Below are 330,537 nucleotides of genomic sequence, written 5' to 3' on the forward strand. Positions count from 1 at the left end.
GATAGTAGTTGGGGGATCGCCCCCTGCGAGGATAGGACGTTGCCACGCGATTATTCCGGCATAGCTCAGTTGGTAGAGCACCTGACTGTTAATCAGGTTGTCGACGGTTCGAGCCCGCCTGCCGGAGTCGGGTTAACCTGGTTAACCAATTGATATGCCGGCTTAGCTCAGCTGGTAGAGCATCGGTATCGTAAACCGAGGGTCGGGGATTCGAATTCCTCAGCCGGCATCAAAACTGTCATTAGTCGTTTAGACTGATGGCTTTTTTTGTGTTTCCATTTTAAATGGCCTTTTTGAAAGCGAATTCGCCGCCACGTCGCAACCGATAAATTGGTATAGGTCGATGTAAAATAATTGGTATAGAACTTAAAACACCGACATGTAGCTGATTAAGATAATAAATTAAATATTGATTTATTTCATAAACCTATTGTGGTCTACTCTTGAAAGTGATATTCTTAACATATCGAGAAGAGATAACTAAAGGGAGCGGACATCATGAAAAACGTCTTATTATTATCAGGGAACGAAAATTCAAGTCACTTATTTTTAGGGGAAGCTAAGCGGACCGCTGAAACTCGGCAAGTTCCTTTGAACTTTAAGGCAAGCGTGATGGCTGATCTGACGCCAGAACTGTTAGCGGAACAGGACTTGGTCTTGTTGGCCCCACAAACCGCTAGTGACGCTGATGCCGCAGCTATGAACACCCAAGTCCCAACGGTCGATATTCCGAATGATATCTACGGTTGGTTAAACGGCCAAGCACTGGTCAAGTTTGCTTGCCAAGAATTGGGGTTAGGCGTCGTGGGTGCCCGTTAAATTTAACGCACGAACTGTGAGGAGATCTGTCGATTTGGCAGGTCTCTTTTTTGGCTACTTAGAAGGCCACTGGGGGCGATTGACTGCTTTTGGACGTCCGACTAGGGGAACCGGTTGTCCTCGCATAATTAGGGCAATTTTGGCGAATTTTATACATAAAAATACTAATATTCGGGGACGGGGCAAAATGAATAAAAAATAAGAAGATTGCATGAGATGGCTAATACTTTCATCATTATTTTTCCGCGGCCTGACGGGGTATGGCGGCTTTTTTATTAGGAAAACCGTTGCGTAACGGGCCTTCATGCAGTATAATTACTACTATGTTTTATTAGAGGTCTATGAGACATCGTGACCATCGGGTTTTGTGATGGGTCCTGCGAAAAATAAAATTATTCATTTTCAAGATTGCAATGGAGGTATTATCGTTTTGAATAACAAACCAGAAACAACCAGCCAAGACCGAACGTTCTTCGGTCAACCGCGTGGGTTATCGACACTGTTCTTCACGGAAATGTGGGAACGGTTCAGTTACTACGGGATGCGGGCCATCCTGATCTACTACATGTACTACTCCGTGACCAAGGGTGGGTTAGGCTTTAGCCAAGCCACTGCGGCTTCTGTGATGTCCATTTACGGATCCATGGTTTACCTGTCTTCCGTTTTAGGGGGATACATGAGTGACCGTGTCTGGGGGAGTCGGAAGACCGTCTTCATCGGTGGGGTTTTGATCATGTTTGGGCACATTGCGTTGTCCGTTCCTGCCGGATCCATGGCACTGTTTATCTCGATTCTGCTGATCGTCTTAGGGACTGGGCTGTTGAAGCCGAACGTTTCTGAAATGGTTGGGGGCCTCTACGATGCAGGGGATACGCGTCGTGATGCCGGGTTTACCATCTTCGTCTTCGGGATCAACTTAGGTTCCTTAGTCGCACCAATCTTAGTAGGTTGGTTAGGGTTAAGCTACAACTTCCACTTAGGGTTCTCCTTAGCCGCTATCGGGATGTTCTTAGGACTGGTTCAATACTGGATTGGTGGAAAGAAGTACCTGAGCAAGGATAGCCTGTACCCAACTGACCCGCTCGAACCCGGTGACATGAAGAAGTTAACCGTTCGCGGGACGATTGGTTTAGTGGCCTTTGGGTTGATCGTCTTACTGATGTACTTATTGGGTTCATTGAACTTAAACAACTTCGTGCTGTTACTGTCGATCATCGCGATTGCTGCACCAGTGGTTTACTTCGTGATCTTCTTAACCAGCAAAAAAGTGACGACCGTGGAACGCAAACACGTGTGGGCTTACTTGGGCCTGTTCATCGCGGCCATGATCTTCTGGGCCATCGAAGAACAAGGGTCTTCCGTCTTAGCGTTGTTCGCCGCTAACCAAACGAACAACCACTTCTTGGGCTTACACATTTTGCCAGCTTGGTACCAAATGTTAAACCCACTGTTCATCTTAATTTACACGCCATTCTTCGCCGCACTGTGGAACCGTTGGGGCAAGAAGCAACCTAGTTCACCTGCCAAGTTTGCGACTGGGATGCTGTTTGCCGGGGCTTCTTACCTGATCATGGTGATTCCTGTGGTCATGTTTGGGACCGACACCAAGGTTAGTCCCCTCTGGCTGGTTGGTAGCTGGGCCGTAGTTGAAATTGCCGAACTGCTGATCTCGCCAATCGGGTTATCCGTGACGACCAAGTTAGCGCCAAAGGCCTTCCAATCACAAATGATGAGTATGTGGTTCCTGGCCGATGCCGCTGGGCAAGCCGTTAACGCGCAAATCGTTAAGTTATACACACCAGAAAACGAAGCAGCTTACTTCATGGGCGTGGCCATCGTGGCAATCGTCGCTGGGGTCATCATGTTCGCTCTGGTTAAACCAATTAAGAATTTAATGGCCGGTATCAAATAAATTTGTTTCTGGCGAAAAAGTGCTACTCTGTTATCGGAGTGGTACTTTTTTATTTTAAGGAGGCGCAACATGGTACGAGTCGCTTTGATCAGTGATCTTCATTTGGACGTGAATCAACAGGACGTGGCGACGGTGGTGCGCCAACAGGCTGCGTATCTCACGCAGCAACGGGTGGGGGTCTACCTGATTGCGGGTGATATTACCAATTATTTCGACCAGTCACTGGCCTTCGTCACGCAATTACAGCAGGCCATTGCCCCGGCGCAGGTCCGCTTCATTGCGGGCAATCATGACATGTTACATGATGTCACGTACGCGGGCCTAGAATCGCCGCTAGCGCCCGTTTACCTGCATCGTGGGTATTTAGACGTCGCGGGCACTAACTGGCGTATTATCGGCAATAATGGCTGGTATGACTACCGATTTGCCGACAACCTGGTGAATCGTGACTTTGCCGTCTGGAAACGGGCCTACTGGGTCGACAGCACCATCGCCCAGCCGATGAGTGATCCCGCGCGTTTGGCCGTGAGTCTAGACCAGCTGACGACGCAACTAACGGCGGCCCAAGCGGCACACAAACGGGTGCTGGTGATGACCCACTTTGTACCTCGGCGCGATTACATCCGCTATACGGACGATGACCGCTTCTGGAACATGGCCAACGCCCTGATGGGCAGTCCGCAGACCGGCGCCTTACTGGAAAAATATTCAGTTCCCGTAGTTTTATTCGGTCACAGTCATCACCGCTTTGCGCCCGCTACCTTTGGTCACACCACGTACCTCAATCAGGCGCTGGGGTATCACAATCGCCGCATTAACGAGTGGTCGCAGCCGGATTATTTCACGGAATGGCAGCGGCGTTTAAAAATTTTGGACTTAAAATAAAAAAAATCTGCAAAAAAGTCTTGACGGTTTATGCAGAATTTTGTATGATAGTGAAGTTGATTCGTTACGAAGATTCATCTTTTGGTGGGGTAGCGAAGTCTGGCTAAACGCGGCGGACTGTAAATCCGCTCCTTCGGGTTCGGTGGTTCGAATCCACTCCCCACCATTTTTATTATTGGGCTATAGCCAAGTGGTAAGGCAACGGGTTTTGATCCCGTGATGCGCTGGTTCGAACCCAGCTAGCCCAACTAAAAAACCGATCACGGTGTGTGGTCGGTTTTTTTATGCGCATTTTTCTCGCAATCCCGGGGTCGGCCGATAAGTGAGGGACAAAGCCTGGTAGGGATTGAGTGACGACGGTGCTAAAGTATATTACCCTAGAAATGATTGCTGGTATTTTCAATTAATCCCGACTGACAATTGCCCCGGGGGGTGGTAGGATAACCTTGAGAGTAAAGTGGCCGGTAGCTGGGGGCTAGCGGGGGATAAACAAGGAGGCGCAGATCATGCGCAAGCAAACGCAACACCGATTAAAGCCAACGTCAGGCAAGTGGTTCTACGCCAGCGTGACCCTGGGACTCGGCGCGGGGGCCTTATTGGTCACACAGCCGGTCTATGCCGACACGCGCGTTGGTGACAACGATACGGATCCCCAAACAGAAATGGTCGCGGATACCACTGCAGCGACGACCCCTGTTGCCAGTGTGACGCCGAGTGCAGTCAGCACCACCACGCCGACCACCGCAGCGGCAACGCCGACCAAGCCAACCGCGACAGACAAGCCAACGGTAACAACCAAGCCAACCACGAAAGCCACCACCACGGTGACCACGGCCGTCCAGCCGGATAAGCTGGCGGTGGGCGTTTCACACCAGACCCATCAGGCCAGTGTGACGCCGACCTACGCGCTGCGACACCAGTTCTTGCGGCGCCAGGTCCAACCGACCGCAGCTGAGCCGGCGCCCGTCAGTGATACGCCGGCGTCGGCGACTGGCACCACCGAGACCACTACGCCGACCGCGGACGTCCCCGTGACGGCGGCGGATACTGCCGCACTGACCGTCACCAGCGCGCTGACCTATCAGCTAAATGCTGGTGGGGATGGCTACATCGTCACGGGCCGCCAACCAGCGACCACGACCACTGACATCACGATCCCCGATACGTATTTGGGCAAGCCCGTGACGGTGATTGGGGCGGGGGCCTTTGCTGGCGATGGGCTGACATCGGTTACGCTGGGCAACAATCTCCAGTGGATCGAACAGGATGCCTTTGCCAATAACAAATTGAAAACGGTTAAAATGACGGACGGCATCTGGTCGGTTGGCGACGATGCCTTTAGCAATAACGTCTTGACCAGTGTGGACCTGAATCACGTGTCGGACATCAATATCGGCGCCTTTGCCCACAACGCCATCACCAGTCTCGTGATTCCGGACACGGTCAAAGCGATTGCCGCTGACGCCTTTGCAGACAACGCCATCAGTCAGCTGACTCTGGGGCCCAACGTCGTCTCAATCGGGACGGCGGCGTTTGCCCACAATCAGATTGCGGGACCACTGACCTTGCCGGCTAACTTAAAGGCGCTGGGCGACAACGCCTTTAACACCAACCAGTTGACGGCGGTTCACGGCTTGGACCAACTGACGGTGCTCAATACCGGCGTCTTTGCCAACAACCGGCTGAGTGGGACGTTGACCTTGCCAGCCAGCATCACTAGCGTAGGGGACCTGGCCTTTGCGAACAACCAGCTGACTGGGCTGACCCTAGATGACGCCCTGACGTCGATTGGGACGGACGCGTTTGCTGACAACCGGATAGAAAATTCACTGACCTTACCGACTAACCTGACCGAGCTGGGGGACGGCGCGTTTGCGACCAACCAGCTGACTAGCGTGACTCTGAACGATAAGATCACGCGCGTGGGGATCCGTACCTTTGCCGACAATCAACTGACGGGGACGCTGAATTTGCCGGATAGCATTGTCAATGTCGGGACGGACGCCTTTGCCAACAACCAGCTGACCGGCTTGACTGGTGGGGCGAACGTTAAGACGATTGAAGCGCGGGCCTTTTATAATAATAAATTGACCGGGGTGCTAAATCTGGCGGATACGGTGACCAGCATTGGGGCCTACGCGTTTGCCAACAATTTCTTGGATAAGCTGACTGGCGGGGCCGGGCTGATTACCATCAACGACCATGCCTTTCAAAACAATCAGTTACAAGGAACGCTGACATTGAGCAATCCGCTGACCGACGTGGGGGCCTACGCCTTTGAAAATAACCAGTTGACCGGACTGGAACTGCAAAACAACGTTAACAGTCTGGCAGACTATTCCTTCGCGGATAATGACCTGAAAAAGATTACGGCGACTGGTAAAATCGGGACGATTGGCGACTACGCCTTTGCGGGCCAGAAAAATCTGGATAATGTGGGCACCACGGCGCGGATCGTTAACGTTGATGGGGATGGTGTGATGACCATTCATCACGTGCAAGCGGCCATCGAGGCCCAGCTTGGTATCGACATTGACCAGCTACAATTTAAGCTAACCGACTCGCAACAAGGCGCCACTTATGACAGCAACTCGGATACGCTGAAATTGCCGGCCAAGGTCACTGACGCGACGGTGACGGTCAGCCTGGTGACGGGCGGCACGGATACGGGGCGTTATAGCGTGAATAACCTGGAGTTTGTGCTGAAGCGGTATGTTAAGGCCGATGTGGCGATTCCTAGTAATTTGCGGGATGAAGATCTGGATGAGCTGATCAGAGAGAAGGCCGATAAAGTAGCAAGTAAAGGTCTTGTTGGTGATACTGAAACTGTAAAGGTTCCTCAAGTTGGTGGCTATACCGCGGACCGGCAAACCATTCCGGTTTTGGTCAATGCGGACGGCACGATCACCGCTCTGGAAAAGGTCAACTATACTGCAGATCTTGGTCCAGGTGGCGGTGGCCATGACGAACCCGGCACTGGCACGGACCCGGCGACTGATCCTAGTACGCCAACGGATCCTGGGAGTGAGTCGCCGACTGATACACCGACGACACCAGACACCCCAGTGACGCCGGATACGCCGGAAGTACCAGAAATACCAGAAGCGCCGACCACGCCAGCGACCACCACTACCGGCGCCGACGATACGATTCCCCAACCCGCGACGATTAAGCCGGACCTCATCGATCTGCACCACGCCGCGCTGATTACCGCCAAGGACCGGGCGCGCCTGGCGACATCTCAGCGTCAGGGTCAACCGGCGACAGCGACCCATGGTAAATGGGTTAGCGGTTACCGGGCGTCGTCTGGACGGGTGACACCGGCTAGGGTGACCCACATGGCGGCCGCCGCTGACACGGCAACGACTGGCGACACTCCGGCTGAGTCGATTGCCAGTCAATCGCAGACCCAGTCCAACCAAGCGACATCACCCACGGCGAGCCGCTTGCCACAGACCAACGAACGCCGGTCAGTTTGGCGATGGCTGGGCGTGAGTTTGCTAGTTGTTTTGAGTTGGGTTGGCCTGACTAGAAAACAGCGACATGAATAGATAATGCTGACGAGTGACGTCCGGAATTTGGCGGATGGCGCTCGTTTTTTGTCGGCTTGAAAAAAGTTTTCCTTACCACAGATTAGCGAACCTGTCCCCTAAATACCCCCGGTCCAAGACGATTGTGGTCAATCTAAGTCGGTTGAGGGCAACTAATCTAGCGATAAACAGTGTCAGAACCGTGGTCAATTTGAATAGCTGATAGCGGTAATCGTTCACCTCTTTGGCAATTAACCGGGCCTGACGAATTGCCGGGGGCGTGCTATCATATTAGTTATATTGTATCGAATCATCATAAATGTGAAAGGATGCGTCAGGGTCATGCGGAGTAGTCAGTTAGAACAACAAACACGGTGGGGAGGACCTCAGCGTAAATGGTTTTACGCGGGACTCACCGTGGTGGCATTAGGGAGCGGCCTAGTGCTCAGTGACCCAAGTGCGCAAGCCGCTGCGACACCGGTAGCGGGGGAAGTCACTGGCGCAGATCAGTCGTCCACGGCCGATGGTCAGGAGTCGGTTGCGGGTAGTGAAGGTAACGCGAACGACGCGGTAGAGGATACCAGCGAGGATACTGGAGACGATATTGAAGGCGGTACCGATGACGATGTTGAGGACAACCAGCCGGATGTTGACGCTGGGACCGATGATCAGTCACAGGATTCCGGCACAGATACCGGTGAATCGGATAAGGATGCCGAAAATCCAGTGTCGCCGAAGTCACTGGTGGCTGAGGATGAGTCCTTGGCTGACGATACCGCCAACGCCAGTCAGCCACAGGAGCCGACAGATGAGGCGCCCAACACTGACGCCGAACATCAGCCGGCGGACACACCAACGACCGATGTTCAGTCCCAAACCGATACCCCAGCGACAACGACAGCATCCGATTTTAGCTATACAAAAAATGACGACGGTTCATGGACGGTGACCGGATTTTCCGACACCTTTAACAGCGGCGCCACAGCCATTGTGATTCCGGATTCCTATCAAGGCCAGGCAGTCTCGACGGTCGGGGATGGCGCCTTTAGTGGCAAGAAGTTGACGGCGGCTGGATTGGCCAAATTGACACAGGTCACGATGGGGCAAAATGTGCATCTGATTGGGGCAGACGCTTTTGCGGACAATGCCCTCACGACCGTCAAATTTTCTGGTACTTGGCTGTATATTCATGACGAGGCCTTTGCGGACAATCAACTGGCTGACATCGATCTCAACGGTGTGGTGCAAATCTGGCAGGCCGCTTTTCGCGACAACCCGTTGACCACACTGACGCTACCGGATTCAGTCGAAATGATCGGGGCGTCAGCCTTTGCCAATTGTGGCCTGACAGACCTGCAGTTAGATGATCAGCTGATTTCAATCGATACGGCGGCCTTTGCGGGTAATCAGATTCAGGGGAGCCTGACGCTTCCAGATAGTCTGACGGCTATCGGGGATCAAGCCTTTAGGGGCAATCAATTGACGGACTTATCCTTAGGCAAAAATGTGACGACGATCGGAACGGCAGCGTTTGCTGATAATCAGCTACAAGGCGCAGTGGTCGTGCCAGACAGTGTGACTAAGATTGGCGACAATGCCTTTAGTGGCAATCACCTGACGGATCTAACGTTGGGACAAGGTGTGCAGACCATCGGCAAGCAAGCCTTTCAAGGCAATCCGCTAACAGGTGCGCTGGCGATTCCAGCTAGTGTGCAAGACGTTGGGGATGAAGCCTTTGATGGTGCGCATTTGACGGGATTGACGTTTGCGAAAGATGCTCGGCTCAACCGGATTGGGGTTCAGGCTTTTGAAAATAATCAGCTGACGACACTGGTGTTACCCGATAGCATCACCAACATTGAAACGGGGGCGTTTAGCCAGAATCAATTGACGGGCGAGCTGAAATTGCCGGCGAGTCTGACGAACCTGGGTGACTTTGCTTTCGTGAACAATTGGCTTCAGCGGCTGATCGTCAATGACCGGCTGGAAAAGATTGGGACAGCCACCTTTGCCAATAATAAGCTTGCCGGGGATTTGATTTTGCCGGCGCGTCTGACGAACCTGGGTGACTGGGCTTTCGTGAACAATGGTCTTCAGCGGCTGATCGTCAATGACCGGCTGGAAAAAATTGGGACAGCCACCTTTGCCAATAATAAGCTTGCCGGGGATTTGATTTTGCCAGTGACGTTGACGAATGTGGGGGATAACGCTTTTACGAACAATCAGTTAACGTCTGTGACTTTGGATGACCAGTTAGCAACGATTGGGGATGCGGCATTCCTTAAAAATCAACTCACAGGTAAGCTGATTTTGCCTGCTAGTCTAACGAGCTTAGGTGCATCTGCATTTAAATACAATCAGCTGACGGGCGTGCAGATAGGTGACGGCCTCACGGAAATTAATAACGGGACTTTTGAATACAATCAATTACTAATGCTGACGTTGCCGGAAAAAATTGAGAATGTTGGTGTGTCAGCGTTCGCCCACAACCGGTTAATTATGATTAATATCGGGAATGATTCTATTCACTTGAATGATGATGCTTTTGCCTACAACCGGCTGGAAAGCTTAGATGCTGCGGGAAAGTCCTGGTCAAATGGCGAAAACGCGTTCAGTCATCAGGAGTTTTTGCAGATTGCTATCGAACCAAAAAATCGGCAAAAAACGACTGTGAAAGACGTCCGTGCGACCTTGATCGGGACATTGGGCATTAACGACGATGCCTTGCGAGAACTGAGCTTCACCTACAATGATGGTAAAAATAGTGTGCAGCTACATTACGACGAAGACAGCGACACGCTTACGTTGCCTGCCAACTGGCCAACTGACAAGTCAACAACCTTATCCGTCGTCTTCACGTCGGGTGGTCAGTACACCGGCCAGATTGGGTTTGAAAACCTGGAGATTGTGGTGCCAGCGCTAGGCGCAGCCGATTCAGGCAAGACGCCGACCGCGGAAACGGATCCGCTCCCCGATGAAATGACGCCGGGGAACACCCCTTCAACGCCAGGCGATAACAGCACGACTACGCCAACCACTGATTCGTCAGTTATGGATGGCGGTTCAACGGCCGTAATCCCGCAACCCAGCGCGTGGACGCCCGAGCAACACGCAACGGGGCGGGTGGCCAACCGGGTCGTGGATCAACTGACCTGGCAACGCAATGCCGACCCAAACGCCACCCCGCAGTTGCGCCAACGTGATCGCTGGACTTGGTCAGCGGTTACGTCCACGGTGAGCCAAACGCCAGCGGTGGATGCGGAGACCGTGTTGACGACTGGGTCACAACCGGTCCGCCATCGCACGACATCCAGCCGCACAGGTCACCGCAACGCCAATGTGGCCGACTCAACGCTGCCACAAACCAACGACGCCACCACCCCCTGGCAGGCATTCGGCCTGACCTTGCTCGCTGGTCTCGGTTGGCTAGGGCGGGGCTTACGCCAGCGTCACTAACAGAAGGTTGAACCTAAAATTAACGCGCTGATTGCTGCAATGACAGTGTTCTGACACCTAAATTTGGTGAAACCAGGCCCCTGCGTCAGCCAGGGTTCCGCCTGCTCTGGGGAACACCTCCAGCCCAAAGAACGGGCTTCCGGTTCGCTTGAGAGCCTGGCAAAACCAGCCAGGCTCTCAAGTCGTCCCGCGCTGTAGGCTGAGACAAAACCTCAGCCAACACCGCCGACACAGCTGACTCCACCCTGGCTGCCTCCGGCAAGGTTGACGGTTATCAGTAACACTGTGTTGATTATAGACTAGTCGTCAATGTGGCTACTATTTGGGGTTAAGACGACTGTTACTGGCAAGCACTACCGTAGCCGAGAGTTCGCCAAATATGGGTTCAGCCGCTTAACAAGAGTGTGACGACAGGCGGTTAACTGGCGAGCATTAACGGTGCTAGGCGGATAATCCCGGGTTTGGATTATTTGCCTAGCAGTGTTAAGCGGAACCAGTTGCCTGTTGGCGCACGTTTCGGCCATGAAGCCACTTTGAGACGTGAGCTTCGGCTCAAAGCGAGGCGTCGAGACCGTCTTTTGGCTCGGCCCGTCCGCCCCAGCGTTCCAACCCATATTTGGCGAACGGTAGGCGGCCAGTTTTCATTGTGAGGCTGAAAACGACTATTTTTAACACCATGAGTCGCATGATAACAATTGTTTTATCTGATTTTCGTCTTTCAACCTTCAGTTACCAAAATTAACCGCTAAGACAGACTGGCCCTGGTTGCCGGTCTGTTTTTTAATCGGCGCAGCCTTTTCCCGAAAACAACCCGGGAAATCCTCCCGAAAAAATTGACAATCCCCCGGAACTTCGCTAAAGTCAAATTAATAATTGCTCCAGACCATTTGTGAATTTGTCCAAGAAAGTGGGGGTCTTATCATGGCAACGATTGTGCAACCGGAAGACCTGTTTGCCTTGCGACCACTGGCGCAACCCGTCAGTGACGGCCAACGGGTGTATTACGTGGAGAGTCAACTAGACCAGCAGAAAAATGCTAGTCAAGCGGCGATTTATAGCGTGCAACTGGCTGACGGCAGTGACCGGCGACGGTGGAGTCCGGCCGGCGTGACCGTGAGTGAGCTGGCGTTGAGTCCCAGTCACCGCTATTTGGCCTTTACCGGCGCCGTGGCGGACCATGCGCAGCTGTTCATGGTGCCGCTGAGTGGTGGGGCGCCCGAGCAGATCACGCGCGGGGATGCCGACATCAGCCAGCTGGTCTGGGAAGCCAACGCGGACGTCCTGTACTTTCAGACTACGACCGGCGCGCCCAAACCCACTGAGCTGCCCAGCGTACGGGTGGTCGACAAATTACAATACAAACAAAACGGGCGGGGACTCCTGCCTCAAGGGTTAACCTATCAATGTATTCGCTACCAGTGTGCCAGTCGCGACCAGTCCGTGGTGCTAGAGCGGCCCCAGGCGTTTACCGTAACAGCGGCGACGGCAGACGGCTTGTTGTTTGATGCTAAACGGCTGCCGGACGATGAACACGATTTTAGTTTTGGCGAATACTGGCACCCCTTCGATGGGACCGCCGAACGCCTGTTGAACGCTGATTTGACGGCGGGTTCCTTTGGCCAGGGCCAGTTGGCGGCGGACGGACAGCGTGTCGTGATGTGGGGCCAAGATAACCACATCCCCAACGTGTCGCAGGCCCACGCCTGGCTGAGCGACCTGAACACGGCCGCATTGACGGATCTGACCGCGCCACGAGACGTCGAGGTCGGCGACATGCTGGCGGTCGACAGCCAACAGCGCCAGTCCGGTCAATTTGTGGCCTGGCTGGACGACCAGACCGTGGTGACGTTGGAAAATGCCCACGGCCGCCTCAGCCTGGTCAGTCAGCGCTTAGGGGAGACTCAACCGCACGTGTTATTGGGCGGCGACCGGGCCATCACCGATTTCAGCGTGGTCGATGCCAACATCATCGTCTTCACTGAGACCACCATGACCAGTGTGAGCCGGTTAAAGGCCCTTAACGTGGCCACAGGCGCCGAGTGGGGACTGGTGAACCCCAACGCCACCTATGAGGCTAGACACGCGCTGGTGGCCGGCCAACGCTTCACATTCAAGGGTGCGGCCGACTGGGAGATCGAAGGGTGGTATTTCCCACCAGTCACCCCGACACCGCGTCATCCGGCGGTACTGTACGTGCACGGCGGGCCGCAAGTCGACTTCGGCTACGGCTTTTACCACGAGCTACAGTTCCTGGCCGGTCAGGGCTACGGCGTCATCGCCATCAATCCGCGCGGCGGCAACAGTTACGGCCAGGAGTTTGAAACGGCCGTGATTGGCCATTACGGCGAGGGGGACTTTGAGGACCTGATGCTAGGCGTTGACGCGGCGCTCAAACTCGACGACACCATCGACCCGGCACAACTCTGCGTCACCGGCGGTTCTTACGGCGGCTTCATGACCAACTGGATCGAAACGCACACGGACCGGTTCGCGGCCGCCGTGACCCAACGCTCGATTGCCAACTGGATCAGCTTTTACGGCACCAGCGACATTGGCTATTTCTTCACACCGTGGGAGTTGAAACAAGACATGCGTGACATCAACCAGCTGTGGCATTTTTCCCCGTTGGCCTACGTGCGCCACGCCAAGACACCAATCTTAGTCTTGCATGGCGAAGAGGACCTGCGCTGTCCCACGACGCAGGGCGAAGAATTCTTCGTGGGCTTAAAAGAAGCGGGCGTAGACACGCAACTCGTGTTGTTCCCGCAATCGAACCACGAGCTGTCACGTTCCGGACTGCCTAATTTACGCATTGAACGGTTAAACCGCATCAACCAGTGGTTCAAAGACCACTTACCTAAGGAGGACGCAAAATGAAGATTGGATTTATTGGCGTCGGTGGCATGGCGCAGGCCATCATCGGCGGTCTGTTACAGGCCCAGACATTTGCCCCGGCGGATATCGTGGTGCACAGCCACCGCCAGGAAAGTTACGGGCCGTACGCGGCCAAATGGGGATTGACCCCCGTGGCTAACAACGCCGCCGTGGTGACGGCTAGCGACTTAGTGGTCTTGGCCGTGACGCCCAACGTGGCCCTCGACGTCTTACAGGAAGTTGAACCACAGCTGGCCAACGGTGACAAGACGTTGATCTCCATCGTGGCCGGCTTAAGCCTGGAACAGCTGGCCAACGTGGCGGGCGAAAACGTGCCTATCTTGCGGACGCTGCCCAACGTTAACGTGGAAGTCGGCGCGGGGATGACCGCCGTGGCCGCCAACGATCAACTGACGGGCGACCGGCTCACCGCCGCACTGCGGGTCTTCAACACGATTGGCTCGACGACCACGCTGGCCGAGGACCAATTTGGCGTCTTCAGCGCGCTGGCAGGTAGTTCACCGGCCTACATCGACTTCTTCATCGACAGTCTCAGCCGCGCCGGCGTCAAGCACGGCCTCAGCAAAGACCAGGCGACGCAAATCGCGGCCCAGGCCACGTTGGGCTCCGCTAAAATGGTCCTGGCCAGCGACAAGATTCCGTTTGCCTTGATCGACCAAGTGGCCTCGCCCGGTGGGAGCACCGTGGCCGGCCTGTTGGCCATGGAAGAGGCCGGCTTCATGACAGCCGTGGTCAAAGGCATCGACGCCACCATCAAGCGCGACGCCGGTGGCCCGGCCTAACGCTGCTGGGGTTTGCTAAACCAGTCGCCTGCGGCCGCCAGGAGCTCCGCCTGCTATGGTGCTGGCTGGCCGCCTGCCGTTGCGCGAAATTCAGGTTGGAACGCTGGGGGAGGACGGTCCGAGCCAAAGTGCGGTCTCGGCCCTTGCTTTGAGCCGAAGCCCACGTCTCAAAGTCACCAATTTGCCAGCAAAGATCGCTGACAAATTCCCTGGCTGAACCTGGATTTCGCTCCACTCTCGGCTACTGAAGTGGTTACCAGAGCCATGTGGTATCGACGACCATTGCGACATAGCCGCGCGCAACTGGTGACGTCGTGGCGATTGCCTGCCTTGGGGTGTCTTGTTTAGTCAAATAGCACAGGTTGGGGTGGTCATTATTGTGGGTCAAAACGGTTATTGACCCACGTTTTGACCATGAGGCCACTTTGAGACACGCACTTCGGCTCGTGCCGCCCAATATTTCGCGCAACGGCAGGCGGATGCTTGGTTCCAGTTGCGCGAAAAAAACTGCTAATTTGCCGGTCGCGTGAGTTGCCTTTTTGGTCTATACCGATTATAATAACAGTGTTGACTGAAGGTTATAATTGATGAGGAGGAGAAAAAGCAATGAGCATTGTTTTAAAGCACGCGAAGATTTACACCGGTGACGAGGTCATTGCCGATGGGTTCATCCGTTTCGACCGGGAAATCGAAGCGGTGGGCCCCGTGGCGGACTTTCGGCCCTTACCTGCCGATGAGATCCACGTGGTGACTGGCAAGACGATTGTGCCCGGATTTATTGACGTGCATAGCCATGGGGGCTATGGATATGATAGTATGGATGGGGACCCTGACCAAATTGATAAGATGGTTAACCTCATGTCGTTGGAAGGTATCACGTCGATCTTCCCGACCACGATGACCCAATCCAATGCGGCCATCGACCATGCCATGCAAGGGATTGCGGTGGCTGCCGAACGGAACCCGTTGATTCAAGGGGTTCATTTGGAAGGGCCCTTCATTGCCGCCATCTTCAAGGGGGCGCAGCCTGAAAAGTACATCAAGGATCCAGACGTCGACCTGTTGGACCGTTGGAACCAGTTGTCCGGCAATCGGGTCAAATTGATCACCTACGCGCCAGAAGACGCGGGGGCCGAAAAGTTTGAAGCCTACTGCTTAGCCAATGGCATCGTGCCGTCTGTCGGCCATTCCAATGCCACGCGAGAACAACTGCTGGAGAGCCGTGCCACCCACGTGACCCATTTGTACAACGCGCAACGGGGCTTGCGGCACCGCGAACCCGGGGTCACCGGTCACGCCATGCTGGAAGACAACTTGTATTGTGAATTGATTTGCGATGGTTTCCACATCGTGCCGGACATGATTAAGCTGGCCTACGAACAAAAGGGCCAACACCGGCTAGAACTGGTCACTGACTCCATGCGTGCCAAGGGGATGCCTGAAGGCGTGAGTGAATTGGGTGGCCAAAAGGTCATCGTCAAGGACCGCCAAGCCCGTCTGGAAAGCGGCAACTTAGCCGGGTCCGTCTTACGGTTCGACGAGGCCTTCCGCAACGTCATTGCCTTTACCGGTTGTGACGTCAACGACGCCGTGCAAATGAGTGCCGTGAACCAAGCCGAGGAATTTGGCCTGACCCAAAAGGGCAAGCTGCTTCCGGGACGCGACGCCGATTTAAACTTGTTAACACGTGATCTCCACGTGGACACGACCTTTAGTTTGGGTCGCAACATGCAGGAGCTCATCAAATAAACCAATTGTAGATATCTTGAGAAGGGACGTTGGGTGCTGTGAGTTCACCGATTTATATTCAAATTCATAATGACATTAAACGTGCAATTGAAGCCGGAAAATGGGCGGTTGGCGATCGAATTCCGTCTGAACGAGAGTTGTCTCGTGATTTTGATGTGAGTCGGATGACGCTCCGCCAAGCCATTCAAACGCTGGTTGATGAAGGAATTTTGGAACGGCAAGTGGGTTCTGGGACCTACGTGGCCAACCAAAAGGTCCAGGAAAAAATGTCCGGGGTCACCAGTTTCACCGACCTCATGTTGACGCAGGGCAAGCAACCGACCAGCAAGACCATTTCGTATCACGTGATGAATCCATCCTTGAGTGAAGCTGAAAAGCTCAAGCTCAAGGAAGACGACCAAGTGTTGCGGATGGAACGGATTCGCTACGGCGATGACGTCCCGATTTGTTTTGAGGTGGCCACCGTGCCCGAAAAGCTGGTGGATGGCCTGAACAAAAAGGAAGTCACCAGTTCGCTGTACCGCGCGCTGGAAGATAAGAAGCAACTGAACCCCGGCAAGGCCCAACAAACGGTTTCGGCCATGTCGGCGTCCGAGCGCATCGCGGAATACCTGAACATCAAGCGCGGTGACGCCATTTTGCGCCTACGTCAGGTGACGTACCTGCAAGACGGAACACCGTTTGAATATGTGCGGACCCAATATGTTGGGGAACGCTTTGAATTTTATTTGGAAAAGTAAATACGAGGAGCTGGACGGTGGTTCGGCTCCTTTTTTGGCAGATGTGCCTGGCAAAACCTGCTTGATACCGGCAACCCAGTCGTTGGAGAGCGACTACGGCCTAAATCCTGCAGGTTGAAAGACGAAAATCAGCTGGAAATACTGTTATCATGCATAACGTCAAAAATAGTCGTTTTCAGCTTCACAACAGGAACTGGCCGCCTACCGTTCGCCAAATATGGGTTGGAACGCTGGGGCGGACGGGCCGAGCCAAAGGACGGTCTCGGCACCTCGCTTTGAGCCGCAGCCCACGTCTCAAAGACGCCAGTTCCCTAAGCGGCTAAAACCACCGCTAAGGGAACTCCCACGGCTGAACCCATATTAGGCGAACTCTCGGCTAAAGTAGTGCTTGCCAGTGACAGTCGTCTTAACTCCAGATAGTAGCTGCATTAATGATAGGTTTGTCATTATTAACACGGTGTTGCCGATAGACGATAACTTGCCGGAGACAGCCAGGCTCTCAAGTGAATCGAAAGACCGCTTCTCGGGTTGGAGATGTTCTCCAGAGCAGGCGGAGTCCCAGCTGACGCAGATTTCTGAGTTCACCAATTTTAAGTGTCAGAACACCGCTACTGCAGCAATCAAGGTGTTAATTTTAGGTTCAACCTTTAACTAAAGCAAAAAGACCAGCGCCAAGCAGCGCTAGCCTAGGTGACACGATGATGTTATGCGAGCAAAAATGTTGCGGGTACCACGACCGTAGCCGATAGTTCGCTAGAGATGAGTTCAGCTGTGGGAGTTGCCTTAGCGGCGTGGGTCATGGCGCTTAGGCAACTGGCAACTTGAAGACGTGGGTTATCAGCTTCAAGTTGAGGGGCGAGACCGCCTTTTGGCTCGACCCGGCGCCCTCAGCGTTCCAACTCATATTCGGCGAGCTGTAGGCGACCAGCTTTCGCTATGATGCCATTAACGATGCTGGCGTTTGGCCTGTTGGCGCACGAGGTGCAGGTAGTGCGGGATGACCGCGATACGCTTCAAGCGTTTGGGCTCCTTGACCGTCCGGTAGAACCACTCCAAATGGTGGTCTTGCCAGAACTTGGGCGCCCGGACGACGGCACCGGCGAGAACGTCAAAGCTGCCGCCGACGCCCATCCACAACCCTTTGGTGACGTGGCGGTGCTGGTGAATGAACTGTTCTTGCTTGGGAAAACCCAGCGCGGCGAACACCATGTCGGGTTGTTGGGCTTCAATGTCGGCCACGATGGGCGCCGCGTCTTGGAAGTAGCCGTCGCGAATGCCAGCAATCACCAGGCCGGGGTAGTCCCGCGCCAGAATCGGCTTCAGTTGGGCGATGACGGCCGGCTTGGCCCCTAAGAAGTACGCGGAGCGGTGATGGTCACTGCCCCAGGCAAGTAGGGCCTGCAGGGTGTCGAACCCGGTGATCCGTTCGGGCAGCGGCTGTTTCAAAATTTTGGCCCCGTCCAGGATACCGACGCCATCTGGTGTGATGAAGTCGGCGCTAAGCAACAGGTCGCGGTAGTCGGCGTGCTCGTGGGCGTACATGGCGATCTCCGGATTGGCGGTCACCACGAAGGTATTTTGCCGGTCACTGATGCGCTGTTGTAAGACGGGTAGGAGGGCCGCCGCCGTGGTCTTGACGAAGGGTAAGTCAAGCACGGTGACGGTCGGAAATGTGGTTTGCATAAGGGGACTCCTCTCAAGGATTGGTACGAGAACGAATTAAGCCCCCGGTACCGCACTAAATTGTATGACGCTCTGTTTGTTTCATGCTAAAATAAGACTATTGAAATTAAATTTAAATCATTAAATCCGGCTCAAAAACCAGCTAAGGGAGTAGCTCATTATGACGAATTTGTATCCTGACGACAGTATGACTCTGCACACGGATGCCTACCAGATCAATATGATTCAAACTTACTACGAACAAGGAATCGCTGATAAACACGCGGTCTTCGAAGTCTTTTTCCGTGAGATGCCGTTTAAAAACGGTTACGCGGTCTTCGCTGGTCTGGAACACATTGTCCATTATATCCAAAACCTGCATTTTTCCCAAACGGATATTGATTACTTACGAGAAGCTGAAGATTATTCCGAAGACTTCTTGAATTACCTAAAGAATTTCCAATTCCGGGGCTCGATTCGCTCGGCTGTGGAAGGCGAATTGGTTTACGCCCACGAACCGCTGTTACAGGTGGAAGGGCCGTTGGCGGATTGCCAATTGGTCGAAACGGCTATCTTGAACATCATCAACTATCAAACGCTGATTGCCACCAAGGCTGCACGGATTCGTTCCGTGGCCGGGGATGACGCGTTGATGGAATTTGGCACGCGGCGGGCACAAGAATTTGACGCCGCCATCTGGGGCACTCGGGCCGCCTTTATCGGGGGCTTTGACGCGACCTCTAACGTGCGGGCCGGCAAGATCTTTGGGATTCCCATCAGCGGGACCCACGCCCACGCCCTGGTCCAAACGTACGGCAACGACTACGATGCCTTCATGGCCTACGCCAAGACGCACCGCGACTGCGTCTTCTTAGTCGACACCTACGATACGTTGCGTAGTGGGGTGCCGAACGCCATCAAGGTGGCCAAGGAACTCGGCGACCAGATCAATTTCCAAGGCGTGCGGATCGACTCCGGAGATATGGCGTACCTGTCCAAACGGGTGCGGCAAAAGCTGGACGAAGCGGGCTTCCCGAACGCCAAAATTTACGCCTCTAATGACCTGGACGAAAAGACGATTCAAAGTCTCAAGATGCAAGACGCCAAGATCGACGTCTGGGGGGTCGGCACCAAGCTGATCACGGCCTTTGACCAGCCAGCCTTGGGCGCCGTTTACAAGATGGTGGCCATTGCCGACGACCACGGCCAGATGAAGGGCACCATCAAGCTGTCCAACAACGCCGAAAAGGTGACGACGCCGGGCAAGAAGCAAGTTTGGCGCATCACCAAGAAGGCGGACGGCAAGACGGAAGGCGATTACGTGGCGTTGATCGATGAAGATCCGCGTAACGAAGAATCGCTGTTCATGTTCCATCCCAACTACACCTACATCAACAAGACGGTCAACGACTTCAACGCACGGCCGATTTTGCAAAACATTTTCGACCGCGGCGAACTGGTCTACAAGCTGCCGACGCTGTCTGCGGTGCGGGACCGGTGTCGGGGTGCCTTGGCGAACCTGTGGCCAGAGTACAAACGGGACTTGAACCCGCAAAAGTATCCGGTGGATCTGTCCAAAGACTGCTGGGACCACAAGATGGCCATCATCAAGGATATTCACACGTACGTGCAGACGATGCCTGAATAGCAGCGTTTCACGTCTGATGGCGAAGATTTGGTTGTTGGCAATAGTATAGCGGTAACTGGTCGTCTACCGTCCGTCAAATATAGGTTGGAACGCGGTGGGCGGAGCGGCCGAGCCAAGGTGCGGTCTCGGCCTCGCTTTGAGCCGAAGACCGCGTCTCAAAGACGCCAGTTCTCTAAGCGGCATAAACCGCGCCACTAAGAGAACTCCCACGGCTGAACCTATATTTGACGGACTCTCGGCTACAAGTGTGAGTGCCAGTAGTAAGCGGCTTAGCCCGTGGTGGTGCTAATTTGCTAGTCCGAGAATCAAGTCTATTCTCAACTTTTAGGTATCAATTCTAAATGGCTGAAACGTGGGCCCAAGAGTGGTCGGGTGGTCCATGCTTACATGTCAACAAGGGGGCAGCATGATGCGTACGATGCAAAAAGAAATTATTGAAGCGTTGAAGGTCCAACCGTCGATCGACCCGGCAACTGAGGTGCGACGGAGTGTGGATTTTTTAAAGGATTATTTGAAGCACTATGACTTCATGAAGACGCTGGTCTTAGGCATTTCCGGCGGTCAAGATTCGACGTTGGCCGGGTTATTGTGTGAACAAGCCGTCACGGAATTGCGCCAGGAGACCGGTGATCAGGACTACCGGTTTATCGCGGTGCGCTTGCCGTATGGCGAACAGGCCGATGAGGACGACGCCATGATGGCGATTGATTTCATGAATGCCGATGAGGTTGAACGGGTCAACATTCAACCAGCCACGGATGCCATGTTGGCGGCCGTCACGGCTAACCACGAAACCATCAGTGACTTTAACAAGGGCAACATCAAGGCGCGGCAACGCATGATCGCGCAGTACGCCATCGCGGGGGCCCGTCACGGTGCCGTGGTGGGCACGGATCACGCCGCGGAAGCCGTCACCGGATTTTATACCAAATTCGGGGATGGGGCTGCGGATATTTGCCCCATTTGGCGACTGGATAAGCGTCAAGGCGCCGCTATGTTGCGGTACTTGGGCGCGCCAGAGCACCTGTACCAAAAGGTGCCGACGGCCGATCTGGAAGAAGACCGGCCAGCTTTGCCCGATGAGGCAGCGCTGGGCGTTCGTTACCAGGATATCGATGACTACCTGGAAGGCAAGGACATCGATACTGCGGCGGCGGAACGCATTGAAAGTTGGTACCACAAGACCGCGCACAAGCGGCATTTGCCAGTCAACGTCTACGACACGTTCTGGCGCAATTAAGTTACGGAGGCGGAAACGATGGCAAGAAACAGTTTACAAAAGAACAATATGAACGGCTACATCCAGGTCTTATCAGGCGTGTTGAAGACGACTGAAGAGGGCGCGGAAACGATGAACGCCGACTTTGAAAAGATGCGCGGCGCCATTGACAATGACACGGTCAGTGACCTGTCACAAGTCGACTTGCAAAAGGTCGCCGACAATTTCCAACGCGGCACGGACCGCTATGAGGATAACTTGAACAAGCTCCAACAGGCCAACGTGCCAGTTCGGGTTCTGGGCAAGCACAAGTCACTGGTCGCGGCCTACCGGACCTACACGCAGGCGTGCCAAGCCATGACGGACAGCATCGACGTTGAGCACCAAGCCGTCGATCAAGCCGCCTTTGACGAAGCCGAAAGGACGCAAGAAAATGCGATGGAAAAGGTCACGGCCGCCACGCAACGGATCATGACCAGCCCAATGTAATGAACCGCGGGGCAGCAGGCGTTTAGCTGGCGAGCAGTCAGGCTGTTACTGAATAAGTCCCAGCTAGGCTGGTTTGGTGACCGGCTTGAACGAAACCGGCTGCCGGCTGTGTCACGCTGCGGCTATCACGGGGCGGAAACCGTATCGTTGGTCCACTTGTGGCGGGCAGAACTTTCTGGCAACGCTGCAGGAGCTAGTTGTCTTACCGTTGCGCGAAAGTCTGCTGGTATGGGACGGCCAGAATCTCCGAGTCCAATGGATACCGCTATCGTGCCGGAGGAGGCCAGGGGTGGAACCAGCTGTGTCGACGGTGTTGGCTGAGGTTTTGTCTCAGCCTACAGCGTGGGGCGACTTGGGAGACTGGCGGGCTTAGCCAGGCTTTCAAGCGAACCGGAAGCCCGTGCCTGGGCTGGAGGTGTCCCCCATAGCAGGTGGAACCCCTGGCAGCCGCAGGCAACTGGTACGGCGCAACGGCAGGCGGCCAGCGATACACCATTGCCAACAATTGTTTTCACCAGGAGTCACTAAGCCAAACAATAACGGGGTCGCTTCACAACTTGTGGGGTGACCTTTTTGTCTGGGCGCTGACGGGCGAAGCGACCCGCCGGCATGGTATAATGCAGGTATATCGAAAAAAGTAACGGAGGGGTTGCATGGCAACGAAACAAACAGAAACGGCACTCAGTGAGCTGGCTAAGCCGGTGCAACAACAGTTAAGTCAGTACCGGGTGCAACAGATTCAGGCCGTGTTGTCCCTACTAGACGAAGGCAACACGGTGCCGTTCATTGCGCGGTACCGTAAGGAGCGGACGGGGTCACTAGACGAAGTCGCCATCCGCGACATCGAGGATGAGGCGCGGCGGCTGATGAAGCTGAACCAACGGCGCCAAGAGGTCTTGAAGATTATTGACGAACAGGGAAAATTGACCCCGGCGTTGCGGCAAAATTTTGCGCGGGCGACCGTCATCCAGCAGGTCGAGGACCTGTATTTACCGTACAAACAAAAGCGCCGTACCAAGGCAACTGTGGCACGAGAAGCGGGCTTGACCCCGTTGACGGAGTGGCTCTTGACCTTTCCGGCGAGCGGTTTAGACGCGAAGGCCCAACAGTTTGTTGATCCGGCCAAGGACTTACCGGACCTTCCGGCAGTTTGGGCGGGGGTTCACGAGATCTTGGCGGAAACCTTCAGCGAACAGGCGGCCTTTCGGGAATGGATTCGCCAGTTCACTTGGCAACACGGGGAGTTGACCAGCAAGCTGAAACGCGGGGCGGCCGACGACGATGAGCAACAGGTCTACGCGACCTACTACGATTTCAGCCAGCCGTTGAAGCAACTGCCACCGTACCGGGTACTGGCCATCAACCGGGGCGAGCGCGAGAAAATTTTGACGGTCGGCATCAGCGTTGACCCAGCGTCTATTTTGCAATATGGGCATTTCCGCCTGGTCGGCCAGCATCAGGGACCGGCCGTGGCCAAGGTGACGGCAGCCTTTGCGGATGCGTACAAACGCTTCTTGGGGCCCGCCATCGAACGGGAGTTGCGGCGCCAATTGACCGAAAAAGCCGACGACCACGCCATTCAGGTGTTCGGCAATAACCTGTATCACCTGTTGATGCAGGCCCCGTTGAAGGGTAAGGTCGTCATGGGCTTTGACCCAGCGTACCGGACCGGCTGCAAGTTGGCCATCATGGACCCCAACGGCCGCTTCTTGGCTAAGCAGGTCATCTATCCGCACAAGCCAGCCAATGCCAAGGACCGCGCCGCCGCGGGGCCAGCATTCAAGCAATTATTGGAAAAGTATCACGTCGAAATGATCGCCATTGGCAACGGGACCGCTAGCCGGGAATCCGAAGAATTTGTCAGCACGATCTTGAAGACGCTGGACCATCCGGTGTACTACGTGCTGGTCAATGAGGCTGGGGCGTCGGTCTATTCCGCCAGTGCCAATGCCCGCGCGGAATTTGCGGACTTCCACGTCGAGGAACGGTCGGCCGTTAGCATCGGGCGCCGGCTCCAAGACCCGTTGGCCGAGCTAATCAAGATCGACCCGAAGGCTGTGGGCGTGGGTCAGTACCAACACGACGTCCCCGAAAAGGCGTTGGATGCGCAATTGGACCGGGTCGTGGAAACGGCGGTCAATCAGGTCGGCGTCAACGTCAACACGGCCAGTCCGGAGCTGTTGACGCACATTTCTGGGTTGACGGCCACGACGGCGAAAAATATCGTGGCTTACCGCAACGAAAACGGGGCGTTTGCTGCCCGGCAAGAGTTGAAAAAGGTGCCACGCCTGGGACCCAAGGCCTACCAACAGGCCGTGGGCTTCCTGCGGATCATTGGTGGGCGCGAGCCGCTGGACAACACGGATATTCATCCAGAAAGTTATGCGGCGGCCCATCAGTTGTTGACGCAACTGGCGCCGGATGGGCAGATTGGGACGCCCAAGCTTCAGCAACAGTTGGCGCAGTTGAATCAGGCCAAGTGGGCCGACCAGCTGGGTGTGGGCGTGGCAACGTTAAGCGACATCATTGCCGGGCTGAGCAAGCCGGGGCGTGATTTGCGTGACAGCATGCCGGCACCGTTGTTGCGCCAAGACGTGTTGACCATGGCTGATTTGAAGCCGGGGATGGAGCTGCAAGGGACCGTCCGCAACGTGGTTGATTTTGGCGCCTTCGTGGACATCGGCGTGAAGCAAGACGGCCTGGTCCACATTTCGCAACTGGCCGACCACTACGTCAGTGACCCCAGCACGGTCGTTACGATTGGCGACGTCGTCACGGTCTGGGTCTTAAGCGTCGACGAGAATCGTCACCGAATCCAATTAACGATGCGAGCTGAACAACATGACTAATCAAGAATTACAGCGGCTGGTCGAGCGCATTTCCCTGGAGAGTTTTGGCAAACCGTTCCGCCACCACGCGATGTTCAATGCCCGCTTGCGAACGACGGGTGGCCGTTACCGGTTGGGCGATCACAACTTGGAGATCAATCCGAAAATGATTACGGAACACGACCGCGGCGTGTTGGTGGGCGTCATCAAGCATGAACTGTGCCACTATCATTTGAATCTGGCCGGACAATCGGGCCAGCACCGCACGGCGGCCTTTAAGCAGCTGTTGCGGCAGGTGGGCGGCTTACGCTTTGCCCCGGCGCCACCGAACGCGCGACCACGGCCGCGGCAATGGCAGTTGTACGTTTGCACGCGCTGCCAGCAGAAATACTACCGGGCACGACGCATCGACGTCACCAAGATGGTCTGCGGTCGGTGTCACGGGCATTTACAATGGCAAAAAACGGTGGTCGCCGTGACGCGGCCGCAAGCTTAGGAGGGTGATAGAATGGGTAAAACAATTATTCGGGTTCCCGCCACGGCGGCGAACTTAGGCCCCGGCATTGATTCGATTGGGGCGGCATTACACTTGTACTTAACGGTCATCATTGAGGAAAAAACGGAACAGTGGCGGGTCAACCACGCGCTGGGGACGGAGATTCCTCGCGATGAGCACAACCTGATGGTCCAAACGGCCCTGCAGGTCAACCCTGAGTTGCCAGCGCACCAGCTGACGGTCATGTCGGATATTCCGGTATCTCGCGGCCTGGGGAGTTCGACCAGCGCCATCATTGCCGGCATCAAGATTGCCAACGAATTGGGCAACATGGACATGACCATCCCCGAGCAGCTGAACTGGGCGGTCAAGTTAGGCGGCGCTGTGGACAACGTGGCCCCCGCCTTGATGGGGCAGGCCGCCGTTGCTACCACCGATGGCGACACGGCCAAGGCCATCAAGTTGCCGCTGCCAGATCTGCGGGTCTTGGTCTTCATCCCCGGGCAAAAGTTACTGGCCCGTAAGAGTCGTGAGGCCTTGCCGAAGGATTTGCCACTGGCAACGGCGGTCCACGCCAGCAGCGTGGCCAACGTGTTGGTGGCCGCGCTGTTGACCAAAGATTGGGAGTTGGCCTCCCAGATGATCGAACGGGACGAATTCCACGAGCAAGCCCGTTCCCAGCTGGTCCCTGAATTGAATCAAATTCGCGATGCGGCCCACGAACTGGGCATCGTCGGTACGTATCTGAGTGGGGCCGGTCCAACCGTGGTCACCTTTGGCACGGCGGCGCAGTTGACCTTATTGCGAGCCAAGTTGGAAAAGCGCGACTTGGCCGGCAGTCTGCGCATCATCGACCTCGATCCGGACGGCGCGACCGTCCTCACCGATGCATAAAGAAAACTTTTTTGAATTAACTTGCAAAAAATATTGTCAGGTGCGAAATCATTTGGTATACTATTTCTTGTGAGTTAATGCGGCCATGGCGGAATTGGCAGACGCGCAAGATTAAGGATCTTGTCCGGGTAATCCGGGTGGAAGTTCGAATCTTCTTGGCCGCATCAGAGGTTTACAGAAAGTCTTGACCATTTTGGTTGAGGCTTTTTTGTTTAATTGGAAGATTTTAATTGATTACTGGAAACGGATATTCTAGTAGAAGAAATTCGCTGTATGAAAAAGCACATAATAAAATTAATAAGTTGTATAATTACGGCGAAGAATTGAGACAGGAGGGACGACTTCATGATTAGACTTTGGCTGCAATCTGACGATGGGGATGTTGTAAATTATCTGTACCAGGCTGAGGATGGAAAAAAAGGCCAAGTACTGTATAGCCGGTTACATCATGGCTTGAAATTTTTAGACGACATTATTGATGACTACCCGAAAAATTATCGTGGACATTTGAATAAAAAACTTTACGACATGGCAAAATTTGATACTTTCCCCGATTATGAAGTCATTCCTTTCTTTTAGGAGTCACTTATAACGTTAGACGGTTGTGTCGCCAGACACGTAAGCGACAAGCCACCGAATTTATTCGAATGGTAATTGATACAAAAATGGTGTCGATGGATTCTGCCATCAACACCATTTTTTCATGGACTCTGTGGGTGAACTAAGCCTGGTGCTCAACGTGCTTGGCTTTGTGATTGGCGCTGAGGTGCCAGCCGAAGAAACCGACACCGATAATTAACGCCAGCCATGCCCAGATCATCAGGTCCGAGTAGAAGCCAACGTCGGATAACCCAATCAGCCAAGCAATGAGCATCATCACGAGTGTGGCGATATCACCGCCCATTTTCTCCGCTTTCCGAGTTGCTAAGTAAACAATACCGGAAGCTAAGTATAGGATGGCGACAAACATGCCAGCGGTTCCTGACACGTGTTTGCCACCTGCAAGTGCGTCCCCGACGCCGACCGCCATTGATTGAAAGAAGATGAAGACGGCCAAGACAATCATGATGATACCAGAAACTAATTTTGTTGTTTTCACAACAACAACCCCCTAATGAATAAACAGCTTTTAATGACTTCAGTATTTGGTCAGCGCATGGTGGCGATGACTGTCAACTGAGGCATGTCTTCTTAGGCTGATTATTGGCTGCTACTGATTGTTGGGGTCACAGTCGGCTTATTTGATGCCCAATTCGTGCTGCCGTTGGATTTCGCCAGATGATTTCATGGAATTGGGAGTGGATGCGAGGGCCGCCTTTTCCGACATGCCGTGGTCAATCTTGTAGGCGACGGGTGACATCCCATACTTATTGATGAACCCGGTCAACGTATCGGGATCCGTGTTCACGGATGACTGCGCGTGGCTGCTGGACTGTGGGGCCCGCGACGACTGCGTGTAAGTGTTGCTGTGCGAAGCGGCAGTCGTGTGTCGGTGCCGCGGCGTCTGCTTGGGTGCTGCTGGCGTCACCGTACGCGCGGTTCGGTGATCCGTCGAGGAAGTCTTCGTCGCCGCCGACTGAGCTTTAGTCGCTGAATGGGATTGGGCGGCTTGGTGTTGGTGATGCTGGGCCGGTTTCTGCGATGAGTTTTTGCGCTTCTTGGCAACCAGACTGCTAGTCGCTTTCGAGCTGGCTGAAGATGCCGTGTTTTTGTGATGACCGCAAGCGCTCAGCGTGGTTAACGCCAGTGAAATAGCAATGAGTGTCGTGATACAAGTCTTTTTCAAGTTAACTCCTCCGAATGTAAACGTGTCTTCATAATTTCCCCTGACTACTAGAATACCGCAAAGGGTGGGGACTTGTACATCCCCTGCAGGGCAGAATCGTGAGCTGACGGGGGATGATGAAGGCCGGTTCCCACATCCATTGCCTCCCAAACATGACAAACAGATAACATTTTCGCCACGCAATCGTTTTCATCGAAAATGGGGCTTCAAAAAACCTTAAGAGAAGCGTAAGATTGGAAATTAAATTGACAACTTGTTAAATTGCCAAACAAATTTGGTGACAAGCGCGCGTCAACGCGTTATAGTAGTTGTCTTGTGTCATTTTGATTGACCAAAAATTCTGAAGGAGGTCGGCGCATGAGCGACTTAACCAAGGGTAATTCCCTCAAACTTATTTTCTTTTTCACGATTCCATTATTGATTGGCAACTTGTTCCAGCAATTATATAACGTCTCTGATACCGTGGTCGTGGGGCAAACCCTTGGCGTGAAGGCGCTGGCGGCCGTTGGTGCGACCGGTTCCATTAATTTCTTAATTATTGGCTTCGCCCAAGGCTTGACGGCCGGGCTGGCCATCATTACTGCTACCCGATTCGGGGCGCGAGACTACAAGGGCGTGCGGCGGTCCTTTGCCGCGAGCATCATCATTTCTATTTTAATGACGATTGTGTTGACGGTCTTATCCTTGACCTTCGTCGACCCAATCTTGAAATTGATGCAAACACCGGCGTCGATCTTTGCCAATGCGCGGATCTTCATCAGTACCATCTTTGCTGGGATCTTTGCGTCCATGGCCTTTAACCTGTTGTCCAACATCATTCGGGCACTCGGGGATTCCCGGACGCCACTGATTTTCCTGGTGATTGGGACCGTCGTGAACGTAATTTTAGAATTATTATTCATTTTAGTCTTCCACATGGGCGTGGCTGGTGCCGGTTGGGCAACCGTGATTTCTCAAGTCGTGGCTTCCTTGCTGTGCGTGGGCTACATTGCCCGCTCCATTCCCTTGCTGCACATCTCCCGCGAAGACTTCAAATTTGGCTTTGACGAGTTGTGGCAACATTTCTCCACGGGGATGCCAATGGGCTTTCAACTGTCCATCATCGCGATTGGGACGATGGTCATGCAGGCCGCTTTGAACTCCCTGGGCACGGATTCGGTGGCCGCTTCGACGGCGGCCTCCAAGGTCGATCAACTGTGTTCACTGCCGATGTCTTCATTTGGGGTGACCATGGCGACGTTTGCGGCCCAAAACTTTGGGGCTGGCAAGTACGGCCGGATCATGGAAGGCGTTAAGAAGACGCTGTGGTTGTCCGGAAGCTTTGCCGTCTTTGCCGGTGGCTTGGTGATCCTCTTCGGTAAGCCTATCGTCACGCTGATCATTGGGACCGCCGACGAGCACGTCATTCAGTTGTCGCAGACCTACTTCAACATCATCGGCAGCACCTACCTTTTGTTAAGTGTCCTGTTTATCATTCGGAACACGCTTCAAGGCCTGGGCCGACGGGTATTGCCGACCTTGGCAGGGGTCGGTGAGTTGACCATGCGGGTCTTTGCGGCCTTGTTCATGGTCGAAGCCTTGGGTTATGCCGGAGCCGTTTCAGCCGAACCGTTGGCCTGGTTGGGCTCCTGTGCCATCCTGGTGCCATCCTGGATTCGGGCCGTCAAGCAATTACGGAACTTACAGCGTGCCGAAGAAGTGGCCGCTGGTGAAGATCCCGAAGCACTGGCGTCAGTTCCCGAAGAAATGGCGACGATTAAATCGGTTTCAGCGTCTCCAAAATTAGAGTCCGCTACAAAAGCATGATAAACTAGGGTGTGGTCAGCGATGGCCGCACCTTTTTTCTTGGAAATTGTTAAAAAACTAAGGAGACCAGCTTAAATGAAAAACTTTATTTTTGATATTGATGGGACCCTCTTAGACACCGAAGCCATGTACATGAAGTCCCTCCAAGCGGTCTTGCATGACCGCGGCATTGACCGGGAATACGCCGAATTGGCGAAAACGTTTGGGATTCCCAGTCGTGATGCCTTGATTCGCTTGAAGTTGGCCGACGTGGATGACATCTTGGCCGAATGGGGGCCACGGACGCAGGACTATCGCGGTACCGTGGCGGTCTATGCTGGGGTCAAGCAGGCCCTGGCCGACTTACGGGCAGCCGGCGCCGGCTTAGCCATCATGACGTCTAAGCAACGCTACGAATACGATCGGGACGTGGTCAGTGCGGGGCTCGACAGTTACTTTAGTCAAGCCGTCGTGGCCGAAGACATTGCCCACGGCAAGCCTGCACCAGATGGCATCTTACTGGCGATGCAACGTTTGGGCGCGACCCCCGAAAACACGGTTTACGTGGGGGATACGGTCTACGATGCGGACGCTTCCGCTGCGGCGCACGTGACCTTTGGTTTCGCAGCCTGGAATGGCCGGACGCCGACGGATTTCAAGCCGGACGTCAGCTTCATCACGCCCGCCGCCATGCTGGACTTATTGTAGGCGGTTGGCTTTTACGGGGAGCTAGCTGGAAACGGTTTTTTATGCTATATTAAATGCAGACGCAATTTAGAGTTTTAAAATTAGCGGAATTGATGAAGGGGTGGCAGAATGCTCGCCATAATCGTCACGAGCCACGGTGATTTTGCCCGTGGAATCTTACAGAGCGCCGAAATGATTTTCGGTAAAACAGCCAAAGTGATGGCTGTGACCTTAGCAGCCGATGAAAGTGTCGAGGACCTGGCGAACCATTACCAAGCGGCCATCGACGACATGCAACCCGTCGACGAGTTGTTGTTTTTAGTCGACCTGTGGGGCGGTTCACCATTTAACGCCGCCAGCCGGGTCGTGGCCCAACACCCCGACCGGTACGGCCTAGTGGCGGGGCTGAATCTGCCGATGCTGATCGAGGCCTTGTCGATTCAAAACCAAGCCTTGACCGACGTGATTCCTCACTTGGAACGCGCCGCTCAGGGCGGGATTCGGCACCTGGATTTGCACACGGATACGGGAGATGATGACTTACTATGACGATGACAATTAAATTGGCCCGGGTCGACAACCGGTTGTTGCACGGCCAGATTGCCACGGTGTGGACGAAAACGGTCCAACCCAATCGCATCTTAGTCGTCTCGGACGCCGTGGCCCAAGACCAGTTACGCAAGGTCTTGATCACGCAAGCGGCGCCGGCCGAGGCCAAGGCCAATGTGATTACGTTAGCCAAGATGGCGCAGATTTATCAAGATGCCCGTTTCGATGGGTTTCAACCGATTATCTTAACGGAAACGGTCGCCGAAATGGCCGATTTGGCCGCCCAGGGCGTTGATTTAGCCGCTACGGGCGTCAACATTGGCAACCTGGCGTACACCGCCGGCAAGGTCATGCTCACGCCGAGCGTGGCCGCCGATGCCGCCGACGTGGCCGCTGCCCAGCGACTCGAGGCAGCGGGCGTCGCCGTTTACACGCAGACGGTGCCCACGGATCGCAAACAGGCGTTTTTAAAGTTAGCAGCTAAAAAGGGTTTGTCGTAACACCTCACTCGGTGGTCACCCCCACCTGAGCGGGGTGTTTTTGCGGTGAGATCTATTGATGGAAAGGAAGTCAACAACGGATGAGCATCTGGGGAATTTTACTGATCGCCTTTTTGGCGGGAATTGAGGGGGTCGTCGATGAGTGGGAATTTCACCAACCCATCGTCGCTTGTACCTTGGTCGGCCTAGCGACGGGCAACCTCGTGAGTGGTATCGCCCTGGGCGCCTCCCTCCAACTCGTGACGTTAGGGTGGATGAATATCGGGGCGGCGGTGGCGCCTGACCCGGCGTTAGCGGCCGTTGTGGCAGCCTGGTGGGTCAGTGGCCCGGCGCACTTGCCGGTGGCAGCTGGCGTGATTTTAGCCATCCCGTTGGCGTTGATCGGCCAGGGTCTGACGCGCGGGCTACGGCATCTAATCATTCCGTTAGTGGCCCAAGCCGACGTGGCGGCCGCGGCGGGCAATCTACATAAAATCGAGTGGTTACACCGGGGCAGCGTGGTCCTGCAGGGATTGCGGGTCATGATTCCCACAGCGCTCTTGATGGCGTTACCGGCGGCGTGGATCCGCTTGAGCTTTCACGTGTTACCGGCAACGATTCGCGGGGGCCTGCACGTGGCGGCCGGCTTATTGGTCATCGTCAGCTTTGCCATCGTCATCAACATGATGGCGACGCGCCAACTGTGGCCGTTTTTCTGCATTGGCTTTGCGCTGGGGACCGACAGTCATCTCAGCCTGGTGGCGCTGGGATTGATTGGCGTGGCTCTGGCCATTTTGTACCTGCGCTTGCAGGCACCGCATGAGTCACAATCAGGCAATGGGCCCACGCCGCCAGCGGCCGAAGATGACCTGGACCGGGAATTAGATGATCTTTAGGAGGATGCGTTGATGACAGAGAAAAATGAGACACCACGACAATTGACGCTGACCGATCAGCTGTGGGTCTTCGGCCGGTCGGGGTGGGAGCAGGCCGCCTGGAATTATCCGCGGTTACAAAATCTAGGCTTCTGTTACCTGATGATTCCGGCGATTCGCCGACTGTACCCGGACAAAACGGAAGCGGGACAGGCGGCCGCCCGGCATTTGGAGCTGTTCAATACCATGCCGTACATGCAGTCCCTGATCACCGGGGTCACTTTGTCGCTAGAAGAGGACCGCGCCAACGGCAAACCCGTCTCCGCAGCCGACATCAGTGCCGTCAAGATCGGCATGATGGGTTCGCTGGCGGGCGTGGCCGACCCCATTTGGTGGGGGACTTGGCGGCCGATTCTGAGCGCGTTTGCCGCTAGCTTGGCGTTGAGCGGTTTTGGCATCGTCGGGCCACTGGTCTTCTTTATCGGTTGGAACTTGGCGCGACTGGCCTTTCGCTGGGGCGCGCAACGGTGGGGCTACCGCCAGGGACTAAAGGTGGTGACGGCGCTCAGCAGTGGCGTCTTGCAAAAGCTGACCTTGGGTGCCTCGATTGTGGGGATGTTCGTGATGGGAGCCATCATTCCGCGGTGGACGCGGGTCAAATTAGCCCCCATCGTGGCCACTAACCACCACGCTGTTTTGTCGCTGCAATCGCTGATGGATCAACTGTTGCCGGGACTGATCCCCTTACTCCTGACGCTGGGGTGCGTCTGGTTACTGCGGCGCCACGTCAAACCGCTGTGGCTGTTGTTGGGGCTCTTTATCCTGGGCTTAGCTGGCTACAGTCTGGGTATCTTGCGTTAGGGACGGTGTTATGAAACCTAAAATTGGCGAGACCATACGCCTGCGTCAGGCTAGGGTGGGGCCTGTTCTAGAGTGTGACGACAGGCGGTTAACTGGCGAGCATTAACGGTGCTAGGCGGATAATCCCGGTCTTGGATTATTTGCCTAGCAGTGTTAAGCGGAACCAGTTGCCTGTTGGCGCACGTTTCGGCTGTGTGGCGGATATAGACGTGTTTCTCGACCCGTCCGCCCCAGCGTTCCAACCCATATTTGGCGAACGGTAGGCGGCCAGTTCGCATTGTGAGGCTGAAATCGACTATTTTTGACGTCATGAATTGCATGATAACAGTAGTTCCAGCTGATTTCCGGCTTTCAACTTTCAGTTTATAATAAAAAACGCTTGTCCCACCGCCATTGAGCGGGAGACAAGCGTTTTTTGCTAGTTGGTCACTTGTTTGTGTGATACTGTTTGTACGTCTTAGCGAGGGGTGCTAGCCAAACGTCACCTGGTCACGACCGTTGCGCTTCGAGAAATACAGGTTTTGATCCGCGCGCCGGTAGACGTCCAGTTGGCCCTGGTCGGCCGTTTGTAGTTGGGTGACGCCCACGGAAATGCTGACGTGGATGTGTTGGCCGTTGTGCTGGAAATCAGCCGCCCGGATGCCGTCCGCAATAGCTTGGACGTGGGCCCTGGCTTGGTCTGTGGTGTAATCCTGGAAGAGAATCGTAAATTCCTCGCCCCCGGTGCGGTAGAGATGGAGGTGCGGGTCGATTTCTTGTAAGTGCTGGCTGATCAGCGCCGCCGTGTGGCTGAGCACATAGTCGCCGGTCAAGTGGCCATAGGTGTCGTTGACGTGTTTGAAATGGTCGATGTCAAACAGCATCAGCGTTAACGGGTGGCCGGTAATTTTACTACGTTGAAACAGTTCATTGAAGTCATTTTTAAAGGAAAAATAGTTTTTCACCTTCGTCAGTTCGTCGTAGTTGGTGGTGTAGGTCAGTTGCGCCAAGGTGGCCGCGCCGCTCATCAACGAGTCCACGTAAATGTACATGATCGTTAGAATGAAGAAGCTGAAGAGAATTTCCCACAACACTAATGGCGTGGAGAGGCTCAGGCGTTTGCCAATCACGCCCCACAAGATCATTGAACCGACCAGCGAGGCTAGCGTGTAGTCCAGGTAGTCCACCCAGCTATGGTGCCGGTGTTCGCGGACGATGCTCATCACGTAGAACAGGCCGACCAGCACGATGGCGTAGAGCCAAGATAGGAAGTAGGTGAAGGTGCCGTTGATGCCCATGAACAGGAACACGGCGGCCACCAGCTCCCAGAGCCGAATGTTCAGCTTGAGGAAATAACTGACGAAGACGATCGCAAATATTTGAAAATTAATAAAGACCCAGCTGTGGGCTGTGCCGTTGACCGCCAGCTGGACGCCCACGTTGAGGAGCACCATGTAGATGACGCCCACGTTGGTGCGGATTTTCACGGCATCGGGGTGCTTGCCCCGTTTTTTATAGAAGCGAATAATTTGGTTGGTTAAAAACCAATAGAGGGTCAATACGCCCAGCAGAAAAAACAAGCTGGTAACTGCAGGGGTGACAAACCATTGAGACCAGGTCATTGCTAAACGCCTTCCCATCTAGGTATCGGGTGATACCTTCTTTAAATACATGTTAACGCTATGCATCTATGATTACATTAAAATATAACAGTTAGGCCAATCTGGCTAAAAAAACTGGGCGCTACCTCGCTAAGAAACTAGCAAGGACGTCCAGTATGGTTAAACTAAACTTGGTTTACCGTATAAATAGCCTTGATGTAACGTGATGCCGTATTGCTTGGCCAAGGCCTGATCGTCAGCGTTTTCGACGCCTTCTAAAATCAAGCGGAGCCGATATTCGCGCGCAATCTGCGCCCAAAAGGCCAGACTAGCGGGAATCAGATCCCCCTCGCCGCTCATCCGCAGGTTTTGCATGGCGAATTTGATCTCATCGACGAATGGCAACAGGTCCCGCACGTTTTGGTAGGTGTTGGAACCAGTACCGACATCGTCGAGGACCAGGCCGATGCCGTATTGATGGACGGCCAGGCTGAACTGCTTCATTTCCTCCAGCGTGGGCGCCTCCGTTAGCTCGATGGTCAATGCGGCGGGGGCGATGCGCTTTTTGAGCGTGATGATTGTTCCCAACGTTAGGGGATGCCGTAATTGTTGATTATTGAGATTAAACGCGAGTACCTGATTATTCACGGCGGTCTTCAATGACGCGGCCGTCTCCTCAAGCAACTTCGCCTGATCGGCTACGGAAATATCCGTGAAGTGGCGGGGGAGGATCCAATTATCGTCTTCCTGCTTGCGCAACAGAACTTCGTAGCCAAAGACGCGGTGGTCATCTTGATTGATTTGTGGTTGAACAAAGAAACGATACATAACCGATCCACTCCTTTTGCCTCTCTACTCGTAAGTTTAAGTTCATTTTACCGCAATTCTAAAAAAGTACAACGCCATATATCGTTCAGTGTGATAACGGCGTAGCCCGGAAAACGGTTCGGGGCGCTGGTTATCACCGAATAAGTGGGTTGAAAAATAAGTTAATTCAGTTGCCCATCGTCCGTGCGGACCACGAATTCTTTCGTGATTATCACGACCAGCCAGGACGGACAAAATGAGCGCATCCCGGAAAGTGTGAGTTGGTTAACAATTGATAAGTCAGGGGTCGCGGTTAACTTTAAGCCCGAGTAGCTTCGCCAACTTTACTGTATCTGCCAGAAAAAAGCAAGTAAAGTTTTCAACTGGCAGGGGAGAGTGGGCAAACAGTTGCCTGTTGGCGCACGTTTCGGCCATGAGGCCACTTTGAGACGTGAATTTCGGCTCAAAGCGAGGCGTCGAGACCGCTCTTGGACTCGACCCGTCCCCAGCGTTCCAACCCATATTTGGCGAACGATAGGCGGCCAGCTTCTACTGTGAAACGGTCAACAACTAACCCTAACGCCAGGAGTCGCATGACAACAATAGTGCCAACTGATGTCGAAAAAAAGCGCCACCCACGATTTCGTGAGTGACGCCGAGTTCAATGTTTGTTTAATACCCGTAGCCGCTGTTACCAGTGGTGGTGTCGGTTGTGTAACCGGTATCCGTGGTGCTGGTGTCGGCATCCGTGGTGAATTTCTTGGTGTTGGCCAAGTCCAGCGTCTTGCGAATGTGATTAGAGACGCGTTTTAGTTCGGTCGTGGTTGGCACCTGGTAGGAGAGGCCGTCGATCATGGCGTCTTGTCCCTGGAGCGTTTCGGACTTGATGTGGTGAGAAGCGTCGCCGTACTTGGCGCGAATCTGCATCAGGTCATCGAAGGTCAGATCGGTCTTCAGGTTACCGTTCAACGACTTCAGAATCGTTTGGTAACGGGTGATGGACGACAGGCCGGCTGCCTTGACGACCAACTTCTGTAAGACTTCTCGTTGGCGTTTTTGCCGACCGTAGTCACCCAGCGGATCTTCGTGACGCATCCGGGAATAGTCGAGGGCTTGCTTGCCGTTTAAGTGGGTCTTTTTGCCCTTGACGACGTTGGCCGCACCGTATTGGAACGTCAGCGTAGGCTTCACGTCGACGCCGCCAACCGCGTTGACCATCTTTTCGAGGCCTCCCATGTTCACGATGGCGTAGAAGTCAATCGGCACGTCTAGCAAATTCTCCACCGTCTTGACCGCGGTCTTGGGTCCGCCAATCGTGTAGGCGGCGTTGATCTTTTGAATCGAGGCGTTGACCCCGGAACCGACCGTGACCCGTGTATCCCGAGGAATACTGGTCAGGTAGGCCGTTTCGCGCGTGGGATTGATGGTCGCAACCATCATGGTATCGGTCCGACCGACATCGGAGCGGCCGAGCGCCCCGGTATCCGTGCCCATCAACAGAATCGAGAAGGGCTTGTTGGACTTCAAGACGGCCGCCACATTACGACTCTTAGCGGCATTAGAGGCCTCGTAGGTTTGACTAAAGGTCTTCTTGGCTGAGTTCCACGCTTGATACCCATAAGCCAAGCCACCGCCCAATAAAACCAGTAGCGCGATGATGATGGTCCACATGACCGGCCGGTGGGGGTGGACCTTAGGCGTCTTGAAGTGGGAGTTACGGTCAGCGCGGCGATCGTAGACCTGTTCGAAATCCTCAGGTGTATGTTGCCGTTTTGGTTCATTATCATTTGGCATAATTATTTCCTCATCCTCATTAAAATCTTGACCACTTTTCGCATTGGGGCCGCACCACGACTTGCTCGCGGGGCCCCAGTGATACAGATTGGTTAATTCCCCTGGAATCTCTATCTGTAGACTCAATTAATTCATTAGACCATAAAAATGGCCATTCGTAAATGTTTCCCCCGGACAATTTGGCGCAATTGTCGGGCTGTCTAGACCGAATAAACGCGGTTTTCACAAGTTGTCAAGGTAAGTAAAAGTGGCTAACACCGCTGTTTGTAACCGGTTGCGGAGATGGGGGCTGGTAGGAACGTGCTATAATAAGAAGCGTTGCTTAAGAAAAACTAATTTTTGGTAATGTTTCGTGGGGAGGTCGGCAGATGGCTGTCTTTATTCGAAGTGTTTCGGGTGTCTTAATCATTTTAGTCATGATTGGTCTCGGCTACGTGTTATCGCGGCGGGGCTGGTTTGACGACCAGGCACCTAAGTTAATTGCGCGCCTCGTGACGCAGATTGCGCTGCCGGCCTATATGATCAGTACCATCACCGCGAAGTTCTCAGCGGAGACGTTGAAACGGACGTTGCCGGATCTCCGGTTCCCGGTGATCTCGATGCTGATCATGTTTGGTCTATCAATTGTGGCCTTTCATGCGTTTCGCATCAAGCCGGGGCACCGCGGGCTGTTTGAGTCGATGTTTCTGAACTCGAACACCGTCTTCGTGGGCTTGCCGGTCAACGAGGCGCTGTTTGGCCCGAAGAGTTTGCCGTTCGTGCTGGTCTACTACATGGCCAACACGACCTTTTTCTGGACGCTGGGCGTGTACTTGATTCAGCGCGACGGCCAGGGAAATGCCAAGTTTGACCTGAAGCAAACGCTCCAAAAAATCTTCTCCCCGCCACTGTTGGGCTTCATCGTGGGGGTCATCTTGGTCTTACTCGACATTCAATTGCCGGGGTGGATCATGCAAGACTTCCAATATATTGGTGGTTTGACGATTCCGCTGTCGATGATTTTTATCGGGACGGCCATTGCCGGGGCGGGATTGCAAAATATCCACGTGGACCGCGACAGCCTCGGCATCTTGCTGGGACGCTTTATCGTGGCGCCCGTGTTGATGGGGCTATTAGTGTTGCCCACCAGTATGCCAATATTAATGAAACAAGTCTTTATTTTACAAGCAGCGATGCCCGTTATGACCAACGCACCCGTCGTGGCCAAATTGTACCGCGCCGATGCGGATTACGCGGCCATCATGGTAACCGAAACGACCCTCCTAAGTTTAGTGGTGATTCCGATCCTGATGGTCATCGTCCAGCACGTTGCCTGATTGATTTGAAAGTACCCTTAAGGAGGAACAATTTTTCGTTTTGAGAAAAACACTGTTGTACATCGCATTTTCGACATTAATGTTTAGTTCTATGGAAATCGCTTTGAAGTCCGCGGGCAACGCCTTTAATCCCATTCAGTTGAATCTGATTCGCTTCTTCATTGGGGGATTGATTCTCTTGCCAATTGCCTTGCGGGCCTTACATAAGCAAAGTCACCGGTTGACCGGGCGCGATTGGGCGCTGTTTGCGTTGACCGGGCTGGTCTGTGTCATCGTCAGCATGACTTTGTATCAGTTGGCCATCAGCGTGGACGAGGCCTCCACGGTGGCCGTGCTGTTCAGCTGCAACCCCGTCTTTGCGCTGATCTTCTCGTATCTGATCTTGCACGAACGGCTGGGTCGCGCTAACTTGATCGCCGTAATAGTGTCGATCGTTGGGTTAGTGGTTATCGTTAATCCCGCACATTTGACCAATCCCGTCGGCTTAGCGCTGGCGATTGGGTCCGCGTTAACGTTTGGTCTGTACAGTATCGTCTCGCGGTGGGGATCCGTGCGGCACCATTTCAACGGCATCATCATGACTTGCTTTACCTTCTTGGCGGGGTCAGCCGAGTTGTTGGTCATCATGTTGCTGACGCACGTGCCAGCCGTAGCCGGTGGGTTGCGCCAGGTCAGCTGGACGCGTCAATTTGCGGCCATGCCGATTTTGCAAAACGTTAGCCTCCAGTACTTCTGGATCCTGTTCTTCATTGGGGTCTGCGTGACTGGTGGGGGGTTCGCCTTTTACTTCCTGGCCATGGAACGTTCCGACGTGTCGACGGCCTCATTGGTCTTCTTCATTAAGCCCGGACTGGCGCCCATCATGGCGGCCCTGTTGATTCACGAAAAGATCTTGACCAACACCATCGTCGGGATCGTCATCATCTTAATTGGGTCGGTCATCACCTTTATGGGGAACCGGGTCAAGGCGCGCGAATCTGCATTGGCAGAAGAAGACGCCAGCGAGTTCCAAGAAGCAGACGATGCGGTGGCTGCGCACAAGTTAGCCGCGCATTCGGAATCTTCTGTGGATTAAACTTAAGTGATTTAAAAAGTACGCCACCAACGTCGGTCGCGTACTTTTTTATTACTACCAGAAAAATAAGTGAAAACTGACACAAATCACCGGGTTCCGGCCAAAACCTATGGTATGATGGTCAGTGAGAATTGATAAGAGAGAAAGGGAGCATGATCAATGGCAACGCTGGTCATTTTACGGCACGGCGAGAGTGTCGCGAACCGAGATAACATTTTTACCGGGTGGAGTGATGTGCCCCTGACGGCAAAGGGACGGCAACAAGCGGCGGCCGCTGGGCAGTTGGTCGCGGCCACGGGCCTGCAATTCGGAGCTCTGCACACGTCGATGCTCCAGCGAGCCATCGTGACGTCCAACATTGTCTTAGCGGCCATCGACCAACTGTACATTCCGGAATACAAGTCCTGGCGGCTCAACGAACGCCACTACGGCGCACTGCGGGGGCAGAACAAGGCAGCGGTCAAGGCACGCGTGGGGGAAAAGCAGATCAAGATTTGGCGGCGGAGCTTTAAGACCGTGCCGCCACTGTTGGACCACGTCAGCCAGGACCGGCGCTATGACCAGTTCGGGCCGCACGTCGAACCGCGGGGGGAAAGCTTGGAAATGGCCTACCACCGGCTGTTACCCTACTGGACCGACCAGATTGCCCCGCGGTTACTGGACGGGCACAATCAGCTGGTCGTCGCCCATGGCAGCACGTTGCGGGCGTTGATCAAGTACCTGGACCATGTGGCGGATGCGGATATTAGTCAGGTGGAAGTTGCCAACGGTGAACCAATTCGTTACGATTTTGATGACCGGCTAAACGTCTTGCGCAAGCAAATCCTGTGAGTTTTTAAAGTAAATAATAAGTTCCCCTAGCCGACGAAGACTTTTATTGTCTTTGGTCGGCTTTTTCGTATAATCAGAAATGAAAGACTGACGATTGCGGGGGCAAGCTAGCCAGTCGAATGAGTAGTGTAAGGGGTTAACCAGTTAGCTAATTGGGGGAGAGAAAAGTGAATACACGAAATTTGCGCCATTGGGCGGTATTGTTCGTCATCATTCTGGGGATTGGTGGCGTCATCTGGGGGATGCATGAAATCGACCAGCAGGACCAAAAAGAGGTGGCGACCAGCAATCATCAACACGCCAAGCAAACGCACGCCACGATTGCCAAGGACGCCGCTGCCAGTAAGCAGCAGCGCGACCCGGCCAAGACGGCCTTTGATCGGACCAATCGGGGCCAAGCCACACCGAAATTTAGCAAACGCTTCACGCGAGAGCTGAAGGCCAAGAAGTTTGTCGGTACGGCGCTAGTCGTGAAAAATGACCAGGTCGTCTACCAACGTGCTTTTGGTCAGGCCAACGCCAAGAAGCACCGCAAGAACAAGGTCACGTCGCAATTCTTGATCAACTCTGTACAAAAGTCGATGACGGGGATGTTGCTGATGAAGGCGGTCCAGGCCGGGCAATTACAGCTCACGGACCGACTGAACCAGTACTATCCGGGCATTGCTCACAGCAGTGAGGTCACGATTCGCCAAATGCTGAACATGACGGCCGGCATTACCGGCGAGCTAAAGCCAGGGCGGACCCTGACGGAAAATGAGGCTTACCAGTACGTCAGTCAAAATGCCCGGATCGACACCAGCAAGATTGGTAAATTCGACTACCAGCAGATCTGCTTTACGTTGCTGGCGGGCATTTTACATCAAGTCACGCACAAGTCGTATTATGATTTATTTTATCAACAATTGGTCACGCCACTGAACCTGAATCACACCGGCTTTGCCCAGTTGCGGTCGACTACCAAGGGCATGACAACCGGGTATGCCGGGATGATGCCGGGCGACTACAGTGAACCACACAAGCCATCGGCGGCCAGCATGGCGATTCAAATCGCCACCGGGAACGCGACGATGAGCGCGGGGGATGTCTTCCGCGCCGAACGTGCCATCGTTCAGGGATCGTTGCTGTCGACGCCAGCGGGGGCCCAGGTGCTCCACGAGGCGGGGAACACCACGCTGCACTACACCGGTGGGATGTATCACCTCGACCAGCTGGGCTACTACGGTCACGGCATGGGTGACGATTACGAGAGCACCTTCGTCATCAGCAAGAACGGCCGGACCGGCGTCGTGCTCCTGTCCAACAACTTCGTGAAAAAGACAATGTATCCGGCCTGGTCCACGGAAGGCCTGGGCATCCAAACGTTCAAGCAGATCGACCGAGCGAAGGCGTTGCGGTAGGCGTCAGCAACTGAAGGTTGCACCTAATTGCCGTAATGGTAGTTAAGATTGGTGAAACCAGACGCCTGCGTCAGGCTAGGGTGGGGCCTGCTATGGGGAACGCCTCCAGCCTACACCGCCGACCCAGATGGGGCCATCCCTGGCTGCCTCCGGCAAGGTGGCGATTATCAGTAACACTGTGGTAATCAAAAACTAGTCGTCAATGTAGCTACCACCTGGGGTTAAAGCGACTATTATTGAGATGCGCTACCGTAGCCGGGAGTTCGTCAAATATGGGTTCAGCTGTGGGAGTTGCCTTAGCGGCGCGGTTCATGCCGCTTAGGCAACTGGCGTCTTTGAGACGTGTTTCTCGGCTCAAAGCGAGGTGTCGAGACCGCCCTTTGGCTCGACCCGTCCGCCCTAGCGTTTCCAACCCATATTTGGCGAACGGTAGGCGGCCAGTTCGCATTATGTGACTGTAAACGACGACTTTTGACGTCATGAGTACAATGCAATTAACCTTTATCAATTAGCCACCAATGGCTCGTTACGGCGAGTGGATTGGTGGTTTTTGTCTGGTTGGATACTGGCGATGGCGAGCGCCAATTCTTGGGCAAACGGTAGACGAATCGTGGCCGGTTTTCACCAGGCCGCGGCAACGAAGACCATTGACTGACGGTTGGTATTTTGCCGGGAGTCTCGTATAATCTAAAGGGTAAGTTTGACAAGACAGGGGCTTTGACAAAATGAAAGAAACACGAAGACAACAACACGCCGCGCAATCCCATCCTCACTGGGGGCGCTGGCTGCTACTGGTGATCTTGCTGGGATTGGCCGGCTACGGGGCCGTGCAGTGGTACCACGTGGAGCAGCGGCGCCAGTTAACGGTAACACCGACGACCGTGAAGCAGACGCACCGGCTGATCCAACGCAATGCGCAGGTGAGTCGACAACAGCGGCATCACCAGACAACGGCACTGGACCGGACCGCTGGCAGCGCCAACCCGACGTTTACGGCCAATTTGACCCAGCAGCTGACGGCCAAGAAATTTTCCGGGACCGCCTTGGTGGTGAAAGACGACCAAGTGATTTATCAGAAATCCTTTGGGTGGGCCAACAAAGCAAAGAAGCGACGCAATACGCCGAAAACACAGTACCTCATCAACTCGCTGCAAAAGTCGATGACGGGCCTGCTGGTCATGCGGGCCATCGAGCAGGGCAAGCTCAAGATGACGGACACGCTGCACCAATTTTATCCGCAGGTCAAGCACGGCGACCGGGTCACGATTCGCCAGATGCTCAACATGGAAGGTGGCTTGCTGGGGGACATGAAGCCGGACAAGGACCTGGGTGAACACCAAGTCTACCGGTACGCGGTCAAACACGTCAGCGTCGACACGTCGCAGCTGAATCACTTTAACTATCAACCGATTTGCTACGTCATGTTGGCGGCCATTTTAAATCAGGTGACGAACCAATCGTACTACCACCAGTTTTACCAACAAATCGTGACGCCGTTAAACCTCAATGCCACCAGCTTCGTGCAGTTGCGCGCGCAAAATGCCGCCTTGTCGGTCGGCTATAATGGCCAAACACCGGGGAGCTACACGGATCCGGAAACGCCAGCGGCCAAGGATGTTAGCTCGCGGCTGGGGACGGGCAACGCTACCATGAGTCCTAGCAACGTGTTCAAGACGGTCCAGGCCATCGTCCAGGGCAAGCGGTTTAGCCACGCTTCGAGTGCCGAAAAGCTGTTAGAACCCGGCGTCGCCACGCCGAAGTATACCGGGGGAATGTACCATTTTGCGGACCAAGGCTACTACGGTCACGGGGTCGGCAACTTCTATGAGGATACCTTCTTGGTCAGCACCGATGGCCGGACCGGCGTCATCTTCATGTCGAACAATTTTTACAAGAAGACCATGTGGCCAACCTGGTCGACCGAAGACATTGCCAAGGCGACGTTTAAACAGGTGGTCACCGCGTCGACGATTTCGTAGGGAGGTGAGTCCATGTTGGATATTCGCATTGATCACAGCCTGACGGGGCTGTATCAGATCAGCCTGGCCCTGATGGTGATCCTAGCGGTGATTGTCGTGCCGCTGGTCCAAAAACATTGGCACCGCCGCTTCCCGATACTAGAGAGCATGTGGTGGCAATTGGCGCCAATCCTGGCGTTTTCAGCCGTACAAATCGCCTACGTCACCTTCAATCTGTTCTTGGGTGGACTGTTCTTGTTGATCGACTTGATGCTGATCTTGGATGGGTATCAGCGGCAGCAGGCGCGGTTGCACCGGCATCACCATAAAAATGAGTAAGCAAAAAGGTACCGGAACCTCTCAAGGATTCCGATACCTTTTCATTTACACAAAATTTTCGTTAAGCCAAAGCACCCATTGGATCCCAAGGGGCTAAGACCGTTGGTTCTTCTGTTTCTTGGATGTGCTTCAGGTCGTCAGGCAGGAATTGCTTGTTGACGACGACTTGGTAGCAATATTCGTCCATCCAGGCGTCGCTCATGACGAAGTAGCCCTTGGTACCGACCTTTTCACCCCATGAGTTTTCAACCTTCCACTTGGTTGGTTGACCGTCGACCAAATCCACACCAGTCAAGACCATGGCGTGAGTCATCAAGCTTTCCCCGTAGTCCAGGCGTTCAGCCTTGGTCGTGGAGAAGTCGATGTTGAAGAGGGCATCCTTGTCGTAGTACTTGGTGTCCATAATGCCCTTTTGGCGTTCGGAAGATTGACCGACATCACAGCCGAACCAAACGGATTGACCGGCCTGCAACTGCTTGATGGCCAATTGTTTGAAGTCTTTCATCGAAACGTTCAAGTGCTTGACTTGACGGCCATTGACCACGTTACCCAGCATTTCAACCGTGTAGGTGTGGTTGTATGGCTTGTCAGCGGTTGGGGCGTTGATGATGGAGACGTAATCGTTTAAGTCCCAATCCACATACTTGTCGAAGAATGACTTTGGCGTCAAGCCCTTGTCGATGTGGTAGTTCTTGTCATCGTCGCGGTATTCGAAGTCAAATTTGTCGACTGGTTGGCCCAAGGAGAAGCTCAGTAAGCGGTAAACTTCACCCAGCATCTTGTCCTTGGCAGCGGCGATATCAGCGTCACTGGCCTTGTCAGCGACCAACTTCCGCAGAGTTATAGCGTCCTTGCGCAGCTTTAAGTTCAGCGTGCTGTTCAGTTCGCTAGACTTGGAGCTGTTGTAGGTTTCGGGCATGACCGACTTGGGCACGATCCCGTATTTTTGAATGATGGCACACAGCATGTCCCATTGCCCACCGTCTTGTTGCGGGGTCGCCATTAAGAAGGCCACCTTGCGGCTAGACGTTGGTTGGTCAGCAGTGGCCAACACATTTTCGTAGAAGTAGTTGGCTTTTTCAAATTTGTCCCAGAAGTTCGTGTAGTTCTGCGATAATTCGAAATCGCTCAAATGAAACAGGTCGGCTAAGTGATGACGCATCGTGTTCAATGCGGCAAACATCCAGCAACGGCCACTTTGCTTTTGGTTGGCAACTTTCCCAGTGTCCAAATCAATGGAGAACACGGGAGTCATGTCGGTTTCAGAAGCGTAATCGGCAGAGGTTGCTAAGATACCTTGGTGGCTGACAGCACGTTCCAAAACCTTTGCGGTGGGGTCAGCAGCTAAAGCTTGTTGATAACGGGCGGTTTGATCCGCCGTGATTTCTTTACTCAATGACGTCACTCTCCTATCTTATTCTCTCATTGTACTCCAATCTTCTCATTTTTTGTATAGGGAAACGAAAAGTTGGCGCAAGTTTCGGCCATGAGGCCACTTTGAGACCGTCTTTGGGCGCGCCCCGTTCCAACCTATATTTGGCGAACGGTAGGCGGCCGGTTCGCATTGTGAGGCTGAAAACGATTATTTTTGATGCCATGAGGCGCACGATAACAATGGTTCCAGCTGATTTTTGTCTTTCAACTTTCAATTAAGAAAAAGAGATTGTCGGCCAATTGGTTAACAATCTCTCTCATTAGATTAGTCGTAGTTCAAGTGTTTGTCTTGATCCAAGGCGTTGATTGCCGCAATTTCTTCGGCGGTCAGGTTGAAGCCGGAAATTTCAAAGTTTTCCCGTACCCGCGCTGGCTTGGAAGACTTGGGGAAGACCACGAAGCCGGTGTCGACTTGCCACCGTAAGACGATTTGGGCCGGGGACTTGCCATACTTGTCGGCCAGTTTGGTGATGACCGGGTCTTCGAGGATCAGATGGCCGTGGCCAATTGGGGAGTAGCCTTCATTGACGATGCCGTTGTCCGTGTCGAATTTGCCCAGTTCAGCTTGCACCTTGTACGGGTGGCGTTCGATCTGGTTGACCATGGGCTTAACGGTCGCCATGGCAAAGACCTGTTTCAGTTGGTCTTGGGAGAAGTTGGAGACCCCAATAGCGCGAACTTTCTTTTGCTTATACAGGGTTTCTAGGGCGCGCCAGGTGTCTAACGTCAGGTCAAAGTTCTCTTCGTTGGGCCAGTGAATCAGGTAGAGGTCCAGGTAGTCCAATTGCAGGTCGTTCAACGTCTGATCGAAAGCGGCCAGCGTCTTGTCGTAGCCTTGATCGGCGTTCCAGACCTTGGACGTGATAAACAAGTCGGACCGGTCGACGCCGGAAGCCTTGATGGCCGCGCCCACGGCAGGTTCATTGCCGTAAATGTGGGCACAATCTAAATGCCGATAACCCGCGTCCAACGCCGTCTTGATGGCGGCCGGAACGTCCTTACTGTCGATTAAGTAGGTGCCGAATCCTAACATGGGGATGGTGACGCCGTTACTTAACTGTGTCGTTTCCATGAAATTACCTCGCTCATTTAAGATTTTTAAAATCACTTATATTCATATGATACACTACTGTGCGAATGGTTTCATGGTTGACGCTTAGTTACGGGGTAAGCCGGGTGACAGGGGAGGTGCTGACTGTCGCAGACAGTGGCTTGTTCAGGTTTATTGACCGCGTAGTGGGAGCTGAACACAAAAAAGCGAGCTTGGGACAAAACCTCCCACTCTCGCCAGAAATCAGTTTAATTTAATTTAATCGCGAGCGTTCAAGACTTCCGGACCGTCTTGGCGGCCGACGATGACCGTGTTGACCGTGTCTAAGAACAGACCGTGTTCCACGACGCCAACGATACCATTTAAGGTGTTGGCGAGTTCGTGGGGGTGGTCGATGCGACCCAGATGCAGGTCGATGATGTAGTTCTTGGAGTCAGTCAGCACATGGCTACCGTCTTCTTTCATGCGGAAGCTAGGGTTGAAGCCCATCTTGTCCAGCTTTTCCAGGACGTGGCTGGAGCCAAAGGGAATGACTTCCAAAGGCAACGGGAACTTGCCCAGGTGGTGGACCATTTTACTTTCGTCGACGATCCACATGTTCTTGGTGGAGTTGATGGCGACGATCTTTTCCCAGAGGTGAGCAGCCCCGCCACCCTTGATGCCTTGGAAGTTGTCGTCGATTTCATCGGCACCGTCAATGGTCAAATCAAGGTGGTCGACTTCATCCAATTGCTTGATGGTGATGCCCAGTGATTCGGCTTGCTTGGCAGAACGGTCGGACGTGGCGACCCCGACAATGTTCAAGCCTTCGTTTTTCACGCGTTCGCCCAAAGCGTCGATCATGTAGCGAACGGTCGACCCAGTTCCAATTCCTAAAATCATGCCGTCTTGAACGTACTTAACGGCTTCTTGACCCACTAAAGCTTTCAATGCGTTTTGATCCATGTGAACTACTCCTCTTCTGTGTGTAGGTGTAAGGCGACTGGTTTGACCGCCGCGTCACCGGTGACGGGTAACTGATGATCCGCCAAGAGTGCTTGGTCGGCGGGATGCTGGCTGAAGTATCGCTTGGCGTACGGATCGAGCAATTTAACCGTGACCTGCGCGGCAGTTGCCAGTTCGGTAAAACGTTTTATCAGCTGGTCAGCTAACGTGGTGGCAGACTGTGAGGGCCGGACGAAGATTTGTTCCAACACCCAGCTAGTGTCGCTCAACCGCAAATAATGCAGGCGCGCCAACAGCTGTTCATCTTGCACCACTTGTAATTGGCCAGGCTGTTCCGTAATCGTCATGGGTGAACTCCTTTCATGACCAGTCTCGCCTTTAATTCTGGTCTATCGGCGGGGGATTGTCAACTCCTTTTGCCCAGAAAAAATGTGGCTGGCGAACATACTTTTGCTGGTAATCTGCGGGCAGGTTGCTTATGCTTAGAGAGGTTAATGTAAACGGCGGCTGTGGCGACCTAGGCCAATCGGGTATTTGCCTGCTTGTCGAGTAGGGACCTGGCGGCAAATCGTTTTGGCCACCGGCGCAGCTTAACGACCGGCTCACCAGTAAATTTAGGGATTGCGTCTGGGCAGATTCATGGTAAAATGAAACACTCACGGTTGTCGCCTAGACCAGTCGGTAGGTGGCCAACCATTTGAATGCGTCACTAGCCGTTCGCTTTAACAAATAACAGTGTAAAATATTATCGAGGGAGTGCTTGTCATGCAACGCGGATTTGAAATTGTCAGTAAATATGCCAACCAGGGGATCAAGCTGCCGTACCGAACCACGAAACAGGCCGCTGGCTACGACTTTGAGTGTGCGGCGGATTTCACGTTGCCTTCCATTTGGCACCATGACTTGTTGCACGCTTTCAAGCGGTTGCGGCACCAAGATGAGCTGACCACCGAAGAGCTGTTGGCGGGGCAAAGTGACCTCAAGCCTTGGTTGGTTCCCACGGGGATCAAGGCCTACATGCAGCCGGGCGAGGTGTTGATTCTGGCCAACCGTTCCAGCAATCCGTTGAAGCACAGCTTGATTTTACCCAATGGTATTGGCGTGATCGACGCGGATTACTACAACAACGAAAAGAATGAGGGTGAAATTTTCGTTCAATTAATTAACGTGGGGCTAAAAGATCAGGTCATTAAAAAAGGTCAGCGCATCGCCCAAGGGCTGTTCATGCCTTATCTGCTGGCGGATGACGAGCAGGCACCACAACAGCAACGGACCGGCGGCTTTGGCTCCTCGGACCGTAACTAAAACTTTAGAAATAGACCTGACAGACTAGTGGGGGATTGCCCGCTAGATATGCTAAAATAAAGGTATTCAGACTAAGAAAAAGGGGGATCTTCGTGGCTAAACCAAGAACAACTTATGTTTGTCAAAATTGTGATTACAGTTCACCGCGCTATCTGGGACGTTGCCCAAATTGTGGCGAGTGGAACACCATGGTGGAAGAAGTTGTGACACCAACTGCTGCTAAGGCCAAGCCGCAATCGACGCGGACCGCAATTGGTAGCGAACAGTCCCGCCCCCAATTGATGAAAGACATTAAACATTCAACGGAGACACGGACCAAGACCCAGATGGAAGAGTTGAACCGGGTCTTGGGTGGCGGTATCGTGGCCGGTTCCTTGATTTTAATCGGTGGGGATCCCGGCATTGGAAAATCCACGTTGCTGTTACAGGTATCTGGTCAGTTGAGCGAAACGGGGGGCAAGGTCCTCTACGTTTCCGGGGAAGAAAGTGCGTCACAGATTAAGATGCGCGCGGACCGGTTGGTCGTTAACAGCGACAATTTGTACCTGTATCCGGAAACGGACATGGCCAGTATCCGGGCCAACATCGAGCAGATGCAGCCGGACTACGTGGTCATTGACTCTGTGCAGACCATGCAGGCCCCGGGAATTGAGTCGGCCATTGGGTCGGTCTCGCAGATTCGCGCCGTGACCGGTGAATTGATGCAGATTGCCAAGACCAACGGCATCACCATCTTCGTGGTCGGTCACGTGACCAAGGGTGGCGCGATTGCCGGACCCAAGATCTTGGAACACATGGTGGATACCGTGCTGTACTTTGAAGGCGATTTGCACCACACCTACCGAATTTTACGGGCGGTCAAGAACCGCTTCGGCTCGACCAATGAGCTGGGCATCTTTGAAATGCGCGAGGGCGGCCTCTATGAAGTCGCCAATCCGTCGGAAATTTTCTTGGAAGAACGGCTCAAGGACGCGACCGGTTCGGCCATCGTCGTGTCGATGGAAGGCACGCGGCCCATCTTGGTCGAAGTCCAGGCGTTGATCACGCCGTCGGTCTTCGGTAACGCGCAACGTACCTCCAGTGGCCTGGACCGCAACCGGGTCTCGCTACTGATGGCGGTGTTGGAGAAACGGGCCAATCTGATGCTCCAAAACCAGGATGCTTTCTTGAAGGCGGCCGGGGGTGTCAAGCTAGATGAACCCGCCATTGACCTGGCCATTGCGCTGGCGATTGCCTCCAGTTACCGGGATACTGCGACCGCGCCGACTGATTGCTTCGTTGGAGAAGTTGGCTTGACCGGGGAAATTCGGCGGGTCAATCGGGTCGAATCCCGGGTCGCCGAGGCCAAGAAACTCGGTTTTAAACGGATCTTTGTTCCTAAGAATAATCTGCAGGGATGGACCGCACCAGACGGCATCGAAGTCGTTGGCGTGTCTACGTTACGGCAGACGTTAAAATTAGCCCTCGGCGTGTAGCGTCAGGGACCTTGAAGGGAGGTGAACAAATATGCGTAAAAAAACGGTTGTTTTAATTATCTTCGCCATCTTAGGTGGAGTCATGGGAGCGGCGTACTTCTCCCGACTCTGGCTATTGATGGGAATGACCAACCGCTTGATTAACAACGTCTTCGTGAATATTTTGCTTGGAGCCATTATTTTCCTCATTCTCGGATTACTCTTCGCGGGCGTGATTTTGCGGTTGATCAATCGGATTGAGACTTACCTGAACAAGCAAAACCCCATGACCATTATCTTTGGGAGTTTACTCACCATCGTGGGGCTGGCGTTAGCATTATTGATTTCACAATTTCTGTTTCACGTGCCGTCCTTCTTCATTGGCACGGTGATTCCGTGGATCTTGATGCTTCTGTTTGGCTACTTTGGCTTCCGTATTGGGGCCCGCTTGAGCAAGATTCGGTTAGAAGAGTGGCGCAAGCTGTTCCAACCGCGGGGCAAAAAGGCCGAAGAAGAGGCTGACAAGAAGGTCTTGGACAAGGAGACCGAACCGAATTTCCACCATTATAAGATTTTGGATACCAACATCTTAATCGACGGACGGATTTACGATTTGGCCAAGACGGGCTTTCTGGAAGGCACGCTGCTGGTACCCAACTTTGTCCTGTACGAGTTGCAGTACATTGCGGATTCCAGCGACTCCATCAAACGGGTCCGAGGACGGCGCGGGCTGGACATCTTGAACAAGTTACAAAATGAACACATCATGCCCATCGAGATGTACGAAGGCGACTTCGAAGACATCCCTGAGGTCGATAGTAAATTGATTGCCTTGGCCAAGCAAAACGGCGGGGTCATCGTGACCAATGACTACAACTTGAACAAGGTCATCCAGTTCCAAAACGTCCAGGTCTTAAACATCAACTCCTTAGCCAACGCCCTGAAGCCACGGGTCATTCCGGGAGAAAATCTCCACGTAATGGTCGTGAAAAACGGGACGGAACGGCAACAAGGGGTGGCCTACCTCGACGACGGCACCATGGTCGTGGTCGAAGACGGTCGTTACTTCATCAACAAGCAATTGGATGTGGTCGTCACCAGCGCCATTCAAACGGATGCTGGCCGCATGATCTTCGCCAAGCCGCTGCATTCGACGAAGAACATCGAAGACCAAAAGAAAGCGAACAAGGGCAACGCCACGACGGGGAAGAATTCGAAGTCGTCGCGTTAACGCCTAAGAGAGTGGGCCAAGAGGCGATTAGCTAGCTGCCTGTTGGCACACGTTTCAGCTATTTAAAGTTAACACGCAAGAGTCTGGACCAAGTGTCGTCCAGGCTCTTTTTATTAACGGAAGGTTGAAGGACGAAAATCAGCTGGAACTATTGTTATCATGCGACTCATGGCGTTAAGATTGCTCGTTGACAGCTTCACAGCGGGAACTGACCGCCTACCGTTCGCCAAATATGGGTTGGAACGCTGGGGCGGATCGAGCCAAAGAGCGGTCTCGACGCCTCGTTTTGAGCCGAAGGTCGCATTTCAAAGGCGCCAGTTGTCTAGGCGGCCAGCACAAGCCCGTATTGCCGCCAGAAAGTCCCCCAAAAACAAATTTTTCCGGCGGATTAAGAGTGAGTCCTTTCTTTTTCCGCTTGAGCATTGTAAAATTAAGACATTCTGTCATAATTGACTATTGATTATGAATAAAACTTTTAGAAAGAGGCGCAAACGTTTTGGCGAAAAATTCAATTCGGGTTCGGTACGCACCGAGCCCAACCGGTCATTTACACATTGGTAATGCCCGGACAGCCATTTTTAACTATTTATTTGCCCGTCACAACAAGGGTAAGTTCATCATTCGGATCGAGGATACGGATACGAAACGGAACATTGCTGACGGTGAACGGAGCCAATTAGAAAACTTAAAGTGGCTTGGTTTGGATTGGGACGAAGGTCCTGACGTCGGTGGCGACTACGGTCCTTACCGTCAGTCTGAACGCCGTGACATTTACACCCCACTGATCCAACAACTGTTGGACGAAGGCAAGGCTTACGAATCTTACCGGACAGAAGAAGAACTGCAAGCCGACCGGGAAGCGCAAAAAGCCCGCAAAGAAATGCCACACTACGAATACGAATACGCTGGGATGACCGAAGATGAAAAGGCTGCGGCCATCGCTGACGCCAAGGCTAAAGGCTTAAAGCCAGTGATTCGGTTCCGCGTTCCAAAGGATGAAGTCTTTGAATGGGACGACATGGTCAAGGGCCACGTTTCTTTCAACTCCGATACCATCGGGGGGGACTTCGTCATTGCCAAGCGCGATGGCATGCCAACCTACAACTTTGCCGTGGTTGTTGACGACCACAAGATGGCCATCAGTCACGTCTTCCGGGGCGATGACCACGTGGCCAACACGCCTAAGCAATTGATGATCTACCAAGCATTCGGCTGGGAAGCCCCTAAGTTTGGGCACATGAGCTTGATCATCAGCAAGGATACCGGTAAGAAGTTATCCAAGCGTGACGAATCCGTCTTACAATTCATCGAACAATACCGCGAATTGGGTTACCTGCCAGAAGCTATGTTCAACTTCATTCTGTTGTTGGGCTGGTCACCAGTGGGTGAAGACGAAATCTTTAACCGTAAGCAATTCATCAAGATGTATGATGAAACGCGGTTGAGTTCTTCACCAGCCACCTTTGACAGTGATAAGCTGGAATGGTTGAACAACCGTTACGTCAAGGATGCCGATGACAGTACGATCATGGACCTGGCCTTGAAGCAATTGATCAAGGCCGGCAACATCCCGGCTAACCCAGACAACCAAACGATTGAATGGGCACGCCAACTGATCAACCTGTACAAGCGGCAAATGAGCTACATGGCGCAAATCAACGACATGGCCTCAGTCTTCTTTGAAGAACCCGACCAAGTCAGCGGGGAAGTCTTTGATGAAATCAATAACGAAACGGCACCCGTCGTTTTGAAGGAATTCGCTGCGCAGATCGAAAAGCTCGACCTCTTTGACTCCGTGGAAATCTTCCACGTGATCAAGGCTGTTCAAGCCAAGACGGGCATCAAGGGTCGGCAATTATGGATGCCGATTCGAATTGCGGTGACCCACGAAATGCACGGGCCAGAATTACCAGAATCCATTGAATTAGTGGGACGGGAGACCGCCTTACAACACATTCACCAGACCTTAGCCCAATTAGAAGGCTAACGATTTGGTAAAGAAGCCGGATGAGGGCCAATTGGCGCTTCATTCGGCTTCTTTGTTGTCGCCGGAATATGCTACAATGGACCTAACTCATTTAGTCGGGTGGCCTGGTCGGTGTTGGTTAGGGCCCAGGCTGAATTTAACTAATGAAGCGAAAGGAGCTTCGGCATGCTCAAAGTTTTTAATACCATGACTCGCCAAAAAGAAACATTCGAACCCATTACTCCGGGAGTGGTCAACATGTACGTGTGTGGCCCGACCGTTTACAATTACATTCATATTGGGAATGCGCGTAGTGCCATTGCCTTTGACACTATTCGCCGGTACTTTGAATACCGAGGCTACCAGGTGAAATACGTGTCTAATTTCACCGACGTCGATGATAAAATGATTAACGAAGCTCGCAAGGAAGGCATTACGGTGCCGGAATTAGGGGACAAGTTTATTGCGGCTTTCAAGGAAGATACGGCGGCGCTAAACATTGAACCCGCCACGGTCAATCCGCGGGCGACGGACCACATCCCTGAAATCGTGGCCTTTGTCCAGGACCTGATCGATAAGGGCTATGCCTATCCGGTCGATGGGGACGTGTACTACCGCGCCCACAAGTTTGCCCACTATGGGGAATTGGCCCATTTGAACCTGGATGATTTGGAAGAGGGCGCTTCGCAGCACACCAACGATGAGGAGACGGCGCGTAAGGAAGATCCCGTTGACTTCGCCCTGTGGAAGGGTGCCAAGCCGGGGGAAATCTCCTGGCCTTCCCCGTGGGGTGCCGGACGACCGGGCTGGCACATTGAGTGCTCGGTCATGTCGACGCACTATCTGGGCGACACCTTTGACATCCACGGCGGTGGCGAAGACCTGATCTTCCCACACCACCAAAACGAAATTGCCCAAAGTGAGGCCAAGACCGGCAAGCCATTTGTCCACTACTGGCTGCACAACGGCTTCGTCACGGTGGGGGATGATGATGAGAAGATGAGCAAGTCGCTGGGGAACTTCGTGACGGTCCACGACATTTTGAAGACCGTCAATCCCCAAACGCTGCGCTTCTTCATGGCCACGACGCAGTATCGCCGGCCGATTCAATACACCCAGCAAAACCTGGACACTGCGGAACGTAACTTGGAACGCCTACAGACGGCCTATGACAACATGGGCTACCGGCTCAAGGATGCCGAAGCCGGCAATGATCCCAAGGTGGAACAAGAAACACGGCAAATCGTGGCCGACTACATCGACGCCATGGATGACGACTTTAATGTGCAAAATGGGGTCGCGGAAGTCTTCGAACTCTCCCGGCTCGGCAACGTTTACGCGGAACGGCCCGTGGTCTTTGCCGGTACGTTGAAATTCATGCGGCAAACGCTGGCGGAATTGTTGAGCGTCTTTGGTGTGAAGCTGACGGCCGCCGCTGAATTAGATGACGACCGGATTCAAGGCCTGATCGACGAACGGTTGGCTGCACGTAAGGCCCGCAACTTTGAACGCAGTGATGAGATTCGGGAGCAATTGAAGAATCAAGGAATTATTTTGGAAGACACGCCCCAAGGGACGCGTTGGCGAAAGGGAAATTAATGACAACTGAAGTAGATTATCAACAATTAAACGGGGTGGCACTGGCCTACATGGGGGATGCCGCTTACGAGGTCATCATTCGGCGGCACCTGATTGCGGCTGGTTTAGCCAAGCCCAATCATTTGCAAAAGAAGGCGACCCATTACGTCTCGGCCAAAGCCCAAGCGGCGTTGATCGACCTGATGGAACAGGACAAGATTTTGAGTGAGGACGAATGGACCATGTTCAAGCGCGGGCGCAATGCCAAGAGCTACACCCACGCCAAGAACACGGACGTCGTGACCTACCGCATCTCCACCGGTTTTGAAGCCTTGATGGGCTATCTGGCGTTGAGCGGACAGCAAGACCGGGTGGATGAACTCGGCCAGTGGTGCATTGAACAAGTAGAAGCGGGGCGGACTGAATAATGACAGAAAATCAAGCAAACACGGAAACCAGCAGCGACTTTGTGATTGGCCGGCACCCAGCCGTCGCCGCTCTGCGCAGCCAACAGACCATCAACAAGGTCTTCTTGCAAAGCGGGCTCAAGGCTGAGGCCATCGACGAGATTCGCCAGTTGGCCAAGAAGCGCCATTTGGTCATCTCCGAGGTGCCTAAGCAAAAATTAGACCTCTTGACGGACCACCAAAATCACCAAGGCGTCGCACTGGGCGTGGCGGCCTTTGCCTATGCCACGATCGATGACCTCTTCGCCAACGCCGACAAGGCCGGCGAAGCACCGTTCTTCTTGATCCTGGACGGCGTCGAAGATCCCCACAACCTGGGCTCCATCTTACGGACGGCCGATGCCAGTGGTGTGCACGGGATCATTATCCCCAAGCGCCGAGCGGTCGGCTTGACGTCCGTGGTGGCCAAGACCTCGACTGGGGCCATTGAACGGGTACCCGTTGCGCGGGTCACCAACCTGGTCAACACGGTCAAGGAACTGAAGGACCGCGGCTTGTGGGTCTTCGGGACCGACATGGCCGGGACCGATTACCGCGACTGGAACGCCAAGGGCGCCAGTGCGCTCATCATCGGCAATGAAGGCAAGGGCATTTCCCGACTCTTGAAGGAAACGGTCGATGAGATGTTGACGATCCCGATGGTCGGCCAAGTCCAAAGCTTAAACGCCAGTGTGGCCGCGGGCCTGTTGATGTATCAAGGGTTTAGCTCACGGCATCCCGTGCAACACTGAGCTAACGGCATGAGCGAGGGAGCAAGTCAATGAAAGAGGACATTTTAATTGTTGATGCCTATAACATGATTGGCAACTGGCCCAAACTCAACCGGCTCAAGTTAACGGACCGGTTACCCGAGGCCCGCGACGAGTTGCTGAACATGCTGGCCAATTATAAGAAATTACGTGATGCCAAGATCACCGTGGTCTTTGACGCGATGTACGTGCCGGGCATCTCCAAGAGTTACAAGCAGTTCGACTTGGAGGTCGTCTGGACCAATCGTGACGAGACGGCGGATAGTTATATTGAAAAATTAGCGAAGAAACGGCAGACGCGCTTCACCCAAGTGACAGTAGCCACCAGTGACCAAGCCGAGCAGTGGACCATCTTTTCGGAAGGGGCCTTGCGGATTCCGGCGAGCGAACTCCTGAGAGATATCGAGCGCGCCCAAAACGAGGTGAAGCAAACGGCCCGTGAATTCGCGGATCGCGGTATCGTCCGCAAGTCGCCATGGAACGACCAACAGCTCTACAAGCTGGAAAAGTTGCGCGACCAAATGATGGCGCAACCGGAAAAGGCGGCCAAGCGGTCTAAGGCAAAGAAAAAGCGTGGGCCCAAGGGTGATTAGCCGGCGAGCGGTGTTAAGCGAAACTGGCTGCCCGTTGGCGCACGTTTTGGTTATTTAAGGGTAACGTCTGAAAGTCTGGGAAGCTCCCAGGCTTTTTTGCATACACTGGGGTGGCCTTGCCGTCCGTCCAATATGGGCTGGAATGTTACCTAGCCAGTTGTCTACGGTTATCAGGGTTTTCTCCCTACCTGTCACATTGGGTGCCTGGCAGGGGATGCAAAATGGCCAAGCAAGCACATGAGTCGTTAAAGTGGTGATCCCTATCACCGGAGACGCAGCTGGTTCCAGATAGCTGTCACTTGCAAGTCATTGCAAGGCGGCTGCCATCGCCGCAGATTTTACTGGGGGTCAAGTTGGAAATGTTTAAACTAGTGGTTATTGGCAACCACCACCGTAGCCGAGAGTTCGCTAGAGATGAGTTCAGCTGTGGGAGTTCCCTTAGCGGTGTGGGTTTCGGCGCTTAGGGAACTGGCGTCTTTGAGACGGTTTTTTCGGCTCAAAGCGAGGCGGCGAGACCGTCCTTTGGCTCACCCCGTCCGCCCTCAGCGTTCCAACTCATCTCTAGCGAACGGTAAGGCGACCAGCTAAATTCAACGTTGCCAGAACCAACCAGTTTATAACAAAATAAATTTCCGGTTAAACGAGCGTTCGCTATGGCAGGGCGCGGGTCTCCCGTAGACTGAAAGGACTACGAAAAGGGAGGCGTTACCCGTGTTTGATATGTCCGATGACGACCTGATTGACTTGCTCCGCCGCGACCTGGATTCCCCCGCATTGCTGATCTTATTTGAGCGTTACCACCCCGTGCTCCAGCGACTACAAAAACAGTACTTTATCCCCGGCTTCGATCAGGAAGACTGGGACCAAGAGGCTCTGTTGGTGCTCTGCAGCACGGTGCAACGCTTCAAAGGCGACCTGTCACGCAGCTTTGGGGCATTTTACCGACTGCGGTTGCGTCACCGAGTCTTTGACTTGATTCGCCAAAGCCAGGCCTTAAAGCGGCGGTTAGCGCGGGAATCGTTGTCCCTGGAGGCCGAGGCGGCTTACTTTGCGGACACGCTACCGGATCAGCGGTGGCTCTTGCGCGAGCAGTTAGAGGCCAAGGAGGCCGTGTATCAGGTCTTGCCGCGGCTATCGGCGGTCGAACACAGCGTCTTTCACGGCATTTTGACCGGGCAATCGTTGCACGCCATCAGTCAGGAACAAAATTTGACCGTCCCGCAAGTTCAGGCCGCGTCGCACCGCAGCCAGGCCAAGTTGCGGGAACTGCTCGCGGAATGATTGACGGCGGGGGCAAACGATGGTAAGCTACTACAGTATGAGTAACGCTAGGTTTTAATAGAAGGTGGTGGCAAAATGGCTCAACGAAAGATTGCTTTAGCTTGTTCAGTTTGTGGGTCGCGGAATTACACCATCACCGCGAGTGCGACCCGCACGAAGCGACTAGAGGTTATGAAGTTCTGTAAATACTGTGGGAAACACACCTTACATCGTGAGACCCGTTAATTTTGACAACAATGACAAACACTAATTTTAGGGAGGCAACACCATGCGTTTAATCCGTTTCTTCAAATCGGTCGGTGCCGAAATGAAACAAGTTTCTTGGCCCGGCGTTAAGCAGACCCGGCATGATACCGGTACTGTAATTGGCATCTCAGTTTTGTTCGCAATCTTCTTTGCGGTCGTTGACTGGGTCGTTCAATATGGCTTAAAGTTCCTCGCCTAGTGGAATTGTCGGTAGTCAAATCACGTAAAATATGCTATATTAGTTGGTAACAGGGAACTTCGTGTACGCGGAGTTTTTTTATTTTGCTCGAAAAGTCAATGATATTAAAAGGAGTGCACCAAACATGGTTGAGTCAGCTGAAAAGCAATGGTACGTTCTTCACACCTACGCAGGGTACGAGAACAAGGTTATGGCAAACTTGGAATCCCGGGCCGAATCAATGGGGATGCAAGACAACATCTTCCGCGTGGTTGTGCCGGAAGAAGAGGAACACGAAGTTAAGAACGGTAAGGACAAGGTCACGATGGAAAAGACCTTCCCGGGCTACGTCTTAGTGGAAATGGTCATGAGTGACCAAGCTTGGTACATCGTGCGGAACACGCCAGGTGTGACTGGGTTCTTGGGGTCCCATGGGCAAGGGAGTAAGCCAACGCCACTGTTGCCAGATGAAGTCGAACGGATCTTGCGGCGCGTGGGGATTTCTGCGCGGCACGCCGATCTGGACGTGGCCCCTGGCGATTCTGTCACCATCGTGGACGGCGCCTTCAGTGGCTTAGTCGGTAAGATTACCGAAGTTGACAACGAAAAGATGAAGTTGAAGGTCAACATCGACATGTTCGGCCGGGAAACCAGCACGGAACTGAACTTCGACCAAGTCGACCCCATTCTGAAATAATGCTGCGACTGGTCACGGACCAGTTTCGCCAATGTTTTCAGAAAATAACTTGTTGCGGTTAGTAAAATGTGGTATGATTCTCAGGTATGCGTGACGCATATGCACAAAGTGGGAGGGGCAAACTAACAGCCCCACTTACCACACACGGACTCAAGGAGGTATTGTCTCGTGGCTAAAAAAGTAGCTAATGTCGTTAAATTACAAATTCCTGCGGGTAAAGCAACCCCAGCTCCCCCAGTTGGACCAGCTTTAGGTCAAGCAGGTATCAACATCATGGGCTTCACTAAGGAATTCAACGCTCGTACCGCTGACCAAGCTGGTATGATCATTCCTGTTGTGATCAGTGTCTATGAAGATCGTTCCTTTGATTTCATCACCAAGACTCCGCCAGCAGCAACGCTGTTGAAGAAGGCTGCTGGTGTTGAAAGTGGTTCCGGCGAACCTAACACGAAGAAGGTTGCTACTGTAACCAAGGATCAAGTTAAGCAAATCGCTGAAACTAAAATGCAAGATCTAAACGCAGCTGACGTTGAAGCAGCTATGCGCATGATTGAAGGTACTGCCCGGAGCATGGGCTTCACGGTCGAAGGTTAAGCTCAGTTTTCGGATAGTCGGACACTTCACGAAAATGAAATGTGTCAAGTGGGAGGTTTATCCGTTACAACCACATTTGCAAGGAGGAATACACAAAAATGGCTCACAAACGAGGTAAGAATTATCAAAACGCTGCCAAGATGGTCGAGGCTGACAAGGTCTACGCCATGGGCGAAGCTGTTGATTTAGTTAAGAAGATGGATTTCGCTAAGTTCGATGCAACTGTTGAAGTTGCTTTCAAGCTTAACGTTGATACGAAGCAAGCGGACCAACAACTCCGTGGCGCATTAGTATTGCCAAATGGTACCGGTAAGGAAACCACGGTAATCGTATTCGCTAAGGGTGATCAAGCTAAGGCTGCTCAAGCTGCCGGTGCTGACGTTGTTGGCGACCAAGACTTAGTTGAACGTATCCAAGACGGCTGGTTAGACTTTGACGTTGCCATTGCAACGCCAGACATGATGGCCCAAGTTGGTCGTTTAGGTCGGGTCTTAGGTCCTAAGGGCTTAATGCCTAACCCTAAGACGGGTACGGTGACGATGAACGTCGAAAAGGCCGTTTCCGATGCTAAGAATGGTCAAGTTACCTACCGGACTGACCGTGACGGTAACGTCGCTGTTCCTTTTGGTAAGGTTTCCTTTGATGCTGACAAGCTTGCCGGCAACTTGAAGACCATTGCCGAAACGATTGTTCGTATTCGCCCAGCCGCTGTGCGTGGGACTTACGTACAACACGTTTCTATTGCTTCAACGTTTGGCCCTAGTGTCAACGTTGACTTGGCTTCTTTATTAGCCTAAGTTAAAGCAAAACTAAAAAAATCCCTAGCAATGCATTGACAGCAATGTTGAAGTATTGTATGCTATTGAGGTTGTATTTAATAGATCTACCTAAGACTCAGGTGGCCTAATGGTCTTAATTTCCTGCCGAGGCAGAAGTTTACTTAAACTTTTGACTCCTTATGTCTTGGTGGCATAGGGATTTTTTTATCCCACCAAACTACTCCGGGAGGTGAACAATTTGAGTGAACAAGCTATTGCAATTAAAGCTAAAAAGGTTGATGAAGTTGTTGAAAAGTTCAACAACGCCACCAGTGCTATCGTAGTTGACTACCGTGGTTTAACCGTTGAACAAGTAACGGACTTACGGAAGCAATTGCGTGAAGCCGGCGTTCAAATGAGCGTCATCAAGAACAAGATTTTGGTTCGGGCTGCAGAAAAGGCTGGCTACGAAGGTTTAAACGAACTCTTCGCTGGTCCTACTGCCGTTGCTTTCTCTGACGAGGATCCAATCGCCCCAGCTAAGGTTTTGAAGAAGTTTGCAGATAGTGTTGACGCCCTTGAAATCAAGGGTGGTTACATCGAAGACAAGATTATGTCTATCGACGAAATCAACACCTACGCAACGTTGCCTAGCCGTGAAGACCTGCTCTCTATGCTGGCTAATGTCTTACAAGCACCAGTACGGAACGTGGCTTACGCTGTTAAGGCGATTGCTGACAAGGGTGACGAAGGCGACGCAGCCTAAGTCCCTGATTGAAACATAAATATAAAACCCAATTATTGGAGGAAAATAACATGGCTTTTGATAAAGATGCTATCATCGCTTCTCTTAAAGAAGCATCCATTACTGACCTTAACGACTTAGTTAAGGGTATCGAAGACGAATTCGGCGTATCCGCTGCTGCCCCAGTTGCTGCAGCCGGTGCTGCTGGTGGCGACGCTGCTGCCAAGGATTCATTCGACGTTGAATTAACTGAATCTGGTGACGCCAAGGTTAAGGCTATCAAGGCTGTCCGTGAAATCACTGGTTTAGGTTTGAAGGACGCTAAGGGTCTTGTTGACAACGTACCATCTGTCATCAAGGAAGGCGTTTCTGAAGACGAAGCTAACGACATCAAGGAAAAGCTTGAAGCCGTTGGTGGTACTGTTACGCTTAAGTAATTACGTACTCAAAAACGAACCGTTGCCTGTTGTGGGTGACGGTTTTTTTGTGTCCAAAATTAAGGAAAAACGCGCTGATTGCGCCAGCCAGAACCGCCAGTGGGGAACACCACGGAATGGCTGCTGGTAATTTTATATGGATGATTTACTTACTTTTAGTTATCAAATGATTAATTAGTTTTCATTGTAATCAGTTAACCCACGTGTTATAGTTGACCTTGTCACTAAATCTAGGAGGTCACGAAGATGACAGTAAAAATTGGCGTAATTCTCGGTACGACGCGGACGAACTCACTGGGCGCCCGGGTTTTTCAGTATTTACAACGGCATTTAGCAACGCCTGAGGTGACGTATACGTGGATCGACTTACAAGATTATCCGTTACCACTGTACGACCACGCTGAGACGCCCTTGTCGGAACCCATTCAGCACTTGGCGGCACCGGAGAAACGGTGGTTAGATGTGCTGGCCGCTCAGGATGGCTACCTCATCTTGAGTCCCGAATACGACCATGCCATTCCCGGCAGTCTCAAGAACGCGTTGGACTTCGTGGGCCCTGAGGTTGCCGCTAAGCCGGTGCAAATCGTGACCTATTCCAAGTACAGCGATGGTGGCATGCTTGCGGCAGCCTCATTTGTCGGCATCTTGCAAATGCTGAAGATGCTGGTCTTGCCGACGCCTGTTTTGCTGTGGAATGCCGAACCGAACTTTACGGCTGACGGTGACCTGGTACCCGACGCGGCCAACAGTGACCACTTTGCCCAGCGTCTGACCGAAGCCGCTGATGAACTGCGGCACTACGCGCAGATTACCAAGGATCACCCGTATGGTGGGTTGGCTGACTAATTTGTTATTGAAGCTGAAAAAGAGTGGGCCAACAGGCGGTTAACTGCCTAGCAGTGTTAATGCTCGCCAGTTGCCTGTTGGCGCACGTTTCGGCCATGAGGCCACTTTGAGACCGACCCGTCTTGCGTTCCAATCCATATTTGGCGAACGGTAGGCGGCCAGTTCACATTGTGAGGCTGAAAACAACGATTTTTAACGCCATGAGTCGCCTGGTAACAATAGTTCCAGTTGATTTTTGGCTTTAGATCTTCAGATTGAAGCTTTAAAATTCGCGTAAGGCCGCCGAAAATGGTGGGCGGCCTTGCGCCTTTTTGGTATGCTGGAAATAACCTGAGCTGTTAAGTAGACAAATTAACCGGGGTGTTCAACGGGGTTAAGATTGTCCTTTGGCAGTCAGCTTGCGATAATGAAGAACTACGGGGAGGGGTCAATCATTATGGGGAAAAGATTGTGGGGGCGGATACAGAAACACCTAACGTTAATTAAAGGGATTTTCATCTTTTCGATTTTGATTTTTGTGATTCAAATGGTTGGGCGCATTGCCCATGAGGTCAGTGGCGAACAGCTCCAGGCGGAACTGGCGTCCTTGGATACTGCGACATTTATGTTATTGCTGGTGTGTGGGTTCGTGGCCGTCTTGCCGATGCTGATCTACGATTTTTCTATTGTGCAATTTTTGCCGGGCAAGTTTTCGCGCGGCTACGTCATTCGCAGTGGGTGGACCACCAACACCTTCACCAATCTGGCGGGGATGGGCGGTCTATTGGGGGCCAGTCTGCGCGCCAACTTCTATGCCGAGTCGGCGACGAAAAAGCAGGTGGTCTACGCCATCTCCAAGATTGCGCTCTTCTTACTGGCCGGCTTATCTTTGTCGTGCTGGGTCGCGTTGGTCTTTTTATTTGGCTTCGACATCGGCGCACCGTTCCGGGGATATTGGTTTTGGCTATTAGGCGGCGGTCTGTATTTCCCCGTCATCTTCATCTTTACCCGGATTAGCGACAGCGAGTTTTTCCAGGACCTCACGTGGCGACGGGAAGGGATCTTGATCTTGGGGTCCAGCCTGGAGTGGGGGAGCTGCGCGCTGTTCTTTCTCCTGATTGGCTGGGCGTTGCGCTTGCCGATTCCGTTGGCGGCGGTCTTCCCAATGTTTGTGGTCGCTTCCGTTGCTGGGGTCGTTTCGATGATTCCCGGGGGCTTGGGTTCCTTTGATGTCTTCATGATCATCGGCCTGGGCTTCTTAGGGGTCAGTCGGGCCGACGCCACGGGCTGGTTGTTGCTGTACCGGTTGTTCTACTACCTCCTGCCGTTTGGCGTGGGGGTGGGGTTCTTCATCCACGACGTTGGTCGGCGGATGAATCGCTTCTTAAATGGCCTTCCGGTGGCGGCACTGCGGCGAGCGGCGCATTTATTCGTGACCATCTTCTTGTACTTTTCTGGCGTGATGATGCTGCTTTTTGCCACGATTCCCGATGTGGTCTTGGCCAACCGCTTTTATTTGCGGCTGGTGCCTTACATGTTTTATTTCCTGAGTCAAATTACCAACATTGTCATGGCCTTCCTGTTGATCGGGCTGGCTCGTGGGGTGGGCGCCCGGGTGAAACGGGCGTATTGGCCGACGCTGGTGGTGCTAGTCGTGGCCATTGGCGTGACGCTGTGGCGCGAAAATTTCCCGGTTGGCCTGGCCATCTTATTGGGCCTGGTACTGGCCTGCCTGCTCTTTGCCCGACCGGAACTCTACCGGACAGGCTTCCATTACTCGTGGGGTGGCCTGCTGGTCGACGGCCTGATCTACGTGGGGACCTTCGTGTTGTACACCATCCTGGGCCTTTCTAGCTTTCCCAGTGGGCACCACCGGCCATTCTTGCCGAGCGCCTGGCTACTACCATCGACGCAGGTCTGGTTGACCGGCCTGGGCAGCCTGTTAGCCGCGCTATTGATTTTGATTGGCATTTACCGATACTTGTCCGCGTCGAAGCCGGCTTGGCTCCACGCGCCTTACGATGCGCCACGGATGCGGGCCATTATTACCAAATTTGGCGGCAACGAGGTCAGTCATCTGGCGTTCTTGCAGGACAAACGCGCGTATTTTTACCAGGCCGATGGGGCCGACCAACTCTTCTTGTTGTTCCGGCAAAAGGCCGACAAGCTGCTGGTCATGGGCGAACCAATCGGCAATCAGGACTACCTCGCACCGGCGCTGCAGGCCTTCATGCACGATGCCAATCAGGCCGGCTTGCGTCCCGTATTTTATGAAATCAGTGAATCGCTGACGCTGCGGCTGCACGAAATGGGCTTTGACTTCATCAAGGTGGGTGAAGAGGGGCACGTCGACCTGGCGACCTTCAGCCTCGTTGGCAAGGCGCACCGCGGGGAACGGGCGTTGATCAACAAGTTTAAACGCGAGGGCTATCAATTTGCCCTGATCCAACCACCCCTGAGCGATGCGCAATTCCAAGAGCTGCAGGCTATTTCGGATTCCTGGCTCCATGACGAAACGGAAAAGGGGTTCTCGATGGGCTTCTTTGACCGTGATTACCTGAACGAGGCCCCCATCGCCGTCATGCAGGACGCAACGGGGAAGGTCGTTGCCTTTGCCAACCTGATGCCGACGGGAGACCACCGCATGACGTCGATTGACTTGATGCGGGCTAGTCGAGATGCCCCGTCTGGCATCATGGACGGCCTGTTCGTTTATTTGTTTGAGACCTGCCGGGAAACCGGCTACCTGAGCTTTAACCTGGGGATGGCGCCGCTGGCCAATGTTGGTGTGTCGACGTTTAGCTTCATTGAAGAACGGGTCGCCCACTTGATCTACGAGTACGGCTCGAACTTCTACAGTTTCCAAGGGCTGCGGGCGTACAAGGAAAAATACGTCACCGATTGGGAGCCCAAATACTTGGCCTATCGTCGGCGTCAGTCACTGATTTTCAGCATGTTACAGCTGATGTCGGTCATCAACCGCTGGTCACCGGTCGGCAGCAAGCTAGCCCCCAAGTGGTTCGGCCACTGGATGTCTGATGAGGTGCAGTGGCAAAATCGGGAGTAAATCACAAGAGTGCGCCAACAGGCGGTTAATCGGCGAGCATTAAGGCGGGTAACCGAATAATCTCGGTCTTAGATTATTTGGTTACCCGTTTTAAGCGGAACCGATTGCCTGTTGGCGCACGTTTCGGCTATCTAAGATTGGAGCCAGTAATTCCACCGTAGCGAAAATAGCGGCCGACACCAGCTGAGTCATTAAAATAGCGCGTCGATCAGCAGCCTTCTGCCAGTCGACGCGCTATTTTTCTAAAAGGTAAAAGCAAGATTGAGGCGTTGATTTTCAAACTGACAGTGCCTTGTCCACTGGAATTGGAGAAACCAGGCAGGAACTACCTCCAGCCTGAGAAGCGGTCTTCTGGTTCGCTGACGCCACCCTGGCTAACTCCGGCAAGTTGACGTCTATCAGTAATATTGTGTTAATGATAGACCTACCGCCCATGTCGCTACTACCTGGGGTTAAGACAACTGTTACTGGCGAACGGTAGGCGGACCGCGAGCCGTTACGTAGCTGAAACGTGCGCTAAAAGGCAGCCGGTTCCGCTTAAACCTGATAACCAAACAATCCAAAATCAGGGTTATTCGGTTATCAGCCTTAATGCTCGCCTTTTAGCCCACTCTTTTAGTTCGTGTACTTGAACGGCAGCTGGTGGTGAAAATTGGCGAAGCCGGTGAAAATCTCGTCAATCGTGGTGGCATCGATGAAGAGGTTCATGTTTTCCTGGGGCGCAAAGCCGGCGTCACAGCTCTTTTGCATCATGGTGACCAATGGATCGTAGTAGTGGTCGATGTTGAACAGGGCGATGGGCTTTTGGTGGACGTTGATTTGACTCCAGGAAAGCATAGTCGTGAACTCCTCGAAGGTGCCAAACCCACCGGGCAACACGATAAAGGCGTCGGCCTGGCGGAGCATTTCGTCCTTACGTTCGTCCATGGTGCTGGTCTCTAGAAGCGTGGTGATGTCGGTCTTGGCCAGACCCAGCTCGCTCAAAAAGGTGGGGATGATGCCAATGACCTGGCCGCCGGCTTGCATGGTGGCAGTCGCCACGGCACCCATCAGCCCCTCTTTACCGCCGCCATAGACCAGTGGATGGTGGTTAGCGGCTAGATATTGGCCCAAGGCGTTGGTTTGGGCGAGAAATTGTGGATCGTACCCGTGGTTGGAACCACAGAAAACACAGACATTTTTAATCGTTGGCAAGAAAAAGACCTCCAATAAGTGAGTTAAAATCGGTTGCGTGGGAAAAAGAATCAATCATGGTTTGATTGGGCCCCTTAGTTAGCTGGTTCCCCTAACTAGGTAGGGTTAATTGTTACCGACCTGAGAGGTGCGTATGCTGGGAAGCATGTAGTAGGCTAACAGCGGGGAGGATGACACGCATGAAGTTTAAGAAAATCGTCGTGGCCGGGGGTGGCTCGCGCGGAAGTCAGATTGCTTATCAAATTGCCTATCGGGGATTTCAGGTCGTCATTGAAGACGTTGATGCGACGGCGATTGCGGCGACTAAACGGCGGCTGGCCCAGTTGAATCTGGACTACGCCCATCAGTTCAACGCAACGCCGGCGGTCATCTTCGACACCAACGCGCGCATTGATTTTGCGACGGACCTGGAAACGGCGGTGGAGGACGCTGATTTGATTATCGAGGCGCTCCCCGAGGTGGCGGCGACCAAGAATATCTTTTATACGGAACTGGCCCAGGTGGCCCCCGAACAGGCCATCATCGCGACTAATTCGGCGACCATGTTACCCAGCCGATTTGCGGCCATCACGGGGCGCCCGGCGAAGTTTCTCGCCATGCATTTCGCAGACCACCTGTGTACCCACGGCTTAGCCGAAGTGATGGGCCATGCTGGCACCGATGCGGCAGTCTTTCGCCACGCGTGTCACTTCGTGCGGCAGATTGGTTTGGTGCCAATTGCCATTCATCGTGAAACGCCGGGGTACGTGCTGACGTCGTTGCTCCTGCCCTTCGTGAACACGGCGCTGACGCTGTGGCTCCACGACGTTGCCGACCCGCAAACCATCGACCGGGCCTGGATGATTGCCACTCAGTCACCGATGGGCCCGTTTGGCATGCTCGATGAGATTGGCCTGCGCCAGGTCTATCACCTGTTGTTGGCGGCCGGCCGTGAGCCGGGGAAGGGCGACCTGGTCGATGTGGCTCACAAGCTCAAGCGCGAGCTCCTAGACCATGATAAATTCGGCGAAGAAAATCGCCAAGGCTTCTACACGTATCCGGCCCCGGCCTTTACGACAGCCAAGTTTCTGACGGCGGGGTAAGCCCCAGCGACGGCGATTACCCTGAATCTTACACCAATACTTGAGAATTTCAAGTGAACGGTGGCCGTAAATTTAATTGGTGTGTTGATTGCCGGAACAGCAGTGTTTTGACACCTAGGATTGGCGAAACCAGGTGCCTGCGTCAGGCTAGGGTAGGGCCTGCTCTGGGGAACACCTCCAGCCTGAGGGGCGGTCTTCCGGCTCGCTTGAAAGCCTGGAAAAATCCGCCAGTCTCTCAAGTCGTCCCGTGCTGTAGGCTGAGACAAAAACTCAGCCAACACCGCCGACCCAGCTGGCGCCATCCTGGCTGACTCCGGCAAGTTGACGGCTATCAGTAACACTGTGTTAATGATAGACTAGTCGTCAACGCAGCTGCTATCTGGGGTTAAGGCAACTGTTACTGACAAGCACTACCGTAGCCGAGAGTTTGCCAAATATGGGTTCAGCCGTGGGAGTTTCCTTAGCGGCGTGGTTCTTGCCGCTTAGGAAACTGGCGTCTTTGAGACGTGGTTTTCGGCTCAAAGCGAGGCGTCGAGACCGTCCTTCGGCTCGACCCGTCCGCCCCAGCGTTCCAACCCATATTTGGCGAACGGTAGGCGGCCAGTTCCCATTATGACGCGGTCAGCAACTAATCCTAACATCACGAGTCAGAACGACAAAAGGGCCTGGGAGCAAAAATCTTCCCAGGTCCTTTCGTATTCATTTAAAATGACTGACGCGGTTACTTGCTAGGGTCGTCCGGATCGGCGGGTTCACCGATGTTGTAGTCGTCGCTGCTCATAGCTTCGACGTTCCCCAGCAGATAGCCGTTACCGACCTGCGAGAAGAAGTCATGGTTGGCTGTTGAGGTGGAGATGCCGTTCATAACCACGGGGTCGACGTCCTCGGCCGTGTCGGGGAAGAGGGGATCTTGCCCCAGGTTCATCAGGGCCTTGTTGGCGTTGTAACGAATAAACGTCAAGACCTTGTCTGACCAGCCGATTTGGTCATAGAGGGTGTGGGTGTATTTTTCTTCGTTGTCGTACAACTGGTAAAGAAAATCATACATCCAGTCCTTCATGGCCTGCTGCTCGTTGTCGGTCAGTTCCTTCATGCCCAGTTGGAACTTGTAGCCGATGTAGGTGCCGTGGACGGATTCGTCCCGTAAGATCAGCTTAATGATTTCGGCCACGTTGTTGAGCTTGTTGTGCCCCAGGTAATACAGCGGCGTAAAGAAGCCGGAGTAGAACAGGAAGGTTTCCAAGAAGACACTGGAAATTTTCTTCTTCAGGGGATGCTCATCATCGTGGTAGAGGTCGTAGATGCGCTTGGTCTTATTTTGCAGAAATTCTTCGGAATCACTCCATTGGAAGATCTCGTCGATTTCATCCGGCGTATTTAACGTGGAGAAAATCGTGGAGTAACTCTTAGCGTGAACGGATTCCATGAATTGAATGTTGTTTAGGACCGCCGTTTCGTGCGGGGTCCGGACATCGCGGCGTAACGCTGCCATCCCGTCTTGAGACTGCAGGGTATCCAGTAAGGTCAGCCCACCAAAGACGTGCCCCACGACCCACTGGTGGTCGGTGTCTAACGTCCGCCAGTCATCCAAGTCGTTGGAAACGGGAATCCGGGTGTCCAACCAAAATTGTTCGGTCAGCTTTTCCCAGGTCGCTTTGTCGATCTCGTCTGAGACCTGATTCCAATTGATTGCGTTATAATTTTCAGTTCGTGCCAATGACAACCGCTCCTTTTTTATTGACTGGTGACCGCTAAATGACGCAGCTTTCACACTGGTTGGCGCCGACTTCGTTGTTGTCGTCGGTGAAGGTCCGCACGTAGTACAGTGACTTGATGCCCTTGCGATAAGCGTAGTTGCGCAGAATGCTCAGGTCCCGCGTCGTCATTTTATCGGTCCGGCCATCTTTCCATTCATACAGGCCAGCGGGAATCGTCGAGCGCATGAACAGTGTCAGGCTCATCCCCTGGTCGACGTGCTTTTGGGCCGCGGCGTAAACGTCGATGACCCGGCGCATGTCGGTATCATAAGCGGATTTGTAATACGGCATGGTGTCGTTGTCCAGGTAAGGCGCAGGGTAGTAGATTTTCCCAATCGTCTTTTCTTGGCGCTCCTCAATCCGGTTGATGATGGGGTGTAGGCTCGCCGTGGTGTCGTTGATGTAGGAAATGGACCCGTTCGGCGCAACGGCCATCCGGTTTTGGTGGTACAGGCCATCGCGCATGACGTCGGCCTTCAAGGCAGCCCAGTCCTCCGGAGAAGGTAGCCAGATGTTGGCAAAGAGGCCCTGGACCTTTTCGCTAGTTGGCCGCCAGTCAGTTTCGGTGTAGCGGTCGAAGTAGGTCCCGGAAGCATAGGTGCTCTTCTCAAAGTTGTGGAACGTTTCGTGGCGTTCCTTGGCGATTTGATTGGAGGCCTTGAGCGTCCAGTAGTTCAGTAACATGAAGTAAACGCTGGTAAAGGCAATGCTGTCCTTGGAGCCGTACATCATGTGGTTCTTGGCAAAGTAGCTGTGTAAGCCCATGGCGCCCAGGCCAATCGTGTGGGCTAGCTGGTTGCCCTTTTGAATCGATGGGACCACGTCGATGTCGGAATGGTCGGTCACAAAGGTCAGTGCCCGGACCATGGTCTCAACGGAGTGGCCGAAGTCGGGGGCTGCCATCAGGTTGACGATGTTGGTGGACCCCAGGTTGCAGGAAATATCAGTTCCCTTTTGAATGTATTCTTGTTGGTTGTTCACGGTCGATGGCGTTTGGACCTGCATGATTTCGGAGCACAGGTTACTCATGACGATGCGCCCATCAATGGGGTTTTCGCGGTTGGCCGTATCAATGTTGACGATGTAAGGGTAACCGGATTCTTGTTGGAGCTTGCCAATGTCCGTTTCTAGGTCACGGGCCTTGAGTTTCTTCTTACGGATGTCCGGGTTGGCGACCATGTTGTCGTATTCCTTCGTGATGTCGACGTAGGCAAATGGCTTGCCGTAGATGCGTTCCACGTCGTAGGGACTGAATAGGTACATGTCCGCGTCGGCGGCACACAGCTCGTAGAACTTGTCGGGCACCGTGATCCCAAGAGACAGCGTCTTCAGCCGAATCTTTTCGTCGGCGTTTTCCTTCTTGGCACTCAAAAAGGCGACGATGTCGGGATGGAAGACGCTGAGGTAGACCACGCCGGCCCCTTGCCGTTGGCCCAATTGGTTGGAATAAGAAAAGCTGTCTTCCAGCAACTTCATGACGGGGACGACCCCAGAAGCGGCGCCCTCGATGTGTTTGATGGGGTCACCGGCGCCCCGCAAATTGGATAGGCTGATGCCGACCCCGCCACCGATACGGGAGAGTTGGAGCGCAGAGTTGATGGTCCGGCCAATCGTATTCATGTCATCGGTCGACTGGATCAGAAAACAAGAGACCAGTTCGCCCCGCCGCGAACGGCCGGCATTAAGGAAGCTGGGCGTCGCCGGTTGGTAACGCTGGTGGATAATTTCGTCAGCCAGGTCATGGGCCAGTTGTTGGTCACCGTCCGCAAAATCTAGGGCGTTCATGGCGACCCGGTCGATGAAGTTTTCCAAATAGTAGTCGTTGTCGTCGGTCTTCAGGGCATATTGCGCATAAAATTTGTACGCTGCCATGAAGGATTTAAAATGAAAATTTTGGGCCCGTAAGTAGGCGTAAAGGTCCTCGATAAAGGCCATTGGGTAGGCGTCGATAACATGTTTTTCGACGTAGTTGTTGGCAATCAAGTAGTCAAAGCGTTCCTGTAACGACGCAAAGGTCTTGGTGTTGGGGATGACATTTTCCTTGAGGAAAGCCTGCAAAGCCTCCTGGTCCTTGTTCAACGGAATCTGACCGTTCACGGGGATGTTGATCTCGTTATTTAAATCATAATACGTGACGTCGGTTAGGTCTTTTAAACTCATACTAGTCAACTCTTTCTAGGTTAGAATGCGCAAGTGTCAAATAAAAATGGCGCCACCGTGTAAACCACGACATCGCCAAAAACGAATGGGAACCAACTCAAAAAGAGCTTAGCCCGCAATTTGCGTTAATTGATCCGGCCGGAAGCCATAAAAGGCAGGGTGACCGGAAGCCTCAACGACGGGAACAGCTTGGAACCCTTGCTCCTTGAGGTATGTCACATATTCGGGATTCTGGTTAATATTGCGTTCTTCAAATTCCACGTTGTGTTCACTCAGAAAACGCTTCGTCATCTTGCATTGCATACAGTTGTTCTTGGAATAAACCGTTACTTTCATTGTTGCCACTTCCTCATCAAATTCAATCTCGATGAGTACAGTTTACACCAGTCAGCGAAAATTACAATGAAAAAAGACACCATATTTGGTAGTTGATACATACAATAACTACCAAATATGGTGTCTCAGCGAATAATCTTTTTTTATTAGCCACCACGAGGTATCTACGGTAAAATAAGAGATAAAGGTGGCGGAGAAATTGACTAATCACTATTATACACAAAATCCAGACGTTTTACACGAGGAACATCATTGGCCGTTTACCCTCTTAGGCAACGAATTGTTGTTTACCACCGACAACGGTGTTTTTTCCAAAAACAGGGTGGACTATGGCTCACGCGCATTGCTCAACGCGTTTAACGCGGATAAGACCCCAGCGGGCCCGTGGTTGGACCTGGGTACCGGATACGGCCCAATCGGCCTGGCACTAGCTAAGAAGTGGCCTGAACGGCAGGTCACGATGGTCGACGTCAATGAATTGGCGCTAAGTTTGGCGCGGCAAAATGCGGCGGCCAATCAAATCGACAACGTCGACATCAAGACTTCCGACGTCTATGCCAACGTCACGGAGCGTTACGCGGCTATCGTTACGAACCCACCAGTTCGGGCCGGTAAACAGGTCGTGACGGCTATGTTGACGGGGGCTAAGGAGCACTTGCTCCCGGGCGGCACGTTGACGGTGGTCCTGCAAAAGAAGCAGGGGGCGCCGTCCGCAGAAAAGACCATGCAAGCCACGTTTGGTAACTGTACCAACATTAAAAAGGACAAGGGCTATTACATTTTAGAGAGTACGCTCGCCTAACGAACAGGAAAGGAAGGGGTCTGGATGCGAGATCAGCACTATACGGGGCGGCAACGCCACTATATGGAAGAGGCCCTCTTCGAAGCAGACCAGGCGGCCCTGATTGGCGAGGTCCCCATCGGCGCGGTCATCGTCCACGACAACCAAATCGTGGGGCGGGGGCACAACCTGCGGGAACACGGCAACGATGCCACCATGCACGCGGAGATTCGGGCAATCGAAGAAGCCTGCGGGACACTGAAGAGCTGGCGGCTGGAAGAGTGTCAACTGTACGTGACGATTGAGCCGTGCCTGATGTGTAGCGGCGCCATCATCAATTCGCGGATCCCGGAAGTCTTTTATGGGGCGCGTGACCCCAAGGCTGGTGCGGTCGACAGCCTCTACGAAACGTTGACGGACAGCCGGTTGAACCACACGGTCACGGTCCACGAGGGGCTCTTGGCCAAGGACGCCGGTGAACGGATGGTCCGCTTCTTCAAGGCGGCGCGCGTGCGGCAAAAGGCCCGTAAGAAGGCCAAACGCGCCGCGGCGCAAGCACAAACTGAGAAGACGCTAGACAACCAGAAAAAAGCATGATACACTAGTACTTGCCGTTAAGGCCTTGAAGCAAGGGTGGGCTTACGAATCGTGTCAGGTCCGGAAGGAAGCAGCACTAAGTTCGTTTCGCTTTGTGCTTCAAGTTTATGAGATATTAACAACTCCTAGTCGTTGGACTGGGAGTTTTTTGTTGAGAGTGGGTCAAAAGGCGATTAGCCGGCGAGCATTAAGGCTGATAACCGAATAATCCTGGGCTTGGATTGTTTGGGTATCAGGTTTTAGCGGCACCGGCTGCCTGTTGGCGTACGCTTCAGCTATGTGAAGGTGAAGGAACGAGCTTGGGAGGTTTTGTCCAGGCTCGTTTTTATGGTGATGTGGCTAAGACAGATGTCTGCCTGACTCCGGCGAGATAAATGGCATTGGGGAATGAGAGATTTCGTGATTAACTTTATTAACGGCATAAATGAGCTAACGTAGAAGTAATCAATCGACGTGACAATTATGACAGCGTTTAGTCATTCGCTGTGGGCCGTTGACAGTTTTGATTATTTATATGGAAGAAACGATGATGTTTTTCTTGGGAATTATAACCACTGGAGGCTGATTGATCGGTGTCCGGTCGTTGCTGGCAGCCGCAGGCAACTGGCTTGGCTAGTATTAGTAAGTAATGGATGACGTCAAGATTTGGCCTTAACTAAGCGTGATGGTCTCCCGTCACGTGTTAGCCGGGAGTGGAGCGAAACTAGGCTCAGCCGGGGAATTTGCCAGTGGTCTTTGCTGGCAAATTGGTGACTTTGAGACAGCGAACTTCTGGCTCAAAGCAAGCACCGAGACCGGGCTTTGGCTCGGGGCGGTCCTCCCCCCCCAGCGTTCCGGCCTAGCTTTCGCGCAACGGGAGGCGGCTAGTTTATTCACACCGGATTAATTTTGCGTAAATCTGCTAGTCAATCCGTGACAGCGACCACTGAAAAAGGCTATAATATTAATCAGCGAATTTAACTTAGGAACAGACGAGGGCGCAGGAATTGCTTCACGAACTGCGCCGCAAAAATGTAAACGAAAGGAACGGATTGCATGGCTTATCAAGCACTTTACCGGGTTTGGCGGCCCCAACGGTTTGAGGATATGATTGGGCAAGAAGTCATTACCCGGACCTTGAAGAACGCCATTACGACGAATCAGATCAGCCACGCCTATCTTTTTGCGGGACCCCGGGGAACCGGGAAGACCTCGGCAGCCAAGATTTTTGCCAAGGCCATCAACTGTCATCACCAAACGGACGGTGAGCCCTGCAATGAATGTGAGACCTGTAAAGCCATTACGGCCGGGACCTTGAACGATGTCATTGAAATCGATGCCGCTTCCAACAACGGGGTCGAAGAGATTCGGGACATCCGCGACAAGGTCAAGTACGCGCCCACGGTGGCCGATTACAAGGTCTACATCATTGATGAAGTGCACATGCTGTCGACTGGTGCGTTCAACGCCTTGCTGAAGACGCTGGAAGAGCCCCCGGCCAACGTGATCTTTATTCTGGCGACCACGGAGCCGCACAAGATTCCCGCCACGATTATTTCGCGGACGCAACGGTTTGATTTCAAACGCATCGCGGCTAGTGACAGCTACAACCGGATGATCTACATCTTGGATCAAAAGGGTGTGACCTACGATGAGCAGGCCGTCAAGGTGATTGCCAAGGCGGCCGAAGGGGGTATGCGGGATGCGTTGAGTATCCTCGACCAGGCGTTGTCGTTTGGCGACAATGAAATTACCCTCGACAACGCGTTGCTGGTGACCGGGAGCGTGACACACGAGCTGCTGGCCACCTACGTGCAACAGGTGCTGGGTGGCGACACCAAGGCGGCGCTAGCGACCCTGCAATCCGTGCTGGAAGCCGGTAAGGACGCCGAACGGTTTACCGAAGACCTGATCAGCTATGCGCGTGACCTGTTGCTCTATCAACAGGCACCACAGCTAGTTGAAGAAGCCGAAATGGGCAGTGTCAGCGACGACTTTCAACAGTTGGCCAAGCAGACGCCCGCCCAAACGATGTACGCGATGATCAACGAATTAAACGCCATCCAGCAACAGATGCGTTTCACCACGCACCCGGACGTTTATTTGGAAATCTTGACCATCAAGTTGGCTGAAATCGGCCGGCAAAAGGGCGCCACGCCAACGGCTGCACCAGCGGCACCGAACGCCGCGGCCGCGACGCCGAGTGCACCGGCGGCCAGCTCGTCGGCGTTGACGGCCTTGCAACACGAGGTCGATCAACTCAAGTCGACGGTTAAGCAACTAGAACAAGCGCCAGTGGCGGCCAAGCCAGCCGCAAAGCCGCGGGTCACGAAAAAGGCGCCGGCTAAGGAAGTCAATTTGGCCAAGATCTATCCGGTTTTGGGCGCGGCGACGCGCGAGAAGCTCAACCAACTCCAGGAAGTCTGGCCCGACGTGTTGAATAGCCTGTCGATCACGCAACGCGCGGTCATGAAGGTGTCGCAACCGGTCGCCGCGGCCGACTCCGGGGTAATCGTGGCGTTTGACTACGCTTTCTTGTATCAACGCGCGACGTCCGATCACGAGCTGACGGATGCGCTTGAAAACGGCCTGGACCGGATGATTGGCACGGCGTTACCCGTCGTGTTTGTGCCCAAGGAGGACTGGCCCGTGATCCGGAAGAATTATTTGACGGCGCACAAGGATGAGCTGCAGAATAATCATGCCGGGGATGCGGAACAGCCCGCCAAACCAGCGGCCAATCCGGTCGTGACGAAGGCCGAAGAATTATTTGGTAAAGATATTGTGGATGTTAAAGACGATTAAACCTTGAAAGGATGACGAACAATGCGGAACATGGGAAATATGGGTAGTATGATGAAACAAATGCGGCAAATGCAAAAGAAGATGGCGGAAGACCAAGCGAACTTGAACGCGCAAACCTTCACCGGTGTCTCACCAGATAGCATGGTCCAAGCCACGTTTACTGGGGAACGGAAGATGACCGACCTGACGATCAAGCCAGAAGCCATCGACCCCGATGATCCTGACATGTTGGCCGACTTGGTCTTAGCCGCGGTCAACGATGCGTTGGACCAAGTTGAAACGGCAACGAAGCAGTCCTTAGGGAAGTACACGCAAGGCATGAACATTCCGGGGATGTAATTTAGAAAGGACGTTGGGACCATGCAGTATCCAGAACCCATTGCGCAGCTGATCGACAGCTACATGAAGCTGCCCGGTATTGGGCAAAAGTCAGCGACGCGGCTGGCCTTCTTCACGATTGATATGCAAGAAGATGACGTTAAGGCATTTTCCAAGGCGCTGGTCTCAGCTAAAAAGGACCTACATTTTTGCTCGATCTGTGGCAACATCACGGAGAGTGACCCGTGCACCATTTGTACCGATAAGACGCGTGACCAAACGCACGTGTTGGTGGTCGAACAGGCCAAGGACATCATGGTCATGGAAAAGATGAAGGAATACCACGGCCTGTACCACGTCTTGCACGGGGTCATGTCGCCGATTGAAGGCAAGGGGCCCGAGGACTTAAACATCACCAGCCTCATCAACCGGCTCCAGAGCAATCCGGCGATTAAGGAAGTCATCATTGCCACCAACGCCACGCCGGAAGGGGAAGCCACGGCCATGTACCTGTCACGGCTGATCAAGCCGGCGGGCATCAAGGTGACGCGCTTGGCTCACGGCCTGTCCGTCGGCAGCGACATTGAGTACGCCGATGAGATGACCCTGTTCAAGGCGGTTGAAGGCCGGACAGAAATGTAAGGAGGGACTTTGCATGTTTGGAAAAAAGAAACGCCAACTCCCTCGCTTAAAGGCGGCCTACGATGAACAGCTCTTGTTGACCATCGACGACGCCAAAGATCGCTGGGATCACGCCAAGCAAACGGAAGAAGCCATTGCGGACGCCGACAATCAAATGACGGCTAATACGGCGCTGGCTCGGCAGACCTACCTGTTCTTGTACCGCGAAGCACGGCGGCGCCAGGTAAAGGGCAAGCACATTTCCGCGGCGGTGTTCCGCGATTAGCTAAATACCAAGGAGGGGCGGACTGGAAGTGGTTTCTGGTGCGCCTTTTGCTTGTGGTCACGCACTTGGTGACCTGCTTGACAAAACGGGCGGGAAACCGGCGCGGCGATAGACATCAATTCTGAATTCAAGTACAATATAACTATCAAACTAAAGATTGATAGGCAAAAATCAGCTAATGATGTGGTTGAGAGTGATGGGCCCTAATTTCAAAACGGAAGCTGTCCGCCTACCGTTCACCAAATACGAGTTGGAACGCGGTGAGCGGACTGGACCGAACCGAGTCTGAGAAACGGTCTCGGCCTCGCTTTGAGCAGGTAACCCACAGCTGAACCCATATTTGACGAACTCTTGGCTACAAGATTGATGGTCAGTAATAATGGGGTTAACCTTTGATGGCAACCCATTTGGCACCTGACTGGTGGTGACGTAGGCTCCTGGTTTCGCTAACTTTAGCGGATAGAATACTGTCTTTCCGGGAAGCAGTACGTTAATTTTGCTTTCAATCTTTAGTATCAAACAAAAATGGGGTCGAGTATGTTGTCAGGAACGTTTATTAGTTTTGAAGGACCCGACGGCGCCGGGAAAACCAGCGCGTTGCAGGCCATTACCGCGGAGATTGCGCCCGCTTTAGGCGACCGGTTGACGATCACCAGAGAACCTGGCGGCAATCCGATTTCTGAGAGTATCCGGTCGATCATTTTGGACCGCGCCAATACGGCGATGGATTACCGTACGGAAGCGCTCCTGTACGCGGCAGCGCGCCGGCAGCACTTGGCCCAGACGATTCTTCCCGCTTTAGCGGCGGACAAATTGGTCCTGTGTGACCGCTATGTCGACAGCTCGGTGGCCTACCAAGGTGCTGGCCGAGAAATCGGGGAAGCAGCGGTCGCTAAAATGAATGAATTTGCGACGGACGGGCTGTTGCCGGAACTGACGATTTATTTTGACGTGCCGGCTGAGGTCGGCTTGCGGCGGATTCAAGCGCACCGTGACCCCACCAAAGTCGATCGGCTGGATGTTGAACAGACGGCCTTTCACGACCGGGTGCGGGCGGCTTATTTGAAACTCCAGGCCGCACACCCCGACCGCATCAAATTAATCGACGCCACCCAGGACCCGGCCACCGTGGTCGCGCAGTCGTTGGCGTTGATCAAACAGACCGCACCCGCTTACTTTTAACACCGGCATAAAGGGAGGAAACCCAGTATGAAATTATTAATCGCCATTGTTCAGGATAAAGACGCGAATCGCTTGAGTAATCAATTTATCGACCACGATATTCGCGCAACCCGCTTGTCGACGACCGGGGGCTTTTTAAAGTCCGGGAACACCACGTTTATGATTGGTCTCGAAGACGAACGGGTCGACGAGGTCTTGAACATGATCAAGGAAGCTAGCCACACCCGGCAGCAGTTCATGACGCCGCCCGTTAATTTGGATGCCCAATTGGACAGCACGTCGGCTTACCCGGTCGAGGTGCAAGTCGGCGGCGCCACGGTGTTCGTGATGCCCGTGGAGCAGTTTCATCAGTTTTAGGGGGTCAAGATGAGCGAAGAATCCGTGGTGGCCACGGCCCAACGGCTGCAGCCGCAACTCGTGAGCCACTTTATGCAGTTAATTCAATCGAACCACTTGGCGCACGCGTACCTGTTTAATGGCGCGGATGGGACCGGGCGGCAGGAAGTCGCGCGGACCGTCGCCATGCGCTTATTTTGCCAAAACGTGACCGACGATGGCTTGCCCTGTGGGCAGTGTCCGGAATGCCGGCGTATCATGGCGGGCGACCATCCCGACGTGGTCAGCGTCGTTCCCGATGGCCAACGGATCAAGGTCGACCAGGTCCGCTACCTCAAGGCGGAGTTCACCAAGAGTGCGGTCGAAGGCAACCAGAAGATTTTTATCGTAGACCAGGTCGACCGGATGACGACCGGTGCGGCCAACAGTCTGTTGAAATTCATCGAGGAGCCCGTGGGCAACACGGTGGCGCTGTTACTGACGGCCAACAAGAATCTCATCTTGCCGACCATCTTGTCGCGGACCCAGATCGTTGACTTCATTAAGGTGGCGCCGCAAGCTCTAACTACGGCGTTGGCCAAAGCGGGCATCGTGCCCAGCCAACGCTACTTATTGACGACGTTGACAGAGAGTGTCAGTGCCGCGCAGGAATTAGTGGCCGACGACTGGCTAGCCAACGCGCAAACGGCGGTCGGCCAATGGTTTACGGCCTGCTGTGACCGCGACGAACGGGCCTTTGTCCGGGTTCAAACGGAACTGGTGCCGTTGGGCAGCAATCGGGACCGCCAAGGCGTGGTCTTGGACATGGTCGTTCAGGTCTGGCACGACGCCTTGCGTCAACAGGCCAATGCTATCGACCCGACCGACTTGGCTTACCCGCAAGTGGCATCAGTCAGTCAACGCGTCGCCCACCAGTTATCGATTGACCGGTTGGTGACGATCATGACCGAAACCTTGGCGACCCGCGGGCAATTGGCGGGAAACCTGAATTTTCAAGCAATCTTAGAAGCCTTAACGTTACAGATTCTGGCGCAGATGCGCTAAGACTAGTTCGCATGGGAGGGGTGGCAACTTTGGATAAGGAAGAAGTTTACGATCAGTTCAAGAGTCTTGAGGGGCAGCTACAACAGATGTTGGCCCAATTTTCCGACCTGCAAACGCAGATGACGCAGGTGTTCGAACAAAACGCTGAATTGGAAATCGAGAATCAACATCTGCGCGAGTTGGTCCGGGAATTACAAAAGACGTTGCCGGAAGACCCGGAGACCCCCCAAGGCCTCTCGAAGTCCCGGCAGATTCTGGAAAAACTTTACGAGGAAGGCTTTCACGTGTGTCGGGAATTTTACGGCACCCGCCGCAAGCAAGACGAAGAGTGTGCCTTTTGCCTGGAAGTTATTTATCGCGATCAGTAGGAGGCAACTTAATGGAACGAACACGCAGTTTTAAAACCGAGGCGCAGGGGCACCTATACCTGGTTCCCACGCCCATCGGCAATTTGGATGACATGACTTTTCGGGCGGTGAAGACCCTTCAGGCCGTGGATTTGATTGCTGCCGAGGATACGCGTAACACGCAGAAATTATTAAATCATTTTGATATTACCACCAAGCAGATCAGCTTTCATGAACACAACACTCAGGAACGGATTCCCCAGTTGGTGGCCAAACTCCAACAGGGACTAGACATTGCCCAGGTCAGTGACGCGGGGATGCCGTCCATTTCGGATCCCGGTCACGAATTGGTCAACGCCTGCATCGCGGCCCACATTCCGGTGGCACCGCTCCCTGGGGCCAATGCCGGATTGACGGCGTTGATTGCGTCGGGATTGGCGCCGCAGCCGTTTTATTTCTACGGCTTCTTGGACCGGAAACCTAAGGACCAGCGTGCCGAAATTGAGGGCTTGGCCCAACGGCCGGAGACCTTGATCTTTTACGAGGCCCCGCACCGTTTAAAGAAGACGCTGCAAAACCTGGCCACGGGGTTCGGCGATGACCGGCCCGCCGTTTTGTGTCGGGAACTGACGAAACGCTACGAAGAATTCTTGCGCGGCACGTTAGCGGAGCTGGCCGACTGGGCCGCCACCGATACCGTCCGCGGCGAATTCGTGGTCTTAGTCGGTGGTAATCCCGCTCCGACCACGACGGCGACCACGGCCGTTGACCTCAGCGAACCCGTTGAAGTACAGGTCGACCGCTTGATTGCGGCGGGGGAGAAACCCAACGCGGCCATCAAGGAAGTCGCCAATTTGCGCGGCGTCAAGAAACAAGCAATTTATAATACTTATCATCATTTAGACAAGGAGTGACCCAGGTGGCTGCTAATGAATTTTCCGAACCACACCGGGTCGTCTACTACGAAGCGGACGACACCGGCCATTTAACGCTCGCCATGCTGATCAACCTGTTCGTTTTGGTCTCCGAGGACCAAAATGCGGCGTTGGGGTTGACCACTGAATTTGTCCAATCTCATGGCGTTGGCTGGGTCGTGACCCAGTACCACCTGCAGATCAGCACGCTGCCGAAGACCGGCGATCAGGTCCAACTGAAGACCCGGGCCACGTCTTACAACAAATACTTCGCCTATCGCGAGTACTGGTTGCTCGATGAAGCGGGTAAGCAATTGGCTTATGGCGAGGGCATTTGGGTCACCATGAGCTACGCCACCCGAAAAATTGCGACGATTCCTGCCGAGGTCATGGCGCCTTACCAATCCACGCAGTCCGTACGGCTACCGCGGCTGCCACGGCCGGACCGCCTGACGGAGACGGCCGACCTGCCGACCAAGCCATACACGGTCCGTTACTTTGATATCGACGGCAACGGTCACGTGAACAACGCCCACTACTTCGACTGGATGCTCGACGTGTTGCCTGCGGACTTCTTGCGGGACCATCAGCCCGCCGACGTGCGCATCCGGTTTGAAAATGAAGTGACCTACGGCGAACCGGTCACCAGTAGCTACGAACAAGCCACCGACCCGTTGACCTCGCAACACCTGGTCCAACGTGATGACGTGGTGGCGGCCAAGGCGACCATTCAGTGGCAGGCCCGGACGTAGTTTTCAACAGATTAAGCAGGTAAGGTGTCGCCAGTGGCCTTTTGTGGTAGTATATTAAACTGATAAAGACAGTAAACGGCTACCACGACCGGGACCACCAACACGATGAGTCCGACCTGGCGACCTAAAATGAAAGGGAACGCAAGCAAATATGAAGATTTTAGCAATTGATACATCGAATCGCCCCTTAAGCGTGGCCGTCTTGGACGACGACACGGTCCTGGCGGCCATCACGGTCACCGTTCACCAAAAGCACGCGGAATACCTCTTGCCCGAGATTGAGCGCCTATTGGCGATGGCCGACCTGAAGCCCACCGATTTGGACCGGGTCGTGGTCGCGGCGGGTCCTGGCTCATACACTGGCATTCGGATCGCCGTCACCACGGCCAAGACCTTGGCGGCGACCTTAGACATCGACCTGGTCGCCGTTTCCAGTCTCGAAGCGTTAGCGGCCAACGTCCCGGTCGAGGGGGCCTTAGTGGCACCGCTATTTGATGCCCGTAACCAAAACGTGTTCGCCGGGTTGTACCGCATCTCCGGTGGCGTGCCCACGCCCGTGATTGCGGACGCGCACACCAACATCACCGATTTCTTAAAGGCAGTCACGGAATACGCTGAACCGGTCTGGTTCTTGGGGGATGCCAATCACTTTGCGGACCTGATCAACACCACCGTTTCAGCCGCCACGCCGCGCATCAGCCCCTGGTTGAACCTGCCCCAAGTGGCGACGATTGGGCTGCTGGGCCAGCAGTTGGACCCCGTGGCCGACGTGGACCGGTTCGTCCCCAATTATTTACGTCTGACCCAAGCCGAGGCCGAATGGCAGGCTAAGAACCCAAACAAGAAGGATACCGAATCATATGTTGAAAAAATTTAAAATCTGGTATAAAAATATCTTTGGCAGCCGCCGTGAACTGGTGCGTGAAGAGGCGATGGACGTGAAAAACCACCGGGTCGATATCCGGGAGGTCACGTACTTTGTAGCCAAGGCCCTGTTCACCGACATCCCGGAAATGATCGAGATCGAGCGGGCGGTCTATGCCGGCAAGGCCCCGTGGGATTCGACGGCCTTTGCCAATGAATTGCGCCGCGAAAAGGACCGGCTGTACCTGGTTATTCGCAAGGAAGACAAGCTCCTGGCCTTTATCGGCAGTACGTTTGACGAACGGACCCGCGACGCGCACATCACCAACATCGCGGTCGTTCCGGAGTACCAAAACCGTGGCCTGGGCCGCTTCCTGCTGGAAACCATGATCAAAAAAGCCCGGAAGTTGAATTACAAGTCAGTTAGTCTAGAGGTGCGGGTCTCCAATCAAAATGCCCAGAAGCTCTACCGCGACTTGGACTTTGAACAAACGGGGATCAAGCGGGGGTACTACTTCGGTGACCATGAAGACGCTGCGGACATGACGCTGTATTTGGCTGAAGATTCGGCTGCGGATGACGAGTAGGCGCTTCGCCGCTCGTTTTTTTCGTGACCTGACAGCTAAATGGCGCTAACCAGTGCCTGCGGCTGCCAGGGGTTCTGCCTGCTATGAATCTGGTAACTGTCCGCCTACTGCGGCATACCAGATGCGTCGGTACGCTGTGGGCGGACGCGCCGAGCCTGAAAGACGGTCTCGGCACTCGCTTTGAGCCGAAGTCCGCGTCTCAAAGACGCCATTCTCCTAAGCGACCCCGCCACTAAGGAGAGTCCCACGGCTGAACGCAGCTGGTGCGCCGCTCACGGCCACGGTTGTGCTGGTTCAGCAGCATCGCCCGTCAGCCCGTGACCGCGGTGACGATTGGCAACCAGGCACGTTGTCGGCCAACTGTCCGTCAATACGAATTGTGCTGTGTAAGTAAGCATGCAGAAAGTTAAGCGGGGGAGCGTCACAAGAAAATACTAGATTGGGGTAAACGTGTTGTTTTGCAGACCACCAATCTCAGCCGAGAGTGGAGCGAAAGCCAGGCTCAGCCGGGGAATTTGGCAGCGATTTTGGCTGACAAATTGGTGACTTTGAGACGTGTTTTTCGGCTCAAAGCAAGGGACGAGACCGGTCTTTGGCTCGGCCCGTCCTTCCCCAGCGTTCCAGCCTGGAATTTCGCGCAACGGTAGGCGACAAATACGGACATTATCATTGAGAAAAACAAAAACAAGGATCAAGAATTTTAAAGGGAGTGAGTCCAACGGAAAAGCGAAATTTAATTTTAGCGTTTGAGTCAAGTTGTGACGAGACGAGTGTCGCGGTCATTGAGGACGGGCATAAGATCTTGTCCAACATTGTCGCGACCCAAATCAAGAGTCACCAGCGGTTTGGCGGCGTTGTGCCCGAAGTGGCCAGTCGGCACCATATCGAAGAAGTGACGTTGTGCATCAAGGATGCCTTGGATGAGGCGCAGGTGACCTACGACGACTTGGATGCCGTGGCGGTCACCTATGGTCCGGGGCTGGTCGGCGCATTGTTGATTGGGGTCACGGCCGCTAAGACGGTGGCCTTTGCCCACAACCTGCCGCTGATTCCCGTGAACCACATGGCGGGGCACATTTACGCGGCCCGTTACGTGGAACCCATTGAATTTCCGGCAATGGCTTTGCTGGTGTCCGGGGGGCACACGGAACTGGTGTACATGCCAGCCGAAAATGAATTTGAAATTATTGGCGAGACCCGCGACGATGCCGCTGGGGAGGCCTACGACAAGGTCGGCCGGGTCATGGGGGTCAACTATCCTGCCGGCAAGACTGTCGACGAATGGGCCCACCAAGGCCACGACACGTTCAATTTCCCGCGGGCCATGGAGAAAGATGATAACTTTGACTTTAGCTTTAGCGGGTTGAAGAGCGCCTTCATCAACACGACCCACCATGCGGACCAAATTGGCGAGACGTTGAATAAACAGGACCTCGCTGCCAGTTTCCAACAGGCCGTGGTCGACGTATTGGCCGAAAAGACGCAGCGCGCATTGGCCGACTACCCAGTCAAGCAGTTGATCTTGGCCGGTGGGGTCGCCGCCAACCGTGGCCTGCGCGAACGTTTGGAACACGACCTGGCCAGCAACCCCGTTACCCATCTAGTCAAGGCACCATTGAATTTGTGTGGCGATAATGCCGCCATGATTGGCGCCTTTGCTTACGTGGCTTACCAACACGGCGTCTTTGCGGATGCGACGTTGAACGCAGACCCGAGTTTAGAGTTTGATTGGGTGGCGGATCCGGTTAAATAAAATAAAAAGATGGTTTCATCCCGAGTTGAGATGAAGCCATCTTTTTTTGGCCATTTTAGGGGTCACCCACCAACGTGATGCGCTGGCGAGTTTGCTGTTCCAGGATATTCAAGGTGGTGTAGCCGATTGAACGATACGGCGTTGATAGATTAACGATTTAATAACTGATTTGTGATAAGACGAAATTGTCGGTTCTAAAAACCTCACCAGCGGCCGCACTGACCTTTTGGTGCGCATCACTGGCAAGCAAGCGCTCGAAACTAGCCTGGTCGGCGACGTCGATTACCATGCTGACGGTGTCGGCACTACCTGCCCAGCCCAACGAGCGGCCAACCGTCAGGGATTGAATTTCTGGGACCGTGTCTTTCATGGCGCGCATATCTTGAATGGCTTGTTCGACGCGGGCAGCTGACACACCGGGTTTAATCGTGGCGATAAAAATGTGTTTGATCATGATTTGATTCCTCCAAGTTCATGGGTAGTGGTTAAGCATTGCCATTAGTTTAAACGAAAAACCATTAAGTTGAAAATGCTTAATTTCTTAGATTAGTTATTCGTATTTTGTATATCTATGCTAAAATATGGCTAAATAACCCATGAAGGACGTGAAGATAAATGGATATTCGGGTGCTCAATTACTTTTTAATTACGGCGCGTGAAGAAAATGTGACGCGGGCGGCGGCCTTACTTCATATGACCCAACCGACCTTGTCGCGACAGTTAAAGGGGTTGGAGGCTGAGCTGCAAGTCGACTTGTTTCGCCGGAGTAATCATAGTATTTATCTAACGCGAGAGGGCTTGCTCTTTCGTCGGCGGGCCCAGGATATGGTGAATATTTTAGAACGGGCGCGAGACGAGCTACAAGAAAAGCAAGAACTTGCGGGGACGATTGCCATTGGCTGTAGTGAACTTCATAGTATGGCGGAAGTCGCGAAATTAATTGATGCGTTTCAAGAGCAGCATCCCCAAGTCAAATTTAACTTGAGAAGCGGTAATAATGACGACATTAAAGGTTGGATTGAGCAGGGCGTTTTAGACTTGGGGTTACTCATCGAACCGGTTGAGATTGGTAAATATGACTTTGTTCGTCTGGAGAGCCAGGAGGAGTGGGGAATCTTAGCGCATCAGGACTCAAAATTTGCGAGCTATGATGCCATTCGCCCGGGCGATCTGGTTGGTACTCGCGTTATTACGATTGCCGATCGGGTGGTTCAAAATGAACTCGTCAGCTGGTCGGGAGATTACGCAGTCAAGATGCAGAATAAGGCCCGTTACAATCTGCTTTATAGTGCGGCGATGCTGGCGCAACAAAACCACGGGGTCGTGATTTGTTTAAAGCTCAATCAGACCTTCGACCACTTAACTTTTGTGCCATTAGAGCCGGCGCTAAGATTAGATTCAGTATTAGCCTGGCGAGGTCAGCAGCCACATTCGGCGGCGACAAAAGCATTTATTGAGTTTATCCGCCAAGAAGAAAACTAAGGGTTACTGGGGAGTGGGACAGGCGTGTAAGTGCTGCTGAACTCAGAGCCCAGCTCAAAAAGGGGACCATCCAAGAATGATGCAATTTCTTGGGTGGCCCCTTTTTAGATATTTAAAATATGTATTTCTAAATGAACAAAATAAGCATTTAACATATCTGAAAAATCGCGATACACTACAGTCATCGATTAGCAAGGGCATCACCACTGATGAGTTTGCTAAGCGAGAGAATTTTGAGCAATTAGCTGTTCAGGAGAAGGCGGTGAGATTAGTGAACCGAGATGATGTTCAGGCCAAGTATCATTTTCCCAGTCAACTTTTGTCGGATTATGAATCCTGGCGAGTGAAGCAGTTTGCAGGTCAGTTAGCACCGGCCTATACGCCGACTGATATTGAAGCGTTGCGGTTGATGCTTCGGCTGCAACAAATTGGATTTTCATCACATGACATTGAAGATTTTTTGGCGCTTAATCTGCGGAAACAGGGCCCGCCTGCCGAGTTAATTGCGATGCTAACGCAGCATCGGCAAGAACGGTTAGCCGCGATTCACCACTACGAGCGACAGATTGCTGGGATTGACTATTTAAGATTTCAACTGACCGAAAATCACTAAAGGAGATTATTAAAATGGAATTTACTACTTTAAATAATGGAATCAAAATGCCTAAGTTAGGCTTGGGCGTCTTTCGGGTAACGGATTTGGCCGAAGCCGAAGAGGCGGTTTATCAAGCCATCAAGTTGGGCTACCGATTGATTGATACGGCTGCCGCGTATGGTAATGAACAAGCGGTTGGGCGTGCCATCAAGCGTAGTGGGGTTGACCGGTCGGAACTCTTCGTGACATCAAAGCTGTGGCTGACCGACAACTCTTATGAGGGGGCCCAACGAGGTCTCGAACGGTCTTTGACGAATTTGGGATTGGATTACTTAGATTTGTATTTAATCCATCAACCGGTAAGTGATTATTATGGTGCTTGGCGCTACCTGAGTGAAGCCTATCGTGCCGGCAAGGTTCGGGCCATTGGGGTCGACAATTTCACCCAACAAAAATTGGTTGATCTCATTAATTTCACGGACGTTAAGCCGGCCGTGAACATGATTGAAGCCAACGTCTTTAACCAACGTGAGGCGGACCAACAAGCCATGATCGATTATGATGTTCAAATGGAAGCCTGGGCACCGTTCTCTTCGGGGAATCATCAGGTATTTGAGCTGCCAGAATTAAAGGAAATTGCGCAAGCTCACGGTAAATCGACGGCCCAAGTGATTCTTCGCTGGTTGATGCAACGCGACATCGTTGCCATTCCCAAGAGCGTCCACGTTAACCGGCTGAAGGAAAATCTGGCTATCTTTGATTTCGAGTTACGCGACGATGAAATGGCTAAAATCGCGACATTGAATACGGGCAACGGGTTCAACATGCCGGAAGATGCCAAAGGCTTTCAAGCCATGTTAGACATGTCAAAGCAATTTTCAGTAGAATAGGAGCGAATTATTATGGATATGACTTCAACTTATACATTAAACAATGGATACAAGGTCCCAGTAGTCGGCTTCGGTACGATTATTCCGGACGGCCAAGAGACCGTGACGGCAGTTAAACAGGCGATTAAAAATGGGTATCGGCTGATCGATACGGCTGAAATCTACGGCAATGAAGTGAGTGTGGGTCAGGGGATTCGTGAGGCAATGGCCGAAAACAACCTCCAACGGGAAGATATTTTGGTTAGTACGAAAGCCTGGCACAGTCATCGGGGCTATCAACAGACGTTACAAGCATTCAATGCGTCGTTGGACAAGTTAGGGTTGGACTATGTGGATATTTACCTCATTCACTGGCCGGCTAATGCCAAATGGCATGACGATTGGCGCGAACTAAACGCTGATACTTGGCGTGCCTTGGAAGAGCTGTATCGTGCTGGTAAGATCAAAGCCATTGGCGTTTCTAACTTTTTGGCGCATCATCTGAAGGCACTGGTCGAGGATAGTGAGATTAAGCCTATGCTGAATCAAATTGAATATCACCCTGGCTTTGCCCAGACGGCAGCGGCTGAGTATGCCCAGTCCCAAGACATTCAGGTCGAAGCCTGGAGTCCCTTCGGTGGACCAGACAGCAACGTCTTACAAGACGCGACGGTTAACGAGATCGCCCAAAAATATGGCAAGCAACCCTCACAAGTGATTTTGCGGTGGCTGATTCAAAAGAACATTATCCCTTTGACCAAATCGACCAGTGATGCGCATATGCAGGCGAACTTGGATGATTTCGATTTTGCGTTGACGTCGGCGGAGATGCAAGCCATCGACGAAGCCCCGTACAGTGGCGGATTCCAATTCGATCCGGACACGGCCAGATCATAAGGGTTCAGGCCAGCAGAAACCAGAGTCACAGTGGTACAGTAAACCTAAAACTGGATGTTAGGAGATTAGTTGAATGGATGTCTATCAAGCTTTAAATGAACGTCACGCAACACGGTGGTTTACGGATCAACAAATTCCCAAGGCCACGCTGGAGAAGATTATTTCTGCGGCAGAGGAGGTCCCATCTTGGGTAAACTCACAGCCTTACCGGGTCCACGTGGTCACGGGTGAGACGCTGCAAAGTATTCGCCAGGAGCACCAACACCTGGGGGATGTCGGCGAACAGGGTCATGCCGATCTCCCCGTAATGGCGCGGTCGGCTTGGTCCGCGCAAGCGCAGGCCAATATGCAGGCGTGGTCCGACGGGATTGCCCAGTCAGTTGGCCCCGATTGGCAGAAGATTATGGGGGATGCTGCGGGTAAACTCTACAATGCCCAGGCTATCGTTTACCTGACATTACCTGAAGGCTACTCAGAGTGGTCCCTATACGACTTGGGGGCATTTGGTCTGGCACTGATGTTAGCGGCTAAGGATGCCGGGATCGATTCCATGCCCGCCTATCAATTTGTCAGTTTTCCAGAGGAAGTTCGGCACAATATTCAGCTGGAAAATGACGAGAAGCTCATCATGGGGATTGGATTCGGGTATCGTGATGCGCAGGCAGCGGTTAACCGGATTACGTCTACGCGATTACCAATTGATCAGATGACGACATTTCATGACTAACTGTCTGAACGCATTAGCATTTTCACCCCATGAACAATCGGTTCCAGTTAAATAAACCAGTATATCAAGACCGGTCGGCAGTGACTTATTTGCCGCCGGTCTTTTGCTGTATACTGACCAAAAAGGAGTGAGCAGTATGGGTAGACTAGAAAATAAAGTTGCAGTCGTCACGGGTGGTTCCTCTGGCATTGGCCTGGCCGCGATTCAAAAAATGGTGGCTGAAGGGGCCGTTGCCATTTCGGCCGACGTCAGTGCACCAAACGATGCTAGCGTGGCCTTCATTGAAACCGACGTGACCGATGAACAGTCGCTGCAAGGCATGGTGGACCAAGTGGTCAGTCAATACGGGCATTTGGACATTTTAGTTGCCAATGCCGGCGTAACCGAAAAGAAGGCCGGCGTCGCGGATATCGACGTGGCCAATTGGAACAAAGTCATCGCCATTGATTTGACCGGGGTCATGCTGACCAACAAGGTTGCCGTCGCCCAGATGGTCAAGCAGGGTAGTGGAAGCGTCATCAACATGAGCTCGATTCTGGGCGTGGTCGGTGCGGCCAAGTCCCAAGCCTATTCCGCAGCCAAGGCCGGCGTGGCCAACTATACCAAATCCCAAGCCGTGACCTACGCGGCCCAGGGCATTCGCTTTAACGCGATTGCTCCCGGCTATGTTGCAACGCCGCTTTTGAAAACGCTTCCGCCAGAAGTGACCGGGCCGATGGTCAGCAAGATGCCGATTGGCCGGTTAGCCCAGCCAGAAGAAATCGCCAACGTCATCGCGTTTGTGGCCAGCGACGAGGCCTCCTTTGTCACCGGAGCCACGATCAACGTTGACGGCGGGTACACGGCACTTTAAGCTAGTTTAAATCCTGAGCTGAAGGGTGAAAGTAGGATTAGTTGTTGAGCGTTCCACAGCAGGAGCTGGCCGCCTACCGTTCGCCAAATATGGGTTGGAACGCTGGGGCGGACGGGTCGAGCCAAAGAACGGTCTCGACGCCTCGCTTTGAGCCGAAGAACACGTCTCAAAGTGGCTTCATGGCCGAAACGTGCGCCAACAGGCAACTGGTTCCGCTTAACACTGCTAGGCAAATAATTCAGGACCAGGATTAACTGCCTAGCACCGTTAATGCTCGCCAGTTAATCGCCTGTCGTCGCACTCTTGTTAAGCGGCTGAACCCATATTTGGCGCACTCTCGGCTACGGGAGTGCGTGCCAATAACAGCCGTCTTAACCCCAGATAGTAGCTGTATTGACAACTCGTCTTTCATTAACACAGTGTTACTGACAATCGCTACTTTGCCGGAGGCAGCCAGGGTGGAGCCAGCTGTGTCGGCGGTGTTACCTGGCGTTGTTTGCCAGGTTACAGCGCGGGACGACTTGAGAGACTGGCGGGTTTTGCCAGGCTTTCAAGCGAGCCGGAAGACCGCCCCTCAGGCTGGAGGCGTTCCCCATAGCAGGTGGAACCCTGGCTGACGCAGGTGCCTGGTTTCACCAATTTTAGGTGTCAGAACACCGTCATTACGGCAATCAGCGCGTTAAGTTTACTTTCAACCGTCAGTTTTAAACACAAAATCCCCCTGAGTCGGCAATCTAGCCGTTAACTCAGGGGGATTTAATTTTGGTTTCGTGATGCTTAACTGCACGCTTGTTTAATCAAAGTCTTCCAGTGCCAGACTCTTTTCGGTCCATTCCTCTTCAGTCGTGTCCAACTCGGTGGTGACGGCCGTCAGTTGTTCTTGGAGGTCGGCCAGTTTGTCGGCGTCGTTGAAGTTCTCGGGGGAACTCATGGCGGTCTCGACTGTGGTCTTCTGCGTTTCCAGCTCGCCCAGCTTGGTTTCTAGGGCGTCGACCTGGCGACTCAGCTTCCGCTTGGCCTTGGCCTGTTCCTTTTGTTGCTGATAGTCGACCTGCGTTTGCTTGGGCGTATCCACGGTCGGGTGGGCGGCCTCGGCTTCGGCGGCTTCCTTAGCCGCGTAGGCGTCCTGTTCGGCTTTCTTTTCGACATAATAATCGTAATTGCCGAGGTAGCGGGTCGTTCCGGTCGGGGCCAGCTCAACGACTTGGGTGGCCACTTGGTTGATGAAGTATCGGTCATGGGAAACGAACAGGATCGTGCCGTCAAATTCATTCAACGCGTTTTCCAGAACCTCACGACTATCGATGTCCAAGTGGTTCGTGGGTTCGTCTAGCATTAAGAAATTGTCATGGCGCAAGGCCAGCTTGGTTAACAGTAATCGGGCCCGTTCGCCCCCACTGAGGCTATGGACGGTCTTGTCCACGTCGGCTCCGGTAAACAGGAAGCTACCGAGAATCGAGCGAATATCGCCCTCAGGCGTCGTGGGGTGGTCGTCCCACAATTCGTGAAGCACGGTCTTTTTCTCGTGCAGTGTGGCTTGGTCCTGGTCGTAGTACCCCGTGTCGACGCCGGTCCCAAAGATGATTTGGCCCTGAATGGCGGGGATCCGGCCGAGAATCGTTTTCAACAGGGTGGACTTCCCAATCCCGTTGGGGCCAACAATGGCCACGGCCTGGTGTTTCTTGATGTCCAAATTGACGGGTGCGCAGAGGACCTGGTCGTCATACCCGACCGCGCCGTTGACCACGTCGAGCACGACGTTACCGCTTTGCCGGTGAGGCTTAAAGGTGAAGCGGGCGACCTTTTCATCGCCTTCAGGTTTGGCGATGCGGTCCATCTTTTCTAGCTGCTTCCGTCGGGCCTGGGCCCGTTTGGTGGTTGAAGCCCGGACGATGTTTTTGTTCACGAAGTCTTCCAGCTTGCTGATCTCGGTCTGTTGCTTGTCGTATTCCTTCCATTCCCGCTTGAGCCGTTCGGCCTTGGCATCGATGTAGTGCGAATAGTTGCCGGGGTAGTGATCCAATCCGCCGTGAGCCATGTCGTAAACGTCATTGACTACGTGGTCCAGGAAGTAGCGGTCATGGGAAACGACTAGAATGGCGCCAGAATAGCCCTGTAAATAGCCTTCCAACCAGGTGAGCGTTTCGACGTCCAAGTGGTTGGTTGGTTCATCGAGAATCAACAGGTCGGGCTTTTCCAGCAACAGTTTGGCCAAGGCCAGTTGGGTGCGTTGCCCACCGGAAAGTTCGTTGATGGGCTTGTCGTAGTATTCTTCGCCAAATTCAAAACCGTGGAGCACGCCACGAATTTCGGCCTGGTAGCCGTAGCCGTTGTGGTCGCTAAAGTCTTGTTGGAGCTGATCGTAGGTCGCACTGATCTGTTGGAACTGTTCGGTATCCGCAATCACGGCGGGATCACTCATCTGCTGTTCCAGTTCGTGGATGCGTTTTTCGGTGGCGCGGACCTCAGCGAAGACGTCGAGCATTTCGTTCCAGACGGTCTTGGACGAGGCCAGTCCGGCGTTTTGGGCTTGGTAGCCCATGGTCAGCCCCCGTTTGGTCGTAATCTGACCGACGTCCGGGGTGGTTTCGCCGGCAATCATTTTCAGTAGGGTGGACTTCCCAGCACCGTTGCGGCCAACTAGCGCCACGCGGCCATGCTCGGGGACGTCCATGGTTACATTTTCAAATAAGACGGTCGCCCCGAAACGCCGGGTAACCTGTTGGACTTGCAAAAGAATCACGGTATGACCTCCTTGATGGGGTATTCATTATTTTTAGGGTAATTGAGATATCTTGAAAATCTTTGGTTTACGCGGCAGTTTGGGTGCCTTTCAGTCAAAACCTCAGTAGGTCTATTTTAGCATATTCTGCAATTAGACCGAAATTCCTAAAGAATTGTGAAAAAGTATTGCAATTTCTTTCACAAGGCGGGCGGTTATGCTATAATTTGTAAGAAAGTAAATTTCACAATCAGATTGTCATTTAGAGAAATGGTTATTGCCAGACTGGCAGTGACCAGCAAGATTGATTAGGAGGTCTCGTTTTTGACAGAACAAAAGATTCCCCGCGCCACAGCTAAGCGGCTCCCCATTTACTACCGCTACTTGAATATCCTGTTGGACGCGGACAAGACGCGTGTTTCCTCGACTGAATTATCTGAGGCGGTCAAAGTTGACTCTGCCACCATTCGCCGAGACTTTTCGTACTTCGGTGCCCTGGGTAAGCGGGGGTACGGCTACGATGTTGAAAGTTTAATTAAATTCTTCAAGAAGATTCTGAACCAAGATCGGCTGACCAACGTGGCCTTAATCGGGGTCGGAAATTTGGGTCATGCCCTGTTGAACTTTAACTTCCACCAGGATGGCAACGTCCGGATCAGCGCCGCTTTTGACGTGAACGCCGACATTGCCAACACGATTCAAAGCGGTGTGCCAATTTATCCGATGACGGAATTGCGGACACAGCTGGAAGAACAACAGATTCAGGTCGCTATCTTAACGGTGCCGTCCGACGTCGCCCAATCCGTCACGGATGATGCCGTCGCCGGTGGGGTGAAGGGAATTTTGAACTTCACGCCATTGCGGGTCACGGTACCCAAGGACGTCCGGGTCCAAAACGTGGACTTGACCAACGAATTACAAACGTTGATTTACTTCTTGGAACACTACAACAGCAAAGAATAGAACGGGGTCGTAATCTTTTGGGGGATTACGACTTTTTGTTTACGCTTTGTGAAAACGCCACCAGAAAAGTCAGTTCGAGGACCGCTAAATGTCCTTCACAAATCAGACTTGTGAAAGTTCAGCTATAAACAACGGGCTAAACGGATTGGTGAGCAAGGAATCACTGGCCGCTTGCCGTTTAAAAAGAGTGTGACGACAGTTGCCTGTTGGCGCACTCTCGGCTACGGTAGTGCGTGCTAGTAACAGTTGCTTTAATCCCAGGTAGTAGCTACATTGACAACTAGTCTTTCATTAACACAGTGTTACTGATAACCGTCAACCTTGCCGGAGGCAGCCAGGGCGGAGCCGGCTGTGTCGGCGGTGTTACCTGGCGTTATTTGCCAGGTTACAGCGCGGGACGACTTGAGAGACTGGTGGTCTTGCCAGGCTTTCAAGCGAACCGGAAGACCGCTCCTCAGGCTGAAGGTGTTCCCCATAGCAGGCGGAACCCTGGCTGACGCAGGCGCCTGGTTTGACCAATTTTAGATATCGGAACACCGTCATTACGACAATCAGCACGTTAATTTCAGTTTCAACCTTCAGCCAGGTGATTACCAACCCGTCAGCCAGTCCAGCCGGATATTAGAAAAATCATAGAATGAAGGATTTCGCTTAGAGCCGCAAGGGCTAGGCGAACCGGGCCGTTAGCACTCTTCAAATTGTTTGCCAAATTCCTTGATTTTTAGAACGAAAAACCATATATTAGATATTGTGATTAGCACTTATGTTAGTCAAGTGCTAACAGTGCTAAAAAGTAAGTTTATTGGAGGGATTCAAGTGTTAAAACCATTAGGAGACCGCGTCATTTTAGATCAACCACAAGAAGAAGAAACGACGGTTGGCGGCATTGTTTTAGCAAGTAATGCGCAGGAAAAGCCTTCAACGGCTAACGTTGTTGCTGTAAGTGATGGCCGTGTGTTAGACAATGGCGATAAGGTAGCCCCAGCTGTTAAGGTTGGCGACAAGGTATTGTTCGACAAGTACGCCGGTACGGAAGTTAAGTACAACGACAAGACTTACCTTGTTTTACACGAAAAGGATTTAGTCGCTGTCGTTGATTAATTTCTTTCCCACTAATACGAGAGATTATTTAAAAAATTTAGTATGAGGTGAATGTAGAAAATGGCTAAAGAACTGAAATTCTCTGAAGATGCACGCAGCAAAATGCTGGCCGGTGTTGACAAGTTAGCTGACACGGTTAAGACCACCTTAGGGCCTAAGGGTCGTAACGTTGTCTTGGAACAAAGCTACGGCAACCCAACCATCACGAACGATGGGGTCACGATTGCCAAGGCCATCGAACTCGATGACCATTTCGAAAACATGGGTGCCAAGTTGGTTTCCGAAGTTGCTTCTAAAACCAACGACATCGCTGGTGACGGGACCACGACCGCTACGGTATTGACCCAAGCCATCGTTAACGAAGGTATGAAGAACGTGACGGCCGGTGCCAACCCTGTTGGTATCCGTCGCGGGATCGAAAAGGCAACTGACGCCGCTGTTAAGGCGCTGCACAAGATGTCTATCGACGTTAAGACTAAGGACGATATCGCCCAAATCGCTTCCATTTCATCCGCTAGCAAGGAAACGGGTAAGTTAATTGCTGACGCCATGGAAAAGGTTGGTAACGATGGGGTCATCACTATTGAAGAATCTCGTGGGGTTGATACCAGCTTAGACGTTGTTGAAGGGATGCAATTCGATCGTGGGTACATGTCTCAATACATGGTTACCGACAACGATAAGATGGAAGCTAACCTCGATAACCCTTACATCTTGATCACTGACAAGAAGATCAGCAACATCCAAGACATCTTGCCATTGCTGCAATCCGTTGTTGAACAAAGCCGTTCACTGTTGATCATCGCGGATGACATCACCGGTGAAGCCTTACCTACCTTGGTCTTGAACAAGATGCGTGGGACCTTCAACGTGGTTGCTGTCAAGGCGCCTGGCTTTGGTGACCGTCGTAAGGCCCAATTGGCTGATATCGCAACCTTAACGGGTGGGACTGTGATTACCGATGACTTAGGCTTGAACTTGAAGGACACGACCATTGATCAATTAGGTCAAGCCCAAAAGGTCAACGTGACTAAGGATGACACCACCATCGTTGAAGGTGCTGGTGCTAAGGACCAAATCGCTGCTCGGGTTGCTGAAATCAAGGGTCAGATTGAAGAAACGACTTCTGACTTTGACCGCGACAAGCTGAAGGAACGTTTGGCTAAGTTATCCGGTGGGGTTGCCGTCGTTCGTGTCGGTGCCGCTACGGAAACTGAATTGAAGGAACGTAAATACCGGATTGAAGATGCCTTGAACGCGACCCGTGCCGCCGTTGAAGAAGGCTTCGTTGCTGGTGGTGGGACTGCCTTGATCAACGTCATTGGTGACGTAGCCAAGGTTGACGCTGAAGGCGACGAACAGACCGGTGTGAACATCGTGCTGCGTGCTTTGGAAGAACCAGTTCGCCAAATCGCACAAAACGCTGGTGTTGAAGGCTCCGTTGTCGTTGAACACTTGAAGAGCGAAAAGCCAGGTATTGGCTACAACGCCGCAGACGACAAGTACGAAGACATGGTTAAGGCCGGCATCACTGACCCAACCAAGGTTACTCGTTCTGCACTTCAAAACGCTGCTTCTGTTTCTGCTTTGCTGTTGACGACTGAAGCTGTTGTCGCTGAAAAGCCAGAAGACAACCCAGCACCTGCAGCCCCAGCTGCTAACCCAGGTATGGGCGGCATGATGTAAGCTGCATTTAATTAAAAATGATTGACGAGAAGTCTGAACTTGCGGGTTCAGGCTTCTTTTTTGTTGGCAGCTGAAAAAAGAGTGTGCCAACAGGCGGTTAACTGCCTAGCAGTCTTAAGTGGAACCAGGTGCCTGTCGGCGCACGTTTCGGCTATGAGGCCACTTTGAGACCGCCCTTTGGCCTCGGCCCATTCCCGCGTTCTACCCCATATTTAGCGAACGGCAGGCGGTCCAGTTCGCAGTGTGCGGCTGTAAGCGACTATTTTTAACGCCATGAGTCGCAGGATAACAAGCGTTTTAGCTGATGTTCGCCGTTCACCCTTTAGTTGGTAGAAAGTTCAGCTTTAGCTTGAATGTGGGGCGACTTAGCGTTAGAATCAAGCATTGTCGCTGAAATAGGGGAAGGGTCTCAGAAATTTCAGTTGCTAAGAGGCACCACTAGCTGAAACGCCTCGGCTAGGTCTGCATCTATACGATGACGTTCCAACTCATCTCTAGTGAACGGTAAGGCGGCCAGTACCCCCTACGTAACAACCAAAGACCGGCTGAAATTCAACCCAACAGGGTAGCAACAAAATTTGGCAAAAAGAAAGTCTTTATTTCTGCCAGACTTTGCCGGATAATGGATAAGTTCGCTAAACAATTCTACGGTTGCGAACTGCTAGAATTGTGGTAATGTGGAGCTAGTTGTAGTAGACTTACTGCACATTCAGATTTGACTGAAACAAGCTATTATTTAACGGGCCTGGTCCCGTTTTCATTATTTGTGGAGATAAGGAGTAAATAGTCATGTGGCGTTATTTAAAGCGGGTTTTAATTGGGAAACCCCTCAAGACCATGGACGAGGGCGGTCAGTCGCTAACCAAGTTTAAAGCGTTAGCCTTGTTGTCATCTGATGCGTTATCCTCCGTGGCTTATGGTACTGAGCAAATTACGACAGTCCTGATTACCTTATCAGCAGCCGCGTTGATGTATCAATTGTGGGTTGCGGCTTTGGTCTTGGTTCTGTTATTTGCGATCACGCTTTCATACCAGCAAATCATTCACGCCTATCCTTCCGGGGGTGGGGCGTATGTGGTTGCTAGCACCAACTGGGGCCAATCGGCCGGGTTAGTCGCTGGGGGCTCACTGCTGGTTGATTATATGCTGACCGTGGCGGTTTCAACGACTTCCGGGACCGAGGCGATTACCTCGGCGATTCCGGCGCTGTATCCGTATTCCGTGTTGGTGTCAGTTTTAATTGTCATTGGCATTATGCTGCTAAACTTACGGGGGATGCGCGAATCGGCGGCATTTCTGACGGTGCCGGTCTACCTATTCATTGTCATGATCATCGTGATGATTGGCGTGGGCCTGTACAACATCATGAGCGGAAACATTACGTATCACGCCTCCGCTTCGTTGGGTGCACCGGTTCAAGGCATGACCCTGTTGCTGTTCTTCCGGGCCTTCTCGTCCGGGTCATCCTCACTGACTGGGGTCGAAGCCATCAGTAATGCGGTGCCAAACTTCAAGGAACCCAAGCGTCACAACGCGGCCGCGACCTTGGCTATCATGGCCGGTATCCTGGCGATCTTCTTCGCTGGGATTACCTATCTGAGTTACTACATGGGGATTCGGCCCCAGAGTAACCAAACGGTCCTGTCACAAATCGGGGTCGGTGTATTTGGTCACGGGGTGTTCTACTACTTATTACAATTGTCAACGGCTTTGATTTTGGCCGTGGCTGCCAACACCGGGTTTTCGGCCTTTCCCATCTTGGCTTACAACCTGGCCAAGGATAAATTCCTCCCGCACGCTTACCTGGACCGGGGTGACCGGTTAGGGTACTCCAACGGGATTATTTCCTTGGCGGTCGGCGCCATCGTGCTGATCTTCATTTTCCACGGGCAAACGACCTTACTGATTCCACTGTATGCGGTGGGGGTGTTCGTGCCGTTTACGCTGTCCCAATCCGGGATGATTATTCACTGGTTCCGGACGCGTGAAGGCTGGTGGATCGGCAAATCGTTGATCAACTTACTAGGGGCCTTGATTTCGCTGGTGCTGGTGGTCTTCTTACTGCTGTTGCACTTTGCCAACGTCTGGCCTTACCTGATCATCATGCCGCTGATTTTGCTGCTGTTCTACCGCATCAATGGCCATTACCACAACGTTGCCAAGCAACTGCGGGTCGCGGAAAAAGAACGGGCCGACATTCACGAGTATGATGGGGCGACCGTCATCGTGTTGGTCAGCAACATCACCCGGGTGACGTCCGGAGCCATCAACTACGCCCGGTCAATCGGCGATTACGTCATCGCGATGCACGTGTCCTTCGATGAGAATCCGGAGAAGGAACACAAGACGGCACAGGAATTCAAGGAAGAGTTCCCGGACATCCGGTTCGTGGATATCCACTCGTCTTACCGCTCCATCGCCACGCCAACGCTGCGATTCTGCGATGTGATTGCCAAACGCGCGGCGGAACGTAACTTTACGACGACCGTCCTGGTCCCACAATTCGTTCCTCGGCACCCTTGGCAAAACGTCTTGCATAACCAAACAGCGTTGCGCTTACGGACCGTCTTGAATTCACGGGAAAACATTATTGTTTCCACTTATAACTATCACTTGAAGAAATAACTGAACTGAGGCGACTTTCCTGTGGGGAGAGCCGCCTTTTTTACGATTAATTTGAAGAGAGATTTTCCCGGGTGAAGCACTATCAGCCGTTAGCATCAGAGCCAATAAAATTCGTCATATTTCAACGCCTGTCAGCCAGTTTATGCCTCACGGGTGTACTTGCCTGTGACCGTGGGTAAGTGGCCGCTGTGACGTGTAGACGGGCAAATAACGGGGTGGTGCTGGGCATTGTTGCTTGGCGTCTGCTTGCCGGATTAATTGGGGATAGTGCCCAGTGGTCTGGAAGGAAAAAACGTTTGGTTTAGAATACACCAAGCGTTAGGAAAGCAGTTCAGTCAGTTGTACGTCACGAACAGCTGTGCAATCAATCATCAGGCTTGGAATACCTTCAGATTGGCAATTAAACGTCAACATTTCGGGAGTGTAAAGACCCGAGTTCATTTGGCTGTCGTTGATTAGTAACGTCGTATCAGCTAAGGGTAGTTAATTGAATCGATACCTAGGGTTAAGTCAGTTGTACGGGTACACACTTTTGTAGCCGGGAGTTCGCCAAATATGGGTTCAGCCGTGGGAGTTCCCTTAGCGGCACGGGTCCACGGCGCTTAGGGAACTGGCGTCTTTGAGACGCGGGCTCTCGGCTCAAAGCGAGGCCGAGACCGTCTTTCAGGCTCGGTCCGCCCACCGCGTTCCAACCCATATTTGGCGGACGGTAGGCGGGCAGGACTTACTCTGAGGCTGTAACCCACCGGTCTCATGATCCGGATGAACTTGGTTGTACAAAAAAACACCGAACCCAGAACGGATTCGGTGTTTTCGTTAATATCAGTTTTAGATCAAGCCCATCATAGATGCGAATGGTGGTACAACGATATCAACAACGATTGAGATAACAACAACGGCGATAGAAGCCATGGACCCTTGGATAGAACCAAGTTGTAAGGCCTTAGCTGAACCAACCGTGTGTCCCGCAGTACCTAAACCAAGACCGGCACCGATTGGGTCGCTGTTCACACGGAAGAACTTAACGAGCCAGTCACCCAAGGCGTAAATGATAACGGCGTTGAGGATGCAGGCCATCGCAGTAACGGCTGAGTTACCACCGATAGCAGTCGCAATTGGCATCGCGATAGCAGTCGTGGCAGCTTGTGGCATCATGGAAGCAATACCAACGTTGTCCAAGCCGATAAGCTTTGAAACGTAGTAGATAACGAACAAGGAAATGATTAACCCAACGATCAGGGAAAGTACAATTTCCAACCAGAACTTCTTAACAACGTCATTCCGACGGTACAGTGGAATAGCGAAGGCAATCGTAGCTGGGTTTAAGAACCAGAAGATAATGTTACCACCAGGTAAGTAGGCTGACTTGTAGAAAGTAGCCGTATCTGTACCGAATGCCTTAGCAAACAGGAACAGAATGAAGATCCCTAAGACCATCCCAACGAACAGAGGTTGGAATAAGAAGAAACCTTTACCGATCTTGAATAACCATTGACCGAATAAGTAAACAATTAATGATAGAAAAATACCAAATAAGGCGTTACCGGCAGAAGCACCAGCGGCGTTAGTCCCTAACGCATCACCGAGCCATTTGCCCCAAACTGCCATATGGGCGGTTCCAGTTAATGTAATCATAAATTTTCATCCTTTTCTAGTGAAAGTAGTAGCAGTCGACGAAATTATTCTTCGACGTTAACGTCACGATGGAAGACGTTCTTCCGAAGCCAGATGAATCCGGCAGTCGTGTAAGCCACAACAACCAGCAGGACAATCGTTGCAATTAAGATAACGACAACCAGTTGAACCCCTTGGGCCTTTAAGATGTCCAGGCTAGCAGCCAATTGGATACCTGAAGGCACGAACAAGAACGCGATCAAGCTGATCATGAAGTCCCCAAATTTTTCAACGTTGCGTAACTTAACGATGTGGGTAGCCAATAGGATGTAAAGGATTACCAAACCGATAACTGGCGTTGGAACTGGGAATGTTGCTGGGAACAACGGGGAAATTAGGCTGGAAACAAACAGGATTGCGGCGAAGATCCCCATTTGAATTAAGATGGGTGAAGCTTGTTCTTCTTTAGCCGTTTCTGTCTTTGTTGCTTTATCATTAGCAGCCAATAGAAAAATCTCCTTTCGAAATACAAACCAAAAGTGACGGACGACTGGAAAGGTTTCACAAGGAAATAGGATAAATAGCTTGGACACAAATGAAATGTGAAACCTTTCTCAATGGCACAAATCTATTATATGGCTTTTCACCGATTTGCACAAGATAAATCTGTGAATTTTAGGCTTTTGTCTGTATACTTGTGCACGAAATCACCCGAATGGATAGAAAGGAAACGCTTACACAAACTTTATGAATTATTTTTTTATTCACAAGTCAGATCACCGATTGCTTGTGAATTGCCAGTACGGATTACACAAAGGTTGTTTTTCGCTTACGACGTGGAAATCGCGGTTGTGTTTAATTTCAGAGATTTGTATAATTAGCAAAAGAGCTGAATGAAAGAAAGAGGACACTTTAATGAAATTTGAGATTATTGTTAGCTTATTTGCTACCATGATTATCTCCGCGGTCCTAACCCCGTTTGTACGCCGCTTTGCGTTTCAAATTGGTGCGGTGGATAAACCTAATCAGCGCCGGGTCAATAAAGTTCCCATGCCGACGCTGGGTGGCCTAGCGATTTTTATTGCGTTTACGTTTTCGACGATGTTCTTGTTGCGCGACCAGATGCCGACGCAACAGCTGTGGGGGCTATTCGGTGGTGAATGCATCATCGTGGCTGAGGGCATGATCGATGACGTCTTTGAATTAAAACCCCGCCAAAAGGTGCTGGGGCAATTGCTGGCCGCCTTAGAAGTGTACTTTGTGGCTGGCGTCCGGATGCGCTACTTGACGTTGCCCTTCGTGGGGATGTGGCATTTCGGCTGGTTGTCGCTGCCTATCACGCTGCTGTGGATCGTGGCCATCATCAATGCCATCAACCTGATCGACGGCCTGGATGGCTTAGCGACGGGGGTCTCCATCATTGCGCTGACCACGACCGGGATCACTGGATTATTCTTCTTAAACGTGGCCAATACCTGGGTCGCCATCATGATTTTCGCATTAGTCGCTGCCATGGTGGGCTTCTTACCCTATAACTTTTTCCCGGCCCGGATTTATTTAGGGGATACTGGGGCCCAATTTATTGGGTTTATGATTGCCTGTTTCTCCCTTTATGGGCTGAAAAACGTTACCTTCATTTCCGTCATCATCCCAGTCATCATCTTAGGGGTGCCCATCACGGACACGGTCTACGCCATGATTCGGCGGATCTTAAATCGCCAACCTATCTCACACGCGGACAAGCACCACTTGCATCACCGCTTGATGCAGTTGGGATTGACGCACCGGCAAACGGTTTTGGTCATCTACGGGATTGCGTTGATCTTCTCGTTCATTTCCTTACTGTACCCGCTGTCAACCATTTGGGGCTCGGTCCTGTTGACGATTGCCATCTTGATTGGCCTGGAGCTATTCGTCGAGGCCATCGGGTTGGTCGGGTCTAACCGGCAACCGTTACTCCATTGGATCAATCATATTGTCCAAAAGTTGACATCAAAAAATTCTGATTAACGGCTGCGTCCACAGGGATGACGCACGAAAAACGCTCGTCAGGTTGCTGAGGCAATCTGGCGGGCGTTTTTTTCGTTTGGTTAGGGTGGTGATCGTGCTGGTTCATGCAAGTGACGTGGACCAGGTGCTGTTGATCAGCGCTACCGTGGCCAGAGGCGACTAGTTTTGACAAAGAAGCCGCTAGTTCAAGTATTGGTTGAAGAAGCTGTCCAGCTTGGCGAACGGAATCAGATCATGGTTGACGCCACCGTCGTACAGGTCCGTGTGCACGGCACCGGGGATGGTCAGGAATTCCTTGTTGTCCGTGTAGTTGGAATTAGTCGTCATTTGCTTGAAGGCGGCCAGTTCGCATCGTGAGGCTGTAAACGACTATTCTTGACGTCACGAGGCACATAATAACAGTAGTTCCAGCTGATTTCCGACTTTCGACCTTCAGTTTAGAAGAAAACCCAAAAAGGAGCCTGGGAAAAACTTCCCAGGCTCCTTCCGCTTTACCTTTACATAGCTGAAACGTGCGCCAAAAGGCAGCCGGTTCCGCTTAAACCTGATAACCAAACAGTCCAAGCCCGAGATTATTCGGTTATCAGGTTTAATGCTCGCCAGCTAATCGCCTTTTGGCCCACTCTCGACTTTCGACTAGGGGCAGACCAGCTCAGTCGTCAGAGCGACTGCTGGCGTTGATTTCGACTGGAACCTCGTTATAGGCGATGTCGCCGAGCGTGAGGGTCAGTCGGTCGCTGAGTAGATTGGTAATCGCCGTTTGAGTGGCGGTCACGTCGGCCAGGTCAACGGCAATTGTGACGGCGACCTGATCGGTATAGCTGGTGTCCAAGATGGCCACGCTGTTTTCCGTCAGGTAGTGGTTGAGTCGGTCAAAGTTGGGGTAGTCCACGGTCAACGTCATGGCTTGTTGACGGACCAATTTGACCACGCCGACAGCCTCGATGGCCGTTGAGGTACTGTTGCTGTAGGCGCGGATCAAGCCGCCGGCGCCCAGCTTAACGCCCCCGAAATACCGGGTGACAACCGCGATGACGTTGTGGAGATGGTTGCGCTGAAGCACCGTCAAAATTGGGACGCCCGCGGTTCCGGACGGTTCGCCGTTGTCGCTTTCGCGTTGGATCTCATCGTGTTCGCCAATCAAGTAAGCCCAACAATGGTGGGTCGCCTTGGGTTCACGCGCGGTGACGGCAGCGATGAAGGCCTTGGCTTCGTCTTCGGACGTCACGCGGCCGAGGTCCCCAATGAAGCGGGATTTTTTAATTTCCAGTTCATGATTGCCGCTGGCACGGATGGTTAAGTAATCAGTTTCCATTTAAAAACACCTTTCCAAAAAAATATCGGCCCGCGATTACGGAGTTAATCTATAGACACCCTTGGAGGAGGAACTTTGGATGACAAATAATGAAGCGTTTTTTGGTCGACAGTTGCCCTTGCGCACGGCACCAACGCCTGAGTTGACGGGCACGCCCGCGCTTAAAGCGTTGGGGTCGCGGCTTCAGTGCCAACGCTGCGGACACTGGTTAGGGCCGGACGACCAGTTGGCCAATCAGGCGTGGTACTGCCGGCAATGTCTACAGTTGGGACGATTGACTTCTCAAGATAAATTATACACTATTCCCGAACCAAATCAGTTGCCGAAGTTGGCCAATGGGGGACTGACCTGGACCGGAGAGTTGAGTGCCCAGCAACGGGTCGCCGCGCAGTCGGTACTGGCCCGCGTCCAATCGCAGACCAATCACCTGTTGTGGGCGGTCACGGGTGCCGGCAAAACGGAAATCGTCTATCCGGCGTTGGCCTGGGCGTTAAGTCAGGGATGGCGGGTCGCTTGGACCTCGCCCCGCGTCGATGTGTGTTTGGAACTGGCGCCACGGTTGCAGGCAGCCTTTGCAAATGTGCCCCAGACGGTTTTGTACGGCGACCAACCGCAGCCGTATCGCTACTGTCCGTTGACGGTCTGCACGACCCACCAACTGTTGCGGTTCAAGGCGGCCTTTGATCTGATCGTAGTCGACGAGGTCGATGCCTTTCCGCTGGCCACCAGCCCCATGCTCAAACGGGCCATCGACCACGCCCAGAAGCCATCGGGATGTCATTTATACTTGACGGCGACTCCCGGAGAGCGCCTGCAACGCCGCGTGGCCCGCAAGGAATTGGCGGTGACCTACGTGCCATTGCGCTACCACGGTCATTTACTGCCGCAGATCGACTTACAAATTGCCTGGCGGTGGCGCGAACAGTTGCGACGTCGCAAATTGCCTGCCCGGTTGATTCATCAGTTGCGCGGCTATTTACGGGCTGGCCAACGATTCCTCCTGTTCGTGCCCCACGTGGCGGACCTGACGGTGGTCGATCAGGCCCTACACCTGGCCGGAATTACCGGCGGGGTGACGGTCCACGCTGCCGACGAAGCGCGTCAAGAAAAGGTTCAGGCGATGCGTGACCAAAAGGTGGCCTTCTTGGTGACGACCACGATTTTGGAGCGAGGCGTGACCTTTCCCAACGTGGCGGTCGTCATCTTGGGTGGGGATGATCCGGTATTTTCCACGGCGGCGTTGGTCCAGATTGCTGGCCGGGTCGGGCGGAGTGCCCAATTTCCCACGGGTGACGTGACCTGTTACTGTCACAGCTATGCGCGGCGGGTGCGGTTGGCCCGGGGAATGATTGCCCGCTTGAACTTGCAGGGGCGGCGTCAGGGAGGGCGGCCATGAACGCCTGTGTCTGGTGCGGTCGCCGTCTGGGTGGCGTGGTGACGGTCAGCCAGCTTTGGCGGTGGGGCCCGCTGATCAAGTCGGCCGTCTGTGCCGCGTGTCAAACGCGGTTGACGCCTATTTCTATCCTGCATTGCCCGCAGTGTGGCCGTCAGCAAACGGACGAGACAATTTGTCGGGACTGCCAGCGCTGGACGGGGCCACCGCTAGTCAATCACGCGTTATACGTCTACGATGCTGCCATGAAGGCCTATATGCAGCAGTACAAGTTCCAGGGCGATTTTGCGCTGCGGCGGGTGTTGCAGGAACCCTTGCGCTTGGCGTTGGCCCGGGAGACCTACGACGTGTTGGTGCCGATTCCGGTGGATCAGGCGACCTGGCAACAGCGCGGCTTCAATCAGGTCACCGGGTGGCTGCAGACCCAGCCCTTTCAGCAGGCCTTACTAGTGCGTGCCAGCCACAAGGACCAGCCGCAGTCGGCCAAGGATCGTGCGGCGCGATTGCAAACGGCCCAGCCGTTTATCCTAGCGCCGCATGCGGCTGACGTTTTGATGGGCCAGCGGGTATTGCTGTTAGATGACGTGTATACCACGGGACGAACGTTGCGCCATGCCGCTGCGCAAATTTATTTGGGCGGCGCGAAAGCGGTTACCAGCTTGACGTTAGCGCGTTAAGTGCCCCGAAAAAATAATTAGATTAATTGTTTCTGGTAGGGCTTTCTATTATAATAAATGTAAGCAAAGCATATTAGAAGAGTGGTCCTTCTAATGCTGAGCAAGCCAAGGAATCTCTTGGCTGAAGGGAGAGAAGTTTTATGCTCACATTTAATATTCGTGGTGAAAACATCGAAGTTACTGACGCAATACGGGATTACGTTGAAAAGCGTATCAGCAAGTTGGAGAAATATTTCGACAACAATGTTGAGGCAATTGCGCATGTCAACCTGAAGGTCTACCAAAACAAGACAGCGAAGGTTGAAGTAACAATCCCACTCCCATACTTGACATTACGGGCAGAGGAAACCTCTCCGGACTTATATGCAAGTGTTGACTTGGTTACGGACAAGCTGGAACGTCAAATTCGCAAGTACAAGACCAAGGTCAACCGTAAGTCACGGGAGAAGGGATACAAGAATCTCGACTTCTCACCAGATACTGACAGTGACAATACAGCTGACAGTAGCGATTTGGAAGTTGTCCGCACCAAGCGCGTTTCATTGAAGCCAATGGATAATGAAGAAGCCGTTCTCCAAATGGACATGTTAGGCCATGACTTCTTTATCTATGAAGATGCCGAAACCAATGGGATCAGCATCGTCTACCGTCGCAATGACGGTCGGTACGGCTTGATTGAGGCCGATGATCAAGATTAAGTAAGTTTAATTGACGAAGCGCCGCGTGTCTGCGGTGCTTTTTTTGTGGCCTGTGGTAGGCTACAAGTAAGTGACACTCAGATTTAATCTGGGTGCAATCCGGGCGCCATTTGCGTTTGGTATCCTAGATAAACGGAGCGTTTGACGTGATTTTGGGGTGAAAAGCCGAAATGGATTAAACGTTAAACTAATTTTGTTAACCCCATTTGTCGTTGCTATAACGCCAAAGAAACCGCTTCACTGTGCGGCGGCTGTGGAGATTTGTTTCATCTTGGCCGGGATAGTGGTAAAATGTAGGTTGATTTATTGCAAATAAATGGGTAACTTTAAATAGACTTACTAAATGTACTGAAGGGAATTCTCACATGGCAAATATTTTGAAACGATGGGTCGAAAGTGATCGCCGGACTTTACGACGCCTCAGTAAATTAGCGGACCAAGTTGGCGCATACGCTGACGAGTACGCAGCACTTTCAGACGATGATTTGAAAGCGAAAACGCCTGAATTTAAGAAGCGTTATCAAGACGGCGAAACGTTGGACGATTTACTGCCTGAGGCTTTCGCGGCTATCCGTGAAGGTGCCAAGCGGGTCCTCGGTCTCTATCCTTTCCACGTGCAGATCATGGGGGGAATTGTGCTTCATGAAGGGAACATTTCCGAAATGAAGACCGGTGAAGGGAAGACCTTGACCGCCACGATGCCCGTGTACCTGAATGCCTTAGCGGGTAAAGGGGTTCACGTGGTTACGGTTAACGAATACCTGTCTGCACGGGACGCAACTGAAATGGGTGAACTGTACACCTGGATGGGCTTAACGGTTGGTTTGAACTCCGCTGAAAAGTCCCCAGAAGAAAAGCGGGAAGCCTACAATGCCGACATCACCTATTCAACCAACGGGGAAATCGGGTTCGATTACCTCCGGGATAACATGGTGGTGTACAAAGAAGACATGGTGCAACGGCCATTGAACTACGCAATCGTCGATGAAGTTGACTCCATCTTAATTGATGAAGCCCGGACCCCCTTGATCATTTCTGGTCAATCCGAAGGGACGAGTGCTTTGTATCAACGGGTGGACCGGTTTGCGAAGACCTTGCACGAAAAGGAAGACTTTAAGATCGACTTGGAATCCAAGACGGTGGCGTTGACCGACACCGGGATCGAAAAGGCGGAAAAGTACTTTAACTTGAAGAACCTGTATGATACGGACAACACGGCCTTGACCCACCACATGGACCAAGCGCTGCGGGCCAACTTTATCATGCTCCGTGATAAGGACTACGTGGTCCAAGATGGCGAAGTCTTAATCGTTGATTCCTTTACTGGGCGGGTCATGGACGGTCGTCGATACTCCGACGGGCTGCACCAGGCCATTGAAGCCAAGGAAGGCGTCGAGATTCAAGAAGAAACCAAGACCATGGCGAACATTACCTACCAAAACTTGTTCCGGATGTACAAGAAGCTCGCCGGGATGACCGGGACGGCCAAGACCGAAGCGGAAGAATTCCGGGAAATCTACAACATGGAAGTCATCACCGTGCCGACCAACAAGCCGGTCGTGCGGGTCGATCAACCTGACCTGTTGTACCCAACCTTGGAATCGAAGTTCAACGCCGTGGTCAACGAGATCAAGACGCTGCACGCTAAAGGTCAACCAATGTTGATTGGGACCGTGGCCGTGGAAACGTCCGAATACCTGTCACAACGGTTGGACCAAGAAAACATCCCGCACGTGGTCTTGAACGCCAAGAACCATGCCAAGGAAGCCGACATCATTCAAAACGCCGGTCAAAAGGGTGCCGTTACCATCGCCACCAACATGGCCGGGCGGGGGACTGATATTAAATTAGGACCTGGCGTGGTTGAAATTGGTGGGTTGGCCGTTATCGGGACTGAACGTCACGAATCACGGCGGATCGATAACCAGCTTCGTGGCCGTTCCGGTCGTCAAGGGGACCCTGGTATGACGCAATTCTACCTGTCCCTGGAAGATGATTTGATGCGGCGATTCGGTTCCGACCGGGTCAAGGCCTTCTTGGAACGGATGAACGTGGATGGCGAAGATGCCGTTATCCGGAGTCGTATGATCACCAAGCAAGTGGAATCCGCCCAAAAGCGGGTTGAAGGGAACAACTACGATTCCCGGAAGAACGTCTTGCAATACGATGATGTGATGCGGCAACAACGGGACGTCATTTATGGCGAACGGAACCAAGTCATCAACCAAGACAAGTCACTGAAGTGGGTCTTAATGCCAATGATCAAACGGACCGTCGACCGCGTGGTTAACTTACACACGCAAGGCGACCAATCCGATTGGGATTTGGATACCTTACTGGACTTCGGGATTTCCGCAATGGTTTCCCCAGACAAGATTAGTTTGGATGACCTGAAGGGCAAGACCGCAGATGAAATCAAGGCCTTCTTCATGGGCTTAGCCGAAGACGTTTACGCCGAAAAGCAAAAGCAACTCTACGATCCAGCACAAATGCTTGAATTCGAAAAGGTTGTCCTCTTGCGTTGCGTGGACTCTCATTGGACCGACCACATTGATGCCATGGACCAATTACGGCAATCAATCGGGTTACGGGGTTATGGTCAGTTGAACCCGTTGGTTGAATACCAACAAGACGGGTTCCGGATGTTCGGTGAAATGATCTCCGACATCGACTACGACGCCACGCGCCTGTTCATGAAGTCTGAAATTCGACAAAATATTACCCGATAAACGGGAACGGACGAGGCGAAAGAGATTCTTTCGCCTCGTTTTTGGTAAAAAGAGTGGGACCCAAGGCGGTTAGTCGGCGAGCATTAAGGCTGCTAAGCGGATAATCCCGGTCTTGGATTATTTGCTTAGCAGTTTTAAGCGGAACCGACTGCCTTGGGTCGCACGTTTTGGCCATGTCGCCCGAGTGACTAGACAGTGGCCATTGCGATTCGTCTCGCTGGACAGTCACCCGACATCGTGATGATAATAAGGTGTGGCTGGCCACGAGAATCAAGTTACTAGTCAAGAAGAACCGCTGGCTGAATTGAACCAATAGCAAACAAATCACTTAAAAAGGAGCCAACAAACATGGAATTAAGCGATGCAAAACGCGAAATTACTGCCATGAAAGAACAACTCACCGGCTTTAGGGGGTCACTTTGACTTTGATGCCTTAAACGAAAGCATCAGTGTCAATGAAGGCCAAATGGCCCAACCTGGCTTTTGGGACGACGCGCAAGCCGCCCAGAAACTGATCGATGAGACCAATGACATGAAGAAAAAGGTGGAGGAATACCAGAAGCTGTCTGATCAAGTGGACGACCTGGAAGTCGCCTTGGAATTGTTGCAGGATGAACCAGATGCCGACATGCAAGCCGAGTTTGAAACGGACTTTGCGGCGGCCAAGAAGGCTCTGCAGCAGTACAGCTTGAACATGTTGCTCAACCAGAAATACGACCGCAACAACGCCATTTTGGAAATCCATCCCGGGGCCGGGGGAACCGAATCCCAGGACTGGGGCGAAATGCTGATGCGGATGTACACGCGTTGGGCGGAACAACATCAGTTCAAGGTGACCGTGCTGGATTACCAAGCGGGGGATGTGGCTGGGTTGAGTAGCGCCACGCTCCTGATTGCCGGGCACAACGCCTATGGGTATTTGCGTTCCGAAAAGGGTGTTCACCGGCTGGTACGGATTTCGCCATTTGATTCGGCCGGGCGCCGGCACACATCCTTCGCGTCGGTCGACGTGTTGCCTGAGCTGGACGATTCCGTGGACGTGGAGATCAATCCGGCCGACTTGAAGGTCGACGTTTACCGGGCTTCCGGAGCCGGGGGCCAGCACGTCAACAAGACGTCATCGGCCGTCCGGATCACCCACTTGCCCACGGGTATCGTGACGCAGAGTCAGGCGCAACGTTCACAGCTGCAAAACCGCCAGACGGCGCTGGGCATGTTACGGGCCAAGTTGTACGAGCGCGAGGAAGAAAAGAAAGCCGCCGAAAAGGCCAAACTTGAAGGCGACCAGATGGACATCGGCTGGGGGTCGCAGATTCGCTCCTACGTTTTCCATCCGTACACCATGGTCAAGGATCACCGGACCAATTACGAAACGGGAAACGGGCAAGCCGTGATGGACGGCGACCTCGATCCGTTCATCGACGCTTATCTGCAGTGGCAGTTGAGCCAGAAGAATCCGGATTAAGGCAGGTCGAAATAACTTCTACCGCCAATTGATGATTAAAATAATGATTAGATGGGTAACGCGAATGTCGTGTTACCCATTTTTGTTTCATGATATACTGGGGACAGCTATCTTTTCAGGAAAGGTGTCGATTTCATGCGGACATTTATTGCTTGTAGCACTTACCTGCTGCAGCCGCTGGTTTGGCTGGCGATTTTACGCGTTTGGCTGACCAGTCGCGCGCGGATCAAGTCCGAGCGTCATGATTTTGGAAGTGCCGTTTTTAGCGATCACTTCGAGTTGCGTCATCTGTTGACCCAGGGCGTCTTGCTGGGGTTGGGGTTATCGGTGGTCAATCTGGCCGTGGGCTTTAGCCTGCCGCTGTTGTGGATCATCATTTACGAGGGCTTGGCCATCCTGACGTTGGTCTTATTGCCCACGACGATCTTGCCGCTGACGTTGATTGTGGTCACCACGGTGCTGACCGTCTTTGGGGGCACTTACATAACGGCCAAGCCGGACTTATCAGCGTTGGGCCTCAACTGGTCGTCGGTTTCCGGGGCCAATTATTTGTGGTTGGCCGTGGTCTTCTTCCTTTTGTTAGGGCATTGGGTGGCCCATTACGGTGGCCGCTTTGCCAGCCCAAAGATCTACGCCAAGCAACGGGGCAAACGCATCGCGGGGTACCCGTGGCGCGAATTTTTGGTCTTGCCCATGGTGACGTTGGTTCCCGGCGACTGGTTGACCAGTCAGTGGGCCTTTTGGCCGGTCTTTCACATTCAAGGCAAGAGCTTTGCCATTTTGGTGATCCCGCTGATTCTAGGGTTACGGCTGACGGTCTTTCGTCAAGCCCCGCACGCGGTCTATCGCAAGCTAGCCCGGCAGTTCGTCTGGTTAGCCGTGGTCGCGGCGGTCTTTTGTGGGTGGACGGCATTTCGCCCGACCGATGCGCCTTACCTATTAATCATTCTGTTAGTTGGTTATGCGGTTATCCTATGGCGAGCTAAACGCTATGACGAACGGCAACAATTCTGGTATTCTCAGGTCGACGATGGTGTCCGCGTATTAGCGATTCGCCCGCGAACGCCCGCTGTCAAAATGGATTTGGCGGCTGGCGACATCATTTTGGAATGCAACCATCGTCCCGTAAATAGTGAAACGAGTTTTTATGAGGCCCTCCTTGCCAATCCGGCGTATTGTCATTTGCGCGTTCAGGACATGAATGGTGAGTTAAAGATGACGGAAACAGCGATTTATTCTGGGGCACCGCACGAAATCGGCATCGTTTTATTCAGAGATCAGGAGGGGTAAACCTATGAGTCGAGTCCTAGTCGTCGATGACGAGCCCGCAATTGTGACGTTGTTGCAGTACAACTTGGAACAAGCAGATTTTCAAGTGGTGACCGCAATCGACGGTGAGCAGGCGTTAAATTTAGCGTTACACGAAAAGTTTGATGTTATTTTGTTGGATTTAATGTTGCCTAAATTGGATGGGGTGGAGGTCACCAAACGCCTTCGCCAAGAAAAGATTCAGACGCCCATCATCATGGTGACGGCCAAGACCGGCGAGTTCGACAAGGTCTTTGGCCTGGAACTCGGCGCGGATGATTACATCACCAAGCCGTTTAGCCCGCGCGAAGTGATTGCCCGCATCAAGGCGGTCATGCGGCGCTATCACGAGGATCAACCACAAGGACAGACCCCGGGGAAGGTCGACCACCGCTTGAAGGTCGGGGACCTGACCATTGACCAGGACAAATTCCAGGTCAAGCGCGGTGACCAGCCCATCGAGTTGACCCCCAAGGAATTTGAATTACTGTTGTTTTTTGCCAAACGTCCCGGCAAGGTGTGGAGTCGTGAACAGCTGCTGGAAGGCGTCTGGGGCTTTGACTACAGTGGCCAAACGCGCATGGTCGACATTCACGTGTCGCATTTGCGCGAAAAAATCGAGTTGGACCCCAAGCATCCCGTGCTATTGAAGACGGTGCGGGGCTTTGGCTACACCTTTGAGGCCCAGTCATGATGCGCCAACTGCTGGTGGCCTTTGTTGGGCTGGGGATGGTGAATACGCTGCTGGTCTGGCTGGTGCGGGCGCCTCACGTGGCGTTGGCGACGCTGGTCGCGTGGTCCGTGGCCCTGCTGGAAACGGTGGTGCTGAGCTACGTATATCGCTGGTTAGAACAGCGAATCACGATTTTGACCAAGAAGGTGGAAGGCATTCGCCACGAAGAGACGCCAGCCCACGTGCTGTTGTCGCCCCACGACCCGTTTCAGCAATTGGCCCTGCAGATCAATTACCTGCAGACGCAACAGCGCAAGGCCCGCCGCGAGATGGCCAGTCAAAATCAGGAGTTCGCGACGTTACTGGACTACCTGCCGATTGGCGTGATGGTGATCGACCGCTACCGCAAAGTCGAGCTGGCCAATCCGGCGATGGAGCAGTTCTTACAACGCCAGATTTCTCCGCGGCGGCACCCGTTCACCCAAGACGTGCAACAGTTCGAGCTGGCCAGTCTGATCAACGCGGCGCTCAATGATCGCCAGACGCAGCACAAGACGCTGAAGTTGCCCGGGGTGGACAAGGAGCGGACGGTCGATGCGCGCGCCATTTACACCGCCACGTCGCAGGACTATTTTCAGGTGCTGGTCCTGCTCTACGACGTCACGGAGGTGTACGCCGTGGAACAGATGCAGATGGACTTCGTGTCCAATGCATCGCACGAACTGAAGACGCCGGTCACCGCCATTTCTGGCTTTGCCAAGACGTTGTTAGCGGGAGCCAAGGATGACCCGGAGAAATCAGTGGAGTTCTTGAAGATCATTGACCAACAAAGTGAGCGCCTGGTGGAACTGATCAACGACGTGTTGACCATCTCGCACATTGAGTCGGGCAACGCCGTGGAGGTGGCTGAGGTGCCAGTCGGCCAGATGGTCGCCAGCCAGGTCTCCTTACTGTCGCCATTAGCCGCGGTCAATGCCGTGACACTGATCAATCAGGTACCGGCCGAATTGGTGGCCGTGACGGACCAGCACAAGTTCGACCAAATCTTGAAAAATGTGTTGAGTAACGCCATTAAATACAATCGGCCGCAGGGCACGGTCACGTTGACCAGCCAGGAGACGCCTAAAGCCTGGTCGCTCACGATTGCGGATACGGGAATCGGCATCGCGCCCCAGGACCAACTTCGGGTGTTCGAGCGCTTCTACCGTACGGACGTGTCGCATTCTAACCAGTTGGTCAGCGGCAGCGGCCTGGGGCTAGCCATCGTGCGTGAACTGGTCCAGTCGTTGAACGGTAAGATCGACCTGCAAAGCACGCCCGACGTCGGCACCCAGGTCACTATGACTTTTCCGGTGGCTTAGGCCCGGCGGCTAAAATTAAAAAACTCATCAGGACGCAGCCAGGGGATGGTTGCGCCCTTTTGGGTCCAGTAAGGTAGCTGAGGGTTGAACCTGAAATTAACGCGCTGATTACCGTAATGACGGTGTTCTAACACCTGAAATTGGCAAAACCAGGCGCCTACGTTAGCCAGGGTTCCGGCAAGGTTGCTATCAGTAATACCGTGTAAAAGTCTATTCACTTAAAAATCATGGTCACCCAGCATGATTTCAACAAAAATTTACCCAGTACGGGATATATTTACACAACCTTTACAATACGTCTACATGACATTTACATTAGTTCGGTATACTAAATTTTGAAATGGTTGGGCCAGAGACGCGCAACCGATTTAGGAGGGTACGGTATGTCGAAAAAACGCTGGGTGCAGGGCCTAGTCTTGGTGGTACTGGTCGCATTGGGAGTCTTTGCTTACCAGACACGGCAAGTCAGCCACGCGGGTGAATCCATTACCGCAGTTGGTTCAACGGCGCTACAACCCCTGGTGGAAGCCGCGGGTGAACAGTATACGAGCGAACACCTGGGAACGTTTATCAACGTTCAAGGCGGTGGGACTGGTACTGGGTTGAGCCAAATTCAAGAAGGGGCCGTGCAGATCGGGGATTCCGACCTATTCGCCGCCGAACAAAAGGGCATCCGGGCCGCCGAGTTAGTCGATCATCGGGTGGCCGTCGTGGGGATTACGCCCATCATCAATAAGCGTGTGGGCATCAAGAATTTGTCAACGCACCAATTGATTCAAGTCTTCACGGGTCAGGTGACTAACTGGAAACAGATTGGTGGCGCTGACCTACCGATTGTTTTGATCAACCGGGCGCAAGGTAGTGGGACCCGGGCGACCTTTGAGCAATTTGGCCTAATGAAGCACCGCTCCAAGACGGCCCAAGAACAGGATTCGTCTGGGATGGTGCGCTCCATCGTGGCGACTACCCCCGGTGCCATCAGCTATGTGGCGTTTTCTTACGTGGACAAGACCGTGCAGGATGTTTCCTTAAATCACGTGGCGCCCACGGAAGACAATGTGATCACGAACAAGTGGCCGATTTGGTCTTACGAGCATCTGTACACGAAGGGCCAGCCTACGGGCTTAACCAAGGCCTTTATCGCCTACGTCCAGTCTCCCGCAATTCAAAAGACATTGGTACGCCAACTGGGATATTTATCCCCGGATCAAATGTTGGTTGAACGCAATGCCGCGGGACACATTACCAAGACGGGAGGCGCCTAAGATGAAGAGTACCCAACAATTAGAACGACAATTAAAGCGGCGCTCCAAGGCCGCCAAACTAGAAATCTGGGGCCGCATGGTTAGCCTCACGGCGCTACTGTTGATTGTGGCGGTCGTGGTGGGCATCATCGGTTTCGTGGCCTCTAAGGGGATTGCGACCTTCACCAGCAACCACGTGAACCTCTGGGACTTCCTGTCCGGTAAGAAATGGAATCCGGGCATTACCGATGCCCACGGCAAGCCGGAAGTCGGCGCTTTGCCGATGATCGTCGGGTCCTTTCTGATTACGATTTTATCCGCGCTGGTGGCGACACCATTTGCCATCGGGACGGCTGTCTTCATGAATGAAATCTCGCCGAACAAGGGCGCCAAGATCTTACAGCCGGTGACGGAACTGCTGGTGGGGATTCCCTCCGTGGTTTACGGGTTCATCGGGTTATCCGTCGTGGTCCCAACTACGCGGGCGCTCTTTGGTGGTAGTGGGTTTGGGATCCTGTCCGGGACCTGCGTACTGTTCGTCATGATCTTACCGACCGTGACTTCCATGAGCGCCGATGCCTTGCGGGCCGTTCCGCGCTACTACCGCGAGGCCTCACTAGCCCTGGGTGCCACGCAATGGCAGACCATTTACAAGGTCGTCTTACGGGCCGCCACACCGGGCTTGATGACGGCGGTGGTCTTCGGGATGGCCCGAGCCTTCGGTGAAGCCTTAGCCGTACAAATGGTGATTGGGAACGCCGCGTTGATGCCAAACAGCCTGGTATCACCGTCATCCACGTTGACGTCAGTACTGACTACCGGGATCGGTAACACGGTCATGGGGTCATTGCAAAACAATGCGCTTTGGTCCTTAGCCCTGGTACTGTTACTGATGTCGTTAGTCTTTAACTTAATTATCCGTTTGATTGGTCGAAAGGGGCGTTTGCAATAATGAATTCAAAAACGCAAAACAAGGTGGCCATCGGTGGCCTATACGGAATCGCCGGTTTCGTGGTCCTCATCTTGCTGGCCCTGCTCGGCTTCATTTTAGTGAGCGGTGTGCCGCAATTGAGCTGGCATTTTCTGACCGCCCCCGGCAAGGCCTTCTTAAAGGGCGGCGGGGTCGGCGTGCAACTGTTCAACTCCTTTTACCTGTTGATCTTAGCCATGCTGATCTCGTTTCCGATTGCCCTGGGTGCCGCGATTTATCTGTATGAATACGCCAAGGACAACTGGTTGACGACCACGATTCGCACGGCCATTGAAATCTTGAGTTCGCTGCCATCCGTGGTGGTGGGGCTCTTCGGCTTCCTGTTCTTCGTGGTCAAGCTACACCTGGGGTTCTCGATTCTGTCCGGGGCCTTTGCCCTGACGTTCTTCAACTTACCCCTGTTGACGCGGAGCATTGAAGATTCGCTGCGAACCGTCAGCGACGTGCAACGTGAAGGGGGCCTGGCCCTCGGGTTATCACGGTGGGAGACCGTGTCGCGGGTGATTTTACCCGCCGCGGTGCCAAGCATCTTGACCGGGGTCATCCTCAGTGCCGGACGGGTCTTTGGGGAAGCGGCCGCGTTGATCTATACGGCTGGCCAAAGCGCACCGGCATTGAACTTTGCCGATTGGAATCCGTTTAACATTTCCAGTCCGTTAAACCCGATGCGACCGGCCGAAACATTGGCGGTCCACATTTGGAAGATTAATTCGGAAGGCATCATGCCCGACGCCAAGGCCATTTCGTCCGGGTCGTCCGCGGTGCTAGTGATTGCCATCTTGCTGTTTAACTTTGCCGCCCGCTACTTGGGCAAGCGCTTGTACAAACGCCTCACGTCGGCGTAAAGGAGGTTCGCCCATGTTTGTCAATAACGATGTGATGAATGCCACCACCAAAGAGGAACGGCACGTCATCCAATTAAACGATCCTGAGCATCCGGTGATTTTGTCAACGGAAGGCCTCCACGTGTATTACGGTAAGAAGGAAGCCCTGTTTGAGGGGGACCTGCAATTTGCCAGTAACCAGATTACCGCGCTGATTGGGCCGTCCGGGTCCGGTAAGTCGACCTATTTGCGCTCGCTGAACCGGATGAACGACCGCATCGCCACGGTGACGGGGAAAATCATGTATCGTGGCGTGGACATCAACCAGCCCGATATCGACGTCTACGAGATGCGTCGGCGGGTGGGGATGGTGTTTCAACGGCCCAATCCCTTTGCCAAATCCATCTACGATAACATTGCCTTTGCCCTGCGGTTACGCGGGGTGACGGACCGACATCAGTTGGATGAAATCGTGGAGACGTCGTTGAAGCAAGCCGCACTTTGGGATCAGGTCAAAGACGACCTGAACAAGAGTGCGCTGGCGTTGTCTGGTGGTCAGGCGCAACGGCTGTGCATTGCCAGAGCCATTGCCATCAAGCCCGACATTTTGTTGTTAGACGAGCCGGCCAGTGCCCTTGACCCCGTGTCGACGGGCCAACTGGAAGACACGTTGTTGTCACTCAAGGCGCATTACACCATTATCATTGTCACCCACAACATGCAACAGGCCGCACGGATCAGTGAATATACGGCGTTTTTCAATCAGGGGCGGGTGTTGGAATACGACACCACGAGCCATATCTTTACCAATCCGTCGGTTCAGGTGACCAGTGATTATGTTTCGGGGAACTTCGGTTAAGAGGAGGAAGAATAATGAAAGAAGAAATTTTGACGACGCAGGACTTGCATTTGTACTACGGCGACAAGGAAGCGCTGAAAGGCATCAATTTAAATTTCGATGAAAAAGGCATTACCGCGTTAATTGGCCCATCCGGTTGTGGGAAGTCGACTTACTTGCGGACGTTGAACCGCATGAACGACCTGATTCCTAACGTGACCATCACCGGGACCATCAAGTTCAAAGGCAATGACCTGTACGCGCCTAATGCGGATACCGTGCAAATTCGTAAGGAAATCGGCATGGTCTTTCAACAACCGAATCCGTTTCCGTTTTCCATCTATGACAACGTAATCTACGGCCTGCGCATCGCCGGGGAAAAGGACAAGGAAAAGTTGGATGCCGTCGTGGAGAAATCCTTGCGGCAAGCAGCCGTGTGGGACGAAGTGAAGGATCACTTACACGAAAGCGCCTTGGCCCTGTCCGGGGGGCAACAGCAACGGGTCTGCATCGCGCGGGTCCTGGCCGTTTCGCCAGAAATTATTCTGTTGGACGAACCAACCAGTGCCCTGGATCCCGTCTCCAGTAGCCAAATTGAAGCAACCCTCTTGAATTTACGCCACGATTATACGATTATTATTGTGACCCACAACCTCCAGCAGGCGTCGCGGATTGCGGACCGGACCGCGTTCTTTATGAACGGGGAGCTGATCGAGGTGGATCAAACCAAGAACATTTTTATGAACCCAGCTAACAAGCAAACTGAAGATTACATTAGCGGTCGCTTTGGGTAAGGAGGAAGGATATGCGCAGATTATTTGATGATGAGCTTGCGGATTTAGACGCAGACTTCACGGAAATGGGGATGGTGGTCAGTGAGACCATCGAGCAGGCGGTCAACGCGTTTACCAATCGCGATGCCGTTGCTGCTCAACACCTGATCGATCACGACCACGACATCAACGAGCGCGAAATTGCGCTGGAAAAAAAGACGTTTGAAATGATTGCGTTGTACCAGCCCGTGACGACGGATCTGCGAGAAATCGTGACGATTCTCAAGGCCGTTTCCGAATTGGAACGCGCCGGCGACCACGCACGTAACATCGCGCACGCCGCGATTAAGTTTGGGACGAAACAAAAGATTCCCGTGCTGGAGCAGCTCATGAATCAAATGGGACAGATGACCACGCAAATGGTCAAGGACGTGTTGACCGCTTACGTCAATAAAGACGAGCACCAAGCCCGTCAATTGGCCGACGTTGACCGCCAGCTGGACCGCTTGAATCACCAGGTCAGGGCGGCCAGTTACGCGCAGATGCGTGAAGACCCCGCCTTTGAAACGGGCGCATCGATCTATCTGAACGTGGCGCAAGACCTGAGTCGCATCGGGGATTACGTGACTAACGTGTGTGAATGGGTCGTCTACCTGAAGTCCGGGCAGATCATTGAGTTGAACACGGCGAGCCAAGATGAAGCGAGCGAATAGCGCTGGCAAAATTGCACCTGAAGTTTAATCTAAACTGAAGATTTACCCGAACGGCCACTGAAGACTTGCTTTCAGTGGCCGCTTTGGGTATTCTTGCCCTAGCGAGTGTCTTTAGGGACTGGCCACCTTGCCGTTCGCCCGAGATGTGGCTAGATTGGTGGTTGCGCAGTTATTGAATGGAGACGACCATAATGCCCATTGAGAAGATTGGATGGCACATCCTACTAATGTGACGTGTGCAGTACCGCCTGACGTGGTGGGATAAGCTAATCGCTGCGGTATTTATCCCCGTAACGGTAGGCGGCCGGTATGAACCATGTTACTTGGAAATGCCAATCTACCGTGTAATTGTGGTGGTCCACCACAAGACGCGATGGGCAATGACCGCACTGCTGACGAGTGGGTACACGCAATCCTGCCGGAGGAGGTCAGGGGTGGAGCCAGCTGTGTCGACGGTGTTGGCTGAGGTTTTGTCTCAGCCTACAGCGTGGGGCGACTTTGGAGACTGGCGATTTTAGCCAGGCTTCAAAGCGAACCGGAAGCCCGTTTCTCAGGCTGGAGGTGTCCCCCATAGCAGGTGGAACCCCTGACAGCCGCAGGCAACTGGTTTCGCTAGCCCATCCCCATTTACCAGATTTCATCGCTCAAACCGGGGTGATTACTGGATTTACCCCCGGGGTTTCCGATATGATAGAAGCACTTAAAAACTTAAAAAAGGAGTTGTCCGCCTATGGCAGAGAAAAAACGTTTCGTCCGTTCCCGTACAAACCGCTTAGTCGGTGGGGTATTGGGCGGCATTGCTGAATACTTTAATTGGAACGCCAACTTATTACGGCTGATCTACGTGCTGGTTTCGTTAGCGATTCCGACGCACGGAGTCTTGGGCTTACTGGTGTACGTGGTGGTCATGACCTTCATGCCACTGGATGATTCACGGCCGACCACGCCGAACTTTCGCGATCTGTTTCGCGGGGGCTCCGCGGCGCCCAAGGAACCAGAGCGCAAGGTGATTCATGACGTCACCGAACAAGATGTCCATGAAAACCACAAGGATGGTGAGTAACATGCGGTTTTGGCCGAGAATTTTTGTCAATGCGTTCATCTTTTTGGCGTTAGCCGGCTTTTTCCAGAGTTCGCTAGCGGGCGGGTTTCAAAATAGTTTCTACGTCTCCAGCGTCTGGATCGCCTTGCTGGCCAGCTTCGTGCTGGCACTGCTAAATGCGGTGGTCAAGCCCATCTTGTTTGTGTTGTCGTTGCCAATCACGATTCTCACGTTGGGGTTGTTCAGCGTGGTGCTCAACGCCATCATGCTGGAGCTGACCTCGTGGTTTGTCGGCAGTAATTTTGCCTTCAGCTCGTTTGGCACGACCTTGATCATCGCCATTATCATGTCGCTGTGCAACGCGATTATTAGCGACCACTTTGCCCGGGACTAAAACCGGTTGAATTTGGTGGGAGTTCCCGCGGGAAAGTGCTAAAATTAGAGTAGTTTACTATGCAGTAAGGAGGAGCGCCCATGACAGAAAGTGTCACGGTGGCCGAGCTCGTCAAAGCCAACCGCTTAGATGTGTATTCCGGCGAAGAAAATCTGAATCGGCAGATCACAACCAGTGATATTTCCCGACCCGGTTTGGAATTAACCGGTTATTTTAACTATTATCCAGCAAAACGGGTTCAACTGCTGGGAATTACCGAAACGTCCTTTGCGAAGGGCATGAGTCATAAAAAGTTACTCGACGTGATGCGGAAGATGTGTCAACCGGAGACCCCGGCATTTGTAATTTCGACGCAACTCGATCCGCCAGAAGAATTGAAACAATCCGCTGACGAGGCCGGCATCCCCATCTTAGGAACCAAGCTAACGACCTCGCGGGTGCTCAGTAACATGACCAACTTCTTGGAAGGCAAGCTCGCGGAACGTCAGTCCGTTCATGGTGTCTTGGTTGACATCTACGGGGTCGGGGTCATGATTACCGGCGATTCCGGGGTCGGCAAGAGTGAAACGGCCCTGGAACTGGTCAAGCGGGGTCATCGACTGATTGCCGATGACCGGGTCGAAGTCTATCAACAAGACGAACAAACCCTGGTCGGCGCGGCGCCAGCCATCTTGAGTCACCTCTTGGAGATTCGCGGTATCGGAATCATCGACGTCATGAACCTGTTTGGGGCCGGTGCTGTCCGCAGCGAAACGGACATCGACTTGATCGTGCACCTGGAATTGTGGAAGGACGACAATCATTTTGATCGCCTGGGCAACAACGATGAGACGCAGCGGTTCTTTGACGTGGTCGTGCCCAAGATCAGCATTCCCGTTAAGACTGGGCGTAACCTGGCCATCATCATCGAAGCCGCGGCCATGAACTTCCGGGCTCGCTCGATGGGGTATGATGCCACCAAGGTCTTTGACGAAAACTTAAAGCGCTTAATCAAGCAAAACGGTAATAAATCATAAGGGAGATGGGCGTTATTTTTTCACCGATTGTAGCGGCACTCAACCCCATCGCCATTCACCTGGGCCCGATTGCGGTCCACTGGTACGGGGTCATCATTGCCACGGGGGTCATCATTGCGGTGACCCTGGCCGTGCGCGAAGGGAATCGACGCGGCATCGAATCCGATGACATTTACGATATGATCTTGTGGGCCTTACCCGCGGCTCTGATTGCGGCGCGCGCCTATTACGTCATCTTTCAGTGGTCGTATTATCAGCATCATCCGGGCGAGATCATTGCCATTTGGGATGGCGGCATTGCCATCTACGGCTCATTGATTGGGGCCGGGCTGGTCGTCTACTTCTTTTGTCGGTCACGGTTCATTCCGGTTTGGCTGATGCTCGACGTGGCCGCCCCGACCGTCATCTTGGGCCAGGCCATTGGCCGATGGGGCAATTTCATGAACCAAGAAGCCTTTGGCCGCATTACCAGCCTGGCCTTTTTGCAGGGCTTGCATTTGCCGCGCTGGGTCATCGACCAGATGTTTATCAACGGGGCTTACCGCCAGCCGACCTTCTTATTCGAGTCGACCTGGAGCCTGATGGGCTTCGTGGTGTTGATGAGCCTGCGGCATTACCCGGGGCTGTTCAAGCAAGGCGAGGTCTTCTTGGCCTACGTCATGTGGTATTCGTTCGGTCGCTTTTTCATTGAGGGGATGCGGACGGACAGCCTGATGCTGTTTAGCTTCATTCGGGTGTCCCAGCTGTTGTCCGTCATTTTGTTTGTCGGGGCGTTGATCATTTGGATCAGTCGGCGGCGGTCCGTTACGCCACCTATCGCCTACTTAGATGGCAATCCGTTCCAAGCAAAAACTAATCTTTCTAAATAAGGAGAATCCATTACTATGTCAGAGAAAATTGCAGTACTCGGTGCCGGTTCATGGGGATCAATCTTAGCGAGCGTTTTGGACGAAAATGGTCATGACGTCCGCCTGTGGTCTTACAATCCCAAGCAGGTTGAGGAATTAAATACGCAGCACACGAACACGCATTACATCAAAGACTTTACGTTTTCTCCGTCGTTAGTGGCTTACTCCGATTTGGCGAGTGCCCTCGACAACGTGGATGCGATTCTGTTCGTGGTGCCAACCAAGGCCATTCGTTCCGTGGCTGCGCAAGTTGCGACCATTTTAAAGGAAAAGAACTTGCAGCCAGAATTGATCCATGCCAGCAAGGGAATCGAGCAGAAGACCTACAAGCGCTTATCGCAAGTCTTGGAAGAAGAGATTCCGGCCGAAAATCGCAAGGCCGTCACGGTCGTTTCGGGACCGAGTCATGCCGAAGATGTGGCTCGCAAGGATATCACCTTGGTCACGGCGGCTAGCCTGAGTCCGGATGCGGCGAAATACGCCCAAAAAATATTCATGACGTCTTACTTCCGGGTCTACACCAACCCCGACATCATTGGGGTGGAAATCGGGGCCGCGCTAAAGAACATCATTGCGCTGGGGGCCGGGGCCTTACATGGTCTAGGCTACGGTGACAATGCCAAGGCAGCCTTGATGACCCGGGGCCTGGCAGAAATTTCACGGTTAGGGACCTCGTTTGGGGCGGATCCCATGACCTTTATCGGGCTGTCCGGGGTCGGCGACATCATCGTAACCGCAACCAGTGCCAATTCACGGAACTGGCGCGCCGGTGACGAACTGGGCCGCGGCGAGAAGCTCGATGACGTGATCAACCACATGGGGATGGTGATCGAAGGGCTGGCCACGACCAAGGCGGCCTACGAGCTCTCCCGTGAACGCGGCGTTTCCATGCCGATCACGGAAGCTATTTACCAAGTGATTTATGAGGGCAAAGACATTCGCACCGCCATTTCTGAACTGATGCAACGCGAAGGTCGCTCCGAGTTTTAAAATTTTTTTGGGGATACGAGGAAGGATAGGTTACTTATGAGAAAAGTTAGAAAAGCTGTGATTCCAGCTGCGGGCTTGGGTACCCGTTTCTTACCAGCCACCAAGGCTTTGGCCAAGGAAATGCTGCCCATTGTGGACAAACCGACGATTCAATTTATCGTGGAAGAAGCGCGCAAATCGGGTATCGAAGACATCGTGATCGTGGACGGTAAATCCAAGCGTTCCATCGAAGACCACTTTGATTCCAACCCCGAACTGGAAGCCAACCTGGAAGCTAAGCACAAGGACGAACTCTTGCGGCAGGTCCAAGAGACCACGGGCATGAACCTCTACTTCATCCGGCAACCGTATCCCCGCGGCTTGGGCGACGCGGTCTTGACGGCTAAGGCCTTCATCGGCGACGAACCCTTCGTGGTGATGTTAGGCGATGACATGACCGACAGTAAGGTACCGTTGACCAAGCAACTGATGGACCGTTACGAACAAACGGGGGCTTCCACGCTGGCCGTGATGCGAGTTCCCCACAAGGACACCGCCAAGTACGGGGTCATCAATCCTTCCGAGGAGACGGCACCAGGCCTGTACAACGTTACCAACTTTGTGGAAAAGCCACAACCAGACGAGGCGCCTAGTGATCTGGCTATCATCGGTCGTTACCTGTTTACCCCAGAGATCTTTGAGGCTTTGGAAAACACCCCAGTTGGGCTGGGCAACGAATTGCAGCTGACTGATGCCATTGACAATTTGAACAAGACACAACGGGTCTTTGCCCACGAATACACCGGTAAGCGGTTTGACGTCGGCAATAAGTTCGGCTGGATTCAGACCAACATTGAATACGGACTGAACCATCCGGAAACCAAAGACCAACTGCGCGCCTACATTAAAGAACTGGGCGCTAAACTCAGCAAGGCCGATGAAAAGGCGTCCCAAGCAAAATAGGTGACAAACTTACTTTTTAATAGTAAAGTGGACGATATCATCAAGGCATGAGTGGAAGGGAGCGTTACGCTTGAAAAATTATGATGTCATCGTGATTGGTGCTGGCCCCGGCGGAATGACGGGAGCACTGTACGCCTCACGGGCAAACTTATCCGTATTAATGTTAGACCGCGGAATCTACGGGGGCCAAATGAACAACACGGCTGCCGTGGAAAACTATCCAGGCTTTAAGTCCGTCCTCGGACCAGACTTGGCCAAGGACATGTACGAAGGCGCGACCCAATTTGGCGCTGAATTCGCCTATGGGAGTGTCGAAGCCATCGAAGACCACGGTGATCACAAGGTTGTGAAGACCGACGACGGAGATTACGCTGCGAAGGCTGTCATCATCGGCACCGGGTCCGAGTACAAGAAGCTCGGCGTTCCTGGCGAAGATAAATTTGGTGGCCGGGGCGTGTCCTACTGCGCGGTCTGCGACGGTGCGTTCTTCAAGAACCGGGAAGTCGCCGTCGTTGGTGGCGGGGACTCTGCGGTTGAAGAAAGTCTCTACCTGGCGGGATTAGCTTCCAAGGTCACGGTCTTCGTGCGGCGCGATCAATTGCGGGCCCAAAAGATTTTACAGGACCGGGCATTTGCGAACGACAAGATCGAATTCGTGTGGAACACCAACGTGACAGAAATCTTGGGTGACGACATGAAGGTCACCGGCGTGGCCATCAAGAACAACCAAACCGGCGAGACCGGTGAAAAGGCCGTGAGTGGGGTCTTCATTTACGTGGGGAACCTGCCAATGACGGACGCCTTCAAGGATCTGGGCATCACTGACGATGCCGGTTGGATCAAGACGGACGAACACATGCGCACGGCGGTTGCTGGAATCTTTGCCATCGGTGATGTGCGGCAAAAGGATTTGCGGCAGATTACGACGGCGGTCGGCGACGGTGGTATCGCGGGTCAACAAGCCTTCAACTACATCGAAGACTTAAAGGCTGCGGCCGCAAAATAATTGAGTTTGAACGAATGGCAATTGCTGGTTTCCGGTGATTGCCATTTTTTTGCGCCCGGATTGTGTAAACCAGTGCCTGCGGCTGCCAGAGGTTCCGCCTGCTATGGGGGACACCTCCAGCCTGAGGAGCGGGCTTCCGGTTCGCTTAGAAGCCTGGCACAACCCGCCAGTCTCCCAAGTCGCCCCACGCTGTAGGCTGAGACAAAACCTCAGCCAACACCGTCGACACAGCTGGCTCCACCTCTGGCCTCCTCCGGCAGGTTAGTCGTTCTCACGTAGATAGCGTTGGGCGTACAAATGGTGGAGAGATTGCGTTACCAGTAACAATATTGAGATTGTCGTTAACAGTTGTACGTTGTAGATTGTGCTCATACTTGCTTTGACGTTAAATCGGGGAATTCAGCGACATCCGTTCGCTATCATCTCCAACGGATGTATGTGACACTGATAGATTGATAAGAGCCGTGTACAACTAGTCCTAATGATAGATTGGCACACCATTCTGGCTGGGATAATCGCGTTCCAATGCCATGCTGCTGATAGTGACAAGTATGCCAGAGGCAGTTAGGGGTGGAGCCAGCTGTGTCGACCCAGTTAGCCGGTGTTTTTTACCGGGTTACTGGGTAGGGCGACTTGAGAGACTCGTGGGTTTGGCGAGGCTTTCAAGCGAACCCCCAGATCGCCTCTCAGGCTGGGGGTGTCCCTCAGAGCAGGCGGAACCCCTAACTGCCGCAGGCAACAGTTTTCCGTTATCTCCAGGCAACGGGTTCACGTTATCTCAAAGTCAAGAATGCAAGGTAGAATAGATGAACTCGACCGTAGAAAAGTGGTAAGCTGAAAGCAATCAATTAACCACGATCCAGAAACTAAAGGAGCTGACGTGAACCATGGGAATGAACCAATTTTTACAAAGCTTGAGTGATTTGGAAACGATCGACCGGGCGCCCGGCTACTTTAAATTCGAACAACACTCCGTTGCCGCTCACTCGTTTAAGGTGGCGGAAGTCGCGCAGTTCTTGGGGGATGTCGAGGAACAGGCCGGCCATGAGGTCAACTGGCGTTTGCTTTACGAAAAGGCGTTGAATCATGACTACACGGAGCGCTTCATCGGCGACATCAAGACACCGGTCAAGTACGCGACGCCGCAACTCCGCCAGATGTTGGCCGATGTGGAAACGTCTTTGACGGCCAACTTTATTAAAAATGAAATTCCGGAACAGTTCCAGGCCGCCTACACCCGGCGTTTGGGTGAGGGCAAGGACGACACCTTGGAAGGGCAGATTTTATCTGTTGCCGATAAGGTCGATTTGTTGTACGAATCCTTTGGTGAGATTCAAAAAGGCAATCCGGAACCCGTGTTTACCGAAATTTACCGGGAAAGTCTGAGTACGATTTTGAAATTCAAACAAATGGCCTGCGTGCAATACTTCCTGTCGGCCGTTCTGCCGGAAATGTTGTCGGCGGACTTTAGTGACCGGCAGAAACTGGCCGAATTGACCGATCAGTTATTGGAGGATAAGCAAAAGTGAAATTAGCAGAAGTGTGGAACCAACAGTTGACGGGAGCCACGGTGCGGCCCTTAACGCACGCGGATGATGACCTGATTTACCAATTTCAAGCGGACCATCCCGAGTACTTTGCCCATTTTCAGGACCACCCGGTGACGCGCCAAGAAGCCATTCAAGACGTGACGGACGTGCCGCTGAACGCCCAGCCGGAGCAAAAGGCTTACCTAGGCATCTTTCGCGATGACCAACTGGTGGTCCTGGTGGATCTCATCATTGACTACCCGTTGCCCAGCCTGGTGTGGTTAGGCATGTGGTTGCCGGCCAAGACGCTGGCCCCCGCTGATTCGGCCGCCTTTTATGCCAGTCTGGTCGCCACGTTGAAGGAAGCCCAGGCCGTGCAACTGCAGCTGAGCGTCTTCATGGGGGATCGCCAGATGCAACAATTTTGGCAAGACCAAGGCTTGACGGCGATGCAGACCACGGCTGTCGTGCGCGGCGAACGGGTCGCCAACGTGACGATTTACCAAGATAAATTTTAAGTAGGTCGTCAAACTGGCGAAAGTATGTTCGGTATGGTAGAATATTTGAGCGTGATGAGTTTGGATTTACGTCCAGACTCTTTTTGCGATTGACGCTGATTGCGTGTCAGCGTCCTAAAATTTAAGCGTATAAATGATACGGTAGGGAGGTTACCATGCATGATTGATCGACAAACGGACCGCAAGTTTGATCTGGTTTCTAAATACAAGCCGACCGGCGACCAGCCACAAGCCATCAAGCAGTTGACCGATGGCATTGAAAGCGGCGAGAAGGCCCAGATCTTGTTGGGGGCGACCGGGACCGGGAAGACGTTCACCATTTCGAACGTGATTAAAAATGTGAATAAACCCACGTTGGTCCTGTCCCACAACAAGACGTTGGCGGGACAACTTTACGGGGAGTTCAAACAGTTCTTCCCCAACAATGCGGTGGAATACTTTGTGAGTTACTATGATTACTATCAGCCGGAAGCCTACGTGCCTTCGAGTGATACCTACATCGAAAAGGATTCATCCATTAACGATGAGATCGATAAGCTGCGGCACTCCGCGACCAGTTCCTTGCTGGAACGTAACGACGTCATCGTCGTGGCCTCCGTGTCCTCTATCTTTGGGTTAGGGGACCCTACCGAATACAAGAACCACGTGGTCTCACTGCGGGTGGGCCAAGAAATTGAGCGCGACGCCTTATTGCGCAAATTGGTCAACATCCAATTCGAACGCAACGACTACGACTTCCAGCGGGGCCGGTTCCGGGTTCACGGCGATGTCGTTGAGATCTTCCCAGCTTCTCGGGACGAACGGGCCTTACGTATTGAATTTTTCGGCGACGAGATCGACCGGATTCGCGAAGTCGATGCGTTGACCGGCGAAATCGTGGGTGACCGCGAACACGTGGCCATTTTCCCAGCGACCCACTTTATGACCAACGAGGACACCATGGCGAAGGCCACGGCGGGCATCGAAGGCGAATTAAAGGACCGGGTCGCCGAATTAGAGAATAGCGGCAAGTTATTGGAGGCCCAACGCCTCAAGCAACGGACCACTTATGATCTGGAAATGATGCGAGAAATGGGCTACACCAGCGGCATTGAAAACTACTCACGGTGGATGGATGGCCGTAAAGCCGGCGAACCCCCATACACGCTGCTGGATTTCTTCCCCAAGGATTTCCTGTTAGTCGTCGATGAGTCTCACGTGACGATGCCTCAGGTTCGGGGGATGTACAACGGGGACCGAGCGCGTAAGCAGCAATTGATCGACTACGGTTTCCGGCTGCCGAGCGCGTTGGATAACCGGCCATTGAAGCTAGATGAAGTTGAAAAACACATCAACCAAGTCGTTTACATGTCGGCCACGCCGGGACCCTACGAAGAGGCCCAGACAGATCACGTCGTCCAACAGATCATTCGGCCGACCGGCTTGTTGGATCCCACCATTGAAGTGCGGCCCATCATGGGACAAATGGATGATCTGGTCGGTGAGATCAACGCCCGCGTCGAGAAGAACGAGCGGACCTTTGTCACGACTTTGACCAAGAAGATGGCCGAAGACTTGACGGACTACCTCAAGGACTTGGGCATCAAGGTCGCCTACTTGCATTCGGATATCAAGACGCTGGAACGAACGGAGATCATGCGCGACTTGCGGTTAGGCAAGTACGACGTCTTGGTCGGCATCAACCTGTTGCGGGAAGGCATCGATATTCCCGAAGTGTCGCTGATCGCTATTTTGGATGCCGACAAGGAAGGGTTCTTGCGTAACGAACGGTCCTTGATTCAAACGATTGGCCGGGCGGCGCGGAACTCACATGGGCACGTCATCATGTACGCCGATACCGTGACGGAATCCATGCAAGCGGCGATAGATGAAACGGCCCGGCGGCGGAAGGTCCAAATCGCCTACAATAAGGAACATGGCATTACGCCAACCACCATCATCAAGCCAATTCGCGACCTGATTGCCGTCACCAAGAAGAACGACGACACCGATGAGAAGGATGACTTCGTGGCGAGTGACTTTGAGGACATGGACAAGCCAGACCAAGAAAAGCTGATTGCGCGGTTGGAAGACGAAATGCGTGCCGCAGCCAAGAAGCTAGACTTTGAGCAGGCCGCTTCGTTGCGTGATACGATTATGGATATGAAGACCGAGATCGGTGATTAGGGAAGTAAGGAGATTTCAATTTGGCAAATGATAAAATCGTGATTCACGGGGCCCGCGCCCATAACTTAAAAGATATTGACGTGACGATTCCCAAGAACAAACTGGTCGTTATCAGTGGCCTGTCGGGTTCAGGGAAGAGCTCACTGGCCTTTGACACGCTGTATGCGGAAGGCCAGCGCCGTTACGTGGAAAGCCTGTCGTCATACGCCCGCCAGTTTCTGGGGCAAATGGACAAACCGGATGTCGATTCCATCGATGGGTTGAGTCCGGCCATTTCCATTGATCAGAAGACCACTTCCAAGAACCCGCGGTCGACCGTGGGGACGGTCACGGAGATCAACGACTACCTGCGACTCTTGTGGGCGCGGGTGGGGACCCCCATCTGTCCCAATGATGGCACGAAGATCACCAGTCAAAGCGTGGAACAGATGGTTGACCAGGTACTTGCACTGCCCGAACGGACCAAGATGCAGATCTTGTCGCCCATCGTGCGGGCCAAGAAGGGCCAACACAAGAAGATTTTTGAAAAGATCCAACGCGAAGGCTTCGTCCGGGTCCGCGTCGATGGCAAAATCATGGACATCAGCGAAGTTCCCGAACTTAACAAGAACCAAAACCACGACATCGCTATTGTGATCGATCGGGTCGTGGTCAAAAAGGGGATTCGCTCTCGGCTCTTTGACTCCTTTGAAGCCGCTTTGCGGTTGAGTGGCGGGTACGCCATTGCTGACTTGATCGACGGCGAACCGATGATTTTCTCCGAACACTATGCTTGCCCTGTCTGTGGGTTCACGGTGGGGGAATTGGAACCGCGGCTGTTCTCCTTTAACGCGCCCTTTGGTGCCTGCCCGGATTGTGACGGGTTAGGGGTGAAGTTGGAAGTCGACTTGGATCTGGTCGTGCCTGACAAGACCAAGACGCTGCGTGAGGGGGCCTTAGCGCCCTGGAACCCAATCAGCTCGCAATACTACCCAGCCTTGCTGGAACAGGCCTGTGCCGCCTTTAACGTCGATATGGACACGCCGTTTGAGCAGCTGTCCAAGTCCGACCAAGCACTGGTCCTTTATGGCTCTCAAGGCAAGGAATTCCATTTCCACTATGAAAATGACTTTGGCGGCGTACGCGACGTGGACGTTGAATTTGAAGGTGTCATCCCCAACGTCAACCGCCGTTACCACGAAACTAACAGTGACTTCACGCGCGACGTCATGCGTAAGTACATGACCGAGTTGACCTGTCAGACCTGCCACGGTTTCCGGTTGAACCGCCAAGCCTTGAGTGTCAAGATCAACCACCAGCATATTGGGGAAGTCTCCGATTTGCCGGTGGAAAAGGAATTGGCCTTCTTCCAAAATCTGAGCTTTGGCGAACAAGATGCCGTCATTGCCCAACCGATTTTAAAGGAAATTCGCGACCGGTTGACGTTCTTACGCAACGTGGGGTTGGATTACCTGACGCTGAGTCGTTCGGCGCGGACCCTGTCCGGTGGGGAAGCCCAACGGATTCGGTTGGCCACGCAAATTGGCTCCAACTTGTCCGGCGTGCTGTACATTTTGGATGAACCCTCGATTGGGCTGCATCAGCGGGACAACGACCGGTTGATCGCCTCTTTGAAGCAAATGCGCGATCTGGGCAACACCCTGATCGTCGTGGAACATGATGAGGACACCATGCGGGCCGCCGATTACATTGTCGATATCGGCCCGGGTGCCGGGGAAAACGGGGGTCACGTGATGGCCGCCGGGACACCTAAGCAGGTCATGCGGTCCCGTAAGTCGTTGACCGGGCAGTACCTGTCCGGAAAGAAGTACATTCCCGTGCCGCTTGAACGGCGGACCGGCAACGGAAAGGCCATTCGCATCACCGGTGCGGCCGAAAACAACTTAAAGGACATCACGGTCGATTTCCCACTAGGCGAATTCGTCGTGGTCACCGGGGTCTCTGGTTCCGGGAAGTCCACGCTGGTCAACACGATTTTGAAACGGGCGTTGGCGCAGAAGTTGAATCACAATTCGGAAAAACCCGGGAAATACAAGTCCATCGCCGGCGTCAAGAACATCGAACGACTGGTCGACATCGATCAAAGTCCGATTGGACGGACACCACGAAGCAACCCCGCGACTTATACCGGTGTCTTTGATGATGTGCGGACCTTGTTTGCGCAGACCAACGACGCGAAGTTGCGCGGCTACCAAAAGGGCCGGTTCAGCTTCAACACCAAGGGTGGCCGGTGTGAAGCCTGCCACGGTGACGGGATCTTGAAAATCGAAATGAACTTCTTGCCAGACGTCTACGTGCCGTGTGAAGTTTGCCACGGGACGCGGTACAATTCCGAAACGCTGGAAGTGGAATACAAGGGCAAGAACATCTCGGACGTGTTGAACATGACCGTGAGTGAGGCCCTGAAGTTCTTCGAGGCCATTCCCAAGATCACCCGCAAGCTCCAGACGATTCAAGACGTCGGCTTGGGCTACGTCAAGTTGGGGCAACCCGCCACGACCTTGTCCGGTGGGGAAGCGCAACGGATGAAGTTGGCTTCCGAATTGCACAAGCAACAAAACGGGAAGAACTTCTACATCCTGGACGAACCAACGACCGGGTTGCATACGGATGATATCAAACGCCTGTTGACAGTGCTGCACCGGTTGGTCGATAAGGGCAACACGGTGTTGGTCATCGAACACAACTTGGACGTCATCAAGACGGCGGACCACCTGATCGACTTAGGTCCTGAAGGTGGGGAAGCCGGCGGAAACGTGGTCGCCACGGGTACGCCAGAGGAACTGGCGGAGGTCGCCGAGAGTTACACCGGCCAATACCTGAAGCCAATCTTGGCCCGCGATACCGCGCGGACCAAGGAAGACCAGGCTACGACTGAGGCCAAACCAGCCCAAACCAAGTAAACTAATTGTAAATTTAGCGGCGAATGCCTACCTGCGGGTGAGGTTCGCCGCTTTTTTGTGGGCGAATCGAATTGGTAATTAAAAGTGGCTAAGCCAATTACCGGTGTCAGCAAGGGAGCCCACAGCGAACCGACGCATTTGGGTAGAGTCTAGTCATAAAAATGACCCAGAACGGTGGTAGCGTTGGCCGGACACGGTTTAATGGTCCTGTAATTGAGCCCCGAACTTGTCGCGGGGCTGAAAAACCAGTACAATGGTTGAAAACCAGTCAGCACATGGCTGGTGTTGTGAGGAGATTTTGCCAATGTTTAATATGAATCGTGCCCGTTGGGGATTTGACTGGGGCGAGTTCATTCTCGGCATCCTGTTTATCGTTGCCGCGGTTGGACTGCTGCGCTCCCCGAAAATTGGCCTAACTGGGTTAGCCATTATTTTTGCGTTCATGGCCCTCTTGAGTGGGTTGACCACGATTGCCGGGTATAAGAAATTGCATGATGCGACGGGGATCCGAGCGAACTTTGCACTGGTCTTTGGGATTTTAGATATCCTGATTGCCGTCGTGTTCTTCTTTGACATGAACAGTGCCATTGTCACTCTGGGTTATTTGTTCGCGCTGTGGTTCATCTTTGATTCCATAGAACGACTGCTAGTTGCCAGTCATTTACGCGACTTTGGTGGGCTGTGGTTCTGGCTGTCCGTCATCTTGGACGTCGTCAGCTTGGTCATCGGAATTATGCTCTTCATCCATCCGGTGGCAGCCGCGCTATCCCTGAACGTCTTGATTGCGTTCTTCTTTATCGTTTTTGGCGTCAACGCCATTTGGATTGCGATTGCGCGCAGTCGGTCATAATTAAGAAATTTGTAGCAGCTGTGGCTCATGTCATGGCTGTTTTTTTGTTGGGAAAATTGTAGGTGCCTCTCTGGAACCATCTTTTAGAAGGAGTAGCGAATATTGATACTTTTCTATTTCGTGAAATTGGAAAATAAATAATTGTAAGTGTCTGGCGTAAACTGGGGCTATTAGCGATAAAAATCTTAGTAAATAGTCATTTCCTTATGCTGAAAATTTATTAAATAATATTAACGTTTTACCAATTGACCATCATCCTTTGGTTTAGTATGCTGGTAATACGCATGTAACGTTCTTCAGTTACGTCAAGGGGAAGCTTGCCGACTAGTCAGTTCGTTAAATAAGCACGATGAACGTGCGTCTGAGGAGAAAGATGATGAAGAGAAGGTATCTGATGATCGTATCTTTGCTAGTCCTGACGATTGTGATGGTGGGGTGCGGGGCGACGGCGGAAAACCAGAAAGTAGTCGGACCAGCTAGGTCTTATGAGGCCAAGGTCGCTGCCATCAACCGGCAGGCTAAGGCCATTAAACAGGCGCATTCCGTTCCCGAACAAGTTGCGGCCTTAAAGAAGCTTGAGCATGCGGCCGCCGACTACTACCGGCGTAAGCAAAAGTCCCAGCAAGTGACGCTGGTCTATCAAAACACGGTGAAAGACATCAAGCAGCTAATTCAAACGGAGAATTTGCAGCGGCTAAAACGCCAAAGCCCTGCCAAATTGGATCAAGAAACCTCAACCGATTTAGCCAGAAAAAATACCGCACTCAAAGACCTTAAGGCTGAACTGGTCTCCCAAGAGGGGGTAGTTTATACCGCACCGGCCTTAAAACGGCTCATTGTTCGGATCGATAAGCAGCTTCTAAAGAATCAAGCTCAGGCCAAGGCCCATGGTGAGGGGCAACGAAAGTCGGTAGTAGGTAAATCTGCGAAAACAGCCACTGGCGTGCAGACGATGAACCTTCACCAAATCAAGGCGGGTGATTACACTTCGCTGATGGGTTCCTGGAAAGAAGTGGGGGAAGGTTTTAATGCGTCGGATGGCAAGGGGCCGCGGTGGTCTAAGCCATCAGGAAGAAAGTTAACTGTTTCAAAGACATCATTGCGTGATGGGTCAATTGCCCTTCGTACGGCCAGAAATGGTCGGACGACACTTACCGAAGACGATACTTCCGGAAAGACTGTTGAGAAACCGGGTAAGATTATATTTCAAGAGGGTGATGATCTTATCCGGGGTGATGTGCTCGAACTGAGTGGGAATGTAGGGGTAAATTGCTGGTCGATAGACTTTTTACCTAAAGGCTCATCTATCAAGGATTGGCCAGCTAATATTAGCCCTAGTAAGGAACATATTGAGATGGGCCATCCGCATTTTTGGGAAGTTTTTGAACGGGAGTAATTAGAAAAGTGAGCTACAGCAAGGCGATGATCGAGGCCTGCTTCATTGACCACAGAAAGTGTTGCCCAGAAAGTTAATTTGCCGGGTAAATTAGTTGCGTCATACCGGGACCGGTATATACTGAATGGCATAACGTTCTAGAAGCGGATCATGGAAGGAGCTTAGTCATGAAAGTTGTGATTGTAGGGGGCGTCGCGGGCGGCATGTCTGCGGCCACGCGGTTACGCCGGCTAGACGAAACGGCTGAGATCATCGTGTTGGAGCAAGGGCCCTATGTGTCGTTTGCCAACTGCGGGTTACCATACTATTTGAGCGGTGAAATTCAGGACCGCGCTGATTTGATTGTTCAGACACCGGCCAAACTCAAGCAACGGTTCAATATCGACGTGCGGGTCAATCAACGGGTCACTGCGGTGGTGCCCGACCAGCATCAACTCAGTGTCCAGGTCGCCGGGCAAACGGTTACGGAGAGCTACGACAAGCTCATCTTAGCACCCGGAGCCGTGCCGGTGGTCCCGGATCTTCCCGGACTGGCAACGGCGCCCAACGTGAGCGTCTTGCGCAACATTCCGGATTTGGACCGCTTGATGGCGAAATTAAGCACGACGGGGGCCCGGACCGTGACACTGGTCGGCGGTGGCTTCATCAGCCTAGAAATGGCGGAGGCCTTGCGCCGGCGGGGGTTAACCGTCACAATCGTGGAACAGGCAAGCCACGTCTTGCCGCCACTGGATGAAGAAATGGCGGCGGGCATCCAACACACCTTGACGCAACAGGGGGTGCGGGTCATCACAGGGCAGGCTGTGGCTAGCGTCCGCGATAATGGTCGAACGTTAGTCTTAGCCGACGAGACGCAAGTTCAAACGGACCAAATCGTCTTAGCCGTGGGTGTCCGGCCAGCGACAGACTTTTTGGCAACCAGCGGCATTCACCTGGGCTTGCGCGGTGGCATTGAAGTGGATGAGACGTATCAAACCAGCGCGCCGGACGTCTATGCCGTGGGGGATGCCATCGTGGTTCGTAATCAGGTCAGTGGACAACCAGCGCTGATTTCCCTGGCCTCACCCGCCAATCGGCAAGGGCGACAAGTCGCCGATAATCTCATTGGCTTGCCGCATCACAACCGCGGCAGTGTGGGGACCGCCATTGTGCGCGTCTTTGATACGGCGGCTACCATGACGGGGTTAAATGAGGCCGCCTTACAGGCCCAACAGCTGCCCTATAAGGCGGCCCATTACCGCGGCAGTGACCACGCCGATTACTTTCCAGGGGCGCAATCCTTGCTGCTAAAACTGCTGTTTAACCCGCAATCCGGGGAGCTTTACGGTGCCCAGGCGGTGGGGCACGGCGTCGACAAACGCATCGACGTGTTGGCGACCGCCATCAAGGGTCACCTGACCGTCGCAGATTTGCCAGAATTGGAATTGAGTTATGCGCCGCCATTTGGTTCAGCCAAGGATCCCGTGAATTTGGTGGGGGAGATGGCGCAAAACATCATGGATGGGCTCTCTGACAACCGCCAGTGGCACGAATTGAAAGCCGCTGAAGTGGCGGGACGGCAACTCTTAGATGTGCGCAATCCCACGGAATTAGCAGCTGGCCGGTTTCCCATGGCCATCAACATCCCGCTGGACCAGTTACGCGACCGGCTCAGTGAACTCGATCCCCAGCAACCGTACATCGTCAGCTGTCAAAGTGGGCACCGGAGCTACGTGGCCGAACGCATCTTAAAGCAACACGGCTTCGATGTGGTCAACCTGGATGGCGGTTTTGCCCTGTACCAAACGGTCCGTCCGGATGAGGTGCTGGATGACTAGGGCAATCTAATGGCGCGGTAGAGTAACAGAAGTTGCGGATCAAGGCTGTTCTTTGACTTGGATTGGCGCTCATAAAAATTGGGTGCGCCGGGGCCAGCAGCAATCTGGGGTGTTGAGAAATGCCCCGTCATAGGTACCAACGAAATTCGCTGATCATTGGTGAGCGCTTGACGGCAATCTTTAGGATTTCTTAACAAATTGCCGGTGTCCGTTCACCGTCAACCCCACTGCCATCCGGTAACGCCGAAGGTCTAGAAGCCTCAGTGAGCAAATTTAACGGTCAAACCGACCAAAATTGACTAAATTTAAGAGAATTGTTAGGAAAAGAAACACCCGGTGTGTTATACTGCTTAAAGATTGTTTTCGAAAGGAGCAGAGGAGAGCCATGACTGAAGATATTCGGCTGGTGATCATTACCGGGATGAGTGGTGCCGGTAAGACGGTCGCCATGCAAAGTTTTGAAGATTTAGGCTACTTTTGTATTGATAATATGCCGCCTTCGCTGCTGCCAAAATTTTGGGACCTGGTCCGCGAGTCCGGTAAGCTGACCAAGATCGCCCTCGTGATTGACCTGCGTTCGCGGGCCTTTTACGATGAAATCGTGCGGATGCTGAATGACGTGGCGGTCCACGGTACCATGAATGCTCAGGTACTGTTCTTGGATGCCTCTGACGAAGAATTGGTGTCACGGTACAAAGAGACGCGGCGTTCCCATCCGCTGGCCCGCAACGGTCGGGTGATGGAAGGGATTCAACGGGAACGGAAATTGCTGTCACCGATTCGTCAAGCGGCGCAATTGGTGATCGATACCACCAATCTCAGTCCGCGGAAGTTGCGAGAAGAGATTTTCCACAACTACGAAACGGAAACGACAAATTCCTTTCATATCGAGGTCATGTCCTTTGGGTTTAAGTACGGTCTGCCCATCGATGCCGACATCGTGATGGACGTGCGGTTCTTACCGAACCCGTACTACTTGCCAGAGTTGCGGGAACAAACCGGTTTGGACCAACCCGTCTACGATTACGTGATGAAGCAACCGCAGACCGAAGAGTTCTACCAACAATTTTTAGGCCTGCTACAGACCATCGTGCCTGGCTACAAAAAAGAGGGCAAGTCGAGTCTGACGATTGCCATCGGCTGTACCGGCGGTCAACACCGTTCGGTCGCGCTCACGCAACGCCTCGGCAAGGCCCTGGGGGACAGTTATCCGGTCCACGTGACCCATCGTGACATCAACAAGCGAAAGGAGTCTGCCAATCGATCATGAGAGAGCTAAATAATAGCCGCCGCCCGAAAATCGTGGTCATTGGCGGTGGCACCGGACTCCCGGTCATCTTACGTAACTTGCGCGACCAAGACGTCGATATTACGGCGGTGGTCACGGTTGCTGATGACGGGGGCTCTTCCGGCATCATTCGGCATTACGTTAACGTGGTGCCGCCTGGTGATATTCGCAACGTCATGGTGGCGCTGGCGGAAGTCCCAGACATTTATAAAGACTTGTTCCAGTACCGGTTTGAAACGACGGATGATTTCTTTGCGGGTCACGCGATTGGCAATCTGATCATTGCCGCCTTGTCGGAAATGAAGGGCGGTATTTTTGATGCGGTTCAAGAGTTGTCGCAGCTGATGCGGGTCAACGGCCACATTTATCCGGCGGCCGATGAACCGTTGGAGTTGCACGCGCAATTTGCGGATGGCAGTACCCTGAGTGGCGAGTCGGAAATCACGGCCGCCCACAAGCTGATCAAACGGGTGTGGGTCGAAACCAGTGACCATCACCAGCAGCCACAAGCCGTTCAACCGGTGATCGACGCCATCATGAACGCCGACCAAATCGTCTTGGGACCGGGGAGCTTATTTACCAGCATCCTGCCCAATCTGATGATTGAAAGCGTCGGCAAAGCGGTCAAGGAGACGACGGCGGAGGTCGTGTACATCTGCAATATCATGACGCAAAAGGGTGAAACGGAAAACTTCACCGACGCTGATCACGTGCGCGTGTTGAATCAGCACTTAAACACGAACTTTATTGATACGGTCTTGGTCAACACGCGCAAGGTGCCCGACCAATACATTGATTACCAACGCTGGGACGAAATGTCTCAACCGGTGCGACATGACTTTCAGGGACTCCGAAATCAGGGGTGCCGGGTCATTTCGACCGACTTTTTACAATTACGTGATAACGGGGCGTTCCACAACGGGCAAGAGGTCGTGCATGAACTCTTGAACCTGATTGGGCAGCCACGTTATCGGATGAAACGGAGGCCTTAACGGTGTCATATGCCAGTGAAGTCAAAAAAGAATTAACCACCCTGGAAGTTCATCGGGATAATGCCAAGGCGGAATTGGTTGCCTTGATTCGGATGAACGGCGCCTTAGGGTTGGCCAATCATCACTTCGTCTTGAACGTGCAGACGGAAAATCCGGCAATTGCCCGGCGGATGTACCAGTTGCTCAAGCAATTCTACGATTTGGAAAGTGAATTGTTGGTGCGGCGCAAGATGAAACTCAAGAAAAATAACCTGTACATTGTGCGGGTCAAGACTGGTGTGACGGAAGTCTTATCCGACCTGGGCATCTTTGACGGGATGCAGCTGTTGGAATCTGTCCCGGCTGAGATCTTAAACGATGACATGCGGGTTCGTTCCTATTTGCGGGGGGCCTTTTTGGCCGGCGGGTCCGTCAACAATCCCGAAACCAGCCGCTACCACTTGGAAATTTACTCCCTATACGAGGAGCATAACCAGATGATTGCGGAAATGATGAATCGCTACGACCTAAACGCCCGGACCATCGTGCGCCGGAGTGGCTACATCACGTACTTGAAGGGGGCAGAAAAGATTGCCGACTTCTTGTCCTTGATTGGCGCTACCACGGCCATGTTGCGGTTCGAAGACGTCCGCATCATGCGCGACATGCGTAACTCAGTCAACCGGCTGGTGAACTGTGAAAACGCCAACCTGGATAAGGTTGCCAACGCTTCAACGCGACAAATCGATAACATTCAGTTTATCGCGGCCACGGTCGGCTTAGGCCAACTGCCAACCAAGTTGCGCGAGGTCGCCGAAGCCCGGATGGCGCACCAAGAAGTGAGCCTAAAGGAATTGGGCGATCTGGTTCCCGGTGGTCCCATTTCCAAGTCCGGTATCAATCACCGTTTACGGAAAATCAATGACTACGCTAAACAGCTTCGTGAAGAAGCCACGGCGTAAAGCAAAAACGACGCTCAGCTATTGGTGCTGGGCGCCGTTTTTTTAAGGCGAGATGACCAGATAGGGATTCATTGCGCGTGCGGGTGAACCAGCAGTATGGCTACCCCCAGCTTTAAACAAAAAATAACACCAACCCAAGCTGGGCTGGTGCTATTTTTAATGCGAGGCTTACTTCTTTTGTTCGCTACTGTTGGTCATGATGTGGTCGATCAAACCATAATCAACGGCTTCTTGCGCACTCAAGTAGTTGTCCCGTTCAGTGTCTTGGTTCAGACGTTCAACGGGTTGACCTGAGTTTTCAGCCAAAATCTTGTTGATCAATTCACGCGTCTTCAAGATTTCACGCGCGGCAATTTCAATTTCAGTTTGTTGCCCTTGGGCACCACCGGATGGTTGGTGAATCATGACTTGGGCGTGTGGCAATGCAAAACGCTTGCCCTTAGTCCCGGATGAAGCCAAGACACTGGCCATGGAAGCTGCCATCCCTAACGTAATCGTTTGTACGTCGGATTGGATGAAGTTCATGGTATCGTAAATGGCCAAGCCGGAAGAAACCACACCACCTGGTGAGTTGATGTACAGCGAAATGTCCTTAGTGGAGTCTTGAGCGTCCAAGAAGAGCAGTTGCGCAATGATGGCGTTTGCCATGTCATCTTCGATTGGGCCAGATAACATAATAATCCGGTCTTTTAAGAGTCGTGAATAGATATCATAGGCCCGTTCGCCACGGGATGATTGTTCAATAACTGTTGGTACTAAATTCATGACTAGATAGCCTCCCTTATTAACTATTGAATGGCTAGCGTTTCGCTAACATGTTGTTAGTGTACCGCTATGGTCAAAGTAGGTCAAACAATATGACTTACCATTTAGACCAGAACCGATTAACTAAAACCATCATAACAGAGTTTGGCCAAACGTCACGTATTCTGTCAGTCGACTGGGGGGAGTGCTGAGTCAGTGAACGCTGTGAGCAGGGGGAAGCGTTTTTTAATAAGGGACTGGCCCGGCCACCGCGTGCCACGCCCCGAGTGGGCGAACGGCAGGCGGCCAACGCCAATCCGGTGATTGGATACGTTTCATCCGGTCAGAAGGGACGCTCACCCAACTTAATCGACCGCTTACGCCAGTTAGCTGACCAGTCACGTCATCGATATTTATTTTTGGCGGTGGGTATGGTTTACTTAAAACAACGAAAGGGGGTGGCGATTTGAAAGTCCACGTGGTAATTGATGAAACGGCGGTCGAGCCGGACGTGACCATTCGTGCGGCAGCCAATACGGACGTGAGCCAGTTGGTGGCGGCACTAGAGGCGGCGACCACGGCGGCAAAACGCTTAACGTTGCGCCAGCGTGGGCAAAGCTTTCAGGTGGTGGTCGGTGACATTTTATTTCTAGAGGCGGCGGATCATCAGGTCATGGTCCACACGGCCGACGACGTTTACGTGACGCGGCAACCCTTGTACGAACTGGCCGACGCGTTGCCCACGACCTTCCAACGGGCTTCCAAATCCGCCATCCTCAATCGTGACCAGATCCTATCGCTGACCAAGTCCGTCACGGGGAATTTGGTCAAATTTCAGAAATCACACAAACAACTTTACGTGTCGCGGCGCTACTATAAGGCGCTTAAAGAGGCACTAGAACGAGAGGGGTAAGTCTTATGTATCGAAATTGGTTTTGGGGTGTCTTCCTGGTTTTGGCGGCCGGTATTTTAATTACCAGCCAACTGGGCATCTTCACCTACCACATTGGTTTTTGGACGTTGTTGTTGGCGATGTTCTTGGTGGCGGCCTTCGTGGAAAGTCTGATTCACCTGGCCACAGGCGGGATGGTCTTCTCACTGGCCTTTCTGGCGATTATCTTCGCTAAGCCGCTGGGAATCGCTGCTTTGGCACCGTGGACGATTCTGGGGGCCGCGGTCCTGCTGACGGCGGGGCTGTCGCTGATCATTAAGCCGCGGTGGCGCTGGCACCATCACGGCCCACGGGTCATTGTCAACGGCCAGGACTGGCATCAGCATAAGTGGCACGACCACGACTGGGAAGAAGAGGACGTGCAAGACTTAGATGAGTCCGAAATTTTGGTCGACGTCAACATGAGTAGCAGCATTCGCTACCTACAGTCGCTGGATTTCAAACGCGCCGTGATCAAAGTCAACATGGGCAATGCCAAGGTCTACTTTGACAACGTTACGGTCAATCCGGACGGGGCCGACATCGTGATCGATGATTCCTTCGGTGGAACGGAACTGTTTATTCCCAAGCATTGGAACGTGCACCACAACATCAACACTGGCTTTGGTGCCATCGAAGAAAAGGGGACCGCTAAGCCCGACCCAACGGCGCCCCGGGTCTCGATTCACGGTAATGTGTCCTTTGGCGGGGTCACGCTGATTTACGTTTAATCAGGAAGAAATTTGCAACGACCCCTTGAATTTATATTCAGCATCAGGTATAGTAATTAGGTGCTCAAAAATACTGATGCTGATAGGCGCCCGTAGTGTAATGGATCGCACGTAAGATTCCGGTTCTTGAAATGGGGGTTCGATTCCCTCCGGGCGCATCAGATGGTCGTAACCGTTCGTGGTTGCGGCTTTTTTCGTCCAAAAAATGCGTTCACCAGGTTCGGGAACGCATGCGTTTAGTGATTAGATTGTGAGCGGGTCCGGCCAGACAGTGATCGTCATCTAGGCTGAACTGGTTGTTATTGAGATAGTATGGCGACCCGTTGTTAAGCAAAACTAAGCCTTGAGCCGATCCCAGCGGTTACGCAGGGGACGGGCAATCAGCGGTGCCACCAGCACATCCAAGATCAGTTCGGGAATCCCGTTGGTCAGCAGCGAAATCATCAAGACGTAGCCCAGCGTTTGATTGCCCTTGGCGCCAAACGCGGTAGCCACGGCTGGCGTCTGGTAGAAGAAAAAGACCAAGCCGAGGACTAACAAGGTGTTGACCAACGCGGCACAACCCGCGGCGACTTGCATGGCCCGGCGCTGGGACCACTGGCGGTGACGACCCCAGGTGTATAGCCCACCAGCTACCAGCCCCATGAGTAAGCGTGGCAGGATGGAAATCAACGGGTTGGTAAAGATCAGCGGGGCGACCGGACTAGACGGCCAGGTGAAGGCCCGAACGAAGGTGATCAGCCCCCAAAAGCCACCAATCACCATGCCATCCTTGGGGCCCAAGGCGGTCCCAGCCACGATGACCGTTAGACCAATTAGGGTCATGCTGAAGGGCCCGAGGGGGATGTAGCCGAGAAACGGAATGATATTTTGCAATAAAATAATCGCCATTAATAATGCGTCAACGACCAGGCGAAAAGTCTTGTGTCGCGTCATTGCGAAAACCTCCAGGAAAAGTTAATGCCGTCATTATAGCATGAATTCCGGGAGAAAAATGCCAAACTACCTTGTATTTTTATTCAAAATCAGTTATAGTAGTCAAGGTGTTGTTCATAACAATTTTTATGCGCCCGTAGTGTAATGGATCGCACGTAAGATTCCGGTTCTTGAAATGGGGGTTCGATTCCCTCCGGGCGCATCAAATAAAAGCAAAAAAGTCGTCGTCCACGGGTTACCGTGTGACGGCGATTTTTTTGCACCTGGGACAACTCCCGGATCGTTCGTATCACTTGTACCTAGCTGAAGCGTGCGCCAAAAGGTAGCCTTAATACTTGCTGTCTAATCGCCTGTCCCACTCGCGATTTTTTGCGCGCCACACTGGATTGCTCCCCAGTGGCCACGCAATCCGGTGTGGCCAGCGGTCAAAATTTTTGCGTTTCTTCTATTGTAAGGGCTTACATAAATTAACGGTCTGAATTACTTGCTAAAGGGCGAGCATGGGCTTATACTATTAATCGTAAAAGGTTGGCTCTGGTTGGCCTTAAATTTTTTGACCAGGGTGGGCGTTTATCAGCCACCATAGGTCGATTATCGTCCCACTAGGAGGTAAGCAGGATGCATGAAGATTGGCAGTGGGTAGATGCGATTATGCCCCAGATGGTCGGAAAACTGACCAGCCGCTTCCGTGTTCTGCAGGGCGTTGCCCGCCTCCAGCCCGTGGGTCGGCGGACGCTAGCGACGAAGCTGGCGTGTTCCGAGCGCACGGTGCGGACGACCACGGATGCCTTGGCAGACTTGGGCTTTATCCAAATGTCTGTCCGGGGGATGCAGATCACGGCCGCTGGTCAACGGGTCCTGCGCGGCCTAACGCCAGTCATGAATGACTTAGCCGGCCGGCAGCAGCAGGAACGTGAACTGGCACAACGCTTGGGCATTGCCCACTGTACGATTGTGCCGGGGGACAGTACCGCAGCAAACGGTTCGCTCGATGGTTTGGCCCAGGCGGCCGGGCAGGTCTTGATGGACCAGATGCCTGGTGGTCATAGCACGGTCGCCGTCATGGGCGGTCACACGCTAGCCACGGTAGCGGACGCCTTGACGCCTGCCTTGGCTGCAAACCGGGACCTGTTATTCGTTCCGGCGCGTGGTGGGGTCGGTGAGTCGCCGGCCATTCAGGCCAACACGGTGGCGGCCACCATGGCCGAACACACCAACAGCGCGTTTCGGCAGTTGTACGTGCCGGAGCAGCTGAACAGTGCCACCTACAAATCGTTATTTGCGGAACCAGCGATCCACGAAGTGTTACAACTGATTGCGCAAAGCAACGTGGTCATTCACGGTATCGGTCAGGCCTTTGTCATGGCCGAGCGGCGCCACATGGATCCGCACGTGATTGCCGATTTATCGGCAGCACACGCCGTGGGTGAGGCCTTTGGTTATTTCTACGATGACCAGGGCCACGTCGTCAGCAAGTTCCCCCGTATTGGGTTGGAAATTGGCGACTTAGCCGCTAAACAATTAGTCATCGCCGTTGCTGGCGGTGCCGAGAAGGGGGCTGCGATTGCGGCTTACATGCGTTTAGCGCCAGCACAGACTTGGTTAATTACCGATGAAGGTGCTGCTGACTTTGTTTTAAAAAAGTGATACAATGAACATGTATTGCTTTTTAAAAAAATTATCTTTGTTTGCTTCCTGAAGGAGGAAATCACAGTATGACTGTAAAGATTGGTATTAATGGTTTCGGACGTATCGGCCGTTTGGCTTTCAAGCGGATTCACGAACTCCACTCAAGTGACATCGAAGTTGTTGCCATCAACGATTTGACGACACCTTCAATGTTAGCTTACCTGTTGAAGTATGACTCAACTCATGGCCGTTTCCCTGGCGAAGTTTCCGCTACGGACAAGGGCATCGTGGTTGACGGTAAGGAATACCCTGTTTACGCTGAACCAAAGGCTCAAGACATTCCTTGGGTTAAGAACGACGGTGTTGACTTCGTCCTCGAATGTACCGGTTTCTACACTTCCGAAGAAAAGGCTCACGCCCACATCGATGCTGGTGTTAAGCGGGTATTAGTATCTGCTCCAGCCGGTGCCGTTACGACGGTTGTTCCTGGCGTTAACTTGGATGTCTTAAGCAAGGACGATGTCATCGTTTCTGCTGGTTCTTGCACCACGAACTGCTTGGCACCAATGGCTTACTTCATGAACAAGGAATTCGGTATCAAGGCTGGTACGATGACCACGATTCATGCCTTCACTGCTACCCAACAAATCTTGGATGGCCCTCGCGGCAAGAAGATGCGGAACAACCGTACTGCCAGTGTTAACACGATTCCTCACTCAACTGGTGCCGCTAAGGCTATCGGTTTGGTTATCCCTGACTTGAAGGGTAAGTTACAAGGCCATGCACAACGTGTACCTTTGACTGACGGTTCTTTGACTGAATTAGTCACTGTTCTGGACAAGAAGGTTACTGCTGACGAAATCAACGACGCTATGAAGAAGCACACTGAAGGTAACGAAGCCTTCGGTTACAACGCCGATGAAATCGTTTCTTCAGACATCGTCGATGACGATCACGGTTCTGTCTTTGACCCAACCCAAACTGAAGTTACGACTAACGGTGACACCCAACTTGTCAAGACTGTTGCTTGGTACGACAACGAATGGGGCTTCACTTGCAACATGGTTCGGACGTTATTGCACTTCGCAACTCTCTAATCCGACAGTTGTAACAGCTTTTAAATAGACTCACGAACGCGGCGGAGGGAGGAATTTCTTCGCTGCGTTTTTTGTAAAAATTTGCATAAGTCCTTTGAAATTCAAAGGTAAGTGCTGTATATTGTGAAAGTAATCTTTTAATAGATATTACTCAAGGAGGATTTCAGAATTGGCTAAATTAACAGTTTCTGATTTAGACTTAAAGGGCAAAAAAGTCCTGATGCGGGTCGACTTTAACGTCCCAATCAAAGACGGTGTGATTGGTAACGATAACCGTATCGTTGCGGCATTACCAACGATCAAGTACGTAATCGAACATGGTGGCAAGGCCATCCTCTTATCTCACTTAGGTCGGATCAAGAAGGAAGACGACAAGCCGGGCCTGTCCATGCGTCCAGTCGCAGAACGTCTGTCCAACTTGTTAAACAAGCCAGTTACGTTCGTCCCAACGACGGAAGGCAAGCAGCTTGAAGACGCCATTGACGGTTTGAATGACGGCGATGTTTTGGTTATGGAAAACACCCGTTACGAAGATGTCAAAGACGGCGAATACGTTAAGCGTGAATCCGGTAACGACCCTGAATTGGGCAAGTACTGGGCTTCATTGGGTGACGTCTTCGTTAACGATGCCTTTGGGACGGCTCACCGTTCTCACGCATCTAACGCCGGGATCGCTGCCAACATGGCCCAAACGGCTGCTGGCTTCTTGATGGAAAAGGAAATCAAGTTTATCGGTGGTGCCGTTGACAACCCTGAACACCCATTCGTTGCCATCTTGGGTGGTGCCAAGGTTTCCGACAAGATCGGTGTGATCGACAACCTGTTAGCCAAGGCTGACAAGATCCTTATCGGTGGTGGGATGACTTACACGTTCTACGCTGCTAAGGGCATCAAGATTGGGAACTCCCTGGTTGAAAAAGACAAGATTGACTTAGCTAAGGAAATCTTGGACAAGGCCGGCGACAAGTTAGTCTTGCCAGTGGACTCCGTTGTTGCTGAAAAGTTTGACAACGATGCACCTCACAAGACGGTCGAAGGCGACGTGCCGGATGGCTACATGGCCTTAGATATCGGGCCAAAGTCCATTGCCGAATTTGAAGACGTTTTGAAGTCTGCTAAGACGGTTGTTTGGAACGGCCCAATGGGTGTCTTTGAAATGAGCAACTACGCCGAAGGAACCTTGGAAATCGGTAAGTTCTTAGGGACTTTGACCGAAGCCAAGACGATTGTCGGTGGTGGTGACTCAACTGCCGCTGTGCAACAATTAGGTGTGGCTGACAAGTTGTCCCACATTTCTACTGGTGGTGGCGCTTCTCTGGAATACCTCGAAGGGAAGACCTTACCAGGAATTGCCGCAATTTCTGATAAGTAAATTTGTAAAGGGCTGTGGTGGTTGTCATCACAGCTTTTTATGGTCAAGTTTATCGATCGGTAAGGGTTTTCGCTGGCTTATCTAGCGGGAATTCGGTAAGATGATGAACGTAGTCAATTTATTTTTAGAAAGGGTGGATTAGGTTGCGGATACCACTCATTGCTGGGAACTGGAAAATGAACAAAACGGTAACGGAAGCGCGCAGTTTCGTGGAAGCTGTGCAGGGGAAATTACCGGCTGCGGACGTCGTGGAAACGGCGATTGCCGCACCAGCGTTATTTTTACAGACCATGTTAGATGCCAACCGGGAAAATATTCTGCGGATTGGCGCTGAGGCTTGTTACTACGAAGACGAGGGTGCCTATACGGGAGAAACCAGCCCCAAGGCCCTGCACGCGATGGGAATTCCTTACACCATCGTGGGCCACTCCGAACGGCGCCGTTACTTCAACGAGACCGACGATGTCATTAACCGAAAAGTCCAAGCGGTTTTTCGCAATGGCATGACGCCCATCGTTTGTTGTGACGAAACCATGGGGCGGCGCGAGTCCGGTGAGAAGATTCACTGGGTCGTCAATCAAGTTACAGCGGCCCTCAAGGGTGTCAGTTCTGCTGACGCTGCCAAGGTCGTCATTGCTTATGAACCAAGCTGGGCGATTGGCAGTGGGACCTCTGCTTCGACGGACCAAGCCGAAGAAGGGTGTTACCTGATCCGCCAGACGTTGGCTGACATCTATTCGGATGAATTAGCCAACGGCGTGCGAATTTTGTATGGTGGCAGTGTGAAACCCGACAACATTGTCGGCCTGATGGCCAAGGATAATGTTGACGGCGTCCTCGCTGGCGGGTCCAGTTTAGATGAAAACTCTTTCATTAAGCTGGCGAACTATCAAAATTTGTAATTCGGGCAAAATATAATTGAAAGTTCAATGGTAAACTTATAGAATGAAACATGGGATTGTTGTTTGTTCCCGTGAAGCCAAACACTCATAAGGAGAGAATACAAAAAATGTCTATTATTTCTGATATTTACGCACGCGAAGTCTTAGATTCTCGTGGTAACCCAACTGTCGAAGTTGAACTTTACACTGAAGCCGGGGCAATGGGCCGGGGAATCGTTCCTTCTGGTGCCTCAACCGGTGAACACGAAGCCGTTGAACTTCGTGATGGCGACAAGAGTCGTTTCATGGGTAAGGGTGTTACTAAGGCTGTTGACAACGTAAACAACATCATCGCCAAGGAAATCGTTGGCTACGATGTTACCGACCAACGTGCCATTGACCAAGCCATGATCGACTTGGACGGTACGCCAAACAAGGGTAAGTTAGGTGCTAACGCCATCTTGGGTGTTTCCTTAGCTGCTGCCCGGGCCGCTGCTGACGAATTGGGCCAACCTTTGTACAACTACTTAGGCGGGTTCAATGGTCACGTCCTTCCTACGCCAATGATGAACGTCATCAACGGTGGGAAGCACGCCAACAACAAGGTTGATTTCCAAGAATTCATGATCATGCCTGTTGGTGCCAAGACCGTCAAGGAAGCTATCCGGATGGGTTCAGAAACGTTCCACAACTTGAAGAACTTGTTGAACGAAAAGGGCTACTCCACTGCCGTTGGTGATGAAGGTGGGTTTGCACCTGACTTGAAGAACAACGAAGAACCATTCGAAATCTTAGTTGAAGCCATCAAGAACGCCGGCTACGTACCTGGTAAGGACGTTGCTATCGCCTTTGACTGTGCCTCATCAGAATTCTACAACGCTGACACCAAGAAGTACGAACTTAAGGGTGACGGCAAGGAATACACTGCTGAAGAATTTGTTAGCTTGCTGGAAAGCATCGTTGACAAGTACCCAGTTGTTTCCATCGAAGATCCTCTGGATGAAAACGAATGGGAAGACTGGCAAATGGCTACTGAACGCTTGGGCAAGAAGGTTCAAATCGTTGGTGACGACTTGTTCGTTACGAACACGGACTACTTGGCTAAGGGGATCAAGATGGGCGTTGCCAACTCTATCTTAATCAAGTTGAACCAAATCGGGACTTTGACTGAAACTGTTGAAGCCGTTGAAATGGCTAAGCAAGCTGGTTACACGGCCGTTATCTCTCACCGTTCTGGTGAAACTGAAGACACGACGATCGCTGACTTGGTTGTGGCCTTAAACGCTGGCCAAATCAAGACTGGTTCAATGAGCCGTGGCGAACGGATCGCTAAGTACAACCAATTAATGCGGATCGAAGACCAATTAGGTAAGACTTCCGAATACAAGGGGATTCACTCCTTCTACAACTTGAACGAAGACGCACGTTTGGCCATCGTTAACAAGTAATTAAATGTGAATACTGAGAAGCAGGTCCAGTGATGGGCTTGCTTCTTTTTTTTCGGAAAAATAAAATTTTCGGCCATTTTCTACGGAGTTGATTGAAAACGAGGGGGAATGGACGATGAAAATTTTGAAGCATGTGCGCATAGTTGTATTGGTAATGACGGGCGTTTCTTTGGGGATGGGGTCGGTTTCGGCTTTGGCTTCTGGAGATGTTATCCCGCAACCATCCGCCAATGTTAGCGTACAACACGTCATTCGTGGAATTGATGAGGATGGAGTATATAGAGAGACTAACTGGTATAGAAGACAACAGTCAGTTAGGCCAGGGGATCCAATTTTGGCATTAACTGAACTTATTGCGTTTAAATTCAATGGAAGTAATTATCCGGATAAGGCACCATTGGCAGGAGTGAAGGTAAACTATGACGGAAGAAGTGTATCGGCAACTGTTGATCTACATTTTGTAAACTTGGAGGGCGTTTTAGTTAGTACAAGACAAGCAGGTGGAAAATTGACTTTGGGTGGTGTTGCTGACCTAACACCTCCAAAAGGATACGAATTAGTTGACTCCAAACAACAGAATCAGATTGTGTTAATGCCTAAGGAACGTCGCCAAATCGTAGTCAAACCTGTGCCTGAGGTAAATTCAAGTGTGCAGAAGCCGAGTCATCCTGCACTACCATCGAAGCCAGACTTGCCTCAACCACAACCGGGTAAGCCATATCCAGCGCCTGGCGGCGACCGACCACAGCCGACAGATCCAACACCAGCAGTTCCTAATCCACAGCCAGCGCCGAATCCGGCAAAGCCACAACCAAGCAAGCCGACGCTGCCAACTGCACCAACACCTCAGCCACAACCAAGCAAGCCGGCGCTACCAACCCAACCGGTCATTTCACACCCGGCACCACCAGCGAGTCCAACTAACCCAACGCACCAGTCGCTGACCACCAACCTGCCAGCCGTCACCAAACCACGGCCATGGGCGCATCATTCGGCGGTAGACTTGTGGGAGGCGGCGCCGGATACCGCAGCCGACACGGCCACTACACCGTCTCAGGCGACCGCTCACCCGCACACCAGCCCAGCGACCGGCTATCATCACCAGGCGGCCCATACGGCTAATCAGCCCTCAGCGGCGCCAGCTCCGGCCAAGTCACCAGCCAAAGCGTCGTCAGCTGCTAAACGTCTGCCCCAAACCAACGATCGTTCCAACTGGCCGGCCGTTGTTATCGGCAGTCTGCTCCTCAGTTTTACCGGAATTTGGCGTAACCGGCGAATTCATCAGTAGGTCTGTGCCAAACTGTGCTACACTGGTATTTAGACTTTAAAAACTGTGGAGGAATCGCCTAATGAAACGAAAGCAACGGACCCAACATGATTTTACCCGACTCAGCGCCATCTTCTTTGGAAGTATCGTGGGGTTATTGGCCGGGGCCGTCGTGAGCACATTTCGGTTAGCTATCGAACATTTACTCAAATTGATGCAAAGCCTATACGGCTGGTTTGGCCAAAATCCGCTGTGGCTGATTCCCTGGGCCTTGTTGCTGGTGGCCATCGCGGTCTTGATTGGGCATTGGACCAAGCAAACACCGATGATCAAGGGCTCGGGGATTCCCCAGGTCGAAGGCCAGCTGGCTGGTGAACTGGATTACGCCTGGTGGCCGGTCCTGTGGAAGAAATTTGTCAGTGGCATCCTGGGCATTGGCGCCGGGCTGTTCTTAGGCCGGGAAGGACCGTCGATTCAATTGGGCGGGACTGTCGCTCAAGGGGTCGCTGAAGGCTTCCGGTTCAAGGGAAGCCAACGCCGCTTATTGATTGCCGGTGGGGCGGCTGCCGGGCTGTCAGCGGCCTTCAACGCACCCATCGCTTCGACCCTCTTCATCCTAGAAGAGGTTTATCATAATTTCTCGACGTTGGTTTGGCTGACGTCATTGACCAGCGCTGTGGTGGCTAATTTCGTGTCTAACGAAGTCTTTGGCCTGACCCCAGTGCTGCACATTACTTATCAAAGCGCGCTGCCATTGCGCTACTATGGGCTATTATTGCTGCTAGGTATCGGACTAGGTTTACTGGGGTACGTCTATCAATGGGCGACCTTGAACGGGGCCAGCTGGTACGCTAAAATCACTTGGTTGCCAAAACACCTGGACGGCATCATCCCATTTCTGTTGGTCATCCCGATTGGCCTGTTGTGGCCCGTCGCCTTGGGCGGTGGGAACGGCATGATCGTGCTGTTTGCCAAGCATACACCGCTACTGTTGCCGTTGATCGGCTACTTTATCTTGCGGTTCTGCTTTTCGACCATCAGCTATAGCTCCGGGCTTCCCGGGGGCATCTTCTTGCCGATTCTGGCGTTGGGGGCCTTACTGGGCGCCATTGGGGCACGACTCTTCGTGGCCGTGGGCTGGTTGCCACAAATTTACGTGGCGAACCTGATCATCTACGCCATGGCCGGCTACTTTGCGGGGATTTCCAAGGCGCCATTTACCGCGATCCTGTTGATTACGGAAATGGTCGGGACCTTGCATCACCTGATGCCGCTGGCTGTCGTTGCCATCGTAGCCTACATCACGGTCGACGTGCTGGGTGGCGCGCCAATCTATGAAGCCATGCTGGAACAGATGGTCAAGCCCGCCCAAGCCAAGGACGTGGGGCCGACCGACCGAATCGAATTTGCGGTCAACGAGGGCACCGACCTGGTCGGCAAGCAGGTGCGCGACATTGTGTGGCCAACCGGGTCATTACTGGTGAGCGTTCGCCGCGGTGAGCGCGCCGTGATTCCTCATGGTGACACCATCTTGCGTGCCGGTGACATGTTGGTGATTTTTACCTACCAAAATAATCGTGCTTACGTCCGCCAACAGCTTACCCACTTAAACGATTCTTCGGGGCAATTGCCCGATTAGGTGAGCGGGGGGCTGGTAAAAAGTGGCCGACTATGATAAATTGGTAAGGTATAGTTAGACCTATTAGACCTATTCGATAGGTAGGAGGCAAATTCGTGTATAACTTTTTAATGACCTGTATCTTAATTGTCGCTGTGTTGATCATCATCGCAGTCATGATGCAACCAGCCAAAACGAACGACGCATTATCCGCTTTATCTGGTGGTGCGGATGATTTATTTGCTAAGGCCAAGCCCCGTGGGTTTGAAGCTTTCATGCAAAAGGTCACAGTCGTTTTAGGCGCCCTGTTCTTTGGGCTGGCAATGGCTTTAGTTTATCTATCTTCACACTAGAGTAAAATGTAGGCCCTCCTGTTTTTCGGTACAGGGGGCTTTTTTACAGAATAATGTTAATATTGCGGAAAGTGGTGGTTTTACATGATTCGAAAACCAGCCCCGCTCTTCTTTGAAGAGGGGCCTAACGCAGTGATCTTACTGCACGCTTATTCCGGAAGTTCCAATGACATGCGCATCCTGGCGCGGCGCTTACAGAGCGAAAATTACACGGTGCTGGCGCCCATTTTTACTGGCCACGCGACCGGAGACCCCGCCGATATTTTGCGGTTAGGGTCGCCCAAGCAGTGGTGGCAGGATACGCAAGCCGCCATTGCCAAGTTACGGCAAAGTGGCTATCAGCGGATCGCCATCTTTGGTTTGTCGCTCGGCGGGCTCTTTGCGACCCGGGCCCTGCAGGAATACCCAGAGTTGTTGGGTGGTGGGACGATTGCCTCCCCCGTCATCTTCCGGGGACAGACCAACGTACCGGCGTCGTTCATTCAAATGGCGCAGGCAACTTACCGGGAGCAAAACATTACTGGCGCTGACCAAGCGCAACGGGTGGCCTGGTTAAAGGACCACTTGGATGCCCAACTGACGGCGATTCAAGCGTTTACGGACACGACAGCGACCCATTTAGACCGGATCAAGCAACGCGTCTTCATTGCCCAAGGGGACCAAGATCGCATGATTGACCCCCGTTCGGGTCAGTGGCTAGCGGACGCTTATCCAGCTAATCAAACAGATTTTCATGAGTACGCCGGTGCCGGGCACGTCTTGACGGTCAATTCGGCGCACCACGACTTAGAAACGGACATTTTAGCTTATCTCCAAACAATCTTTTAAATAACGAGGAATCGATAGTGCAAGATAATACATTGAAAACAGACTTAACAGCTTTCTTCCGGGCTCATTCGGAACAAAGCTACACAGTAGAAGACATTTCTGACGCACTCCATTACCACGGTTCAGCGGCTTTCAAGCTGATCGTGCAGGAGTTAGCGCAGTTGGAACGTGACGGGCTGGTCCAAGTGACCGACCACGGGCATTTCCAATTGGACCCTAGCCAACGGGTCTTGACCGGGATTTTCCACGGCAATGACAAGGGCTTTGGTTTCGTGGCATATGACGAAAACAAGATCGAACCGGACGCTTATATTGCACCCGACAACACGTTGCGGGCATTGAATGGCGATACCGTTAAGATTGAAATCATTCGTGCGGGTGATCCGCGCAGTGGCAAGGGGCCTGAAGGTAAGGTCACCGAAATTGTAGAACACCACTACGAACAAGTCGTCGGTGAATTTTTCAAGACCGATGATGACAACGGCTACCTGGGCCAAGTACGCTTGACTGACAAGAAGGTCATGAAGTACAAGTTCTACGTGACTGCCGTTGGGTTGAACCCCACACCGGGTGAAGTGGTGACCGCAGAAATCACCGAATACCCAAGTGCCGAACATCCCGACGCCATGGTGGGGATTGCCAAGCAGGTTATCGGGAGTGTGGATGACCCCGGGATCGATATTTTACAAATCGTGTACCAACACAACATCCCATCCGAATTCCCTGAAGAGGTCATGCAGGCCGCCGATGAGATTCCGGATCACGTCTTGCCAGAAGAAATGGCCGGTCGTGAAGACATCACGGACCAAGACCTGGTCACCATTGATGGCGAGTCATCTAAAGACTTGGATGATGCCGTTACGGTGTGGAAATTACCGAATGGCAACTACCACTTAGGGGTCCACATTGCCGACGTTTCCCACTACGTCAAGGAAGATTCCATCCTGGACAAGGAAGCCTACAAGCGGGGGACCAGTGTCTACTTGACCGACCGGGTGATTCCCATGTTGCCACGGCGCCTGTCCAACGGCATTTGTTCCTTAAACGAGGGCGAATTGCGGTTGTGCATGAGCTGTGACATGGAAATCGATGAATCTGGGAACGTGGTCAAGCACCGGATTCACCCATCTGTCATGCGTTCCAAGGCGCGGATGACCTACACGGCCGTTAACCAAATCTTGGAAGCCCACGACCCCGTTACGATGGACCGTTACAAGTCCCTCGTACCAATGTTTGAAGCCATGGGCGAGTTGCATAAGATCTTGGTCAAGCACCGGAAGCGGCGTGGGGCCATTGATTTTGACGACCGCGAAGCCGAAATCATCGTCGACGACAAGGGTCACGCCATTGACGTGAAATTGCGGACGCGTGGTGTGGCAGAACGGATGATTGAATCCTTTATGTTGGCGGCCAACGAAACCGTAGCGGAACACTACTTCCGCGCCAAGGTCCCATTCTTATACCGGGTCCACGAAACGCCAGATGGCGACCGGGTCCGCAGCTTCTTCGAATTCTTAACGGCCTTCGGGATCAACGTTAAGGGCGATCCGAACCATTTGCGGCCAAAGATGTTACAAGGCATCTTAAAGCAGGTTGCCGGTAAGCCAGAAGAGGCCATGGTTTCCGTGATGATGTTGCGGAGCCTCAAGCAGGCGCGTTACGCCGATCAATCCTTAGGTCACTTTGGGTTGGGTGCGGAATTCTACACCCACTTTACGTCGCCAATTCGGCGGTACCCAGATACCATGGTGCACCGGATGATCCATTACTACGAAGATCACGGTACCGGCCAGGCTAGCAAAGAAAAATTTGCGCCGATCCTGGAAGAAATCGGGGTCCACACGTCTGAAATGGAACGACGCTCGATCGACGCTGAACGGGATACCAACGACATGAAGATGGCCGAATACATGGCTGATCACGTCGGCGAAGAATTTGACGCCGTCGTTAGTTCCGTCATGAAGTTCGGGATGTTTGTCGAATTGCCAAACACCATCGAAGGGTTGATTCACATCAGCCGAATGAAGGATGATTACTACGAATACGTCGAAAAGTACCTGGCCTTAGTCGGGCGCAATACGCGGCGGACGTACCGGATCGGTCAAGAGATTCGGGTCAAGGTCGTTCACGTCGACAAGGAACAAAGCGAAATCGACTTTGATTTATTGAATCCAGAAAGTGCCCCAACCAGTGACTTATTGCCACACCGTGAACACCGGTCACGTGGCGGTAATTTCCACGGGCGGAACAACAATAACCATGGGAACAACAACCATGGTGGGGGTAACCGGAACGGTGGCAATCACCGCAACGGGAATCAACGATCAACGAATTCACGCGGCAACAACCAACACCGGGGCAACAATCACGGTGGCGGCCAACACCGCAACAATTCACAAGGTGATCGGCACTAAGCGAGGTGACTGAACTTGGCGAAGAAAAAGACCAAGAAAACACCAGATAACGTTTTAGCTCAAAACCGCAAGGCACGACACGACTATGCGGTCACGGATACGATTGAGGCGGGGATCGTCTTGACCGGGACCGAGATCAAGTCACTGCGCGCCCGGCGCGTGAATCTGCAAGACGGCTTCGCCCAGGTGCGCAACAACGAGGCCTGGTTGATGAACGTGCACATCAGTGAGTATGTGCAGGGCAATCGGTTCAATCACGATCCGTTGCGTAACCGGAAGCTATTGTTGCACAAGAAGGAAATCCGGCGTTTGGGACAAGCCACGATGGACAAAGGGGTCACCCTGATTCCGTTGCGGATGTACCTGAAGCACGGGTTTGCCAAAGTGTTGATTGGCGTCGCCCACGGGAAACGAGAATATGACAAGCGTGAGACCATTAAACGACGGGAACAAGACCGTCAAATTGCGCGGGTCATGAAGCGTTACTAGTCAAAAACGGAGGGGATAGTTGAACTTGGTTAGTTCGGCTACCCTCTTTTTACATAAAAATAGGAATTGGTATTTTGGGAGGTTAATTAGGATGACAACAACACCAAAGATTCAAGTAACGGACCTGCACAAGGCGTTTGGTGACAACGAAGTGTTGAAGGGCATTGATCTCAGCGTGCAAGCCCAAGAAGTGCTGTGTTTGATTGGGCCATCGGGTTCCGGGAAGAGTACCTTTTTACGCTGCTTGAACGGGCTGGAAAAGGTCACGAGTGGCACGGTCCTGGTGGAAGGCCAACGGGTTGGTGACCCCAAGGTCGATTTGAACCAGATTCGGGAGAACATTGGCATGGTCTTTCAACATTTCAATCTGTTTCCCCACTTATCGGTCTTGCAAAACGTCACACTGGGTCCCGTGCAACTGAAGGGCTTGAGCAAGGCGGACGCGAAAGTGCGGGCCGAGAAGTTGCTGGCGCAGGTGGGGTTGGCGGACAAGGCTGACGCAATGCCGCATTCCTTATCCGGTGGGCAACAGCAACGGGTCGCCATTGCCCGGGCGCTGGCCATGGAGCCCGAGATCATGTTGTTTGACGAACCCACGTCGGCACTGGACCCCGAAATGGTTGGGGATGTCTTGCAGGTCATGCAGGATTTGGCCGAAGGCGGGATGACGATGGTGGTCGTGACCCACGAAATGGGCTTCGCCAAGAACGTGGCCGACCGGGTCGCCTTCATGGATGACGGCATCATCCAAGAGGCGGGGACCCCGAGTGAGGTGTTCGACCACCCGCAGAATCCGCGGACACGGGAATTCTTGAATAAGGTGTTGAACGTGTAAAAAGGACGACAGCGGTGGCATGAGTGACTGCTGCAGTTAAGTGAATCTGTGGTAAGGATACGTCTGAGGCAATCGTCTCAGACGTGTTTTTTTAGTTGATTTAAAAAACCGCAAACCCACTGATGACGGGAGTTCTGGCCGTTGATTGACCTCAATATTATCACTTGATAAAAATTGTGAGTAAAAGTAGTTGGAAATGTTAATGAATCGTGCTATTATATGACAGGTGAATATGGTAACTAGTATACAGATTAACTTTCATCAACCGAGACAACTGACATTTGTTAAGGACGATAAGGGAATTGACACTAGCACCAGCAGAATAGAAGACGGTTGTTAGACATTGACTAGGCGGCAACCGCTGCGCACATCCACTTTTTTTAAAGCGCTTACTGTCACGGTGAGGCGCTGCAAGGTAAATCGCTACACGTTGAGGGGGGCTAACCATGAAATGGCAAGCAGCAACACTACTTTTAGGATTAACGATTGGCATGGGTCAACCGGTCAGTCAAGTGATCACGCCGCACCAACCGGCCGTCATCACTGCTAAGGCCGCAGCGACCGATGAGATTCAGTATCAAGGCGACTATGGCACTGTTCACTGGTATTTGACAACGGCGGGGGACTTGCATTTAGGGGCAGGGACTTTGCCGGATACAGCAATGAATATGGATAATATTGGGCAGTTCAACACCCAAATTGCGTTGAAGCAAGGAATAAGCGACCCTACTGAGTCGCAGACCATGTCAGCTGGAAAGTTAGTCAAGCGGGTTATTCTTGATGGAGCGGTTAAAACTGCGGCTAATGCTGGGGGCCTTTTCAGTGAAATGCTGAATGTCCAAGAATTTGTAAACTTGAATCAGTTGGATACTTCTGCGGCGACGGATATGCACAGTATGTTTTATCAGGATAGTGCAGTGACCAGCCTGGATGTCTCTAACTTTGATACGAGTCAGGTGACGCAAATGTTTGGGATGTTTGGTGGAGCGTCATCATTGGTAGATCTGGACGTGTCTAATTTTAATACAGATAATGTTGATAGTGCTTCCACAATGTTTTCGGGAACAACAAATTTAACTGAAATTGACTTTAAAAATGGGACGTTCAATAATGTGAACAATGTGGGGTTCATGTTCGCAAATTCAGGTATTGTGAAACTTAATTTAGAAAAATTTGCACCACCAGCTGGCTTTGCCGGATACGCGATGTTTAATCTTGCAGATACGAATCACATTCAACAACTTACGCTAGGCCCGGATGGCCGCTGGGTGTCTAATCCGCATTTAAACAACGCTTCGGAAACACCAGGTGAATTTACCGGCTTATGGCAAGCAGTCGGGTCGGGAACTCTCCAGAATCCGTTAGGCCAAGTGTTTGAGACGGGTAAAGCCATTACTGATTTGTACAATGGCAAAGACAATCCTACCGAGGTTGAGACCTATGTCTGGCAACCCGTCAATCGGGTCATCGAACCCACGACGCCACCAATTACACCGCCAACCGTCAGTCAAGCCCAACCGGTGACGGTCCGTTATCTGGATGGTCAGGGACAACAACTGGCCGATGACCAGGTCTTAACCGGTAACGTGGGTGAGACCTATCAAGCCAACCAGTTGACCTTTGCGGGTTACCGGCTGAGCCGGACGGAAGGCGCGGCCACCGGGACGTTTACCGATCGGGCGCAAACGATCACCTTCCATTACCAACGCGACTTGTCGTCCGGTGGTAGCGCGGCGGGCGTTGCGCCAGTGGCTAGCGTGGTCTACGCCACCAAGAAGATTGGGCTGTATTCCGGGAAAAACTTTAGTAAGAAGACCGTTAAGCATTGGTACAGCAAACAAAAGCGGACTAAGCGGCCAATGTTTGTGGTGACCGGCATCGCCGAATCCAAGCAGGGTAATCTGCGCTACAAGGTCCGTGATGTGAACCACCACTCAAAGACGGCTGGGAAGACCGGCTACATCACGGCCAAGACCAGTTACGTCGCACCGGTCTACTACGTGAAGAAGCAAGCCAAGATCAAGGTACTGGCGTCTGGGCTCAACGGCTACCGACAAAAGTCACTGAAGACCAAGGTCAAGCATTACCGTAAGGGCCAAGTGCTTAAGGTCAAGAAGATTGTGTCTCACAACAAGACCACCCGCTTCCAGTTGACCAACGGCCAGTACGTTTCCGCCAATAAGAAATTGGTGATTGTGCCGTAAAAAATGTCATTTAAAAATAACCATCCAGCTAGACGTTAGGTCTGGTTGGATGGTTATTTGTTTGCGAGATTTTTGTGGCAGGTAATACCGGTCTGAGTTGGAAAACTAGCACTGCACGCATGATACTACCGGTCACTGGCGGTGGTCATCCCAGTCGTTGTTGCTTATCATGCTAACTAGACAATGCAGTGGTGAGTGAATGCATTGCCTCGCCGGAATCAGCTAGAAGTGGAGCCAGCTGTGTCGACCCAGTTAGCTGGCGTTTTGGGCCAGGTTACTGGGTGGGACGACTTGGGAGACTGACGGGTTGTGTCAGGCTTCCAAGCGAACCGGAAGCCCGCTCTTGGGCTGCAGGTGTTCCCCATAGCAGGCGGAACTTCTAGCTGATGGAGGCACCTGGCAGGGACCGTGCTGCGCTACCGCCGCCGGTCGTCGTTGGTGTGGAACTGGGCGATGTTACCGGCCGCGGGGGCCCAGGCGTGGTTGCGCAGCGGGTTGAAGGCCTTGGACTGATGTTTGGCCCAACGGTCGAGAATCGCGGCTAAACAAATCACCAACGCCTCGTGGTCCTGCTGGTCGATGGCCAAAGCGATGGTGCCGCCACCGGACTGGCTGACCTGGTCGATGGTCGCAATTAAGTCACGTCCATGATAAATTTTAAAATGACCGCTGTTTAAGTTGCCCATGATGATCCAATTTAACCCGCGGACAAACAAGACCTCGCGAATCACGCCGAAGGTCTTGGCGACGCGGCCGACCGTTTGCCGGTGGTAGATCAGCCGAAAGCGGGGAAGTAACCCCAAGGATTCCTGCTTGACCTCGGCCTCGAGGGCCCCGGCAATCGTGTAGACGGATAAAACGTCGGCGCGCAGTCCCCATTTGCCGACTAACAGATAGCAAGATTGATTGTCCGTATCGCGGATCACGGTCGTGGCCTTGGCCGATAGCGCGGCCTGATTGAGATACAGTGTACGCATGGGGACCCTCCTTTTCGTGGCTAACCAGCATTTCGTTAGTTCCATTCTAACATGTTTCACAAGAAGTCGTTCGATAATATCATTTAGCCAAGCATTATGATAGAATAAAAGGCGAGGTGTTGGGAATGAAACCGTTTATTCATAATGACTGGTGGCCGGTGCTCGAGCCCGAGTTTGCGCAAGATTATTATCAAGAGCTGCGTAAATTTCTGGTCGAAGAGTATCAGCACTACCGTATCTACCCGGACATGTATCACATTTTTACCGCGTTCGAGTGGACGCCATTTAGTCAGGTCAAGGTGGTTATCTTGGGGCAAGACCCGTACCACAATCCTGGTCAGGCGCACGGCTGTAGCTTTTCGGTTCTACCGGGAACGCCGATTCCGCCGTCATTACAGAACATTTATAAGGAACTAGAGAGTGACCTGGGCATCAAGCCCGTCCACCACGGTTATTTAGAAAGCTGGGCCAAGCAGGGCGTCTTACTGTTGAACTCTGTGTTGACCGTGCGGGACGGTAAGGCCTTTTCCCACCGTGGAAAGGGCTGGGAACGCCTGACTGATGTGGCCATTGCCAAATTATCGGCGCGGCCAGAACCGGTGGTGTTTATCCTGTGGGGTAGCGCCGCGCGGTCCAAAATCAGTCTGATCGATACGCAAACCAATATCGTGTTACAGGCGCCCCATCCAAGTCCGTTATCCGCCTACCGCGGCTTCTTTGGGTCCAAACCATTTTCCAAAACCAACATCGCACTGACATCATTAGGTGAAACGCCCATCGACTGGCAGCTCCCAGAGCACGTCACCGTCGACGAAGGGCCGCACTCAGCATCTAACCAAGCATAAGTTGCAAGAGAATTGATTCGTGGGATATTTTATGGAGGTCATTATCTATGGAACTTTTTGATAGTCTTAAGCAAAAAATCAATGGACAACACAAAACCATCGTTTTCCCTGAAGGAGAAGATGCTCGGGTCTTAGGCGCCGCTAGTCGGTTAGCCGCTGACGGCTTGATCAAATCCGTGGTGCTCGGTAAGCAAAGCGACATCGAAGCCACTGCCAAGGATAACAACATTGACCTGAGCCCAGTGACCTTACTGGACCCTGAAGCCATTCCAGCTGACCAACACAAGGCCATGTTAGATGCCCTGGTTGCACGGCGGAAGGGGAAGAATACCCCAGAACAAGCTGCTGAAATGTTAAAGGACCCGAACTACATCGGGACCATGATGGTTTACATGGACCAAGCAGACGGCATGGTTTCTGGTGCCGTTCACGCCACCGGTGACACGGTTCGGCCAGCTCTGCAAATTATTAAGACCAAGGAAGGCGTTCACCGGATCAGTGGGGCCTTCATCATGCAAAAGGGCGATCAACGCTTCGTCTTCGCCGACTGTGCCATCAACATCGAATTGGACGCGGCTGGCATGGCCGAAGTTGCCGTTGAAAGTGCCCACACGGCCAAAGTCTTTGACATTGACCCGAAGGTTGCTTTGTTGAGCTTCTCAACGAAGGGCTCTGCCAAGGGGGACATGGTCACCAAGGTCCAAGAAGCCACAAAGATTGCGCACGAAACGGCGCCTGACTTGCCATTAGATGGTGAATTACAATTCGATGCTGCCTTCGTCCCAAGTGTTGGGGCCCAAAAGGCACCGGATTCCAAGGTTGCCGGTCACGCCAACGTCTTTGTCTTCCCAGAATTACAATCCGGGAACATTGGCTACAAGATTGCCCAACGCTTTGGTGGCTTTGAAGCCATCGGTCCAATCCTGCAAGGCCTGAACAAGCCCGTTTCTGACTTGTCTCGTGGCTGCAACGAAGAGGACGTTTACAAGGTTGCTATCATTACCGCAGCCCAATCACTCTAACGATCATTTCTTGGACACAAATGATTTGTTAAATTAAAAGATACCCGGATTGCTATTTATCAGCAGTCCGGGTATTATTTAGTCTGTTGAGAAAAGTTTGAAAGTCTAATTAAAGGGGAAAGCAAGTATGTTTGAAACGACCGTAACGAGTCCGGAACAAACCAAGGCGTTGGGCCAAGCATTGGCCCCCGCTCTGCAACCACGAGATGTCATCTTACTCGATGGGGACCTGGGGGCCGGCAAGACGACCTTTACCAAGGGGCTGGCCCTGGGCCTAGGCATTAAGCGCAACGTGAAGAGCCCGACCTTTACGATTATTCGGGAGTACCAGAGTGGCCGCATCCCCCTGTATCACATGGACGTGTACCGCCTGGAAGACGGGAGCGGCGATGAGTTGGGGCTGGATGAGTACTTCAACGGGGATGGCGTGAACGTGATCGAATGGTCACAGTTTATTGCCGATGAATTGCCCGCCCAGTACCTGCGAATCATCTTTAAACGTGACGACGCCGCCGGGGAGAATCAACGCAAATTGACGTTTGAACCAGTCGGCGCCCGTTTTGAAAAAATCGTACAGCAGTTGGAGGATAGCCAAAAATGAGTGAGGAAGTCGCGATTCGCCTACCAAATTCGGCCGACGCCAAGCCGCTACTAGTGCTGCTCGATCGGCTGCAACAAGAAAGCGATACGTTTACCCTGGCCGACGCCGATGATCCCATCACGCCGGCACAAGAGGCCGACCAATTGAGCCAAATCACCCAAAGTCCGCGGCATTTATTGCTGGTGGCCAGTTTGGGAAAACAGCTACTGGGCGTGTGCTCCATTACGCCCACGCCGCAGGGCAATGTCGGTGAACTGGGCATTGCCGTGGAGAAGGCCTATTGGCACATGGGCATCGGCACGGCCTTGGTCGACGAGGCGCTGTACTGGGCCAAAACCGCCAGTGCGCTTCAGGCGGTCGGTCTCATCGTGCAGACCCGCAACGTGGCGGCGATGAAACTGTACCAAAAGCTCGGCTTTACCCGGACCGCCACGCCGCCGAAGCTGGTCACTGATGATGACGGTGAACAGGTCACGGCGGTGGAAATGGTCTACCACATTGCAGCACAACACTAGCTCGGTGATGACCGGGCTTTTTTTACGGCCATGAAAGCGGTATCCTGGAACTAAAGCACTTTTGCTTTTGAGGAGGATCCGCATGTATCAAGCAAGTGAACAGCGTTATCAAGAAATGATTTATCATCGCGTGGGGGACAGTGGGTTAAAGCTGTCGGCCATTGGTCTGGGACTGTGGAACAACTTTGGCAGTGTCGACGCCTACGCTACCCAAAAGGCCATCGTCCACCAGGCGTTTGATTTAGGCATCACTTATTTTGACCTGGCGAACAATTATGGACCGGAACCGGGCAGTGCCGAAACCAATTTTGGCAAAATGTTGGCGACGGACCTGAAGCCTTACCGGGATGAATTGGTCATCGCCAGCAAGGCCGGTTACGTGATGTGGCCGGGGCCGTACGGCAATTGGGGGTCGCGCAAGAGCATCATTGCCAGCGCTGACCAGAGCTTACGGCGAACCGGGCTGGACTATTTTGACATTTTCTACAGTCATCGGGCCGACCCGCAGACCAACCCTGAGGAGACGGCCCTGGCGCTCGACCAGCTGGTGCGCTCCGGCAGGGCGTTGTACGTGGGATTGTCCAACTACAGTGGTGCCCAGATCAAGGTGATGGCGGGCATTTTCCGGGACTTACATACGCCATTTATCATCGACCAGCCGTGCTACAACCTCTTGAATCGACAGATCGAAACGGACGTTTTGCCCGAACTGACGGCGGAAAAGAAGGCGGCCGTTAGTTTCAGTTCGCTGTGCCAAGGCTTATTGACCAACAAATACCTGCATGGGATTCCCGCAGATTCACGGGCCATGAAGGCGACCATTCCGTTCCTGCATCCCGCGCAAGTCGAACAGACGCTGGGGACCATCAAGCGGCTCAACGATGTGGCGGCCAATCGGAACCAAAGCCTAGCGCAAATGGCGTTGGCGTGGAACCTCCGTCAGCCAGCCATCGCCAGCGTCTTGATTGGTGCCAGCCGGCCGGAACAGGTCGTGGCCAACGTGGCGGCGTTGGCGCATCTAGACTTCAGTGCGGCCGAGCTGCAGACCATCGACGACATCTTAGCCGCCCAAGCCCCCATCGACTGGTCGGCTAAGGACTAACGCTTTTGCTGTCCGCCTTACCGTTCGCTAGAGATGAGTTGGAACGCTGAGGGCGGACGGGCCGAGCCGAAGGGCGGTCTCGACACCTCGCTTTGAGCCGAAGCCCACGTCTCAAAGACGCCAGTTTCCTAAGCGCCGTAACCCGCGTCGCTAAGGAAACTCCCACAGCTGAACTCATCTCTAGCGAACTCTCGGCTACGGTAGTGGTTGCCAATGGCTGTTGGCGCGGAATCCATAACCACAGACTTGAAGTCAAAGCTGGTTAGCAGTTATTACGGCCTAATATTGTGGATGTTATCAATCGGCACGGCTGGTGACGAGGACGAGTGTTACCCACGACTCGACGCTAAGTATCCTGATCTTGCCATCTATAGCCGGAGGAGGCCAGGGATGGAGCCAGCTGTGTCGGCGGTGTTGGCCGAGGTTTTTTCTCGGCTTACAGCGCGGGGCGACTTTGGAGACTGACGGGGTTTGTCAGGCTTCAAAGCGAGACGGAAGCCCGTTTCTCAGGCTGGAGGCGCCCCCCCATAGCAGGCGGAATCCCTGGCAGCCGCAGGCGACTGGTTTAGCCAACATAATAGTAGCGCTTCTGTCTGGATCTTGGGTAACGGTAAGGCGGACAGTCGGCGCTAGTGTTGAGGGAACCATCAATTTTAGACCATCAGAAAAAACCCGTAACCCAGCAGGATTGCTTACTGCTGAGCTACGGGTTTTATGTGTCTAAGGTTAAGCCGTGACCTTCACGAACGACTTCAACGGTTGGGTGCCGAAGTGGTTGGCTTCGTACAACAGAATGTTGGCGCAAGCCAGGCTGTCGTCTAGCGCGTTGTGATGGTGGTGTAAGTCGATGTTTAATTCGTTGCAGACCGTGTCCAGCTTGTGGTTCGGAAATTCTGGGAAGAACTTCCGGCTGGTCTTGACCGTGTCTAACGTCAGGTAGCGGGCTGGCGGCAGGTTGTAGTGCTCCAGACTGCTGCGCAAGACGCCGTTGTCAAACGGGGCGTTGTGGGCAATCACGAGCCGGTCGCGTTGGAAGAAGGGGGCGACGTGCTCCCAGACTTCCGGAAAGGTCGGCGCGTTGGCCACGTCGCGTTCGTGGATGCCGTGAATCTGGACGTTACGCCAGAAGAAGTCCGTGTCCGGTTTGATCAACGAATAAAACTCATCGACGACTTGGCTGTCGCGGACGATGGTCAGAGCTAATGAGCAGGCACTGTAGCGTTTGCCGCTCGCAGTTTCAAAATCCATGGCAACAAAGTTCACTGAAGCATCTTCCTCTCTTAATGGCGGGGTTAGACGGTCAGTCCGTCTACGTCAAGTTCAACGGGACAGTGGTCCGACCCCATGATTTGGTCTAAAATATCAGCCTTTTGCAGTTGTGGTTGGAGCCGATTGCTGGTGATGAAGTAGTCGATGCGCCAGCCGGCGTTGTTATCGCGGGCGTGGAACCGGTAGCTCCACCAGGAATACCGGTCGGTGGCGTCGGGATTGAAGTAACGGAAGGTATCCGTAAAGCCGGCTGCCAAGAGGTGCGTCATTTTTTCCCGTTCGTCATCGGTAAAGCCGGCGTTCTTGTGATTGGTCTTGGGATTACGCAGATCAATTTCGGTGTGGGCCACGTTCAGGTCACCACAGAAAATGATGGGTTTCTGCGCGTCTAACTTTTGGATAAAGGCCAGAAAGGCTTTCTCCCAGCCCATCCGGAAGTCCAGGCGCTTCAAGCCACTCCCGGAATTCGGTGTGTAACAGGTTAACACATAGAAGTCGGGATATTCCAGCGTAATGGCTCGGCCTTCGTGGTCGAAGTCGGGCGCATCGATGCCGTAGATGACGTTCAACGGCTTGTGCTTGGTAAACAACGCCGTGCCGGAGTAACCCTTGCGCTCGGCGTAGTTCCAGTACTGGTAGTAGCCTGGTAGATCTAAATCAATTTGACCTTCCTGCAGCTTGGTTTCCTGGACCCCGAAGAAGTCGGCGTCGAGGTCCTGAAAGGTCTCGCCAAAGTTTTTTTTCACAATTGCGCGTAGCCCGTTTACGTTCCAAGAAATAAATTTCAATTTTCGCACCTCCACTAACTGGTTTTAGTATACCAGAAATGTTAGATTTTGCTTTGATTGATGCGTTCATTCCCGGTTGTTGGCGGATTCATGGTAAAATAGGACTATTGACCTAAAGTCGGCCGGCTACGCGCGTTCAGCACGGGTCTGTGCCGCCCATCTTGGCAAAATAACCAGGTCAGAAATATGCAATTTCGTTGGTGAGGACCGGTAGTTAAACGGCCCGCCAGCCCAAACCGTGCGCGGCATCCATGACCGCCACGGGAGAAAATTTTTTGGTGAAACGAGAGGATACATGATGATGGCAGATATCACAACGGCTTTTCCAGCAATTGAAATTTTACGGCACGAGCCGTTAGCGCACTTTACCCATACGAAAACGGGGGGACCAGCGGACTACTTGGCCTTTCCCACAAATGTTCAAGAAACCAAGTCCCTGTTGGCATACGCCAATGAATCCCACCTGCCCGTGACGGTGGTGGGCAATGCCAGCAACCTGATTGTCCGCGATGGCGGCATCCGGGGACTGGTCATGATTTTAACGAAAATGAACCAAATCACTACGGACGGGCAAACGGTGACGGCCGAAGCGGGGGCGTCACTGATCAAGACGACTCAGGTCGCCCAGGCCCACGCCCTGACCGGGTTGGAATTTGCGGCCGGAATTCCCGGCAGTGTTGGTGGAGCGGTCTTCATGAACGCTGGCGCTTACGGCGGTGAGATCAGCGAAGTGGCCTTCTCCGCGGAAGTGTTGACCACGGACGGCGAGATTCGCACGCTGAACCAAGATGAATTTGACTTCGGCTACCGGCACAGCTCGATTCAAGACTACAACGACATCGTGTTGAGCGCGACCTTTGCGTTGAAGCCGGGGGATGGCCAAGCGATTCAAGCTCAAATGGACGACCTGAACGCACGGCGGGCGGCCAAGCAGCCATTGGATCTGCCTTCTTGTGGGAGTGTCTTCAAGCGCCCAACCGGCCATTACACCGGCCAACTGATTCAAGAAGCTGGTCTGCAAGGCCTCAAGTGGGGTGGCGCGCAAGTTTCCACCAAGCACGCTGGGTTCATCGTCAACATCGACCATGCGACGGCCACCGATTATCTGGAACTGATTCACCACATTCAAGCGGTGATTTGGGAAAAGGACCAAGTCAAGTTGGAAACGGAAGTGCGGATCATCGGTGAAGCACCCGTTACGGAACACTCAAAGTAAGTTTTAATTAAAAGGGGGAACCTTATGTGCCTATAGTTGAAGCAGTGATCCTGTTGATCGTGTTAGTGTTGCTCTCTAATATTATCAGTCACTACCTCACGTTTATTCCAGTCAGTTTGATTCAAATTGCACTCGGGCTGATCGTAGCCCTGGTCTGGCAATTTGAAGTGCCACTCGAAACGGACTGGTTCTTGCTCCTATTCATCGCCCCGTTGCTGTATAACGATGGGCGGCGCTTTCCCAGACGCGAGCTCTGGCGATTGCGGGGGCCGATTTTTGCCAATGCCATCTGGCTGGTCTTTTTGACCACGATTTTAGGTGGCTTTCTGATTTATGAATTGATTCCAAAAATGCCCTTCACCGTGGCACTGGCGTTGGCGGCCATCTTGTCGCCAACCGACCCGGTGGCGGTGCAGTCGATTTCCAAACAAGCCAAGCTGCCGGACAGCCTCTTGCACCTGGTCAGTGGGGAAAGCCTCATCAACGATGCCAGTGGCCTGATTGCCTTTAAATACGCGATTGCGGCGACGGTAACCGGGGCCTTTTCCCTGGGGACTGCGGTCGGCGACTTCTTTTACATCAGTATCGTTGGCTTTTTGTCCGGGTTGATCTTCATGACGGCGATTCAGCTGTTGATGGATATCTTACGCCGTCAAGGCATCGATGACGTGATCTTTAACACGGTTCTGCAGATTGCCACGCCATTTGTGGTTTATCTGGTCACCGAAGAGATCACCCACGCTTCCGGCGTAATTGCCGTGGTGACGGCCGGTGTGCTGTACCACGCCCGGGAGAACCGTATCGTGGAAGACTCGCCCGAATTAAAATTGGTGACGGAAAAAGTTTGGGACATTATTATTTATTCCTTGAACGGGATTGTTTTCGTCATTTTGGGCATCGAATTGCCGGTTGCCACGTCTAAGGTCATCAAGGGCGGGCAGTTTAACACCTGGCAAGCGCTGTTCTTCGCCTTCATGGTCTGGCTGATCATCGTGGTCATTCGGACCGTGTGGACATATGGCTACGTGCTGTTTGAACGCCTCAACCACAAGGAACAGGCGGATAAACCGGGACTGCGGATGTCGATTCTGTCCGGATTATCCGGTGTGCGGGGGGCCGTCACCATGGCCGGGGTGCTTTCCGTGCCCATGACGATTGCCTCCGGCGCGAGCTTCCCGACGCGGTCATTGATGCTGTTCGTGGCGTCGGGGGTCATCATCATCAGTTTGGTGGCCGCGACGGTGACCTTGCCACTGATTTCCACGTCAGGCCAACCCTTGCAGACGCGGGCCAGTGCCAGTGATGAAAATGCCAACCAGGTTGATTTGGACGTCGACGGCGAAGAGATTCCCAACGAAGAGGTCCGGCAGATCAGCGAAGACGAGGCACGGGCCTACATCATGCGCCTAGCCATCTCTAAAATCGAGGAGTTGCGCCGGCCCAATAATCAGCGGGCCGCCTACGACCTAATTTTAGACTACCAGTTCGTCATTCGCCGCTTGGAAATGAATTACCGGGCGGATACGGCCATGCAGAAGGTCTTGGAAGATGAGATCAAGTTGCGTGAGGTCACGCTAGATGGCGAACGCGCGTCGTTAAAGGAACTGCGGAAGGGTGAGAAGATCACCCAGACCAGTTACGTCGGGGCCATTCGGCGAATCGAAAACATGGAAAGCCGCTTGACCCAAGTCACGGGTCACACCATGCCCAGCGTCCTGCGTTACTGGCGCGTCTTTTTCAGGCACATGTTCCGCAACGCGGCCTACTGGCTGCATTCCGAGGACACCGACCGCTTGCACGCGGAAAACAATCTGATCGAGCGTGAAACGTCCAAGGCGGCCATCAAGGCGCTGTCGCATTATCTGGCCAGTTCCGACGTGGACGAAACGCAATTTGACAACCAGGCCGTTTACCACCTGCTGGTCCAATATCGGAACCGTATCGAGCGGGCCAAGGCGGAAACGGCGCCGGACCACGAGGAACAGTATCAACACCAGGTCGAAATGCTGCGGGTCCGCGCACTGGGGGCCGAACGAACGGGGATTCAAAACCTATTGGAGGCCGGCAATATCACCTGGAACATGGCCTCGCATTTGCGCCAGTATGTCAACTATTCCGAAAACGTTCTGGTCATGTCGCTGAATGGCGAAGAAGGCTAGTTGGTGCCCCTGACGGTTGGGTGAGCTGGCCGCTTGACGGTTTTCTGACACCTAAAATTGGTGAAACCAGGAGCCTGCGTCAGCCAAGGTTCCGCCTGCTCTGGGGAACGCCTGCAGCCTGAGGGACGGTCTTCCGGCTCGCTTGCAAGCCTGGCACAAATCGCCAGTCTTCCAAGTCGTCCCACGCTGTAGGCTGAGAAAAAACCTCAGCCAACACCGTCGACACAGCTAGCTCCACCTTGGCTGCCTCCGGCAAGTTGGCGCACGTTTCAGCCATGAGGCCACTTTGAGACACCCCAGCGTTCAATTCTTATTCGGCGAGTGGTAGGCGGCCAATTGCCGCTATGACGTGGTCAATCCTAACGCCATAAGTCGCACGGTAACCATGATCTCAGCCAATTTGTGGCTTTCAACCATCAGTTAAACATGAATTAAAAAGTGATCACCACTCAGATTGGGCAGTGATCACTTTTTTACTGACTATCTTCAGGTTGACATGAAATTAATGCGTTGATTCCCGGAATAGCAGCATTTTTGCCAATAACACTAGTGAAACCGGAAGCTTACGTCAGTCAGATGTTCCGTTTACTGGGAGGAAAACCGCCAGCCCGGGAAACAGGTTGCCGGTTCACCAGGTAGCCTGGTTATATCACGATTCTTATCCGACGAGTTGATAATCAGTAACACGGTGACGGTAGGCGGCCAGTTATCACCTGAAGGTTGCAAGTGAAATTAACGCTCTGATTGCTGTAACGACGGTGTTCCGACACCTAAAATTGGCGAAACCAGACGCCTGCGTCAGCCAGGGTTCCGCCTGCTCCGGGGAACACCTCCAGACTGAGAAACAGTCTTCCGGTTCGCTTGAAAGCCTGGCTAAGCCCGCCAGTCTCTCAAATCGTCCCGCGCTGTAGGCTGAGAAAGGACCTCAGCCAACACCGCCGACGCAGCTGGCTCCACCCTGGCTGCCTCCGGCAAGGTTGAGGTCTATCAGCAACACTGTGTTAATGAAAGACTAGTTGTCAGTGCAGCTACTATCTGGGGTTAAGCCAACTGGTACTAACACGCACCACCTTAGCCGGGAGTTCGCCAAATATGGGTTCAGCCGTGGGAGTTCCCTTAGCGGCGCGGTTCATGCCGCTTAGGCAACTGGCGTCTTTGAGACGTGTTTTTCGGCTCAAAGCGAGGCGTCGAGACCGTCTTTTGGCTCGACCCGTCCGCCCCAGCGTTCCAGCCTATATTTGGCGAACGGTAGGCGGCCAGTTGTCACTATGAAGCTGTAAGCGACTAATCCCAACGCTAGGGGTTGAGAGTAAATGCTTGGCAGAATTTTGGCTTGTCAGGTATCAAAAAAGTTGTGGGCCATCGGTGATGGGACCACAACTGGGATTGGTTTTATTTAGGCGGCGTCGGCGACCTCGCGATTGCTCATGATTAGGTACAAGATCCAGTAACAGAACAGCTGAATCAGCGTCATCAAGCCCACGAAGACCCACATGTTGGGCGTCCACATGTTCATCAGCGGACGAATGAATTGTTCGGGATTGAGAAACAGGTACACCGTGTGGATTCGTAAGAAGCGGCCAATGTACAATCCGACCGATGTCAGGAAGGTCAGGACCAAGACGACGCAGACACGGGCAATGCCGTTATCTTTGGCCAACCGGTGGGTGATGGCCTGACTGACGTGATTGAGGCTCCAGAAGCCCAGAAACGAACAGCTGATGGCACTAATGATCATGTAGGTGAAGTAGATCCACAAATGCGGCGTGACCCGCAGCAAGCCGCTCACGGCGTAAGGCTGCAACAGCGACAGGTGAAAGAGGTCAGTCAGCAAGTACGGCGCGTTGGGGTAAAAGAGCAGCCACAAGACGACTAGTGGCCAAAACAGCCAGCCACGCGGACGTTTATTTCCCAGGTGAAAGCTCAATTCGATGGGGATGGCCCCCAGAAAGGTATTTAGGACTAAGAAGGAAAACGGATCCTTGGCGCGGAAAAAGAGGAAGACTAACCACGCCACAAAAAAGATGCGGATCTCCCACCGGGCTCGCCGTTTCATTACCATCACCAATCCTTTCACAAACTACTACCTTTATTTTACAGCGTTCGCCTGGTAAACGAACAGAATATGACTTCTATCTTAGCAGATTATTAAGAGAAAAATAAACGCCACCGCGCACTTTAAGGAATCCGTAAGTTTTGCAACTGACGTAACGACTTTCGCGGAATCGGGCGTAAACAGGGCGAAATGTCAGCGGTGCCGTGCTATAATGAAATTTGAATTCAATTTGGAAGGAGCAAATCATGAACCTAGATTGGGGAAATCTCCTAACTATCGGTAATCTGGTTAACCTTCTCGACATTCTTGTGGTGTGGTTCGTCATCTACGAGTTGATCGTGATGCTGCGGGGAACGAAAGCCATTCAGCTTTTCCGGGGTGTCATCTTAATTCTGATTGTCCGCTTTGTCAGTGCCTACATGGGGCTGAACACGGTGTCGTGGTTGGTCGACCAAGTGATCAACTGGGGTGTTATTGCCATTATTATTGTGTTTCAACCGGAAATCCGGCGGGGGTTGGAGCACCTCGGCCGCGGGTCCTTGTTTGTGCGGGTGCGTCATGAAAATGAGGCGGCCAACAAGATGATTGAGGGGCTCGATAAGGCGATTCAGTACATGTCCAAACGCCGGATTGGGGCGCTGATGACGATTCAGCGCGACACCGGACTGGAGGACTACATTGAAACGGGGATCGATTTGGACGCGGAATTGACCGGTGAATTACTGATCAATATCTTTATTCCCAACACGCCGTTACACGATGGGGCCGTGATCATTCGCGACAACCGCATTGCCGTGGCTGCCGCGTACCTGCCGCTATCGGAAAGCAATTTGATTCCCAAGGAATTGGGGACGCGTCACCGGGCGGCCGTGGGGATTTCTGAAGTCACGGATGCCTTGACCATCGTCATTTCTGAAGAAACGGGTGAGGTCTCCATCACCAAGAACAACGAGCTGTTGCGCGGCTTGACGCAGACCGATTACCTGAAGTTCTTACGTAACGAGCTGGTCAACGATGAGGCAACGGACACGAACAATGTCTTCTTGAAGGCGTTGGACTGGTTCGATCAACGGTTCAGAGGGGGGCGGCGTTAATGAAAAATGAACGTTACACCACGTGGCTGTATCGGATCCTCGCCCTCATTTTAGCGATTCTGTTGTTCTTTTACGTCAACAGCACCAAGTCGTCCAACAGTGGGTCGTCGACCAGCAGCACCAGCAACAACACGTCGCTGACGGCAACCAAGACGATGACGGTGTCGGTACCGCTCCAATTAAATGTGAACAGTAACAAGTATTTCGTGACGGGGTATCCCTCCAAGGTCAAGGTGAAGCTCAAGGGCCCCTTGGCGTTGGTGACCACCACGGCGAATACGCAAAATTTTAAGGTGTACGCCGCGCTGAGTGACCTGGGCGTGGGCAAACACACCGTGACCCTGCATCAGGAAGGCCTGAATCACGAGATTGATTCGACGATTTCGCCGGCGAAAATTTCGGTGGACATTGAACCGCGGCGAACGGTTTCATTCCCGGTCAAGGTTCGGTATAATAGTCAAAACATCGCGTCCGGGTATAGCGCAGGCAAGGCCACCTCGGATACGACCACGGTCAAGGCGACTGGGGCCGCCAACGAGATTGCGCGCGTCAAACAGGTCGTGGCCCAGCTGACGGTGCCAGCCAACACCAAGAAGACGGTCAAGAGTCAAGCCGTGATCGAAGCGTTGGACAGCAGTGGCAAGACGGTCAACGTCATTTTGACGCCGTCGACCACGACCGTGAATCTGCCCGTCACGTCGGATGGGGAAGGCAAGAAGGTCAACGTCAACCTGTCCGGCAAGAATGGCAGTAGCGACATGTCGTACACAATGACGGCCAGTCCCAAGCAGGTGATGGCCTACGGAAGTTCGAGTCAATTAAGTAAGCTCGGCAGCAGTGTGACGGCATCGGTCGATTTGAGCGACATCACTAAAAAGACGACCAAGACGATCACCCTGGACGCCGATGAAAACAATGTGACAGCCATTGATCCCACCACCATTAAGGTGACGGTCAACGCAACAAGTAAATAAACCAACAAACAGATTGAGAAATGAGGAATTTTGACATGAAGTATTTTGGAACTGATGGTGTGCGGGGCGTTGCGAACCAAGATTTGTCACCCGAATTAGCGTTTAAAGTCGGCCGGTTTGGCGGCTACGTCTTGACCCAACACGCCGATAGCGATAACGCCCACCCCCAAGTCTTAGTGGCCCGCGATACCCGAATCTCCGGGCAATTGCTGGAAAACGCCTTGGTGGCTGGATTACTGTCCGTCGGTATCGAAGTCCTGCGCTTGGGCGTCATCACCACGCCAGCCGTGGCCTATTTAGTCCGGACGCAGGGTGCTGCCGCGGGGGTTATGATCACGGCCTCCCACAACCCCGTTGAATACAACGGCATCAAGTACTTTGGGAACGATGGCTACAAGTTATCCGACGAAATGGAAGAAGAGATCGAAGCCCTGTTGGATGCGCCGAGTGATGATTTACCACGGCCAACCACGGATGGCTTAGGCACCGTGGAGGATTACTCCGAAGGCAGCCAAAAGTACATTCAATTCCTGGAACAAACGATTGCGGACGACCTGGACGGCTTACATATCGCGGTCGACTCCGCTAACGGGGCCACCAGTGGGCTGGTTTCGCGGCTGTACGCGGATTTGAACCTGGACTTCGACACGATTGCCACGACGCCCAACGGTTTGAACATCAACGATCAAGTGGGCTCAACGCATCCGGAACAATTACAAAAGTTCGTGGTCGAAAAGGGTGCCCAAATCGGGCTGGCCTTTGACGGCGACGGCGACCGGTGCATTGCGGTCGATGAGGATGGCAACATCGTCGACGGTGACAAGATCATGTACATTTGCGGCAAGTACATGGCAGAACATGGGCGTCTGAAGAAGGACACCATCGTGACGACCGTCATGAGTAATCTGGGGATGTACAAGGCTATGGCGGCGCACGACTTGAAGTCCGTCAAGACCAAGGTCGGTGACCGGTACGTGGTTGAAGAAATGCGCAAGTCCGGCTACAACCTGGGCGGCGAACAATCCGGGCACATTGTGTTCTTGGACTTCAACACGACCGGGGACGGCCTGTTGACCAGTTTACAATTACTGCACATCTTGAAGGTCACGGGCAAGAAGCTGTCTGAATTGGCAGCCGACGTCAAGACCTACCCGCAAAAGTTGGTCAACGTGAAGGTGGCCGACAAGCAAGCGGCCTTGGAGAACCCTCAAGTCCAAGCCATGATTGCGACGGTTGAAAAAGAAATGAACGGCGACGGCCGGGTCTTGGTACGGCCTTCCGGGACTGAACCGCTGTTACGGGTGATGGCGGAAGCGCCAACCGAAGAAACGGTGGCCGGTTACGTGGATCGCATCGCGGATGTGGTCCGGGCCGAAGTCGGCGTGGAATAAAGCAAAACCAGCAGGATTGATGACTCAGCAATGTGAGCCGCCAATCCTGTTTTGCTGTCAGAGTGGGCCAATAGGCGGTTAACTGGCGAGCATTAACGGTACTGGGCGGATAATCCTGATTTTGGATTATTGGACAAGTAGCTTTTTTGCAAACCAGGCGCCTGCGTCAGGCTAGGGTGGGGCCTGCTCTGGGGAACACCTCCAGCCTGAGGGGCGGTCTTCCGGTTCGCTTGAAAGCCTGGCAAAAATCACCAGTCTCTCAAGTCGTCCCGCGCTGTAGGCTGAGAAAGGACCTCAGCCAACACCGCCGACCCAGCTGGGGCCATCCCTGGCTGCCTCCGGCAAGGTGGAGGTCATCAGTAACACTGTGTTAATGAAAGACTAGTTGTCAACGTAACTACTATCTGGGGTTAAGACGATTGTTACCAACACGCACTACCGTAGCTGAGAGTTCGCCAAATATGGGTTCAGCCGCTTTAAAAGAGTGTGACGACAGGCGGTTAACTGCCTAGCAGTGTTAAGCGGAACCAGTTGCCTGTTGGCGCACGTTTCGGCTATGAGGCCACTTTGAGACGCGACTTTCGGCTCAAAGCGAGGTGTCGAGACCGCCCTTTGGCGCGACCCGTCCGCCCCAGCGTGCCAACTCATCTTGGGCGTGACGGTAGGCGGCCAGTACCATCTACGTAGCATCGAACGACTAGTTTTAATAATCAAGAAAGTGGTGGGATGCCCGGTTTTCAGGCGCAAAAGCAGGGGGAATTCACCCCAATTTTTGTATTGAATAACTTGATAGACCGGTTTAAGATTTTTTGATTGACAACCTTGGATAAAGGCTGTAAAGTATAGTCATTCAGGGATTGTTTTCATAAGATTTCAGTCTATACCAATTTCTGAGAAAAGGGATTCATTTCGCTAATCAAACTATCCGACCCGGCCGGTTTACCGGAATTGGTGTCGAGCAAAGGAAGATATTACTATGTGTGGAATTGTTGGTGTTACGGGGAACGACAACGCCGTTAAGATTTTAGTTGACGGTTTACAAAAATTGGAATACCGGGGTTACGATTCAGCCGGTATCTACGTTAACGACCAAAAGGGACAGGACTACTTGGTGAAGACCAAGGGCCGGATTTCCCAATTGCGGGCGAAGATTACGCCTGACGTGCACGGTTCCACGGGGATTGGGCACACGCGTTGGGCCACTCACGGGGTTGTGAGCGTGGACAATGCGCACCCACATTTTTCAAACGACAACCGGTTCTACCTGGTCCACAACGGTGTGATCGACAACTTCCAAGAATTAAAGGCGCAATACCTGAGTGATGTGCCATTCAGAAGCCAAACGGATACGGAAGTCGTTGTGCAATTGATCGACAAGTTTGCCGTGGAAGACAATTTGGATGCAAAGCAAGCCTTCTTGAAGACGCTGAGCCTGTTGAAGGGGTCTTCTTACGCCTTCTTGATGATGGACCGCGAACAACCTGATACGTTATTCGTTGCCAAGAACAAGAGCCCGCTGTTGATTGGGGTCGGCGACGGCTTCAACGTGGTCTGCTCCGATGCTTTGGCCATGTTACGGCAAACGCACGACTTCTTGGAATTGATGGACGGCGAAGTGGTGACCATCACGCCAGACAAGGTCGCCATTCAAGACGCCAACGGGCAACCCGTTGAACGCAAGACCTTCCACGTTGACATGAATCCTGACGAAGCAGACAAGGGGACTTACCCATTCTACATGCTGAAGGAAGTCGACGAACAACCGAACGTGATGCGGAAATTGGCCCAAACTTACCTGTCAGAACACGGCGAACCCGAAATTGATGACAAGTTATTGAAGGCCATGCAAGCGGCTGACCGGCTCTACATCGTGGGTGCTGGGACCAGTTACCACGCCGGTTTGATTGGCAAGCGCCTGTTTGAAAATCTGGCCCACATCCCAACGGAAGTCCACGTGTCCTCCGAATTTGCCTACGAACAACCAATGTTGTCAGAAAAGCCATTCTTCATTTTCCTGACGCAATCCGGGGAAACGGCCGACAGTCGTGAAGTGCTGGTCAACGTCAACGACGCGGGTTACCCAAGTCTGACCATCACCAACGTGCAAAACTCCACGTTATCACGGGAAGCCACTTACACGCTGTTACTGCACGCCGGTCCAGAAATCGCCGTGGCCTCAACCAAGGCCTACACTGCGCAAATCGCGCTGGAAGCTATTTTAGCCAAGGCGTTGGGTGAAGTGACGGGACAAATCATTGCCCAAAACTTTAACGTTCGTCAACAATTAGGTTTGGTGGCAACGGGGATGCAAGCCATCGTCGACGAAAAGGACAAGCTGGAAAAGATTTCCAACGACTACTTGATGAAGACCAACCGGGCCTTTTACATCGGTCGTGGCATCGACCACGCCGTTTCCTTGGAAGCCGCTTTGAAGCTGAAGGAAATCTCTTACATCCAATGTGAAGGCTTTGCTTCCGGTGAATTGAAGCACGGGACGATTGCCTTGATCGAAAAGGGCACGCCAGTCATCGGCTTCATCACTCAGGCAAAGACGGCCGGTTTGACGCGCAGCAACTTGCAAGAAACGATGGCCCGGGGCGCCAAGACCTTGACCATCGTGCGTGAAGGCTTAGCTGTGGACGGCGACGATTTGATCTTGCCAGACGTTGACGAAATGTTGATGCCATTACTGAGCGTGGTACCAGCCCAATTGCTGGCTTACTACACCAGCTTGAATAAGGGCTTAGACGTTGACAAGCCGCGGAACCTGGCCAAGAGTGTCACGGTTGAATAAGCATTAACTTAAAAATAAAATTTGGTGGTCACCTCGTAGCCTAGTCTGCGGCGTGACCACCTTTTTTGGCTTGATGCTTGGTGGGGTGGCTGCCAGCTGTTACACGAAAGTGCGCTGAAACGTGGAGGACAGGACCGGTCGAGCCGAAGGGAAGTTGCAACCGGCGTCTTTGAGACGTGGTTTTCGGCTCAAAGCGAGGGCGAGACCGTTCTTTGGCTCGACCGGTCCGCCCACCGCGTTCCAACTCATATGGGACGAACGGCAAGGTGGCCAGCGCAACCAAAGCGCGACTTTGTTCGGTGCAGATCAAGTGTTTTCCTTGCCTAAACTTAAGTTTAGTTGTATAGTAGTTCCAAATCATTCAACGAGGAACGGAGGTGCAGACCATGAAATACACGAAACGAGTCGATAGTCACAAGAACCAAAAACAACGGGATGCGACCTTTGAAAAATTCCGTAAACAGCAAAATGAATTAAGTGCCAATCGCCGCGGTATTCGGCGGAAGTAGGACGGGAGCCAGTGGCGAACGCCCTTTTTGTTTACAGAAAATTTACCAAACTCCTGAGCAAAAAGCTTGAAAAACTGGTCTAGAGCATTTATAATTGGGCTATACCATTAAGAGAGGGAGACTGAATGATATGAAACAATTAACGAACATGAATGTACAAATTGTCAGTGACAAGCAGGCAGGCGGCAAAGCGGGGTTCCAAGTCTTTGAAGATGCCTTACAAAACGGGGCAAAGGTACTGGGCTTGGCCACTGGGAGCACGCCAGTCACGATTTATGAACAACTCGTGGCCAGTGATTTGGACTTCAGTCAGTTAACGTCGGTCAACCTGGACGAATACGTGGGGCTGAGTGCGGATCATCCCCAAAGTTACCACTACTTCATGCAACAACATTTATTCAATGCCAAGCCATTCGCACACTCCTACGTGCCGGATGGGGCCAACTTGGACGCCGCGGCCGCAACCAGCGCATACGACCAAATCATCGCGGCTAATCCCATTGATCTGCAATTACTAGGCCTGGGCAAGAACGGCCACATCGGCTTTAACGAACCTGGCACAGATCCCGAATCCACGACCCACAAGGTGACCTTGACCGAATCCACGATCGAAGCCAACGCGCGGTTCTTCGATAACGCCGACGAGGTTCCCCGTTACGCCTATTCCATGGGCATCGGGTCCATCTTGAAGGCTAAGCAGATCTTGATCGTGGCTTACGGGGAAGCCAAGGCGGCCGCCGTCGCAGCCATGATTCAAGGGCCCGTGACGCCAGACGTTCCGGCCAGCTATTTGCAGACTCATCCGAACGTGACCGTGATTTTGGATGACGCTGCTGCGAGTCAGTTAGATTAAGTCTTTGTGTCAACCGCGTTTTCTCTTAAATTTCCCTTTCTGCACCCCGCCAAGATATGGTATTCTTGACCTGGAAACGATTTTAAGGGGGAAACCGGTAAAATGAAACGAACAAAAAGATGGCTCCTGGCCACGCTGATTGTGGGCGTGGGTCTCGGTGGCCTCACCATTGGCAAGGGAACGGGTCATGCGGCGACTACCGATCCCCAATCTTTCATTTCAACGTTGAAGAGTCCCGTCACCTCAGTGGCGAACAAGTATAAACTGTATCCGTCCGTCATGATGGCGCAGGCGGCTTTGGAAAGTGCCTGGGGGACCAGCACGCTGACCACGACGGCCAATAATTATTTTGGCATCAAGGGCAGCTATAACGGCCAATCCGTGACGATGCAGACGGCCGAATACGACAGTAACGGTCAGCTGTATTACACGGATGCTAATTTCCGTAAATACCCCAGTGCCAAGGCGTCCATGACCGACAATGCGACGTTGCTGCGGGGCGGCACCAGCTACAACCCCACGCTGTACAGCGGCACTTGGCGGGAAAATGCGGCCACGTATAGCGATGCGGCTAACGCCCTGACCAATACCTATGCGACGGCGCCAACTTACGGATCCAGCCTGATTTCGATTATTAAGACGTACGGGTTGAACACCCTGTTGGATGGAAGCACAAGTAGCGCCTCGTCCAGTAGCAGTGCGTCATCCGAGTCCAAACCTGCGGCCAAGCCCGAACCGACCTACGCCACGGCGAAGTATTACGGTGGTGCCAGTGGGCAAACGGCGCGGTTGAACAGCAAGTACACCAGTTACCGGCTGTACAATCACGTGAAGGGGACTCGGGCCAACATCACCAAGACGGCTTGGAAGAAGGTGCCGGCGGGCCAAGGCGTGCAGGTCTACCTGGACATGCGGGGCGTGAAGACCACGACCGCCGGTAACAAAACCACGTGGTACCGTATTCGCTTCAGCAACAGCGCCTCGGCCAAGAAGTACTGGCTCTACGGCAAGGCATTGACTCTGCCAACGGTGAAGTACAGTAAGGGCACGGCGAAGGTCAAGGTTAACAGCGCCTTGAGTGGCTACTATTATAACCACGTCTACAATTCACCGTACCTAGCCAAGTCGATGGGCAAGTTAAAGGCACTGACCGCTAAATCCTACACGGCCGATAACCAGGCCATTCGGACGCAAGACGGCGTCAAGACCACGTGGTACCGCATCAAGGTGGGCGATAAGAAGTACTGGATCGCCGCCAATGAGGCCGCGGTCAGTCCGCAGTATGACTACGTGACTTACGCCAACGCCAGCGGCACCAAGAAGCTGAGTGCCAAATACAAGAAATACCACCTCTACAATCATGTGAAGAAGACCCATTTCAACCAGCAAACTTTTGACTGGCCGAGTGGCGTCAAGAAGGGCACCAAGGTCACCGTGAATTACAAGGGCGTGAAGACGACCTACGGCACGACCTGGTACCGGTTCAAGTTCAGCGGGGACAAGACCAATTACTGGGTCGATTCACGCGCATTAGCTTAAGTAAGTTCACCGAAAGTTCTAGCCGTTATGGCTGGGGCTTTTGTTTTTTAGGGCAGGGTCCTTAACAAATCTCTAAAGCTCACTAGAAAGTACCCACAAGGGAGAAATATTTGGTATAATACTACAGACTGAGCCTGGTACGTTGACGGGCGCGTAGGTAACGCAAAAACTGAGTTAGGAAGTTTAATTCATGGATAATTCTTATAAAATTAAGGTACAACACGTCACGAAGGAATATGATCTATACAAGAGTCAAGCCGAAAAACTCCGGTCATTCTTTTCGCTACGCAATTCGACCGTGCCTCATTTCTGGTCATTGATGGGAATTTCTTTGGAAGTGAAGCCTGGTGAAACGCTGGGCTTGATTGGGGTCAACGGGTCGGGTAAGTCCACGTTGTCCAACATCATTTCCGGGATCATTCCCCAAACGACGGGGACGGTCGACGTTCGCGGCGATACCTCGATCATTGCGATTGGGGCCGGGCTACGGGGCAACTTGACCGGATTGGAAAACATCCGCTTGAAAGCCTTGATGCAGGGGCTGACCAATCCCGAAATCGACGCGCTGATGGATGACATCGTGTCGTTCGCCGACATTGGTGATTTCTTATACCAACCCGTTAAGAGCTACTCCTCAGGGATGAAGTCACGGCTGGGATTCTCTATTGCCGTGCACGTTAACCCGGACATCCTCATCATTGATGAAGCCCTGTCCGTTGGGGATGACACCTTCTACCAAAAGTGTGTGGACAAGATTTCCGAATTCAAGGATGAGGGCAAGACCATCGTCTTCGTCAGTCACTCCTTGAAGCAAGTAGAAATTCTCTGTGACCGGGTCGCTTGGATCCACTACGGAACGCTAAAGGAAATCGGCGCCACCAAGGACGTAGTCAAGCACTACCGCGAATTCACCAAGTGGTTCAAGGGTCAGACCAAGAAGGAAAAGAAGCACTTCCAACGGCAAATGAAGGCCAACCAGAAGGCATTTGACATCGACGCCTACCAAAAGCAGGTCACCGAGGAACGTCAAGCGGCGGCCCCGACGGATCGCAACGTGGCCGCCGAGGTCAAAAAAGACTTCTACGGTTCCGTCATCAGTGAAAAGATGAGCTGGGGCAACCGGCTGTTGACCAGCGTCGTGGCCGTGGTCTTTGTTGTGGCGTGCCTGGTCAATATTTCTGGTCACTCGTTGGGTGAGGTCCTCGAGCACCCAAGTAATATCGTGCACCCAGAAACGGTGCTGCACGACCAAAATAAGACGACTAACGTTAAATAAATTAGAACATGATAAGAAAATAGATAGATTTTTATCATTTATCGTGGTATCTTTAAGTTACCATTTATTTACCCCTTTATTTAATTTCCCAATGAATTGAATAAAGGTTTATCTCTCATTTGGTGAAGACTAAATGGCGGGGCTGGAGCAATCCAGCCTCTTTTTTTGATTGCCAGGATGGCTGGGAGTTGCTATACTGGGGCCAATCCATAAGTTAGGGGTGGTCCCATGATTGCGCATAAGCGGGTATTGGGCCATGTGATTTGTTGCGCTTAGCCAATTCACATGGAGGAAAGAACATGACAGCCATTTATGACAATGAAAAATTTTTTAAACGTTACCAACAGATGCCACGGAGTCAAGCGGGCCTGGCTGGTGCCGGGGAGTGGGCGACCTTAGCGCCCTTGTTGCCCGACTTCACGGATCAGGTCGTCTTGGACCTCGGCTGCGGTTACGGGTGGCACGCGCGTTATGCGGCGGCACACGGCGCACGGTCGGTCTTAGGCGTAGATATTTCGGCGAAAATGTTGGCCGTGGCCCGGCAGAAAACGACTAATCCGGTCATTACCTATCAGCAGGGCGATTTGACGCAGTTACAGTTACCGGCCCAACACTTTGATACGGTGTTTAGCTCGCTGGCCCTGCACTACGTTCCCCGGTTTGCTCCGGTGGTGGACCAGGTGGCGCGGTATTTGAAGCCGCATGGCCAGTTCATCTTTTCGGTGGAGCACCCGGTCTTCACGGCGGCGGGCAGTGAACAGTGGCACCGCGATGCTCAGGGGCAGATTCAAGACTTTCCGGTCGACCGCTACTTTGAAGAGGGTGCGCGGACCACGACCTTCTTGGACACACCGATTCGCAAATACCATCGGACGTTGACGACCTACCTGGAAACACTGTTACAACGCGGCTTTCAGCTTGAGCACGTGGTCGAACCCCAGCCGCCCGAAGCCATGTTGGACCAACCGGGGATGCGCGATGAACTGCGGCGACCGATGATGCTGATTGTGGTGGCCCGTTATCGTGGTTAAATGAACAAGATGAAATGAGAGGGAGTTGGCCTGGTGCTGGCGCCCTCTTTACGTGATTGGTTGGTAAGGTCATTTATGAATGCCACCGTCCCGGCAATCACGGACCCCAAATCATCAAGCCCCATGGCCATATCACAAAAAAATAGTGAAAATTACCAACTATTTTCTGAAAAGCATTGACAGCGCTTACAAAAACCGGTATATTATATCTCGTAAGGTATTAATAATTACCTTCTAATCAATTCTCTTTCTCTCTTATGCCGACCACTGCCATTCCCTGGTAGTGGTTTTGTTTTGCCCAAAATCACGGTATAATAGACCTACTGTGTGGAGGTGAAATTGAGATGAAAAGTCATGAAACATTTACGCTGATTGAAGAAATCACGCGCCTCGACGGGACCAAGTACATGGAGATCAGTGACATGGTCCAAAACGGTCGGGCGGAACTCGCGGTCGAACGGAAGCTGATCAAGCAAGTCCGCATCCTCCAATTAAATATTGCCCACACGCCCCACGTTCAGGCGTATGAGGACTACGTCAATGAAAATTACACGATGCCAGACGAAGACTTCACAACGTTTCAGGAGTGGAAACGCACGCCGGAGATGGAAAAAGAAGTTGCCGCCATTTTACATGAAAACCATATTGGGTAACGGGACATTGCTGGTTCCAACCAAAGGGGCTTACAAACGCGTCAACCGGGACGAGGTCTTAGGTTGTCGCGTTTTTTATGATCAGTCATCTATCTGTATATAAACCAATTGTTAGTTTGGTTGGCTACAAAATTGTGGTACTCAACTAATAATCGTGCTACTATGAAAACGGATTCATTAAACCACATATTTCTAGTTTTGGAGGGACATTTGATGAAAAGATCTTTAACTGTGATGAGTGCGTTGTTAATGCTGACTAGTGCGGGGGCTGGCATTTCCTTGAACCAGGTCGCCTCACCAACATCCACGGCGCAAGCGGCGGCCTTGAACGCGGCTAAACTGGCTAATGGTAAGTACAGCATCAAGTTCAACGTCTACAAGACGGGGACCACGACGGCTTCCGAAGCGGCCCAATACCTGAGCAACAAGGCCAGCGTAAGCGTCAAGAATAAGAAGGCTACGGTCACTATTACCGGGACCGCTGCAGGCAACAAGTTCATTCAAGCATTGACGTTGGGCGGCAAGGATGCCAAAGTCAAGAAGGTCGCAAGCGGCAATACATACACCTTCAGCAACGTTAACTTGAAGAAGGACCAAGTCATCGGCTTTAGTTTGGCCGTCCCAATGAACGGGCAAACCGTTAAGATGCAAGAATCAGCGACGTTGAAATTTAACACCAGCAGCCTGAAGGCCACCAGCAAGGCCAAGGCTAAGAAGGTGGCGCTGAGCACCAAGAAGATCAAGGCCAAGGCTAAGAAATTAAGCGGGACCACGACTAAGGGTGCTAAGGTCACGGTCAAGCACAATAAGAAGACCTTAGGCAAGGTCACGACCAAGAAGAAGGCTTACACGGTCAAGCTGAAGAAGGCCGTTAAGAAGAGCTGGAAGCTGAAAGTCACTGCCACTAAGGCGGGCTACAAGACCGTGACGAAGACTGTTACTGTTAAGTAAGTGAACACGTAAAGTCACTACCGGTTGCGGTGGTGATTTTTTGGTTATGCGAGCAAGAGTGGGCCAACAGGCGGTTAACGGGCGAGCATTAACGGTGCTAGGCGGCTAATCCCGATTCTGGATTAGGGGCCTAGCGCTGTTAAGCGGAAGCCGTTGCCTGCTGGTGCACGTTTCGACAATGGTGTGGGCTGTCCGCCTTACCGTTCGCCAAATATGGGCTGGAACGCTGGGGCGGACGGACCGAGCCAAAGGGCGGTCTCGGCACCTCGTTTTGAGCCGAAAGTCGCGTCTCAAAGACGCCAGTTCCCTAAGCGACATGAACCACGTCGCTAAGGGAACTCCCACGGCTGAGCCCATATTTGGCGAACTCTCGGCTGCGGTGATGCATGTCAGCGACGATTGTCGACGCCAGTCTTGTTGGAGCCAGTGGCATCGGTGTGGATCCGGTTTTGGCAGGCCAGTCGCCAGTATCTTGGGTTGAAGGTGGTTCTCACAGCAGACTGCGCGACTGGACCACTGGTATAGGCGACAATTTTGTACAACATAACCAATCTAAAAAAGAAATGGGGGAGCACTCATGAAACACATACAGCAATTATTCCGGCTGGTGGGCTGGTTCGTGGTGGGTCTGGCACTCTTTGCCTGGGGCCAACCGCTGAGCGGCCACGCGGCCACCTTAGCGAACGGCAGCTACCAAGTGCCGCTGAAGATTCTAAAAGCCGATAGTCAGGCAACCTCTACTGCCAGTCAATTCTTTGGCAAGTCGGCGGTCGTGCGGGTGAACGACGACCAGTACACGGTGCTGATCACCTCGACCGGCGCGCAGTACATCAAGTCCATGACCGTGGCCGGGCAAACGGTGACCAAGGTCAAGACGACCAAGTCTGCGGCCATTTATCAGTTTAATCTGACCGAGCAGAAGAGTCCGTTGACGACCACGTTTAGCCTGACCACGCCGCTGGGGGCCATGAAGGAAACGGCGCGTTTGACGCTGGGGTGGGCTCAGGCCAAGTCGTTGAGCAGTAGTTTGGCGACCAGCGACCTGATTGCCCAGGCGGTGAAATTGATCCCGGCCACCAGCAGTAGCGCCAGCATCAAGGTGCCTAAGACGACTGGGACCACGACCAGCACGCAGACGTCCAAGGCCGCTAAGACCACGACCAAGCCCGAATACTGGCGCTACCAGGTCTTGCAGGGCAGTAAGATGGCTAAGTCCGAGGCCGACCAGTACTACACCAAAGTCGCCACGGTCACGCCCCAAAGCACGGGGTATCGCGTCCTGTTAAAGGTGGCCTACGCCAAGTCGTTAAAGTTGGGCAGTAAGGCCGTCGTGCCCGAAACCATCGACGGGCAACAGCCCCAAGACGTGACGTACGGCCAGCAGGGCAAGAATTACACCATGCAGTACGCCTTTACGGTCAAACGGACCGGTCAACTGACGCAGAAATTGATTCCCGGCCGCATCCACGTGACGGTGCCGGCCATGAACATCAGTCAGACCTTCCCCGTGCGTTTCCGCTTTGCTTCCAGTGGTGCCGCGGATCAGGCGGCTGCGGCGAATGTGAGTGCGTTGCCGAAGACCACGACGGCCGCGGCCACGCCAACCAGTAGTAGCAGTGCGGCCGCCAGCAGTCACGCCCAACCGACGCGCAAGGCCGAATTGCCGGCGACCGGTGAGCAACGCAGCCTGGTCCCACTGCTCGGCGTGGTGGGCCTCGCTAGTTTAGCAATTGGAGGTCGATTCTATGTCAAAAAGCATTAACCACCTGATTTTAGGCCTGGCCTTGGGCGTGCTGGGGGTCTTGTTGCCCGTGGTGGCCCAGGCACAGTCGCTGGATTATGCGGCGCTGAAGTACGGGACCAGTCAGACCTCGATGGCTAGCGGGTACTTCGTCCATCCGGCCCAGGTGACCGTGAAAAATCACGCCTACGTAGTGACCATGGACATCAAGACCGCCAAGAAGCTGACGAGTTGGCCAGTCACGGTCTTAGCCGTGGATGGGCACGCGCCCGAAAATGTCCGCAAGACCAAGGACGGCGCGGGTAATTCCCACCTGTATTATTCATTTACCACGACGAATCTTAAACGCAAGGTCAATGCCAAATTGGCCATCGACGTGCCCGACGTCTACAAGGCCAAGCACTTGATTACGTTCAAATTCAAGACGGCGCATTTGCCAGCCTTGACGACCGCCAAGACGGCGACAACCGCGGCCAAAACGACAACCAGCAAGCCGGCCGCGCGCCACAGTCAGTCCTCCGCGACGCCCAAGGCCGCTTCAAGCAGTCAGACACCGGCCGCGTCGTCACCCAGCAAAGCGGCCACACATCACCGGCGCCAAGCCAGTCGTGCGGCCAGCTCGACCAGTCGTACCAGTCAGTCGACGCCAACCAGCAGCAGTCGCAGTCAATCAACTACGACGGTAGCGGATCAGGTGCCGCAACAAAAGACCCACTGGGGTGGCCTGATTGGTGGAACCGTGGCCATCATCGTTCTGGTTGGTGGCGGCTTCTGGTGGTACTTTGGCCGGCATTAGGAGGAATCGCACATGAAAAATCCAAGAACCATTGGGTTGGTGACCTTAGCCGTCATTTTGGTCGTGGGCCTCGCAGGCGGCGGTATCGCTTGGCACCAGCATCAACAGCGGGCTGCCCAGCCACGCATCGTGGCCACGACCTACGCCATCGTTCAAATCGCCGACAAGCTTAATTTGCCCTTAGTGGGGGTCCCCACGACGGCCAACACCTTGCCACAGCGCTATCAACACCTGACCAAGGTCGGCAGTCCCATGAATCCCAGCGTGGAGAAGATCGCCGCGCTCAAGCCCACGGCAGTGTATTCCGTGACGACGTTAAACGACCAATTTGGCAAGGCCTTTAAGGCCCAACACGTCACGCCCCATTTTTTGGACCTGACCAGCGTGGCCCATTTACAAACGACCCTGACGCAACTGGGGCAACGCTATGACCGCCAGGCGGCCGCGGCGAAACAAAATGCCCACATCGACCGGGCCAAACGCCACGCCAAAAAGCGGGCCCAGGGACGGACTCAACCGCGAGTTTTGGTCCTCATGGGCCTACCCGGGGCCAGTTACATGGTCGCCACCAATCACGCCTACGTGGGCGATCTGGTGCGGTTAGCCGGGGGCCACAACGTGTTTACCAGTCGCACGCAGGAGTACCAACAACCCAACGATGAGGCCATTCAAAAGGCCAATCCGCAGGTCATCTTGCGCTTGGAGCACGCGATGCCCAAGATGGTGACGCAACAATTTAACCAAGAATTCAAGCGTAATGCGATGTGGGCCAAGACGTCGGCGGTCAAGCACCACCGTGTCTACGACCTGCAGGAACCAATCTTTGACGCGACCGCCAACATGCGCGTCGTGACAGCCTTGGATCAAGTGAGTCGTTGGCTGTATCCGAAGGGGGCGACCGCATGAGAAAATTCAGCGGCTGGTGGTACGGCGGTGTTTTGGTGCTCTTACTGGCAACGGGCGTGCTCGCCTTGATGGCCGGTACGACCTGGATTGGCTTACCACAGGTAATTCACGCGGCTAGTCACCCGGAGAGCACGACCTTTGTGACCGTCTTCTCCTTGCGTTTACCACGGGTCTTGAGCAGTCTGATCTGCGGGGGCAGTCTCGCCGTGGCTGGGGCCTTATTTCAGGCCGTCTTTCGCAACCCCATCGCCGATCCCAGCATCTTAGGGATCAGTTCGGCCGCGGACTTCTTCAAGCTCGGTGGGGCGCTCTTGTTGCCGTGGCTACCGGGGCGTAACTGGGTGATGGCCGTGGTCGGTGGGTTGGTAGCACTGATCATCTTGACCAGTGGCCGCGCGCTCGCTGACCCGTACCGGTTGATCATCGTCGGGGTCGCGCTGGATGCGACCTTCGTGGGCCTGCAACAGCTGGTGAGCAGTGGCGCCGCACAGGTCAGCCGCAGCACCTTTAACGGCACGACCTGGACCGATGCGACGACAGTCCTGATTCTGGGCGCTCTGGGGCTCATAGGGGCCCTGTTGTTGGCACCCTGGGCCAATTACTTAAAGCTGACCGATGACGCCTTAAAGAGCGTTGGGATGCCCGTGAACGTGATTCGTTGGAGCTTGTTATTGCTGGGGATGTACCTGGCCGTGAGCGTTACCGCCGTGGTCGGGGCCATCCCGTTTGTCGGCATCGTGGTGCCCAACGTCGCTCGAAGATTGGTCGGTCACGACTACCAAACGCTGGTGCCGTTTACCATGCTGGCCGGCGCGTGGTTGATGCTGGCCGCGGACACCCTGGGGCGGACCGTGATCGTGCCCAGCGAAATTTCCGCGGCGACCATGATGGCCGTCATCGGCGGACCATTTGTCATTATTTTGCTACAACGGGGGCGAGGATTCCATGGAATGTCAACACGTTAGTTATCAGTATCCCCACCAAACGCACGGCTTGCACGATTTAACGGGAACCTTTCCGGCGGGGCAGGTCACCACGATCATTGGTCCCAACGGCGCGGGCAAGTCCACGCTGTTGAACCTGTTGGCCCAACGCCTACCGGTCCAAGCCGGGCAAATTTTACTCGACCAACAGCCCATCGCGCAGTTGAAACCCAAGGCCTTGGCTCAACAAATTGCCATGGTCACGCAACGCCACCAGCTGTACGATGAGCTGACGGTGCGTGAGGTCGTGGCGACCGGGCGCTTGCCGTACCACGGTCTGCTGCAGGCGGTACCGGACGCAGAGGTCACGCCGTACTTAGCGGCCAACGGCTTGACGGAGTTGGCCACGACGTTGATGCAAGACCTGTCCGGCGGTCAACAGCAACGCGTCTGGTTGGCGGCGGCCCTGGCCCAAGCGCCCAGCGTACTGTTGCTAGACGAGCCGACGACCTACCTGGACGTGCATTTTCAACAGGTGCTGATGGCCCAGCTCCGGCAGTTGGCGGCGCAGGGTATGACGGTGATTCAGGTGCTCCACGACATCAATCAAGCCTTTCGTGCGAGTGACTGGCTGTGGCTGCTACAGGACGGCCAATTGGTCGCCAGCGGCACGCCAGCGCAGTTGCGCGACGCCCAGTTGCTGGCACAGGTCTTCGCCACGCCGATTGAGATTGTCGACGTGCCCCAGCTCGGCCCCTACATCGTCCAGATTCCGCAGTGACCTGTGGTGCTGGTCGCCTTACCGTCCGTGCGCTGGTGGTGAAGGTGCTGTCCGCCTGCCGTTGCGCGAAAGCTAGGCTGGAACGCTGGGGGAGGACCGCCCCGAGCCTGAGAGGCGGTCTCGCGGCTTGCTTTGAGCCAGAAAATCGCTGTCTCAAAGACACCAATTTGCCAGCAAACCCCACTGGCAAATTCCCCGGCTGAGCCTAGTTTCGCTCCACTCTCGGCTACTGTGGTCGTTCACCGCATCAGCAGGTTGAGGCCCCAACTATCGGTATTCGACAAACAACTACCGACCGGGATTGTCGCTCATGGGTCAGCATCTGGTAATTTTCGGTGTAGTTGGACGGCTGCTGATGACCGCTACCGTAGCCGAGAGTCCGTGCGATATGAGCTCAGCCGTAGGAGTTTGCTTAGCGGTGGTCTTTGCCGCTTAGCAAACTGGCAACTTTGAGACGTGGGTTATCGGCTCGAAGTTGAGGTGGCGAGACCGCCCTTTGGCTCGTCCCGTCCGCCTGCCGCGTTCCAGCTCATATCGCACGGACGGTAAGGCGGCCAGCATGCACCACAGTTGCCCGGTCACCAATACCAAGTAAATTACATAAAAAGTCGCAATTAATCACCTGATTGGTGAATAATTGCGATTTTTTAGTGGGTCAATCAGTCGGTGGAAAAGCTGATAAGACCAACGTTTAGCCGCTTATCAGTCGTTAAATATATACTATTTTATATACGTTTGCGCATAAAATTATATTTACAAAACGTTGAAAGCGCTTTATCCTATCACTGTACGCAGTTTAGGCCAGCTAATTGGGGGATGCCGGCGTGTGAGCTACGCGCAAATTTTAGTGATGGAGGGAAGGTCAATGAGCACCTATCGACGGCTTAACAAAATCCTGTTGTGGGTCTTGGTGATTGCGTTTTCGATTTTGATTGCGGGCGGCCTGCTGATTTTTAAGAATGAAGCGCCGCGGCCAACGAAGATCGTTAGCCAAAATGGGACGACGCTAGTGACCAAGCAACAGTTAATTTCGGGACAAGCAGTTTACGAAAAATATGGGCTTACCGATTACGGGAGCTATTTGGGAAATGGGACTTATTTTGGCCCGGACTACACGGCCCAGGCCTTACACGTTTATATTCAGGGGATGTACCAATACTACGGCAACAAGCAGTATGGCAAGTCCTTTAAAGCCTTGAACGCCGAGCAACAATCCGGAATCAAGGGCAAGGTCAAAGAGGAGATTCGTCACAATCGCTACAATCCCAAGACGGATGAATTAACGCTGACGACCGCACAGACCGCGGGGTTAAACCATTTAACTCGCTATTATCGGCATCAATTACGTAATAACCCGCGGCAGGCTGGGATGCCAGAAAATATGATTCGCAACAACACGGATGATTTCATGCAACGGGGCGACAAGATCGACCAGCTGACGTTCTTCTTCTTCTGGGGCGCCTGGTTATCGTCGACCAATCGACCGGGGCAAACGTATTCCTACACCAACAATTGGCCGTATGACCTCGAGGCTGGCAATATCATGACCAGTGACGCGATGGTTTGGACGGCGTTGTCAGTGGCCTTACTGGTCGCTGGCGTCGGTGTGGTCATCTACTTTTACAAGAAGTACCACTTTGATATGGAATACACGCTAGATTACGACAAGATTGGCGCCATCAAGACGGATGAACCGATCACACCGTCACAACGTAAGGCCGCCAAGTACTTCCTGATCGTCATGGGGATGTTCTTCATTCAGGTCCTCTTGGGCGAGCTGCTAGCGCACTACTACGTGGAAAACGGATTCTTCGGCATTCCACTGCAAAACATTTGGCCGTTTAACCTGGCGAAGACCTGGCACTTGCAGCTGGTCATCTTCTGGGTGGCCACGGCTTGGCTGGCGACGGGGATCTACATCACGCCGCGGGTCTTGGGCCGCGAACCCAAACGGCAAGGCTTCTTGGTGGATACGTTATTTTACGCACTGCTCATCGTGGTAGCTGGCTCAATGCTGGGTGAATGGGGCTCCACGTTAGGCATCATCAACAGCAAGTGGTGGCTGTTCGGTCACTACGGCTGGGAATATGCGGAAATGGGTAAGTTCTGGCAGATTCTATTTATCTTGGGCATGGTTCTGTGGGTCATCATCCTGTGTCGGGGGTTCTTACCGGCCATCAAGATCAAGAAGAACCTGGACCGTTCGCGCCTGTTACAGCTGTTGCTGAGCGGGTCGATTGCGATTCCGGCCTTCTACCTGGCCTCACTGTTTATCCTGCCAAATTCACACGTGACCTTCGCCGATTACTGGCGGTGGTGGATCGTCCATCTCTGGGTCGAAGGGATCTTTGAATCCTTCGCTGTGATCTTGATTGGGTACTTACTGGTCGATATGAAATTAACGACCATCAAATCAACCATCCGCGCTCTGTACTTCCAGTTGATCCTGTTGCTGGGGACCGGGGTTGTCGGCATGGGGCACCACTACTTCTGGGAAGGTGACCATTCCATTTGGTTGGCTCTCGGATCGTGCTTCTCCGCGCTGGAAGTTATCCCGCTGTGTTTGTTGGTCTGGGAAGCTTACACGCACTACAAGGTCTACCGCGACAGTCAATTGGAATTCCCATACAAGGGGACCTTCATGTTCCTGGTCTCGACCGGGTTGTGGAACGCGTTGGGTGCCGGGGCTTTAGGGTTCCTGATCAACGCGCCAGCCATCAACTTCTTCGAACACGGGACGCAATGGACCTCGGCTCACGCCCACGCCTCAATGGCTGGGGTGTACGGCTTCTTCTCGATTGCCATCATGCTCTTTGCGATGCGGCACCTGACCAAGCCGGAATTCTGGACGGCCAAGGTCGAAAAATGGGTCAAATGGGCCTGCTGGTTATTTAACATCGGTCTGGCCGGCATGGTCTTCATTACCTTGATGCCAATGGGCTTCCTGCAATTAAAGGACGCCTTGGACTTCGGGTACTGGCACGCCCGGCAAATGAGCTTCTACAAGGAACCGATCATTCAGGGCTTAACGATTGCCCGGTCGGTCCCAGATCTCATCTTCACGGCCGGCGTGGTCGTCATCGGCGTCATCTTCTTGCGCGCCATGTTCCACCTGAAGCCAGCTTCCAAGAAGATTAATCCAGTGGACTACGATATTAAATAGATTGTCGTAAATTGACGAAACTAGGTGCCTGCGTCAGTTAGGGGTTCCGCCTGCTCTGGGGAACGGTTCCCGCCTGAGAAGCGGGCTTCTCCGGAAAATTGTGGATAGCCATTAGGTTGGTTTAGGCCGCATTCACTGAGAGCGAGGTTCATGGCGGCGACTGGACTTTCAGGTAGTAGTCAATCTGGAATGGGTAAATTAAAAACGCCTGACGACTCACACCGATTCGGTGCGAGTTGTCAGGCGTTTTGTGGTTGGTAATTTATGGCCAATGATGGCGATGCAAGCTGGTAGCCAGTGGAGTTGAACGCATTATCACGTGATTCAGCAGTCATGGCGACGCTGATCAAGACCGGAAGCAAGCGACTCACTACTAGCAACGACAAACGAACTAACGTTGCCTTCACCCACCACCGTAGCCGGGAGTTCGCTAGATAGGCGTTCAGCTGTGGGAGTTCCCTTGGCGGCACGATTCACGCCGCTTAGGGAACTTATGACTTGAAGGCACAGGCTACTGGATTCAATCCAGTAGCTATCCGAGACCGCTTTTCGACTCGACCCCTCGTCAAATCTAACGACCAGGGGGCACAATATCCACAACGACTAACGAACTAACGTCGCCACCAATCACCACTGTAGCCGAGAGTTCGCCAAATATGGGCTCAGCCGTGGGAGTTTTCTTAGCAGTTTGCTGCTTAGAAAACTGGCGTCTTTGAGACGTGACTTTCGGCTCAAAGCGAGAGCGAGACCGCCCTTTGGCTCGATCGGTCCGCCCACCGCGTTCCAGTCCCATACTTGGCGAACGGTAGGCGACCAGCCCCCGCCACGTTAAAGGTGGCCATTTAGTCGATTGCCGCTTTGATTTGCTCGATGCGGTCGTACAAGACACCGTCGCGCAGGCCGGCGTTGGAGAAGGTGATCTGTTGCGAATCCAACAGCCGCATCAGTAGGGCGACTGGGATCAGTCCACCGATGATGATGTCGGCCCGATCCTTGGACAACCCGGGCACCTTCTTGCGTTCGGCCAGGTTAAGGCCCAACAATTGGGTCAACGTGTTGTACACGTCGGTGGCGGTCAGCTTGTAGCCGTGCACGTCTTCTGAATTCAAGAAGTTCTTGTTGCGCCGGTTGATCTTGGCCAGCGTCCGGTTGGCACCACCTAGACCAATCACGGGCAGATTTGCCGCTTCTCGTAGCCACCAAACGTCGTTGAAGACATTGTTGACGAATGTCATAGCCGCAAAGAGGGAGTCGGCTTGAACCTTGTCGCTTTCCAAATAGGCCTGTGAGAGTGTCACGGACCCCAACGGAATGGAGACCACGTGTTTCATTTGCCGGTTTTGGACCAAAATCAATTCGGACGAGCCGCCGCCGGTATCGACCAGCAAGCCGTTGATGATGGGCAGGGTGTGGACCACGCCCACGTAATCATAACGGGCTTCGGTCGCGCCCGAGATGACGTCAAAGTCCAGATCGAACTTTTCCTTGACCTGCTTTAAGAAGGCTTTTTGGTTTGTGGCTTGGCGTACCGCCGCTGTGGCCACGGCCACGATGTGGGGGTCAGTCAGTTGGTCATAGGTTTCCTTGAAGTCGGCCAGGGCCGCTAAGGTGCGCTCGATGGCCGCCGGTTGGAGAATCTGTTCGGTGCCCATATTTTCGGACAGCCGGACGTAACGTTTCTCTTCGGCGACGGTCTTGTGGTTGCCGGCCTCGTCGATTTCACTGACGGTCATGCGGACTGAGTTGGAGCCCAAGTCGATGACAACTAAATTTTCCATTTATTCTTAACTCCGATCGATTGGGGATTCAGGCTGGTTTTTCGGACTCAGCATGGGTTTGAACTGCCGCGGGGCATTGCTGTCGTGAGGCTGGTGCGTGGCGTTGGCCTTGATCTTGGCCGTTGCTTGCGCCATGAAGGCCTCTTGGGCGTCCAGCGGTTCCAGCCCCCGCCGGTCGACGCGCCCATAGGTACGGTCGGCCAGCAGAACCCGTGTCTTGACGTTATCATGCCAGAGCGTGGCAAAAATGTCAAAGACACGTTGCCGCAGGTCATCTTGCAGGATAGGGAAGAGCAGTTCGACCCGCCGGTTTAAGTTCCGCGTCATCAGGTCGGCACTGGACAGATACAGTTGCGGGTCACCAGCGTTGGCAAATGCGTAGATCCGGCTGTGCTCCAGGAAACGGCCCACGATGGAGTGGACTTCGATATTTTCACTGACACCCGGGATGCCAACGTTTAAGCAGCAGATACCCCGGACAATCAGCTTGATCTTGACGCCCGCCGCGGAGGCTTCGTAGAGCTTGGCAATCATGGCGGAGTCAGACAGCGAGTTCATCTTCATTTCGATCCAAGCATCCTGGCCGTTTTGGGCGTGGGTAATTTCTTGGTCGATCTTAGACACGATGAAGTTGCGGATGCCATCGGGTGACATGTGCAACTGGTGGAAATACGGCGGTTCGGAGTAGCCAGACAACATGTTGAAAATGTTGGAGGCGTCGATGCCCATGTCCGTGTTGGTCGTCATCAACCCCAAGTCGGTGTAGAAGTGGGCGGTGACGTCGTTGTAGTTCCCAGTTCCCATGTGCATGTAGCGCCGGATGCCGTCGGGTTCCCGCCGAACGATCAACGTCAACTTGCAGTGGGTCTTGAGACCAATCAGGCCGTAGATTACGTGACAGCCCATCTTTTCCAATTGTTGGGCCCAGTGGACGTTGTTTTCCTCGTCAAACCGCGCCTTGACTTCGACCAGTACCGTGACTTGCTTGCCATTTTGGGCGGCGTTGCCCAGGTACTTGATGATCGGTGAATTTGAGGAGACCCGGTAGAGCGTCATTTTGATGGCCAAGACCCCGTCGTCACAGGCGGCCTGCCGAATCAGTTCGGTGACCCCCGCAAAGCTGTCGAAGGGGTGGTGGACCAAGACGTCGTGTTGCCGAATCGTTTGGAAAATGTCGTCATCGTGTTGCAGGCCTGGTGTCCGCGCGGAGGTGAAGGCCGGATAGCTTTCGTCATCGTGGTCGCTGATCTGCTTGACGAACTTGCTAAGGTAGGTCAAATCGATGGGACCGCCGATTTCGTAGACCGCGTAGTCAGCGATTTCCACGGAGGTCGTCAATCGGTGCCGTAAGGATTGACTGATGCCGGCTTCAACTTCCATCCGGACAGCGCGTCCGTGTTCCCGCTTCTTAAGTTGTTGTTCGACTTCCTTCAAGAGGTCGGACGTATCTTCCTCGGCCACATCCAAGTCCATGTCCCGGATGACCCGATAGTTCGCGGCCTCCTTGACCTGGTAGCCGATGAAGAGGTTGCCGATAAAGGTCTTGATGATGTCTTCGAGCATGATGAAGCTGTTGTCGGCGCCGGGCAGGCGGACTGTCCGCGGGAAGATATCGGGCACTTGCACGGTGGCGAAGCGCTTGTCCTTCTTGTCGCCGTTCTTGTACAGCCGCAGGGCGATGTTCAAGGTGTTGTTACCAATGAACGGAAATGGCCGCGAGCTGTCGACCGCCATGGGCGTTAGGGCCGGTGAGATTTCGTCATTAAAATACTTTTCGATAAACCGCGTCTGTTGCGGCGTCAATTCCGCCGGCGTGAGGACGTGGATATCCAGGTTGTTGAGCGCAGGAATCAACATCCGATTTAGGGTGGAATACTGCTTGATGACCTGGTCGTGGGCCTTGGCGTTGACTGCTAGAAGTTGATCTTCGGCCGTCATGCCGGAAGCATCCGGTTTCGGGTAGTTGACCGCCGCCAATTTGGATAGCGAGGCGACCCGCACCATGAAGAATTCATCAACGTTACTTTGGGTAATGCCCAAAAACCGCACCCGTTCCAGCAAGGGGTTGGCCTTGTCGCGCGCTTCCTCTAAGACCCGGTCGTTAAAGTCTAGCCAGCTCAATTCCCGGTTGGTGTAGTACTTAGGCTTGGTAAAATCTACTGTCATTATTTATGCAACCTCCTCTGTTTCAATACCGGTTGTAAGCCGAAAACGTCCGCGAAGAAATCAGCCTTGTAGTTAAAGGCCCAGCGAATGAGGGACAATTCGTCATCGCTGAAGACGGTAATAATCACTTTATTGGTCCGCACGGAAACGGAAATCCGTTGAATCGTCTGCTGGTGGGCATCGTCTAGGGCGTCCGCAATCCGTAAAATGGCGGATAACTTGGCGACGACCAGGCGTTTTTCACTGTCGAGTTGGCGGAAATGGGCCAGGTCCTCGGCTGGCGTCCGGGTACTATGGTACCGCGACACGGCGGCAATGATCTGCGTTTCTTCGGTGGATAACCCCAACATTTCCGATTGCTTGATGACGTAGTCGGAGTGTAAGTAGTGTTCGTGCGTGTCGATGAAGCCCCCGATGTCGTGGACGATGGCGGCGACTTGTAACAAGAGCCGGTCACGTGGCGTCAAATGGTGCAGCGGCTTGAGCTGATCGAACAGGTGTAGGGCAAAGCGCCGAACCAGATTCATATGGTTGGGTTCAACCCGGTAACGCCGAGCCAAGTCATCGGCGGCGGCTAAGATCTGCTTTTCAAAATGGTGCTTGTGATAGCCGGCCACGATACCTTGGTTGGTCGTCAATCCGTCCAATACGTTTAGGTTGACCAAGTGAAGCTTTTCGGCGTGAACGACGGTCAACAGCTTCTTGATCAGCAAGACGATGGGCAGGACAATTTCCACGTTTTCTTCGGTCAGGTGCAGGCGTTCCATCAAATACTGGTTGGAGGCGCCACTGACGTCATCACAGAAACGGTTGAATTCCTTGATCGACAGGTTGTAGCTGGTGTCACCCTTGGGGATGAAATAGGCGTTCAATGGGGCTGCGCCGACCAGCATGACCTGGTTAGGGACCGTTTGCATTTCATCAGGCAAGAAGCGGTAAAAGTCGTCGACCTTGCTGTTGATGTAGTCGTCTAGCACGTCGACGGGGTTGGGCGCCGTTGCCCGGAGGTTTTGGAGCACCTCTTTGATGCGGACCGGCCCCAGCTTCATGTTGTGCGACGCCACCAGTTCGCCGTGTTCAAAGAACGACAGGGTGGTGCTCCCGGAATTCAAGCCGATAATGGCCGCATGGTCCTTGACCAAGTGTCGATAGCGGTCCAGCTTCAACGCGATGGCCTCGTTGCGGACAAAGGATTCTTCGCCTAGCGAGAGCCATTCGATGTGTAGGCCCGTCCGCACGTACAGCTGGTCACGGATGAATTCCGCGTTCGGTGCGCTAGAGAGGGCTTGCGAGCCCCAAAGTTTATAGTGGGTCACGCCGTAGTCCTTTAAGATTTGCAGAAATCCGCGCAGAGCTTCGACGGCATCGCCGACAGTTTCGAAACTGATCTCTTCATGGTTGTAAATATTTTCCCCGATGGCGACGGTCGATTTTACCCGTTCAGCTTGGGTGCCGGTCCGCAGATTCACGATCGACAATTCGATGCTGGAAACATTGACGAGCATTGCGCCAAAATAGTCATCAGCCATAAACTTCATCTACTTTCTACTAAAATTAGTTAATGTAACTGGTTGGATTGTTCGCGGTTACTTGGATGGTGCTGGCCGCCTTACCGCTCGCTAGATAGGCGTTGGAACGCTGAGGGCGGACGGGCCGAGCCGAAGGGCGGTCTCGCCGCCTCGCTTTGAGCCGTAACCCACGTCTCAAAGACGCCAGTTCCCTAAGCGTCGTAACCCGCGCCGCTAAGGAAACTCCCACAGCTGAACGCCTATCTAGCGAGCTCTCGGCTACGGTTGTGCTTGGCAATAACCGATCATTTAGTTTGTAGGCGTTGTCAGTCATGTTGTCAAAAGTGTGTTAATGGTGGGTGTTGCGAGCAACGTGATTAGTCAACTTGTTTTCCGGATTAGCCGCGGTTAATTCATTTTGTTCAGCTAACTAATCATGATACCAGAACTGGTCTGGACCAGGGGGCGAAAGTCAAAATTCGTTGCTGAGCCGTTGAAATTTGATTTCGCCGTCATGAACGCCCTCAGTCAGTGAAAACCTGATTGTCCATGATGACGCGTTCCAGGTGCTTTTCCGTGCGCTGACTTTCCGGCGGTAAGGTGAGGTAGTCCCCATAAAGCCGTTGTAAAATTTTATCATAGTTGCGGGGGACTTGAACAGTTAACTGCTCGAATGGTACGGGGATTAGGTCAGTTAACTCCTTAACGTCATAAATTTCCTTATCGTAAGCGTATTGGGAAGCTAGGTTTTTGACCTGCGGCAACTGGTCGTCGTCTTGGTACTGGGTCATGACGGCCTCGCGTTGGTTCTTCAGGTCGGTCGCCGCGGCGATTTGCTGACCGGTGAGGGGACTTTGGAGCTTGCGTAAGGGGTTGTCGACCAGGTGGTAGCGCAACTGGAGCAACAGGCGGGTGTTGAGCAGCTGAAACTTGCCGAGTTGCTCACGCTGGGCGCTGGTCTCGAGCGGGATGCGGTCCAACGGGAAGATGTCAATGAAAATACCTTTGCGCGCATTGTTGACGTTATTTTTCTCCTCAATGTAAGTGTTGCGGTCGAGCAGCTTGGCGTAGCTCAACGCGTAGTTTTGGTCGCTGGCCGGCGTTTGTAAGAAGTAGTGCGTGTTCGCCAGCGCTGCGGGGGCTTGGGCGATGAACCGGTCGTAGTCGTCGCGCAGCAAGCCCACGTCCACGTCGTCATCCCAGGGGATGAAGCCCTGGTGACGAATGGCGCCGAGTAGGGAGCCTCCCATCAAAAAGTAGGGGAGGTCTAGCTCCTGGCAGAGCTGTGTGAACTGGGTCAGGTTGCCCAGCTCAACTTGATGGATTCGGTCAATTAAGCGCGGCATAAGCAGGTCCTTTCTTCGGTAAAATTTGGGTGGTGCGGGGAAAGCACTAGTTCTTGGCGACAGTATGGGGCTGGTCGCCTTACCGTCCGTCAAATATGGGACTGGAACGCGGTGGGCGGACCGTTTCGAGCCTGAGAAACGGTCTCGAAACTCGCTTTGAGCCGAGAACCCCGTCTCAAAGACGCCAGTTCCCTAAGCGCCGTGGTTCGTGGCACTAAGGGAACTCCCACGGCTGAGCCCATATTTGACGGACTCTCGGCTACGGTAGTGGTTGCCAGAGCCGTGTGTTTTGCCCGGACGGTGGTTTTGACGGTACTGTTAGCCGTGACTTTACACGTAGCAAGTTGGTTTGGTGACAGCGGCTGGGCTGGTCGCCTTACCGTCCGCCAACGGTTAACAGTATTATTGACCACGATTTGACGCTAAGTGTCCTGTTCTCACCATCGTGTCGGAGGAGGCCAGGGGTGGAGCCAGCTGTGTCGACGGTGTTAGCTGGCGTTTTGTGCCAGGTTACACCGTGGGGCGACTTGAGAGACTCGCGGTTTTTGCGAGGCTTTCAAGCGAACCGGAAGCCCGATTCTCAGGCTGGAGGTGTCCCCCATAGCAGGCGGAGCCCCTGGCAGCCGCAGACAACTGGTTTGCGCAACGTAGCGGCCAGCGTTCCAACCTAGATTTCGCGCAACGGTAGGCGGCCAGCCGGGATGTATCAGTGACAGGTACCCTAATCCAAAGTATAGTGGCTCTGGTGAATTGTGTGGCTATGCGTGTCTTGGAAAATCACGGTCACCGGTTTCGTGGACTTGGGCTCGAAGGTTGCCAAGCCATGAATCGTTTGCCCCGCCTTGACTGGCATCACAGTCCGGTTTAACTTGTTGTTGTCGCTGGTCTGACTGGTGGTGAAGGACAGGTTGCCGGTCGTGAGCTTCTTGCCGCTTTGCGTGGCGCTGACCGCGGATTGCCAGAGGTCCACGGGGACGACGGCCTTGTTTTGGTGATTGGTGAAGGTGTAGTACAACACGAACAGTTGGCGGTTAGCCGTGGCACTGGCGGTCACTTCCGAACCGGTCAGCTTAAACGTGGTCTGATCAATCGTGAACGTCTGATTGCGAAAAGTCGCGGTGGGCGCCGACTGACTGCTGGCGTGCTGCGATTGTGACGCATGACTGACTGCCACCGATGATGAGTGGTGCCGTGCCGGTTCCTGTTGGCTGCTTGGCTGTTTTTGCGCTGCCCCACAACCGCCCAGCAACAAGAGACTGCCGAGCACCGCAAGTAATTTAACGCGTGACATGAAAAACTCCCCCTAAGCATTTGATGAAAGTCGTCGGTCCCAGAAGTAAAGAATCCCTAAAAATTGGGGGACGAACGGTCAAATTTGACCGCACCGACGACAACAGACGGTACAATAGAAACAGGTCCCTGTGCGCAGTGACTCGCCACCAAAATTTGCGGCACTGCGGCGACGATGGACGTGTGGTGAATACCCGTCTGCCTTTGCCTCTATTCTAGCATAGGACGAGGGTAACCAGCGCTTAATCACCCAGGAAAAAGACTGGTATTTGCCAAGCGTAAATGCTAATATAAAAATCGTATTTTGAGAAATGTAGGTGGATAATCATGGCTGAAGCAGAAGAGCCGCTGTTGGACGCGTTTATTGATGTCTATATGAGTTCATTAAAGTATTTGGATGAGTTTGTTTCCGAACCAGCCAAAGCGTATCACTTGTCTTTTGAGCAGTACTTGATTTTGCGAGAAATTACACGCAACGATCACGTGACCTTGATGGATATTGCCAGTAAACGGCAGGTCACGCGCAGCGCCATTTCTCGGCAGATCAAGGTGCTGTTGAAGCAAGGATACCTCCAGCAGCAGCCCGATGAAAATGATCGCCGTCGGTTGTATCTGTTAGCGACACCGGCGGGCACGAAGGCGGAAAAGGCGATTCGCGCACGAATCAACCGTCGCTTTCAGGGCTGGGTCGACGTTTATGGTGATAAACGGGCGCACGAGATTTTGCATTTTATTCAAGAATTCAGCCAGATTACGCGCATGAAAAAGTAATCTGAAGTGTCACCCCCAAAAAGACTTGCGGGGGGAGAGGGAGAATGAAGAATGAGCAAAAAGCGCATGAGTGACGAAGAGGCAAAGCGCTGGCGCAAGATTGTCTTCATGGATGATGGCCACGATGAGAAGCGGTCACCACGCCAATCACGATCGTACGTGTACGGGGAACCGGCGAAACGATCCTGGTGGGAACGGTTGACGCGGCATTTCGGCCGGCGCTAAATAAAAATGACTCACACGAACCGACGACTAATCGGCTGGATGTGAGTCATTTTTTTAATCATTTTGAATGGGTTCCACCGGCGTGAATTCCTTGACCAGTTCGACCTTGACGTTGTCGCTGCCGCTCAAGAGCTTGGCCACGGGGCACCGGCGTTCGGCCAGGTCGACCATGGATTCAGCGGTCGCTTGGTCGACGCCAGGGATGCGCACCTGCGCGGTCACGTAAAATTGCAGACCGCGGGTGTCACGCGCCATCTCAACAATGGTGTGGACCTGCGAGGTGTGGGGCAAATCGCGCCGCTGTTCAATGGCTTCCAGGGTAGCGTTCAAACAGGTGCTCAGGGCCAACCCAACAAATTGTTCAGGATTGGCGCCGGGCCGGTCATTTTCCGGGCTACTGGTTAGGGCATCTAGGCCGCCCGGAACGTAGGAATGGCTCTCCAAACCGTCATCATTAATGGCAACGGTCCGGTAGCGGGGTGGGAACTTACTGCGATCAATGGCCAAAAAACATCAACTTCTTTCGTTAAATTTACTTTTAGACTACGCCGTTTGCGGGAAAAACACAATTAAAATGTAAGGGCTTCCGGTAAAACCAAACCAATAACGGTCAACTGATTAAACAGTTGCGTCCATCACAAGCCAGCCGTGGTGACAAACGTTTGCACAAATCGACTATACCAATTATAGATTAAATAGTCTGCTGTTCGGAATATTCGAACCTTGTGAGATTGTGAAAAGACTGCTAGTTCAGCTAATTAGCGTAAACGGTTTTATGTAAAAGTTTTGTAATAAATGGCGGTTAGGGGTAGACCACATAACTAATTATGTTTATAATGTAGTCAATTAGTAAGTGATAACTGACACTGGCGAACAAGTTTGGGGGGAGCCAAATGTTAAACGAAGAGGTTTTAGATGAACGCAAACGGTTTCAGATGATCACTTGGCGCGCCAAACAGCACGGGGCCCAGGTGGTTGAGAAGCAGATGATGCAACAGTTTACGGCAACGATTGCGGAACAACAAGAGATTTTAGCGGCGGCTCGGCGTCCACAAACACCAGCGGTTAGTTAGTCAACTGGGGCTACCGAAGCGGTTTTGGACAACTATCTGCCCGCCCGTGATACGCTATGGCGGGTTAGGGGGCTAAATTATGAAGCATCCGAAGATTTATTACGTCTATTACTTAGCAGGCTGGTTGTTTATTGGTTTGATGGCGGTGGTCATCGTCCACATGATCCAACTGTGGATCACCGCAAGCAGTATGTAAAAACGTGCGTCAGTAGGTGGTTAGCCGGCTTAAGCGTCGGCCACCTGCTGGCGCACGTTTTGGTTAATGACTGAAGGCTGAAAGCAGGAAATCAGCCAACTCATGACGTTAAAATTAGTCGTTGACCGCGTCATAGCGGAAACTGGCCGCCTACGGTTCGCCAAATAGGGGGTGGAACGCTGGGGCGGAGGGTCGAACCCTAAAATTAATTGGTTAGGGACTAGTCGTTTCAAAAACGCCTTTTAGACACAAAAAAGCTAGTTACGTTTGGACGCAACCAGCAGAATAGAAGTATGTGTACGGCTTCAACGGTGTTAATAATGGCTAAATGTCAATTAACTCCTCCAACGATTGAAGTCCCGTGGCAGGTTCTCACCTGAATATGTAACTACATTATAACGTTGCCGCGGGCTGCTGTAAACCACAAATTTAAAGATTCACTTAAACTAATTGTGTTAGTAAAACGATAAATGTCACTAGTGCCGGCATTCCTTGCAGCCAAAAAATTGACTTTTTTACGGTCAGGCTACCATAAATGGCAACAATCACAATGTAAACCAGTAGTAGGGCCGTCGTGATCAAACGGGCCCGACCGGTTAACACCCACTGGCTGGCGAGAATCACCACGGCCAGCATCCCGTTATAAATCCCCATGTTTCCCAGGGCGGCTTTGGCCGGGGCTTGGTGGACAAAACTCAGCGGCATGCCAAACGTCTTGGCTTGTTGCTCGGGCTTACCAAATATCTCCAATGCCATGATGCCCAAGTGCTCAATGGCGACAAAATAAATTAAGAATGTTAAAATTATAATCATTATAATTGCCTTCTTTATGATTGGTTAGTATAGTGGGAATGGATAATGATATGTTGATATATCGATTATGACCAATAATCTTTCAAACTTTAAGCTAATTTTTAGTTTGGCGTGTAGAATAATTAGTGAGGATTAAATTTAGCAAAGAAACTTGAGTCATTCACGGGGAGAATGGCGTCACAATAGCTTTTGCGAAAAATGAAATGGAGGAATTACCCATGAGACTCCTAGACTTAAGTGGACAACAATTCGGCAGACTGACGGTTATTCGTCGTGACGGCACTGCGAAGAACGGGAATGCGACTTGGCTGTGCAAGTGTAACTGTGGCAACCTGGTAACGGTTGATAGTTACCGGTTACGGCATGGCATCACGGTCAGCTGCGGCTGCTATCGGCGAGATGTCAGCAAGGCTCGGCTTACCCAAGATCCCCGGACGAAGAAACAAATTGGTAACGCGATGAACTTACCATTAGTGAATGGGAGTAACGTTGCTGCGCTGACAAAGATTAGTTCACGGAACATTTCCGGTGTTATCGGTGTCAGCTTCGACAAACGTTCCGGTAAGTGGGCGGCACGTCTATTTTACCACGGTCGCTACATTTTAAACCAGACCTTTACCGACTTTTACGATGCTGTTGCGGCGCGCAAGCAAGCGGAACTGCAACTGGCCAAGAAAAACAACTTACAACAACTCGACGCCTCCGCTGAAGGCTAATCAGAGAATTGCACCAGCACAGAAATAGAAGCCAAACCGGTCGTTCCCCGCATTGTGGGAACGACTTTTTTGGTTGGTGTAGAAATATTGAAAAAGGTGTTGACGCTTCCCCGCATCAATCGGTATGCTGGCAGAGAACGGGTTGTGCTACTAAGAAGAGTGGGCCAACAGGCGGTTAACTGGCGAGCATTAACGGTGCTAGGCAGATAATCCCGGGCCTGGATTATTTGCCTAGCAGTGTTAAGCGGAACCAGTTGCCTGTTGGCGCACGTTTCAGCTATGTGGCGGATATAGGCGTGTTCTTAGGCTCAAAAAGCGGTCGAGGCGGTCCGTCCCCACCGTGTTCCAGCGCCTATTCGCGGAACGGTAGGCGGCCAGCCCAATCAACGTAAAGTAACCAGTTTCAGAATTAACTAGAGAAAGCATTTGGAGGGGAAGCGTGCCATGAATTATCGAGAAGAAGCAGATTCGTTAGGAACGGTCAAGGTGCCTGCCACCGCGTTGTGGGGTGCCCAAACGGAACGGAGTCGCCACAACTTTACCACGGGGCCACTGATGCCCTTGCCCGTGATTCGGGCGTTGCTCCAGTTGAAACGAGCGGCCGCCATCGCTAACCGGGACTTGGGCGAGGTGGCCGAAGCCAAGGCGACGTTGATCGTCCGGGCGGCGGAGGCCTTGTTGGCGTTGCCAGATGACCAATTGCAGGCAGATTTTCCGCTCCACGTTTATCAGACCGGATCGGGAACGCAGACCAACATGAACGTTAACGAGGTGATCGCCCATCAGACGCAAAAGTTGGATCCGACCAGTGGCGTCTTACCCAATGATGACGTCAATCATGGGCAAAGCTCTAACGACACGTTCCCCACGGCCATGGTCATTACCGCCACGTTGGCCCTGCAGCCGCTCATGACGGCAGTCCAACAGCTGATCGACGAGCTGACGGCCAAGCAACGGGAATTTTGGCACGTGGTCAAGATTGGCCGAACGCATCTCCAAGACGCCACACCCCTGACGTTTGGCCAGGAAATCAGTGGCTGGGTCAGCACGTTGACGCACGACCTGGCCTACCTGAAAGAACTGGCTCCCACGCTACTGGAGCTGCCGATTGGCGGCACGGCGGTCGGGACCGGCCTCAATGCCGCGCCGGGATTTGCGGCCGAGGTGGCGGCACAATTGGCCGACGTTTACGACCAGCCATTTACCGCCAAGACCAACAAGTTCTTCGGCTTAGCGGCGCATTCCGGGTTAAATGTGGTCCACGGTGCGCTGAAGACGTTGGCCAGTGACCTACTGAAGATCGCCAACGACGTGCGTTTTCTGGCAAGTGGTCCGCGGGCCGGCTACGGTGAACTCAATATTCCCGCCAACGAGCCGGGGTCGTCCATCATGCCGGGCAAGGTCAATCCGACCCAGGCCGAGGCGCTGACCATGGCGGCGACGCGGGTGCTAGGCAATGACGTGACCATCAGTGTGGCGGCGTCGCAGGGCAATTTTGAAATGAACGTGTACAAGCCCGTGTTGATTGCGACCTTCCTGGAATCGGCCGACCTGTTGACTGGCGCGGTGACTGGATTCACGACCAAAATGATTCACGGTCTGACCGTCAATGCTGACCGGATGGCGACGTTGGTCGACCAGTCACTGATGACGGTGACCGCGCTGTCTCCCCATATCGGTTACCACGCCAGCGCGCTGATCGCCCAAGCCGCCGATCAACACGGCTGGACATTGCGGGAGGCGGCGTTGAAATCCGGCCAGGTCACGGCGGCGCAATTTGACGCCTGGGTCGACCCGTTGGCCATGACCAATGTCGACCGACCGGAATAGCAAGAGTGGGACCAGCTGCCTGTTGGCGCACGTTTCGGCAATTTAAGAGGGATGCACCCAAATGGACGGGTCCCCAGTCTGAAATTTTTATTAAAAACTATTGACATTCCTCTAATCAAAGTCTAATCTTATGGACAAGTTCATAAAGTGCGTTGATGAAGACGAGTAGATTTGGACCGGCCTGACAAGCGACTCCCGTTTGGTGTGAGGGGAGACAGGCCCCCTGATCGAAAATCACTTCGGAGCAAAACGGTGAAGAAACTCGTAACCGCGTTGGTGGCACCCATTATCGTGCAAACGGATTGCTACGGCAGTCCGCGAAGCGACGACTGATTTTCGGTCGTAAATAAGGTGGTACCGCGCAGTTAGCGCCCTTAACAGAAGTTAAATTCTGTTGAGGGCGCTTTTTTTCATCAAACTTAAGGACTGGCTGACAATTTTTAGGTTTGGAGGGATTTGAATGGGTAAGAAATTGGGATTTGGTGTATTAGGATTGTTGGTGCTGGGCACGTTGGCCGGGTGCCAGTCTGGCAAACAGGCAACCAATCAAAATAAGGCGTTGAACGTGACCATGCCGGCAGAGCTGCAGACGGCGGACCCGAACAAGGCGACGGATGCGTATTCATTTTACATGATGAAGCAGACCACCGAGGGCCTCTATCGGCAAAATAACAACGGGAAGGTGGTTCCCGCCATTGCGACCAAGGTCGTGACCCCGACCAATCACGGGAAGACCTACACCTTTACGCTGCGCCACGATGCCAAGTGGAGCAATGGCGACCAGGTGACCGCCCAAGATTTCGTCACGTCCTTCCGTCGTCAGGTCGATCCGACGACCAAGGCGCAGTACGCCAATCGCTTCGCCACCTTCACCAATTACGCGGCCGTACAAAAGGGCACCAAACAGCCCTCGGCACTGGGGGTCAAGGCATTGGGCAAATACAAGTTACGGGTGACCTTGAGTCGACAGAACCCGTCGTTTAATTACGAAGCCGCCACGGAATATTTGCCAGTCAACCGCCATTTGGTGAAAAAATATGGTTCTAAATACGGGACCAACTCCAGTCGCGTTGCTGCCAACGGCCCGTACGTGTTGAAACGCTGGAATGGGACCAAGGATACCTGGGAGTACGTCAAGAACAATCGTTATTACGACGCTAAGCAAGTGAAAATCAAGCGGGTCAACGTCCAGGTCGTCAAGACGGATTCGACGGCTGAAAAATTATTCGCCGCGGGCAAGGTCCAAGAGACCAAGATCGGCGGCACGACCGTTACCGGGACGGCCAACAACACCCAACTGAAAAAGCAGATGCGCAAGACGTTGACCACCGCCGTTTCCATCCAGTACTTCAACACCAAGACCAAACTGGGCGGCAACCAGAATTTCCGGACCGCCGCCAGTCTGGCCATCAACCGTAAAGAGTTAACGACCAAGGTCAACCAAGATGGTTCGGTGCCGTTGAAGAACATGGTTGCCCAAGGTGTGGCCAAGGATCCCAACAATGGCAAGGACTTTGCCGTCAGCACCGGAAATTATACCCGCTATGACGCCGCGAAGGCCCGCCGGTTGTGGCGCAAGGCCCGCGCAGAGTTGGGCGGTGGTAATTTCAAGATCACGCTGCTGACGAACGATTCGGATGGCTCCAAGAACGTCGCCGAGTACATCCAAAGTCAGTGGGAAAAGACCATGCCGGGGCTGACCGTTACCATCTCGTCGATGCCGCTGACCCAGCAGATCAACAAGATGTTCAAGGGCAACTTCGACGTGTCGACCTTTGGCTGGACCGGGGATGAACCGGATCCGACGACCGACCTCGACCTGTTCATGAAGGGCAATTCCATCAACTTCTCAAATTACGTCGATCAGAAATATAACCGGCTGATGTTGGCCGCGCAAACGGAGACCAACGCCAAGAAGCGTTTTGCCCTGTTGAAAGCCGCCAGTCAACGTCTGTCCAAGCTGGGCGTCTTCAACCCACTGTACCAGCAGGCGCAAGTCAACCTGGTCAGCGACAAGGTTGGGGGGATCAAGTACACCACGTTCAGCACCGCCGCCCAATACCGGTATGCTTACTGGAAATAGCGTGGCCAAGCGACACATGGGTTGCATTGGCCGCCTTGCCGTTCGCTAGAGATGGGTTGGAACGCTGAGGGCGCCGGTCCAAGCCAAAGGGCGGTCTTGGCTCGCCCCGTTCGCCCCAACGTTCCAACCCAACGGTAGGCGGCCAGTCCGCATCGTGTGGCTGTAAACGACTATTTTTGACGCCATGAGTCGCATGCTAACAGTAGCGCCAGCTGATTTTCATTTTCATTCTTTACTCACCATACGCAAAAAGCCGTGGCCAACCGGGATTAACCAGTTGGTCGCGGCTTTTTTACCGAAAGTGATGACACCTTCAGTCACTGTTTGGTGAAACTTAAGGAATCACGTAGAAGCTAGGTGTGAAGTAGGTTTGGCTGAAGACACCGATGCCATCAGTGGGGTTCTGTGCGGCGACGTAAGTGCCATCCCCGAGCGACAGGCCATCGTGATAAGGGTTGCTTTCGGAGCCCCAGAATAAGATGGCGCCGGCGGGTGCGTTGGCGACGTCATAGTGGTGTGTGCCTAATGCGGCTTGTTGCGTGGTGGTCCGGGCGCTGAGGCCGAGAGCGTATTGCACTAAGCCGGAGCAGTCAAAGCCTGCGGTGGTGTTGCCACCGTAAACGTAAGGGATGCCGCTGTTGGCAATGGCCAGCGCGGTAGCGACCCCATTACCGCCAGCGATTTGACTACCGGTGCTGGTCGTCGCAGTCGTGGTCGTGGTCGGCGTCGTGGTAGCGGTATGTTGGTAGCTGGTGTTGCTGCTAGTCTGGTAACCCGTATTGGTCGTGGTTGGGGTGGTCGTTGCGGCCGTCTGCGTGGTTTGTGTTTGCGCCGGTTGTTGGCTCGTCGCCATGTGGGCAGAAGCGGTCGTGCTGGTTCCGGCTAAGAACAGGGCGCCGGCAGCTAAGGTACTGATTAAAAAGCGAGTTTGCGTTTTGATAAGTGTCACTCCATCATCTAAGTATTTGTTGCGGACAGCAGTTGGCCGTCACAACATCTTCGAGTATAGCGGGAAAAGGTTGCGGGGCTGTATCACTGCGTTAACAGATTAAGACAGTTCGGTAACGCCAGATGTCAGCGGCGACAAATTTTTAAATCCACGAAAAGATGATACCCTCAGTCGCTAAGGGGGATATGTATTGGCTAAAGGAAAGGGCCGCTAGTTGCGGGCTGGTGGTCCTTGCGACTAACAAATGTTAGTGTTCCTTCCGCTGACGGAGATCCAGGTAACCAATGCCAAGACTAGCGCCTAACAGGCACAGTCCCAGAATGGCTAACCCGTTTTGAGAGTGTTCATTGGTTTGTGGCAAGGTCTTGGCTGACTTTGTCGTGCCAGTAGCAGGGGTCGCATTAGCTTGCCCAGCTGTTGCTTGGTTAGCACCCGCGTACATTTGCGCTTGGCGAGGTGCCGTGGTGGAAGCGGCCGTGTGATGCATGGTAGTCGTTGCACTAGGCTGCGTGGCAGTTGCGGATTGACCAGATTGAGTTGGTTGATAACCATTGTCATTAGCGGTCCCATTTTGTTCAGGGTAACTGCTGCCGGTTGTCGTGCTACTGCCAGTTGTCGTGTTGTTGCCAGTTGTGGTGTGATTACCATTGGTCGATGGTTCTTGTGTCGTTACGTGGTTGTTGGACCCATCAGGAATGTTGGGTTCAGTGACGCCAGGGGTAACTTGGCCCGGATGGCCAGGATAGGTGACACCAGGCACTTCTTCTTCCTCGTTGTCCTCGTTAGGATGTTCTGGATGTTCAACACCGGGTGCTTGCGGATATTCTGTGCCAGGGTTGGTACCAGGATGTTCCGTGCCGGGTTGTTCAGTCCCAGGTTCTTCAGTGCCAGGTTCTTCAACCCCAGGTGCTTCGGTGCCAGGATGTTCAGTTCCGGGTTCGTCAACACCAGGCGTTTCGGTGCCAGGTTCTTCAGTCCCAGGTTGTTCCGTGCCGGGTTCTTCGATGCCAGGCTCTTCAGTCCCAGGTTCTTCAACGCCAGGTTCTTCAGTCCCGGGTTCTTCAGTCCCAGGTTCCTCGGTGCCAGGTTCTTCAGTGCCAGGCTCTTCGCTACCGCCGCCATCAGCGGGGTTCTCTGGGTCAGGTTCATCGACACCAGGTGCTTCGGGTTCACCGAAGTCTTCACCAGCACCGGCAACGAACAGACGGATAAAGCCTTTCCGCATGATAGTCGTGTTGGAGAAGGTGCTGTTAAAGGTGACGATACCGACGTGAGAATCCTTCTTAATAGTGGCTTGCCCGAAGGAAACGCCTAAGATGGCCGACATTGGGAATGAGTCATCTGCTGGAACACGAACGTTTTGTGGGACATAGAAGTACATGATGTCACCACTGTCGATCTTGATCCAGTTATCAATCGACAACTTGTACTTAACGAAATAATTTAAATTGCGGGGCAAAACGGCGTCGTGTGAATAGACTTTTCCGCTTTTGTCCACGATGGTTGCGTCGCTGGCGTTCGCACCGTGTACGTCGATGACTTTGGCTTGACCGACGATCGGGTGCGCGAATAAGAAGAAGCCAACCAAACTAGCGGCGGCCAGTAAACTTAAACGCCAAAATTTCTTCATGATACATACCTCCTATCGAGATTTCTCTCTCTCTCAGCACCTATAAACTAACATGTTTATAGGTTAGACAGTTAGTCAGACGGTTCGTTCGTTAACTGGTTGAACATTGTGTTTTGCTTGATTTACCGGGGTTTGCCAGCCGAGTGATGACGGGGGTCAATGACTGATTCACAAATGAGTGGACTTTTGGTGAAAAATGTGCGCACATAATGATTTTAAACGCCGCTAATCAAGTGATCCAATCGGTCGTGCGTAAAACAGTGCGATGCAACGACTAATGGCACTTTAAGCTACTGAGAGGGTCGATACGAATGTGGTGGGCAGACGGCGATTGCCATGCTAAAATTAAAGGACAATTTCGGATTCTGGGGGTAGTGGGGATGAAAAGGATTGTCTTCGACGTCGAGGGAACGCTCAGTTTTAATGGGCAAGTCATGGCGGCAGAAATTGTCGCGGCACTGCAACGGTTGCTGGCATTGGGGCATCAGATCATTTTCACGTCGACCCGCCCGTTGCGTCACCTGTTAGCGCTCATGCCGACCTTTCACGATGCACCACTGATTGGCGCCAACGGAGCGCTGGTGGTCAAGGCCGGCAAAATTGAGGTGCTCGCGCCCATTGTACCGGCAGACTTGCGCCGGTTGCGGGGCATCATCGCCCAAGCCAACCTGGACTACGTGGTGGATGGGCAGTGGAATTACGCTGCACAAATGGCGACAGCCCACCCGCTACTTGACCAGCTCGATCCCAAGCGGTTGGCCCACCGCGTCCCGCTGGCAGAAATTACCACCGCCGTGAAGGTCACATTATTGGGGCTGACAGCGACCCAAACCACGGATCTAGCGGCCGGATTGCGGGCCCACCAGACGTTGGCGGTCAGTTCCGCCGCCGAAGGCAATCTGGCCATCACCGCCCAGCACAGTCATCAGGCCACGGCGCTCCGTCATCTGGGTGTCACCGACTATATTGCCTTTGGCAACGACCAAACCGATCCGGCGCTGTTGGCTGGGGCGCGACACAGTGTCTGGGTCACCAGCAAGCCGCAGCTGGCTCACTTGGCGCCAACGGCCACCGTCGTCACCTGTGCGCCAGACAATCGCGCTGTGGCGGCACAAATTGCCCGGTTGGCCGAGTGAGCGGCGACGTAATCAGCGGGAGGTCGTGCCTGGTGACTGCGTTTCAGGCTTCTTTGCCAAGCTGATTTCGCACGACACGTAGCGGTCGCCGGCCAAGTTTCATCCGACTCAGAACCAAATAGCGGTTGTAACTCGCGGCAACTTGTGCTAATCTGTCAACAGTTGCATAACTTTAAAAACAATAAGAACGGATAACGCCTGGATTGCACCGTGGTTTAGCGAGCTAAGGATAGTGAAAGCTTAGTGTCACGCCAGTTGAGGATAACCCCGTTTTCGTTGCCGACTGAAATCTCGAGAGTAGGTCGCGCCGTGACCCGCCACGTTATCCAGCGGAACGTATGTTAGTACGTTATTTAAAGTTGGTTTTGCATGATTAAAAACAATTTGGGTGGTACCGCGGAAAGATCTTTCGTCCCTTGGATAGGGATGTTGGGTCTTTTTTTAGTGCTCAGAGAAGGAGAATACACATGACAGAAGTTTTAGTGAAAGATTTATTCGGTAAAACGCATTTTGCCGAAAGTGAAGAAGTGGTCTTGCACGGCTGGGTCAAGACTGTGCGGGGGTCCAAGCGTGTCGGGTTCATCGAATTAGGCGACGGCTCGACGATCAAGAACGCCCAGATCGTCATGAAGAGCGACATTGATAACTACGCCGAATTGACGAAGTTGCCACTGAGCTCCACCATCAAGGTCGTGGGGACGGTCGTTTACACGCCAGACGCCAAGCAGCCGCTGGAAGTGCACGCTAAAGAAATCGTCTTAGAAGGGGCTTCCGACAATGATTATCCGCTGCAAAAGAAGAAGCATTCCTACGAATACCTGCGGACGATGGCCCACTTGCGGCCACGGACCAACACGTTCTACGCGGTCTTCCGGATTCGGTCATTGGCAGCCTTTGCCATTCACCAATACCTGCAAGAACACGGCTTCACCTACGTCAACACGCCCATCATCACCAGTAGTGATAGTGAAGGGGCCGGGGAAATGTTCCGGGTCACGACCTTAGACATGAACCACTTGCCGAAGACAGATGACGGTAAGGTTGATGACCACGAGGACTTCTTCAAGAAGGAAACGAACCTGACTGTTAGTGGTCAATTGCCAGTCGAAGCCTTCGCATTGGCATTGCGGGACGTTTATACGTTTGGCCCCGCTTTCCGGGCTGAAAACTCCCACACGGCGCGGCACGCCTCAGAGTTCTGGATGATTGAACCAGAAATGGCCTTTGCCGACCTGCAAGACACCATCAACGAATCAGAAGCCCTCTTGAAGTACGTCGTGGCTTACCTGTTGGAACACGCCAAGGACGAACTGGACTTCTTGAACGGCGCCGTGGACAACGATTTGTTGAACCGCCTGCACCAGACTTGCGAAGAGAAATTCGCCCAGATCACCTACACGCAAGCCATTGAAGAATTGAAGAAGGCCCCGGTCGACTTCGACGTGCCCGTTTACTGGGGCTTGGATCTGCAAGCCGAACACGAACGGTACTTGTGTGAACAGATTTACAAGCGCCCAACCTTCCTGACGGATTATCCTAAGGAAATCAAGGCCTTCTACATGCGCGACAACGCGGATGGCAAGACGGTCGCTGCGGCGGACCTGTTAGTTCCGCGGATCGGTGAATTGATCGGTGGGAGCCAACGGGAAGAACGGCAAGCCGAACTGGCCCAAAAGATCAAAGATTACAACCTGCCACAAGAAGAATATCAATGGTACCTCGACCTGCGGAAGTACGGCGAAACGCCACACTCCGGTTACGGTATCGGGTTCGAACGGTTACTGATGTACGTCACGGGGATGGAAAACATCCGCGACGTGATCCCTTACCCACGGACTCCAGGTAACGCTGAATTCTAAGCACAACCTTTAAGTAAGATTAAAAAGACGCTCATGCCCATCAGACAACTGATCGGGTGGGGCGTCTTTTTGGGTGAATTATGCTATTTTGGCGGACGGTAGGTTTACCGAAAAATAGAGCCAGCAAGTAACGCCGGCTCTCAGGTGAGGTGTCATTTTCAATTGTAGTCCAGTTAACGTTGCCAGTGATTTGGTTACTCGTTTGCCATAGCCAGCCAGTCCTCGTTAGAAATGAAGTCCTGGGGCTTGAGTGGCGCGACATTTTTGTCGGTCAGATGGTTCAACTCGTTGGCAAATTTAGTGGCAATAGATTTGGTGAATTCTGGTTGCGTGACGTTGAAACAAACCTTGTACTTACGCGGATTGCTGAGTGGGTGCCAGTGACCCTGCCAGAAGCTCAGAAATGCAATCAGTTGGTGATCGGTGTTCGGCGTGAAAAAGATTATCGTCTTTGGCCGACATTGCCGATAGGGTGATTCGTTAAATGCGGCAATCAGGTCGACGGAAAACAGCTCAAACCCATACTTTTCAGCAATCCGTTTCATTGCGTGTGCGAGATATTTGGTGTTCTGAAATTCAGTTTTCATTTTACACGAAAGGCCCGGCCCCCCCAGGCCTCTCTCTCCCCCTTTTGAAGACAACGCTAACAATATCTACGCGTTAAGCCTATCCCAAAAACAAGGGTGAGTGGTAGTCAGAGCGCTGGGTTTGTTCTACTAATTAACGATTTAAACTGTGATTGTAAAGAACTAAAACGGCCCGGAGTGGTGTTGATGGGACGTGTTTCCGGTGAAATATTATTGCGGTGCAATACTAAACCGGTGAAGATAGTTCAACAGTTAACAAACGCTCTGGGTATGCCTGCCGTTTAGAGTAATACATCGGCGTATAAAAAAAGACCATCGCACTGGTCGGGGGCTTTGGTGGACGTCATGTTCCAAAGCTTTCTGCAACATCAGTATAGCATATTACCTCTGTTTTTATTTGATCACTATTCAGGGTCACCCAAGTTATTGCCGTTCGAATTCCCCCGAATTTTAGGCAAAATAAAAATGCCGGCAAGCCGACATTCCATGGGGTTATTAAACTCATCGCAGTTGCGCAATGGAGCTGGCGGGGATCGAACCCGCGTCCTAGCATATTGCCAACTCAACGTCTACACGCATAGGCAGACTATTTAAAGTTTCACTGAGTAACTTGCCGCCTGTCAGGGCCCACATACTCAGCTAACCTGATTCATCTCTTCTAACGTACTTCAGGTGGGAGCCGTTAGCGTAAGCCCGTTAAAGTTAGGACCCAGATCTAGACCGCGGGCAAGCCTAGGAGGATCTACGTTAAGCGCCTATTAAGCAGCTAAAGCGTAAGAATTGTTATTATTTTTTGCAGTTATAATGAACTGGACCTTTTAACGTAGATGCCGCTACGACGCGCAGTCAAGCTTCAACCTATACCAGTCGAATCCAGAACAGCCCCATATTTGTTACTGATATAGTGTAACATATCTCAGGCTTTCTGCAAAATATTTGCCTGGTCGCCGAGAATTTAAGGGTAAATGCAGGTCGGTCGTATAGTATAATAACCAGTGAGACGGCTTCGGCAGGCGTGGGGGAGGGGCGCCCCCGTGGCAAGTTTGTTAGGTTAGTGGTAAATTAAGGTTGACGTTCCGTCTGCTGACCGTTGTTCGGTACCAGGTAACCGCAACGGGATTGCCTGAAAATACCTGATTGTCAAGAAAATGGGGTCCGCACGAAAAGTTACAGAAACTTCATAGTTCTGTCACCACCAGTTCCGTTTCCCTTGGTAGGTTTAAGACAACTATGACCCACAAACTTTTTGCCGGCTCCGAAAATAACGAAACGTGAATCTGTGGAGGTAGCAATGAAGTTATTAATGATTGAAGACAACCATTCTGTATCGCAAATGATGTCGATGTTTTTTAAGAAGGAAAAGTGGGACGCACACTTCGCCTACGATGGCAATGAAGCCATGGAGATGTTCTCAGCGACGCCCAATGATTGGGACATGATCATGCTGGACTTGAACCTCCCCGGGATGGATGGGATGCAGGTCAGCGCGGAGATCCGCAAGCTGTCGCCGACTGTGCCCATCATCATGCTGACGGCGCGCGATTCCGAAAGCGACCAGGTCTTGGGATTGGAAATGGGGGCTGACGATTATGTCACTAAGCCGTTTAGTCCCATTACACTGATTGCCCGGATCAAGGCCTTACACCGGCGCGCCGAACTGGGACCGATTTCCAAATCAAACGAGCAGGATGCCCTGAACGACACCGAGGCGTTTGACGTGGTCACGGAGAACTTCAAGTTGAACACCAAGACCCGCGAGGCCTACCTGAACGACCGGCAGATTCAGGACCTGACGCCCAAGGAATTTGATTTACTCAAGACGTTGGCCCAAAAGCCGCGGCAGGTCTTCTCCCGCGAGCAACTCCTCCAACTGGTGTGGGACTACGAATACTACGGCGATGAACGGACCGTGGACGCGCACATCAAGAAGTTACGGCAGAAAATTGAAAAGGTTGGCCCGCAAATTATTCAGACTGTTTGGGGGGTGGGTTATAAATTTGATGATAGTGGAGCAGATCAGCAATGAAACTAATGTATCAACAGATGTTAGGATTCTTTGCGGCGATTATGATTATTCTGGTGATTATGGGGGTATCCTATTCACAGATGACCCGCCACATGGTGTACAGTAACACCTGGAATTCTCTGGAAAAGTATTCAAATAGCCTGATTGAGCAGTCGCTGCGCATTAGTTCACAGAAGCCTAATACGGTTCAGTTTGATACCAATTCGCTGGAGAGTAGCGAGCAACTGCTGCAAAATCAAGCCATCAGTACCACCATTTACAGCGCCACCAATAAAATCGTTTTTCCGGCCAACGTCTATCAACAAGCCATCAATCAGTCCGACTGGAAGAAATTGGCTAAGAACCAAATCATTCACAAGGTCGTGGATCGGCGGGTGCGTAACAAAAACGGCCGGGTCAGTCCCGCGATGACTGAGGTGATGAAGCCTTACTTTTACAATCACAAATTGGTGGCGGTCGTGGTGATGGGGGCCTTCGTCTCCGACATCAACACCAACGTCAATCAGATCAATCACAACCTGATGAAGGCGCTATTAGTGTCCTTTCTGGTGGCCGTCGTGGCCAGCTACATTTTGGCGCGGTATTACACATCGCGGATCAATCGGCTGCGAAAGGCGACCAATCAAGTGGCCAAGGGCAACTATGATGTCCAAATGGCCAGTCGTGACCGGGATGAGATCGATGACCTGATCAATGATTTCAACGGCATGGCCCATTCGCTAAAGGAATCACAAGAAGAGATTCAACGCCAAGAAGAGCGGCGGCGCGAATTCATGGCCAACGCTTCTCACGAAATGCGCACGCCACTGACGACCATCAATGGCTTGCTGGAGGGCTTGGCTTACGATGCCATTCCCGAAGAAAGTAAGGAAGAAAGCATCGACTTGATGCGCAGTGAGACTAGTCGACTGATTCGTCTGGTCAACGAAAACCTGGACTACGAGAAGATTCGCTCCAATCAAATCACCTTGAATCTGCACGAGTTCAACGCGGTTGACGCGCTGCACAATATTGTCGAACAGCTGAAGCAAAAGGCGGACGATTCCGGGGATACGCTGGAATTGCAGGCGCCTAAGGAAATCGACGTGTACGCCGATTACGACCGCTTTGTTCAGATCATGTTCAACATTACGCAAAATGCCATCCAATTTACCCAGCACGGGCAGATCACCTTGTCCGCACAACGGGGATACGAGGAGACCATCGTCAAGGTCGCCGATACCGGGATGGGGATGAGCGACGAGCAGCTGCAAAATATTTGGGAACGTTATTACAAGGCTGACCCGTCGCGGAAGAACACCAAGTACGGTGAGTCCGGGTTGGGATTGTCCATCGTCCACCAGCTGGTTCAGCTCCATCACGGTAAAATCAGTGTCACCAGTAAGGAAGGGGTCGGCACGACGTTCACTGTCATCTTCCCCGACCAGCACCAAACCAATTCCCAACGGGCTAAGCCGGCGGAATAGGGACTGGTGTTCATTGCCGCCTTACCGTTCGGCAAATATGGGACTGGAACGCGGTGGGCGGACCGTTTCGAGCCTGAGAAGCGGTCTCGAAACTCGCTTTGAGCCGGAGCCTGCGTCTCAAAGACGCCAGTTCCCTAAGCGGTAAAAACCGTACCACTAAGGGAACTCCCACGGCTGAGCCCATATTTGCCGAACTCACGGCTACGGTAGTGGGCACAATTAGCAATAGGTGGCAGCCCGTTGACGATTGATTATGGCAGCGGTGGTACTGGGTGAGTGTTAAGTAAATTTAACGGCTATCATTCTCGTGCGCCAGGTAAACGCTTATTTGGCGAACGGTAGGCGGGCAGCAAGCTCCTCATCATAAAATTGTGAATGAATGAGGTTTACAGCGAAGTTGGTCCCCAAACATGGTACAATGGGAGGACCACTTAAGGAGGAAACTTTTGAAACGAGTACAAATTATCGGGAAGTCCGTTCGTAAATTTGAGGACGGCTATCCCATCGTGTCTTTAACTGACTTAGAGAATCGCAATGATTTTGAAAACGGCGCTTGGGTCCAATTGGAAAATCACGGTCATTTTGCGGCCACGGCTTACTTCGCCAAACAACACCGCGGCATCGGCTACATCTTGAGCCTGCGGGAAAACGAAGCCATCGACGAGCGCTTCTTTGCGGCCAAGTTCCGCGCCGCAGTGGGCCGGCGGATGGCCTTTGCCAACCAAGCGGCTTACCGGCTGTTCAACGGGACCGCTGACGGTCTGGGTGGTCTATCCATCGACGTCTTCAACGGCATCTACGTCTTCCGTTGGGAAAACACGGCGTTGAAGCAACAGGCGCGTTTGATCTACGCGGGCTTTGAACGGGCTGTGGGTAAGGGCCAAACGGTGGTTGCCGTGACGCCTGGCCAAGAAAAGACGCAGCTGATCACGGGCACGTTGCCCGATCATCCGCTGGCAGTCTTAGAAAATGGCGTGACCTACCCGGTTGATCTGACCGTGGGCCGGCCCCAATTGGCCTTAGAATTCCGCCAGATTCGCGACTGGGTCAAGCAGACCAGCAAGCAAAAGAAGGTCTTGAACCTGTTCAGTGCGGAAACCGGGATCGTCACGGCCGCGATGGTCGGTGGCGCTACCGAAGCCGTCACTGTTGACCCGACCAACCGGGCCACGACGGCGCTGCAAGCCCAACTGGCTGCCAACAACTTGGAACAAGCTCCCGTTGAAATGCGGACCATGGACGTGCCCAACTACCTGGACTACGCCCAAAAGCACGGTCTGACCTTCGACACGATTGCCATCAACCCGCCGGCCTTTATTCGGGGCAAGAAGCACGCCTTCACCTTGGAACAGGACCTGCCCGCCTTATTAGAACAGGCCTTTGCGGTGGCCAAAACCGGGACCAAAATTCTGGTCACGACCACGGCACCAAGTTATTCGCTAAAGCACTTGCAGCAAACAGTTAACGCTGCTGTCGAAAATTATACCGGTCATGTAACAGCTTTCAATAACTTCTTATCACCGGATGATTTTCTGACCAATGTTGCAGACCGTCAGAGTGAAGCGTTAAAGGGTTTACTCTTGTCGGTTGATTAATGAAAACGATTGAAAACAGATGCAAGGAAGACCACTTGGTAGGATAGACCATTGACCAAATGGTCTTTTTTTGCGCAATAATGGTTTACTTTTCTCAAAGAAACAATTAAACTTACAATTGCATTTAAAAAGCGCTTACAGAGAGATTGTCAGAAATGAAACGAGAGTTGAGGTTTGCATTATGGGTATATTATTAGCTTTAATCCCGGCGTTGTGTTGGGGTAGTATTGGATTGATCAGTGGCCGCTTAGGCGGGACGTCTTACCAACAAACGTTGGGGATGACCGCTGGGGCCGTTTTGTTCGGGATTTTCTCATTGGTCTACTTCCACAGTGCTTTGACCGGCATGTCAATGTTGGTCGGGGTCGCATCTGGACTCTGCTGGGCCGTGGGGCAATTTGAACAGTTCCAATCCATGAAGTTCATCGGAATTTCACGGACGGTGCCAATTTCGACCGGTTTACAACTGGTAGGGACGGCGTTGGCCGGAGTCCTGTTGTTCCACGAATGGAAGACCACCAAGATGGTCACGATGGGGACTATCGCCGTCATCGTCTTGATCATCGGGGCCGTCATGACCTCCTTGCGTGACAAGCGGGCCGCTGCTGGCACGAGCCAACCGGTTGAAGCCGGCAAAGGGGCCGTGGCCATCGTGATTTCCACGATCGGTTACGTGCTCTACACGGTTATCGTTACGGCCTCCGGATTGGATTCCAAGACCATCTTATTCCCGCAATCCTTGGGAATGGTGTTAGGCGCCTTGATCTTCGTGATGTTCTCGCGGCAAAAGGTCTGGCACAAAGCTACGGCCAAGAACATCATGACTGGTTTGGTCTGGGGCATTGGGAACTTCTTCATGTTCATGTCCATTCCAACGGTCGGCCTGGCGATCAGCTACTCCCTGGCGCAATGTGGGATCGTTATTTCCACCTTCGGGAGCATCTGGTTACTGGGTGAACGGAAGACCAGTCGCGAAATGGTCTACATCACCATCGGGTCACTTTTAGTCATCGTTGGTGGGGTTACGCTTGGTTTAATGAAATAGTTATAACGGACGGCTAACGTGGGTTGGTCGTCCTTTTTATTTTCTCTAAAATTGTGGACTAGACCATTTACATTTGGGGGGAATGCGTTATAATGGACTAGTCAATAACAATAAAAGTGAGGTTATCTGAATATGGCACATATCGCCTTTGATCGCTCCAAACTTGATCCGTTTATTCATGACAATGAACTGGGAGAAATGCAAGCGCTCGTCACGGCCGCTGACGCTGAATTACGTCAGGGCACGGGGGCTGGTAGTGACTTCCGCGACTGGTTAGCGTTACCACATGACTATGATAAGGCTGAATTTGCGCGGATTAAGGCCGCTGCTAAGCAGATTCGTTCCGACTCCGAGGTCTTAGTTGTCATCGGTATCGGTGGGTCTTACTTGGGCGCCAAGATGGCCGTGGACTTCTTACACGACACCTTCTTTAACTACCTGCCAGCTGAAAAGCGGCAAGGGCCTCAAGTCTTCTTTGCCGGGAACTCCATCAGTCCAGATTACGTTCACGATTTAATCAACCTGATTGGGGACCGCGACTTCTCCGTTAACATCATCTCGAAGTCTGGGACCACGACGGAACCGTCCATTGCCTTCCGGATCTTCAAGGATAAGTTGATCAAGAAGTACGGTGTCGATGGCGCTAAGAGTCGCATTTACGCCACGACCGATAAGCAACGGGGCGCTTTGAAGACCGAAGCCGACGCTGCTGGTTACGAAACGTTCGTCATTCCCGACGGCGTGGGTGGCCGGTACTCCGTTTTAACGGCGGTGGGCCTGTTGCCAATTGCCGCTTCTGGTGCGGACATTGATGAATTAATGAAGGGGGCTGCCGACGCCCAAGACGCCTACACCAACCCTGATTTAACGCAAAACGAAGCTTACCAATACGCTGCTTTGCGGAATATCTTATACCGTAAGGGTTACACCACCGAATTGCTGGAAAACTACGAACCACGCCTGCAATACTTCGCAGAATGGTGGAAGCAATTGATGGGTGAATCCGAAGGTAAGGACCAAAAGGGCATCTACCCATCTTCCGCTAACTTCAGTACCGACCTGCACTCCTTGGGCCAATACATCCAAGAAGGCCGCCGGAACCTGATGGAAACGGTCATCACGGTCGACAAGCCACAAAACGACGTCGACGTACCTAGCGAAGACGATGACTTGGACGGCTTGAAGTACTTGGAAGGCAAGCAAATGAGCTTTGTCAACACCAAGGCTTACCAAGGGGTCGTTTTAGCCCACACCGATGGGGGCGTGCCGAACATGAGTGTCCACATCCCTGACCAAACGCCGTACACGTTGGGCTACCTGATCTACTTCTTTGAAGTAGCGGTTGCCATTTCTGGTTACCTGAACGGGATCAACCCATTCAACCAACCAGGGGTCGAAGCTTACAAGACCAACATGTTTGCCCTGTTAGGCAAGCCTGGTTTTGAAAAGTTGGGTAAGGAATTAAACGCCCGGCTCTAAACTTAAATTGAACCGATTGAACGCCTGACTGGGACCTCCTGGTTGGGCGTTTTATGTTGCAGTCATGCAACCATAATTGGCGACAATGGTTGGTCTAGCTACACTTATGCAACGGTGATAGATTGCAAGTGTTAATGTTTTGCTACAGTCACGTTACAGTCTGTAAAGTCAGGTTACAAAATGCCGTCACCCCTTGTCGGTGGCGACCTGTCTCGTTATAGTGAAGGAGTAAGCGGCCGGTCCCTCGGGGTAAGGGGCCGCGCCGCCATTAACTTAGGTAAGGGGAGATTTTTTGAAACGGACGAGGGGTATTTATCTGGCTTATACGGGCTGTTTTCTCTTGCTCGGATTAGTCGTTTATGGGATTTTTCTATTAACGGGTAAGTCGTTCATCTGGGAGGGTGACGGCTTGGCACAACACTATCCGGTCTTAGTGAAATTTTACACCTGGTTACACCACGGTGGCCTGACGGGGTGGTCGTGGGATCTGGGCCTGGGGGCGGATAAACTCACCACGTTTTCCTACTACGTGCTGGGCGACCCTTTCAGTTATTTGATTGGCCTGTTCCCTCGACACCAGTTGGAAATGGGGTACAACCTGCTGATTTTACTGCGGCTCTACGCCAGTGGGTTGGCGTTTCTGTTTTTTGCCCACCAGCGGTCGTTTCGGCCGTTAAGCGAGCTGTTAGCGACGCTGGCGTACACATTTACCGGCTACAGCCTCTACGTTAGCATTCGCCACCCGTTTTTCCTGTTGCCGATGATTTTGTTTCCGTTGCTGGCGTACGGCATTGACCACGTCTACCGGGGGCGCTCCTGGCTACCGCTGGCGGTGGTGACCGGGCTGGCGTTGATCAGCAACTTCTACTTTGCTTACATACTCGCGATCGGCAGCCTGGTTTACGCGCTGCTGCGTTACGGCAGTCTGCGTCAACGGCTGACCGTGCCGCTGGGCCGGTTGGTGCGGCGGTTGATTAGTGCCGGACTCGTGGGCTTTTTGCTAGCCGGGGTGCTCTTCATCCCGTCGCTGCTGGGCGTGCTGTCCTCGACGCGTGCCGGTGGGCAATTTGCCAACGGGTACGGGTTGTTTCCCGTGAGCTACTACTTGCGGTTGCCCAACGCGCTACTGACGACCGGGAACCCCATGCGGTTTTGGGTCAACGTCGGCATGGCTGGCCTGTCCTTTCTAGGTGTGGTCTACGTGCTGCGGCATTTCCGGCGGTACTGGTGGCTAAATGTCAGCTTCGTTCTGCTGGGCGTAGGCACGTTATTGCCGGCGATTCCAGCGCTGATGAATGGCGGGACCACGCCATCGCAACGCTGGTTACTGTTGGCGGCGTTGCCGGTGGGCCTGGCCGGCTTGCACTTTGTTGACCACTTGACGACGCTGACGCGGGGTGACCTGCGCACGCTGGTCGTGAGCGTGATCGGACTGCTGGTGGTCGTTTGGGCGGCCAACGGCTTCGTCTACAGCAATCACCCGCATGATTTTACGATTTACGGACTGCTGTTACTGACGTTAGGCGCCGTTTTGTGGGGCACCTGGGGTCACTGGACGCTGCGGCAGTGGGGCCGCGTGCTGCTGCCCTTGTTGAGCATCAACCTGGTGGTCAACGGCTACGGGTATTTCAACCCCAACGCCGGCGGGGCCAGCCAACAACTGTTGCCGCGCGGCGTGGCCAGCAGGTATCAACGCGACGTCTTGGATGGCGCCGAGGTGGCTGTCACGCGTTCCAACGGATTCAGTCGCTCGGCCACCAGTAAGTACTACAATTACACCAATGAGGCCAAGACCAACCTGGGGATGAACCTGGGCGTCCACGACATCATGAGCTACTTCTCCGTACAAAATGCGGCGGTCGGGGACTTTAGTCAGGCGCTGGACAATGCCCAGTTCAAAATGAACAAACCCATCAATCAAGCGGATAGCCGCACGACGCTGAACAACCTGCTGGGCGTGAAGACCATCTTTGCCCGGAGCAATCAGCGGGGGCTGCAGGCCTTACCGGCGGGCTACCGACCGGCTAAGCGTCACGGCAAAGTGGTCAAGTTCCGGGATCGACCGGTCCATGGGCTGGGCAATAACTACGCCACGACGGTACTCGAGTCTAAGAATGCCTTGCCGTTGGCGTACCTGCAGACCCACCGGTTGACATCCAACCAGTTCAATCGCCTCAATGGTGTTGACCGCGAACAGGCCCTGACGACCGGTGCGCTGATCGACGGCCGCGTGGCGGGCGTGCCGCAAGCCACCTACCGGAGTCGCGCGCGGCAGATTGGCTATACGGCCAAGACCGATGACCGGTCCGTATTGGACAGCCTGAAAAAGGTGGTCACGTTCCGGCAACAGGGTAACCAACTGCTGCCTGATGAGGCCTTGCCGCAACGGCCGTCCCTGCGGAAACACAACCCGGACCGCTCCGTCAACATTCGGACCGATCACGCGCGGTTGCGGCGATTGACCCGGGCCAACCGGCAAACGCTACGGCGCAACCAGACGCAAAACCAGAACGGCTTGCGGCAGTTGACCAGCGACAATCAGAATCACCCGATCGCCGTTGACCTGCACGTCAAGACGCCCAAGCAAACGCGTAAGACGGAGCTGTATCTCGAACTCACCGGCATTCAGGCGCAGGGGTTCAGTGTGGCCGATAAGTACCGCGGTTCACAGACCACGCAGACCTTTAAGAACCAGGCTTTCACCGGGATTGCTCGGCTGAATCGGTTGCGCAACGCCTTGTGGAACGTCAACGACGGTGCCTACACCATGACCGTTGGTAGTAAGCAAAACGTGACCAGCTTCAGTCAGCTGGGGCAAAGCAACTTGTCGGATTACCAGTCCAAGCACCGGGTCTTGTTGAACTTGGGGTACACGACCAAGCCACGGCGCACGATTCGCCTGACCTTTAAAGGTGTCAAGCAGTTGTCGTTCAAGTCGGCCAAGCTGATTGCCGTGCCATTTGGCCAGTCATACACTCGTCGCATGACCCAGCTGAAACGCCAGGGCTTGCAGCAGTTGCGTGTGACCGACAATCACGTGAACGGCATCGCGGCATCACCTCGCGCCAGTATCTTGACCACGTCGATTCCGTATTCACGAGGGTGGCAGTTGACCGTCGATGGCCAGGCCACGCCACTGAAGAAGGTCAACGTCGGCTTTGTCGGCGCCCGGTTAGCACCAGGGCGGCATCACATCAAGCTGACCTACCGCACCCCGGGCTTGCGACTCGGTGACTGGCTCACTGGCCTGGGACTCGTCATCTTGGCGGGGACCGGTGGGTGGACATGGTTTTGGCGACGTCAATCTGAAAATTAAACGCAACATCGTCTGTTTAGCCAAGTAATTTTGGCTAGGTAGGCGATTTTTTTTGCGAAAAAGGCTGATTTGGGCCCAAAAATATTTTCCGAGTGACATAGTGTGTCACCCTCATAGTGTATGATTTAGATTGTTGAGGGGAAACCGGGAAGCGAGCCGTCAGTGACGGTGGCCGCCGCCCGGTAAAGCCGCAACCAGGTGGCAGTGGGTGAGCCCGTTGTCCAGTAAAAGGAGGAATTTACATATGAAGTTGAGGCAAATCGTAAGCGGTTTACTGGTGACGGTGACGCTCGGCGGGATAGTCGTGGCGAGTCCTGGGACCGTGGCACAGGCGCAGAAACGCGTCGTTAAGGCAACGCAAAGTATAGTCGATGGTAAGACATTTTGGATCTACAATGGTCAGACATACACGCCGCGGCAGGCCGCTAAGCTAGGGCTTATCAATGAAAGTGGCGTTAAGGAAAATCGCTGGACCTACGAGCTGACCAACGTGAAGGCTAAGCGCAGTAAGTCCGGTAAGACGCTGAAGGTCTCCGGCAAGCTGGTTGTCACCAATATTCCGCTAAGCGTGTTCACGCCAGCCAAAAAGGTGAAAATCACCACCAAGAACGGCATTAAGTATGCCAAGCTGACCAAGAAGCTGACGTTCAAGAAGACGTTCAAGATCAAAAAGAAGGTCAAGAAGGTCACGCTGCGGGCAGGGTTTACTGGTAAGACTGGGCTGAAGGCCTTTACCGTGTTGTCGGCGAATAAGAGCTTTAAGGTGACGAAGTAGTTAGGGGGTAGAACAGTCATGAAAAAGATACACTATGTGATCATCAGTCTTTTAGCGTTGACGGTTGGTGGGACCTTGACCTTGTCTCCAGCTGAGGCCAAGACCAAAGCCAAAACGCTGACAGAAAAACAAGCCTTTACCACTAAGGAACGGGCGACAATCAAGCGCTATCGACAGCAGGTTAAACACCTGCCGAATTCGACTAAAGGGATGTACGCAACTAAGCCATCCTTAAAGAAGAAATTTAACCCCGGCAAGCTGAGCAAAAAATACACGAATGCTGTAGTCAAGTCGGTTAATTTTTATCGCGGAATCTATGGCCTGAATAAGGTGGTTGCCAATCCACAATGGAACGTAGATGCTCAGTACGGGGCCGCAACGTTGGCTGCTGCAGATGGTGGGCTAGCTCATGGATTGGTGGGACTAAAGCGCCCTAAAGCAGTGCCGAAAGCTGCTTGGAAACGTGGGGTTGAGGCGACAGACTATAGTAATCTGGGTGAGAATGATGTCAAACCGTTTGATATTGTGTCAGCTTATATAAACGATTATGGCCAACCAGATTATATTCCGGGGCACCGCGAATGGATTTTGGGCAATACCGTTGAGGTGGGGGTCGGCCAAGTTGGCATTTATAACGATCTGAAAGTCTTTGAAGGTGGAGCTAAGTGCCGGGCCTATGGTGAACCGGCTAAGGAAGTGGCCTTTCCAAAAGCGGGGGTTTTCCCAATCAGTGCCGTTCAAGATACCACTTGGTCATTAACCTACTCAATTGGTGAGACCAAGAACACGCGGAAGCCAACAGTCAAGGTCAAGGATGAGACGACACATAAGACAGTAAAGGTTTCTCATATCACCAATTACAACAGTGAAACGGGCTATGGTTGGTTTAAGACCAGCATTTCGTATGTGCCAGCTGCAAGCAAAATCAAGGTTAACCATACTTACACGGTAAAGATTAGTCATTTGACCAATCATGAGAACGTCGAGTATCAAACGAAATTGTTTAAGTTAGCAAAATAGTGTTGGAAATACAACGGAACGAAACGTTCTAGATAGGGCTGAAAAAATCATGAAGAAGTTATTTAAAGCAAGTATCATTACCGCATTGAGCTTTGTGTTAGTCGCTCCCAGCCTGACCACCCCAGCCAGCGCCAAGAGCAAGGTCAAGGTCATTTCGACCAGTAAGGTGGCTCACAAGACGTATCACGGCAAGCACGGGAACATCTACAGCAGTGCCAAGCTAACACACCGTAAATACAAGATGAGCAAGTACCGTTACACGACTTGGACGGCGACGAAGAAGGCCGTTATCAAGAATCATGGTAAGAAGGCGACCTTGGCTTACATCAAGTCCGGGAAGAAGGCCGGTTGGATCTACAAGAAGTATTTGACGGCTGGGAAGGCGCCAATCAATAAGCAGAAGCGATTGAATAATACGTATTCTGCTTATATGAAGGCTTTGATGCAGTCTAGTGCTTCAAGTCGGAATACACCTTATTCAAAATCATATTATGATATGTCCGACTCAATCAATGGTACGTGGGAAGTCATTGATTATAACTATTGGCGTGATACACCCTTAACTGATGCTGCGAAGGATAGAAAATCCTTGGTAAAAGCATATGATGTTTTTAAAGGACGTTTTTCAGGGGCCTTACGTTCCAATTTAGATGCAATGGATAAACAGGTCAACGATATGCAAATTTCATCAGATAATTTAGACCAAGTTAGTGCTAATATTAATACGTTTGCCCAAGCTCTTGCAGATGCTGTGAGAGACTTAGATTAACGTTGAAATAGGTTTGACACATTAACGGTTAATGATTATTAGAGGAGACAACTAACATGAAACTAATGAAAATCTTTAGTGCCGTCATGGTCGCAACTACCATGGGTGCAGCGGTGACCGTCGCAACGCCGAGTATGACGGCGGATGCCAAGGCCAAAAAGTCGTTGAAGACCCTTCCTAAGTCTTTGCGGCGGACCTGGTACCACTATGAGAAGAATGATAAAGGGAAATTGGTCTACAGTAAGCTGAAGATTTCAGCCAAGAAGATTGTCGACAGCTGGAATGGCTGGGATACTAGTAAAGTTCATACGACAAAGTCTAATTTGCACCAATACAATCCGGCTAAGAAATTACAAAAGGGCAAGGATAGCTGGATCTTTGCTTACAAGTCCGGTGCTAAAACGCGGTTTGGTGGCTGGAGTCCGGAGTTCCCGAAAGACATGACTTATAAGCGAGCCCGGGAACAATACAAGGTTGTGACGGATAAGGTCAATGGTAAGAAGGTCAAGGTCTTGCATCACACTAATTTGGCATCCCTTCCCCAAAATACTGCGTACTACTACACTAGTAAGAAGCTGGCCAAACAGACCAACCCCCAGGGACACAATTACGGTGACAATTACGGCTACGGCTACAAGTAATCAGCATTGCCGCATCCCCGCGGGTGTGGCAATGCTGAAAACAGCTAACTAGCTGGGTTCACTGCGTGCTGACGGCGGCCGGTCTTTCCACACAAAAGTTCCCTGGCTGCGGACAGCCACATTGAACAGAAAACCACGAGCAAACACTGGTCTGAATTGGCGGGTGTGGCTCGTGGTTTTTGTTAGCTAAATTTTAAGACGCCGTAGCGGCCGAGCTGGCGATGACTGTGAACTGGGTGATCACCAACTGGTGGCGCTGATTGGCGTGACCAAACAAAGCCACGCGCGCCCCAACTGTGGCCTGGTAGAGAAAATTGAGACCGTGCTGGTGAATCAGGCAGTTGTGCGTCTGACCCGCATCGTCGGTGACCTTGGCGAAGATGAGCAGGGGGTTCAGCTTGAGGACCTTGGGAGAACTAGCGATGGTGCCATTGATGGCAAGTTGTTTCATGGTTATCACCTCAGTAGCATTATACGAACAAATGTTCGATAAAGCAAGTGGAAATTTTCTGCGGCGGGTCGGTGGCGATGATTACCTGGCGTCAGAGCCGGTAAATGAGCGTCTAAGGCCTTTAAAAGAAATTTCGGCGGGGTGAGTGGCTAGACTTCAGGAAAACGCCGTTAGAGCTTACAATAGCCTGGTGAGCTACCGAAACGCTCAGGCGAGTAGCTCTTGGTGGACACAAAGACGTCTAGGAGGTAAATCATGGCGAGCATCCAAAAATATCACGACAAGTACGGCCACACGCGCTACAAGGTTCAAGTCTATTTGGGCATCGATCCGCGGACTGGTAAGCCGCAACGTACCACTCGGCGGGGGATGAAGACGGCTCAAGAGGCCCGCTTGGTTGGCGACCATTTGAAGAAAACGACGACCAAGCAACAGGCGGCTAAGCGAAAGCCAAAGACGTTTCGAGACGTCTACCTGCGCTGGTTTCCGCTCTATCAAAACACGGTCAAGGAGAGCACGTGGGCGACTACCCAGCGGTTATTTCGACTACATATCCTGCCGATGCTGGGAGACGCGCGTATCAAGCAGATTGACATCAGCGATTGCCAAACGGCCATTAATACCTGGTTTGCCGCGGGGCTGACGAAATACCACACGCTGCTTGATTACGCCGCCAACGTTTTGGACTTTGCCATTAATCTCCGGCTGATCACCGACAACCCGGCCAGACGGGTCATCGTGCCCGTAAACCAGGAGAGTCGCGCTCAGAAGAATTTAGCTAACTATTTCGACCGAGCCGAGCTCAAGCACTTCTTTGCCTGCCTGAACGCCGATGACAACGACCCGCAGGCCACCGTCTTCTTCCGGTTGGCAGCGTTCAGCGGCATGCGCAAGTCGGAGATGCTGTGTCTGTTGTGGTCGGACATTGATTTTGAAAGGAACACCGTGACCGTCTCCAAGACGCAATCTCGAGGCGCTCACGCCCGCTTGCTGGTTCAGTCGCCGAAGACGTTTCACAGCAATCGAACCGTCTACCTGGACGCCAAGACGGGCCAAATTTTGCGGCAGTGGCAGATGGACCAACGACACCGGTTAGCTGGAAATGCCAATCCGCGGAGCCAACTGATCTTCACGAATACGCATAACGAGATGTGCCAGCCGACCAAGCCGCGCAAATGGTTGGAGCACACGTTGCAGAAATACGGATTGAAGCACATTACCGTGCACGCCTTTCGCCACACCTATGCCACGCTGGCGTTTGAGGCGGGGGCGTCCATCAAGTCGGTTCAAGACCAGCTCGGCCACGCCAGTTACCAAACAACGCTGGACCTCTATACCGCCGTAACGGCAAAGGAGAAAAACGAGGCCACGGCTAAATTGGCGCGCTATTTAGACTTCTAAAAAGGGCGGGCAAAAGTGACTACCAGTTTGACGACAGTTTTGGCGAAATGGTAGTCAGTGAAGCGACAATGCGGGCAAAACAAAAAGCCACCATAGCGGGCTTTAACAGCTCCTATGATGGCTTTTTTACAATTCTATGATTGGGTATACTGGGCTCGAACCAGTAAATTACGGATTCAGAGTCCGCTGCCTTACCAATTTGGCGAATACCCAATAAGTTGGTACGTTGCCGAAACAACTATTTAATAGTAACTTGTTCCGCTGGGAGTGTCAACCGATTTTGGCGAAAAAACCTGATTTCCTGTATGAATTCCCATTTCTGTGTAATTTTATTCATTCAAGGATTGACAATTTTGGGAGAATAGCGTAAATTAGGTACTGCTAGTTGATAGTATTGCCCGCTGGTCAAACTGGTTTAAGACGTCGCCCTCTCAAGGCGGAGTTACGGGTTCGAGCCCCGTGCGGGTGATAGGTGGTCCACAAACGTTGGTAAAACAACGTTTGTGGGCTTTTTTGTTACGCACAAATGATGTGGGGCGTTTGCAGGCAAAATTTCGCGGACTAGACCAATTCGAATGGCTAACGGGTATGTAGTGGCATATGTGTCTGAATATCGCTGCTGCAGATAGCAGTGGGGGTGCGTCAGTGGGGGACAGCTCAAGCGGTGAAGCAAATTACAGGTGTTACAGAAACTGATTCTTGTGAACAAATCTGTGGCAAATGCCGTTGGCTAGGGCTTGCCATTAGAGAAGGTTAACAATTTGAAAATCTTTTCTAATCGCCGCCAGCAAGGCGTTTCTGAAAAATAACAGGTCGTATACAAATCTAGTAATATTTAATCTTACAATCCCGCACGGTTGATGGTATACTATATTTATTAGGACAGTTAAATATTTCCATAAACATTGATTGTGGTCCTCCTAGTAAGTTCACTGAGAATACGGACTGGTATTGAGGGACGTTAGTGGACTACAATCAAGCAGCTAGTTGACTACTAGCTCACAAAACCAATAACAAAGTTGAGGATGACAACGTCCATTACCTTTGGACAGGGGGTTACTTGAATGAAAAGAGGAATATTGGCAGCGGTAACAACGCTAGCTGTGGCCGGACTAGGGCTGTGGTCGAGTGTGCCAGGGTATGCTGCTGAATCAGTGTATTATAACTATGATGATGCCTTGAAGGGGGCACCTCAGGGGGTTGATTTAAGCTCTGACGATTACAAGGACTATTTTTGGAATGGGGATAATGGGGTGGCTACAGTAGGTGGTAATATGGCAAAAGTGGTTGAGGCTGGCAGTCCATCTGGGGATAAGAACTCTGCTATTCAAATTTCTAAAGCTAGTCGTCAAAATAGTTGGGGCGCAATTTGGTCGAAGAAAACAGTTTTTGATTTGACTAAACCGGAGACCGCTTCCATGTGGATTTATGCTAGTACCGAGCAGCAATATCTCAAAGACTGGGGTATAGGCGATGGCATGGCATTTGTTTTGCAGAACTCCAAAGATGGTGTTAATGCCTTTTCTAAAGCGACAACTTTGGATGAAGGTAAAAACGATGTTGTTACACCTGGTGTTGGGGAAAGCATGGGAGTTTGGGGGATGGATCCTGAGGATTGGAATAAAACACAATTATCAGATAATGCAATTGATCACAGCTGGGCGTTAGAATTTGATACCTTTGGGAATGACTTCAATCCAGCCTCTTTCAGTAGTCAATGGGACTTAAATGACAGAGCACCCTCTTCATTTGACCTAGGAAAGTATTATAACAGCTTTGATGATTCCTCAGGAAATCCTAATACAGATATTGGAGGAACGATTCCTAGTGGTGAAAATCATATTGCGTCGAATTATCCGGGTTCGCCATCCACTTATACTAGTGATAACTGGTCAGGTATTAAAACCAATATTTGGGGGAAGACTGCGCTGGGTGGTTCTATATGGTATTATCCTCAACGGATTATACCTAATTATTTAGCCCAATATTATTATTACAAAATGACTCATTTGGGGTATCTGGATGAAGGGAAAAATGCAGATGCTACCACAGACAAGATGACTGATCACCGCTGGCATCACGTCACTTTAACCTATACACCACCGACTAACGGTGGCAGTATCGGAAAAATGAAGTATGTTTACGATGACAAGAATTCTGATACTGGTCAGCCCAAGGAGCCAGCCAACGAAGCAACCGTCCCACTTAAATTAGATGAATTTAAGCAGGACGAACAGGATAACTGGGACCACAAAGTTCGTTGGGGATTTACTGGTTCTACAGGGAAAAATACGGAAAATAACCTGGTAGTCTTTGATCAGGTACCTGGTGACGTTGAAAATAATGCTACAGCAACGCTTAGCACGCAGAATGTGGATTCTGATGATTTTACAGCGGTTGATACCAGTTCTACGCCAACGATTCCTGGTGGGACTGCGGTTAAACTGGATTATACTTTCTCGCGTTCGGGGGGAATACAGCCTTGGAAAGACATCAATGCGTCGTTGACTATTCCTAAGAGTATCACGTTAACCTCTGGGACTCTGACAACGCCAGATGATAAAACAAGTAAAGTTGATATTTCTAAACGCGATGGGACAACGTTGCCGGTTGCCTTAGGCAGTGATGACAAGGGGTACACTATTGCAGATCAAAGCACCGGCCACATCACGCTTTATGGAACCATTGATTATCTGGGTGATGCCACTAGCGATGTTAGTGAAGATGCGGCAGTTAGTTACTTTAACGGGTCAAATGCTTCAGCCCAAGCGGAGTTACCTGCCTTTAACGTAAAGGCCTCTAGTCTGACGATGACGATTGCGCCCGAAGAAAGTACCTTAGGCGTTGACTACAATGTATCCGGTCAGTCGGCACAAATTGTAGGTCAGGCGAAATTTCCTTATGGTACTGCTGCGGGAGCTGCGGCGATGACGAGTGATGACATCACCATTCATTTGGAAGTCAATGGTACTCGAGAGAGCAAGCCCTTAACGACTATTTTAGTCAATCCTAGTCTAGATCCGTGGGTCTTCATTTACCCTGTTGATAATAGTTTGCTAAAGGAAGGTCCAAATAAAGTCAGTCTTTACAGCACTAGCAAATCTGGTGAGAGATCCAATATTGATTCAACAACCGTTACGGCGGGATCAGTTGGCTTTGGCGACATCAGTGAGGATTTGGTATTCACGCCTACCGTGCTCAGCGGGGCCACGACGACCATTGAACGGTCGAATGACTGGTCGTTTTATATCGATGATTCACGGAAAAGCGGTGATTGGTATCTATCCGCTAAGACCACGGGGATGACGTTGAAAACGGCCGCGGATACCCGACTGGATGGCGATCTCATCTACGTTGATAGCAATAACCAGACGCAGGTGTTGAATGATGATAACGCGACGCTGATTGATTCTGGTTCGGCTAATAATGGGGAGGATAAGCAGACCAACATTGCTGCCGACTGGAAGCCGGATCAAGGCATCTTGTTGCGCGTCAATGGCAGTGCCATGCAGGGCGATTACACCGGTGTAATTCATTGGTACTTATCCAATACACCATAAAATGTCTGTTAAAAATAATGTTCTTCCGGAACTTACCGGGAGAGCATTATTTTTTATGGTCCAAGGCAATGTCCGCCTGAAACGCCTTGACCACCCGCGGTTGTGCCCGGGTGGCGGCGTCCCAGGTCAGGTTGATACGGGTCACGTCGGCGACTTCATTTAGGCGAGGCATCAAGTAGTAAATATTTCCTGCCGTCCAGGTACCTTGATTCAGGTCACCAGCGAAGACGTCGCTGTTCGACCGGTCGGCAATCAGGTGCTGACCGTCGTTGGTCGTTAGTGTTTTGGCAGCGGGATAGGTTTGGATGTTGGCGCCGGCGTGGATCCGCATGTGCACCTGGATGATGCCGTTGATGGTGAGCGGCCCGTCGTTACTGGGGATGCGGTAGGGACCATAGGTGTGGTAGACCGTGATGCGGTCAATGACAAACGTTGTGTGGGCCCAGCGGCTATCCCGGTAAGCCACGCGATACGTCCGCTGGGTCGTCAGTGAAATGTGGTGGCGCCCCAAGACGAGTTGATTGGCGGCCGTGGGTGTCACCGGTGCGGTCGCAGTCGCCGGACTGGTCGCTGATGTGGCGCCATTTAGCGCGGCGATGCCGACGAAGTTGCAGGCGATGGCGTAGAGGAGCGTGCCCCCGAACAGAGCCGTCCAGGGACGGGGATGGCGCCAGGAGGACCGTAACGTGACGGGTTGGCGGGGGCCACGACTGGGTAAGACGAGTTGGCTCCCGACGATACCCCAACCAATCACGGGACACACCAGCCACCACAGCAACCGGCCGGTCAGTTGCCGGTCGTGGAGCCGCCGGAGTGTGGCCGTGGTGGTCGCCAGTGTCGTGCCAAAGAGGCCGCCGGCGGCCACCAGGAGCACCAGCGTTTTGCCTAGGTCCAGGTAGGCCGGGTGCCAACGGAAGGCGGGGTATTGCAGAACGGTACTCATCAAGACACCGAGGAGCACCAGGGTGAGCATGAGACCGGTGCCGAAGAGTCGCCAGTAACCGGATCGGTTGAGTTGAGCTTGCGTCGTCAACAGCGCCGTGAGAATGCCGCGAACACCCAGTGGCGCACCACAGGTTGGACATAACGCCGGCGCTGGGTGGTGCGTCCCACAGACTGGGCAATACGAGTGAAAGACGGGTAGATACAGCGGAAACGCCTCCTGGTTAGACTCATCCTTAGCAAGTCTAGCTGATTTTTAGAATTCTTGGGATAATTAAAAGACTACCAGAGATTGTGGCTTAGCACAACCAATGAGTAGCCTTTAAATTAAATAATATTATTAATAAAAACTATTGCATAATTTATAATTTGAACAGGTGCGGCTTGCCGTAGTACCAGCCTTGACGGAGGTCGATTTCCAGGTCGTTAGCCATGGCATCTTCCTCAGCGTTTTCCACCCCTTCCAAGATGAGGCGGAGCTTGTAGTCTTGGGCGACCTTTTTCCAGAAGACCAGGTTGTCGGGAATCTCCTGGGCACGGCCTTCCGCCCGGAAATTTTGCATTGCAAATTTGATTTCGCTAGCGTGGGACAGAATCGGTTTGATGTGGTCAAAAGTATTGATACCGGTCCCAATATCGTCTAAACTAAGTTGAATCCCGTGGTCGTTAAAAAAGTGAACCTGATCGATAATTTGCTGATTGGAAACGTTAGTGTCGGTGCGTTCCTCAGTGACTTCCAAGATCAACTTTACGGGATAGATTTGTGTCTGGGCGGTGACGATGGCCTGCGCAATCGTGCAGTCAACGAACTGGCGTTGGTTCACGTTGTAGGAGACCGACCCAATCTTCAGCCGCAATTTTTGGGCCGTGCGTTTGATCAGGTCCGCTTGAATATCGATGGGAATCGACTCAAAGTCTTTGGGCAGGACCCATTTGCCATCGACCTGTTGGCGTATCAACATTTCGTAACCAATTAGCGAATTGTTGGAGACGTCGAGTTGGGGCTGTAGAAAATAACGGTACATAATCAGTCGTTCCTCCTTCCAAGTGTCTGCTCCCATCATACTTTATTTTGACGAATTACGGTAGGGGTAACGCGAAAAAAACGCCAGCGGGGAGAACTAGCCAAGTGGCGAATCGTTCAGCCCATGATATACTAATTTATATAAATTGTTATGGTTTTATTATATGAAATGTTCTATAGTAGGTGTTGTGAGTAAATTAATGCGGTATACTAAGACGTGAGTTGGGTGACCAACCGGTGGCTTAGCACCTTAAATCATTTAACAAGGAGATTGATTCCATGTCATGGACTATGTGGCTTGTACCGCCCATTATAACCAGTATTTTCTTTACCCTGGGAATCATCACCCTGTACTGGTCGATTTTCACTTGGGTCACGGCCAAGGTTGAATCGAGCCGGCGTCCTTACAATTTAAAACACGTTCAGGTCGCCATTGGGACCACGTGTGCGGTGGTCTCCGTATTTGCACTGCAGCTCATCGTGCGTGACAGCCATCTGTCCTGGACGTTCACGAACTTTCAATTGCTCTTATTAATTTTTGTCGCGTATTTTCTGGCCCTGAAGATTCCCAACTGGCTGATTTTATTGGCCGGGGTGGGGTTCATGCTGTTAAATGGCAACGTGACGGCCATTCTATCATGGGGTTATACGTTTATCTTCATCTTGTTTTATTGGTTTTCTTATCAACAGAGTACCCATCTTTGGCGGGCACCGTATACCCGTTACATTTCCGTGGCGACGGCCTTTGGCTTGGTTCTGTGGTTGTTTGTGAAGTTCCGCTTCCACCTGCCGTGGACCACGTATTGGATCGAAATCGGGGACTACCTGGTGTTGGCCACGCTGATGTACGGTTACTTCAAGATTCAGGACAAGGACCGGCGCATTAAGGACCGCTTGTTCCAGTCGGCTAACTGGGATGCACTGACGCACGTGCAAAATTACGCGGCGTATGACCGGGCGGTGGGTTTTCACTTCCATCAAAGCAATACGCATCACCGGGATTTGGCCATGATCATGTTTGACATCGACCATTTCAAGCACATCAATGACACGTACGGACATTTGGCCGGCGACGAAGTGCTCAAGCAAGTGGCGAGCACCGTAGCGACCGTGTTGAAACCCTTTGGCAGTGACATCGTGCTGTACCGCACGGGGGGCGAGGAGTTCAACATCTTGTTACCCGACCGCGACTTGAATCGGGCACGACCAATCGCACAGGAAGTATTTGACGCCGTGAAAGGGTTGACGACGACCTACAACGGAACGGACTTGCAGGTCACGATTTCGGTGGGGGTCTCCATCCTTCACGACGGCGACCGCAACCCGCTGGACTTCTACAAGCGAGTTGATGCCAACCTGTATCATTCCAAGCAAACGGGTCGGCACCGCATCACAGCGAGTTAAGGACTTTTAGAAAAAATTGGTAGCAATGACAACGGACCGGTCAATCGACGCGGTCCGTTTTGTTTATAAATATTTAAATAGTAAATTCGTGTCTCGCCTGCGGAAAACGTGTAAAATATCAGGTAACCAGAGGAACGCCTCTGGATAGAATGGAGCGATCATCGTGATTTTCTTACTATTACTATTGTTATTGCTGTTTCCACTGTTGCGCTTGGTCTTCGGCCTGGCCGGGTGGTTATTGGGCATCGTGGGGACGCTGATTATTGGCGCCATTGTGCTGGTGGCCTTTGCGGCGCTGTTCCGCTTCTTTATCGTGGCGGTGCTGGTCATCGGTGGCGGTATCTGGGCTTCCCACGCCCTGTTCAGCTAACCCCTGGTCTTGTGGTAGCGGTTCCTGGCGGTGTGGGTTGTGCTGGCCGCCTTACCGTTCGCTAGATATGGGTTGGAACGCTGAGGGCGCCGGCCCAAGCCAAAGAGCGGTCTTGCGCCTCACCTTGGAGCCGGTGAATCGCGTCTCCAAGGTGCCAGTTCCCTAAGCGCCATGGTTCGCGGCGCTAAGGGAACTCCCACAGCTGAACCCATATCTAGCGAACTCACGGCTACGGTAGTGCTTGCCAACAACAATCGGCTTAACTCTTGGTAGCAGCTAATTTATCAGTTAGCTTTCAGCCAACACAGTGTTGCTGATGGGTGTCAACTTGCCGGAGGCAGCCAGGGTGGCCCCAGCTGTGTCGGCGGTGTTGGCTGAGGTTTTTTCTCAGCCTACAGCGCGGGACGACTTGAGAGACTGGCGGGCTTGGCCACGCTTTCAAGCGAACCGGAAGACCGCTTCTCAGGCTGGAGGTGTTCCCCAGAGCAGGCCCCACCCTAGCCTGACGCAGGCGTCTGGTTTCACCAATTTTAGGTATTGAGACACCGTCGTTACGGTAATCAATGCGTTAGTTAACTAATGAAGACATGCAAAAGCGAGTCCGGACGGTCGATCGTCCAGGCTCGCTTTTTGAGTCCAATTATTCAAATGACATTTCCACCAGGTAGACGTGCTCGGCGGGAATGTAGCTGGTGGTGATCCAGACCTCGCGATAGCCTTCCTTTGAACTGCGCGTGCGGTCGAAGAAGTCGTTCAGAAGGTCGCCATTTTTGGCTAAAAAGTCATCGTCCATCCGATTGACCAGCAGATGGCCAATGGGGAAGTAGAGTTCTTGATTCGCTACCGGCACCGAATCGGGAACGCCAATCGCGATGACGTTACTATTACGCTGCTGAATAAAGCGGACCTGATCTTGGTGACGGTGGATATAGGTTAAGACGTTATAGATTGAATCTGAGTTGCTCGCCATGCGCTTACTCCCTTCAGTGTCCCCATTGTAACAAATATGACGAACATTACCAGTCTTATGACCAACGAAAAGATTGCCGTAAACGCTTACATGGCGGTGATTCGTCGACCTTGATCGTTCGATCACTCAGCGGGGAAACGGGTGGTGGCTAACGGCGATAATTTTTTTCATCTCAAAAGGCTGATTTCCCAACTTTTTCCAATAGTTAGATGAAACAACCCGATAATCCTTGATTGCAAACACAATTCAAGCGAGTATAATTGTCGCATATGCAATTTTGATGTTTTACAGAGTAACCTTAGAAGAAAGAAGGCCAAAATTTCATGATGCGACTTGCCCGAAAACACTTGGACTGGTGGGCAGTAGTCCTTGCTGTTGGGTTTATGATTATTCAAGTTGCCTGTGATCTTTCCTTACCGACGTTGACGTCTGACATCATCGATAAAGGGATCGCCAACAACGATATCGGCTACATCTGGCGCACGGGTGGTCTGATGCTCCTCTTGAGTTTCATTGGGGTTTTAGGCGCTGCCGGGAACGTGTATTACGCGTCTACGCAGTCGCAACGGATGGGCCAACGGATCCGAACCGATTTATTTAAGAAAGTCACCTACGCATCCACCGAAGAATTCGAAACGGTGGGGAATGCCTCATTGATTACGCGGACGACCAACGACGTGGTGCAGATTCAAAACGTCATGGTCCAAATGCTGCGGATGATGTTGATGGCACCCATCATGCTGGTAGGCGCCGGGGTCTTGGCCTACGTCAAGAGTCCGCGGCTGACCATGGTTTTCTTGGTGGCGTTACCGGTCTTGGCCTTATTTACGGGCCTGATCATGTACTTTGCGGTGCCCTTATTCAAGAGCTTGCAAAAGAAAATCGACCGCATCAACCTGGTCTTTCGTGAAGGCTTGACGGGGGTGCGGGTCATCCGTGCGTTCAATCAAGACCAGTTCGAACAAGACCGTTTTGAAGGGGCCAACCAAGATTACACCTCGACTGGGATCAAGGTCTTCATGATCGTTTCCTTGATGCTGCCAATCATCACGCTGATCGTCAGTGGGACCAACATCGGGATCGTCTGGTATGGCGGTAAGCTGATCGGCAGTCAAGCCATGGAAGTTGGTAACTTAGTGGCGTTCATGACTTATGCGACGCAACTGCTGATCAGTTTCATGATGGTTTCCATGGTCTTCGTCTTCCTGCCACGGGCCCAAGCGTCTGCAACTCGGATCAACGAAGTCATGGACTTAAAGAGCAAGATCAACGATGCCGACCAACCCGTCGACCTGGATAGCAACGAAGCCAGTCTGACCTTTGATCACGTGAACTTCCGGTACACCGGGGCGGAGAAATTAGCTCTGACCGACGTGAACTTCACGGCCACGGCGGGTCAAACCGTCGCCATTATTGGGGGGACCGGTTCTGGGAAATCCACGCTGGTCAACCTGATTCCGCGGTTATTTGACCCCGAAAATGGGCAAATCAAACTGAACGGCACGCCGCTGACCGCCTTGAGTCAAAAGGCCTTACACGATGCCATTTCAATCACCCAGCAAAAGGCCGTCCTGTTCTCCGGCACGGTCCGTAGCAACATGACCTTTGGGATGCCGGATGCCAGCGATAGCCAAATTTGGCACGCCTTAGATGTCGCGCAAGCTAGCGACTTCGTCAAAGAAGAGGGTGGCCTAGACGCGGTCGTTGAACAAAACGGGGACAACTTCTCCGGTGGACAGCGGCAACGGCTGGTCATTGCCCGGACGATTTTAAAGCGGGCGAGCGTTTACATTTTCGATGATTCGTTCTCCGCGCTGGACTTTAAGACCGATGCGCAACTGCGTCAAGAACTGCGCAAGGATGAACAGGTTCAAGCTGGTGTGACGGTCATCGTTGCCCAACGGGTCTCCACGGTTGCCGATGCGGACCTCATCTTGGTTATCGATGGCGGGAATATCGTGGGTCAAGGCACGCACGATGAGCTGAAGGCCACGAACCAGACGTACCAAGAAATCCTGGATTCACAATTGCGGAAGGGGGATACCGTCGATGCGTAATGGACGCGGTGCCGCTACCAAACAACGGCCACAAAAATTCTGGGGAACGACTTTTCGGTTGTTCCGCTACATGAAAGCCTGGCTACCCGGTATCTTCGTGGTGTTAGTCTTCGCAGTTGTCTCGGTGATCCTGCAGATCCGGACGCCGAAGATCTTGGGGGAAGCCACGACTGAATTATTTAAAGGTGTCATGAAGGGGACCGCAGAGCTGAAGGCCGGCATTGGCATTCACAGTTTGCCCGTCAACTTCGATAAAATCGGCCACATTCTGCTGGTCGTCGGCATTATGTATGCCGGAGCAGCGTTATTTGGGATCGTGCAGCAGCTGATCATGAGTTGGATCTCCCAAAAGGTTGTCTACCGGTTACGGCGCGACCTGAAGGAAAAGATGCAACGGTTGCCTATCAGCTACTACGATACCCATAGTAACGGGGACTTGATGTCGCGGATGGCCAACGATATGGATAACATCGGGGGTACGCTGCAACAGACCCTGTCGCAAATGGTCACCAGTGTCTTGACCTTCTTTGGGGTCTTGTACATGATGCTGACGATTAGTGGCTGGTTGACGTTGGTCGCTTTGATCTCCGTACCACTGAGTGTCTTAGTGGTCGGTATCGTGGCGCCCAAATCGCAACGGTTCTTCGCCAGTCAACAGAAGAATCTGGGGCTGTTGAACAACACGGTTGAAGAGACTTACGCCGGTCACACGGTGGTCAAGACCTTCAATCGGGAGGAATCCACGCAAGCCGAATTTGAAGAACACAACCAAAAGTACTACCAATCCGCGTGGAAGGCGCAGTTCGTGTCGAGCTTGATCTTCCCGCTGATGAACTTCGTGAAAAACTTAGATTACCTGGCTGTGGCCGTTATCGGGGGGATTCAAGTGGCCAACGGGACCGTTAGCTTGGGGAACGTGCAGGCCTTCCTGCAATACACCAACCAATTCTCCCAACCCATCACCCAAATGGCCAACTTGACCAACACGATTCAAGCGACGATTGCCTCTGCTGAACGGATCTTTGACGTCCTGGACGAATCCGATATGGTCGAGACCAAGACGGCGGAAGTCCCAGCGGAAACGGCACCTAATGGCAACGTCATTGAATTTGACAACGTGGCCTTCCGGTATGTGGAAAACAATCCGCTGATCGAAGACTTCAATTTGAAGGTCAAACCGGGTGATATGGTCGCTATTGTCGGGCCAACCGGGGCCGGGAAGACCACCATCATCAACCTGCTAGAACGCTTCTACGATGTCGATTCTGGTCAGATCCGGTATCGGGGCCAGGACACGCACGCCGTGGGTCGGACCGATTTGCGCCGTCACTTTGCGATGGTGCTGCAGGATACGTGGCTATTTACCGGGTCGATTTTTGACAACATCAAGTACGGTCGCGAGAATGCGACAGAAGATGACGTGTACGCTGCCGCTAAGGCCGCCCATGCCGACACCTTCATTCGCCAGTTGCCGGATGGTTACGACACCATCTTGAACGAAGCCGCGACGAACATTTCGCAAGGGCAACGCCAACTGTTGACGATTGCCCGGGCGTTCGTGGCGGATCCCGACGTCTTGATCTTGGACGAAGCCACCAGTTCGGTCGATACCCGGACGGAAATGCTGATCCAGCACGCCATGCAACGCTTGCTGGCGGGCCGGACGAGCTTCGTGGTGGCGCACCGGTTATCAACGATTCAAAACGCCGAGAACATTGTGGTCATGAACCATGGGCACATTGTGGAAACCGGGAACCACGACAGTCTGTTAGCGGCCAACGGCTTTTACGCCGACCTCTACAACAGTCAGTTCACCGGAAACGACTTGGCTTAAATTAAATGGCTTTGCAAAGCGTCTTGTCATTCGTGGCAGGGCGCTTTTGGTATGCGCGGGATTGGTAGCGGTGACACAGGGGCGTCCGTCTGACTGGTCGGCAACGTTGAGCCTGGAACGCGGTGGGCGGCCGGTTTGGGCTATCCGGCAGTTAACCATGAGTTTAAGACAATCTTGAATTGCCATTTGCCAGGCGGGATGGGTACAATGGGGACGAAGAAAGAGAGAGGTGCGGTCTATGGCGTATGTTGCAACGAAAGCGGCCCTTCAGCGGTTGGTCGCGGAGAAGGTAGTGCCGGGCGTGAGCTTTGCGTTCATTGATGGCGATCGGGTGGAAACGGGGCAGTACGGTGTTGCCGCCGTCGTGCCCCATACGGAGCCACTGCGGCCGGGCATGCTGTATGATGTGGCCTCGCTGACCAAGGTGGTGGGGACACTGAGCGTGGTCCTGCAGCTCTTGGCCACGGGCCGGCTGCGGTTGACCGACCGGGTGCACGACTACTTACCCGAGTGGCAGGATCCGCGGGTGACGGTGCGGCATTTACTGACCCACACGTCGGGCATCACGGGATACATCCCCAACCGTAATCAACTGGCGGCCCCCGAATTGACACACGCGCTGTTACAGCTGCACGTGGGGCCGACCTTTGGCCAGAAAATGGTATACGCCGACGTCAACTACATTTTCTTGGGGTGGATCGTCGAGCGACTTTTAGGCGAGCCGATTCAGGTAGCCGTGCAAAAGCGAGTGCTCACGCCGCTGGGGATGATCCACAGTACGTTTACCCCGAGCGACCCGTTGGCCTGCATCCCCACGGCCCAAACCGTCACTCGGGGATTGATTCGCGGGGAGGTCCACGACCCCAAGGGCTACGTCTTACAACGCCGCTGCGGGTCCGCGGGTTTGTTCAGCACCATCGACGATCTGACCCGCTTCTGTCAGGCGTACTGTCGGCCAGAAACGGTTCCCGCGGTCTTGCCGCCACACTACGTCGACCAGTTGACCCACGACTGGACGCCCAATGGTCACGCGGGCCGTTCACTGGGCTGGGCGTTGACCGCGACGCAGTGGCCACAAGCGCACCGCGTCATCTGGCATTCCGGTTTCACCGGCACGTATTTGGTGATCGATCCAGTGGCCAAACAGGCGATGGTTTTCCTGACCAACCGGGTCCATCCGGTAGCCCCCAACGAACCCTACCTCGACCAACGCAACGCGGTCATTGGCACGTATCTAGCAGAAAAGAGCCGGTATGTCGGTCATGATTTTGTGTAACTAAAGAATGAAAGTGAAATTACCGTGCTGATTGCCGTAATGACGGTGTTCTGACACCTAAAATTGGTGAAACTAGGCGCCTGCGTCAGGCTAGGGTGGGGCCTGCTTTGGGGAACACCTTCAGCCTGAAAAGCGGGCTTCCAGTTCGCTTTGAAGCCTTACTAAGCCCGTAAGTCTTCAAAGTCGTCCCACGCTGTAGGCTGAGACAAAACCTTAGCCAACACCGCCGACCCAGATGGGGCCATCCTGGCTGCCTCCGGCAAAGTTGCTGGCTATCAGCAACACTGTGTTAATGAAAGACTGGTCGTCATGGTAGGCGGCCAGTTCGCTTTGTGAGGCTGTAAACGACTATTTTTAATGCCATGAGGCGCATGATAACAATAGTTCCAGTTGATTTTGTCTTTCAACCTGCAGTTACGTAAAAAAGTGTCTACCCAGATTGTCACTAGGACAACCTGGGTAGACACTTTTGGGTTTGCGATGAAAAGATTGATAACACCAGTCTTCGGCAAGTACGACCAGCGACACTGGCGGTTGCCAGCAACCACTAATCTAGCCGTGAGTGAAGTGAACTCTAGGCTCAGCCGGGGAATTTAGTAGCGAACTTTGCTGCTAAATTGGTGACTTTGAGACGGTGAACTTCCGGCTCAAAGCAAGGGCCGAGACCGTACTTTGGCTCGGCCCGTCCTCCCCCAGCGTTCCAGCCTAGAGGTTCACGTAACGGTAGGCGGCCAGTACAGACAATGTTGCGCGAAACCCTAGAAGGTCGCGGGAATTGGCAGGGCTTCTTGTTGGCTGAAGTCGGTGTCCGGGTACTTGCGTTTCAAAGCGGCGACCAACAAATGCTTGGCGATGTCGCCGTTGCGAGTCAGGATGGGACCGTGGAAGTAGGAACAATAAACATTCTTGTAGATCGCGCCTTCCGTGCCGTCCTCACCGTTATTGCCCTTACCGGAGATGACGTTGCCCAGGGGACGTTCGCCCTTGCCCAGGTAAGTCAGCCCTTGGTGATTTTCAAAGCCATGGTAGGTCTCGCCGGTCTCTTGGTTCTTGATGACAATGTCGCCGATGAACCGGTTGTGGTCTTGGGCCAACGTGTAGTGGTCTAAGGCACCGATACCAGGCAGTTTTTCGCCGTCCGCACCGATGTAGTAGTGCCCCAACAGCTGGAAGCCACCACAGATGGCCAGCAGGGGACCGCCGGATTCGATAAACTTGATCAGTTCGGCTTTTTTCGTTTGGATGTCTTGGGACACGATGGTTTGTTCAAAGTCTTGGCCCCCGCCGAAGAAAGCCAGGTCGTAGTCGGCGGCGTGGAAGGACTCTTCCAGGCTGACCACCTTGACGTTTAAGGTGACATCCATTTGCTTGGCATAGTAGTTCAACGCCAGAATATTACCGACGTCACCGTAAGTGTTCATCAGGTCGCCGTACAAGTGGGCGACGTTTAATTCGTAACTCATAGTCCGAGTCCCTCCTTGACGTAGCCTTTATCAGCTAAAATTTTACGCATCTGCAGCATGGCGGTGTAGGTCGCCAGCACGTAAACGCGGTCGGTCGAGACCTTCTTGATCTCGTCAACGACCTTTTCTAGGTTCGGTTCCACAATGTGGCGGTCGTCGGGAATGCCCGCGACCTTCAGGCGGAACGTGATATCTTTGTAGCGTTCGCCCCCGGTGATGACTGTTGGGATGTCGCGGTCGGCCAGTTGTTCAAAGTCGCCGTCCCAGATCCAGCTGGTGTCGATCCCGTCGGCGTAGTTGGCATTCAGCAGGCCCACCAGTGAAAATGGGTGGGTATCCGTGCCAATCATGTGCAGAACTTGGTCTAACCCCACGGGATTCTTGACCAAGATGATGGTGACGCGTTTGCCATCGACGTTGATGACTTCTTGGCGGCCGAAGACCTGCTGGTTGGCGTTGAAGGCGTCGCTGACCTGTTCCGGCGTGACGCCCATGAAACGGCCAACCGCATAGGCGGCCAGGGCGTTGTAAATGTTGTAGGTGCCGCCCACTTGAATCTTGAAGGGGTGACCGTCGATGTCAAATTTTGAAGACGTCGGCGTTTGTTCGCCCAGCTTGGTCAAGCGGTAGGCGAGTTCTGGCCGCGAGAAGCCGCAGTTCGGGCAGAAATACTTGCCTTGGTTGCTGTAAGTTAAGGAATGGTAGTGCAAAATGTGCTCACAGTTGGGGCACAGCACGCCATCCGTGTTGGGCTTGGCCTTGAAGTCGCCGTCCGGTTGATTGTCAAAGCCGTAGTACTGAATCGGGTTCGGCAATTCCTTGGAGTGGAAAATTGGCGAGTCGCCGTTTGCGATGATGGTCGCGTTGGGCGCCAGGGCCACGCCGTCTAGAATCTTTTGATACGTGGTGTAAATTTCACCGTAGCGATCCATTTGGTCCCGGAAAATGTTCGTGAAGACGAAAGCTTTCGGTTCAATATATTGGGTCACTTTGATCACGTTGGCTTCATCAACTTCCAAAACGGCGAGTGGCCGGCCAGTCTTGGGATTTTTAGCGTTTAAGAAGGTCGTGACGATCCCTTGTTCCATGTTGGAGCCGGTGGGATTCGTCAAGATATCGGGATACTTTTCGCGCAGCACGGAGACCGTCAATGCCGTGGTCAACGTCTTCCCGTTGGTTCCTGTGATGACGATGACGTCATACTTGGCGCCCAAGGTCCGCAAAATGTTGGGATCGAGTTTTAACGTAATTTTTCCGGGGAGAGAACTTCCCCCGTGTAGAAACGTGTGGAGAAACCAGTAAGAGGATTTCCCCGCGAAGGTGGCAACGCCGCTTCTGAATGACATGCAATTCGCTCCTTAATCGCGACAAGATTTTTTAATGTCGGATTCCATAATATTCAAGCCTTAATTTTAGCATTTTTTCGGCGTTAAGGGGAGGACTCTGCTTGAACTTTCCCAAATCGCAAGGAGTTGGGCTGGTTGACTGCCCAGCTGGGGGGCAGGCGGTCGCCTTGTTGGTCGTGAAATAGGGGTGGCAGCCGACGAAAGACTGAGGAACGGTCTGAACCGAAGCACGCGTCTAATGGTCTCATAGCCAAAACGGACGCCAACAGGAAATTGGAGTTGTTTACTCCCGTCCTATTTCACGCCACCGTACGTCGGTTGGTGACGCTGGGATTGACGGCAAAACGGACTATTCTGATTGCTTGATTATTTTGGTCACTGCGATGGCTTGAATCAGATAGTAACCAGGCATTTTAGTGGGCTGCACTTACGGCACCAAACGGTTGGTTTTGGCCAACCACCCGTGTAGCCGAGAGTGAAGCGAAATAGGCGCTCAGCCGTGGGATTTTTTAAGTGTCTTTCTTAGAAAATGGCGTCTGGGAAACGTGGGCTTCGGTTCCCAGCGAGGGCTGAGACCGTCCTTTGGCTCAGACCGGTCCTGCCCACCGCGTTCCAGCACCTATTTCGCGAACGGTAAGGCGGCCAGCGACCACAATATAACCAATATCAGTAATCACCGAATTGGCAGCGGTTTCGCGGAAGAAATCTGGCACCAATTGGCCGCGACAGTCGAATTTTCTAGCGTAATCGGCTATAATAGATAGAAACTGTCAAAAAGGTGGGAGCAACGTGGCGCAGCTATTTTTTCGGTACGGCGCAATGAATAGCGGGAAGACCATTGAAATCTTGAAGGTCGCCCATAACTATGAGGAACAGGGCAAACGGGTCATCATCATGACCAGTGGCTTGGATACCAGAGATGGGGTCGGCCACGTCTCAAGTCGCATTGGCTTGAAGCGAACGGCTCATCCCATTTTCAAGGAAACCAACCTCTACGACGAGGTGCAACGCATTGATGCGCAGGCCAACTGTGTGTTGATCGATGAGGCCCAATTTATGACCAAGGAACACGTTTTTCAACTGGCCAAAGTGGTGGATGACTTACACATTCCGGTCATGACCTTTGGACTGAAGAACGATTTCAAGAATGAATTGTTTGAAGGCTCCAAGTACCTCCTGTTATACGCGGATAAGATCGAAGAAATGAAGACCATCTGCTGGTTCTGCACCAAGAAGGCCATCATGAACTTACGGTTCCATGACAATCAACCGGTCTATGAGGGCGAACAGGTCCAAATTGGCGGCAACGAGGCCTACTACCCGGTTTGCCGGCGCCATTATTTCAACCCACCATTGGATCAGATTGGCAAGTCGCGGCCAAAATAGGCTGAGAAAAGCCGATGCGAATGTACCTGGGAGGTTTTGACCCAGGCGCTTGATACTAGTTAATTTTGAAACGAGGTTAAATCGTATGGATGAAATGTTTGACAAGCTCCAAGCCGTGGCCGACCGCTACGACGAGCTCAATGAATTGATCAGTGACCCCGAAGTCATCGCGGACACGCAGAAATTCATGAAGCTGTCCAAAGAAGAAGGGGAGCTGCGCGAAACGGTGGAGAAGTACCACCAATACCAAGACGTCACCAAGCAAATTGCTGATGACGACGAAATGTTACGCGAAAAGCTCGACGATGACATGGATGCCATGGTCAAAGAAGAGCTCAAGGACTTAACGGCCCAAAAGGAAAAGCTCGAAGACGACATTAAGGTCTTACTGTTGCCGAAGGACCCCAACGATGACAAGAACATCATCATGGAAATCCACGGTGCGGCTGGTGGGGACGAAGCTAGTTTATTTGCGGCTGACCTCTTTAGCATGTACTCCAAGTACGCCGAACGTCAGGGCTGGAAGATTGAAATTGTCGATGAGAACGCCACCGAAGTTGGTGGGTTCAAGGAAATCGTCTTGATGATCACTGGGGACAAGGTTTACTCCAAGCTCAAGTACGAAAACGGCGCACACCGGGTACAACGGGTGCCCGCGACGGAATCTGCTGGTCGGGTCCACACCAGTACCGCTACGGTCGGCGTGATGCCGGAAGAAGAGGACGTGGACATCGATATCGACCCGAAGGACATTCGGACCGACGTTTACCGGTCATCTGGTGCCGGTGGGCAACACATTAACAAGACCTCATCAGCCGTGCGGATGACCCACTTGCCAACCGGAATCGTGGTTGCCATGCAAGATGAACGGTCGCAGCAACAAAACCGGGCCAAGGCCATGACTATTTTACGGGCGCGGGTCTACGACTACTACAAGCAACAAGAAGAAGACGCCTACAATGCCGAACGGAAGTCGGCCGTGGGGACCGGGGATCGTTCCGAACGGATCCGAACCTACAACTACCCGCAAAACCGGGTCACGGATCACCGTATCGGTTTGACGTTGAACAAGCTCGACCGCGTGATGAACGGCGAATTGGATGACATCATCGATGCGTTGATTCTGTCCGATCAAGCAGCCAAGCTAGAAGACTTAAAGAACAATGGCTAAGACCACCATTTTGATGGCACTGAGGGCCGCCGAGCAACAACTGACGGCGGCAGGCCAAGAGACCAGCGTTGCCGCCTACTTGATGCAGGAAGGGCAAGGCTGGTCCTTTACCCAACTGGTGCAACACTATCGCGACGAGGTGCCGCCTAAATTAGCGACGACCTATCAGCAACAAGTCGACCGGGTCTGCGCCGGTGAACCCGCCCAATACGTATTGGGGCACGCGCCGTTTTACGGTCGTGAATTTCAGGTCACCGCGGCCACGTTGATTCCCCGTCCCGAGACGGAGGAACTGGTCGAGTGGGTCTTACAAACGCCACCGGGGTCCGTTCAGCTGTTGGACGTGGGTACCGGAAGTGGGGCGATTGCGCTCACTTTAAAGGCGGAACGGCCCGACTGGACGGTTACGGCGACGGATATTTCGGCCGCCGCGATCGCCGTCGCCCGGCAAAATGCCCAGGCGTTACACACGCCAGTGACGTTGGCGGTGGGCGATTTATTCGCGCCGGTGGCGGGCCAACGATTTGACATCATCGTGTCCAACCCGCCGTACATCGATCAGGCGGAACGGCCCGTGATGGATGACTCGGTCAAGCGTTTCGAGCCAGCCACGGCGCTCTTTGCGGCTAATCACGGCCTGGCGTTTTATCAGCGGTTTGCTCAAGCGTTGCCGGATTACCTGACACCACACGGGCAGTTCTTTGCCGAGATCGGGTACCAGCAGGGGCCAGCGGTGCGCGCGGTCTTTGAAACCGCCCTGCCGCAGGCGACGGTGACCATCAAACCAGACATCAATGGCCATGATCGCATGGTGCGCGTGCAATTGTGAATTTAGATGGGAGATTAGAGAATAGTTATGGAAACCAAGATTTTTCAACCAACTGAAATCGCTGCGGCGGCCGCTGCTATTCAGGCCGGCCAACTCGTGGCCTTTCCAACGGAGACCGTCTACGGTTTAGGCGCCGACGCCACCAACGAAGCGGCGGTCAAGCAGGTTTACGTGGCCAAAGGACGGCCCAGCGACAACCCGTTGATCGTCCACGTGACGGGTGAAGAGACCGTTAAAAAGTACGCTCAGCCACTGTCTGACAAGGCCGAAGCCCTGATCAAGGCGTTTTGGCCCGGTCCCTTGACGTTGATTTTTAAGCTCCAACCGGGAGCCTTGTCCAAGGCTGTTACCGGGGGCCTGGACACCGCGGCGTTCCGGAACCCCGCCAACCAGGTCACGTTAGACCTGATCAAGGCGGCCGGGGTGCCGTTGGTCGGTCCGTCCGCCAACACCTCGGGCAAGCCAAGTCCCACGTTGGCCAAGCACGTCTACCACGACTTAAATGGGAAAATCGCCGGTATTTTAGACGATGGTCCCACCAAGGTCGGCGTCGAATCCACGGTCTTGGACATGTCCACGGACATTCCGACGATCCTGCGTCCCGGTGGTGTGACCGAAGAACAGCTGGCCGCCGTGATTGGGCCCGTGCAGTCCAACCACCACAAGGTCGGCAAGGGTGAGATTCCCAAGGCACCGGGGATGAAATACAAGCACTACGCGCCTAACGCACAGGTCACCATCGTGGATGACGAGGCCGATTGGCCCGCAGCCCTGGCCTGGGCGGCCCAACAAACTGGCACCATCGGCGTGATGGCCTTGGACCACACGTTGGCGGGAGAAACGCTCCCGAATAATACGGAGGCCTTCTCGTTAGGGGCCGACATGGCCAGTGCCAGCCACCGGTTGTTCGCCGGCCTGCGTCACTTTGACCTGGAATCACCTGTGACCGGCATCTTGGCGCAAGGCTTTGCGGCCGAAGGCTTAGGGGCGGCCTACATGAACCGGTTGAACAAATCGGCGGGGCAGCAACATTTTGAAAAGTAAGTCGAGTGGGCCAGCAGGCGGAACCAGTTGCCTGTTGGCGCACGTTTTGGCCATTTGAAGTTAGTGCATAAGGGTCTGGGATAGTTTTCCCGGGCTTTTTATTTTGAACTAAAGATCAACGCGTTGATTGTTGTAATAGCAGTGTTCCGACACCTAAAATTGGTGAACGGTAGGCGGACAGTCCGAACCGTATTTCTAAAAGCATACTAGCGTTGCCGGTGGTCAATGATTAGCTAGTTAGGTTGACGATTTATAAAATAATAAATAATGCGAAGTAGTCCCATGAACGCGAAAAATTTGGTAAAATAAGACCAATTACAGTTCAGGGGGAATTGCCAGTGAATTTCAAAGAAAAAGATCCAGAATTATGGGGCGCTATTGCCAAAGAAGAACAACGTCAAGAAGACACGATTGAATTGATTGCTTCTGAAAACATCGTCAGCGAAGCCGTGCGGACGGCGCAAGGCTCCGTTTTGACCAACAAGTACGCCGAAGGTTATCCGGGCAAACGCTACTATGGCGGGACCCAGTACATCGACGTCGTGGAACAACTGGCCATTGACCGCGCTAAGAAGCTGTTTAACGCGGAGTACGCCAATGTGCAGCCCCACTCTGGCTCCCAGGCAAACCAAGCCGTCTACGCGGCATTTTTGCAGCCTGGTGACACGATCTTGGGGATGGGCCTGGACGCCGGTGGTCATTTGACCCACGGGGCTAAGGTCAACTTCTCCGGAAAGCTGTACAATGCTTACAGCTACGCGTTAAACCCAGACACTGAGCTCCTGGACTACGACATGATTCGTGATCTGGCGCTGAAAGTGAAGCCCCAACTGATTGTGGCCGGGGCGTCCGCATATTCTCGGTTCATTGACTGGCAAGCCTTCCGTGATATTGCGGATGAAGTCGGCGCATACTTAATGGTCGACATGGCCCACATTGCGGGGTTAGTGGCGGCTGGCCTGCACCCGAGTCCAGTGGGGATTGCCGATGTGGTCACCACGACGACGCACAAGACGTTGCGCGGCCCACGGGGCGGGATGATCTTATCCCAAGCGGAAAATGCCAAGCGCATCAACTCCGCCGTCTTCCCCGGCACGCAGGGGGGACCACTGGAACACGTGATTGCTGGGAAAGCGGCGGCCTTTTTCGAAGACCTGCAGCCAGAATTCACGGATTACGGCAAGCAGATCATTGCCAACGCCCACGCCATGGCTGATGAATTCAGCAAGTTGCCTCAGGTCCGGGTCGTTTCCGGGGGGACGGACAACCATTTGATGACCTTGGATCTGTCGGCCACGGACCTTAACGGTAAGCAAGCCCAAGAACTGTTGGACAGTGTCATGATCACCACCAACAAGGAAGCCATTCCGAACGAAAAATTAAGTCCGTTCAAGACGTCCGGAATTCGGCTGGGAACCCCGGCCATCACCACGCGGGGATTCAATGCAGACGAATCCCGTGAAGTTGCGCGGTTGATTGTCAAGACGCTCTTGAATCCTACGGACGATCAGATTTTAGATGAAGTCCGGCAACGTGTGCACGCACTCACTAGTGCCCACCCGTTATCTGCGTTAGATTAAAAAATTTATGATAAAAACGTTTTCATTTGAAATTAGGCGTTTTGGTAGCGGAAATCCATGGTACAATTGTAAGAAATCATAAAGGAGCGCTCATTCATGGGGAAGTTTCAAGTACTTGACCACCCGTTGATTCAACACAAACTGACGATTATCCGGAACAAAGACTGTGGGACCCGCAGTTTTCGGGAGGTTGTCAACGAAATCTCGACCTTAATGGCCTACGAAGTTTCGCGCGATATGCCTTTAAAGGATAAGGAAATCGAAACACCAATGGGCAAGATGACTGCCAAGGAACTCTCTGGTAAGAAGGTTGCCATTGTGCCAATCTTACGTGCCGGTATTGGTATGGTAGATGGTATTTTGGAATTGATTCCAGCTGCAAAGGTCGGTCACATCGGGATGTACCGTGATGAGACGACCTTACAGCCTCATGAATACTTCGTGAAGATGCCTTCAGACATCGATCAACGGCAAATTTTCATCGTTGACCCGATGCTTGCGACCGGTGGTTCTGCCATGATGGCAATCGAAGCTTTGGAAAAGCGGGGCGCTGATCCAAAGAACATGAAGTTTGTTTGCCTGGTTTCCGCACCAGAAGGGGTTAAAGCTTTACGCGAAGCCCAACCTGACGTTGATATTTACACGGCGGCGTTAGATGATCATCTGAACGAAGACGGCTACATTGTGCCAGGTCTCGGCGATGCCGGTGACCGTTTGTTTGGAACGAAGTAAACGTTAAAGAGATTCGGCCAGTTGGTCGAGTCTCTTCTTTGTTAGGAAACCCCGTTAGCAAGATTAGTAACTTAACTGCGCTGGTCAAGTGCGACCATCAGTGTGTTGGTACCCAGAGTGGTGCTGTAAAATGCCGTTGAGGCCGGTAACGTGCCTTCCCAGATCGTTCAATCAGTCGATGGGACCCAATGACCATGGCAAAATTTAAGCCCAGCCAAACAGCAAATTTGGCCGGTTTAAGCACGACTTGCTCAGTGGGTCGTCAACTGGCTGAGTGACGATCGGTCGGCCGTTAGTTTTAATTTTTTTATCGGGGCGAGTGCGCACGCAAGTTTACCATGGAAACGATAACAACCCTTTCAAGATGGGATTTTAATCTAACTCACAGGAATGTTCATCCTGTGAAAAATTGTTTTGTCTTTTATCTAGATTGGTGGTATCATTTCCAGTGTATTTGAATGGAGCGCTCGCTTCGTTCACTATTCCGCTTTTCTTGCGAAATGCCTGACATGAGTGAGGAATTTAACAGAGAAAATGCGTTCATATAGTGTGGAAAAGAGGTGATATTCGGTGAATGGTGATCCAGTTTCAACCTTCCAATTTCTGGGACTGACTTTTAGTACTGCCAACGTGGTTTCCGGCCTAGTCGTATTTGTGCTGATGGTGGCAGTCATTTTTTTCACTTCCAGAAAATTGGCCATGAAGCCTACCAAGGGGCAAAACTTCTTGGAGTGGCTAATTGATTTTACCAACGGAATTTTGAAGGGGTCCATTCCAGCCGGCGATGTCGGCAAGTTTGGCTTGTGGGGATTCACGTTATTCCTATTTCTCTTCCTGTCTAACGAACTGGGGTTGTTTATCCAAGTGGCAACACGTGGCGGGGCAACCATCGTTCGTAGTCCAACGTCTGATCCCATGACGACGTTAACGTTCTCGTTAATGACCATGATGATCGCTCAGTTTGCAGGGGTTTGGAAATTAGGTTATAAGCGTCACTTCACAAACTACCTGAAACCTTTCGTGTTCTGGCTTCCGATTAGTATCTTTGAGGAATTCACGAACTTTCTGACGTTGGGTCTCCGTATCTTCGGGGTTATCTTCTCTGGTGAAATGCTATTAGGGGTAATCTGGGATCTGGCAGCTTCACACGGTATTGCAACGATGATCGTTGCCGTACCAATCGAAATGGCTTGGCAAGGGTTCTCCGCATTCTTGGGGGCCATCCAAGCGTTCGTTTTCGTCACGTTGTCATCAGTTTATATTTCTCAAAAGCTAGAAGTCGAGGAATAAGTTTTATCTAATTTAAGGAGGAAACAAAGATTATGGGAGCTATTGCAGCTGGTATTGCTATGTTTGGTGCCGCCGTCGGTGGGGGTATCGGTGATGGTATCGTTATTTCCAAGATGCTAGAAGGTATGGTTCGTCAACCTGAATTATCAGGTCAATTACGGACGAACATGTTTATCGGTGTTGGGCTGGTTGAAGCCATGCCTATCATTTCCTTCGTTGTTGCTTTGATGGTTATGAACAAGTAGTAACAATGAACCGGTTTAGTTTTAAATATCTGATAGCAAAAGGAGGTGTCAATAGATGCTCTCACATTTAGTAATTGGTCAGTCGCTTTACTTTGGAGATTCTCTATTCTACATTGTCACGTTCTTACTGTTGATGTGGATTATTAAGGTTGTGGCGTGGGGTCCAGTCACGAAGATGATGCAAGAACGGGCCGACAAGATCAGTAACGATATTGATTCTGCCGAAAAGTCCCGTAACGATGCTGCCGACCTGGTGCAAAAGCGCCAAGCAGCCTTAGCAAATTCTCGTTCTGAAGCCCAAACGATTGTGAATGATGCGAAGACGAACGGTCAACAACAACGCGAACAAATCGTGAACCAGGCCCAAGCAGATGTTCAAACGATGAAGCAAAATGCCCAAAAGGATATCGAACAGGAGCGTCAAGACGCGCTGTCCAATGCCCGTAACGATGTGGCGGACCTATCTATTGAGATTGCTTCCAAGATCATTCAACGAGAATTAAAAGGTGACGACCAAAAGGCATTAATTGATTCTTATATCGAAGGGTTGGGGAAGCAACATGAGTCTTAATAGGGCAACGGTAGCAAAGCGCTACTCCAAAGCATTATTTGAATTGTTGTCCGAAAAAGACCAACTGGAGTCAGGCTACACAGAGCTAGAGGAACTTCGGCGTATCTTCCAGGACAACCCACAGTTGAGCACGATGCTCTCAGACGCTAGCCTGCAGGTTGCTGAACGTGAAGCTTTGCTCCAACCACTGTTGAAGCAAGCCTCACCGTATATCAAAAACCTGATTCAAATGGCCTACGATTACGGTCGGATGGAAAACCTTGTCGATATTATCGACGCTTTCCAAAAACTGTATGACGATGCCCACGACACGGTCTACGCTGAAGTGACGACGGCAGTCGCATTGACGGCTGAACAGAAGTCACAGATCGAAACCGTCTACGCCAAGCGCGTTGGGGCAAAGAAGGTCATCTTGAGCAGCAAGGTTGACCCTGCTGTGATTGGTGGGGTTATTATCAAGGCCGCAGACACGGTGCTTGACGGTAGCCTACGAACTAAAATTAATCGTTTACGGCAGCAACTGCTAGCATAACGAATTCGGTGATAAAGAGGTGAAACTTTCATGAGCATTAAAGCTGAGGAAATCAGTGCTCTAATTAAACAACAATTAGAAAGCTACAAGGATGAAATCTCAGTTGAAGAAACTGGTACGGTTACTTACGTTGGTGATGGTGTCGCTCGGGCCCACGGTCTGAACAACGCTTTGCAAGGTGAGTTGCTGTTATTTGACAACGGGGTTTATGGAATGGTCCAAAACCTCGAAGCCAGTGATGTTGGTATCGTTATCTTGGGTGATTTCACTGGAATCACTGAAGGCGATACGGTTAAGCGGACTGGCCGAATCATGGAAGTTCCCGTTGGCGATCAATTAATTGGCCGGGTTGTTAACCCATTAGGTCAACCAATTGACGGTAAAGGGGACATTTCCACGGACAAGACGCGGCCAATTGAACATAAAGCACCAGGGGTTATGGACCGGCAAGGGGTTAGCGAACCTCTGCAAACCGGGATCAAGGCCATTGATGCCTTAGTTCCAATCGGTCGTGGCCAACGTGAATTGATCATCGGTGACCGGAAGACTGGGAAGTCCTCTATCGCCATCGATACGATCATTAACCAAAAAGACCAAGACATGATTTGTATCTACGTCGCAATTGGTCAGAAGGCTTCTACGGTGCGGTCTCAAGTACAAACGTTGGAGAAATTCGGCGCGATGGACTACACGATCGTTGTTACTGCCAGCCCTTCTGAACCAGCCCCAATGCTGTACATCGCGCCTTACGCCGGTGCAGCCATGGGTGAAGAGTTCATGTTCAACGGCAAGCACGTGTTGATCGTCTACGATGATTTAACCAAGCAAGCCGATGCTTATCGTGAACTTTCCTTGATTCTGCGGCGTGCGCCAGGTCGTGAAGCTTACCCTGGTGATATTTTCTACACCCACTCTCGTTTATTGGAACGGGCAGCGAAGTTGAACGATGAACTTGGTGGCGGTTCGATGACGGCCTTACCTGTCATTGAAACCAAGGCCGGGGACGTTTCTGCTTACATTCCAACCAACGTTATTTCCATCACCGATGGTCAGATCTTCCTGAACAGTGATTCCTTCTATTCAGGTATTCGGCCAGCCATGGATGCCGGGACTTCCGTATCTCGGGTTGGTGGGGACGCTCAGATCAAAGCCATGAAGAAGGTTGCCGGGACGTTGCGGTTGGACTTATCTGCCTACCGTGAACTGGAATCCTTTGCGCAATTCGGCTCTGATTTGGATGCCGCTACCCAAGCGCGGTTAGCACGTGGGGCCCGGACCGTGGAAGTCTTAAAGCAAGGCTTACACGAATCCGTTCCCGTTGCTAAGGAAGTTATTATCTTGTTTGCCTTGACGCATGGTCATTTGGACAAGCTGGAAGTGGCAGACGTCTTACGTTACCAAAACGAATTGTTTGATTACATGGACGCCAGTCACCAAGATCTCGAAGACACGATCACCAAGACCGGGAACTTGCCAGAAGGCGACTCCCTGGAAAAGGCTATCGCGGAATTCGATACGACTTTCCAACCAACTGCCAAGGCCGACGAATCGGCTAACGCGGCTGATTAAGATACTTGAAGGAAGGATGGTGAGAAATAATGGCTGAATCAATTCATGACGTTCAACGTCGAATTAATTCCACGAAGGCGACCCGTCAAATCACGGCGGCGATGCACATGGTTTCGACGGCGAAGTTAAATAAGATTCAGAAACAAGCAGTCGGCTACCAAGACTATGTTTCTAAGGTTAAGGCTGTCGTCATGCATCTTTCGCAGTCTCATCTATTGGATGATAATTCCTCAAGTAGCCTACAGTCGAACCGTCCAGTAAAGAAAACCGCATATTTAGTGATCACCTCCGATCGTGGAATGGTTGGGAGCTACAATAGCAGTGTCTTACGGGATGCAAATGCGTTCATTAAAGAACGGACGCCAAATCCGGACGACTACATGGTGTTAGCCGTTGGGGGAACCGGTGCTGATTTCTACAAGCACCGCGGTGTCAACGTGGCTTACGAATACCGTGGGGTCAGCGATGTGCCTGAATTCAATGAAGTTCGGGAAATCGTCAAGACCGTGACCACGATGTTTAACAACGAAGTCTTCGATGAACTCTTCGTTTGCTACAACCATTTTGTTAACCGAATTTCTTCCCGCTTCCGGGCAGAAAAGATGTTGCCAGTCGACAAGGAAACGATGACGACTGACGCGGCAAATGATACGCAAGCCTCACCGCTGACCGCTGAATACGACACGGAGCCTTCTGATGAAGCGGTGCTCCAAGTCGTCTTACCGCAATACGCGGAAAGCTTGGTCTACGGTGCGATCTTGGACGCAAAGACGGCCGAACATGCATCAAGTACCAACGCGATGCAGTCTGCCACTGATAATGCTGATGATTTAATCGCGACGCTGCAACTGCACTATAACCGTGCACGTCAAGCGCAAATCACGACTGAAATCACCGAAATTACTGGTGGGCAAGAAGCCTTAAATAATTAATGACGGGAGGAATTAACGAATAATGAGTGCTGGTAAAATTGTTCAAGTTATCGGACCTGTTGTCGACGTTGAATTCCCGTTGAATGATGAATTACCTGACATCAACACTGCCCTGAACATCAAAAAAGATGATGGTAGTGTCCTTGTAACCGAAGTTGCCTTGGAATTAGGTGACGGGGTTATGCGGACCATTGCCATGGACGGTACCGATGGTCTTCGTCGGGGACTGGAAGTAGAAAACACTGGTGCTTCTATTTCTGTTCCTGTCGGTGACGACACATTAGGTCGGGTGTTCAACGTTCTCGGAAATCCAATTGACGGCGGTGCCGAATTTGGACCAGACGCAGAACGGATGCCAATTCACCGTGATGCACCTAAATATGACGAATTAAACCCTACGACTGAAATCCTGGAAACGGGTATTAAAGTTATTGACTTACTCGAACCTTACGTTCGTGGTGGGAAGATTGGGTTGTTCGGTGGTGCCGGTGTTGGTAAGACCGTTTTAATTCAAGAATTAATTCATAACATTGCCCAAGGCCATAACGGGATTTCCGTCTTCACCGGTGTTGGTGAACGGACTCGTGAAGGTAACGATATGTACTGGGAAATGAAGGGGTCCGGGGTTCTGAAGCAAACGGCCATGGTTTATGGTCAAATGAACGAACCTCCTGGTGCCCGGATGCGGGTTGCCTTGACCGGGTTAACCATTGCGGAATACTTCCGTGATGTTAAGGGCCAAGACGTGCTGTTATTCATCGATAACATTTTCCGGTTCACGCAAGCCGGTTCTGAAGTTTCTGCCCTGTTGGGTCGGATTCCTTCAGCCGTTGGTTACCAACCAACGCTGGCTACTGAAATGGGTCAGTTACAGGAACGGATCACGTCGACCAAGAAGGGGTCAATCACCTCTATCCAAGCCGTTTACGTGCCTGCCGATGACTACACCGACCCTGCTCCTGCCACGACTTTCGCCCATTTGGATGCCACGACCAACTTGGAACGTTCTTTGACGCAACAAGGGATTTACCCAGCCGTGGACCCCTTGGCTTCGACTTCAACGGCTTTGGCCCCAGAAATCATTGGTCAAGAACACTACGAAGTGGCGACGGAAGTTCAACACGTCTTGCAACGGTACCATGAATTGCAAGATATCATCTCTATCTTAGGGATGGATGAATTATCCGACGAAGAACAAACCATTGTTAACCGTGCTCGGCGGATCCAATTCTTCCTGTCACAACCATTCTCCGTGGCTTCTCAGTTTACGGGGATGGATGGGAAGTACGTCAAGTTGGAAGACACCATCCGAAGCTTCAAGGAAATCCTTGCAGGTAAGTACGATGACCTTCCAGAAGACGCTTTCCGGAACTGTGGCGCGATTGAAGATGCCGTTGCGAAGGCTAAGCAAATGAATGACGCCGTTGCCAACAACTAGGGAGGGATTCTAATTGGCTGATAATCAATCAGTGTTATCTGTTAGTATCGTTACCCCTGATGGCCAAGTTTACGAAGGTAAGAGCGACTTATTAGTGGTGAAGACGACCATTGGTGAACTTGGGATTATGTATAACCATGTGCCCCTCATTGCTTCTCTGGAAGTCGATGAAACGCGGGTCAAGTTAGGTGAAAACGAAGATAAGATTGCCGTTAACGGTGGTTTCTTGGAATTCTCTGACAACGTGGCGACCATTGTTGCAGACAGTGCGGAACGTCAAGACGATATTGACGTCAATCGGGCTGAAAGTGCCCGGGAACGTGCCAAAGCAACGATTGAAAAGGCGCAAGCTGCGCACGATGCCGATTCCCTTGCACGGGCTGAGGTAGCGTTGCGGCGAGCAATCAACCGGATCAACGTGGCTAAGCACTAATTTAAAATACGTTCGCGTGTTTCTGGCGGCCGTTCACCTCTTTTGGTGGGCGGTCGCTTTTTGTTTAAGAGTGGGCCAGAAGGCGGTTAGCCGGCGAGCATTAAGGCTGATAGCCGAATAATCCTGGTCTTGGATTGTTTGGCTATCAGTGTTAAGCGGAACCGGCTGCCTTCTGGTGCACGTTTCGGCCCGGATTGGTGAAACCAGGTGCCTGCGTCAGCCAGGGTTCCGCCTGCTATGGGGAACGCCTGCAGCCTGAAGGGCGGGCTTCCGGCTCGCTTCAAAGCCTCACAAAGTTCGCGAGTCTCTGAAGTCGTCCCACGCTGTAGGCTGAGAAAGAACCTCAGCCAACACCGTCGTCACAGCTGGCTCCACCCTGGCTGCCTCCGGCGTAGTTGGAGCATGTCAGTAACAATGCGGTAGACCACCGAGGTGCACGTACTGGTCTCCCGTCATTTTGTCACGAAGGGTAGCCATAACCTGTGTGGCCCATTATTATGGCTACTCCAATATTTGTATCTGGTGGAATCATGCGCTAAATTACTCTCACATGTGCTGGTAAATTGATGATTTTAAGCCGCAGCCCGTCTCGAAGACGCCAGTTTCCTAAGCGCCAAAGCCCGTGTCGCTAAGGGAATTCCCACAGCTGAACTCATCTCTAGCGAACTCACGGCTACGGTGGTGGTTGTTAATAACTATTGGTATGCGGTTACCCGCCACGTAGCGATAAATTTCAGGGTAGCCTGTGTGGACCATGTGATTTCATCAGTAACTGGCATAACTGTGCCCATGATGTTTGCGGGATAGCAATCGCTGTATGGACCGAGTGGTAGTGGTCACGCTGCCGTGATTCGACGCAAAGTATCCTGCCCTTGCCATTCAAACCCCTGGCAGCCGCAGGCGACTGGTTTATCCAACGTGGTGGACAGCGTTCTAACGGTAAGGCGGCTGTACCCACAATAGTCTCGTCAGCGATGGACTCCCAGTTTACCCGAAAGTGGGAGTGAAGTGGGGATGGGGTCAAAAATGGTGATATTCACGTTTAAATTTGACGAAAATTTAAACAAGATGGCCGAAATGTTTAGAGCGACAAGGGATTGCCGCGACGACTTGCTTTTTGGTGTTGGCAACTTGCATCAATTAATTTTCGGGTTTAGTTGGGATACTTCACTAATAGTCTGACCGGTGATTTGGTTGGTCAATGACGGTGAGCCATGACCGTCGTTGACCCCCGGAGTGGTGCGGGGTAACCGGTTATTTTGAGGCATGCCTAATTAAGGGCTTAGTGGTTATCGTGGTGATTTAACCAACTGACTATGTGGTTTAAACAGTGAATTAGGGCAATTGTAATATTACAAACGCCGATTTTATGGGTATCTCAAGGACAAGGTCGCTAAATTATGCTATAGTTAGTGAGAATGTTTAGAAAGGATTGAGCGAATGTCACTCATTGGATTACAGGGAATTCTGACCATTATCAGTCACTTATTTTTTATCGGATTAGCCTTTTGGGCTATCTCTGCGTTACACATTGAGCGATTGATGACATTTTATCCGCGGCAATCACGCGTCTTAATCGTGATGCTGTCGGTTGCAGTTGGATTCGCTTGCAGTTCGTTCTTTTTGGACTTCATCGATAACGTTCGTAATCTGGGCTATCTGTTACGTTAGACCCATAAAAATCTTTGGAGGTATCCCATGGAAAAAATTATTGTTCATGGTGGGAACCGCTTAACTGGTGTGGTCCATATTGAAGGGGCCAAGAATGCCGTCCTGCCAATTCTGGCAGCGTCGATCCTGGGCGAAGAGGGCATCACTCACTTAGCAAATGTTCCGGTTTTGTCTGATGTGTATACGATGAATAAAGTCTTACGCTTCTTGAATTTGTCCGTTGATTTTGATGAGGCCAAACGAGAAGTGACGATTGACGCGACTAAACAACTTTCTAGTGAAGCGCCGTTTGAGTATGTCTCCAAGATGCGCGCTTCAATCGTGGTCATGGGGCCACTGCTGGCTCGGTTAGGCCATGCGCGTGTGGCGTTACCAGGTGGTTGTGCAATTGGCACGCGGCCGATTGATTTACACTTAAAGGGTCTGGAAGCCTTGGGTGCGCGCATCGAACAACACGATGGGTACATCGAAGCCTTTGCTGATCAGCTTAAAGGGGCGCACATTTACTTAGACTTCCCAAGTGTTGGCGCCACGCAGAACATTCTGATGGCTGCCTGCTTGGCGGAAGGCACGACCGTGATCGATAACGTTGCCCGTGAACCAGAAATCGTCGACTTGGCTAACATCCTCAACAAGATGGGCGCCCACGTCCGCGGTGCGGGGACGGAAACGTTGCGAATCGACGGGGTCGCTAAGATGCACGGCACTGAACACAGTGTGGTACAAGACCGTATCGAAGCCGGTACCTTCATGGTCGGCGCAGCGTTGACTCACGGGAACGTCTTGATTCAAGACGGCATCGTGGAACACAACAAACCATTAATTTCAAAATTACAAGAAATGGGTGCGCAAGTAATTGATGAGCCCGGTGGCATTCGTGTCATTGGCCCGGAAAAATTACAAGCCACTGACGTCAAAACGTTGCCATACCCCGGTTTCCCAACGGATATGCAACCGCAAATGACCGTTTTACAACTGGCTGCGACCGGCACCAGTACCATGACGGAAACCGTCTTTGAAAACCGTTTCATGCACCTGGAAGAATTGCGGCGAATGAACGCGCAATACCAGGTCAACGGGCGGACCGTGGTCATGCACGGGCCAACTGATTTCAACGGGGCTGAAGTGGCTGCGACCGATTTACGGGCAGCAGCGGCATTGGTTCTGGCCGGATTGGTGGCAGACGGTTACACGCAGGTCACGAACCTGAAGTACCTGGACCGGGGCTACTACGACTTCCACAAGAAGTTGGCCGCCTTGGGTGCCGAGGTCAAACGGGTCTCCGTACCTGACGATGACACCGTTGTGTTAAAGAATGCGCACGTAAATAACTAACTCACTGGAAGGTGGCAACTATTGCCGCCTTTTTCTTGTTCCCGCAAACTTACTCACAATCCACGCTGCCGCCTTACCGTTCGCTAGAGATGAGTTGGAACTGGCGCTTAGGGAACTCTCACAGCTGAACTCATCTCTAGCGAACTCTCGGCTGCGGTGGTGGTTATCAATAACTGTTGGCATGCTAATTGTTCGCAACGGCCACCAACGGCTAACAATGTCGCTGGCCGTGGTTTAACGTTAAGTATCCTGGCCTCGCCGTTTATGCCGGAGGAGGCCAGGGGTGGAGCCAGCTGTGTCGACGGTGTTGGCTGAGGTTTTGTCTCAGCCTACAGCGTGGGGCGACTTGGGAGACTCGCGGGTTTTGCGAGGCTTCCAAGCGAACCGGAAGCCCGTTTCACAGGCTGGAGGTGTCCCCCATAGCAGGCGGAATCCCTGGCAGCCGCAGGCAACTGGTTTATCTAACGTAGCAAGTAGTGTTCCAGCCTAGAATTTCACGTAACGGTAAGGCGGCCAGTAAGCGCCAGTGTTGCCACTACCGCCACCCAGTTTGGTAACCAACAGAGAAGTTTTACGGCAGCGGGGGAGAAACCGTTTAGAGTTCACGCGGTTTATGGTATAATGAAATGTTGAAAATTGGCATTAAAATTCAGGAGGACGCATAAGTATGGCGAAAGACATTGGCATTGACCTAGGTACGGCGAACGTTTTAATCTACGTGGTCGGCAAAGGAATCGTATTAAATGAACCATCAGTCGTGGCAATCGACACGAAGACTGACAAGGTATTAGCAGTGGGCTCTGAAGCCTACCGGATGGTGGGTCGGACTCCTGGTAATATCCGGGCAATTCGTCCGTTGAAGGATGGGGTCATTTCTGATTTCGACATCACCGAAGCCATGCTCTCCTATTTCATCAATAAATTAAGTGTAAAGGGCTTCTTATCCAAGCCGAACATCATGATCTGTGCGCCAACGAACATCACGGAAATCGAACGGAAGGCCATCATTCAGGCGGCCGAAAAGTCCGGTGGCGCGAAGGTTTATTTGGAAGCTGAACCCAAGGTGGCCGCTTTGGGTGCCGGCATGGACATCTTCAAGCCTAGCGGTAACATGGTCATCGACATGGGTGGGGGAACGTCTGACATCGCCATCTTGTCCTTGGGCGACATCGTTTCCAGCCGGTCGATTCGGGTCGCTGGTGACCGGATGAACAATGAGATCGTGAACTACTTGAAGCACCATCACAACTTGATCATTGGTGAACGGACCGCTGAAACCATCAAGATCAAGATTGGGACGGCTTACCCAGAACCAGGCAACGAAGAAAAGACCATGGAAGTTCGGGGTCGGGATTCGGTTAGCGGGATGCCAACCACCACGACGATCAACGCCGCTGAAGTGGAAATTGCCATCCATGATTCCGTGGAACAAATCGTGTCGGCTGCCATGGCCGTGTTGGAAACGACACCACCAGAATTGGCCGCTGACATTATCGACCGCGGCATCATGTTGACCGGTGGGGGTGCCTTGTTAGACGGCATCGACAAGCTGTTCTCCGAACGGTTGACCGTGCCTGTCATCATTTCCGAAGACCCATTAGACAACGTGGCCAAAGGGGCCGGGGTCTTACTGGAACACATGGACACCAAGACGGCCAAAGAAAATAACTAAGCATTTGAAACGATTCAGTCCAAGGGAGGTCTGACGATGCGGCAGCTGTTGACCTGGCTGGTGCGCGGCTATCAGCGGTGGATTTCACCGCTATTTCCGCCCACTTGCCGGTACTATCCGACCTGTTCCAATTACATGTTGCAGGCCTTAGCCAAGCATGGCGCGATTAAGGGCGGCCTGATGGGCATTGCCCGCATCCTGCGCTGTCAGCCATTTGTCCACGGTGGGGTCGATCCAGTCCCGGATCACTTTACCTTACGACGCAACGTGGCGGCGGAAAAAGCCTATCGTCAGGCCATGAACCTAGACGAAGAGTCACCCAACAAATAAAGGAGAGTTGGCATGAGCAAACGAGAAAAATCTGTACAGGTAACCATTGACGAGCAAAAGCTCCCAGACGGCGGCACTATGTCCGTGCTGAAAATCGGTGACGAAACCATTGGGACGGTCACCCCGGTGGAAGACCGGTTAGAAGCACAATTAAACGACGGGGATGTGTACCGCGTCAAGACCGTTGACGAAGGGGTCGAACTCCTGTTAAAGGATTACCACCTGCATCGCGGTTAATAAATTTTAGTAAAGTTGGCCGGAGCGAAACGTCGAATTTCACTTCGGCCTTTATACTAGGCTTAGGACAAATCTTAGTTTGAATTAAGGAGCAATCATTGTGGCAAAGAATGCGACAGAACGGCGAGGCGAGACGGAATCACGCATTGACTGGGGAATCATCTTCTGTGTCCTCATGTTGGCGTTGATTGGGCTCGCATCGATCTATGTGGCGGCGACCCACGATAGTAGTGCCACGAGCATTACGTCGGCCGTGGTCTCCCAGTTGGCGTGGTACGTCATTGGGACCGTCGCCATCGTTATCATCATGCAATTTGATTCGGAACAACTGTGGAAGGTGGCACCATTGCTGTATGGCTTAGGTATCTTCCTGTTAGCGGCAGTCTTGATTTTTTACAGTCGCGCGTACTACGCCAACACCGGTGCCCGGAGTTGGTTTGCGATTGGGTCGTTGACCTTCCAGCCATCAGAAGTCATGAAGCCGGCCTTCATCTTAATGCTGGCGCGGGTCGTGGCCGAACACAACAATGCCAACCCGATTCATACGGTGCGTACCGACTGGGTCTTGATTGGCAAATTGATTCTGTGGACGTTGCCAGTAGCCGTGCTCTTGAAGCTGCAAAATGACTTCGGGACCATGCTGGTGTTCTTCGCCATCGTGGGTGGGGTGATTCTGGTCTCCGGGATCACCTGGAAGATCATTGCCCCAGCGTTTAGTGCCATCGCCGTTGTCGGCGGGACCGCGCTGGCGTTGGTGACCACGGATGCCGGGCGGAAGATTTTGGAAAAGGTCGGGTTTCAGGCCTACCAATTCTCCCGGGTCGACACCTGGTTACACCCTTCTCAAGATACGTCTGACACCGGGTATCAGTTGTGGCAAAGTATGAAGGCCATCGGTTCCGGGGGCATCTTCGGCACGGGCTTCAACGTGTCACACGTCTACGTGCCCGTGCGGGAATCCGATATGATTTTCTCGGTCATCGGGGAAAACTTTGGGTTCATCGGGGGCTGTGTCCTGATCTTCTTGTATTTCTTATTGATTTACCAAATGATTCGGGTCACCTTCGATACCAAAAACGTGTTCTACGCCTACATTTCGACCGGAGTTATCATGATGATTTTGTTCCACGTGTTTGAAAACATTGGGATGAGCATTGGGCTGTTACCATTGACTGGGATTCCGTTGCCGTTTGTTAGTCAAGGGGGGTCCGCTTTAATTGGGAACCTCATAGGTATTGGCTTAATCATGTCAATGAGGTATCATTATAAGAGTTACATGTTTAGTCGTAACGAATCGTTTAAGTAGAAGGAGATTATTTAGCATGAGTGAAATGGTAAAGTATTTCTGGACCAAGGCAGTTAACGACGGTACCCGGATCGGTTTGACCACGGAAGGCCAAGATGAACTGGGCACAATCAAGTTTGCCAAATTACCAGCTGTTGGCGATGACGTGAAGAAGGGTGAAAACCTGTTAAGCGTTGAAGCTGACAAGGCGGTTTCTGACATTCCTAGCCCCGTTTCCGGTAAGGTCACGGCGGTTAACCCAGCTTTGGGCAACGATTTTGACGCTTTAAACGGTAGCGATACTGATGCTGCTTGGTTTGTCGACGTTCAAGAAGACTAATCACCAGCAGTCACACAACAAGGCCGGGGCATTTGCTCCGGCCTTGTTGCGTCCTATGCGACCGCTACGTTACGGAAGCAGGCCGCCTACCGTTCGCCAAATATGGGACTGGAACGCGGTGGGCGGACCGATCGAGCCAAAGGACGGTCTCGCTCTCGCTTTGAGCCGATAACCCGCGTCTCAAAGACGCCAGTTTCCTAAGCGGCGGAAAATCACGCCGCTAAGCAAACTCCCACGGCTGAGCCCATATTTGGCGAACTCTCGGCTCCGGTGGTGGTCGTCAATAACTGTTAGCATGCTAGTTGGTCGTAACAGTCACCAATGGCTAATAATGTTGCTGACTGCGGTTTAACGCCGAGTATCCTGACTACGTCGTCTATGCCGGAGGAGGCCAAGGGTGGAGCCAGCTGTGTCGACGGTGTTGGCTGAGGTTTTGTCTCAGCCTACAGCGTGGGGCGACTTGGGAGACTGGCGGGTCATGCCAGGCTTCCAAGCGAACCGGAAGCCCGTTTCCCAGGCTGGAGGTGTCCCCCATAGCAGGCGGAACCCCTGGCAGCCGCAGGCAACTGGTTTGGCTAACGCAGCAATCAGCGTTCCAGCCTAGAATTTCACGTAACGGCAGGCGGCCAGTACAATCAAACGGTACAGTCAAACCAGCCAATTTCAGCGCATGCTTGGGGTTTTCGCTGGGAGTCGGGTATAATGGGGGTATCAAAGCAATTGGAGGAGAGCCACATGAAGGAAAAGAATGTATTTCACATTAACGGCTATCTCGGCCTGGTCTTGGTCTTACTGGTGTTGGCCGGGGGTATCTACCTTAGCATCGCCACGGCGCCCGTGATTGGCGGCATCCTAGTGGTGCTGGCCGTGTTGGCTGCCAGCAGTCTGACGATCATCAGCCCCAACCAGTCCAAGGTGCTGACCTTCTTTGGCCGCTACATCGGCACGATTCGCGAGGCCGGGTTGTATTTGACCGTGCCGCTGACCAATAAGTCGACGGTTTCCTTGCGGGTGCGTAATTTTAACAGTGCCATCTTAAAGGTCAACGACTTACAAGGGAATCCGGTAGAAATCGCCGCCGTGATCGTGTTTAAGGTGGTCGATACCAGCAAGGCGTTGTTTGCCGTTGAGGACTACGAACAGTTCGTGGAGATTCAAAGCGAATCGGCCATTCGCCACGTGGCGTCGGAATATGCCTACGATAACTTTGGCGATGGCAAGGCGCTGACCCTGCGCAGTAACCCGACCGAGGTCTCCAACCACTTGGCGGAAGAATTACAGGAACGGCTGAACGTGGCCGGCGTGGAAATCATCGAAACGCGGCTGACACACTTAGCCTACGCGACCGAAATTGCCTCGGCCATGCTTCAACGCCAACAGTCACAGGCTATTTTGTCCGCCCGGAAGATTATCGTGGAAGGAGCGGTCTCCATCACCGAGGGCGCCATCGAGCGGTTGTCGGCGGAGACTAGCCTGAATTTGACGGACAATCAGAAGATTCAATTAATTAACAACATGATGGTTTCAATTATTAATGAACGGGGCTCGCAGCCGGTGATCAACACTGGTAAAGTCGCGGAGTAAGACAAATACTGGAGGTTTCTTGATGGATGAACAGCTACAAAAAGTGTTAAGCGACTTAACGGTTCTTAACGAGCAAGTCAGACAGGGCGAGGTGTATCAGTCGCTGGGCCCGCGGTTAGGCCAGATCATGGATGGCATCAAACGCCACCGCCGCACGACCGTCACGCTACCCGATGACCAAGACGGGGTCAAGGACGTCTTGACTGACTTTCGCCATCAACTGGACCAACAGGTGCCGGTCACGTTGCCCAACAATCAGCTCCGCTTGTTGCTGGATCACTTGGCGTCGACCGATGCCGAACTCCGCTACCAAGGCATTAATTTCACCTTTTATGATGCCTTCCAACAAGACGCGCTGGATACGCAGCAATTGACGTTTATTTTAGACGAGCTGTTGCGGCCAGAGGCGCTATTTGCCCACATCTTGGAGCCGACCAATAACGCCGTCTTTGGACGGGCCAGTCGGGTGGCCATGCTGGGCGTCGTCTTGCATTTCTTGGACCAGTACGGCGATTACAACGACGTAGACAAGCTCCACCAAGCCGTGCTGCTATCGGCGGCATACCTGTGCTTGGAAACGGACACGCGTGGTTTCGTGAACCAATCGGGCTGGGCACACGCCTTTACGGCCATTGCGGATCTCCTGGCCGTATTGAGCAACAGTCATAAATTGCCACGCGCCGAGAAGCTCTTCTTGATGACGGCACTGATGGAGCGGATAAAACGGTTGAACACGCCGCTGATCTACGGGGAAAATGACCGCATTGCCAACTACCTGGCCGAAACTACCGGTCGTAGTGGGCTGTACGCCGATGCGCTGGTGCTCATTTTAAAGAACTGGCGGCAACAGGTCGCCTTGAACCGGCGGCCGGACAACATCGGCGGCTGGAACCGTTTCTTTAATCGCAAGCGGTTATTGGATGCGCTGCGGCTGCGCCAGGATTTGCCGAAGACATTGAAGGCTTATTTGAGCTCAACTATCGATTTTTTGGGCTGATTTTATTCTCAATCAATTTGAGAAATGGTATACTGAAGGCTAACCGAAATATATACGATAGGATGAGTGACAACATGGAAAAGCAAACGAAGATTCACGTAGGTCTATTATTCGGTGGAAATTCTTCTGAGCATGACGTTTCAAAACGCTCAGCGCACAACATTTACGATGCAATGGATAAGTCCCGTTATGAGGTCAGTTTGTTCTTACTGACCCGTGACGGCTTCGTCCTGAGTGATGCCGCTTCACGCCGGGTATTTGATGGCGAAGATGAAGCGACAGTTGCGGCGGCGGAACAAACCAAAGTAGACGCTTCGAACCCATTGGCACCCATTTGGAATTTATCTCAAGCAAAGGACATCGATGTCTTCTTCCCAATTATTCACGGTAACTTGGGTGAAGACGGTACGATCCAGGGGCTTTTCCGCTTACTGAAAAAGCCTTACGTGGGGAGTGGCGTCTTGGCATCGGCCGTGTCCTTTGATAAGGATATGACGAAACAGGTCTTGACGGCTCACGGCATCCGCAACACCAAGTATCTGGTCTTAACGCCAGAAAACCGCGATGCGTATGACTACAGCACCGTTCAGGCCCAGCTGGGCGATAACGTGTTCATCAAACCGGCCAACCAAGGCTCTTCAGTCGGTATTCACAAGGCAAGCAACGCTGCGGAATACAACGACGGCATTGAAGACGCCTTCCGGTACGATTACAAGGTCTTGGTGGAACAAACGATCGACGGCCCAGAAGAAGTCGAAATTTCCATTTTGGGGAATGAAGAACCAATCGCTTCCAAATTAGGCGCCATTCGCGTGCCTGATTCTGACGTCTTCTACGACTACAATAACAAGTTCGTGGACGCCAGCGGGGTGACCTTTGAGGTGCCAGTCAAACTGCCGGCTGACCTGACCAAGGAAATCACGCAGATGGGGTTACAGACCTACGCTGCCCTGGGCTTAAAGGGGATGGCGCGGATCGATTACCTGGTCTCTAAGGATGGCGTGCCTTACGTGGGGGAAGTCAACACCTTGCCAGGGTTCACCAACATCAGCCTGTACCCACAACTGTGGCAGGCCACGGGCATTACCTACGCTGACCTGATTGACCGGTTGATCCAATTAGGCTTAGACGAGTTCAAGTACCAAGACGAACTGGCCTATGACTTTATTCCATTGGATGACCACTCGGCAGCGTCAACTTACAAGCCTAAACACTAGAGGTCTCAAAGCCGGCCAGGAGCGGAAACGTTCCCGGCCGGTTTTTGTTTAAGCGCAACTGGTTGTTATCAGGGACACGGCGTTGTACTGTTCGCCTTACCGTTCACTAGAGATGGGTTGGAACGCTGAGGGCGGACGGGACGAGCCAAAGGACGGTCTCGTCGCCTCGCTTTGAGCCGGAAGCCCCGTCTCAAAGACGCCAGTTTCCTAAGCGCCGAAGCCCGTGCCGCTAAGGGAACTCCCACAGCTGAACCCATCTCTAGCGAACTCTCGGCTACAGTGATGGTTACCAACAACGTCAGTGCACTAGTTGTCCGCAACGGAGCCGCGCACTTCACGCGAACGACAAGCCAGTGCGGTGGCGATACGTTAAATGTTGGCTGATGTGGATAGGACTAATGGTCGCTATACCCATTATTGGGTAACAGAGTTGTCTATCATGGGCCGAACACTAAGTACCTTGGTCTCACCATCTGTGCCGGAGGAGGCCAGGGGTGGAGCCAGCTGTGTCGACGGTGTTGGCTGAGGTTTTGTCTCAGCCTACAGCGTGGGGCGACTTGGGAGACTCGCGGGTTTTGCGAGGCTTCCAAGCGAACCGGAAGCCCGTTTCACCGGCTGGAGGTGTCCCCCATAGCAGGCGGAACCCCTGGTAGCCGCAGGCAACTGGTTTGCCCAACAGGGTAGGTCGCGTTCCACCCCATAGCTAGCGGACGGTAAGGCGGCCAGTCCAACTAGTGTCGTGGCAGATAACAAATTTTGTCGTAGAATCAATGAATTGGAGGGAATCAGCGTGCGGACTTGGGGACGACAACTGAAAATGGCTTGGCGGGCTGGTGTCTTGGCACCTGGCCTGGCAGTGGGGTGGTGTTTGGCCGTCCTGTTGTTTGCCGGGCTACGGTTGTTAGGCCAGCGCCCCGGGTGGCACGTTGACTTGGTAGTCCTAATACTCCTACTAATGGCCCTGAGCGCCTGGCAACTGACCCATTTGGCCCTGACGTTGATTGGGCGGCGACCCGCGGGCTGGCAAAGCTGGCAGTTGGTCTGGCGTCACAAGGGAGCCTGGTTGTTAGTAGAACTCGGGTTGACCATCTTGGCGTTACCGTTGGGGTTAGGCGGTCTCAGCAGTCGGTTGTTGGTGCGCTTACCTTTGCCGGCGGATTTCATCAACTACGTCGGCTTAAACCGGCGGCCGGTCGGTATCACGGTGGCCATCATCTACATCATCGTGGCAGGCGTTTGCCTGTTGCGTGGACCCTGGGTCTTTCGACGGCTGGCGCCACAGATCCGCCGGCCGGGGAGTTGGCGTCAAATGGCCGTGGCCCTATTGATTAGTGCCGGTTTAATGGGCGTTTGGTGGGGCCTGGCAGAAGGCATCGTGGCCCTGAATTGGTGGGGGGATGCCCGATTGGCGGCCGGCTTGGCCAAAGGATTGGCGGCTGGGTCATTATTACTGATTTTTCTGGGGTTTGTGGTCGCGGTCATTTTAGCCGCCATCACGCTGGTTTGGAGCTGGTGCGGTCAGCCGGCCGTCAGTCGGCCAATTCCGCGGCGACAAGGCTGGTGGTTGGTCACGTTGCTGGTGATTGCCGGTGGCTGTGTCAGCGCCCAGGCCCTGGAGAGTACGCCCCAGTTTGCAGCGATGGTGGCCATCAGTCACCGCGGTGTCGATCACGGGGTGGGCGTTCAAAATACCTTGGGGGCCTTGCGTCATGTCAGCCAGCAGCGACCGGATTACGTGGAAATGGATCTGCACGAGACCCGCGACCATCAGTGGGTCGTCTTGCATGATGAAAATTTGGCCGTATTAGCCCAGCGTAATGCGACCCCACACCAGTTGACGTTGGCCCAGCTAGAACGGCTGACAGTCCACGAGAATGGCTATCACGACCATTTGGTGAGCTGGTCGACCTATTTACGCACGGCGGAACGCTTGCGCCAGCCCTTATTGGTCGAAATCAAGACCACGCCGCAGGATTCCGCGGGGGCCGTTCGCCGCTTTGCCCACCAGTACGGTGCCCGGTTGCGGCGGGATGGCTCGGCCGTCCACTCACTGGATTACCGCGTGGTGGCCCAACTCAAGCGAACGGCGCCGCAACTGCAGGTGGGTTACATCACGCCCTTTAACTGGGTCGCACCGGCGTCCGTACCTGCGGATTTTTACTCTTTTCAACGCATATCGGTTAGCCAGCAGTTTATTTTGGCTGCCCATCAAGCTGGAGCACCGGCCTGGGTGTGGACGCCGGATTCGCAAGCGGCGATGGTCCGGATGTGGGCGTTGGGGGCCGACGGCGAGATCACCAATGAACTCTCACGCCTGCAGCGCGTCATGCGCCAGCGGCCCGGGAAAAACTGGTGGGCCGTGGTCCAGAACTTTGTGTTCAGCTGTGTATAACTTACGGGTGAAGTGACTTAGTGACTTAAATACGAATGATTGTGACTATTAAAAGAATTATATCCGGCATAAATGGCCGTTTATAATTCTTTTTATATAAAGATGATAAAATGGCCTAGACAGATTAGAGTTCCTTAATAAAACCGCATATCACTTGTATTCGGCGATAAATCCCTTATTATTAGTATTAATGATAAACAGCTGAATGTGGTTATCGCTTTTTCAAGGGAGAACAAGCAGCGCCAAACGGTCGGTGAACGTCTGGATGCCGTTACGCGCACTGATTGCGTAATGTTCGGCTTTATCGGAATTGGTAACTGACCAACGTGCGAGACGTGAGGGAGAGAAAGCAGATGCGTTTATTAGGGAATAAGGTAAAGCAATATCGGAAACAAAAAAATATGTCGCAGCAGGAATTGGCAGACGGCATTTGTACCCAAGCCACGGTAAGCCTGATGGAAAAGAAGAACAAGATTCCCAGCATTAAGATCATGCTGCAGGTGTGCCGGCGGTTAAATGTGTCCTTCAACGATATTTTGGCGGGCGTGGGTAGCGGGATGGACGAACAGTTCGATGAGATTTCCGCTGCCATTCGTCAGGAAAACTTTCGGGCAGCCGCAAACCTGTTGGCGGCCGTTGAGATGTCGGACGTGGCGAGTGCCTTTGACCGCGAACGCTATCATTACTACCGGGGATTCATTGAATTGGGTGCGCATGAACGGCCGGACGAGGCTATTTTCCACTTTAACTTGTTGTTACACCGCTCGTATCAAATGCCCTGGGACCTGTACGCCATCGTTGGCAACGTGGGGATGGCCGCGGCTTACTTACGCCGCCAGGAACTGGAAAAGGCCCGTTACTACCTGAGCGAAGCGGTGGGGTACCTCGATGACTTCGAGTGGCATGATGAAACGGACTTCCGCCGGTTGATCTGGGCGCGTTATCGCATCGCGCAGATGTATCTGGAACTCCAACAGCCCCAACTGGTGATTGAAAGCGTCGAATCAGCCTTGCGAGCCGTCAAGCAACAGGCGTCACTTTACCTGATCGATGTGCTTTACGAGATTCGCGGTCAGGCAGAGGTGGCTTTGAGTGCCAAGGCCGCCGCGCGTCGCAGCCTGACGATTGCCAAGACGTTGGCGTTAGTGACACACAACATCGCATTACAACAGCGGTTAGCGCCGGCCGCCGGGTCAGCATTGATGGATTAATGAATTGAATTTAGGGTAAAATAAAAACGCCACTGCCTACGCAGCGACGTTTTTCAGTATCAATCTTAACTTTTAAGCTTCGGCGTGAGTAACCTTGGCTGGTTGGTTGTTGAGGTCCGTCCGTACCACGATGACGTCGCAAACCGCCGTCCGGGTAACGTATTCGGTGACAGAACCAATCAAGAGGCGTTCCACGGCGTTTAACCCGGTAGCCCCAATCATAATCAGGTCCGTATCATTATCGCGGGGAACATCCCGGGCGATAATGGTCTTCGGTGCGCCGTATTCGATCGCGTAGTCAATGTTCTCAAGGCCATCAGCCTTCGCATCAGCCACGTACTTGTCGAGTGTCTTCTTTGCCGTTTCCGTAACTTGTTCAACCATGCTGGTATCGAAGCTGGAAATGTTTTGGAAAGCCCGCGTATCAACAACGTGAACGAGATGTAAATCAGCATCGTTACGCTTAGCCACAGCGACCGCTTTCTTGAAAGCTAATTCTGCTTCGTAAGAACCATCAACTGGGACTAAAATGTGCTTGTATTGTTGTAACATATTGTTCACCTCTCATTACTTTATACTCTTATCATACGTTATTTAACGTGAAATAAAAAGCGAAATGGTCAAAAAATGAAAGAAAAGTGAAACCGGTTACCCCTTAGGCAACCACCGCACCAGGATCAGCTGGAGGCCAATCACCACGATGACGCCCACTAATAAAACGGCGGAAATAAAGATGGTGTTGTTCATGACCGTCGCTATGGCGGCAACCACGCCGACCAGCATCATGAGGATGCCCCCAATGCTTAAGACGTTACTGAGAGCAGGGGATTTTTCGGGATGAAAAACCAGAAAAGCCCGCTTGCGGTGACTGTAAAAATACCAGCCGATACCAAGAGCTAAGAGGGTGTAGCAAATCATTAAAATCGTAATGGCCAAGGGATGACTCCTCCTTAAAAATTGGTTCTGTGAGACTAAGTATACCCGATTACGCGCCAGAACCCAAGATGGGTTTTACGCGGCCTTCTGCGGTGCGCTAGCGACACGAACAATCCTGGGGGTGTCCCAGGATTGTTTGAACCCAAAAGAAAAAGACCATTCAAAGGAATGGCCTTCAAAGCAGAGCTTTGTTGATCTAAGTGGTGCCGTTAATTGTCTAGTCATGTTGACCCGCGATGACAATGCAGGGGGGAAAGCTAGCTAGAGCGTCTGACTTCCAAGTGAAAAGGCATGTCATGTTCTCTAGCGTCTTGCAATCCCGTTTATAAATTACTTGATCGGCAACTTGTAGTGAGACAACGCGTACACCTTAGAACCACTTGTATATTAGCATATAAATATTAAAAATTCAATTAGCGACGTCGATTAGCCCGTAAAAGGCGTTGGTATTGTTCGCCCAGTTGCGTTTCAAATCGCCCGTTGGCCTTGGGATGGTAGTATTCGGCGTGCTTGAGGTCGTCCGGCAAGTATTGTTGTTGGACCCAGTCGCCGGGAAAATCGTGTGGGAACTGGTAGCCGTTGCCGTGCCCCAATTTTTTGGCGCCGCTGTAGTGGGCATCCTTGAGGTGGTCGGGGACCGCACCGTTGTGGCCGTTCATGACGTCGGCCAGGGCCGCATCGACCGCGGCGATTCCCGAATTGGATTTGGGTGACAGACACAGTTCAATGACCGCATCGGCCAGTGGAATTCGGCCCTCGGGCAATCCCAGCTGTTGGGCCGCCTGGACGGCTTGAACGGTCCGGGCCGCCGCGGGGAGGTTCGCCATACCGATATCCTCGTAGGCAATGACCATCAACCGGCGACAGATCGACGGCAGGTCACCCGCCGCCACCAGTTGGGCCAGGTAGTGCAAAGCCGCATCGGTGTCACTACCGCGAATGGACTTTTGAAAGGCAGAAATCACGTCGTAGTGGGCGTCACCATTTTTATCGCCGACCAGGGCCTTGCGTTGAAAACAGGCCTCGGCCACGGTCAAGGTGACGTGGATGGCCCCGGTGTCGTCCGGTGGCGTGGATTGCGCGGCCAATTCCAGGCCGTTCAGGGCGCTGCGCAGGTCGCCGTTGGTGGCCCCGGCCATGAAGGCCAGCGCGTCGTCGTCCACGTGCAAGTCGAGTTGGCCCAAGCCACGCTCTTTATCAGTGATGGCCCGGTTCAACGCCGTCTTGATGTCCTCGAGTGACAGCGGATGGACCTCAAAGATCTGCGTCCGACTGCGAATAGCGGGGTTGATGTTGATGTAGGGGTTCTCGGTGGTCGCCCCGATCAAGATGATGCGCCCGCTTTCCAGGTGAGGCAACAGGAAGTCTTGCTTGGTCTTGTCTAACCGGTGGATTTCGTCTAGCAGTAAAATAACGGTCCCGCTCATCTTGGCTTCTTCAGCCACGACTTGCAGGTCCTTTTTAGAATCGGTGGCCGCGTTGAGCTTGCGGAAGGCGTACTTGGTAGAACCGGCAATTGCGCTGGCGATGCTGGTCTTCCCGGTGCCCGGTGGCCCGTATAAAATCATTGATGAAAGTAGCTTAGCCGCGACCATCCGGGCGATGATCTTGCCTGGTCCGACCAGGTCTTGTTGACCCACGATATCTTCCAACCGTTGGGGCCGCATGCGGTAAGCAAGGGGATGTTGTGCCAAAAATGGGACTCCTTTCTTAGTGGCCGATTAATTTGTCGAACCAACTTTTCTTGGCGGCAGCGGGAGGCGTTGCCGGTTTGGCAGGATATTTCTTCGCTAAGCTGATGGGGTTCTGGTTGATGGCAGTGTCGCTGGCCACCACCAGCCCCAGGTCGCTATCGTTGACGCCGTAGATGGTGTCTTGGCGAATCGTGAATTTTAAGTTGTGTTGGCTCGCCAGCTTGAGGTAAGGTGCGAGGTCGGCTTGAGCGATGTGGCCATTCAAAATGACTTGATAGTCCGGATGGGCCGAGATCTCCGTGATGAACGCATCCAAGTTGGCCCGGTCCGTGACCTCCGCAATCGTCATTGCCAAAGAGACCCGTTCACGGAAGGTCCCCAGGTAGTGGCGTTGTTCGTCCGGATTGATCTTCGGGGTGCCGTAGACAGAATTCTGTAAGTGTTGTTCCATTTGACTCTTCTCAGCCATGCGTTTCCCTCTTTTCAAGTTAGTCCCACTAGTATAACATGGAATGGTAAAGAGTTTCAGGGAAGGAGACTTTGCGAAATGTATGGGGAGCAAGACTTTCGCGTCTGGGATGACACCACGTTGCCCGGACGCTTGGGAAAAATCAAGGCGCAAATTGACCCGAAGTTTCAGGCAACCGTGACGGACCTGAAACCGGTCTTTGCTAAATTGGCTGTGCCCATTTACGATCACATTTCTCAGCATCGCCGGCGCTCTAAAAATCCGCCGCCGGATACGTGGGTAGCCTTTAGCACGTCGAAGCGGGGATACAAAATGTTGCCGCACATCGAAATTGGTTTCTGGGACGACCGGTTCTTCATTTGGCTAGCGGTCTTGCAGGAGGCGAAGAATCGCCAAGCGCTTTTGAGCAGCCTGCCGGAAGACACGGTGCTCCAATTGCCGGCCGGGTTCGAATGTGGTGGGGACCACACCGATAAAAATTGTGGCCAACCGTTGACGCGGGCGACGTATCAGGAATTGATGCGTCAACAACCGCAGCGTCACGCCGAATGGCAGGTCGGTCGTAATTTCTTGCGGGGCAGTGACTTCTTTACGGGGACGCCCGCCCAGCAAGTTCAGGTGATTCGCGAGACGGTGACGGCTCTATTGCCGCTGTATGACCAATTGATTCGAATCTAAGCGAGTGAAGGGAGTTTTTCTGTGAGCAATCTATTCAAGCGGGTGTGGCAAAATCCGCTGACGATGACCTACATCGCCCTGGTCTTATTGATCATTATTGCCTGGGAGGCGCATGCCTTCTTGTCGCTGGCCCTGTTTACGGTGATTTTCATTTACCTGGGGGATGCGGCCATCATGGGCATCGAGCATCACTTTCACGTGCATCATCTGTGGTCGACGCTGCTGGTCTACGTGCTGTTCTTGGCGATTTTGGTGGCGGCCTTTGCCCAGATCATCCCGCCGCTGGTCTCCGAGGCGTCCAATTTACCCAACGCGATTGATAAATTGATCGAGACGTACCCGCAGCTACAGACGGAGTTGACGCGGTTGATCAAGAATCTGTCGCAAAACGCGTCGGTCATCAGCAATGGCAAGACACTGTTGACCAGCGGGATGGGGCAGTTATCGCGATTCAGTTCGGGCGTGGAAACGATTCTGCTGGCGTTTTTTTTCAGCTTCATCTTTAATCTGACCAAAAACCAGTTAAAGACCTTCGTGCACGCCTTTACGAAGAGTCGGTTTGCCGGGCTGTTCGTGCCCATGGGGCAGTTGATCTTAAAATTCGTCCACATCTTCGGGACCGTCATCGAAACGCAGCTGATCATCTGCACCATCAACACGATCCTGATGGTGCTGGGACTGTGGATCATCGGCATGCCGAGCCTGTTGATCTTGGGCATTATGATTTTCTTCTTGGGCTTGATTCCGGTGGCCGGGGTGCTGATCTCCTTGATTCCGTTGACCATCGTGGCCTTTTTGACGGGCGGCTTGATTCGGGTCGTAGCTGTCTTGGTCTTAGTCATTTTAATTCACATGTTCGAATCGTACTTCTTGCATCCCCGGCTGATGGCCAATGCCACCAACCTGCCCATCTTCGTGACCTTCATCACGTTGATTATCAGCGAGCGCATCTTCGGCGCCTGGGGCCTGATTGTCGGGGTACCATTAGTGGCGTTCTTCTTGGAAGTCTTTGACGTCCAGTTGAAGCCCCACCGGATTACCTCGGAGCAGGAGTGAAAGTAAGGCGCTGGGCTAGATGGCCTGGCGCTTTTTTATGGGTTTGACAAGAAGTGTTTTCAGGTATATTTTAGATAGACGGATTTGCATCAATGAATTAAGCTAAATACTGTTTGTTATTTTTAATATGGCGTAAAATAGTGATCATGAAAAAGAAAAAATTGATCTATATGGGTAAAAGATATGACTACGTTGTTTATTTAAGTTATCCTGGAGAGGAGCAGTTCGATGAACTAGGAAAACTGATATTGAACGATTACTTACACAAACACACCAGTATAGAGAAGAATAATTTAAATTTAAAAGTAAATAGATTGAACGACTATTATGCATCTATCTATATCATTAACAAGCAAGAGCGTGTAAAGAAGCGGATTCTAGTTGCGGCAAGTGATGGTGCATTGTTTCCTACGGTGGATTTAGCGATTGATGCGAATGAAAATGCGCAATCTATTTTTGAAGAAGAAGGAGTTTACGGTTCTTATGGTATAAGGGATCGTAAGCTGTTGGATAATATCATCGAGAGTACAAAGCATTCTGTTTATTTCGGAGAAGATCAAATACCCTCGTTGCTTAGAAAAGCAGCTGTTTATTGGTGGAAATTTGCACATTATCAGGTTTTTATGAATGGAAATAAACGAACGGGACTATTAGTGGCTAGTGCGTTTATGTACCTTAATTATATGACGTTAGATTTCAATCAAGATAGAATGTACGAAATTTCGAAGGGTATCGCTAGAGATGAACTAACAGTAGATGATGTTTATGGTTTTTTGTTGAAAAATACACATCTAACATATGATCGATTGCTACGGGACTACTTGAAATAAAAGGCGGTCAGGCTTTTATTACGGAGGTATTTATAACAATGAAAGAATTAAGAAATGAAATCAGTAAGCCACTTGTTGTGAAAGAGAAAGATAATAAGCTAAGTAGCAAACAAATAAAAAATGCTATCAGTGAAGTATTAAAGAATAAAGAACTAGTAGGAGCTTTAAGAAAGCTGTCCAAGGAATAATCTATAAAATGATGCCATTCTATCCAACGGGTAGGGTGGCTTTTTTTCATTTGGGAGGATTCTTAATTAATGCTCAGTTTTGTAACTTTTTTCGAGTTTTGTAGCTTCATTCTTTGCTCGGTGAAAGTCGATGCAGTAAGAAATAGCACTTAAGACAACTGTAATTAAGGGGCCGGCAATGCTAGACGTTGTTGTGCAAATTGTCCAGCCGGGGTGGAAGTGTAAGATTAGTAATAGGGCACTAAATTGAGGAATAAGCAAAATTACAATTTTTAAAAGACAGCTCTTAACGTAATTCCATTTATTAGCTTTCTTAGTTTGTGTATTAGTTGGAGCAGTAGATTAAATAGTTATTTCAATTTCCCTCCACTGGAGTCGAACCAGCGCTAAGCTACCGAGGAGGGCGGCGCATGTTTTATTTTCTAAAGAAACGAAAAAAATCCCGCCCAAAGGCGAGATTTTTTAAACCAGTCAGAATTAATCTTAACGGTTGTAGTATTCAACGATAAGAGATTCGTCAAGTTCTGCGTCTAATTCTTCACGTTGAGGGAAGCGGGTAAGGGAACCTTCCAGCTTGTCAGCATCGAATTGAACGTATTGTGGACGACCAACAACGGCTTCAACAGCGCCCTTGATGATGGCCATGTCCTTGGACTTTTCACGAACGGAGATGACTTGGCCAACTTCGACTTCGTATGAAGGGATGTCAACGCGCTTGCCATCAACAGTGATGTGACCATGGTTAACCAGTTGACGAGCTTGACGACGAGTCGTTGCCAAACCTAAACGGTAAACCATGTTGTCCAGACGACGTTCGAGCAAGATTAAGAAGTTAGTACCGTGAGTACCTTCAGAGATCTTGCCGGCACGCTTGAACAAGTTGTAGAATTGACGTTCAGTCATGCCGTAAGTGAACCGGAGCTTTTGCTTTTCACGCAATTGCGTACCGTATTCAGATAACTTTTGACGACGACCTTGACCATGATCACCAGGTGCGTAAGGACGACGGTTTAATTCTTTACCAGTGCCGGAAAGGGATACCCCTAAACGACGGGAAATACGCCAGCTTGGGCCAGTGTAACGAGACATAGATAGTTCCTCCAATAAATATTATTTGGAGTAAAATAAGCTGTTTATAAGTTTAGTATTCGTGCAGGTTGCTTTGCAAGTTTCACCCTATGCAGCCGCAGGTTACTTCTTGAACCAATGTAACGGCAACAATCTGTTGACGAGCTTACCACTTATCGCTGCATTATTTTACACAACGACCAGTATAACCAGAAAGCCTACTGGTTGTCAACGTGTTTTAACAAAACCCGGGCAAATTCTTCTAAAACGGCTTGGTCAGCGGCACTAAAACGATCCAGACTCGGGGAGTCGATGTCCATGACGCCCAGTGGTTTACCGTTGGCCAGGGTCAAAGGTACCACGACCTCGGAGTTGCTGGCGGAATCGCAAGCGATGTGACCGGCAAATTGGTGCACGTCCGCGATCCGTTGGACCTGCTGGGTGGCGAGTGCTGTGCCACAGACACCGCGATTGTTTTCAATGTGGACACAGGCGACGTTGCCTTGGAAGGGGCCTAAGATGAGGTCATCGGTGGCTGGTTGGTACAAATAAAAGCCGGCCCAGTTAACGTCATCGAGCGTTTGCTTTAGTAACGCCGAGGCGTTGGCCAGGTTGGCTACCAGATTGGTTTCGCCGTGCAAGAGGGCGTCGAGTTGTTCGGTGATTAAAGAATTTATTGCTACACTCATATGAAAGGCCTCCAAAGTTTAAAGATTAAATTATTTTGATATAGGTAAAAAAGGGTCAGGGAATCATGAAAACCTAGTGAAGCCTAGGCCTGACTTATGCTATAATCGAAATTAGATTAAATTGTAAAATGAACCGAGCGATTTTGCAACTCGTTAAACGTTGAAATGCTGATGAAGGATGGGGTCAATTATGGTAGGTGTGTTGATTGGAATCGTGATTCTGGCGATTGTCGTCTACGTGGGTGTGCTGATATACCAGCAGCGCATTCGCAAACAGGTCACGGCGTTAACCACAAAAAAAGAATCGATGGTGGCTATTCCACTAACAGATGAGCTGAACTTAGTCGGTAAGTTAAGTCTGACCGGCCAATCGTTGGCGCAGTTCCAACAGCTTCAGGCCGACTATCAAGATATTACGGAAAACCGGTTTAAGCGCATTGATCAGGAACTAGACCAATTGATGAGTGATTCACGCGGTGTGAATTTGATTCAATTGCGCCAGCGCCTGACCAAGATCACACTACTGGTTAACCAAACGGATGCATTGGTGCAAGAGGTACAGGCCCAGTTGGCGAGCCTCCAAGAGATCGATAAGCAACACCGTGAGGCCGTTCATGAATTGGAAAAGAAGTACCAGGACTTACGGAAGACGTTGCTGGCCAAGAACTTTGCATTTGGCCCCAGCATTGATGGCTTAGAAGAACGCTTAGGCCAGTTGGAAGGTAATTTTGATACCTTTACCCGGTTAACCCAAGACGGCGACCACGAGCGTGCAGCGGACGTTTTAAGCCAATTACAAACGGATACCACCAACCTGGAAGATTTGATTGCGGCGATCCCACCACTATATAAGGACTTGACGGTGGTCTTCCCGGACCAGATCAAGGAATTGAAGGGCGGCTACCAGCAATTGGCCGCGGACCATTACCAATTTGGCGACCAAGATGTGCCTGGCCTGATTCAAGACGCCGAGGAACACATCAAGGACAACGCCAATACGTTGGCGGAATTGCGGCCGTCCGATGCGGCGGTCGTCAATGATCGCATCGCCAAGCAGATCGACCACATTTACGACGTGATGCAAACGGAAATGGATGCCAAGGAACCGGTCAACCAGAACTTAGACCGAGTCGCCAAGTTCATTGCCCATGCGCAAAACCAGAGCCACGCCTTATTAAATGAGTTGGACCGATTGAGTCAAAACTACACGCTGGATCACCAAGAATTGGAAACGGCGCGGGAGTTAAATGAACAGTTACGTCACATCGACGGCACGTATCAACAGGATGTGCAGGCGTTGAGTGGCAAGCAAGCTGTCTTCTCCCAAGTGTTGGCCCATCAAAACCAACAGGAGAAGGACCTGAAGCAGATTGAAGAGCAACAGGCCGATATCTTAAAGAGCGTGGCGGGTTTGGCCGACGAAGAACGGCAGGCGCGCGACACCTTACAACAGTTTGATTTTAATCTACATAGTTTACGGCGGCAGGTTGAGAACCTGAATTTGCCGGGGATTCCCCAAGAATATTTGGATTACTTCTTCGTAGTCCGTGATGAGGTCGCCCAGTTAGCGACGGACATGGACCAACCCCAGATTGACATGGAGCGGATCACCAAACAATTGTTGATTATTCAAACAGATTTGGACACGTTACAGGAGAAAACGGACGACTTGGTCGACAGTTCCCAGTTGGCCGAACAACTTCTGCAGTACGCCAACCGGTACCAGACCAGCCACGAAGATGTGGCCGCGGCTAGTCACACGGCGGCTGACCTGTTCGAACACAAGTACCAGTACGCCCAGTCGCTAGAAACTATCGCCACGGCCTTAGAACAGGTCGAACCCGGGGCCTACAAGCGCTTGGAAGATGCCTATTACGACCGCAAAGGTACGGCTAAGCCCAAACGGCGGCAAACTGAAAAAGATTAAGCTCACTTAGCAGCGCTACTCGGACCCCATCCGGTAGCGCTGCTTTGTTTGTCATCAGAGTGGTCCAAAAGGCGATTCGTCGGCGAACGTTAGGGCGGCAGCGGGGGACAAGTAGTTCAGAATAACCAGTTTGGCGATAATGTCGATTTGCTGCGGGTAAGGTATCGCTTACATGACGGACTTCCGGTTGAAAGGCTTGTGGTCAGCAGCGTTTGTGTTTATAATGAGAAGGAATTTCTATCGGAGTCGAACCAATAGAAAAAGGATAAGAGGGTTCAGCATGATTTATTTTGATAACAGTGCGACTACCAAGGCAGCGCCCGAAGTAGTCGATACTTACGCGAAGGTCAGCGCGAATTACTGGGGAAACCCATCGAGTTTGCACAAATTTGGGGAACAGGCTTTTAACCTGTTGGAACAGTCCCGCCAGCAAATCGCTGATCTCGTGGGAGCCAAGCTGAGTGAGATTTTGTTCACCAGTGGCGGTACCGAAGGCGATAACTGGGCTATCAAGGGCACGGCGATGGCCAAACGTGAATTTGGGAACCATTTGATCACGACCGAGGTGGAACATCCGGCCGTCCACAATTCCATGGAACAGTTGAAGCAAGAAGGGTTCGAAGTGACCTATCTGCCAGTTGATGAAAACGGCCGGGTCTCTGCGGACGACTTGCGCGCCGCCATCAAGCCGACCACGATTCTAGTGTCGACCATGGCCGTCAACAATGAAATCGGCGCGGTCCAACCGCTCGACGAAATTGCGGACGTCATGCGTGACTTTCCGCGGATCCACTGGCACATCGATGCGGTTCAAGGCATTGGGAAGGGCTTAGCCGACAAGATCTTTAACGACCGGGTCGACTTCGTCACGTTCTCCGGGCACAAGTTCCATGCACCCCGGGGTATTGGCTTTATGTACAAACGCCAAGGTCGCAAGATTACGCCACTGATGGCCGGTGGGGGTCAGGAACGAAATTTGCGTTCCGGGACCGAAAACCTGCCAGCCATTGCGGCAATGGCCAAGGCTTTACGCTTGTTGTTAGATGATGAAGCGGCTAAGGTCGAACGGCAACGTGCCATTCGCTTGGCTATTTTGCATCACGTGGAACAGTTTCCAAACGTCACGGTCTTCTCCAAGGACCTGCCAGTTTTTGCGCCACACATTTTGTGCTTTGCGATTGCCGGCGTTCGGGGGGAAACCATCGTCCACGCGTTTGAGGAACACGACATTTACATTTCCACGACCAGTGCTTGCTCCTCCAAGAAGCATGTGGAATCCAGTACGCTACAGGCCATGAAGGTCGATGACAGCATTGCCACCAGTGCCGTACGGATCTCGCTAGATGAACACAACACCATGGCAGAGGCGGAGAAATTCAACCAAGTCTTTGATGAACTTTACACGCAATTTGCCAAATTAAACTAACTCACGAAAGGGGTCGCGCAATGGAATACAGTGAAATTATGGTCCGTTACGGCGAGCTGTCGACGAAGGGAAAAAACAAGAAAGACTTCATCAAACAGCTTGGCCAAAACGTCCGTAAGGCGCTCAGTAGTTTTGAGGGCCTAGAAGTGAAAGCCCAGCATGATCGCTTGCACGTCACCTTAAATGGGGCGGATTCAGACGCTGTCATGGACCGACTGAAGGGCGTTTTCGGGATTGAAAACTTCTCGCCATCGGTCAAGGTCGATAAGGATATCGACGCCATCAAGGAAACAGCCGTGGCAATGGTCAAGGAAGCCTTCAAACCAGGCATGACCTTTAAAATCAACACGCGCCGGCAAGACAAGGAATTTGCCTACGACACGTACCAAATGAACGAGATCCTCGGGAGCACGATTTTAGAAAACGTACCGGGATTGACCGTGCAAATGAAGCATCCCGACCTGGAACTACGGGTCGAAGTGCGGATGAACGGGGTCTTCTTGTCCGGAGAGACCATCCAAGGCGCTGGCGGGTTGCCAGTCGGGACCGGGGGTAAGGCGGTCATGATGCTGTCTGGTGGAATCGATTCACCGGTAGCGTCTTACTACGCCTTGCGCCGCGGCGTGAAAATTGACATGGTCCACTTCTTCAGTCCGCCATACACGTCCGAACAAGCCCTGGCCAAGGCCAAGGAATTAACGGCGCGGCTAGCGGGTTACTCAGGGGGCATCCAGTTCATTCAGGTGCCATTTACCAAGATCCAAGAGACCATCAAGGAAAAGGTACCCGAGGGTTATTTGATGACGGTCCAACGGCGGTTGATGTTGCGCTTGACGGCGGCCATTGCAGAGATGCGCCACGCCAAGGGTATCTTCAACGGTGAGTCGCTGGGGCAAGTGGCCTCACAGACGCTGGAAAGCATGGCGGCCATCAACGATGTGACGTCGATGCCAATCCTGCGGCCCCTGCTGTCGATGGACAAGACGGAGATCATCAAGGTGGCCGAAAATATCGACACTTACGACCTGTCCATCTTGCCATACGAAGACTGCTGCACCATCTTCACGCCACCAGCACCCAAGACGCATCCGAGCCTAGAAAAGTCCCGGAAGTACGAAGGGTACATTGACGTGGAAGGCTTGATGAAAGAGGCCTTGGACGGCATCACCATTACGGAGATCCGGCCCGGGGACAACTACCTCAACCAAAATGAGGATGTTTTTGCTGAATTGCTATAGGCAATAAGCGTGGCCGCAAGGGCGGTTAATCGGTGCGCATTAAGGCTATTACGCGAACAATTCTGGCTTGGGATTGTTCGGGTAGTCGGCCTAAGCGAAACCGGTTGCTTGGGAGACACGTGTCGACTAATTAGAGTTGCTGAATAAGGGCCTGGGATTTTTCCCAGGCCTTTTTCTTGTAGAGTTTTAGTTGAGAACTCAGCGGATTTAGGCTATGCTGGTAAAAACGAAGTTAAATGAATTTCGGGTTTTCGCGAAAATGAAATGCCGGTCTGACGGGACTTGTTTAGTGTATTCCCCACAGGTGTGGGGGTGATCCCAACTAAATAATCTTCACGAGACAACAACTCAGGTATTCCCCACAGGTGTGGGGGTGATCCCTACAGCTTACACAAACAGCAACGACAACAGAAGTATTCCCCACAGGTGTGGGGGTGATCCCTACCACCTTTTTTATCCAACTTGTTGCCACCAGTATTCCCCACAGGTGTGGGGGTGATCCTACACACGGTTTTATTTTATTGTATGGTGAGAGGTATTCCCCACAGGTGTGGGGGTGATCCTACATCAGAAAACTGTAACTACAGTATAGTGCAGTATTCCCCACAGGTGTGGGGGTGATCCTCAAAGACGGCACTTGGGAGGGTGATGACTGACGTATTCCCCACAGGTGTGGGGGTGATCCTTTAAGTGAGTCGGTCACTGACCACAAGGTGAAGTATTCCCCACAGGTGTGGGGGTGATCCCGGTATGAAGTACTCAGAACAACTTGCTATTTTTGTATTCCCCACAGGTGTGGGGGTGATCCTGACCGTTCAGGGACCTTTACTTTGAATACGGTGTATTCCCCACAGGTGTGGGGGTGATTCCTTGACGTACAGGTCCTCGGAGTAAGCCACTAGGTATTCCCCGCAAGCGTGGGAGTAAGCCACCAGAGTTTTTCACAATTTTATGGCAAAATGCTTGTCATTACCCCTGGAGTTGCGCGATAATTAAAGCAATTAGTCGGTGAGAGCCGATAAATAACTGAAGGGGTTGATCTGCGTGGAAGTCACACGACTCGGCGATACATTCTCCTTATCTGGTACGTTGCCAGAAGTAGGGGATCAGTTACCAAAGTTTAAGGTATTCGATCAGGAAAATAAGAAGGTCAAGACGGCTAACTTGATTGGCAAAGTGACCTTGATTAGCGTGGTTCCGGACCTGGATACACCAGTATGTACCATTCAAACGCGAAAGTTCACCCAGCAGGCGGACCACTATCCAGATGCGCGGTTTGCGACGATCTCGAACAACTCGATTGCGGAACAAACGGGCTGGTGCGCGGCTCAAGGCGTGGAAAACGTTGATTTGTTGTCAGACGAAGAATTGTCGTTTGGCTACGAAATGGGGCTGTACGTCCCGAACTTGGGTAATTTGGCCCGGTCGATTTGGATCATTGATGACACGGGTAAGATTGTTTACCGGCAAATCGTGACTGAACAAACTGACGAACCTGACTATCTGGCGGCCATTGATGCCCTGGAAAAGTTGGTCAAACGTGTTGACCTTTAGTCGGAAATTGCGTAAACTGTGAAAGTAGCATTGAGCAAGTCAGTAGCGTGAAGCGGTCTGTTGAAGAGAGCCGGGGATTGGTGGAAGCCTGGTGAGATTCTCACGTGAACGTAGCTTGTGAGCTGTTGGGCTGAACCGATAGTAAGCCCGAACCGGAGCACTCTCCGTTAACAAAGAAGTTAAGTGGGGCATGAACGCCCAATTTAGGTGGTACCGCGAAGACTCTTCGTCCTAATTTTTAGGATGGGGAGTCTTTTTTGTACACCTAGACCGGTCGCTTCCCTAGTCAAGAAAGGAATTGATTTACATGGCAGACAAGCAAATTGATATGCCGACCAAGTATGATCCGACCGCCGTTGAAGCGGGTCGGTACCAGACTTGGCTCGATGAAGATGTGTTCAAACCCAGTGGGGACAAAAAGGCGACCCCGTATTCTATCGTATTGCCGCCGCCGAATGTCACGGGTAAGTTGCATTTAGGCCATGCCTGGGACACGACGCTCCAAGACATGATCATCCGGCAAAAGCGGATGCAGGGCTTCGACACGTTATGGGTACCAGGGATGGACCATGCCGGAATCGCCACGCAAGCCAAGGTGGAAGCCCGTTTGCGGGAACAAGGCGTTACCCGTTATGACCTCGGCCGAGAAAAATTTGTCGACAAGGTTTGGGAATGGAAGGACGAGTACGCCGCAACGATTCACAAGCAGTGGGCCAAGATGGGCTTATCCATGGACTACTCCCGCGAGCGGTTCACACTGGATGACGGCCTGTCTGACGCGGTCAAGAAAGTCTTCGTGGCCTTGTACAAGAAGGGGCTCATTTACCGGGGCGAATACATCATCAACTGGGATCCGCAAGCGCGGACAGCCCTGTCTGATATCGAAGTTATTCACCAAGACGACAAAGGGGCCTTCTACCACGTGAAGTACCCATTTGCTGACCCAGATTACACGTTTAATGGCAAGCACTACATTGAAATTGCGACGACGCGTCCTGAAACCATGATGGGGGACACGGCCGTGGCGGTCAACCCGGACGACGAGCGTTACAAGGACTTAGTCGGCAAGGAAGTCATCTTGCCACTGGCTAACCGCAAGATTCCAATCATCGCTGACCAATATGTTGACATCAACTTTGGGACAGGGATGGTAAAGATCACGCCCGCCCATGACCCGAACGACTTCTTAGTCGGTAACCGGCACAACCTGGAACGGATCAACACCATGAACGAAGACGCATCCATGAACGAAAAGGCCGGCAAGTACGCTGGCATGGACCGGTTTGACGCCCGCAAGGCCATGGTTGCTGACTTGGATGACCAAGGCTTACTGTTGAAGGTCGACCCCATCGTCCACTCCGTTGGGCATTCCGAACGGACCGGGGTCCAAGTCGAAGCCCGGTTATCCACGCAATGGTTCGTGAAAATGAAGCCGTTGGCCGAAGCCGCCATCAAGAACCAACAAGGCGACGATGCGGTTGACTTCGTGCCAGAACGCTTTGAACACACCTTCACGCAATGGATGGAAAACGTCCACGACTGGGTTATTTCCCGGCAACTCTGGTGGGGCCACCGGATTCCAGCCTGGTACAACAAGAAGACCGGCGAAGTTTACGTCAACGAAGAAGCGCCGAAAGACATTGAAAACTGGGAACAAGACCCTGACGTTTTGGATACCTGGTTCTCCAGTGCGCTGTGGCCATTCTCCACGATGGGGTGGCCAAATGAAGATAGCGCTGATTTCAAACGCTACTTCCCAACCGACACGTTGGTCACCGGTTATGACATCATCTTCTTCTGGGTTTCCCGGATGATCTTCCAAAGCCTGGAATTCACCGGCAAGCGGCCGTTCAAACACGTTCTCTTGCATGGCTTGATTCGGGCCGAAGATGGGCGCAAGATGAGTAAGTCTTTGGGCAACGGGATTGACCCGATGGATGTCATTGACAAGTACGGTGCCGACGCGCTGCGGTGGTTCTTGTCCACCGGCTCCACGGCGGGCCAAGACGTGCGGTTCAGCTACGACAAGATGGATGCGGCCTGGAACTTCATCAACAAGATCTGGAACGCCAGCCGGTTTGTTATCATGAACCTGGGTGACAACACCAAGCCGGTCGTCCCCGCTGCTGACAAGTGGGACCTGACTGACAAATGGATCTTGAGTCGCTTAAACGACACGGTCAAGCACGTCACGGAAATGTTTGACAAGTTTGAATTCGGTGAAGCCGGCCGTTCCCTGTACAACTTCATTTGGAACGACTTCTGTGACTGGTACATCGAAATGAGTAAGGAAGTCTTGAACGGTGATGACGCGGTGGCTAAGGCCACTAAGCAAGATCTGCTGGCCTACGTGCTTGATCAGACCCTGCGCCTGTTACAACCGATCATGCCATTCGTGACGGAAGCCATTTGGCAAGCTATGCCGCATGACGGCAAGTCACTGGTAACGGCGGCTTACCCAGTCGACCACCCAGAATTTGACAACCCAACGGCGGAAACGGATATGACCAGTCTGATTGACTTGATCAAGGCCGTGCGGAACATTCGGGCCGAAGCCAACGCGCCAATGTCCACGCCAATCGACTTGCAGATCAAGTCCAGTGACGACAAGCTGCAACACGTCTTCGAGACCAACCGCGACTACATCGACCGGTTCGTTCACCCGAAGAACTTGCAAATTGGTGCCGACCTGGTCGCTCCGAAGTTAGCCATGACGGCGGTCATCACCGGCGCCGAAGTCTCAGTGCCACTGGCCGAATTGGTCGACTTAAACGACGAAGCCAAGCGTCTGGACAAGGAAGTTGCCAAGTTCACGTCTGAAGTTGAACGGGCAACCAAGAAGTTAGGCAACGAACGCTTCGTGGCCAACGCCCCAGAAGACGTGGTCAACGCCGAACGCGAGAAGCAAGCCGACAACGAAAAGAAGTTGGCCGCTACCAAGCAACGGTTGGCCGACATTAAGGCCCAACTTTAACAACTGAATTTTTAAACAAAGCGGAACTCTGACCAGTGATGGTTGGGGTGCCGCTTTTTGGGTTGGCGTTGGACATTGTGGTTTGGGAACAGGTCTCGTGGGAAAAGGAGCGGCAAGAGGGATGACCGCAGTTCCGGTAGGGCGGCCAGTACCCACCAAGGTTGCCAGCCGCCAGGAAAAATCCCCCACAAAAGCTAGGCAATGACTGGGGGAATCTGCTAAACTGGGAGGCAGTGACTATCCGGGAGGTTTTCAAATTGATAAAAACGTATGCCGAGGCATTACAGTTTATTCACGGGCGCGACCGCTTCAAGAAGAAGCCGACGCTGACCCGCATGCGGGAGTTCATGGCCTTGCTGGGTAATCCCCAGGACCAACTCAAGATGATTCACGTCGCCGGGACCAACGGCAAGGGCTCCACGGTGGCCTTCTTGCGCGACCTGTTTTTAGCCGAAGGGGCAACGGTGGGGACCTTTACCTCGCCGTTCATTACCCGCTTCAACGAGCGGATCAGCGTAAATGGTGAGCCCATCAGTGACGCCGATTTATTGGCCGACGTACAGCACATTGAACCCATCGTGGCCCAACTGGACGCGCAATTAGGGCCAGAGGGACCGACAGAATTTGAAATCGACACCGCCTTGATGTTCAGCTACTTTGCGGCCCATCCGGTCGATGTGGTCGTGGTCGAGGTCGGGTTGGGCGGCAAGTATGATTCGACCAACATCATTACGCCGGCCGTGTCCGTCATTACCACGATTGGCATGGATCACATGAAGATCTTGGGGGACACGATTCCCAAGATTGCGGCGCAAAAGGCTGGCATCATCAAGCCCGGCGTCCCGGTCGTTTGTGGTCGTTTAACGCCTGATGCGCTGGCGGTGATGGACCAAACGGCCGCGGCCAATGACACCCAGGTTCGGGCACTGGACCGCGACTTTCGGGTGACCAACCGGCCCGAGCACGAATGGGGCGAACGCTTTGACTACGCCTGGGGCGATCATCGCTGGCGGCGGCTACAGATTGATTTGTTAGGTCAATATCAAATCGACAACGCGGCGACGGCTTTGACGGCCTACATCACGTATCATCAATTAACGCAGACCCGCGTCAAGATTGCCGAGATTCGCCAGGGCCTCCAACATACCACGTGGCCCGGTCGGTTTGAGCGGTTAGCGAACGAACCGCTGATTGCCATTGATGGCGCGCACAACGAGCCGGCGATGGTCGAAATGGCCCAGTTGTTGCGGCAACATTTTTCTGGTCACGACATCTACATTATTTTGGCTGTGCTGGCGGACAAGCAGTACACCCAAATGGTCAAGACCTTGATGAAGGTCCCCCAAGTCCACCTGGTCGTGACGCAGTTTCAGGGGCCGGGCAAACGGGCGGCGGCCACGCCTAAAGAGCTGGAAGACGCGGTGGCCAGCCACAAACGCATCACCATGGCACCGGATTGGCCCACGGCACTCAAATCGGTGCTGGCCAGCATTTCGGCCGATGACCTGGTGTTATTGACGGGGTCATTGTACTTTATTTCCGAGGTTCGGCAATATTTTAAGGGGACCGACGAATAAATTCGCCTTTTTTACGGAGTTAATCCGTAGAGGGGTGAAGAGAGATGCAACGACAAAAAATGACGATCCACAATGAACGCCAACTGGTCGGCCAGGTCCTTAAGAGCCTGGGACTGCCGCACATCGCGGAGAGTGACCGGTTCTTTCGCTACTTCCACAGCGTGGCGAATCTCCGCTATGCCAGTCACCGCCAGTGTCGCGCCTACGTTGGCGGCCATTCTCAGCGCCGCAGCCTGTTGACGGCCATCGACCTGGGACGCTGGGTCCAGCAGGCACCGCGGCCCATCTTGGGAGAGGTGACGGCTAGCAGCCAGTTGGGCCAGGCGTTGATGGATGACCTGCGTTATTTGCAGCAGGAACGCGTTGAGGTCTTGGTCCTCGATGCCAAGCACCGCATCATTGACCGGCAAACGGTCTTTCAAGGGACGTTAGATAGTTGTCCTGTCCATCCTCGCGAGATCTTTCAACTGGCCGTGATGAACGGCGCCGCGGCCATCGTGGTCGCCCACAACCATCCCAGCGGAGTCCCACAACCGTCGCCGAACGACCTGGCCTTCATGCAGCGCCTGGCCGATTGTGGGCGACTGATGGGCATTCCCTTGCTGGACGGCTTTGTGATCGGCATTCACAGTTATTTTAGCCTGCGCGAGGCGGGCCAATTACCGGACAACGGTGAAGAAAATGCGGCAGAACCTTTAAAAACTGATTAAAATCCGGTTTTCCTATTTCTTTCTCGTTAAAAGTTCGGTATTCTTGACATTGACGACGTGTTCTCACGTAGATAGGTATGTTATAATACGTCTATCAATGTACAAAAATAAAAATCAATTAAAGTTTTGTTGACAATGAAGGGATGAAACACATTGTTCGGATTAGGAACGAAAAATATTGGGATCGATCTGGGTACCGCCAATACGATTGTCTACGTTGACGGGAAAGGTATCGTTCTTCGCGAACCTTCCGTTGTCGCCAAGAACACAAAGTCTGGGGAAATTGTGTCCGTTGGTGAAGACGCACGCGCAATGATTGGCCGGACCCCGGCTAGCATCGTTGCCATTCGGCCCATGAAAGACGGCGTGATTGCCGATTACGATACGACCGTTGCCATGATGAAGTACTTCATCGAAAAAACTGTGGGCAAGTCAAACGGCAAGCCTTACGTGATGGTCTGTGTCCCAAGCGGCGTAACGGAAGTTGAAAAGCGGGCCGTGATCGACGCGACCCGGGTAGCTGGTGCGCGTGATGCTTATGTCATCGAAGAACCATTTGCAGCGGCCATCGGTGCCGGGTTGCCCGTTATGGACCCTACCGGTAGCATGGTCGTTGACATGGGTGGTGGGACGACCGACGTTGCCACTATTTCCTTGGGTGGGATCGTTTCCAGTCGTTCCATCCGGGTAGCCGGTGACAAGTTAGACGACGCCATTGCGACGTACGTCCGGTCTAACTTCAACCTGTTGATTGGTGAACGGACCGCTGAAAAGCTGAAGATGGACATCGGTTCTGCTTCCGTGGAAGCGGCCGAAAAGATCGATGGCGCCACGATTCGTGGGCGTGATTTGGTCACTGGTTTACCTAAGGCCGTGGAAGTCTCCGCAGTCGACGTTGCCAAAGCCATCCAAGAACCCGTTCAAGACGTCATTACAGCTATCAAAGAAACCCTGGAAGAGACGTCACCAGAAATCGCTGCCGATGTGATTGATCACGGTATCGTCTTGACTGGTGGGGGCGCATTGCTGCAGAACTTATCTGAAGTGATTGCGGACGCAACCAAGGTGCCAGTTTCCATTGCCAACGACCCGTTAGATTGTGTGGCTGCTGGTACTGGGGAATCATTAAAGAGTATCGATGTCATGAAGAAAAAATAGGGACTAGCGGGAAGGCAGCTTCCCGCTTCTTTATTGTGACGGTAGGGGGTAAACGAAAGCCTTACCCACAAGATGGAGGTCTAACATGCAGAAATTTTCTCTCAATCGCCGGCTGGTCATTATTATTGTCTGCGTGATTGTTAGCTTTGCTTTGATGACGGTGTCCGTGACGCTACGCAACAAGAAGTCCACGCCGCCGTTGGTGCAGCAATTTGGCAATGACATTGTTGGCTTAGTCGACCGGGTCGTGGCGATTCCGACCAACGGGTTGAGCGGCTCCGTCAGTGCCGTTTCGGAATTGTTGAACACGTACCAGGAAAATCAACAGTTGAAGAAGCAAGTGAGTGAGTTGGCGCAGACCAAGGTCCGTGACCAAACACTTGCCAAGGAAAACAAGCAACTGAAAAAGGAAATGAAGTTGAACGCCTCATTGACGGACTACACCGCCGTTTCTGCCGCCGTGATCACCCGGACGCCATCTTCATGGCAAAGCCAAGTGATCATTAACAAGGGGGCCGCTGCGGGGGTCAAGAAGAACATGCCCGTCATGTCTGGGTCCGGCCTGATTGGTCGGGTCGCTGAGGTCAACAAGACCAATTCCAAGGTGGAACTGATCACTGACAACAATGATTCCGCCAATCGGTTCGCGGTCCAAATCACCACGAAATCCGGCAAGACGGTCAACGGGGTCCTGAGTGGTTATAAGGCCACCACGGGCCAGATTACGATGGACAACATTACGACCAAGGCCAAGCTCGCCAAGGGCGACAAGGTCGTGACGAGTGGTCTGGGTGGCGTGACGCCAAAGGGCCTGTACGTCGGGACGGTAGCTAAGGCGACCGGGTCTGACTACGGGTTGGCAACGAAGCTGTACATCAATCCAGCCACGGATCTCAGTGCGCTGAACATCGTCACCGTTGCCGTCAGCAAGCAGTAGGGGGGACTAGTCGTGTATCGATTATCAAAGTTACGCTTCGGCTTGCCCGTCTTCTTGTTTTTGGCGCTATTTCTAGACGGATCGATTAGCCAAGTCTTTAGTGTCCAAATGTTTCGTTACCCCAACGCCATGGTCAGCCACTTGGTGGTGTTATGGCTCGTGTGCGGGGTGCTCTTTGAAGCCGACGATGGCACGTTTGACCTGCCACTAGGTCGATGGGCGGCGGTCGCGGGGGCCGTGTTTGATTTGTACTACACCGGCATCTTCGGGGTAGCCGTCTTCATCTTCCCGCTCGTCGTGTATGTGACCCGCCGACTAGCGAGTTGGATTCGCCCGAACTTTTTGAGTGGCTTGTTGATTTACTTTATCGACATTACCGTGGTGGAAGGTCTGGGCTACTTGGCTAGCCGCGCGATGCGGTTAAATTCCGGAGCTGGCAGCGCGTTTTTAGTAAACACGTTGGGCCCGACTTTGGCCTTTAACTTAGCAATGTTTGTGATTTTATATTTCCCGATTCGTTGGGTGTATAATTGGTTAAAATAGGTGAAGGGAACGAACGCTATGCAGGCTGCCGTATTACGCGGAACGCAAAACGGCTATGACTTGGTCCTCAAGCAATCAGCGAGTCTGGACCAAATCTTGGTTGATTTAAAAGCATTATTAGAAAATCTCAAGGTGGACCCCCAGGCTTTGGCAGCATCCAAAATTTCGCTGGATGTGTTAACTGAAGACCGGATCTTGACCGCGGAAGAAAAGTCACGCATCGAACAGATGGTGGCACAGTATCCGCGCTTTGAGATCCATAAGATCGCCGCTAACGTCATGACGATTGCCGATGCAATCCAGTTACGCGAGCGGGAAAACGTTCACCTGTTAAGCAAAGTGATTCGTAACGGGCAGGAGGTCGTCATGAAAGGCGACGTCCTGTTCTTGGGGACGATTCACGAAGGTGGTAAGCTCCGGACGACGGGCAACATCTTTTCCATGGGGGATGTCGCTGGAATTCTTCAGGCGGGGTATCCCGATGACGAGTCCAAGCTGATTATGGGAAATCTTCAGACCGCACAACAGGTGCGCATCGCCGAGCAGTTCGATATCATTGAACCGGAAACGGTCACTGATTCGCAGCAAACGGTGGCTTATGTAAATGATCTGCACGTCTTGTCGTACGGCAAGTTGGCGCAATTAAAGAAGATTAATCCGAAGTTGTATAACCAGATTGGAGGAATTTAAAAATGGGAAAAGCAATTGTGATCACCTCCGGTAAAGGTGGGGTCGGTAAGACGACGACCAGTGCCAACATCGGGACCGCGCTGGCCTTGATGGGCAAACGGGTCTGCTTGATGGACCTGGACATTGGGTTGCGGAACTTAGACGTGGTCTTGGGGTTAGACAACCGCATCATCTACGATATCGTGGACGTGGCGGAAGGCCGGGCCAAGTTGCCCCAAGCGCTGGTCAAGGACAAGCGCTTTGACGACAAGCTCTACTTGTTGCCAGCTGCCCAAAATACGGACAAGACGGCCTTAATGCCGGAACAGGTCAAGGAAATTGTTGACGAGCTCAAGCCCGAATACGATTACGTCCTGATCGACTGTCCAGCCGGTATCGAACAAGGCTTTATCAACGCGGTTTCCGGGGCCGACGCCGCCATCGTAGTCACGACACCAGAAATCTCTGCCGTGCGGGATGCCGACCGGGTCGTGGGCTTGTTGGAACAACACCCATTGACCGAGGCACCACGGTTGTTGATCAACCGGATTCGCCGCAATATGATGCAAGACGGGTCCATGATGGATATCGACGAGATCACCCATCACCTGGGCATCGAATTACTGGGCATTATCTTTGACGATGATGCCGTGATCACGACCTCCAACCAAGGGGAACCCGTGGTCATGCAAACGGACAACCCCGCTGGGCAAGGCTACCGTAACGTGGCCCGCCGCCTGGAGGGCGAGACCGTGCCATTGATGAAGATCGAAGAACAAGAGGATACCGGTTTCTGGCATCGCGTCAGCAGCTGGTTCCATCGCGGATAAATTTTATGAAACCAGGTGTTCGCTGGAGAAATTGGCCGGTTGAACACCTTTTTTCATTTTCATGGGTTGACACGATCCCTGAAAAAAAGTAATATACTGTCAATGAATGAAAAACGTTGAACGGAAGAGTAGAGTTGTTCAAGTTCTCCAGAAAGCCCCGCGGATGGAAACGGGCGGACTGAGCGATTCGAACCACATCTGTGAGTTGGCTGTCTGAAATGAGTAAGACGGCTCGGGAAAAGCCCCGTTATCGCTGGAGTTGCTAGCAACTCGCTGAGGTTTTCGTAGTGATACGGAAACAAATATGAGGTGGAACCACGATGTGATCGTCCTCTTAGGTCTTTGGACCTAGGAGGGCGATTTTTTTGATTCCACCGACTCAGCGAGGCTAGGAACTCACTGAGTCGGCGTGGCGTGAGCGCGTCGAGAATTTGAGGTGGCACAGCGTTGAGACGCCCTCTTGAGAAGTTATTTCTCGAGAGGGCTTTTTTTTTGGCGAAGGAGGAATCATTATGAATTACGTGACGCAGATTTTACCATCATTACTTTCCGGGACGGGGATGACCTTATCCATCTTCTTCTGGACCATTATTATCGCCATTCCACTAGGTATCCTGGTAGGATTGGGCATGACGACGCGGTTTAAACCGTTGACCTGGATCATTAACATCTACGTATGGTTGATGCGGGGGACCCCACTGTTACTGCAATTAATTTTCGTCTTTTATGGGTTGCCTATCATCGGCATCGTCTTCCAGCGGTATGACGCGGCGTTATTCGCCTTTATCTTAAATTACACGGCGTACTTCGCTGAAATCTTCCGGGGCGGCTTACAGGCTATTCCGGCAGGACAATACGAAAGCGCGCGGGTCCTGCGGCTAACCAAGTGGCAGACGTTGCGTAAGATCGTGATTCCCCAAGTGGTCAAGATCGTCTTACCGTCCATCGGGAACGAAGTCATCAACCTGGTGAAGGATTCATCTTTGGTTTATGTGATCGGGTTGGGCGACCTGTTACGGGCCGGCAACGTGGCCATGGCGCGTGACGTGACGCTGGTACCGATGTTACTGGTCGGGGTCATTTACCTGTTACTGACAGCGGTTTGCACGCTGGTCTTGAAGCGACTCGAACGGCACTACAGTTTCTGGCGTTAAGGAAAGGATGGTCAAAACATGTTAGAACTTAAAGGGATTACGAAAAAATTTGGTGGCAAGACCATCCTCGACGACGTGAATTTAACCGTAGAAGATGGCAAGATCTTAACGATTGTCGGGCCGTCTGGGGCCGGTAAGACGACGCTGCTACGATGCATCAGCGGACTGGCTAGCGTTGACAGCGGCCAATTCTTGTTAGACGGACAACCCTTTGATCCGGCGACGAACCGCGACAATGACGCCGTGATCGGGGTGGTCTTCCAGGATTATCAACTGTTCCCGAACCTGACCGTGCGCCAAAACGTAACGCTGGCGCCGACCATGGTGCTCAAGCAATCCACCCAAGCTGCCAATGCCGAGGCGGACCGCTTGCTGACACAATTGGACCTGGGCGACAAGGCGGACCTGTTCCCGTACGAATTATCCGGGGGGCAAAAGCAACGGGTCGCCATCGTGCGGGCGTTAGCGATGCACCCCAAGCTGCTGTGCTACGATGAACCCACGTCGGCACTGGATCCGGACCTACGTAAAGAGGTCGAACAAATTATCTTGAAGTTACGTGACGAGGGCATCACGCAAATCGTCGTGACCCACGACATGCCGTTTGCAAAAGCCATTGCGGATCAAATGTTGCGGGTGGAACCCAAGAACTAGGGAGGTCATTTGATGAGAAAGTACTTACGATTCTGGGCCTTGCTGGTGGTCATCGCGGGCCTCGGCGGTATCTTAGCGGGCTGCAACAACGTCACGCAACGGGCCAATCAAGACGACACCTGGTCTAACGTCGTCAAAAAGAAAAAGGTCGTGGTCGGGCTGGACGACAGCTTTGTTCCGATGGGCTTTCGCCAAAAGAGTGGCAAGCTGGTCGGCTACGACATCGACCTGGCGCGGGCCGTCTTTAAACTGTACGGCGTCAAGGTCGATTTCCAATCGATCGACTGGAGCATGAACGTGACCGAGCTGCACAACGGCACGATCGATTTGATTTGGAACGGCTTTTCCATCACGCCACAGCGTCAAAAGCAGGTGGCCTTTTCCGACACCTATTTGAACAACGACCAGGTCTTGGTCACGCTGAAGAAAAATCACATTAGCTCGTATCAAGACATGACCGGCAAAGTCTTGGGCGCACAAACGGGGTCGTCTGGGGCCAACGATATTGAAGCGCACCCTAAGCTGTTGAAGGACCGCATCAAAAATCACGAGGCCGTGACCTATGATTCCTTCACCAACGCCTTCATCGACTTAAATGTCGGCCGGATTCAAGGGCTGCTGATCGATAGCACGTACGCCAATTACTACATCAAGCACCAGGCCCACCCCGAAGATTACCGGGTCACGGTCGGCAGCTTCCCCAAAGAAAAGTTTGCGGTGGGGATGCGCAAAGGCGACGTCACCATGCGCCGCAAGATCAACGCGGGCCTGAAGCGACTAGCCGCCAACGGGACGCTGGAGAAGATCAACCAGAAATGGTTTGGTAGCAACGTGGACACGCCACTGTTGCCGCAGAAATAGAATTGACTGAAGGTTGGAAGTGAAATTAACGTGTTGATTGCCGTAATGACGGTGTCCTGACGCCTAAAACTGGTGAGACCAGGCGCCTGCATCAGCCAGGGTTGACGGCTATCAGTATTAATAAAAGACAGTCGTCAATGCAGCTATTATCTGGGTTTAAGACGGCTACTACTGGCAAGCACTACCGTAGCCGAGAGTTCGCATTGTGAGGACGAAACCGACTATCTTCGACGCCATGAGCCGCATGATAACAATAGTTCCAGTTGATTTTCGTCTTTTGACCTTCAGATCACAATCAGTAGCGACAATCCATTCGTTTTTGAGTGGGGTTGTCGCTTTTTTGTTCAGGCGAAGTTGAAGCTTTTCTTAAGAAGATGGCGCAAGGGGTCATTGCTTGCTGTTGGTTTTCGTTAGTATTAATAGAGGGAGTGGTGTCGGATTGGAATCGGTTGGGAAGACGCAATCGCACTGAAAGTATAATTGTGACGGAACACAGTGTGTAAACGATTGGTGCTGAACCATCGCCACCGTAGCCGAGAGTTCGCTAGAGATGAGTTCAGCTGTGGGAGTTCCTTTAGCGGGGTGGTTTACCACGCTTAGGGAACTGGCAACTTGGAGACGCGATTCATCGGCTCCAAGTTGAGGGTCGAGACCGTCCTTTGGCTCGACCCGGCGCCCTCAGCGTTCCAACTCATCTCTAGCGAACGGTAAGGCGGCCAGCCGACACCTGTTTCGGCAAAATCCCACAATTTCAGCGCGGTTGCTTGTATTTCTGGCGCGCTTCCCTTAAAATTAAACACCGATTAGTATTTTGCTAGAGGAGGCAATTGCGCGTGCATTTTCGCATACGAGACGGGGTAACGCTCGACCTGTTACCCACTAAACAATTTAAAACAATTGGCATTAAGGTGGACTTTGTGGCGCCACTGACGGCCACGGCGATCACCGCGCGGGCGCTGTTAGCGCAAGTTCTAGAGACCAGTACGGCGGCTTATCCGACCCAAACGGCCTTGGCCCGGCAACTGTCACGCCTGTATGGGGCCAGTTTTGGTATCAGCGTGGTGAAGCTCGGGACCAAGCACGTGATTCGGTTAACGTGTTCGGTGGTCGATGAACAGTATTTGGACCACTTTGCGGACACCACCCCGTTGTTTGAACAGGGGATGGCGCTGCTCAAGGCGGTCTTGTTCAATCCCTTGTTGCCAAACGGGCAATTTGACCCGGCAACCTTTACCCAACAGCGCCAGAACCTCTTGACGGCAATCAAATCGTTAGACGATGACAAACAATATTTGGCGAACCGGCGGCTACAGGAATTGTTGTTCACCGGTCAGCCGGCCCAGGCCATGAGTGCCTTGGGTGACACCACGACCTTAGGTGAATTGACGGCGACTGATATCTTAGGGACCTACCATGACATGTTGGCCAACGACGCGATCCACGTGGCCGTGGTTGGCGACGTGACGGCCGATCGGGTGCAGGCTGCACTTAAGTCTTGGCCGTTGACGGACCGCCAACTCGTCGATGACTCCCCGTACTATCGTTGGGAGCAGCGTACCGAGGTGCAGGCCGGCGACGATGTGGCCCCTGTGGTTCAGGCCAAGTTGAATTTGGCCTACCAATTGCCAATTTACCGCGACGATGCGGACTTTATGGCCGCCGTGGTCTTTAATGCGGCCTTTGGCGGGACGCCGCTGTCGCTGTTATTTACCAACGTGCGCGAAAAGGCCAGTCTGGCCTACTACGCCAGCAGCAGTTACAACCCGTTCACCGGGACGTTGGGCGTGCAAAGCGGTATCCAAGCGGAGAATCAAGACCGCGTCGTGGCCATCATTGGCGAACAGCTGGCGGCCTTACAGCGCGGTGAGTTATCCGCCAACCTGTTAGCCGAGGTCAAGGCCAGTCTCTTGAATGCGCGCTTGGCCGGGCTCGACAGTCCGCAACGCAAACTGGTCAGTCTGCTCAACAGTGAACTGACCCATTTAACGGAACCATTACAAACTTGGCAGGAAAAATTAGCGGCAGTCTCCATTGCCGATGTGCAACGGGTGGCCCAACAGGTCACGTTGCAGGCGACGTACTGCCTACACGGGGGTGATCAGCATGCTGAATAAACAAACTTATTCGCGGTTAGGCGAGACCGTCTTTCAAACGACGCTGGCCAACGGCTTAAAGGTCATCCTGGTCCCTAAGGCTGGGTTTCACAAGACCTTTGCCGTGATGACCACTAATTACGGGTCAACCGATAATGAATTTGTGCCGCGGGGCCAAAGCGAGGCCGTGCGCTTCCCCGATGGGATTGCCCACTTTTTGGAACACAAGTTATTTGAAAAAAAGGACCACGACGCCTTTGACCTGTTTGGCCAGTATGGTGCCAGTGCCAACGCCTTCACCAGTTTTACGCAAACCAGCTATCTGTTTGCGACGACCAGCCACTTGCACGAAAATCTGGACATCTTGTTAGACTTCGTGCAAGATCCGTATTTCACGGCGGCGACCGTCAACAAGGAAAAGGGCATCATTGGCCAAGAAATTGAAATGTACGATGATGACCCGGGTTGGCAAAGCTACTTTGGCATGATTGGCCAACTGTATCCGCGTGAACCGTTACACATCGACATTGCCGGGACCGTGGATTCCATCGATAAGATTACTGCCGATGACCTCTATGCGGCGTACAACACGTTCTATCACCCCAGCAATATGAATTTAATTGTGGTGGGGCAACTCGATCCCGAGGAGACCTTGGCGTGGATCTCGGCGAACCAGGACGGCAAGACGTTCGGGCCGAGTCAACCGATTCAACGTGTGGCTTCCCCACAAACGCCGGCGGCCGAGATCGTGCCAACCACGACGCGCCACCTCACCGTCAACCGGCCCAAGGTCAGCATTGGCCTGCGCGGTTACGATGACGTGCCCGCGGGTCAAGCGGGGTTGACCTACAACGTGGCGGTATCTTTGGCCTTTGACTTATTGTTCAATGATACCAGTGACAACTACCTGCGGCTGTATGACGCCAACGTGATCGACGACAGCTTTGGCTATGACTTCCAGATTCAACGCGGCGCGCATTTTGCCCAACTGGCCGGTGATACGGATCATCCGGAATCTTTTGTCAGTGAACTAACTGCCATCTTAACTGATGCGCCTGCGCAATTGTTGGCGGCTAAAGCCCAATTTGACCTGGTCAAACGCGAAGCCATCGGCCGGACGATTGGGGCCATCAACTCGGTCGAAGCCATCGCCAATCAGTACGACGGCCCGCTATTTGACGGGGCCACCATTTTTGATGAACTGACCGTGCTCGAGGGGATGACCTTTGAAACCGTCCAAGCAGCCTTGGCACAATTTCAGGCAGCCAGCCGGCAAACCGTCTATACGATTTTGCCGTAACGGAGGTTAAGAAACCGTTAAATCCTGAATTCTGGGTGTTGTGGCTGAAAATGCGGCGATGCCTATGCTATACTGCTTATAGAGAAATTTTGAACAGGTGGAGAATTAAATCATGAGTGATAACAGCAAAATTACATTGGGAAAAACGCTGCGTGATGCCCGGATTGCCAAAGGGTACACGCTGGACGACCTGCAACAGACGACGAAGATTCAAAAGCGTTATCTGATTGCCATTGAAGACCAAAACTTCGATGAGTTGCCCGGGGACTTTTACGTGCGCGCATTTATCAAGCAGTACGCCGATATGGTCGACCTGGATGGGGCGGAGCTGTTAAAGCAATTTGACAGTGCTTTGCCAAGCACCCAGACGCAAGAATACGTCGATAAGGTGAATGAAAACAATCCTGAGACTCGCTCGCAACAACGGCAGGTCGATGAACGTTACGTGAAATTACGGCGGACGATTCCGGTGATTGGGATCGTCATCGTCGTCCTGGTCATCTTGGTCGGTATCTGGGTCGCCGCTTCGCATAACGGTGGGGGGACCACGAAGGACAACGTCGACAGCAGTTCGGTCAGCGTTTCTGGCAGCAGCTCGAATAAGACCAAGAGTAGCAGTAGCAGCAGTAAGTCTTCCTCGAAGAAGTCTTCTTCCAAGAAGGCCACCAAGACGCCTAGCTTCAAGCAATTGAGTTCGACGACTTCCGGCTCCACTTGGGAAATGAAGAATGCTTCTGCTAAGCCAAAGATGAGTCTGTCAGCTACTGGCAGTGCTTGGATGTCCGTGACGGTCAGCGGCTCGACCGTTTGGCAAGGGACGTTGTCATCTTCTACCTCACACTCCCTGACGATTCCAAGTTCAGCGACGAGTGTGACCCTGAAGTTTGGGAACGCACCAGCGACGAAGGTGAAGGTTGACGGTAAGAACTTCGACTTCACGTCCGCAACCAGCACGAGCAACGCCACGAGTTCCAGTTCAACCACTGGCACCACGACGAGCTCCAGCAGCACCACGACCTCGCAGGTCCAAACTGTGACGTTGGAATTTAAGTAAGACTCAAGGCGGGTCGGTCCGTGGCGACCGGCGCGCCTTTTTATTGAGAAATTTTAAGGAGGAACTTTCCGTGAATCTGCCAAATCGTTTAACAATTGTTCGTATCATCTTGATCCCCATCTTCATCCTCTTGTTGGTCCTGCCACTGGACTGGGGTCAGGTGACCTGGTTGGGGACCGCGATTCCCGTTGCCCAGGTCTGGGGCGCAGTCGTGTTTGCGGCGGCATCCATCACCGACTTCTTGGATGGCCAAATCGCTCGGCGCAACCACTTGGTCACCAACTTCGGTAAATTTGCCGACCCGCTGGCAGATAAGATGATCGTCATGACGGCGTTCATTATCTTGGTATCAATGGGCGCCGTGCCAGCTTGGGCAGTCGCCATCATCGTCTGCCGGGAGCTAGCCGTGACCGGCTTGCGGTTGATCGTCGTAGAAACCGGGGGCAAGGTCTTAGCCGCCGCCTGGCCAGGCAAAATCAAGACGACAACTCAGATGGTCGGGATCATCTTATTACTACTGAACAACATTGGCTTTGGCACCATCAACATCCCAATGGCTCTAATCTTCTTCTACATCTGCCTGTTCTTCACCATCTACTCGGGCATCGACTACTTCGTGCAAAATCGCCAGGTGTTCGCGGAATCTTCTGCGGAGTAATTGTGTGTGTCCGATAAGCAAGTTAAAGGAAATCCGGGGTTGGACGAAATTGAAATGCCGGTTTGACGGGATTTGTTTAGTGTGTTCCCCACAGGTGTGGGGGTGATCCCGTCTTGATGCCCATTCTGTGTTGCTCCTGATGGTGTTCCCCACAGGTGTGGGGGTGATCCTTGGAGTATTGATAAGGTAACCCCTTATGATAAGTGTTCCCCACAGGTGTGGGGGTGATCCCTGGGAGGGGGGGAGGAGAAGGCCATGGCGTGCGTGTTCCCCACAGGTGTGGGGGTGATCCCGAACAGACAGTTAATGCTTTGAATGCTGGTCAGTGTTCCCCACAGGTGTGGGGTGATCCTAGTGTGCTAATGATGCACGATGATCCCCAGGGGTGTTCCCCACAGGTGTGGGGGTGATCCTATTCCCGTTGAGTACATCGACTCGCAGCAAAAGTGTTCCCCACAGGTGTGGGGGTGATCCCCAAGCGAACGCTTATTTTAAGGGCTCTGCTGAGTGTTCCCCACATGTGTGGGGGTGATCCCATCTCAATTTGCTTGGCGTCATCCACAGCCTTGTGTTCCCCACAGGTGTGGGCAGATTAAAGGTAGCAGTCCCCAGCGGCTGTTGCCTTTTTTGTAAAATTTCTGGTTCCGTGAGGTAAGATTAGCCGAGCCAGTCAGTTTTGTGGTACGATTTCAGTACAAGCGCTTTTCACGAACTAGGTGAAAATAAATTTCAAAAAAATAAAAAATTTACGCGTATTTTTACGGAGTTAACTTTAAGTCACCTCAGGAGGGGTCAGCATGCAAGCGGAAATTATTGCGGTCGGAACGGAAATTTTATTGGGGCAAATCGTTGATACCAATTCGGCGTTTATTGCCCAGGAACTCGCCCAAGCGGGGATTGAAGTGTACTACCATTCATTGGTGGGCGACAATGCTGACCGCCTGACTGCGGTGGTGAATCAGGCCCGTTCGCGCAGTGACCTGGTGATTATTAGCGGTGGACTGGGACCGACTAAGGATGACCTGACCAAGCAGACTGTTGCGCATTTGTTAGGCGTTAAATTAGTGGAGAATGCCCCGGCGATGGCCAAGATTCGCCAGCACTTTTCCACGGCAGAACGGCCGATGACGCCGAATAACCGGTTACAGGCCCTTTATCCGGAAGGCAGCCAACCACTCAAGAATCGGACTGGCATGGCTGTGGGGGCCTTCTATCAGGATCCTAACGCGGCTGATATCATGTTACTGCCGGGACCGCCCAGTGAGGCTGAGCCCATGTTTGCTGAACAGGGGGTACCGCTGTTAAAGGCGACCTATCACCGGAGCGAATTTTTGGAGTCACGAGTTCTGCGGTTCTTTGGGATTGGTGAGGGCAAATTGGTGACGGAGCTGGCTGATTTGATCGACCAGCAGACCAACCCGACGATTGCCCCGTACGCCAAGGTCAATGAGGTCACGCTCAGACTGACGGCCCAGGCGCATGAACGGGCCACGGCGGTCAAGCTGCTGGACAAAATGACGGCCACGATTCAAGACCGGGTCGGTGACTACCTGTACGGCTTCGGGGATGATAACACCTTGGCCGCCGTGGTCGTCAACGAGCTGATTGACCGACACTTGACGATTACCGGGGCCGAAAGTCTGACTGCCGGAAAATTCCAGAGCACGCTGGGGGATGTTCCCGGCGTTTCCGCCATTTTTCCTGGGGGCTTTGTGACCTACGCCAATTCAGCCAAACACGACTTGTTGGGGATTCCTCAAGCCATCATTGACCGTGATGGGGTCGTGAGCGCCGCGACGGCTCAACAAATGGCCGAACGCTCGCGGGCCATCCTGGATACCGACTTCTCCTTGAGCTTCACGGGAGTCGCCGGGCCCGATAGCCTGGAGGGCCATCCGGCCGGCACGGTTTGGCTAGGTTTAGCGCAACGGGGACATGAACCGCGCGCCCGCCTGGTCCATCTGACCGGCACCCGGGCCGCGATCCGGGAACGGTCGGTCATGACGGGATTGGACTGGTTACGGCGCGTTTTGAACGGGTCAAAATAAAGGGGAACTTTTGTTCTATTTTTACTTGCATTTTGCGAACAAAACCCGTATAGTGTTACTTGAATATTGATGCATCAAAGGAGGATTTGGATGGCTGACGAACGACAAGCGGCGTTGGATAAAGCGCTGAAGAAGATTGAAAAGGATTTTGGTAAAGGGTCGATCATGCGCCTAGGTGACAACAGTAACTTAGACGTGGAAACCGTACCATCTGGCTCGTTGGCTCTCGACGTGGCCTTGGGTGTCGGTGGTTACCCTCGGGGCCGGATCGTGGAAATTTACGGTCCAGAATCATCCGGGAAAACGACTGTGGCCCTTCACGCGGTTGCCGAAGTGCAAAAGCGTGGCGGGACTGCTGCATATATCGATGCCGAAAACGCCTTGGACCCGGCTTACGCGACGGCACTGGGCGTCAACATCGATCAGTTACTACTTTCTCAACCGGACACCGGTGAACAAGGGCTGCAAATTGCGGATGCCTTGATCTCCAGTGGTGCCGTGGACATCGTGGTTGTCGACTCTGTCGCCGCTCTGGTTCCTCGTGCAGAAATCGAAGGGGAAATGGGTGACGCCCACGTTGGGTTGCAAGCCCGGTTGATGTCTCAGGCCTTACGGAAGCTGTCCGGGACCATCAACAAGACCAAGACGATTGCTCTGTTTATTAACCAGATTCGGGAAAAAGTTGGGGTCATGTTTGGGAACCCTGAAACCACGCCTGGTGGTCGTGCGCTGAAGTTCTATTCGACGGTTCGACTAGAAGTACGGCGGGCTGAACAGATCAAGGACGGGACCGATGTTATCGGGAACCGGACGCGGATCAAGGTCGTCAAGAACAAGGTGGCCGCGCCATTCAAGCGGGCCGAAGTCGACATCATGTACGGTAAGGGGATTTCTCAAACCGGTGAATTGCTCGACATGGCGGTTGAAAAAGACATCGTCGATAAGAGTGGGTCCTGGTACTCTTATGGTGATGATCGGATTGGCCAAGGCCGTGAGAATGCCAAGGGTTACTTGGCGGACCATCCAGACGTGATGGCCGAAATCAATCAACGGGTCCGCGCCGCTTATGGTGTGGGTGAAGGTGATGACGCCGCTGACGCTGGCAAGAAAGATGCCACCGATAGGGCCGGTAAGAAGACCGATGCCAAGACTGACGGTAAAGCCAGTGCCCCTAAGGACAAGGCTAAACCACAACAAAGCGAATTGATTCCGGACGGTAAGCCCGGTCATAAATAAGAAAATGCACTGACTGCCACGAGTAGTCGGTGTTTTTTCATCTCATCATGATAAAAAAACGAATAAATCCGACCAGACCCACCAGTTTCCAGCGAGTTTAGTTGACAGCGTTCATGGCAACCATTAAAATTGAGGTTGTGTCAGTTATCAAATCAACATCTTAAAAAAGTCTGATTTTAAATTAGTCATTTTTGATGATGCGGAGGTGGAATCATGAGTGTTCCAAGTATAATCCTCGCAATCATCGCTATCGTTGTTGGTGTTGTGGGCGGGTATTATTTACGTAAATCTGTCCATGAAAAAAAGCTAGATGCGGCTAAGTACACTGCTGAAGGTGTGCTGGCTGAAGCGAAGAAGCAAGCCGAGACTGCGACCAAGGAATCTTTATTAGAGGCCAAGGAAGACAGCCATAAGTACCGGGCAGAGGTCGAAACCGAGCTGAAAGAACGTCGTGCCGAAGTTCAGAAGCAAGAAGACCGCTTGATTCAACGAGAAGAAACGTTAGACCGCAAAGATAATTCGCTGGAAAAACGGGAAAACTCCTTGAATCGCCGGGACAAGAAGCTGAGTGCTGAAGAGCAGAATTTAGCCAAAAAGCAACAACAAGCAGACTCACTGATTGAAAAACGCCAGTCTGCGGTGGAAGCCGTGGCTGCTTTATCCCAGGAAGATGCACGAGACCTGATTATTTCTGAAGCCAAATCGGCTTTAGCGGGTGAGCGTGCCAAAATGATTAAGGAAAGCGAAGAGACGGCTCGCAAGACGGCCCAGGCAAATGCCAAGGACCTGATTGTTTCCGCCATCCAACGCAGTGCCGCCGATATGGTCACCGAAACCACGATTTCCGTGGTCACGTTGCCTAACGACGACATGAAGGGCCGAATCATCGGTCGCGAAGGACGGAATATTCGGACGTTAGAGACTTTGACCGGGATCGACCTGATCATTGATGATACGCCAGAAGCCGTCGTCTTGAGTGGCTTTGACCCGTTACGGCGCGAAGTTGCCAAGATTGCCTTAGAGAAATTGATTCAAGACGGTCGGATTCATCCCGCCCGGATTGAAGAAATGGTCGCCAAAGCCAAGAAAGAACTGGACGAACATGTCCGGGAGCTTGGCGAGCAAGCAACCTTTGACCTTGGGATTCATTCCATGCATCCTGAATTGATCAAATTGGTTGGGCGCTTGAACTTCCGTATTTCTCATGGGCAAAATGCGTTGGCCCATTCAATCGAAGTTGCTAAGATCACTGGGGTCTTAGCGGCTGAACTAGGTGAGGATGTTACGTTAGCAAAGCGTGCAGGATTGTTACATGATATTGGCCGCGCCGCTGAGCATGAAGATGATAGTTCTTACATCACAACTGGTATGGAACTGGCAAAGAAATACCGGGAAAGTGCTGTTGTGGTAAACGCTATCGCCGCTCAAGCAGATCAAACGGCTCCGCAATCTGTCATTGCGGAACTGGTCGGGACAGCTGATGTTATTTCAGCTACGCGACCAGGCGCACGCTCTGATTCTCTGGAAAGTTACATCCACCGGTTGGACAAGCTGGAAACCATCGCCAATTCATTTGATGGCGTGGATCACAGCTTTGCCATCCAGGCGGGACGAGAGGTTCGAGTGATTGTGCGGCCTGAGAAGATTTCCGACACGGATGCCGTTGTCTTGGCACGTGACATTAAGAAACAAATTGAAGGCGACCTGGATTATCCAGGTCACGTCAAAGTTTCCGTTATCCGGGAAGTCCGGTCAGTTGAATATGCGAAATAAATAGCTCTTTGTCGACGGTTGTTGATGAATAGTTTTATGAGAAACCAATTCACTTACGAATTGGTTTCTTTTTCGATTTTGATTGTAGATTCAATGCGAAGCCATTAGATACACAGTCAATTTACAATTGTTATTTCTCTAATGATTATTTCGCAAACATGCTATAATGTTTAAAACAGTTTCCGGGGCCCTAAATGACAAAGGAGAAATATCATGAAGAAGTTGTTAATCACTGGAGTTATCGCAATTGCAGCCATCCTTGGCCTTGTCCAATCCGGTTCAGCCCAGACAAAATACACCATTCAAAAGCAATCTTTTTGGCAAAAAACGACCATTAACAAAGCTAAATACCCTAAGAAATCAATTGCGGTTTGGAACGCAAAGCATACTAAAGTGAAATTCTATTTGAAAGATTATCCAAATAATACTTGGTACGGACGTGGTAGCGAAACCCTAAAGCATGGGAAAACTACCGCTAAGTACATTTACATTCAAGGTAATAATAAAAAGCATACTGACCTAGTCAAAGGATATGTCTGGCATGGCTACTTAGAAGCCGGTTTTGGTGAAGAAACGTATAGCCATAAATATTTATCTTTAGACAGTATGACAAAGAATGCTGATTACCTGAAGTATATAAAGAAATCACCTTCTCAAAAAGTAACTCGGGAAATTGTTAAACTATTCCCAAATAACAAAGTCACACTTAAAATGAGCAAATACGCAGCGGCTTCAGGTGCATATTACTTTGAAGACATTGCTCCCAAAACTTATTTTACTAAACCTGATTTAACAGGCTACACAATTGTTAAGTTTCCCAAAGTCATTGATTATCTAAAGAGTAGCAAAAATGTTTCCGCCACGATCCGAGCAAAAAAGGTCAAATCCATTTTAGCATCGTACGGATATACAACCAGTAAGCTCAAAAAATTATCCAGTAAGTATCAAATTGGCATCAACATTGTCGATAGCACGTATATTACATCGGATAGCCCAGAATGTGGGTATGCCTTCATCATCGGTAAAGCCAAATAGTCATCAATTTCGATAACAAAAGGGCGGCCACATTGAAAATTCAGTCAGAGAAGAGAGTGAGACAGGCTGCCCTTTGGCGCACGTTTCAGTTAGGTGAAGATGACGCGAACGAGCCTGGGAGGTTTGTCCCAAGCTCGTTTTTACGTCTGTTGGCATAAGCGTAGAATCGGGCTGACTCGGGGACCACGCTGAGGCTACTTCAGGTTGGTGTAGACGACAACTTGAAGAGGACCTTTGCGCGATAGGGATAGGCTGTTGATAGCAGCTCGGCCGTACAGTCAAGCCCAAATGGCAGCATATAAAAATCGTCCGCAAATTCGCCGAGCTAGTAGCAACTTGAAGACGGGCTAAACCGATGTCTCGGCAGACCACTGATTTAACCCGACCGAATTTGGGCGACGCAGAATGCGGCGAAGCATGGTAAAATAGAGTTTATTTAATAGAACTGGTCAACAGACCAGACGGGCCGAAAAGCGGTCTAGATAGGGGAACGAAGATGCGAATTCTGTTTGTTGGTGACGTTGTGGGTAACATTGGTGTGGACATGATTCATGAGTATTTGCCCCAACTCAAGCGTGACTTGAAGCCACAGGTCACCATCGTTAACGGGGAGAACTCAACCCCGGTTGGTCGCGGTATCAGCCAGAGTATTTATAAGCAATTATTAAAAGACGGGGCCGACGTGGTCACCATGGGCAACCATACCTGGGATAACGCCGAGCTGTATGATTTTATCGGCAGTGCGAACCGCTTAGTGCGACCGGCCAACTTTCCCGGGGACACTCCCGGGCAGGGCTGGACGAAGGTCAAGGTCAATCAACAGGTCTTAGCCGTGGTTAATTTGCAAGGGCGGGTCTTCATGAATCCCATGGATGACCCCTTTGCCAAGATGCAGGCACTCCTGCCAGAACTCGACACGGACTTTGTCTTTGTCGACTTTCACGCGGAAACGACCAGTGAAAAGCGGGCCTTTGCCATGCGTTTTGCCGGGCAACTTTCCGCGGTCGTGGGCACGCACACCCACGTGCAGACCAGCGACGCGCAAGTCTTAAAGGGTGGCACCGCCTTTATGACGGAGGCCGGTATGACCGGTCCCGCCGATAGTGTGTTGGGCATGCAGGCCGACAGTGTGATCGAGCGCTTTGAAAATCAGCGACCGACCCGTTACACGGTCCAGGCGGCCGGCCCGGGATTACTCTCCGGCGCCGTCATCGACCTCAACGACAAGACCGGGCACGCATCGAGCATCAAGCCCATCTTGATCAGCCCGCAACACCCGTACCAGAGCTAGGAAAAAACGGAAGGATGAACCATTTTTCATGACGAAAACGAAGACAACGCCCATGATGGAGCAGTATCAAAAAATCAAAGACCAATACCCCGATGCATTTTTATTCTATCGGCTGGGCGACTTCTATGAAATGTTTAATGAAGACGCGGTCAAGGGGTCCCAATTACTCGAGTTGACGCTGACCACGCGGAGTCACAGCGCCAAGAATCCGATTCCGATGTGTGGGGTCCCGCACAAGGCCGTGCAAAATTACATCGACATCTTAGTCGACCAAGGCTATAAAGTCGCCATTTGTGAACAGATGGAAGACCCTAAGCTGGCCAAGGGCATGGTCAAACGTGAGGTCATCCAGTTGGTCACGCCGGGGACGCAAACCGATACCGGTGCCGCGGGGGCTAAGCGCAACAACTATTTAACGGCGCTCACCATGAGCACCAAGTCCCATTACGGGTTGGCCTACACCGACCTGTCGACCGGGGAACTCAAGGCCGCGGAAATCACGGGCGACGACCCGGTGATCAACGAATTGATGAGCCTGCAGACCAAGGAAGTCGTGGTCGATACCACGATTGCGGCCGACCTGCAAGATCGGATGAAACAGCTGGGGATGATGATTTCAAACCAGCCGGACATTCAGGCCAGTGCCGAGGTCAGTTACGTGGAACAAGACCTCACCAGCGACCTCTTACAACAGGTCGTGGGCGTGCTAGTGACCTACGTGACGGTGACCCAAAAGCGCAGTCTGGCGCATCTCCAGCGCGCGGTGGCTTACCAACCACAGGCCTTCTTGAAGCTAGACCATTCCTCACAAAGTAACCTGGAGATCACGCAGAACTTGCGGACCAAGAAGAAGTCTGGGACACTGTTGTGGCTGCTAGACCAAACCAAAACGGCCATGGGCGGTCGGCTGCTCAAACAGTGGCTAGATCGGCCCTTGATCGACCGCCAACAGATCGAAACGCGTCAGGCCAAGGTCGGCGCCTTACTCGACCACTACTTCGAACGCAACAATTTACAAGAAGAACTGGTCAAGGTCTATGACTTGGAACGGTTGGCCGGCCGGGTGGCGTTCGGTAGCGTCAACGGGCGCGACTTGATTCAGCTCCAGACGTCACTGGAACAGGTGCCGCAGATCCAACATACGATTGAAGAACTGGGCGACCCCGTCTTTGACGATACGCTGGCGGGCTTAGACCCCGTAGACGACGTGGCCGATGCCATTCGCGAAGCCATTGTGCCCGAGCCGCCCATCTCCGTTTCCGACGGTGGGGTGATTCGCGACGGCTTCAACGCCCAACTGGACGAGTACCGCGACGCCATGCGCAACGGGAAGACCTGGCTGGCCGAGATGGAAGCCCACGAACGTGAAGTCACCGGCATCAACAACTTAAAGATTGGCTACAATCACGTCTTTGGCTACTACATCGAGGTCACCAAGGTCAATTTGGACAAGCTGCCGGCCGACCGGTATGAACGTAAGCAAACGTTGGCCAACGCGGAACGGTTCTCCACGCCAGAACTGAAGGAAAAGGAGCGCCTGATCTTAGAAGCGGAAGAAAAATCCGTGGCGTTGGAATACAAATTATTCGTGGACCTGCGCGAACAGGTCAAGTCCGCCATCACGCGGCTGCAAAAATTAGCGGCCACGATTGCGGCCTTGGACGTATTTCAAAGTTTTGCCGTGGTCAGTGAAGACTACCATTTCGTCAAGCCCACGCTGGTCAGTGGTCACAGCCTGAAGATCGTGCAAGGGCGGCATCCGGTGGTGGAAAAGGTCTTGGGTCGGCAATCCTACGTGCCTAACGACGTCACCATGGACACCGACACCAACATCTTGCTGATCACCGGGCCCAACATGTCCGGGAAGAGTACCTACATGCGCCAACTGGCCTTGACCGTCATCATGGCCCAAATGGGGTGCTTCGTGCCGGCCGAATCGGCGTCGATGCCGGTATTTGACCAGATCTTCACGCGAATTGGCGCGGCCGATGATCTGATCTCGGGTCAAAGTACCTTCATGGTCGAGATGCAAGAGGCCAACCGCGCCTTGAGTCAAGCGACCGCCAACAGTCTGATCTTATTTGATGAAATCGGGCGGGGGACGGCCACCTATGATGGGATGGCGTTGGCCCAAGCCATCATTGAGTTCGTCCACAACCGGGTCCACGCCAAGACGCTGTTTTCGACCCACTACCATGAGCTGACGGCCTTGGACCAATCCTTAAAGCAACTGCGCAACGTCCACGTCGGCGCCGTCGAACGCGATGGTGACTTGGTCTTCTTGCATCAGATGCAACCGGGTCCCGCCGACAAGTCCTACGGGATTCACGTGGCTAAATTAGCGGGAATGCCCGCCAAGCTGTTAGACCGCGCTGAAGTCATCTTAGAGCAATTGGAACAGACGGCCGAAGACCAACCCGCCGTCGCACCGGAAACGGCCCAGACAGCCGCAGAGGCCCCGACACAGCCGACTGAAACGCCGACACCGGAACCAGCCAAAGCTGACCCTGTGTCGTCAGCGGCCGCTGCGCCAGTGGAACCAGCGAAGACCGAGACGCCGGTCGCACCGGTCGCCGCGGATCAACAGCTGTCCTTGTTTACCGATGAGCCCGAGCTGAATCCGGCCCAGGCCAAGGTGCTGAGTCAGATCAGCGACCTAAACCTGATGGGGATGACCCCCATGGCCGTCATGAACCAGGTCTACCAATGGCAACAAAAGCTGGCGAAGAAATAAGTTCCCAGACTGGCATCGTTGAGGTGGGCTGGTCGCCTGCGGCTGTCAGGGGTTCCGCCTGCTATGGGGAACACCTCCAGCCAAAGAGCGGGCTTCCGGTTCGCTTCAAAGCCTCGCAAAAACCACGAGTCTCTGAAGTCGTCCCACCCAGTAACCTGGCAAAAAACGCCAGCTAACTGGGTCGACACAGCTGGATCCACCCCTGACTGCCTCCGGCTAGGGTTGGAAGGGGAGTCGGAAACTGGTTTAGCCAGTTTAATTGCCACGGGTGACGGTTTCCTGGTCGGCTCTGTGACGGCTGCGGACTCTGGTAATTTCGCTAACGAGTGACGTCGTGTTTCAGGTAGTTGGTAATTGCCGCAGCTATGGTAACAGCTAATTTTCAGTTTATTGAGCTGTGGCAGTGACGCCATAGGTCGGCTGCTCACTCACTGGCTTGAACTAAGCCAGTGCGGCCATTAACAACTAAACGTAGCCGGAGGAGGCCAGGGGTGGCGTTTGCTGTGTCGGCGGTGTTGGCTGAGGTTTTTTCTCAGCCTACAGCGTGGGACGACTTGGGAGACTGGTGGGCTTTGCCAGGCTTCCAAGCGAGGCCGGAGCCCGTTTCTCAGGCGGAATCCGGTCCCCATAGCGAACAGAACCCCTGGCAGCCGCAGGCGGGACACACAAACAAATTTAAAATGAAACATCAAAGCACAAAGCAAAAAAGAGAGGAAGGGGTCGTTGATGACCAAGATTCATGAACTAGCGTCGGTCCTAGCCGACCAAATTGCCGCGGGTGAAGTGGTCGAACGCCCCGCATCCGTGGTCAAGGAACTGGTGGAAAACGCCGTGGACGCCCACAGTACGCAGATCGACATCACAGTCGAAGAGGCCGGCTTGAAGCTGATCACGGTCGTCGATGATGGTGACGGCATTGCCGATGAGGATACCGAGATGGCCTTTAAACGCCATGCCACCAGCAAAATCACCGACCGTCGCGACCTGTTTCGCATCAAGTCACTGGGGTTCCGGGGCGAAGCGCTTCCCAGTATTGCCTCCGTGGCGGACGTCACGCTGACGACTTCGACCGGTGGCGTGGGGACCTTGATCCACAACGTTGGCGGCGTGATCCAAGAACACACCGCGGCGGCTGCGCGTAAGGGAACCACGGTGACGGTGCGCGATTTATTCGGCAACGTACCGGCCCGGTTGAAATACCTGAAGTCTCCGGTGACGGAATTGGCGCGGATCACGGACATCGTGAACCGCCTGGCGCTGAGCTATCCCAACGTGGCCTTTTCCCTGGTCCATAACGGTCGGGAGCTGACCCGGACCACCGGCCGTGGCGACCTCCAACAGGTGATTGCCGGTATTTATGGCGTGCAGAGCGCCCGCAAGATGGTGGCCGTCAATGGCAAGAATCCCGACTTTCAGGTCAAGGGTTATGTTAGTTTACCCGAGTTGACCCGGGCCAGTCGCCAGTACATTTCGCTGTTGTTAAACGGGCGTTACATCCACAACTTTCAGCTGAGTAAGGCCTTGATTGCGGGGTACGGCTCTAAGCTAATGGTGGGGCGTTATCCGCTGGCCGTGTTAGACATTACCATGGACCCGTTGCTGGTCGATGTGAACGTGCATCCCACCAAGCAGGAGGTCCGCATCAGTCAGGAACCCGAATTGACCCAGCTGATCCAAGAGACCGTGTTCAAACGTCTCTCGCAGGAAAATTTGATTCCGGACGTGTTCGACGAGATGCCGGTCAAGAAACGCGAGGCCCGGACCACGGACCAACTGACCATGGCGCTAAACGATGTGTCGGCCAAATACGATATGTCGGCCCAGCACACGCAGTCCGTGACCCCACCGGCTGAAAGCGCAGCCCCGACGCCGACCCCAGCGCAACCGACCACGCCCAAGCCGACGCCCGCAGCGGGACCGCAACCCCTACAGACGCCGGAAGAGGTGCCGGTCGAGCCCGTGGTCATTCATGACAAACACGACTTCGGCTTGCCCGCGGCGCAGGCGTTTGATGCCAAATACCAAACGGAACAGGTGGCCGCACCACTCGGCCGGTCAGTGACGCCTGTCGCGACGCCGATCCCCGATGCTGAAAGTGCGGCAGTGACCGCGCCGACGCCACCCGCGCAACGGTTCCCGCAGTTACGCTATTTGGGCCAGGTCCACGGCACGTATCTGTTGGCTGAAGCCGACGACGGACTGTATTTGATCGACCAACACGCCGCTCAGGAGCGGGTGAACTACGAATTTTACCGCCAGGCCATCGGTGAGGTCAGCGACGACGAGCAAAAATTGTTAGTGCCCATCGTGCTGGACTATCCGACGACCGACGTCTTGGAATTGACCAACCACTTAGAAACGCTGGCCAGTGTCGGCATCCATTTGGAATCCTTTGGCCCCAACAGCTTCATCGTTCACGAACACCCGACCTGGTTCAAGGCCGGCCAAGAGACCGACACCATCAAGGAAATGATCGATTGGGTGCTCAAGGACGGCAAGATCAGCGTGGCGGCCTTTCGCGAGAAGACGGCCATCATGATGAGCTGTAAACGCGCCATCAAGGCCAACCACCATCTGGATGACCAGCAGGCCCGCGCCTTGCTCAAGAAGCTGGCAACGGCGGAAAATCCGTTCAATTGCCCCCACGGCCGGCCGGTGCTGGTCCACTTCACCGATCAGGACCTGGAAAAACTGTTCAAACGCATCCAAGATCCGCACCATTCCGGGGACGATTGGGGCGAGTAGCAACAAACTGCCCACTCACTCGGCAAATGTGGTACAATTTAAAAAGCAAACATATGTTTCTTTAAAGGAGATTAACGGGCATGTATGAATACCTTCACGGCACGATTGCGGCGGTCTATCCGGACCACGTGGTCGTGGACGTTAACGGCGTGGGCTACCTGGTCAACACGGCCAATCCGTACCGCTACGCTGTGGGCACCGAAGCAGTGACGATTTACGTGTATCAAGCCGTAAGCGACACGGCACAGACGCTGTATGGCTTTGCGGATTTTGCGGAAAAGCAGTTATTTTTGAAATTGATCAACGTGAACGGCATTGGCCCCAAGAGTGCCCTGGCGATTCTGGCCAACCCCGACCATCAAGGGCTGATGCTGGCCATCAAGACCAACGACGTTAGCTTCTTGACGAAGTTCCCGGGCATTGGCAAGAAGACGGCCGGGCAGATCGTGTTGGACCTGCAAAACAAATTGGATGACCTGGCACCGGTTGACGATGGGGCGTTATTTACGCCAGAAGTCGCAACCGGCGACGGGGACAATCCCGAGCTAGACGATGCCGTGGCCGCCTTGACCGCATTGGGCTACAAGGCCGCAGCGGTCAAGAAGATCACGCCCAAGTTGCGGCAATTTGCCGGCAAAGATACCAATGATTATTTAAGCGAAGGCTTACGTTTACTGACGGAATAAAACGAAAGGAGGCTGACCCATGGCTGATGATGACCGCATCATTTCCCCGGAACCCGCGGATGACAAGGAAGATTCGATTGAAAAGTCGCTGCGTCCGCAGACCCTGGCCCAGTACATTGGTCAGGATCCCATCAAACACGAATTATCCGTGTACATTCAGGCGGCCAAGCAACGGGAGGAGTCCCTGGATCACGTGCTGTTGTACGGCCCGCCCGGTTTAGGAAAGACCACGCTGGCAATGGTGATTGCCAACGAAATGGGCGTGCACATTCGCACGACCAGCGGCCCCGCGATCGAAAAACCCGGTGACCTGGTGGCGTTATTAAACGAACTCCAACCCGGCGATATTTTATTCATCGACGAAATTCACCGCCTGCCCAAGATCGTGGAAGAAATGTTGTACTCGGCGATGGAAGACTTTTACATCGACATCGTGGTCGGCCAAGGACCGACTGCGCACCCCGTGCATTTCCCGTTGCCGCCATTCACGCTGATTGGGGCCACGACGCGAGCGGGCCTGTTGTCGTCGCCACTGCGCGATCGCTTCGGCATCGTGGAGCACATGGCGTACTACCAGACCCGTGACCTGCAAGAAATCGTGACGCGTTCGGCGGACATCTTTAACACCAAGATTGCCACGGAGGGCGCCCACGAGATTGCTTTGCGTTCCCGGGGGACGCCACGAATCGCCAACCGGTTGTTGAAACGGATTCGGGATTTCGCTGAGGTGTCGCCCAATCACAGCGCCATCGACCTGGCCATCGTCGACCACGCGTTGACGTTATTGCGGGTGGATTCGGCGGGATTAGACGCCACAGATATCAAGTTACTGGAGACCATGATTGATTTTTACGACGGCGGACCGGTCGGGTTGAACACCTTGGCCGCCAACGTTGGTGAAGAAACGGAAACGGTCGCGGCCATGTACGAACCGTATTTGCTGCAGCGGGGGTATTTGAAACGCACCGCGCGCGGCCGGGTCGTTACGGCTGCCGGTTATGAGCACTTGGGGCGGACCATGCCCCACCAGGACAACGCGTAAAGGAGCTGAACCACCTTGGGATACACCTTAGATGATTTTGATTACGACTTACCACATGAACTGATTGCGCAGACCCCCATCAAACAACGCGACACCTCGCGGCTATTGGTGTTGGACCACACGGCGGGGACCTTAGCGGACAAACATTTCTACGACATTCTCGACGAGTTACACGCGGGGGATGCCTTAGTCATGAACAATTCGCGGGTCATGCCGGCTCGGTTGTACGGCACTAAGCCCGACACCGGCGGCCACGTGGAAGTGCTGTTGTTGCACAACGTGGCAGGCGACGTCTGGGAAACGTTGATGAAGCCGGCCAAGCGCCTGCGTGTCGGCCAACAAGTGGTCTTTGGCGATGGCCAACTGACCGCTACCGTGACCGAGGAACGCGACGACGGCATTCGCTTGATTGAATTTCACTACGACGGCATCTTCATGGAGATCTTAGAGCGGTTGGGCGAAACGCCACTGCCGCCATACATCAAGGAAAAACTCGACGACCCGGACCGTTACCAAACGGTCTACGCCAAGGAAAATGGGTCGGCTGCCGCACCCACGGCGGGCTTGCACTGGACGGCCGACCTGTTGGCTAAGGTCGCAGCCAAGGGCGTCAAATTGGTCTACGTGACCTTGCACGTCGGGTTGGGGACCTTCCGCCCGGTCGAAGAGGCCAACATTGAAGACCACACCATGCACAGTGAGTTTTACCGGCTAGATGCCGACGCCGCGGCCACGCTCAATGAAGTGCGGGCCAACGGCGGCCGGATCATCGCGACGGGGACCACGTCGATTCGGACCCTGGAGACCATTGGCACCAAATTCAATGGCCAAATCCAGGCCGATTCCGGCTGGACGGACATTTTCATCAAGCCCGGTTATCACTGGCAAGTGGTCGATGCCTTCATCACCAATTTCCACCTGCCCAAGTCGACGCTGGTCATGCTGGTGGCGGCCTTTACCGGGCGTGATCAGATCCTGCACGCATACCACCACGCAATCGAAGAGAAGTACCGCTTCTTCAGCTTCGGCGACGCCATGTTTATCAAGTAGTGCATGTCTGGTCCGTCGCGGTCAGTATTGTGGGTGCTGGCGCCTTGCCGTTCGCCCAATCTGGGCTGGAACGCTGGGGGAGGACGACACAAGCCAAAGGGCGGTCTTGTGTCTTGCTTTGAGCCGGTAAACCCACCGTCTCAAAGTCACCAATTTACCAGCAAAGAACGCTGATAAATTCCCCGGCTGAGCCCAGATTGGACTTCACTCACGGCTCAGATGGTGGACGCGTGACGACAGTGACGTAGTGATGACTACTTGTTGAAGGCTTCATGGCCTTGATACTGAATGTATCTGCCGAGTAGGCGGCCTGACCCAAGCCGAAGACCCCGTCTTTAACTTGTCCCGTGGTGTAAGGCCGCTGAAAAACGTGGCCTAACACCACCGACACAGGGTTCCGCACCTGCCTGACCGCGACTCACACAGTGGCACTGACTGGATGTTGGAGAGGATAGTCAATCTATGTTGTTGCTATCCATAAGCTCAGATGGTGGATTCGTGACGATAGTGATGTAGCGATGACTACTCTTAGCACACTTCACGTGGGCACCAGTTTTGTTGGTGCAAATCGCTACCTAATGACGACTCGGCTAAGACACTACCGGATTAACCTCGCTGGCATTACTTGTTGGTTTGGGTTAATCCGTGTTGCGGATCGTAATGCTAATCGGCATAATCTTGCTGGTATGGCGCCGATAAGGATTGGTTCGTGTTGTGAGCATCCGCTAACTTAGCCGAGAGTGGAGCGATTCTAGGCTCAGCCGGGGAATTTAGCAGTGGTTTTTACTGCTAAATTGGTGACTTTAAGACGGTGATTTTCCGGCTTAAAGCAAGGGCCGAGACCGCTTTTTGGCTCGGACCGTCCTCCCCCAGCGTTCCAGCCTAGAAATCGCGTAACGGTAGGCGACCAGCACAGCCGATGTTGCCCAAAGCTAAAACTAAAACCAAAACCGAATACCAAAAAGAATTAACGGAGGATGATCCATGGAACCCGCGATTAAGTATCGCCTGATTAAAACTGAAAAACACACCGGCGCACGGCTGGGGGAATTGATTACCCCGCACGGCACGTTTCAAACGCCGATGTTTATGCCGGTCGGCACCCAGGCCGCAATGAAGGGGGCCATTAGTCCCGAAGAACTGGACGAGATGGGCTCTCAGGTCATTTTGGCCAACACCTATCACCTGTGGCTCCAACCTGGGCCGGACCTGGTTCAAGAAGCCGGGGGTCTGCATAAATTTATGAACTGGGACAAGGGCATTTTGACCGATTCCGGGGGCTTTCAGGTCTTCTCGCTGGCCAAGCACCGCAAGCTGACCGAGGAAGGCGTCCATTTCAGAAATGAAGTCAACGGTGATCGGTTGTTCTTGTCACCCGAAAAGGCCATCGACATCGAGAATAAATTGGGTCCTGACATTATGATGAGTCTGGACGAATGTCCGCCGTTCTTTGAAAGCTATGACTACGTGAAGCATTCGGTCGAACGGACCAGTCGCTGGGCGGAGCGGGGCTTAAAGGCCCACGCCAATCCCGACACGCAAGGCCTCTTCGGTATCGTGCAAGGGGCCGGCTTCGAAGACCTGCGCCGGCAATCCGCTAAGGACCTGGTCAGTTTAGACTTTCCGGGTTACTCGATTGGTGGCCTGTCTGTCGGCGAATCCAAGGCAGAAATGAACCGCATCTTAGCGTTTACCACGCCACTGTTGCCGGAGAATAAACCCCGCTATCTCATGGGCGTGGGGACCGCGGATTCCTTGATTGATGGTGTGATGCGCGGCGTCGACATGTTTGACTGCGTGTTGCCGACACGGATTGCCCGTAAAGGAACCTGCATGACCAGTCACGGTCGCGTGGTGGTCAAAAATGCCGTGTACACCCACGACTTTGGCCCCATCGACGACGAGTGTGATTGTTACGTTTGCCGGCACTATACCCGGGCCTACCTGCGGCATTTGTTCAAGGCAGACGAGGACTTCGGTCGCCGGTTGACCAGTTACCACAACCTGTACTTCTTGCATCATTTGATGAAGCGCGTGCGTCAGGCGATTTTGGACGACAATTTATTAGACTTACGCGAAGAAGTGTTTGAAAAGTACGGCTACAACGCCGAACATCCGAAGAATTTCTAGAAATAATTGGACGGATTCCTTGGATTCTGGTAAAGTTGTCCAATAGATAGAACATAAAGGGGTGAACAAATGTGTTAGGAAACTTAACGATTGCTGCCGGCGGTGCTGGTGGTGGTTACTCAACGTTGATCATCTTAGTTGTCTTCTTAGCGTTGATGTACTTCTTGATGTTGCGGCCACAACAAAAGCAACAAAAGAAGCACCGTGACATGATGAGCCAACTTAAAAAAGGCGATCACGTCATCACGATTGGCCGGTTACACGGTGTGATCGACGAAATCAACCAAGCGGACCAAACGGCAACTTTGGACTGTGACGGTATCTACTTAGTCTTTGACCTGCGGGCCATTGCGCAAGTTACGTCACAAGCACCACAAGCTGTGACGGCCCCAGCCGCTGAAGAAGCCACCAGTGAAGCTGCTAGCGACGACAAGTCAGCTGACAGCGCTGCTGATGATGCCGCTAGTGACGCCAAAGCCACTGACGACGCAACTGATTCGACTGATGACTCAGCTAAATAGTGCGAAAAGTACGGTCTCTCGGAGGCCGTTTTTTTGTTTAAGCAAAACTGGCTGCTGGCGCCCATTTCGGCCAGTTTAAGTTCACAAGGGTCGGGAAGGTTATCCGGACCTTTTTTCGCATAAAGTTGGCGTTTACCCGTCGCCAGGTGCTAGGAGTTAGAGACCTTTCCCGCAGTCCCTCACTAGTACTAACGAAATTGCGGACGAAAAAGTCACCCCCTTAGTGAAAATAACGGTAAAAAATGATTACGATCCCCGAGGCACAGCGTTTAGCGAAGGAACATCCTACCACTTTTCGTTACGTACCCAACCATTTTTGATTGAAGACAAACGTTTGTTTGGGTATAATTTAATTATTAAAAGACCAGCCACGAGTCGCCCTAAGCGCAGGCGGCCAGTTTGAATAATGTTGCCAAGGAAAGACAGACTTAGCAAACACCAAAGAAAGGGGGTGGCCCGCGTGGTGCCGGAGAAGTATACGCAACGCAAAATTATTCACGTCGACATGGATGCCTTTTACGCCTCCATCGAAGAGCGCGACCACCCCGAATTCAAGGGCCACGCGCTGATTATTGCCCGCGACCCGCGCACGACTGGCGGCCGTGGCGTGGTGACCACCGCCAATTATGTGGCCCGGCAACTGGGCGTGCACTCGGCGATGAATGCCAACGAAGCCTTTAAGCTGGCGCCGAAGGCCACGTTTAAGACGCCGGATTTTCCGCATTACCGCGAGATTTCCGATCAGATTCACGCCATTTTTCATGAATATACCGATAAGATTGAGACCGTGGCGTTTGATGAAGCCTATTTGGACGTGACCGAGAACAAAAAGCACCTGCACTCCGCGGTTCAGGTCGCCCATGAGATTCAAGTGGAGATCTTTGATAAGACCCATTTGACCTGTTCGACCGGCATTTCTTACAGTAAGTTTTTGGCCAAGGAGGCCTCGGACTTTCGCAAACCAGTCGGTGTGAGCGTCATTTTACCCGAGGACGCCCACGACTTCTTGATGGCACTGCCGATTGAACGGTACCGTGGTGTTGGGAAGAAGACGGTCCCTAAGATGCATGAGCTGGGCATTTTGACTGGGGCCGACCTGTATCAGCGCTCGCAACTGGAATTGATTCATGACTTCGGCAAATTCGGCTACGTGCTTTACCAGCGGGTCCGTGGCATCGATGAGCGACCGGTCGAGTACCAACGCGAACGCAAGTCGATCGGCAAGGAACGGACTTACGGGCCGCCATTGACGTCGGTGGGGGAAGTGGAAAGCCAACTCCGCCGCCTGGCCGAAATGGTCGCGGTGACGGTCAAACAAAAGCAGCGCCACGGCAAGACGCTGGTCTTAAAGCTGCGCGACAGCCAGTTCAACACCATCACCAAGCGCGTGACGCAGACCGATTTCATCGACAACGACCCCGCGGTGTATTACGACCTGGCCTTAGACCTGTATCACAGCGTGGCTAGCGCCGATGAACAGGTTCGCCTGCTAGGCATCACACTGACGGGATTGGCCGCCCAAACGTTTGAAAACGTGCGGCTCCCGTTGTTTGACGGCGACCGCCGTGACCGTGATTGAGCGAAAAGCCGCGGGTTTTAACAGACTTTCTTTGAAATTAGGCGCCAAAACTTGTATACTGAAACGCGGTATCGACGCGTCTTGGTCGAAAAAATCGGATAGAAAACGGGTGAAATTATGGCTATTGAAGCTGCCATTTTAGAAGAAATCAAGAAATATCAAACGATTATGATTCACCGTCACCAACGGCCAGATCCTGATTGTATTGGGGCGCAACTGGCCTTACGGGACATTTTACGGGCGAGTTTCCCCGACAAGAAGATCTACGCTGTGGGCAAACACTATCCTGGCTTTGATTGGATGGGGCAGGCCGACCAAGATGTGCCTGACGACGCGTATCACGGGGCATTAGTGATCGTTGTGGACACGGCTAACCAACCGCGAATTGATGACGAACGTTGGTCAACGGGGGCGGCGGTCATTAAGATCGACCACCATCCCAATGACGATGCCTTTGGCGACATCCAATGGGTCTTGGACCAAGCGTCCAGCACCTCAGAAATCATGTACGATTGGTACGCCGCTAATCAAGCAGACCTGACCTTGCCCGACGACGCCGCGCGGTTACTGTACGCCGGCATCATTGGCGACACTGGGCGCTTCATGTACCCGGCGACCTCGGCCAATACGTTCGCCGTGGCCAGCAAGCTGTTGACGTACGACTTCTCGATGACCGACGTTAACCAGGCGGAAGACGAAATTTCGCCCGCCATGGCGCGGTTATCCGCTTACGTTTACCAGAACTTAGAAATTTTGCCTAGTGGGGCGGCTTACCTGAAGCTGACCGACGAAATCGTGGAATCCTTTGGCTTAGCGGCCAAGGATTCGACGTCCGCGGTCGTGCCATTACCCGGTAAGATCACCACGGTGGTGGCTTGGGCTATCTTCGTGGAGTCCAAGGACAAGACGTTCCGGATTCGGCTCCGTTCCAAGGGCCCATCCATCAATGAACTGGCAAAGAACCACGGTGGGGGCGGCCACGCCCTGGCCAGTGGCGCAACGGCCCACGATCAGGCAGAAATTGACCAGGTTGTCCGCGAGCTCGATGAGTTGGTGGCCAACACTAAAGGAGAAAATGAATGACCGCAGATTTTAAAGAATTCAAGTTACAGCCGTACATCATGACGGCGTTGCACAAGATTGGCTTCACCAAGCCGACCAAGGTCCAAGAAAAGTTAATCCCCGTGATTGCGGCGGGTAAAGACGTTGTGGGCCAATCACAAACCGGGAGTGGGAAGACGCACACCTTCCTGTTGCCTATCTTCAACCAATTAACGTCAGACAACCAGGTTCAGGCCGTCATCACCACGCCGAGCCGGGAGCTGGCTTATCAGATCCACACGGCGGCCGAACAGCTAGCCGCAGAAGCCCCATTTGAAATTCGAATCGGCAATTACGTCGGCGGGACCGACAAGAAGCGCCAAGTTGAAAAGCTGCACCATTTCCAACCGCAATTGGTTATCGGGACGCCCGGTCGGGTCATGGACTTGATTCAATCGGATGCCTTAGACGTGCACACCGCGCGCCAATTTGTCGTCGATGAAGCCGACATGACCTTGGACCTCGGGTTCTTGGATCAGGTGGACCGAATCGCCGGACGGATGCCCAAGGACCTGCAGATGATGGTCTTTTCCGCCACGATTCCCCAACGGTTGAACCCGTTCTTGCAAAAATACATGAACCATCCCGTTAGAGAAGAGATTCCCACCGACACGATCATTTCGGATACCATCGATAACTGGTTGATTTCGACTAAGGGCCAAAACCGCAATCAGTTGATCTACCAGCTGATCACGATGGGCGAGCCTTACTTAGTCTTGATCTTTGCCAACACCAAAACGCGTGTCGAACAGATCCATGATTTCCTACAGGCCCAGGGCATGAAGGTCGCCATGATTCACGGGGGCATCAAGCCACGGGAACGGAAGCGCGTCATGCGTGAAGTCAAGAACCTGCAGTATCAATTCGTCGTGGCCACCGACTTGGCGGCCCGGGGCATCGATATTGAAGGGGTCTCGCACGTCATCAACGACGACATCCCCGAAGACTTGGACTTCTTCGTCCACCGGGTCGGCCGAACGGGTCGTCAGGGCATGCACGGCACGGCCATCACGCTGTACTCGCCAGATGAGGAAGCTAAGGTCGCTGAAATTGAAGCGATGGGCATCAAGTTCCAACCCAAGCGCATCAGCAACAATGAGATCGTGGATTCCTACGACCGCAACCGTCGGACCAAGCGAAACAAGAGCACGGAAAAGCTGGATCCAGGCTTGATCGGTTACGTGAAGAAAAAGAAGAAGAAGATCAAACCAGGCTACAAGCACCAAATCAAGCAAGAAATTCACCGCAGAAAAGACCAAGAACGCCGAATCGCCCAACGCCAAAGCGCAAGAAACGAGCGAAAGCGCCGGAAGCGCGAGTCGGAGCGGTATCAGTAAAAGAGTGCGGAGCGAACCGCTTAGACTCTGAGCATTAGAGGAATAAGGTGTTCCTATTCGGCAAAGCCGAATAGGGGCACCTTATTTTTCTAAGCGCAGGAGTCTGGTTCGCGGAGCACGTTTCGGA

Annotated in this window: 280 protein-coding genes, 9 tRNA genes, 2 other RNA genes, 1 CRISPR repeat array and 4 other annotated features; of the genes, 241 read left to right on the forward strand and 50 right to left on the reverse strand. The window is 52.7% G+C overall.

The window, feature by feature from the left end; genetic code table 11:
• The first annotated feature begins 54 nt into the window (after positions 1 to 54).
• The 13 genes from LKH74_RS08835 to LKH74_RS08895 all read left to right on the forward strand — a co-directional run bounded on the left by LKH74_RS08835 (position 55) and on the right by LKH74_RS08895 (position 16,768).
• Positions 55 to 127 (forward strand) — tRNA-Asn (locus tag LKH74_RS08835).
• 29 nt (positions 128 to 156) lie between these two features.
• Positions 157 to 229: transfer RNA gene (locus tag LKH74_RS08840), tRNA-Thr, on the forward strand.
• A 269-nt stretch (positions 230 to 498) separates the two neighbouring features.
• Positions 499 to 819, forward strand: coding sequence for a cellobiose PTS IIC subunit (locus tag LKH74_RS08845; RefSeq protein WP_287708429.1), 321 nt, complete (start codon positions 499 to 501; stop codon positions 817 to 819).
• A 430-nt stretch (positions 820 to 1,249) separates the two neighbouring features.
• Positions 1,250 to 2,731, forward strand: coding sequence for a peptide MFS transporter (locus tag LKH74_RS08850; protein ID WP_135368265.1), 1,482 nt, complete (start codon positions 1,250 to 1,252; stop codon positions 2,729 to 2,731).
• A 69-nt stretch (positions 2,732 to 2,800) separates the two neighbouring features.
• On the forward strand, positions 2,801 to 3,616 hold the full coding sequence (locus tag LKH74_RS08855) for a metallophosphoesterase (protein WP_287708428.1): 816 nt from the start codon (positions 2,801 to 2,803) through the stop codon (positions 3,614 to 3,616).
• 83 nt (positions 3,617 to 3,699) lie between these two features.
• A tRNA-Tyr gene (locus LKH74_RS08860) sits at positions 3,700 to 3,782 on the forward strand.
• A gap of 10 nt (positions 3,783 to 3,792) precedes the next feature.
• Positions 3,793 to 3,864: transfer RNA gene (locus LKH74_RS08865), tRNA-Gln, on the forward strand.
• Between the two features lie 258 nt (positions 3,865 to 4,122).
• A complete protein-coding gene (locus tag LKH74_RS08870; RefSeq protein WP_287708427.1) occupies positions 4,123 to 7,167 on the forward strand; it encodes a leucine-rich repeat domain-containing protein in 3,045 nt (1,014 codons plus the stop codon).
• Between the two features lie 321 nt (positions 7,168 to 7,488).
• A complete protein-coding gene (locus LKH74_RS08875) occupies positions 7,489 to 10,602 on the forward strand; it encodes a leucine-rich repeat protein (RefSeq protein ID WP_287708426.1) in 3,114 nt (1,037 codons plus the stop codon).
• A 921-nt stretch (positions 10,603 to 11,523) separates the two neighbouring features.
• Entirely contained in the window at positions 11,524 to 13,479 is a 1,956-nt protein-coding gene (locus LKH74_RS08880; protein WP_287708425.1) for a S9 family peptidase, read from the forward strand.
• On the forward strand, positions 13,476 to 14,279 hold the full coding sequence (gene proC / locus LKH74_RS08885) for a pyrroline-5-carboxylate reductase (RefSeq protein ID WP_135368259.1): 804 nt from the start codon (positions 13,476 to 13,478) through the stop codon (positions 14,277 to 14,279). Before LKH74_RS08880 ends, proC begins: the two co-directional genes overlap by 4 nt.
• A gap of 606 nt (positions 14,280 to 14,885) precedes the next feature.
• Positions 14,886 to 16,028, forward strand: a complete 1,143-nt coding sequence (nagA, locus tag LKH74_RS08890; protein WP_287708424.1) for an N-acetylglucosamine-6-phosphate deacetylase — start codon at positions 14,886 to 14,888, stop codon at positions 16,026 to 16,028.
• Between the two features lie 38 nt (positions 16,029 to 16,066).
• Entirely contained in the window at positions 16,067 to 16,768 is a 702-nt protein-coding gene (locus tag LKH74_RS08895; protein ID WP_135368257.1) for a GntR family transcriptional regulator, read from the forward strand.
• 945 nt (positions 16,769 to 17,713) lie between these two features.
• On the opposite strand, the gene LKH74_RS08900 is transcribed toward LKH74_RS08895, so the two are convergent.
• Complete coding sequence (locus tag LKH74_RS08900; protein ID WP_287708423.1) at positions 17,714 to 18,451, reverse strand: WecB/TagA/CpsF family glycosyltransferase; 738 nt, start codon at positions 18,449 to 18,451, stop codon at positions 17,714 to 17,716.
• A gap of 160 nt (positions 18,452 to 18,611) precedes the next feature.
• Here LKH74_RS08900 and LKH74_RS08905 point away from each other — a divergent pair, with 160 nt between their 5' ends.
• The 8 genes from LKH74_RS08905 (at position 18,612) to LKH74_RS08940 (ending at position 26,583) form a co-directional block, all read left to right on the forward strand.
• Positions 18,612 to 20,078: a nicotinate phosphoribosyltransferase gene (locus LKH74_RS08905; protein ID WP_135368255.1), complete on the forward strand. Its 1,467-nt coding sequence runs from the start codon at positions 18,612 to 18,614 to the stop codon at positions 20,076 to 20,078.
• Between the two features lie 409 nt (positions 20,079 to 20,487).
• Positions 20,488 to 21,318: an ammonia-dependent NAD(+) synthetase gene (nadE, locus tag LKH74_RS08910; protein ID WP_135368254.1), complete on the forward strand. Its 831-nt coding sequence runs from the start codon at positions 20,488 to 20,490 to the stop codon at positions 21,316 to 21,318.
• Between the two features lie 18 nt (positions 21,319 to 21,336).
• Positions 21,337 to 21,786, forward strand: a complete 450-nt coding sequence (locus LKH74_RS08915; protein ID WP_287708422.1) for a hypothetical protein — start codon at positions 21,337 to 21,339, stop codon at positions 21,784 to 21,786.
• Positions 21,787 to 22,439: 653 nt separating this feature from the next.
• Entirely contained in the window at positions 22,440 to 24,635 is a 2,196-nt protein-coding gene (locus LKH74_RS08920) for a Tex family protein (RefSeq protein ID WP_287708421.1), read from the forward strand.
• A complete protein-coding gene (locus tag LKH74_RS08925) occupies positions 24,628 to 25,110 on the forward strand; it encodes a SprT family protein (RefSeq protein WP_287708420.1) in 483 nt (160 codons plus the stop codon). Before LKH74_RS08920 ends, LKH74_RS08925 begins: the two co-directional genes overlap by 8 nt.
• A gap of 12 nt (positions 25,111 to 25,122) precedes the next feature.
• On the forward strand, positions 25,123 to 26,004 hold the full coding sequence (thrB, locus tag LKH74_RS08930; RefSeq protein ID WP_135368250.1) for a homoserine kinase: 882 nt from the start codon (positions 25,123 to 25,125) through the stop codon (positions 26,002 to 26,004).
• Between the two features lie 79 nt (positions 26,005 to 26,083).
• Positions 26,084 to 26,168, forward strand: a tRNA-Leu gene (locus tag LKH74_RS08935).
• 181 nt (positions 26,169 to 26,349) lie between these two features.
• Complete coding sequence (locus tag LKH74_RS08940) at positions 26,350 to 26,583, forward strand: hypothetical protein (RefSeq protein WP_287708419.1); 234 nt, start codon at positions 26,350 to 26,352, stop codon at positions 26,581 to 26,583.
• Positions 26,584 to 26,725: 142 nt separating this feature from the next.
• Here LKH74_RS08940 and LKH74_RS08945 read toward each other — a convergent pair whose 3' ends face one another.
• Positions 26,726 to 27,103: a hypothetical protein gene (locus tag LKH74_RS08945; RefSeq protein ID WP_287708418.1), complete on the reverse strand. Its 378-nt coding sequence runs from the start codon at positions 27,101 to 27,103 to the stop codon at positions 26,726 to 26,728.
• A 138-nt stretch (positions 27,104 to 27,241) separates the two neighbouring features.
• Complete coding sequence (locus LKH74_RS08950; RefSeq protein ID WP_287708417.1) at positions 27,242 to 27,790, reverse strand: hypothetical protein; 549 nt, start codon at positions 27,788 to 27,790, stop codon at positions 27,242 to 27,244.
• Between the two features lie 357 nt (positions 27,791 to 28,147).
• Between LKH74_RS08950 and LKH74_RS08955 the strand changes: the two genes are divergently transcribed.
• From LKH74_RS08955 to LKH74_RS08980, 6 genes are all read left to right on the forward strand, one after another.
• The gene (locus tag LKH74_RS08955) at positions 28,148 to 29,596 is read left to right on the forward strand and encodes an MATE family efflux transporter (RefSeq protein ID WP_287708416.1); all 1,449 of its coding nucleotides are present in this window, start codon (positions 28,148 to 28,150) and stop codon (positions 29,594 to 29,596) included.
• Positions 29,597 to 29,671: 75 nt separating this feature from the next.
• A complete protein-coding gene (locus LKH74_RS08960; protein WP_135368244.1) occupies positions 29,672 to 30,283 on the forward strand; it encodes an HAD family hydrolase in 612 nt (203 codons plus the stop codon).
• A 108-nt stretch (positions 30,284 to 30,391) separates the two neighbouring features.
• Positions 30,392 to 30,811 (forward strand): PTS sugar transporter subunit IIA, encoded by a 420-nt coding sequence (locus LKH74_RS08965; RefSeq protein ID WP_287708415.1) that lies wholly within the window; start codon positions 30,392 to 30,394, stop codon positions 30,809 to 30,811.
• Positions 30,808 to 31,311 (forward strand): PTS system mannose/fructose/N-acetylgalactosamine-transporter subunit IIB, encoded by a 504-nt coding sequence (locus tag LKH74_RS08970; RefSeq protein ID WP_135368242.1) that lies wholly within the window; start codon positions 30,808 to 30,810, stop codon positions 31,309 to 31,311. Before LKH74_RS08965 ends, LKH74_RS08970 begins: the two co-directional genes overlap by 4 nt.
• Before the next feature lie 80 nt (positions 31,312 to 31,391).
• Positions 31,392 to 32,186, forward strand: a complete 795-nt coding sequence (locus tag LKH74_RS08975) for a mannose/fructose/sorbose family PTS transporter subunit IIC (RefSeq protein ID WP_135368241.1) — start codon at positions 31,392 to 31,394, stop codon at positions 32,184 to 32,186.
• 12 nt (positions 32,187 to 32,198) lie between these two features.
• Positions 32,199 to 33,026 carry a PTS system mannose/fructose/sorbose family transporter subunit IID gene (locus LKH74_RS08980; RefSeq protein WP_287708414.1) on the forward strand — a complete coding sequence of 276 codons (828 nt, stop codon included), beginning with the start codon at positions 32,199 to 32,201 and terminating at the stop codon, positions 33,024 to 33,026.
• A gap of 470 nt (positions 33,027 to 33,496) precedes the next feature.
• On the opposite strand, the gene LKH74_RS08985 is transcribed toward LKH74_RS08980, so the two are convergent.
• The 3 genes from LKH74_RS08985 to LKH74_RS08995 all read right to left on the reverse strand — a co-directional run bounded on the left by LKH74_RS08985 (position 33,497) and on the right by LKH74_RS08995 (position 37,207).
• Complete coding sequence (locus LKH74_RS08985) at positions 33,497 to 34,627, reverse strand: GGDEF domain-containing protein (protein WP_135368239.1); 1,131 nt, start codon at positions 34,625 to 34,627, stop codon at positions 33,497 to 33,499.
• Positions 34,628 to 34,786: 159 nt separating this feature from the next.
• The gene (locus LKH74_RS08990) at positions 34,787 to 35,434 is read right to left on the reverse strand and encodes an EAL domain-containing protein (protein ID WP_287708413.1); all 648 of its coding nucleotides are present in this window, start codon (positions 35,432 to 35,434) and stop codon (positions 34,787 to 34,789) included.
• A gap of 651 nt (positions 35,435 to 36,085) precedes the next feature.
• Positions 36,086 to 37,207: an LCP family protein gene (locus LKH74_RS08995; protein WP_287708412.1), complete on the reverse strand. Its 1,122-nt coding sequence runs from the start codon at positions 37,205 to 37,207 to the stop codon at positions 36,086 to 36,088.
• Positions 37,208 to 37,575: 368 nt separating this feature from the next.
• Here LKH74_RS08995 and LKH74_RS09000 point away from each other — a divergent pair, with 368 nt between their 5' ends.
• The 6 genes from LKH74_RS09000 (at position 37,576) to LKH74_RS09025 (ending at position 44,126) form a co-directional block, all read left to right on the forward strand.
• Positions 37,576 to 38,523 (forward strand): AEC family transporter, encoded by a 948-nt coding sequence (locus LKH74_RS09000; protein ID WP_287708411.1) that lies wholly within the window; start codon positions 37,576 to 37,578, stop codon positions 38,521 to 38,523.
• Positions 38,524 to 38,563: 40 nt separating this feature from the next.
• A complete protein-coding gene (locus LKH74_RS09005) occupies positions 38,564 to 39,598 on the forward strand; it encodes a DMT family transporter (protein WP_287708410.1) in 1,035 nt (344 codons plus the stop codon).
• Between the two features lie 159 nt (positions 39,599 to 39,757).
• Positions 39,758 to 40,429, forward strand: a complete 672-nt coding sequence (locus LKH74_RS09010) for a 2,3-bisphosphoglycerate-dependent phosphoglycerate mutase (protein ID WP_287708409.1) — start codon at positions 39,758 to 39,760, stop codon at positions 40,427 to 40,429.
• Between the two features lie 167 nt (positions 40,430 to 40,596).
• Positions 40,597 to 41,829, forward strand: a complete 1,233-nt coding sequence (locus tag LKH74_RS09015; RefSeq protein WP_287708408.1) for a serine hydrolase domain-containing protein — start codon at positions 40,597 to 40,599, stop codon at positions 41,827 to 41,829.
• 725 nt (positions 41,830 to 42,554) lie between these two features.
• On the forward strand, positions 42,555 to 43,808 hold the full coding sequence (locus tag LKH74_RS09020; RefSeq protein WP_287708407.1) for a serine hydrolase domain-containing protein: 1,254 nt from the start codon (positions 42,555 to 42,557) through the stop codon (positions 43,806 to 43,808).
• Positions 43,809 to 43,820: 12 nt separating this feature from the next.
• Entirely contained in the window at positions 43,821 to 44,126 is a 306-nt protein-coding gene (locus tag LKH74_RS09025; protein WP_287708406.1) for a hypothetical protein, read from the forward strand.
• Positions 44,127 to 44,187: 61 nt separating this feature from the next.
• Here LKH74_RS09025 and LKH74_RS09030 read toward each other — a convergent pair whose 3' ends face one another.
• The 4 genes from LKH74_RS09030 to LKH74_RS09045 all read right to left on the reverse strand — a co-directional run bounded on the left by LKH74_RS09030 (position 44,188) and on the right by LKH74_RS09045 (position 47,903).
• The gene (locus LKH74_RS09030; protein ID WP_287708405.1) at positions 44,188 to 45,522 is read right to left on the reverse strand and encodes a C1 family peptidase; all 1,335 of its coding nucleotides are present in this window, start codon (positions 45,520 to 45,522) and stop codon (positions 44,188 to 44,190) included.
• 303 nt (positions 45,523 to 45,825) lie between these two features.
• Positions 45,826 to 46,632, reverse strand: coding sequence for an aldo/keto reductase (locus LKH74_RS09035; RefSeq protein WP_287708404.1), 807 nt, complete (start codon positions 46,630 to 46,632; stop codon positions 45,826 to 45,828).
• Positions 46,633 to 46,869: 237 nt separating this feature from the next.
• Positions 46,870 to 47,556, reverse strand: a complete 687-nt coding sequence (gene rpiA, locus LKH74_RS09040) for a ribose-5-phosphate isomerase RpiA (protein ID WP_135368214.1) — start codon at positions 47,554 to 47,556, stop codon at positions 46,870 to 46,872.
• Between the two features lie 5 nt (positions 47,557 to 47,561).
• A complete protein-coding gene (locus LKH74_RS09045) occupies positions 47,562 to 47,903 on the reverse strand; it encodes an N-acetyltransferase (RefSeq protein WP_287708403.1) in 342 nt (113 codons plus the stop codon).
• A 418-nt stretch (positions 47,904 to 48,321) separates the two neighbouring features.
• Here LKH74_RS09045 and LKH74_RS09050 point away from each other — a divergent pair, with 418 nt between their 5' ends.
• The 18 genes from LKH74_RS09050 (at position 48,322) to mprF (ending at position 65,727) form a co-directional block, all read left to right on the forward strand.
• A complete protein-coding gene (locus LKH74_RS09050; protein ID WP_135368212.1) occupies positions 48,322 to 48,861 on the forward strand; it encodes a dUTP diphosphatase in 540 nt (179 codons plus the stop codon).
• Between the two features lie 92 nt (positions 48,862 to 48,953).
• Positions 48,954 to 50,336 (forward strand): DNA repair protein RadA, encoded by a 1,383-nt coding sequence (gene radA, locus LKH74_RS09055; protein WP_135368211.1) that lies wholly within the window; start codon positions 48,954 to 48,956, stop codon positions 50,334 to 50,336.
• 31 nt (positions 50,337 to 50,367) lie between these two features.
• A complete protein-coding gene (locus LKH74_RS09060) occupies positions 50,368 to 51,546 on the forward strand; it encodes a PIN/TRAM domain-containing protein (RefSeq protein ID WP_287708401.1) in 1,179 nt (392 codons plus the stop codon).
• Between the two features lie 496 nt (positions 51,547 to 52,042).
• Complete coding sequence (gene gltX / locus LKH74_RS09065) at positions 52,043 to 53,533, forward strand: glutamate--tRNA ligase (protein WP_287708400.1); 1,491 nt, start codon at positions 52,043 to 52,045, stop codon at positions 53,531 to 53,533.
• Positions 53,534 to 53,698: 165 nt separating this feature from the next.
• A complete protein-coding gene (gene cysS / locus LKH74_RS09070) occupies positions 53,699 to 55,111 on the forward strand; it encodes a cysteine--tRNA ligase (RefSeq protein ID WP_135368208.1) in 1,413 nt (470 codons plus the stop codon).
• Positions 55,111 to 55,518: a Mini-ribonuclease 3 gene (locus LKH74_RS09075; RefSeq protein ID WP_208910601.1), complete on the forward strand. Its 408-nt coding sequence runs from the start codon at positions 55,111 to 55,113 to the stop codon at positions 55,516 to 55,518. The genes cysS and LKH74_RS09075 overlap by 1 nt, the downstream gene beginning before the upstream one ends.
• A complete protein-coding gene (gene rlmB / locus LKH74_RS09080) occupies positions 55,518 to 56,288 on the forward strand; it encodes a 23S rRNA (guanosine(2251)-2'-O)-methyltransferase RlmB (protein ID WP_287708399.1) in 771 nt (256 codons plus the stop codon). The genes LKH74_RS09075 and rlmB overlap by 1 nt, the downstream gene beginning before the upstream one ends.
• 29 nt (positions 56,289 to 56,317) lie before the next feature.
• Positions 56,318 to 56,899 (forward strand): NYN domain-containing protein, encoded by a 582-nt coding sequence (locus LKH74_RS09085; RefSeq protein ID WP_287708398.1) that lies wholly within the window; start codon positions 56,318 to 56,320, stop codon positions 56,897 to 56,899.
• A 720-nt stretch (positions 56,900 to 57,619) separates the two neighbouring features.
• Positions 57,620 to 58,180 carry a sigma-70 family RNA polymerase sigma factor gene (locus LKH74_RS09090; RefSeq protein ID WP_287708430.1) on the forward strand — a complete coding sequence of 187 codons (561 nt, stop codon included), beginning with the start codon at positions 57,620 to 57,622 and terminating at the stop codon, positions 58,178 to 58,180.
• Between the two features lie 75 nt (positions 58,181 to 58,255).
• Positions 58,256 to 58,405: a 50S ribosomal protein L33 gene (rpmG, locus tag LKH74_RS09095; protein WP_082153174.1), complete on the forward strand. Its 150-nt coding sequence runs from the start codon at positions 58,256 to 58,258 to the stop codon at positions 58,403 to 58,405.
• A gap of 43 nt (positions 58,406 to 58,448) precedes the next feature.
• Positions 58,449 to 58,625, forward strand: coding sequence for a preprotein translocase subunit SecE (gene secE, locus LKH74_RS09100; protein ID WP_135368203.1), 177 nt, complete (start codon positions 58,449 to 58,451; stop codon positions 58,623 to 58,625).
• A 124-nt stretch (positions 58,626 to 58,749) separates the two neighbouring features.
• Positions 58,750 to 59,301 carry a transcription termination/antitermination protein NusG gene (gene nusG / locus LKH74_RS09105; RefSeq protein ID WP_125575615.1) on the forward strand — a complete coding sequence of 184 codons (552 nt, stop codon included), beginning with the start codon at positions 58,750 to 58,752 and terminating at the stop codon, positions 59,299 to 59,301.
• Positions 59,302 to 59,469: 168 nt separating this feature from the next.
• A complete protein-coding gene (gene rplK / locus LKH74_RS09110; protein ID WP_020088139.1) occupies positions 59,470 to 59,895 on the forward strand; it encodes a 50S ribosomal protein L11 in 426 nt (141 codons plus the stop codon).
• 98 nt (positions 59,896 to 59,993) lie between these two features.
• Entirely contained in the window at positions 59,994 to 60,692 is a 699-nt protein-coding gene (gene rplA / locus LKH74_RS09115) for a 50S ribosomal protein L1 (protein ID WP_135368202.1), read from the forward strand.
• A gap of 71 nt (positions 60,693 to 60,763) precedes the next feature.
• Positions 60,764 to 60,888, forward strand: a sequence feature (ribosomal protein L10 leader region).
• 24 nt (positions 60,889 to 60,912) lie between these two features.
• Complete coding sequence (rplJ, locus tag LKH74_RS09120) at positions 60,913 to 61,419, forward strand: 50S ribosomal protein L10 (protein ID WP_135368201.1); 507 nt, start codon at positions 60,913 to 60,915, stop codon at positions 61,417 to 61,419.
• Between the two features lie 50 nt (positions 61,420 to 61,469).
• Positions 61,470 to 61,835, forward strand: coding sequence for a 50S ribosomal protein L7/L12 (rplL, locus tag LKH74_RS09125; protein WP_125575618.1), 366 nt, complete (start codon positions 61,470 to 61,472; stop codon positions 61,833 to 61,835).
• A 246-nt stretch (positions 61,836 to 62,081) separates the two neighbouring features.
• The gene (locus LKH74_RS09130) at positions 62,082 to 62,681 is read left to right on the forward strand and encodes an NADPH-dependent FMN reductase (RefSeq protein ID WP_287708396.1); all 600 of its coding nucleotides are present in this window, start codon (positions 62,082 to 62,084) and stop codon (positions 62,679 to 62,681) included.
• Between the two features lie 436 nt (positions 62,682 to 63,117).
• A complete protein-coding gene (mprF, locus tag LKH74_RS09135) occupies positions 63,118 to 65,727 on the forward strand; it encodes a bifunctional lysylphosphatidylglycerol flippase/synthetase MprF (protein WP_287708395.1) in 2,610 nt (869 codons plus the stop codon).
• A 615-nt stretch (positions 65,728 to 66,342) separates the two neighbouring features.
• Here mprF and LKH74_RS09140 read toward each other — a convergent pair.
• Positions 66,343 to 66,921: a TIGR00730 family Rossman fold protein gene (locus tag LKH74_RS09140; protein ID WP_135367503.1), complete on the reverse strand. Its 579-nt coding sequence runs from the start codon at positions 66,919 to 66,921 to the stop codon at positions 66,343 to 66,345.
• Positions 66,922 to 67,100: 179 nt separating this feature from the next.
• On the opposite strand from LKH74_RS09140, the gene LKH74_RS09145 reads away from it, so the two are divergent.
• Entirely contained in the window at positions 67,101 to 68,003 is a 903-nt protein-coding gene (locus LKH74_RS09145) for a 3-hydroxyacyl-CoA dehydrogenase (RefSeq protein WP_287708394.1), read from the forward strand.
• 721 nt (positions 68,004 to 68,724) lie between these two features.
• On the opposite strand, the gene nrdF is transcribed toward LKH74_RS09145, so the two are convergent.
• The 3 genes from nrdF to LKH74_RS09160 form a co-directional block, all read right to left on the reverse strand.
• Positions 68,725 to 69,720, reverse strand: a complete 996-nt coding sequence (gene nrdF / locus LKH74_RS09150) for a class 1b ribonucleoside-diphosphate reductase subunit beta (protein ID WP_135367501.1) — start codon at positions 69,718 to 69,720, stop codon at positions 68,725 to 68,727.
• A 34-nt stretch (positions 69,721 to 69,754) separates the two neighbouring features.
• Positions 69,755 to 71,920: a class 1b ribonucleoside-diphosphate reductase subunit alpha gene (gene nrdE, locus LKH74_RS09155; RefSeq protein ID WP_287708393.1), complete on the reverse strand. Its 2,166-nt coding sequence runs from the start codon at positions 71,918 to 71,920 to the stop codon at positions 69,755 to 69,757.
• Between the two features lie 108 nt (positions 71,921 to 72,028).
• Positions 72,029 to 72,256, reverse strand: a complete 228-nt coding sequence (locus LKH74_RS09160; RefSeq protein ID WP_135367499.1) for a redoxin NrdH — start codon at positions 72,254 to 72,256, stop codon at positions 72,029 to 72,031.
• 199 nt (positions 72,257 to 72,455) lie between these two features.
• Between LKH74_RS09160 and LKH74_RS09165 the strand changes: the two genes are divergently transcribed.
• The 16 genes from LKH74_RS09165 (at position 72,456) to tsaD (ending at position 85,422) form a co-directional block, all read left to right on the forward strand.
• On the forward strand, positions 72,456 to 73,058 hold the full coding sequence (locus LKH74_RS09165) for a class I SAM-dependent methyltransferase (RefSeq protein WP_287708391.1): 603 nt from the start codon (positions 72,456 to 72,458) through the stop codon (positions 73,056 to 73,058).
• Positions 73,059 to 73,082: 24 nt separating this feature from the next.
• The gene (gene tadA, locus LKH74_RS09170; RefSeq protein WP_135367497.1) at positions 73,083 to 73,634 is read left to right on the forward strand and encodes a tRNA adenosine(34) deaminase TadA; all 552 of its coding nucleotides are present in this window, start codon (positions 73,083 to 73,085) and stop codon (positions 73,632 to 73,634) included.
• A 22-nt stretch (positions 73,635 to 73,656) separates the two neighbouring features.
• An RNA gene (gene ffs / locus LKH74_RS09175) (signal recognition particle sRNA small type) lies at positions 73,657 to 73,743 on the forward strand.
• A 926-nt stretch (positions 73,744 to 74,669) separates the two neighbouring features.
• On the forward strand, positions 74,670 to 76,418 hold the full coding sequence (dnaX, locus tag LKH74_RS09180) for a DNA polymerase III subunit gamma/tau (protein WP_287708390.1): 1,749 nt from the start codon (positions 74,670 to 74,672) through the stop codon (positions 76,416 to 76,418).
• Positions 76,419 to 76,439: 21 nt separating this feature from the next.
• The gene (locus LKH74_RS09185) at positions 76,440 to 76,757 is read left to right on the forward strand and encodes a YbaB/EbfC family nucleoid-associated protein (RefSeq protein ID WP_125575629.1); all 318 of its coding nucleotides are present in this window, start codon (positions 76,440 to 76,442) and stop codon (positions 76,755 to 76,757) included.
• A 21-nt stretch (positions 76,758 to 76,778) separates the two neighbouring features.
• A complete protein-coding gene (gene recR / locus LKH74_RS09190; RefSeq protein ID WP_135367494.1) occupies positions 76,779 to 77,378 on the forward strand; it encodes a recombination mediator RecR in 600 nt (199 codons plus the stop codon).
• A gap of 13 nt (positions 77,379 to 77,391) precedes the next feature.
• Positions 77,392 to 77,643 carry a YaaL family protein gene (locus LKH74_RS09195; RefSeq protein ID WP_135367493.1) on the forward strand — a complete coding sequence of 84 codons (252 nt, stop codon included), beginning with the start codon at positions 77,392 to 77,394 and terminating at the stop codon, positions 77,641 to 77,643.
• A 537-nt stretch (positions 77,644 to 78,180) separates the two neighbouring features.
• Positions 78,181 to 78,825 carry a dTMP kinase gene (tmk, locus tag LKH74_RS09200; RefSeq protein WP_287708389.1) on the forward strand — a complete coding sequence of 215 codons (645 nt, stop codon included), beginning with the start codon at positions 78,181 to 78,183 and terminating at the stop codon, positions 78,823 to 78,825.
• A gap of 27 nt (positions 78,826 to 78,852) precedes the next feature.
• A complete protein-coding gene (locus LKH74_RS09205) occupies positions 78,853 to 79,182 on the forward strand; it encodes a cyclic-di-AMP receptor (RefSeq protein ID WP_135367491.1) in 330 nt (109 codons plus the stop codon).
• 9 nt (positions 79,183 to 79,191) lie between these two features.
• Positions 79,192 to 80,205, forward strand: a complete 1,014-nt coding sequence (gene holB / locus LKH74_RS09210) for a DNA polymerase III subunit delta' (RefSeq protein WP_287708388.1) — start codon at positions 79,192 to 79,194, stop codon at positions 80,203 to 80,205.
• A gap of 29 nt (positions 80,206 to 80,234) precedes the next feature.
• Positions 80,235 to 80,573 (forward strand): DNA replication initiation control protein YabA, encoded by a 339-nt coding sequence (locus LKH74_RS09215; protein ID WP_167850134.1) that lies wholly within the window; start codon positions 80,235 to 80,237, stop codon positions 80,571 to 80,573.
• Between the two features lie 11 nt (positions 80,574 to 80,584).
• A complete protein-coding gene (gene rsmI, locus LKH74_RS09220) occupies positions 80,585 to 81,466 on the forward strand; it encodes a 16S rRNA (cytidine(1402)-2'-O)-methyltransferase (protein ID WP_287708387.1) in 882 nt (293 codons plus the stop codon).
• A 5-nt stretch (positions 81,467 to 81,471) separates the two neighbouring features.
• Positions 81,472 to 82,218: an acyl-[acyl-carrier-protein] thioesterase gene (locus LKH74_RS09225; protein WP_287708386.1), complete on the forward strand. Its 747-nt coding sequence runs from the start codon at positions 81,472 to 81,474 to the stop codon at positions 82,216 to 82,218.
• Positions 82,219 to 82,369: 151 nt separating this feature from the next.
• Positions 82,370 to 83,095 carry a tRNA (adenosine(37)-N6)-threonylcarbamoyltransferase complex dimerization subunit type 1 TsaB gene (gene tsaB / locus LKH74_RS09230; protein WP_287708385.1) on the forward strand — a complete coding sequence of 242 codons (726 nt, stop codon included), beginning with the start codon at positions 82,370 to 82,372 and terminating at the stop codon, positions 83,093 to 83,095.
• Positions 83,079 to 83,669: a ribosomal protein S18-alanine N-acetyltransferase gene (rimI, locus tag LKH74_RS09235; protein ID WP_135367485.1), complete on the forward strand. Its 591-nt coding sequence runs from the start codon at positions 83,079 to 83,081 to the stop codon at positions 83,667 to 83,669. The genes tsaB and rimI overlap by 17 nt, the downstream gene beginning before the upstream one ends.
• Positions 83,670 to 84,378: 709 nt before the next feature.
• Positions 84,379 to 85,422 carry a tRNA (adenosine(37)-N6)-threonylcarbamoyltransferase complex transferase subunit TsaD gene (gene tsaD, locus LKH74_RS09240; protein ID WP_287708384.1) on the forward strand — a complete coding sequence of 348 codons (1,044 nt, stop codon included), beginning with the start codon at positions 84,379 to 84,381 and terminating at the stop codon, positions 85,420 to 85,422.
• A 157-nt stretch (positions 85,423 to 85,579) separates the two neighbouring features.
• Here tsaD and LKH74_RS09245 read toward each other — a convergent pair whose 3' ends face one another.
• Positions 85,580 to 85,876 carry a Dabb family protein gene (locus LKH74_RS09245; RefSeq protein WP_135367483.1) on the reverse strand — a complete coding sequence of 99 codons (297 nt, stop codon included), beginning with the start codon at positions 85,874 to 85,876 and terminating at the stop codon, positions 85,580 to 85,582.
• Between the two features lie 161 nt (positions 85,877 to 86,037).
• On the opposite strand from LKH74_RS09245, the gene LKH74_RS09250 reads away from it, so the two are divergent.
• The 6 genes from LKH74_RS09250 to LKH74_RS09275 all read left to right on the forward strand — a co-directional run bounded on the left by LKH74_RS09250 (position 86,038) and on the right by LKH74_RS09275 (position 90,845).
• A complete protein-coding gene (locus LKH74_RS09250; RefSeq protein WP_287708383.1) occupies positions 86,038 to 86,904 on the forward strand; it encodes a LysR family transcriptional regulator in 867 nt (288 codons plus the stop codon).
• A gap of 76 nt (positions 86,905 to 86,980) precedes the next feature.
• Positions 86,981 to 87,517, forward strand: coding sequence for a MerR family DNA-binding protein (locus LKH74_RS09255; RefSeq protein ID WP_287708382.1), 537 nt, complete (start codon positions 86,981 to 86,983; stop codon positions 87,515 to 87,517).
• Positions 87,518 to 87,531: 14 nt separating this feature from the next.
• Positions 87,532 to 88,389 carry an aldo/keto reductase gene (locus tag LKH74_RS09260; protein WP_135367480.1) on the forward strand — a complete coding sequence of 286 codons (858 nt, stop codon included), beginning with the start codon at positions 87,532 to 87,534 and terminating at the stop codon, positions 88,387 to 88,389.
• 12 nt (positions 88,390 to 88,401) lie between these two features.
• Positions 88,402 to 89,265, forward strand: coding sequence for an aldo/keto reductase (locus LKH74_RS09265; RefSeq protein WP_287708380.1), 864 nt, complete (start codon positions 88,402 to 88,404; stop codon positions 89,263 to 89,265).
• Positions 89,266 to 89,338: 73 nt separating this feature from the next.
• Entirely contained in the window at positions 89,339 to 89,992 is a 654-nt protein-coding gene (locus tag LKH74_RS09270; RefSeq protein WP_135367479.1) for a nitroreductase, read from the forward strand.
• A gap of 136 nt (positions 89,993 to 90,128) precedes the next feature.
• Positions 90,129 to 90,845 carry an SDR family NAD(P)-dependent oxidoreductase gene (locus tag LKH74_RS09275; RefSeq protein ID WP_287708379.1) on the forward strand — a complete coding sequence of 239 codons (717 nt, stop codon included), beginning with the start codon at positions 90,129 to 90,131 and terminating at the stop codon, positions 90,843 to 90,845.
• Positions 90,846 to 91,638: 793 nt separating this feature from the next.
• Here LKH74_RS09275 and LKH74_RS09280 read toward each other — a convergent pair.
• Positions 91,639 to 93,588, reverse strand: a complete 1,950-nt coding sequence (locus LKH74_RS09280; protein ID WP_287708378.1) for an ABC-F family ATP-binding cassette domain-containing protein — start codon at positions 93,586 to 93,588, stop codon at positions 91,639 to 91,641.
• A 303-nt stretch (positions 93,589 to 93,891) separates the two neighbouring features.
• On the opposite strand from LKH74_RS09280, the gene LKH74_RS09285 reads away from it, so the two are divergent.
• From LKH74_RS09285 to LKH74_RS09300, 4 genes are all read left to right on the forward strand, one after another.
• Positions 93,892 to 94,530: a redox-sensing transcriptional repressor Rex gene (locus tag LKH74_RS09285; RefSeq protein WP_125575649.1), complete on the forward strand. Its 639-nt coding sequence runs from the start codon at positions 93,892 to 93,894 to the stop codon at positions 94,528 to 94,530.
• A gap of 816 nt (positions 94,531 to 95,346) precedes the next feature.
• Positions 95,347 to 95,631: a co-chaperone GroES gene (gene groES / locus LKH74_RS09290; protein WP_135367476.1), complete on the forward strand. Its 285-nt coding sequence runs from the start codon at positions 95,347 to 95,349 to the stop codon at positions 95,629 to 95,631.
• Between the two features lie 60 nt (positions 95,632 to 95,691).
• Positions 95,692 to 97,317, forward strand: coding sequence for a chaperonin GroEL (groL, locus tag LKH74_RS09295; protein ID WP_135367475.1), 1,626 nt, complete (start codon positions 95,692 to 95,694; stop codon positions 97,315 to 97,317).
• A 789-nt stretch (positions 97,318 to 98,106) separates the two neighbouring features.
• The gene (locus LKH74_RS09300) at positions 98,107 to 99,942 is read left to right on the forward strand and encodes an APC family permease (protein ID WP_135367474.1); all 1,836 of its coding nucleotides are present in this window, start codon (positions 98,107 to 98,109) and stop codon (positions 99,940 to 99,942) included.
• 828 nt (positions 99,943 to 100,770) lie between these two features.
• Here LKH74_RS09300 and lrgB read toward each other — a convergent pair.
• Both lrgB and LKH74_RS09310 read right to left on the reverse strand, forming a co-directional pair.
• On the reverse strand, positions 100,771 to 101,577 hold the full coding sequence (gene lrgB, locus LKH74_RS09305) for an antiholin-like protein LrgB (protein WP_287708377.1): 807 nt from the start codon (positions 101,575 to 101,577) through the stop codon (positions 100,771 to 100,773).
• Positions 101,578 to 101,621: 44 nt separating this feature from the next.
• Positions 101,622 to 102,062, reverse strand: a complete 441-nt coding sequence (locus tag LKH74_RS09310; RefSeq protein ID WP_179951125.1) for a CidA/LrgA family protein — start codon at positions 102,060 to 102,062, stop codon at positions 101,622 to 101,624.
• A gap of 409 nt (positions 102,063 to 102,471) precedes the next feature.
• Between LKH74_RS09310 and LKH74_RS09315 the strand changes: the two genes are divergently transcribed.
• A complete protein-coding gene (locus tag LKH74_RS09315; RefSeq protein ID WP_135367472.1) occupies positions 102,472 to 103,566 on the forward strand; it encodes a glycosyltransferase family 4 protein in 1,095 nt (364 codons plus the stop codon).
• Positions 103,567 to 103,746: 180 nt separating this feature from the next.
• Here LKH74_RS09315 and LKH74_RS09320 read toward each other — a convergent pair whose 3' ends face one another.
• Complete coding sequence (locus LKH74_RS09320; protein ID WP_287708376.1) at positions 103,747 to 103,893, reverse strand: hypothetical protein; 147 nt, start codon at positions 103,891 to 103,893, stop codon at positions 103,747 to 103,749.
• A gap of 325 nt (positions 103,894 to 104,218) precedes the next feature.
• Positions 104,219 to 104,881 carry a YigZ family protein gene (locus LKH74_RS09325; protein ID WP_287708375.1) on the reverse strand — a complete coding sequence of 221 codons (663 nt, stop codon included), beginning with the start codon at positions 104,879 to 104,881 and terminating at the stop codon, positions 104,219 to 104,221.
• 79 nt (positions 104,882 to 104,960) lie between these two features.
• On the opposite strand from LKH74_RS09325, the gene LKH74_RS09330 reads away from it, so the two are divergent.
• The 31 genes from LKH74_RS09330 to whiA all read left to right on the forward strand — a co-directional run bounded on the left by LKH74_RS09330 (position 104,961) and on the right by whiA (position 141,266).
• Positions 104,961 to 106,277, forward strand: a complete 1,317-nt coding sequence (locus LKH74_RS09330) for a DEAD/DEAH box helicase (protein ID WP_287708374.1) — start codon at positions 104,961 to 104,963, stop codon at positions 106,275 to 106,277.
• Positions 106,274 to 106,951: a ComF family protein gene (locus LKH74_RS09335; protein WP_287708373.1), complete on the forward strand. Its 678-nt coding sequence runs from the start codon at positions 106,274 to 106,276 to the stop codon at positions 106,949 to 106,951. Before LKH74_RS09330 ends, LKH74_RS09335 begins: the two co-directional genes overlap by 4 nt.
• 140 nt (positions 106,952 to 107,091) lie before the next feature.
• Entirely contained in the window at positions 107,092 to 107,649 is a 558-nt protein-coding gene (hpf, locus tag LKH74_RS09340) for a ribosome hibernation-promoting factor, HPF/YfiA family (RefSeq protein ID WP_135367468.1), read from the forward strand.
• A gap of 365 nt (positions 107,650 to 108,014) precedes the next feature.
• Complete coding sequence (gene secA / locus LKH74_RS09345) at positions 108,015 to 110,378, forward strand: preprotein translocase subunit SecA (protein ID WP_135367467.1); 2,364 nt, start codon at positions 108,015 to 108,017, stop codon at positions 110,376 to 110,378.
• 348 nt (positions 110,379 to 110,726) lie between these two features.
• Positions 110,727 to 111,843, forward strand: a protein-coding gene (gene prfB / locus LKH74_RS09350; protein WP_135367466.1) for a peptide chain release factor 2 whose coding sequence is annotated in 2 segments (ribosomal slippage) — positions 110,727 to 110,798 and positions 110,800 to 111,843 — 1,116 coding nt in all. Because the reading frame shifts where the segments join, the coding sequence is not laid out codon by codon here.
• Positions 111,844 to 111,978: 135 nt separating this feature from the next.
• On the forward strand, positions 111,979 to 113,133 hold the full coding sequence (locus LKH74_RS09355) for a PDZ domain-containing protein (protein ID WP_287708372.1): 1,155 nt from the start codon (positions 111,979 to 111,981) through the stop codon (positions 113,131 to 113,133).
• A 4-nt stretch (positions 113,134 to 113,137) separates the two neighbouring features.
• A complete protein-coding gene (locus LKH74_RS09360; protein ID WP_287708371.1) occupies positions 113,138 to 113,845 on the forward strand; it encodes a response regulator transcription factor in 708 nt (235 codons plus the stop codon).
• Complete coding sequence (locus LKH74_RS09365) at positions 113,842 to 115,185, forward strand: sensor histidine kinase (protein WP_287708370.1); 1,344 nt, start codon at positions 113,842 to 113,844, stop codon at positions 115,183 to 115,185. Before LKH74_RS09360 ends, LKH74_RS09365 begins: the two co-directional genes overlap by 4 nt.
• Positions 115,186 to 115,568: 383 nt before the next feature.
• Complete coding sequence (locus LKH74_RS09370; RefSeq protein WP_135367462.1) at positions 115,569 to 116,450, forward strand: phosphate ABC transporter substrate-binding protein; 882 nt, start codon at positions 115,569 to 115,571, stop codon at positions 116,448 to 116,450.
• Position 116,451: 1 nt separating this feature from the next.
• A complete protein-coding gene (gene pstC, locus LKH74_RS09375; RefSeq protein ID WP_287708369.1) occupies positions 116,452 to 117,381 on the forward strand; it encodes a phosphate ABC transporter permease subunit PstC in 930 nt (309 codons plus the stop codon).
• Entirely contained in the window at positions 117,381 to 118,265 is an 885-nt protein-coding gene (pstA, locus tag LKH74_RS09380; RefSeq protein WP_287708368.1) for a phosphate ABC transporter permease PstA, read from the forward strand. Before pstC ends, pstA begins: the two co-directional genes overlap by 1 nt.
• 34 nt (positions 118,266 to 118,299) lie before the next feature.
• The gene (gene pstB / locus LKH74_RS09385) at positions 118,300 to 119,103 is read left to right on the forward strand and encodes a phosphate ABC transporter ATP-binding protein PstB (RefSeq protein ID WP_179951126.1); all 804 of its coding nucleotides are present in this window, start codon (positions 118,300 to 118,302) and stop codon (positions 119,101 to 119,103) included.
• Between the two features lie 14 nt (positions 119,104 to 119,117).
• Positions 119,118 to 119,876: a phosphate ABC transporter ATP-binding protein PstB gene (gene pstB / locus LKH74_RS09390; RefSeq protein ID WP_135367458.1), complete on the forward strand. Its 759-nt coding sequence runs from the start codon at positions 119,118 to 119,120 to the stop codon at positions 119,874 to 119,876.
• An 11-nt stretch (positions 119,877 to 119,887) separates the two neighbouring features.
• Complete coding sequence (phoU, locus tag LKH74_RS09395) at positions 119,888 to 120,568, forward strand: phosphate signaling complex protein PhoU (protein WP_287708367.1); 681 nt, start codon at positions 119,888 to 119,890, stop codon at positions 120,566 to 120,568.
• A gap of 730 nt (positions 120,569 to 121,298) precedes the next feature.
• The gene (locus LKH74_RS09400) at positions 121,299 to 121,631 is read left to right on the forward strand and encodes a PspC domain-containing protein (protein WP_135367456.1); all 333 of its coding nucleotides are present in this window, start codon (positions 121,299 to 121,301) and stop codon (positions 121,629 to 121,631) included.
• Position 121,632: 1 nt separating this feature from the next.
• A complete protein-coding gene (locus LKH74_RS09405; protein ID WP_287708366.1) occupies positions 121,633 to 122,004 on the forward strand; it encodes a phage holin family protein in 372 nt (123 codons plus the stop codon).
• Positions 122,005 to 122,084: 80 nt separating this feature from the next.
• On the forward strand, positions 122,085 to 123,020 hold the full coding sequence (gene hprK, locus LKH74_RS09410; RefSeq protein ID WP_135367454.1) for an HPr(Ser) kinase/phosphatase: 936 nt from the start codon (positions 122,085 to 122,087) through the stop codon (positions 123,018 to 123,020).
• A 5-nt stretch (positions 123,021 to 123,025) separates the two neighbouring features.
• Positions 123,026 to 123,889: a prolipoprotein diacylglyceryl transferase gene (lgt, locus tag LKH74_RS09415; RefSeq protein WP_135367453.1), complete on the forward strand. Its 864-nt coding sequence runs from the start codon at positions 123,026 to 123,028 to the stop codon at positions 123,887 to 123,889.
• A 15-nt stretch (positions 123,890 to 123,904) separates the two neighbouring features.
• Positions 123,905 to 124,918 carry an NAD(P)H-dependent glycerol-3-phosphate dehydrogenase gene (locus LKH74_RS09420; RefSeq protein ID WP_135367452.1) on the forward strand — a complete coding sequence of 338 codons (1,014 nt, stop codon included), beginning with the start codon at positions 123,905 to 123,907 and terminating at the stop codon, positions 124,916 to 124,918.
• A 36-nt stretch (positions 124,919 to 124,954) separates the two neighbouring features.
• Positions 124,955 to 125,860 carry a UTP--glucose-1-phosphate uridylyltransferase GalU gene (gene galU, locus LKH74_RS09425; protein WP_135367451.1) on the forward strand — a complete coding sequence of 302 codons (906 nt, stop codon included), beginning with the start codon at positions 124,955 to 124,957 and terminating at the stop codon, positions 125,858 to 125,860.
• A 70-nt stretch (positions 125,861 to 125,930) separates the two neighbouring features.
• A complete protein-coding gene (gene trxB / locus LKH74_RS09430; protein WP_135367450.1) occupies positions 125,931 to 126,866 on the forward strand; it encodes a thioredoxin-disulfide reductase in 936 nt (311 codons plus the stop codon).
• Between the two features lie 887 nt (positions 126,867 to 127,753).
• On the forward strand, positions 127,754 to 128,395 hold the full coding sequence (locus LKH74_RS09435; protein WP_135367449.1) for a YfbR-like 5'-deoxynucleotidase: 642 nt from the start codon (positions 127,754 to 127,756) through the stop codon (positions 128,393 to 128,395).
• Complete coding sequence (locus tag LKH74_RS09440; RefSeq protein ID WP_135367448.1) at positions 128,392 to 128,913, forward strand: acetyltransferase; 522 nt, start codon at positions 128,392 to 128,394, stop codon at positions 128,911 to 128,913. Before LKH74_RS09435 ends, LKH74_RS09440 begins: the two co-directional genes overlap by 4 nt.
• Positions 128,914 to 129,072: 159 nt before the next feature.
• A complete protein-coding gene (uvrB, locus tag LKH74_RS09445; RefSeq protein ID WP_135367447.1) occupies positions 129,073 to 131,079 on the forward strand; it encodes an excinuclease ABC subunit UvrB in 2,007 nt (668 codons plus the stop codon).
• A 20-nt stretch (positions 131,080 to 131,099) separates the two neighbouring features.
• Positions 131,100 to 133,982 (forward strand): excinuclease ABC subunit UvrA, encoded by a 2,883-nt coding sequence (gene uvrA, locus LKH74_RS09450; protein WP_135367446.1) that lies wholly within the window; start codon positions 131,100 to 131,102, stop codon positions 133,980 to 133,982.
• A 304-nt stretch (positions 133,983 to 134,286) separates the two neighbouring features.
• A complete protein-coding gene (locus LKH74_RS09455) occupies positions 134,287 to 134,832 on the forward strand; it encodes an HdeD family acid-resistance protein (RefSeq protein WP_135367445.1) in 546 nt (181 codons plus the stop codon).
• A 376-nt stretch (positions 134,833 to 135,208) separates the two neighbouring features.
• Positions 135,209 to 136,228, forward strand: a complete 1,020-nt coding sequence (locus LKH74_RS09460) for a DUF6287 domain-containing protein (RefSeq protein ID WP_287708365.1) — start codon at positions 135,209 to 135,211, stop codon at positions 136,226 to 136,228.
• Positions 136,229 to 136,395: 167 nt separating this feature from the next.
• The gene (locus LKH74_RS09465; protein WP_287708364.1) at positions 136,396 to 138,045 is read left to right on the forward strand and encodes an FAD-dependent oxidoreductase; all 1,650 of its coding nucleotides are present in this window, start codon (positions 136,396 to 136,398) and stop codon (positions 138,043 to 138,045) included.
• A 385-nt stretch (positions 138,046 to 138,430) separates the two neighbouring features.
• Positions 138,431 to 139,315: an RNase adapter RapZ gene (gene rapZ, locus LKH74_RS09470; protein WP_135367442.1), complete on the forward strand. Its 885-nt coding sequence runs from the start codon at positions 138,431 to 138,433 to the stop codon at positions 139,313 to 139,315.
• Positions 139,312 to 140,325 carry a gluconeogenesis factor YvcK family protein gene (locus LKH74_RS09475; RefSeq protein ID WP_135367441.1) on the forward strand — a complete coding sequence of 338 codons (1,014 nt, stop codon included), beginning with the start codon at positions 139,312 to 139,314 and terminating at the stop codon, positions 140,323 to 140,325. Before rapZ ends, LKH74_RS09475 begins: the two co-directional genes overlap by 4 nt.
• Before the next feature lie 2 nt (positions 140,326 to 140,327).
• A complete protein-coding gene (gene whiA, locus LKH74_RS09480) occupies positions 140,328 to 141,266 on the forward strand; it encodes a DNA-binding protein WhiA (RefSeq protein ID WP_135367440.1) in 939 nt (312 codons plus the stop codon).
• A gap of 168 nt (positions 141,267 to 141,434) precedes the next feature.
• On the opposite strand, the gene clpP is transcribed toward whiA, so the two are convergent.
• A complete protein-coding gene (gene clpP, locus LKH74_RS09485; RefSeq protein WP_043022142.1) occupies positions 141,435 to 142,031 on the reverse strand; it encodes an ATP-dependent Clp endopeptidase proteolytic subunit ClpP in 597 nt (198 codons plus the stop codon).
• Positions 142,032 to 142,476: 445 nt separating this feature from the next.
• Here clpP and LKH74_RS09490 point away from each other — a divergent pair, with 445 nt between their 5' ends.
• The 3 genes from LKH74_RS09490 to LKH74_RS09500 all read left to right on the forward strand — a co-directional run bounded on the left by LKH74_RS09490 (position 142,477) and on the right by LKH74_RS09500 (position 143,830).
• The gene (locus LKH74_RS09490) at positions 142,477 to 142,923 is read left to right on the forward strand and encodes a LytTR family DNA-binding domain-containing protein (protein WP_287708362.1); all 447 of its coding nucleotides are present in this window, start codon (positions 142,477 to 142,479) and stop codon (positions 142,921 to 142,923) included.
• A gap of 5 nt (positions 142,924 to 142,928) precedes the next feature.
• Positions 142,929 to 143,672, forward strand: coding sequence for a LiaF transmembrane domain-containing protein (locus tag LKH74_RS09495; protein WP_135367438.1), 744 nt, complete (start codon positions 142,929 to 142,931; stop codon positions 143,670 to 143,672).
• A gap of 86 nt (positions 143,673 to 143,758) precedes the next feature.
• A tRNA-Arg gene (locus tag LKH74_RS09500) sits at positions 143,759 to 143,830 on the forward strand.
• A 178-nt stretch (positions 143,831 to 144,008) separates the two neighbouring features.
• Here LKH74_RS09500 and LKH74_RS09505 read toward each other — a convergent pair.
• Positions 144,009 to 144,608 carry an ECF transporter S component gene (locus LKH74_RS09505; protein ID WP_135367437.1) on the reverse strand — a complete coding sequence of 200 codons (600 nt, stop codon included), beginning with the start codon at positions 144,606 to 144,608 and terminating at the stop codon, positions 144,009 to 144,011.
• Between the two features lie 130 nt (positions 144,609 to 144,738).
• Here LKH74_RS09505 and LKH74_RS09510 point away from each other — a divergent pair.
• From LKH74_RS09510 to LKH74_RS09575, 14 genes are all read left to right on the forward strand, one after another.
• Positions 144,739 to 144,810 (forward strand) — tRNA-Arg (locus LKH74_RS09510).
• A 416-nt stretch (positions 144,811 to 145,226) separates the two neighbouring features.
• On the forward strand, positions 145,227 to 146,255 hold the full coding sequence (locus LKH74_RS09515) for a sugar-binding transcriptional regulator (RefSeq protein ID WP_287708361.1): 1,029 nt from the start codon (positions 145,227 to 145,229) through the stop codon (positions 146,253 to 146,255).
• A 68-nt stretch (positions 146,256 to 146,323) separates the two neighbouring features.
• A complete protein-coding gene (gene gap / locus LKH74_RS09520; protein ID WP_135367435.1) occupies positions 146,324 to 147,334 on the forward strand; it encodes a type I glyceraldehyde-3-phosphate dehydrogenase in 1,011 nt (336 codons plus the stop codon).
• A gap of 169 nt (positions 147,335 to 147,503) precedes the next feature.
• Positions 147,504 to 148,706: a phosphoglycerate kinase gene (locus LKH74_RS09525; protein WP_125575691.1), complete on the forward strand. Its 1,203-nt coding sequence runs from the start codon at positions 147,504 to 147,506 to the stop codon at positions 148,704 to 148,706.
• Positions 148,707 to 148,849: 143 nt separating this feature from the next.
• On the forward strand, positions 148,850 to 149,608 hold the full coding sequence (tpiA, locus tag LKH74_RS09530; protein ID WP_287708359.1) for a triose-phosphate isomerase: 759 nt from the start codon (positions 148,850 to 148,852) through the stop codon (positions 149,606 to 149,608).
• 107 nt (positions 149,609 to 149,715) lie between these two features.
• On the forward strand, positions 149,716 to 151,035 hold the full coding sequence (eno, locus tag LKH74_RS09535) for a phosphopyruvate hydratase (protein ID WP_125575693.1): 1,320 nt from the start codon (positions 149,716 to 149,718) through the stop codon (positions 151,033 to 151,035).
• A 115-nt stretch (positions 151,036 to 151,150) separates the two neighbouring features.
• Positions 151,151 to 152,323 (forward strand): LPXTG cell wall anchor domain-containing protein, encoded by a 1,173-nt coding sequence (locus LKH74_RS09540; protein ID WP_287708358.1) that lies wholly within the window; start codon positions 151,151 to 151,153, stop codon positions 152,321 to 152,323.
• 61 nt (positions 152,324 to 152,384) lie between these two features.
• Positions 152,385 to 153,941, forward strand: coding sequence for a ClC family H(+)/Cl(-) exchange transporter (locus LKH74_RS09545; RefSeq protein ID WP_287708357.1), 1,557 nt, complete (start codon positions 152,385 to 152,387; stop codon positions 153,939 to 153,941).
• 95 nt (positions 153,942 to 154,036) lie between these two features.
• A complete protein-coding gene (gene secG / locus LKH74_RS09550) occupies positions 154,037 to 154,273 on the forward strand; it encodes a preprotein translocase subunit SecG (RefSeq protein WP_125575696.1) in 237 nt (78 codons plus the stop codon).
• Between the two features lie 84 nt (positions 154,274 to 154,357).
• Positions 154,358 to 155,101 (forward strand): alpha/beta hydrolase, encoded by a 744-nt coding sequence (locus LKH74_RS09555; protein WP_135367431.1) that lies wholly within the window; start codon positions 154,358 to 154,360, stop codon positions 155,099 to 155,101.
• A 17-nt stretch (positions 155,102 to 155,118) separates the two neighbouring features.
• Positions 155,119 to 157,515, forward strand: a complete 2,397-nt coding sequence (rnr, locus tag LKH74_RS09560; RefSeq protein WP_135367430.1) for a ribonuclease R — start codon at positions 155,119 to 155,121, stop codon at positions 157,513 to 157,515.
• A gap of 15 nt (positions 157,516 to 157,530) precedes the next feature.
• The gene (smpB, locus tag LKH74_RS09565; protein WP_125575699.1) at positions 157,531 to 158,004 is read left to right on the forward strand and encodes an SsrA-binding protein SmpB; all 474 of its coding nucleotides are present in this window, start codon (positions 157,531 to 157,533) and stop codon (positions 158,002 to 158,004) included.
• A 91-nt stretch (positions 158,005 to 158,095) separates the two neighbouring features.
• Positions 158,096 to 158,839 (forward strand): amino acid ABC transporter ATP-binding protein, encoded by a 744-nt coding sequence (locus LKH74_RS09570; RefSeq protein WP_287708356.1) that lies wholly within the window; start codon positions 158,096 to 158,098, stop codon positions 158,837 to 158,839.
• A 446-nt stretch (positions 158,840 to 159,285) separates the two neighbouring features.
• The gene (locus LKH74_RS09575; RefSeq protein ID WP_287708355.1) at positions 159,286 to 161,043 is read left to right on the forward strand and encodes a DUF5776 domain-containing protein; all 1,758 of its coding nucleotides are present in this window, start codon (positions 159,286 to 159,288) and stop codon (positions 161,041 to 161,043) included.
• Between the two features lie 416 nt (positions 161,044 to 161,459).
• Here LKH74_RS09575 and LKH74_RS09580 read toward each other — a convergent pair whose 3' ends face one another.
• Positions 161,460 to 162,020, reverse strand: a complete 561-nt coding sequence (locus tag LKH74_RS09580; protein ID WP_287708354.1) for an LURP-one-related/scramblase family protein — start codon at positions 162,018 to 162,020, stop codon at positions 161,460 to 161,462.
• Between the two features lie 125 nt (positions 162,021 to 162,145).
• Here LKH74_RS09580 and LKH74_RS09585 point away from each other — a divergent pair, with 125 nt between their 5' ends.
• The 5 genes from LKH74_RS09585 (at position 162,146) to LKH74_RS09605 (ending at position 166,105) form a co-directional block, all read left to right on the forward strand.
• A complete protein-coding gene (locus LKH74_RS09585) occupies positions 162,146 to 162,865 on the forward strand; it encodes a uracil-DNA glycosylase (protein WP_135367426.1) in 720 nt (239 codons plus the stop codon).
• Positions 162,866 to 162,912: 47 nt separating this feature from the next.
• Positions 162,913 to 163,887: a phosphate acetyltransferase gene (pta, locus tag LKH74_RS09590; protein ID WP_135367425.1), complete on the forward strand. Its 975-nt coding sequence runs from the start codon at positions 162,913 to 162,915 to the stop codon at positions 163,885 to 163,887.
• Positions 163,888 to 164,014: 127 nt separating this feature from the next.
• Positions 164,015 to 164,488, forward strand: a complete 474-nt coding sequence (gene tsaE, locus LKH74_RS09595) for a tRNA (adenosine(37)-N6)-threonylcarbamoyltransferase complex ATPase subunit type 1 TsaE (protein ID WP_135367424.1) — start codon at positions 164,015 to 164,017, stop codon at positions 164,486 to 164,488.
• On the forward strand, positions 164,485 to 165,003 hold the full coding sequence (locus tag LKH74_RS09600) for a GNAT family N-acetyltransferase (RefSeq protein WP_287708353.1): 519 nt from the start codon (positions 164,485 to 164,487) through the stop codon (positions 165,001 to 165,003). The genes tsaE and LKH74_RS09600 overlap by 4 nt, the downstream gene beginning before the upstream one ends.
• A gap of 82 nt (positions 165,004 to 165,085) precedes the next feature.
• The gene (locus LKH74_RS09605) at positions 165,086 to 166,105 is read left to right on the forward strand and encodes an aldo/keto reductase (protein WP_287708352.1); all 1,020 of its coding nucleotides are present in this window, start codon (positions 165,086 to 165,088) and stop codon (positions 166,103 to 166,105) included.
• A gap of 726 nt (positions 166,106 to 166,831) precedes the next feature.
• On the opposite strand, the gene LKH74_RS09610 is transcribed toward LKH74_RS09605, so the two are convergent.
• Both LKH74_RS09610 and LKH74_RS09615 read right to left on the reverse strand, forming a co-directional pair.
• Complete coding sequence (locus LKH74_RS09610) at positions 166,832 to 167,368, reverse strand: 3'-5' exonuclease (protein WP_287708351.1); 537 nt, start codon at positions 167,366 to 167,368, stop codon at positions 166,832 to 166,834.
• A 29-nt stretch (positions 167,369 to 167,397) separates the two neighbouring features.
• Entirely contained in the window at positions 167,398 to 168,162 is a 765-nt protein-coding gene (locus LKH74_RS09615) for an exodeoxyribonuclease III (protein ID WP_135367420.1), read from the reverse strand.
• A 295-nt stretch (positions 168,163 to 168,457) separates the two neighbouring features.
• Here LKH74_RS09615 and murB point away from each other — a divergent pair, with 295 nt between their 5' ends.
• Together murB and LKH74_RS09625 are read left to right on the forward strand one after the other, a co-directional pair.
• Complete coding sequence (murB, locus tag LKH74_RS09620; protein ID WP_287708350.1) at positions 168,458 to 169,378, forward strand: UDP-N-acetylmuramate dehydrogenase; 921 nt, start codon at positions 168,458 to 168,460, stop codon at positions 169,376 to 169,378.
• Positions 169,379 to 169,404: 26 nt separating this feature from the next.
• Positions 169,405 to 171,537 carry a cation:proton antiporter gene (locus LKH74_RS09625; RefSeq protein WP_287708349.1) on the forward strand — a complete coding sequence of 711 codons (2,133 nt, stop codon included), beginning with the start codon at positions 169,405 to 169,407 and terminating at the stop codon, positions 171,535 to 171,537.
• A gap of 1,396 nt (positions 171,538 to 172,933) precedes the next feature.
• Here the strand turns inward: LKH74_RS09625 and LKH74_RS09630 are convergent.
• Positions 172,934 to 173,599, reverse strand: coding sequence for a DUF1361 domain-containing protein (locus LKH74_RS09630; RefSeq protein WP_135367417.1), 666 nt, complete (start codon positions 173,597 to 173,599; stop codon positions 172,934 to 172,936).
• A 239-nt stretch (positions 173,600 to 173,838) separates the two neighbouring features.
• Between LKH74_RS09630 and cdaA the strand changes: the two genes are divergently transcribed.
• The 17 genes from cdaA (at position 173,839) to LKH74_RS09715 (ending at position 194,968) form a co-directional block, all read left to right on the forward strand.
• Positions 173,839 to 174,687: a diadenylate cyclase CdaA gene (cdaA, locus tag LKH74_RS09635; RefSeq protein WP_135367416.1), complete on the forward strand. Its 849-nt coding sequence runs from the start codon at positions 173,839 to 173,841 to the stop codon at positions 174,685 to 174,687.
• Positions 174,687 to 175,661: a CdaR family protein gene (locus LKH74_RS09640; protein WP_135367415.1), complete on the forward strand. Its 975-nt coding sequence runs from the start codon at positions 174,687 to 174,689 to the stop codon at positions 175,659 to 175,661. Before cdaA ends, LKH74_RS09640 begins: the two co-directional genes overlap by 1 nt.
• Positions 175,662 to 175,696: 35 nt before the next feature.
• The gene (gene glmM, locus LKH74_RS09645; RefSeq protein WP_135367414.1) at positions 175,697 to 177,052 is read left to right on the forward strand and encodes a phosphoglucosamine mutase; all 1,356 of its coding nucleotides are present in this window, start codon (positions 175,697 to 175,699) and stop codon (positions 177,050 to 177,052) included.
• Between the two features lie 976 nt (positions 177,053 to 178,028).
• Positions 178,029 to 179,846 carry a glutamine--fructose-6-phosphate transaminase (isomerizing) gene (glmS, locus tag LKH74_RS09650; RefSeq protein WP_287708348.1) on the forward strand — a complete coding sequence of 606 codons (1,818 nt, stop codon included), beginning with the start codon at positions 178,029 to 178,031 and terminating at the stop codon, positions 179,844 to 179,846.
• A gap of 386 nt (positions 179,847 to 180,232) precedes the next feature.
• Positions 180,233 to 180,355 carry a hypothetical protein gene (locus LKH74_RS09655; protein WP_125544371.1) on the forward strand — a complete coding sequence of 41 codons (123 nt, stop codon included), beginning with the start codon at positions 180,233 to 180,235 and terminating at the stop codon, positions 180,353 to 180,355.
• A 148-nt stretch (positions 180,356 to 180,503) separates the two neighbouring features.
• The gene (locus tag LKH74_RS09660) at positions 180,504 to 181,208 is read left to right on the forward strand and encodes a glucosamine-6-phosphate deaminase (RefSeq protein WP_167850136.1); all 705 of its coding nucleotides are present in this window, start codon (positions 180,504 to 180,506) and stop codon (positions 181,206 to 181,208) included.
• A gap of 102 nt (positions 181,209 to 181,310) precedes the next feature.
• Positions 181,311 to 182,747: a glycoside hydrolase family 73 protein gene (locus LKH74_RS09665; RefSeq protein WP_287708347.1), complete on the forward strand. Its 1,437-nt coding sequence runs from the start codon at positions 181,311 to 181,313 to the stop codon at positions 182,745 to 182,747.
• Between the two features lie 190 nt (positions 182,748 to 182,937).
• Entirely contained in the window at positions 182,938 to 184,023 is a 1,086-nt protein-coding gene (locus LKH74_RS09670; protein WP_287708346.1) for an ABC transporter ATP-binding protein, read from the forward strand.
• A gap of 299 nt (positions 184,024 to 184,322) precedes the next feature.
• Complete coding sequence (locus LKH74_RS09675) at positions 184,323 to 185,054, forward strand: class I SAM-dependent methyltransferase (RefSeq protein WP_135367409.1); 732 nt, start codon at positions 184,323 to 184,325, stop codon at positions 185,052 to 185,054.
• Positions 185,055 to 185,398: 344 nt separating this feature from the next.
• Entirely contained in the window at positions 185,399 to 185,707 is a 309-nt protein-coding gene (locus tag LKH74_RS09680; RefSeq protein ID WP_135367408.1) for a hypothetical protein, read from the forward strand.
• Positions 185,708 to 185,920: 213 nt separating this feature from the next.
• Positions 185,921 to 186,658 carry an NEAT domain-containing protein gene (locus LKH74_RS09685; protein WP_287708345.1) on the forward strand — a complete coding sequence of 246 codons (738 nt, stop codon included), beginning with the start codon at positions 185,921 to 185,923 and terminating at the stop codon, positions 186,656 to 186,658.
• Positions 186,659 to 187,235: 577 nt separating this feature from the next.
• Positions 187,236 to 188,420: an NEAT domain-containing protein gene (locus tag LKH74_RS09690; RefSeq protein ID WP_287708344.1), complete on the forward strand. Its 1,185-nt coding sequence runs from the start codon at positions 187,236 to 187,238 to the stop codon at positions 188,418 to 188,420.
• Complete coding sequence (locus LKH74_RS09695; protein WP_287708343.1) at positions 188,404 to 189,195, forward strand: NEAT domain-containing protein; 792 nt, start codon at positions 188,404 to 188,406, stop codon at positions 189,193 to 189,195. Before LKH74_RS09690 ends, LKH74_RS09695 begins: the two co-directional genes overlap by 17 nt.
• 12 nt (positions 189,196 to 189,207) lie before the next feature.
• Positions 189,208 to 190,101 carry a heme ABC transporter substrate-binding protein IsdE gene (gene isdE / locus LKH74_RS09700; protein WP_287708341.1) on the forward strand — a complete coding sequence of 298 codons (894 nt, stop codon included), beginning with the start codon at positions 189,208 to 189,210 and terminating at the stop codon, positions 190,099 to 190,101.
• Positions 190,098 to 191,066, forward strand: a complete 969-nt coding sequence (locus tag LKH74_RS09705; protein ID WP_287708340.1) for an iron ABC transporter permease — start codon at positions 190,098 to 190,100, stop codon at positions 191,064 to 191,066. The genes isdE and LKH74_RS09705 overlap by 4 nt, the downstream gene beginning before the upstream one ends.
• The gene (locus LKH74_RS09710; protein WP_287708339.1) at positions 191,047 to 191,805 is read left to right on the forward strand and encodes an ABC transporter ATP-binding protein; all 759 of its coding nucleotides are present in this window, start codon (positions 191,047 to 191,049) and stop codon (positions 191,803 to 191,805) included. The genes LKH74_RS09705 and LKH74_RS09710 overlap by 20 nt, the downstream gene beginning before the upstream one ends.
• An 865-nt stretch (positions 191,806 to 192,670) precedes the next feature.
• A complete protein-coding gene (locus LKH74_RS09715) occupies positions 192,671 to 194,968 on the forward strand; it encodes a nitric-oxide reductase large subunit (RefSeq protein WP_287708338.1) in 2,298 nt (765 codons plus the stop codon).
• A gap of 842 nt (positions 194,969 to 195,810) precedes the next feature.
• Here the strand turns inward: LKH74_RS09715 and ppx are convergent.
• From ppx to LKH74_RS09740, 5 genes are all read right to left on the reverse strand, one after another.
• Complete coding sequence (ppx, locus tag LKH74_RS09720; RefSeq protein ID WP_135367400.1) at positions 195,811 to 196,746, reverse strand: exopolyphosphatase; 936 nt, start codon at positions 196,744 to 196,746, stop codon at positions 195,811 to 195,813.
• Between the two features lie 6 nt (positions 196,747 to 196,752).
• Positions 196,753 to 198,912: an RNA degradosome polyphosphate kinase gene (locus tag LKH74_RS09725; RefSeq protein WP_287708337.1), complete on the reverse strand. Its 2,160-nt coding sequence runs from the start codon at positions 198,910 to 198,912 to the stop codon at positions 196,753 to 196,755.
• The gene (locus LKH74_RS09730; RefSeq protein ID WP_287708336.1) at positions 198,912 to 200,441 is read right to left on the reverse strand and encodes a Ppx/GppA phosphatase family protein; all 1,530 of its coding nucleotides are present in this window, start codon (positions 200,439 to 200,441) and stop codon (positions 198,912 to 198,914) included. The genes LKH74_RS09725 and LKH74_RS09730 overlap by 1 nt, the downstream gene beginning before the upstream one ends.
• 503 nt (positions 200,442 to 200,944) lie before the next feature.
• Positions 200,945 to 201,766: a LicD family protein gene (locus tag LKH74_RS09735; RefSeq protein ID WP_287708335.1), complete on the reverse strand. Its 822-nt coding sequence runs from the start codon at positions 201,764 to 201,766 to the stop codon at positions 200,945 to 200,947.
• A gap of 721 nt (positions 201,767 to 202,487) precedes the next feature.
• Positions 202,488 to 203,057 (reverse strand): DUF5067 domain-containing protein, encoded by a 570-nt coding sequence (locus LKH74_RS09740; RefSeq protein WP_287708333.1) that lies wholly within the window; start codon positions 203,055 to 203,057, stop codon positions 202,488 to 202,490.
• A gap of 326 nt (positions 203,058 to 203,383) precedes the next feature.
• Here LKH74_RS09740 and LKH74_RS09745 point away from each other — a divergent pair, with 326 nt between their 5' ends.
• Complete coding sequence (locus LKH74_RS09745) at positions 203,384 to 203,827, forward strand: MarR family winged helix-turn-helix transcriptional regulator (protein ID WP_135367395.1); 444 nt, start codon at positions 203,384 to 203,386, stop codon at positions 203,825 to 203,827.
• 51 nt (positions 203,828 to 203,878) lie between these two features.
• Entirely contained in the window at positions 203,879 to 204,052 is a 174-nt protein-coding gene (locus LKH74_RS09750; protein ID WP_167850132.1) for a hypothetical protein, read from the forward strand.
• Positions 204,053 to 204,106: 54 nt separating this feature from the next.
• On the opposite strand, the gene LKH74_RS09755 is transcribed toward LKH74_RS09750, so the two are convergent.
• Positions 204,107 to 204,559: an OsmC family protein gene (locus LKH74_RS09755; RefSeq protein ID WP_135367394.1), complete on the reverse strand. Its 453-nt coding sequence runs from the start codon at positions 204,557 to 204,559 to the stop codon at positions 204,107 to 204,109.
• A 386-nt stretch (positions 204,560 to 204,945) separates the two neighbouring features.
• On the opposite strand from LKH74_RS09755, the gene LKH74_RS09760 reads away from it, so the two are divergent.
• Positions 204,946 to 205,125 carry a hypothetical protein gene (locus LKH74_RS09760; RefSeq protein WP_135367393.1) on the forward strand — a complete coding sequence of 60 codons (180 nt, stop codon included), beginning with the start codon at positions 204,946 to 204,948 and terminating at the stop codon, positions 205,123 to 205,125.
• 637 nt (positions 205,126 to 205,762) lie between these two features.
• Here LKH74_RS09760 and LKH74_RS09765 read toward each other — a convergent pair.
• Entirely contained in the window at positions 205,763 to 206,134 is a 372-nt protein-coding gene (locus LKH74_RS09765; protein WP_287708332.1) for a DUF1304 domain-containing protein, read from the reverse strand.
• A 218-nt stretch (positions 206,135 to 206,352) separates the two neighbouring features.
• Between LKH74_RS09765 and LKH74_RS09770 the strand changes: the two genes are divergently transcribed.
• The 3 genes from LKH74_RS09770 to LKH74_RS09780 all read left to right on the forward strand — a co-directional run bounded on the left by LKH74_RS09770 (position 206,353) and on the right by LKH74_RS09780 (position 210,763).
• On the forward strand, positions 206,353 to 206,850 hold the full coding sequence (locus LKH74_RS09770; RefSeq protein ID WP_135367391.1) for an alcohol dehydrogenase: 498 nt from the start codon (positions 206,353 to 206,355) through the stop codon (positions 206,848 to 206,850).
• A 444-nt stretch (positions 206,851 to 207,294) separates the two neighbouring features.
• Positions 207,295 to 208,680 (forward strand): class II fumarate hydratase, encoded by a 1,386-nt coding sequence (locus tag LKH74_RS09775; RefSeq protein WP_287708329.1) that lies wholly within the window; start codon positions 207,295 to 207,297, stop codon positions 208,678 to 208,680.
• Between the two features lie 143 nt (positions 208,681 to 208,823).
• Positions 208,824 to 209,059 (forward strand) — a binding site (T-box leader).
• Between the two features lie 81 nt (positions 209,060 to 209,140).
• Positions 209,141 to 210,763, forward strand: coding sequence for a peptide ABC transporter substrate-binding protein (locus tag LKH74_RS09780; RefSeq protein ID WP_135367389.1), 1,623 nt, complete (start codon positions 209,141 to 209,143; stop codon positions 210,761 to 210,763).
• Positions 210,764 to 211,097: 334 nt separating this feature from the next.
• On the opposite strand, the gene LKH74_RS09785 is transcribed toward LKH74_RS09780, so the two are convergent.
• Positions 211,098 to 211,712, reverse strand: coding sequence for an NlpC/P60 family protein (locus LKH74_RS09785; protein WP_287708327.1), 615 nt, complete (start codon positions 211,710 to 211,712; stop codon positions 211,098 to 211,100).
• A gap of 247 nt (positions 211,713 to 211,959) precedes the next feature.
• Complete coding sequence (locus tag LKH74_RS09790; RefSeq protein WP_287708326.1) at positions 211,960 to 213,342, reverse strand: LPXTG cell wall anchor domain-containing protein; 1,383 nt, start codon at positions 213,340 to 213,342, stop codon at positions 211,960 to 211,962.
• Between the two features lie 380 nt (positions 213,343 to 213,722).
• Here LKH74_RS09790 and LKH74_RS09795 point away from each other — a divergent pair, with 380 nt between their 5' ends.
• A complete protein-coding gene (locus LKH74_RS09795) occupies positions 213,723 to 214,478 on the forward strand; it encodes an HAD family hydrolase (protein ID WP_287708325.1) in 756 nt (251 codons plus the stop codon).
• A 467-nt stretch (positions 214,479 to 214,945) separates the two neighbouring features.
• The gene (gene asnS, locus LKH74_RS09800) at positions 214,946 to 216,337 is read left to right on the forward strand and encodes an asparagine--tRNA ligase (protein ID WP_287708324.1); all 1,392 of its coding nucleotides are present in this window, start codon (positions 214,946 to 214,948) and stop codon (positions 216,335 to 216,337) included.
• A 194-nt stretch (positions 216,338 to 216,531) separates the two neighbouring features.
• On the opposite strand, the gene LKH74_RS09805 is transcribed toward asnS, so the two are convergent.
• Complete coding sequence (locus LKH74_RS09805) at positions 216,532 to 216,924, reverse strand: hypothetical protein (RefSeq protein WP_287708323.1); 393 nt, start codon at positions 216,922 to 216,924, stop codon at positions 216,532 to 216,534.
• Between the two features lie 515 nt (positions 216,925 to 217,439).
• Positions 217,440 to 217,810, reverse strand: a transfer-messenger RNA (tmRNA) gene (gene ssrA / locus LKH74_RS09810).
• Positions 217,811 to 218,215: 405 nt separating this feature from the next.
• Between ssrA and LKH74_RS09815 the strand changes: the two genes are divergently transcribed.
• The 10 genes from LKH74_RS09815 to LKH74_RS09860 all read left to right on the forward strand — a co-directional run bounded on the left by LKH74_RS09815 (position 218,216) and on the right by LKH74_RS09860 (position 231,056).
• Positions 218,216 to 218,950: a response regulator transcription factor gene (locus LKH74_RS09815; protein WP_287708322.1), complete on the forward strand. Its 735-nt coding sequence runs from the start codon at positions 218,216 to 218,218 to the stop codon at positions 218,948 to 218,950.
• Positions 218,947 to 220,416, forward strand: coding sequence for a sensor histidine kinase (locus LKH74_RS09820; protein ID WP_287708321.1), 1,470 nt, complete (start codon positions 218,947 to 218,949; stop codon positions 220,414 to 220,416). The genes LKH74_RS09815 and LKH74_RS09820 overlap by 4 nt, the downstream gene beginning before the upstream one ends.
• 446 nt (positions 220,417 to 220,862) lie before the next feature.
• Positions 220,863 to 222,011, forward strand: coding sequence for a class I SAM-dependent methyltransferase (locus LKH74_RS09825; protein WP_135367383.1), 1,149 nt, complete (start codon positions 220,863 to 220,865; stop codon positions 222,009 to 222,011).
• A gap of 181 nt (positions 222,012 to 222,192) precedes the next feature.
• Positions 222,193 to 223,056: a GRP family sugar transporter gene (locus LKH74_RS09830; RefSeq protein ID WP_135367382.1), complete on the forward strand. Its 864-nt coding sequence runs from the start codon at positions 222,193 to 222,195 to the stop codon at positions 223,054 to 223,056.
• A 132-nt stretch (positions 223,057 to 223,188) separates the two neighbouring features.
• Positions 223,189 to 224,535, forward strand: coding sequence for a glucose-6-phosphate isomerase (locus tag LKH74_RS09835; RefSeq protein ID WP_287708320.1), 1,347 nt, complete (start codon positions 223,189 to 223,191; stop codon positions 224,533 to 224,535).
• A gap of 340 nt (positions 224,536 to 224,875) precedes the next feature.
• Complete coding sequence (locus LKH74_RS09840; protein WP_287788892.1) at positions 224,876 to 227,851, forward strand: YfhO family protein; 2,976 nt, start codon at positions 224,876 to 224,878, stop codon at positions 227,849 to 227,851.
• Positions 227,852 to 228,095: 244 nt separating this feature from the next.
• Complete coding sequence (locus LKH74_RS09845) at positions 228,096 to 228,626, forward strand: hypothetical protein (RefSeq protein ID WP_287708318.1); 531 nt, start codon at positions 228,096 to 228,098, stop codon at positions 228,624 to 228,626.
• 18 nt (positions 228,627 to 228,644) lie between these two features.
• Positions 228,645 to 229,646 (forward strand): hypothetical protein, encoded by a 1,002-nt coding sequence (locus LKH74_RS09850; protein ID WP_287708317.1) that lies wholly within the window; start codon positions 228,645 to 228,647, stop codon positions 229,644 to 229,646.
• Between the two features lie 49 nt (positions 229,647 to 229,695).
• Entirely contained in the window at positions 229,696 to 230,415 is a 720-nt protein-coding gene (locus LKH74_RS09855; RefSeq protein ID WP_287708316.1) for a hypothetical protein, read from the forward strand.
• A 56-nt stretch (positions 230,416 to 230,471) separates the two neighbouring features.
• Complete coding sequence (locus LKH74_RS09860; protein WP_287708315.1) at positions 230,472 to 231,056, forward strand: hypothetical protein; 585 nt, start codon at positions 230,472 to 230,474, stop codon at positions 231,054 to 231,056.
• Positions 231,057 to 231,249: 193 nt separating this feature from the next.
• On the opposite strand, the gene LKH74_RS09865 is transcribed toward LKH74_RS09860, so the two are convergent.
• A complete protein-coding gene (locus tag LKH74_RS09865; RefSeq protein WP_287708314.1) occupies positions 231,250 to 231,507 on the reverse strand; it encodes a hypothetical protein in 258 nt (85 codons plus the stop codon).
• A gap of 255 nt (positions 231,508 to 231,762) precedes the next feature.
• Between LKH74_RS09865 and LKH74_RS09870 the strand changes: the two genes are divergently transcribed.
• Entirely contained in the window at positions 231,763 to 232,908 is a 1,146-nt protein-coding gene (locus tag LKH74_RS09870) for a tyrosine-type recombinase/integrase (RefSeq protein WP_287708313.1), read from the forward strand.
• A gap of 140 nt (positions 232,909 to 233,048) precedes the next feature.
• On the opposite strand, the gene LKH74_RS09875 is transcribed toward LKH74_RS09870, so the two are convergent.
• Positions 233,049 to 233,121, reverse strand: a tRNA-Gln gene (locus LKH74_RS09875).
• A 182-nt stretch (positions 233,122 to 233,303) separates the two neighbouring features.
• Here LKH74_RS09875 and LKH74_RS09880 point away from each other — a divergent pair.
• Both LKH74_RS09880 and LKH74_RS09885 read left to right on the forward strand, forming a co-directional pair.
• Positions 233,304 to 233,377: transfer RNA gene (locus tag LKH74_RS09880), tRNA-Glu, on the forward strand.
• A gap of 595 nt (positions 233,378 to 233,972) precedes the next feature.
• Entirely contained in the window at positions 233,973 to 236,468 is a 2,496-nt protein-coding gene (locus tag LKH74_RS09885; RefSeq protein WP_287708312.1) for a hypothetical protein, read from the forward strand.
• 46 nt (positions 236,469 to 236,514) lie between these two features.
• On the opposite strand, the gene LKH74_RS09890 is transcribed toward LKH74_RS09885, so the two are convergent.
• Complete coding sequence (locus LKH74_RS09890) at positions 236,515 to 237,501, reverse strand: DUF805 domain-containing protein (RefSeq protein WP_353845510.1); 987 nt, start codon at positions 237,499 to 237,501, stop codon at positions 236,515 to 236,517.
• 271 nt (positions 237,502 to 237,772) lie between these two features.
• Positions 237,773 to 238,435 carry an EAL domain-containing protein gene (locus tag LKH74_RS09895; RefSeq protein WP_287708310.1) on the reverse strand — a complete coding sequence of 221 codons (663 nt, stop codon included), beginning with the start codon at positions 238,433 to 238,435 and terminating at the stop codon, positions 237,773 to 237,775.
• A gap of 278 nt (positions 238,436 to 238,713) precedes the next feature.
• Between LKH74_RS09895 and LKH74_RS09900 the strand changes: the two genes are divergently transcribed.
• The gene (locus LKH74_RS09900) at positions 238,714 to 239,838 is read left to right on the forward strand and encodes a GGDEF domain-containing protein (protein ID WP_287708309.1); all 1,125 of its coding nucleotides are present in this window, start codon (positions 238,714 to 238,716) and stop codon (positions 239,836 to 239,838) included.
• 163 nt (positions 239,839 to 240,001) lie between these two features.
• Positions 240,002 to 240,208 carry a hypothetical protein gene (locus tag LKH74_RS09905; RefSeq protein WP_135367628.1) on the forward strand — a complete coding sequence of 69 codons (207 nt, stop codon included), beginning with the start codon at positions 240,002 to 240,004 and terminating at the stop codon, positions 240,206 to 240,208.
• 640 nt (positions 240,209 to 240,848) lie between these two features.
• On the opposite strand, the gene LKH74_RS09910 is transcribed toward LKH74_RS09905, so the two are convergent.
• The gene (locus tag LKH74_RS09910; protein WP_135367629.1) at positions 240,849 to 241,178 is read right to left on the reverse strand and encodes a hypothetical protein; all 330 of its coding nucleotides are present in this window, start codon (positions 241,176 to 241,178) and stop codon (positions 240,849 to 240,851) included.
• A 323-nt stretch (positions 241,179 to 241,501) separates the two neighbouring features.
• Here LKH74_RS09910 and LKH74_RS09915 point away from each other — a divergent pair, with 323 nt between their 5' ends.
• The 3 genes from LKH74_RS09915 (at position 241,502) to LKH74_RS09925 (ending at position 246,345) form a co-directional block, all read left to right on the forward strand.
• Complete coding sequence (locus LKH74_RS09915) at positions 241,502 to 243,235, forward strand: ABC transporter ATP-binding protein (RefSeq protein ID WP_135367630.1); 1,734 nt, start codon at positions 241,502 to 241,504, stop codon at positions 243,233 to 243,235.
• Positions 243,228 to 245,069 carry an ABC transporter ATP-binding protein gene (locus tag LKH74_RS09920; protein ID WP_287708308.1) on the forward strand — a complete coding sequence of 614 codons (1,842 nt, stop codon included), beginning with the start codon at positions 243,228 to 243,230 and terminating at the stop codon, positions 245,067 to 245,069. The genes LKH74_RS09915 and LKH74_RS09920 overlap by 8 nt, the downstream gene beginning before the upstream one ends.
• A gap of 238 nt (positions 245,070 to 245,307) precedes the next feature.
• A complete protein-coding gene (locus LKH74_RS09925; RefSeq protein WP_287708307.1) occupies positions 245,308 to 246,345 on the forward strand; it encodes a serine hydrolase domain-containing protein in 1,038 nt (345 codons plus the stop codon).
• 758 nt (positions 246,346 to 247,103) lie between these two features.
• Here the strand turns inward: LKH74_RS09925 and LKH74_RS09930 are convergent.
• Both LKH74_RS09930 and LKH74_RS09935 read right to left on the reverse strand, forming a co-directional pair.
• Positions 247,104 to 247,808: a type 1 glutamine amidotransferase gene (locus LKH74_RS09930; protein ID WP_287708306.1), complete on the reverse strand. Its 705-nt coding sequence runs from the start codon at positions 247,806 to 247,808 to the stop codon at positions 247,104 to 247,106.
• Positions 247,805 to 249,154, reverse strand: a complete 1,350-nt coding sequence (locus LKH74_RS09935) for a Mur ligase family protein (protein ID WP_287708305.1) — start codon at positions 249,152 to 249,154, stop codon at positions 247,805 to 247,807. Before LKH74_RS09935 ends, LKH74_RS09930 begins: the two co-directional genes overlap by 4 nt.
• A 789-nt stretch (positions 249,155 to 249,943) precedes the next feature.
• On the opposite strand from LKH74_RS09935, the gene LKH74_RS09940 reads away from it, so the two are divergent.
• The 26 genes from LKH74_RS09940 to LKH74_RS10065 all read left to right on the forward strand — a co-directional run bounded on the left by LKH74_RS09940 (position 249,944) and on the right by LKH74_RS10065 (position 277,177).
• Positions 249,944 to 250,540, forward strand: coding sequence for a thymidine kinase (locus LKH74_RS09940; protein WP_135367635.1), 597 nt, complete (start codon positions 249,944 to 249,946; stop codon positions 250,538 to 250,540).
• A gap of 85 nt (positions 250,541 to 250,625) precedes the next feature.
• Positions 250,626 to 251,711: a peptide chain release factor 1 gene (prfA, locus tag LKH74_RS09945; protein WP_135367636.1), complete on the forward strand. Its 1,086-nt coding sequence runs from the start codon at positions 250,626 to 250,628 to the stop codon at positions 251,709 to 251,711.
• Positions 251,704 to 252,540, forward strand: a complete 837-nt coding sequence (gene prmC, locus LKH74_RS09950; RefSeq protein ID WP_287708304.1) for a peptide chain release factor N(5)-glutamine methyltransferase — start codon at positions 251,704 to 251,706, stop codon at positions 252,538 to 252,540. The genes prfA and prmC overlap by 8 nt, the downstream gene beginning before the upstream one ends.
• 27 nt (positions 252,541 to 252,567) lie before the next feature.
• On the forward strand, positions 252,568 to 253,584 hold the full coding sequence (locus tag LKH74_RS09955) for an L-threonylcarbamoyladenylate synthase (protein ID WP_287708303.1): 1,017 nt from the start codon (positions 252,568 to 252,570) through the stop codon (positions 253,582 to 253,584).
• 338 nt (positions 253,585 to 253,922) lie between these two features.
• On the forward strand, positions 253,923 to 255,164 hold the full coding sequence (glyA, locus tag LKH74_RS09960; protein WP_135367639.1) for a serine hydroxymethyltransferase: 1,242 nt from the start codon (positions 253,923 to 253,925) through the stop codon (positions 255,162 to 255,164).
• Positions 255,165 to 255,260: 96 nt separating this feature from the next.
• Positions 255,261 to 255,896: a uracil phosphoribosyltransferase gene (upp, locus tag LKH74_RS09965; protein WP_125575376.1), complete on the forward strand. Its 636-nt coding sequence runs from the start codon at positions 255,261 to 255,263 to the stop codon at positions 255,894 to 255,896.
• Positions 255,897 to 256,466: 570 nt separating this feature from the next.
• Positions 256,467 to 257,186 (forward strand): F0F1 ATP synthase subunit A, encoded by a 720-nt coding sequence (atpB, locus tag LKH74_RS09970; RefSeq protein ID WP_135367640.1) that lies wholly within the window; start codon positions 256,467 to 256,469, stop codon positions 257,184 to 257,186.
• 32 nt (positions 257,187 to 257,218) lie between these two features.
• Positions 257,219 to 257,431: a F0F1 ATP synthase subunit C gene (atpE, locus tag LKH74_RS09975; RefSeq protein WP_125575374.1), complete on the forward strand. Its 213-nt coding sequence runs from the start codon at positions 257,219 to 257,221 to the stop codon at positions 257,429 to 257,431.
• A gap of 55 nt (positions 257,432 to 257,486) precedes the next feature.
• Positions 257,487 to 258,002: a F0F1 ATP synthase subunit B gene (atpF, locus tag LKH74_RS09980; protein ID WP_135367641.1), complete on the forward strand. Its 516-nt coding sequence runs from the start codon at positions 257,487 to 257,489 to the stop codon at positions 258,000 to 258,002.
• The gene (gene atpH, locus LKH74_RS09985) at positions 257,992 to 258,534 is read left to right on the forward strand and encodes an ATP synthase F1 subunit delta (protein WP_135367642.1); all 543 of its coding nucleotides are present in this window, start codon (positions 257,992 to 257,994) and stop codon (positions 258,532 to 258,534) included. The genes atpF and atpH overlap by 11 nt, the downstream gene beginning before the upstream one ends.
• Before the next feature lie 30 nt (positions 258,535 to 258,564).
• Positions 258,565 to 260,103: a F0F1 ATP synthase subunit alpha gene (gene atpA, locus LKH74_RS09990; protein WP_135367643.1), complete on the forward strand. Its 1,539-nt coding sequence runs from the start codon at positions 258,565 to 258,567 to the stop codon at positions 260,101 to 260,103.
• Positions 260,104 to 260,132: 29 nt separating this feature from the next.
• Positions 260,133 to 261,035 carry a F0F1 ATP synthase subunit gamma gene (locus tag LKH74_RS09995; RefSeq protein WP_287708302.1) on the forward strand — a complete coding sequence of 301 codons (903 nt, stop codon included), beginning with the start codon at positions 260,133 to 260,135 and terminating at the stop codon, positions 261,033 to 261,035.
• A gap of 22 nt (positions 261,036 to 261,057) precedes the next feature.
• Positions 261,058 to 262,473: a F0F1 ATP synthase subunit beta gene (gene atpD, locus LKH74_RS10000; RefSeq protein ID WP_135367645.1), complete on the forward strand. Its 1,416-nt coding sequence runs from the start codon at positions 261,058 to 261,060 to the stop codon at positions 262,471 to 262,473.
• Positions 262,474 to 262,486: 13 nt separating this feature from the next.
• Positions 262,487 to 262,906 carry a F0F1 ATP synthase subunit epsilon gene (locus tag LKH74_RS10005; RefSeq protein WP_125575368.1) on the forward strand — a complete coding sequence of 140 codons (420 nt, stop codon included), beginning with the start codon at positions 262,487 to 262,489 and terminating at the stop codon, positions 262,904 to 262,906.
• Between the two features lie 1,440 nt (positions 262,907 to 264,346).
• Positions 264,347 to 264,577 carry a DUF1146 family protein gene (locus tag LKH74_RS10010; protein WP_125575367.1) on the forward strand — a complete coding sequence of 77 codons (231 nt, stop codon included), beginning with the start codon at positions 264,347 to 264,349 and terminating at the stop codon, positions 264,575 to 264,577.
• A gap of 27 nt (positions 264,578 to 264,604) precedes the next feature.
• Positions 264,605 to 265,912: a UDP-N-acetylglucosamine 1-carboxyvinyltransferase gene (gene murA, locus LKH74_RS10015; protein WP_135367646.1), complete on the forward strand. Its 1,308-nt coding sequence runs from the start codon at positions 264,605 to 264,607 to the stop codon at positions 265,910 to 265,912.
• A gap of 667 nt (positions 265,913 to 266,579) precedes the next feature.
• Positions 266,580 to 267,584: a rod shape-determining protein gene (locus tag LKH74_RS10020; protein ID WP_135367647.1), complete on the forward strand. Its 1,005-nt coding sequence runs from the start codon at positions 266,580 to 266,582 to the stop codon at positions 267,582 to 267,584.
• A gap of 36 nt (positions 267,585 to 267,620) precedes the next feature.
• Entirely contained in the window at positions 267,621 to 267,914 is a 294-nt protein-coding gene (gene yidD / locus LKH74_RS10025) for a membrane protein insertion efficiency factor YidD (protein WP_135367648.1), read from the forward strand.
• A 12-nt stretch (positions 267,915 to 267,926) separates the two neighbouring features.
• Positions 267,927 to 268,151 (forward strand): DUF2969 domain-containing protein, encoded by a 225-nt coding sequence (locus LKH74_RS10030; RefSeq protein WP_125575363.1) that lies wholly within the window; start codon positions 267,927 to 267,929, stop codon positions 268,149 to 268,151.
• Positions 268,152 to 268,251: 100 nt separating this feature from the next.
• The gene (locus tag LKH74_RS10035; protein ID WP_135367649.1) at positions 268,252 to 269,457 is read left to right on the forward strand and encodes an FtsW/RodA/SpoVE family cell cycle protein; all 1,206 of its coding nucleotides are present in this window, start codon (positions 268,252 to 268,254) and stop codon (positions 269,455 to 269,457) included.
• A gap of 16 nt (positions 269,458 to 269,473) precedes the next feature.
• Positions 269,474 to 269,776 carry a glycine cleavage system protein H gene (locus tag LKH74_RS10040; RefSeq protein ID WP_135367650.1) on the forward strand — a complete coding sequence of 101 codons (303 nt, stop codon included), beginning with the start codon at positions 269,474 to 269,476 and terminating at the stop codon, positions 269,774 to 269,776.
• A 735-nt stretch (positions 269,777 to 270,511) separates the two neighbouring features.
• Positions 270,512 to 271,360 carry an SPFH domain-containing protein gene (locus LKH74_RS10045; protein WP_287708300.1) on the forward strand — a complete coding sequence of 283 codons (849 nt, stop codon included), beginning with the start codon at positions 270,512 to 270,514 and terminating at the stop codon, positions 271,358 to 271,360.
• 22 nt (positions 271,361 to 271,382) lie between these two features.
• Positions 271,383 to 272,357 carry a DUF2785 domain-containing protein gene (locus LKH74_RS10050; protein ID WP_287708299.1) on the forward strand — a complete coding sequence of 325 codons (975 nt, stop codon included), beginning with the start codon at positions 271,383 to 271,385 and terminating at the stop codon, positions 272,355 to 272,357.
• Positions 272,358 to 272,431: 74 nt separating this feature from the next.
• Positions 272,432 to 273,574 carry a D-alanine--D-alanine ligase family protein gene (locus LKH74_RS10055; protein WP_287708298.1) on the forward strand — a complete coding sequence of 381 codons (1,143 nt, stop codon included), beginning with the start codon at positions 272,432 to 272,434 and terminating at the stop codon, positions 273,572 to 273,574.
• A 790-nt stretch (positions 273,575 to 274,364) separates the two neighbouring features.
• Complete coding sequence (locus tag LKH74_RS10060; protein WP_287708532.1) at positions 274,365 to 275,966, forward strand: glycerophosphodiester phosphodiesterase; 1,602 nt, start codon at positions 274,365 to 274,367, stop codon at positions 275,964 to 275,966.
• A 353-nt stretch (positions 275,967 to 276,319) separates the two neighbouring features.
• A complete protein-coding gene (locus LKH74_RS10065; protein ID WP_135367654.1) occupies positions 276,320 to 277,177 on the forward strand; it encodes a helix-turn-helix transcriptional regulator in 858 nt (285 codons plus the stop codon).
• A 72-nt stretch (positions 277,178 to 277,249) separates the two neighbouring features.
• Here the strand turns inward: LKH74_RS10065 and LKH74_RS10070 are convergent, their stop codons facing one another.
• The 4 genes from LKH74_RS10070 to LKH74_RS10085 all read right to left on the reverse strand — a co-directional run bounded on the left by LKH74_RS10070 (position 277,250) and on the right by LKH74_RS10085 (position 280,276).
• On the reverse strand, positions 277,250 to 277,729 hold the full coding sequence (locus LKH74_RS10070; protein WP_135367655.1) for a universal stress protein: 480 nt from the start codon (positions 277,727 to 277,729) through the stop codon (positions 277,250 to 277,252).
• A gap of 96 nt (positions 277,730 to 277,825) precedes the next feature.
• Entirely contained in the window at positions 277,826 to 278,113 is a 288-nt protein-coding gene (locus tag LKH74_RS10075) for a hypothetical protein (RefSeq protein ID WP_135367656.1), read from the reverse strand.
• A gap of 413 nt (positions 278,114 to 278,526) precedes the next feature.
• The gene (locus tag LKH74_RS10080) at positions 278,527 to 279,780 is read right to left on the reverse strand and encodes a replication-associated recombination protein A (protein ID WP_287708534.1); all 1,254 of its coding nucleotides are present in this window, start codon (positions 279,778 to 279,780) and stop codon (positions 278,527 to 278,529) included.
• A 43-nt stretch (positions 279,781 to 279,823) separates the two neighbouring features.
• On the reverse strand, positions 279,824 to 280,276 hold the full coding sequence (locus LKH74_RS10085) for a YueI family protein (protein ID WP_135367657.1): 453 nt from the start codon (positions 280,274 to 280,276) through the stop codon (positions 279,824 to 279,826).
• Between the two features lie 78 nt (positions 280,277 to 280,354).
• On the opposite strand from LKH74_RS10085, the gene LKH74_RS10090 reads away from it, so the two are divergent.
• From LKH74_RS10090 to LKH74_RS10105, 4 genes are all read left to right on the forward strand, one after another.
• The gene (locus LKH74_RS10090; protein WP_287708531.1) at positions 280,355 to 280,954 is read left to right on the forward strand and encodes a DUF1054 family protein; all 600 of its coding nucleotides are present in this window, start codon (positions 280,355 to 280,357) and stop codon (positions 280,952 to 280,954) included.
• Positions 280,955 to 280,975: 21 nt separating this feature from the next.
• Positions 280,976 to 282,010, forward strand: coding sequence for an AI-2E family transporter (locus LKH74_RS10095; RefSeq protein WP_287708530.1), 1,035 nt, complete (start codon positions 280,976 to 280,978; stop codon positions 282,008 to 282,010).
• Between the two features lie 146 nt (positions 282,011 to 282,156).
• Positions 282,157 to 282,840, forward strand: coding sequence for a type II toxin-antitoxin system death-on-curing family toxin (locus LKH74_RS10100; RefSeq protein WP_135367660.1), 684 nt, complete (start codon positions 282,157 to 282,159; stop codon positions 282,838 to 282,840).
• A gap of 38 nt (positions 282,841 to 282,878) precedes the next feature.
• Entirely contained in the window at positions 282,879 to 283,028 is a 150-nt protein-coding gene (locus LKH74_RS10105) for a hypothetical protein (RefSeq protein ID WP_167850144.1), read from the forward strand.
• Between the two features lie 483 nt (positions 283,029 to 283,511).
• Here the strand turns inward: LKH74_RS10105 and rpsD are convergent, their stop codons facing one another.
• On the reverse strand, positions 283,512 to 284,117 hold the full coding sequence (gene rpsD / locus LKH74_RS10110) for a 30S ribosomal protein S4 (protein WP_125575297.1): 606 nt from the start codon (positions 284,115 to 284,117) through the stop codon (positions 283,512 to 283,514).
• 197 nt (positions 284,118 to 284,314) lie between these two features.
• Complete coding sequence (locus tag LKH74_RS10115; RefSeq protein ID WP_287708529.1) at positions 284,315 to 284,785, reverse strand: GAF domain-containing protein; 471 nt, start codon at positions 284,783 to 284,785, stop codon at positions 284,315 to 284,317.
• Positions 284,786 to 284,975: 190 nt separating this feature from the next.
• Here LKH74_RS10115 and ezrA point away from each other — a divergent pair, with 190 nt between their 5' ends.
• From ezrA to LKH74_RS10285, 34 genes are all read left to right on the forward strand, one after another.
• Positions 284,976 to 286,712: a septation ring formation regulator EzrA gene (ezrA, locus tag LKH74_RS10120; protein WP_287708528.1), complete on the forward strand. Its 1,737-nt coding sequence runs from the start codon at positions 284,976 to 284,978 to the stop codon at positions 286,710 to 286,712.
• Between the two features lie 280 nt (positions 286,713 to 286,992).
• The gene (locus LKH74_RS10125) at positions 286,993 to 288,138 is read left to right on the forward strand and encodes a cysteine desulfurase family protein (RefSeq protein WP_135367663.1); all 1,146 of its coding nucleotides are present in this window, start codon (positions 286,993 to 286,995) and stop codon (positions 288,136 to 288,138) included.
• Positions 288,139 to 288,158: 20 nt separating this feature from the next.
• Positions 288,159 to 289,376 carry a tRNA uracil 4-sulfurtransferase ThiI gene (gene thiI, locus LKH74_RS10130; protein ID WP_287708526.1) on the forward strand — a complete coding sequence of 406 codons (1,218 nt, stop codon included), beginning with the start codon at positions 288,159 to 288,161 and terminating at the stop codon, positions 289,374 to 289,376.
• Positions 289,377 to 289,667: 291 nt separating this feature from the next.
• Positions 289,668 to 290,245: direct repeats of the CRISPR family, unit length 28 nt; unit sequence GTATTCCCCACAGGTGTGGGGGTGATCC.
• A 175-nt stretch (positions 290,246 to 290,420) separates the two neighbouring features.
• Positions 290,421 to 290,930, forward strand: coding sequence for a thiol peroxidase (gene tpx / locus LKH74_RS10135; RefSeq protein WP_125575292.1), 510 nt, complete (start codon positions 290,421 to 290,423; stop codon positions 290,928 to 290,930).
• Between the two features lie 21 nt (positions 290,931 to 290,951).
• Positions 290,952 to 291,167: a binding site (T-box leader), on the forward strand.
• 70 nt (positions 291,168 to 291,237) lie between these two features.
• Entirely contained in the window at positions 291,238 to 293,904 is a 2,667-nt protein-coding gene (locus LKH74_RS10140) for a valine--tRNA ligase (RefSeq protein ID WP_287708525.1), read from the forward strand.
• A gap of 257 nt (positions 293,905 to 294,161) precedes the next feature.
• Positions 294,162 to 295,481 carry a bifunctional folylpolyglutamate synthase/dihydrofolate synthase gene (locus LKH74_RS10145; RefSeq protein ID WP_287708524.1) on the forward strand — a complete coding sequence of 440 codons (1,320 nt, stop codon included), beginning with the start codon at positions 294,162 to 294,164 and terminating at the stop codon, positions 295,479 to 295,481.
• Positions 295,482 to 295,525: 44 nt separating this feature from the next.
• Entirely contained in the window at positions 295,526 to 296,191 is a 666-nt protein-coding gene (locus LKH74_RS10150; protein ID WP_135367667.1) for a JAB domain-containing protein, read from the forward strand.
• 153 nt (positions 296,192 to 296,344) lie between these two features.
• Positions 296,345 to 297,349, forward strand: coding sequence for a rod shape-determining protein (locus LKH74_RS10155; protein WP_125575288.1), 1,005 nt, complete (start codon positions 296,345 to 296,347; stop codon positions 297,347 to 297,349).
• An 85-nt stretch (positions 297,350 to 297,434) separates the two neighbouring features.
• Positions 297,435 to 298,286 carry a rod shape-determining protein MreC gene (gene mreC, locus LKH74_RS10160; RefSeq protein WP_135367668.1) on the forward strand — a complete coding sequence of 284 codons (852 nt, stop codon included), beginning with the start codon at positions 297,435 to 297,437 and terminating at the stop codon, positions 298,284 to 298,286.
• Between the two features lie 12 nt (positions 298,287 to 298,298).
• Positions 298,299 to 298,829: a rod shape-determining protein MreD gene (gene mreD, locus LKH74_RS10165; RefSeq protein WP_135367669.1), complete on the forward strand. Its 531-nt coding sequence runs from the start codon at positions 298,299 to 298,301 to the stop codon at positions 298,827 to 298,829.
• An 18-nt stretch (positions 298,830 to 298,847) separates the two neighbouring features.
• A complete protein-coding gene (locus LKH74_RS10170) occupies positions 298,848 to 299,519 on the forward strand; it encodes a septum site-determining protein MinC (protein ID WP_135367670.1) in 672 nt (223 codons plus the stop codon).
• Between the two features lie 2 nt (positions 299,520 to 299,521).
• Positions 299,522 to 300,328 carry a septum site-determining protein MinD gene (minD, locus tag LKH74_RS10175; protein ID WP_135367671.1) on the forward strand — a complete coding sequence of 269 codons (807 nt, stop codon included), beginning with the start codon at positions 299,522 to 299,524 and terminating at the stop codon, positions 300,326 to 300,328.
• 107 nt (positions 300,329 to 300,435) lie between these two features.
• Positions 300,436 to 300,665, forward strand: a binding site (T-box leader).
• A gap of 175 nt (positions 300,666 to 300,840) precedes the next feature.
• Entirely contained in the window at positions 300,841 to 301,482 is a 642-nt protein-coding gene (locus tag LKH74_RS10180) for an amino acid ABC transporter permease (protein ID WP_135367672.1), read from the forward strand.
• Positions 301,483 to 301,500: 18 nt separating this feature from the next.
• Positions 301,501 to 302,136 carry an amino acid ABC transporter ATP-binding protein gene (locus LKH74_RS10185; RefSeq protein WP_135367673.1) on the forward strand — a complete coding sequence of 212 codons (636 nt, stop codon included), beginning with the start codon at positions 301,501 to 301,503 and terminating at the stop codon, positions 302,134 to 302,136.
• 12 nt (positions 302,137 to 302,148) lie between these two features.
• Positions 302,149 to 302,997 (forward strand): amino acid ABC transporter substrate-binding protein, encoded by an 849-nt coding sequence (locus LKH74_RS10190; RefSeq protein WP_287708523.1) that lies wholly within the window; start codon positions 302,149 to 302,151, stop codon positions 302,995 to 302,997.
• A gap of 833 nt (positions 302,998 to 303,830) precedes the next feature.
• Positions 303,831 to 305,111, forward strand: a complete 1,281-nt coding sequence (gene yfmF, locus LKH74_RS10195; protein WP_287708522.1) for an EF-P 5-aminopentanol modification-associated protein YfmF — start codon at positions 303,831 to 303,833, stop codon at positions 305,109 to 305,111.
• Positions 305,104 to 306,390, forward strand: a complete 1,287-nt coding sequence (yfmH, locus tag LKH74_RS10200) for an EF-P 5-aminopentanol modification-associated protein YfmH (RefSeq protein WP_404819917.1) — start codon at positions 305,104 to 305,106, stop codon at positions 306,388 to 306,390. Before yfmF ends, yfmH begins: the two co-directional genes overlap by 8 nt.
• 112 nt (positions 306,391 to 306,502) lie before the next feature.
• Complete coding sequence (locus tag LKH74_RS10205) at positions 306,503 to 307,444, forward strand: helix-turn-helix domain-containing protein (RefSeq protein WP_135367677.1); 942 nt, start codon at positions 306,503 to 306,505, stop codon at positions 307,442 to 307,444.
• 70 nt (positions 307,445 to 307,514) lie between these two features.
• Complete coding sequence (gene pgsA / locus LKH74_RS10210) at positions 307,515 to 308,102, forward strand: CDP-diacylglycerol--glycerol-3-phosphate 3-phosphatidyltransferase (protein ID WP_135367678.1); 588 nt, start codon at positions 307,515 to 307,517, stop codon at positions 308,100 to 308,102.
• Between the two features lie 797 nt (positions 308,103 to 308,899).
• A complete protein-coding gene (locus tag LKH74_RS10215) occupies positions 308,900 to 310,150 on the forward strand; it encodes a competence/damage-inducible protein A (RefSeq protein ID WP_135367679.1) in 1,251 nt (416 codons plus the stop codon).
• Positions 310,151 to 310,240: 90 nt separating this feature from the next.
• On the forward strand, positions 310,241 to 311,386 hold the full coding sequence (recA, locus tag LKH74_RS10220) for a recombinase RecA (RefSeq protein ID WP_287708521.1): 1,146 nt from the start codon (positions 310,241 to 310,243) through the stop codon (positions 311,384 to 311,386).
• A 213-nt stretch (positions 311,387 to 311,599) separates the two neighbouring features.
• Complete coding sequence (gene rny, locus LKH74_RS10225; protein WP_135367681.1) at positions 311,600 to 313,159, forward strand: ribonuclease Y; 1,560 nt, start codon at positions 311,600 to 311,602, stop codon at positions 313,157 to 313,159.
• Positions 313,160 to 313,372: 213 nt separating this feature from the next.
• Positions 313,373 to 314,194: a hypothetical protein gene (locus tag LKH74_RS10230; protein WP_287708519.1), complete on the forward strand. Its 822-nt coding sequence runs from the start codon at positions 313,373 to 313,375 to the stop codon at positions 314,192 to 314,194.
• A gap of 496 nt (positions 314,195 to 314,690) precedes the next feature.
• Positions 314,691 to 315,485: a TIGR00282 family metallophosphoesterase gene (locus LKH74_RS10235; protein WP_135367683.1), complete on the forward strand. Its 795-nt coding sequence runs from the start codon at positions 314,691 to 314,693 to the stop codon at positions 315,483 to 315,485.
• A gap of 28 nt (positions 315,486 to 315,513) precedes the next feature.
• Complete coding sequence (gene mutS / locus LKH74_RS10240; RefSeq protein ID WP_287708518.1) at positions 315,514 to 318,219, forward strand: DNA mismatch repair protein MutS; 2,706 nt, start codon at positions 315,514 to 315,516, stop codon at positions 318,217 to 318,219.
• 726 nt (positions 318,220 to 318,945) lie between these two features.
• Positions 318,946 to 320,964: a DNA mismatch repair endonuclease MutL gene (mutL, locus tag LKH74_RS10245; RefSeq protein ID WP_287708517.1), complete on the forward strand. Its 2,019-nt coding sequence runs from the start codon at positions 318,946 to 318,948 to the stop codon at positions 320,962 to 320,964.
• Positions 320,965 to 321,044: 80 nt separating this feature from the next.
• A complete protein-coding gene (gene ruvA / locus LKH74_RS10250) occupies positions 321,045 to 321,650 on the forward strand; it encodes a Holliday junction branch migration protein RuvA (protein WP_135367686.1) in 606 nt (201 codons plus the stop codon).
• Between the two features lie 19 nt (positions 321,651 to 321,669).
• Positions 321,670 to 322,692, forward strand: coding sequence for a Holliday junction branch migration DNA helicase RuvB (gene ruvB, locus LKH74_RS10255; protein ID WP_287708516.1), 1,023 nt, complete (start codon positions 321,670 to 321,672; stop codon positions 322,690 to 322,692).
• A 15-nt stretch (positions 322,693 to 322,707) separates the two neighbouring features.
• Positions 322,708 to 323,742 carry a tRNA preQ1(34) S-adenosylmethionine ribosyltransferase-isomerase QueA gene (queA, locus tag LKH74_RS10260; protein ID WP_287708515.1) on the forward strand — a complete coding sequence of 345 codons (1,035 nt, stop codon included), beginning with the start codon at positions 322,708 to 322,710 and terminating at the stop codon, positions 323,740 to 323,742.
• A 984-nt stretch (positions 323,743 to 324,726) separates the two neighbouring features.
• Entirely contained in the window at positions 324,727 to 325,872 is a 1,146-nt protein-coding gene (tgt, locus tag LKH74_RS10265; protein ID WP_287708514.1) for a tRNA guanosine(34) transglycosylase Tgt, read from the forward strand.
• Between the two features lie 71 nt (positions 325,873 to 325,943).
• A complete protein-coding gene (gene yajC, locus LKH74_RS10270; RefSeq protein WP_287708513.1) occupies positions 325,944 to 326,393 on the forward strand; it encodes a preprotein translocase subunit YajC in 450 nt (149 codons plus the stop codon).
• A gap of 505 nt (positions 326,394 to 326,898) precedes the next feature.
• On the forward strand, positions 326,899 to 327,972 hold the full coding sequence (gene dinB, locus LKH74_RS10275; protein ID WP_434737636.1) for a DNA polymerase IV: 1,074 nt from the start codon (positions 326,899 to 326,901) through the stop codon (positions 327,970 to 327,972).
• A gap of 117 nt (positions 327,973 to 328,089) precedes the next feature.
• Positions 328,090 to 329,055 (forward strand): DHH family phosphoesterase, encoded by a 966-nt coding sequence (locus tag LKH74_RS10280; protein ID WP_287708512.1) that lies wholly within the window; start codon positions 328,090 to 328,092, stop codon positions 329,053 to 329,055.
• Positions 329,052 to 330,410, forward strand: a complete 1,359-nt coding sequence (locus LKH74_RS10285) for a DEAD/DEAH box helicase (protein WP_135367693.1) — start codon at positions 329,052 to 329,054, stop codon at positions 330,408 to 330,410. The genes LKH74_RS10280 and LKH74_RS10285 overlap by 4 nt, the downstream gene beginning before the upstream one ends.
• Positions 330,411 to 330,537 lie beyond the last annotated feature (127 nt).

The organism is Levilactobacillus sp., assembly GCF_022646225.1.
Classification (GTDB): domain Bacteria; phylum Bacillota; class Bacilli; order Lactobacillales; family Lactobacillaceae; genus Levilactobacillus; species Levilactobacillus suantsaiihabitans.

Bases quoted from the DNA above. Each gene is read 5' to 3' on its own strand.
- LKH74_RS08845 (WP_287708429.1), top strand. From the start codon at position 499: ATGAAAAACGTCTTATTATTATCAGGGAACGAAAATTCAAGTCACTTA.
- LKH74_RS08855 (WP_287708428.1), top strand. From the start codon at position 2,801: ATGGTACGAGTCGCTTTGATCAGTGATCTTCATTTGGACGTGAATCAA.
- LKH74_RS08870 (WP_287708427.1), top strand. From the start codon at position 4,123: ATGCGCAAGCAAACGCAACACCGATTAAAGCCAACGTCAGGCAAGTGG.
- LKH74_RS08875 (WP_287708426.1), top strand. From the start codon at position 7,489: ATGCGGAGTAGTCAGTTAGAACAACAAACACGGTGGGGAGGACCTCAG.
- LKH74_RS08880 (WP_287708425.1), top strand. From the start codon at position 11,524: ATGGCAACGATTGTGCAACCGGAAGACCTGTTTGCCTTGCGACCACTG.
- proC (WP_135368259.1), top strand. From the start codon at position 13,476: ATGAAGATTGGATTTATTGGCGTCGGTGGCATGGCGCAGGCCATCATC.
- nagA (WP_287708424.1), top strand. From the start codon at position 14,886: ATGAGCATTGTTTTAAAGCACGCGAAGATTTACACCGGTGACGAGGTC.
- LKH74_RS08900 (WP_287708423.1), bottom strand. From the start codon at position 18,451: ATGCAAACCACATTTCCGACCGTCACCGTGCTTGACTTACCCTTCGTC.
- LKH74_RS08905 (WP_135368255.1), top strand. From the start codon at position 18,612: ATGACGAATTTGTATCCTGACGACAGTATGACTCTGCACACGGATGCC.
- nadE (WP_135368254.1), top strand. From the start codon at position 20,488: ATGCGTACGATGCAAAAAGAAATTATTGAAGCGTTGAAGGTCCAACCG.
- LKH74_RS08915 (WP_287708422.1), top strand. From the start codon at position 21,337: ATGGCAAGAAACAGTTTACAAAAGAACAATATGAACGGCTACATCCAG.
- LKH74_RS08920 (WP_287708421.1), top strand. From the start codon at position 22,440: ATGGCAACGAAACAAACAGAAACGGCACTCAGTGAGCTGGCTAAGCCG.
- LKH74_RS08925 (WP_287708420.1), top strand. From the start codon at position 24,628: ATGACTAATCAAGAATTACAGCGGCTGGTCGAGCGCATTTCCCTGGAG.
- thrB (WP_135368250.1), top strand. From the start codon at position 25,123: ATGGGTAAAACAATTATTCGGGTTCCCGCCACGGCGGCGAACTTAGGC.
- LKH74_RS08940 (WP_287708419.1), top strand. From the start codon at position 26,350: ATGATTAGACTTTGGCTGCAATCTGACGATGGGGATGTTGTAAATTAT.
- LKH74_RS08955 (WP_287708416.1), top strand. From the start codon at position 28,148: ATGAGCGACTTAACCAAGGGTAATTCCCTCAAACTTATTTTCTTTTTC.
- LKH74_RS08960 (WP_135368244.1), top strand. From the start codon at position 29,672: ATGAAAAACTTTATTTTTGATATTGATGGGACCCTCTTAGACACCGAA.
- LKH74_RS08965 (WP_287708415.1), top strand. From the start codon at position 30,392: ATGCTCGCCATAATCGTCACGAGCCACGGTGATTTTGCCCGTGGAATC.
- LKH74_RS08970 (WP_135368242.1), top strand. From the start codon at position 30,808: ATGACGATGACAATTAAATTGGCCCGGGTCGACAACCGGTTGTTGCAC.
- LKH74_RS08975 (WP_135368241.1), top strand. From the start codon at position 31,392: ATGAGCATCTGGGGAATTTTACTGATCGCCTTTTTGGCGGGAATTGAG.
- LKH74_RS08980 (WP_287708414.1), top strand. From the start codon at position 32,199: ATGACAGAGAAAAATGAGACACCACGACAATTGACGCTGACCGATCAG.
- LKH74_RS08985 (WP_135368239.1), bottom strand. From the start codon at position 34,627: ATGACCTGGTCTCAATGGTTTGTCACCCCTGCAGTTACCAGCTTGTTT.
- LKH74_RS08990 (WP_287708413.1), bottom strand. From the start codon at position 35,434: ATGTATCGTTTCTTTGTTCAACCACAAATCAATCAAGATGACCACCGC.
- LKH74_RS08995 (WP_287708412.1), bottom strand. From the start codon at position 37,207: ATGCCAAATGATAATGAACCAAAACGGCAACATACACCTGAGGATTTC.
- LKH74_RS09000 (WP_287708411.1), top strand. From the start codon at position 37,576: ATGGCTGTCTTTATTCGAAGTGTTTCGGGTGTCTTAATCATTTTAGTC.
- LKH74_RS09010 (WP_287708409.1), top strand. From the start codon at position 39,758: ATGGCAACGCTGGTCATTTTACGGCACGGCGAGAGTGTCGCGAACCGA.
- LKH74_RS09020 (WP_287708407.1), top strand. From the start codon at position 42,555: ATGAAAGAAACACGAAGACAACAACACGCCGCGCAATCCCATCCTCAC.
- LKH74_RS09025 (WP_287708406.1), top strand. From the start codon at position 43,821: ATGTTGGATATTCGCATTGATCACAGCCTGACGGGGCTGTATCAGATC.
- LKH74_RS09035 (WP_287708404.1), bottom strand. From the start codon at position 46,632: ATGGAAACGACACAGTTAAGTAACGGCGTCACCATCCCCATGTTAGGA.
- rpiA (WP_135368214.1), bottom strand. From the start codon at position 47,556: ATGGATCAAAACGCATTGAAAGCTTTAGTGGGTCAAGAAGCCGTTAAG.
- LKH74_RS09045 (WP_287708403.1), bottom strand. From the start codon at position 47,903: ATGACGATTACGGAACAGCCTGGCCAATTACAAGTGGTGCAAGATGAA.
- LKH74_RS09050 (WP_135368212.1), top strand. From the start codon at position 48,322: ATGCAACGCGGATTTGAAATTGTCAGTAAATATGCCAACCAGGGGATC.
- LKH74_RS09060 (WP_287708401.1), top strand. From the start codon at position 50,368: ATGCGTAAAAAAACGGTTGTTTTAATTATCTTCGCCATCTTAGGTGGA.
- cysS (WP_135368208.1), top strand. From the start codon at position 53,699: ATGCTCAAAGTTTTTAATACCATGACTCGCCAAAAAGAAACATTCGAA.
- LKH74_RS09075 (WP_208910601.1), top strand. From the start codon at position 55,111: ATGACAACTGAAGTAGATTATCAACAATTAAACGGGGTGGCACTGGCC.
- rlmB (WP_287708399.1), top strand. From the start codon at position 55,518: ATGACAGAAAATCAAGCAAACACGGAAACCAGCAGCGACTTTGTGATT.
- LKH74_RS09085 (WP_287708398.1), top strand. From the start codon at position 56,318: ATGAAAGAGGACATTTTAATTGTTGATGCCTATAACATGATTGGCAAC.
- LKH74_RS09090 (WP_287708430.1), top strand. From the start codon at position 57,620: ATGTCCGATGACGACCTGATTGACTTGCTCCGCCGCGACCTGGATTCC.
- rpmG (WP_082153174.1), top strand. From the start codon at position 58,256: ATGGCTCAACGAAAGATTGCTTTAGCTTGTTCAGTTTGTGGGTCGCGG.
- secE (WP_135368203.1), top strand. From the start codon at position 58,449: ATGCGTTTAATCCGTTTCTTCAAATCGGTCGGTGCCGAAATGAAACAA.
- nusG (WP_125575615.1), top strand. From the start codon at position 58,750: ATGGTTGAGTCAGCTGAAAAGCAATGGTACGTTCTTCACACCTACGCA.
- rplA (WP_135368202.1), top strand. From the start codon at position 59,994: ATGGCTCACAAACGAGGTAAGAATTATCAAAACGCTGCCAAGATGGTC.
- rplL (WP_125575618.1), top strand. From the start codon at position 61,470: ATGGCTTTTGATAAAGATGCTATCATCGCTTCTCTTAAAGAAGCATCC.
- LKH74_RS09130 (WP_287708396.1), top strand. From the start codon at position 62,082: ATGACAGTAAAAATTGGCGTAATTCTCGGTACGACGCGGACGAACTCA.
- mprF (WP_287708395.1), top strand. From the start codon at position 63,118: ATGGGGAAAAGATTGTGGGGGCGGATACAGAAACACCTAACGTTAATT.
- LKH74_RS09145 (WP_287708394.1), top strand. From the start codon at position 67,101: ATGAAGTTTAAGAAAATCGTCGTGGCCGGGGGTGGCTCGCGCGGAAGT.
- nrdE (WP_287708393.1), bottom strand. From the start codon at position 71,920: ATGAGTTTAAAAGACCTAACCGACGTCACGTATTATGATTTAAATAAC.
- LKH74_RS09160 (WP_135367499.1), bottom strand. From the start codon at position 72,256: ATGAAAGTAACGGTTTATTCCAAGAACAACTGTATGCAATGCAAGATG.
- tadA (WP_135367497.1), top strand. From the start codon at position 73,083: ATGCGAGATCAGCACTATACGGGGCGGCAACGCCACTATATGGAAGAG.
- dnaX (WP_287708390.1), top strand. From the start codon at position 74,670: ATGGCTTATCAAGCACTTTACCGGGTTTGGCGGCCCCAACGGTTTGAG.
- LKH74_RS09185 (WP_125575629.1), top strand. From the start codon at position 76,440: ATGCGGAACATGGGAAATATGGGTAGTATGATGAAACAAATGCGGCAA.
- recR (WP_135367494.1), top strand. From the start codon at position 76,779: ATGCAGTATCCAGAACCCATTGCGCAGCTGATCGACAGCTACATGAAG.
- LKH74_RS09195 (WP_135367493.1), top strand. From the start codon at position 77,392: ATGTTTGGAAAAAAGAAACGCCAACTCCCTCGCTTAAAGGCGGCCTAC.
- tmk (WP_287708389.1), top strand. From the start codon at position 78,181: ATGTTGTCAGGAACGTTTATTAGTTTTGAAGGACCCGACGGCGCCGGG.
- LKH74_RS09205 (WP_135367491.1), top strand. From the start codon at position 78,853: ATGAAATTATTAATCGCCATTGTTCAGGATAAAGACGCGAATCGCTTG.
- holB (WP_287708388.1), top strand. From the start codon at position 79,192: ATGAGCGAAGAATCCGTGGTGGCCACGGCCCAACGGCTGCAGCCGCAA.
- rsmI (WP_287708387.1), top strand. From the start codon at position 80,585: ATGGAACGAACACGCAGTTTTAAAACCGAGGCGCAGGGGCACCTATAC.
- tsaB (WP_287708385.1), top strand. From the start codon at position 82,370: ATGAAGATTTTAGCAATTGATACATCGAATCGCCCCTTAAGCGTGGCC.
- rimI (WP_135367485.1), top strand. From the start codon at position 83,079: ATGTTGAAAAAATTTAAAATCTGGTATAAAAATATCTTTGGCAGCCGC.
- LKH74_RS09245 (WP_135367483.1), bottom strand. From the start codon at position 85,876: ATGATCAAACACATTTTTATCGCCACGATTAAACCCGGTGTGTCAGCT.
- LKH74_RS09250 (WP_287708383.1), top strand. From the start codon at position 86,038: ATGGATATTCGGGTGCTCAATTACTTTTTAATTACGGCGCGTGAAGAA.
- LKH74_RS09255 (WP_287708382.1), top strand. From the start codon at position 86,981: ATGATGCAATTTCTTGGGTGGCCCCTTTTTAGATATTTAAAATATGTA.
- LKH74_RS09260 (WP_135367480.1), top strand. From the start codon at position 87,532: ATGGAATTTACTACTTTAAATAATGGAATCAAAATGCCTAAGTTAGGC.
- LKH74_RS09265 (WP_287708380.1), top strand. From the start codon at position 88,402: ATGGATATGACTTCAACTTATACATTAAACAATGGATACAAGGTCCCA.
- LKH74_RS09270 (WP_135367479.1), top strand. From the start codon at position 89,339: ATGGATGTCTATCAAGCTTTAAATGAACGTCACGCAACACGGTGGTTT.
- LKH74_RS09275 (WP_287708379.1), top strand. From the start codon at position 90,129: ATGGGTAGACTAGAAAATAAAGTTGCAGTCGTCACGGGTGGTTCCTCT.
- groL (WP_135367475.1), top strand. From the start codon at position 95,692: ATGGCTAAAGAACTGAAATTCTCTGAAGATGCACGCAGCAAAATGCTG.
- LKH74_RS09300 (WP_135367474.1), top strand. From the start codon at position 98,107: ATGTGGCGTTATTTAAAGCGGGTTTTAATTGGGAAACCCCTCAAGACC.
- lrgB (WP_287708377.1), bottom strand. From the start codon at position 101,577: ATGATTACATTAACTGGAACCGCCCATATGGCAGTTTGGGGCAAATGG.
- LKH74_RS09315 (WP_135367472.1), top strand. From the start codon at position 102,472: ATGAAATTTGAGATTATTGTTAGCTTATTTGCTACCATGATTATCTCC.
- LKH74_RS09320 (WP_287708376.1), bottom strand. From the start codon at position 103,893: ATGACGACTAATTCCAACTACACGGACAACAAGGAATTCCTGACCATC.
- LKH74_RS09325 (WP_287708375.1), bottom strand. From the start codon at position 104,881: ATGGAAACTGATTACTTAACCATCCGTGCCAGCGGCAATCATGAACTG.
- LKH74_RS09330 (WP_287708374.1), top strand. From the start codon at position 104,961: ATGACAAATAATGAAGCGTTTTTTGGTCGACAGTTGCCCTTGCGCACG.
- LKH74_RS09335 (WP_287708373.1), top strand. From the start codon at position 106,274: ATGAACGCCTGTGTCTGGTGCGGTCGCCGTCTGGGTGGCGTGGTGACG.
- hpf (WP_135367468.1), top strand. From the start codon at position 107,092: ATGCTCACATTTAATATTCGTGGTGAAAACATCGAAGTTACTGACGCA.
- secA (WP_135367467.1), top strand. From the start codon at position 108,015: ATGGCAAATATTTTGAAACGATGGGTCGAAAGTGATCGCCGGACTTTA.
- LKH74_RS09355 (WP_287708372.1), top strand. From the start codon at position 111,979: ATGCGGACATTTATTGCTTGTAGCACTTACCTGCTGCAGCCGCTGGTT.
- LKH74_RS09360 (WP_287708371.1), top strand. From the start codon at position 113,138: ATGAGTCGAGTCCTAGTCGTCGATGACGAGCCCGCAATTGTGACGTTG.
- LKH74_RS09365 (WP_287708370.1), top strand. From the start codon at position 113,842: ATGATGCGCCAACTGCTGGTGGCCTTTGTTGGGCTGGGGATGGTGAAT.
- LKH74_RS09370 (WP_135367462.1), top strand. From the start codon at position 115,569: ATGTCGAAAAAACGCTGGGTGCAGGGCCTAGTCTTGGTGGTACTGGTC.
- pstC (WP_287708369.1), top strand. From the start codon at position 116,452: ATGAAGAGTACCCAACAATTAGAACGACAATTAAAGCGGCGCTCCAAG.
- pstA (WP_287708368.1), top strand. From the start codon at position 117,381: ATGAATTCAAAAACGCAAAACAAGGTGGCCATCGGTGGCCTATACGGA.
- pstB (WP_179951126.1), top strand. From the start codon at position 118,300: ATGAATGCCACCACCAAAGAGGAACGGCACGTCATCCAATTAAACGAT.
- pstB (WP_135367458.1), top strand. From the start codon at position 119,118: ATGAAAGAAGAAATTTTGACGACGCAGGACTTGCATTTGTACTACGGC.
- phoU (WP_287708367.1), top strand. From the start codon at position 119,888: ATGCGCAGATTATTTGATGATGAGCTTGCGGATTTAGACGCAGACTTC.
- LKH74_RS09400 (WP_135367456.1), top strand. From the start codon at position 121,299: ATGGCAGAGAAAAAACGTTTCGTCCGTTCCCGTACAAACCGCTTAGTC.
- LKH74_RS09405 (WP_287708366.1), top strand. From the start codon at position 121,633: ATGCGGTTTTGGCCGAGAATTTTTGTCAATGCGTTCATCTTTTTGGCG.
- hprK (WP_135367454.1), top strand. From the start codon at position 122,085: ATGACAGAAAGTGTCACGGTGGCCGAGCTCGTCAAAGCCAACCGCTTA.
- lgt (WP_135367453.1), top strand. From the start codon at position 123,026: ATGGGCGTTATTTTTTCACCGATTGTAGCGGCACTCAACCCCATCGCC.
- LKH74_RS09420 (WP_135367452.1), top strand. From the start codon at position 123,905: ATGTCAGAGAAAATTGCAGTACTCGGTGCCGGTTCATGGGGATCAATC.
- galU (WP_135367451.1), top strand. From the start codon at position 124,955: ATGAGAAAAGTTAGAAAAGCTGTGATTCCAGCTGCGGGCTTGGGTACC.
- LKH74_RS09435 (WP_135367449.1), top strand. From the start codon at position 127,754: ATGGGAATGAACCAATTTTTACAAAGCTTGAGTGATTTGGAAACGATC.
- uvrB (WP_135367447.1), top strand. From the start codon at position 129,073: ATGATTGATCGACAAACGGACCGCAAGTTTGATCTGGTTTCTAAATAC.
- LKH74_RS09455 (WP_135367445.1), top strand. From the start codon at position 134,287: ATGTTTAATATGAATCGTGCCCGTTGGGGATTTGACTGGGGCGAGTTC.
- LKH74_RS09460 (WP_287708365.1), top strand. From the start codon at position 135,209: ATGAAGAGAAGGTATCTGATGATCGTATCTTTGCTAGTCCTGACGATT.
- LKH74_RS09465 (WP_287708364.1), top strand. From the start codon at position 136,396: ATGAAAGTTGTGATTGTAGGGGGCGTCGCGGGCGGCATGTCTGCGGCC.
- rapZ (WP_135367442.1), top strand. From the start codon at position 138,431: ATGACTGAAGATATTCGGCTGGTGATCATTACCGGGATGAGTGGTGCC.
- LKH74_RS09475 (WP_135367441.1), top strand. From the start codon at position 139,312: ATGAGAGAGCTAAATAATAGCCGCCGCCCGAAAATCGTGGTCATTGGC.
- clpP (WP_043022142.1), bottom strand. From the start codon at position 142,031: ATGAATTTAGTACCAACAGTTATTGAACAATCATCCCGTGGCGAACGG.
- LKH74_RS09495 (WP_135367438.1), top strand. From the start codon at position 142,929: ATGTATCGAAATTGGTTTTGGGGTGTCTTCCTGGTTTTGGCGGCCGGT.
- LKH74_RS09505 (WP_135367437.1), bottom strand. From the start codon at position 144,608: ATGACGCGACACAAGACTTTTCGCCTGGTCGTTGACGCATTATTAATG.
- LKH74_RS09515 (WP_287708361.1), top strand. From the start codon at position 145,227: ATGCATGAAGATTGGCAGTGGGTAGATGCGATTATGCCCCAGATGGTC.
- gap (WP_135367435.1), top strand. From the start codon at position 146,324: ATGACTGTAAAGATTGGTATTAATGGTTTCGGACGTATCGGCCGTTTG.
- eno (WP_125575693.1), top strand. From the start codon at position 149,716: ATGTCTATTATTTCTGATATTTACGCACGCGAAGTCTTAGATTCTCGT.
- LKH74_RS09540 (WP_287708358.1), top strand. From the start codon at position 151,151: ATGAAAATTTTGAAGCATGTGCGCATAGTTGTATTGGTAATGACGGGC.
- LKH74_RS09545 (WP_287708357.1), top strand. From the start codon at position 152,385: ATGAAACGAAAGCAACGGACCCAACATGATTTTACCCGACTCAGCGCC.
- LKH74_RS09555 (WP_135367431.1), top strand. From the start codon at position 154,358: ATGATTCGAAAACCAGCCCCGCTCTTCTTTGAAGAGGGGCCTAACGCA.
- LKH74_RS09570 (WP_287708356.1), top strand. From the start codon at position 158,096: ATGACAACAACACCAAAGATTCAAGTAACGGACCTGCACAAGGCGTTT.
- LKH74_RS09575 (WP_287708355.1), top strand. From the start codon at position 159,286: ATGAAATGGCAAGCAGCAACACTACTTTTAGGATTAACGATTGGCATG.
- LKH74_RS09580 (WP_287708354.1), bottom strand. From the start codon at position 162,020: ATGCGTACACTGTATCTCAATCAGGCCGCGCTATCGGCCAAGGCCACG.
- LKH74_RS09585 (WP_135367426.1), top strand. From the start codon at position 162,146: ATGAAACCGTTTATTCATAATGACTGGTGGCCGGTGCTCGAGCCCGAG.
- pta (WP_135367425.1), top strand. From the start codon at position 162,913: ATGGAACTTTTTGATAGTCTTAAGCAAAAAATCAATGGACAACACAAA.
- tsaE (WP_135367424.1), top strand. From the start codon at position 164,015: ATGTTTGAAACGACCGTAACGAGTCCGGAACAAACCAAGGCGTTGGGC.
- LKH74_RS09600 (WP_287708353.1), top strand. From the start codon at position 164,485: ATGAGTGAGGAAGTCGCGATTCGCCTACCAAATTCGGCCGACGCCAAG.
- LKH74_RS09605 (WP_287708352.1), top strand. From the start codon at position 165,086: ATGTATCAAGCAAGTGAACAGCGTTATCAAGAAATGATTTATCATCGC.
- murB (WP_287708350.1), top strand. From the start codon at position 168,458: ATGATGATGGCAGATATCACAACGGCTTTTCCAGCAATTGAAATTTTA.
- LKH74_RS09630 (WP_135367417.1), bottom strand. From the start codon at position 173,599: ATGGTAATGAAACGGCGAGCCCGGTGGGAGATCCGCATCTTTTTTGTG.
- cdaA (WP_135367416.1), top strand. From the start codon at position 173,839: ATGAACCTAGATTGGGGAAATCTCCTAACTATCGGTAATCTGGTTAAC.
- LKH74_RS09640 (WP_135367415.1), top strand. From the start codon at position 174,687: ATGAAAAATGAACGTTACACCACGTGGCTGTATCGGATCCTCGCCCTC.
- glmM (WP_135367414.1), top strand. From the start codon at position 175,697: ATGAAGTATTTTGGAACTGATGGTGTGCGGGGCGTTGCGAACCAAGAT.
- glmS (WP_287708348.1), top strand. From the start codon at position 178,029: ATGTGTGGAATTGTTGGTGTTACGGGGAACGACAACGCCGTTAAGATT.
- LKH74_RS09655 (WP_125544371.1), top strand. From the start codon at position 180,233: ATGAAATACACGAAACGAGTCGATAGTCACAAGAACCAAAAACAACGG.
- LKH74_RS09660 (WP_167850136.1), top strand. From the start codon at position 180,504: ATGAATGTACAAATTGTCAGTGACAAGCAGGCAGGCGGCAAAGCGGGG.
- LKH74_RS09665 (WP_287708347.1), top strand. From the start codon at position 181,311: ATGAAACGAACAAAAAGATGGCTCCTGGCCACGCTGATTGTGGGCGTG.
- LKH74_RS09670 (WP_287708346.1), top strand. From the start codon at position 182,938: ATGGATAATTCTTATAAAATTAAGGTACAACACGTCACGAAGGAATAT.
- LKH74_RS09675 (WP_135367409.1), top strand. From the start codon at position 184,323: ATGACAGCCATTTATGACAATGAAAAATTTTTTAAACGTTACCAACAG.
- LKH74_RS09680 (WP_135367408.1), top strand. From the start codon at position 185,399: ATGAAAAGTCATGAAACATTTACGCTGATTGAAGAAATCACGCGCCTC.
- LKH74_RS09685 (WP_287708345.1), top strand. From the start codon at position 185,921: ATGAAAAGATCTTTAACTGTGATGAGTGCGTTGTTAATGCTGACTAGT.
- LKH74_RS09690 (WP_287708344.1), top strand. From the start codon at position 187,236: ATGAAACACATACAGCAATTATTCCGGCTGGTGGGCTGGTTCGTGGTG.
- LKH74_RS09695 (WP_287708343.1), top strand. From the start codon at position 188,404: ATGTCAAAAAGCATTAACCACCTGATTTTAGGCCTGGCCTTGGGCGTG.
- isdE (WP_287708341.1), top strand. From the start codon at position 189,208: ATGAAAAATCCAAGAACCATTGGGTTGGTGACCTTAGCCGTCATTTTG.
- LKH74_RS09705 (WP_287708340.1), top strand. From the start codon at position 190,098: ATGAGAAAATTCAGCGGCTGGTGGTACGGCGGTGTTTTGGTGCTCTTA.
- LKH74_RS09710 (WP_287708339.1), top strand. From the start codon at position 191,047: ATGGAATGTCAACACGTTAGTTATCAGTATCCCCACCAAACGCACGGC.
- LKH74_RS09715 (WP_287708338.1), top strand. From the start codon at position 192,671: ATGAGCACCTATCGACGGCTTAACAAAATCCTGTTGTGGGTCTTGGTG.
- ppx (WP_135367400.1), bottom strand. From the start codon at position 196,746: ATGGAAAATTTAGTTGTCATCGACTTGGGCTCCAACTCAGTCCGCATG.
- LKH74_RS09725 (WP_287708337.1), bottom strand. From the start codon at position 198,912: ATGACAGTAGATTTTACCAAGCCTAAGTACTACACCAACCGGGAATTG.
- LKH74_RS09730 (WP_287708336.1), bottom strand. From the start codon at position 200,441: ATGGCTGATGACTATTTTGGCGCAATGCTCGTCAATGTTTCCAGCATC.
- LKH74_RS09735 (WP_287708335.1), bottom strand. From the start codon at position 201,766: ATGCCGCGCTTAATTGACCGAATCCATCAAGTTGAGCTGGGCAACCTG.
- LKH74_RS09740 (WP_287708333.1), bottom strand. From the start codon at position 203,057: ATGTCACGCGTTAAATTACTTGCGGTGCTCGGCAGTCTCTTGTTGCTG.
- LKH74_RS09745 (WP_135367395.1), top strand. From the start codon at position 203,384: ATGGCTGAAGCAGAAGAGCCGCTGTTGGACGCGTTTATTGATGTCTAT.
- LKH74_RS09750 (WP_167850132.1), top strand. From the start codon at position 203,879: ATGAGCAAAAAGCGCATGAGTGACGAAGAGGCAAAGCGCTGGCGCAAG.
- LKH74_RS09760 (WP_135367393.1), top strand. From the start codon at position 204,946: ATGTTAAACGAAGAGGTTTTAGATGAACGCAAACGGTTTCAGATGATC.
- LKH74_RS09765 (WP_287708332.1), bottom strand. From the start codon at position 206,134: ATGATTATAATTTTAACATTCTTAATTTATTTTGTCGCCATTGAGCAC.
- LKH74_RS09770 (WP_135367391.1), top strand. From the start codon at position 206,353: ATGAGACTCCTAGACTTAAGTGGACAACAATTCGGCAGACTGACGGTT.
- LKH74_RS09775 (WP_287708329.1), top strand. From the start codon at position 207,295: ATGAATTATCGAGAAGAAGCAGATTCGTTAGGAACGGTCAAGGTGCCT.
- LKH74_RS09780 (WP_135367389.1), top strand. From the start codon at position 209,141: ATGGGTAAGAAATTGGGATTTGGTGTATTAGGATTGTTGGTGCTGGGC.
- LKH74_RS09790 (WP_287708326.1), bottom strand. From the start codon at position 213,342: ATGAAGAAATTTTGGCGTTTAAGTTTACTGGCCGCCGCTAGTTTGGTT.
- LKH74_RS09795 (WP_287708325.1), top strand. From the start codon at position 213,723: ATGAAAAGGATTGTCTTCGACGTCGAGGGAACGCTCAGTTTTAATGGG.
- asnS (WP_287708324.1), top strand. From the start codon at position 214,946: ATGACAGAAGTTTTAGTGAAAGATTTATTCGGTAAAACGCATTTTGCC.
- LKH74_RS09805 (WP_287708323.1), bottom strand. From the start codon at position 216,924: ATGAAAACTGAATTTCAGAACACCAAATATCTCGCACACGCAATGAAA.
- LKH74_RS09815 (WP_287708322.1), top strand. From the start codon at position 218,216: ATGAAGTTATTAATGATTGAAGACAACCATTCTGTATCGCAAATGATG.
- LKH74_RS09820 (WP_287708321.1), top strand. From the start codon at position 218,947: ATGAAACTAATGTATCAACAGATGTTAGGATTCTTTGCGGCGATTATG.
- LKH74_RS09830 (WP_135367382.1), top strand. From the start codon at position 222,193: ATGGGTATATTATTAGCTTTAATCCCGGCGTTGTGTTGGGGTAGTATT.
- LKH74_RS09835 (WP_287708320.1), top strand. From the start codon at position 223,189: ATGGCACATATCGCCTTTGATCGCTCCAAACTTGATCCGTTTATTCAT.
- LKH74_RS09845 (WP_287708318.1), top strand. From the start codon at position 228,096: ATGAAGTTGAGGCAAATCGTAAGCGGTTTACTGGTGACGGTGACGCTC.
- LKH74_RS09850 (WP_287708317.1), top strand. From the start codon at position 228,645: ATGAAAAAGATACACTATGTGATCATCAGTCTTTTAGCGTTGACGGTT.
- LKH74_RS09855 (WP_287708316.1), top strand. From the start codon at position 229,696: ATGAAGAAGTTATTTAAAGCAAGTATCATTACCGCATTGAGCTTTGTG.
- LKH74_RS09860 (WP_287708315.1), top strand. From the start codon at position 230,472: ATGAAACTAATGAAAATCTTTAGTGCCGTCATGGTCGCAACTACCATG.
- LKH74_RS09865 (WP_287708314.1), bottom strand. From the start codon at position 231,507: ATGAAACAACTTGCCATCAATGGCACCATCGCTAGTTCTCCCAAGGTC.
- LKH74_RS09870 (WP_287708313.1), top strand. From the start codon at position 231,763: ATGGCGAGCATCCAAAAATATCACGACAAGTACGGCCACACGCGCTAC.
- LKH74_RS09885 (WP_287708312.1), top strand. From the start codon at position 233,973: ATGAAAAGAGGAATATTGGCAGCGGTAACAACGCTAGCTGTGGCCGGA.
- LKH74_RS09895 (WP_287708310.1), bottom strand. From the start codon at position 238,435: ATGTACCGTTATTTTCTACAGCCCCAACTCGACGTCTCCAACAATTCG.
- LKH74_RS09900 (WP_287708309.1), top strand. From the start codon at position 238,714: ATGTCATGGACTATGTGGCTTGTACCGCCCATTATAACCAGTATTTTC.
- LKH74_RS09910 (WP_135367629.1), bottom strand. From the start codon at position 241,178: ATGGCGAGCAACTCAGATTCAATCTATAACGTCTTAACCTATATCCAC.
- LKH74_RS09915 (WP_135367630.1), top strand. From the start codon at position 241,502: ATGATGCGACTTGCCCGAAAACACTTGGACTGGTGGGCAGTAGTCCTT.
- LKH74_RS09920 (WP_287708308.1), top strand. From the start codon at position 243,228: ATGCGTAATGGACGCGGTGCCGCTACCAAACAACGGCCACAAAAATTC.
- LKH74_RS09925 (WP_287708307.1), top strand. From the start codon at position 245,308: ATGGCGTATGTTGCAACGAAAGCGGCCCTTCAGCGGTTGGTCGCGGAG.
- LKH74_RS09930 (WP_287708306.1), bottom strand. From the start codon at position 247,808: ATGAGTTACGAATTAAACGTCGCCCACTTGTACGGCGACCTGATGAAC.
- LKH74_RS09935 (WP_287708305.1), bottom strand. From the start codon at position 249,154: ATGTCATTCAGAAGCGGCGTTGCCACCTTCGCGGGGAAATCCTCTTAC.
- prfA (WP_135367636.1), top strand. From the start codon at position 250,626: ATGGATGAAATGTTTGACAAGCTCCAAGCCGTGGCCGACCGCTACGAC.
- prmC (WP_287708304.1), top strand. From the start codon at position 251,704: ATGGCTAAGACCACCATTTTGATGGCACTGAGGGCCGCCGAGCAACAA.
- LKH74_RS09955 (WP_287708303.1), top strand. From the start codon at position 252,568: ATGGAAACCAAGATTTTTCAACCAACTGAAATCGCTGCGGCGGCCGCT.
- upp (WP_125575376.1), top strand. From the start codon at position 255,261: ATGGGGAAGTTTCAAGTACTTGACCACCCGTTGATTCAACACAAACTG.
- atpE (WP_125575374.1), top strand. From the start codon at position 257,219: ATGGGAGCTATTGCAGCTGGTATTGCTATGTTTGGTGCCGCCGTCGGT.
- atpF (WP_135367641.1), top strand. From the start codon at position 257,487: ATGCTCTCACATTTAGTAATTGGTCAGTCGCTTTACTTTGGAGATTCT.
- atpH (WP_135367642.1), top strand. From the start codon at position 257,992: ATGAGTCTTAATAGGGCAACGGTAGCAAAGCGCTACTCCAAAGCATTA.
- atpA (WP_135367643.1), top strand. From the start codon at position 258,565: ATGAGCATTAAAGCTGAGGAAATCAGTGCTCTAATTAAACAACAATTA.
- LKH74_RS09995 (WP_287708302.1), top strand. From the start codon at position 260,133: ATGGCTGAATCAATTCATGACGTTCAACGTCGAATTAATTCCACGAAG.
- atpD (WP_135367645.1), top strand. From the start codon at position 261,058: ATGAGTGCTGGTAAAATTGTTCAAGTTATCGGACCTGTTGTCGACGTT.
- LKH74_RS10010 (WP_125575367.1), top strand. From the start codon at position 264,347: ATGTCACTCATTGGATTACAGGGAATTCTGACCATTATCAGTCACTTA.
- murA (WP_135367646.1), top strand. From the start codon at position 264,605: ATGGAAAAAATTATTGTTCATGGTGGGAACCGCTTAACTGGTGTGGTC.
- LKH74_RS10020 (WP_135367647.1), top strand. From the start codon at position 266,580: ATGGCGAAAGACATTGGCATTGACCTAGGTACGGCGAACGTTTTAATC.
- yidD (WP_135367648.1), top strand. From the start codon at position 267,621: ATGCGGCAGCTGTTGACCTGGCTGGTGCGCGGCTATCAGCGGTGGATT.
- LKH74_RS10030 (WP_125575363.1), top strand. From the start codon at position 267,927: ATGAGCAAACGAGAAAAATCTGTACAGGTAACCATTGACGAGCAAAAG.
- LKH74_RS10040 (WP_135367650.1), top strand. From the start codon at position 269,474: ATGAGTGAAATGGTAAAGTATTTCTGGACCAAGGCAGTTAACGACGGT.
- LKH74_RS10045 (WP_287708300.1), top strand. From the start codon at position 270,512: ATGAAGGAAAAGAATGTATTTCACATTAACGGCTATCTCGGCCTGGTC.
- LKH74_RS10050 (WP_287708299.1), top strand. From the start codon at position 271,383: ATGGATGAACAGCTACAAAAAGTGTTAAGCGACTTAACGGTTCTTAAC.
- LKH74_RS10055 (WP_287708298.1), top strand. From the start codon at position 272,432: ATGGAAAAGCAAACGAAGATTCACGTAGGTCTATTATTCGGTGGAAAT.
- LKH74_RS10065 (WP_135367654.1), top strand. From the start codon at position 276,320: ATGCGTTTATTAGGGAATAAGGTAAAGCAATATCGGAAACAAAAAAAT.
- LKH74_RS10070 (WP_135367655.1), bottom strand. From the start codon at position 277,729: ATGTTACAACAATACAAGCACATTTTAGTCCCAGTTGATGGTTCTTAC.
- LKH74_RS10080 (WP_287708534.1), bottom strand. From the start codon at position 279,780: ATGCGGCCCCAACGGTTGGAAGATATCGTGGGTCAACAAGACCTGGTC.
- LKH74_RS10085 (WP_135367657.1), bottom strand. From the start codon at position 280,276: ATGGCTGAGAAGAGTCAAATGGAACAACACTTACAGAATTCTGTCTAC.
- LKH74_RS10090 (WP_287708531.1), top strand. From the start codon at position 280,355: ATGTATGGGGAGCAAGACTTTCGCGTCTGGGATGACACCACGTTGCCC.
- LKH74_RS10100 (WP_135367660.1), top strand. From the start codon at position 282,157: ATGAAAAAGAAAAAATTGATCTATATGGGTAAAAGATATGACTACGTT.
- LKH74_RS10105 (WP_167850144.1), top strand. From the start codon at position 282,879: ATGAAAGAATTAAGAAATGAAATCAGTAAGCCACTTGTTGTGAAAGAG.
- rpsD (WP_125575297.1), bottom strand. From the start codon at position 284,117: ATGTCTCGTTACACTGGCCCAAGCTGGCGTATTTCCCGTCGTTTAGGG.
- LKH74_RS10115 (WP_287708529.1), bottom strand. From the start codon at position 284,785: ATGAGTGTAGCAATAAATTCTTTAATCACCGAACAACTCGACGCCCTC.
- ezrA (WP_287708528.1), top strand. From the start codon at position 284,976: ATGGTAGGTGTGTTGATTGGAATCGTGATTCTGGCGATTGTCGTCTAC.
- LKH74_RS10125 (WP_135367663.1), top strand. From the start codon at position 286,993: ATGATTTATTTTGATAACAGTGCGACTACCAAGGCAGCGCCCGAAGTA.
- thiI (WP_287708526.1), top strand. From the start codon at position 288,159: ATGGAATACAGTGAAATTATGGTCCGTTACGGCGAGCTGTCGACGAAG.
- LKH74_RS10140 (WP_287708525.1), top strand. From the start codon at position 291,238: ATGGCAGACAAGCAAATTGATATGCCGACCAAGTATGATCCGACCGCC.
- LKH74_RS10150 (WP_135367667.1), top strand. From the start codon at position 295,526: ATGCAACGACAAAAAATGACGATCCACAATGAACGCCAACTGGTCGGC.
- mreC (WP_135367668.1), top strand. From the start codon at position 297,435: ATGCAGAAATTTTCTCTCAATCGCCGGCTGGTCATTATTATTGTCTGC.
- LKH74_RS10170 (WP_135367670.1), top strand. From the start codon at position 298,848: ATGCAGGCTGCCGTATTACGCGGAACGCAAAACGGCTATGACTTGGTC.
- minD (WP_135367671.1), top strand. From the start codon at position 299,522: ATGGGAAAAGCAATTGTGATCACCTCCGGTAAAGGTGGGGTCGGTAAG.
- LKH74_RS10180 (WP_135367672.1), top strand. From the start codon at position 300,841: ATGAATTACGTGACGCAGATTTTACCATCATTACTTTCCGGGACGGGG.
- LKH74_RS10185 (WP_135367673.1), top strand. From the start codon at position 301,501: ATGTTAGAACTTAAAGGGATTACGAAAAAATTTGGTGGCAAGACCATC.
- LKH74_RS10190 (WP_287708523.1), top strand. From the start codon at position 302,149: ATGAGAAAGTACTTACGATTCTGGGCCTTGCTGGTGGTCATCGCGGGC.
- LKH74_RS10205 (WP_135367677.1), top strand. From the start codon at position 306,503: ATGAGTGATAACAGCAAAATTACATTGGGAAAAACGCTGCGTGATGCC.
- LKH74_RS10215 (WP_135367679.1), top strand. From the start codon at position 308,900: ATGCAAGCGGAAATTATTGCGGTCGGAACGGAAATTTTATTGGGGCAA.
- recA (WP_287708521.1), top strand. From the start codon at position 310,241: ATGGCTGACGAACGACAAGCGGCGTTGGATAAAGCGCTGAAGAAGATT.
- rny (WP_135367681.1), top strand. From the start codon at position 311,600: ATGAGTGTTCCAAGTATAATCCTCGCAATCATCGCTATCGTTGTTGGT.
- LKH74_RS10230 (WP_287708519.1), top strand. From the start codon at position 313,373: ATGAAGAAGTTGTTAATCACTGGAGTTATCGCAATTGCAGCCATCCTT.
- LKH74_RS10235 (WP_135367683.1), top strand. From the start codon at position 314,691: ATGCGAATTCTGTTTGTTGGTGACGTTGTGGGTAACATTGGTGTGGAC.
- mutS (WP_287708518.1), top strand. From the start codon at position 315,514: ATGACGAAAACGAAGACAACGCCCATGATGGAGCAGTATCAAAAAATC.
- mutL (WP_287708517.1), top strand. From the start codon at position 318,946: ATGACCAAGATTCATGAACTAGCGTCGGTCCTAGCCGACCAAATTGCC.
- ruvA (WP_135367686.1), top strand. From the start codon at position 321,045: ATGTATGAATACCTTCACGGCACGATTGCGGCGGTCTATCCGGACCAC.
- ruvB (WP_287708516.1), top strand. From the start codon at position 321,670: ATGGCTGATGATGACCGCATCATTTCCCCGGAACCCGCGGATGACAAG.
- tgt (WP_287708514.1), top strand. From the start codon at position 324,727: ATGGAACCCGCGATTAAGTATCGCCTGATTAAAACTGAAAAACACACC.
- dinB (WP_434737636.1), top strand. From the start codon at position 326,899: ATGGATGCCTTTTACGCCTCCATCGAAGAGCGCGACCACCCCGAATTC.
- LKH74_RS10280 (WP_287708512.1), top strand. From the start codon at position 328,090: ATGGCTATTGAAGCTGCCATTTTAGAAGAAATCAAGAAATATCAAACG.
- LKH74_RS10285 (WP_135367693.1), top strand. From the start codon at position 329,052: ATGACCGCAGATTTTAAAGAATTCAAGTTACAGCCGTACATCATGACG.